At 44.6% G+C, this 461,373-nt stretch carries 411 protein-coding genes, 4 tRNA genes and 2 riboswitches (2 of these 417 cut by a window edge); of the genes, 185 read left to right on the top strand and 230 right to left on the bottom strand.

Annotation, left to right across the window (positions count from 1 at the left end):
• The 5 genes from torD to L0991_03100 all read left to right on the top strand — a co-directional run.
• Positions 1-111 carry the final stretch of a molecular chaperone TorD gene (torD, locus tag L0991_03120; GenBank protein ID XGB63067.1) on the top strand. Its footprint begins 537 nt before the window's first position, so 111 of the gene's 648 nt are visible here — the last part of the coding sequence; the start codon falls outside the window, past its left edge; it ends in the stop codon at positions 109-111.
• A 316-nt stretch (positions 112-427) separates the two neighbouring features.
• The gene (purR, locus tag L0991_03115) at positions 428-1,432 is read left to right on the top strand and encodes an HTH-type transcriptional repressor PurR (GenBank protein XGB63066.1); all 1,005 of its coding nucleotides are present in this window, start codon (positions 428-430) and stop codon (positions 1,430-1,432) included.
• A 170-nt stretch (positions 1,433-1,602) separates the two neighbouring features.
• Positions 1,603-1,688, top strand: a riboswitch (cyclic di-GMP riboswitch).
• Positions 1,689-1,815: 127 nt separating this feature from the next.
• The gene (locus tag L0991_03110; GenBank protein ID XGB63065.1) at positions 1,816-2,406 is read left to right on the top strand and encodes a TfoX/Sxy family DNA transformation protein; all 591 of its coding nucleotides are present in this window, start codon (positions 1,816-1,818) and stop codon (positions 2,404-2,406) included.
• 133 nt (positions 2,407-2,539) lie between these two features.
• Positions 2,540-3,220: a TVP38/TMEM64 family protein gene (locus L0991_03105; GenBank protein ID XGB63064.1), complete on the top strand. Its 681-nt coding sequence runs from the start codon at positions 2,540-2,542 to the stop codon at positions 3,218-3,220.
• Positions 3,221-3,267: 47 nt separating this feature from the next.
• A complete protein-coding gene (locus L0991_03100; protein ID XGB63063.1) occupies positions 3,268-3,585 on the top strand; it encodes a DUF2007 domain-containing protein in 318 nt (105 codons plus the stop codon).
• Between the two features lie 126 nt (positions 3,586-3,711).
• Here the strand turns inward: L0991_03100 and L0991_03095 are convergent, their stop codons facing one another.
• The 4 genes from L0991_03095 to topA all read right to left on the bottom strand — a co-directional run bounded on the left by L0991_03095 (position 3,712) and on the right by topA (position 10,620).
• Positions 3,712-4,509, bottom strand: coding sequence for an alpha/beta hydrolase (locus tag L0991_03095; protein ID XGB63062.1), 798 nt, complete (start codon positions 4,507-4,509; stop codon positions 3,712-3,714).
• 282 nt (positions 4,510-4,791) lie between these two features.
• A complete protein-coding gene (gene glgA, locus L0991_03090) occupies positions 4,792-6,246 on the bottom strand; it encodes a glycogen synthase GlgA (protein XGB63061.1) in 1,455 nt (484 codons plus the stop codon).
• Entirely contained in the window at positions 6,236-7,453 is a 1,218-nt protein-coding gene (gene glgC, locus L0991_03085) for a glucose-1-phosphate adenylyltransferase (protein ID XGB63060.1), read from the bottom strand. Before glgC ends, glgA begins: the two co-directional genes overlap by 11 nt.
• A gap of 536 nt (positions 7,454-7,989) precedes the next feature.
• A complete protein-coding gene (gene topA, locus L0991_03080) occupies positions 7,990-10,620 on the bottom strand; it encodes a type I DNA topoisomerase (GenBank protein XGB63059.1) in 2,631 nt (876 codons plus the stop codon).
• 439 nt (positions 10,621-11,059) lie between these two features.
• Between topA and L0991_03075 the strand changes: the two genes are divergently transcribed.
• Positions 11,060-11,305: a YciN family protein gene (locus L0991_03075; protein ID XGB63058.1), complete on the top strand. Its 246-nt coding sequence runs from the start codon at positions 11,060-11,062 to the stop codon at positions 11,303-11,305.
• Positions 11,306-11,366: 61 nt separating this feature from the next.
• On the opposite strand, the gene aroA is transcribed toward L0991_03075, so the two are convergent.
• Together aroA and L0991_03065 are read right to left on the bottom strand one after the other, a co-directional pair.
• A complete protein-coding gene (gene aroA / locus L0991_03070) occupies positions 11,367-12,647 on the bottom strand; it encodes a 3-phosphoshikimate 1-carboxyvinyltransferase (GenBank protein ID XGB63057.1) in 1,281 nt (426 codons plus the stop codon).
• 162 nt (positions 12,648-12,809) lie between these two features.
• On the bottom strand, positions 12,810-13,265 hold the full coding sequence (locus tag L0991_03065; protein XGB63056.1) for a glycine zipper 2TM domain-containing protein: 456 nt from the start codon (positions 13,263-13,265) through the stop codon (positions 12,810-12,812).
• A gap of 53 nt (positions 13,266-13,318) precedes the next feature.
• Between L0991_03065 and aat the strand changes: the two genes are divergently transcribed.
• The 3 genes from aat (at position 13,319) to infA (ending at position 15,027) form a co-directional block, all read left to right on the top strand.
• Entirely contained in the window at positions 13,319-14,029 is a 711-nt protein-coding gene (aat, locus tag L0991_03060; protein ID XGB63055.1) for a leucyl/phenylalanyl-tRNA--protein transferase, read from the top strand.
• Complete coding sequence (locus tag L0991_03055; protein XGB63054.1) at positions 14,029-14,727, top strand: arginyltransferase; 699 nt, start codon at positions 14,029-14,031, stop codon at positions 14,725-14,727. Before aat ends, L0991_03055 begins: the two co-directional genes overlap by 1 nt.
• Before the next feature lie 81 nt (positions 14,728-14,808).
• Positions 14,809-15,027 (top strand): translation initiation factor IF-1, encoded by a 219-nt coding sequence (gene infA / locus L0991_03050; GenBank protein XGB63053.1) that lies wholly within the window; start codon positions 14,809-14,811, stop codon positions 15,025-15,027.
• Between the two features lie 232 nt (positions 15,028-15,259).
• Here infA and clpA read toward each other — a convergent pair whose 3' ends face one another.
• Entirely contained in the window at positions 15,260-17,533 is a 2,274-nt protein-coding gene (clpA, locus tag L0991_03045) for an ATP-dependent Clp protease ATP-binding subunit ClpA (GenBank protein XGB63052.1), read from the bottom strand.
• Positions 17,534-17,572: 39 nt separating this feature from the next.
• Positions 17,573-17,893 carry an ATP-dependent Clp protease adapter ClpS gene (clpS, locus tag L0991_03040; protein XGB63051.1) on the bottom strand — a complete coding sequence of 107 codons (321 nt, stop codon included), beginning with the start codon at positions 17,891-17,893 and terminating at the stop codon, positions 17,573-17,575.
• A gap of 569 nt (positions 17,894-18,462) precedes the next feature.
• Here clpS and cspD point away from each other — a divergent pair.
• Positions 18,463-18,684 (top strand): cold shock domain-containing protein CspD, encoded by a 222-nt coding sequence (gene cspD, locus L0991_03035; GenBank protein ID XGB63050.1) that lies wholly within the window; start codon positions 18,463-18,465, stop codon positions 18,682-18,684.
• 269 nt (positions 18,685-18,953) lie between these two features.
• On the opposite strand, the gene L0991_03030 is transcribed toward cspD, so the two are convergent.
• A complete protein-coding gene (locus tag L0991_03030) occupies positions 18,954-21,179 on the bottom strand; it encodes an NADP-dependent isocitrate dehydrogenase (GenBank protein XGB63049.1) in 2,226 nt (741 codons plus the stop codon).
• 319 nt (positions 21,180-21,498) lie between these two features.
• Between L0991_03030 and L0991_03025 the strand changes: the two genes are divergently transcribed.
• Entirely contained in the window at positions 21,499-22,227 is a 729-nt protein-coding gene (locus L0991_03025; protein XGB63048.1) for a pseudouridine synthase, read from the top strand.
• 132 nt (positions 22,228-22,359) lie between these two features.
• On the opposite strand, the gene L0991_03020 is transcribed toward L0991_03025, so the two are convergent.
• Positions 22,360-23,367, bottom strand: a complete 1,008-nt coding sequence (locus L0991_03020) for a porin (protein ID XGB63047.1) — start codon at positions 23,365-23,367, stop codon at positions 22,360-22,362.
• Positions 23,368-23,881: 514 nt separating this feature from the next.
• On the opposite strand from L0991_03020, the gene dinG reads away from it, so the two are divergent.
• From dinG to L0991_02995, 5 genes are all read left to right on the top strand, one after another.
• A complete protein-coding gene (dinG, locus tag L0991_03015) occupies positions 23,882-25,957 on the top strand; it encodes an ATP-dependent DNA helicase DinG (GenBank protein XGB63046.1) in 2,076 nt (691 codons plus the stop codon).
• A 127-nt stretch (positions 25,958-26,084) separates the two neighbouring features.
• Positions 26,085-26,864, top strand: a complete 780-nt coding sequence (locus tag L0991_03010; protein XGB63045.1) for a TSUP family transporter — start codon at positions 26,085-26,087, stop codon at positions 26,862-26,864.
• Positions 26,865-26,886: 22 nt separating this feature from the next.
• Positions 26,887-27,435 (top strand): primosomal replication protein, encoded by a 549-nt coding sequence (locus L0991_03005; GenBank protein ID XGB63044.1) that lies wholly within the window; start codon positions 26,887-26,889, stop codon positions 27,433-27,435.
• The gene (gene rsmS, locus L0991_03000; protein XGB63043.1) at positions 27,425-27,595 is read left to right on the top strand and encodes a pleiotropic regulatory protein RsmS; all 171 of its coding nucleotides are present in this window, start codon (positions 27,425-27,427) and stop codon (positions 27,593-27,595) included. The genes L0991_03005 and rsmS overlap by 11 nt, the downstream gene beginning before the upstream one ends.
• Positions 27,596-27,652: 57 nt before the next feature.
• Entirely contained in the window at positions 27,653-28,786 is a 1,134-nt protein-coding gene (locus L0991_02995; protein XGB63042.1) for a cupin domain-containing protein, read from the top strand.
• 104 nt (positions 28,787-28,890) lie between these two features.
• Here L0991_02995 and L0991_02990 read toward each other — a convergent pair whose 3' ends face one another.
• The gene (locus tag L0991_02990; protein XGB63041.1) at positions 28,891-31,008 is read right to left on the bottom strand and encodes a methyl-accepting chemotaxis protein; all 2,118 of its coding nucleotides are present in this window, start codon (positions 31,006-31,008) and stop codon (positions 28,891-28,893) included.
• 494 nt (positions 31,009-31,502) lie between these two features.
• Here L0991_02990 and emrD point away from each other — a divergent pair, with 494 nt between their 5' ends.
• From emrD to xthA, 3 genes are all read left to right on the top strand, one after another.
• A complete protein-coding gene (gene emrD / locus L0991_02985; GenBank protein XGB63040.1) occupies positions 31,503-32,708 on the top strand; it encodes a multidrug efflux MFS transporter EmrD in 1,206 nt (401 codons plus the stop codon).
• A 333-nt stretch (positions 32,709-33,041) separates the two neighbouring features.
• Positions 33,042-35,132 carry a S9 family peptidase gene (locus L0991_02980; protein ID XGB63843.1) on the top strand — a complete coding sequence of 697 codons (2,091 nt, stop codon included), beginning with the start codon at positions 33,042-33,044 and terminating at the stop codon, positions 35,130-35,132.
• Between the two features lie 161 nt (positions 35,133-35,293).
• Positions 35,294-36,100 carry an exodeoxyribonuclease III gene (gene xthA / locus L0991_02975; protein ID XGB63039.1) on the top strand — a complete coding sequence of 269 codons (807 nt, stop codon included), beginning with the start codon at positions 35,294-35,296 and terminating at the stop codon, positions 36,098-36,100.
• Positions 36,101-36,146: 46 nt separating this feature from the next.
• Here xthA and L0991_02970 read toward each other — a convergent pair whose 3' ends face one another.
• The 5 genes from L0991_02970 to L0991_02950 all read right to left on the bottom strand — a co-directional run bounded on the left by L0991_02970 (position 36,147) and on the right by L0991_02950 (position 42,486).
• Positions 36,147-39,065 (bottom strand): ImpA family metalloprotease, encoded by a 2,919-nt coding sequence (locus L0991_02970; GenBank protein ID XGB63842.1) that lies wholly within the window; start codon positions 39,063-39,065, stop codon positions 36,147-36,149.
• A 219-nt stretch (positions 39,066-39,284) separates the two neighbouring features.
• On the bottom strand, positions 39,285-39,962 hold the full coding sequence (locus tag L0991_02965; protein ID XGB63038.1) for an ABC transporter permease: 678 nt from the start codon (positions 39,960-39,962) through the stop codon (positions 39,285-39,287).
• Between the two features lie 2 nt (positions 39,963-39,964).
• The gene (locus L0991_02960; GenBank protein ID XGB63037.1) at positions 39,965-40,705 is read right to left on the bottom strand and encodes an ABC transporter permease; all 741 of its coding nucleotides are present in this window, start codon (positions 40,703-40,705) and stop codon (positions 39,965-39,967) included.
• Positions 40,706-40,784: 79 nt separating this feature from the next.
• Entirely contained in the window at positions 40,785-41,555 is a 771-nt protein-coding gene (locus L0991_02955) for an ABC transporter substrate-binding protein (protein XGB63036.1), read from the bottom strand.
• 160 nt (positions 41,556-41,715) lie between these two features.
• Positions 41,716-42,486, bottom strand: coding sequence for an ABC transporter ATP-binding protein (locus L0991_02950; protein XGB63035.1), 771 nt, complete (start codon positions 42,484-42,486; stop codon positions 41,716-41,718).
• Between the two features lie 791 nt (positions 42,487-43,277).
• Between L0991_02950 and L0991_02945 the strand changes: the two genes are divergently transcribed.
• The 6 genes from L0991_02945 to L0991_02920 all read left to right on the top strand — a co-directional run bounded on the left by L0991_02945 (position 43,278) and on the right by L0991_02920 (position 51,185).
• Positions 43,278-44,819 carry a DUF3360 domain-containing protein gene (locus L0991_02945; GenBank protein XGB63034.1) on the top strand — a complete coding sequence of 514 codons (1,542 nt, stop codon included), beginning with the start codon at positions 43,278-43,280 and terminating at the stop codon, positions 44,817-44,819.
• 307 nt (positions 44,820-45,126) lie between these two features.
• Positions 45,127-47,403 carry a formate C-acetyltransferase gene (gene pflB, locus L0991_02940; protein XGB63033.1) on the top strand — a complete coding sequence of 759 codons (2,277 nt, stop codon included), beginning with the start codon at positions 45,127-45,129 and terminating at the stop codon, positions 47,401-47,403.
• A 201-nt stretch (positions 47,404-47,604) separates the two neighbouring features.
• Complete coding sequence (locus L0991_02935) at positions 47,605-48,594, top strand: lipid A deacylase LpxR family protein (GenBank protein ID XGB63032.1); 990 nt, start codon at positions 47,605-47,607, stop codon at positions 48,592-48,594.
• Positions 48,595-48,757: 163 nt separating this feature from the next.
• A complete protein-coding gene (gene pflA / locus L0991_02930; GenBank protein ID XGB63031.1) occupies positions 48,758-49,498 on the top strand; it encodes a pyruvate formate lyase 1-activating protein in 741 nt (246 codons plus the stop codon).
• Positions 49,499-49,719: 221 nt separating this feature from the next.
• The gene (locus L0991_02925; protein XGB63030.1) at positions 49,720-50,220 is read left to right on the top strand and encodes a YfbU family protein; all 501 of its coding nucleotides are present in this window, start codon (positions 49,720-49,722) and stop codon (positions 50,218-50,220) included.
• 395 nt (positions 50,221-50,615) lie between these two features.
• A complete protein-coding gene (locus L0991_02920) occupies positions 50,616-51,185 on the top strand; it encodes a porin family protein (protein ID XGB63029.1) in 570 nt (189 codons plus the stop codon).
• A gap of 144 nt (positions 51,186-51,329) precedes the next feature.
• On the opposite strand, the gene L0991_02915 is transcribed toward L0991_02920, so the two are convergent.
• Positions 51,330-52,043, bottom strand: coding sequence for a MipA/OmpV family protein (locus L0991_02915; GenBank protein ID XGB63841.1), 714 nt, complete (start codon positions 52,041-52,043; stop codon positions 51,330-51,332).
• A 396-nt stretch (positions 52,044-52,439) separates the two neighbouring features.
• On the opposite strand from L0991_02915, the gene L0991_02910 reads away from it, so the two are divergent.
• From L0991_02910 to L0991_02900, 3 genes are all read left to right on the top strand, one after another.
• The gene (locus L0991_02910; protein XGB63028.1) at positions 52,440-54,374 is read left to right on the top strand and encodes a PrkA family serine protein kinase; all 1,935 of its coding nucleotides are present in this window, start codon (positions 52,440-52,442) and stop codon (positions 54,372-54,374) included.
• Between the two features lie 101 nt (positions 54,375-54,475).
• Positions 54,476-55,747 carry a YeaH/YhbH family protein gene (locus L0991_02905; GenBank protein XGB63027.1) on the top strand — a complete coding sequence of 424 codons (1,272 nt, stop codon included), beginning with the start codon at positions 54,476-54,478 and terminating at the stop codon, positions 55,745-55,747.
• An 11-nt stretch (positions 55,748-55,758) separates the two neighbouring features.
• Positions 55,759-57,321 carry a SpoVR family protein gene (locus L0991_02900; protein ID XGB63026.1) on the top strand — a complete coding sequence of 521 codons (1,563 nt, stop codon included), beginning with the start codon at positions 55,759-55,761 and terminating at the stop codon, positions 57,319-57,321.
• 175 nt (positions 57,322-57,496) lie between these two features.
• Here L0991_02900 and sohB read toward each other — a convergent pair whose 3' ends face one another.
• Entirely contained in the window at positions 57,497-58,564 is a 1,068-nt protein-coding gene (sohB, locus tag L0991_02895) for a protease SohB (protein XGB63025.1), read from the bottom strand.
• Between the two features lie 137 nt (positions 58,565-58,701).
• Between sohB and L0991_02890 the strand changes: the two genes are divergently transcribed.
• From L0991_02890 to L0991_02875, 4 genes are all read left to right on the top strand, one after another.
• Positions 58,702-59,442, top strand: a complete 741-nt coding sequence (locus tag L0991_02890) for a YciK family oxidoreductase (protein XGB63024.1) — start codon at positions 58,702-58,704, stop codon at positions 59,440-59,442.
• Between the two features lie 154 nt (positions 59,443-59,596).
• The gene (gene imuA / locus L0991_02885) at positions 59,597-60,304 is read left to right on the top strand and encodes a translesion DNA synthesis-associated protein ImuA (protein ID XGB63023.1); all 708 of its coding nucleotides are present in this window, start codon (positions 59,597-59,599) and stop codon (positions 60,302-60,304) included.
• A 3-nt stretch (positions 60,305-60,307) separates the two neighbouring features.
• Positions 60,308-61,780, top strand: a complete 1,473-nt coding sequence (locus tag L0991_02880) for a DNA polymerase Y family protein (GenBank protein ID XGB63022.1) — start codon at positions 60,308-60,310, stop codon at positions 61,778-61,780.
• A gap of 115 nt (positions 61,781-61,895) precedes the next feature.
• Entirely contained in the window at positions 61,896-64,988 is a 3,093-nt protein-coding gene (locus L0991_02875; protein ID XGB63021.1) for an error-prone DNA polymerase, read from the top strand.
• A gap of 315 nt (positions 64,989-65,303) precedes the next feature.
• On the opposite strand, the gene L0991_02870 is transcribed toward L0991_02875, so the two are convergent.
• Together L0991_02870 and L0991_02865 are read right to left on the bottom strand one after the other, a co-directional pair.
• The gene (locus L0991_02870; protein XGB63020.1) at positions 65,304-66,245 is read right to left on the bottom strand and encodes a chemotaxis protein CheV; all 942 of its coding nucleotides are present in this window, start codon (positions 66,243-66,245) and stop codon (positions 65,304-65,306) included.
• 167 nt (positions 66,246-66,412) lie between these two features.
• On the bottom strand, positions 66,413-67,630 hold the full coding sequence (locus L0991_02865; GenBank protein XGB63019.1) for an ROK family protein: 1,218 nt from the start codon (positions 67,628-67,630) through the stop codon (positions 66,413-66,415).
• A gap of 319 nt (positions 67,631-67,949) precedes the next feature.
• Between L0991_02865 and pyk the strand changes: the two genes are divergently transcribed.
• Positions 67,950-69,395, top strand: a complete 1,446-nt coding sequence (pyk, locus tag L0991_02860) for a pyruvate kinase (protein ID XGB63018.1) — start codon at positions 67,950-67,952, stop codon at positions 69,393-69,395.
• A 133-nt stretch (positions 69,396-69,528) separates the two neighbouring features.
• On the opposite strand, the gene L0991_02855 is transcribed toward pyk, so the two are convergent.
• Both L0991_02855 and L0991_02850 read right to left on the bottom strand, forming a co-directional pair.
• Positions 69,529-70,743 carry a DUF6363 domain-containing protein gene (locus L0991_02855; protein XGB63017.1) on the bottom strand — a complete coding sequence of 405 codons (1,215 nt, stop codon included), beginning with the start codon at positions 70,741-70,743 and terminating at the stop codon, positions 69,529-69,531.
• A gap of 41 nt (positions 70,744-70,784) precedes the next feature.
• Complete coding sequence (locus tag L0991_02850; GenBank protein XGB63016.1) at positions 70,785-70,874, bottom strand: YnhF family membrane protein; 90 nt, start codon at positions 70,872-70,874, stop codon at positions 70,785-70,787.
• Positions 70,875-71,019: 145 nt separating this feature from the next.
• Between L0991_02850 and L0991_02845 the strand changes: the two genes are divergently transcribed.
• Positions 71,020-71,613: a porin family protein gene (locus tag L0991_02845; GenBank protein ID XGB63015.1), complete on the top strand. Its 594-nt coding sequence runs from the start codon at positions 71,020-71,022 to the stop codon at positions 71,611-71,613.
• Positions 71,614-71,687: 74 nt separating this feature from the next.
• Here L0991_02845 and L0991_02840 read toward each other — a convergent pair whose 3' ends face one another.
• The 15 genes from L0991_02840 to yceD all read right to left on the bottom strand — a co-directional run bounded on the left by L0991_02840 (position 71,688) and on the right by yceD (position 84,743).
• Entirely contained in the window at positions 71,688-72,092 is a 405-nt protein-coding gene (locus L0991_02840; GenBank protein ID XGB63014.1) for a hypothetical protein, read from the bottom strand.
• A 219-nt stretch (positions 72,093-72,311) separates the two neighbouring features.
• The gene (gene ptsG, locus L0991_02835; GenBank protein ID XGB63013.1) at positions 72,312-73,742 is read right to left on the bottom strand and encodes a PTS glucose transporter subunit IIBC; all 1,431 of its coding nucleotides are present in this window, start codon (positions 73,740-73,742) and stop codon (positions 72,312-72,314) included.
• 444 nt (positions 73,743-74,186) lie between these two features.
• Complete coding sequence (locus tag L0991_02830; GenBank protein XGB63012.1) at positions 74,187-74,954, bottom strand: YchF/TatD family DNA exonuclease; 768 nt, start codon at positions 74,952-74,954, stop codon at positions 74,187-74,189.
• Entirely contained in the window at positions 74,945-75,910 is a 966-nt protein-coding gene (locus tag L0991_02825; GenBank protein ID XGB63011.1) for a DNA polymerase III subunit delta', read from the bottom strand. Before L0991_02825 ends, L0991_02830 begins: the two co-directional genes overlap by 10 nt.
• A 6-nt stretch (positions 75,911-75,916) precedes the next feature.
• Positions 75,917-76,549: a dTMP kinase gene (tmk, locus tag L0991_02820; GenBank protein ID XGB63010.1), complete on the bottom strand. Its 633-nt coding sequence runs from the start codon at positions 76,547-76,549 to the stop codon at positions 75,917-75,919.
• A 10-nt stretch (positions 76,550-76,559) separates the two neighbouring features.
• Positions 76,560-77,576 carry an endolytic transglycosylase MltG gene (mltG, locus tag L0991_02815; GenBank protein XGB63009.1) on the bottom strand — a complete coding sequence of 339 codons (1,017 nt, stop codon included), beginning with the start codon at positions 77,574-77,576 and terminating at the stop codon, positions 76,560-76,562.
• Positions 77,573-78,415 (bottom strand): aminodeoxychorismate lyase, encoded by an 843-nt coding sequence (gene pabC / locus L0991_02810; protein ID XGB63008.1) that lies wholly within the window; start codon positions 78,413-78,415, stop codon positions 77,573-77,575. The genes mltG and pabC overlap by 4 nt, the downstream gene beginning before the upstream one ends.
• A gap of 102 nt (positions 78,416-78,517) precedes the next feature.
• Positions 78,518-79,762, bottom strand: a complete 1,245-nt coding sequence (fabF, locus tag L0991_02805) for a beta-ketoacyl-ACP synthase II (protein XGB63007.1) — start codon at positions 79,760-79,762, stop codon at positions 78,518-78,520.
• 93 nt (positions 79,763-79,855) lie between these two features.
• On the bottom strand, positions 79,856-80,089 hold the full coding sequence (gene acpP, locus L0991_02800) for an acyl carrier protein (protein ID XGB63006.1): 234 nt from the start codon (positions 80,087-80,089) through the stop codon (positions 79,856-79,858).
• Positions 80,090-80,255: 166 nt separating this feature from the next.
• Positions 80,256-80,990: a 3-oxoacyl-ACP reductase FabG gene (gene fabG / locus L0991_02795; protein XGB63840.1), complete on the bottom strand. Its 735-nt coding sequence runs from the start codon at positions 80,988-80,990 to the stop codon at positions 80,256-80,258.
• A gap of 24 nt (positions 80,991-81,014) precedes the next feature.
• Positions 81,015-81,938, bottom strand: coding sequence for an ACP S-malonyltransferase (gene fabD / locus L0991_02790; GenBank protein XGB63005.1), 924 nt, complete (start codon positions 81,936-81,938; stop codon positions 81,015-81,017).
• An 80-nt stretch (positions 81,939-82,018) separates the two neighbouring features.
• Positions 82,019-82,969, bottom strand: coding sequence for a ketoacyl-ACP synthase III (locus L0991_02785; GenBank protein XGB63004.1), 951 nt, complete (start codon positions 82,967-82,969; stop codon positions 82,019-82,021).
• A 5-nt stretch (positions 82,970-82,974) separates the two neighbouring features.
• The gene (gene plsX / locus L0991_02780) at positions 82,975-84,000 is read right to left on the bottom strand and encodes a phosphate acyltransferase PlsX (protein ID XGB63003.1); all 1,026 of its coding nucleotides are present in this window, start codon (positions 83,998-84,000) and stop codon (positions 82,975-82,977) included.
• 9 nt (positions 84,001-84,009) lie between these two features.
• A complete protein-coding gene (gene rpmF / locus L0991_02775; GenBank protein XGB63002.1) occupies positions 84,010-84,180 on the bottom strand; it encodes a 50S ribosomal protein L32 in 171 nt (56 codons plus the stop codon).
• A gap of 35 nt (positions 84,181-84,215) precedes the next feature.
• Positions 84,216-84,743, bottom strand: a complete 528-nt coding sequence (yceD, locus tag L0991_02770) for a 23S rRNA accumulation protein YceD (protein XGB63001.1) — start codon at positions 84,741-84,743, stop codon at positions 84,216-84,218.
• 149 nt (positions 84,744-84,892) lie between these two features.
• Between yceD and L0991_02765 the strand changes: the two genes are divergently transcribed.
• Positions 84,893-85,474, top strand: coding sequence for a Maf-like protein (locus tag L0991_02765; protein XGB63000.1), 582 nt, complete (start codon positions 84,893-84,895; stop codon positions 85,472-85,474).
• Positions 85,475-85,750: 276 nt separating this feature from the next.
• Here the strand turns inward: L0991_02765 and rluC are convergent, their stop codons facing one another.
• Positions 85,751-86,695: a 23S rRNA pseudouridine(955/2504/2580) synthase RluC gene (rluC, locus tag L0991_02760; protein ID XGB62999.1), complete on the bottom strand. Its 945-nt coding sequence runs from the start codon at positions 86,693-86,695 to the stop codon at positions 85,751-85,753.
• A gap of 619 nt (positions 86,696-87,314) precedes the next feature.
• Here rluC and rne point away from each other — a divergent pair.
• Both rne and L0991_02750 read left to right on the top strand, forming a co-directional pair.
• Positions 87,315-90,476: a ribonuclease E gene (gene rne, locus L0991_02755; GenBank protein ID XGB62998.1), complete on the top strand. Its 3,162-nt coding sequence runs from the start codon at positions 87,315-87,317 to the stop codon at positions 90,474-90,476.
• A 258-nt stretch (positions 90,477-90,734) separates the two neighbouring features.
• Entirely contained in the window at positions 90,735-92,282 is a 1,548-nt protein-coding gene (locus L0991_02750; GenBank protein XGB62997.1) for a SulP family inorganic anion transporter, read from the top strand.
• A gap of 102 nt (positions 92,283-92,384) precedes the next feature.
• On the opposite strand, the gene L0991_02745 is transcribed toward L0991_02750, so the two are convergent.
• Complete coding sequence (locus L0991_02745) at positions 92,385-92,834, bottom strand: low molecular weight phosphotyrosine protein phosphatase (protein XGB62996.1); 450 nt, start codon at positions 92,832-92,834, stop codon at positions 92,385-92,387.
• A gap of 84 nt (positions 92,835-92,918) precedes the next feature.
• Between L0991_02745 and cobO the strand changes: the two genes are divergently transcribed.
• Entirely contained in the window at positions 92,919-93,524 is a 606-nt protein-coding gene (cobO, locus tag L0991_02740; protein XGB62995.1) for a cob(I)yrinic acid a,c-diamide adenosyltransferase, read from the top strand.
• Positions 93,525-93,732: 208 nt separating this feature from the next.
• Here the strand turns inward: cobO and L0991_02735 are convergent, their stop codons facing one another.
• The 3 genes from L0991_02735 to apbC all read right to left on the bottom strand — a co-directional run bounded on the left by L0991_02735 (position 93,733) and on the right by apbC (position 97,941).
• A complete protein-coding gene (locus tag L0991_02735) occupies positions 93,733-95,859 on the bottom strand; it encodes an AsmA family protein (GenBank protein ID XGB62994.1) in 2,127 nt (708 codons plus the stop codon).
• A 107-nt stretch (positions 95,860-95,966) separates the two neighbouring features.
• Positions 95,967-96,608: a uridine kinase gene (udk, locus tag L0991_02730; GenBank protein ID XGB62993.1), complete on the bottom strand. Its 642-nt coding sequence runs from the start codon at positions 96,606-96,608 to the stop codon at positions 95,967-95,969.
• Positions 96,609-96,864: 256 nt separating this feature from the next.
• Entirely contained in the window at positions 96,865-97,941 is a 1,077-nt protein-coding gene (gene apbC, locus L0991_02725) for an iron-sulfur cluster carrier protein ApbC (protein XGB62992.1), read from the bottom strand.
• Positions 97,942-98,098: 157 nt separating this feature from the next.
• On the opposite strand from apbC, the gene metG reads away from it, so the two are divergent.
• Both metG and L0991_02715 read left to right on the top strand, forming a co-directional pair.
• Positions 98,099-100,159, top strand: coding sequence for a methionine--tRNA ligase (metG, locus tag L0991_02720; GenBank protein XGB62991.1), 2,061 nt, complete (start codon positions 98,099-98,101; stop codon positions 100,157-100,159).
• 216 nt (positions 100,160-100,375) lie between these two features.
• Positions 100,376-100,855: a DUF1456 family protein gene (locus tag L0991_02715; GenBank protein ID XGB62990.1), complete on the top strand. Its 480-nt coding sequence runs from the start codon at positions 100,376-100,378 to the stop codon at positions 100,853-100,855.
• A 386-nt stretch (positions 100,856-101,241) separates the two neighbouring features.
• On the opposite strand, the gene fadR is transcribed toward L0991_02715, so the two are convergent.
• Positions 101,242-102,081 carry a fatty acid metabolism transcriptional regulator FadR gene (fadR, locus tag L0991_02710; GenBank protein ID XGB62989.1) on the bottom strand — a complete coding sequence of 280 codons (840 nt, stop codon included), beginning with the start codon at positions 102,079-102,081 and terminating at the stop codon, positions 101,242-101,244.
• A 640-nt stretch (positions 102,082-102,721) separates the two neighbouring features.
• Here fadR and nhaB point away from each other — a divergent pair.
• Entirely contained in the window at positions 102,722-104,314 is a 1,593-nt protein-coding gene (nhaB, locus tag L0991_02705) for a Na(+)/H(+) antiporter NhaB (GenBank protein XGB62988.1), read from the top strand.
• A 147-nt stretch (positions 104,315-104,461) separates the two neighbouring features.
• Positions 104,462-104,971, top strand: coding sequence for a disulfide bond formation protein DsbB (gene dsbB / locus L0991_02700; GenBank protein XGB63839.1), 510 nt, complete (start codon positions 104,462-104,464; stop codon positions 104,969-104,971).
• Positions 104,972-105,061: 90 nt separating this feature from the next.
• On the opposite strand, the gene L0991_02695 is transcribed toward dsbB, so the two are convergent.
• On the bottom strand, positions 105,062-105,682 hold the full coding sequence (locus L0991_02695; GenBank protein XGB62987.1) for a YecA family protein: 621 nt from the start codon (positions 105,680-105,682) through the stop codon (positions 105,062-105,064).
• A 211-nt stretch (positions 105,683-105,893) separates the two neighbouring features.
• Between L0991_02695 and L0991_02690 the strand changes: the two genes are divergently transcribed.
• Both L0991_02690 and dusC read left to right on the top strand, forming a co-directional pair.
• On the top strand, positions 105,894-106,436 hold the full coding sequence (locus L0991_02690) for a type II secretion system GspH family protein (protein XGB62986.1): 543 nt from the start codon (positions 105,894-105,896) through the stop codon (positions 106,434-106,436).
• Positions 106,437-106,508: 72 nt separating this feature from the next.
• Positions 106,509-107,465: a tRNA dihydrouridine(16) synthase DusC gene (gene dusC / locus L0991_02685; protein ID XGB62985.1), complete on the top strand. Its 957-nt coding sequence runs from the start codon at positions 106,509-106,511 to the stop codon at positions 107,463-107,465.
• A gap of 49 nt (positions 107,466-107,514) precedes the next feature.
• Here dusC and L0991_02680 read toward each other — a convergent pair whose 3' ends face one another.
• From L0991_02680 to L0991_02670, 3 genes are all read right to left on the bottom strand, one after another.
• Complete coding sequence (locus L0991_02680; GenBank protein XGB62984.1) at positions 107,515-108,981, bottom strand: GGDEF domain-containing protein; 1,467 nt, start codon at positions 108,979-108,981, stop codon at positions 107,515-107,517.
• Positions 108,982-109,233: 252 nt separating this feature from the next.
• A complete protein-coding gene (locus tag L0991_02675; protein XGB62983.1) occupies positions 109,234-110,199 on the bottom strand; it encodes an ABC transporter substrate-binding protein in 966 nt (321 codons plus the stop codon).
• Positions 110,200-110,470: 271 nt separating this feature from the next.
• On the bottom strand, positions 110,471-110,923 hold the full coding sequence (locus L0991_02670; protein XGB62982.1) for a DUF412 domain-containing protein: 453 nt from the start codon (positions 110,921-110,923) through the stop codon (positions 110,471-110,473).
• Positions 110,924-111,267: 344 nt separating this feature from the next.
• Between L0991_02670 and L0991_02665 the strand changes: the two genes are divergently transcribed.
• The 3 genes from L0991_02665 (at position 111,268) to L0991_02655 (ending at position 115,896) form a co-directional block, all read left to right on the top strand.
• Positions 111,268-112,464 (top strand): acetate kinase, encoded by a 1,197-nt coding sequence (locus tag L0991_02665; protein XGB62981.1) that lies wholly within the window; start codon positions 111,268-111,270, stop codon positions 112,462-112,464.
• Positions 112,465-112,603: 139 nt separating this feature from the next.
• Positions 112,604-114,769: a phosphate acetyltransferase gene (gene pta, locus L0991_02660; protein ID XGB62980.1), complete on the top strand. Its 2,166-nt coding sequence runs from the start codon at positions 112,604-112,606 to the stop codon at positions 114,767-114,769.
• Positions 114,770-114,891: 122 nt separating this feature from the next.
• Positions 114,892-115,896, top strand: coding sequence for a GGDEF domain-containing protein (locus tag L0991_02655; GenBank protein XGB62979.1), 1,005 nt, complete (start codon positions 114,892-114,894; stop codon positions 115,894-115,896).
• Here L0991_02655 and L0991_02650 read toward each other — a convergent pair.
• The 11 genes from L0991_02650 to moaA form a co-directional block, all read right to left on the bottom strand.
• Positions 115,893-116,834 carry a glutathione S-transferase family protein gene (locus L0991_02650; protein XGB62978.1) on the bottom strand — a complete coding sequence of 314 codons (942 nt, stop codon included), beginning with the start codon at positions 116,832-116,834 and terminating at the stop codon, positions 115,893-115,895. The two genes, L0991_02655 and L0991_02650, sit on opposite strands and share 4 nt — an antisense overlap.
• Positions 116,835-117,039: 205 nt before the next feature.
• Positions 117,040-118,035 (bottom strand): murein tripeptide/oligopeptide ABC transporter ATP binding protein OppF, encoded by a 996-nt coding sequence (oppF, locus tag L0991_02645; protein XGB62977.1) that lies wholly within the window; start codon positions 118,033-118,035, stop codon positions 117,040-117,042.
• Complete coding sequence (locus L0991_02640; protein XGB63838.1) at positions 118,032-119,006, bottom strand: ABC transporter ATP-binding protein; 975 nt, start codon at positions 119,004-119,006, stop codon at positions 118,032-118,034. Before L0991_02640 ends, oppF begins: the two co-directional genes overlap by 4 nt.
• Before the next feature lie 52 nt (positions 119,007-119,058).
• Positions 119,059-119,961, bottom strand: coding sequence for an oligopeptide ABC transporter permease OppC (oppC, locus tag L0991_02635; protein XGB62976.1), 903 nt, complete (start codon positions 119,959-119,961; stop codon positions 119,059-119,061).
• A 12-nt stretch (positions 119,962-119,973) separates the two neighbouring features.
• Positions 119,974-120,894 carry an oligopeptide ABC transporter permease OppB gene (gene oppB / locus L0991_02630; GenBank protein ID XGB62975.1) on the bottom strand — a complete coding sequence of 307 codons (921 nt, stop codon included), beginning with the start codon at positions 120,892-120,894 and terminating at the stop codon, positions 119,974-119,976.
• A gap of 113 nt (positions 120,895-121,007) precedes the next feature.
• The gene (locus L0991_02625; protein ID XGB62974.1) at positions 121,008-122,639 is read right to left on the bottom strand and encodes an ABC transporter substrate-binding protein; all 1,632 of its coding nucleotides are present in this window, start codon (positions 122,637-122,639) and stop codon (positions 121,008-121,010) included.
• A gap of 652 nt (positions 122,640-123,291) precedes the next feature.
• Positions 123,292-123,747, bottom strand: a complete 456-nt coding sequence (gene moaE / locus L0991_02620; GenBank protein ID XGB62973.1) for a molybdopterin synthase catalytic subunit MoaE — start codon at positions 123,745-123,747, stop codon at positions 123,292-123,294.
• Positions 123,748-123,749: 2 nt separating this feature from the next.
• Positions 123,750-123,995, bottom strand: a complete 246-nt coding sequence (moaD, locus tag L0991_02615; GenBank protein ID XGB62972.1) for a molybdopterin synthase sulfur carrier subunit — start codon at positions 123,993-123,995, stop codon at positions 123,750-123,752.
• On the bottom strand, positions 123,992-124,471 hold the full coding sequence (gene moaC / locus L0991_02610; GenBank protein ID XGB62971.1) for a cyclic pyranopterin monophosphate synthase MoaC: 480 nt from the start codon (positions 124,469-124,471) through the stop codon (positions 123,992-123,994). The genes moaD and moaC overlap by 4 nt, the downstream gene beginning before the upstream one ends.
• Positions 124,472-124,483: 12 nt before the next feature.
• Positions 124,484-124,996: a molybdenum cofactor biosynthesis protein B gene (gene moaB / locus L0991_02605; protein XGB62970.1), complete on the bottom strand. Its 513-nt coding sequence runs from the start codon at positions 124,994-124,996 to the stop codon at positions 124,484-124,486.
• 85 nt (positions 124,997-125,081) lie between these two features.
• Positions 125,082-126,071 (bottom strand): GTP 3',8-cyclase MoaA, encoded by a 990-nt coding sequence (gene moaA / locus L0991_02600; GenBank protein ID XGB62969.1) that lies wholly within the window; start codon positions 126,069-126,071, stop codon positions 125,082-125,084.
• Positions 126,060-126,212, bottom strand: a riboswitch (molybdenum cofactor riboswitch). Its footprint overlaps the gene before it by 12 nt.
• A gap of 194 nt (positions 126,213-126,406) precedes the next feature.
• On the opposite strand from moaA, the gene L0991_02595 reads away from it, so the two are divergent.
• Positions 126,407-127,294: a YvcK family protein gene (locus L0991_02595; protein ID XGB62968.1), complete on the top strand. Its 888-nt coding sequence runs from the start codon at positions 126,407-126,409 to the stop codon at positions 127,292-127,294.
• Between the two features lie 77 nt (positions 127,295-127,371).
• Here L0991_02595 and L0991_02590 read toward each other — a convergent pair whose 3' ends face one another.
• The 3 genes from L0991_02590 to uvrB all read right to left on the bottom strand — a co-directional run bounded on the left by L0991_02590 (position 127,372) and on the right by uvrB (position 131,448).
• Positions 127,372-127,716: an Hpt domain-containing protein gene (locus L0991_02590; GenBank protein XGB62967.1), complete on the bottom strand. Its 345-nt coding sequence runs from the start codon at positions 127,714-127,716 to the stop codon at positions 127,372-127,374.
• Positions 127,717-127,739: 23 nt separating this feature from the next.
• On the bottom strand, positions 127,740-129,128 hold the full coding sequence (locus L0991_02585) for a sigma-54 dependent transcriptional regulator (protein ID XGB62966.1): 1,389 nt from the start codon (positions 129,126-129,128) through the stop codon (positions 127,740-127,742).
• 289 nt (positions 129,129-129,417) lie between these two features.
• Positions 129,418-131,448, bottom strand: coding sequence for an excinuclease ABC subunit UvrB (uvrB, locus tag L0991_02580; GenBank protein ID XGB62965.1), 2,031 nt, complete (start codon positions 131,446-131,448; stop codon positions 129,418-129,420).
• Between the two features lie 509 nt (positions 131,449-131,957).
• Between uvrB and L0991_02575 the strand changes: the two genes are divergently transcribed.
• The 10 genes from L0991_02575 (at position 131,958) to L0991_02530 (ending at position 141,524) form a co-directional block, all read left to right on the top strand.
• Positions 131,958-132,033 (top strand) — tRNA-Asn (locus tag L0991_02575).
• A gap of 1,381 nt (positions 132,034-133,414) precedes the next feature.
• Positions 133,415-133,993 carry an electron transport complex subunit RsxA gene (gene rsxA / locus L0991_02570; GenBank protein XGB62964.1) on the top strand — a complete coding sequence of 193 codons (579 nt, stop codon included), beginning with the start codon at positions 133,415-133,417 and terminating at the stop codon, positions 133,991-133,993.
• A gap of 2 nt (positions 133,994-133,995) precedes the next feature.
• Positions 133,996-134,589 (top strand): electron transport complex subunit RsxB, encoded by a 594-nt coding sequence (gene rsxB, locus L0991_02565; protein XGB62963.1) that lies wholly within the window; start codon positions 133,996-133,998, stop codon positions 134,587-134,589.
• A gap of 7 nt (positions 134,590-134,596) precedes the next feature.
• On the top strand, positions 134,597-137,179 hold the full coding sequence (gene rsxC / locus L0991_02560) for an electron transport complex subunit RsxC (protein XGB62962.1): 2,583 nt from the start codon (positions 134,597-134,599) through the stop codon (positions 137,177-137,179).
• Entirely contained in the window at positions 137,179-138,225 is a 1,047-nt protein-coding gene (gene rsxD, locus L0991_02555; protein XGB62961.1) for an electron transport complex subunit RsxD, read from the top strand. Before rsxC ends, rsxD begins: the two co-directional genes overlap by 1 nt.
• A 13-nt stretch (positions 138,226-138,238) precedes the next feature.
• The gene (rsxG, locus tag L0991_02550; GenBank protein XGB62960.1) at positions 138,239-138,868 is read left to right on the top strand and encodes an electron transport complex subunit RsxG; all 630 of its coding nucleotides are present in this window, start codon (positions 138,239-138,241) and stop codon (positions 138,866-138,868) included.
• Positions 138,868-139,560 carry an electron transport complex subunit E gene (locus L0991_02545; protein ID XGB62959.1) on the top strand — a complete coding sequence of 231 codons (693 nt, stop codon included), beginning with the start codon at positions 138,868-138,870 and terminating at the stop codon, positions 139,558-139,560. The genes rsxG and L0991_02545 overlap by 1 nt, the downstream gene beginning before the upstream one ends.
• 169 nt (positions 139,561-139,729) lie before the next feature.
• Positions 139,730-140,365: an endonuclease III gene (gene nth / locus L0991_02540; protein XGB62958.1), complete on the top strand. Its 636-nt coding sequence runs from the start codon at positions 139,730-139,732 to the stop codon at positions 140,363-140,365.
• Between the two features lie 107 nt (positions 140,366-140,472).
• The gene (gloA, locus tag L0991_02535) at positions 140,473-140,889 is read left to right on the top strand and encodes a lactoylglutathione lyase (protein XGB62957.1); all 417 of its coding nucleotides are present in this window, start codon (positions 140,473-140,475) and stop codon (positions 140,887-140,889) included.
• A 200-nt stretch (positions 140,890-141,089) separates the two neighbouring features.
• Entirely contained in the window at positions 141,090-141,524 is a 435-nt protein-coding gene (locus tag L0991_02530; protein XGB62956.1) for a DUF2753 domain-containing protein, read from the top strand.
• Between the two features lie 105 nt (positions 141,525-141,629).
• On the opposite strand, the gene L0991_02525 is transcribed toward L0991_02530, so the two are convergent.
• The gene (locus L0991_02525; GenBank protein XGB62955.1) at positions 141,630-142,511 is read right to left on the bottom strand and encodes an OmpA family protein; all 882 of its coding nucleotides are present in this window, start codon (positions 142,509-142,511) and stop codon (positions 141,630-141,632) included.
• A 188-nt stretch (positions 142,512-142,699) separates the two neighbouring features.
• Here L0991_02525 and rnt point away from each other — a divergent pair, with 188 nt between their 5' ends.
• Positions 142,700-143,344 (top strand): ribonuclease T, encoded by a 645-nt coding sequence (gene rnt, locus L0991_02520; GenBank protein ID XGB62954.1) that lies wholly within the window; start codon positions 142,700-142,702, stop codon positions 143,342-143,344.
• Between the two features lie 64 nt (positions 143,345-143,408).
• A complete protein-coding gene (locus L0991_02515; protein ID XGB62953.1) occupies positions 143,409-144,734 on the top strand; it encodes a Na+/H+ antiporter family protein in 1,326 nt (441 codons plus the stop codon).
• 191 nt (positions 144,735-144,925) lie between these two features.
• Here the strand turns inward: L0991_02515 and L0991_02510 are convergent, their stop codons facing one another.
• Together L0991_02510 and L0991_02505 are read right to left on the bottom strand one after the other, a co-directional pair.
• Entirely contained in the window at positions 144,926-145,555 is a 630-nt protein-coding gene (locus L0991_02510; GenBank protein XGB62952.1) for a DsbA family protein, read from the bottom strand.
• Positions 145,556-145,651: 96 nt separating this feature from the next.
• Positions 145,652-145,990, bottom strand: coding sequence for a Grx4 family monothiol glutaredoxin (locus L0991_02505; GenBank protein XGB62951.1), 339 nt, complete (start codon positions 145,988-145,990; stop codon positions 145,652-145,654).
• A gap of 269 nt (positions 145,991-146,259) precedes the next feature.
• Between L0991_02505 and sodB the strand changes: the two genes are divergently transcribed.
• The 3 genes from sodB (at position 146,260) to L0991_02490 (ending at position 148,525) form a co-directional block, all read left to right on the top strand.
• Positions 146,260-146,844 carry a superoxide dismutase [Fe] gene (gene sodB / locus L0991_02500; GenBank protein XGB62950.1) on the top strand — a complete coding sequence of 195 codons (585 nt, stop codon included), beginning with the start codon at positions 146,260-146,262 and terminating at the stop codon, positions 146,842-146,844.
• Positions 146,845-147,057: 213 nt separating this feature from the next.
• Positions 147,058-147,573 carry a hypothetical protein gene (locus tag L0991_02495; GenBank protein ID XGB62949.1) on the top strand — a complete coding sequence of 172 codons (516 nt, stop codon included), beginning with the start codon at positions 147,058-147,060 and terminating at the stop codon, positions 147,571-147,573.
• 268 nt (positions 147,574-147,841) lie between these two features.
• Entirely contained in the window at positions 147,842-148,525 is a 684-nt protein-coding gene (locus L0991_02490) for an SDR family oxidoreductase (protein ID XGB62948.1), read from the top strand.
• Positions 148,526-148,655: 130 nt separating this feature from the next.
• Here L0991_02490 and adhE read toward each other — a convergent pair whose 3' ends face one another.
• Positions 148,656-151,364 carry a bifunctional acetaldehyde-CoA/alcohol dehydrogenase gene (gene adhE / locus L0991_02485; protein XGB62947.1) on the bottom strand — a complete coding sequence of 903 codons (2,709 nt, stop codon included), beginning with the start codon at positions 151,362-151,364 and terminating at the stop codon, positions 148,656-148,658.
• Between the two features lie 640 nt (positions 151,365-152,004).
• Between adhE and L0991_02480 the strand changes: the two genes are divergently transcribed.
• Together L0991_02480 and L0991_02475 are read left to right on the top strand one after the other, a co-directional pair.
• A complete protein-coding gene (locus L0991_02480) occupies positions 152,005-152,643 on the top strand; it encodes a YchE family NAAT transporter (GenBank protein ID XGB62946.1) in 639 nt (212 codons plus the stop codon).
• A gap of 148 nt (positions 152,644-152,791) precedes the next feature.
• Positions 152,792-153,637 carry an ion transporter gene (locus tag L0991_02475; GenBank protein ID XGB62945.1) on the top strand — a complete coding sequence of 282 codons (846 nt, stop codon included), beginning with the start codon at positions 152,792-152,794 and terminating at the stop codon, positions 153,635-153,637.
• Between the two features lie 52 nt (positions 153,638-153,689).
• Here the strand turns inward: L0991_02475 and L0991_02470 are convergent, their stop codons facing one another.
• Together L0991_02470 and asd are read right to left on the bottom strand one after the other, a co-directional pair.
• Entirely contained in the window at positions 153,690-154,211 is a 522-nt protein-coding gene (locus tag L0991_02470) for a prepilin-type N-terminal cleavage/methylation domain-containing protein (protein XGB62944.1), read from the bottom strand.
• Positions 154,212-154,331: 120 nt separating this feature from the next.
• Positions 154,332-155,450, bottom strand: coding sequence for an aspartate-semialdehyde dehydrogenase (gene asd / locus L0991_02465; GenBank protein XGB62943.1), 1,119 nt, complete (start codon positions 155,448-155,450; stop codon positions 154,332-154,334).
• Positions 155,451-155,949: 499 nt separating this feature from the next.
• Here asd and nhaC point away from each other — a divergent pair, with 499 nt between their 5' ends.
• Positions 155,950-157,386, top strand: a complete 1,437-nt coding sequence (gene nhaC / locus L0991_02460; GenBank protein XGB62942.1) for a Na+/H+ antiporter NhaC — start codon at positions 155,950-155,952, stop codon at positions 157,384-157,386.
• An 88-nt stretch (positions 157,387-157,474) separates the two neighbouring features.
• Here the strand turns inward: nhaC and L0991_02455 are convergent, their stop codons facing one another.
• From L0991_02455 to yejK, 3 genes are all read right to left on the bottom strand, one after another.
• Positions 157,475-158,653, bottom strand: coding sequence for a chemotaxis protein (locus L0991_02455; protein ID XGB62941.1), 1,179 nt, complete (start codon positions 158,651-158,653; stop codon positions 157,475-157,477).
• Positions 158,654-158,729: 76 nt separating this feature from the next.
• Positions 158,730-160,154, bottom strand: coding sequence for an Hpt domain-containing protein (locus L0991_02450; GenBank protein XGB62940.1), 1,425 nt, complete (start codon positions 160,152-160,154; stop codon positions 158,730-158,732).
• Positions 160,155-160,260: 106 nt separating this feature from the next.
• Positions 160,261-161,265 (bottom strand): nucleoid-associated protein YejK, encoded by a 1,005-nt coding sequence (gene yejK, locus L0991_02445; GenBank protein ID XGB62939.1) that lies wholly within the window; start codon positions 161,263-161,265, stop codon positions 160,261-160,263.
• Positions 161,266-161,349: 84 nt separating this feature from the next.
• On the opposite strand from yejK, the gene L0991_02440 reads away from it, so the two are divergent.
• From L0991_02440 to L0991_02425, 4 genes are all read left to right on the top strand, one after another.
• Entirely contained in the window at positions 161,350-161,577 is a 228-nt protein-coding gene (locus L0991_02440; protein XGB62938.1) for a YejL family protein, read from the top strand.
• Positions 161,578-161,605: 28 nt separating this feature from the next.
• Positions 161,606-163,408, top strand: a complete 1,803-nt coding sequence (locus L0991_02435) for a DUF3413 domain-containing protein (protein XGB62937.1) — start codon at positions 161,606-161,608, stop codon at positions 163,406-163,408.
• A 138-nt stretch (positions 163,409-163,546) separates the two neighbouring features.
• A tRNA-Ser gene (locus L0991_02430) sits at positions 163,547-163,637 on the top strand.
• 397 nt (positions 163,638-164,034) lie between these two features.
• Positions 164,035-164,125 (top strand) — tRNA-Ser (locus L0991_02425).
• Between the two features lie 65 nt (positions 164,126-164,190).
• On the opposite strand, the gene L0991_02420 is transcribed toward L0991_02425, so the two are convergent.
• A complete protein-coding gene (locus L0991_02420) occupies positions 164,191-165,111 on the bottom strand; it encodes a histone deacetylase (GenBank protein XGB62936.1) in 921 nt (306 codons plus the stop codon).
• A 261-nt stretch (positions 165,112-165,372) separates the two neighbouring features.
• Between L0991_02420 and L0991_02415 the strand changes: the two genes are divergently transcribed.
• Together L0991_02415 and L0991_02410 are read left to right on the top strand one after the other, a co-directional pair.
• The gene (locus tag L0991_02415; protein ID XGB62935.1) at positions 165,373-166,059 is read left to right on the top strand and encodes an SDR family oxidoreductase; all 687 of its coding nucleotides are present in this window, start codon (positions 165,373-165,375) and stop codon (positions 166,057-166,059) included.
• A gap of 6 nt (positions 166,060-166,065) precedes the next feature.
• On the top strand, positions 166,066-167,067 hold the full coding sequence (locus L0991_02410; protein ID XGB62934.1) for a DUF3080 domain-containing protein: 1,002 nt from the start codon (positions 166,066-166,068) through the stop codon (positions 167,065-167,067).
• 24 nt (positions 167,068-167,091) lie between these two features.
• On the opposite strand, the gene L0991_02405 is transcribed toward L0991_02410, so the two are convergent.
• From L0991_02405 to L0991_02395, 3 genes are all read right to left on the bottom strand, one after another.
• Entirely contained in the window at positions 167,092-169,080 is a 1,989-nt protein-coding gene (locus L0991_02405; GenBank protein ID XGB62933.1) for a DNA topoisomerase III, read from the bottom strand.
• Between the two features lie 114 nt (positions 169,081-169,194).
• On the bottom strand, positions 169,195-169,743 hold the full coding sequence (locus L0991_02400) for an NAD(P)H nitroreductase (protein XGB62932.1): 549 nt from the start codon (positions 169,741-169,743) through the stop codon (positions 169,195-169,197).
• A gap of 208 nt (positions 169,744-169,951) precedes the next feature.
• Complete coding sequence (locus L0991_02395) at positions 169,952-171,961, bottom strand: NADPH-dependent 2,4-dienoyl-CoA reductase (protein ID XGB63837.1); 2,010 nt, start codon at positions 171,959-171,961, stop codon at positions 169,952-169,954.
• A gap of 278 nt (positions 171,962-172,239) precedes the next feature.
• Between L0991_02395 and sppA the strand changes: the two genes are divergently transcribed.
• On the top strand, positions 172,240-174,090 hold the full coding sequence (gene sppA / locus L0991_02390) for a signal peptide peptidase SppA (protein XGB62931.1): 1,851 nt from the start codon (positions 172,240-172,242) through the stop codon (positions 174,088-174,090).
• A gap of 119 nt (positions 174,091-174,209) precedes the next feature.
• Complete coding sequence (gene ansA / locus L0991_02385; GenBank protein XGB62930.1) at positions 174,210-175,226, top strand: asparaginase; 1,017 nt, start codon at positions 174,210-174,212, stop codon at positions 175,224-175,226.
• A 144-nt stretch (positions 175,227-175,370) separates the two neighbouring features.
• Here the strand turns inward: ansA and L0991_02380 are convergent, their stop codons facing one another.
• Positions 175,371-175,652: a DUF1315 family protein gene (locus L0991_02380; GenBank protein XGB62929.1), complete on the bottom strand. Its 282-nt coding sequence runs from the start codon at positions 175,650-175,652 to the stop codon at positions 175,371-175,373.
• Between the two features lie 113 nt (positions 175,653-175,765).
• Here L0991_02380 and L0991_02375 point away from each other — a divergent pair, with 113 nt between their 5' ends.
• The gene (locus L0991_02375; protein XGB63836.1) at positions 175,766-176,575 is read left to right on the top strand and encodes a DUF2989 domain-containing protein; all 810 of its coding nucleotides are present in this window, start codon (positions 175,766-175,768) and stop codon (positions 176,573-176,575) included.
• Between the two features lie 159 nt (positions 176,576-176,734).
• Here the strand turns inward: L0991_02375 and msrB are convergent, their stop codons facing one another.
• The gene (gene msrB, locus L0991_02370; GenBank protein XGB62928.1) at positions 176,735-177,133 is read right to left on the bottom strand and encodes a peptide-methionine (R)-S-oxide reductase MsrB; all 399 of its coding nucleotides are present in this window, start codon (positions 177,131-177,133) and stop codon (positions 176,735-176,737) included.
• 358 nt (positions 177,134-177,491) lie between these two features.
• Between msrB and gap the strand changes: the two genes are divergently transcribed.
• Complete coding sequence (gene gap / locus L0991_02365; GenBank protein ID XGB62927.1) at positions 177,492-178,487, top strand: type I glyceraldehyde-3-phosphate dehydrogenase; 996 nt, start codon at positions 177,492-177,494, stop codon at positions 178,485-178,487.
• Positions 178,488-178,732: 245 nt separating this feature from the next.
• Entirely contained in the window at positions 178,733-179,617 is an 885-nt protein-coding gene (locus L0991_02360; GenBank protein ID XGB62926.1) for a D-hexose-6-phosphate mutarotase, read from the top strand.
• Positions 179,618-179,707: 90 nt separating this feature from the next.
• Here L0991_02360 and L0991_02355 read toward each other — a convergent pair whose 3' ends face one another.
• Complete coding sequence (locus L0991_02355) at positions 179,708-180,676, bottom strand: nucleoside hydrolase (GenBank protein XGB62925.1); 969 nt, start codon at positions 180,674-180,676, stop codon at positions 179,708-179,710.
• A gap of 205 nt (positions 180,677-180,881) precedes the next feature.
• On the opposite strand from L0991_02355, the gene rlmA reads away from it, so the two are divergent.
• The 5 genes from rlmA to L0991_02330 all read left to right on the top strand — a co-directional run bounded on the left by rlmA (position 180,882) and on the right by L0991_02330 (position 187,056).
• Positions 180,882-181,697 carry a 23S rRNA (guanine(745)-N(1))-methyltransferase gene (gene rlmA, locus L0991_02350; protein ID XGB62924.1) on the top strand — a complete coding sequence of 272 codons (816 nt, stop codon included), beginning with the start codon at positions 180,882-180,884 and terminating at the stop codon, positions 181,695-181,697.
• A 75-nt stretch (positions 181,698-181,772) separates the two neighbouring features.
• Positions 181,773-182,726 (top strand): ChaN family lipoprotein, encoded by a 954-nt coding sequence (locus L0991_02345; GenBank protein ID XGB62923.1) that lies wholly within the window; start codon positions 181,773-181,775, stop codon positions 182,724-182,726.
• Positions 182,727-182,910: 184 nt separating this feature from the next.
• Positions 182,911-183,264 (top strand): hypothetical protein, encoded by a 354-nt coding sequence (locus L0991_02340; GenBank protein XGB62922.1) that lies wholly within the window; start codon positions 182,911-182,913, stop codon positions 183,262-183,264.
• 133 nt (positions 183,265-183,397) lie between these two features.
• Positions 183,398-185,284, top strand: a complete 1,887-nt coding sequence (locus L0991_02335) for a BCCT family transporter (GenBank protein XGB62921.1) — start codon at positions 183,398-183,400, stop codon at positions 185,282-185,284.
• 194 nt (positions 185,285-185,478) lie between these two features.
• Positions 185,479-187,056 carry an alkaline phosphatase gene (locus tag L0991_02330; protein XGB62920.1) on the top strand — a complete coding sequence of 526 codons (1,578 nt, stop codon included), beginning with the start codon at positions 185,479-185,481 and terminating at the stop codon, positions 187,054-187,056.
• A 149-nt stretch (positions 187,057-187,205) separates the two neighbouring features.
• Here the strand turns inward: L0991_02330 and L0991_02325 are convergent, their stop codons facing one another.
• Positions 187,206-187,643, bottom strand: a complete 438-nt coding sequence (locus tag L0991_02325; GenBank protein ID XGB62919.1) for a YcgN family cysteine cluster protein — start codon at positions 187,641-187,643, stop codon at positions 187,206-187,208.
• A gap of 159 nt (positions 187,644-187,802) precedes the next feature.
• Between L0991_02325 and L0991_02320 the strand changes: the two genes are divergently transcribed.
• Positions 187,803-188,051 carry a YkgJ family cysteine cluster protein gene (locus tag L0991_02320; GenBank protein ID XGB62918.1) on the top strand — a complete coding sequence of 83 codons (249 nt, stop codon included), beginning with the start codon at positions 187,803-187,805 and terminating at the stop codon, positions 188,049-188,051.
• Positions 188,052-188,153: 102 nt separating this feature from the next.
• Positions 188,154-188,843, top strand: a complete 690-nt coding sequence (aqpZ, locus tag L0991_02315) for an aquaporin Z (GenBank protein ID XGB62917.1) — start codon at positions 188,154-188,156, stop codon at positions 188,841-188,843.
• Positions 188,844-188,924: 81 nt separating this feature from the next.
• Here aqpZ and recR read toward each other — a convergent pair whose 3' ends face one another.
• The 7 genes from recR to L0991_02280 form a co-directional block, all read right to left on the bottom strand.
• Positions 188,925-189,524: a recombination mediator RecR gene (recR, locus tag L0991_02310; protein ID XGB62916.1), complete on the bottom strand. Its 600-nt coding sequence runs from the start codon at positions 189,522-189,524 to the stop codon at positions 188,925-188,927.
• A 72-nt stretch (positions 189,525-189,596) separates the two neighbouring features.
• Complete coding sequence (locus tag L0991_02305) at positions 189,597-189,926, bottom strand: YbaB/EbfC family nucleoid-associated protein (protein ID XGB62915.1); 330 nt, start codon at positions 189,924-189,926, stop codon at positions 189,597-189,599.
• Between the two features lie 152 nt (positions 189,927-190,078).
• Entirely contained in the window at positions 190,079-192,316 is a 2,238-nt protein-coding gene (dnaX, locus tag L0991_02300) for a DNA polymerase III subunit gamma/tau (protein ID XGB62914.1), read from the bottom strand.
• An 18-nt stretch (positions 192,317-192,334) separates the two neighbouring features.
• Positions 192,335-192,880 (bottom strand): adenine phosphoribosyltransferase, encoded by a 546-nt coding sequence (gene apt / locus L0991_02295; GenBank protein ID XGB62913.1) that lies wholly within the window; start codon positions 192,878-192,880, stop codon positions 192,335-192,337.
• 161 nt (positions 192,881-193,041) lie between these two features.
• Positions 193,042-193,413 carry a YbaN family protein gene (locus L0991_02290; protein XGB63835.1) on the bottom strand — a complete coding sequence of 124 codons (372 nt, stop codon included), beginning with the start codon at positions 193,411-193,413 and terminating at the stop codon, positions 193,042-193,044.
• 74 nt (positions 193,414-193,487) lie between these two features.
• The gene (locus L0991_02285) at positions 193,488-193,625 is read right to left on the bottom strand and encodes a hypothetical protein (protein XGB62912.1); all 138 of its coding nucleotides are present in this window, start codon (positions 193,623-193,625) and stop codon (positions 193,488-193,490) included.
• 149 nt (positions 193,626-193,774) lie between these two features.
• Entirely contained in the window at positions 193,775-194,878 is a 1,104-nt protein-coding gene (locus L0991_02280; GenBank protein ID XGB62911.1) for a response regulator, read from the bottom strand.
• Between the two features lie 228 nt (positions 194,879-195,106).
• Between L0991_02280 and L0991_02275 the strand changes: the two genes are divergently transcribed.
• Positions 195,107-195,982, top strand: a complete 876-nt coding sequence (locus L0991_02275) for a LysR family transcriptional regulator (protein XGB62910.1) — start codon at positions 195,107-195,109, stop codon at positions 195,980-195,982.
• A gap of 75 nt (positions 195,983-196,057) precedes the next feature.
• Here the strand turns inward: L0991_02275 and purF are convergent, their stop codons facing one another.
• The 10 genes from purF to fabB all read right to left on the bottom strand — a co-directional run bounded on the left by purF (position 196,058) and on the right by fabB (position 210,968).
• Positions 196,058-197,572, bottom strand: a complete 1,515-nt coding sequence (gene purF / locus L0991_02270) for an amidophosphoribosyltransferase (protein ID XGB62909.1) — start codon at positions 197,570-197,572, stop codon at positions 196,058-196,060.
• A 34-nt stretch (positions 197,573-197,606) separates the two neighbouring features.
• Positions 197,607-198,098 (bottom strand): CvpA family protein, encoded by a 492-nt coding sequence (locus L0991_02265; GenBank protein ID XGB62908.1) that lies wholly within the window; start codon positions 198,096-198,098, stop codon positions 197,607-197,609.
• A gap of 61 nt (positions 198,099-198,159) precedes the next feature.
• On the bottom strand, positions 198,160-198,726 hold the full coding sequence (locus L0991_02260; GenBank protein XGB62907.1) for an SPOR domain-containing protein: 567 nt from the start codon (positions 198,724-198,726) through the stop codon (positions 198,160-198,162).
• Entirely contained in the window at positions 198,727-199,992 is a 1,266-nt protein-coding gene (folC, locus tag L0991_02255) for a bifunctional tetrahydrofolate synthase/dihydrofolate synthase (protein XGB62906.1), read from the bottom strand. It lies immediately after the preceding gene.
• Positions 199,993-200,034: 42 nt separating this feature from the next.
• On the bottom strand, positions 200,035-200,961 hold the full coding sequence (accD, locus tag L0991_02250; protein XGB62905.1) for an acetyl-CoA carboxylase, carboxyltransferase subunit beta: 927 nt from the start codon (positions 200,959-200,961) through the stop codon (positions 200,035-200,037).
• Positions 200,962-201,136: 175 nt separating this feature from the next.
• Complete coding sequence (truA, locus tag L0991_02245) at positions 201,137-201,931, bottom strand: tRNA pseudouridine(38-40) synthase TruA (GenBank protein ID XGB62904.1); 795 nt, start codon at positions 201,929-201,931, stop codon at positions 201,137-201,139.
• Between the two features lie 146 nt (positions 201,932-202,077).
• Positions 202,078-206,958 carry an ATPase gene (locus L0991_02240; protein ID XGB62903.1) on the bottom strand — a complete coding sequence of 1,627 codons (4,881 nt, stop codon included), beginning with the start codon at positions 206,956-206,958 and terminating at the stop codon, positions 202,078-202,080.
• A 208-nt stretch (positions 206,959-207,166) separates the two neighbouring features.
• The gene (locus tag L0991_02235; GenBank protein ID XGB62902.1) at positions 207,167-208,180 is read right to left on the bottom strand and encodes an aspartate-semialdehyde dehydrogenase; all 1,014 of its coding nucleotides are present in this window, start codon (positions 208,178-208,180) and stop codon (positions 207,167-207,169) included.
• 12 nt (positions 208,181-208,192) lie between these two features.
• On the bottom strand, positions 208,193-209,326 hold the full coding sequence (locus tag L0991_02230; protein ID XGB62901.1) for a 4-phosphoerythronate dehydrogenase: 1,134 nt from the start codon (positions 209,324-209,326) through the stop codon (positions 208,193-208,195).
• A gap of 430 nt (positions 209,327-209,756) precedes the next feature.
• Positions 209,757-210,968 carry a beta-ketoacyl-ACP synthase I gene (fabB, locus tag L0991_02225; protein XGB62900.1) on the bottom strand — a complete coding sequence of 404 codons (1,212 nt, stop codon included), beginning with the start codon at positions 210,966-210,968 and terminating at the stop codon, positions 209,757-209,759.
• Positions 210,969-211,024: 56 nt separating this feature from the next.
• Between fabB and mnmC the strand changes: the two genes are divergently transcribed.
• The gene (gene mnmC, locus L0991_02220; GenBank protein XGB62899.1) at positions 211,025-213,175 is read left to right on the top strand and encodes a bifunctional tRNA (5-methylaminomethyl-2-thiouridine)(34)-methyltransferase MnmD/FAD-dependent 5-carboxymethylaminomethyl-2-thiouridine(34) oxidoreductase MnmC; all 2,151 of its coding nucleotides are present in this window, start codon (positions 211,025-211,027) and stop codon (positions 213,173-213,175) included.
• A 134-nt stretch (positions 213,176-213,309) separates the two neighbouring features.
• Here the strand turns inward: mnmC and L0991_02215 are convergent, their stop codons facing one another.
• From L0991_02215 to L0991_02205, 3 genes are all read right to left on the bottom strand, one after another.
• The gene (locus L0991_02215; GenBank protein XGB62898.1) at positions 213,310-213,831 is read right to left on the bottom strand and encodes an NAD(P)H-dependent oxidoreductase; all 522 of its coding nucleotides are present in this window, start codon (positions 213,829-213,831) and stop codon (positions 213,310-213,312) included.
• Positions 213,832-214,004: 173 nt separating this feature from the next.
• On the bottom strand, positions 214,005-214,268 hold the full coding sequence (locus tag L0991_02210; GenBank protein ID XGB62897.1) for a YfcL family protein: 264 nt from the start codon (positions 214,266-214,268) through the stop codon (positions 214,005-214,007).
• A gap of 9 nt (positions 214,269-214,277) precedes the next feature.
• A complete protein-coding gene (locus tag L0991_02205) occupies positions 214,278-214,808 on the bottom strand; it encodes an elongation factor P hydroxylase (protein XGB62896.1) in 531 nt (176 codons plus the stop codon).
• A 299-nt stretch (positions 214,809-215,107) separates the two neighbouring features.
• On the opposite strand from L0991_02205, the gene L0991_02200 reads away from it, so the two are divergent.
• Positions 215,108-215,731, top strand: a complete 624-nt coding sequence (locus L0991_02200; GenBank protein XGB62895.1) for a trimeric intracellular cation channel family protein — start codon at positions 215,108-215,110, stop codon at positions 215,729-215,731.
• A 72-nt stretch (positions 215,732-215,803) separates the two neighbouring features.
• Here the strand turns inward: L0991_02200 and aroC are convergent, their stop codons facing one another.
• Complete coding sequence (gene aroC, locus L0991_02195) at positions 215,804-216,889, bottom strand: chorismate synthase (protein XGB62894.1); 1,086 nt, start codon at positions 216,887-216,889, stop codon at positions 215,804-215,806.
• Between the two features lie 268 nt (positions 216,890-217,157).
• Positions 217,158-217,234 (bottom strand) — tRNA-Arg (locus L0991_02190).
• 211 nt (positions 217,235-217,445) lie between these two features.
• On the opposite strand from L0991_02190, the gene folD reads away from it, so the two are divergent.
• The gene (gene folD, locus L0991_02185) at positions 217,446-218,303 is read left to right on the top strand and encodes a bifunctional methylenetetrahydrofolate dehydrogenase/methenyltetrahydrofolate cyclohydrolase FolD (GenBank protein ID XGB62893.1); all 858 of its coding nucleotides are present in this window, start codon (positions 217,446-217,448) and stop codon (positions 218,301-218,303) included.
• A 93-nt stretch (positions 218,304-218,396) separates the two neighbouring features.
• Here the strand turns inward: folD and L0991_02180 are convergent, their stop codons facing one another.
• The 5 genes from L0991_02180 to L0991_02160 all read right to left on the bottom strand — a co-directional run bounded on the left by L0991_02180 (position 218,397) and on the right by L0991_02160 (position 224,194).
• Positions 218,397-220,211 (bottom strand): sodium:proton antiporter, encoded by a 1,815-nt coding sequence (locus L0991_02180; protein ID XGB62892.1) that lies wholly within the window; start codon positions 220,209-220,211, stop codon positions 218,397-218,399.
• A gap of 185 nt (positions 220,212-220,396) precedes the next feature.
• On the bottom strand, positions 220,397-221,596 hold the full coding sequence (locus L0991_02175; GenBank protein ID XGB62891.1) for a NupC/NupG family nucleoside CNT transporter: 1,200 nt from the start codon (positions 221,594-221,596) through the stop codon (positions 220,397-220,399).
• Positions 221,597-221,801: 205 nt separating this feature from the next.
• Complete coding sequence (locus tag L0991_02170; protein XGB63834.1) at positions 221,802-222,722, bottom strand: LysR family transcriptional regulator; 921 nt, start codon at positions 222,720-222,722, stop codon at positions 221,802-221,804.
• Positions 222,723-222,874: 152 nt separating this feature from the next.
• The gene (locus L0991_02165; GenBank protein XGB62890.1) at positions 222,875-223,873 is read right to left on the bottom strand and encodes a lytic murein transglycosylase; all 999 of its coding nucleotides are present in this window, start codon (positions 223,871-223,873) and stop codon (positions 222,875-222,877) included.
• 30 nt (positions 223,874-223,903) lie between these two features.
• Complete coding sequence (locus tag L0991_02160) at positions 223,904-224,194, bottom strand: YcgL domain-containing protein (protein ID XGB62889.1); 291 nt, start codon at positions 224,192-224,194, stop codon at positions 223,904-223,906.
• A gap of 220 nt (positions 224,195-224,414) precedes the next feature.
• On the opposite strand from L0991_02160, the gene minC reads away from it, so the two are divergent.
• Genes minC through minE form a run of 3 tightly spaced genes read left to right on the top strand, consistent with a single transcriptional unit; the run spans position 224,415 to position 226,181 of the window.
• Positions 224,415-225,077 (top strand): septum site-determining protein MinC, encoded by a 663-nt coding sequence (minC, locus tag L0991_02155; GenBank protein XGB62888.1) that lies wholly within the window; start codon positions 224,415-224,417, stop codon positions 225,075-225,077.
• A gap of 21 nt (positions 225,078-225,098) precedes the next feature.
• A complete protein-coding gene (gene minD, locus L0991_02150) occupies positions 225,099-225,911 on the top strand; it encodes a septum site-determining protein MinD (protein XGB62887.1) in 813 nt (270 codons plus the stop codon).
• 6 nt (positions 225,912-225,917) lie between these two features.
• Positions 225,918-226,181, top strand: coding sequence for a cell division topological specificity factor MinE (gene minE, locus L0991_02145; GenBank protein XGB62886.1), 264 nt, complete (start codon positions 225,918-225,920; stop codon positions 226,179-226,181).
• Positions 226,182-226,266: 85 nt separating this feature from the next.
• Here minE and rnd read toward each other — a convergent pair whose 3' ends face one another.
• The 8 genes from rnd to L0991_02105 all read right to left on the bottom strand — a co-directional run bounded on the left by rnd (position 226,267) and on the right by L0991_02105 (position 234,256).
• Positions 226,267-227,385, bottom strand: coding sequence for a ribonuclease D (gene rnd / locus L0991_02140; GenBank protein XGB62885.1), 1,119 nt, complete (start codon positions 227,383-227,385; stop codon positions 226,267-226,269).
• A 129-nt stretch (positions 227,386-227,514) separates the two neighbouring features.
• Positions 227,515-229,209 carry a long-chain-fatty-acid--CoA ligase FadD gene (fadD, locus tag L0991_02135; GenBank protein ID XGB62884.1) on the bottom strand — a complete coding sequence of 565 codons (1,695 nt, stop codon included), beginning with the start codon at positions 229,207-229,209 and terminating at the stop codon, positions 227,515-227,517.
• Between the two features lie 105 nt (positions 229,210-229,314).
• The gene (locus tag L0991_02130; GenBank protein ID XGB62883.1) at positions 229,315-230,166 is read right to left on the bottom strand and encodes an alpha/beta hydrolase; all 852 of its coding nucleotides are present in this window, start codon (positions 230,164-230,166) and stop codon (positions 229,315-229,317) included.
• A 63-nt stretch (positions 230,167-230,229) separates the two neighbouring features.
• Complete coding sequence (locus L0991_02125; protein XGB62882.1) at positions 230,230-230,790, bottom strand: Slp family lipoprotein; 561 nt, start codon at positions 230,788-230,790, stop codon at positions 230,230-230,232.
• Positions 230,791-230,825: 35 nt separating this feature from the next.
• Positions 230,826-231,131 (bottom strand): chromosome partitioning protein ParA, encoded by a 306-nt coding sequence (locus L0991_02120; protein ID XGB62881.1) that lies wholly within the window; start codon positions 231,129-231,131, stop codon positions 230,826-230,828.
• 73 nt (positions 231,132-231,204) lie between these two features.
• Positions 231,205-231,906 carry a tRNA (adenosine(37)-N6)-threonylcarbamoyltransferase complex dimerization subunit type 1 TsaB gene (tsaB, locus tag L0991_02115; GenBank protein ID XGB62880.1) on the bottom strand — a complete coding sequence of 234 codons (702 nt, stop codon included), beginning with the start codon at positions 231,904-231,906 and terminating at the stop codon, positions 231,205-231,207.
• A gap of 59 nt (positions 231,907-231,965) precedes the next feature.
• On the bottom strand, positions 231,966-233,894 hold the full coding sequence (locus L0991_02110) for an ATP-dependent DNA helicase (protein XGB62879.1): 1,929 nt from the start codon (positions 233,892-233,894) through the stop codon (positions 231,966-231,968).
• A gap of 161 nt (positions 233,895-234,055) precedes the next feature.
• Positions 234,056-234,256, bottom strand: coding sequence for a hypothetical protein (locus L0991_02105; GenBank protein ID XGB62878.1), 201 nt, complete (start codon positions 234,254-234,256; stop codon positions 234,056-234,058).
• Positions 234,257-234,538: 282 nt separating this feature from the next.
• On the opposite strand from L0991_02105, the gene purU reads away from it, so the two are divergent.
• Positions 234,539-235,372 carry a formyltetrahydrofolate deformylase gene (purU, locus tag L0991_02100; GenBank protein ID XGB62877.1) on the top strand — a complete coding sequence of 278 codons (834 nt, stop codon included), beginning with the start codon at positions 234,539-234,541 and terminating at the stop codon, positions 235,370-235,372.
• 349 nt (positions 235,373-235,721) lie between these two features.
• On the opposite strand, the gene L0991_02095 is transcribed toward purU, so the two are convergent.
• Positions 235,722-236,318 (bottom strand): VOC family protein, encoded by a 597-nt coding sequence (locus L0991_02095; protein ID XGB62876.1) that lies wholly within the window; start codon positions 236,316-236,318, stop codon positions 235,722-235,724.
• Positions 236,319-236,667: 349 nt separating this feature from the next.
• Here L0991_02095 and argS point away from each other — a divergent pair, with 349 nt between their 5' ends.
• The 3 genes from argS (at position 236,668) to L0991_02080 (ending at position 239,990) form a co-directional block, all read left to right on the top strand.
• Complete coding sequence (gene argS, locus L0991_02090; protein ID XGB62875.1) at positions 236,668-238,401, top strand: arginine--tRNA ligase; 1,734 nt, start codon at positions 236,668-236,670, stop codon at positions 238,399-238,401.
• A gap of 495 nt (positions 238,402-238,896) precedes the next feature.
• Entirely contained in the window at positions 238,897-239,325 is a 429-nt protein-coding gene (locus L0991_02085; protein ID XGB62874.1) for an HIT domain-containing protein, read from the top strand.
• 137 nt (positions 239,326-239,462) lie between these two features.
• Positions 239,463-239,990 (top strand): YqhA family protein, encoded by a 528-nt coding sequence (locus L0991_02080; GenBank protein ID XGB62873.1) that lies wholly within the window; start codon positions 239,463-239,465, stop codon positions 239,988-239,990.
• 65 nt (positions 239,991-240,055) lie between these two features.
• On the opposite strand, the gene L0991_02075 is transcribed toward L0991_02080, so the two are convergent.
• From L0991_02075 to znuA, 5 genes are all read right to left on the bottom strand, one after another.
• On the bottom strand, positions 240,056-240,286 hold the full coding sequence (locus L0991_02075) for a FeoC-like transcriptional regulator (GenBank protein XGB62872.1): 231 nt from the start codon (positions 240,284-240,286) through the stop codon (positions 240,056-240,058).
• Complete coding sequence (gene feoB, locus L0991_02070) at positions 240,283-242,556, bottom strand: Fe(2+) transporter permease subunit FeoB (GenBank protein ID XGB62871.1); 2,274 nt, start codon at positions 242,554-242,556, stop codon at positions 240,283-240,285. The genes L0991_02075 and feoB overlap by 4 nt, the downstream gene beginning before the upstream one ends.
• Complete coding sequence (locus L0991_02065) at positions 242,557-242,778, bottom strand: ferrous iron transport protein A (protein XGB62870.1); 222 nt, start codon at positions 242,776-242,778, stop codon at positions 242,557-242,559.
• Positions 242,779-243,507: 729 nt separating this feature from the next.
• On the bottom strand, positions 243,508-246,870 hold the full coding sequence (locus L0991_02060) for a helix-turn-helix domain-containing protein (protein ID XGB63833.1): 3,363 nt from the start codon (positions 246,868-246,870) through the stop codon (positions 243,508-243,510).
• Between the two features lie 268 nt (positions 246,871-247,138).
• Positions 247,139-248,029 carry a zinc ABC transporter substrate-binding protein ZnuA gene (gene znuA, locus L0991_02055; protein XGB62869.1) on the bottom strand — a complete coding sequence of 297 codons (891 nt, stop codon included), beginning with the start codon at positions 248,027-248,029 and terminating at the stop codon, positions 247,139-247,141.
• 83 nt (positions 248,030-248,112) lie between these two features.
• On the opposite strand from znuA, the gene znuC reads away from it, so the two are divergent.
• Complete coding sequence (gene znuC / locus L0991_02050) at positions 248,113-248,895, top strand: zinc ABC transporter ATP-binding protein ZnuC (GenBank protein ID XGB62868.1); 783 nt, start codon at positions 248,113-248,115, stop codon at positions 248,893-248,895.
• Positions 248,895-249,680, top strand: a complete 786-nt coding sequence (gene znuB / locus L0991_02045; GenBank protein ID XGB62867.1) for a zinc ABC transporter permease subunit ZnuB — start codon at positions 248,895-248,897, stop codon at positions 249,678-249,680. The genes znuC and znuB overlap by 1 nt, the downstream gene beginning before the upstream one ends.
• A gap of 136 nt (positions 249,681-249,816) precedes the next feature.
• Here znuB and sucD read toward each other — a convergent pair whose 3' ends face one another.
• The 8 genes from sucD to sdhC all read right to left on the bottom strand — a co-directional run bounded on the left by sucD (position 249,817) and on the right by sdhC (position 259,424).
• Positions 249,817-250,689, bottom strand: a complete 873-nt coding sequence (sucD, locus tag L0991_02040) for a succinate--CoA ligase subunit alpha (protein ID XGB62866.1) — start codon at positions 250,687-250,689, stop codon at positions 249,817-249,819.
• Positions 250,689-251,855 carry an ADP-forming succinate--CoA ligase subunit beta gene (gene sucC / locus L0991_02035; GenBank protein ID XGB62865.1) on the bottom strand — a complete coding sequence of 389 codons (1,167 nt, stop codon included), beginning with the start codon at positions 251,853-251,855 and terminating at the stop codon, positions 250,689-250,691. Before sucC ends, sucD begins: the two co-directional genes overlap by 1 nt.
• A gap of 206 nt (positions 251,856-252,061) precedes the next feature.
• Complete coding sequence (gene odhB, locus L0991_02030) at positions 252,062-253,267, bottom strand: 2-oxoglutarate dehydrogenase complex dihydrolipoyllysine-residue succinyltransferase (GenBank protein XGB62864.1); 1,206 nt, start codon at positions 253,265-253,267, stop codon at positions 252,062-252,064.
• A 21-nt stretch (positions 253,268-253,288) separates the two neighbouring features.
• Positions 253,289-256,105 (bottom strand): 2-oxoglutarate dehydrogenase E1 component, encoded by a 2,817-nt coding sequence (sucA, locus tag L0991_02025; protein ID XGB62863.1) that lies wholly within the window; start codon positions 256,103-256,105, stop codon positions 253,289-253,291.
• 98 nt (positions 256,106-256,203) lie between these two features.
• Complete coding sequence (locus L0991_02020) at positions 256,204-256,914, bottom strand: succinate dehydrogenase iron-sulfur subunit (protein ID XGB62862.1); 711 nt, start codon at positions 256,912-256,914, stop codon at positions 256,204-256,206.
• Positions 256,915-256,926: 12 nt separating this feature from the next.
• Positions 256,927-258,693: a succinate dehydrogenase flavoprotein subunit gene (sdhA, locus tag L0991_02015; protein ID XGB62861.1), complete on the bottom strand. Its 1,767-nt coding sequence runs from the start codon at positions 258,691-258,693 to the stop codon at positions 256,927-256,929.
• Entirely contained in the window at positions 258,694-259,038 is a 345-nt protein-coding gene (gene sdhD / locus L0991_02010) for a succinate dehydrogenase, hydrophobic membrane anchor protein (protein ID XGB62860.1), read from the bottom strand. It abuts the gene before it with no gap.
• The gene (gene sdhC / locus L0991_02005; GenBank protein ID XGB62859.1) at positions 259,032-259,424 is read right to left on the bottom strand and encodes a succinate dehydrogenase cytochrome b556 subunit; all 393 of its coding nucleotides are present in this window, start codon (positions 259,422-259,424) and stop codon (positions 259,032-259,034) included. Before sdhC ends, sdhD begins: the two co-directional genes overlap by 7 nt.
• Positions 259,425-259,841: 417 nt before the next feature.
• Between sdhC and L0991_02000 the strand changes: the two genes are divergently transcribed.
• The gene (locus tag L0991_02000) at positions 259,842-261,131 is read left to right on the top strand and encodes a citrate synthase (GenBank protein ID XGB62858.1); all 1,290 of its coding nucleotides are present in this window, start codon (positions 259,842-259,844) and stop codon (positions 261,129-261,131) included.
• A 372-nt stretch (positions 261,132-261,503) separates the two neighbouring features.
• On the opposite strand, the gene L0991_01995 is transcribed toward L0991_02000, so the two are convergent.
• Positions 261,504-262,262, bottom strand: a complete 759-nt coding sequence (locus L0991_01995; GenBank protein ID XGB62857.1) for a Nif3-like dinuclear metal center hexameric protein — start codon at positions 262,260-262,262, stop codon at positions 261,504-261,506.
• Positions 262,263-262,377: 115 nt separating this feature from the next.
• On the opposite strand from L0991_01995, the gene L0991_01990 reads away from it, so the two are divergent.
• Entirely contained in the window at positions 262,378-263,136 is a 759-nt protein-coding gene (locus L0991_01990; GenBank protein XGB63832.1) for a DUF1853 family protein, read from the top strand.
• 113 nt (positions 263,137-263,249) lie between these two features.
• On the opposite strand, the gene pgm is transcribed toward L0991_01990, so the two are convergent.
• Positions 263,250-264,896: a phosphoglucomutase (alpha-D-glucose-1,6-bisphosphate-dependent) gene (pgm, locus tag L0991_01985; protein ID XGB62856.1), complete on the bottom strand. Its 1,647-nt coding sequence runs from the start codon at positions 264,894-264,896 to the stop codon at positions 263,250-263,252.
• A gap of 92 nt (positions 264,897-264,988) precedes the next feature.
• The gene (seqA, locus tag L0991_01980) at positions 264,989-265,528 is read right to left on the bottom strand and encodes a replication initiation negative regulator SeqA (protein ID XGB62855.1); all 540 of its coding nucleotides are present in this window, start codon (positions 265,526-265,528) and stop codon (positions 264,989-264,991) included.
• Positions 265,529-265,621: 93 nt separating this feature from the next.
• On the opposite strand from seqA, the gene L0991_01975 reads away from it, so the two are divergent.
• The 3 genes from L0991_01975 to fldA all read left to right on the top strand — a co-directional run bounded on the left by L0991_01975 (position 265,622) and on the right by fldA (position 267,302).
• Positions 265,622-266,383 carry an alpha/beta fold hydrolase gene (locus tag L0991_01975; protein XGB62854.1) on the top strand — a complete coding sequence of 254 codons (762 nt, stop codon included), beginning with the start codon at positions 265,622-265,624 and terminating at the stop codon, positions 266,381-266,383.
• 108 nt (positions 266,384-266,491) lie between these two features.
• Positions 266,492-266,710 (top strand): DUF2788 domain-containing protein, encoded by a 219-nt coding sequence (locus tag L0991_01970; protein XGB62853.1) that lies wholly within the window; start codon positions 266,492-266,494, stop codon positions 266,708-266,710.
• A 58-nt stretch (positions 266,711-266,768) separates the two neighbouring features.
• Positions 266,769-267,302 (top strand): flavodoxin FldA, encoded by a 534-nt coding sequence (gene fldA, locus L0991_01965; protein XGB62852.1) that lies wholly within the window; start codon positions 266,769-266,771, stop codon positions 267,300-267,302.
• Between the two features lie 110 nt (positions 267,303-267,412).
• Here the strand turns inward: fldA and L0991_01960 are convergent, their stop codons facing one another.
• Entirely contained in the window at positions 267,413-267,919 is a 507-nt protein-coding gene (locus tag L0991_01960; GenBank protein XGB62851.1) for a DUF4442 domain-containing protein, read from the bottom strand.
• A gap of 207 nt (positions 267,920-268,126) precedes the next feature.
• Here L0991_01960 and fcrX point away from each other — a divergent pair, with 207 nt between their 5' ends.
• Together fcrX and L0991_01950 are read left to right on the top strand one after the other, a co-directional pair.
• On the top strand, positions 268,127-268,576 hold the full coding sequence (gene fcrX / locus L0991_01955; GenBank protein XGB62850.1) for a ferric iron uptake transcriptional regulator FcrX: 450 nt from the start codon (positions 268,127-268,129) through the stop codon (positions 268,574-268,576).
• 42 nt (positions 268,577-268,618) lie between these two features.
• A complete protein-coding gene (locus L0991_01950) occupies positions 268,619-269,248 on the top strand; it encodes a type II secretion system GspH family protein (GenBank protein XGB62849.1) in 630 nt (209 codons plus the stop codon).
• A 107-nt stretch (positions 269,249-269,355) separates the two neighbouring features.
• Here the strand turns inward: L0991_01950 and glnS are convergent, their stop codons facing one another.
• Entirely contained in the window at positions 269,356-271,023 is a 1,668-nt protein-coding gene (glnS, locus tag L0991_01945; protein XGB62848.1) for a glutamine--tRNA ligase, read from the bottom strand.
• 302 nt (positions 271,024-271,325) lie between these two features.
• Entirely contained in the window at positions 271,326-272,840 is a 1,515-nt protein-coding gene (gene nagE, locus L0991_01940; protein XGB63831.1) for an N-acetylglucosamine-specific PTS transporter subunit IIBC, read from the bottom strand.
• 517 nt (positions 272,841-273,357) lie between these two features.
• Here nagE and nagA point away from each other — a divergent pair.
• From nagA to asnB, 4 genes are all read left to right on the top strand, one after another.
• Positions 273,358-274,494 carry an N-acetylglucosamine-6-phosphate deacetylase gene (nagA, locus tag L0991_01935; protein ID XGB62847.1) on the top strand — a complete coding sequence of 379 codons (1,137 nt, stop codon included), beginning with the start codon at positions 273,358-273,360 and terminating at the stop codon, positions 274,492-274,494.
• Positions 274,495-274,496: 2 nt separating this feature from the next.
• On the top strand, positions 274,497-275,711 hold the full coding sequence (locus tag L0991_01930; GenBank protein ID XGB62846.1) for an ROK family transcriptional regulator: 1,215 nt from the start codon (positions 274,497-274,499) through the stop codon (positions 275,709-275,711).
• An 84-nt stretch (positions 275,712-275,795) separates the two neighbouring features.
• Entirely contained in the window at positions 275,796-277,382 is a 1,587-nt protein-coding gene (locus tag L0991_01925) for a cation:proton antiporter (protein ID XGB62845.1), read from the top strand.
• A 233-nt stretch (positions 277,383-277,615) separates the two neighbouring features.
• Positions 277,616-279,286: an asparagine synthase B gene (gene asnB, locus L0991_01920; GenBank protein ID XGB62844.1), complete on the top strand. Its 1,671-nt coding sequence runs from the start codon at positions 277,616-277,618 to the stop codon at positions 279,284-279,286.
• Positions 279,287-279,372: 86 nt separating this feature from the next.
• Here asnB and rfaH read toward each other — a convergent pair whose 3' ends face one another.
• Positions 279,373-279,879, bottom strand: coding sequence for a transcription/translation regulatory transformer protein RfaH (gene rfaH / locus L0991_01915; GenBank protein XGB62843.1), 507 nt, complete (start codon positions 279,877-279,879; stop codon positions 279,373-279,375).
• Positions 279,880-280,382: 503 nt separating this feature from the next.
• Here rfaH and L0991_01910 point away from each other — a divergent pair.
• Positions 280,383-281,780 (top strand): peptide MFS transporter, encoded by a 1,398-nt coding sequence (locus tag L0991_01910; GenBank protein ID XGB62842.1) that lies wholly within the window; start codon positions 280,383-280,385, stop codon positions 281,778-281,780.
• Positions 281,781-281,874: 94 nt separating this feature from the next.
• Here L0991_01910 and hemH read toward each other — a convergent pair whose 3' ends face one another.
• The 3 genes from hemH to htpG all read right to left on the bottom strand — a co-directional run bounded on the left by hemH (position 281,875) and on the right by htpG (position 286,051).
• Positions 281,875-282,837, bottom strand: coding sequence for a ferrochelatase (hemH, locus tag L0991_01905; GenBank protein ID XGB62841.1), 963 nt, complete (start codon positions 282,835-282,837; stop codon positions 281,875-281,877).
• A gap of 276 nt (positions 282,838-283,113) precedes the next feature.
• Positions 283,114-283,758, bottom strand: a complete 645-nt coding sequence (gene adk / locus L0991_01900; protein XGB62840.1) for an adenylate kinase — start codon at positions 283,756-283,758, stop codon at positions 283,114-283,116.
• A 388-nt stretch (positions 283,759-284,146) separates the two neighbouring features.
• On the bottom strand, positions 284,147-286,051 hold the full coding sequence (gene htpG / locus L0991_01895; GenBank protein ID XGB62839.1) for a molecular chaperone HtpG: 1,905 nt from the start codon (positions 286,049-286,051) through the stop codon (positions 284,147-284,149).
• 269 nt (positions 286,052-286,320) lie between these two features.
• Here htpG and L0991_01890 point away from each other — a divergent pair, with 269 nt between their 5' ends.
• From L0991_01890 to L0991_01875, 4 genes are all read left to right on the top strand, one after another.
• Entirely contained in the window at positions 286,321-287,232 is a 912-nt protein-coding gene (locus L0991_01890; GenBank protein ID XGB62838.1) for a transcriptional regulator, read from the top strand.
• Between the two features lies 1 nt (position 287,233).
• A complete protein-coding gene (locus L0991_01885; protein ID XGB62837.1) occupies positions 287,234-287,749 on the top strand; it encodes a regulatory protein ToxS in 516 nt (171 codons plus the stop codon).
• Between the two features lie 81 nt (positions 287,750-287,830).
• Positions 287,831-288,586 carry a sulfite exporter TauE/SafE family protein gene (locus L0991_01880; protein ID XGB62836.1) on the top strand — a complete coding sequence of 252 codons (756 nt, stop codon included), beginning with the start codon at positions 287,831-287,833 and terminating at the stop codon, positions 288,584-288,586.
• Between the two features lie 17 nt (positions 288,587-288,603).
• Complete coding sequence (locus L0991_01875; GenBank protein XGB62835.1) at positions 288,604-288,915, top strand: SelT/SelW/SelH family protein; 312 nt, start codon at positions 288,604-288,606, stop codon at positions 288,913-288,915.
• 24 nt (positions 288,916-288,939) lie between these two features.
• Here the strand turns inward: L0991_01875 and yfcE are convergent, their stop codons facing one another.
• The 5 genes from yfcE to L0991_01850 are packed head-to-tail and all read right to left on the bottom strand — an operon-like array spanning position 288,940 to position 291,802.
• Complete coding sequence (gene yfcE / locus L0991_01870; GenBank protein ID XGB62834.1) at positions 288,940-289,485, bottom strand: phosphodiesterase; 546 nt, start codon at positions 289,483-289,485, stop codon at positions 288,940-288,942.
• 47 nt (positions 289,486-289,532) lie between these two features.
• Positions 289,533-289,940, bottom strand: coding sequence for a CBS domain-containing protein (locus L0991_01865; GenBank protein XGB62833.1), 408 nt, complete (start codon positions 289,938-289,940; stop codon positions 289,533-289,535).
• Entirely contained in the window at positions 289,937-290,287 is a 351-nt protein-coding gene (locus L0991_01860) for a P-II family nitrogen regulator (GenBank protein ID XGB62832.1), read from the bottom strand. The genes L0991_01865 and L0991_01860 overlap by 4 nt, the downstream gene beginning before the upstream one ends.
• Positions 290,277-291,071 (bottom strand): DUF1538 domain-containing protein, encoded by a 795-nt coding sequence (locus tag L0991_01855; protein ID XGB62831.1) that lies wholly within the window; start codon positions 291,069-291,071, stop codon positions 290,277-290,279. The genes L0991_01860 and L0991_01855 overlap by 11 nt, the downstream gene beginning before the upstream one ends.
• Positions 291,068-291,802: a DUF1538 domain-containing protein gene (locus tag L0991_01850; protein XGB62830.1), complete on the bottom strand. Its 735-nt coding sequence runs from the start codon at positions 291,800-291,802 to the stop codon at positions 291,068-291,070. The genes L0991_01855 and L0991_01850 overlap by 4 nt, the downstream gene beginning before the upstream one ends.
• Positions 291,803-292,106: 304 nt before the next feature.
• Here L0991_01850 and L0991_01845 point away from each other — a divergent pair, with 304 nt between their 5' ends.
• From L0991_01845 to L0991_01820, 6 genes are all read left to right on the top strand, one after another.
• Positions 292,107-293,021: a TIGR01777 family oxidoreductase gene (locus L0991_01845; protein ID XGB62829.1), complete on the top strand. Its 915-nt coding sequence runs from the start codon at positions 292,107-292,109 to the stop codon at positions 293,019-293,021.
• 43 nt (positions 293,022-293,064) lie between these two features.
• Entirely contained in the window at positions 293,065-293,892 is an 828-nt protein-coding gene (locus L0991_01840) for an SDR family oxidoreductase (protein ID XGB62828.1), read from the top strand.
• Positions 293,893-294,290: 398 nt separating this feature from the next.
• Positions 294,291-295,145 (top strand): co-chaperone YbbN, encoded by an 855-nt coding sequence (locus L0991_01835; GenBank protein ID XGB62827.1) that lies wholly within the window; start codon positions 294,291-294,293, stop codon positions 295,143-295,145.
• 203 nt (positions 295,146-295,348) lie between these two features.
• Positions 295,349-296,278 carry an SPFH/Band 7/PHB domain protein gene (locus L0991_01830; GenBank protein XGB62826.1) on the top strand — a complete coding sequence of 310 codons (930 nt, stop codon included), beginning with the start codon at positions 295,349-295,351 and terminating at the stop codon, positions 296,276-296,278.
• A gap of 3 nt (positions 296,279-296,281) precedes the next feature.
• The gene (locus L0991_01825; protein ID XGB62825.1) at positions 296,282-296,731 is read left to right on the top strand and encodes an NfeD family protein; all 450 of its coding nucleotides are present in this window, start codon (positions 296,282-296,284) and stop codon (positions 296,729-296,731) included.
• A 319-nt stretch (positions 296,732-297,050) separates the two neighbouring features.
• Complete coding sequence (locus tag L0991_01820; protein ID XGB62824.1) at positions 297,051-297,230, top strand: hypothetical protein; 180 nt, start codon at positions 297,051-297,053, stop codon at positions 297,228-297,230.
• 64 nt (positions 297,231-297,294) lie between these two features.
• On the opposite strand, the gene cueR is transcribed toward L0991_01820, so the two are convergent.
• The 5 genes from cueR to zipA all read right to left on the bottom strand — a co-directional run bounded on the left by cueR (position 297,295) and on the right by zipA (position 303,515).
• The gene (cueR, locus tag L0991_01815; GenBank protein ID XGB62823.1) at positions 297,295-297,687 is read right to left on the bottom strand and encodes a Cu(I)-responsive transcriptional regulator; all 393 of its coding nucleotides are present in this window, start codon (positions 297,685-297,687) and stop codon (positions 297,295-297,297) included.
• A gap of 93 nt (positions 297,688-297,780) precedes the next feature.
• Entirely contained in the window at positions 297,781-298,587 is an 807-nt protein-coding gene (locus L0991_01810) for a DUF2057 domain-containing protein (protein XGB62822.1), read from the bottom strand.
• Positions 298,588-298,685: 98 nt separating this feature from the next.
• The gene (locus L0991_01805; GenBank protein ID XGB62821.1) at positions 298,686-299,825 is read right to left on the bottom strand and encodes a porin; all 1,140 of its coding nucleotides are present in this window, start codon (positions 299,823-299,825) and stop codon (positions 298,686-298,688) included.
• Between the two features lie 523 nt (positions 299,826-300,348).
• A complete protein-coding gene (ligA, locus tag L0991_01800) occupies positions 300,349-302,361 on the bottom strand; it encodes an NAD-dependent DNA ligase LigA (protein ID XGB62820.1) in 2,013 nt (670 codons plus the stop codon).
• A gap of 92 nt (positions 302,362-302,453) precedes the next feature.
• Positions 302,454-303,515 (bottom strand): cell division protein ZipA, encoded by a 1,062-nt coding sequence (gene zipA / locus L0991_01795; protein XGB62819.1) that lies wholly within the window; start codon positions 303,513-303,515, stop codon positions 302,454-302,456.
• A 228-nt stretch (positions 303,516-303,743) separates the two neighbouring features.
• On the opposite strand from zipA, the gene cysZ reads away from it, so the two are divergent.
• The 5 genes from cysZ (at position 303,744) to crr (ending at position 308,724) form a co-directional block, all read left to right on the top strand.
• The gene (gene cysZ, locus L0991_01790) at positions 303,744-304,499 is read left to right on the top strand and encodes a sulfate transporter CysZ (GenBank protein XGB62818.1); all 756 of its coding nucleotides are present in this window, start codon (positions 303,744-303,746) and stop codon (positions 304,497-304,499) included.
• 219 nt (positions 304,500-304,718) lie between these two features.
• Positions 304,719-305,687: a cysteine synthase A gene (cysK, locus tag L0991_01785; protein XGB62817.1), complete on the top strand. Its 969-nt coding sequence runs from the start codon at positions 304,719-304,721 to the stop codon at positions 305,685-305,687.
• Positions 305,688-305,989: 302 nt separating this feature from the next.
• Positions 305,990-306,247, top strand: coding sequence for an HPr family phosphocarrier protein (locus tag L0991_01780; GenBank protein ID XGB62816.1), 258 nt, complete (start codon positions 305,990-305,992; stop codon positions 306,245-306,247).
• A 136-nt stretch (positions 306,248-306,383) separates the two neighbouring features.
• Positions 306,384-308,108, top strand: coding sequence for a phosphoenolpyruvate-protein phosphotransferase PtsI (gene ptsI, locus L0991_01775; protein ID XGB62815.1), 1,725 nt, complete (start codon positions 306,384-306,386; stop codon positions 308,106-308,108).
• Between the two features lie 106 nt (positions 308,109-308,214).
• Positions 308,215-308,724, top strand: a complete 510-nt coding sequence (gene crr, locus L0991_01770) for a PTS glucose transporter subunit IIA (GenBank protein ID XGB62814.1) — start codon at positions 308,215-308,217, stop codon at positions 308,722-308,724.
• 728 nt (positions 308,725-309,452) lie between these two features.
• Here crr and L0991_01765 read toward each other — a convergent pair.
• The 4 genes from L0991_01765 to L0991_01750 form a co-directional block, all read right to left on the bottom strand.
• The gene (locus L0991_01765; GenBank protein ID XGB62813.1) at positions 309,453-310,586 is read right to left on the bottom strand and encodes a flagellin; all 1,134 of its coding nucleotides are present in this window, start codon (positions 310,584-310,586) and stop codon (positions 309,453-309,455) included.
• A 241-nt stretch (positions 310,587-310,827) separates the two neighbouring features.
• Positions 310,828-311,961, bottom strand: coding sequence for a flagellin (locus tag L0991_01760; GenBank protein XGB62812.1), 1,134 nt, complete (start codon positions 311,959-311,961; stop codon positions 310,828-310,830).
• A 120-nt stretch (positions 311,962-312,081) separates the two neighbouring features.
• Complete coding sequence (locus L0991_01755; GenBank protein XGB62811.1) at positions 312,082-313,005, bottom strand: Dyp-type peroxidase; 924 nt, start codon at positions 313,003-313,005, stop codon at positions 312,082-312,084.
• A gap of 65 nt (positions 313,006-313,070) precedes the next feature.
• Positions 313,071-313,532, bottom strand: a complete 462-nt coding sequence (locus L0991_01750; GenBank protein XGB62810.1) for a DUF2919 domain-containing protein — start codon at positions 313,530-313,532, stop codon at positions 313,071-313,073.
• Positions 313,533-313,641: 109 nt separating this feature from the next.
• Here L0991_01750 and L0991_01745 point away from each other — a divergent pair, with 109 nt between their 5' ends.
• Positions 313,642-313,986 carry a DUF2956 domain-containing protein gene (locus tag L0991_01745; GenBank protein ID XGB62809.1) on the top strand — a complete coding sequence of 115 codons (345 nt, stop codon included), beginning with the start codon at positions 313,642-313,644 and terminating at the stop codon, positions 313,984-313,986.
• A gap of 12 nt (positions 313,987-313,998) precedes the next feature.
• On the top strand, positions 313,999-314,331 hold the full coding sequence (locus tag L0991_01740; GenBank protein ID XGB62808.1) for a DUF4156 domain-containing protein: 333 nt from the start codon (positions 313,999-314,001) through the stop codon (positions 314,329-314,331).
• A gap of 49 nt (positions 314,332-314,380) precedes the next feature.
• Here the strand turns inward: L0991_01740 and L0991_01735 are convergent, their stop codons facing one another.
• Entirely contained in the window at positions 314,381-314,668 is a 288-nt protein-coding gene (locus L0991_01735; protein ID XGB62807.1) for a helix-turn-helix domain-containing protein, read from the bottom strand.
• A gap of 205 nt (positions 314,669-314,873) precedes the next feature.
• On the opposite strand from L0991_01735, the gene L0991_01730 reads away from it, so the two are divergent.
• The 4 genes from L0991_01730 to L0991_01715 all read left to right on the top strand — a co-directional run bounded on the left by L0991_01730 (position 314,874) and on the right by L0991_01715 (position 317,388).
• A complete protein-coding gene (locus L0991_01730; protein XGB62806.1) occupies positions 314,874-315,221 on the top strand; it encodes an ArsC family reductase in 348 nt (115 codons plus the stop codon).
• 96 nt (positions 315,222-315,317) lie between these two features.
• Entirely contained in the window at positions 315,318-316,454 is a 1,137-nt protein-coding gene (dapE, locus tag L0991_01725; protein ID XGB62805.1) for a succinyl-diaminopimelate desuccinylase, read from the top strand.
• Positions 316,455-316,498: 44 nt separating this feature from the next.
• Positions 316,499-317,173, top strand: coding sequence for a M15 family metallopeptidase (locus tag L0991_01720; protein ID XGB62804.1), 675 nt, complete (start codon positions 316,499-316,501; stop codon positions 317,171-317,173).
• Between the two features lie 8 nt (positions 317,174-317,181).
• Positions 317,182-317,388: a DUF2897 family protein gene (locus tag L0991_01715; protein XGB62803.1), complete on the top strand. Its 207-nt coding sequence runs from the start codon at positions 317,182-317,184 to the stop codon at positions 317,386-317,388.
• Between the two features lie 81 nt (positions 317,389-317,469).
• On the opposite strand, the gene tnpA is transcribed toward L0991_01715, so the two are convergent.
• The 3 genes from tnpA to dapA form a co-directional block, all read right to left on the bottom strand.
• On the bottom strand, positions 317,470-317,904 hold the full coding sequence (gene tnpA, locus L0991_01710; GenBank protein XGB62802.1) for an IS200/IS605 family transposase: 435 nt from the start codon (positions 317,902-317,904) through the stop codon (positions 317,470-317,472).
• Between the two features lie 224 nt (positions 317,905-318,128).
• The gene (bamC, locus tag L0991_01705; GenBank protein ID XGB62801.1) at positions 318,129-319,175 is read right to left on the bottom strand and encodes an outer membrane protein assembly factor BamC; all 1,047 of its coding nucleotides are present in this window, start codon (positions 319,173-319,175) and stop codon (positions 318,129-318,131) included.
• Positions 319,176-319,224: 49 nt separating this feature from the next.
• Positions 319,225-320,103 (bottom strand): 4-hydroxy-tetrahydrodipicolinate synthase, encoded by an 879-nt coding sequence (gene dapA / locus L0991_01700; protein ID XGB62800.1) that lies wholly within the window; start codon positions 320,101-320,103, stop codon positions 319,225-319,227.
• Between the two features lie 374 nt (positions 320,104-320,477).
• Here dapA and L0991_01695 point away from each other — a divergent pair, with 374 nt between their 5' ends.
• Positions 320,478-321,020 (top strand): glycine cleavage system protein R, encoded by a 543-nt coding sequence (locus tag L0991_01695; GenBank protein XGB62799.1) that lies wholly within the window; start codon positions 320,478-320,480, stop codon positions 321,018-321,020.
• 12 nt (positions 321,021-321,032) lie between these two features.
• On the top strand, positions 321,033-321,503 hold the full coding sequence (bcp, locus tag L0991_01690; protein ID XGB62798.1) for a thioredoxin-dependent thiol peroxidase: 471 nt from the start codon (positions 321,033-321,035) through the stop codon (positions 321,501-321,503).
• Between the two features lie 93 nt (positions 321,504-321,596).
• Here bcp and L0991_01685 read toward each other — a convergent pair whose 3' ends face one another.
• Both L0991_01685 and L0991_01680 read right to left on the bottom strand, forming a co-directional pair.
• A complete protein-coding gene (locus tag L0991_01685) occupies positions 321,597-322,673 on the bottom strand; it encodes an AI-2E family transporter (GenBank protein XGB62797.1) in 1,077 nt (358 codons plus the stop codon).
• Complete coding sequence (locus tag L0991_01680; protein XGB62796.1) at positions 322,666-322,905, bottom strand: sulfurtransferase TusA family protein; 240 nt, start codon at positions 322,903-322,905, stop codon at positions 322,666-322,668. Before L0991_01680 ends, L0991_01685 begins: the two co-directional genes overlap by 8 nt.
• 178 nt (positions 322,906-323,083) lie before the next feature.
• On the opposite strand from L0991_01680, the gene L0991_01675 reads away from it, so the two are divergent.
• The 4 genes from L0991_01675 (at position 323,084) to L0991_01660 (ending at position 326,036) form a co-directional block, all read left to right on the top strand.
• Positions 323,084-324,538 (top strand): M48 family metallopeptidase, encoded by a 1,455-nt coding sequence (locus L0991_01675; GenBank protein XGB62795.1) that lies wholly within the window; start codon positions 323,084-323,086, stop codon positions 324,536-324,538.
• Positions 324,539-324,651: 113 nt separating this feature from the next.
• Positions 324,652-325,002, top strand: coding sequence for an arsenate reductase (glutaredoxin) (arsC, locus tag L0991_01670; protein XGB62794.1), 351 nt, complete (start codon positions 324,652-324,654; stop codon positions 325,000-325,002).
• A gap of 6 nt (positions 325,003-325,008) precedes the next feature.
• A complete protein-coding gene (wrbA, locus tag L0991_01665) occupies positions 325,009-325,602 on the top strand; it encodes an NAD(P)H:quinone oxidoreductase (protein ID XGB62793.1) in 594 nt (197 codons plus the stop codon).
• A complete protein-coding gene (locus L0991_01660; protein XGB62792.1) occupies positions 325,599-326,036 on the top strand; it encodes a DUF2069 domain-containing protein in 438 nt (145 codons plus the stop codon). Before wrbA ends, L0991_01660 begins: the two co-directional genes overlap by 4 nt.
• Before the next feature lie 143 nt (positions 326,037-326,179).
• Here the strand turns inward: L0991_01660 and L0991_01655 are convergent, their stop codons facing one another.
• Positions 326,180-327,442, bottom strand: coding sequence for a DUF2066 domain-containing protein (locus L0991_01655; GenBank protein XGB62791.1), 1,263 nt, complete (start codon positions 327,440-327,442; stop codon positions 326,180-326,182).
• A gap of 276 nt (positions 327,443-327,718) precedes the next feature.
• Between L0991_01655 and L0991_01650 the strand changes: the two genes are divergently transcribed.
• On the top strand, positions 327,719-328,957 hold the full coding sequence (locus L0991_01650; protein XGB62790.1) for a uracil-xanthine permease family protein: 1,239 nt from the start codon (positions 327,719-327,721) through the stop codon (positions 328,955-328,957).
• A gap of 142 nt (positions 328,958-329,099) precedes the next feature.
• Here L0991_01650 and upp read toward each other — a convergent pair whose 3' ends face one another.
• A complete protein-coding gene (gene upp, locus L0991_01645) occupies positions 329,100-329,726 on the bottom strand; it encodes a uracil phosphoribosyltransferase (protein ID XGB62789.1) in 627 nt (208 codons plus the stop codon).
• Positions 329,727-329,895: 169 nt separating this feature from the next.
• Here upp and purM point away from each other — a divergent pair, with 169 nt between their 5' ends.
• Both purM and purN read left to right on the top strand, forming a co-directional pair.
• Positions 329,896-330,936 (top strand): phosphoribosylformylglycinamidine cyclo-ligase, encoded by a 1,041-nt coding sequence (purM, locus tag L0991_01640; GenBank protein XGB62788.1) that lies wholly within the window; start codon positions 329,896-329,898, stop codon positions 330,934-330,936.
• 132 nt (positions 330,937-331,068) lie between these two features.
• Entirely contained in the window at positions 331,069-331,743 is a 675-nt protein-coding gene (purN, locus tag L0991_01635) for a phosphoribosylglycinamide formyltransferase (protein ID XGB62787.1), read from the top strand.
• 76 nt (positions 331,744-331,819) lie between these two features.
• Here purN and L0991_01630 read toward each other — a convergent pair whose 3' ends face one another.
• Together L0991_01630 and lpcA are read right to left on the bottom strand one after the other, a co-directional pair.
• Positions 331,820-332,665 (bottom strand): class II glutamine amidotransferase, encoded by an 846-nt coding sequence (locus L0991_01630; protein ID XGB62786.1) that lies wholly within the window; start codon positions 332,663-332,665, stop codon positions 331,820-331,822.
• A gap of 67 nt (positions 332,666-332,732) precedes the next feature.
• Complete coding sequence (gene lpcA / locus L0991_01625) at positions 332,733-333,308, bottom strand: D-sedoheptulose 7-phosphate isomerase (GenBank protein ID XGB62785.1); 576 nt, start codon at positions 333,306-333,308, stop codon at positions 332,733-332,735.
• Positions 333,309-333,636: 328 nt separating this feature from the next.
• Between lpcA and fadE the strand changes: the two genes are divergently transcribed.
• Complete coding sequence (gene fadE / locus L0991_01620) at positions 333,637-336,102, top strand: acyl-CoA dehydrogenase FadE (GenBank protein XGB62784.1); 2,466 nt, start codon at positions 333,637-333,639, stop codon at positions 336,100-336,102.
• A 125-nt stretch (positions 336,103-336,227) separates the two neighbouring features.
• Here fadE and L0991_01615 read toward each other — a convergent pair whose 3' ends face one another.
• Both L0991_01615 and dnaQ read right to left on the bottom strand, forming a co-directional pair.
• On the bottom strand, positions 336,228-337,475 hold the full coding sequence (locus tag L0991_01615; protein XGB62783.1) for a TIGR03503 family protein: 1,248 nt from the start codon (positions 337,473-337,475) through the stop codon (positions 336,228-336,230).
• Between the two features lie 9 nt (positions 337,476-337,484).
• Entirely contained in the window at positions 337,485-338,252 is a 768-nt protein-coding gene (dnaQ, locus tag L0991_01610; GenBank protein XGB62782.1) for a DNA polymerase III subunit epsilon, read from the bottom strand.
• 56 nt (positions 338,253-338,308) lie between these two features.
• Here dnaQ and rnhA point away from each other — a divergent pair, with 56 nt between their 5' ends.
• Positions 338,309-338,773 (top strand): ribonuclease HI, encoded by a 465-nt coding sequence (rnhA, locus tag L0991_01605; GenBank protein XGB62781.1) that lies wholly within the window; start codon positions 338,309-338,311, stop codon positions 338,771-338,773.
• Positions 338,774-338,813: 40 nt separating this feature from the next.
• On the opposite strand, the gene L0991_01600 is transcribed toward rnhA, so the two are convergent.
• The gene (locus tag L0991_01600; protein ID XGB62780.1) at positions 338,814-339,599 is read right to left on the bottom strand and encodes a class I SAM-dependent methyltransferase; all 786 of its coding nucleotides are present in this window, start codon (positions 339,597-339,599) and stop codon (positions 338,814-338,816) included.
• A gap of 53 nt (positions 339,600-339,652) precedes the next feature.
• Here L0991_01600 and gloB point away from each other — a divergent pair, with 53 nt between their 5' ends.
• The 3 genes from gloB to L0991_01585 all read left to right on the top strand — a co-directional run bounded on the left by gloB (position 339,653) and on the right by L0991_01585 (position 342,733).
• Positions 339,653-340,411 carry a hydroxyacylglutathione hydrolase gene (gene gloB, locus L0991_01595; GenBank protein XGB62779.1) on the top strand — a complete coding sequence of 253 codons (759 nt, stop codon included), beginning with the start codon at positions 339,653-339,655 and terminating at the stop codon, positions 340,409-340,411.
• Positions 340,412-340,481: 70 nt separating this feature from the next.
• Positions 340,482-342,050 carry a LysM peptidoglycan-binding domain-containing protein gene (locus tag L0991_01590; protein XGB62778.1) on the top strand — a complete coding sequence of 523 codons (1,569 nt, stop codon included), beginning with the start codon at positions 340,482-340,484 and terminating at the stop codon, positions 342,048-342,050.
• A complete protein-coding gene (locus L0991_01585; protein ID XGB62777.1) occupies positions 342,047-342,733 on the top strand; it encodes a YIP1 family protein in 687 nt (228 codons plus the stop codon). The genes L0991_01590 and L0991_01585 overlap by 4 nt, the downstream gene beginning before the upstream one ends.
• Before the next feature lie 28 nt (positions 342,734-342,761).
• Here the strand turns inward: L0991_01585 and L0991_01580 are convergent, their stop codons facing one another.
• The 21 genes from L0991_01580 to rpsB all read right to left on the bottom strand — a co-directional run bounded on the left by L0991_01580 (position 342,762) and on the right by rpsB (position 365,450).
• Entirely contained in the window at positions 342,762-343,604 is an 843-nt protein-coding gene (locus L0991_01580) for an endonuclease/exonuclease/phosphatase family protein (protein ID XGB62776.1), read from the bottom strand.
• 61 nt (positions 343,605-343,665) lie between these two features.
• Positions 343,666-344,004 carry a nitrogen regulatory protein P-II gene (glnB, locus tag L0991_01575; GenBank protein ID XGB62775.1) on the bottom strand — a complete coding sequence of 113 codons (339 nt, stop codon included), beginning with the start codon at positions 344,002-344,004 and terminating at the stop codon, positions 343,666-343,668.
• Between the two features lie 130 nt (positions 344,005-344,134).
• Positions 344,135-344,446: a cytochrome c gene (locus L0991_01570; protein XGB62774.1), complete on the bottom strand. Its 312-nt coding sequence runs from the start codon at positions 344,444-344,446 to the stop codon at positions 344,135-344,137.
• A 58-nt stretch (positions 344,447-344,504) separates the two neighbouring features.
• Positions 344,505-345,836, bottom strand: coding sequence for a tRNA lysidine(34) synthetase TilS (gene tilS, locus L0991_01565; protein XGB62773.1), 1,332 nt, complete (start codon positions 345,834-345,836; stop codon positions 344,505-344,507).
• A gap of 123 nt (positions 345,837-345,959) precedes the next feature.
• The gene (accA, locus tag L0991_01560) at positions 345,960-346,919 is read right to left on the bottom strand and encodes an acetyl-CoA carboxylase carboxyl transferase subunit alpha (protein XGB62772.1); all 960 of its coding nucleotides are present in this window, start codon (positions 346,917-346,919) and stop codon (positions 345,960-345,962) included.
• 45 nt (positions 346,920-346,964) lie between these two features.
• Complete coding sequence (gene dnaE, locus L0991_01555) at positions 346,965-350,444, bottom strand: DNA polymerase III subunit alpha (GenBank protein XGB62771.1); 3,480 nt, start codon at positions 350,442-350,444, stop codon at positions 346,965-346,967.
• Positions 350,445-350,556: 112 nt separating this feature from the next.
• Positions 350,557-351,177: a ribonuclease HII gene (gene rnhB / locus L0991_01550; protein XGB62770.1), complete on the bottom strand. Its 621-nt coding sequence runs from the start codon at positions 351,175-351,177 to the stop codon at positions 350,557-350,559.
• Between the two features lie 48 nt (positions 351,178-351,225).
• Positions 351,226-352,422: a lipid-A-disaccharide synthase gene (lpxB, locus tag L0991_01545; protein XGB62769.1), complete on the bottom strand. Its 1,197-nt coding sequence runs from the start codon at positions 352,420-352,422 to the stop codon at positions 351,226-351,228.
• 82 nt (positions 352,423-352,504) lie between these two features.
• A complete protein-coding gene (lpxA, locus tag L0991_01540; GenBank protein XGB62768.1) occupies positions 352,505-353,293 on the bottom strand; it encodes an acyl-ACP--UDP-N-acetylglucosamine O-acyltransferase in 789 nt (262 codons plus the stop codon).
• A gap of 1 nt (position 353,294) precedes the next feature.
• A complete protein-coding gene (fabZ, locus tag L0991_01535) occupies positions 353,295-353,747 on the bottom strand; it encodes a 3-hydroxyacyl-ACP dehydratase FabZ (protein ID XGB62767.1) in 453 nt (150 codons plus the stop codon).
• Positions 353,748-353,840: 93 nt separating this feature from the next.
• Positions 353,841-354,872 (bottom strand): UDP-3-O-(3-hydroxymyristoyl)glucosamine N-acyltransferase, encoded by a 1,032-nt coding sequence (gene lpxD, locus L0991_01530; protein ID XGB62766.1) that lies wholly within the window; start codon positions 354,870-354,872, stop codon positions 353,841-353,843.
• Between the two features lie 5 nt (positions 354,873-354,877).
• Positions 354,878-355,378 (bottom strand): OmpH family outer membrane protein, encoded by a 501-nt coding sequence (locus L0991_01525; protein ID XGB63830.1) that lies wholly within the window; start codon positions 355,376-355,378, stop codon positions 354,878-354,880.
• A gap of 27 nt (positions 355,379-355,405) precedes the next feature.
• On the bottom strand, positions 355,406-357,811 hold the full coding sequence (gene bamA, locus L0991_01520) for an outer membrane protein assembly factor BamA (GenBank protein XGB62765.1): 2,406 nt from the start codon (positions 357,809-357,811) through the stop codon (positions 355,406-355,408).
• 48 nt (positions 357,812-357,859) lie between these two features.
• Positions 357,860-359,218, bottom strand: a complete 1,359-nt coding sequence (gene rseP / locus L0991_01515; GenBank protein ID XGB62764.1) for a sigma E protease regulator RseP — start codon at positions 359,216-359,218, stop codon at positions 357,860-357,862.
• Positions 359,215-360,423: a 1-deoxy-D-xylulose-5-phosphate reductoisomerase gene (gene ispC, locus L0991_01510; protein XGB62763.1), complete on the bottom strand. Its 1,209-nt coding sequence runs from the start codon at positions 360,421-360,423 to the stop codon at positions 359,215-359,217. Before ispC ends, rseP begins: the two co-directional genes overlap by 4 nt.
• A gap of 50 nt (positions 360,424-360,473) precedes the next feature.
• Positions 360,474-361,316 (bottom strand): phosphatidate cytidylyltransferase, encoded by an 843-nt coding sequence (locus L0991_01505; protein XGB62762.1) that lies wholly within the window; start codon positions 361,314-361,316, stop codon positions 360,474-360,476.
• A gap of 15 nt (positions 361,317-361,331) precedes the next feature.
• Positions 361,332-362,084: an isoprenyl transferase gene (locus L0991_01500; GenBank protein XGB62761.1), complete on the bottom strand. Its 753-nt coding sequence runs from the start codon at positions 362,082-362,084 to the stop codon at positions 361,332-361,334.
• A 98-nt stretch (positions 362,085-362,182) separates the two neighbouring features.
• Positions 362,183-362,740 (bottom strand): ribosome recycling factor, encoded by a 558-nt coding sequence (frr, locus tag L0991_01495; GenBank protein XGB62760.1) that lies wholly within the window; start codon positions 362,738-362,740, stop codon positions 362,183-362,185.
• 98 nt (positions 362,741-362,838) lie between these two features.
• Positions 362,839-363,570, bottom strand: a complete 732-nt coding sequence (pyrH, locus tag L0991_01490; GenBank protein ID XGB62759.1) for a UMP kinase — start codon at positions 363,568-363,570, stop codon at positions 362,839-362,841.
• A 161-nt stretch (positions 363,571-363,731) separates the two neighbouring features.
• Positions 363,732-364,577 (bottom strand): translation elongation factor Ts, encoded by an 846-nt coding sequence (gene tsf, locus L0991_01485; GenBank protein XGB62758.1) that lies wholly within the window; start codon positions 364,575-364,577, stop codon positions 363,732-363,734.
• Between the two features lie 141 nt (positions 364,578-364,718).
• Positions 364,719-365,450, bottom strand: coding sequence for a 30S ribosomal protein S2 (gene rpsB, locus L0991_01480; GenBank protein ID XGB62757.1), 732 nt, complete (start codon positions 365,448-365,450; stop codon positions 364,719-364,721).
• A gap of 458 nt (positions 365,451-365,908) precedes the next feature.
• Between rpsB and map the strand changes: the two genes are divergently transcribed.
• From map to L0991_01465, 3 genes are all read left to right on the top strand, one after another.
• Positions 365,909-366,787, top strand: coding sequence for a type I methionyl aminopeptidase (map, locus tag L0991_01475; GenBank protein ID XGB62756.1), 879 nt, complete (start codon positions 365,909-365,911; stop codon positions 366,785-366,787).
• 139 nt (positions 366,788-366,926) lie between these two features.
• The gene (gene glnD / locus L0991_01470) at positions 366,927-369,548 is read left to right on the top strand and encodes a bifunctional uridylyltransferase/uridylyl-removing protein GlnD (protein XGB62755.1); all 2,622 of its coding nucleotides are present in this window, start codon (positions 366,927-366,929) and stop codon (positions 369,546-369,548) included.
• A gap of 182 nt (positions 369,549-369,730) precedes the next feature.
• Positions 369,731-370,114, top strand: a complete 384-nt coding sequence (locus L0991_01465) for a DUF3461 family protein (GenBank protein ID XGB62754.1) — start codon at positions 369,731-369,733, stop codon at positions 370,112-370,114.
• Positions 370,115-370,219: 105 nt separating this feature from the next.
• Here L0991_01465 and truC read toward each other — a convergent pair whose 3' ends face one another.
• The gene (gene truC / locus L0991_01460) at positions 370,220-370,969 is read right to left on the bottom strand and encodes a tRNA pseudouridine(65) synthase TruC (GenBank protein ID XGB62753.1); all 750 of its coding nucleotides are present in this window, start codon (positions 370,967-370,969) and stop codon (positions 370,220-370,222) included.
• Positions 370,969-371,283: a YqcC family protein gene (locus L0991_01455; protein XGB62752.1), complete on the bottom strand. Its 315-nt coding sequence runs from the start codon at positions 371,281-371,283 to the stop codon at positions 370,969-370,971. The genes truC and L0991_01455 overlap by 1 nt, the downstream gene beginning before the upstream one ends.
• An 86-nt stretch (positions 371,284-371,369) precedes the next feature.
• Between L0991_01455 and L0991_01450 the strand changes: the two genes are divergently transcribed.
• Positions 371,370-372,410 carry a DUF3549 family protein gene (locus L0991_01450; protein ID XGB62751.1) on the top strand — a complete coding sequence of 347 codons (1,041 nt, stop codon included), beginning with the start codon at positions 371,370-371,372 and terminating at the stop codon, positions 372,408-372,410.
• Positions 372,411-372,498: 88 nt separating this feature from the next.
• Entirely contained in the window at positions 372,499-372,807 is a 309-nt protein-coding gene (locus tag L0991_01445; GenBank protein XGB62750.1) for a DUF3301 domain-containing protein, read from the top strand.
• Here L0991_01445 and L0991_01440 read toward each other — a convergent pair.
• Positions 372,773-373,291 (bottom strand): GNAT family N-acetyltransferase, encoded by a 519-nt coding sequence (locus tag L0991_01440; protein ID XGB62749.1) that lies wholly within the window; start codon positions 373,289-373,291, stop codon positions 372,773-372,775. The genes L0991_01445 and L0991_01440 overlap by 35 nt on opposite strands.
• A 749-nt stretch (positions 373,292-374,040) precedes the next feature.
• On the opposite strand from L0991_01440, the gene L0991_01435 reads away from it, so the two are divergent.
• The 3 genes from L0991_01435 (at position 374,041) to L0991_01425 (ending at position 375,680) form a co-directional block, all read left to right on the top strand.
• A complete protein-coding gene (locus tag L0991_01435) occupies positions 374,041-374,328 on the top strand; it encodes a hypothetical protein (protein ID XGB62748.1) in 288 nt (95 codons plus the stop codon).
• A 64-nt stretch (positions 374,329-374,392) separates the two neighbouring features.
• The gene (locus L0991_01430; protein ID XGB62747.1) at positions 374,393-374,836 is read left to right on the top strand and encodes a YaiI/YqxD family protein; all 444 of its coding nucleotides are present in this window, start codon (positions 374,393-374,395) and stop codon (positions 374,834-374,836) included.
• A gap of 118 nt (positions 374,837-374,954) precedes the next feature.
• Positions 374,955-375,680: a MipA/OmpV family protein gene (locus tag L0991_01425; protein XGB62746.1), complete on the top strand. Its 726-nt coding sequence runs from the start codon at positions 374,955-374,957 to the stop codon at positions 375,678-375,680.
• A gap of 75 nt (positions 375,681-375,755) precedes the next feature.
• Here the strand turns inward: L0991_01425 and L0991_01420 are convergent, their stop codons facing one another.
• The 3 genes from L0991_01420 to L0991_01410 form a co-directional block, all read right to left on the bottom strand.
• Complete coding sequence (locus L0991_01420; protein ID XGB62745.1) at positions 375,756-377,342, bottom strand: AbgT family transporter; 1,587 nt, start codon at positions 377,340-377,342, stop codon at positions 375,756-375,758.
• 387 nt (positions 377,343-377,729) lie between these two features.
• Entirely contained in the window at positions 377,730-377,855 is a 126-nt protein-coding gene (gene ykgO, locus L0991_01415; GenBank protein XGB62744.1) for a type B 50S ribosomal protein L36, read from the bottom strand.
• Positions 377,856-378,116: a type B 50S ribosomal protein L31 gene (locus L0991_01410; protein ID XGB62743.1), complete on the bottom strand. Its 261-nt coding sequence runs from the start codon at positions 378,114-378,116 to the stop codon at positions 377,856-377,858.
• Between the two features lie 122 nt (positions 378,117-378,238).
• On the opposite strand from L0991_01410, the gene tsaA reads away from it, so the two are divergent.
• The 6 genes from tsaA to L0991_01380 all read left to right on the top strand — a co-directional run bounded on the left by tsaA (position 378,239) and on the right by L0991_01380 (position 382,760).
• Complete coding sequence (gene tsaA / locus L0991_01405; protein ID XGB62742.1) at positions 378,239-378,934, top strand: tRNA (N6-threonylcarbamoyladenosine(37)-N6)-methyltransferase TrmO; 696 nt, start codon at positions 378,239-378,241, stop codon at positions 378,932-378,934.
• Positions 378,935-379,035: 101 nt separating this feature from the next.
• Positions 379,036-380,754, top strand: coding sequence for a proline--tRNA ligase (locus L0991_01400; GenBank protein XGB62741.1), 1,719 nt, complete (start codon positions 379,036-379,038; stop codon positions 380,752-380,754).
• A gap of 202 nt (positions 380,755-380,956) precedes the next feature.
• Positions 380,957-381,640 carry a tellurite resistance TerB family protein gene (locus L0991_01395; GenBank protein XGB62740.1) on the top strand — a complete coding sequence of 228 codons (684 nt, stop codon included), beginning with the start codon at positions 380,957-380,959 and terminating at the stop codon, positions 381,638-381,640.
• Positions 381,641-381,808: 168 nt separating this feature from the next.
• A complete protein-coding gene (locus tag L0991_01390; GenBank protein XGB62739.1) occupies positions 381,809-382,012 on the top strand; it encodes a YaeP family protein in 204 nt (67 codons plus the stop codon).
• A 1-nt stretch (position 382,013) separates the two neighbouring features.
• Complete coding sequence (locus tag L0991_01385; GenBank protein ID XGB62738.1) at positions 382,014-382,205, top strand: DUF4250 domain-containing protein; 192 nt, start codon at positions 382,014-382,016, stop codon at positions 382,203-382,205.
• A 228-nt stretch (positions 382,206-382,433) separates the two neighbouring features.
• A complete protein-coding gene (locus tag L0991_01380; protein ID XGB62737.1) occupies positions 382,434-382,760 on the top strand; it encodes a hypothetical protein in 327 nt (108 codons plus the stop codon).
• Positions 382,761-383,177: 417 nt separating this feature from the next.
• Here L0991_01380 and L0991_01375 read toward each other — a convergent pair whose 3' ends face one another.
• Positions 383,178-384,428, bottom strand: coding sequence for a serine hydroxymethyltransferase (locus L0991_01375; GenBank protein ID XGB62736.1), 1,251 nt, complete (start codon positions 384,426-384,428; stop codon positions 383,178-383,180).
• A gap of 347 nt (positions 384,429-384,775) precedes the next feature.
• Between L0991_01375 and L0991_01370 the strand changes: the two genes are divergently transcribed.
• The 3 genes from L0991_01370 to L0991_01360 all read left to right on the top strand — a co-directional run bounded on the left by L0991_01370 (position 384,776) and on the right by L0991_01360 (position 388,055).
• Positions 384,776-385,378 (top strand): YitT family protein, encoded by a 603-nt coding sequence (locus tag L0991_01370; GenBank protein ID XGB62735.1) that lies wholly within the window; start codon positions 384,776-384,778, stop codon positions 385,376-385,378.
• Between the two features lie 88 nt (positions 385,379-385,466).
• Entirely contained in the window at positions 385,467-386,993 is a 1,527-nt protein-coding gene (locus L0991_01365; GenBank protein XGB62734.1) for a winged helix-turn-helix domain-containing protein, read from the top strand.
• A gap of 147 nt (positions 386,994-387,140) precedes the next feature.
• A complete protein-coding gene (locus L0991_01360) occupies positions 387,141-388,055 on the top strand; it encodes a hypothetical protein (GenBank protein XGB62733.1) in 915 nt (304 codons plus the stop codon).
• Positions 388,056-388,200: 145 nt separating this feature from the next.
• Here L0991_01360 and treC read toward each other — a convergent pair whose 3' ends face one another.
• The 5 genes from treC to gmhB form a co-directional block, all read right to left on the bottom strand.
• Complete coding sequence (treC, locus tag L0991_01355; GenBank protein ID XGB62732.1) at positions 388,201-389,886, bottom strand: alpha,alpha-phosphotrehalase; 1,686 nt, start codon at positions 389,884-389,886, stop codon at positions 388,201-388,203.
• A gap of 118 nt (positions 389,887-390,004) precedes the next feature.
• Positions 390,005-391,429: a PTS trehalose transporter subunit IIBC gene (treB, locus tag L0991_01350; GenBank protein XGB62731.1), complete on the bottom strand. Its 1,425-nt coding sequence runs from the start codon at positions 391,427-391,429 to the stop codon at positions 390,005-390,007.
• A gap of 204 nt (positions 391,430-391,633) precedes the next feature.
• Positions 391,634-392,578, bottom strand: a complete 945-nt coding sequence (gene treR, locus L0991_01345; protein XGB62730.1) for a trehalose operon repressor TreR — start codon at positions 392,576-392,578, stop codon at positions 391,634-391,636.
• Positions 392,579-392,667: 89 nt separating this feature from the next.
• On the bottom strand, positions 392,668-393,003 hold the full coding sequence (locus L0991_01340; GenBank protein XGB62729.1) for an MliC family protein: 336 nt from the start codon (positions 393,001-393,003) through the stop codon (positions 392,668-392,670).
• Between the two features lie 43 nt (positions 393,004-393,046).
• Positions 393,047-393,598, bottom strand: coding sequence for a D-glycero-beta-D-manno-heptose 1,7-bisphosphate 7-phosphatase (gene gmhB / locus L0991_01335; protein ID XGB62728.1), 552 nt, complete (start codon positions 393,596-393,598; stop codon positions 393,047-393,049).
• 240 nt (positions 393,599-393,838) lie between these two features.
• Here gmhB and metN point away from each other — a divergent pair, with 240 nt between their 5' ends.
• From metN to L0991_01320, 3 genes are all read left to right on the top strand, one after another.
• The gene (gene metN, locus L0991_01330) at positions 393,839-394,873 is read left to right on the top strand and encodes a methionine ABC transporter ATP-binding protein MetN (protein ID XGB62727.1); all 1,035 of its coding nucleotides are present in this window, start codon (positions 393,839-393,841) and stop codon (positions 394,871-394,873) included.
• Positions 394,863-395,546: an ABC transporter permease gene (locus L0991_01325; GenBank protein XGB62726.1), complete on the top strand. Its 684-nt coding sequence runs from the start codon at positions 394,863-394,865 to the stop codon at positions 395,544-395,546. Before metN ends, L0991_01325 begins: the two co-directional genes overlap by 11 nt.
• Before the next feature lie 80 nt (positions 395,547-395,626).
• Complete coding sequence (locus L0991_01320) at positions 395,627-396,436, top strand: MetQ/NlpA family lipoprotein (protein XGB62725.1); 810 nt, start codon at positions 395,627-395,629, stop codon at positions 396,434-396,436.
• Between the two features lie 111 nt (positions 396,437-396,547).
• On the opposite strand, the gene L0991_01315 is transcribed toward L0991_01320, so the two are convergent.
• Entirely contained in the window at positions 396,548-397,324 is a 777-nt protein-coding gene (locus tag L0991_01315; GenBank protein XGB62724.1) for a Zn-ribbon-containing protein, read from the bottom strand.
• A gap of 4 nt (positions 397,325-397,328) precedes the next feature.
• Positions 397,329-397,874, bottom strand: a complete 546-nt coding sequence (syd, locus tag L0991_01310; protein XGB62723.1) for a SecY-interacting protein — start codon at positions 397,872-397,874, stop codon at positions 397,329-397,331.
• 143 nt (positions 397,875-398,017) lie between these two features.
• Here syd and queF point away from each other — a divergent pair, with 143 nt between their 5' ends.
• The 5 genes from queF (at position 398,018) to xni (ending at position 405,378) form a co-directional block, all read left to right on the top strand.
• Positions 398,018-398,863: an NADPH-dependent 7-cyano-7-deazaguanine reductase QueF gene (queF, locus tag L0991_01305; protein ID XGB62722.1), complete on the top strand. Its 846-nt coding sequence runs from the start codon at positions 398,018-398,020 to the stop codon at positions 398,861-398,863.
• 53 nt (positions 398,864-398,916) lie between these two features.
• Complete coding sequence (locus tag L0991_01300) at positions 398,917-401,175, top strand: tetratricopeptide repeat protein (GenBank protein ID XGB62721.1); 2,259 nt, start codon at positions 398,917-398,919, stop codon at positions 401,173-401,175.
• Between the two features lie 118 nt (positions 401,176-401,293).
• On the top strand, positions 401,294-402,859 hold the full coding sequence (locus L0991_01295) for a diguanylate cyclase (GenBank protein XGB62720.1): 1,566 nt from the start codon (positions 401,294-401,296) through the stop codon (positions 402,857-402,859).
• A gap of 287 nt (positions 402,860-403,146) precedes the next feature.
• Entirely contained in the window at positions 403,147-404,511 is a 1,365-nt protein-coding gene (ppnN, locus tag L0991_01290) for a nucleotide 5'-monophosphate nucleosidase PpnN (GenBank protein XGB62719.1), read from the top strand.
• A 93-nt stretch (positions 404,512-404,604) separates the two neighbouring features.
• The gene (xni, locus tag L0991_01285) at positions 404,605-405,378 is read left to right on the top strand and encodes a flap endonuclease Xni (protein XGB62718.1); all 774 of its coding nucleotides are present in this window, start codon (positions 404,605-404,607) and stop codon (positions 405,376-405,378) included.
• Between the two features lie 110 nt (positions 405,379-405,488).
• Here xni and L0991_01280 read toward each other — a convergent pair whose 3' ends face one another.
• The 8 genes from L0991_01280 to pomA form a co-directional block, all read right to left on the bottom strand.
• The gene (locus tag L0991_01280) at positions 405,489-407,519 is read right to left on the bottom strand and encodes a TonB-dependent receptor (protein ID XGB62717.1); all 2,031 of its coding nucleotides are present in this window, start codon (positions 407,517-407,519) and stop codon (positions 405,489-405,491) included.
• Positions 407,520-407,899: 380 nt separating this feature from the next.
• Positions 407,900-408,991 (bottom strand): 23S rRNA (cytidine(2498)-2'-O)-methyltransferase RlmM, encoded by a 1,092-nt coding sequence (rlmM, locus tag L0991_01275; protein ID XGB62716.1) that lies wholly within the window; start codon positions 408,989-408,991, stop codon positions 407,900-407,902.
• Positions 408,988-409,386, bottom strand: coding sequence for a DUF423 domain-containing protein (locus L0991_01270; protein ID XGB62715.1), 399 nt, complete (start codon positions 409,384-409,386; stop codon positions 408,988-408,990). The genes rlmM and L0991_01270 overlap by 4 nt, the downstream gene beginning before the upstream one ends.
• The gene (locus tag L0991_01265) at positions 409,376-409,999 is read right to left on the bottom strand and encodes an alpha/beta fold hydrolase (protein ID XGB62714.1); all 624 of its coding nucleotides are present in this window, start codon (positions 409,997-409,999) and stop codon (positions 409,376-409,378) included. Before L0991_01265 ends, L0991_01270 begins: the two co-directional genes overlap by 11 nt.
• Positions 409,992-410,900 (bottom strand): transcriptional regulator GcvA, encoded by a 909-nt coding sequence (locus L0991_01260; protein ID XGB62713.1) that lies wholly within the window; start codon positions 410,898-410,900, stop codon positions 409,992-409,994. Before L0991_01260 ends, L0991_01265 begins: the two co-directional genes overlap by 8 nt.
• Positions 410,901-411,553: 653 nt before the next feature.
• The gene (thiI, locus tag L0991_01255; protein XGB62712.1) at positions 411,554-413,002 is read right to left on the bottom strand and encodes a tRNA 4-thiouridine(8) synthase ThiI; all 1,449 of its coding nucleotides are present in this window, start codon (positions 413,000-413,002) and stop codon (positions 411,554-411,556) included.
• Positions 413,003-413,337: 335 nt separating this feature from the next.
• Positions 413,338-414,285, bottom strand: a complete 948-nt coding sequence (locus L0991_01250; GenBank protein XGB62711.1) for a flagellar motor protein MotB — start codon at positions 414,283-414,285, stop codon at positions 413,338-413,340.
• A gap of 12 nt (positions 414,286-414,297) precedes the next feature.
• Positions 414,298-415,062 carry a flagellar motor protein PomA gene (gene pomA / locus L0991_01245; GenBank protein ID XGB62710.1) on the bottom strand — a complete coding sequence of 255 codons (765 nt, stop codon included), beginning with the start codon at positions 415,060-415,062 and terminating at the stop codon, positions 414,298-414,300.
• A 297-nt stretch (positions 415,063-415,359) separates the two neighbouring features.
• Between pomA and xseB the strand changes: the two genes are divergently transcribed.
• Genes xseB through dxs form a run of 3 tightly spaced genes read left to right on the top strand, consistent with a single transcriptional unit; the run spans position 415,360 to position 418,412 of the window.
• Positions 415,360-415,602 (top strand): exodeoxyribonuclease VII small subunit, encoded by a 243-nt coding sequence (gene xseB, locus L0991_01240; protein ID XGB62709.1) that lies wholly within the window; start codon positions 415,360-415,362, stop codon positions 415,600-415,602.
• Positions 415,603-415,622: 20 nt separating this feature from the next.
• Positions 415,623-416,507, top strand: coding sequence for a (2E,6E)-farnesyl diphosphate synthase (ispA, locus tag L0991_01235; protein ID XGB62708.1), 885 nt, complete (start codon positions 415,623-415,625; stop codon positions 416,505-416,507).
• A gap of 21 nt (positions 416,508-416,528) precedes the next feature.
• Positions 416,529-418,412, top strand: a complete 1,884-nt coding sequence (gene dxs, locus L0991_01230; protein XGB62707.1) for a 1-deoxy-D-xylulose-5-phosphate synthase — start codon at positions 416,529-416,531, stop codon at positions 418,410-418,412.
• A gap of 115 nt (positions 418,413-418,527) precedes the next feature.
• Here dxs and L0991_01225 read toward each other — a convergent pair whose 3' ends face one another.
• The 15 genes from L0991_01225 to L0991_01155 all read right to left on the bottom strand — a co-directional run bounded on the left by L0991_01225 (position 418,528) and on the right by L0991_01155 (position 431,691).
• Positions 418,528-418,887, bottom strand: coding sequence for an antibiotic biosynthesis monooxygenase (locus L0991_01225; protein XGB62706.1), 360 nt, complete (start codon positions 418,885-418,887; stop codon positions 418,528-418,530).
• A gap of 24 nt (positions 418,888-418,911) precedes the next feature.
• The gene (gene pgpA, locus L0991_01220; protein ID XGB62705.1) at positions 418,912-419,418 is read right to left on the bottom strand and encodes a phosphatidylglycerophosphatase A; all 507 of its coding nucleotides are present in this window, start codon (positions 419,416-419,418) and stop codon (positions 418,912-418,914) included.
• Positions 419,418-420,392 (bottom strand): thiamine-phosphate kinase, encoded by a 975-nt coding sequence (gene thiL / locus L0991_01215; GenBank protein XGB62704.1) that lies wholly within the window; start codon positions 420,390-420,392, stop codon positions 419,418-419,420. Before thiL ends, pgpA begins: the two co-directional genes overlap by 1 nt.
• A gap of 78 nt (positions 420,393-420,470) precedes the next feature.
• Entirely contained in the window at positions 420,471-420,938 is a 468-nt protein-coding gene (gene nusB / locus L0991_01210) for a transcription antitermination factor NusB (GenBank protein XGB62703.1), read from the bottom strand.
• Entirely contained in the window at positions 420,938-421,408 is a 471-nt protein-coding gene (ribE, locus tag L0991_01205; GenBank protein XGB62702.1) for a 6,7-dimethyl-8-ribityllumazine synthase, read from the bottom strand. Before ribE ends, nusB begins: the two co-directional genes overlap by 1 nt.
• A 280-nt stretch (positions 421,409-421,688) precedes the next feature.
• Positions 421,689-422,798: a 3,4-dihydroxy-2-butanone-4-phosphate synthase gene (gene ribB, locus L0991_01200; GenBank protein XGB62701.1), complete on the bottom strand. Its 1,110-nt coding sequence runs from the start codon at positions 422,796-422,798 to the stop codon at positions 421,689-421,691.
• A gap of 108 nt (positions 422,799-422,906) precedes the next feature.
• On the bottom strand, positions 422,907-423,563 hold the full coding sequence (locus L0991_01195) for a riboflavin synthase (protein XGB62700.1): 657 nt from the start codon (positions 423,561-423,563) through the stop codon (positions 422,907-422,909).
• Between the two features lie 66 nt (positions 423,564-423,629).
• A complete protein-coding gene (ribD, locus tag L0991_01190; GenBank protein XGB63829.1) occupies positions 423,630-424,712 on the bottom strand; it encodes a bifunctional diaminohydroxyphosphoribosylaminopyrimidine deaminase/5-amino-6-(5-phosphoribosylamino)uracil reductase RibD in 1,083 nt (360 codons plus the stop codon).
• 40 nt (positions 424,713-424,752) lie between these two features.
• Entirely contained in the window at positions 424,753-425,202 is a 450-nt protein-coding gene (nrdR, locus tag L0991_01185; GenBank protein ID XGB62699.1) for a transcriptional regulator NrdR, read from the bottom strand.
• Positions 425,203-425,357: 155 nt separating this feature from the next.
• The gene (locus tag L0991_01180; GenBank protein XGB62698.1) at positions 425,358-426,608 is read right to left on the bottom strand and encodes a glutamate-5-semialdehyde dehydrogenase; all 1,251 of its coding nucleotides are present in this window, start codon (positions 426,606-426,608) and stop codon (positions 425,358-425,360) included.
• Positions 426,609-426,716: 108 nt separating this feature from the next.
• Positions 426,717-427,901 carry a glutamate 5-kinase gene (proB, locus tag L0991_01175; protein XGB62697.1) on the bottom strand — a complete coding sequence of 395 codons (1,185 nt, stop codon included), beginning with the start codon at positions 427,899-427,901 and terminating at the stop codon, positions 426,717-426,719.
• 76 nt (positions 427,902-427,977) lie between these two features.
• Complete coding sequence (gene crl, locus L0991_01170) at positions 427,978-428,367, bottom strand: sigma factor-binding protein Crl (protein ID XGB62696.1); 390 nt, start codon at positions 428,365-428,367, stop codon at positions 427,978-427,980.
• 143 nt (positions 428,368-428,510) lie between these two features.
• Positions 428,511-429,764 (bottom strand): esterase FrsA, encoded by a 1,254-nt coding sequence (gene frsA, locus L0991_01165; protein XGB62695.1) that lies wholly within the window; start codon positions 429,762-429,764, stop codon positions 428,511-428,513.
• A gap of 89 nt (positions 429,765-429,853) precedes the next feature.
• A complete protein-coding gene (gene tet(34) / locus L0991_01160; GenBank protein XGB62694.1) occupies positions 429,854-430,318 on the bottom strand; it encodes an oxytetracycline resistance phosphoribosyltransferase domain-containing protein Tet(34) in 465 nt (154 codons plus the stop codon).
• An 83-nt stretch (positions 430,319-430,401) separates the two neighbouring features.
• Positions 430,402-431,691, bottom strand: coding sequence for an NCS2 family permease (locus tag L0991_01155; protein ID XGB62693.1), 1,290 nt, complete (start codon positions 431,689-431,691; stop codon positions 430,402-430,404).
• Between the two features lie 1,062 nt (positions 431,692-432,753).
• Here L0991_01155 and L0991_01150 point away from each other — a divergent pair.
• On the top strand, positions 432,754-434,226 hold the full coding sequence (locus L0991_01150; protein XGB62692.1) for an aminoacyl-histidine dipeptidase: 1,473 nt from the start codon (positions 432,754-432,756) through the stop codon (positions 434,224-434,226).
• A 122-nt stretch (positions 434,227-434,348) separates the two neighbouring features.
• Here the strand turns inward: L0991_01150 and L0991_01145 are convergent, their stop codons facing one another.
• Positions 434,349-434,888: a DUF3332 domain-containing protein gene (locus L0991_01145; GenBank protein ID XGB62691.1), complete on the bottom strand. Its 540-nt coding sequence runs from the start codon at positions 434,886-434,888 to the stop codon at positions 434,349-434,351.
• A 272-nt stretch (positions 434,889-435,160) separates the two neighbouring features.
• Between L0991_01145 and L0991_01140 the strand changes: the two genes are divergently transcribed.
• Complete coding sequence (locus tag L0991_01140; protein ID XGB62690.1) at positions 435,161-436,207, top strand: succinylglutamate desuccinylase/aspartoacylase family protein; 1,047 nt, start codon at positions 435,161-435,163, stop codon at positions 436,205-436,207.
• Positions 436,208-436,378: 171 nt separating this feature from the next.
• Here the strand turns inward: L0991_01140 and L0991_01135 are convergent, their stop codons facing one another.
• Positions 436,379-436,696 (bottom strand): DUF3622 domain-containing protein, encoded by a 318-nt coding sequence (locus L0991_01135; GenBank protein ID XGB62689.1) that lies wholly within the window; start codon positions 436,694-436,696, stop codon positions 436,379-436,381.
• Positions 436,697-437,048: 352 nt separating this feature from the next.
• On the opposite strand from L0991_01135, the gene L0991_01130 reads away from it, so the two are divergent.
• Positions 437,049-438,059, top strand: a complete 1,011-nt coding sequence (locus L0991_01130) for an adenosine deaminase (protein XGB62688.1) — start codon at positions 437,049-437,051, stop codon at positions 438,057-438,059.
• Between the two features lie 75 nt (positions 438,060-438,134).
• Here L0991_01130 and L0991_01125 read toward each other — a convergent pair whose 3' ends face one another.
• Entirely contained in the window at positions 438,135-439,319 is a 1,185-nt protein-coding gene (locus tag L0991_01125) for an NnrS family protein (protein ID XGB62687.1), read from the bottom strand.
• A gap of 289 nt (positions 439,320-439,608) precedes the next feature.
• On the opposite strand from L0991_01125, the gene L0991_01120 reads away from it, so the two are divergent.
• Positions 439,609-440,163 (top strand): gamma-glutamylcyclotransferase, encoded by a 555-nt coding sequence (locus L0991_01120; protein ID XGB62686.1) that lies wholly within the window; start codon positions 439,609-439,611, stop codon positions 440,161-440,163.
• 141 nt (positions 440,164-440,304) lie between these two features.
• On the opposite strand, the gene L0991_01115 is transcribed toward L0991_01120, so the two are convergent.
• Positions 440,305-440,637, bottom strand: a complete 333-nt coding sequence (locus tag L0991_01115) for a tRNA-binding protein (GenBank protein ID XGB62685.1) — start codon at positions 440,635-440,637, stop codon at positions 440,305-440,307.
• 197 nt (positions 440,638-440,834) lie between these two features.
• Between L0991_01115 and L0991_01110 the strand changes: the two genes are divergently transcribed.
• Positions 440,835-441,833 carry a substrate-binding domain-containing protein gene (locus L0991_01110; protein XGB62684.1) on the top strand — a complete coding sequence of 333 codons (999 nt, stop codon included), beginning with the start codon at positions 440,835-440,837 and terminating at the stop codon, positions 441,831-441,833.
• A gap of 227 nt (positions 441,834-442,060) precedes the next feature.
• Here L0991_01110 and galM read toward each other — a convergent pair whose 3' ends face one another.
• The 4 genes from galM to galE form a co-directional block, all read right to left on the bottom strand.
• The gene (gene galM / locus L0991_01105; protein XGB62683.1) at positions 442,061-443,140 is read right to left on the bottom strand and encodes a galactose-1-epimerase; all 1,080 of its coding nucleotides are present in this window, start codon (positions 443,138-443,140) and stop codon (positions 442,061-442,063) included.
• Between the two features lie 105 nt (positions 443,141-443,245).
• Positions 443,246-444,406: a galactokinase gene (gene galK / locus L0991_01100; GenBank protein ID XGB62682.1), complete on the bottom strand. Its 1,161-nt coding sequence runs from the start codon at positions 444,404-444,406 to the stop codon at positions 443,246-443,248.
• A gap of 191 nt (positions 444,407-444,597) precedes the next feature.
• On the bottom strand, positions 444,598-445,650 hold the full coding sequence (locus tag L0991_01095) for a UDP-glucose--hexose-1-phosphate uridylyltransferase (protein XGB62681.1): 1,053 nt from the start codon (positions 445,648-445,650) through the stop codon (positions 444,598-444,600).
• 330 nt (positions 445,651-445,980) lie between these two features.
• Positions 445,981-446,991 carry a UDP-glucose 4-epimerase GalE gene (gene galE / locus L0991_01090; protein XGB62680.1) on the bottom strand — a complete coding sequence of 337 codons (1,011 nt, stop codon included), beginning with the start codon at positions 446,989-446,991 and terminating at the stop codon, positions 445,981-445,983.
• Between the two features lie 394 nt (positions 446,992-447,385).
• Here galE and ebgR point away from each other — a divergent pair, with 394 nt between their 5' ends.
• The 8 genes from ebgR to L0991_01050 all read left to right on the top strand — a co-directional run.
• On the top strand, positions 447,386-448,369 hold the full coding sequence (gene ebgR / locus L0991_01085; GenBank protein XGB62679.1) for a transcriptional regulator EbgR: 984 nt from the start codon (positions 447,386-447,388) through the stop codon (positions 448,367-448,369).
• Between the two features lie 322 nt (positions 448,370-448,691).
• Positions 448,692-451,808: a beta-galactosidase subunit alpha gene (gene ebgA, locus L0991_01080; protein ID XGB62678.1), complete on the top strand. Its 3,117-nt coding sequence runs from the start codon at positions 448,692-448,694 to the stop codon at positions 451,806-451,808.
• A gap of 3 nt (positions 451,809-451,811) precedes the next feature.
• Positions 451,812-452,264, top strand: a complete 453-nt coding sequence (locus L0991_01075) for a beta-galactosidase subunit beta (GenBank protein ID XGB62677.1) — start codon at positions 451,812-451,814, stop codon at positions 452,262-452,264.
• 141 nt (positions 452,265-452,405) lie between these two features.
• On the top strand, positions 452,406-453,830 hold the full coding sequence (locus L0991_01070; GenBank protein ID XGB62676.1) for an amino acid permease: 1,425 nt from the start codon (positions 452,406-452,408) through the stop codon (positions 453,828-453,830).
• Positions 453,831-454,407: 577 nt separating this feature from the next.
• Positions 454,408-455,841, top strand: a complete 1,434-nt coding sequence (locus L0991_01065) for an amino acid permease (protein XGB62675.1) — start codon at positions 454,408-454,410, stop codon at positions 455,839-455,841.
• A gap of 349 nt (positions 455,842-456,190) precedes the next feature.
• Entirely contained in the window at positions 456,191-457,255 is a 1,065-nt protein-coding gene (locus tag L0991_01060; GenBank protein ID XGB62674.1) for a hypothetical protein, read from the top strand.
• A gap of 15 nt (positions 457,256-457,270) precedes the next feature.
• The gene (gene ygjK / locus L0991_01055; GenBank protein XGB62673.1) at positions 457,271-459,646 is read left to right on the top strand and encodes an alpha-glucosidase; all 2,376 of its coding nucleotides are present in this window, start codon (positions 457,271-457,273) and stop codon (positions 459,644-459,646) included.
• Positions 459,647-460,033: 387 nt separating this feature from the next.
• A protein-coding gene (locus L0991_01050) for an MATE family efflux transporter (GenBank protein XGB62672.1) crosses the window boundary here: on the top strand, positions 460,034-461,373 show its 5' portion. It continues 1 nt past the right edge of the window; the window shows 1,340 of its 1,341 coding nt (coding positions 1-1,340); its start codon is at positions 460,034-460,036; the stop codon is cut by the window's right edge — 2 of its three bases fall inside, at positions 461,372-461,373.

Below are 461,373 nucleotides of genomic sequence, written 5' to 3'. Positions count from 1 at the left end.
AAATTCAACGTTAAGTGTCACGATGTTGATGAATTCGGTTTCTACGCTGCTGTCTCTTCTCTGCTAATGGCTTTCTGTCAATTAGATGCTCAATATTTAGCTGGTGAATAAGCTTAACTGATGACTAGGTAAATAAATTCCGTAGAATGTGACAATTCACCCGGATTTCTGGGTGAATTGTATTGCGAGTATTTTCTAGTCAGTCTAGAATTGTGACCGCAAACGATAAAATATGAAACATTCACGAAATGCTATGCTTATTAAGTTCAGAGCATTTCGGTGTTAAAACAAGCCGCTCACTAGCGGTTTTTTGTTTTTTAACACTTTAGTACCCAAAGAGCCCTACAAATTTAAGCTCTTAGTTAGGTAGCTTAACGGCTACTTCACTCCGTACTTTGGGGAAAGTAGCTTCTAATAGGATAAAACCATGGCCACTATAAAAGATGTCGCTCGCTTAGCAGGCGTATCAACCACAACCGTTTCTCACGTAATCAACAAAACACGTTTTGTTGCAGAAGCGACTCAAGAAAAAGTAAATAAAGCGGTAGACGAATTAAACTATGCACCAAGTGCTGTTGCTCGTAGTTTGAAGTGTAATTCAACACGAACGATCGGCATGCTAGTGACTCAATCAACAAACCTATTCTTCTCTGAAGTTATCGATGGTGTTGAGAGCTACTGCTACCGTCAAGGCTACACTTTGATCCTGTGTAACACTGGTGGTATCTATGAGAAGCAACGTGACTACATTCGAATGCTTGCAGAGAAACGTGTAGATGGCATCTTAGTTATGTGTTCTGACCTAACTGAAGAACTGAGAGAGATGTTAGATCGTCATGCTGACATCCCTAAAGTAGTCATGGACTGGGGTCCAGAGAGTTCTCAAGCAGATAAAATCATTGATAACTCTGAAGAAGGCGGCTACCTAGCGACTAAATACCTAATCGATCGCGGTCACTCAAAGATTGCTTGTTTAAGTGGCCACTTAGACAAAGCAGCGTGTGTTGAACGTATCGCTGGTTACAAGCGTGCTCTAGAAGAAGCAAACATCACTGCAAATGACGACATGATCATCGAAGGTAACTTCGAGTGTGATACGGCAGTACTTGCGGCAGACAAGATTGTTGAGATGGAAGAGCGCCCTACGGCAGTATTCTGCTTTAACGATACGATGGCACTCGGCTTAATGAGTCGCTTACAGCAAAAAGGCATCCGTATCCCAGAAGATATCTCTATCATTGGCTACGATAACATCGAATTGGCGGAGTACTTCTCTCCACCATTGACCACCGTTCACCAACCGAAACGTCGTGTCGGTAAGAACGCATTCGAAATTCTGCTTGAGCGCATAAAAGACAAAGATCATGAAAAACGCGTCTTCGAAATGCACCCAGAAATTGTTGAACGTAGTACAGTTAAAACGTTAAATTAACTGATAAATTGAGTTTATTTTCATCAAGCGCACCTTTGGGTGCGCTTTTTTTATCAGCAGACAAAATAAACCTAGTTTCATATAATAAAGATCATTAATTGAAGCAATGTCACACTTTGAAATATCAAGTGTGAGCCTCATTCAACAAAAACTTTATTCTATTCAATCAGTCACGCACAGGGCAAATCACTTGAAAAGGTGAGACGCAAAGCTTCCGGCCTAAACCACTCGTTGGTATGGTAGCGGGGTTACCGATGGCAAAATGCAGTAACTACTAATAATTTAGTAATTTACGGCTTATTGACAATGTAATTGCAACATTTTGCTAATCTCTCGGACCTGCTTATTTGGTGGCGTAGTTCAAATACACCGAGATAAATAACATGGATAAACCGATACTAAAGGACTCAATGAAGTTATTTGAGCCCCTAGGAAAAATAAAATCACGCTCAATGTTTGGTGGATTCGGTCTTTTTGCTGATGACACTATGTTTGCTCTGGTTGTTAATGACCAGTTGCACATACGAGCAGACAAAGGCACAACAAAACAGTTCGAGCAACAAGGGTTTCAACCGTACGTCTACAAAAAACGTGGTTTCCCTGTCGTAACTAAATACTTCGCTTTACCAGAAGGCCTGTGGCAAGACCAAGAGAAAATCTTACAACTTGCAACTACGTCTCTGGGTTTTGCAAAAGAAGAGAAAGCTGAACAGTCCGCTGCTAAGCCTACTCGACTCAAAGACCTCCCTAACCTTCGACTCGCGACTGAGCGCATGTTGAAGAAAGCCGGGATTGATTCCGTAGAACGTTTATATGAATCTGGCTCTGTAAACGCATTTAATGCCATCAAGGAATCTCATACGTCCTCTGTCAGTATTGAACTGCTTTGGGCATTAGAAGGAGCGATCAATGGCACGCATTGGTCGGTTATTCCACAGCAACGTCGCGAAGAGCTTATCAGTCGCGTCAATTAACATTGTCAGTACACCCTTTTTTATACAACTAAGCCGCATTTCTGCGGCTTTTTTTATATCTAATGAAAGTTAATCTATGCTTTGCCTGTCTATCTATACTAATGGTATGCATTGAAAATTTGAGGAAGTATCAATGAGTAAGAAAATGATATTGGGTATTGTGCTAGTCGTGACGATTGTTTTATTAGGCATCAACTTTGGTCAATACCTCACGTTGGAAAATGCCAAAGCACAACAAGCCGTGTTAAACGACTATATAGAAAGTAACTTTATTGTGGCTGCTGCGACTTACTTCATCGCGTATGTATTGATCACCGCCTTCTCTATTCCAGGGGCTGCAGTTGTGACACTACTTGGTGCTGCTCTATTTGGATTTTGGAACAGCTTACTTTTGGTTTCTTTCGCCAGTGCGATCGGCGCAACTCTTGCCTTTTTGAGTAGTCGCTACTTACTGCGTGACTGGATACAAACTAAGTTTGGCGATAAACTGACCACGATTAATAAAGGTGTCGAAAAAGACGGTGCATTTTACTTGTTCTCTTTACGCCTTATCCCTGTATTTCCGTTTTTCCTTATCAACCTGCTAATGGGCTTGACGCCGATGTCGGTGACTCGCTACTACGTAACAAGCCAAATCGGCATGCTGCCAGGTACTGCTGTATTCTTAAATGCTGGTACTCAACTCGCAGAAATTGATTCGCTTTCAGGTATCGTTTCACCTTCTGTACTATTGTCATTTGCATTACTAGGCGTATTCCCAATTATTGCGAAATGGTTGATGAGTAAGTTTCGTTCAGCGCCTGTTGCTGAATAATTTATAATAACTAAATAACGCAGATAGCCGAATAAGGTTCAATTTCAATGAAAATCTTCAGTGCATCGAATCCGACAGAAGCGCACATCATCTGCGGATTGTTAGAAAGTGAAAATATTGCGTGTGAAGTCCGTGGTGAAGGTTTGTTTGGTTTGAAAGGGGAAATCCCATTCTCAGAAGAAACTGACCCTTATGTGTGGTTATATGAGCCAGAAATGGCCACTAAAGCCCGCACAATCGTTAATGACTATCAAAAGCAACAAGATTCCATCATCTATGAAGAGTGGCGCTGCAGTGAGTGTCATGAAGTGAATGAAGCACAATTTGGTTCATGTTGGCAGTGCGGAGCAAACTCTCCTGAATAAATGAACTTAATGAAGCTCTAGCTGTTTCACCCGATACCTCCTCTAAACAAAAAAGGGAAGCTAACAATAGCTTCCCTTTTTTTCGTCAACTCTGTTCAATGATTAGTTCAGGTCACTGACTTGAAATCATTGAATTTGCTTTTGGATAAACTCGATAGAGTGCTGATTAAACTCTTCTGGATTTTCAACATTGCAAACATGACCACAGTTTGCAATTTCGACCAGTTCACTCGACTCATGCGCCTCAACCATCTCTTTAACGGGCTTGATGAACATGTAATCACGCTCTCCCATCAAGTAGAGGGTTGGAATTGGCAATTCGCGGTCTTTGAAGTACTTCATTAGAGGGTTCACATCAGCCGTCAATATAAACCAACGCTTAAACTCTTTTTGACACAGTTTTTTGGCTTCACGGATAAATAGGTGACGAGACTCTTTTTGACTTTTTTGTGGCATTACGATGTAAGCAAAAAGACTATAAAGCCACATGTAAGGAATGATGTGTTTGCTTAGGTTTCCGAGTTTAACTAATACCTGAGAGCGAGTATTGAGTTTAGTCACTGCACCGCCCAATACCATGGAACGAACACGCCCTGCCGCTAGCTCTGCAATATTGCGGACGATGATAGTCCCTAATGACATACCAACGAAATGCGCCGAACGAATTTTTAGATGATCGAGCACTTTAAGGATATCGAGAGTAACCGCTTTAAATGTGTAACGATTCGACATCAGATCTTTAAGGATATTGTCTGATTTACCGTGCCCTCTCAAATCAATGAGCAGCAAATTGAAATGTTGTTTATACGCCTTGATCTGCTTGAACCAGATTGAGGAGCTACCTCCAGCGCCATGCACAAATACCACCCACTCATCGCTCGTAGGGTGAGTAAATGTTTTATGAAATAATAAACTCTCAGACATACCTATCGCTTTAATTATTAATATGGAGCTATGCCTCATCACAAGGCGATGACTAAGGATATCACGCAATTGAGAAGATTAGGTGATAATAGTGTCAAACCTATCATTAACCTCGTGAATACCTTAACTACCTTTTCTACCGAACTACAATGAGTTTGCAAGCTTTGTCTTAATATACTCGATGTGCTCGGACCAGAAAACAAAAGGCGCCCTATTCTCAGAGCGCCTTGTGTGATTTCATTTTATCTACTTTGCTTATTTGGGTATCTGATTAAACTGCTACTACATAGCAGAGTGGTACATTGCTAAATACTCTTTTGCAGCATCTTCCCAACTAAAATCTTTCTGCATTGCATAAAGCTGAACACGCTTAATTTCAGATGGGTTTTGTGCGTAGAGCAACAACGAACGATGTAGAACAGCCAACAAAGCCTGCGGAGTCGGCTCCTCAAAAGCAAAGCCGGTCGCAACCTCTGGATCCTCATCATAATCATTAACACTGTCTTTTAGACCACCGACAGAGCGAACGATAGGTAAGGTGCCATAAGCCATACTGTAGATCTGGTTTAAACCACAAGGTTCAAACTCAGAAGGCATCAAGAAAAAGTCAGAACCCGCTTCAACTAGATGCGCTAACTCATTGTTGTATGCCTCTACAAAAGAGAATTTTTCTGAATGCAGCGCTGATAGCTCTTTAAGCTGGCTCGCTAAAACAGGGTCACCCGTACCTACAATCACAATCTGAAGATCGTTCTTCAAGAACTGCTCTATAATAGGCAGCAAGTAGTGAACACCTTTCTGGTTCGTTAGACGACAAACCATCCCATACACGGCACAATCAATAACCGGCAAGCCAACGTCTTGCTGTAGTTTCTGCTTACACGCTGACTTTCCACGTGCCATGCTGTGTTTGGTCGCTTTGTATTTACGAGGAAGAAATGCATCCGTTTCTGGATTCCAAGCACCGTAGTCACAACCATTTAGGATTCCGACTAAGTCTGAAGCTCTGCGTTGAAACTCAGCTGCCATGCCATGGCTACCAAGCTCTGTTTTTAGCTCTTCTGCGTACGTTGGGCTTACTGCGTTCACTTTATCTGCGCATAGCACACCAGCTTTAAGCATAGTCACGTGCGTATCACTGACCGCAGCATCCGGAACATTACGACTGTGCATTTCAGGAAGACATTGCAGCTCGTCGTATGAGAATACGCCTTTGAACACCGCATTGTGGATTGAAATGACACTGCGCGTGTTCTCAAAGAAGTCATGCTGTTGGTAACGAGATTTAAGCAAGAAAGGAACAAAGCCAGTATGCCAATCGTTCGCGTGAATAATATCTGGTTGGAAACCAAGCTTAGGAAGCATATCCAAACATGCTGCACTGAAGAACGAAAAGCGCTCGCCATTATCAGCATAAGCCTGATTATTTTCAGCGTACATTTCTGGACGGTCGAAGTATTTAGCACATTCAATACCAAACACTTGTACGCCTTCAACACTTAACTTCTTAACTTGATAAGCCGTATGCGGCCAATGATCGAGCTCTGTCGATAGAACAACTTCTGCAGAATCAATATTTGGGATATTGCGGTAAGCGGGGATGGTCACTCGAACGTCCTGTTCGAGTGTTTGTAACGCTTTAGGCAGTGCCTTGGCTACATCAGCCAAGCCACCGCTTTTAATTAAGCCTTCAACTTCAGACGCTACAAAAAGTACCGAGAGAGTCTTAGTAACCAACTCGAGCTCCTTTAGGGATTACTACTACACCATCGTCAGAGACGTGGTAATGCTTTTTGTCTTCTTTCAGGTTTACACCAATCTGTGTACCCGGTGCGATGTCTGCATCTTTATCGACGATAACACGACGAAGTACACAGCCCTCGCCCACTTTTACATCGCCCAATAAGATACTCTCGCTGATATCACACGCTGATGCGATGTTGCTACGGAAACCAAGTACACACTTCTCGATACGAGAGCCACGAACATAACTACCATTACACACTAAACTATCGATGATTTGAACACGGCCATTAGCCGAGTCTGTAAACGTCGCAGGTGGTAATGGTGGGTAGTAAGTGTGCAGTGGCCATTTGCGGTTGTATAGTGAGAATGGTGCATCTTTTTCAAGAAGATCCATGTGCGCTTGCCAGTACGCGTCAATCGTACCTACATCACGCCAGTAAACTTCTTCTTTCTCACCAGTAATGCGGTTGGTGCTGAAGTCATACACAAACACATCACCACGTGGGAACATGTTAGGAATAATGTCTTTACCAAAGTCATGTGAAGAACCTTCACGATCTGCGTCTTCAACAAGCTCCGCAAAAAGCTCATTTGCTTCAAATACGTAGTTACCCATAGAAACCAATGCCGAATCAGGATCGCCAGGGATTGACTTAGGGTTTGCAGGCTTTTCTTCAAAGCCAATCATACGCCCTTCCGCATCAACTTCGATAACACCGAACTCTGATGCTTCAGCCAAAGGCATACGTAGAGCAGAAACCGTTAGTGCTGCTTTCTTCTCTTTGTGGAAATCAAGCATCTGCTTAATGTCCATCTTGTAAATATGGTCAGAACCAAAGATACAAACTTGATCCGGTTCTTCTAGCTGCATGAAGCGAAGGTTTTGGTAGATAGCATCTGCCGTGCCTTCATACCAACGCTTACCCGTACGCATTTGAGCAGGGATTGGATCGATAAAACGATCTGTTATACCACTGATATTCCAACCTTTTTTCATATGGTGGAACAGTGACTGTGACTTGAACTGCGTTAATACATAGATCTTCATTAGATCCGCGTTAACGAAGTTATTTAAAGCGAAATCAATTAAGCGGTAACTACCACCGAAAGGAACCGAGGGTTTGCTGCGCGATTCAGTTAAAGGTCTTAAGCGAGAGCCTTCACCACCAGCAAGAATCATTCCCAATACACTAGCCATTTTATTCTCCATATATTTATAGCTTGTCGATGTCAGCACTCGTAGAGGTATCTTCCTCTGGGGGATGAGCACTGACAATGATTTCGGTACTTAGCGAATATCCATTCACATACAGTGACAGTATCCTAAGCCAAACGTTGTTTTTCGTGCACTATTGTTTGCACTTGGTTTTATATACGTTATCGACTTTCCAGCCGATTTCAATTTTTAATACGCCATTCTGTGCTACGTAAGCTGATTGCTTTCCTAAGACTTAAAGCAGCTCACATTACACCGTTTGAGCGAAACATTACATTAACACCCAACACACATCAGGTATACAACTAAACACTGATCTGTGAGTTACAATATTCTAATTAAGTTACACATTCGTTACAGTTGCATAAGATAGTGTGATTAATCTCTTAATTTATTTTACGCTATAAATTTAATAAAAGATTACAACTAAGACTTAATTTCAACCAGTTGCATAATTAGTCATATATGAGTCGAAAAAAAGCAGCCTATTGGCTGCTTTTTATATCAATAACGTTCAGTTACTTTTCTTTGGGCTTTTTACGTTTATCCGTTACTTCCCATTTACCGTCAATGTACAAGGCGGTCCAACCAGAAGGCTTACCATCCACTTCTGTACGAACGTAGTTCTCTTTTGTCTTACGACTAAAACGAACCACTGTCGGCTTACCGTCAGGATCAGCCACTGGTGCTGTCGTCAGGTATTGGAACTTCGGTGAAATACGGTCTTTAAAGCGAACTAATTCTTCCACTAAAGGAGCACGAGTTTCACGTGATTTAGGGAAGTTACTTGCTGCCATGAATAGACCAGAAGCACCATCACGAAGTACAAAGTACGCGTCTGAGTTTTCACATGGAAGTTCAGGGAAATGTACTGGGTCTTCTTTTGGTGGCGCAACTTCGCCGTTTTTCAAAATCTTACGAGTGTTCTTACAATCTTCACTCGTACAATCCATGTACTTACCGAAACGACCATTCTTCAGAACCATATCTGAACCACACTTGTCACACTCAACAAGCGGGCCATCATAGCCTTTTACTTTGAATTCGCCGTGTTCAACCACGTAACCTTCACAGTTCGGGTTGTTACCACATACATGCATCTTACGCTTGTCATCAATCAGATAAGCGTCCATTGCCGTTTCACAAATTGGGCAACGCTTTTTAGCTCGAAGTGCTGCGGTTTCAACATCTTCTTCAAGAACGTTGATAATTCCTTCTTCATCACCAAGGTTAATCGTTGTCTTACAACGCTCTTTTGGTGGAAGTGCATAACCAGAACAGCCTAGGAATACGCCAGTCGAAGCAGTACGAATACCCATATTACGGCCACAAGTTGGACACTCGATATCAGTTTCTACGATGTGGTTTGGCTTCATGCCACCTGCATCTTCGTCGAGATCCGCTTTTTCCAAATCACCAGTAAAATCTTTGAAGAAATTATCTAGCACACCTTTCCAGCTTGCTTCGCCTTCAGCGATTTGGTCTAACTTCTGCTCCATACGAGCCGTAAAGTCGTAATTCATTAGGTCATTGAAGCTGCCGTCTAGACGGTCGGTAACAATCTCACCCATCTTCTCAGCATAGAAACGACGCTGTTCAACTTTCACGTAACCACGATCTTGAATCGTAGAGATGATCGACGCGTAGGTTGAAGGACGACCGATACCACGTTTCTCAAGCTCTTTAACAAGCGCCGCTTCAGTGAAACGAGCCGGTGGCTTAGTAAAGTGTTGCTTAGGATCCAATGCAATAAGATCCAGCTTATCGCCAATTTGTACTGCAGGCAGGATCGTATCTTCGTTTTTCCCCATCGGACGTTGGACACGAGTCCAACCGTCGAATTTAAGGATACGACCTTTCGCTTTTAGCGTGTACTCTTCCGCTTTCACGCTTACTGTTGTTGAATCGTACTGCGCAGGGGTCATTTGACACGCTACGAATTGATTCCAGATTAGCGAGTAAAGCTTGTGTGCGTCTGCGTCTACACCATTTAAGTCTTCTGACTTAACATCAACGCTTGAAGGACGAATCGCTTCGTGAGCCTCTTGAGCGCCCTCTTTGCTGCCGTATACTAGCGCTTTAGGTGGCAGATACTCTGAACCAAACTCAGAACCGATGTATTCACGAGCTGCTTCTACCGCTTCCGAACTCAAGTTGGTTGAGTCAGTACGCATATAAGTAATGTAGCCCGCTTCATATAGGCGTTGCGCCAACATCATGGTTTTCTTTACGCCATAACCAAGACGAGTACTCGCAGCCTGTTGAAGCGTTGAAGTAATGTACGGTGCAGACGGCTTACTCTTAGTTGGGCGGTCTTCACGCTTACATACTTCGTATTGAGCTTTCTCAAGAACACTCAATGCAGCTTGTGTTTGTGCTTCATTTTCAGGTTTAAACGCAACACCGTCTTTTTGTGCTACTTGAAGTCTAAAATCTGTTTTTTCTGCTGTTTTGGTATCAGCGTGCACATCCCAGAACTCTTCCGGAATAAAGGCGTTGATCTCGCGCTCACGCTCAACAAGAAGCTTTACAGCCACTGATTGAACACGGCCAGCGGATAGGCCTCGTGCTACTTTCTTCCAAAGCAGAGGGGACACCATAAAGCCAACAACACGGTCCATAAAACGTCGTGCTTGCTGTGCATTTACGCCATCGATATTCAGCTCACCTGGAGTTTCAAAAGCTTGTTGAATTGCGTTCTTGGTGATTTCGTTAAACACCACTCGCTTGTATCGCGTTTCATCGCCACCGATGATCTCACGAAGGTGCCATGCGATAGCTTCTCCTTCGCGGTCCAAATCGGTTGCGAGATAAACATGGTCTGCGTTCTCAGCCAGTTTTTGCAATTCAGCAACGACTTTCTCTTTACCAGGTAATACTTGGTAATTTGCTTCCCACTCTTTATATGGGTTGATACCCATCTTTTTAATAAGAGCTTTGCGATCTTTTTCTTTCTTGATACGAGCTTTCTCTTCTGGGCTCATACCCTTTGTTGAAACTGCAGCAGCCTTTTTACCAGTACTTTGACCTGCCGTTGGTAAATCACGTACGTGACCTACACTCGACTTAACGACAAAGTCTTTGCCAAGGTATTTATTGATAGTTTTAGCCTTGGCCGGCGACTCCACTATAACGAGCGATTTACCCATATTGACTCTAACGTCCTTAATCACGATGCTTCAGCACCAACAATTTAACTTGCGGGCTTTTACGCATGATATTCTAAATTCATTGCTTCTTTTTTTACTATTGTGCGAGATTACTAGAAGATCAACCGCTTTTTTCAAAATTGGATCTGATCGCTCGACAATTCGACGACTCACAGATAAAAGGGTCACAATATAAAGAAGCTATAAAGTACTCGAAAAGAATACTAGCAAGAGCCTATTCATCAGGCATTAACTCTAAACGGGCTCATACTAAGCTTGTCCACGAATCGAACGCGAGCCCCATTCCATTATTTTTGCCATAAATCACAAAATAAATTGTGGATATTCGAAAAGACTCTCTTAATCGGTTGTGAAATCATTGAATTTCTAGTTCGACACCATAAACTCAACGTTATATTCAGTTATCAGAGATAAACTCATGACAAAGAAAGTAATAGCAGAATTTGATTTACTGCTTATCGCAAACCAAATTATCCAATCACATGATGACTACATTGAAGGCATGCGCGCAAACAGCGTAGTAGAGAAAGACGATGTTCTCGTCTTCAAAGGCGAATACTTCCTAGACAGCAATGGAATGCCGACAGAAAATACAACCGCAGTATTTAACATGTTTAAATACTTAGCGCACCATCTTTCAAAAGAATTTACGCTTCAGCAGTAATTAAAAAGCTTGCCATTTAGGCAAGCTTTTTTACTTCCTGAGCTTTATCAACTTAGCATTCTTATTGACTCAGCATCTTCAGTTTGTCGAAGTAGTCAGGGAATGTCTTCGATGTACAACCTGGGTCATTAATCGTTACCGGCGTATCGCTTAGCGCGACCAACGAAAAACACATTGCCATACGGTGATCATCGTAAGTATCAATCGCCGCATGTTTCAATTCAGCCACTGGATTAACGATGATGTAGTCTTCGCCCTCTTCTACCTCTGCACCCACTTTACGTAGTTCGGTTGCCATGGCCGCAAGACGATCGGTCTCTTTCACGCGCCAGTTGTAGACGTTACGAATCGCTGTTGTGCCTTTTGCAAACAGGGCTGTTGTCGCAATCGTCATTGCTGCATCAGGAATATGGTTGTAGTCCATATCAATGCCCTTCAGATCACCGCAACGAGAGATAACATAGTCATCACCCCATTCAATTTCAGCACCCATTTTTTCAAGTGCGTCAGCGAATTGGATATCACCTTGGATACTGTTTTTACCAATACCCGTTACCTTAATTTCGCCACCTTTGATCGCAGCTGCTGCTAGGAAGTAAGATGCCGAAGATGCATCACCCTCGACAAGGAAATCGCCTGGTGCTTTGTACGATTGACCCGTCGGAATGACAAACTCTTGGTAATCATTGTTGATCACATCCACACCAAATTGTTTCATAATGTGTAGCGTGATATCGATGTATGGCTTAGAAACCAATTCACCCTCAATTTTGATGGTCACTTCACCTTCAGCTAAAGGTGCTGCCATCAAAAACGCAGTCAAAAATTGGCTAGAAATAGAACCGTCGATCGAAACCGTACCACTTTTCAGACCTGTGCCTGTGATTTTCAACGGTGGGTAGTTTTCATTTTCTAAATATTCAACGTTAGCACCAGCTTCTCGCAAAGCAGTCACTAAGTGGCCAATCGGACGCTCTTTCATACGTGGCTCACCCGTTAGAACGTATTCACCACGACCTAAACAAAGTGCAGCCGCAAGCGGACGCATCGCAGTACCTGCGTTACCTAAGAAAAGTTCGAGAGCTTTGTCACTTGAGAATGCACCACCAACGCCCGTCACCTCACATACGGTTTTGTCCGCTGATAGCTGATAATCGATGCCTAACTGGGTAAGAGCATTCAACATGTGGCGAATGTCATCACTGTCTAATAAGTTGGTTAGGCGCGTAGTTCCAGTTGAAAGCGCAGCCAAAAGAAGCGCACGGTTAGAAACACTTTTTGAGCCAGGTAGGTTAACTTCCCCACTCACTTTTTGAATTGGTTGTAACGTAAGGCTTTCCATTAAATCTTTTAGTCCTTGTACCACCCGAAGTCACTGGCGAGTATTTATTTTCGGGTGATGAATAATTCTTCGTACTTGCAGACTAACGAACTTTTCCATTGAACTCCAGAGCTAATCCCCTTCAAAAAGGTGATTAATTAGCCAACCAATCGTATTTTTATACTAGTACACGAGATCAACACGAACACCATCTGAAAAATAGAGGATTCTCACGTCGTCACCTCGGTTAAACAACATCGTGCTATCGACGTCTTGGATGATATTGACGAGCTTGTCGTCTTTGGTTTTAACCAGCAGTTCAACCAACTTATACTCCACTCGATATTGGCTATCACCTCGGTTTCGAGCGATTCCAGCCCCAGCAACAGCACCGACAGCCGTTGCTACTTCTTTACCTGTACCACCACCAAATTGGTTACCAATTAAACCACCAATCGCAGCACCTAATAGGGTCTCCCAGCCGCTCGCTTTCGATTCCACTATCTCTTGTTGAGTAATATATCTCACGGTATCAATTTCACCATAAACAACCTCATTCACCGGTCGAGCTTGATTTCGGTTATAAGCTGCATTTGCCAACATGGGCAAAACAAGTAAAATCCAAAGCAACTTCTTCATGGTAGAACTCCTAATGACCTCATGGTCAGTGATTAATCTGAAACGCGGTACTTATGACTATATACCTAACTGAACTCGATACTACTAGTATAGAGTTTCCATCTCCCTTCGATGCACTGGATGAGCCGAATGGCCTTCTTGCTTTTGGGGGAGATCTATCGCCAATGCGAATCTTAAATGCTTATAGTCACGGTATATTTCCATGGTATGGCCCAGGTGAGCCTATACTTTGGTGGAGCCCAGCACCACGAGCGGTATTTAATCCTAAGACATTCAAACCATCGAAAAGTCTTAAAAAGTTTCAAAGAAAACATAATTATCGTGTCAGCATTAATCAAGCGACGGATAGAGTCATCGGTTATTGCTCATCGTTAAGACCGGAAGAAGAGACCTGGCTAAACAGCGACATGCAGGCCGCCTACCGAGAGCTCGCTTCGTTAGGCTTCTGTCACTCGGTGGAAGTATGGCAAGGTGACGAGCTAGTCGGTGGGCTGTATGGCTTACAAAGAGGACAAGTCTTTTGCGGTGAATCCATGTTTAGCTTAAAGACCAATGCCTCTAAAATCGCTCTATGGTATTTTTGTCACCACTTTGCTCAGTCTGGAGGCAAGCTCATTGATTGCCAAGTCATGAACCCTCATTTGGAGTCTTTGGGGGCATTAGAAGTAGAAAGAGAAGAGTTTCTCAGCTCTCTGCAATTACTGAAAGATAAGCCTGTTAACGATGTATGCTTTGAAAACCAATGGCTAGAGGAAATGCCTTAATGAATCCAGATTTACAACAAATCAGAATTGGATTAACAGACAATCATGCATGTAGCTACCTCCCCCACTTAGAGGAAAGGGTCGCTGTCACGCTTGATGAGCACATGCACACCTCAGAGAATTATGAAGTGCTGCTTGCGAATGGATTTCGTCGCAGCGGCGCTACTATCTATAAGCCACATTGCGATAATTGTTCAGCATGTCAGGCGATTCGCCTTTCAATCCCCGACGTTAAGTTTTCCAAAAGTCAGCGAAGAATTATCAATAAAGCGAAAACCTTTCGTTGGGAGCTCAAAGATACAATGGATGATAACTGGTTTGACTTATATAGCCGTTATATCACCGCTCGCCATCGTTCAGGCACTATGTACCCACCGAAAAAAGAAGAGTTTCTACAATTTTCTCAAAATGAGTGGTTAACCACTAAGTTCATGCATATATACAACGACACCGATCTCGTTGGCATCGCTGTGACCGATGTGATGTCTCACTGTACCAGTGCGTTTTATACCTTTTTCGATCCGGATATCGATATATCCATGGGGACGCTTGGCGTTTTGTTCCAAATCCAACATGCTCAGAAAGAACACAAACAGTGGCTATATTTGGGTTATCAAATCGATGAATGCCCTGCTATGAACTATAAAGTACGATTTCAACGTCATCAAAGGCTAGTAAATCAGCGGTGGCAAGGGTAGAATACGCCACAACTTTACATATTTTGATTTTGACGGCACAATCAAGCCGTTGAAAACCGCCAAGTTTCGAAAGAGGATTAGATGGCTAAAGAAGACGTAATCGAGATGCAAGGCACTGTCCTTGATACTCTACCAAACACAATGTTCCGTGTTGAGCTTGAAAACGGTCACGTAGTGACAGCACACATCTCTGGTAAAATGCGTAAGAACTACATCCGTATTCTTACTGGTGATAAAGTAACTGTTGAGATGACTCCATACGACCTTTCTAAAGGCCGCATCGTCTTCCGTGCTCGTTAATTTTTAATTATCGAATACGATAAGAAACGGAGCTTAATGCTCCGTTTTTTATTGCCTACCGTTTGGCACTTTGTCTTAACACCTTTTCTTCGTATCTCGTATCTCGTATCTCGTATCTCGTATCTCGTATCTCGTATCTCGTATCTCGTATCTCGTATCTTCAAAACATAAAAAAACGCACAACCTAAGTCATGCGTTTTATGCCTATTCTATAGAGCTATCTGCCTCTTTGTTAGTGCATCACCTCTTCTTTAGCACCAACATAGACAAAATGAAGTTCGTCTTTTTTAAGTGTTACTTTAACCGTACCACCATCAACTAAGCTACCGAACAACAGTTCATTCGCAAGAGGCTTCTTAAGCTTCTCTTGAATCACACGCCCCATTGGACGAGCGCCCATTGTCTTGTCATAGCCTTTGTCTGCTAACCAGTGACGAGCATCTTCAGAAACTTCTAGAGATACGCCACGAGCATCCAGCTGAACCTGAAGCTCAACAATGAACTTGTCGACAACTTGGCTAATCACACTTGGGTCAAGACTATTGAACCAAATGATGTTATCAAGACGGTTACGGAACTCAGGAGTAAAGACTTTCTTAATTTCGCCCATCGCATCTGGTGCGTGATCTTGTTGGATCAGGCCGATCGATTTCTTCTCTGTCTCAGCCACACCCGCGTTAGTCGTCATCACAAGGATCACATTACGGAAATCCGCTTTACGACCGTTGTTATCCGTTAGTGTGCCGTTATCCATCACCTGAAGTAGTAGGTTGAAGATGTCTGGGTGAGCTTTCTCGATCTCATCAAGCAGCACAACCGAGTGTGGGTTCTTAATAACCGCATCAGTTAGTAGACCACCTTGATCGTATCCAACATAACCAGGAGGAGCACCAATTAAGCGACTCACTGAATGACGCTCACCGTACTCAGACATATCAAAGCGCAGCAGTTCAATGCCCATCAGTTTAGACAGTTGAACCGTTACCTCCGTTTTACCTACTCCAGTAGGACCTGCGAATAGGAATGAACCAACAGGTTTATTATCAGCACCAAGTCCTGCACGCGTTAGCTTGATCGCTTCACTCAATACATCAATAGCTGGGTCTTGTCCGAACACCAACATTTTCATGCGGTCGTCCAGTTTCTGCAGCGTATCTTTGTCTGAAGACGATACTGACTTCTCTGGAATACGAGCCATTTTCGCAACCATTGACTCAATGTCCGCCACGCTAACTGTCTTCTTACGACGGCTTGCTGGAGCGAGGCGACTACGAGCACCCGCTTCATCAATAACATCGATCGCCTTATCAGGAAGGTGACGTTCGTTGATGTATTTAGCAGACAGTTCCACAGCCGCACGTAATGCTTTATTGGTGTAACGTACTTCGTGGTGAGCCTCGTATTTTGGCTTCAAGCCAATCAGAATCTTAGTCGTATCATCTAATGAAGGCTCGACAATATCGATTTTTTGGAAACGACGAGATAGCGCACGCTCCTTCTCAAAAATACTGCTGTATTCTTGGTAGGTCGTAGAACCGATACAACGCAACTTACCGCTGCTTAGTAGTGGTTTGATTAAGTTAGCCGCATCTACCTGACCACCCGATGCTGCGCCCGCACCAATAATGGTATGGATTTCATCGATGAACAGAATTGCGTCTTCTTCTTTCTCTAACTGCTTAAGAATCGCTTTAAAACGTTTCTCAAAGTCACCACGATACTTAGTACCTGCAAGCAGCGAACCAATATCTAGAGAGTAAATTACGCTACTCTGAATAATTTCAGGCACTTGTCCTTCAACGATACGCCATGCAAGACCTTCAGCAATAGCCGTTTTACCTACACCAGCTTCACCAACGAGTAGAGGGTTGTTTTTACGACGACGACATAGGACTTGAATAGTTCGCTCAAGCTCTTTGTCTCGACCGATTAGTGGGTCAATATTGCCTTGCTTGGCCACTTCATTGAGGTTGGTCGCAAAGTTTTCTAAGCGGTCTTCTGAATTTGCTTCTTCGGCATTCTCTACTCCACCAAATGAGTCTGATGATGAAGCACTATCGCCTTCATTACTGGCTTTAGTAATACCATGTGAGATGAAGTTAACGATATCTAAACGGCTAATGTCATTTTTCTTAAGAAGATAAGCCGCGTGAGACTCTTGCTCACTAAAAATGGCGACAAGCACGTTAGCACCTGTTACTTCACTGCGACCCGAAGATTGGACATGAAAAACAGCACGTTGAAGTACTCGTTGGAAACTCAACGTAGGTTGGGTCTCACGAGTTTCGTCACTTTCTGGAATAAGTGGGGTCGTTTGGTCAATAAAAATATCGAGCTCGTTGCGAAGAGCATCGAGATCAGCCTGACAAGCTTGGAGCGCTTCCTTGGCCGCATCATTTTCTAATAATGCTAGTAGGAGGTGTTCGACAGTCATAAATTCATGTCGCTTGTCTCGCGCACGAGCAAATGCGCCATTTAAACTCGACTCTAATTCTTTATTTAGCATAAGTACCTCCTAAGGGAACAACAGTGTTGTTCGAGCAATTTATACTTGCTCCATTGTACATAGTAGCGGATGCTCATTTTCCTTTGAGTACATCGTGACTTGCGCTACCTTTGTTTCCGCTATTTCAGCACTGTATGTACCGCATATAGCTTTACCTTCATAATGAACCTTGAGCATCACTTCCGTTGCTTTTTCGATATCTAGTGAGAAGAATCGCTCTAGGATCTCGATTACAAAGTCCATTGGCGTGTAATCATCGTTATTCAGTACGACGTTATACATTGCCGGTGGCTTTACTTTTGTCGCTTCTTTCTCCAGTAAATCTGAGCCTGGAGATGCCCATTCAAAGTTTCTGCTCATATCGCTTTGCTAAGGGTTATTTTTCGGAAGTGGTGAATGTTTGTGTAACTTAAATTTACCACATTCACGCTTTACGGTGTACTAAGAAACCGCACCGAGAAACAGTACCAAAAAATATTCCTCTATACTGAGCCTAATCCACCATTTCCGTCGCTGCAAATAAAAGATCTCGATTCACAGGATTAACATATGTGATTGATTAAAAAGACGCCATAACTATTGACGATAACGATACGAAACGCTCTAAGTTACTATTTAGTTAATAGTTTGTGATAAATCTCGAATGTGATTTGTTATTAAATTTGATCACTTTTATACCAATTTACTATTGACTGTGCTCAATCATTAGCTACATTGGAGCTAAAAGGTTTTTCTAATACAGTTTCATAACACGCTTGAAAATTTAACAATAAGGAATAATTACGCAGGGCAGCGTTAATTTCCGTAAGCAATGTCTGAAATTCAAACTGCCAACTGAACACCTTTGGTTGGGGGGAATGATGTCAATCGAACTTACATTGATTTGATATAAACAACGTTAGTAACAAAATGCATGAGGGATGTATAGCATGGCTACAGGTACAGTAAAATGGTTTAACAATGCCAAAGGGTTTGGCTTTATTTGTCCAGAAGGTGAAGAAGGCGATATCTTTGCGCACTACTCCACAATACAAATGGAAGGTTACAGAACCTTAAAGGCTGGTCAGCAGGTCGACTATGAAGTAGAAAGTGGACCTAAAGGCTCGCACGCTAGCTCCGTTGTTCCTGTAGAAGGCAGTGCAAGTAAATAGGCAAAGCTGCCATATCGTGTTGACCTAAATAGCACTATTTGAAAGTTAACAGATTATGAAAACCGCTCCTTTGATACCTGTATGCAGAGTTCAATGAGCGGTTTTTTGATCTTTGGCGACACATATGTTCTGCGTAGAGGCTGTTTGATACCGGGTTCGACATTGAAACAGGCAGAAACAAAAAAGACGCTTTAACGATTACGTTAAAGCGTCTTTTATTATGTCGTCTGTAAGCGCTTTAGAAAGCACTCACAGAAACGCTCTGCATTCTAAGCATCGATAAATGCGTTTAATGTAGCACTTGGGCGCATTAGTGCAGAAACTAGTGCATCATCAAATAGGTAGTAACCACCTAAGTCACCAGCAACACCTTGTGCGTTATTTAGCTCAGCTACAATTGCTTCTTCGCTTTCAGCTAACTGGCTTGCCACTGCTGCAAATTCAGCTGCAAGGTCTGCATCAGCAGTTTGCTCTGCAAGTGCTTTAGCCCAGTACGCCGCTAGGTAGTAGTGGCTACCACGGTTATCAAGCTCACCTACTCGACGTGATGGTGACTTGTTGTTGTCTAGGAATTCACCGGTCGCTTTATCAAGCGCATCAGCGAGAACTTGAGCCTTAGCGTTACCAGTAACCACGCTTAGGTGCTCTAGAGATGCAGCTAATGCCAAGAATTCACCAAGAGAATCCCAACGCAAGTGGTTTTCTTTCTCTACTTGTTGAACGTGCTTAGGAGCAGAACCGCCAGCACCCGTTTCAAACAGACCACCACCGTTCATTAGTGGAACAATTGATAGCATTTTAGCCGATGTGCCAAGCTCTAGGATTGGGAACAGGTCAGTTAGGTAATCACGCAGTACGTTACCTGTAACCGAAATCGTATCTAGACCTTCTTTAATACGAACTAGAGAGAACTTGGTCGCTTCTAGCGGAGAAAGAATCTTTAGTTCTAGACCATCTGTATCATGCTCAGGTAGGTAAGCATTCACTTTCTTAATAAGCTCTGCGTCGTGTGCGCGAGATTCGTCTAGCCAGAATACTGCTGGAGTAGCTGAAGCACGAGCACGTGTCACAGCAAGCTTAACCCAATCTTGGATTGGTGCATCTTTAACCTGACACATACGGAAGATGTCGCCTTCCTCCACGTCTTGCTCAAGAAGCACTGAACCTGAAGAATCAACCACTTGAACCTGACCAGCAGCTTCTAGAATAAATGTCTTATCATGAGAACCGTACTCTTCTGCTTTTTGAGCCATTAGACCTACGTTTGGAACGCTACCCATAGTTGTTGGGTCGAACGCGCCATTCTCTTTACAGAAATCAATCACCGCTTGGTAGATGCTCGCGTAGCTACGATCTGGGATCATTGCTTTAGTGTCTTTTTGCTTACCTTCTGGGTCCCACATTTGGCCAGAAGAACGTAGCATTGCAGGCATAGATGCATCAACGATGATGTCACTTGGTACGTGCAGGTTAGTAATACCACGGTCTGAATCTACCATCGCAAGTGGTGGCTGAGTTTCGTAAACCGCTTGTAAGTCAGCTTCAATTGCCGCTTTTTGATCTTGAGGCAGTGACGCGATCTTAGCGTATACATCACCGATGCCGTTGTTAACATCAACACCTAGCTCTTCAAAAAGCTGACCGTGCTTAGCGAAAACGTCTTTGTAGTAAACCTTAACCGCGTGACCAAAGATCACAGGGTCAGAGACTTTCATCATGGTTGCTTTCATGTGTAGAGAAAGCAGTACGCCTTGCTCTTTCGCTGACGCGATTTCTTTTTCAAAGAATGCCACTAGAGCAGCTTTGTTCATTACTGAAGCATCGATGATCTCTTTATCTTGTAGTGCAAATGCTGGCTTCAATGTTTTCTTAGCGCCATCTTTACCTACAAACTCGATGCTCACTTCTGTCGCACCGTTGATTGTTGTCGATTTTTCGCTACCGAAGAAGTCTTTATCTTCCATGCTTGCAACATGTGATTTAGAGTCTGCTGACCAAGCACCCATTGAGTGTGGGTTTTTCTTCGCGTAGTTTTTAACTGAAAGCGGTGCACGACGGTCTGAGTTACCTTCACGCAAGACTGGGTTTACTGCACTACCCTTGATCTTATCGTAAGTCGCTTTAACTGCTTTCTCTTCGTCAGTGTTTGCTTCTTCTGGGTAGTTTGGAAGTGCGTAGCCTTTTGATTGTAGCTCTTTGATTGTTGCTTGTAGTTGAGGTACTGATGCAGAAATGTTTGGAAGCTTAATGATGTTCGCTTCTGGTGTCTTAGCCAATTCACCTAGTTCTGCTAGTGCATCACCAATACGTTGTTCTTCGTTCAAGTAGTCAGGGAAGTTGGCAATAATGCGCCCTGCAAGTGAAATGTCGCGAGTATCAACGTCAATACCTGAAGAAGCTGTAAAAGATTGAATGATTGGCAGTAGAGAGTAAGTTGCTAGTGCCGGAGCTTCGTCTGTAATGGTATAGATGATAGTTGGTTTTTCAGTAGGCATGAAATTTCCCTATAGTTCTTACAAGCTCACATTAATAGTGAGAGTGTTATAAATTGACCAGTAAGCGACTCTGAGAGTGAAAACTGCTTACTCGATAGTCGTACTCTATCTTATTTTTCATGCAATCTAATGACAGCATGAACCAAATCCGTGAGTGCGTTGTTATAATAAAACACGTTGGTATAATTAAACAAATCAGGCTCAAGAGTCCATAAACTTGTTCTATTTTGTGTCTTTTAGGCGCGCAAATGATAGCTCAATTCCGTTTCAGTGAAAACTTTTCAGCACACTTCGTTTACATTTTTGCAAGGTAGTTAACATGTCTACTCGCTCACGCAGCGCATCTCGTTCAGACAAACCAGCTCGTTCTGGCGCCAAATTAAAACAAAACGGCAACAAACAGGGCCGGAACAGTGATAGAAGTAACACTGGTAATTCACACAAGAAATCGCACTCAAGTAAGCACAGATACAAACCTAAAACGACGAACACAAAACCTAAAATTGCACTCGAAGATCGCAAAGTCATTTTGTTCAACAAACCATTCGATACTTTAAGTCAGTTCACGGATGGTGAAGGTAGAAAGACACTCGCTGACTTCATTCCAGTAAAAGACGTTTATGCAGCCGGACGACTTGATCGCGACAGTGAAGGATTAATGGTTTTAACCAATGACGGTATCTTTCAAGCCAAGCTAACTCAACCAAACTCAAAATCACCAAAGACTTACTGGGTGCAGGTTGAAGGCGCACCTTCTGAGGAAGATTTAGATAAATTGAGAAAAGGTGTAGAACTAAAAGATGGTATGACGCTGCCTGCAAAAGTTGAGTTAATGGCAGAGCCAGAGGTATGGGACAGAAATCCACCTGTAAGATTCAGAGCTGCAATACCAACGACCTGGTTAGCGATTACTATCATCGAAGGACGTAACCGTCAGGTCAGACGAATGACGGCAAACATCGGTTTCCCTACTCTACGCCTTATTCGCTATTCAATGGGTGGCATGAACGTAGGTCAGCTTCAGCCAGGTGAGTGGAAAGAGATTTAATAGCTACTATCACAGACACTAAAAGAGCCGCGAGTTAGCGGCTCTTTTTGTATATGTAGCCTAAGCAACAGATACAAAAAAGCCAGTCATAAGACTGGCTTTTACAGCGTTACTTAACTAAAAATTAAACTATTAGAAGTAGTAGTAAGCAGCTGCGAATACGTGAGTTTCTTCATCAACGTTAGAGAAACCAGAGTCTAGCTCTTGTTTGATATCGATACCCATATCTACACGGTCGTTAAGAGTGTACATAGCAGCAACGTTCATGTAAGACTGATCGATGTCTTCACCGTTGATAGCTTTAGCTGAGTTTTCAGTAGTGTTTGTTGCGTAACCAGCAGCTAGAGTAAGTTGCTCAGTTAGTGCGTAACCTGCAGAAGCGTAGAAACCAGTTAGCTTAAGGTCTGATTTGTCAGCACCAACTTCGCCGTCATCAATCCAAGCGTTAAGACCTAGCTTAAGTTTGTCTAGAGTCACGTTACCAGAAACAGAAGTTACTGTGTAATCAGAATCTTCACGAGCTTCGTAACCAGCGTAGATATTGAACATTTCTTGTTCTACACCAACGTAACCGTTGTAACCCATTTCACCTGCGTCACGGTCATCGCTAGTATCAAACACAGAGATACCGTAAGCAATACCAGAAGTTGCGCCTTGGAACTTAGCTACGTTGAAGCCATCAGAAGCATCGCCAGCTGAAGCACCAAATTCATAAGTCATGTCACCAGCACCGTCAACTTTATCTAGTGCAGTATCGTTTTCCCAACCTAGAGAGATAACACCAAGGTCTGTTGTGAAACCTAACCATGCTTTATCTACGTCTGTTGAAGGACCAGATTGGATATCAACTTTTTGCTCGTCAGAGCTGTAGTTTAGTTCTAGATCTGTTTCGAAGTAACCAACCCAACGGTTGTTTTTGTAGCTGATTGCTAGAGTAAGAGCTGTTGCCCAATCATCGTAAAAAGCTTTAGTACCAGTATCGTAGTAACCACCAACACCCCAAGCACCAGAAACAGAGAACTGGTCTTTGTGCATTGGGTCAAATTCAAATGTTGGTTTAGAGTTTTGAGAGCTAGTTTCTACTGCGAACGCAGAAGTTGATACTGCTGCGATAGCTAGCGCTAATAGAGTCTTTTTCATAATAAATCCACTGCCTTTTCTAAGAATGGGAGATCCTTGCCCGGTTCCCTTTTATTTATTGTGACTGGTCATTACCACTCTTTGTTGGTTAATCACCGTCACTAAATTTCGAGGTCTAGATTGCAAAAGATTATCCTGCGTGTCAAATAAACTAAAAACAAACCTAAAAAAAACACAAAACATTCAAAATCAAACACTTACATTTTTTTTCATCATTTTACGAGCAACTTATCCTTAGTTTTATCAGCAAATATAATAATCCAAAAAATGTAACAAATAGCATTTAACTCCAACATCAAGCCCAAAAACCACCCGTAAATAGAATTTAACACCTACAAGCCAGTCTTTTTTAATATTTATATTTCGCAAGATAAATAAAATCGTTAAGTTCCTGATGGTTCAGTTTTTTTTTGTGAACGAGATCTACCTTTGATTCAAAAGCAAGCTATTTTGCGGTAAATGTACCGGCTAGTGATATGTGCTACTATCCTCGCTCCGTTACGTAGGTCACAGTATGCTAACTACTAAAATTCAAAATTCTATTCGCACCAGTTATCAAAACCTCCAAGAACAGTTGGATAACTTTGTACCTAGGCGTGCACAAAACTACCTTGTCGCAGAGATTGCGAAGACACTTTGTGGTCAATACCACAAAAGTAATCGTATGATCGTTGCTGAAGCGGGAACCGGAATCGGTAAATCACTGGCTTATTTAATGGCAGCGATCCCTGTTGCCGTTTTAAACAACCGAAAAATAGTTATTTCAACCGCAACGGTTGCTCTACAAGAACAGCTTGTAAACAAAGATCTCCCTCTATATAGAAGACTTACTGACAGGGAGTTCTCTTTTATATTGGCGAAAGGTCGACAACGTTATTGCTGTGCGGAAAAGTTGGCTGCCGCATGCGGGGTTGATGGCGGCCAGATGGCAATGTTTGAATCCAAGCCAAAACAGAAAGATATTGAACAACTGCAAACCATGTATCGCAGCCTTGCTCAAGGCAAATGGGATGGTGACCGAGATTCGTGGCCAAAGCCTATCGACAACATGATTTGGCAAATGATTGTCAGTGATAAGCATAGTTGTAACAACAGCATGCCAACGCACAGAGACTGCCCTTTCCAAAAAGCACGTTCAGAGCTAGATAAAGCAGACGTTATCATCGCGAATCACAGTTTAGTAATGGCTGATGCAGATCTAGGTGGCGGTGTGATACTGCCAGAGCCGGAAAATAGCATCTATATCTTCGATGAAGCACACCACTTACCACACGTAGCCCGAGATCACTCTTCTGCTGCGGCGAGTTTAAAAGGTGCCGCTTCATGGTTAGAGCGTTTAAACCAATCGATAACCAAACTTTCAGGCTTAGCGGACGAAAAGCGAGTGGGCCGATTCAGGAATGAATTGCAGGATTCAGTACAGCAGCTGATACCAACTCTGACGCAGCTCAGTAAGCAGTTCGATGCTACTCATTTTGAAGATGGGCTTTACCGCTTTGAACATGGCGACTTACCAGAATGGTTAGAGAACGAATCTAAAGACCTCAAACAACTTTCTCAGAAAGCGAGTCAGGCTGTCGCTAAAATTGCAGACCTGATTGCAGAACGAGTTAAAGATGGCGAGCTTTCAGCCAAGCTTGCAGAACCTGCGCTCGCGGAAATCGGCTTTTATATACAGAGAACCGAGAACTTAGCGCAAGTTTGGCGCTTGATGGCTGAACCAAAACGTGAAAAAGGTGCGCCTTTAGCGCGCTGGCTAGAGCTCAACAAAGAGAGTCAGGGCGATTTTGTTGTCAATGTTTCTCCGCTTGAAGTTGGCTGGCAACTTGACCAGCAAATATGGAGCCGCTGTGTTGGTGCAGTGCTTGTTTCTGCAACAATGAGAGCACTCAACTCCTTCAGTTTTTTCTGCCATCAAGCAGGTATCAGTCAAAAAGAAGAAGATGGTGTGCAGTTTCTTGCCCTGGCGTCACCGTTTGATTATCAGAATCAAGCGGAGTTAATCGTGCCGGCCATGAAATATGAACCACAAGCACCTCAATTTACCGAATATCTTATTGAAATTCTGCCTAAGGTAATAGAAGACAACAAAGCCAATCTCGTTCTATTCTCTTCTTACTGGCAAATGAATAAAGTTGCAGAAGCTTTGGCAACAGATTTCGTTAAAAAGTCATGGGCGTTGCAGGTGCAAGGTGATACTTCGCGTGCTGAAATTCTAAAAAAACATAAAAAGCTAATAGACCAAGGTAAAACTAGCGTTCTTTTTGGAACTGGCAGCTTTTCTGAAGGTCTGGATTTACCGGGTGAGCTGCTTGAAAACCTAGTAATTACCAAGATTCCTTTTGGTGTTCCAACCTCACCAGTAGAGCAAGCGCATTCGGAATATATTGAATCACGCGGCGGTAATCCCTTTATGCAAATTACTGTTCCAGAAGCGAGTAAAAAGCTTATTCAATCTGTGGGTCGACTGCTGCGTAAAGAGAGAGATTCTGGTAAAGTCACGATCCTTGATCGACGCATAGTCACGAAGCGATATGGCAAGTCCCTACTCGATTCGCTACCGCCTTTTAAAAGAACAATAAAATACTAACTTTTCTGCCTTAGGGCAGTTGTGGGTCAGTCATCGCTTGGCCCCTGCATTCACAACTAAACACGAATAGTCCATCAACTATTCGTGTGGCTGTTTTGACGGCCAATAACGAGAACAACAGCTATTTATGGAAATGATTGAACCAACCATGTTGGTTATACTTGCGCTGGTTGCATTTGCAGCGGGCTTTATTGATGCTGTCGCCGGTGGTGGGGGCATGTTAACAGTCCCTGCATTGTTATCCCTTGGCCTACCACCGCACATCGCGCTTGGTACAAATAAGCTTGCAGCCACGTTCGCTTCTTCAACAGCGGCCTTTACTTATTATCGTAAAAGGCTATTTAAGCCAGAATGTTGGATAAATGCATTTATAGCGACCTTGATCGGTGCAACCATTGGTACACTAACAGTCGATGCCATCAGCACTCAATGGCTAGAAAAAGTCCTGCCACTTATCATCCTTGCAGCAGCGATCTACACCATTTTTCATAAGACACCGAATGCCAATCATAACGTGTCACCGAAACCTTGTCCCGTGCTTAAGAAGAAACAAAAGTATCAAGGCTTCGTTCTTGGCTTTTATGATGGCGTTGCAGGCCCGGGAACCGGCGCTTTTTGGACGGTGAGCTCGATGGCTCTATACAGACTAAATATCTTGCTTGCTTCTGGCCTATCGAAAGCAATGAACTTCACCAGTAACTTTACGTCTTTGGTGACCTTCGCGATTCTTGGCCATATTGATTGGGTGTTGGGTTTAACCATGGGTGTTTGCCTAATGGCAGGTGCATTCGTTGGAGCGCATTCCGCAATTCGATTTGGTGCTACGTTTATACGACCAGTCTTTGTTACGGTTGTCAGTATACTTGCGATAAAACTGGCTTACGAAGCTTGGTTTGTAAGCCTATAGCCATTGGATTACAGGAAGTAAAATGAGTCAATTTTCACAAATCAAAAGTGTCATTGATACCTTACTCGGTCACTGTTCGCAGGTAGATAAATCTCGAGGGTCCTATCATCAAGCGCTTTTCGACAAAACATTGTTTAAATGTGGTGCCTCGACTTTACTGCCCTACGCACTTGAAACCCAAGCGACCTACCACACCATTATTCGCGAACAGAGCACCAATCAACTTTCGACATCACGCGCGAATTACTTAACCGACAAATTAACTAACCAGATAGCGGCTTTGCAACGCGAACTCGCCAATCACGATTTACGCTTAGACGGAAAAAGTAAATCAGGGAAAACCTTGAACGATTTGTATAATGACTTGGCTCAGCACCAAGATTGGCAAAGACGTTTGGTTGATTTAGTTAAACGACGCAAGTTAGCGCTAGACTCCGCACCGCGTCATAGTAAAGCACAAGCAGAAAACGCTTGGATGTTAGCGAAAGAGCGTTTGGAGCGCTGTGAAGACTCGATGAAGAACATCGAAAGACTGATTAATATAGAGAACCCAAAGCGAAATGAGCACTAATAACACATCATCACCATTGGACAACGCACCTGAAGAAGTTAAGTTAGCCGTCGACTTGATCTACCTACTCGAAAGTAATGAGATCGACCCAAAGGTTGCGTTAGAAGCAATCAAGATTGTCCAGCAAGATTTACAAGCCAAGCTAGCAACTAGCAACTAGCAACTAGCAACTAGCAACTAGCAACTAGCAACTAGCATCAAAACATACAGGATTCACATGTACCAACTTAGCTTTTCTATGCCCGAGTTTCTTGAAAATTACTGGCATAAGAAACCAACCATCTTAAAAGGTGGCTTCCAAAACTTCGTCGACCCAATTTCGCCGGAAGAACTTGCTGGTTTATCGATGGAAGAAGAAGTGGATTCTCGCTTTGTTTCTAACCTCAACAACCAATGGACAGCAGAGCACGGCCCATTCGCCGAAGAAAAATTTGGCGAATTAGCAGAAACTCACTGGCAATTGATCGTTCAAGCAGCAAACCATTGGCATCAAGGTGCCAATGAGCTAACGAAAGCGTTCCAACAATTACCAAACTGGTTGTTCGATGATCTAATGATTTGCTATTCAGCACCTGAAGGTGGCGTTGGCCCGCATATTGACCAATACGACGTATTCATCATTCAAGGCCAAGGCAAGCGTCAATGGAAAGTAGGCGCAAAAGATGTTGGACAATATAAAGAGACCGTCCAAGCCTCTGCTCTACGCCAAATCGAAGGTTTTGAACCAATCATTGATGAAACTCTAGAACCAGGCGATATCCTTTATATCCCGCCAGGCTTTCCACACGAAGGCAATACGCTAGAACCATCAATGAGCTACTCCATTGGCTACCGCTCTCCGAAAGAGCAAGAGCTGATCAGTAACTTTGCCGACTTTGTACTTGCTCATGATATGGGTGATGTTCACTTGCATGATCCTGAGTTCAAAATGCAGAATGGCTACGGCAAGATTCGTTCGTCAGATTTGAGTAACCTAACTAATATGCTCAAATCAGCCCTTGAACAACCAGAGACGGTTAGCGACTTCATGGGTTGCTTACTGAGCCAATCACGCCACCAGCTTGATATCGTTGCGCCTGAGCCACTATGGACTCAAGAAGAGATCGTTCAACATTTAGAGTCTGAAGGTAAGATTCACCGAGTATCCGGCTTGAAAGCGCTCTACCACGAAAATGACAGCAACACGGCTTACATCAATGGCGAAGTGGTTAAGGTTGATGAAGCAGACTCTTCATTACGCAATACACTGTGCGATGAGACCGTGATTACCTCGGCTAATGCCCTATCGCCTTCGGGCGTAACTGTCGTGACTGAATTGGTAAACAAAGGCTACTGGTTCATCGAAGAGTAAGCAGCGTCAGACGCTAGTTATTTACCTACTTCTAAAGAAACGATCAAAAAAGGGACAAATGAAATCTTCACTTGTCCCTTTTCTATCCGAGAGTTGGTTAAGGTTTAGACCTTGAACTGATTAACCAATTTCTGTTGCTGCTGAGACAGCTGATCAATTTCATTACCCACCTGTTCAGAAGCTGCCGCTTGTTCCAAGATCTTCGCACTCAAGTCTCGAATATTAACCACACTCTGATTCACTTCACCGGAAACCGATTGTTGCTCTTCTGCTGCTCTTACGATCTGATTGTTCATATCACTGATCGCTTCAATTGAGGTAAAGATCGAGCCGAGATCCTCCACTGCATTTTGAACGTGCAGCGCTGTATCGTTGGCAAGAATATTACCTTCTTGGATCGCTTCTACCACATCTTGTGTACCAGCATGAACCTTATCGATCACCGCTCTGATCTCACCAACGGATGATTGTGTACGGCTTGCTAGGTTTCTCACCTCGTCTGCAACAACCGCAAAACCACGCCCCTGCTCACCAGCACGAGCCGCCTCAATCGCTGCATTCAATGCTAACAAGTTAGTCTGTTCAGAGATCCCCTCGATAACACTTAAGATCTCGGTGATATTACCGTTGTTCTTCGCTAGCTCTTCAACAATAGGCACGGCGCTCGACATGCGCTCCACCAGCTTTCTCATTTCACCAGCGGAAAGCTCGATAACTTGCTGCCCTTGCTGAGCTGAACGATTTGCCTCACAAGCTGCGTCTACCGCAACTTCTGCGTTTTGTACCACTAAGCCCGCAGTTTGAGTCATCTCTTCTGCCGCTGTTGCTACCAGATCCACTTCTTTAAATTGAGACTCGCTGCTTTCACGAGTACTTGATGCTGATGCCTTCGCTTGACTGGTCGTGTTTGCCACTTGTTCTGTGGTTTGAATAACTTCTTTGATCGTATGTTGCAGCTTATCTAGGAACAGATTAAAGCCTTTCGACAACTGACCGATTTCATCTTGAGACTTCACTTCTAAGCGCTGGGTCAAATCACCTTCACCTGAAGCGATGTCATTCAACCTTTCCACTACCTGACGAATCGGCTTCACGATAGACAACGAAGCAAATGCGATAATAGCTAGACCAAAGATAATAAATACCGTACCGGCGATCACTTCTGTTTTGATACCTTCACTTAGCTTAGTGCTAATAATGGAATCCAGTTTATTTGCATCAGCGACGACACTGTCTCTTGGGATCTCAAACAACACACCCCAAGTTTGGTTAGCAGCAACAACAGGTGCAAACGCAAGTAACCACTCACCATTCTCGCTCCACTGCGTTGTTACTTCACCGCCGAAGATAAAATCGGTCATTAGGTCACTGTTGGTATTATCACTTTGGAAATTAGAACCAACTGCAATGCTTGAATCGTCAGAAGCGATAACTGAGCCGTCTAGGCTAACCACATATGCTTTACCTGCACCGTTAAACAAACTCTGGTCAGATTGAGTAATCACACTGGTTAAGCCATCAAGTCTTAAGTCGATACCCAGAAAACCAATCGCAACATCGTCGACTAAAATTGGAACTGAAATAGAGGACGTCAATAATTCTGTACCGCCGCTGTTCACCACTCGTGGGGTGCTGATACAGGTTTGCCCTGAAGATAACGGACAGTAAAAGCGCTCGCTATTGCTGTTGTCATTCAATGTTGATTCCGAAAGCACGTTCGAGAGAACATTCTCACCATTATCCGCGACCTTCCAGTAAGGAGCGAAACGTCCTTTCTCGTTAGAACCTACATAATCGGCATCGACATAGTTCGCATCTTCACTATCAAGTAAGTCAGGCTTGAATACTAGATAAGCACCTTGAATTGAATCGAAGTTTAAAACTGAACGGCGCACCATTTCGTCTAATGCAGTACGAAGCTCTTCACTCGGCGTAAAGTTTTCATCTGCATTGTTCTTTAGAAACTGAGCACTGGCCGCAAGCATCTCAGCGCGATAAATAGCTTCGTCAACATAACGTTGAGTTTCTTGGGCATTAAGCTGAGAAACAGACGCCAACAATTGCTGAGTTTTATTGATCACTGATTCTGAGCTTTGAGATTTGATGACTTGTTGATTGCTCGTCGCGTTATAGATCGAGAAACCAATAAGAGACAGTGACGTAATGATTAAACAACAACCCGCTAATAGAGTTATTTTCCACTGTACCGATAGAGAACGCATTTAATATCCTTATTTAAGCCAAAAGACTTCCATAACCATAACTATCACATCGACAACGAATGGCTGCACACAATGTAAATAAGTTAGACGAATAGCTTAGCGAATAATTACAGCACAAATCGCTTACATATAAAACGAAAGTTTACATAAATGTTAACAAGCCGTGTCTTTGGCCTTTTGCCCCTGTGATTTCAAAACAATCTACTCATGTGCTAAGGACGACTCGTCGTTGTTCTAAGAACTTTACAGTGGTCATAGCATTGATTTGTAAAACAAGCCCTCTCTGCCTCTCTTTATTACGCAGCAATTTGGATTAGTTTTTCTAATAAATGATATAGATTTTTATCTTGATCAAGTTCACACTTTTTGATTGCTAATTCGGCAATCAAACTCTAATATCTCGCGCCTAGATTCCCTAATCACTTTATTCAATTGGCACTCCCTAATGGAGCGCTAAGGTTTTTTACGTTTTTAATTTTTGGAGAGATACGCAAATGTCCGCCTCGTTTCCATTAGCGAAACTTACCTTTTTAATCGCTATTCTGACAGCCGTAGGTCAAATGACTCAAACGATGTACGTGCCTTCTATCGGTCATATGGCAGGTGAGTTCTTGGTTTCTGCGTCTTCACTTCAAGCAGTGATGGCGTGTTACCTGATCCCTTATGGTTTGTCGCAATTTGTTTACGGCCCGCTTTCAGATCGGCTTGGTCGTAAACCAATCATCGTCGCAGGCTTAGTCATCTACATCGTAGGTACCTTGATAGCCTTATTCGCTCATGAATACGAATGGTTCTTGGCGGGTAGCTTTATTCAAGGACTGGGAATTGGTTGTGGCGGTGCGATGTCTCGCACATTGACCCGTGACTGTTTTGAGGGCGCTGAATTACATCGTGCAAACAGCTTAATCAGCATGTGTGTGATTTTCTCCCCATTAATGGCACCGGTACTGGGTGGCTACCTAACTGAAGCTTTCGGTTGGCGTTCTAGCTACTTGTTTCTAGCGCTGTTTGGTATCGCTGTAGTGATCACCATGATGACAAGCATGATGGAAACATTGCCAAAAGAGCGACGCAAGAATGAATCAGTAGTCAACAGCTACAAATTCGTTCTGTCTGACAAACGCTTCCAAGGTTTCTTATTGGTACTAGTGGCAACATTTGCGGGTGTGGCAGTGTTCGAGGCAGCAGCTGGCGTATTGCTTGGTGGTGTACTTGGCTTACCAGCAACCACAGTAAGTTTACTGTTTGTATTGCCGATTCCTGGTTACCTTGTGGGTGCTGGCCTATCGAGTTACATTGCGCAACGCCGTTCTGAACGCCGCGCGCTGAATGTTGGTTTGGTTTCGATCTTAGTTGGCTCAGCTGTCGTGCTTATCCCAGGTCTGTTTGGTCAAACAACCGCATTAACTTTGATTGGCGGTGCAACCATTTACTTCTTAGGCGCTGGTATCTTATTTCCAGCCGCGACAACGGGCGCACTTTCGCCATTTCCATACCACGCTGGTACAGGTGGTGCGATCTTAGGTGGTATGCAGAACCTAGGTGCCGGTATTGCAACACTGTTGGCATCGTTCTTCCCAGCTCAAGACCAACTGCCATTGGGTTGCTTGATGATTACCATGTCACTTATCGCCATGCTTGGTTTACGTTGGGTTAATCGTAAGCCTGACCACTCAAACGAAATGCCATTGGCTATCTAAAGTAGAACGCAAATCTAGCCTCACAAACAGAGGGACATGCTGAAAGGCGTGTCCCTTTTTTATTGCCCATTTACCCTCGCCTGATGTCTTCCATCAATTTAATCAAACATTACTTTGATTTTTTAAAAACAATAACAGACACTTACGCTGAAAGTGCATATCCAGAGTCCAATTATAAATAATATCACTGGAAGGAAACTAACCACTAAATAGGATGCTGGCAATAAAACGAGTAAGGTGCACACTAAGGATATACAGATGCGTTTCGCTTTAACCACATTAGCCGTATCGGTGGCGCTTGTCGCCGGATGCAGCAATCAAGGAATAACAACCATGAATCATTACTCTCCATCGCAACTCATCGCCCAACAAACCCAAGCTCCCGTTGCTAAGAAAGTCCCTCATTCAATGACGACTCATGGTGACACACGAATTGATGATTACTATTGGATGCGTGATGACGAACGCCAAGATCCAGAAATCTTGCAGCACCTCGAGCAAGAGAACAAGTATGCCGAGACTGTGCTGAAACACACAGAAGCATCTCAAGAACAGTTATTTGAAGAGATCAAAGGCCGAATCGCGAAAGACGACAATTCGGTACCGGTTCGTAAAGGTAGCTATTACTACTCAAATAAAGTCACAGGTGACAACGAATACCCAGTTCATTTGCGCGAAAAACACTTTTTAGGAATAGACAAACAAGTCATCTTAGACGTTAACGAACTCGCCAAAGAACATGAATTCTTCAGCATTGGTGGTCTATCTATCAGCCCAAATGAAAATATGTTGGCCTATGGCGAAGACACGTTGAGCCGCCGTATTTACACCATTAAGATTAAAGACCTCACGACAGGTGAATATCTAAACGATGAAATTGAAGGTGCTTCAAGCGCTATCGCATGGCAAAACGACAACCAAGCCTTCTACTACATCAAAAAAGATCCACAAACTTTGCTCGGCTATCAAGTTTACCGCCACGTATTGGGTACACCTCAAACAAGCGATGAGCTGATCTACGAAGAAGCTGACAGCGCTTACTACACCAGCATCAGCAAAAGTAAAGATGGCGAGCAGATATACATTTGGCACTCGAGTACTGAAACCAGTGGTGTTTCAATTATTGATGCCAACAATCCAAATGCAAAAGCCGAAGCTTTCTACCCAAGAGAAACGGGTATTGAGTACAGCATCGCCAAGCTAGAGGATTGGTATTACATCTACACCAACTACCAAGCGGTCAACTTCCGTTTAATGAAAGCCACGTCCGAAGACATTCATGACCGTTCAAAATGGGTCGATGTCATTCCAGCTGACGATAACACTCAACTTGTCGATTTTGAGCTGTTTAATGATCATCTGGTTTACGAGCAGCGTTCAAATGGATTGTCTACAGTGAAGGTTCGTCAACTCTCTACAGGTAAAGAATTTCCACTTGAGTTCAACGACACCGCTTTTGCTGCCTACCTAACAAGTAACTATGAGTTAGATAACTCAAAAGTTCGAATCTATTACAGCAGCCTAACGACTCCTGGCACTTACTATGATTTTGACCTTAATACAGGTGAGGCCGAAATCATGAAGCAAACGCCGGTATTAGGTGATTTCGATGCGGAAAATTACCAATCAGAGCGAATCATGATTACGGCTCGCGATGGTAAGCAAGTACCTGTCTCTTTGGTTTATCGCAAAGATCTATTCAAGAAAGACGGTACTAACCCTATTTACCAATACGGCTATGGTTCTTATGGCTCAACCATAGAACCAACCTTCAGCTCAGTTCGCCTCAGCCTACTTGATCGCGGCTTCGTTTACGCTATTGCACATATTCGTGGTTCAGAAATGCTAGGACGTCCTTGGTATGAAGATGGCAAAAAACTGACTAAACAAAACACGTTCAATGATTTCATCGATGTCACCAAAGGCCTAGTTGAAGAAGGTTATGGCGCGAAAGATAAAGTGTTCGCAGTCGGCGGTTCAGCTGGCGGCCTGTTGATGGGAGCAATCATCAATCAAGCGCCTGAGCTATATCGAGGCATCGGCGCTCATGTTCCATTTGTTGATGTAGTAACGACCATGCTTGATGAGTCGATTCCTCTAACGACCAACGAATACGACGAATGGGGTAACCCAAATAATAAGACCTACTACGATTACATGTTGAGTTACTCGCCATACGACAACGTGAAAGCTCAGAACTACCCGAACATGTTGGTGACAACAGGTCTGCATGATTCGCAAGTACAGTACTTTGAGCCTATGAAATGGGTAGCGAAGTTGCGTGAGATGAAAACAGACAACAATGTACTTGTGTTCAAAACCGACATGGAAGCAGGTCACGGCGGTGCATCGGGGAGATTTAAGCGACTAAAAGAAGACGCGCTGGAGTACGCGTTCTTTTTAGATTTACTCAAGACTCAATAGATTCAACGTAAGTCGTCACGTCATTTTATGTCGCCATTTTGTCTCTGCAAATGGCGACATACATTATTAAGCATGGTTAAATACAATTAACTATCAAACCCACCAAATCAACAAACCTTTGCTGCACTATAGGCAAAGGTTTACGAGAGGTATAAAAATAAATGAAAGTAATTAGCTTCAACATCAATGGCCTAAGAGCTCGCCTTCACCAACTGCAAGCGGTTATCGACAAACACCAACCTGACGTGATTGGCTTACAAGAGATCAAAGTACACGACGAGGCCTTCCCAATTGCTGATGTTGAAGCAATGGGCTATAAGGTCTACTTCCACGGCCAAAAAGCACATTACGGTGTCGCAATGCTGTGTAAGCAGGAGCCTATCTCTGTGCAGAAGGGTTTCCCAACAGACAATGAAGACCATCAAAAACGTATGATCATGGCGACGTTTGAAGATGAAAATGGCGAAAAGGTTACTGTGCTAAATGGCTACTTCCCTCAAGGGGACAACATCAAACATGAAACCAAATACCCATACAAGCGTGAGTTCTACAAAGACTTGATGACCTACCTGAACGACCATCACAACAAAGATGAGCAGATCATCGTGATGGGTGACATCAATATCAGCCCTATCGACGCAGATATCGGTATCGGTGAACCAAACGCTAAACGTTGGTTGAAAACGGGTAAGTGCTCGTTCCAACCAGAAGAGCGTGAATGGCTGAAAACATTGATGGATTGGGGTTTTGTGGACAGCTTCCGTCTACTACACCCTGAAGTTAACGATCAATTCTCGTGGTTTGATTACCGTTCAAAAGGTTTTGTAGACAACCGCGGCCTTCGTATTGACGTGGTACTAGCAACTCAAAAACTTGCAGATAAGTGTACTGAAGCAGGCATCGACTACGAACTACGTGGTATCGAAAAGCCATCAGACCACGCGCCGATTTGGTCAACGTTTAAGTAATGAATTGCTAAATGAAAGGGGAACCATTGCGGTTCCCCTTTTTACATTAGTTAAGTGGCCAAGCCGTCACTCCATCAACACTAATTGGCCTCTTAGCAAACTCATCAACACAATACCCTTGGTTTGAACTTGCAAAATAGGTTAACGGCGTTATTGCTAAACTCATAGTCGCTACTTGTTGCTTCGCTTTATCCGAGAAGTTGAAGCCCCACATGTTTAAGTAGTTTCTCATATCACGTTCATTCACGTAGCTCAGTGCGATCAACAACCAATCATCATTGGAAATCTGGTTTGCTTCATCGCGAGAGTAGCTATCAAAGCCGATGTTTTGTTTATTAGCATTCCATAGTTCATCACTCGATTTAAGGCGGTTAAACTCACGTTCAATCAAGTGAAGTCGTCCTAACATATGCCAGCCGTAATCCAATACGCCCTGCTCTTGTGCCAACATCATCATTTGAATGAAGATTCTTGCTCCCCAACTCCAACTGGTTTGATTCTGCTGTGCCATATAAGCATTGGGGTCAGGCTGTTTTCGGCTCTCTTGTAGCAGTTCATATTGCCCCTTGAAGTCAAGTCCCTGGCAAGAAGACACTCTCTTAGTATCCAAATAGTAGCGAGATTTACTGTAATAGGAATAGTAGTTCGTTGTTGAATGTCCATCCCAACCGCTAAATCTAAATCGTCCTCGCTCCAAACCATGCCCCAACTCATGAAGGTCACCATGCCCTAGCGGATGAAAAGACCAATAGGCATCATAAGGGTTTCCTGAGCAACCATAGCCGCAGTTCGCTTGGTCTGCGTTCATATGTTTTACGATATCAATGGTCTCAATCTGCCAGCCCTTGTCTTCACCGTATTGGTGTATTTCAGCAATTTCATCAATCCCAGGGCCTTTAAAACCAGCGAGTGCATGAGGGAAATTGTGAACATAACGCTCCGTTGCAAGTGCCATGTCATGTGGCTGAGCCCAGTCATCTGAACCGATAGATTCCTTCATTTTTTCCAGCTTTGAGTGAACTTCAAACCCTGGGGTAATCAGCTCAGCCCAATCAAAGTTTCCTTCTTCAAGCTGTGCAACAAAGCTTTCGTTGTCCGCTTCACTTCTCCAGACAGGGTGCTGTGCGACATTTTCAAAGCGCAGTTCCACGTCAATATCATTGATATCAAAGTGAACCTGTAGCGTTCCACCATAAGCTGAAGTGAGAGAAATCGTCTCTCCCGGTTTCACTGGATAGGTTACCGAGGTTAAAAACTTTGGCCGAGCGTAACCGTCATTCCCCGAAAACTCGTGTGTCGCGCCGCTACGCAATGTATTAAATGCAATAGACGTTGCCACATCGTTATTGTCTAAGCGAGTCACCTTAATAGTCTTACCCGGCAAGGCATACAAACCAGCGGATCGGAAATGTCTTTTAGACTCTAAGGTAACGGTTTTCGTGACGAGCGGTACGTTCTCAAAACTCTTGGTACTGAAGTTACCTAGGCTTGGTTGCGCCGCGTTATACAGTCGACTGTTGTATGACACGTAATCACTGTAGTAAGAACGAAGAAAATCAATCCTCTCTGTCACGCCCTTACCCATTGGGTACTGAACATCTTGACGGTATTGGTCAGCAAGTAGCAATAACAGCTTTTCATACTCATAATCATCCGTTGCAAACAGATCGACCTTCTTGCTATCCAGCGACGTTAGGTGCGCGCGAATGCTGTTTGCGGCGGTATAGAACTCTTCATCCATATTGGATTCATTGGGGCAAGATTTGTCATCACAGGTGCTTAAATCAACGGTGAAACTGTCGTCTTTCAGCCTTTGTAAAAGCGCTTGCTGTTGAACAATATTATCCGGTATTTGATTAATCAGCTGTGTTGAATCCCAATTAGACAGACCAAGCTTACGCCAATAGTTGTCACCGACATAAGTCATGTGCATTTCAGCAAACAAGGCATTACCTAAGTCCGTCATACCGCCATCGAGATGCAAGTAAAGCACCGGAATGCTTTTCTCAAACGCCAAACGTAGCCCTTGTACAACATCACCAATACTATCCCCGGCATTCAATTTTTGAGACAAGATCAACAAATCAGGACTATTGTCTTCAAGGCACTGACTTAATTGACTGCCATCACAAGCATCGTCTGTGTTGGCAATCACTGAGGCATTCATGTTGTCAGTTAACCAGTTCCTTGTCGCTTGATCATCCGGAAAGTAATAAGACTGATCGAGCTGAGCTAAAACCACATTTTTTGGCGCATCAGTTCCTGAAACCCAGGTAACCAGATTCTTCAGCCAAGTGTTCATCTCTTCATTAACAGAATCAGGAAAACGTTGCTTCGTTCTAAATGGGTTACTCGCAAGTGCTGCATAACGCCCTTTAGTCGCAGTATAACCCGCAACACCAACCACCAGCTCTTGATCGGAGTAGCCATCATGCATCGCTTTATTCGTTTTCAAGATGACATCGTTAAAACCATAAGTAGGTAAGATGATAGCCGTATCATGGGTTGGGTCCCAGTGGAGATTACGCAGTGGCTCTCCTTCTGGGCTTTGAGATAAGGCTTGTTTAATATGACTGTAGTCTTCGTTGTATTGAGCAACCAATGCTTGGCTTGCCTCAACAAACTCCGAGGGATTAACGACATAAGAAGCATTACCTGTCGACAACGCTTTTTGAACAGCAGTTTGTGGAATTGGCGTTATATCCGGCTCACTACTTCCATCGCCGTCATTACCTCCTCCACCAGAACCACCAGAACCACCAGAACCACCAGAACCACCAGAACCACCAGAACCACCAGAACCACCAGAACCACCAGAACCACCAGAACCACCAGAACCACCAGAACCACCAGAACCACCAGAACCAGTTTGAACACTTTCACTGCCGCTACCACCGCCACACCCTAAAAGTGATAACGCGATAACAAAAACAACAAAGTGAGACAGCAAGCTACTCTTTTTCATCATTATTCCATACAACAACAAAATTTCGCCGAGTCTATCTATAGTTAAATCTAAAGCAATTATTCTAATGAATGTGTGAACGCAATTTGAAGCAAGTTAACTGTTTTGAACAATCGATAACTTTCATAGGTGAGCCTCTCATAAAGCCACCTCCGATTTTTCTGTCGATACAAAAAACGGCGCTCAATGAGCGCCGTTTTTTAACTATTTAGAATGCAATTAGCTAAGTGGTCTTAGGTAAGCTAAGAAACGTTTCTCTGCGAATTTGAAAATCGCAATGATGATAAACGTTAGCGCCATGTAGAACAGACCTGCAGTTAGGAACGACTCAAATGGAGCATAGTAACGTGAGTTAACCAAACGCGCTGCACCTGTTAAATCCATGATGGTTACGATACCTGCTACCGCAGATCCGTGAAGCATGAAGATAACTTCGTTACTGTAAGCCGGCAGTGCACGACGTAAAGCACTTGGTAAAATGATACGACGGTAAGTCTTCGGCGTGCTCATGCCGTATGCTTTTGCCGCTTCCACCTCACCTTTCGGTAAGCCGTTGATTGCACCACGGATAATTTCAGCCGTGTAAGCAGAAGTATTTAGGATGAATGCCACCAAGGCACAGAACCAAGCGTTTTCCCACAAGGTGTCTTTCACTGGGAAGAACTGATCCATGCCGTAGTAAATCAGGTAAAGCTGTACCAGTAACGGTGTGCCACGGAAGAAATAGATAAACGACCACGCAGGTGCGTTAATCAGCATATTGTGGCTGTTACGAGCGATAGCTAATGGTATGGCAACAAACAAGCCAATAATCAAAGCGACACAAACCATCCAAGCCGTTGTCCATAGACCACCAAGGTAAATCGGTAGGCTTTCAATTATCAATGAAAAGTCCATAACTACCTCGCGTGGATGCTAAATTTGCGTTCAACAAGTTTAAGTAAACCAGTCGATACACTAGTGAAGAACAAGAAGATAAGTGCCACTGCCATGTAGAAGGTAAATGGCATTTTGGTTGAACCGGCTGCTAATGCGCTAACGCGCACCATATCTTCTAGACCGATAATGGAAACCAAGGCCGTGGTTTTAAGTAAAACCAACCAGTTGTTACCAAAACCAGGTAAAGCGTGACGAATCATTTGTGGCAGTAGAATACGACGGAAAGCTAACACAGGGCTCATACCATAAGCCTTTGCTGCTTCCATTTCACCGCTGTCGACAGCCATGATCGCACCACGGAACGTTTCTGCCATGTAGGCGCCAAAGATGAAGCCTATGGTTAAGACACCAGCAACAAATGGGCTGACATCAATATAATCTGGTAAGTAAGAAGTCCACTCATGGTTAGGATCGCTGGATGTGAACCATTCATTGAGCCACTCATTGATGGAATACAAACTGTTGTTTAAAAGGATCTGTCCACCAAAGAAAATCAGCATCATCAATACGAGATCGGGAATGCCTCGGATGACGGTTGTGTAAAGAGTTGCAATAGCACGAGCCCAGCGATATGGCGCAAGCTTTGCCAAGGCTCCTAACATACCGAGCACCATAGCTAAAATGAGCGACAGCAAAGCAACTTCGATTGTAAGCAGCGCCCCTTTCAGGATCGATACTTCATATCCTTGTAAATCAAACATAATGAATTCCAACAGAACTGCGAAAAAGTTGGTAAGACAGGGAGAGGATTGCCTCTCCCTTAAGAAGTGACGCTAGAGATTACTGACCGTATACGTCGTAGTTGAAGTATTTAGCCGCGATATCTTGGTAGATGCCTTTTTCACGTAGAGAAAGGATCGCCGCATCTAGCTTCTTCGTTAGGTCTTTGTCTTGCTTACGTAGAGCAATACCAAAACCTTCACCGAACCACTTAGGATCTGTTAGTGATGGACCAACAAACTCGTACGCTTCACCGCCCGCTTTGTTCAGTACACCTTCTTCTAGAGCAGAAGCATCACCTAGTACAGCGGCAACACGGCCGTTTGCTAGATCAAGGTAAGCTTCATCGAAAGAACCGTAACGAACGATTTCAACCGTGTCGCCGTAGTTGTCTGTTAGATATTTATCGTGAGTTGTTGCACGTTGAACAGCAATTTTTTGACCGCTTAGGTCATCGAAGTTAAGGCCAGCGCCTTTCTTAGCGATGAACTTGTTTGGGATAAGTGCATATTTACCAGTGAAGTCGATTTTCTTCTTACGCTCTTCAGTGATAGACATTGCCGCGATGATCGCATCATATTTACGAGCAAGTAGAGAAGGAATAATACCATCCCAATCTTGTGCAACGATCTTACATTGCACCTGCATTTCAGTACAAAGCGCGTTAGCCATGTCCACGTCAAAGCCTTTCAGTGAACCATCTGCTTCTGTCCAGCTAAATGGAGGGTAAGCACCTTCAATACCAAAGCGTACTGTTTTCCATTCTTTCGCTTGAGCTACGCCTGTTGCCGCAGTTGCAGCAAGTGCCGCGACTAATAACCACTTTTTCATATCCCTACTCCTGTGATTTAGGTTTTTATGTTTTGCTAGTTTTAATATTGTTTTGCTTATTGAGCTGTGTTGTTGTGTTTCATTGTTTACACCACCGCCATTGACCTTAGCAGTAATGTTTCAATTCTGTTCTATTTCGCCATTCACCAGCCAAGACCAATTAGTAGATCGAGGAGATAAATTGTTGTAATCGCTCAGACTCTGGGTTCGTAAACAGTTTAGCTGGGTCGCCCTGTTCTTCCACTAAGCCTTGATGTAAGAACATCACATGGTTTGATACGTCACGAGCAAAAGCCATTTCATGTGTTACCACAAGCATGGTTCTTCCTTCTTCTGCTAGATCACGCATTACGCCAAGCACTTCCCCAACTAATTCAGGGTCAAGTGCGGATGTTGGTTCATCAAACAGCATTACTTCAGGATCAACCGCTAGCGCTCTTGCAATCGCAGCACGTTGTTGTTGTCCTCCAGATAAGTGACCTGGGTAGTAATCTTTACGCTCATACAGGCCTACTTTCTTAAGCAGTAGCTCTGCATTTTCAATAGCTTGTGCTTTAGGTACACCTAATACATGAACAGGTGCTTCAATAACATTTTCGAGAACGGTCAGATGAGACCAAAGGTTGAACCCCTGAAAAACCATCGCCAAACGAGAACGGATTCGTTGAACTTGTTTTTCATTAGCAGGGACAGACACACCTTGGCGGTTATTTTTCATCTGAATTAATTCACCATTAACCCAAATCTCGCCTGCAGTAGGTGTCTCTAGAAGGTTGATACATCTAAGGAAAGTACTTTTACCCGAACCTGAAGATCCGATAATCGATACCACATCGCCTTTATGCGCAGAAAGTGAAATTCCCTTTAAAACTTCATTTTGACCAAACGTTTTGTGTAGATCCTTTATGTCCAGCGCCGGTACATCTTTCATGCGCTTTCTCTCCCAAGTTTGTGAAAATGCAAGGTACTCCGACCTTTTCATGCGATACAAACTAGCACCACACGGATTAACATGCAACAAATTATTAACCTAATAATTTGGAATAAATAGCACTTCACTCTGACTTATTATGCAAAAGGTAGCGTTTTCACCTCAATTTTATGAATGACTTCTATCAATAAGCTATAAATCCAACGCTTACATTGTTTAAATAAAGTTAACCAAAATGAGATTCTCGTAGCCTAACGTCTCACAAGAAAAACAAGTTTGGTGAACGAAGAAGTGTCGTTAACAACAAGATCATAAATACGAATTCATCAAGCGACACACTCTATGAGCCACAATTATTTTAAGGCTACTGTATTGTAAGCGGTGGGCCCGGGTATCGTGGAAGGTAGGTAAAAATGAAATAACTCAATAAGAATCAGTCATTCAGAGCACCCCACCATTAGCTATGCTTTCGAAAAGGAGGGAAACGTCAATTTGTGAAAAAAAATTACACGATTTATCAACAGCACGTTAATGGAACGCTGCATTCTGTAGCTTTCTTTCACATACACTCATAAAGTGATCAAGATCAATCACCCTAAAGGGTAAGCTTGTTAGACTCCTCAACACACAATAAGGCATCAAAAATGCCATACATTTCTTTTAACTTAGCTGCATAAAGCACAGCAATACCGTGCAACAAAATGTTAATGAGTTATAACTAAGAAATAACACAATTACGCGAAATTATAGAATTCAATTTTGAATTACTAACATAAAAATATGAGGAATCTATGTCAGACGTTGTCAATAATGCGAACTCTGAAGTAGAAGAGAAAAGCTATAAAGAGCTGCACCGCCCTGCTTCTGAATTTGAGAACCGCTCAGATTATCTAGATCACGAACTTCAAATCATGAAGCCTCGTCGCTTTGGCCTAAACCTTCCAGGCCGTGATTTCCGCTTTGAACTCGAAGACCTTGTTCCTGCACTGGCTGGTACCATTGGTATCATCGCGATGTACTCTGCAGTAATGATGTCTTGGGCTGAAGGTCTAACTCAAGCTTGGGACCACGTAAACCTTGGTAAAGAGTTTGCTATCGAAGTTGCTCGTGTAGAAATGCTTATCCCTGCACTGCTATTCTGTATCCTTGCTTCTGGTTTCTTCAACCCTAAAGCAAACCTCGCCGGTAACCACGGCCCAATGATTCCTCTTATTGGTACCATCGCTCTTGCTGGTGCTCACCCTCTTGCATTGGCAATCCTTATCGGTGTCTTCGGTCTTATCCTTAGTTTCCTAAAGGGTGGGTCTAAGCTCGTCAACCTGACTTCTGAAGGTACTGCGGGTGGCTTGCTCATCTTCTTGGGTCTAACCGGTACCATGAGCCAAATCAACTCTATTCAAGCTTGGGCGGTTGGTCTTCAGTCTGACACTGTTGCTGCTGGTAGCATGGGTTACATTGGTTTGATTGTTCTTGCCGTTACCATCGGCCTATACGCTTTCCTTGCTAAAGTGAACAAGCGTTGGTTAGCAATCCCTGTTTGTGCTTTCACTGGTCTAGCTATTGCTTTAGTACTTGGTGCTGGTTTCGATATCAAATTCGTAACTGAAACAGGCATTCCAAACCTAAACCCAATCTACTGGTGGGGTTCTACTGAAGAAGGTTGGATGCTTGGTTTACCAAACGTTGAGCACTTCATCGCTTCTCTACCATTTGCAATCCTAGCGGTAGCAATGTGGTCACCAGACTTCCTAGGTCACCGTATCTTCCAAGAACTGAACTACCCTAAAAAGTCTGAAAAAGTTCTGATGGATGTTGATGACACAATGACTATGTGTTCAGTTCGTCAAATGGTAGGTACAGCAGTTGGTGGTGGTAACATCACTTCATCTTGGGGTACATACATGATCCCAGCAGCTATCGCGAAACGTCCAATCCCTGGCGGCGCAATCTTGCTTGGCTCTCTATGTATTATTGTTGCGATTCTTGGTTTCCCAATGGATGTCGCAGTATGGCCACCAGTGATGCGTGTTGCGCTACTTGTAGGTGTATCTCTACCTCTACTTGAAGCGGGTATGCAGATGGTTAAAGACTCAAAAGACTCTCAAGCAGCTGGTATCTGTATCTTCGGTTCAGCGGTTGTTAACCCAGTACTAGCATGGGCACTGACTATGCTTCTAGATAACAACGGCCTAATTGGTGATAAAGAGCGTGCTAAGCGTCTATCATTTGTAGACAAGATTGTTATCCCAGTTGGTGTTTTGGTTATCTGTCTAGTAGCAATGCTTGCAGTTGGTATGCTAGAAAGTCAATATGGTCTAAAAGCTTGGCTATAACCTCCTTTACTACACAAAAGTAGTAACCGGATTAAAAAAAAGTTTGGGTGGCAACCCCTGTCACTCAAATTTTTTCAACTTTTTTTAGCATTTATTGATTTAGTTTAAGGTTTGCAGAAATTTTTTAGCGTAGTCTTGATTACATAGAGTAAAGACAACATATAAAAAGTAGTGACAATATATATAACCATATGAAGCACATATGCTCATATATATTGTTATTAATAAGAGTGTACTACCCTTACGAGGGGCGCTGGCTCAACAGTGTTAATGTACGTGTTTTTTCTACTAAAAAGGTAGGTATGTCATGGCAGAGCAATTTGCTAAAGCTTGGGAAGATTTTGCTGCAGGTGAGTGGCAAAGCGAAGTAAACGTTCGTGATTTCATTCAAAAGAACTACACGCCGTATGAAGGCGACGAGTCTTTCCTAGTTTCTGAAGGTACTGAGGCTACTAACAAGCTTTGGGCTTCGGTAATGGAAGGTATCAAACAGGAAAACGCAACTAAAGCACCTGTAGATTTCGATACTTCTGTTATCTCTACCATCACTTCTCATGATGCGGGTTACATCGAAAAAGATCTAGAAACTATCGTTGGTCTTCAAACAGAGAAACCACTTAAGCGTGCGATCATCCCTAACGGTGGTATTCGTATGGTTGAGGGTTCTTGTAAAGCATACGGTGAAACTCTGGATCCAGCTGTTTCTAAAATCTACTCTGAATACCGTAAAACACACAACGCAGGTGTTTTCGATATCTACACACCTGACATCCTAAAATGTCGTAAGTCTGGTGTTCTAACTGGTCTTCCAGATGCTTACGGCCGTGGTCGTATCATCGGTGACTACCGTCGTGTAGCTCTATACGGTATCGACTTCCTAATGAAAGACAAGCAAGCTCAGTTTGCTTCTCTTCAAGAGCAATTCGAAAGTGGCGAAAACCTAGCAGAAACAATGCAACTTCGCGAAGAGATCTCTGAGCAACACCGCGCTCTAGGTCAAATCAAAGAGATGGCTGCTAAATACGGCTTCGATATCTCTGAGCCAGCTCAAACTGCTCAAGAAGCTATCCAATGGACTTACTTCGCTTACCTAGCGGCTGTTAAGTCTCAAAACGGTGCTGCAATGTCTCTAGGTCGTACTTCGACTTTCCTAGACATCTACATCGAGCGTGATATCGCTGCTGGCAAGATCACTGAAGTTGAAGCTCAAGAAATGATCGACCACTTCGTAATGAAGCTACGTATGGTTCGTTTCCTACGTACTCCTGAGTACGATGAGCTATTCTCTGGCGACCCAATCTGGGCAACAGAGTCTATGGGTGGTATGGGTATCGACGGTCGTACGCTAGTAACGCGTTCTAACTTCCGTTTCCTAAACTCTCTATACACTATGGGTCCTTCTCCAGAGCCAAACATCACTGTTCTTTGGTCTGAGCAACTACCTGACGGCTTCAAGCGTTTCTGTGCGAAGGTGTCTATCGATACTTCTTCTATCCAGTACGAAAATGATGACCTAATGCGTCCTGACCTAGAGTCTGATGATTACGCTATCGCTTGTTGTGTATCTCCAATGATCGTTGGTAAGCAAATGCAGTTCTTCGGTGCTCGTGCTAACCTTGCGAAAACAATGCTTTACGCAATCAACGGCGGTGTAGATGAGAAGCTTAAACTTCAAGTAGGTCCTGTTTCTGACAAGATCACTGACGAAGTTCTTAACTACGATGACGTAATGGCTCGCCTAGACACATTCATGGACTGGCTAGCTAAGCAATACGTGACTGCACTAAACAGCATTCACTACATGCACGACAAGTACAGCTACGAAGCGTCTCTAATGGCTCTTCATGACCGTGACGTTCGTCGTACTATGGCTTGTGGTATCGCAGGTCTATCTGTTGCAGCTGACTCACTATCTGCAATCAAGTTCGCGACTGTTAAACCAATCCGCGACGAAGATGGCATCGCAACTGACTTCGAAATCGAAGGCGATTACCCTAAATACGGTAACAACGACGCTCGTGTAGATGATATCGCTTGTGAACTAGTTTCTACGTTCATGAACAAGATCCGTAAGCTTAAGACTTACCGTAACTCTATCCCTACACAGTCAGTTCTTACTATTACATCTAACGTTGTATACGGTAAGAAAACAGGTAACACTCCAGACGGTCGTCGTGCTGGTGCTCCTTTCGCTCCTGGTGCTAACCCAATGCACGGTCGTGATGAGAAAGGTGCTGTAGCGTCACTAACGTCTGTAGGTAAACTACCGTTTGCTGATGCACAAGATGGTATCTCGTACACGTTCTCTATCGTACCTAACGCTCTTGGTAAAGATGCTGAAGGTCAGAAAGCGAACCTTGCAGGCCTAATGGATGGTTACTTCCACCACGAAGCTGGCATTGAAGGTGGTCAACACCTTAACGTGAACGTTCTTAACCGCGACACTCTAGAAGACGCAGTTAAGCACCCTGAGAAATACCCTCAGCTAACAATCCGTGTATCTGGTTACGCTGTTCGCTTTAACTCTCTAACTGCAGAGCAACAAGCTGACGTAATCGCACGTACATTTACTGAGTCTCTATAAGCTCACGCTAAATAGACAGTAAATAATAATTAGCCTCGCCAATGTGCGGGGCTTTTTTATATTCGTTACCAATCCCAACAACTTCTTCCATCTCCCTAAATGTTAGATTGAGCAAAAAAGGCGCTTTCTATTCACTTTTTTTCCACAAATTCAAGCAAAGTACGGTAATATCGCGGTTCATAATTTAAGAGTAACTGCTCCATGAAATACCTTCGTTGTTTACCCCTAATCCTTCTCTCTTTTTCATCTTTGGCGTCCGACCGCTCTACCGTCACATTCGCACTAGACAATGATGGAATTTTTGGTGTCGACCAAGACTATACCAACGGACTGTTTTTGGGTTACACATCGTCAAGCATTACCCCATACGATTGGGTAAAACCATTAAGTCTTTCTTACTGGGGCGCAAGCTCTCTAGATAAGTGGGAAATCACCCTTGGCCACAAAATGTATACCCCTTCTGACATAGAGGTAGAAGAGCCTTTACCAAATGACCGCCCATACGCCGGTTACTTACACACAGAATTCAACTACATCAGCTTGAACCCGCAACAAGCTCAGCGCTTTAACATCACGTTTGGCACAACAGGCGAGCGTGCGCTTTCTGAAGATGCTCAAAAACTGGTTCACTCGATCACTAAATCAGATGAGCCTCTGGGGTGGGAATACCAAGTTGATGATGAATGGGCGGGCAGCGTTGGTTACCTTAGTCATTTCAACTTAATGCGTAATCAAGCGTTGGCGAATACTGATTTCGAGATTTCTAACGTTTCAGAAATTAACGTAGGTAACTTTAGAAGTGATATTTCAACAGGCTTTATGTTCCGTTGGGGTACTGACCTAGGTGGTAACTTTGGTGCGGCTAATATCACGAGCGAAAATCCATTTAGACCAGGTATGATCGGTGCATCGAACAGCGGTTGGTTTACCTATGCAGGCCTCGAAGGTCGCTACCGTTTCAACGATCTAACAATCGAAGGCGATCGCTCTGAAATCAAAGAGAACTGGCCAAACCCAGAACAGTACGACGTAACTCTAGAGAACCTTCAAGCAACAGCTGTCATGGGTGTGGCTTGGTACAACCAATACGTTGGTGCATCCTTCGCGCTAACCGCAAAAACTCCGGATTACAAAGAAGCGAAAGAGTCTGTATACACCACCGGTGGCATTACAATGTTCGCGTTTTTCTAGAGAATCATTCAAGCTTTCACATTTACTTTTCAAGTTTGGTAAAGGCAATCATCTTCAGTGGTGATTGCCTTTATTTTTAAAGGTCTCGTTACGATTTGACCCTATTTTATGTACCGTTTTTGTAATAAAATAAAGGGCATAAATTCCTCTACGAGAATAGCTCATGTCTACAACTGGTCGCATTCACTCATACGAATCTTGTGGTACTGTCGATGGCCCTGGTATCCGCTTTATTGTATTTCTTCAAGGCTGCTTAATGCGTTGTATGTACTGCCACAACCGCGATACATGGGACCTTCATGACGGCAAAGAAGTCACTGTAGAAGAAATCATCAACGAGGCGAAATCTTACCGTCACTTCATGAAAGCGTCTGGCGGTGGCATCACCTGTTCTGGTGGTGAAGCAATGCTACAGCCTGAGTTTGTCCGAGACTTCTTTCTAGCTGCTAAGGCTGAAGGTATCCATACTTGCCTTGATACTAATGGCTATATTCGTAAACACACAGAAGTGGTTGATGAAGTATTAGACGCCGCTGATCTTGTGATGCTCGATCTGAAACATATGCGTGATGAAATTCACCATGATTTCATTGGTGTATCTAACAAGCGTACACTCGATTTTGCCCGTTACCTTCATAAGATTGGTAAAACGACTTGGATCCGTTACGTGATTGTACCTGGATACACAGACACACCAGAAGATGCACACCTACTTGGTGAGTTCATTAAAGACATGGACAACATCGAAAAAGTAGAGCTGCTTCCTTACCACAAACTGGGCGCACATAAATGGGAAGCTCTTGGTTTGGACTACCCTCTTGAAGGCGTAAACCCGCCAAGTAAAGAGACAATGGATGAAATTGTTGCGGTTCTGAGCCAATATCACTCCAACGTAAAATACTAATACCAACGGTATTCAAAACCTGTTTCAAACGCCTCAATTTCGATTGGGGCGTTTTCTTTTTCGAGCCAAACAATCCTTTCACTTTTCTTTACAACTTTTGTTTATCAATTCAAAAAATCATATTAAATCCGTGTTGAGATCATGTTTCCACTCGTAGGAATGCTGTTACTCTTACTTCAACAAAAGAATACAACATTTAGTTTTTTAGTGAGGCTTCTCCCATGGAAATGACCAATGCTCAGCGTCTAATTCTATCAAATCAATACTACCTAATGTCTCAAATGGATCCTGAGAACTCTGCTAAATACCAACGTCTACAAACGATTGTAGAGCGTGGTTACGAACTCCAAATGCGTGAGCTTAACAAAGAGTTTGGTTGCTTGACTGAAGCAGAATGTCGCGAAATTATCGACATCATGGAGATGTACCATGCAATGCAAGAGTCGAACAAAATGCTTGAAGAAGATGAGCGTAAAGAGGTTGATCAACGTCGTCTGCAGTTCTTAGGTTTCGACATTGCATCTGAAGCACAAATCGTACACTACGTACGTTTCCTTGTTGACTCAGAAGGACTTTACCCTCAATTCGATAAAGCGGACCACCACTTCAATAGCCAAATGCCAATGCTAGACAAATACCGTCGCATGCTAACAACATGGCGCAACTGCCCTCGTCAGTACCACCTATGTGCGACAGAGCTATCTCAAATCTTTAGTGCTTAATACATGAAAAGATAAGCCTTAGCTTGGCTTAAAAAATTTCAAAAAGGGTTACTCATCACGAGTAACCCTTTTTTCATGTCTGCATATAAAGAGAGAAAACGGGAACTATTAAGCGACGTGGATATGAAGTGAGCTTTACATACAGAAAATGGAAATGAAACATGAAGATAAGATATTAAACATCGAACCGTTTCCGATTAATTTCTCTGATATCGACCATTAACTAATGAGCGTAAGTTAATGACTTATAAGTAATAAGGTCATTCATCTTTATTAATTCTATATCGAGGCTTTTAATACAAATTAAAAATCACCACACCCATTTTGAACGGTGTTTTTTATTTTAAAGAAGTCGCTAGAATGCTCTGCGAAATTTATTAACCAGAGCGATAAAAATGAGAAAATTCATCCTTGCATCACTAGCCATTCTGTCGACTTCATCTTTCGCAGCTAACGACATGTACGCACTTGGTGGCGTTGGTATTAACGAAGACGATACCGGTCTACAATTCACTGCTGGCTCACAGATTCTTAATACCAATTTTTATCTTGAATCAACAATGAATTACATAGATTCCGACAGCAACGAGGTTGTGTCGAACGCACACGGTGGCCTAACTAAGTACAAAGGCAATTTGAAGCACTTCAAAATGTCTTTAGCTCCAATGTATAAGTATAGCTTCGATGAGTCTTTTGCTATCTACGGCAAAGTCGGTCTGGCTTATTCAAACATAAATGCTAAATCCACAATAACAAACGAAGATTGGTCAGCAAATAATAAATATTCAAATAGCGAATGGGGCGCAACTTACGGCATCGGTGCTGAGTTTAAGTCTATACAACCAATGTTTGGTAATTCGAAGTTTATGGCTCGTGTTGGTTTCGATTGGTGGGACTTCACCTCAGGCAGTGTGAGCCTTATTGATGAAGGCACTCTAGGTCTACAAGCTGGTTTCACTTTCTAAGGTATTAAATAGAAAAGCAGTACAGCCGTTGCACAGATCATCGTAATAACGATTTTTGGTGTTTTGACGTTAACCGCGCTGTACTTCACATAAATAAAAGGGCTACTCATCATGAGTAACCCTTTTATGTTTTCTTATCTTTTACTAGAAAACGTAAGCAACACCGACGTTTGCCGCCATATTGATGCCGCTTTCTAAGATTGGACTATTCTCTATATCGCCCTCTAGGTTGGTGTAGCGAACACCACCAGTTACTCGAACATTCGGTGTTACATGTAAGTAACTACCTAAACCAATAAAGTATTGGCCATCCCAGTCAGCATCAAATTCGTTTAGATTCGTTCTTGCAGCTTCCGCTGAACTCACACCGTACAAGTGATTGTTCAAGCGCTCACTGTTATAAGCGTAACCAATCGAAGGCGTAATCGCCCAGCCATTGCGACGAATAGGTAGACGCCAAGCTGCTTCAGCGTAAATACCGTTATGTCTAAAACCTAAGTCTGAGCCCGCTGTTGCTTCAAACATGCCCACCAGCGTAATCACTTGATAGCTGACGCCACCGAGTACCGAAGCTTTGCGTTCATCAAGTTTTTGAATGTCCACATTATCTGAGTCACCTGGCTTTAATGTTCTTGGATCATAAACCGCTCGAAACACAATATTCTGAGGTGATCCGGCTGGTAACAAACGATAACCAGCGCTGAATCCACGCATGAAAAAGTGTTCGCCTTCGTAACCAATCATAGGAATGACTGCGCGATTTGATGGCGTGTCTTTGTACACAGCAGGAGAATAAGAAGCAGCAACACCCAATGACCATTGTGATATTTTTGCGTGCGTAGCGGTCGCCATGAACATTGTTGTTCCAACAATGGCGATTTTTAACCAAAGACTCTTCACTGTTTCTACCTATTTTTTAAGCGATTTCTGATAACGCCGCGCATTATATGGTACTTCATTCCATGAAATCAATAGAACCCAGTGATGCCTCTAATATACATAAATACAGTGTGGGAATTACAAAATTGCTAAAAAACACAAAACAAAAGGCCGAAACCCTTCGTATATAAATTTATTTGATTCTGCGCGCATCAAGTTGCCGACTGCTTTCGCGACTCATTCAACACGCAAAATTGTAAATAAATACATAATTGTTAAGCAAAATTGTGGAAGCGGGTCTAACCTTAAAATGTAGGGAGAGCCTATTTTTCAATCGCTCGTCAGTTTTGACTGGTTAACAAGGGGAATGTGACTATGAGTATATTTGACCACTATCAATCACGTTATGAAGCAGCCAAGGAAGAAGAGCTGACACTGCAAGAGTTCTTGGCGCTGTGTAAAGACGACAAAAGTGCTTACGCCAACGCCGCGGAGCGCTTACTTCTGGCTATTGGCGAACCTGAGGTTATTGACACCGCGCAAGACCCTCAACTAAGTCGCATTTTCTCTAACCGAGTTATATCTCGTTACCGTGAGTTCGAAGACTTTTACGGTATGGAAGACGCGATTGAACAGATTGTTTCTTATCTAAAACATGCTGCGCAAGGCCTAGAAGAACGCAAACAGATCCTCTACTTGCTAGGTCCTGTGGGCGGCGGTAAATCATCGCTTGCTGAAAAGCTAAAAGCGCTGATGCAAAAGCTACCTATTTACGTACTTTCTGCTGACGGTGAACGAAGCCCAGTAAATGACCACCCATTCTGTCTATTTGACGTCAATGAAGATGGTGACTTACTGAAAAACGAATATGGCATCGAAAAACGCTATCTTCGTTCGATTATGTCTCCATGGGCTGCAAAACGCCTGCATGATTTCGGCGGCGACATTTCCAAATTCAAAGTCATCAAGTTACGCCCTTCTATCCTCGACCAAGTTGCGATCGCGAAGACAGAGCCTGGTGATGAAAACAACCAAGATATCTCTTCCCTAGTTGGTAAAGTAGATATCCGTAAACTAGAACACTTCTCTCAAGATGATCCAGATGCCTACAGCTACTCTGGTGCGCTATGTAAAGCTAACCAAGGTCTGATGGAATTCGTAGAGATGTTCAAGGCACCGATTAAGGTACTACACCCTCTACTAACAGCAACTCAAGAAGGTAACTTCAACGGTACTGAAGGGCTTTCTGCGCTGCCATTCGACGGCATGATTCTAGCTCACTCGAACGAATCCGAGTGGCAGACATTCCGCAACAACAAAAACAATGAAGCCTTCCTCGACCGTGTGTACATTGTAAAAGTGCCTTACTGTCTACGCGTTTCTGAAGAAGTTAAGATCTACAAGAAACTGCTTGAGCACAGTGAACTGTCGAACGCACCATGTTCGCCAAGCACACTCGATCTGCTATCGCAATTCAGCATCCTATCGAGACTGAAAGAGCCTGAGAACTCGTCTCTGTTCTCGAAAATGCGCGTTTACGATGGTGAAACCCTTAAGGACACCGATCCAAAAGCGAAGAGTTATCAAGAGTACCGTGACTACGCAGGCGTAGACGAAGGTATGTCTGGTCTATCGACTCGTTTCGCCTTTAAGATTCTATCTCGCGTGTTCAACTTCGACCAAGCCGAAGTGGCCGCGAACCCGGTTCATCTGTTCTACGTCATTGAACAACAAATTGAACGTGAGCAATTCCCTCAAGAAACCGCCGAGAAATACCTTGAGTTCTTGAAAGGATATCTAGTGCCACGCTACGTAGAGTTCATCGGCAAAGAAATTCAAACCGCTTACCTAGAGTCTTACTCTGAGTACGGTCAGAACATCTTCGACCGCTATGTAACCTACGCAGACTTCTGGATCCAAGACCAAGAGTACCGCGACCCAGAAACAGGCCAGCTATTTGACCGTGCTTCTCTAAATGGTGAGCTAGAGAAAATCGAGAAAACAGCCGGTATCAGTAACCCTAAAGACTTCCGAAATGAGATTGTGAACTTTGTGCTTCGTGCTAAAGCAAACAATAACGGTCAAAACCCAGTTTGGACAAGCTACGAGAAACTGCGCACTGTGATTGAGAAGAAAATGTTCTCCAACACAGAGGAGCTACTTCCTGTTATCTCGTTCAACGCTAAGACCTCAACGGATGATCAGAAAAAGCACGACGACTTCGTTGCTCGTATGATGGAAAAAGGCTACACCGAGAAACAAGTGCGACTGCTATCTGAGTGGTATCTAAGAGTTCGTAAATCCTCATAAACAAAAGGTATAGAGCTGCTCAAATGGGCAGCTCGTACCAACCAATAACTCTTATACCCGTGTAAAAGTAGGATCGCGACATCAGCTGAGAGGGAGTTCTTATGGCACAATTTATCGATCGGAGGCTCAATGGCAAGAATAAGAGTGCTGTAAACAGACAGCGCTTCTTACGACGCCATAAAGAGCAAATCAAAGAATCTGTGGCCGATGCAGTCAACCGACGCTCTATCACCAACACTGAAACTGGTGAGGACGTCACTATTCCTCATAAAGACATCAAAGAACCAAGCTTTCACCAAGGCCAAGGTGGCGTAAGAGAACGTGTGCACCCTGGTAATGATCAATTCATCACTGGCGACAAGATTGAGCGCCCGAAAGGTGGTGGTCAAGGTGGTGGCTCAGGCCAAGGAGATGCTAGTCCTGATGGCGAAGGGCAAGATGAGTTTACTTTCCAAATATCAAAAGACGAATACCTTGATATTCTGTTCGAAGACCTCGCTCTGCCTAACCTAGAAAAAAATCAGGTCAACAAGATCACTGAATGGAAAACCCACCGCTCTGGTTACCAAAGCGCAGGTATTCCATCCAACATCGCGATTGTTCGCTCACTGCAACAGTCACTTGCTCGTCGAACCGCAATGACAGCAGGTCGAAAGCGCGATTTAAAAACGCTAATGGACCAGCTCGATCAAGTTCAAATGACCGAGCCCGCTCAACCGTTTGAAGAAGCTCGAATCAAGGAAGAGATTGCCGAGCTACGTAAAAAAATCGATAGCGTGCCGTTCATCGATACCTTCGATTTACGTTACAAAAACTACGAGAAACGCCCTATTCCATCAAGCCAAGCGGTGATGTTCTGCTTGATGGATGTGTCTGGTTCAATGGACCAAGCCACTAAAGACATCGCAAAACGTTTCTATGTGCTGCTGTATCTATTCCTTAATCGCACCTACGAAAATGTCGATGTGGTGTTTATTCGTCACCATACTCAAGCCAAAGAAGTCGACGAGCATGAGTTTTTCTACTCGCAAGAGACCGGTGGCACCATTGTATCGAGCGCCTTGAAGCTGATGAAAGAAATTGTTGCTGACCGTTATCCGGCTAATGAGTGGAACATCTATGCAGCGCAAGCTTCTGATGGTGATAACTGGGCAGATGACTCACCACGCTGTAAAGAATTACTGGTCAATACGCTTCTGCCGACTTGCCAATACTACTCGTACATCGAAATCACGCGTCGCTCACACCAAACACTCTGGCATGAGTATGAGAAGTTAGAAGCAAGCTTCGACAACTTCGCCATGAAAAACATCAAAACAGTGGATGATATCTTCCCTGTGTTTAGAGAACTGTTCCAGAAAGAGACAGCGTAAGGGGGCTTGCCATGACAGCGAAATCAAACGTTGCAGAGAAAGACAAAGCTGCACCAAAAAACAACGACAAGATGCTGCCTGACGGTCCAGATTGGACGTTCAACCTCTTAGAGCGATACCACGTGGAAATTAAGCGTGTTGCGCAGCATTACAGACTAGACACTTACCCGAACCAAATCGAAGTGATCACTTCTGAACAGATGATGGATGCGTACTCGAGTATCGGTATGCCTATTAATTACAACCACTGGTCATTTGGTAAGAAGTTCATTCAAACAGAACAAAACTACAAGCATGGTCAAATGGGGCTCGCGTATGAAATCGTAATCAACTCGGACCCTTGTATCGCCTACCTAATGGAAGAGAATACCGTGACGATGCAAGCGCTGGTAATGGCACACGCTTGTTACGGCCATAACTCTTTCTTTAAGGGGAATTACCTGTTCCAAACATGGACAGATGCGAGTTCAATCATCGACTACTTGTTGTTTGCTAAGAAGTACATCAATGATTGTGAAGAGAAATACGGCGTTTCAGAAGTCGAACAACTGCTCGATTCTTGCCATGCTCTGATGAATTACGGTGTTGACAGATATAAGCGCCCAGAGAAGATCTCCATCGCAGAGGAAACCGCTCGCCAAGAAGAACGTGAGGCTTACCTGCAGTCTCAAGTCAACGAACTGTGGCGCACAGTGCCACAAAACCGCGACAAAGAGGAAGAGCAGAAAGTACGCTTCCCAAGCGAGCCACAAGAGAACATTCTTTACTTCATTGAGAAGAATGCGCCTTTACTGGAACCTTGGCAGCGTGAATGTGTACGTATTGTTCGTAAGGTCAGCCAATACTTCTACCCTCAGAAACAGACTCAGGTAATGAATGAGGGCTGGGCAACCTTCTGGCACTACACCATTCTTAACCATCTGTACGATGAAGGCTTAGTGAGCGATAAGTTCATCTTAGAGTTTCTACACAGCCACACTAGCGTAGTCGCGCAACCCGCCTACAACAGCCCGTATTTCAGTGGCATAAACCCATACGCGCTTGGCTTTGCGATGTTTAGAGACATCCGCCGTATCTGTGAAGAACCGACCGATGAAGACAGAGAGTGGTTCCCAGAACTGGCAGGGTCAGATTGGCTAGAAGCGGTGCACTTTGCGATGCACAACTTCAAAGATGAAAGCTTCATCAGCCAATATCTTTCTCCGAAAATCATTCGAGACTTTAAGCTGTTTGCTGTGCTCGATGATGACCGAAAAAATACCATTGAAGTGAGTGCAATTCATGATGACCCAGGCTACCGCCTGATCCGTGAAAAGCTCGCCGCACAATATAACCTCAGCAACCTTGAACCTAACATTCAGGTATTCAATGTAGATGTCCGAGGCGATCGTTCAATGACACTCCAATATGTCCCTCATGACCGCATCCCTCTTGATAAAGGTTACGACGAAGTGATGAAGCACTTATATCGCTTATGGGGCTTCGATGTGATTTTAGAAGAGGTCAAAGACACAGGTCATAGAGAGATTCTGACTACTTGCCCGAAACGTAATGATTACGGAGCAAAAATCTAATACTCATCGCAGTTATTCGGTGATGAGTATAAGACTCCGCTCCCCCTACAACATAGTGGTCACCCGCTCGGAAGTGGAGCAACAAAAAAGCGCATAAGTCCTAGACTTATGCGCTTTCCTTTTAAGCTTCTTTTGGCTCTTGCTTCTTAAGCTCTAGCGCCTTAAACGAACACTATTAAACAATCGGCTTTTGACCGCGTTCAATCAGCTTCATCAGCACGCTGTCTGCAGATTTACCTGCCACGCCTGCTAGCTTGTCCGATAGCTTTTTCTTCTGTACATAGTGAATCGCTAGCACTGTCTTGTCTTTGCATGCTTCAACAACTAGGTCATCAGAAGTGCGAATCTCATCCACCAGCCCAAGTTCATGAGCTTGCGTACCAAACCAGTGTTCACCCGTCGCCACTTTATCAAGGTCAAGTGCTGGACGATGGTCGCGAATAAAGTCTTTGAATAGACCATGTGTCTCTTCTAGCTCTTCTTTAAACTTCTCACGTGCTTTATCGCTGTTCTCACCAAACATAGTCAGTGTGCGCTTGTACTCACCTGCTGTTAGCTGTTCGAACTCGATATCGTGTTTTTTAAGCAGCTTGTTAAAGTTTGGCAGTTGAGCGATCACACCAATAGAGCCAACGATAGCGAAAGGCGCTGACACAATTTTGTCTGCAATACATGCCATCATGTAACCGCCGCTTGCCGCCACTTTGTCTACCGAGATAGTCAGAGGCAGACCTGCTGCTTTGATACGATCAAGTTGAGAAGACGCCAAACCGTAGCCGTGAACCATGCCACCACCAGATTCAAGCTTAAGTAAAACTTCATCGCCTTCACGAGCAACAGCCAGAACCGCCGTTACCTCTTCACGTAATGAAGCCACTTCTTTCGCATCAATGCTGCCATTAAAATCAAGAACGAATAGATGTGGTTCACGCTTGCTATCAAGCTCACCCTCTTTCGCTGCTTTTTTCACTTCTTTACCGCGTGATTTTACTTTCTCTTTTTCCGCTTTCTTTTCTGCTTTATCACGGGCTTTGATGAAAGCATCATCGTGTAGATGGTGCTCTAATTGTTCGATTGTCTGTTTATGGTGTTCAGATAGGTTCGTGATTTCCAGCTCACCTTTAATCGCGCTTGATTTTCCACCCACAGATTTAGCAATGACTAAAATTGCGATGATGGCGATTACAACGGTCGCAATCTTGGCTAAAAACAAGCCGTAGTCCAACAAAAATTCCAATGTCATATCCCCTAATGTATGAATTAGTGTATTGTAACCATCTTGTCACGATTACCAAGAATTTCTCATCATTCCTGCGGTTATCTGTGTGATTAAACATCAATGGAATGGCGAACATAATAAAAGAAAGAAGGATAAGCACAGTGGATTACCCAATCTCTACAGATGCCCTCAAAGATAAAGTAATTTTGGTTACTGGTGCTGGTGCCGGTATTGGACGCCAAGCAGCACTAAGCTTCGCTCAACATGGCGCGACAGTTATTCTGCTAGGCCGCAATGTTAAAAACCTTGAATTTATTTACGATGAAATCGAAAGTGCTGGTTACCCACAGCCTGCGATCATCCCATTAGATCTAAAAGGCGCGACAAAGCAGAACTACATTGATATGGCTGAAACCATTGAGTCACAGTTCGGTCGTTTGGACGGTCTACTTCATAACGCTGGCGTCCTCGGTACTCTGAGCCCGTTTGAGCAGATTGATGAAGAGACTTTTGATGATGTTATGCAGATCAATGTGAAGTCTGAGTTCTTGATGACTCAAGCACTTCTTCCTGCTCTTAAGAAAGCGGAAGCAGGTCGTATCGTATTTACGTCTTCTACCGTTGGCCACTCAGGCCGCGCATTCTGGGGCACTTACGCGATCTCTAAGTTTGCTACCGAAGGTATGATGCAAATCCTAGCGGATGAGCTTGAAGACACCAACATCCGTGTTAATGCGATCAACCCAGGCGGCACTCAAACACGCATGCGCGCAAAAGCGTACCCAGGAGAAGATGCGAACAAGCTGAAAACGCCACTGGACATCATCCCACTGTACTTACACTTAATGAACCCAAGTGTGACAGACATTAATGGCCAATGTATCGACGCTCAACCTAAGTAGTTGATATTATAACCAATCGTAAAAAGTCGCTTTAATAGCGGCTTTTTTTGTATCTAAATCAATCTACTAGCACTTACTTCTGCTAATTATCATCATTTTGCTTTGCATCTTTTTCATTGTTAAATATACTGTATAAATATACAGGTATTTAATTATGCATGAACTCATAAAAAACTTACAAGACCGCCAGCTAATCTGGAAAGGTCTACAATCAACAACGTTAGGAAGTACCACTTCAACAGGCTATCCGCAATTGGATAAACAGCTAGATGGTGGCTTTCCGACGCACGGCGTTATTGAAGTTGAATCACAACAAGGGATCGGCGAACTACGCCTACTCACGCCCTATTTAGCTCAGCAAAACTCACAAAAACTGGCCATATTCATTAACCCGCCAGGGAAGATTTGTGCCGAGTTTTTTAGCAGCCAAGGAGTCGAGCTTGATAACATCTTGGTGATCGAGCCTCAGCGCGATCTCGATGCATTATGGGCTGCTGAGCAATGCCTCAAGAGTGGTGCTTGTCATTCTGTATTGTTATGGGGAGCCGATCTCGAAATCCACCAAACCAAGCGCCTGCAAGCTGCAAGTGAAACCGGTAAATGCCTGCAGTTTCACTTTAAATCCACCAGCCATAACCAATTATCCCTACCCGTTTCTTTAAGCTTGAAGCTCTCTTCTCATGCTCAGGGGGTAAAGGTTGAGGTAACAAAAAGAAAAGGCAGCTGGTCATATGGCAGCTTTATTCTCGACATGACCCACAATTGGCCGTTACTAACAGAGAAAATCATCAGCATCGACAGCTCACACCATGCCTTGTCTGATAATACTGTGCTGGCTTTTCCTATTGCGAAGCAAGGCTAACGTATGCTGTGGCTGTATCTGCACTTTCCATCTCTGCAACTGGATACCTTGTTTAACTCAAGTGAATCGGGCTCAAACAAAGAATTACATGAGCAACCAATTATCATCGTGGATGAAAAAGATCATCGTGTGCTACAAGCTAATCAAGCTGCACTGGAATCAGGTATAACACTGGGCATGGGACTAGGGTCAGCGGCGGCGCTTTGCCATCACTTACACGTTCACCCTTACAGCATTGAACTTGAGAAAAACAAACTGAAAGAGATAGCTCAATGGGCCTATCTGGTGACTTCTGACATGACCGTGTTGCCACCCAATGGCTTATTAATTAAAGCTTCTAACATGCTATCGCTTTACGATGGGCTGGATAACTACTGGCATGAACTCAAAAGCCATATTGAAACCCTTAACATTAAGTTCAGTTTCGCCACGGGTTACTCACCGCTTTCTGCAATCCTTTTGGGCAAGCAAGCGATCAATCAAGTAACAGACAATGTTCAACAAATGAAGGCTTGGGTTAACCAACAAGCATTGAGTTCTAGTGAACTGCCGCCTAAACAAGTTGAGCGCTTAAATCGTGTCGGCATTAATATCGTTGAAGAGCTATTGAAGCTACCTTTGCAAGAGGTCGCACGTCGCTTTGATATCGACTTGGTCAATTATGTTGGTCGCCTTAATGGGCAGTTCAAGCACCCTATTGATTTCTATCATCCACCAGAAAGCTTCCAGCAATATCTGGAGCTGTTGTTTGATATAGAAAATATTCTATTTATCGAAAAGCCACTGCTGAAATTATTGAATCAGCTGGAGTGCTTTTTGAAGCTACGTGACAGAGTCGCGTTTGAGCTAACACTGACTCTGCATCTTAGGGATAAAGACGACCACCATGTCTCTTTCTATTCAGCACAGGGCGATTACCTTGCAGAAAAGTGGGCTAACCTTACCCATCTGACCTTAGAGTCACTCAAGCTCACTGCCCCTGTTCAAGGGCTTACTCTCTCGTTAGCTCGTCATGGTGAGCCTCAAATGGCCTACCATGATCTTTTTGATGGCAATACCGGAACACTTGCAGCGTTAGATCTACTGTCACTGTTACAGGCAAAGCTCGGACAGGCATGCATTCAAACACCGAAAATACAGCAGGATCCTAGGCCAGAAAAAGCCAATCGCTACTCGCTTCCAACCCTGAGTAAAACCGTAGCAAAGAAAAAAGCCACCATTGAGGTTGTGGAACAAACAACGCCCACTCTCAGCACAGGTCAGCAGCGACTCAGGCCCAGCATTTTACTGCCGGAGCCAGAAGCCTTAACCGAGAACGTCACCTTATCTCAAGGGCCTGAACGTATTGTTTCTGGATGGTGGGATGGCGAGAAAATCATTCGTGACTATTTTATTGCTCACAGTGAAAACGGGCGATGGTTGTGGGTATTTAGAACACCAGATAAACAGTGGTTCTTACACGGCTTATTCAGCTAATCAACACTTACTCAGCTAACCAATAAAGAGTTGAATCGCCAACCCGCACCATTGACTCAATTTAAACGCCCCTTTTCAATCATGTTTACTCACAATGATTAAGTGAGATTACGTTATGTCTCAGCAATACTCAGAGCTTTTCTGCCAAAGTAATTACTCCTTTCTTGAAGGAGCTTCACACGCGGAAGAGCTGGTGTTACAGGCCGATTTTTTACGTTACAAAGCACTCGCGATCACTGATGAGTGCTCGGTCGCGGGTATCGTTAAGGTTCACTCTGCAATCAAGCAACACAAACTGTCGCTCAAGCAGATTGTCGGGAGCATGTTTTGGCTAAATGAAGAGTGCCAAGTGGTTTTGCTGTGCCCAAATAGGAAAGCCTATGCTGAACTGTGCCGTATTATTACTAACGCGAGACGCCGTAGCAGCAAAGGACATTATCAGCTCTCTGAGTGGGATATCATGTCGGCTAAACACTGCTTCATTCTATGGCTCCCTCAACAGAAAACTGAAGACGCCCATTGGGGGCAGTGGCTTTCACAACATCACTCTGGTCGATTGTGGATTGGCTTACAACGACACCTAAAGCAGACCGATCAACAGTACATCAATTACTGTGTGGGGCTGTCACATCATCATCACCTGCCAATAACAGCTTGTGGCGGTGTGTTAATGCACAATGCTAACCGTCTGCCCTTACAGCACTCACTCACTGCGATTAAATACCAAAAGCCCATTACCGAAGTGGGTACCCATCTGTTAGCGAATGCCGAGCGCTGTTTACGAAGCATCAATAAGCTCTCTCATATCTTTAAAACAGAGTGGCTAGAAGAGAGCAATCGCATCGCTGAGCTGTGTGACTTTGATCTGGATAGCTTGCGATACGAATACCCAAGTGAGCTGATCCCTCAAGGTGAAACTCCCATGAGTTATCTGCGCATGTTGGTCGAGAAGGGCAAACAGGCTCGCTTTCCACAAGGTGTCCCTAGTGACATTCAACAGATCATCGATAAAGAGCTAGGGCTCATTGACGAGCTCGACTACCCTTTCTTCTTCCTGACGATCCACGACATCGTCATGTTTGCCAAAAGCCAAGGTATTCTTTATCAAGGTCGAGGTTCAGCGGCCAATTCAGTGGTTTGTTACTGCCTAGAGATCACCTCGGTCGACCCAAGGCAGATCTCAGTGCTGTTCGAGCGCTTCATCAGTAAAGAGCGTGATGAGCCGCCCGATATTGATGTCGACTTTGAGCATGAACGCCGCGAAGAAATAATCCAGTACATCTATAAAAAGTATGGCCGAGAACGTGCTGCGCTTGCTGCTACGGTCATTTCTTATCGCTTCAAAAGTGCAGTAAGAGATGTAGGTAAAGCCTTGGGGCTACAAGAAACCCAGCTTGATTACTTCATTAAGAACACCAACCGCAGAGATAAAAGCCTAGGTTGGCAGGCTCAACTCACGCTATTAGGGCTACAGCCTGACTCTTTAAAAGGCCAGCAGTTTATCCATTTGGTTAATGAAATCATCGGTTTTCCACGCCACTTATCTCAACATGTGGGCGGCTTCGTGATCTCCTCTGGTCCCTTGTATGAATTGGTGCCTGTCGAGAACGCGGCAATGCACGATCGCACTATTATTCAATGGGATAAGGATGATCTTGAGACTCTGGGGCTACTTAAGGTTGATGTACTTGCTCTTGGTATGCTGTCTGCAATTCGAAAATGCTTCGACCTGATCAAACGTATTCATGGTCGTTCATTAACGATCGCAGAGATCACTCGTCTTAAGGATGATCCTCAGGTGTATGGCATGATTCAGCGAGCAGACACCGTTGGCATATTCCAAATTGAGTCACGAGCACAAATGAGCATGCTGCCAAGGCTCAAGCCAAGGACGTACTACGACTTGGTGATTCAAATCGCTATCGTGCGCCCAGGTCCGATTCAAGGTGACATGGTGCACCCATATCTCAAGCGTCGTGATGGTATTGAGCCAATCAGCTATCCATCGAAAGAGGTTGAATCCGTCCTATCGCGCACTATGGGAGTGCCTATATTCCAAGAACAAGTGATAAAGCTCGCTATGGTCGCCGCAGGGTTTACAGGCGGAGAAGCGGATCAACTCAGACGCGCGATGGCCGCTTGGAAGAAAAACGGCAACGTATTTAAATTTAAAACCAAACTCATTGAAGGCATGCAAAAGCGAGGCTATGACATTGAGTTTGCAGAACAAATCTTTAAACAGATATGTGGTTTTGGTGAATACGGCTTCCCGGAGAGTCACTCCGCTTCGTTTGCAGTACTCGCGTATTGTTCAGCTTGGTTAAAATGCTATTACCCAGAGTGCTTCTACGCCTCCTTACTGAATAGCCAACCTATGGGGTTCTACAGCCCATCGCAATTGGTACAAGATGCTCAGCGACATAATGTGGCGATACTTCCTGTATGCGTGAATGCCTCTCAAGACAACCACACTGTTGTCTCTCAGCAAAATGGTTTAGCAATACGTTTAGGGATGAGACAAATCAAAGGCTTGAGTGAACATGGTATTCAGAGTGTGCTCGCTAACCGGCCGAGATCGGGTTATCGCCACCCTAGCCAGGTAAAACAGTTATCAATCAACAAGAAAGACATTGAGCTACTTGCCTCAGCGAATGCACTTCACAACGTTTCAGGTGACCGCTTTCAAACTCGCTGGGCGATAATGGACTCGGCCTCTGACCTCCCCTTGTTCAGCCACATCGATGACAGCTTTGAAAAGGATAATGACGAACAAGGGTTGCAACAACCCAGCGAGATGCAGGATTTACTTGAGGATTTCACCAGTGTTGGGATCTCCTTGAATAAGCACCCCATCACGCTACTGGAAGAAGCCAACCGATTAGGTCGATTCACACATATGAAGGACTTAAAACAACAACGACACAAGTCCATGGTCACCGTTGTTGGTCTTGTGACCGGCAAGCAATCACCCGGAACCGCAGCTGGCGTCACCTTTGTCACACTGGAAGATAATACGGGCAATATTAACGTGGTGGTTTGGGGAGCAACAGCGCGCGCTCAACAGCAAGCGTATCTCACAGCTAAGGCGTTAAAGGTGCAAGGCATCCTAGAAAAAGAAGGTGAAGTGGTGCATGTCATTGCAGGGAAGCTTATCGACATTACCGATGAGATTGTTGGCTTAAAAACCAAGTCACGAGACTTTCATTAATAACTCAAGCCGCTGTTTTATTTAGGTAAAGAGAGAAACGAAAAAGGGAAGCATCTGCCTCCCTTTATTTCAAATTGTTGAGTTATACCTCAACGTCAGCTTCCGTACGTCTTTTCTTAAATTCCCTATATAGTAATAAGCTTAAAGTCATTACAACTTTAGACGTTAACCATATCATTAAGAGGAACTACCTTAGATTGTGCGTGAAAAGTTACGTTAGTAGTAATGCATATTTCGTGACGATTAATATGCTGCGTCAATAATAGCAAACGTTTTCTATAAGGTCACTCAAAACAAACCGACTGACGGTATAATTTACAAAATCTGACGCATACGCTCTTGAGTTACCTCAACCAACAAGTCAGGTTGGAACTTAGAAATGAAGCGGTTACACCCTACTTTTTCCACCATCGCCTCATTAAAACTTCCGCTTAATGAAGTATTTAGCGTAATAAACAGGTCGTGCATTCTCGGGTCAGAGCGCACTTCGTGAGTCAGTTTGTAGCCATCCATCTCAGGCATTTCAGCATCAGTGATCATCAACAGTATTTCTTGGTTGATGTCTTTACCTTCGTCACACCAACCTTTGAGTAGGTTCAATGCTTCTAAACCGTCACAACATTCAATAATGTTCAAACCTAATTGCGACAAGGTGCCTTTGATTTGGTTACGCGCGGTTGAAGAGTCATCAACGATAAGTACATTGCGCCCTATCATCTCTTGAGCTAACTGCTCATCTAACACACCTTCAGAGATCGAGACATCGTAATCGATGATCTCTGCTAACACTTTCTCAACGTCGATGATCTCAACGATTTTGTGCTGATCTTCTTCTTGAATATGCGTGATAGCGGTTAGGTAGTTGGCGCGACCCGTTGTCTTTGGTGGCGGCTGAATTTCTGTCCACATTGTATTGACGATATTACGAACCTGCCCAACCAAAAAGCCTTGTACCGTTCGGTTGTACTCCGTAATGATCAAGTTACTCTCTTGCGATTCAGCACGCGATGGTGGAAAACCAATGGCACTGCGCAGATCAATCACAGGCACAGATTCGCCTCGCAAAGAAGCTACACCCGTAATGTGATGATGAGATCCAGGTAAACGAGTAAGTACCGGCACTTTTAGCACTTCTTTAACTTTAAATACGTTAATCGCAAATAATTGACGACTATTTAAGCTGAATAACAAGAGCTCCAGACGGTTTTCACCAACCAGTTTCGTTCTCTGATCAACCGAATTTAAAACGCCAGACATACAACACCTTAGTGACAAATAATAACTGTGGCTACAATAGCCTACTTCAATAGGTTAAAGCAAAGCGCTAATGCACAGAATGCTTAAACTAAGTACAACAAATGCTGTTATACAAAGCTTAAGTACATGGAAAGGTTCGGGGGAAGGCTAAAAGAAGAGAAAAAGAGTTAGCCTTCAATAACTTTCATTAACAACTGACCATCGTAAAGGGCTTGCTTGATAAGCGCAGCACCAGGCATCGTTGCTTGTTTGTAGAATCGAGACTCCACCAGCTCTAAATCTTGGTGGTAAACCGACAAGCTCTGCTCTTCGATACATTTTTGAATCGCAGGGTACAGAACGCTCTTAGCTTGGTTGATAACACCACCGACTAAGATTTTCTCTGGGTTGAACAGGTTAATCACAATCGCAATCGCTGAGCCTAGGTAGCGACCTAACTGCTCAATCACTTCGACCGCTAGTGGATCACCATCAGCCGCAGCAGCACAGATTTGTTCAATCGTGACATCTTCAAAAGCAGTCAGCGTGGATTCCTCACCATTGGCTAGACGCTCTTTCACTTGCTCACGAATCGCTTGTGAACTCGCAACCGTCTCTAAGCAGCCTCGGTTACCACAATGACACAGCTTGCCTTCCTTATCGATCTGGATATGCCCCAGCTCACCGATGTTGCCATGACGACCTTGTAAAACGCGGCCATCAAGAATAATCCCGGCACCTAAGCCGTGGTGAATGGAGATTAAGACAGAGTTATCATTATCTTGAGAGTTACCAAACAGCTTCTCAGCCAGTGCCCAAGCGCGAGTATCATTGGCAATAAAAACCGGCAAGCCCGTTTCTTTGTAGATCTCAGGACCCAAAGCTAAATTTTCGACATTGTAATGCGGCATTTGCAACACAATACCCTGCTCTGAGTTCACAAGACCAGGGAGCGTGATCGCAATACTGGTTACCCTATCGAGCTGCTCAGCATAAGTTTGGAAGAATTCGTCGATTTCGTGAAGAAGACGCGCAAGCACATCATCTTGGTCGCGTTCGTGAATGTCGATCTTAGTATCGATAAGTACATCGCCGCCCAACTCATGAAGCGCGATTGTGAGATACCCGCGTCCAAGACGCATCGACAAGAACTGCCAACCTTCGTTATTAGTTTGCAAGCCCACAGCAGGACGTCCACGAGTTGTGGCTTCTTGAACCGTCGTTTCGTGGATAAGGTGAGCTTCCATGAGTTCACGGGTAATTTTTGTAATACTCGCCGGAGCCAACTCACTTTGTTTGGACAGATCGATACGAGAAATAGGACCTTTAAGGTCAATTAGTTTATATACACGACCAGCATTGACCTGTTTGATATGATCAATATGGCCCGGTTGAGCCATGTACATTTTACGCTCCAGAAATCATCAACGGGATAATTTTTTTACTTTGCGAAGTAATTGTGAAGTCACTTGGTATATCGCCGTGACCAGTATCACGTATATACATGAATCTTTGTGTATCTAGTCAAATAGTTTAAGAAAAGTTAACACCCACATCGATAAATTGAGACTTAATTTTCATAAAAAAACATCGCGCCTGAGCACCAAGTTCAATAAATAACAGTAAATACAGAAATATCCTCCTAGCTCCCAATAAATTATCAATTAATGCATATACTTAATTCAGTCTTTTAAAAAGATTACTGGCCTCACTCTAGGAGTATTCATGACAGCTGAACTAAGAAAAACGAAAATCGTCACAACGCTAGGCCCCTCTACCGATAAAGGCAACGTGCTTGAAGAGATCATCAAAGCCGGTGCCAATATTGTTCGTATGAACTTCTCCCACGGCAGCAGCGACGACCATATACAACGTGCAGAAAAAGTCAGAGCAATCGCAAAAAAACTGGGGACACAGATCGCTATCCTCGGCGACCTTCAAGGTCCCAAGATTCGTGTGTCGACATTCAGAGATGGAAAAATTCAACTGGCTGTTGGTGATGAATTCACTCTCGACAGCAGCCTAGGCTTGGGTGAAGGCGACCAGCAAGCCGTTGGCCTCGACTATAAAGAGCTGCCGAATGATGTTTCCGCCGGCGACATTTTGTTGCTTGATGATGGACGTGTGCAACTCAAAGTCACCAAGGTTGAAGGTTGCCGCGTTCATACCGAAGTCATCATTGGTGGCCCGCTATCTAACAACAAAGGCATCAACAAAAAAGGCGGTGGGCTTTCTGCAGAAGCGCTAACCGACAAAGACAAGCGAGACATCGTCACCGCCGCCCAAATCCAAGTCGATTACCTCGCCGTCTCTTTCCCACGCAATGGCGAAGACATGCACTACGCTCGACAACTTGCGCGTGAAGCAGGCTTAGAAGCTCACCTCGTTGCCAAAGTCGAACGAGCAGAGACGGTATCGACCGTTGAGAACATGGATGACATCATAATGGCTTCAGATGTGGTCATGGTGGCTCGTGGTGACCTCGGAGTAGAAATTGGCGACCCTGAGTTGGTCGGTGTACAGAAACAGCTTATACGCCGTGCTAGGGCCCTTAATCGCACTATCATCACTGCAACTCAGATGATGGAATCAATGATCTCAGCTCCAATGCCTACCCGTGCTGAGGTAATGGATGTAGCGAACGCAGTGCTTGATGGTACTGATGCGGTAATGCTGTCTGGCGAAACCGCTGCCGGACAATATCCAGTAGAGACCGTAAAATCGATGGCTGAAGTGTGTGTGGGAGCTGAGAAAATGGCGAACGTCAATCAGTCCAACTACCGAATTGACCGCACTTTCGTGACAGCAGAAGAAACAGTATCAATGGCAACCATCTACTCTGCTAACCACATGGAAGGCATTAAAGGCGTAGTCACGCTGACTGAATCTGGACGCACTGCTTTGATGATGTCTCGTTTAAGTGCTGATATGCCTATCTACGCTTTGTCTCGTAACGAAGGAACACTAAACCGTTGCACCTTGTATCGAGGCGTAACCCCTATCTATTTTGAGACAGAAGCCAAAGACAGCTTTGACATTGCACTATCAACACTTGCTTGCCTAAAAGAGAAAGGACACCTCAAGTTTGGTGATCTCGTGATCATTACTCAAGGCGATATCATGGACGTGGCTGGCTCAACTAACTGTATGAGAATCCTACCTGTCACCTAGCTAAAAGCAGTTGAAGCCAATAAATAGCTACAACATGAGATAAAAGTAAAAGGGTTATCGAACTAAGTTCAATAACCCTTTTTTCATTTTAGTATGTTGTCTCAACAAGACTAGCTATAGCTATGCGCCCGCATTATTTATCAATAACAATACTTGCCAGTTGCGGCATATGCGAACTGCGAGCGTTTTCCGTTGTGGTATAAGTTTCAACGAACCGGTAGCCGGCCTCTAAACCCAATTCGTAATCATGGAGCAAATCTTCTTTGTCACTCATTAAAGAGCTCGATTTTAACGGTTTACTTGGCGCGATCTGCACCACAAAGGCATCGTCTGGAGGAGAATGCAAAAAGTCTTGAGTCAACGAGTAGGTTTGATAGTGCACCATCAACATGTCGGCCAACCCAGAATCAAACTTATCACCAATTAAATGGCTTAAACGGTAAATATCATCAGCGCCAAACAACCATCGACCACCATTAAGTAAATCTAAATGCCCACGGTCACGCTTCTGTTCTTTAGAGCGTAGGATCTGTTGCTGGAAGAAAGAGGTCCAGTCCGTTTTCCATTGCTCCACTTTTTGTTGCCAATGGCCTTGAACACTATCGAACGACTCTCGGAACCACTCCAGCTCCTCGGCGGTTACCGGTTTTGGTGCTTGGATTTTCGGTTGCTGCTGTGGCGCTTGAACTAGCGGTCTCCCCTCTTCATCCGTTACTGGCTCAGTACGAATCACGACAATAGAACGAGCTTGCCTACGCCACGCTTCTTGAACGGGAATAGAAGCAGACACACCGCCATCTACATAAGCGCTATCACCAATCAAGATCTCGTCATTGTACAAGCGAGGGATGGCACAAGTCGCAATCATCACCTTGTACCAATCGTCTCCCAGCAGAGGAAAGTAGTGATCTCGTAGATCTTTAGAATCCGTTACCGCCGCATAGAAGTGGCGTTCACCTAAGGTTTGCCGCCCTAAATCAAGATCGAGCTTATAAGGGTAAGCCATGATTTGCTCTAAGGCCCACTCAAGCCCTAAATTCTTCCTGTGCCGTATGTAAGAGAACAGATTAAAGAACTCTGGAGACGTGGTCAGGTCAAGGACAAAAGAACGCCCTAAGCCCTTATCACGGCACAAATAGGCACATAAGTTAAGCGCACCTGCCGAGGTACCGAAAAACTCATCGAAAGGGTCAAAATTAGAAAGGAGAAAAGCGTCTAGAACGCCTGAGGTAAAAATACTTCTCTGCCCGCCACCTTGAGCGACCAGTGCTGTTTTACCAGCAATAAACTTAGCGTAATAATCTAAGTCTATCGCTGTATCAATATTGGTTACAATCCCACTATTCATTATTCCCTGAGTATAGAAACTCAGCCTCGCAATAAATGGTATTAACTACCAATCGCAATAAAGCCAAATGAAAGAATGACGAAGTAAATAAACGCTGTAATTTGTAGGGCATTTTTCAGATTATGTTCCATAGACACCTCTGGCTTATTATTAATTTGTCGAGTCTCTATTTAAGTACTATCAGGTGTGTGAAGTATCTTCAAGAATCGTCGAAATTAGTCGCACGATATTGATGTAACCATCACAATTAGTAGGTGTATGGATAAGGATATACTCATGAATAACAAAGTAAATATGACGATGTTAGTTGCGCTTCTGTCGGCTTCGAGTGTTTATGCCTCACCGGAGATCATTATTACTCCGATGGTTGGTTATACCGGCGGTGGTAGTGTCGAAGATCAAGATGGCAAAACCTATGACATGAAAGGATCTGAAAACTACACCTTTGCGATTGAGACACCACTTGAGAAAGGGCGTGTTGGTTTCTTTTACTCAAACCAAAGCTCTGAATTAGAAACGCTCAACCTGAGCTCCTCGATCCAATATCTGCACTTTCAAAGTAGCATTTACTACCCGGCTTCCTCGGTATTGTCTGGATACCTAGGCTTAGGCCTTGGCGCCTCATATGTCGATGTAGACTGGGCGAAAGATAAATACGGCTTCTCTACGTCAATCTTTGGCGGCTTAGAATATAAATTGAGCGATCGCTTAGTGCTGAATACCCAAGTTCGTTGGTTAGGAACGGTGGTTGATAACGACACAACAGGTGTATGTAACATCCCAAGCAATGGGCAAGACTGCATTATTCGTTTTGATACCGACTGGATGAACCAATTCCAAGCTAATATCGGATTAAGTTTTACTTTCTAGATGGCAATAAATGCTAAAAATTAAAAAGCCAGCGATACGCTGGCTTTTTACTGTAGCTCGTTTGAAGTTCAACCTTAGAACTTGTAGGTCACGCCCAAAGCACCACCTAGTTGCAACTCAACGCCTTTGTACATATCGAGTTCTGGGTGAAGCTGTGCGTAAGCATTCCAACCTTCATAGAAGTTCACTTTGACACCTAGCGGTAAACGCAAACCAAAGTCGTCATTCCACTCTGCCCATGCACCCGCGCCAACATACCAGCTTAACGGCGCTTCTGTCTCAAACTGACCACGCTTCCAAATATAATCAAATGCAGCACCGTCATTGCCAACAGTGACACGGTATTTCTGGTCAAACTCAACAACGGCACTCAGATCTTGGTCAACGGCTAAACCAACTTCTAACGCAGGAGCTTCAGAAGCATGAGCAAGAGAGGTGAGGCTGCCGCACATAAGGCCAATCAAGTAACGATGTTTCATAGTATTCTCAAACTGTTTCAAAAAGCGGTAGGTTAATTAAAAACCAACACCATTTGTCATCATAAAGTTAAAGATAGCAGGCCATCAAAGATGATGATTATAGGTAATTAGTTTCAAATGAAAGGTAAATAACTGAGAGATAAAAGAATAAGTTTGATGAAACAGTAGAAACAAAAAAGGAAGCCAATCGGCCTCCTTTCAATTTATCGAATCAGTGAATTAACCGTTGTTACGGATCCACTCATCCATGTCTGTTTTCAGGTTGTCAGATTTAGTACCGAAGATAGCTTGTACGCCACCCGCTACTACTACAACACCTGCAGCACCTAGTTTCTTAAGCTTGTCTTGGTCAACAACTGCTGTATCAGCAACTGCAACACGTAGACGAGTGATACAAGCGTCAAGACCAGTGATGTTAGCTTTACCGCCGAATGCAGCAACTAGCTCACCAGCAAGTTCAGAACCAGTCGCAACTGCATCGTCTTCTGACTCGTCTTCACGACCAGGAGTTTTAAGGTCTAGAGCTTTAATCACAGTGCGGAATACGATGTAGTAGATTGCAGCGTAAGCAATACCACAAACAACCATTAGACCCATCTTAGACGCGTGGCCAGATAGAACTAGGAAGTCGATTAGACCGTGTGAGAAAGATGTACCATGTACAAAACCTAGAGTGTTCGCAAGAACGTAAGCAGAACCAGCTAGTAGAGCGTGGATTGCGTACAGTACTGGAGCAACGAATAGGAATGAGAATTCAATTGGCTCAGTGATACCTGTTAGGAATGAAGTTAACGCAGCAGAAGCCATGATACCCATTACTTTAGCGCGGTTTTCAGGCTTAGCTGAGTGTGCAATTGCGATTGCAGCAGCAGGTAGACCGAACATCTTGAACATGTAACCACCAGCTAGCTGACCGAAGCCATTGCCCGCTGCACGAGATGCGTCATCAGCAACTAGGTAACAAGTAAGAACACCGTTTTGAGTTTCGCCAGCAGCGTTTACACAAGTACCAGCTTCGAAGAAGAATGGTACGTTCCATACGTGGTGAAGACCAAATGGAATTAGAGAACGCTCAACGATACCGTAGATACCAAACGCCACTTGTGGGTTTTGGTGAGCAGCCCAATCAGAGAACGCAGAGATAGCGCCGCCAACTGGTGGCCATACTACAGATAGTAGGATTGCTAGACCGATCGCAGAGAAACCTGTGATGATTGGCACAGCACGCTTACCAGCGAAGAAGCCAAGGTACTCAGGAAGTTGAATACGGAAGAAACGGTTGAATGCCCAAGCAGCAACACCACCGACTAGGATACCACCTAGTACACCAGTATCGATTTTATCAACGCCCATTACACCAGCCATTACGCCTAGTGTAGCAGTCATGATGCCGTAACCAACGATTGCTGCTAGACCAGCAACACCATCGTTGTTAGTAAAGCCAAGTGCAACACCTACTGCGAACAGTAGTGCCATTTGACCAAATACTGAACCACCAGCTTGTTCCATTAGGTTTGAAACAATTTCTGGAATGAAAGGAAGATCTGCTGCACCGACACCTAGCAAAATACCCGCAACTGGTAAAACTGATACTGGAAGCATCAGAGACTTACCAACTTTTTGCAGGCTAGCAAAAAGGTTCTTAAACATGTTTATGCTCCTGATAAAGATAAAATAATTATATGGGTTCTAACGGCACACCCCCGTAGCCTATATGTTAGCACCCAGTGAAAATGTAACCATGTATTGCATTATATTTTCTGCCGCTAAATATATATTGATGCAGAACTAACTTTCTAGTGACTTACGAAATTTAGTTTCAAAACACGTCTTGGATCACATGTCAAATTTAGAAATGCAATGGTTTACAATAAAATAAACCTTTGATATTAAATGATATTTTTGAAAGCCATTATTATTTTACTGGGTAAATAAAATAAGAGTGAATGTTATTTTTAGTAACAAAATTACAAATGTTATAATTCACGCTCCCAAGTTCAACATAATTCGTAAACATTAAAAAAAAACGTATTTTTGGTGATCAAAAACACAAAAAGGGAGCTTTCGCTCCCTTTTATTTGTTTAGTTCATTTTTTATCGCAAAAAAAGTTTCTGATAATTTTTGGTCGTTTGTTCAGCAACCTCTTTCATCGAAATGCCCTTCAACTGCGCAATATAGGCTGCCACCTCAACTACATATGCAGGCTGATTCTGCTTCCCACGATATGGGATTGGCGCCAGGTATGGAGAGTCCGTTTCAATTAGTAGCCTATCTAACGGTAGGTTTTTAACAACCTCTTTAAGTTCTGTTGCTTGCTTAAAGGTCACAATGCCTGAAATTGAAATATAGAACCCTAATTCCATAGCCGCTTCAGCAAACGCCTGATCTTCAGTAAAACAGTGGATGACACCACCACACTTCTCAGCGCCACCGTCACGAAGAATCGCAAGTGTATCTTCACGCGCATTACGAGTGTGAATGATCAAAGGCTTGTTCAGTTCTACCGCTAGCTCAACATGCTGTTTGAATCGCAGTTGCTGCAATTCCGCAGTTTCAGGTTGATAGTGGTAATCTAAGCCGGTTTCACCTATCGCAACCACTTTAGGGTTGCTCGCGTATTCACGCATTCTTTCAAAGCTAAAATCACTTTCAACATCAAGAGGATGAACGCCACAAGACGCTTTAACGTTATCAAACGGCGCGATCATTTCGAGCATGTTTTCAAACGAATCTAGTGTCACACCCACAGAAAGTAGTTGGTCAACATTCGCTGCTTTCGCTTTGTTAACGACATCTTCTACACTGGTGTGTAAATCTTGGTAATCCAGCTTGTCTAAATGACAGTGGGAATCTACGAACATGTTTCCTCGCAAGTGGCTATCAGCCAATTCATTATGAGTAGCTCCGTATTGAGCCCAGGGTGTTGCTTCAACTGCTCAATCAGTATCAACAGTTTATGTGCTGCAGTATAGGCGCTTTGGTAAGACATCACCTCACACAGCGCGTTAGCACTTGGGGTTATAGCATTATTTGCCAAACCGAAATGCAACTTCTGTACATCTGAAAGTAAATGCCATAACCAACCAAGCTGTATCAAAGGATCTTTAGCAAGCTCAGTCGAGAACTTCAGCATGTCTGGCTGAGTGCCTTTGACGATATTAACGAAACCGTCGAATACTTTCTCGGAAGCCTCTACACCGCCTTCTTCAAACATCGCTTTCGCTTTCAACGGCGCATTATCGTTAAGTGCCAAAATATACGGTGGCACAGCCTTACCTACTTCCCCGTCAAGCCATGCTGAGCCCGCTTCCAATTGTGGGCTCACCACATTGAATTGCTGACAGCGACTGATGATGGTTGGCATGAGGCGATTGCTGTTACGAGTCGACAGAATGAAAATACACTGGCTTGAAGGCTCTTCAAGAGTTTTCAGCAAAGCATTGGAAGCCGACTCATTCATCGCCTCAGCAGGTTCCAGTAAGATAACGCGCAAACCGCCCAACTGAGATGATTCTTGAGCCCAGCGATTGCTTGCACGTACTTGGTCAACCGTGATCGATTTGCCTTCTTTCTCTGGTGAGATAACATGAAAATCCGGATGGCTACCCGATTTCATCAATTCACAGCTATGGCAAAACCCACACGCCTCACTTTCATAGTTTGTGCACATTAATGCATCGGTAAGTTGGCTAATAAGAGCATCAACGCCCAACCCTTCCGGCGCATTAACAATCACAGAATTCGGAAAACGCTCAGCATCGAGGCTTTTTTTCCACTCACTCCAAACTGGCGTGAGCCAAGAATACACTTCCGCCATGACTACCTACTGTTGGTCTAGCCACGAACTAAGCGCTTGCTTAATATCCGCTGCTACTTGTTCTATTTCTTGCTCTGCATTGATCACAAGAACCGAGTCATCTTGTGCAGCTATCTCAAGGTAACGTTCACGTGTGCGATCGAAGAAAGAGATATCCATCTTTTCGATTCTATCTAGCTCACCACGACCACGAGCACGCTCAAGCCCTACTCTAGGGTCTAAATCCAAGTATAGAGTTAGATCAGGCTTAAAATCGCCTAGCGTGGTTGCTTTCAATGATTCCATTGTCGTGCGTGCGATCTGACGACCACCACCTTGATACGCTTGAGAAGACATATCATGGCGATCACCTAATACCCACTTACCGCTATCTAAAGCCGGCTTAATCACGTTTTCGACTAATTGAACACGTGCAGCGTACATCAGCAGTAACTCAGTCATGTCTTGAAGCTTTTCGCCTTCGTGCTCTTCTTTAACCAGTGAGCGCATCTTTTCCGCCAGCACGGTACCGCCAGGTTCACGAGTGTTTACTAGCTCTTCAACACCAGATGCTTTCAATGTCTCAACGATGGCATTGATAGCTGTGCTTTTACCTGCACCTTCAAGGCCTTCAACCACGATAAATTTCGACTGATTCATAATTCGTTCTTTATTTGTTTTTTCTTAATTGTTTTAAGTAAGCTCGTACTGCACGGTTGTGCTCAGCCAAACTCTTTGAAAATACGTGCCCACCTGTGCCACTCGCGACAAAATAGAGGTAGTTACTCTTTTCTGGATTCAGAGCCGCATTAATTGACGCTCTGCCCGCCATAGCAATCGGCGTTGGCGGCAGACCACTCATAGTGTATGTGTTGTATGGCGTTGGGGTTCTTAGATCTTTCTTACGGATGTTGCCATCGTAGCTATCGCCCATTCCATAAATCACAGTTGGGTCCGTTTGCAAACGCATACGCTTGTTCAAACGGTTGACGAACACAGACGACACACGTTCACGCTCTGAAGCAACGGCAGTCTCTTTCTCAATGATGGATGCCAGAATCAGCGCTTCATAAGGTGACTTAAGAGGCAATTTGTCCGCTCTCTTTTCCCACTCGTCGTTCACAACGTTCATGAGATCACGATGTGCTCGCTTTAGCAGATCTAAATCTGTGGTGCCGTAGGTGTAGTGGTAGGTCTCAGCTAAGAACAAACCTTCTAGCTTCTCATTTTCAATACCCAGCTTTTCAGCGATCTCTTTTTCAGAAACCCCATCAAGCGTTTGTTGAATAAACTCATTGTTCTTTAACTGAACAAGCCACTCGTCAAAACGACTACCTTCAACAAAGGTGATAGTAAACTGATGCTCTTTCCCTTCAACAAGTACCTGTAGAGCTTGCTCAAGCGTTAAACCCGGCTCTAACAGGAATGTTCCCGCTTTGACATCAACAAGCTCTGGATGTAGCTTGCGGATTAATTTCTCATAAGGAGATGCCTCAAATAGGCCTTCATTAATCAGCTGCGCAAGTACACGATTAAAACTGCTACCAGAGGCGATTGTAACCACCTGCGGCTTTTCCAATTGAATAACTTGTTTGAGGTTATCTTGCGCTTGGTTGTAAACGTAGAACCCAGCAGCGCCCGCTGCGATTAGGCACAAGATAATAAAAATAAATAACTTTTTGATCACGAGTTTAGTTGTCCTTGAAGGCTACGAGTAACGGTTCCAATGTTAAATTGGGTTTCACTAATACGGGTAACAGGAGCAACCCCTAAAATGGAGTTGGTAATGAAAACCTCGTCAGCTTGCATGACTTGAGGTAAGCAGTAGTCAGCAATAGTAACGGAAAGTTCAGTTTGATTCAGCGTCGTTAACACTTGCTTACGCATAACGCCTGCAACACCACTTTGGGTAAGCTGCGGAGTATAAATGACCTCACCTTGACGCCAAAATAGATTGGCCATGGTGGTTTCAATCACATTGCCTGAGATATCAAGAACCAAACCGTCAACTTCACCAGCCTGATCCATTTCATCCTTCATCAATACTTGTTCTAAGCGATTGTTATGTTTGTGACCAGCAAGTAATGGATTCAAACCTAGTGCTTGGCGACAAACTCCGAGCTCAACTCCGTTGTCTTGCCATTCTGCATAGTGGCTTGGATAATCAAACGTACTAATGGTAATGGTTGGCTTAGCAATGTTCTTGGTACTGTAGCCTCTCCCACCAGCACCACGGCTAACATGCAGCTTTATTCCAGCTTTTCTACTATTAGACTTGTTTGCACTTTCGTGGTGGCAGTTTTGGATGTGTTGAATTGCACTAGTTAACCACGCGTTAACCACATTCCAATCTAATGCAGAAATACGTAACGCTTTTAGACATTCATCGACACGATACTGATGGTCGTGAAAATGCTCAATCTCACCATTTGAGACAAGCATAGTCGTAAAACAGCCGTCTCCGTATTGAAACGAACGGTCTAAGATGTCGATAGTTTGCTGGCTTTCTCCGTCAACCCAAAACATGTTTTTCCCCATAAAAAGAAACGGCTCAATGCTAAGCATCAAGCCGTTTAAAAACAAGTCTAATTATGACTATCTACAACGTTTAGGTCTTTTATAAGATGATTAAATCTTTTTGAAGATCAAACAGCCGTTTGTACCACCGAAACCGAAAGAGTTACATGCAGCATATTCCATGTTGCTAACTTTACGTGCGGTGTGAGGTACTAGGTCAATATCTAGGCCTTCTTCAGGATCATCTAGGTTGATTGTTGGTGGAACAATTTGGTCAACCAAAGACATAGCCGTGATGATAGCTTCAGCAGAACCTGCAGCACCTAGAAGGTGGCCTGTCATTGATTTCGTAGAAGAAACCAATACTTGCTTGCTGCCAGCTTCGCCAAGAGCACGTTTGATGCCCTTAACTTCTGCTACGTCACCTGCAGGTGTCGATGTGCCGTGTGCATTCACATAACCGATTTGTTCACCAGTAATGCCAGCATCACGCATCGCCGCTTCCATTGCTAGTGCGCCACCAGAGCCATCTTCACTTGGAGATGTCATGTGGTAAGCGTCACCCGACATACCGAAGCCAACTAGCTCACAGTAAATCTTAGCGCCACGAGCTTTCGCATGTTCGTACTCTTCAAGAACCATCATGCCTGCACCGTCACCAAGAACGAAGCCGTCACGGCCTTTGTCCCATGGACGAGAAGCTTTCTGAGGCTCGTCGTTGCGAGTAGATAGTGCTTTAGCTGCACCAAAACCACCCATACCTAGTGGTGTAGATGCTTTTTCAGCACCACCCGCTAGCATTGCGTCAGCATCGCCGTATGCAATCATACGTGCCGCGTGACCAATGTTATGTAGGCCAGTTGTACATGCAGTAGAAATAGCGATGTTAGGACCGCGTAGACCACGCATGATAGACATGTGACCAGCAATCATGTTCACGATCGTTGACGGAACAAAGAATGGGCTAATTTTACGAGGGCCTTTTTCAGTAAGCGCTTGGTGACCAGCTTCGATCAAACCAAGACCACCAATACCAGAACCGATAGCCACACCAATACGTGGTGCGTTCTCATCAGTAACAGTTAGACCAGAATCATCAAGTGCCTGAACACCTGCTGCGACGCCGTACTGGATGAATAGATCCATTTTACGAGCATCTTTTTTAGACATGTACTCTTCGCAGTTAAAGTCTTTAACTAGACCTGCAAAACGAGTTGAGAAATTGGTTGCATCAAAATGCTCGATATTAACGATACCACTTTGACCAGCTAGCAGGGCTTTCCAAGAAGATTCTACAGTGTTGCCTACCGGTGACAACATACCCATGCCAGTGACAACTACACGACGCTTGGACACGATTTTACACTCCGGAGATTGAGATGATTTAAGATGAGGATAGATGAGTTAGATAAAACACAGGCGGTCGAGGTGACCGCCTGGGAGAGATTATTACTGAGCGCTAGTTACGTAATCGATAGCTGCTTGAACAGTAGTAATTTTCTCAGCTTCTTCATCTGGGATTTCAGTGTCGAATTCTTCTTCTAGAGCCATTACTAGCTCAACTGTGTCTAGAGAATCTGCACCTAGGTCATCAACGAAAGAAGCTTCGTTTTTAACTTCAGCTTCGTCTACACCTAGCTGTTCAACAATGATTTTCTTTACGCGTTCTTCGAGGTTGCTCATTTTTTCTTTTCCTTTACAGAGTTCGCTTTATGCGATGTTTTCCGTAGTTTATTCAATCTATTGAAAGTTGCAAGGTCAACTTTTCTGGTCAAACCACAATTTTCACGATTTTAACCGAAATTACGTATGATCTTGACTTAAATCATGCACAAATGTTGCACATAATTTAAACCATGTACATACCGCCATTGACGTGAAGTGTTTCACCTGTGATATAAGCTGCCGCAGGCGACGCCAAAAATACCACAGCTTCAGCGATTTCGCGAGGGTCACCTAGTCGACCTGCTGGTACATTCGCCAAAGTTGCTGCACGTTGGTCATCATTTAGCGCTTTAGTCATGTCAGTTTCGATGAAACCTGGAGCAACAGTGTTCACTGTAACGCCACGAGACGCAACTTCACGAGCCATTGATTTAGTAAAGCCAATCACGCCAGCTTTCGCTGCTGCGTAGTTTGCTTGACCAGCGTTACCCATAGTACCAACTACAGAGCCAACGTTTACGATACGGCCTTCACGCTTCTTCATCATGCCACGCAATACAGCTTTAGACATGCGGAAGATAGGTGTTAGGTTAGTGTCGATGATGTCGTTCCATTCGTCGTCTTTCATACGCATTAGTAGGTTGTCACGAGTGATACCTGCGTTGTTAACTAGAATGTCAATCGCACCGAACTCATCATTGATGGTTTTCAGTGTAGCAGCAATTGAGTCAACATCAGTTACGTTCAGAGCAAGACCTTTACCGTTCTCGCCTAGGTACTCACTGATTGCAGCAGCGCCGCCTTCAGATGTAGCCGTACCGATAACTTTAGCACCACGCTCAACTAAAAGTTCAGCGATTGCACGACCGATACCACGGCTTGCGCCTGTAACTAGTGCAACTTTGCCTTCTAAATTCATCATAACTTCTCTATTAAGTGGTTATTACTTAGCAGCTTCTAGTGATGCAGTGTCGTTAACTGCAGCAGCTGTCATAGTTTTTACGATTCGTTTTGTTAGGCCAGTAAGAACTTTACCAGGACCTAATTCAAGTAGCTTCTCAACGCCTTGCTCATTCATCGCTTGTACACCTTCAGTCCAACGAACTGGACTGTAAAGTTGACGAACAAGTGCATCTTTAATTTTTGCTGGGTCTGTTTCAGCAACAACATCAACGTTGTTGATAACAGGAAGCGCTGGCGTGTTGAACTCTAGAGCTTCTAAAGCCACCGCTAGCTTGTCTGCTGCAGGTTTCATTAGTGCACAGTGAGACGGTACAGATACTGGTAGAGGAAGTGCACGCTTAGCGCCCGCTTCTTTACATAGTGCACCAGCGCGCTCTACTGCCGCTTTATTACCCGCGATAACAACTTGACCAGGAGAGTTGAAGTTCACTGGAGAAACAATTTCGCCTTGTGCCGCTTCTTCACACGCTTTAGCAATCGCTTCATCATCTAGACCGATGATTGCGTACATAGCACCAACGCCTGCAGGAACCGCTTCTTGCATTAATTGACCACGTAGTTCAACTAGCTTGATCGCTTCTTTAAAGTCGATAACGCCAGCACATACTAGTGCAGAGTATTCACCTAAGCTGTGACCCGCTAAGTTTGCAGGTTGCTCTAGGCCAAGCTCTTGCCATACACGCCAAATTGCAACAGACGCTGTTAATAGAGCCGGTTGAGTGCGGAAAGTTTCATTTAGATTTTCTACTGGGCCATCTTGAACTAATGCCCATAGATCGTAACCAAGTGCTTCTGAAGCTTCAGCAAATGTTTGTTTAACAACATCATACTGTTCGCCTAGGTCTGCAAGCATACCGATAGCTTGAGAGCCTTGGCCTGGGAATACGATAGCAAACTTGCTCATTGTAATTTTCCTTTAAGCAAAGCAAAAAATTGAATAAGGCACATAAGTTATGTGCCTTGTTTGTAGGTTTTCGCTTAGGGTTAGAATTTAACTAACGCAGAACCCCAAGTGAAGCCGCCGCCAAATGCTTCCAATAGAAGTGTTTGACCGCGTTTAATTCGTCCGTCACGAACAGCTTCGTCTAATGCTGTTGGTACGGTAGCCGCTGACGTGTTGCCGTGCTTATCAAGGGTAATCACCACTTGATCAAGTGACATTGTCAGCTTTTTAGCCGTTGCCGAAATAATACGGTAGTTCGCTTGGTGTGGAACTAACCAATCAAGCTCTGACTTATCCATGTTATTTGCAGCTAATGTGTCTTTAACTAGCTTAGATAGCTGAGTTACCGCCACTTTGAATACTTCGTTGCCCGCCATGTGCAGCCATTTGTCTGCATCACCGCCACGCTCTGGTACTTCAAGGCTTAGAAGCTCACCGTATTTACCATCAGAGTAAATGTGAGTCGACAAAATACCTGGCTCTTCGCTTGCGCCTACAACCACCGCGCCTGCTGCATCACCAAATAGGATGATCGTAGAGCGGTCAGTCGGATCACAGGTTTTTGACAGTGCATCAGCACCAATCACCAAAACGTTCTTACACATGCCTGATTTGATGTGCTGATCTGCAACAGACAAAGCATAGACAAAACCAGAACACGCTGCAGCCAAATCAAACGCAGGGCAGCCTTTGATACCAAGCTTACCTTGTACCTGACACGCCGAAGACGGGAATGTGTGGCTACTACTGGTGGTCGCAACGATGATTAAATCAATATCTTCTTTGTCGATACCCGCCATTTCAATGGCATTTTCAGCAGCGTAAAACGCCATATCTGCAACGGTTTCGTTTTCCGCTGAAATACGACGCTCTTTAATACCTGTTCTAGCAACGATCCACTCGTCGCTAGTCTCTACCATTTTCTCTAAGTCTGCGTTAGTACGCACCTGAGATGGCAAGTAGCTGCCAGTACCTAAAATTTTGCTATACATGAAGACTAATAATGCCTCTCGAGTAAAACCGCTTCCAAACGATCGCTAATGCGGCTGGGGACTTGTCGTTTGACCTCGTGTACTGCCTCGCCAATCGCGTTGACAACTGCAGATACATCAGCACTTCCATGACTTTTAATGACAATGCCGCGCAATCCTAACAAACTTGCGCCGTTATACTGGTCGGGGTTCAAGGTTTTTAATTCAGTAAATAGCTCAGAAAACAACATTCTGGCTATCCAACCCTTTATAGTTGAAGCCATCATGCGCGTTTTTAGCTTATCAATAAAGAGCTGAGCCGTACCTTCGCACGTTTTTAAGCAGACATTGCCCACAAAACCATCACATACGACGACATCAGCAGCATCTTGAAGGAGTTGGTTACCTTCAATATAGCCTATGAAGTTCACAGACTGAGTATTCGACAACATTTCAGCGCATCGTTTTACAAGGTCATTACCTTTAATTTCTTCGGCGCCGATATTTAAAATAGCGACACGTGGAGCGCGACCTAAATGTTGTTCCGCTAATGCACTGCCCATCACAGCAAACTGGAAAAGCGAATCTGCATCACTAGACACATTTGCCCCTAAATCAAGCATCCAAGTACGATTCCCTGAAGCAGTAGGCAAAGCTGAAACCAATGCGGGCCTATCAATGCCAGGGAGGAGCTTAAGTCGAAAACGGGACAGAGCCATCAATGCGCCGGTGTTGCCACCACTCACACAAGCATCGGCTTGAGAGTCGGCGACCAGATCAATAGCAGCACGCATGGAGCTACCCTGACTGTTACGCAAGGCTAGTGAAGGTTTTTCAGAATTGGAAATAACTCGATCGCAATGCTGAATACTCAAACGAGAGTCAGGCACTCGACCTAATGAAGATAATTGAGATGTGATCGCGTTTCGATCACCTATGAGAATGACTTTTAGCTCTGGGAAATACGACAGTGCCTGCACGGCGGCAGGCACTGTTACACGAGGACCGAAGTCCCCGCCCATTGCATCAAGCGCAACGGTTAGATTTTGCAAAGGTCAACCTTACTTGTTGATAACCTTTTTGCCGCGGTAGAAACCTTCCGCAGTCACGTTGTGACGTAGGTGAGTTTCACCTGAAGTTGCGTCTACAGAAAGTGCAGCTGTAGTTAGCGCATCGTGTGAACGACGCATGCCACGCATTGAACGTGATTTCTTGCTCTTTTGTACGGCCATTGACCCTACTCCTATGTAAATTCTTAAAGAAGCAGTTACTTCTTCAAGCTTTTTAAAACATCAAATGGATTCGGCTTCTTGTCTTCCTCAATTTCTTCAGGAAGTTCACCAAACACCAAGTTATTTGAGTTAACGCTACATTTCGCATTATCGTGCATTGCTATTTGTGGCAATCCAAGGATGAACTCGTCTTCAACTAGTTGAATCAGGTCTAACTCACCGTACTCGTTCAGATCTACCAAATCGTACTCTTCCGGTGCTTCCTCTTCACTTTTCTCATTATAATAAGGAGTATAAGTGAATTGGACATCGCACTCATGTGCGAAAACCTCATTACAACGCTGACACTCTAAATCGACTTCGACGTTAGCTTTACCAGAGATAACGACTAATCGTTGTTCATCAAGCCCAAATGACAATGAGACTTGCGCGTCACGTTTTACGCCTTCAGTTGCGTCAGCTAAACGCTTAAAAAGACTGGTTTGGATGATGCCATCTAAATCTAGTCGTTTCTGAGCCGTTCTTGCCGGATCAACTGTACGCGGTATTTTTACCTTTTGCATAGGGCGCGAATCTTATCTTCCAAATCGAGTTTAGTCAAAGGAAATGGCAAAAAAAGTACACTTTTTTACCTTTCCCATACAGAGCATTATGAATAGCGGGATAACTTCCTATATCCTACTGTAAATGCTTCTATGAATTGTAAATTAAAATGAAAAATTACCAACTAGTTTTAGCCTCTACCTCACCATTTAGGCAAGAGATCCTCAAAAAGCTACAAATTAGCTTCATTACAGCAAAGCCTGACTGTGACGAAACACCGATTTCAGGGGAGACTCCACAACAGTTGGTCATGCGCCTTGCAGAGACCAAAGCTAAGTCTTGCGTTGTTGAGCAACCAAGCTTGGTGATTGGCTCAGATCAAGTCTGCGTAATTGATGGCGAGATCATCGGCAAGCCTCACACGCGTGAAAAAGCGATTGAGCAGTTGTCTCGTCAAAGTGGCAAGAGCATCACCTTCTATACAGGCGTCACTGTATGGAATAGCGAAACCCAACAAGCTGACACGCGTCTCGATACCTTTATTGTTCACTTCCGTGATTTAACCGAGCAACAGATCATCTCTTATGTTGAGAAAGAAGAACCGTATTGGTGTGCAGGCAGCTTTAAGTGTGAGGGACTAGGTATCGCTTTGTTCAAGCAGATGGAAGGGAAAGATCCAAATACGCTTATTGGTCTGCCGCTTATAGACCTAGTCGATATGTTAGATGCGCAAGGGATGAGTGTGCTTTAACGGATACGATATCTTCGCTAGAGATTCCCTACTCCTTCCTTCGTCAGTCTAAGGAATGACGGAAACTAATGATTATTACAATCCTGAGGTCTGCTAGTTATTTAGTTATTGAGGATTCACTGTATCGTCATCCCTAAGAGTGAGGAACGAGCGAGTTGGGGATCTCTTGTAATAAGCACAAACAAAAAAGGTTGACGAAATTCGTCAACCTTTCTCAATTATGGATACTAAAGAACAAATTTAGAGACACTCTATATCTTCGTACCTCGTATCTTCTTAAAGCTTACGTAATCCAGCGATCGCTTTTTCTAGTCGCGCTTCCATCGGAGCTGAGATATCCATTTTCTCTTCAGTACCTGGGTGCGTGAACTTGATGTTTGCTGCATGTAGGAACAAACGATCCAAACCGACCTTTCCAGTGTAAGCATCAAAACGACGATCACCATAGCGGTCATCCCATGCAATTGGGTGGCCAGTATATTGAGTGTGCACACGGATTTGGTGCGTACGGCCGGTAATAGGGCTTGCTTGAATCAGAGTCGCATCTTTGAACTTCTCTAAAACCTTAAAGCGAGTTTCAGAGGCTTTACCATTCGGGTTAACACGAACAATGCTGTTTACTTCATTTTTCAGCAGAGGCGCATTCACCACCTTACAGCTGTTCTTCCACTCGCCCATCACTAACGCGAAGTAGTATTTTTGAACCGTTTTTTCACGGAACTGTGCTTGAAGATGTCTTAGCGCCGAACGCTTCTTAGCAACAAGCAAGATGCCAGACGTATCTCTATCGATACGGTGCACTAACTCGAGAAAGCGAGCTTCAGGACGCAGTGCGCGCAATGCTTCAATTGCGCCAAACTTAAGTCCACTACCACCATGAACGGCAGTGCCCGATGGTTTGTTTAGAATCAGCATGTGATCATCTTCATAAATGATGTACTGTTCCAATTCTGAAACCTTGTTGAGTTTCGTGCTTGGCACGTTCTCTTCAACTTTCTCTTCAATGGTAACTGGCGGGATACGAACTAAATCACCAGCTTTTAGTTTGTACTCAGCCTTGATGCGTTTTTTGTTTACGCGGACTTCGCCTTTACGCACGATTCGGTAAATCATGCTTTTCGGGATGTTTTTTAATTGGTTGCGTAAGAAGTTATCAATACGCTGACCAGCCATATCTTCGTCAATATCGACAAATTGGACTTGGGTTCTAATTTCGCTCATTGCGCTATTGTATCACTGTCACTTTTGATAATTGAGATTTTCTTAGGTCTATTCTGAACTAATTTACTCTTAATTCTTGATCATCTACCACCAAATGGTCGCTGAAGTTCTATATTTCTTTGATTCTTCGAACAAAAAAGCACCAAGATTCCTGCAAATTAAAATATCAATTGATAAATTATTTATAGACAGTGAGTTAGAGCTATCAAAACACAAACAAAAACTGTTTTTTTTACAGCATTCCGACAAAGCAGATTGCTGTGTTTACCGACCACTGCTATAGTTCACAGCTGCTATCAACGGTTTGACTAAAATTTAAACAGACAATCGTTCATAAGCAAGTAAATGAGTAGATAACTCAGATTAGACAGTGCTGCAATTGGCGTAAGACACAGTCAACTGAGTCCCCTTATCGCTCTACTCACGTACGCTCATGTTGAGTATTCACCGCCACATCGCGGATCATAGGCTAACTCCCTATGATGACTGACGTGCCCCAGAGCATCCCTCTCCAGCCGGGAGGCTGCACCGATAAAGCCATGGGATCTGGCACCATGAGAAACGAAATAAAGCGATAAGAACAATGATGAAAATAAGAAAAGACAACGAGTATTTCTAAATGAAAAGAATGTTAATTAACGCAACTCAAAAAGAAGAGTTGCGTGTCGCTTTGGTTGACGGCCAGCGACTATTCGATCTAGATATCGAAAGTCCAGGTCACGAGTCAAAGAAAGCGAATATCTACAAAGGACGTATTACCCGTATTGAACCAAGCCTAGAAGCGGCATTCGTTGATTACGGCGCAGAACGTCACGGTTTCCTCCCTCTTAAAGAAATTGCCCGCGAATACTTCCCTGAAGGTTATACATACCAAGGCCGTCCTAGCATTAAAGAAGTGCTAAAAGAAGGCCAAGAAGTAATCGTACAAGTAGAGAAAGAAGAACGTGGTAGCAAAGGTGCTGCACTGACAACTTTCATCTCTTTGGCAGGTAGTTACTTAGTTCTTATGCCAAACAACCCTCGTGCTGGTGGTATTTCTCGCCGTATCGAAGGTGATGAGCGCACCCAACTGAAAGCGGCATTGAGCACTCTTGAGCTTCCTCAAGGTATGGGTTTAATCGTGCGTACAGCGGGCGTTGGCAAAAGTGCAGAAGAGCTAGAGTGGGACCTAAACGTTCTACTGAATCACTGGGGCGCTATCAAGCAAGCCTCTGATTCAAATGCAGCTCCTTTCCTAATTCACCAAGAAAGTAACGTTATTGTTCGCGCAATTCGTGACTACCTACGTCGTGACATCGGCGAGATTCTAATCGACAGCAACACTATTTTTGAACGTGCTCAAGCGCACATTCAACTAATACGCCCAGATTTCATGAATCGCGTTAAGAAGTACGATGGTGAAGTGCCGCTATTCAGTCACTACCAGATTGAAAGCCAGATCGAATCGGCTTTCCAACGTGAAGTTCGCCTTCCATCTGGTGGTTCTATCGTAATCGATCCAACAGAAGCGCTAACTTCTATCGATATCAACTCAGCTCGTGCAACAAAGGGCGGCGATATCGAAGAGACAGCACTTAACACTAACCTAGAAGCAGCCGATGAAATTGCACGTCAATTACGTCTACGTGACCTAGGTGGTCTTGTTGTTATCGACTTTATCGATATGACTCCGGTTCGCCACCAACGCGAAGTTGAAAGCCGCCTACGTGATGCCGTTCGTCTAGATCGTGCTCGTGTACAAATTGGCCGTATTTCTCGCTTTGGTCTTCTAGAGATGTCTCGTCAACGTTTGAGCCCATCACTAGCAGAAGCAAGCCACCACATTTGTCCTCGTTGTACAGGTACTGGTGTTGTTCGTGATAACGAATCTCTAGCACTGTCTGTTCTACGTTTGATTGAAGAAGAAGCTCTGAAAGACAACACAGCGCAAGTACTTGCCGTTGTGCCTGTTCCTATCGCCTCTTACCTTCTGAACGAAAAACGTCGCTCAGTAAACCACATCGAGAAGAACCAAGAAGTTAAGATCACTGTTGTACCTAACTCTGACATGGAAACACCGCACTTTGAGGTTATCCGTGTTCGTGAAGGCGAAGAGTTCGATCTACTTTCTTACCTACTTCCTAAGAAGCTAGATGCTCTGAAAGAAGCAGAAAGCAAAGAACCTGCAGAACAAGCAATTCGTCCTAAGAAGATCGAAGAGCCAGCTCTGAAAGGCTTCGCTGCTCCAGCTCAATCAGCACCGACTCCAGCGCCAGCACCAAAAGCGGCACAAGAGAAGAAAGCTGAACCAGTAGCACAAGAATCTGGCCTAATTGGTCGCTTCTTTAAGGCTATCGGTAGTTTCCTATTTGGCTCTTCAACTCAAGAAGAGAAGCAAGAAGAGAAACAAACGGAAGAGAAGCCTAAGAACAACCGCAATGGCAACCGTCAACGCCGTGACCGTAACGATAACCGCCGCCGTAACCAACGTGGTGAGCGAGGTGACAACCGTAACGATAACCGTGACAACAAACGCCGTCGCAAGCCTGCACGTGATGAGAAGCCTGAAGAGCAGAAAGATGCAGCTCCACAGCAAAATCGTCAACCTCGCAAGCCTAAGCAAGATCGCCGCAACAAGCAGCGTGATGAGCAGAAGCAACGCGAAGAGCAAGCACCATCTAAATTAGCAGAAGAAGGCCTACAGCTAGCGGCAGATGCGCAAGCTGGCAAGTCAGATGCGCCTAAGGCTAAGCCTGAAGCGAAAGCAGCTAAGATTAAAGAGCGTCGCCAACGTCGTAAGCTGAACAAGCAAGTTCGTGTTAAAGACCAGCAAGCTCAAGCAGACGCGGCTGAAAACTCTACTAAGGAACAAAAAGCACCATCTGTTTCTAAAGAGCAAGCAGCAGCGAAAAACAAATCAGTAGCGCAAGAGCAAAAAGTTGCAGAGCAAGTTGAAGCAACTCAAGCAAATGGCGAGCAATCTGAACAGGAAGAACCGAAACAACGTCGTAACCGTCGTTCTCCACGTCACCTACGTGCAAGTGGTCAACGTCGTCGTCGCGGTCGTGACCGTCGCCCTAACCCATTCCGCCTACGCAAAGGTGGTGTAGCTTCTCCAGAGATGGCTATGGGTAAAGTGATGCCTCGCTTCATTCCGAAACCTCACCACAAACAGGCAAAACCTGAAGTGGCTGAAGTAGCAGTTGAAACGCAAACAGTGGTTAATACTCAAGAGCAAAATGTCGCTCAAGAGACAGCACCACAAAGCAGCGTTGTAATGGCTGGCGGTTTTGCATGTCCTGAACTGGCAATGGGTAAAGTAATTATCCGCCGTGAAGAGACAGCTGTAACTCAAGCGCCAGTTGCCGAAGCTAAAGTAACAGAAGCTCCTGCTGTTGTTGAAGAAACTCCAGTGGTTGTTGAAGCGAAAGTTGAGGCACCTGTCGTTGAAACTCCAGTAGTTGAAGCACCTGTTGAGACTGTGAAAGCAGAAGAAACCGTTGCTGAAGCACCAGCAGTTGAAGCTGAAGCAGCTGTCGTTGAACCAGCAAAAGTAGTTGAAGCACCGAAAGCTGAAGCGAAAGTTGAGAAAGCGCCTGTTGTAAAAGCAGAAACGCCAAAAGCAACTGTTGCGAAGAAGCAAGCGGGGTCACCAATGACTAAAGCTCCTGGTCCTCAAGAGATCAAAGAGATTGAAGTGGTTGCAGCTCCGTTCCGCACTGAACGTTTTGTACCAAAAGGTGCAGGTAGTCAGGTAGCGTCAAACAAAGCTGGCGCTGGCATGACTAAGCCAAACTACTAGTGTTTACTACTGAGTAATCATTAGAAAATCGAATCAAAGGCTGCTTATTGAAGCAGCCTTTTTCTTATCTGCTAATCGAATAAAAATTAATAGATATATTACTCAAAATTGGGTTCTACCTTGAACTTAGTCACAATTTTGGGTAGCATTCGCGCACTTATCTTTTCGACACTTAGCTATTGCCGCTCTTTTTCATCACTGTTTAGCTACGCAATACACTCGTGTCGGTAAATCCATTTTAAGCATAGCTGAGCACACATGTTCGAATTCCCACAATTTTCTAAGCACTCTGTAAAGAATGACGTACTGTCAGGCCTTACCGTAGCACTTGCTCTGGTACCTGAAGCTGTAGCATTCGCCTTTGTTGCTGGCGTTGACCCAATGGTTGGTCTCTACGCAGCATTCATCGTAGGTCTTATCACTTCAATCTTCGGTGGCCGCCCAGGCATGATTTCTGGTGCGACTGGCGCGATGGCTGTTGTAATGGTAAGCCTAGTTGCAACTCATGGTGTTCAATACCTATTCGCGGCAATTATGCTAGCTGGCCTTCTGCAAATTGCAGCAGGTGTCTTCAAGCTAGGTAAATTTATCCGCATCGTTCCACACCCAGTAATGATTGGTTTCGTGAACGGCTTGGCTATCGTTATTTTCCTAGCTCAACTTGGTCAATTTAAAGCACCAGATCTAACAGGTGCATTAACTTGGCTACCAAGTGACCAGATGACTCTAATGTTAGGCCTAGTGGCACTGACTATGGCTATCATCCACTTCCTACCAAAACTGACGACAGCAGTACCATCTTCATTGGTTGCTATCGTAACTGTGACAGCATTGGTTGTAGGTCTTGATCTTGAAACTCGTACTGTTGTTGATTTCCTACGCACTATGTCTGGTGATGAAGCTGCAACGCTCGCAGGTTCTCTACCAACCTTCTCTATCCCAGCAGTACCGTTTAACCTAGAAACGCTATACATCATTCTGCCTTACGCAGTGATCCTTGCAGCGATTGGTCTAATCGAATCACTACTTACACTAACGGTACTAGACGAGATGACAAATACTCGTGGTCAATCTAACCGTGAATGTGTTGGTCAAGGTATGGCGAACGTAACGTGTTCAGTATTTGGCGCGATGGGTGGTTGTGCGATGATTGGTCAGTCAATGATCAACGTAAACTCTGGTGGTCGTGGTCGTCTGTCGGGCATCGTTGCTGCTGTTGCATTACTAATGTTCATCCTATTCGGTTCAGCACTTATCGAAATGATCCCGCTAGCGGCGCTAGTTGGTGTGATGTTCATGGTGGTAATTGGTACATTCGAATGGGCAACCTTCAAACTTGCACGTCGTGTACCTAAGCAAGACTTCTTCGTTATCGTTCTTGTTACGGTTGTAACAGTAATGACTGACCTAGCGGTAGCGGTATTTGTAGGTGTAATTGCATCTGCACTGATGTTTGCATGGCAACACGCTAAGCATATCTACGCTGATACTTGCATCAACGAAGCTGGTTCAAAAGAGTACAAAGTAAACGGTCCAATCTTCTTCGGTTCAACAGCAAACTTCCTTGAGTTGTTTGACGCTCATGAAGATCCACAAGATGTTATCGTTGATTTCGCGAACTCTCGCGTAACCGACCACTCTGCTATTGAAGCAATTGATACTATTGCTGAGCGTTACGCTGCACAAGGTAAAACGCTTCACCTTCGTCACCTAAGCCAAGACTGTGTTGCTATGCTGCACAAAGCAGGTAGCTTAGTAGAAGCAAACGTAGCAGAAGACCCAATCTACAAAGTAATGTCTAAGTAATTTTACACATCACTTTACGCTAGATATAAAAAGGCCGACATTCAATGTCGGCCTTTTTTATACTTCGCGTTCAAGCGTTCTACTTCTTTTATAACCTCGATATCAAATCGACCTTAATATCGCTTCGCTCGACTCTTCGATTAAGTCCAAAACCAGTTCGAATCCATCCCCCTCTCCATAATACGGATCAGGCACCTCTTGATACTGCGAGTCACCGAAGCTCAAAAACAACGCCAGTTTGTACTGCAAGTGTGCTGGGCATTGGCTCATTAAGTCAGTCAAATTAGCTCTATCTGCTGCGAGTATTAAGTCAAACTCTTCGAAATCATTTGCGACGACTTTTCTTGAAGTAATGCCTTTAAAGCTATAGCCTCGCTTCTCTCCTGCCGCTTTAGAGCGCGAGTCTGGCGGATTACCTTGATGGAAGCCAATCGTCCCCGCAGAGTCGACTAGAACATCAATATTGAGCTGCTGTGCCTTCTTTCGTAATACCGCTTCACCTGTTGGCGAGCGACAAATATTGCCCATGCAAACCACGAGTATCTTTTTCATCCGTAATCACCTGTTCTTCCGATGGTTTTTGCTATCGTTAAGTTAGGCTATGATAGGCGCAATCACAACTTAAAAGGATTTGTTATGTCGACTGAAGACAACAAAGAACAACGTCATAAAGCAAGACAGCAGAAAGTAAAAGAACAAGTCGATGCTCGTGTCGCTGCAGCACAAGAAGTAAAAGGCCTGTTACTGGTCATCACGGGTAATGGTAAAGGCAAATCTACCTCTGGCTTTGGCACCATCACTCGTGCAGTTGGCCACGGTAAGAAATGTGCGGTTGCTCAGTTTGTTAAAGGCACTTGGGATAACGGTGAGAAAAATGTCCTGCAAAAGCTAGATGTTGAGTTCCAAGTAATGGGTACTGGTTTTACGTGGGAAACACAAAATAAAGCGCAAGATATTGAAGCGGCACAACGCGTATGGAAAGAGTGTAAACGCATGCTGGCTGACGAGTCGATTGATGTGATTCTGTTTGATGAGCTGACTTACATGGTGAGCTATGGCTACATCGAGCTAGATGAAGTCGTTGAAGCGCTTAACAACCGTCCTAAGATGCAATCAGTGATCATTACAGGCCGTGGGGCACACCGCACACTGACTGAAATGGCAGACACGGTATCAGAGGTACGTAACGTGAAACACGCATTTGAATCTGGTGTTAAGGCGCTACAAGGCGTTGACTGGTAATCACCTTCAACCAGAGATCCCGACTCGGTCATTCTTCCCTCTCGAGGATGAAGCCCACTAGGCTGTTGTATCCTTGAGATTACCTATAGTCATTCCCTAGAGCGAAGGGCGAGTGTCGTAGGGAATCTCTCTTGAGTATTACCGATGCTAAAATAAAAAGCGCCATTCCTACAATAGGAATGGCGCTTTGTTTATAGACGAGTAATCGTTAGTTAAAGAAACCTTTCAATAAACCGTCTACGGCTTCTTTGGTCTTCTCATCTTTAATCTTGTCCGTTAGCTTGTTAACACCACGGTCGATCTCTTTCTGTGCTTTTTGCTTTAACACATCATCAAAAACGAGAGCGAATTTCGGGTCAGCCCATTGGCCTGTCACCTTAATTGGAATCGTGACATCTTTCAGGTCATCAATCCCCTTACCGCCCTGACCTTCTAATGTGCCAACAATCGATGTTCTTACTAAGAAGTCTACCGTTTCATTGATGAAGTTAGCTTTACCTTGGCCTGTAACGCGCAGTAGTGGTGATTGTGCCGACAGGTCATTGGTTGAAACCCAACCTTTATCAACCTTAAGTGTCGCTTTCATCGCACTAAAGTCAGTCTTTTTAGCTTCATTTGTGCTTTCAACTTTCTCGCCTTTGATCTTCGCGTAATTCTCACGAATCAGTTGGGCAACGTTGATCCCGTTAACCGCACCATCTTCAAAGTTGATCGCGATAGTACCAACTAGATTCTTTTTGATTCCTGTTGGTGTAAGGCTCTTACCTTTCACATTGACATCGATATTACCCGTACCTTCAAGCACATCGTTACCTGCAACATCAACCAGCAATGGCTGAACTTTCACCCCTTTAATTCTCTTCTTAGCAGTGTAAGTCGCCGGAGTTTTACGAGCGTCTAGTTTTGCTGTCGCAGAGATAGAACCTTGGTAAAGGTTTGATGTGAATGAAGTCAATTCAGCAATACCGCGGTTAACAGAGAATGCCGTTTTAACATTCTGCATTTTCGCATTGTTTGCTTTGAACTTATCGATAGTGATATCACCTTTCACATCGAGCGTTTTAAGAGCAGATAGGTCAGGTTCAACTTCTTTTGCTGGCGCTGAGCTAACTGACTTTGACGTTGAGCCACCAGCAGTACCAGAAGGCGCCGTGCTCGTGGTTTCTGTTGAATTACCTAAACCTAGGAACTCGTCTAAATCAATGTTCGGGCTATGTAACGAGAAACGAACCTTTGGTATGTCGGACAGAGTAACGTCGGCTTTACCGTCTAATGCAATAGAGTTAGCTTGTAGCTTCTCTAGCACAAAGCTCAAATGGCTCTTCGTTAGATCAAAGCTAAGATCAGACAACATATCAACTTTCATTGGTGATTGAGGAAGCGTGTCACCCTTGAACGTAGAGTCTAACGTTAACTTGTTCAGTATCACTTTTGAAATGGCTTTATCAACCGTTAGCTCACCACCACCTTTCAGATCTAAATCTAGACCAGCAGCATTACCAACCACAGCGTAAGTCAGTTGGTTAACCTTATCGAACTCAAACGTATCTAAACCAATCTTTGCCGAGTCAATTGACGTCGCAGGGTCATTAAACTTAGCGTTTAGGTCGATATTACGTAGCGCATAGCTTGCAAAGCCTTCAGCCAGTTTGAACTCGGCGCTACCGTCAGCTGAAAATTTTTGTTGGTTGTTCTCACCAGATGCAGCAAAGGTTGCCGTCGTCCATGTGTCTACTGCGAACTCAGATAGGTTCAAAGACACATCGTAGAGCTTGGTGAAAGAACCTGCTTGCTTGTCGTCCATTTCAAATAGTGCATTTGAGATCGTCACGCCCGCTAGATTTATCGTCCAGCCAGATGCTTCTGCTGCACTTTGCTCTTGTGGAGCCTGTGCTGGTTCAGACGTTGTCTCAGCAGCTGGGGCCGACGCATCAGATGCAGATGCTTGCGTCAGCGCATCAATATTTTTACGGCCATCTTTAAGCGTTTCTAAGTAGAATTCTGCGCCATCTAGAGTGATGTTACCGATCTCTAGTTGGTTACTAAATAGCGGAGTAACCGAAACGTCAACGCCAACCGTATCAACCTTAAATAGGTTAGGTTGGGTGAACCCTTCTGGGTTGCGTAATTCAGTTTGACCAAGTTCGAAGCCAATAGATGGGAAGAATTGCCAGCTGATATCACCCTCGATCACTAGCTCAAGGCCGGTGTGCTTCTGGGCTTGTTCGACAATTAATGGCTTAAATTGGTTGGGATTCACTAACAGTACTAGTGCCAAAATTGCTGCAACAACAATAAACACTGGCACAGCTATGAAAATGAGTAGTTTCTTCATCCGCATATTCCTTGCTTAGATTCCAAAAGAAAGTGGCACTATAAAAGTGCCACTGATTCGGTAAAAAATAAAGCTAAGTGAGTCACTTAGGCAAAACTTTTATTCGATTAAGACTTCAACAACTTCGCAATGTGCGCTTTCAGTACATCAATCGCGATACGGTTTTTACCACCACGAGGAACGATGATGTCTGCATGTTGTTTTGAAGGCTCGATAAACTGCATGAACATTGGACGTACTGTTTCTTGGTATTGCTTTAGTACAGTATCCATTGTGCGACCACGCTCTTCAACGTCGCGCTTAACGCGGCGTAGTAGACAGATGTCTAGTGGTGTATCCATGAACACACTCGCGTGCATTAGGTTACGAAGACGTGGGTCTGTTAATAGCAGAATACCTTCTAAAATGATCACTTTCTTAGGAGTAAGTGTAGTCGTTTCAGAAGTACGTGTATGTTCTGTGTAGCTGTACTCAGGTACTTCTACGGCATTGCCGCTCATCAGCTGCTGTAAATGCTCACATAACAGATCATGGTCCAGTGCATTTGGGTGATCGTAGTTAGTTTTAACACGCTCTTCCATACTCAAGTGGCTTTGGTCGCTGTAATAGCAATCTTCCGTGATAACACCAATTTGATGGTCGCCTACTTTTTCGCGCAGCTCATTATAAATCGTACTAGCAATCAGACTTTTTCCTGAAGCTGAAGCGCCAGCGATACCTACGATGACACATTGATTATTATCAGACATTATTTTGCACCCGATATGGTTTGGTGGTGGGAATAGATAAACCGCCTGATTATAGGGGCTAAAGCACTGAGATTCTAGTCGCCATTTTAGCAAATTGCAGTCAAATTGATGATCTCAATACATTTACTTAAGATAATCGTTTGCTTTTAAAAAACTTGCCTACAACTGTTTGCACAGACTGAATGATCGGCTCGCCGAAAACCAATAACTATTTATCTAATCCATCATTATTTATACAGTGTGAGAACAAACCTAACTATTCGACCATAGAAAAGTTGATCGCTTCTGGTCGCGCTTTACCTGTCCAAAACATTTTTGCCGCAACATTTTCAGCGAGCTCTAGGTAATGGTGCGTGTGCTCGCTGTCTGGGCGACGCACTACCGTTGGGCAGCCCGCATCAATGTCTTCGCGAACATCAATATGCAGTGGGATTTGCGCTAAGATATCGAGGTAGAACTCTTCAGACATAGCTTCTGCCCCACCAGCGCCAAAGATATGTTCTTTCTCACCACAGTGACTACATATATGGTAGCTCATGTTTTCAACTAAGCCTGCTACAGGCACACTCACTTTATCGAACATCGCGACACCTTTACGCGCGTCTGCCAATGCCAGATCTTGAGGAGTAGTCACAACAACCGCACCAGTTACTGGGATTTGTTGAGATAGAGTTAATTGGATATCACCCGTGCCCGGTGGCATATCGATCACAAGGTAATCTAGCTCTGGCCATACCGTTTCATTCACAAGCTGACCGAGTGCTTTTGCCGCCATCGGACCACGCCAAATAGCAGCGTCATCTTTCGATACAAGGTAACCAATTGAGTGAGTGAAAATACCGTGTGCTTCGATTGGCATCATCCACTTATTGTTTTGTACTTCTGGCTTCGCATCTAACTGCCCTAGCATCATCGGAACCGATGGGCCGTAGATGTCCGCATCCAACAAACCGACTTTTGAACCAGATTTAGATAAAGCCAACGCAAGGTTAACTGAAGTCGTCGATTTACCCACCCCGCCCTTGGCAGAAGTGACGGCAATAATATTCTTCACGCCTTTCAGTGGTGTTGAGACCGTCGTTTCAAGTGCCGACGGCTTGACCTTCACTTCAAATTGAAAAGCATTCACAAGCTTTTGTTCAATCTGAGCGTTAATCCAATTTTCAAGATCAACAGCAAGCTGATTCGCAGCGAAAGGCAAAGTAATAACAAACGATCCACGAGGATCAACAGAGACAATATTTTGGTGTAGCGCCCACTCTGGGATGAGGATTGGTGACTCAAACTCATTCAACCATGAACAGAAATCTTGCTTCGAAGTAAAGTTACGCATTGGGGCTCCTTTTTTTATTTATGCTATCACCCACGAGATGAAGACTGAACCCCTAAAAAACTAGGGGAATCCTTTGTCTGATACCTTGGCGTATCACACGTTATAAAGTAGTATTACCAATCAAATTTATACCTATCAAAAAAGCGAATTATTAAGTATGGCAACTGATCCAAGACAACTTTTGGTAACTTGTGCGCTTCCGTACGCTAACGGCTCTATTCACCTTGGCCATATGCTTGAGCATATCCAAGCTGATATCTGGGTTCGATACCAGCGTCTGCGTGGCAACACTGTAAACTTCATCTGTGCTGACGATGCTCACGGCACGCCAATTATGCTTAAAGCTCAACAGATGGGTATCACACCAGAAGAGATGATCGCTGCTGTTAGTGAAGAGCACCAAAAAGACTTCGCTGGCTTTGATATCAGCTTTGATAACTACCACAGCACGCACAGCGAAGAGAACCGTGAACTGGCTTCTCACATCTACCTAGAACTTAAAAAGAACGGCTTCATTTCAAGCCGCACTATTTCTCAGCTTTTCGACCCTGAGAAAGAGATGTTCCTACCGGACCGTTTCGTAAAAGGTACTTGCCCTAAGTGTAAGTCAGAAGACCAGTACGGTGATAACTGTGATAACTGTGGTGAGACATACAGCCCAACTGAGCTAATCGAGCCTAAGTCAGCAGTTTCTGGCGCAACTCCAGTAATGAAAGACTCTGAGCACTTCTTCTTCGACCTGCCTCAGTTCGAAAGCATGCTAAAAGAGTGGACACGTTCTGGCTCACTGCAGGCTGAAACAGCAAACAAAATGCAAGAGTGGTTCGAGTCTGGTCTACAACAGTGGGACATCTCTCGTGATGCACCATACTTCGGCTTCGAGATCCCAGGCGAAAAAGACAAGTTCTTCTACGTATGGCTAGATGCACCAATCGGCTACATGGGCTCATTCAAGAACCTATGTGACAAGCGCGACGATCTAGACTTTAACGAGTACTGGAAGAAAGACAGCACCGCTGAGCTTTACCACTTCATCGGTAAAGACATCGTTTACTTCCACAGCCTATTCTGGCCTGCAATGCTAGAAGGTTCTGGTTTCCGTAAGCCAAACAACGTATTCGTACACGGCTACGTAACAGTAAACGGCGCTAAGATGTCTAAGTCTAAAGGCACATTCATCAAAGCAAGTACATACCTAGACCACCTAGACCCTGAGTGTCTACGTTACTACTACGCTGCGAAACTAAACAGCCGTATCGACGACCTTGACCTTAACCTTGAAGACTTCACTCAACGTGTAAACGCTGACGTAGTAAACAAGATTGTTAACCTAGCTTCTCGTAACGCAGGTTTCATCACTAAGCGCTTCGAAGGCAAGCTATCTGCTGAATTTGCAGAGCCAGAGCTTTACAACGAATTCGTTGCAGCTGCTGAGCGTATCGGTGAGCTATACGAAACTCGTGAATTCAGCCGTGCTATCCGTGAGATCACTGCACTAGCAGATAAAGCGAACCAGTACATCGACGAAAAAGCACCTTGGGTTCTTGCAAAAGAAGAAGGTAAAGAGAAAGAGCTTCAAGAAGTTTCTTCTGTAGGTATCAACCTATTCCGCGTACTAATGGCTTACCTGAAACCAGTAATGCCAGAGCTTGCAGCTCGTACGGAAGCTTTCCTAAACGAAGAGCTAACGTGGGAAGGCGTTGCTACTCCACTAACTGATCACGAGATCACTAAGTTCAAAGCGCTATTTAGCCGTATTGATCCTAAGAAAGTGGAAGCGATGATTGAGTCTTCTAAAGAAGACGCAGCAGCAGAAATGGCAGCTAAAGAGAAAGCGGAAGCTGAGAAAGAAAAAGCAAGCCAAACTGAGCTAGATAAAGAGCCAATCGCTGAAGAGATTGAATTTGACGCGTTCGCAGCCGTTGATATGCGTATTGCTCGTATCATCTCTTGTGAAGAAGTGCCAAAAGCGAACAAACTACTGAAGTTCCAACTGGACATCGGTGGTGAGACTCGCCAAGTATTCTCTGGCATCAAGTCAGCATACAAACCTGAAGAGCTAGAAGGCAAGCTAACTGTTATGGTTGCGAACCTAAAACCTCGTAAGATGAAGTTTGGTATGTCTGAAGGCATGATCCTAGCAGCGGGCCCTGGCGGCAGCGACCTATGGATTCTTGAGCCACACGAAGGTGCTCAACCTGGTATGCGTGTAATGTAATTCTGACCTCTGTCAGATAAAGCATTCACTGCCAAATCCCTGATGTAGCTTAACTTGAAAGAGTTAATAAACATCGGGGATTTTTTATATCTACCGAAAACCGGCGTTCTCTGTTAGAGTCGCCGTCAACTATGCTAAGTAAAGTATCACAAGGTTAACGACAGCAATACGCCGTTTGAAGCCACTTTACTCTCCAAACCTTTTTAGGACACCTCTGTGACTAACAACGAAATCTTGCGTCGTATTCAACACGCACTAAACCTTAAGAACGCACAAATCATCAAAGCTATTGAACAAGCGGATGTGACTGTTGCCCACGACCAAGTGATTAACTGGCTAAAAGCGGATAACGATAAGTCATGCTCTAAGATGAAAGACAAAGAGTTGGCGGTATTCCTAAATGGTTTCATCAACCTTAAGCGCGGTAAAAAAGAAGGGGCTCAGCCAAAGCCTGAAGTTGCACTTACCAACAACATGATTTTCATGAAGCTACGTATTGCATTGAACATGAAAGCAGAAGACGTACTCGATGTATTAGAAGTGGTAGGTATCAGCCTAAGTAAATACGAAATTGGTGCCTACTTCCGCAAGCCTGAAAACAAAAACTACAAAGTATGTGAAGACCAATTGCTTTGTGATTTCCTAAATGGTGTTCAATTTACTAACCGCCCAGACTCAGAAGAGTTCGCAGGTTAACTACTAGGGCGTGTTGACCTTTCGAGCTGGTTTTTGCAGCGAGTTGCTGGGTATTTATACAAGGCAGAGGCTTTGACGTGTAGCTAGCCTACATGAGAAGTCGATAACGCAGTAGAAATGACCAGCAAACGCTGCCCGAAGGGTTCGGCTAAAAGCGTTTTACTCTTTGTTGAGGGGGATTTGCTTAGAATAACTAGGCTACTTCCCACTCGCCACTATTAAAACGCTTTTATCTCGAACAAAATTTAACCACGAAAGATCAACACGCCCTAATCTACGAGCAAATTAGCCAAACTTTTGATAAATAAAAAGCGGCGAGATAATTAAATTATCTCGCCGCTTTTCTTTTTTCTTACTTTAGAGACCGACTAAGTTAACCAAAAGGATTAGCTATCGTCTTCTGTAAAGCTCGTTGGTAACGTCGTTTTCATTTCGTTCCAAATCTGTGCACTTGCGATACCGTAATTACGAATAACCAAAGGCAAGTTTTCACGTTGACCGCTCTCACAGATAACAAACAGCTCTTTATAGAACTCCATCGCTAGGCGACGCGCTTCTGGGTTAGAGAAGTAGTAGCTACCGATACGATCGTAAAGCTTACGTACGCCATTAAAGATCAGACCGTAAATTTGGTTACCTGAATGGAACGCTAAGCGTTGGAACAGCATGTAGTCGTAAAAGTTAAACGTCTTAGCAATTAAGATCGTCTGACGTTTTGCTTCGTCTTTCTCTGTATCTTCTTTAACGGCTTGCTTGATCTTGTCTGCATACGGAGACGATTCTAGGAAATCATCCCATGTAGGTGCCGCAAGTAGCGCTTCACACGATTCAATCACATTGCTGATTGTGCGCTCTGAAGCCTCTTTATTTGCTTTAAATGCGTAACGCATAAAAATAGGGCTGATGTTAGTACGAGCTGCTAGTAGGTCTTCTACCATTTTGCTTGCGTTATCCACGTCCAACGTCATTAACGTATCAAGAATATGAAGACCCGAGGTTTCCATAAACTGGTTAACTTTAGTTGGTTTACCGTGTTGGATAGTTAACCAACCGTCACGAGCAAGACGCTGCAGTACTTCACGAAGCGTAGTACGTGTAACACCAATCAGTTCAGAAAGCTCACGCTCTGCTGGCAAGATAGAACCTGGAGGGAAACGGCCATTCCAAATACTTTCAATGATATACTTCTCTGCAAATCCTGCCGGGCTCTTCGCCTTAATGACCATCTACACTTCAATCCAATTAAATTATTTTCTTCTAATTTACTCATCATACCACTAGTAAAGGCGAGCGGAAACACCCTCAAAAATTTTACTCACCTCAAACACCAATAGAGTTAAAGCTCTAAAGTTCACCTCATGTTTCCACCTAAGATTTGCAAAGCAAGCCTCTATAAATCACTATTTAAACAAAGTTTTAACACAATAAATTCACTTTAAAATCAATGACATTGGTCATATTTTAGAAGCCATCAAATTGCAATATTAAGTTGTAATAATCATATATAAACCGTCTTTATTCTGTAAATTTCAATCATTTCGCTGAAATATTGATTCTAGTCGGTTTTTATCACATTTTAAGTGGTATGCTTCCGCTACTTTGATCGCGTTTCTCACACAAAAAAGAGGTATTTTAGGTGCTACAGGGCTTTTCCTGTTGACTAAATGTTATCTAAGAGTAGAGTTGCGCTCAAAAATAAGCAGTGCTTGAGTTTCTAAGGGAGTGACTTGGCAAGACCACAGAACGTTACATGGAATGTAGTTTTTCTAAGTCACTGTTAGTTATAGTTTTTAACACTTTCTATAGCTCGATTCTCAAAATGTTGTATTGCTTGTCTATTCATAATCAACATAAAAGAGTATTAACATGCCGATGTCTCTCGGAAACGCTTTTATCAAGAATTTCCTTGGTAAAGCTCCTGATTGGTATAAACTTGCCATCATTTCCTTTTTAATCATCAACCCGTTTGTTTTCTTCCTAGTTGACCCATTTGTAGCGGGCTGGCTATTAGTGGTTGAGTTTATTTTCACCCTAGCTATGGCTCTCAAATGCTACCCTCTTCAACCGGGTGGTTTACTGGCAATTCAAGCCGTTGCAATTGGCATGACCAAACCTGAAATGGTTTATCATGAGCTTCAAGCAAACCTTCCAGTATTACTCTTATTAGTATTCATGGTTGCTGGCATTTACTTCATGAAAGAACTTCTCCTGTTCATTTTCACGAAGATATTGCTCGGCATTCGTTCTAAAATCATGCTTTCTGTTGCGTTTTGTGTGGCAGCTGCATTCCTATCTGCTTTCCTAGATGCACTGACTGTAATCGCAGTTGTGATCAGCGTGGCAGTGGGGTTCTACTCGATTTACCACAAAGTAGCATCAGGCAAAGGCTCTAACTCTGCACACGACCACACTCACGATGAAGAAATTTCTGAGCTAACTCGTGAAGACTTAGAAGACTACCGTGCTTTCTTACGTTCACTACTGATGCACGCTGGTGTAGGTACCGCGCTAGGTGGTGTAATGACTATGGTCGGTGAACCACAGAACTTAGTTATCGCTAAACAAGCAGGCTGGGAATTCGGTGAGTTCATTATTCGTATGCTTCCAGTAACACTGCCTGTTTTCTTCTGCGGCATTCTAACTTGTGCTCTTGTAGAGAAATTCAAAGTATTTGGCTACGGTGCAAAACTGCCAAATAACGTTCGTCAGATCCTTGTCGAGTTCGATAACACACAAAAAGCGAGCCGTACTAAGCAAGACGTGGCAAAACTTTGGGTTCAAAGTGCTATCGCAGTATGGCTAATTGTAGGCTTAGCACTTCACGTTGCTGAAGTTGGTTTGATTGGTTTATCAGTTATCATTCTAGCGACTGCGTTTACTGGTGTAATCGAAGAACACTCTATGGGTAAAGCGTTTGAAGAAGCGCTACCGTTTACCGCGCTTCTTGCTGTTTTCTTCGCTGTCGTTGCAGTAATCATCGACCAAGCACTATTTAAGCCAGTAATCGATGCGGTACTTCACGTTGAAGATAAAGGCGCACAACTTGCCCTATTCTATGTAGCCAACGGTATTCTATCGATGGTTTCAGATAACGTATTCGTAGGTACGGTTTACATCAATGAAGTGAAAACTGCATTGGTTGAAGGCATTATCACTCGTGACCAGTTCGACCTACTTGCTGTTGCTATCAACACTGGTACTAACCTACCTTCAGTTGCAACACCAAACGGCCAAGCTGCATTCCTATTCCTATTGACGTCAGCACTTGCTCCGTTAATTCGACTGTCTTACGGCCGTATGGTAATCATGGCGCTGCCATACACTATCGTGCTGGCACTGGTTGGTCTTGCAGGCATCGTTTACTTTGTTGAACCGATGACAGCATGGTTCTATGACGCAGGTTGGATCATTCAGCGTACAGGTGAAGCGGTTGCTCCAGTGATCTCTGGTGGACACTAAGCTACACACTGTGTCGCAAAGCACAAAATGTGTAACTCACTAATCAAAAATATTAGTTGATTAGGAAACTTATCCAAGATAAAAAGCTCTGAGTATTCAGGGCTTTTTTATTTTTTAAACGGGATTTAATTCGTGAACTTTTTTGTAATGCTCAAAGACTTCTCTAAGGGACGTTTATCTTGGCTTTTACTGCTGGCTTTTGTTGTATTTTTTGAGGCGTGTGCCCTTTTCTTCCAGCATGTCATGATGCTTGGTCCTTGTGTCATGTGTATCTATGAGCGTGTAGCAATGCTTGCTATTGGTGTCGCAGCAATCATAGGTGCCATTGCCCCTAACAACCCTGTATCGCGCTGGCTTGGTCTTGCTGGTTGGGGATTTGGTGCATACAAAGGTTTAACGCTGGCTTTAGAACACGTTGACTACCAGTTCAACCCTTCTCCGTTTGCGACCTGTGACTTATTCGTGACCTTCCCTAGCTGGGCACCGTTAAACCAATGGGCTCCGTGGATGTTTGAAGCCTACGGCGACTGCAGCAAGGTCGTGTGGCAGTTCTTGTCGCTTTCTATGCCGCAATGGCTTGTCATCATCTTTGCGGGCAACTTAGTAGCGTTCGGTTTCGTGTTAATTTCTCAATTCGTTAAATCCAAGAACGACTAATCACTCACGCTTTACAAAAACGAAAAAGTCGACCTTAGGGTCGACTTTTTGTTATCGGGTCTTTCTTACGCTTTAGAGCACAGAAAGCGATTAACTGTTCTTACCACAACACTGCTTGAACTTTTTACCGCTTTCACACGGACAAGCATCGTTACGACCGATATCTTTAAATGGATTCACGCTCTGAGACTTATTACCCAGCATCGCTTCATCAGCAGCCAGTGCGACTTCAGAAATCATTAAGTCAACTTGACCAATAAGATCAGCAAGTGCTGGCGGGTTCTCTAGTCCAGCCACAACCATTTGCTGCTGAGTCTGCTCTTCATCAATCGCAAGCATCAATGTCGTCAGCAAAGCTTGTAGCATGCGAAGTGTGCCATCAGCGACACTCACGGTTTGCCATTGCTCTTCAACGGTCGGCCACACCATCATGAAACCTTCTGCGAAATCAGCAAACTGCTCGGTAAAGTCACCTTCAGAAAGTACATCTGTCAGTAAGTATTCACTACGCTGAATAAGATTGTGTTGGCGATTGATCTGTTCTGTCACGATTGCCACAAGCGCTTCACCGGCTTCTGGAGCAATGATCGCAAGCCACGCTTCAGGCTCTAGCGGCTTAGTGGCTAGGTTAGAAGCAAGAATTGCCCCTTCAAGAAACTGCGGGGTAATGTCTGAAATTGATTCTGGTAGGCTTAATAATTGATATGTCATGAAAGCTCTGGATATTTGGGCATTTTCGATATTATAACGTTATCCCCGCTAAGATGTCGCCAACCACTTCCCTCTGTTTTCTAACAGATAACGATACGCAAACCATTGATATTCAAATATTGTCGAGATTTCACTTATTTCGCTTTGATAATCAGAACCTTGGGTGTAAAACGCTCCCATAAACATTTAGTTACATTTAGGCGTGGTCAACATGAAATCAAAATCCCAAGGTTTTACATTACTCGAACTTGTCGTTGTGATCGTTATTCTAGGAATATTAGCAGTGACCGCTGCGCCTCGGTTTCTTGGTGTTCAGAGAGACGCTCATGAAGCATTAGCACAAGGCGCATTTTCTGCGTTCAGAAACAGTATTGATATGTACCACTCTCAATGGCTTGTTGATGGAGAACCCGGCTTTGATCAAGTGGTGAATTACGGTCAAGGTGACATTTATCCTTCTTCTTCAGGATTTCCATTCGCCGTTGGTGATGCCCCAGTCAGCGCTGGTGTAGGATTATCTGGTGACGACTGTGTTGAGCTTTGGAATGCACTAATGACTACTGACCTAACAATAAGAGCCCATGGAAGTTCCGTTTTTCCATCTGAAGAGAATATCGTCAGCTGGTATACTGCAGATCCAAGCTGCTATTACTATTACACGAGTGGTTTTTCATTTGGCGAAGATATCCCTAGACTCAACTACTTCCCACTAACCGGAGAAGTAACCATTACTGCAGATAGTCCGAGCTCATAGTGACAATCCTGTAAGCACACCGTACAATCACGCCTCTTTATTTTCAGGACAGAGATGTTTCGGTAGATCAGCATGCGAGTAATACTTGGCCCTATGGAGGGCGTTCTAGACCACCTAATGCGTGAAATTCTCACAGAGCTCAATGATTACGATCTCTGCGTAACCGAATTCGTGCGTGTTACTGATCAACTATTACCGCCGCATGTATTCCATCGCTTGTGTCCTGAGCTTCATCAGGGCTCTCAAACCATGGCGGGCGTTCCTGTCCATGTGCAGTTACTCGGTCAACACCCGAAATGGATGGCAGAAAATGCAATTCAAGCTGCGAACCTTGGTGCCAAAGGTATCGATCTAAACTTCGGTTGCCCAGCAAAAGCGGTAAATAAGAGTAACGGTGGCGCATCATTACTGAAAGAGCCCGAGCTTATCTACCAAGTTGTTAAAGCGACCCGAGAAGCTGTCCCTGAGCACATCCCTGTTTCCGCTAAAATTCGTTTAGGCTGGGAACACCCAGATGAGTGCTTTGAGATTGTCGATGCGATTGAACAAGCCAAAGCGGACGAACTAACAGTCCATGCAAGAACCAAAACAGGTGGCTACAAGGCAAGTGAAATCAAGTGGGATTACATTAATCAAATCCGCCAGAAGACGTCGCTACCTTTGATCGCGAATGGTGAGATTTGGAACTATCAAGATGGGCAAGATTGCATTAAAACGACGGGTGTTGATTCGCTCATGGTGTGCCGTGGTGCATTCAATGTTCCAAACCTTGGCAATGTGGTTAAGCACAACCACCAGCCGATGCCATGGATAGAGGTTATTGCTCTACTACTACGCTATTCAGAGTTCGAAATCGAAGGCGATAAAGGCTTGTACTATCCAAACCGTGTAAAACAGTGGTTTGTGTATCTACGCAAAGAGTACCCAGAAGCGGAAGAACTGTTCCGAGAAATCAGAACCTACAAAAAAGCCGCGCCTATCGTCGAGCAGATCAAACGCTATCAAGAGCTGTACAATCAGCCTGGATAGCTCTCTACACTCAAACTCTCTATTTAAGCATATAGACTGAACAACGTGGCTAGAATTCGATACGATCTTTACCGGTCGTTTTAGCCACGTAAAGCTTCTCATCAGCAAACTTAAATATCTCTTCAAAATTAAGCTTGCTCTGTTGTGTCTCTACAATACATACGCCACCAGATACTGTAAATCCATTCGGAATAACATCTGTTGAGTTGACGCAAATCGCTGTTTTTACTCGATCGAGTGTTCGCATTAGGGTCTCACGATCATCCCCTTTCAGGTAGACCACAAACTCTTCACCACCAAACCGAGCGGCAACATCACTGCTGCGAATACTGCTGTTGATCTGGCGTGACATATAACGAATCACATCATCGCCTTTATCATGACCGTAGGTATCGTTAATGGACTTGAAGTCATCAATATCAAAAACCGTTAAAGCAAACAGCTGATCATGTTCAACTCGTCGCCAAAACGCCTCTAGCCCTCGTCGATTAAGCAACCCTGTCATTGGGTCTTTCGCTGCAAGATCTTTAAAATAGCCGCGTTCGATGTTGGAATTGACATAAAAGAAAATGGTTACAGAGAACAGATACACAATAATCGCAACAATAAGGCTATCTTTCTCATAAACGAAAAAGTGCTCTATCTCTTTTGCTAAATCCAGTTCGTAATACATCGCGTGGTGGGATGCAACACCGTCGAGATTAACCTCATGGTAGAAGGCCGCATTATCAACCGGCATAGTGCGTGTAGTGTCTATGATATCGATACGACCAGCCAGGTGCTCATTGGAATTTGCAAGTAATCTGCTGGTATTAATATCAACTGACAGCATTCCCTGGTGAACGCCCTTATGGAATACCGGAATGGTCATACTGATCGTTCGATTGAGTGATTCAAAACGAAAACCCGGGCCGGAGAGCGTCAGTTGGTCAGGGTTGTTTGCCGTTTTCTGCCAATAAGGGCGGCTCTTTATCGTTGAGAGCAGCTCTTTACTTATCCTCTTAGCAAAGTCTTCCGGCGAAGAGATCACATAACCGCGCGTATCAATGAAATGAACACCGTCATGGTACTCATCAAGCTGAGATAGAAACGACAGAATCGGGGCGAGAGCAATCTTTTCTGATGCACTTTTGTAGCTACTGCTGGTTTCGGAGCAAAGGGATTCTTCACCAACTAGCATGTAGTCGATATCGACAGAAGGAATATCTGAGGTTTTGCCATCCGCGAGCAGTAACACATCAATCGGCCAGATTTGGCAGAGCCCGTTTACCACTTGCTTGTTGTGATCAAGAAATAGAGGGTTTCCTGATTTGTAGTAATTAGAGAAGCTATAGTCTAGCGCCGTCACCACTTTGGTGGTTCGTTTGAAAACATCCTCAATACGATGAAACTCGCTGTCGATGTCTTTTTTAACCGAGTCAAAATGGTTTTTTCCTATTAAGCCAAGCAACATTGCCGCGATCACGGCTGGAAACCCGAAGACAAAGGTAAGGCTAAAATGCCTGTTTACTTTCATATAATGTGCTCTTAGCGCTCAGCTATTTTCATTTACCCCGTTAATATTATGACATTAATCACCATTTCGCTCGACGTAAAATAATGTAAATTGATATTACCCGCACAAGCAACGGTCAAATAACTACTTATAAATTAATAAAATAGACTCACCATAACACTTAAATTGGTCTCATGCAGTAGGTCGAAAGCAGTTAAAACCCTATTAATAATGTGACTTATATTCGGCGAACTTGATCAATTGAAAATGAGATTAGCGACTTACAATAGCTCGTTCAATAATTGAGTTGGGTACCGTTACCCCCAACTCACGCGCAGCCTCTAAGTTCACCACCAATTGCGAACTCTGGGCTGTCTTTACACTCAACTTGCCAGGCTTTTGCCCATTCAAAATCGCGGCAACATAATCAGCGGTTTGTACGCCAACGTCGTAATAATCAAGGCCTAAACCTGCTATAGCCCCCTTGCCAACATAAGATGTCGCACCCGCCACTACCGGAGTACCCTCTTGGCTTGCCGCTTCAATAAGGCCTTCCACTCCACTAGCAACCGTATTGTCGGTCAGCGCGTAGATAACGTCAGATCGCTTTGCCAATGATTGAGCTTTTGATTCCACATCGTCGATGGTTAACGCTTTTTCAGTGTGGAGCTCATAGCCAAAGTCACGGCTGGCCTTTTTCAATAAAGCAACTAAGGCGACGGCGTTCGATTCTGCTGGGTTATAAACCACACCGATGGAGTTAGCCTCTGGCAGCAACTCTTTGATCAATGAGACATGCTGAACAATCGGAGATAGATCAGAAAGACCAGTTACATTTCGCCCTGGTTTTTCAAGTTGTTTGACAAGCCTTGCACCGATCGGATCTGTGACGGCCGTAAACACAATAGGAATAGAGCGAGTTGCTGAAACCAACGCCTGTGAGCTTGGCGTCGCGATACCAACCAACACATGAGGATTCTCACTGACGAGCTCTCTAGCTATCTTCGCCGCCTGCGCTGGATTTCCATCGGCCATTTCGTAAGAAAACTCGAGGTTTTTCCCAGGTTCATAGCCTTTTGCTCTTAACCCTTCGAGTAGCCCCATACGTGTCGCATTCAAATCGGGATGATCAACAACTTGTGAAACCGACACTTTCGCGATATTGGCCATCGCACTGCCAGCCCAAAGCAACAGTGAATAACTCAGCACTGCCGTTAATACTTTATTTACTGCACCCATTAACACTCCCTGAATCAAGCTTCCATTGTTATTGCTCGTTCAAAGAGAACAACATCAAATCACTATTGATAGTATTACCAGTAACAATTGATAAGTTGAAGTGATATTTAACAAAAACACAACAAAGCTCGAATTATGCGAGAAAAGCTAGGTTTGCTCTGGGATAAGATAAGAAACGGGATGAGTAAGATATACAAGGGTTAGAGCTGAGAGCAACCGAGTGAGTGGAATATCGTTACTCTCAGGCCTATAGGGAGGTGTGAGGTGTTTTTTAGAACCAGCGCTCCATTGCCGACTTGTCTAACTGTCGGAAAGCGCGATTAAGGATAATAGCGAGCTCTTTATAACGAGGACGCGCCTTCATTGGCTCTAATGCAAAACCTGTTTCGGTGATCTTTTCGTGCAGCTCACGATACCAAGACACCAAAGCCGGCGGAAGCTGCGTGTTTGAGCGGTTACCTAACCACCACATGCCTTGAAGTGGCAAGCTAATAGCGAACAAAGCCATGACCACAGCTTGTGGCATTGCTTGGTAATTATTGAAAACCATTTGCGTAAGAACACTGATAGCAGCGATCGCAGGCATCACCTTAACACCAAAGCGCGTCGCTTTAATGATTCGTTGCTCTGGGAAAATAGCGTTTAACTCTTTTCGAACAGGCCAGAGATCCATGTACTTTTGGCCATCTTTTAAACTGCCAGCTAAACCAACTCTATTGCTCATATGAGTCTCCCATTAAAAAAAAGTTGAAATCATCAACTAAAAACACAAAAATTTGACGAAAAATAATATTCTTTCAAATTTTTTTGTTATATTTGCACAATATCGCTATTATTTGCAGACCTCAATCTCATTGTTGCCCTTATTTACAATTTAAGCAACTTTGAGAAGACTTCTGCAAGGAATGCACAAGCCGCTTTTGCTTCAAAAGTGCGCTTTCACTTTAATACGGAAATTAACGTTTTTTTGACCAAGGTTAGTACGCAAGCTACCGAGCTTCGTCTATTCTTGAGATTAATTTTCATCCTTAACTGATTTCGATCAGAAAAATTAACAGGTAGTCATTAATGTCTAAGCTAGTTTTAGTTTTAAACTGTGGTAGTTCTTCTCTTAAATTCGCTGTTGTTGATGCAGAAACTGGTGCAGAGCACCTAACTGGTCTTGCTGAGTGTCTAGGTCTTCCAGAAGCTCGTATGAAATGGAAACTTGACGGCAAGCACGAAGCACAACTAGGCGCGGGCGCAGCTCACGTAGAAGCACTATCTTTCATGGTAGAAACTATTCTTGCTTCTAAGCCTGAGCTTAAAGCTAACCTTGGCGCTATCGGTCACCGTATCGTACACGGCGGCGAGCAGTTCACTCAATCTGCACTAATCACAGATGACGTTCTTAAGGGTATTCAAGACGCTGCGACTTTCGCACCTCTTCACAACCCAGCTCACCTAATCGGTATCGAAGCTGCTCAACAGAACTTCCCAGGCCTTAAAAACGTTGCTGTATTTGACACTGCGTTCCACCAAACAATGCCTTCTGAGTCTTACCTATACGCTCTACCGTACAACCTGTACAAAGAGCACGGCATCCGTCGTTACGGCATGCACGGTACTTCTCACCTATTCATCACTCGTGAAGTTGCAGGCCTACTAAACAAGCCAGTTGAAGAAGTTAACATCATCAACTGTCACCTAGGTAACGGCGCTTCTGTATGTGCAATCAAGAACGGTAAATCTGTAGATACTTCTATGGGTCTTACTCCTCTTGAAGGTCTTGTAATGGGTACTCGTTGTGGTGACCTAGACCCTGCAATCATCTTCCACCTACACGACGCACTTGGTTACTCTGTTGAAGAAATCAACAACATGCTAACTAAAGAGTCTGGTCTTGCTGGTCTAACTGAAGTGACTTCTGACTGTCGTTTCGTTGAAGACAACTACGGTGAGAAAGAAGAAGCAACTCGTGCAATGGACGTGTTCTGTCACCGTCTAGCTAAGTACGTAGCTGGCTACACTGCAACTCTAGAAGGTCGTCTAGACGCAATCACTTTCACTGGCGGCATCGGCGAAAACTCTGGCCCAATCCGTGAAATGGTTCTAAACCGCCTAGGCATCTTCGGCATCGAAGTTGACGGTGAAGCTAACCTTAAAGCTCGTTTCGGCGGCGAAGGTACTATCACTACAGCTAACAGCCGTATCCCTGCAATGGTTATCTCTACTAACGAAGAGCTAGTAATTGCTGAAGACACTGCGAAGCTAGCAGGTCTTTAATCAAAATTTGTACCGCTGGCTTTAACGAGCCGGCGGTCTTTTGATGAAAATGGGGCTCAGCTTCTATTCCTATTCCTACCCTTAAATAGGAATATGAAGTTGAGCTTTTTTAATCCAATAGCTAAAGGTACTCATACGAATGTCTCGTACTATTATGCTTATCCCTACTAGTGCTGGTGTTGGTCTAACTAGCGCAAGCATGGGTGTTCTTCGCGCAATGGAGCGCAAGGGCGTTAAGGTTTCTTTCTACAAACCAATCTCTCAACCACGTTCTGGTGGTGATCAACCTGATCTAACTTCAACTATCGTTGGCACAAACAGCGATGTTAAGATCGGTCAACCTCTAGCGATGTCTGTTGCTGAAAGCCTAATCGGTAACGACAACATGGACGAGCTACTAGAAACTGTTGTTGAGCGTTACAACCAGATCAACAAAGATGCTGACGTAACACTTATCGAAGGTCTAGTACCAACTCGTAAGCACCCATTCGCTAACCAAGTGAACGCAGAAATTGCTGCAACACTAGGTGCAGAGATTGTACTTGTTGCAACTCCGGGTACTGACAACCCAGCTCAACTTAAAGAGCGTATCGAAGTAGCATGTTCTAACTTCGGTGGCACTAAGAACAAAAACATCTCTGGCGTTATCATCAACAAGCTTAACGCTCCAGTAGATGAAGCGGGCCGTACTCGTCCTGACCTATCTGAAATCTTTGACGATGCAGACAGCGCTCAGCAAAGCGAACTAAAAGTAATGGAGATCTTCAACACTTCTCCAATCCGTGTTCTTGGTTGTGTGCCTTGGAGCATCGAGCTAATCGCTACTCGTGCTGCAGACATGGCTTCTCACCTAAACGCTGAGATCATCAACGAAGGTGAACTAAATACTCGTCGTATTAAGAGCATCACTTTCTGTGCGCGTTCTCTACCGCACATGATTGAACACTTCAAGCCAGGTTCACTACTTGTGACTTCGGCTGACCGTCCTGACGTTATCGTTGCAGCAGCACTTGCAGCAATGAACGGCGTTGAAATTGGTGCTGTTCTTCTAACTGGTGGTTACGATATCCCTGCGGAAATCCAAGACCTAATCAAGCCTGCTCTAGAGACTGGTCTTCCAATCTTTAAAGCACAAGGGAACACTTGGCAGACATCTCTGAACCTACAGAGCTTCAGCCTAGAAGTACCAGCAGACGATAAAGAGCGTATCGAGTTCATCAACGAACACGTTGCGGGTCACATCGATGGCAACTGGATCGAGTCAATGACGGAAGGTACTGAGAAGTCTCGTCGTCTAAGCCCACCAGCATTCCGTTACCAACTAACTGAGTTCGCTCGTAAAGCTGGCAAACGTATCGTTCTTCCTGAAGGTGATGAGCCACGTACAGTTAAAGCTGCGGCTATCTGTGCAGAGCGCGGCATTGCAGAATGTGTGCTTCTAGGTAACCCTGAAGAAATCCGTCGTGTTGCAGCACAACAAGGTGTTGAGCTAGGTGCTGGCGTAACGATCATCAACTCTGATGAAGTACGTGAAAACTACGTAGCTCGTCTAGTTGAGCTACGTGGCGCGAAAGGCATGACTGAAGTTGTTGCTCGTGAGAAGCTACAAGACTCAGTATTCCTAGGCACAATGATGCTTGAAAACGGTGAAGTAGACGGCCTAGTTTCTGGTGCTGTTCACACTACGGCGAACACTATCGTTCCTCCGTTCCAAATCATCAAGACTGCACCAGATGCGTCTATCGTATCTTCTGTATTCTTCATGCTACTGCCTGACCAAGTACTGGTTTACGGTGACTGTGCGATCAACCCAGATCCAACAGCTGAACAGCTTGCTGAAATCGCTATCCAATCTGCAGATTCTGCTGCGGCATTCGGTATCGACCCACGCGTTGCTATGATCTCTTACTCTACTGGTGAATCTGGTAAGGGTGCAGACGTAGATAAAGTACGTGAAGCAACTAAGATTGCTCAAGAGAAGCGTCCTGATCTAGTGATCGACGGTCCTCTACAGTACGATGCTGCTATCATGGAAAACGTTGCTGCTTCTAAAGCACCAAACTCTCCAGTAGCTGGTAAAGCGACTGTATTCGTATTCCCAGACCTAAACACTGGTAACACGACTTACAAAGCGGTACAACGTTCAGCAGATCTAGTATCTATCGGTCCAATGCTTCAAGGTATGCGCAAGCCAGTAAATGACTTGTCTCGTGGCGCTCTAGTAGACGATATCGTGTACACAGTAGCTCTAACGGCTATCCAAGCAGACCAAGCTGCACAAGCTGAAGAAAAAGTAGTTAACTAATTACCTTTTCATGTCCTAAAGGACTTTAAGAGTGTTAAAGCCCATGCAATTGCGTGGGCTTTTTTTATGTCTTATTATTGTATAGCATACCAAATAATAGGTTTATAAGGTGAAAGTGACACATGTCGATTGAATTTACCAAAGAGTCAGCAATACGTGATCACGTATTAAAAAGTGTGAGTATCGCCCTCGCACTTTTTGTGTTGGTCGTTGCTTCTTCAAATTTCTTTTTGAGTAAAGATTATGTTCTCGGCAGTCTGGAAGTGCTTATCTCACTGATCCTTTTCCACGTCTATTATGAGACTAAACGTGGCTTTTCACTTTCTTGGCAACCTCTCTTATTGGCAACTGTGATTACTGGAGGCCTGATCTATGGATTTGCGAACGCGAAACCACAAGCTGCTATCGTCATGTGGGTCTTTGTCCTTCCTCCACTTTACCAACTACTGTTTAACCGATTCATTGGCTCACTATTCACTTTCGCGATGCTAGGGGCAACTGCATTGCTTTACTTCCCTAACCTATTTAGCGAAGACGTTTATCCTTTTGCATTCGTAAACTTCGTTATCCCATATTCGATGATTTGGCTGATCTCATTCAATCATGAGTCGGTGCGTATTGGAGTGAAAGAACGACTCGAACAACTGGCGCGAACTGATGCCCTAACCGGTGCGTTCAATCGACTGGCCCTACAACAAGATGCTTCTATCACACTACATAACAGCCCAGCTGACTACTTGCTGCATTTCGACTTAGATTGGTTTAAAGCGGTCAATGATACTTACGGGCACAGTACTGGTGATCAGGTTCTAAAAGAAGTGGTGTCTAAAACACAACGAGTCTTACCAAGCGGTAAGGTTTATCGAATTGGCGGTGAGGAGTTTTGTGTCATCTTTGGTGCAGAGAATTTTGAGGATGCGACAACCAAAGCCGATAATCTAAAAGAGTCGATTGCTGAAATGGCTATATCTAAAGGTAGTGACCACATCAAGGTCTCCATCAGCGGTGGATTGATTGAACTCTCATCCCTGGGAATGACTGAACAACTTGATGATGCTTTGCAGAGAACTGATAAAGCACTCTACAAAGCAAAACAGTCAGGAAGAAACTTAATCGTCGCGGCTTAGAGACCACGTCCGTGAGGCGAGTCTAAATCCAGATCCGGCCCTCTAGGCACCACTTGAGTCGGGTTGATACCAGTGTGGCTGTAATAGTAATGACGCTTAATGTGGTAGAAGTCCGTCGTCTCTTTAATGCCCTCTATTTGATAGAGCTCTTTTAAATAACCTTGGATATGCTTGTAATCCGCAATTCGTTGCTTGTTACACTTGAAGTGACCAACATACACAGCATCAAATCGAACTAAGGTCGTGAACAATCGCCAATCCGCTTCAGTAATCTGCTCTCCCGCTAAATAACGGTTCTCGCTAAGGTGTGCATCTACTTTGTCTAATGCTTTGAATAGCGCGTCATACGCCTCTTCATAAGCTTCTTGTGTCGTCGCAAAGCCAGTACGATAAACACCATTGTTGATATTTGGGTAGATATAGTCGTTCCACTCATCAATTTTGCTCGCCAGTTCCCACGGGTAATAATCATCAGTATTGCCCGTAATATGATTAAACTCTGAGTTAAACATGCGAATAATTTCAGAAGATTCGTTACTGACTATGGTGTTGGTTTTCTTGTCCCACAATACTGGCACCGTCACTCGACCTGAGTAATCAGGTTTAGCTTGAGTATAAATTTGGTGCATGCGGGTATGACCAAATAGTGGCTCAGGTAAGCCCATTTGCCACCCTTCACTCATCATGTCAGGGCATACAACAGTCACATCAATGTGCTCAGTTAGGTCTTTGAGTTCTCTGAAGATAAGTGTACGGTGTGCCCAGGGGCAAGCTAACGATACATACAGATGATAACGACCACTTTCCGCTTCAAACTGCGCGCCTGCTTTATTCTCAACCCAATGGCGGAAACCGGCATCTTCTCGGATAAACTTACCACCGTTCTCTTTGGTGTCGTACCACACATCGTGCCAAACACCTTCAACTAATTTGCCCATATCCAAACCTCTGTGATGCTAACTTTTCTCTAGTATAAAAAAAGCCAACTTTTTCAAAACTAGAAGAAGTTGGCTTAGTTGTTCGAATTATTTGATGAAGCTGTTGAGCAAAATATAGTAACTAGGCCTGCAGTACAAAAAAAGCGCGACTCTAAAAACTAGTCGCGCTTAAGCCTGTCACAGGCTGAACCGTTTTAAATTGGCTCTAGACTTGTACGTGCAAGCAAGATACTGCGTGAACGTCATCGCCTTGAATTGTAGGCTTAGTTTGCGCACACGCTTCTGTCGCTTGTGGGCAACGAGTACGGAAAACACAACCTGATGGTGGATTGATTGGCGATGGTAGATCGCCCTCCAGCATCTGGATTGTTTTACTACGCTCTAAGCGAGGATCTGGAATAGGAACCGCAGACATCAGCGCCTTGGTGTACGGGTGTTTTGGATCAGAGAACAGTGCATCTGATTCACCCAGCTCAACCGCATTACCCAAGTACATTACCAATACACGATCGGAAATGTGCTTCACAACTGACAAGTCGTGTGCGATGAATACCAACGAAAGACCTAGCTCTTTTTGTAGCTCTTTCAGCAGGTTAACAACTTGAGCTTGGATAGATACGTCAAGTGCCGAAACAGGTTCGTCACAGATGATCATCTTAGGCTTCAAGATAAGTGCACGCGCGATACCAATACGCTGACACTGACCACCAGAGAACTCGTGCGGGTAACGGTTGATTACGTTTGGCAGTAGACCTACCTTCGCCATCATCTCTTTAACGCGGTCCTTCACTTCCTGCTTAGAAAGTTCTGGGTAGAACGTCTCTAGCGGCTCAGCAATGATGTCACCAACAGACATACGCGGGTTAAGCGATGCTAGTGGGTCTTGGAAGATCATCTGAATCTCTTTACGAGTTTCACGACGTTGTACTTCTTGCATCTTAGTTAGGTCTTGACCCAACCACATTACTTCACCGTCAGTTGCTTCAACCAAACCAATAATTGCACGAGCAAACGTCGATTTACCACAACCAGACTCACCTACTACACCCAGCGTTTCACCTTCGTAAAGGTGGATATCAACGCCATCAACTGCTTTTAGGTTTGAAGGTTTTGCCCAAGGCCACGCTGACTTAGCCGCGATGCTAAAGTGAACTTTCAGGTCTTTAATATCTAATAATAACTGCTTATCTACTACGCTCATTTTGTCCAAGCCTCCCAATCAGAAAAACAAGCACGCTGACGGTCGCCTTGACCAAATGGAGTCAGAATCGGTGCTTCTTGCTTACAACGGTCCATTACACGGTGACAACGGTCTTGGTAAGGACAGCCTGTTGGCAGGCGAAGTAAGTTTGGTGGGTTGCCTGGAATAGTCGGTAGGATCTCACCTTCAGTATCCAAACGAGGGATCGCTTTCAGTAGACCTTCCGCATATGGGTGGCTCGGCTCATAGAAGATTTCGTCAACCGTACCGTACTCCATGGTACGACCTGCGTACATCACGAGTACTTTGTCACAAGAGCCCGCAACAACACCCAAGTCGTGGGTAATCATGATGATTGCCGTGTTGAACTCATCTTTCAGTTCGTTCAGCAGTTCCATGATTTGTGCTTGAATAGTTACATCCAGCGCGGTAGTTGGTTCATCTGCAATAAGCAGTTTTGGACGACACAATAGCGCCATTGCAATCATCACACGCTGACGCATACCGCCAGAGAATTCGTGTGGGTACATGGTGATACGTTTACGTGCTTCAGGGATTTTAACCGCTTCAAGCATGCGTACCGATTCTTCGAATGCTTCCGCTTTACCCATGCCTTTGTGCAGCATAAGTACTTCCATCAGCTGATCACTTACTTTCATGTAAGGGTTCAATGATGTCATCGGATCTTGGAAGATCATCGCGATCTGCTCAGCACGAACTTTATTCAGTTCTTTTTCTGGAAGGTTAAGAATCTCTTTACCTTCGAATTTTGCACTACCAGAGATGATGCCGTTTTTCGCCAACAACCCCATGATAGAGAATACAGTCTGTGATTTACCTGAACCTGACTCACCAACAATACCCAGCGTTTCGCCTTGGTTAAGTGAGAAGTTCAAGTCGTTTACTGCGGTTACGATACCATCTTGCGTGGTAAATTCGACGCGCAGGTCTTTGACATCTAATAAGCTCATCATTGCTTCCTTAATCTTTTATAGCTTTTGTAGTTTTATTTGCTATTAATTTTTATCTGTCTTTTGGATCAAGCGCGTCGCGCAGACCATCGCCTACGTAGTTAAAGCAGAACAGCGTGACTACCATGAATGCCGCAGGGAATGCCAGTTGCCAAATTGCAACTTCCATTGTTTGCGAACCTTCTTGAAGCAGTGCGCCCCAGCTTGTCATAGGCTCTTGAACACCAAGACCAAGGAAAGATAAGAATGATTCAGTAAGGATCATGCTTGGAATAAGCAGCGTAGAGTAAACCGCTACGATACCTAGAACGTTTGGAACGATGTGACGTGTAATGATCTTCCATTTGCTTACACCACATACGTGTGCAGCTTCAATGAACTCTTTACTACGTAAACTCAGCGTTTGGCCACGTACAATACGCGCCATATCTAGCCAAGCAATCGCACCAATCGCAACGAAGATTAGAATGATGTTACGACCAAAGAATGTCACTAGAACGATTACTAGGAACATGAATGGTACTGCGTACAAAATTTCTAGGATACGCATCATCACTCGGTCAGTACGACCACCGATGAAGCCTGAAGCTGCACCGTAAAGCGTACCAATCAATACTGCTACGAAGGCACCCATCACGCCAACCATCAATGAGATACGGCCACCGATTAGAGTACGTACATACAAATCACGACCTAAGCTATCGGTACCAAACCAGTGGTCAGCATTAGGACCTACGTGCATTGCATACCAGTCGGTATCGTCGTAAGTGTACTGAGCCAGCATTGGTAAGAAGATAACCGCCAGTACCATTAACGTTAGAATGAACAGGCTTACCATCGCGGCTTTGTTTCGCATGAAACGAATACGAGCATCCTGCCATAAACTACGACCTTCAATCTCTAAGCTCTCAGAGAACTTTTCGATCGCTTCTAAATTTTCTTTTTTCTTCAACATAACCAGTCCCTGTTAGTAGCGAATTTTCGGGTCAATCAGCGCTAGCAAAATATCAACAATTGCGTTGAACAAGATGAATAGGAAACCAATCAAGATGGTTACACCCATTACTAGCGAGTAGTCACGGTTAAACGCAGCGTTAACAAACAGCTTACCGATACCTGGTAGGCCGAAGATGGTTTCAACAACAACTGAACCTGTGATGATACCTACGAATGCAGGTCCCATGTATGAAACAACAGGCAGCATTGCTGGCTTAAGAGCATGCTTAAGAATTATGTAACGGTAGCTTAGACCTTTTGCTCGTGCAGTTCGGATAAAGTTACTGTTAAGAGTTTCGATCATGCTACCACGAGTAATACGAGCGAAAGTTGCTACATATAGAAGAGACATCGCGATAACAGGTAGCACGATGTACATAAATGTACCGCCGTGCCAGCCACCAGCAGGGAATATATTCCAATGCAGTGAGAATAGGTAAATCAGTGCGGGTGCCAATACAAACGAAGGCATTACAACCCCAAGCATCGCGGTCGACATGATGGTGTAGTCGATCCAGGTATTATGCTTCAAGGCGGCAATGGTCCCGACGGTGACCCCCATGAGTAACGTGAAGATAAAGGCAACGAAACCTACCTTCGCCGATACTGGAAGAGCTACCGCGATCAGCTCATTTACTGTGTAATCTTGGTATTTAAAAGATGGGCCGAAGTCACCTTGTAAGATATTTGTCAAATACGTGGTGTATTGTTCAAATACTGGTTTATCTAAGCCGTACTTAGCTTCGATGTTAGCCATAACTTCTGGCGGTAATGGACGCTCGCTTGAAAACGGGTTACCCGGTGCGAAACGCATAAGAAAGAAAGATATAGTGATCAAAACCAGCATGGTTGGGATCGCTTCAAATATCCGTTTCATAATGAATTTAAGCATAAACTCACTCTTTCAGTCTGTGACAATTAAAATTAGAAAGACGCTACATGCGCGCCCTGCGCATGTAGTGCCTGTATCGTTATATTTATATTAACTTTTTGAATCGAAGCTGATTATTGAGCTTTGATGTATAGGTCTTTCGAGAAGATCTTGTCTTCCGCGTTGTTGATTGGGAAACCACCAACATGCGGGTTAAGTAGACGAGATTTCACGTATTGGTAGATAGGAGCGATTGGCATATCGTTAGCCATCAACTTCTCAGCTTCTAGGTAAAGAGCTTCACGCTCTTCTTCTGAAGTAGAGTTAAGTGCTTTGTCGATGATTTGGTCGTACGCCGCGCTATCGTAGTGAACACCACCGGTAGTGTTGTTACTCTTCATTAGCGTTAGGAAAGAAGACGCTTCGTTGTAGTCACCACACCAACCGGCACGTGCTACTTCGAAGTCACCAGAATCTTTAGAAGATAGGTATGTTTTCCACTCTTGGTTTTCAAGTGTTACTGAAAGACCCAGTGTTTTCTTCCACATTGAACCTAGTGCTACAGCAATCTTCTTGTGGTTCTCTGAAGTGTTGTAAAGTAGGTTAAATTTAAGTGGGTTATCTTTACCGTAACCCGCTTCTGCAAGAAGGCGTTCTGCTTCTGCGTTACGCTCTTTTTGAGACATCTTGCCGTAAGCAGGTAGCTCAGGGTTGAAGCCAGCAGTGATTTCAGGTGTTAGGAAGTACGCAGGTTTTTGACCTTGCGCTAGGATTGCACCAGTTACGATATCACGGTCGATTGCGTAAGAGATTGCTTGACGAACACGAACATCATCAAACGGTGCTTTCTTCGTGTTGAAGATGTAGTAGTAAGTACATAGGTTACCCGCTACAGATACATCTTCAGCGTGCTCTTTTTGAAGGCGCTTGAAGTGCTCAGTTGGAAGTTCGTTTGTGAAATCGATTTCACCAGATAGGAAACGGTTCATTTCCGCTACTTGGTTTTCGATTGGTAGGAACGTTACTTTATTAAGAACTGTTTTATCGTTGTCCCAGTACTGCTCGTTACGCTTAAGTACTAAACGCTCGTTAACAACCCATTTATCAACAGAGAATGCGCCGTTGCCAACAAAGTGCTCTGGCTTAGTCCACTGGTCACCGTATTTTTCAACAGTTGCCTGGTGTACTGGCTTCATTGTTGTGTGGCCCATCATCATTACGAAGTATGGTACCGCTGTTTCTAATTCAACAACTAGAGTGTTCGCATCCACTGCTTTAACGCCTAGTTCACTCTTATCTTTCTTACCCGCTACGATGTCCTTCGCATTCGCCATCTTGGTGTATTCCATGTACCAAGCGTATGGAGAAGCCGTTGCAGGATCTACTGCACGTTGCCAGCTGTATACGAAATCTTGAGCTGTTACAGGATCGCCGTTAGACCATTTTGCGTCTTTGCGTAGGTGGAAAGTGAATGTTTTGTTGTCTGTCGTTTCCCAGCTTTCAGCAACACCAGGGATAGTATTGCCGTCGCCGTCTTGGTTCACTAGACCTTCTAGAAGATCACGAATTACGTGAGATTCTGGTACACCTTGAGATTTGTGTGGGTCGATAGTTGCAACTTCAGTACCGTTACCGCGAACAAGTTCCTGAACTTTTGCCAGTTCTGTGCCTGCTGGAACTTCAGCAGCGATAGAAAGAGTAGAAGAGGCAGCCACTGCCAAACCAGCACCTAGAAGAAGGGCCTGAGTGATTTTATTCTTGTACATTAAATAAACTCCAAGTTTTATGTATTGCATCCATGACTTCTTTGCTTGGTTCACTGAACGGCAGTGATTTAGATTTATTTAGCTCAAAACTTAAGCATAAAAACCTAAAACCTTACAAAGATTGAGGCACACACTATCAACCATTGAAGTAATTTGCCACAAACAAGTCGCAAAAAGTCGGATAATTCTCCGATATACTCAAGGAATCAGTGTAAATATCTAATAAATCCCCAATCGATAGTGAGTTACGTAGAGGGATTAATTAAAAAACAGCCTTTAGTGTTGATGTATCTGTGTTGATACTTTTTTTTAGCATCTTATGCTAGAACACTGAGCGCAAATTAACATTAATGCCACATGAAATCTAATTGCACATCACATATCACCTAAACAGACTACACTATTTGTGAGGATTATCACTTTATACAAAACAGCATAATGCGCTGCACTAAAACGGAAATTTCGATGCACTAATTCTGACAAAATTAAGGGCTGAATTTATATGCAACAGCAATGATTAACCATTTATTAAAACACCGATTATTTATAAATCAATTTCTGACGGGTACAAAAAAACCGACCTAAATGGTCGGCTTTTGACTGTCTCATATACAAATGAGTAAATGTTGAAGCAACATGACTTTAAGAGAGATTACTTCTCCCAGCGCTCCGCCGCTTTCGCATCAGAGTCACGGGAATCAACCCAACGAGTTGCTTCAGTGGTACGCTCTTTTTTCCAAAAAGGTGCTTTCGTTTTTAAGAAGTCCATAACAAACTCACACGCTTCAAACGCGGCACCACGGTGTGCACTTGAGACGCCAACATAAACAATCTGGTCGCCAATATCTAGGTCACCGACACGGTGGATAACTCGCATCTTCTGGATAGGCCAACGCGCTTCAGCTTGGTCACAGATCTCGCTCAACGACTTTTCTGTCATGCCTGGATAGTGCTCCAAAGACAAACCAATCACATTGTCGCCAAGGTTCATGTCGCGAACTTTACCAACAAAAGTCACTACAGCACCTGCAGAGGTTCCTTCAGAGAGAAACGCGTACTCATCAGCAACAGAGAAGTCCTCAGAAGTCACTACTACTCTTGAATCCATGACTAGCCTCCAGTTACAGGTGGGAAGAACGCAACTTCGTCACCGTCTTTCACTTCAGTCGTCAGAGGCACAATCGATTGATTAAGAGCAGCCAGAAGCTTGCCCTCTTCCAATGCGATATCCCATTTGCCTTCTTGCGTAACAAGGTGGCTACGAATCGCCTCAATCGTCTTAAACTCTGCATCCACTTCAACGCTGTCTACGCCAACAAGTTCACGAGTTTGCGCAAAGAAAAGTACTGTAATCATGATTCCACCTTAAAGTGACCTGATTTACCACCTGTCTTCTCTAGCAGGCGTACATTCTCGATAACAATGTCTTTCTGAACAGCTTTACACATATCGTAAATGGTCAACGCAGCAACTGAAGCAGCCGTTAGCGCTTCCATTTCTACGCCCGTCTTGCCTGCAAGCTTACAAACAGATTCAATGCGAACCTTGTTTTCAGACTCGATAGCTTCAAGCTGCACTTCTACTTTCGTTAATAGTAGAGGGTGACAAAGTGGAATTAGATCCCACGTCTTCTTAGCCGCTTGAATACCTGCAATACGTGCCGTAGCGAAAACATCACCCTTGTGGTGGCTACCAGAGACAATCAGTTGCAGCGTTTCTGCCGACATTTGAACAAATGCTTCAGCTCTTGCTTCACGTACCGTTTCAGCCTTAGCCGATACATCGACCATGTTCGCTTCGCCAGACGCGTTAATGTGTGTAAATGGGCTCATGCTCAAACCGCCTTATACAGAAAGGTGTGGCATGAAGTTACAAGGGCGGTGGCTAGCATCCATCTGTTGCTTGATGATCTTAGTCCAACCTGTACGACAAGCGCCTGTAGAGCCCGGCATTGCAAAGATAACCGTGTGGTTCGCAAAGCCCGCAATTGCGCGAGATTGAATTGTCGAGGTGCCGATCTCTTCGTAAGACACTTGACGGAATAACTCACCAAAGCCTTCTACTTCTTTGTCGAACAGTGGCTTAAGCGCTTCAGGAGTACTGTCACGAGAAGTGAAACCAGTACCGCCAGTGATCATGATCGCTTGTACACTTTCGTCAGCGATCCACTTAGACACGATCGCACGGATCTTGTACATGTCATCGATAACGATTTGCTTATCAACCACGTTGTGGCCTGCTTCTTTAGCATTCTCAGCTAAGTAACCACCTGACGTATCGTTTTCTTCTGTACGTGTATCTGAAACTGTTAGTACTGCAATGTTTGCTGCTTGAAATTTGCTTTCTGCGTGACCCATTTGTTCACCTATATAAATTTTTCATTAGACTGATTCGCTCAGCCTAAATAAGCTGAGCGATAAAATACGTTTGAGTGTATGCGGGTTAACCGCCGATTGACGCCAAGTTTGGAGTCATACCGCTGTTGCCATCATGTAAGAAGTGGCTAACGGACTTGGTTTGTAGCTGAGCCTGTATTCGATCGATGAGCTCTTGCTCTTGTTGATCTTCTTGAATCAAATCTCTCAGTTCAACACCGTGATCGCCAAACAGACATAGGTGAAGCTTACCGGTCGCAGAAACGCGCAGTCGGTTACAACTCTCACAAAAGTCTTTCTCGTAAGGCATGATCAAACCAATTTCACCCTTGTAGTCCGGGTGAACGAACACTTGCGCAGGGCCATCATTAACGGCTCTCACTTTAAGCAACCAACCATTAGCAATGAGCTGGTTACGAATCGCGACACCTGACACATGGTGTTTATCAAACAACTCATCCATCTCGCCGGTTTTCATCAGCTCGATAAAACGCAGTTGAATCGGTTTGTCTTTAATCCAATTAAGGAAGGCAGGTAACTCTTGGCTATTGAGGTCTTTCATCAATACTACGTTTACTTTGACTTGTTCAAAGCCAACCTCAAACGCTTTATCAATGCCTCGCATTACCTCAGTAAACTTATTCTCACCAGTGATCTGATGGAACATGCGCGGATCTAAGCTATCTACGCTTACATTAATATGAGTTAAACCAGCATCACGCCACTGCCCTACTTGTTTCTCCATGCGGTAGCCGTTAGTTGTAGTAGCAACTTTTTTTATACCGGGAGTGTTGGCAACGGTTTGAATAATTTCGGGGAAGTCTTTACGCAGGCTCGGCTCTCCGCCTGTAATGCGGATCTTTGAGGTGCCACAATCTGCAAACGCTTTAACGACACGTTTGATCTCGGGAACACTTAAAAAAGACGAGTTTTTTTGCCCTGACGGTTTATAACCATCCGGCAAGCAGTAAGTACATTTAAAGTTACAGACGTCTGTAACCGACAAGCGCAAGTAATAAAACTTGCGATGGAATCTATCTTCGAATTGTTGCGCCACGGAACACCTTTCCAAACACGGGAGGCATAATCATTTCCAATTAAGCCCTTGTGACAACATGTCACTGGCTCTTAATGCGTATCGGTACAGCAAATACCACTGTGCGACTTAGCATGCGAGAGCTCGGAGTTATGGCAACTGCACGTTATATTCGAACGCGCAGTAGCTGAGTAATAAAATACTTAATATTTGTACGTGAATCTAGCTCTGATGACAAAAAACGAGTCACATCGGCAAAAAAAACGTGTCAAACGCTCAAAATAACTCTTGTTGAGTATCTGGCGAGAAGCATTTAACCTAAATTATAGCTGGTAATCCTCTAACAAGAATAAAAAATGAACATTTACACTTCAAAGAAAGTGGTCGCAATCGGTGGTGGCCATGGCTTAGGTCGTATGCTGGCGGCATTAAAAGATTTTGGTAGTAACGCAACCGGCATTGTTGCTACAACTGACAACGGTGGCTCCACAGGACGCATTCGAGATTGCCAGGGCGGCATTGCATGGGGTGATACCCGCAACTGTATAAATCAGTTGATCACAGAACCCTCTATTAGCTCTATGATGTTTGAGTATCGCTTTCGTGGACAAGGCGAACTCGATGGCCATAACTTAGGCAACCTAATGCTAACCGCGTTAGACAACCTTTCCGTTCGCCCGCTAGAAGCAATTAACCTAATTCGCAATATGTTGAAGGTCGATGTCAATATTGTCCCAATGACTGAGCATCCGTCAGACCTTACCGCATTGTCGATGGATGGACACTGGGTAACCGGCGAAACCAACGTCGATGACATGACAGAGAAACTACGCATGATGGATCTGTCGCCAGAAGTTCCAGCAACAAAAGAAGCGGTGGCTGCTGTAGAACAAGCGGATTGCATCGTGCTTGGGCCAGGCAGCTTTTTGACCAGTGTGATGCCACCACTGCTGCTGCCAGAAATTGGTAAAGCGATTTCCGACAATACCCATGCTAAGCTCGTCTTCGTCGAAAACTTATCACCAGAACACGGCCCAGCGGGTAAAATGACACTTGAGGAGCAACTTGAGTGGTGTGAACGTACCTGCAAAGCACGCAAGATAGACATTGTTCTTGGTAATGAACCACATCCCGAGCTTGAAGGCCAATGGAACTGTGTCACTACGGATCTTGCGTCTGCGAATCGAGATTGGCGTCATGACCGCGTGAAACTACAACAAGCGATCGAAGCTCAACTGGCCTAAAGCAATAAGTTCAGCTCAAGCGAAAAACAAAAAGGAGCACGATGCTCCTTTTTTAGTTTCTGTGGTCGTTCTCTGCGTTAGAGATCCGTCATCAATTGTTGATACTCAGTGTACGTTGAAAGCAGCAGTGACTGCATATCTTCAAAATCGCCATCAGTAATTGGAAGTGACTGTTTTACTTTGCTGTCTAAACCAATAGCGAAGCTACACAGAGAGTCAGCACCAAAGCTCGCAGCACTGCTCTTTAGGGCATGGCTGATATCCGCTAAATACTTTGAAGTATCTGACTCCTTATTGATCTCTAGGTGCTCATAATAGCCTTTCAACTCACCTAAAAAGATCTCCAGTAACACCGGAACATTCTCTTGCCCTATTTCACCGGCAAGCTCATCAACTTTTTGCTGATTCAATACTTTGGTCATTGTTATGTCTTATCGTTTGGTGATTACTGTTTTGCGTTCCACGCTTGCAACTTACGGTAGATAGTCGACGGACTCACATCCAAGAAACCAGCCGCTCGCGGAATATTACCGTCACACGCTTTAATCGCCTGCTCGATAGCCGTTTTTTCAGTGATCCACAGTGGGAAAATATCTTTCACCGTAATGTCTTCACTCTGCTTCTCTTTCAAGCGTAGGCTATTTTCAATCGGTTGATTCAACGGTGGTGGAAGCATATTAAGCGTGATCTCTTTGCCGTTGTTCAATACCACGACATTTCGCAATACGTTTTGCAGCTGACGAACGTTACCCGGCCACTCATATTGGTTAAAACGATCAAGAACTTCCTGAGCAAAACGCACAAACGCTTTGCCCTCTTCCACTGACATGTAACCTAGCAGTGAGTATGCAATCTCAATGACATCTTCACCACGCTCACGCAATGGCGGCAAGTGTAGAGGAATTACATACAAACGATAGTACAAATCTTCTCTAAAGCGCCCTTCTTGTACTTCTTTCCATGGGTCACGGTTGGTCGCACAAACAAAGCGAACATCCACGCTCTTCATCTTCGAAGAACCCACTTTTTGGAAGGTACCAGTCTGGATAAAACGCAAAAGCTTGGTTTGTAACTCAAGGTCCATCTCACAGAGCTCATCAAGGAACAAGGTGCCACCATCAGCCAGCTCAGCAGCGCCTTGACGATCTGTTGCTGCCCCTGTAAATGCCCCTTTCACGTGACCAAACAGTTCACTTTCAATCAAGTCCTTGGGAATCGCAGCACAGTTAATTGCAATAAACGGCTTATCACCACGCTTACTCGCAGCGTGAATAGCTTCTGCACAGACCTCTTTACCGGTACCACTTTCACCAGTAATGAAAATACTCGCTTTACTCGATGCGGCAGAATCAATAGTTCGGTACACCTGCTGCATAGTTTGGCTACTGCCAATGAAACCTTGATAATTCTGGTTTCCAGGGTGCTCTGAACTGTTCTTTAATTTCGTCGCTTTACGTATTGCGTTGTTGACCGTAATACGTAAACGGTCAGCTTCACACGGTTTGATAAGGAAGTCTTGAGAACCATGACGCATCGCTTCAACGGCAGTATCAATCGAACCGTGAGCTGTCATGAAGATAACAGGCACCTCAGGGTACTTTTGTTTAACCGCAAATAGCACGTCCATACCCGTCATATCAGGTAGACGTAGATCTAATAAAATTAGGTCAGGGATTCGATGATTCAAACTCTCAATTGCATCGCGACCAGTGCCGACAATATTGATATCAATTTCGAGCGGTGTAAGATACGAGCGGTACAAAGCTGCTACCGAGGCGGTATCCTCTACCATCAACAAATACTTTGATTTGTTATCTAGCGTTTTTGATTGCATATCCTAGCCATTTATAATTTGCATTTCTTATTATAGTCGCATTCCGCTTTGCATTATGCAAATTAGCCACAATATTTGTATTGTATTTCTATACCGACTTCAAACAATCAATATCTTATCTATATGGCATGAAGGATGCAGTCATTAAGATGACCTTCGGGTCACCTAGCCAACTGACGTTGTTAGTGGACTTAGTGTTCACAAACGTAAGCCAGTAGAACAATTCCTACTGGCTGTTTTTTTGTCTAGAGCACCATCAAAAGGAAGGTTTGACTAATATAGGCAACGTTTAGCTATTGGTAATGAACTGCTTTCTCAGCTGCTCAATTTCATCACGTTTCTGTGCCGCCAACTCAAACTCTAAGTTTTGAGCATGTTGGTACATCGCCGCTTCTAGCTTACTGATCTCTTTATCGAGTTGTTGTGGCGTCAGCACAGCATAGCTCTGTGAAGGCTCTGCCACCTTAGACAATGGCACCTGTTTAGACTGACGTTGTTGCTTCGACTTCGTGATATCACCCAACTCCATGATATCTTTAATGTTACGCTTCAGAGCTTGTGGCGTAATACCTTGCTCTTCGTTATAAGCCTGCTGCTTCTCTCGGCGTCGCTCTGTTTCATCAATCGCCTTTTTCATCGATTTAGTGATTGAGTCGCCGTATAAGATCGCCTTACCTTCTAGGTTACGAGCTGCACGACCGATCGTTTGGATCAGAGAGCGTTCAGAACGCAAGAAGCCTTCTTTATCAGCATCCAGAATCGCCACCAGCGATACTTCAGGCATATCCAAGCCCTCACGAAGTAAGTTAATACCCACTAACACATCAAACTCGCCCAAACGGAGATCTCGAATAATCTCTACACGCTCTACAGTATCGATGTCTGAGTGTAAGTAACGCACTTTCACACCGTGTTCTGTGAGATATTCAGTTAGGTCTTCTGCCATTCTCTTGGTTAACGTCGTCACCAATACACGCTCATCTTTATCTGAACGTATTCTAATTTCTGACAACAAGTCATCCACCTGAGTCGCTACTGGCCTTACTTCAATAATCGGGTCTAATAGCCCCGTTGGACGAACAACCTGATCAGCAACCTCACCATCGGACTTTTCAAGCTCGTAATTACCTGGCGTAGCTGAAACAAAAATCGTTTGTGGGGCAATCGATTCAAACTCATCGAACTTCATTGGTCGGTTGTCTAAAGCAGAAGGAAGACGGAAACCAAATTCAACCAAGGTCTCCTTACGAGAGCGGTCACCTTTATACATCGCGCCGATTTGCGGCACGGTAACGTGTGACTCATCGATGATCAGCAGACCATCAGCAGGCAAATAGTCGAATAATGTTGGAGGCGCTTCACCTTCAGCACGACCACTCAAGTAACGTGAGTAGTTTTCAATGCCCGAGCAGAAACCAAGCTCTGTCATCATCTCGATATCAAATTGAGTTCTTTGCGAGATGCGTTGCTCTTCGAGAAGCTTATTATTGTCTTTGAGGTATTGGGCACGATCTCGCAGTTCATCTTTGATGTTCTCGATCGCTTCAAGGATTTTTTCTCTCGGTGTCACGTAGTGAGTCTTTGGATAAACCGTAAAGCGTGGCAAATCTCTTTGTTTAATTGCGCCAGTTAGTGGGTCGAAGATACTGATACAGTCGACTTCATCATCAAACATCTCGATTCGTACTGCATCTTGGTCGGATTCAGCCGGGAATATATCAATCACTTCACCACGAACACGGAACTGACCACGCTCAAACGCTACATCGTTTCTGGAATATTGAAGTTCGGCCAAACGACGCAAGATATCGCGCTGATCCATGATCTCTCCACGGCTCAAGTGAAGCATCATTTTCAAATAAGACTTAGGATCACCCAGACCATAGATAGCGGAAACAGACGCAACGATAATGGCATCTTTTCTTTCTAACAGGGCCTTGGTCGCAGAGAGCCTCATTTGTTCAATATGAGCGTTTACAGAGGCATCTTTCTCAATAAATGTATCCGTGGTTGGAACATAGGCTTCCGGTTGGTAGTAGTCATAGTAAGAAACGAAATACTCAACAGCGTTATTTGGGAAGAAAGACTTCATTTCACCATAGAGTTGAGCCGCCAACGTCTTATTCGGCGCTAATAGGATTGCTGGTCTTTGAGATTGGGAAATGACGTTAGCAAGCGTAAAGGTTTTACCCGACCCCGTTACCCCTAATAGAGTTTGATGTGCGAGACCAGAATCCAGTCCATCTAGTAATTGGGTAATCGCAGTCGGCTGGTCACCGGACGGACTGTAGTCCGATACCAAATCAAAAAGTTTACTCATAGGTCGCCATTTCCATACTGTTTTTTTAATCAGGTCATTGTCACTCTAGGAGGAGTGTCGATGCAACTATTATCTGGAGAAATGCATCTTAAGATTAGAGATCAGTTATAGCTTTTAATTTTAGAACTTGGTATTATCCGTGCCCCTGCAAAGTTTCCTCAGCTAAATTACTCGAATTTTAATCCACTACTTTTCCCCAAAAAATCTAAAAATACCGCTTGTTTTACTGTTCCCTTTGTAATCAAGAAAAGTTATACAATCTTAATAAATTGCAAACTCCCCTTTAAATACATCAAGTTAGATCGATTTTTTACATTTTCAGATTTATCCCAGCTAATGTTGTTAAAGTTTCACACACACACTTATCCACAATTTTGGTGGATAACTAAAGCAAAGCCAAATCCAATAAGGCATTCAAGAAAGTAAAGTTTTTTATCTGATTTTTTTCTGTGATTTTTTATTGACAGAAAAAAGGAGTCTTATTAAAATTCGCGTCGCTAACAAGCAATTCCCCCTTAGTTCAGTTGGTAGAACGGCGGACTGTTAATCCGTATGTCGCAGGTTCGAGTCCCGCAGGGGGAGCCAAATTCTAAAAAAAAGCTCAATCGAAAGATTGAGCTTTTTTCGTTTTAACTGCGACTAACTTGTTCCAAGTTAATGTCTCAGACCTAGTCGGCCACGTACGAGTCCCGACAAGGGGAGCCAAATTTAAAGAAGCCGCATCACTTGATGCGGCTTTTTACGTTTTAAAGCGACTGGTTTGTACCAAACCAATGTCTCAGAGCTGGCCGCCCGCGTTCGAGACCCGACATGGGAAGTCCTAATTCTAGAAAAAGCTCAACCTTTCGATTGAGCTTTTTTCGTTTTAACTGCGACTGACTTGTTCCAAGTTAATGTCTCAGCCGAAATGTCGGGCCCTGCTAGCCGCCCGCGTTCGAGTTATAGCCATTAATTGCAGTCTGCTTCTTGTGGTTCTTCGTCTTTAAACCTTCGATAACAGTGAGAAGTTAGGGTGCCTTGCTCCGTTCTAAATGAAAGGCCTGAGTGGCCTATGTTGATTCGCTTCCGCCACACTAGTAGATCTTCGAGTGAGTCAACCTTTTCTATTTGAATCTGTATTTTTTCAAAGTATCCGTCAAAGTTCATAATTCAATATCTTATTAAAACAACAAACCGCTCTAACCAGTTTTAATCATTCAGTAGTTGCTAAAAAACGTCTCAGATACGGCCTTTACTTCAACAATGAAAAAGGCGTGGCTATGTTGGCAACCAAAGCTCGTTCTTCACCATTGAACACACTTAAATGATTGACGAACCACCTTAAACGAAAAGAATTAAATAGTACTGACAATCAAATAATTTCAAGAAAAATCAGAAGTTAGAATATGATTACTTCAAAGATATCAGCGGAGCTTTCGTCGTTTTGATCTACAAACTTTTAGGAGCCCAGAACTCTCTCAGAGACACCCACAATAGGTGTAAACTTCATATATAAGTTCGCTGTTTTAAAGCGCGACCTAGCGATGCTCAATGCTCCCGCCCCTGAGCTCATCGAGTAATAGTGCTCTTCGGTCTAATATTTGCAGCAGAAATATACCTATCTATTTGTGCAAACTGATTTTTCAAACAATAACCAGTTCGGTTAGAGTGCCCTCCCTTTTCATACCAATCCATACCTTCCAATAGCAGAGGAAATACACGGCCAAAACAATAAAATCAGTCCGCTTACCCGTTAAAATTGTTAATTTTCTTATCAATAAACGACTCTCAAGTAGACTAATTATTTCAGTACAAGGTGTAGTCCTGGTAGGTTTTAGATCGTCCGATTTATTGTTGCTCCATCTGCTATCCTGTTATTAAGCGTATAAATTTCCATCAGACATACAAAACCACACCGTTCACTGGTTGTTATTAGGTGAGCAAAGCAGGATAATATCGGGATCGGAATCTCAAGAATTAATCCATTATGACCGAATACCTTTTGTTGTTGGTTGGCACTGTGCTGGTCAATAACTTTGTGCTAGTGAAGTTTTTAGGGCTATGTCCTTTCATGGGAGTCTCCAAGAAACTGGAGACTGCGATTGGCATGGGCCTCGCGACGACTTTCGTTCTGACGTTAGCGTCGGTCTCTGCATACCTAGTAGAAACCTACATCCTTACCCCTCTGGGTATTGAATACCTGCGTACCATGAGTTTCATTTTGGTTATCGCAGTCGTGGTTCAATTTACGGAAATGGTGGTTCACAAAACCAGCCCGACTCTTTATCGACTATTGGGTATCTTCCTACCCCTTATCACCACCAACTGTGCGGTATTAGGCGTGGCACTCTTGAACATCAATGAAAACCATAACTTCATCCAGTCGATCGTTTATGGTTTCGGCGCGGCGGTAGGTTTCTCCCTTGTTCTGATCCTATTTGCTGCAATGCGTGAACGTATTGCGGTTGCTGATGTTCCAATGCCATTTAAAGGCGCATCGATAGCGATGATCACAGCAGGCCTAATGTCTCTGGCATTCATGGGCTTTACTGGGTTGGTGAAATAACCATGAGTACCATTTTAATTGCGATCATTGCGTTAGCTGTTTTAGCCGCTGTTTTTGGCGCTATTTTGGGCTTCGCCTCTATCCGCTTCAAAGTAGAAGCCGATCCTATCGTCGATCAAATCGACACAATTTTACCGCAAACTCAATGTGGCCAGTGTGGCTACCCAGGTTGTCGCCCATACGCAGAGGCGATTGCTAACGGAGACAAGATCAATAAATGTCCTCCTGGTGGCCAAGCAACCATTGAGAAGCTAGCAGACTTAATGGGCGTAGAAGTTGAAGACTCCGCTCACGACTTAGATAACAAAGTAAAAACTGTTGCCTTCATTCATGAAGATATGTGTATCGGCTGTACTAAATGTATTCAAGCCTGCCCTGTCGACGCCATAGTTGGTGGTACTAAGGCACTACACACAGTAATTAAAGATGAATGTACTGGTTGTGATCTTTGCGTCGCGCCGTGCCCTACTGACTGTATTGAAATGATTCCAGTGGCAACAACGACTGAAAATTGGAAATGGCAGATGAACATCATTCCTGTTACGGATATCACTAACCAAGCAACTGATGCGACCGCGTCAGAGCCTAAGGCATAGGGTTAGTATGATCTCTTTAATTGAACAAATTCGCACGGGCTCTATTTGGACCTTCCCAGGCGGCGTGCATCCTGCTGAAAACAAGAAACAGTCCAATACCACTGGTATCGTTCATGCAAGGCTTCCAGAAGAAATCGTCCTTCCGGTCAAACAACACATCGGTAAGCCTGGTAACTTATTGGTTGCTGCCGGTGACACAGTACTGAAAGGCCAACAACTAACGGCTCTAGATACTGGTTTTACATTGCCGGTACATGCACCTACATCAGGTGTGATTACTGCTATCGAACCAAGAACTACCGCTCACCCTTCAGGCTTGAGCGAACTCAGTGTGGTCATTAAACCTGATGGCTTAGACGCTTGGATTGAACGAAATCCCGTTGAAGACTTTTCAACGAAAACCTCAGACGAGCTGCTTGATGTGATTCGCCAAGCCGGTATCTCAGGTATGGGCGGCGCGGGATTTCCTACGGCGAAAAAGCTCCAATCAGGCCTAGGCCGTACTGATATTCTGATCGTCAATGCAGCTGAGTGTGAACCTTACATCACATCAGATGACAAGTTGCTTCAAGAACATGCCGAAGAAGTACTAAAAGGCATTGAGATAGTTGAACACATCCTTCAACCAAAACTGACCGTTATCGGTATTGAAGACAACAAGCCAGCGGCAATTAAAGCACTTGAGGTTGCCGCGAAAGACAAAGACATCGTCATTCGCGTGATCCCAACTAAATACCCTTCAGGTGGTGAGAAACAGCTGATTAAGATCCTCACTAATAAAGAGGTTCCTGCTGGTGGCATCCCTGCTGACATTGGTGTATTAGTTCAGAACGTTGGCTCTCTCTACTCTATTAAGAGAGCTGTAATCGACGGTGAACCCGTAGTTAACCGCGTCGTGACTTTAACCGGTAAGACTTTTAAGCAACCTCGTAACGTTTGGGCACTATTAGGTACACCTGTACACGAGTTGCTCGAAGAGTTTGGCTATAAAGCCGATAAAAAGCTACCGCGTTTGATTCTGGGTGGCCCGATGATGGGCTTTACCTTGCCACATGCCAATGTACCGATCACTAAAACATCGAACTGTATTTTAGCGCCAACACGTCGTGAGATTGCGCCAAGCACTTACGAGATGGAATGTATTCGATGCAGTGCTTGTGCCGAAGCTTGTCCTGCCTCTCTACTGCCTCAACAGCTGCAATGGCACGCGAAAGCCAATGAGCTGGACAAGTGTGAAGAGCTAAATATTAAAGACTGTATTGAATGTGGTGCTTGTGCATTTGTTTGCCCAAGCGAAATCCCTCTTGTTCAGTACTATCGCCAAGCAAAAGCTGAAATCAAAACTCGAAAAGATGAAGCCGCTGCTGCAGAGCGCGCCAAGATTCGCTTTGAAGAGAAGAACGCTCGTATGGAGCGTGATAAAGCCGAGCGTGAAAACCGCTTTAAGAAAGCTGCAGATAACCGCCGTAAAGATATGAAAACATCTGGCGGTGATGATGCTATTGCTGCTGCTATTGCTCGTGTTAAAGCGCAAAAAGCTGCTGCGGAGCAGGCTCCGAATGAAGAGCCAGCAGTGAAACCTGCGGTTGCTGCCGCTATTGCAAAGGCAAAAGCGAAACAAGCTGCAGCTCTGAAGGAAAACGGCGCTGAACCTGACAACTCTGAAATGTCGAAACTGCGCGAAGAGCGTAAACGACAAGCTAGAGAGCGCAAAGCTCAACAAGCTTCTGCAGAAACTCAAGCCGACAACTCTGGTGATGGCAAGAAAGACGCTGTTGCAGCTGCAATTGCTCGCGCCAAAGCGAAGAAAGCACAACAAGCAGAATCTGCTTCTGAAGCTCCAGTTGAAAGCTCTGGTGACGCTAAGAAAGACGCCGTTGCTGCCGCTATCGCTCGTGCTAAAGCGAAGAAGGCTCAACAAGCGGAAGCTGCTTCTGAAGCTCCAGCAGAAAGCTCTGGTGACGCTAAGAAAGACGCCGTTGCTGCCGCTATTGCTCGCGCCAAAGCGAAGAAAGCACAACAAGCAGCATCAGCTTCTGGTGCTCCTGCTGAAAGCTCTGGTGACGCTAAGAAAGATGCTGTTGCTGCCGCTATCGCTCGTGCTAAAGCGAAGAAAGCACAGCAAGCGAAACAGACTGAAATAGAAGAAACACCTGAATCCGCAATTGAAGTTGAAATTGAAACTCAACAAGAGCCAGTCAATCCTAAAAAAGCAGCCGTTGCTGCCGCTATTGCTCGCGCTAAGGCTAAGAAAGCACAGCAAGCGACACAAGCTGAGACAGTAGAAACTCCTGAGCCAGTACTCGAAGTTGAAGCTGAAACTCAACCAGAAGCTGTCGACCCTAAGAAAGCTGCTGTTGCTGCCGCTATTGCACGCGCTAAGGCGAAAAAAGCTCAGCAAGCTAAACAGGTTGAAGCACAAGAAATCACTCCTAAGCCTGTAACCGAGAAAGAGACTGAAGTGGTAGCTGAGACTCAATCACAGTCAGTCGATCCTAAAAAAGCAGCCGTTGCTGCCGCTATTGCTCGTGCTAAAGCAAGAAAAGCACAGCAAGAGCTAGATAAAAAGAACAATGAGGAGAAAGAGTAGTGGCCTTCTTTATCGCCAGCTCACCGCACGCACACAGTCGTAGAAGCACCCCAAATCTAATGAAATGGGTAGCTATTTGTGCATTGCCAGGTCTACTAGCTCAAACCTACTTCTTTGGATGGGGTACCCTCATCCAGTTAGTATTTGCTATTGCACTTGCTGTTATCTTTGAAGCAGCCGTAATGCTGTTAAGAAAACGTCCACCAGTAATGGCGCTGCGTGATTACAGTGCCGTTGTAACCGCTTGGCTACTGAGCGTCGCCATTCCTCCACACTCTCCGTGGTGGATCCTCGTTATTGGTATGTTCTTCGCTATTATTATCGCGAAACACTTGTACGGCGGCCTAGGACAGAACCCATTTAACCCTGCGATGGTTGCTTACGTTGTTTTGCTGATTTCCTTCCCAGTTCAAATGACGAGTTGGAATGCACCCGCGAGCCTGACAGCAGAAGCAACAAGCTTTATTGACTCATTCTTGATGATATTCACGGGCTTCAATAACGAGGGTTTGTCTCTGCAACAAGCACGCCTTGGTATTGATGGCACCACAATGGCGACGCCACTTGATGCATTCAAAACGGCATTAACGGCAGGTAATACGGCTTCAGAAGCACTATCTCAACCGCAATTCAGCTGGTTAGCTGGCGTAGGCTGGGAGTGGGTAAACCTTGCTTACTTAATCGGCGGTTTAGTGCTGATTAAGCAACGTGTTATTCAATGGTATATCCCAGTGGCTTTCATCGGCAGTCTTACTCTGTTTAGCTTAGTGTTCTTAGTGCTTACTCCTGGTGAAACCGCTTCTCCAACCATTCACCTTCTGTCTGGCGCGACTATGCTTGGCGCATTCTTTATTGCAACAGATCCAGTTTCGGCTTCGACGACAGTTAAAGGTCGCTTGGTGTTTGGTGCGCTAATTGGTGCGTTAGTGTTTATTATCCGCAGTTGGGGTGGCTTCCCTGATGGCGTTGCGTTTGCTGTATTGTTAGCCAACATGTGTGTTCCACTGATTGACTACTACACCAAGCCTCGTACATACGGCCACTAAAGGAGCGGACATCATGCTAAATGCTATTAAGAAAAACGGCCTTGTGCTCGCGATTTTTGCCTGTGCATCGACAGGTTTAGTGGCGGTAACCCACTACCTAACAAAAGATCAGATCAAACAGCAAGAACAGGCTCAGTTGCTATCTGTACTTAACCAGGTGATCCCACACGATCTTCACGACAACGAACTGTTTTCGTCTTGTACTTTGGTTCAAGCAGAAGAGCTTGGTACAGAGAAAGCGATGCCCGCTTACATCGCCAAAATCAATGGTGAGCCAAGCGCGATTGCGATCGAGGCAATTGCACCAGACGGTTATAACGGTGCGATTAAGGTGATCGTCGGTATGAAAATCGACGGTACTATTTTAGGCACTCGTGTACTTTCTCACCAAGAAACTCCAGGCTTGGGTGATAAGATTGATCTACGTGTGAGTGATTGGATTCTTTCTTTTTCCGGTAAACAAGTAACGGACTCTAATCTTGACCGTTGGAAAGTTCGTAAAGACGGTGGTGACTTCGATCAGTTTACTGGCGCGACCATTACCCCTAGAGCGGTAGTGAAATCTGTCAAACAAGCGGTCCAATACGTCAACCAAAACAACCAAGCATTGCTTGCTCAACCTCTAAATTGTGGTGGTGAATAATGAGTGATCATAAAACACTAATCAAAAATGGCATGTGGGCCAACAACCCTGCCCTAGTACAACTGCTTGGGTTATGTCCGCTATTGGCTGTCTCTTCAACGGTGACCAACGCACTTGGGCTCGGTATAGCGACTCTACTTGTATTAGTCGGTTCGAATGTTGCTGTTTCTCTGGTTCGTAATCATGTACCAAAAGAGGTGCGTATTCCGGTGTTCGTGATGATCATTGCATCGCTGGTAACGTGTGTTCAGCTGCTGATGAATGCTTACGCGTATGGCCTGTATCTATCTCTCGGTATCTTCATCCCACTGATCGTAACCAACTGTATCATCATTGGTCGAGCAGAAGCCTTCGCCTCTAAAAATGAAGTATTACCTGCCGCTCAAGATGGCTTCTGGATGGGTCTTGGTATGACATCTGTATTGGTGGTATTGGGCGCAATGCGTGAAATCATTGGTAATGGCACCCTATTTGATGGCGCAGATCTGCTACTTGGTGATTGGGCATCAGCCTTAAGAATCGAAATTTTCCAATTTGATAACAGCTTCTTGCTTGCTCTACTTCCACCGGGTGCCTTTATTGGTGTTGGTTTCTTGATTGCGTTAAAAAACATCATCGATCATCAAGCAAAATCGAAACAACCAAAACCAGAAAAACCGGTTATTGAGCGTGCCCGCGTGACCAACGCTTAACAACAAAAACCTGCTGAGCTGCTCAACCGCTCGGCAGAAAATAGATATAACAAATACACATAACAATGACGCTCATAAGAGCGCGTAACCGATGATACGGCCTGAGTTTTCGAGCTTATTGAATACCAACTCCAGAGCTCTGCCCTAACTATTTGAAAGTAATGTCGCTATGAACAATGTAAAACGAGTACAAATACTTGAGCGTTTAAGGGAAAACAATCCAAAGCCAGAGACTGAGCTAAATTGGAGTAGCCCTTTCGAACTTCTGATTGCGGTACTTTTATCTGCACAGGCAACTGACGTCAGCGTGAACAAAGCCACAGATAAGCTTTATCCTGTTGCTAATACCCCACAAGCAATTTTTGACCTAGGTGTCGATGGTCTGAAAGAGTACATCAAGACTATCGGTCTGTTTAATTCGAAAGCAGAAAACACCATTAAGACATGTCGTATGCTGCTTGATCTTCACAATGGTGAAGTACCAGAAGATCGCGCCGCACTGGAAGCCCTGCCTGGTGTTGGCCGTAAAACTGCCAACGTCGTATTGAACACTGCTTTCGGCTGGCCAACTATTGCCGTTGATACTCACATCTACCGTGTATCGAATCGCACTAAGTTCGCCATGGGTAGGACAGTCGATGATGTCGAAGCCAAGCTACTTAAAGTGGTTCCAAAAGAGTTCAAACTGGATGTCCACCACTGGCTTATTCTTCATGGTCGCTACACTTGTGTCGCGCGTAAGCCTCGCTGTGGCAGCTGTATTATTGAAGACCTGTGTGAGTTTAAAGAGAAAACTGACGTCTAGTTCATAAACCAGAACCACAAGCCTATTGGCTAAACAGTATCGCCATTGTCTGGCGGCATAAAACAGAATTACAAAAACGTAAACATAGTTAAAGCTAGGAGCAAATCATGTCAAACGGTCGTATTTTACACACCATGCTACGCGTGGGTGATCTAGATAAGTCTATCGAGTTCTACACAAATGTAATGGGCATGCAGCTATTACGTAAGAACGAAAACAAAGAGTACGAATACACGCTAGCTTTCGTTGGCTTTGGTGACGAGTCGCAAGGTGCAGTGATTGAGCTGACATACAACTGGGGGACGACTGAATACGACCTTGGTTCGGCTTTCGGCCACGTAGCTATCGGTGTTGATGATATCTACACAACGTGTGACGCGATTAAAGCAGCAGGCGGTAACGTGACTCGTGAACCAGGCCCAGTAAAAGGTGGTTCTACACACATCGCATTCGTTAAAGATCCTGACGGCTACATGATTGAGCTGATTCAAAACAAACAAGCGAGTGCGGGTCTAGAAGGTTAATTCAGAAGTACCGTTGCGAGATTAGGCTAGAACGCCTGATGAAATGAATAGAGAAGCGAGCACTATGCTCGCTTCTTTTTTATCACTCCCCCACAATCGATATTCTTTACCAATAATTATTAACAATCTCACCGATGAAACTTTACTTGATAATGATTATCATTTAAATTATCAACCCTATTGATTAGTGAGGTAATACAATGATTAGCGAATGGGAAAAACACACGTTACTCGCCGACACGGCATTGCAGCTCGACGATCCTGTACGAAGTATTCTTCATTATCAGCAGGCACTGAACCTAAGTGAGGAGATCACTGAGCGTACAGATATAGAGGCTGATGAGCGGTTACTGATCTCGGTAATATCTTGTCATAACCTTGCGCAATTCTGGCGCTGGGCGGGTGATACCGAGTATGAACTTAAATATCTTCAATTAGCTTCAGAGAAAGTACTGACTCTGATCCCTCAGTGTCCCAATACACAATGTGCTAGCTTTATTGATTCTATTGGCTGTTGTAAAAAAGCACTTATCGATTTCATGAAACGCCACCCAAACCCTAAAATTGCCTCTATGGTGGAAAAAATCGATACCGCGACTAACTGCGAAATGATCGCTCGCTTCCGCCTCAACTAAGCAAACCCGTCTATAGGCACATATCGAGTTGATTTAACTAAATTTCAGATACAAAAAGCCCGTCATTGTGACGGGCTTTTTCGTTTAAGGTCTTTCGCTACCAGCTTAGACTTGCGTTCTACCTAGGGAGATAACCACACGTCGGTTCTTATCTTTACCAATTGGCGAGCTATTATCAGCAATTGGGCGACGCTTGCCATAGCCTTGCACTTGAATGCGGTCTTCCGGCAAACCAAGAGATTTAAAGTACTCTCTTAAAGACTCAGCTCTTCGTTCTGACAGGTTTTGGCTAATGCCTTTGCTGTCTGCCGAATCGGTGTAGGTCGCGACTAAAACAAGGTCAATATCTTGGTTGTAACGAACATACTCAGCAATCTGACTAAGCCTTTTACGTGACGACTTGTTTAGCTGATCGCTGTTACGGTCGTAATGCAAAATAGTGAATGAGATATCTTCGAAGCTGTACGGCAACAAGTTAGCAATACAATCACTGAACACATTGTATTTCTCTTGGAACAAAACCGACGATAACGCCACTTCAATACGCTGATCTCGGCTCTGCCACTCTTGGTAGCTAAATGTTGGATAGCGCCCTTTCTCTAACTCACTCAGGATACCCCAAGCCGTTTGACCGCCAACGTAACCATCAAATTGCTGAAAGAACTTGATGGTTGTCATACGATCGGCACTCTCGCCTGGGCGCCAAGGTGGCGGCATAGAGATCAAGCTGACATTACGAGTCGCGCCCATCGGACGACGCATTTTCAATTCAAAATCTAAAATGATTTTCTTACTCGCTCGGGATGAGAACTCAGCATCACCGAAATTGGGGATAGGATGCACTAAGCGACATTCTAGTGGCGTGTTAGCCACCATCTCCCATGTCGACTGTTGAGGAGATGCTCCGTAACGCTTTTCTTGTGCCATCACTGATGACGACATAAGGAGCGAAAATAGCATTGAACCTGTTATGAGTTGTTTCTTCATAAAGTGGAGTATCTCTTAAGCAATTCGTTTAACAATGCAGCCAATTGCCGCCTATTTCTATTGAGTTTAAATATGCAATTATCAAGCCGAAACGCGCTTGGTAATTTGTGATTTATTGCCCTTTCCTAGTTTTTATCACTGCTATTATCTGCAATAATGCAGCCTTAATCACACTTATTTGGGCTAACATGATTGTAGAAAACGAAGCTCTGACCCTAAAAAAACGCTTCCGTGGCTATTTTCCAGTGGTCATCGACGTGGAAACCGCAGGGTTTAACGCAGAAACCGATGCATTATTAGAAATCTGTGCCATTACATTAAAAATGGATGAAAACGGAGATCTGCACCCAGCATCAACGCTTCATTTTCACATTGAGCCTTTTGAAGGCGCAAATATAGAGCAGGCAGCATTAGACTTTAACGGAATTAAAGACCCATTTAGCCCATTACGCGGCGCAGTGTCTGAACAAGAAGCCCTTAAAGAAATCTACAAGCTAGTGAGAAAAGAACAAAAAGCTTCAGATTGCAGCCGTGCAATCATGGTCGCTCACAATGCTACATTCGATTTAAACTTCGTCAATGCGGCAAGTGAGCGTTGTAAGCTTAAACGCGTCCCTTTCCATCCATTTGCTACTTTTGACACTGCAGCTCTTAGTGGTCTTGCCTACGGTCAAACCGTTTTGGCTAAAGCTTGCCGCACTGCAGGGATGGATTTTGACAACAAAGAAGCACACTCTGCTTTGTATGATACGCAAAAAACCGCTGAGTTATTTTGCGGCATAGTAAACAAATGGAAAGCCCTTGGTGGTTGGCCGCTTGTTGACGAAGAATAAAATAGAATCGGTAAACGTATTGTCGTATTACCTTTAATAAAGAACACAACATCCCGAGAATAATATGAATCCTGTTGTAATTTCAGTTTGCATCATGCTTGTTTTAGCTTTGATGCGCGTAAACGTAGTCGTTGCTCTGACGTTCAGTGCAATTATCGGTGGCGTAGCCTCTGGTATGAGCTTGAACGATGCAGTCGCGGCTTTCGAAAGTGGATTAGGCGGCGGTGCAACTATCGCACTTAGCTATGCCATGCTTGGTACATTCGCTGTTGCTATCTCACGTTCTGGTATCACAGACCTACTTGCTCAAAGTGTTATTAAACGCATTCACGGTAAAGAGAACAGCACGGCATCGACTGGTCTTAAATACGGCATCCTAGCGTCTTTGATCCTAGTGACAATGTCATCGCAAAACGTGATTCCGGTGCATATCGCCTTCATCCCAATTTTAATCCCACCTCTATTAGGCGTATTCGCAAAAATGAACCTAGACCGTCGTCTGGTTGCATGTGTGCTTACTTTTGGTCTGATTACGCCATACATGGTATTACCAATCGGTTTTGGTGGCATCTTCCTAAACAACATCCTACTTAAGAACCTTCACGACAACGGTCTTGAAAGTGTAGTGGCGAGCCAAGTTCCAATGGCAATGCTACTACCAGCTGCTGGTATGATCTTTGGCCTTCTAACGGCAGTGTTCTTCACTTACCGTAAGCCTCGCCAATACAAAGAAACGTCTCACACGGTTGTTTCAACTGAAGCGAAACAGATCAACAAGAAACACATCCTAGTAGCAGCAGCAGGTATTGTTGCAGCACTAACGGTTCAGCTATCGACTGGTTCAATGATCATCGGTGCACTTGCTGGTTTCATGGTCTTCACTTTCGGTGGCGTAATTGCTTGGAAAGAGACACAAGATGTCTTTACCAAAGGTGTACACATGATGGCAATGATCGGTTTCATCATGATTGCCGCGGCAGGTTTCGCAGCAGTAATGAAGCAAACTGGTGGCGTTGAATCTTTGGTTGAAGCACTTTCAACAAGCATTGGTGACAACAAGCCTCTAGCTGCACTACTTATGTTGGTGGTTGGTCTACTGGTAACTATGGGTATCGGTTCTTCGTTCTCTACGATTCCAATCCTTGCAACTATCTACGTTCCACTAGCGGCAGCATTTGGTTTCTCTCCAATGGCAACTATTGCTCTAGTTGGTACAGCAGCAGCGCTTGGTGATGCAGGCTCTCCGGCTTCTGACTCAACGTTAGGTCCAACGTCTGGTCTTAATGCTGATGGCCAACATGAGCACGTATGGGAAACCGTTGTACCTACATTCCTACACTACAACATCCCACTGATCGTATTCGGTTGGATTGCAGCTATGGTTCTGTAGCTTATAGCTAGGTTCTATAGTCAGAATCAATTTTCAAAACTTAAAAAGACCGCCTAGTGCGGTCTTTTTTGTATCCAGTATTTCTCCCGCCAGGCTATTTACAAAAACCTTACGGTATAACAAAAGAAAAGGCTTACTCTTACGAGCAAGCCTTTGAAGTAGTTTTGAATAATACGATTGAGTATCGTCAATTAAGCAGTAGGAGCGCTCTTTAATAGAACTTCTCTAATCGACTTAAGTGTCGTTTCTGATGAGTGGTAATCCAGCTCAACTTCAGTGAAGATACCGTCGACTTCGAGCATTAGAGTTGGGTAAGAATGCACACCCATCGCATGTTTGAAGCTCAGTTGATCTTCTAGCTCACCCTCAAGTAGCTTACCTGCAAGATCGTTCTCAAATTGCTGCACATTCATGCCTAGCTCTTCAGCCAATTGCTTATGTGTCTCTTCGCTGTGCGGCAGCATTGCACGCAAGTAGTATGCGTGTTGAATCGCTTCAAGCATCTGCTCGTAGTGGTCTTGGAAACCCGCAGCAATAACAGCACGACACGCAGGGTAAGTGCTTCGTACCGGTTGGCACTCAGTCCAGAATTCATGATTGAACTCTGTACCTAATTTGGCTTCGATCTGCTTCCAGATAGCTTGCAACTTGCCTTTCATCTCTTCTGACATTGGTTCATCAGAATCCGGAGCCAAGCCACCTACTACGTAGTTGAACTCAATGCTCGCAGGCAATTGTTGTTTTAGTAACTCCAGTGTTGGTTTGTATCCCCAGCACCAGCTGCACATCGGGTCATGTACATAATGAAGTTTTACGTTCATTGTTCGTTCCTTATCGAGTCGACTCTCAATCAATTCCAACAAAAAAGGAGCCTAATTAAGGCCCCTCATTTTACTGTTCAGCGAAAAGGCTAGAACTTACTCAGCGTCATCGCCAGCAACTTTCGCTGCTGCTTCTTTGATGATTGGCTGAAGTTCGCCTTTTTGGAACATCTCAAGAATGATGTCACAACCACCGATTAGCTCACCTTCAACCCAAAGCTGTGGGAAAGTTGGCCATTGTGCGTAAGCTGGTAGCTCTGCACGGATATCAGGGTTTTGTAGAATATCTACGTAAGCAAATTTTTCGCCACATGCCATTAGAGCTTGAGACGCTTGAGAAGAGAAACCACAGCTAGGTAGCTTAGGAGAACCTTTCATGTACAGTAGAATAGTGTTTTCTTCAATTTGCTGTTTGATTTTATCGATAGTTTCCATTGCTTCCTCGTTAATGGATTACGGCTTTTATTGCCTTTATTCTACCCCAAACCAAAAGAATAAAAACCATATAAAAAAAATGGTTAACAAGCTAGACTAACAATTCACATAAAAGTGATGAAATATGCTTTTAATAAAGTAAAAACTTGCTAAACTAGAAACCAAGTCAGCAAATTGACCATGGTTGGCAGCATAGCGAGCCATGAATAATAATATCACTGGAAGCAATCGAAAGAGTTAACTCTTTCATATCAATGGAGAATTGAGCAATGGCATTTGAACTACCAGCTCTTCCTTACGCGAAAGACGCGCTAGAACCACACATCTCAGCAGAAACGCTAGATTTCCACCACGGTAAGCACCACAACACTTACGTTGTTAAGCTAAACGGTCTTATCCCAGGTACTGAGTTTGAAGGCAAAACACTAGAAGAGATCATCAAGACTTCTACTGGTGGTGTTTTCAATAACGCTGCTCAAATCTGGAACCACACGTTCTACTGGCACTGTCTAGCTCCTCAAGCAGGCGGCGAACCAACTGGCGCTGTTGCAGAAGCTATCAACGCTGCATTCGGTTCTTTCGAAGAATTCAAAGCAAAATTCACTGATTCAGCAATCAACAACTTCGGTTCTTCTTGGACTTGGTTAGTTAAGAAAGCTGACGGTTCTCTAGACATCGTTAACACTTCTAACGCTGCTACTCCTCTAACAGAAGAAGGTGTTACTCCACTTCTAACTGTTGACCTATGGGAACACGCTTACTACATCGATTTCCGTAATGTTCGTCCTGACTACATGGCTGCATTCTGGAACCTAGTAAACTGGTCTTTCGTAGAAGAGAACCTAGCTAAGTAATCTATTACTTAAGCTGCGCTATTTTTAGCGAGTTATCTATCAAAAGCTCATGCCTAGGCGTGAGCTTTTTTGTATCTGCAGCATGAGTAACTTGAATATAAAGCCGCTAACTCAGTGTTCTTCAGCGTCACTTACCCACCCTAAATAAATTCCCTACTTACCTGTAATTAAAGACTAAAGTTTGCCGACTCGATGCCGTTAAAGGTGTATCAAATGAGAGGCATCATGCAAGTACATACTTTAGATAAAGCAGGAATCATCAACGAACTGAAGTTCGGCATCGGGATCAGCCAAGCGGTTGAGCAAGGTCGCCGTGCAGATTTCGCGTTGCTGTTATCTATGTTTTCTAATGATGTCCGAGATTGCACGCCCATCGACACCATCGAAGTCACAGAGACAACGGAAGCTCGCCTACGTAAACAGTTTGGCGTAGCTGAACCACAACAACTGCGTTCAAACCAATCGTCTTATGAGATTTCAGCACAACAGTCTAATCACTTTCACCAATCAAGCTTGGTGAGCGCTAAACTCTGTCATTACTTAAAACCTGAAGCTCTGGCGTTTATGCCCGAAGACACTGGAGACTTACCTGAAGAGGTTTACCAAAACCTTTCCGGTCACGATCGTCGTAAACTAGCCAACAAAAACCACCCAGATCTTCCGTCAGCGACGCTTTACAACGAGTTATCTACTGCTCAGCGTAAATATCAAATTCAGGCTCAGGTATAGCTTCAGTCTCACTTTATTTCTGTATCTCTATCTGCTTTGTTCAATTGGCGCCATTCGAATGATTCACGAGAGTTATATGAACCACCAGCCTTAGGCACCCCTCAATCAACACATGTCGATTACTACTTGAAGTTACTACAAAATGTGACGTGCCACTAAGTTCATAAAAAGTTATCAATTCACATACCTTAGTTTGAACCAATTCACACCCATTGTATGAATTTTAACCCATCCTTACCCGACACGGACGATTTGCTTAGGTACTGGGATGGAAATAAAAAGCTCAATCATATTGGTAACATCTGCTGGCTCGCGCCTAGGAGGGACGATAGCGAACCACTTTGTAAACCTTGGGGCCACCGTCATTCTCTGCGATAACGACACGGAAGCCCTTCAAGCAGCCTATTTACAATGCGCCCGATTCTCTGATTCTGTTTACCATTACCCGCTTGAGAGCAATGACAGCCAAGCTATTCTGAACGTGTTCGATTTCATCCAAACCACCTTCAATACCACACCCGACGTATTGGTGAATAATTGGGTGAGCTCTCCAATGCCTAGTCTAATCGGCGATCAGCCGGTTGGTGGCTTTATCAACGACCTATCCAATATGGCATCTACCCTCTTCGCCTTCGGTCAAATCAGTGCCGAAAGGTTACGTGCAGAAGACAAAGAAGGAGTGATCGTGAATGTCATATCGCACGATGACTTCCATGACGTGTCAGGCTTAGAGAGTGCCAACTCTATGATTACCGGTTTTACCCACAGTTGGGCCAAAGAGTTAACCCCATTTAACATCCGCGTTGGGGGGGTCGTTCCCGCTATTCACAATGCCGATGGAAAGTTAAACCGTTGCCACTGGGCCCAGCTTCAAGACGAGCTCACCAGAACGGCCGAGTACATCATATCTAACGATTACTTTAGCGGTCGCGTGGTTGCGGCGGAAGTTTAAATCCCTAAACAGTCACTCCCAGTTAAAACAAAGATCAAAAAAAGCCCCAGTCTCTCGACTGGGGCTTTAATCTTTTCCCGATAGATAAGTATCGTGCTAGCGAAAACTTATCTCATAACTAACGTCTTACTTATGCGTTAGCTTTTTCTTTTTTAGCTTTTGGCGCTGCTTTCGCTTCAGCTGGTTTTTGGTCAGCTTTCTTAAGGATAACTGTAGTACCTTCGAAAGTTTCACCTTCAACAAATGCTTTACCGTAGTAAGACGCTAGTAGTACTTCTTTCAGCTCAGTGATTAGTGGGTAACGTGGGTTAGCACCTGTACACTGGTCATCGAACGCTTCTACAGCTAGCTCTTCTAGCTTAGCGATGAAGTCTGCTTCAGATACACCTGCCGCCTGGATAGACGTTGGGATATCTAGGTTCAGTTTCAACTCTTCTAGCCATGCTAGTAGACGTTCAATCTTCTGAGCAGTACGGTCACCTTCTTGGCTTAGGCCTAGGTGGTCAGCTACTTCAGCGTAACGACGACGTGCTTGTGGGCGGTCGTATTGAGAGAACGCAGTTTGCTTAGTTGGGTTATCGTTCGCGTTGTAACGTACAACGTTAGAGATTAGTAGTGCGTTCGCCAGACCGTGTGGTAGGTGGAACTCAGCACCAATCTTGTGCGCCATAGAGTGACAAACACCTAGGAATGCGTTCGCGAATGCTACACCAGCGATAGTTGCTGCGTTGTGTACTTTCTCACGAGCGATTGGGTCGTTTGCACCGTTCGCGTAGCTTGATGGTAGGTACTCTTTAAGCATCTTAAGTGCTTGTAGAGCTTGACCATCAGAGTATTCGTTAGCAAGAACAGATACGTAAGCTTCTAGAGCGTGAGTTACTGCATCGTAACCACCAAATGCTGTTAGAGACTTAGGCATGTTCATTACTAGGTTAGCATCAACGATAGCCATGTTTGGCGTGATTTCGTAGTCAGCTAGTGGGTACTTAGCACCAGTCTTGTCGTCAGTAACAACCGCGAATGGAGTAACTTCTGAACCCGTACCTGAAGTTGTAGTGATACATACAAGCTCAGCTTTCTTACCCATTTTAGGGAACTTGTAGATACGTTTACGGATATCCATAAAGCGCATTGCTAGTTCTTCGAAGTGAGTTTCTGGGTGCTCGTACATAACCCACATGATCTTCGCAGCATCCATTGGTGAACCACCACCTAGAGCTAGGATTACGTCAGGTTGGAAGCTCTTCATTGCTTCAGCGCCTTTCTCAACAACAGATAGTGTTGGATCCGCTTCTACGTCGAAGAAAGTTTGAACTTCAATGCCTTGTGCTTTAAGCAGGCTAACTACGTCATCAGCGTAACCGTTGTTGAATAGAAAACGGTCAGTTACTAGGAATGCGCGTTTCTTACCTTCTAGGTCGCTCATTGCGATTGGAAGGCTACCACGACGGAAGTAGATAGACTTAGGTAGTTTGTGCCACAACATGTTTTCAGCTCGCTTCGCTACAGTTTTCTTGTTGATAAGGTGCTTAGGACCTACGTTCTCAGAGATAGAGTTACCACCCCATGAACCACAACCTAGAGTTAGAGAAGGTGCAACGTTGAAGTTGTACAGGTCACCGATACCACCGTGAGTAGTCGGGATGTTAATTAGGATACGAGCAGTCTTCATCTTGTCACCGAAGTAACGGATGCGGTCTGCGTTTGTATCTTGGTTAGTGTAAAGACCAGATGTATGACCGATACCACCGATTTCAACCATAGTTACCGCTTGAGCAACAGCGTCTTCGAAGTCGTCTGCACGGAATAGACCTAGAGTTGGAGACAGTTTCTCATGAGCGAACTCGTCATCGTAAGAAACTTTACCAAGACCTTCACCTACCAGTACTTTTGTATCAGCAGGAACTTTAACACCAGCCATTTCAGCGATTGCTGGAGCAGGTTGACCTACGATTTTAGCGTTTAGATTACCGTCGATAAGAAGTACTTTACGTACTTTGTCAGCGTCAGCTTTAGATAGAACGTGAGCTTTGTGAGAAGCGAAACGCTCTTTAACTTCTTCATATACATCGCTAACAACGATTGCAGCTTGCTCAGAAGCACATACAACGCCGTTATCGAATGTTTTAGACATTAGGATAGATGCTACAGCGCGTTTGATGTCAGCTGTTTCATCGATAACTACAGGCACGTTACCAGCACCAACACCGATTGCAGGCTTACCAGAAGAGTATGCTGCTTTAACCATGCCTGGACCACCAGTTGCGAGGATAAGTGCGATACCGTCGTGCTTCATAAGCGCGTTAGAAAGCTCTACAGATGGCTGGTCGATCCAACCGATGATGTCTTTTGGAGCACCCGCTGCTACCGCTGCGTCTAGAACCAGTTTAGCTGCGTCGTTAGTAGAGTTCTTTGCACGTGGGTGTGGCGAGAAGATGATGCCGTTACGTGTTTTAAGAGAAATTAGAGATTTGAAGATTGCTGTAGAAGTTGGGTTCGTTGTTGGAACGATACCACAGATGATACCTACAGGCTCAGCGATAGTCATTGTGCCTAGGTTGTCATCTTCTTCTAGGACGCCACATGTTTTTTCGTCTTTGTATTTGTTGTAGATAAATTCAGAAGCAAAGTGGTTCTTGATAACTTTATCTTCAACAATACCCATTCCAGATTCAGCGACTGCTTGTTGGGCTAGTGGGATACGAGCGTGGTTCGCTGCAAGAGAAGCTGCGCGGAAGATAGCATCAACTTTCTCTTGAGAGAATGTTGCAAACTCTTCTTGTGCTGCTTTAACGCGAGCTACTAGAGCATCAAGTTCCGCTAAGTTAGTTACAGGCATGGTGGATCTCCTAAAATAATAAATATTAAAAACTTTTTATTAAATTCGCTGCTTGCCTTAAACCCTTTAAAACAGCGTTCTTAGTAAATTGCTTTCAGGGCTGAGTATATTATTTCAGTGTGTGAAAAAAATTGACCCAGATCAGTTACCCAAAAAGAATTACCCAATTAGTGGTAAGGCAATCGCAAAAATAACCATAAGCTAATGATTTATATGGATTTAAATCACACTTTACTATCGAGCAAAAAACAAGCAGTCAGATAATTATTTTCTACTTCGTGTCATAAACTGTAAAAAAGTTTCATTTTTAATCAGTTCACTTACATGTATACGGCTAAAACTGTGCTACTGAGAGTATATCCATACCGTTGCAACGAGCTAGAAACTGTCATAATTTTTATTAAAAGCGTGCGTGAGATAACATTACGTTCAAATTAAGTTACAACACGAAACACGAGAAAACACCTTGTAACAATGATATTACAGACATGACACTCAATTAGTTTTTCTAAAAAACAGCCCCCTTTTCAGGTTAGTTTTTTTCATTCGCTCTCATTGAATTTGTCCCTTACATTACGCACTCTGACCGAGGTCAGATCAAACCCACTTTCCTACTTTAAGTTACTTGGAGATCGCTCCCATGCAAGGTTTAGAACTCGCAATCTTTATGCAATTCTTCCTTGGGCTTGTTGCAGCCGTAAACCCAATCGGCATCATGCCTGTGTTTGTTTCTCTTACTGCCCACATGCCGCCAGAAGAGAGAAACAGGACAGCCTTTCAGGCCAATATTGCCGTTGCTGTTATCTTGATTGTGTCGCTAGTGGCGGGGCAGTTGCTCCTCGACATGTTTAGCATTTCATTAGACTCATTCCGTGTTGCGGGTGGACTGCTGTTACTGAGCATCGCGTTTTCGATGATGAGCGGTAAGTTAGGTGAAGATAAGCAGAATAAGCAGGAAAAATCTGAGTACATCAGTAAAGAACAAATAGGTGTTGTTCCGTTAGCTATGCCTTTAATGGCGGGTCCAGGTGCAATCAGTTCTACCATTGTCTATGGATCGCGTTACCCAGCGGCAATCGATACTATCGGTATTGGTATCAGCATTATTGCATTCGCAACTTGCTCTTGGCTTCTGTTCCGTTCAGCGCCTGTTATCGTGCGCTTTTTAGGTCAAACTGGGATTAACGTTATCACCCGTATCATGGGCTTGATTCTTGGTGCACTTGGCATCGAGTTCATTGCGAATGGCTTGCGTAACCTATTCCCAGGATTAGCATAACCACAAACAGCACATAGTCACTTAACTGCGGCTATTTAATGTGGAACACATCTGAGGCGAGTAAAGCAATTTGGCTTTCACTCGCCTCGTTATTATGAAGCTTGTATAATGACGGTTAACGCATTTAATAGAAGACGAACCTCCCCTTATGTCACGCAAGCCACTCAAGCATCATTTGTACGTTATCATTTTTGGTACCCATACACCTGCCGGACGTGCGTTTGATATATCACTGATCATTGCAATCTTGGCTTCGCTTCTGGTTCTTATTCTAGAGTCCATTCCAAATGTAATGACAGAGTGGTCTCAAGAACTTCGTTACATCGAGTACACTTTCACCGCTCTATTCACTATCGAATATCTATTAAGGCTCTATTGTTCTCCAAAACCGAAATCTTACGCCACCAGCTTTTATGGCATTGTTGATCTGTTAGCGATTCTACCTACTTACCTAGCGATCTTCTTCCCAGGAGCTTCGTTTATGGGCGTTGTGAGATTGCTGCGTGTCATGCGTATCTTCCGAATTCTGAAGTTGGTTCGCTATCTACAAGATTCAAATATCCTGTTGCGTTCGCTATTGATGGCAAGACGAAAGATTCTGATCTTCTTTAGTACAGTCGGCATCTTAGTCGTTATCTTTGGCGCTTTGATATTTGTTATTGAAGGGCCAGAAAACGGATTCACCAGTATTCCCCACAGTATCTACTGGGCAATCGTCACCATCACCACCGTTGGCTACGGGGATATGGTGCCGCAAACAGCGATTGGTAAGGCTATCGCATCTCTCACAATGTTACTGGGTTACTCTATCCTTGCAGTACCTACCGGGATAATTACCGCCGAGCTAAGTAGTGAAATGAACTCTCACAAGGAGTTAGTCAAATGTCCGAACTGCAACCGTTCAGGACACGACCCTGACGCCATCTACTGTAAGCACTGTGCCAGTGAATTAGCCGACCCTGACAAACGTGTCGTCTCCGACAAGGCAGAATAGAAACCAAAAAAAGAGCTCCTAAAGAGCTCTTTTTTATTATTTCATTTAGCTGTTAACAACCGTCGGTAAACACTTCAACCTGATAGTCATCGTTCGCTTCCATCGCAGCCGTATATTTCACGTAGCACTGCGTATTCTCAATAGCGGTATTAAAGTCATTAGGAGGAACATCCGACAAATATTCCGATCGGGTAATCAGCCATAGGTCAGGGTCACTCACTGGCCCATTATTGTGCGCAGCCCATGTCCACTCTTTAGTTAAGTCATGAAACCCAGAATCAATCGCTAAAAAGTTTTCCATACCGCCTTTTTCAACCGCGGGGTAACCAAACTTCACTCGCCCATACTCTGGTATTAAATAAGACTCTTGGCCTTCCATTCCCTCAACGGCTGCTTTTTCGAATGCTAAATCAGCGGCGGTGTGAACTGATGCTCCTAACCCTTCCATAACTGAAGCTCTAGCATCATGTTGCATGTTTAAAAACCTAGGCGCCGCGACAACCGCTAAAACACCAATAATGACGATAACAACAACCAACTCGATAAGAGTAAAACCTTTCAGGTTCGATTTCATTTTCTAGCTCCAACTTTAAGACGCACGAAATGTAAGGTTTTAAAGTCAGGCCTTTGTCATTAGATACAAAAAAAGCGCCGTCAGGCGCTTCTTCTTTATTTATTCTCAGAAATGAGGCAGTTACGCTTTCTCAGCTAAGATAATACGTAGAGTACGACGTAGTGGTTCTGCAGCACCCCAAAGCAGTTGGTCACCAACCGTGAAGGCATTTAGGAAGTCGTTACCCATAGACATCTTACGTAGACGGCCTACTGGCACAGACATAGTGCCTGTTACTTTAGCTGGAGTCAGTTCTTGCGCCGTAATGTCACGATCGTTAGGAATCACTTTAACCCAATCGTTGTGAGTTGCGATGATCTCTTCAATCTCATCCATTGGAACGTCTTGCTTAAGCTTGATCGTTAGTGCTTGAGCGTGACAACGCATTGCGCCGATACGTACACAAGTACCATCAATTGGAATAGGCTGACCATCTAGGCCAAGAATCTTGTTCGCTTCAACGCCCGCTTTCCACTCTTCTTTACTCTGACCATTTTCACGCTTCACATCGATCCAAGGAATCAATGAGCCCGCCAGCGGAGCGCCAAACTGATCTGTTGGGAATGACGATGAACGAATGGTATCAGCAACTTTCTTATCAATATCAAGAATCGAACTTGCAGGATTTGCTAACTCAGAGCTCACGCTATCGTTAATCACACCCATTTGCGAGATAAGCTCACGCATGTTCTTAGCACCCGCGCCAGAAGCCGCCTGGTAAGTCATGGCACTCATCCATTCAACCATGCCCTTCTCATATAGGCCGCCCAGTGCCATAAGCATTAAGCTCACAGTACAGTTACCACCAACAAAAGTATTAGTACCGCTATGAATGCCTTGCTGGATTTGAGCCAAGTTAACAGGATCAAGAGTGATGATTGAATCAGCATCCATACGTAGAGTAGAAGCGGCATCAATCCAGTAACCTTTCCAGCCCGCTTGACGTAGCGCTGGGTAAACTTTTGATGTGTAATCGCCACCTTGACAAGTAATAACCGCATCAAGCTGCTTTAAGCTATCAATATCAAAAGCGTCTTGAAGTAGACCCGCATCTTTACCACCTAGAACAGGGGCAGGAATGCCAATCTGAGATGTACTGTAATAAACAGGCTCAATCAGGTCGAAGTCTTTCTCTTCGACCATACGTTGCATCAGTACAGAACCGACCATACCGCGCCAACCAACTAGACCTACTCTCATCTCTCACTCTCCATGTATAAATTAAAAATTGCTCTCCCCCATCTATAAGTTTTTCAGAAACAGAACTCAAGCGCTTTTTGTCAAAAAGTGTAACTTTTTCGTTTCTTTTAAGTGAACGCGATGAATCGCAAAGTTATCTCAATACAGAGATTCGGCCTCCACTCTATTGATAGAAACACCAACCCCGTTAAATTCAGCCATTTATCGCGCTAAATCTAACAATCAAACCCCGATCACAAACAGTAATTACCTCTATTAAACCATGGTTAATTGGCATTTTATTTTACAAAACGGAAACAACGTGCGACAGAATTAAACATGTAACAATCATGAATTTAACAAAAATTTAGATTATGAAACCATAATGGGTCCGATATGCAGTCAAATATCACAACTTAGGCGTATTTTTTCGATATAATAATCTAATTACTGTAGTGTCCATTTAGTACCCCACAATATAATGAAGCACTATAAATGCTCGAAATCACAAGAGGCTTTTATGAAGCAGAGTAAAACTCGCCTACCGAACCTGATGCAGGTATTCATCGCGTTAGGACTATTTCTATCCCTTGCTTTTTCCTTTACAGCAAAGCTTGACCTTCCAATCCAACTCGCCTTGTACATTGGTTGGTTCATTATCATGGTGCTTGGTATTCGTCTTGGACACCAATACAAAGACTTAGAAAAAGCAGCACTAAAAGGAATATCTAACGGTTTAGGCGCAGTTTTAATACTTTTAGCCGTTGGCGCTCTTGTTGGTACTTGGATCTCTGGCGGGATCGTACCGACCATCATTTACTATGGTCTAAAAGCTATCCATCCTTCTATCTTCCTTTTGGCGACCATGATCATCTGTTCTCTAACAGCGTTGGCTACTGGTACTTCTTGGGGTGCTGCTGGTACAGCGGGTATTGCGATGATGGGTATTGGCCAAGGCCTAGGTGTTCCTGCGCCAATTACGGCAGGTGCAGTACTTTCAGGTTGTTACTTTGGTGACAAAATGTCTCCACTTTCTGATTCAGTAATTTTGGCTTCTTCTATGTCTAACGTAGAAGTGGTTGAACACATCAAAGGCATGCTGCCTGTAGCATTAATCAGCTACGTTATTACTGGCATCATGTTTACCGCGTTTGGCTTCCACTACGCCGGTAACGTTGACATGAGCCAAGTAGAATCTGTTATCAAAGCGATGGAAGTTCAGTTCTACATCACGCCATATTCATTTGTTCCAGTACTGATCGTATTAGGTCTACTGGCTTTCCGTATGCCTTCATTCCCGGTAATCAGCTTTGGTTCTCTGTTAGGTATTATCTGGGCAGTTATGATTCAAGAGATCGACTTCCTAACAGCATTCAACACAGCATGGGCACCATTCTCTATCTCCTCTGGCGTGGACTTCATTGACTCAATCCTAAACCGCGGTGGTATGTCTTCAATGCTGGGTTCGGTTGCGGTTATCGTATTTGGTTTAGGCTTTGGTGGCTTGCTAGATAAAGTCGGCGTGCTAGAGACAATTGCGAAGGTATTCGAACGCCGCGTAAACAGCGCAGGTTCGCTAGCAACAAGCACAATCGGTACGGCTTTCATGGGTAACGTATTTGGCTCTGCAATGTACGTATCACTGATCCTTACACCAAAAATCTGTGCTAAGAACTACGACCGTCTAGGTTACAAGCGTAAGAACTTATCTCGTAACGCTGAGTTCGGTGGTACGTTGACATCAGGTATGGTGCCTTGGAGTGACAACGGTATCTACATGGCGAGCATCCTAGGCGTTGCAACGCTGTCGTACGCACCATTCATGTGGCTAAGCTTCATCTGTATCATCGTGACTATCGTAACCTCTTACATGGGTTGGTTCGTTGATAAATGTGAACCAACAGTACCAGCCGTTGAAACGGAAGAAGCGGCAGAGCTGACTAAGCAACAAGCCTAGTCTCCATCACTCTAAGCCAGAGAGCGTAAGTACAAAACCTTAATGGCATAGACAAAAAAGAGCGCCCTAGAGCGCTCTTTTTATTGGGTTATTTATTTGCGGTTCGTTTACCCAGCCAATAACCGATACCTAATGGTGCGAAGAACACCACCAAGATAAACAGAATAAAGTAGATAATCACACCCTTGATTAGCTCCATCAGCTTATCAATCGCGAGTACAACCACTTCTTGCGAAACGCGATCTAAATCTTGAGTGAACAACTCTCTTTCTGATGTCACGATACCCGCGATCTCGATACGCTCTTTCTCGATCATCTGAACTAACGCTTCTCTCTCACGCGTGACCATCTTTTCTAACGCCACACGCTCATCACTCAGCATAGCCAGTTTTTGGTCTGTTTTGTCGCTAAGATCATTAAGCAGCGGCTGCATTTCTGCCGACATAATAGAAGCCAGTGTTTGCATGTATTCAGGATTGTTCTCAATAAAGTCCTGCATGCTTGCTGACGTTTGGCGAAGGCTTTCTAATGTCATAGATAAATCTTCCCCCGTCAGCGAGCTATTCATCGCCACTAACTCTGCTTTCCAAGACATCAGCTTTGGCGTTTGATCCGCCATCAGGCTTAAACGATCGGATGCATCGCTCATCGCTTCTGGCATGGTACCTAGACTCTGAACAATCTGTGATTCATCTTTTCCAAGGTAAGTTAACCATTCTCGATAAGCAGGCGTGCTTCTGAAAGTTAGGTCGTTAAATGGGTTGCTCGCAACAAACTCAGCAACGAATGCTTTGCTCTTCTTAAAGTCACTCGAGCTCAAAACGCCCTTTGCTAGCTTCTCTGCTTCTTGGTTGAGAGAACGTGCAGTGTTAGCCGCATGATCCGTCGTGAACAGATTCGCTCCTTCACCTTCGGCATAGAATTGATTCATTTGCGCAGTAAACACCCAAGTATCAATGAGTGCAGACATCGGAGAGGTTTGGTAAGCCGCTTGCTGTAAGCCCTGCTCAGCATGGATCTTCCAAAGCAAAACGTAAGATTGATGTAAGGTGTCATCAGCAGGATAAGATTGCGCGATTAAATCAGCCGAGTCTTCAACTTGTGTAAAAAACAGCTTTGCGTATTCACGCGTCATGAGCCGAGCATTCAGCTCTTGTTGAGTGAGAGGCGTCGTTTGACTATCTAACTTAACTTCCAATAGAGAACAACCACTTAGCACAATACTAAGCACCAACACCATCCAACTTCGACTCGAAACTCGTAACATATAAACCTCTGACAAAGACTAAGGGCGCGGATTGTATGAACACTTCGTCAGAGTATTGTCAAAACTCCCGCAAAAGTTAACGCTGATTATCTAAATATTCGACAGCAGAATCCACAGAGGCTTTTATCGCCAGCTCGAGTTCATTCAAGTCGTGTTCGCTGATCGCTCGAGATTGTTTCATTGTCATCTCAATACTTGCGGCAATAATGGCTAATCGCGACGCTTTAATGCTACCTGCCACACCTTTTAAGCTATGAACAACACGTGCGGCTGAGGTTTCATCTTTAGTCAGTAGCGCTTTAAACTTCTCATAGTCGTCCGCATGGTCTTGAACAAACACTCCAAGCAACAATTCAACCGACTCTGCATCGCCATCGAGTGTTTCGAGCATCTCTTCAATATCAATCGCTGGTTTCGAATCCGTCACACTGGCAACGTGTCGCTCAGCTGTTGGTGCCTCAATCGTATTTGGTTGACTTTCAATGTTCGCATTCTGTTTCTGTTGCTGTTGCTGTTGCTGTAGAAAGTCTGATGGCTCATTCACTACCGTTTCTGGTACTTCTTGTTTAGTCTCGTGCTGCTCGGTTGCCAAAGGAGAAGAATCACCACTGCTTTCTGAAAACAGTTCCTCATCCTTATCAGCAAATTGAACAACCCTTTCTTCGCTAGGTTCAGGAGAGGTATTCTGGTCAACTGCAAATTGCGGAGAGGCCTTTCTGACACTCGCGCTCCAAACAATCAGAGCCACCATAGCAGCCAAGCTCAGACCTAACATTGCGACCAGCAAATTAAACTGGCGCTCATGATATTCTGACTCTAACTTAATGATCTGCTTGTTCACCGAGTTCTGCTTAATCTTATCGACTAAAAAGTTTAGCTGTGCGTAATCTACGAGCAATGCGGAAGCATCAGCCAGTAGTTGTTGAATCGCGTCTTGCTCTGGCGTTTTCAACTTGTAAGATTTCTCGAGAATAGAATCAAAAGCTCGGTAAGTCGCCGATGAGCTTTGGCTGTCTGAGTACATCGCCTCAAACACCACTACACCAAATTCATTTAGCAACGGTTTTAACTTAGGAGATAACTGCTTATCTGCACGTAACAGCTTGATGTTATCGACAATCTCTTGAACCTGACTTTCGATTGGAATGAACTCGTCAAATTTGTCCAAGAACTGGTCTGCCACATAAAGCAGTTGGTTTACGTCAGGGCGGAAAAATGCGTTTTGGAAATCGGATTCGATCTGAAGTCGAATCGAATAAACTAATTGAGCGTCAAGAGCTAACTCATTGATGCGTGAGACGCGAAGTGGTTCCGAGAAATAGAGTGACTGTCTTAATTCGTTAACGCGAATACCCAGCTCTTCGATTTGAGCAAGAGAGTTTGTGTAGGAACGGCTTAGGTTGAGAAGTGCCAATGAAGGAAGTAGCCACAGAACCAAAATCACAACTAAGAAAGTGGCTGGTTTATTAAAGCGAGTGGGCTTTGCTACTGATTGTTCCATCTATATTCCTTGTGCGTGTTAACTTGAAGCCATTATTGCCATGGCGAAGACACAAAGCACAAAAACAAGCGACAGCATCCTACTGCCGCTTACTATTCACTTCGGACTATGACTTATTACGAGTCAGTTGGTCACGTAAGTTGGGCGGTGTGCCTTTAATCGTTAGTGTATCTGTCTCCGGATCATAGAAGATACGCTCGCCTAGAAGCAGACTATCAAAACTAACATTCAAACCGCCACCAGCACCAACAAATTTTGTTAGTTTACGCATAGTTGCGCGATCTGCAGGGAAGCTGTCTTCTAACTCGTAGCCTTGCTCACTAGTATAGTCAAAGAAGCTGGTGCCATCTGAGCTTGCTGGTAATTCGCCAGACAGTTCACGCACTTGAACCTCATCACCCGCTTTTAACTGCTCGTTACAGTAATCAGCAACCTGCTTTTTGTAGCTGATCGCTTCCTCTTTCTCTAATTTAGAATCAGAAACAAAATCTTCTACCGCTTGCATCAGCACCTGGTTTTGCAGTTTTGCATCCAGACCTACTTCCGCTTGAAGAAAATCTAAGAAGAAGTCAGCCACTTTACGACCAACACGTCCTTTAATGTACGTAAGGTAACGATTTGACTCTTTGTCTGTCTCGTAAGTAGAAAGATCTAAGCGAGCGGCAATGTCCATTTTAGAGATATCTAAGTAGTCAGTCGCACTGATATCTAGCCCTTCTGTGACCTTCAAGCTCTGGTTTGAAGGCAGTAGACCAATGAAAAGGTAGTCAGTTGCAAGAGACTGATATTCAGCCATTACCAGGATGCCTTCATCAGCAAATGGGTATTTTGAAAGCTCGTCTTTTAGACGTTGCGCACTCTTTTGAGAAAAATCGTAAAAGTTTGTCTCACCAGCACGAAGTTGATGCAACCACTGTTGGAATTCGCTGTCAGATTTGAAAGAACCAAACCCTTTGCCTGCTTTTGAGTTAAAAACACGATGAAGTTCAGCAACTAGGCTTTCAGAAGAAGCATCGTTTTCTAGAGATTCAGCACGATAGTTAACAATCAGTTCTTCCTGATCGTTCTTGCTCAGCTGGTGTAAAATTACGTTGGAAAGGTGAAGGCTCATAGTGAAAATATTACCGTTCAGGTTTCAGTTGTCGTGCATAGTAGGTTATCATAAGCCGCTTTTACTATCATTATTAGAGTCCTTATGCCGATTATATCTAAATACACAGATGAACAAGTTGAAAAAATCCTAGCTGAAGTAGGTGCTGTACTATCTAAGCACAAAGCTTCACCAGAACTTTCACTGATGATCGCTGGAAATATCGCAACCAATGTCTTAAATCAGAACGTTGCTGCTTCACAACGCAAAGGAATTGCTGAAAAATTTGCCGAGGCTTTAATTTCTTCTCTTGAAGATAAAAAGTCTCACTAAATTTGATTGACGGATAAAAGAATTATAAATGGTAGACAGCGCAAACTCATATAGCGATCGTGTATCTCGACTGGTTGGTTGGGGTCACTGGTTTGCATTTTTCAACATCATTGCTGCGATGTTGATTGGTACTCGTTATATCACTCAATCTGCTTGGCCAGAAACCCTGCTGGGTCAATTCTACTTGGCTGCTTCATGGGTTGGTCATTTCGGCTTTTTGGTATTTGCGCTCTATCTATTAGTGCTGTTCCCGCTCACATTTATTCTTCCGTCGAGGAAGTTATTGCGTTTGGTTGCCGTTTGCTTTGCGACCATAGGTTTAACTGTCCTGTTGATTGATACTCAAACGTATCAAAATATAAACCTCCACCTGACGCCTGTCGTGTGGGAGGTTTTATTCAGTGGAGAGGAATCTGCATTTACATCTGATTTGCAGCACCTCTTCATTGTTATGCCGCTTATTTTCTTATTGCAGCTTGGCCTATCTGAATGGGTTTGGCGTAAGCAGCGTAAACTTTCTCATAAACACATCGGCCGTCCAATCACCGCCGTCTTCTTCTTGTGTTTCATCAGTAGCCACCTGACTTACATGTGGGCTGATGCGTACTTCTATAACCCAATTACGAGCCAAAAAGCGAACTTCCCACTGTCTTATCCAATGACAGCGAAAAGCTTTATGGAGAAACATGGTCTGTTAGACCGTGAAGAATATCTAGAGCGCTTAGAAGCGAACAAAGGCAATGTAAACCTTGTTAGCTACCCGCTAGAAGAAATTCAGTACAACCGCCGCAGTGATGATTTGAACATCCTGATGGTGAGTGTGAATAACCTGCGCGCAGATGCTCTTAACGAAACATCAATGCCAAACAGCTACGCATTTGCACAACAGTCGATCAATTTCACCAACCATTACAGTTCTAGCAACGACATGTTTGGTATTTTTGGCTTGTTCTATGGCCTTCCTAGCAGCTACGCAAGCAGTATTGAAGCTCAAGGTGCAAGTTCAGTTCTGTTGGATGTATTAGATAACCACAATTACAAGTTTGCTGCATTCAGCGGTGACAACTTTGACGATGCACTGTACTCGGACATCATCTTCCGAGGCCGTAAAATCATGTCAGAGCAAGCGACGTTTAATGACCACAGTGCAATCCAAGCCTGGTCAAACTGGGTGGAATCACCGAAAGCCAAACGTCCTTGGTTCAACTTTATTGAGCTAACAACACTGGACAACTTTGCAAGCTCAGAAGCAGAATCAGATTCAGCGTTAACAACCGCAGAACGTTTTGCTGCCGATTACCAAAAATCAGCTCAAGCAGCGGACACACAGCTTGCAACCATCTACGCTGAATTGGAACGCTTAGATCTTATCGATAATACGGTAGTTATCATTACCTCTAATCACGGTACTGAGTTTAACGAAACCAAGACTAACAGCTGGGGTGCAAACTCTAACTACAGCCGTTATCAACTGCAGGTTCCTCTGTTTATCAGCTGGCCAGGTAAATCAGCGTCTGAGTACACTCACCGCTCTAGCCACTTAGATATTTCAGTAACACTAATGCAAGAGCTACTGGGTGTATCTTCAAACCCAACTGACTTTAGCAGCGGCCGTAGCTTGTTTGATGAGCGTAAGAGAAAATGGGTTCTTGCGGGTGATTCTCGTGAGTTAGCGCTTGTGACAGATAAGCAAACTACGGTGTTAGATAAGTTTGGTAACTACAAGCTGTACGACCAAGATTACCAACGACTAAAAAATGTAAGCCCTCGCTTACCAGTTCTAATGCAAGGTCTCACTGAATTACAGCGATTCTACGCAAAGAATGATTAAATGATCACCAAACTAAAAAGGGAAGCCAGTAGCTTCCCTTTTTTATTGCCGTTAATGCCTAGAAAACAAGCAAGAGAACAAATTTATGTAAATTAGGGGTTTACAAGATCCTCATGCCCTTATATTATTCACGCCACTGGAGGGATGGCTGAGTGGTCGAAAGCACCGGTCTTGAAAACCGGCAACCGTTAATAGCGGTTCTAGGGTTCAAATCCCTATCCCTCCACCACATTAGAGAAAGCCGCTGAGAAATCAGCGGCTTTTTTGCATCTGGGGTTTACTACTTATCTTTATGTTTCCTTCTCAGACTAAGTAAACCGGGTAGCCGTTAATAACGAGACTCACGGTTATCTCGCCTTCCCCCCTTTGTTACCTAGCCGAGCTCTCAACTAAAGATTCCAGTTATTATCTATCTAGTTCACAACTCTCGTGACTCATGCAGTTCTTTAGCATTCTCTTTTAACTTTTAGCTATCCGTTTTTAGTTGTTGGTTACGATAAAACATCAGCAAAGCGCACAATAAATGGCCATTCAATACAAAAATATCGAAAAGCGTTCATAAATAAAGCAGTCAGTTAATAAGGGTATTTACAAGCCAAAGCCACCCTTATATTATACGCGGCATCGGAGGGATGGCTGAGTGGTCGAAAGCACCGGTCTTGAAAACCGGCAACCGTTAATAGCGGTTCTAGGGTTCAAATCCCTATCCCTCCACCACATTAAAGAAAGCCGCTGAGAAATCAGCGGCTTTTTTGTATCTGAAGAAAACCTGGCTTAGACGGTCAACTATCCGCTGCTAGTGCTGCTTTCAAAAGCTGCATGTGAATCGGTACCAAATCTTGGTGCTGGGTACGATAACCTCCCCCAACAACACACGCCATTGGAATAGACTCTGATTTTGCTAAGTTAATCATGAAGCAATCTCGTTCAAAGATCCCTTGCGTCGATACATTCAAGTAACCCAACTCGTCATCTTGGTGGATATCGACACCTGCATCATAAATGATCAAATCAGGTTGGTGATGCGCAATCGCCAGCTTAGTCACTTGCTCAAAACAACGCAGAAACTCTCCATCTTCCGTTTCGCGACTTAATGGCACATCCAGATCCGATAATGGCTTTCTTGCAGGGAAGTTTTTATCGCAGTGGAAAGACAGAGTAATAATCTCATCGCTCTCTTGGCAGAGTGTCGCCGTACCATCGCCATGGTGTACGTCACTGTCTACGATCAGCACCTTATCAACCTGTTCAAAGGTAAGTGCATGCTTCGCTGCCAACACCAGATCATTCAACAAACAAAATCCGCTGCCAAAATCATGGTGCGCGTGGTGATAGCCTCCACTCAAGTGAATGGCTAACCCACTCTCAATGGCCATATCCGCAGCTAGGCAAGTGCCGCCGCTTGAATAGAGCGTCCTTTCAATCAACTGTTCGCTCCACGGAAAACCAATGCGTCTCATCTTCGCCGCTGGCAAACTCCCAGAAACAAGCAAATCGACATAGTCACCGTCGTGAACCTGTTTGACTTGTTCTACCGACACCGGCTTTGGTTCAAACACTTCAAACATATTCTTCCAAAGTGGATCGCTATCCATTAGCGCCTCAACCGCACTATGTAACAACTGGTATTTGTTGATTGGGTAACGATGGCCTTCTGGTAAAGGCAGCTGCGAATAAATTGGGTGGTAAATTAAAGGAATCATAATCGAGTTAATTGCTTATCTTTCTCAAAATCATAACAGCATCAGACTTGGCGACAACCCAAATTAATGATAACAATTATCATTATCCTTAAATATATTCGGAGAAAGTAATGAAAAACCTAATACTTACCCTTGGGGTGATCTGTGGCTCAGCGACAGCAGTAATGATTTTTGTCGGAATGCTAATGGCCAGTTGGTGGGCCGTTGATTTTCTGGTGTTAAGCCATCAAACTTAACTAATTGAACTGAAAAGGAATCACCATGAGCGTTATTTTTATTACTGGAGCAAACCGAGGCATTGGTTTAAGCCTTGCTCAGCAATACCTTAAGGACAATCACACCGTTTACGCTACCTATCGTGATACTTCATCGGCACATGAGTTACTGTCACTCGCAGAACACCACAGCAACTTAACCTGCATTCAACTGGACATCACTGATTATCAAGCCACCAGCAAGCTACCTGCTCAAATACAGCGCATTGATATTCTGATTAACAATGCTGGCTATTACGGTCCTAAAGGTTACGGACTGGGTAACACCAACGTAGAAGAGTGGCGACGCGTTTTTGAGGTCAACACTATTGCGCCATTGAAGCTAGTTGAAACACTTCTTCCTATTCTAGAAGCCAGTGATGTGAAAAAGATCGCTTGTTTATCTTCTCGAGTGGGCAGCATGGCAGAAAATACATCTGGCGGAGGCTACATCTACCGCTCCTCTAAAGCAGCTCTCAACTCGGTTGTTAAAAGTTTAAGCAACGATCTAACCAGCAACGGCTTCACGGTATTGGCACTGCACCCAGGTTGGGTACAGACAGAAATGGGTGGCCCTAATGCCCTTATTGACACAAACACTTCAGCGTCTGGTCTTATTAAAGTCATCGCATCTGCCAGCACTGAAGTAAGTGGTCACTTCTTCAATTTCGATGGTAGTGAAATAGACTGGTAGGTACCCATGAATCTTCGCCTTCTTACAAACTTCGCACAACGCTCACCACTGCTTTTAATCACCGTAGTGCTCGGAGGATGTTTTGGGGAAGGCCCTGGAGACTTGTTCGATGACTATCAAACCAAGGTAGCCAGAGTACAAGATGCCGAAGAGCTCAAACAAGACTGGGAGTTTAAGGGGTTACCAAGAAAGCGAGAGCTATTGCTAAACGTCCCCTCTGTTTCTATTGGGCTAATCGACAGCTATCAACTTCGCCAATGTGGACTTTTCAACCTGATTGCTGAGCGTAACTCAGTACTCGGAAAAGTCGCGGACGAATTCCGCAATTACGATTATCAAGTTGCTCTACTCGAGGGCGTAGGCAAGTGCTTATCCAGTGATGAGCTAGACCCAGAAATCATCGAGCTCTTGAGAGGGATCGAGCAACAGAAGCTCGCACAATTTCCACTCCACCAATGGAACCTGATTTATGCTAGTGATGCTATGCAGTCACAGATGCGCGGTAGTCAGTGGCTGCGTCAGGGTATTGGTCAACAAGTAAGACAGACGAGCGACGCCTTGGAGCATCTTAACCATTCGTTAAATACACCACTTGTTTCGGGTAAGACCACAGAGGTGCAAGAGGTGTTAGAGAAGAGCTCTACCCTTGGGGATCTGTATTATTCGCTTGCTCGCGCGTCGGTTGAGCTTGACACCATCACCGAGCAACTTACTACTTTTGATGCCAATATTATCTGCGGAAAACAGCGAGACACCACTAGGTTCCGTTACCTCAACAACGTGTTCGAACAACAATATATTGGTAAGGTACAGCCGTACATGGCGCAACTGGATGGCTACTATCAACAGCTTGCTCCGCAGCTGGCAATGTTTGATGCTCAACCAGAACTGCACAGCTACTACTTCCCCATCCAAGATACGCACCAAGCCTTTCGCGCATCAACTCGTCGCCATGTTGAGTATTGGCAACAGTTGTTTAAGCGTTGTGGACGTAAAGTCGGACGCTAACTGGAACACTTGCAAACGCTAGCTTTAAGATCCTTTTTTAGCTGAAGCGCCTTTCTTAGCATAGGTACCTTTCTTGGCATAAGACTTCTTCGTACCGCCACCTTTGCGACGTTTAAAAGCGGGTCTCTCAACTTTAGGGAGATGACGAAGCGATTCCGGCACTTCCCCTGTTTTCACTCGCCCCATTAGGCCATCAATTTTGCTTTCCAACGCTTGCATGAAAGGTTGATACGCTTGGTTACGCTCGGCCATGCCCTGTAGCTGGTGTTCCCAGTGTGCTGTCATGTCCGGAAAGGTCGAATCCTCAGGTAGGGCATGAATCAAACCTCTACCTGCAGGGCTACTATGAATACTCTTACCTTGGCGCGTTAGCAGTTGCCTTTTGAAAAGCGTATCCAGAATGCCCGCACGAGTCGCCTCTGTTCCAAGACCATCAGTCTCTTTCAAAATAGCTTTCAGGTCCTTGTTCGCGACAAAACGCGCGATACCTGTCATCGCTTGAAGCAATGTCGCTTCCGTGAAATGCTTTGGTGGTTCGGTTTTCTTATCGCCAATGACACCTTCACGGCAGGTCAACACGGTTCCTTTATCTAGCGGTGGAACTGTATCAGTACCATCACCTTTATCTTCGGTGTCAGTTTTACCCATCAACACTTTCCAACCTGGGTTGATAAGCTGACGCCCTTTCGCGATGAACACACCACCAGCGATATCAAACACTAACTTAGCGTCCGCAAACACAGCCGGTGGATAGAACTGCATCAAATATTGGCGAGCAATTTGTTGATAGATTTTCATCTCATTCGCAGACAAACCATTCACCGATGATTTCTTCGGGGTTGGGATGATTGCGTGGTGAGCATCGACCTTACTGTCGTTCCATGCTTTTGATTTCAGTGAAAGATCTGCGCCTTGCGCACCACTTTGTAGCTCTTTCGCATTATTGGCGATGGCGTCAACAATTGATTCTCGCTGCGAGTAGTGCTCTTTTGGAAGATAGCGGCTATCAGAACGTGGGTAAGTAATGAGTTTGTGTTTCTCATATAAAGACTGACAAGTGTCTAACACCTGCTGAGCGCTCATGCCAAAACGTTTGGAGGCATCAATCTGCAAGGCAGACAGAGAGTAAGGAAGTGGCGCTGCTTGTTTACTTTGCTTTTGCTCTGACTCTGTGACGGTTGCAGGTTGGTTTGCGATTCGCTGAGCGACGTTTTCAACCAACTTTCGATTGAGTACACGGCCTTCTTCATCTTGCCATGGCTTACATGCTTCACTTGGTTTCCAGCGAGCACGAATATCAAAGCTCTGCCCGTTATTTTGGTAAGGAATCAAGGCATGCAAAGTGAAGTAATCTTTTGGAATGAAATTTTCGATCTCTTCATCACGCCTCACCACCAAACCAAGTACTGGTGTCTGCACACGCCCTACCGACAGTACGCCTTGGTAACCGGCTTTTTGACCCAGCAAGGTATAAGCGCGAGTCATGTTCATACCATACAGCCAATCGGCTCTAGAGCGGGCCAATGCTGAAATAGAAAGAGGGATAAAATCGCGATTGCTGCGCATTTGAGAGAGCGCACGCTTTACAGCAGGTAAGTTTAAGTCGCTGATAAGCAACCTTTCCATCGACTCTTTCTTGGCTTTAGAGACTTTGCAGTAATCGATCACTTCATCAACCAGAAGCTGCCCTTCTCTATCTGGGTCTCCGGCGTGGACAATTTGAGTGGCGTCCTTCAATAGCTTTCGGATCACCGTGAGCTGTTTGCTCGAAGTCTTGCGTGGTCTAAGCTGCCATTGCTCTGGCACGATAGGAAGATCGGCCAAGTTCCATTTCTTGTAACGCTCGTCATAAGCGTCTGGCTCAACCTGTTCCAATAAGTGTCCAATACACCAAGTCACTACATCACCGTTACCACATTTGATGAACCCTTGGTCTTTCTTCTGTGGGTTAGGCAGTGCAGCGGCGATCGCGCGGCCGAGGCTTGGTTTTTCAGCAATAATAAGGCGAGACATGTTTTTCCAGATGCTACAAACAATTAGGGCCACATTATCTAATGTGACCCCTAGAAATCAAGAAAAACTGGTTGTTTATACAGTTAACATTCCACTATTCAGCTTCAGTGCTCTTTACAAGAACTCAACAAACTTAGAGAAGTCACGCTCTGGTACTTTCATTGGTGTACAGCCTGGAGTGCCAAGGTATAGGAAACCAACAATTTCGTCGTCGCCTTCGAGGCCAAATGCTTGATGAACTTCTGGGTGGAACATCCATTTACCTGAACGCCAAAAACCTTGGAAACCTTGAGCGACTGCGGCCATTTGCATTGCTTGCGCCGCGCAGCCTGCAGAAAGATGTTGTTCAATCGCTGGTACTTTCTCATGCTCGGTGACTTTCGCAATCACGGTGATCACCATAGGAGCTCGGAACGGTGCCTTTTTGACTTTCTCGATCACCGCTTCTTCGCTTTCTTCCACTTCAGCAGCACGAACCAAGATGTCAGATAGCTTCTGTAGCCCTGAACCTTGCGCGATAACAAAGCGCCATGGTGTAAGTGCACCGTGGTCAGGAGCACGTAAGCCAGCTTTGATGATGTTTTCTAACGCGACACCTTCAGGTGCTGGATCAGAGAGTTTTGCGATAGAGCGTCGGTTGAGCAGTAGATCCAAAGCATCCATTTGAAGTCCTTACTATTTCTTTATTATTTGTATACTTGAACTTTAGCACAGAATACAAACGATAATAAATCTCAACGACTGCACATTTGACCTAAATTAGAAACAATAAAGGCTCCTAAATCTATGACTTAGGAGCCTTGTTCAAACATCTGTCTAGGCAGATCAGATAAGCATATCTGCCGATAAGATTACGGTTTGATTGCTAATTCTATAACTTAATCGCTAACTCAACACCTTGACGGATTGCGCGCACAGCATCTAGCTCACCGGCATAATCAGCACCACCAATCACGTGCAGTTTGCCACCGAACTCTTGCCACATATCTTCAAACGGTCTCACCGATACTTGACCTGCACACACGATAACCGAATCGGCATCGAGTACCTGCTCTTTTTTACCAACGCTGATGTGCAGACCTTGGTCATCAATTTTGTTGTAGCTCACGCCACCCAATAAATTCACACCACGTTTTTCTAGCGTGCGTTTGTGAATCCAACCTGTAGTCTTACCAGGGCCTTTACCAACACGACCCGCTTTACGCTGCATCACCCAAACCGTTTTGTCACTGAATGAATCCGGGTAAGGGTACAGGCCACCTGGGTGTTCCATATTCTTATCAATGCCCCACTCATGTAGCCAATCGTCTAGACTGTGTGACGTTGGCTCGGTGAGCATGGTTGCCACATCGACCCCGATACCACCAGCACCAACAATAGCGACCTTTTCGCCTACTGGTGTCTTTTCGCGGATTAAGGTTTGGTAATCGACCACGTTCTCGTGCTCAATGCCTTCGATATTCAGTTTTCTTGGCTCTACACCTGCCGCCATCACCACTTCATCGTACTTAAGTAGCATTTCAAACGTGGCTTCAGTATCTAGCTTAAGATTGACACCCGATGCATCGATTTGGTTGGCAAAATAACGAATCGTTTCTCTAAATTCTTCTTTGCCTGGGATTTGCATTGCCAGTCTAAACTGACCACCGATACGATCGTTCTTCTCTAGCAAATCTACCTTGTGGCCGCGCTGCGCCAATGTTGTCGCACAAGCCAAGCCGGCTGGGCCAGCACCCACTACAGCAATCGTCTTGGTAGCTGGCGCAGGTTGAACAACAATTTCAGTCTCATAACAAGCTCGTGGGTTAACCAAACAACTCGCACGTTTCCCTTTGAACACGTTATCAAGACACGCTTGGTTACAACCGATACAGGTGTTGATGAACTGAGCTTGGTCTTGTGCGGCTTTGTTAACGAAATCAGGGTCAGCCAAGAAAGGGCGAGCCATAGAAACCATGTCGGCCTGACCGGAACTGATAATGCGTTCTGCTTCTTCTGGAGTATTAATACGGTTACATGTAATCACTGGAATAGAGACATACGGCTTCACTTTCTCGGTAACCCAAGAGAACGCGCCACGTGGTACTTGTGTCGCGATAGTCGGAATGCGCGCTTCGTGCCAACCGATACCAGTATTGATAATAGTAACACCTGCCTCTTCAAGCTTTTGAGCCAGCAACACAACATCTTCAAAGGTGCTGCCTTGCTCAACCAAATCCAGCATCGACAGTCGGAAGATAATGATGAAATCCTTGCCCACAGCTTCGCGAATCGATTTCACGATCTCTAGCGGGAAACGCATACGCTTCTCATAAGAACCGCCCCATTCATCGTAACGCATGTTGGTACGCTTACAGATGAATTGGTTAATCAAGTAGCCTTCAGAGCCCATGATTTCAATGCCGTCGTAACCTGCAACTTGAGCAAGCTCTGCACTGTTGGCAAAGGCATTGATGGTCTTTTTGATTTGGCGAGGGCTCATTTCACTTGGCGCAAACTTGGCGATTGGTGCTTTTATACCCGAAGCACTTTGCGCGAATGGGTGCATCGCGTATCGACCAGCGTGCAGTAGCTGCAACGCAATTTTCCCGCCGTGCTTGTGTACCGCTTCGGTAACAACTTGGTGTGCTTTCGCGTGCTTAACTTTGCTGAATTCAGCACTAAATGGGGATAATCTGCCACGTAAGTTCGGAGAAAAGCCACCTGTAACAATTAGGCCAACGCCTCCTTTTGCTCGCTCTTCGTAAAACGCGGCGAGTTTATGCAGGCCTTCTTTATGCTCTTCTAAACCTGTGTGCATTGATCCCATCAATACACGGTTTCGTAACTGAGTAAATCCAAGATCGAGTGGTTCAAGTAAATGTGGGTACATGGCAGACATCACTTCTATTATTTATCCTTGTGGTCTGACCACAGTATAACTCAATCACCAAAAGTTCAAACAACCGTTTACATTTTTGTAACACTGATCATAATGCTGAAGGTATTAATCGTTCAGAAGTTCTTAATTTGGCTACACTTAATGAGAATATAAATCGATTAACACTTGTTGGTATAGTTTGAGTTAGGGAATTATCGTAGGATACTAAGCAGTTCATATTATTGAGATTAATGGTACTGCTGCTTGTTAAAGCGACGTAATCTCACTGCGGAGACAGAATGAAAAAAATATTCAAATTTATAGGTATGATCTTCAAAGGGGTTTGGAAGCTGATTACGTTTGTACGTGTTGCGCTTGTTAACTTAATCTTCTTACTTAGTATCGCCGTTATCTACTTTGTGTACTTCCACTCAGACACAGCGCCACCAACCGTGCCACAACAATCTGCTTTAGTGCTAAACCTGTCAGGCCCGATTGTTGAACAAAGCCGCTATATTAATCCGATGGATTCCGTTACCGGTTCGCTACTGGGTAAAGACCTTCCAAAAGAAAATATTCTCTTTGATATCGTTGAAACCATTCGCTACGCCAAAGACGATGACAATGTAACCGGTATTGTTTTGGCGCTTAAAGAGCTGCCAGAAACCAACCTCACTAAACTGCGCTACATTGCTAAAGCCTTAAATGAGTTTAAAGCTTCAGGTAAACCAATTTATGCAGTAGGTGACTTCTACAACCAAAGCCAATACTACCTAGCAAGCTACGCAACTAAGGTATACATGTCACCTGATGGTGGCGTACTTCTTAAAGGTTACAGCGCCTACTCGCTTTACTACAAAACCTTGTTAGAGAAGCTCGATGTGAATACTCATGTGTTCCGCGTGGGTACTTACAAATCGGCTATTGAACCCTTCATTCGTGACGACATGTCTGACGCAGCAAAAGAGTCGGCCTCACGTTGGTTAGGTCAACTATGGAGCGCTTACGTTGATGATGTGAGCCATAACCGCCAAATTGATGCGAAGACACTCAACCCTAGCATGGACACTTTCTTGAAAGAGCTTGAGTCTGTCGATGGCGATATCGCAAAACTGGCGGAAAAGCTTGGTTTAGTAGATGAGCTAGCCACTCGCCAACAAGTTCGACTAGAGCTTGCAGATGTGTTCGGCAGTGATGGTCAAGACAGCTACAACGCACTTGGCTACTACGAGTACCGTGCAACCATGCTTCCAGAAATGAACAGTGAATCACACGATGTTGCTGTGATTGTTGCTAGCGGCGCTATTATGGATGGCAAACAGCCACGTGGCACCGTGGGTGGCGATACAACCGCGGCTCTACTTCGCCAAGCTCGTAACGATGACAAAGTTAAAGCCGTCGTGCTTCGAGTGGATAGCCCTGGCGGTAGCGCATTTGCTTCAGAAGTTATTCGCAATGAAATAGAAGCGATTAAGCAAGCTGGCAAGCCTGTAGTTGTGTCAATGTCTAGCCTTGCTGCTTCTGGCGGTTACTGGATCTCTATGGGTGCAGACAAGATCCTTGCTCAACCAACGACGTTAACTGGCTCGATTGGTATCTTCAGTGTCATCACTACCTTCGAAAAAGGCTTGAATGATATTGGTGTTTACACCGATGGCGTTGGTACATCACCATTCTCTGGTCTTGGTGTCACAACCGGATTAACACAAGGTGCGAAAGATGCGTTCCAGATGGGTATTGAACATGGCTACCGCCGATTCATCGGTCTAGTTGGAGAAAACCGTGGAATGGATGTTGATGCGGTCGATAAAATTGCTCAAGGTCGCGTATGGACTGGTCAAGACGCTATGCAAAACGGTTTAGTCGATGAAATTGGTGACTTCGATGACGCGATTGCAGCCGCCGCTTCACTTGCAGAACTCGAAAGCTACAACATCTACTGGGTAGAAGAGCCACTTTCAGCCACTGAGCAGTTTATTCAAGAATTTATGAACCAAGTTCAGATGTCGATTGGCCTTGATATTCAGTCAATGATACCAAGCAGTTTGCAGCCTGTTACGCAGCAGTTAGCTCAAGATAGCCAACTATTAAGCAACTTTAACGACCCACAAGGCCGTTACGCTTTTTGCTTAAACTGCCAAGTTCAATAATTTAAGCTCAACGCTTTATTATCAAGGGGCGCCTCTGTGTGAGGCGCCCCTTTTTATTACATGATAATTCGCTATAATCGCCCACCTGTTCCCTACATCACACTAAAGTAATAATCGCCATGGAAAGAAAACACATCTATATCGCGTACACCGGCGGCACAATCGGCATGCAAAAATCGCATGATCACGGCTATGTCCCTGTTGCTGGATTCATGGATAAACAGCTTGCTGGCATGCCTGAATTCCATCGTCCAGAGATGCCTGAGTACACTATCCACGAATACTCGCCATTAATGGACTCTTCAGACATGACGCCACTTGATTGGCAGACTATCGCTGATGACATCCGCGCGAACTACGACAAATACGATGGTTTCGTTATCCTGCACGGTACTGACACAATGGCGTACACCGCTTCTGCGTTGTCTTTCATGCTAGAAAACCTTGGCAAACCTGTGATTGTAACCGGCTCTCAGATTCCGCTTGCTGAGCTACGCTCTGACGGCCAAGCAAACCTACTGAATGCACTGCACATCGCGGCGAACTACCCAATCAACGAAGTGACACTGTTCTTCAACAACAAATTAATGCGTGGTAACCGCAGCACCAAATCACACGCTGATGGCTTCAATGCGTTTACCTCTCCAAACCTTAATCCGTTGTTGGAAGCTGGTATCAATATCCAGCTAAGCAACAACGTTGTGGTTAACGAGCAACCTGAAGGTGAGTTCAAGGTTCATAACATTACACCGCAACCAATTGGCGTAATCACTATGTACCCGGGAATCTCTCACGAAGTGATTCGTAACACGTTGCTGCAACCTGTTAACGCAATGATCTTGCTGACTTTTGGTGTTGGTAATGCGCCACAAAACCCAGAGCTACTTCAGCACCTAAAAGACGCGTCAGAGCGTGGGGTTATTGTGGTGAACCTAACTCAATGTTTAGCAGGTAAAGTGAACATGGGTGGCTATGCGACGGGCTGTGCTTTAGCAGAAGCTGGAGTTGTGAGTGGTTATGATATGACTCCGGAAGCGGCACTAGCGAAGCTTCATTATCTATTAAGCCAAAACCTAAGCTACGAAGAAGTGAAAACTCAGATGCAGGAAGTACTGCGTGGTGAGATGAGCTTGTAAGCTCGTTAGGATTCATATTAAGCGGCTGCTCATCTATGATGTGAGCAGCAGTTTAACGTGAGCTAAATCGTTTTATTATTTATAAATAAACGACTTAACGTAAAAGGGGTGGCACTGCGCCACCCCTTTGTTGTAATTTAAAGCCTAATGATTTGGGTTAACTCTCACAATGTCTTCTTGATCTGACTTAAACTGTTTTTTGAGTTCAGATTTAGACTTAAAGCTAATTTCGCCACCAGCGGCAATTGTCATGTGTTGAGCTTCAGAGTTATGTTTAGATTGGTATAACATAACCGCCTGCATACACGAATCGCGCTGCTCTTTAGAAAGCGCTGTTCCTTCTGGCCATTTACCCGTTTCAACTGCGTAGGTTAAACGTTCGTAGACCTCGGGTGTCATTGCGCTAAGAAGTTGTTCTGCATCCATGGTAAAGCCTTAGTTTTAACAATTTTCACCAGAAAATAACCCGTAACAGAATTGAGTCAAGAACCTGACCAATAATAAGTGCATTTGATCACAAGTGAAGGAATATGAAAATTATGAAATGGTTGGCAATTGGCCTATTACCTTTCACTCTGGTTGGGTGTCTTGAAGGAAACAAAAATACCGATCAGCTGTGCCAAAGCAATCCTGGATTGCGTTGTGAACAGCTGAACATGAATGATGGACAGTGCCGCGTAGCGCGTACCGACCTTATCTGGCATCGCTTTGAAGTTCAAAAACATCCAACCGAAATCAATAAGATCAAAGAGTTCGAATTAGTCACCGCCTATAAAAAATGTCTTGAGCTAGCCGCGCAGATAGAAACGATCGACCAATCTAAACTTCAAGAGCGTCGTTTTACTTCTTTAATGCACAGCATCGAAGAGTCTGAACGTATTGTCAGTGAACTATCTCAATCAGACACGCCAGAAACACTCTACTTCTTGTGGTCACAAACCGGGGATACCAATGCTAGACGCAGCTTCTTACAACTGGAAGGAACGGATGCGTTAAATACGGCAGAGATGCAGTATGCCCTAGCAACTTTCTACACCACTCGAGACCATGTGAAGACGCTAAAACTGCTTAATAACGCACTGACCTTATCGAGTAATTCGAACGTCAATACTGAAATTTTTAAGTCGATGGCTAGTATTAACCACAGCTTAGGTAATATGGAAGAAGCGTATGTATGGGCAATGGTCGCTAAAGACTTTAACGTGCCTATCGCCTCTGAATCTGAGCTTTCCGTACTCTATCGTTTTGAAAAACCAAAATATAAGCAGTTAAATCAAGACGCAGACAAAATTGTTGAAGCCATTGAAGACGGCGTTTACAGCCCTGCTGTTGTAAAAAGCTACGAGTAATCTTAGGCGACCAAATAGCCTCTTCAACAAATTAAAAAAAAACAGCTACCATCATGGTAGCTGTTTTTATTTGTACTAGAGTTAACGCTGAAATCTTGGGCTGTTCATTACAATTTCATCGACAAATGCGATCTGTAAGGATTAAACATTAGTTACAGGTTATTTCGTACTTTCGTCATTTTTGTTGAAAATTAACGACACAGAATTAACACAAAAACGTTCGCCAGTTGTCTTCGGACCATCAGGAAAAACGTGACCTAGGTGGCTATCACAGGCGCTACAACGAATCTCTACACGCTTCATTCCGTGACTTAGATCTTCTATATAGCGTACCGCTTCGTCGTTGATTGGTGCATCAAAACTCGGCCATCCACATCCCGAGTCATATTTATTATCCGACAGAAATAAAGGGGTTTGACAACATGTGCAGCTATACACACCCGTCTTATGGTTGTGTAACAACTTTCCGCTAAAAGGGGCTTCAGTACCACGCAAACGACACACTTCAAACTCATCGTCTGTTAGGCGCTCACGCCAGTATTCATCAGGCTTTATCATATTTTTTTCCTTTTGAATCACGTTAATATCTCTCCACATTATCACTTATTATATTTACTTTTTTCTATAAAGGCTTGCATATGAGTCGTTTTGTAGCACATACTTTCTCACAAGAAAACATTGTACATATACACTCATAAGTGAATCGTCATTTAGAGGTATTTTACCCAACTGGAAGGGTGCAGAACCACTAGCAATGGTCAATTTTCAACCACTTACACTCAATTGTTAAGAAAAGCGTCGCTTTTTTTTGACATTAAACAAGTTAAGTCGGATTATCTATTGCAGATTTAGACTGGATTCTGTAATTTTACTACCAGTTATCTTTAATCAGAAATTAAGTTGTGGAGCAACTACAATGACTATCAAAGTAGGTATTAATGGTTTTGGCCGTATCGGTCGTTTCGTATTCCGTGCAGCGCAAGAGCGCAATGACATCGAAGTTGTTGGTATCAACGACCTTATCGACGTTGAATACATGGCATACATGCTGAAGTACGACTCAACTCACGGCCGTTTCAACGGTACTGTTGAAGTTGAAGGCGGTAACCTAATCGTTAACGGTAAAACTGTACGTGTTACAGCTGAGCGTAACCCAGAAGATCTTAAGTGGGATGCAATCGACGTAGACGTTGTTGCTGAAGCAACTGGTCTTTTCCTAACTGACGAGACTGCACGTAAGCACATCACTGCTGGTGCTAAGAAAGTTGTTCTTACTGGTCCTTCTAAAGACGCAACTCCAATGTTCGTTATGGGCGTTAACCAAGACTCTTACGCTGGTCAAGACATCGTTTCTAACGCTTCTTGTACTACTAACTGTCTTGCTCCTATCGCTAAAGTTCTTAACGACAAGTGGGGCATCGAGTCTGGTCTAATGACTACAGTTCACGCTACTACAGCAACTCAAAAAACTGTAGATGGTCCTTCTGCTAAAGACTGGCGCGGTGGCCGTGGTGCTTCTCAAAACATCATCCCATCTTCAACTGGTGCTGCTAAAGCTGTAGGCGTTGTTCTTCCAGAACTAAACGGCCTTCTAACTGGTATGGCTTTCCGTGTACCAACTGCTAACGTTTCTGTAGTTGACCTAACTGTTAACCTAAAAGAAGCTGCATCTTACGAAGCAATCTGTGCTGCAATGAAAGAAGCTTCTGAAGGCGAAATGGCTGGCGTTCTAGGTTACACTGAAGACCAAGTTGTTTCTCAAGACTTCATCGGCGAAGTTAACACTTCAGTATTCGATGCTAAAGCTGGTGTTGCTCTAACTGACAAATTCGTTAAAGTTGTATCTTGGTACGACAACGAAATCGGTTACTCAAACAAAGTTCTAGACCTAATCGCTCACATCTCTAAGTAATTACTACTTAGATAGCGTTTAGCTAGACTGTCTTTGAGAAAAGACTGAAAAGAAAAGGCGGCTCTAGAGTCGCCTTTTTTGTACCTGTTGTTTATGAATCACTTCAGCACCAATGAAGATGATGCTTAACAAATGGCACATTTCTCAGGTACGAGATTCAATTCAAATGCGAGAACTACCCAACTCTTTACTTGAGTTTGAGTATCTCGAATTTGAATTCAATTTCCCTTAAGAAGGATTATGTAATGGATTTATCTACTCTTCCTGCACTGGCGGTGCTTTCTGACAACGTCACTATCGTTGAACACCAAGGTGTAAAACTGGTTCGTGTTATCCACGATAAAGCAAATGCAGCGATTTCACTGTTTGGCGGCCATGTTGTGTCATTCCAACCACAAGGCCAAGAAGACCTAATTTGGATGAGCCAACAAGCTAAATTTGATGGCAAAACAGCACTGCGTGGTGGTATTCCAGTATGTTGGCCTTGGTTTGGTCGCATTGCTGCACCAGCACACGGCTTTGCTCGTTCAAGCGAGTGGCAATTAGTTGAGCACCGCGAAAGCGAGGCTGGTGTGATTGTAAGCTTAGGTCTAAAGCCTAGCGAAGAGACGCTAGCAGTATGGCCACATCAGTTTGATGCACGCTTGAATGTTGAGATTGGCGATGAGCTTAAAGTGACTTTGGATGTGAAGAATACAGATGAGCAACCATGGACTTTCTCTGGAGCACTGCACACTTACCTAAACGTTGCAGACATCCATAACACAACAACCACAGGTATGGGTGCTGAGTACATCGACAGCCTGCAAGGTGGCAAGATCTGCCAAGGCGGTACTGAGCTTGTGCTAACCGACACCATTGACCGAGTTTACACTCAACCAGAAGCTCAAATCTTGGTTGCGGACAAAAAACTTGAGCGTACTCTATCGGTTGAAAACCAAGGTCATAACTCTGCGGTTTTATGGAACCCGTGGGCAGAAGGTGCTGCTGGTATGGGTGACATGCAAGACGACGGTTACCTAACCATGCTATGTGTTGAATCAACACTGCACGCGCCAAGCTTAGAGGCAGGCAAAACACTTCAGCCTGGTGAGAGCCACCAGCTGATTACAACGATTTCTGTTCAGTAACCTGTTCAGGAAACTGTTCACTACGCACGACATATTAAAGGCCGGTTCACTCCGGCCTTTTTATTGCTCTCAATCGGCTAACGCTCAAGCTTAGCTCTGAGAATATCGAACTAACGTATCTCTATAGAGTGACAGCAGCGCTTCATCGTTTACTTTAATGCCGACGTTCTGCGCCGGGAATGAACTCCACTCATCATTCATGTAACTGCGCTGGTCGCTTTTCTGGATGGTCATGCCCTCTGCTGGTCCATCAGTGACCACTCTAATCGCACCACTTCGACACTCAAACAAAGAAGGTTGGATGACATAAGCTATGGCTGATGGATCGTGAACGTGACAGCCTTCCATTCCCACTTTTTCTGAGTAGAACTTCAAATAGTAACGGCTAACATCCCAGATGAACTGCCCTACCTCTCCAGCATCATCTCTTAAATCATCAAGGTATTGAGCAGTAAAGAAGCTCTCCTCTGTTACATCAAGCCCGATAACCGTCACAGGCCATGATGCCGTGAAAACCTTATCTGCGGCATGAGGGTCATCGTGTATGTTCGCTTCAGCAAAAGGCGTCACATTACCTCTGTGGTCATTTTCGCCAAAGGCTCCGCCCATAATAACCACTTCCTTAACCAAATCGACAATGTCAGGAGCGGCTTCCAACGCCAGAGCAAGGTTAGTGAGAGGCCCAACAGCAACGAGTGTTATCTCTCCCGGCTCAGCACGAACACTATCAATAATGAACTGATAAGCGGGCTTCTCAATCTCTGAAACATCTAACGCGCTTGGCGCTTTCACATCACCAAAACCAGCTTCGCCATGTACGACTACGGTAGCGCCAACTGGGTCTCTGACTAAAGGCTTATCAGTGCCCTTTGCCACCAGCGCATTCATACCAAACTTTTGCTTTAGATAAAGCGCATTCTGAGTGCCGTTGTCTATCGTCGCATTGCCGTAGACCGTCGTAATCCCCATCAGCTCAATCTCTGGATGAGCTTCAGCAAATAAAATGGCCATTGCGTCATCAATGCCAGGGTCTGTATCGAGGATAATTTTCTTTTTCATATCAGTTTCTTATTCACGCTATTGAAGAGTGAACCATACCCAGAAAAACGGCAGACAAACGTGACCGAAATCGAAGCAATGATTTTTAATGTTGTCAGCCCCAATACTCTGTATCTCCAGAGCCACTATTGACGGCTTTTTTATTTAGCCTGACGGAGTCCTTTTTGATAGAATTTGCCGCCCTACTCTATGCTCTGAGATCGTCATGCACTACCAATGCCCTCTGTGTCACCAACTTTTATCTCAAAACGATCGTACGTTTAAGTGTGAAAAGAACCATCAGTTCGATTTAGCAAAAGAAGGCTACGTCAACTTGATGCCTGCACACCATAAACGTTCAAAAGATCCAGGTGACAACAAAGAGATGATGCAAGCACGTCGTCGCTTCCTTGAAGGCAATCATTACGACCCAATGCGCCAAGCGGTAGTCAGCTTATGCTCTAGCTACCTGCCAGACACAGATCCTAGCCTGTTGGATATTGGCTGTGGTGAGGGATATTACACCAATGAAATCGCGCTGAATCTTCAAGATAAAAACGGTGCTATTTTTGGTTTAGACATTTCTAAGATTGCTATCAAATACGCGGCTAAACGCTACCCTGCAGTCGACTTCTCTGTTGCCTCTAGTCATCGTCTACCCTTCGCTGAAAACAGCTTAGACGGCATTCTACGCATTTATGCACCATGTAAGGCAGAAGAGCTCCAACGCACAATTAAAGACAATGGTGTCGTGATTACAGTAACACCAGCAAGCCGACACCTATATCAGTTACGTGATGCCATTTATGATGGTGTGCGTTTACACGATGAAGATCCTGAATTGATCGAAGGTTTTACTCTTGAGCACCAAGAGCATCTAAACTATATGATGGAACTATCGGGGTCTGATGCATTCGACCTGCTACAGATGACGCCGTTTGCTTGGAAAGCGACTGAAGAGTTTAAACAACAACTCACCAACGCAGAGCAATTCAACTGTGAAGCTGACTTTATGCTAAGAGTGTATCGCAAACAGATTTAATTGATATTGATTATCGTTTGCATTGAAATCTCATCTTGCCTCCTTTAGTATGCGTGTTCTTCAAGGAGGCATTTCATGCAACGTATTATTCTTATCGGATTAGCCACTCTTCTCACAGCTTGTGCTAATCAACCTTCAGAAAACACTTCTCAAAAAGTGGTTCAACCAGAAACCGTTTCCACCTACTACGATTACCAGTTTGCCTCACCACAAGGCGAAGCACTCTCTCTTAACGCTTTACCTCAAGAGCTGCTAGACGCTGACGTTGTTCTTATTGGCGAGTGGCACACTCACTCCGCCATCCACCGCTTTCAAACTGATTTCTTAAAAGCGCGTCAAAATGCAGACTCAAACATTGCCCTATCAATGGAGCAATTTACTCGAGAGCACCAAGACACACTTAACCAATACCTAAACGGTGAAACTGGCGAACAGGTGCTTATCTCCAAGGCTGCGGCTTGGCCAAATTACGAAAGCGATTACCGCGCACTAGTAGAGTTCGCAAAAGCGAATGACTTAGATGTTATCGCGGCAAATGCGCCCAAACCCTTCGTTCAATGTATTGGTCGTAAAGGGTTACCGTACCTAGACCAGCTTTCTTCAGAACAGCGAGATTGGGTTGCGACTGAGGTTAATATTGGCGATAGCCCTTACAAAGAAAAGTTCATGGCATCGATGCATCACGGTACACCAGAGCAAACAGAAAAGCAGTTTGCCGCTCAAGTGACTTGGGATGAAACCATGGCGGAATCGATTGTCGATTACCTAGCAACGAACCCTGGCAAGCAGGTGATTCATGTCGCTGGTAAGTTCCATACTGAAGGTGGTTTAGGCACGGCCGCTTCTATCTCGCGTCGTAATCCTGACCTGAAAGTTGCCATCATCACACCGGTCGAAGCCTTGTCTTCGGATTCAAGTGATTACCAACTACAAGTATTGTCTCCACCGGTGCGTTTTGTTCAGAAAGAGAACCGTATGAAAGCATACAAACACCTATCTAAACGCAGCTCAGACCTACAATGTGACTAAGCTCGCTTAGCTTCTTAGGTTGAACATGGGTATCGGCATAGGAATTGCTTATTTACCAAGCAGTTTTGATTAAGCAGAAGAAAATGTAATGTGCGAATAAAAAAACATCACTATCGATGATTAATTGCACAAGTTTTTCACACCTCTGCCGATACTATGTTTAAGGATAGGTAAGGAGAGCTATATGACGCCAGTAGGAACGAGTAACACTCAGCTATATTCGCCTTCGCAGATGAACGCTAAGAGTCAAGATAGCGAAGCCGAAAAGCCTGCACCGCTTAAGGTTGAGCAAAACACGGTTAAGCTTTCTGAAGAGGGCAAAGCGCTCTTATCTGCCCTTAAAGAAATCGATAAAGAAGCGAAGAAAGTTGAAGCAGAAAACGCGACCGTTACCGATAAAGTTGAATCATTTGCTCACGGCGCTCTAGGTATGGATCACCCTGATAAGATCGAAGAAGAAGATGACGGTTCATATTCAGCGGGGCAATACTTGTCCGCAGCGGCAACCGTAGGCGGTATTCTTCTTGCTCTAATATAGCCTTACCCACTTAGTCCTTTGATCGTATTTTATTCAAAATAAAAGCGATTTGTCGTCACGACAATAGACCCGATTAGGTCAGAAAAACGAGTTCATTCCATAATTCCGCTCTCATTTTAATGGAATAATACTCGTGAAAAACACTTTTGAGCTTATCGATAAGCCAACCTTCTTTGGTGCAATTGCACTACTCCTCACGATAGTTTTCCCGCTCATTCTGTTTCCAGCTCAAGGTGCAGACTGGATTGCGATTGCGAAAACATTCATGACTGACCAACTTGGTTTTCTATATCTTGCGCTAGGCCTCGCGGCTTGTGCATTTATGGTGTACGTGGTGTTCAGTGATATGGGACAAATTAAACTCGGCGAAGCTGATGAAAAGCCTGAGTTTAAAACTGCTTCATGGGCTGCAATGCTGTTTTGTGGTGGTATCGGTGCAAGTATCTTGTACTGGGGCTGTATTGAGTGGGCTTACTACTACCAATCTCCTCCTTTCCAACTAGAACCTGGCAGTGAAGAAGCGGTTCGTTGGGCAGCAACTTACGGTCTGTTCCACTGGGGACCTATCGCATGGTCTATCTACCTAATTCCGGCAATTCCAATTGCTTACTTCTTCTACGTACGTAAACAGCCAGTTCTAAAGATCTCAAGTGCCTTAATGCCTGTTCTTGGTGAACACCGTAGTAAAGGCGTACCAGGAAAGATCGTTGATATCCTATTCATTTTCGGCCTATTAGGCGGTGCAGCAACAACCTTAGGTTTAGCAGCACCTCTAATCACCGAAGGCTTGAACCACCTGTTTGGCTTGCCGAAAAACAACCTGACACAAGTGACGGTTCTTTTAGTATGTACTGCTATTTTTGCTTACTCGTCTTATGCGGGTTTAGAAAAAGGCATTAAGATCCTAAGTAACATCAACTTCTGGGGTGCAATGGGTCTATTGGCATTCGTACTGATTGCTGGTCCAACGATCTTCATGCTGGAAACCGGTTTAGACTCGATTGGTCGTCTGCTGTCTAACTTCTTCGTGATGGCAACATGGGCTGAACCATTTGGTGGCTACGGCACATTCGAAAACACACACTTCCCACAAGACTGGACGATTTTCTACTGGGCATGGTGGCTAGTATTTGCACCGAGTATGGGCCTATTTGTAGCGCGTATCTCTCGCGGCAGAACCATCAAACAAATGGTGTCAGGTTCTATCTTCTTTGGTTCTCTTGGCTGTTTCCTATTCTTCATGATCTTGGGTAACTACGGTCTATCTCTACAGCTTTCTGGCGAGCTAGATGTTGTGGCTGTACTTAACGATGAAGGCGCAACCAAAGCGATCTTTTCGATGCTGGCGCAATTGCCGATGAGCACAATCGTTATCGCAGTGTTTACACTACTGTGTATCATTTTCACGGCGACCACCTTTGACTCGATTTCATACATCCTAGCTTCTGTTGTTCAGAACAACGTGACAGAAGAACCAATGCGTTGGAACCGTATGTTCTGGGCATTCACACTGTCGTTCTTACCAACGATTCTGATGTTCTTGGGTGGCCTGAGTACGCTACAAACCGCAGCGATTGTTGGTGGCCTACCGCTACTGGCTATCTCTGTGATGTTGATGATTTCAGCAGTGCGCGCAACTAGCCTCGACTTACGCCACCAAGATGCGTACATCGAACCAACCATCAATATCGAAGAGCTGCCAGACATGGATCCATGGTCAGCTGAAGGTATGGCTCTCGCTCAGTTTGAGAAAGAGAGAGACGCTGCGCAAGAAGCTGCAGAGTTAGAGCGTGTTGCTTATACAGAACTAGCAGCAGTGAAAAAAGAAATTCGCGCTTATGTGCTAGAACAAGGTTCACAAATGGAAACTCACGAGTTACCAGAGAACCTACAACAAGCACTTGAGCAGGCCGAGAGTAATCTGAGTGCCGCACAAGCGAAAAAGGTCGAGTTATCTGAGCAGGCTCAGAATGCTCGAATCGCGTTCAACCAAGTGGTTGCAGAACTACCGCTTGCTTGACTTTAGCCATGACGCTGCCCATGAGTTTGGGCCCTCCTAAATAAGCCAAAGGCTCACAGAAATGTGAGCCTTTTTTTATTTCTATTCCAAAGACTTGAGTTATTGCTCAATTTTATATTTATGAAATAAATATGAAACAGAGTTGACACATTCGAGTGCTTTAATCACCCCGCTTATATAAAAAGGGATAAACAATGAAGCACTTTATGAAACCTGTTATTGCCGCAGTGGCAACATCAACACTCTCATTCAATGTACTTTCAGCAGAAATCAAAAATGTCATTCTAATGATTGGCGATGGTATGGGACCTCAGCAAGTTGGCTTACTAGAGACTTATGCAAACCAAGCACCTAACTCAATCTATAAAGGTCAAAAGACCGCCCTTTATCAGCTTGCTCAAGAAGGCGTGATTGGTTCATCTCTTACCCACCCAGAAGATGCGATTGTGGTCGACTCTGCCTGTTCAGCAACCATGCTTGCTACAGGTATCTACACAGGTTCAGAAGTTATTGGTATTGACTCCCAAGGCAATCACGTAGAAACCGTGCTGGAGAAAGCAAAAAAAGCGGGTAAAGCAACCGGGCTGGTTTCCGATACACGTTTAACTCACGCTACACCTGCCGCATTCGCCGCACATCAGCCACACCGCTCTCTAGAAAACCATATTGCTAGCGATATGCTGGAAACAGGTGTCGATGTGATGCTATCTGGCGGGCTACGTCACTGGATCCCTAAGTCAACCAATGACAAAGGCGAAACCTACAAACAACTTGAGCAACTGACCCAAGGTGACGTTTATCTCAAGTCAAAACGTAAAGATGACCGCAACCTTCTTACTGAAGCCCAGAAAGACGGTTATCAGTTAGCGTTTAACCGAGATATGCTCGATAACGCTGACGGCGACAAATTACTTGGTCTATTCGCGTACTCTGGCATGGATGATGGCATTGCATACAGCAATAAAAAGCTGAGTGGCGAACGCACACAACCGAGCTTAAAAGAGATGACTCAAAAAGCGCTTAACGTCTTATCAAAAGATGAAGATGGCTTTTTCCTAATGGTTGAAGGCGGTCAGATAGATTGGGCTGGGCACAGTAATGATGCGGGCACTATGCTGCACGAACTGCTTAAGTTTGATGAAGCAATTCAAACGGTATACGAATGGGTAAAAGATCGTGAAGACACAATCGTAATCGTGACTGCAGACCATGAAACTGGCTCTTTCGGCTTTAGCTATTCATCAAGTGAGCTACCAATGCCACAAAAGCGCCCAGGTGAAGCCTTTACCGATCGTGATTATGCACCAAACTTTAACTTCGGTGCCTTCGATATTCTTGATGGTTTATACAATCAGAAACAAAGCTACTACGGCATGATCAGTGAGTATCAAAAACTCGACAAAGCTGAGCAAACGCCTGAGAAATTCGCTGAGATCGTGAACAAAAATAGTGAATTTCCTATCACCGCAGAACAAGCGAAAAAGGTACTAGCAAGCAAGCCAAACCCATATAGACTGGCACAACACAAGTACCTTTCTGAAGAGAATGTACCAGCCATCAACGATTTCGATGCTTTCTTTCCATATAACGATCGCGGCAACCTACTTGCTCGAGAACAAGCAACAGGTCAAAACATCGTTTGGGGTACAGGCACACACACTCATACACCTGTGAATGTGTTTGCTTGGGGGCCTGCCGAAAAGATATTACCAGTATCAAAGATCATGCATCACTCAGAGCTTGGTGAGTACATCAAGCAACAAGTAAATTAACCTGAGATTTTTTGCTAGCTTCACTTAACGCCCTGCGGGGCGTTTTTTGTTTTAAGAGTTAAGGCGTTTAAGGATTTAAGCTAAGTAAGTTTCAAATTTAGGTGACACCAAATAGCAAAACAGCCGCTGTTGAGCGACTGTTTTAATCATTAACGATTTGGGTGATTAAGGATGTGGTCTTCCCAATCCACAACATCAATTTCGTATACGACTTTGTTGCGAACGCTTTCACCCGCTGCGTGCATTTCAGATTTAGTACCTGTGATTAATGGGTGCCACTCTGGAAGCGGCTTCGACTCTGATAGCAGTCGATAAGCACACGTATCTGGCAGCCAATGGAACTCGTCGATCTTGTCACGAGTTAGCTTCAGACATTCTTCACCTGAAGTGAAACGGTTTGGATAGTCCTTACAAGAACACGTTTTGTCGTTCAGCCAGCTACACGCCACATTGGTGTAGTAAACTTCATCGCTATCTTCATCCATAAGCTTATGTAGGCAACACTTACCACAACCATCGCACAGAGATTCCCACTCTTGCTCGGACATCTGCTCTAGTGTTTTTTCTTGCCAAAATGGATTCGTCATAGGATTACTTCTTACTCTTTTACTGGGGTGCGTGTTATACCGCTAGCCCATAAAAAGTTCAAGGATAATAATTGTTCATTCTTTGATCCAATCAATAGCTGTCACTGCCATTATTTTTTGCTACTATCGCGCACCCTGTTATTTAGTGAGTTTAATTTGATGGAATGTCGCCTAGGTTGTGGAGCATGCTGTATCGCTCCGAGTATTACATCTGCTATTCCTGGAATGCCAAATGGAAAGCCTGCGGGTGTACGCTGCATTCAGTTAAACGAACAGAATCTTTGTAAGCTGTTTGGCCAAGACTCACGCCCTAAAGTGTGTCATCAATTCAAAGCTTGCCCTGTTATTTGCGGCAAAACCGATCAAGAAGCACTCGACAACTTAATCGAACTTGAGGCGATCACTTAGTCATACCTCTTCCATTTTCTGACATCTATATGCCCAAGATTTCACAATTTTGCGAAATCTAAACTATCTTGTTGATACTGGTACAAATTAATAAGGATCGTTATGAATAGGTATATCGCAGAAATGTTTGGTACGTTTTGGTTGGTGTTAGGTGGTTGTGGTAGTGCCGTCTTAGCCGCCGCTTTTCCCGATGTAGGTATTGGCCTACTTGGTGTCTCTCTTGCCTTTGGTTTAACCGTGCTCACCATGGCTTTCGCTATTGGGCATATATCCGGTTGCCACCTCAACCCTGCTGTCACTATCGGCCTTTGGACGGGTGGTCGTTTTGATGCCAAAGATGTTGTCCCTTACATCATTTCTCAAGTACTCGGCGGTATTATTGCCGGCGGTGTATTATTTGTGATTGCCTCCGGCCAAGCTGGCTTTGATGCCGTTTCATCAGGCTTCGCGTCAAATGGCTTTGGAGAGCACTCTCCCGGTGGTTACTCACTAACTGCAGCACTGGTCTGTGAGGTGGTGATGACCATGGTGTTCCTATTCGTGATCATGGGAGCGACCGATTCTAAAGCACCCGCGGAATTTGCACCCATCGCGATTGGTCTCTGTTTAACCCTAATTCACCTTATCAGTATTCCAGTAACCAACACCTCTGTGAACCCAGCTCGGAGTACGGGTGTAGCGGTATTTGTTGGTGACTGGGCCGTTTCTCAACTATGGCTGTTCTGGGTTGCGCCAATTATTGGTGCAGTGATCGGTGCGGTGATATACAAAGCCGTTCGAGGGTCGGATTAAGCTCTGAGAAGAGTTGGATAAAATAAGCTTTAAGTAATAAAAGAAAAAGCCGCTTAGTGATGATTCACCAAGCGGCTTTTTTTAGATCTTATGACGACCGAGTAATGAGTGTGAAAGCGTGGTGCCATCCACCAGCTCTAGCTCACCACCAACGGGAACACCATGAGCGATTCGGCTTGCGTTCACTTCATGGGCATTACAAAGCTCAGCAATGTAATGCGCTGTCGCTTCCCCTTCAACAGTCGGGTTAGTCGCTAGGATTACTTCAGAGATGTCACCACGACGTAGGCGGTAGTCCAAAACATCGAGACCGATGTCACTTGGACCAATACCATCAAGTGGTGAAAGGTGACCCATAAGCACAAAGTAACGACCAGAGTATTGGCCAGTTGCTTCGATAGCTGCAATATCAGCTGGGCTTTCTACTACACAGATTTGACCATTTTCCTGACGTTTAGGGTTGGTACAAATGTGGCAGGTATCTTCTTCAGTAAAAGTACGGCACTCATTGCAGTGACCGAGTTCAGTCATTGCTTGGCTAAGAGCATCAGCCAACTGAAGGCCGCCTTTTCTATCGCGCTGTAACAAATGAAAGGCCATACGCTGCGCCGACTTGGGGCCAACCCCAGGTAGACAACGTAAGGCCTCCATCAAATGCTCCAGCATATGACTGGTACGCATATTTAACCGTTCTAATTTTCAAATAACGGTCCGCTCAAGTATGGCAAGAACGAACCCTTAGAAATAAGCCGCTTAGAAAGGCATCTTCATGCCTGGTGGAAGTTGCATTCCACCAGTGATGCTAGCCATTTTTTCTTTTTGAGTTTCTTCAACACGACGAGCCGCATCGTTGAAAGCTGCAGCGATAAGATCTTCAAGCATCTCTTTATCGTCTTCCATTAGGCTTTCATCGATATCAACACGGCGAACGCTGTGGCTACCAGTGATTGTTACTTTTACAAGGCCAGCACCAGATTCACCTGTTACTTCCATATTTGCGATTTCTTCTTGAAGCTTTTGCATGCGCTCTTGCATTTGCTGGGCTTGCTTCATCATGTTGCCCATACCGCCTTTACCAAACATGTTAATACTCTCTGGTCTAATTGGTTTATTAAAATTTATTAAGCTATAAGCGCTTAAATGGGGGTTAAAGCAGTGTGATTCAACCCCTCGGTGTTCAGTTCTTCGATCGGCGCATCTAAGATGATACGCCCATCACTAAATCAAAATTAATGCTAGATAGGACGAACACTATCTCTGTCGAGCTCTGCAGCGAAGCGTCTTTCGATAAACTGTACGTTGGCATCGTTTTCCAAACTGGTAAACGCGTCTTTCAATTTACCTTGGTACAGCCTTTCTCGTAATTCTAGTGGTGTTTCACCACCATCGCCGATTTCAACACTCAAGTGACACTCTTCTCCGAGTACCGTATTGAGAGACTGTAACAGTTCGCTCTGCGCTCGGTCCGTATTCAAGTGAGCCTGGCTCGATCTCAAGGTTAACGTTATCGATGTATCATTCTTAGTAAATACAGAGTTCAACGCTAACTGTTCAACAAGCTTAGCTGTCTCTAGCTTTTGAATCGTGGCAGACCATTCATCTTGAGCAATCGACTCATTAAGCAGCTTTTCTACCATTTCTGGTGTTTTGACGTGCTCTAGCGCTCGCTTGATCTGAGTTGGTGTAAGCTCTTTGCTCGCCTCTTTTACAACAGGTTTAGACGGTTTCCAGCGATAAGGTTCATTATCATTGGTAACATTTTCTGTCGGAGAGGTTGGTAAAGAAGCTGGCGACACCCGCTCAGAACTACCGTGCTGCTGAGCAACTCGGTCAAGAACTGAAGTTTTAGCTGGTGCCGCTTTAGCCTTTTTTGGCGCTGAACCTTTGCTGTCCTGTGCTGCGTTACCTCTACGCTGAGAGCGTAATTGGTGGCGCAAACCACTGACAGGTGATGCAGGACGTGCAGGCTGCCCTTCAGGCGCAGACGGTGCAACATTTTGTGGCTGAGCCGGAGCTTGATTCTGATAGCTCGCTTGCTGCTGAGGCTGCGCTTGTTGAGTCATAGGACTCATCGGCTGCTCTGAGCCGTAGCTAGGGCGATCGTCGTAAGCTGGCGGCGCATCATACTGGCTTTGCGGGTAATCCTGTTCTGGATAACCTTGATGACCAGAATGCTCAGGGTAACCTTGCGAATTTGGATACTGAGCCGGACTTTGCTGCGGAGCTTGATGTGCAGGTTGCTGCTGCATAGCTTGAGGAGCCTGCTGCATCTGCGGCTGTCTTGGAGCGGCCGTTGGCGCTGGTTGACTAACCGGCTGAGCTTGACTCTGAACCGGTGCAGCAACAGGGCTTGTCGACTGAGTAGAGATAGCCGTGGCTACATTTTGCTCTGCAGGCCTAAATGCCAACATACGTAAAACCACCATCTCAATACCAACACGGGCGGTTGGTGATAACGGTAAGTCTTCACGACCTTTTAGCACTATCTGGTAATAAAGCTGAATATCTTGTGGGCTTAACGCTTTGCTAAGCAGTTCAAGCTTCTCTGCGTCAGGCTGAGCTTTATCTAAGGTAGACGGCAACGCTTGATACATGGCGAGACGATGAAGTTGAGCAGCAAGTTGATTCAGTAAACCATCCCACTCTACGCCATTCTCAGCAAGGTTTTGGATACAAGCCATCGCCTCTTGAGGCTGCTTACTGCTAATAGCCTCAAGTAGATGGATCGCTTGGTCAGTATCCAATGTGCCAAGCATGTGCGCAACCGTATCAGTCACAACATTGCCGTTGCCTAATGCGATAGCTTGGTCCGTTAAGCTCAAGGCATCACGCATACTACCGTCGGCAGCATGAGCAATCATTCCAAGCGCACGAGGCTCAGAGGTTACCTTCTCTTGTTCAAGAATATGGTCGAGTTGCTCATGGATATTATCAACGCTGATCGGCTTGAGATGGAACTGCAAACAACGTGACAAGATAGTCACTGGCAGTTTTTGCGGATCGGTCGTTGCGAGCAAGAATTTCACATACTCAGGCGGCTCTTCTAACGTCTTTAGAAGCGCGTTGAAACTGTGCCTAGAAAGCATGTGTACTTCATCGATAAGGTAAACCTTAAAGCGACCACGCGCTGGCTTGTACTGAACATTGTCCAGAAGCTCACGGGTATCTTCTACCTTGGTACGTGATGCCGCATCGATCTCTAGTAGGTCAACAAAGCGACCTTCATCGATCTCTTTACAAGTTGCACATTCACCACAAGGGGTTGAAGTAATGCCTGTTTCACAGTTAAGTCCTTTAGCAAACAAGCGGCCGATGGTCGTTTTACCGACACCGCGTGTTCCGCTAAATAGGTACGCGTGATGCAACCTATTTTGGCTAAGGGCATTCTCTAATGCTGTTAAAACATGGGCTTGACCAACCACTTCTTTAAATTTGGTTGGTCGCCATTTTCGCGCTAACGCAAGATAGCTCATGAATAATTCCGAAAAGGATTAGTGGCCGTCGAATTCGCAGATGCTAAACACTTCTAGACCTAAGCCTTCTAAGCGCTTGTCACCACCGATTTCTGGAAGATTAATTACAAATGCAGCGTGCTCTACCACACCACCAAGCTGACGAATCAACTTTGTTGTCGCTTCAATCGTACCGCCAGTTGCTAGTAGGTCATCAACCATCAGCACTTTATCGCCTTCAACGATAGCATCAGTATGAATTTCTAGCGTGTCTGTGCCGTACTCAAGCTCATAAGATTGTGCCACAGTTTCACGAGGCAGTTTGCCCGGCTTACGCACAGGGATGAAGCCAACACCCAGTTCTAATGCTAAAGGCGCACCGAATAGGAAACCACGAGCTTCAGTACCAACGATCTTAGTAAAGCCCATGTCCTTGTATGTTTCCGCTAACAACTCGATAGTCGCTTTGTAAGCTGCTGGGTCTTCCATCAAGCTTGTTACGTCACGGAACAAAATACCCGCTTTAGGGTAATCAGGAATGCTTTTGATGCTTGCTTTGATCAGAGAGATTTTTTCTGTGTTCATAATCTTATGCACTTCATTAGGCCGCTTTCCAAACTCTGGTTAACGAATCAAACATCAACGCTTGAAATTAAGGAAAGGTACGATTGGTATTCATTGCAACGAGAGTCATAACTCTGATTGCTGAAATAATAAACGCCCGCTATACAAGCAGGCACACTGGCTTAATGGTAGTGATTTTCTTTGCTGTCAGCAACCAACTCATGGGTTGGAAGTCGCATAAACCATGTGAGAAGAATAACAAGTACACAAATTAGGAAAACCTTGACCCAAATGAGTGGAGCAAAGTAGATAGATAACGCAAAGCTCAACAAAATAAAGAATACGCCACGCGTTTTAACTTGCTTGGTGACAGCGCCGTGTTGATACCAGTTTTCTAATAGAGGGCCGAGCGTTTTATGCTCATGCATCCATTTGTGAACTTTAGGATTGCTTCGCATGAAACATGCACTAGCAAGAAGAAGGAATGGAGTGGTTGGCAGAACGGGTAATACAATCCCTAGAACTGCAAGAAAGATACAAAGGCCACCAGCAATATTCAGGCTTAAAACTCGAACGCTAATTGTGGCCTCCTTGAGTTAGCTATCACCATTTGGCGACGACAGCTTAACTAAAATGTTGCGTAGCCATTAAATACACGGATCAACGTTAGTGTTGCTGGTAGTAATGGAATCATTAAAAATGCGGCTAGAAAGCCTAAAAAGTAGAATACATTAAACGGGTCTTTAAAGTCTTGATTATCTGCCATGATTGCTTCTTGTTTTTGTTAGTAAAAGTAAGTCCAGTGGCGAACCAAACCCTCTTTGCTAAATCGACATTTAACAAAAAAGGCATAGCCACACCATTTGCGCAACTATACCTTAATCAATTATTCACAAAAACCGAGGAAATATAGGGTTAATCGGTTGTCCCTTGATGTATATCCAAGCTGAAACTTGCCGCTCCAAGTAGGCTCAACGACAGCTGACAGCCCTGCTCTATTGGTAAATCTCTGGTAATAAAGTTCTTTTTACAATTCTCGCCTAAGCGTTCACCTGCTGCAATATGTTGATTCATTTCACCATTTGACCAGCGTCCGTCCAAACCCGCTGGCAAAATTGAAATGGTGCCCTCCGCGAGGTTAGCAACACCAAACAACGCGTTGACAGGTGTTGAACAAGCCGAACAGCGAATCCCTTTCTCCAAAATTTCAGCGATATCTTTGAGGTCAGCACTAAAATCTTTTCGGTTTCTTAAGTAATCGTGGAACAAAGCTCTCACTAACAAGGTAGTCGCAGAGCCGCCATTTTCAGAAGACGCTGAATCGACAAGGTAGAAAGCAAACTGCCCATTCATCGTCCACGCATAATCGAATACAAGTGGCATCATCTCGGTTGATTGCAACAAACGGTAGCTGCAACGCCATGAGCCTTGTCTTGTGTCTTTGTCCGGTAACAACGCGTGCAACAAATCTCGCGCTGCGCTTGGGTTATCCTGCAAGTAATTCAGATGCCAATGTAATTCTTGGTCTTCCGGGATCTCTCCTCCATCATCCACACAAAACCACTGGCTTGAAAAATCTCGTTGATCTGAAAGGTTGTCGAACGAATCTGTTAATGTGTTGGCAATCGCACTGCTTAGATGGCCGTGGTCCTCTAATGGCTTCGCTAAAAAGTCTTTAATACCAAATCGCAGGGCTTTTGCTACATCAGACATGTCATCTGTCGCAGACACCACAATCATAGGCAGTGATGGGTACTCTAAACTGAGCTCTTCTACAAGCTCGATGCCGTCCAGGATCGGCATTGATAAGTCACACACAATTAAATCTGGCGCTGCATCTCTGAGCTTCTGCAAAGCGTCCAGTCCGTTTTCAGCCTCAACCACTTTATAACCAACCTTCTCAAGGTAAGCACCGGTTATACGGCGAAAAATAGGATCATCATCAACCAACATTACGCATTTCTGGTTAATCACTTCCTGTGCCGAGGTCATTACTGGCTGACTGTGAGTTTTGTACATAATTTCTAACCTCACAAAACTAAGTCGAATTATTATTGTTATCTGTTCTAAGAACTAATATAAAACTTAGTAATAAAATGCTAAATACACAAATGTTCACTCTTTACTGGTAATTCGTGACAAGGCTTGGAATACTTGTAAATAGTGCAACAAGTTGACATGACGCAAACATTGATCTCAATGTTACGTATAAATTAGAAGAGATTGTAAACAAATGTGTCTGGATTTATGAAATTAGATGATTTAAACCTCTTTCGACTCGTCGTTGAAAATGGGAGCTACACCGCAACATCGCGCAAGACTATGATTCCGGTTGCGACCATCACACGACGCATCCAAGCTCTAGAAGACTCACTAAACCTGAGGCTTCTCAATAGACACGCGCGTAAACTCTCCTTAACAGAGGCTGGCGAACGTTTCTTCAATGAATGCTCTCCACTGCTGCAACGTCTCTCTTCGACCGCCGAAGAACTGACGGATGTTTGTAAAGGTGCTTCCGGTAAGATCCGCATTACGGCGCCTTCTAACCTGACTAAGCGCATGATGATGCCGATGTTCAGCGACTTCATGACTCAATACCCAGATATCAATATTGAGTTGATGATGAACAACCAAGCTGATCAACTCGACCCTACAGAATGGGACGTGATTTTCAGAGTGGGTCCGCAACGTGACTCAAGCCTCATTGCTCGAAAAATCAGTGAAGTAAAAGATATTCTTATCGCAAGCCCTGAGTACTTAGCGAAGAACCCTGCACCAAGCCATGCTGAAGAACTGGCGAACCATTCATTGCTTAAAGGCTACCCACTGATTAAGTGGCAGCTAAGTAACTCGAATGATGAGACTGTGGTTAACAGTGAAAAAGGCCGCTTCAACGCAAACGCACTTAATGTTGTAAGACAAGCTTGCTCTGAAGGTCTAGGTATCACACTGATGCCAGACGTGATGATTCGCGAATACATTGAAGATGGCAGCTTAGTTCAAGTATTGGAAGACTGGAGCGCTAACCCGCGTGACATCTACATGCTATATAACCACAAAGACCATCTACCTGAGAAAGTTAGATTGTTTATTGATTTTGTGATCGCGTACCACATTCACTAGGTTAATCCCCTACTTCAAAAACAAAAAAACCAGAGCATCGGCTCTGGTTTTTTATATTCTGGTCACTAAAGAAAACTAAGCGCCTTCGTTGTGTAACTCTAGGTTCGCTAAATCTTGTTGGATCTCACGCTGAATCTTAGAGTCATCATTACGTAAAGAGTCTAAGAAATCTAGATATGCTTGGTCGATATCACCCGTTACATACTCGCCATTAAACACAGAAGTATCGAAACGTGCGATGTCTTGGTTACCCATGCCTACCGCTGAAATCAAATCTGGTAGCGTTTGGAAGATCAGAGCGTCTGCACCAATCTGCTTACAAATCGTTTCATTGTCACGACCATGAGCAATTAGCTCTGTCGCGCTCGGCATGTCGATACCGTAAACGTTAGGGAAGCGAACCTCAGGAGCCGCTGACACCATGAACACCTTGTTTGCACCAGAGTCACGAGCCATCTCAATGATCTGCTCTGAAGTCGTACCGCGAACGATAGAGTCATCAACCAGTAGAACGTTCTTGCCTTTAAACTCAGAGCGAATCGCATTAAGTTTACGGCGAACCGACTTCTTACGCTGTTGCTGCCCAGGCATGATAAACGTACGACCAACGTAACGGTTTTTCACGAAACCTTGGCGGTACGGCTTGTCGATAGCTTGAGCGATTCGCAGTGCAATGTCGTTAGACGTTTCTGGAATTGGGATAACCACATCAATATCTAAGTCTGAGTACTCTTCTTTAATACGCTTACCTAGTAATTCACCCATCTCAACACGTGCGCTGTACACTGAGATTTTATCGATGAATGAATCAGGACGTGCAAAGTATACAAACTCAAAGATACATGGGTTGAGCTGTGGGTTGTCTGCACATTGCTTAGTGAAAAGCTCACCGTCGAATGTTACGTAGATAGCTTCACCAGGTGCCACATCACGCATAAAATCGAAACCAACAGCATCCAATGCCACCGATTCAGACGCAACCATGTATTCCGTTTTACCTTCAACTTCACGCTTACCTAGACATAGTGGACGAATACCGTGTGGGTCGCGGAATGCGATCATACCGTGGCCGATGATCATAGCCGTTACTGCGTAAGCACCACGAATTGTGCGATGTACGTTTGATACAGCACGGAAAACATCATCTGAAGTCACGTTACCTTTAACCGTATCGATCTCATGAGCCAATACGTTCAATAGCACTTCTGAATCCGAAGTAGTGTTCACATGACGACGGTCTTTTTCGAATAACTTTTCACGAACTTCATTTGCGTTCGTTAAGTTACCGTTGTGAGCCAACGTGATGCCAAAAGGCGAGTTTACGTAGAAAGGCTGAGCTTCCGACGCGCTTGAGCTACCTGCTGTCGGGTAACGAACATGGCCAATACCAACGTTACCTTGGAGGCGTTGCATGTGTTTTGCTTCAAAAACATCTTTTACTAAACCGTTCGCCTTACGCAGACGGAAACGATTGCTTTCAATGGTACAAATACCAGCGGCATCTTGGCCACGATGCTGCAATACCGTTAAAGCGTCATAAATAGACTGGTTTACAGGTGTTGAACCCACGATTCCAACAATACCACACATGTCCTAATCCTCGATTTTTCGACATTAACTGGCGCTATAGCGCGCCAGATAAGAAACTAGATGTTGCTTGTAAATGCTCGAAGAACGGCGCAATGATTCGACTAAATTCCGGAACCAACTGCGAATTCTTCCACCACTCAGAACTTGGGAATGCAGTAAACGCATCCATGAAAAACAACACTGCAGAAACAATCAAAACACCACGTAAGCCACCAAAGACGACACCGAGGATTCTGTCTGTACCTGACAGGCCTGTTTTCTGAACTAGCTGACCGATGACATAGTTAACTAAAGCACCGACAACTAACGTTGCAACAAACAATGCTGCTATCGCCGTTCCGTTTCGAAACATCTCATCTTCGATATTGGTGAAGTACACCGCTAATTTTGCGTAGTACTGGCTAGCAATAAAAAATGCTCCAAACCAAATAACGAGTGACAACGCTTCTTTAGCGAAACCACGAACTAAACTGATCACGGCAGAGAAGCCGATCACGCCTAAAATGACAAAATCTAACCAATTCATGAATTCTTCATCTTAAGTTGGCGCGCATTTTAACAGAAAAAATGCTGACGCAAACGTTTTCTTATGGATTTAACGGTTTAAATTTGAGCAATTGGCCTTTTGAACCCGTAATTTTTTCTAATTCCTTAATTTGTCGCTCAAGTTTGGATTTAGATACATCTGGGCCGATAATTACTCGCGTAAAAGTTTTTTCTTGCTTGGTGTGAGCCTGGTAACCACGCTTTTGCAAATCCTTAACCACGCTTTTCGCGTTGTCAGCATTCTTCAAAGCCATCAATTGAATGATCCAAGCGCTGTCTTGGTACTCATTTTTTTCAGGTACTGGCTTAACCACAACCGCCACTTTATCCGCTTCTTTTTCAGAAGCCGATGCCGTTTGGGTTTCTGATGATCCACCGCTTTCGACCACTCGCTCTACCGGAGAGTCCGGCAGTGCAATCTGATCTTCAACTGGGTCAAGCACCTCAAACACTTCAACATTGCTATCAAGTTCAGGCTTAATAGGAATGCTCGCAAACTCTTCTTTATAGTGAAGCTTTTTACCATCGAGCACATCTGGCAATACAATCACGCCAATGGCCACTAAAATGATGGTGCCGACTAAGCGGCTCTGAAATTTACTTGCCATCTAGTTTCCTTTTTTCTGCCAATGCTCCAACACTTCCCCTACTGTATGGAAAGAACCGACCACTAACACGACATCATCTTCACCTTTCGCTGATGCTAACGCCGCCTCAAACGCCGCAACCGGGTTTGTATGCTGCTTAACACCGTGAGGAAGGCTTTGACAAAGTTCTGCTGCCGTTGCCGCACGTGGCCCTTGTAGAGAAGCTGGGTACCAGTGTGTTGCAATTGGCGTTAACACTTCTAATGTCGCTAGAATGTCTTTGTCATGAAGCATAGCGACTACAACGTGCAGGTTCTTGCCCGCATATTTTTTAGTAACTTGCTGTGCAAAGTATTCTGCTGAATGTGGGTTATGAGCCACATCAAGCACAATCACAGGCTGGTCGCTAATTTGTTGCATGCGCCCAGGAAGCTGAGCGTTCTTCAAACCATTAACCACGTTCACATCGCTAATATCTAATTCTGATGTGCCCAGTGCCATCAATGCGGTTGCCGCGTTCGGGAGCGGTAATGTTGGGATAGGAAGTGACTCCAATTGGAATGCACCGCTATGCCAGTTCCAGGTATCGCCATCAACGGCATAGGTATATTGAATACCGACCTGATAAAACTCAGCTTTGATATCATCGGCATGCGCAGCAACTGTCGCCGGTGGCTTAGGTTGGCCGCAGATAGCCGGCTTACCGCTACGATAAATACCCGCTTTCTCAAAACCAATCACATTGATGTCATCACCAAGCCAATCTACGTGGTCTACTGCCAAGCTCGTAATCACAGAAACGTCGTGATCAACAATGTTGGTTGCATCTAAGCGGCCACCTAAACCCACTTCTAACAACACAACATCGACCGCTTCCGTTTGAAAAGCACGTAACGCGGCCAAAGTGCCGTATTCGAAGAAACTAAGACTGATTTCACCACGTTCTTTCTCGATAAAATCAAAAGACTGAACCATCTTTTCATCAGATAGATCTTGGCCGTTGATACGAACGCGTTCGTTGTAACGAATTAAGTGAGGAGAGCTGTAGACACCAACAGAGTATCCCGCATCTAATAGAATGGCTTCCATTAGCGCACACGTTGAACCTTTGCCATTGGTTCCGGCAACAGTAATGACGTGTTTAGCAGGTTTGGTAAGATTTGCCTTAGAGGCGACGGCCTGAACTCGGTCTAGCCCAAGATCAATAGCACTGGTGTGGATGTTTGATAAATAATCAAGCCACATCTCCAAAGAGGATGTGGCTTGAGGAATAGGTTGTTGACTCATCTAACTCATAACCATAATAAAGTTGGTTTGTTAGAAGGTACTTTACCCTTTTTCTGGCGCTTCTGGTACTTCATAAGCAGCTTCATTCGGTGAATCGTTCACAGAAACTACTAATGGTGAAGGCTGATTGGTCATTTTTGCAACTAGGCTAGCTACGCGCTGACGCATTTCACGACGGTCAACGATCATGTCGATAGCACCGTGGTCTAGTAAGAACTCACTACGTTGGAAACCTTCAGGTAGGTCTTCACGTACTGTTTGCTCGATTACACGACGACCAGCAAAACCGATAAGTGCTTTTGGCTCACCGATGTTGATATCACCTAGCATTGCCAAACTTGCAGAAACACCACCCATTGTTGGGTCAGTCATTACTGAAATGAACGGCAGACCTTTCGCAGAAAGACGCTCAAGTGCAGCACTGGTTTTTGCCATTTGCATTAGAGACATTAGTGCCTCTTGCATACGCGCACCACCACTTGCAGAGAAACAAACTAAACCACAGTTGTTTTCAATAGCAGCATCTACAGCGCGAACAAAACGAGCACCTACTACAGAGCCCATTGAACCACCCATGAATGAGAATTCAAAAGCACACGCTACGATTGGTAGACCTAGTAGTTCACCTTTCATTGCTACAAGTGCGTCAGTTTCACCACTGTTCTTTTGAGCAGCAGAGATACGCTCTTTATAACGCTTAGAGTCTTTGAACTTCAGTTTGTCTTGCGGCTCAAGATCAGTACCAAGTTCAACACGCTCACCTTTGTCTAGGAATGTTTCTAGGCGGCGACGTGCTTTCATGCGCATGTGATGGTCACATTTTGGACATACTTCTAGGTTACGCTCTAGTTCAGCATGGTAAAGCACCTGCTCACAAGAAGTACATTTAGTCCAAACACCCTCAGGGATAGACGCTTTACGAGATGTTACGATGTTGCTTTTTTCTAAAATCTTTTCAAGCCAACTCATGGAAGACCTTTTGTTTCGATTCTTCCGCTTGATTGCGAAAGAAATAAATTTGGGAATTATGCGAGGAGATTAAAGCACATAAAACAGCAAGTGTAGATAAAAAACTGGTTGTACCTATTTTCTTGAGCTATTTTACGCACGATTTCGCAATATTTTTTGAACCTAAGTCCCACATTTAGTTCAAATTATCTGGAAGAAACAGAGGACCAATTGGCTCTCTTGGAAGACCGAATTCTTCTGGGTAATCTACGTCTACTAAATAGAGACCTTCGGCTTTGGCGGTCGCTCCAGCCAACTTACGGTCTTTCGCTTCAAGTAACCACTTAATCCACTCTGGCTTCTGTTCACCTTTACCGACAGCAATTAGGCTACCCGTAATGTTTCTCACCATGTGGTGTACAAATGCATTCGCTTTAATATCAATGACGATGTAATGGCCATGTCGAGTCACGTTCAAGTGAATCATGTTTCGCCACGGACTATGAGATTGACAGTGCGTTGCTCTGAACGACGTGAAATCATTTTCACCTAGCAGGTACTGACCAGCCTCATGCATCTTTATCTCGTCAAGATGCCCATGATAGTGGCTCACGCCTGAATTCAAGATTCCTGGGCGCAGTGCATGATTGAAAATGATATAGCGGTAGCGACGTGCCGTTGCAGAGAAGCGAGCATGAAAATCTTCGTTCACTTCAGTTGCCCAACGAACAGCGATGTCCTTAGGCATATTGGCATTTGCACCCATTGTCCATGCCACCATTTTGCGGTCGACATTGGTTTCAAAGTGAACGACTTGTCCCGTACCGTGAACACCGGCATCCGTTCGTCCTGCACATTGAACTTCTACTGGGTGATTTGCGACAACCGAAAGAGCCTTTTCCAATTCTTCTTGGACACTTTTCACGTCTCGTTGGCGCTGCCAACCAAAGTAGTGGGTACCGTTATATTCAATACCTAAAGCAATTTTCATGTTCTTGTTCTCTTTGAAAATGGGCGAGAAGTATATACGGAAATGAGTGCTATCCCAAATAGGAAGCAGCTAAATCTATAATATTAGAAGAACGACTCGCCAAAAAATAAAGGGTAGCCAATGCTACCCTTTATATCTCGTCCAGTTTATCGTCCGTTTAACGTATCGATAAGATTCTTGGCTTCTCGGCGAATATCGTCGCTTCCGTCGACAATCGCCTCTTCTAGGAGCTTAATCGCACCTTGAGAGTCACTCATCTCAATGTAGATTTTCGCGAGATCAAGCTTACCAGCGGCTTCAGCGTTACTATCAACATCATAGTTTCCAATATCGCCAATCACGTCAGGGAATTCATTCAGACCAACATCCAGCTTCAATTCTTCTTCGTCTGGGTTAATCGCATCTTCACCCTCTTGCTCAACTTGAGCCATCAATTCATCGATGGTCATGTACTGCTTGTCACGACTGTTCGATGATTCGGTCAAGTTATCCTGTTGCGCCCAATTCTCTTCTTTGATCTTAGGTTCAGCTTGCTGCTCTGCAGACGCCCAGATCTCTTGTTGATCATCAGGGACATCATCTTGCATGCTCGATTGCTGTTCTGGCGCAAGATTAAAACCTTTCCAATCTTCACCGCCCACTTCAAGCATTGCGTCAATGTCTAACCCAGCACTATCAATAGATGTCGCATCTAATGGCTTCTCGAACATGTTGTCGACTGTGTCTTGAACATCTTCTGAAAGCAATTCAGCCAAATTAGTTTCATCAAAGTTATCGAAGCCCTCTAACGGCTCGTCTTCAACTTCACTGACCTCAGCACTAGACACTGAAGGTGCACTTGTTGGTTGGTTCGCTTCTGGGAATCCGGCTAAATCCGCTTCATTGACATCCGAGAAGTCATCCGCACCAGCAAAACTTTGTGGGTTCGAGAACAGGTCATGCAGTGCATCTTGCTCTTCTCCCTGCGGGCTAAAGGCAGTTAATGGCGTCGGCTTTTCTGCAAATGCATCAGAGATCGCTTCATCTTCACCGTATTCAGGTAAATCGAACTCGTCAAACTGTACGCCTTGCTCCTCTGCAACAGGCTCTGCACTGCTCTGCTCAATATCATCTAAAACAGAGTCCGCTTTAGCACTTTCTTCATCGTATTCTGGAAGGTCAAGATCATCGAACTCAAACTTCTCACTGCCATCCGATAAATCTTGCTCTAGCTGAGCTTCATCAGGTTCACTCACAGCCTCAGCAAGTGCGTCTTCTTCACCAAACTCTGGTAGCTCAAAGTCGTCAAACGAGAACTCATCGTCACTCTGTTGCTCTGTAGCTTCTGCTTGTGGCGTTATTTCAGGTTGAGGCTCAACTAGCGGTTGAGTGCTAACTTTTGTTTCAGTTTCAGCTAACGCATCTTCTTCATTAAACTCTGGAAGCTCGAAGTCATCAAACGAGAATTCGTCTTCGCTCTGTTGCTCTGCCGCTTCTGGCTGTGATGCTGTTTCAGATTGAGGCTCTGCTTGAGGTGCAATGGCAGTTTCAGCCTCAGCTTCCGCCAATGCATCTTCTTCATTAAACTCTGGAAGCTCGAAGTCATCAAACGAGAACTCACCTTCGCTCTGTTGTTCTTCAGCTTCTGGCTGTAGTGCTGTTTCAGGTTGAGACTCAGCTTGCGGTTCAATGGCAGTTTCAGCCTCGGCTTCCGCCAATGCATCTTCTTCATTAAATTCTGGAAGCTCGAAATCATCAAACGAGAATTCATCTTCGCTCTGTTGCTCTGCCGCTTCTGGCTGTAGTGCCGTTTCAGGTAGAGACTCTGGCGTTGGTTCTTCAGCAGTTTCAGCAACTACTTCAGTGGTGTCTTCGTCAATCAGCCAATCGTCATCTTGTGGCACACCGAATTCATTTGGAATGATCTCTGGCATGTTCGCAGCACGAACTGGCTCTGGCTCTGGCTCTGGCTCTGGCTCTGGCTCTGGCTCTGGCTCTGGCTCTGGCTCTGGCTCTGGCTCTGGCAAGGATTCAACAGCACTATCGAACTCTTCGCTACCTTGAATCTTAGGTTCAAAGTCAAAATCAGAGTCAACGTTCGATGGAGATTCTACATCGTTGATCGCTTCAGCTAGCCAGTCTTCAACGGTATCTTCATCATCGTCAGAAATGTCACCTAATGAAGCTGGAGACGCAGCCTCGTTATCAAATCTTGGCGCGCTTTCTTCTGAACTGCCTAGTTCCGGTGAAGGTTCAAGTTCAGGTTGCTCCTGCTCAAACTCCTCAACATTATTATTTTCAGAGAGTAACGAATCGATATCTAACTCATCGCTTTCTATCTCTGGTTTTGTATCTTCGACCACTGGTTCAATCACGTCAGATTGAGCGGGGTGCTCAGAAACTTCTTCAACGTGTGCGCCCAATTCTGGCGTCATCAACTCATCGATAAGCGCTTCATCAGTGGTGTCCAACGGGTCATTGAGTAGCGCATCTGTAGCAGGTGCAACACCAAACATATCATCGATAAAGTCATCACGATTAAATGCAGCTTCATCATTCTTGAGCTCTGGCTCTGTAGTATTTTCTGGCGCTTCTGTGCTTACTAGCTCGTCGTTAACTTCGATGTCGTCGACTTGTAGTGCTGGCTCTGCAACTACCGGCTCATCAAGTTCAGCTTCAGTAGGTTCAGGTACAGCAGAAGGCTCAGAAAGTAACGACTCGATATCAGCCTCTGCAAGGCTACTTACATCATCATTTGGTGTGTCGAAGTCGAATGCAGCTTCAAGCTCTTTATCAAAGGCTTGCTCTTCAGACTCAATCTCGTCTTCAATACCGCTCGTCAGTAGCTCATCGAATGGATCCAGAGATTCAGTCGCTGACTGATCGTCTTCATCCGCCGACAGCTCGTTTCCTAGCAGCTCATCCAAGGTTTCATCACTGTCTAGAGTAAGCTCAGTATCATTGATATCGTCGTCAAGGAACTCATCTAAAAGGTCGGTGCTCTCAGCATCAATCTCAAAGTCATCGTCCGAGTCGCTAAGCAGCTCATCTAGCGTCTCTGTGCTGTCTTCAGAAATGTTCAGTTCATCATCGGTTGATAAGCCTGACAGCTCTTCCAATTCAGACAGAGCGTCAAAACCTAGAGGTTCACCTTCAGAATCCTCATCAGAGTTATTTTCCAACATCTCATCAAGTAGGTCTGTCGAGTTACTTAAATCGACATCATCACCGGCTAATTGCTCGTCAAGCAGGTCAACACTCTGCTGCTCTTCTTCGCTTTCCAGAGGTTGGTCAAACTGAGCCAAAATGTTTTCGATATCGTCATCAGAAGCCAAACTACTATTTAGGTCTTTGGCACTCTCATCGTCGCTATCTAGATTGAAAGGATCGTTCTGTTCATTCTGAGCTGCCACTTGCGCGAAAATGTCATCAATATCGTCTTCAACACTTGTTGGCTCTGGCTGAGAAGTTTGCTGTTCAGAAATAAGTGCATCGATATCAAAATCATCGCTTGCAGTCGTGTCTGCACTCGGTTTCGAATCACTTTGTTCTTCTGAGATCAGAGCATCAATATCGAAGCTGTCATCATCCTCATCATCCAATGCAAACAGGTCATCGAGCATAGACTGATCCAGTTCGTTGGAACCTAGGTCCTCTGTCTGCGACTCTTGAGATAGAAGTGCTTCAATATCATCAGCAGACATTGAGTTGTCGTCCGACAAGTCAAAGTCACCATCATCAGAATCAAGCGCGCTTTCTGCCGTCTTATCAAGCGCACGTTCCATCTCTTCTAGACCAAGCGCTTTCTCTTCGCCATTAACACTGATGCCGTTGCTGCTGTCTAAATCTAGATCATCGAAGTTAGTGTCTAAATCGCCGTTCTCACCGATGCTGGCAAACGGATCATCGTCTTCACCATCAAGGTTGAAATCAAGGTCCGACTCATCTAGGCCTGCAAACACATCGTCTTCGTCAGCCAGTGCTTGGTCATCAAATAGCTTGTTCGCATCATCTTCTGTACCAAACAGCTCATCATCGAGAGACAACTCATTGTCTAGGTCGTCGATCTCATCAGCCAGCATCATTGGGGCAGCGCTGCTTGGCTCAGGCTGAATAGGCTGGTCTTGTGTTGGTTGCTGTTGCTCTTCATTTTTAGAGCGGCGACCCAACAAGATCACAATGATAAGACCAAGTAGAAGACCAGGAATAATCGCAAGTGCAGCGACTAGCCAGCCATTCGACAACAGCTGGTCCATTGCACTTGGTGCCATTTTTTCAATTTCAGCGTTCTTTCTGCGCTCTTCAGCAAGTAACTTTTCAACTTCACTGCGAATACGGTCTTCGTCGCTCAGCTCTGTCTTAAGCACATCCACTTCAGACTGAACATCCGACAACATCAATCGAAGTTGATGGTTCTTCTCCTCAAGAGATAGAAGCTCGCTTTCAGATAGCTCTAGCTGCTTCTCCAGTTTGTTCATCTCTTTAACAGAAGAAGATGGCGCACCTGAAACCAATTTTTTCGCGGTTTCTACGGCCGGATCTGGCTTGGCAGGCACCGAATTTTTCGATCCCACATTCGATTGGTTTGAAGCCTGAGCGGCTTTTGGCTTGGCTGCTGGTTCATCAAGCTTCGCCAAATGCGAGTTCATGATGTTAATAGCTTGCTGCGTTGAGCTCGCACGAGCTTGCTCTAAAGAAGGGACACGTAAATGGCTAGCAGGCAATAAGCTATGGATATTCTGGTTTTCAAATGCTTGTGGGTTCAGTCGGTAAATTGCCAACAAGGTTTGTTGGACGGAAACAGAGTTATCTGGGCGCAGTTTTGAGGCAATAGACCACAGCGTTTCATTTCCACGCGTTGGACCGTAGAAACGAGAAGGCTCTGCGCTATTCGATTGAGCTCTTTGAAGAGGTTCTGAAAAAGTAGGCGCTGATTGTATCTGACCATTAGGCCCTACAACTCGAATGGAATCTGCACGAACAACGGAAATCTGAGTCGCAATGATAACGGCAAAAGGTATTAACCACTGCTTGAAAATTTGAAACATAAAAGGCTCAGCTAGGTGCTTAAATTCGGATAATGTGATGATCTATTAAATATATCGGATAAATGACGTAAAACTATAGAGATGAAAACAAAAAATGTGTTGCAGCGACAATATTCGCAGCAATTTCACACAATTTGACTAACAATATTTTTAATCGATTAAAAAAGCCCCACTAAAGAGTGAGGCTTGTTTATCAAAGCGGTGAGGCTTAGAAGTAATCGCGAATCAGAACTTCAGCGATTTGAACTGCGTTTGTCGCTGCGCCTTTACGAACGTTGTCAGCAACCACCCACATATTAACGCCACTGTGGTGACTGATATCACCGCGGATACGACCAACCATTACATGATCTTTACCGCCCGCATCACGAACCTGAGTTGGGAACTCCGCACCGTGGAATACTTCTACACCTTCTGTGTTCTCTAGTAATTGAACAACATGCTCAGCACCGATTGGAGAGCGTGTTTCAATGTGTAGAGATTCAGCGTGACCGTAGAATACTGGTACACGAACACATGTTGGGTTCACAGTGATTGAAGAGTCGTTAAAGATTTTTTGTGTTTCCCAAACCATCTTCATCTCTTCGCGCGTGTAACCGTTTTCCGTAAACTCATCAATTTGAGGGATACAGTTGAATGCGATCTGCTGTGGGAATGCTGAGTTTTCAGCTGGCATACCATTCAGAAGCTTAGCGGTTTGACCAGCAAGCTCATCGATACCTGTTTTGCCTGCACCAGACACCGATTGGTAAGTCGACACGTTGATACGCTCTAGGCCAACTTCATCGTGAATTGGCTTAAGCGCAACCAGCATTTGAATCGTTGAACAATTTGGGTTCGCAATGATGTTGCGGTTGCGGAACTCAGCAATTGCTTCTGGGTTCACTTCCGGCACAACCAGTGGAACATCGTATTCGTAGCGGAACTTAGATGTGTTATCGATAACAACAACACCTTCATCCGCAGCAACTGGTGCCCATTGTTCAGAAAGGTCGCCACCAGCAGAGAAAAATGCGATATGAACTTGAGACCAATCGAAGTCTGCTACGTTCTGCACTTGTATCGTCTTACCATTAAAGCGGTAAGTTTTACCTTCACTACGTTCACTTGCTAGTAAGTGCAGTTCTCCGATAGGGAATTTACGCTCTTTAAGTACTTCAAGAATGGTTTCACCAACCGCACCAGTCGCACCTAAAATAGCAATATTAAATTCTTGGCTCATTGTTTCTCTCTTTTATAAAGTTGGCTTTACCATAAAACCGAGTTTAGCTAACGGCGCTAGATTACAAGAATCATCACCTGTTAACTCGACTGCACTGTACTCTCTGCGGTCCCAATATTCTTTACGCATCTTGTCAAAAGAACCTGGCGTAGCGATATTGCGACGGAATAAGGCATCGTCTTTGCGCACATCATAGATCAACTGAGTCAAATTGTGCAGTGTTGCTTCGTCCCAAGCTCTATCTAATTTCATTTGAGGTACAGGCGCTGTTGGCAATAGATCGCTCGCGTAAGCGCGTTTTTCACTACCCAAGAACTCACAATAGCTGTTAAAGATCATCGTAGTACCGCGTGCTTTGCCCTCTAGACCGTAGCCCGCTACGTGAGGTGTTGCGAAAGCAAGTAAAGGTAGCAGTTCCATGTCCACTTCAGGTTCAAACTCAAATACATCAAGGACAGCCGTGAAGCCATCAGCTTTTTGCAGACGAGCTTTGAGTGCTTGGTTATCAACCACAGGGCCGCGAGCCGCATTAATTAGGATCTGGTCAGCACGTAAATTATTAAGCACTTGTTCGTTGATCAAATGATGAGTTGGGAACTCACCCGTTCTCGTGATCGGGGTATGCAGGGTGATCACGTCTGATTGCTCAAGCAGAGTTTCTAATTCAGTGAATTCACGGGGGTCACCTTCTTGCTGTTTCAGAGGGTCGTTCAGCATAACCTTAATACCAATACCTTCAAGGCATTTTGCTAAGTAGCTACCCACTTGGCCACAGCCAATAATACCGACAGTTTTATCAAACACAGAGAAGCCTTGTTGCTGCGCAAGAACCATCATCGCACTGAACGCATATTCAGCCACACCCACTTTGTTACAGCCCGGTGCCGCAGTAAAGAAAATGCCACGCTCTTTCATCAATTCTTGGTCGACGTGATCCATACCCGCCGTTGCAGTGCCGACAAACTTCAGTTTATTGGCTTTGCTAATTAATTCTTCGTTCACCTTAGTGACAGAACGAATCATCAGTGCGTCTACGTCAACCAGATCGTCCGCAGTTAATGTGCGACCAGACTTCATTGTCACTTCACCCAGCTGGCTAAAAAGCGCTTCAGCATAAGGCATGTTTTCGTCGATTAAGATTTTCATTTGGCGAGTACTTTTGTTGGGGTCTATCGACCTAAATGTGAATTGAAATGATTGTGCAAAATTCCACACACGGTGTCGAGTAACAAATGGAATACATTATGAATAAAGGCTTGTTCAGATAAGGATTGATTGCCCTACTCAGCTTTACTACTCAAGCCTAAAACGAAAAATGCCCGATTGAATTAACAATCGGGCAAACATCCAGAACAAAAGGATCCTATCTCGCTCTCCAGGAGACAGAGTCTGCGTCTGTTCGACCAGTACTGACCAAAGCCACTACTGATCAAGCTCTGGAAACCTTTCCATTTCTAAACCTGTGTTCAGAAAGCTTTGTTCTGTGGGTCATGGTTAATGGGTTTCCTGTGCGTGTTGAAACTGCACTCGCGTCACCCGTTAACAATTAACCTGTGTCTATCTAACTCAAGCCTAATTAAGCTTGGTATTTTTTGATTACTAGCGTTGCGTTCGTACCGCCGAAACCAAAGCTGTTAGACATAACTGTTGTTAGCTCTTGTTCGCGAGCTTCAGTTACGATGTCTAGGCCAGCAGCTGCTTCGTCTAGGTTAGAAACGTTAATGCTTGGAGCGATGAAGCCGTTATCTAGCATTAGCGTTGAGTAAATAGCTTCGTGTACGCCAGCTGCACCTAGAGCGTGACCTGTCATCGCTTTAGTTGCTGAGATTGCTGGGCTATTGCCACCAAATACTTCTTGGATAGCACCTAGCTCTTTCACGTCACCAACTGGAGTTGAAGTACCGTGAGTGTTCACGTAGTCAACGCCATCAACGTTTTGCATTGCCATCTTCATACAACGAACCGCGCCTTCACCAGAAGGAGCAACCATGTCGTAACCATCTGAAGTTGCGCCGTAGCCTACGATCTCACCGTAGATTTTCGCGCCACGAGCTTTAGCGTGCTCTAGTTCTTCGATAACTAGCATGCCGCCACCACCAGAGATAACGAAACCGTCACGGTCTGCATCGTAAGTACGAGAAGCTAGCTCAGGTGTATCGTTGTACTTAGTAGAAAGTGCGCCCATTGCATCGAACATCATAGTCAGAGACCAATCTAGCTCTTCACCGCCACCAGCGAATACTACGTCTTGCTTACCTAGTTGGATAAGCTCCATTGCGTGACCAATACAGTGTGCAGATGTTGCACATGCAGAACTCATAGAGTAGTTCACACCACGGATTTTGAAAGGAGTTGCTAGACAAGCAGAAACCGTTGAAGCCATTGTACGTGGAACCATGTATGGACCAACACGCTTAACGCCTTTCTCACGGATGATGTCTACTGCGTTTACTTGGTTAAGAGAAGAAGCACCACCTGAACCCGCAACGATACCCGTGCGGTCATTAGATACTTGCTCTTCTGTTAGACCAGCGTCCGCAATTGCTTGCTCCATTGAAAGATAAGCGAATGCCGCTGCATCACCCATAAAGCGCATCTTTTTGCGGTCAATATGGTCAGCAGGGTTCATTTTTAGGTTACCCCAAACTTGAGAGCGTAAGCCGTTTTCCTTGAACTGCTCTGAAGCGGTAATACCAGATTTACCCTCTTTCAGTGATGCTAAAACTTCTTCGACGTTGTTACCGATACTTGAAACAATACCCATACCGGTGATTACGACTCGTTTCATGTGACATTCCTATAATTCTAAATTCAGCTAGATGATAACTAAGAAGCCTAACAAAAGTGGTCAGCTTTCCTAGAAATTCGTACAATCCCTACCAACATATCGCTTCAAATCACAAAATGATAGATTTTATGACTTCAATTACTAATGCTGAGCTGGAATGGAACGAGTCTGGCACGCCAGTTTCAGACCAATTTGACGATGTTTATTTCTCCAACGTGAATGGTTTGGAAGAGACTCGTTACGTTTTTTTAAAGCAAAACCACCTTCCAGAGCGTTGGCTTGAACATGATCAGCGCCGTTTTGTGATCGCTGAAACTGGCTTTGGTACAGGCCTCAACTTTCTTGCGGTTTGGCAATGGTTCGATGCTTTCCTTAAAGATAACCCTCAAGCTATTACCAAAGAGTTACATTTCATCAGTTTTGAGAAATATCCTTTAAACAAAGAGGATCTCATCAAAGCGCACCAAGCGTGGCCAGAATTAGCCGAGTATGCGACGCAACTCCAAGAACACTACCCTATCGCCCTGCCTGAATGTCACCGCATTGTATTGGGCGATGGTGCGATCACATTGGATTTATGGTTCGGCGACATTAAAGACTGTATGCCAAGCGTGCCTACACCAAAGCAAGGTTTGGTAGATGCATGGTTCCTAGATGGATTCGCCCCAAGCAAAAACCCAGAGATGTGGAACCAAAACCTATTCAATGGCATGGCAAAGCTGGCCAAGCAAGATTGTAGCTGTGCGACTTTTACCGCGGCTGGTTTCGTGCGTCGTGGTTTGATTGAAGCTAGCTTTGAAATGAAGAAGGTCAAAGGCTTTGGTACTAAACGTGAAATGATTGCAGGCCGACTTGGCGAAAAACATGCTCATACCAATATCAAGCCTTGGTATGGCTTATCAGAGCACAGTAACTCACAAGATATCGCGATCATTGGTGGTGGTGTTGCCAGTGTTGCGTTGGCTAAAACACTGAGTCGCCGTGGTAAGAACATCACGCTTTACTGTGAACACCAGCAAGCTGCGGGTAACGCCTCTGGTAATAACCAAGGTGCGATTTACCCGCTGTTGAGTGAAGCGACCTCAAACGTTTCGCGTATATTCGGCCCTGGATTGTTGTTTGCGCGTCAGTTCATCAATCAAGCCGCAACATCGATTGAATTCGATCATAACTGGTGTGGTGTGAACATTTTGATGTGGGATGAAGGTTCCACTAAGAAGCTCAATCGCATGTTGGAAGGTAATTTCCACACCGATTTGATTCAGCGTTTATCGCCAGAGCAAGCAAACGAAAAGATCGGTTTACCAGTTGATAAAGAGAGCGTCTACTTTCCTCTAGGTGGATGGTTAAGCCCACTTCAGCTTACTCAAGGCCTTATTGGTCAATTGGAACAAACCAATAAAGTAAGTACACACTATCAACATCAAGTGACTCAGCTAGAGTGGCTAGAGACAGACCAGCAATGGCTACTAACGATTGAGACACCACAAGGTCAGATTCAAACTAAGCATGACCAAGTGGTGGTTGCGAACGGCCACAAGTTCACTCAGTTTGAGCAGACTCAACCTGTACCCCTGACTCCAGTTAAAGGTCAAGTTAGCCACATTCCGACCACGGAAAACCTCAGCAAACTTAAAACCGTGTTGTGCTTTGATGGTTACTTAACACCACAAAACCCAAACAATGGACACCATTGCATTGGCGCGAACTACGACAAAACCAACATCGACCAAGAGTTTGATGCTGAAGTTCAACAGCACAATGGCGAGCGCCTTCATGGGTCACTGCCAGATCAAGCGTGGACAAAAGAAGTCGATACCAGTGGCAACCTAGCACGCCAAGGTATCCGTAGTGTAAGCCGCGATCATCTTCCGTTTGTCGGTAACGTTGGTAACTTTGAAGCCATTAAAGAGCAGTACCAAAATCTGCATAACTTTAACCCACAGCGTGACTCGGTTGACGATGTTGAAACCGTCACTAGCTTCCCTAACCTATTCTGCTTTATCGGTTTAGGCTCTCGCGGGTTAAGCTCTGCTCCCCTACTCGCAGAGGTTTTAGCATCACAAATTTGTGGCGATCCACTTCCTCTTCCTGCTGATGTACTGGAAGCCATTCACCCAAGCAGAATGTGGGTACGCAGACTACGTAAGGGTAAGGCGTTAACAGCGGGATGGGTCGCAGATAAACAAGCGAAAGCCAATCAATAGCTGACGGACTACTCGCTCGTTAATTCAGAGTATTTGTAATGAAAAAGCCCGAGTGACGTTATGTCTCTCGGGCTTTTTGTATCTGATGACTTAAACTTTCAAACGACTTTACTGGGTTTAAGCACTAATAAGAGTTAAAGCTTAGCGACGGCTTCTTTAATCTGCTGTGCGATCTCTTCGTTGCTGATAGCGCCAGATTCAAAGTCGAAGTTATCGTAGAAGCTTGGTACTGAAACCGATGCTTTAACGTTACCGCCAAAGTACGGTGCAGAACCTGTTGCCGCGCCAAGTACTGTTTGCGCACCACCAGGACCAGGAGACGTCGCTAGGTATACCGCAGGCTTCTCACCAAACACTGAACGCTCAATACGTGTCGCCCAGTCAAATAGGTTTTTGTACGCTGCTGGATAGTGGCCATTGTGCTCTGCGAAAGAAATAACAAATGCGTCCGCTTCTGCTAAGTCACGCAAAAATGCTTGTGCACCTTCAGCTTGGCCAATCTCTTTTTCAGTGTCTTCACTGAACATAGGAACGTTGTAATCATTGATGTCGAGAACTTTTACGTCAGCACCTTCAATCAAGTTAGCTGCGTAAGTTGCTAGTGTTTTGTTGATAGAGGTAGAGCTTGTGCTTGCGCCGAATGCGATAACTTTCATGATGTAACCCTTTCTGTAATCTCGTTAAGTAGGATTAGAATAACGTAGTCAGAAAATGGAACCATCACAAGGATTGAACAGACTCATTCAAAAATTTCGAATGAGTCTCAAACTTCACTGCTCAGCAAAATGGAAAGGAAGGGACCGAGCAGATAATGATAAATAACCCGCGATTAAGCTTGGTTTTGCAGCTCAACCCAAAGGTCATTCACAATAGTGCGATCGGCTGGTGTGAGTTCAGAGCGAGCATCATCTAGGCTTTTCTCAATGCGCGCTTTCACTTCTGCTAAATCTTCAATGCCTTCTTCTTCACATGAAGCCACTGAAAGAGAAATATGACCACGTAAGTAACCACCCGCAAACAGTTCGTCGTCTGATGCGTTTTCAATGCGAGCATCAATTACTTCAAGTAGTTTTTCTTCAAATTCGATAATCATAATATTCTCTTATTTCACAATAAACTGGCTAGCACACAGAGGTTCTACATCGTAGAAGTCGCGCAACGCTTCGGAAAGCATTTTGACTCTTGGTGGAAGACCAACTTCTAGGATACCCATCACTTCTTTGTGTACTTTATACATAAAGGCCAAACGATCTGGCTCAAAATCGCCGTGTAGATTGTCACAGCTAACATTAAAAGGAAAGCCTGCACTGGTCGCAATGATCCATTCATACGCTTGCGGGCGGATTTCTACCTTTTCAAACTCAGCTTGAACCGCTTCTGTTCGGCCATCTGGCTCATACCAATAACCAAAATCTTCCAGTAGACGACGCTCAGGGCCCGCTACACACCAGTGCGCGATCTCGTGCAGTGCTGAAGCATAAAACCCACGAGCAAACACGATACGATGGTGAGGAACCTGCTCATCGGCTGGCAGATAAATAGGCTCATCTTCACCCAATTCGAGTTTAGTATTGAAGCTCTCGAAAAAGGTTTGGTTGAAGATATTGATGATGTCTGGATATTGGTGCGTCATAGAATCAAATTAAAGTAAAAAGAACAGGCGCATTTTGCGTTTTTTTACGCGCTCGGTAAAGCCCTATTAGGGGTAATGACATTAGCAATATCGTTGTCCTATCGGTGGACAATCGATTGCAGCATCCAGATTACACCACTTTTAGGTGAATGATTAGTTTAGCTAATCTGAAATGCTTATTCACGGTACAAATATTCATTCGTCAATTGCCAATTTTACTACTACACTCGCGCTTCATTTTTATATCTCCAAGGCCTATAAGACTCCAATTTATAGACCTAAATAATAGAGCTACAGCAATGCTACTAAGTGTTTTGTATATCATTGGCATCACGGCAGAAGCCATGACCGGCGCTCTCAGTGCTGGTAAACAAAAAATGGATTGGTTTGGTGTAATGTTGGTTGCCAGCGCAACGGCTATTGGCGGTGGTACAGTGCGAGACATCTTGCTTGGTCACTACCCGTTAGGTTGGGTTGAGAACCCTGAATTTCTTGCGATTACTTGTGTGGCAGGCGTTGTCACAACAGGCCTAGCTAAGTGGGTTATTAAACTTAAAGGCTTGTTCATTCGTCTAGATGCACTAGGTCTGATTGTATTCAGTATCATTGGTACTAAAGTGGCGATGAACATGGGCCTTCATCCAATGATCTGCATGGTATCAGCACTGGTTACTGGCGTATTTGGTGGTTTGCTGCGTGATCTTATCTGTCGTCAAACACCTCTGGTGCTGCATGAAGAGCTTTACGCCTCTATCGCACTGATTGCTTCAGGCTTATACCTAGGCTTACTCGAGTTTGGTATTAACGATGTCACTGCAACGATTGTAACGCTTGTGGTCGGCTACTTGCTGCGCATGGCAGCGGTGAGATTCAAGTGGCGCTTGCCTTCATTCCAGCTTGATCCTGAAAGCTCTGTGCATTAATAGCGAATACCACTAGAAAACAAAAAGGGTTGCTCCAATAGGAAGCAACCCTTTCTTTCATTCACTCAATCGTTAGATTTGAGGAGTATTCGTCGTTACGCCATGGTTCTGACCACGATGGCGTAATAGATGATCGAGTAAAACAATCGCTAGCATCGCTTCTGCAATTGGCACTGCACGGATACCAACACATGGGTCGTGACGACCTTTAGTGATTAGCTGCGTCGCTTCACCATCTTTAGTGATAGTGTCACCTGGAACCGTAATGCTTGATGTTGGCTTAAGCGCAATGCTTGCCACAATATCTTGGCCAGTAGAGATACCACCTAAAATACCGCCAGCATGGTTGCTAGTGAAGCCTTCTGGCGTTAATGGATCACGGTGTTCACTACCGCGTTGATTAACCACATCGAAGCCATCACCAATCTCAACACCTTTCACAGCATTAATGCTCATTAGCGCGTGCGCGATATCAGCATCTAGACGATCAAAAATCGGCTCACCAAGGCCTACTGGCACTTTAGTCGCGACCACTTGAATCTTCGCACCGATCGAGTTGCCTTCTTTTAGTAGGTCACGAATCAGTTGGTCAAACTCAGGTACTTTGTCCGCATCAGGACAGAAGAAAGCGTTGTTTTCAATCTCGTTCCAATCCACTTTATCAATTGAGATATCACCCATTTGAGAAAGGTAAGCTTGGATTTCAACACCAAACTCTTGCTTTAGGTATTTCTTTGCAATCGCACCAGCCGCAACACGCATTGCTGTTTCACGAGCTGAAGAACGACCACCACCACGGTAATCACGCACACCGTACTTTTGATGGTACGTGTAATCAGCATGGCCTGGGCGGAATTTGTCTTTAATTTCGGAATAGTCTTTAGAGCGTTGGTCTGTATTTTCAATCAATAGACCAATAGAAGTACCCGTAGTTTGGCCTTCAAATACACCTGATAAAATCTTTACTTCATCCGCTTCACGGCGAGCCGTGGTATAACGAGAAGTACCAGGGCGACGACGATCCAAATCTTTTTGAAGGTCTGCTTCGGTAATTTCTAATCCTGGTGGGCACCCATCTACGATACATCCTAGTGCGATACCGTGACTTTCTCCGAACGTGGTCACGCGGAAATGTTGTCCGATACTGTTTCCTGCCATTACTTCCTCTAAATCAGCCATCAGCAGAAGGTTTGATTCCTAAACCCGCTGGTGAACAGCTTTACTTGTCTATTCTTCGTGAATTCATAGTGGCTTTATTACTAAATGATGTAAACCCCAAAAAAGGAACAATTTTAACTTTCTATTACATGAGCCGAACGAAATGAATAAGGACAGGAAATAACTGGAGCTTTAAAAGAAGTGTTTTATGATGGATGAAATGCAAAAAACCCGACAACTCAGAGAGCTATCGGGTTTCTTTAAATAATGGCACGCCCTGAAGGATTCGAACCTTCGACCACATCCTTAGAAGGGACGTGCTCTATCCAGCTGAGCTAAGGGCGCGCTACAGGAGGGAATTATACGAATTCGAATCATGAAAGCAACGGCTTTATGTAACATTCTGATCTAAGTGAGTAAAAAAAGGTCAACAAACATATAAGTGTTGGAAAATAGAGCAAAGCAATCGTTTGCTTGATGGTAATCAAAAAGATTTTCTGGAATAATGCGCCAAAAACATCAGCCACTAACTTGAATATCAATACTAAGGAAATTCATGACTGCTCAAAATATTGATGGAAAGCTAATTTCTCAAACGGTTCGCTCCGAAGTTGCTGCACGTGTAAAAGCTCGTACTGAAGCTGGATTACGCGCTCCGGGCCTAGCGGTTGTTTTAGTGGGTGAAGACCCTGCTTCTCAGGTTTACGTTGGTAGTAAGCGTAAAGCGTGTGAAGAAGTTGGCTTCGTATCTAAATCTTACGATTTGCCAGCCACTGCAACAGAAGATGAACTGTTAAACCTAGTAGACCAATTGAACCAAGATCCAGAGATCGACGGTATTCTGGTTCAACTGCCTCTACCTGCTGGCATCGATAGCACTCACGTTCTTGAGCGCATCACACCAGAGAAAGACGTTGATGGCTTCCACCCATACAATGTCGGCCGTTTGGCTCAGCGTATGCCAAAGCTTCGCTCTTGTACGCCAAAAGGTATCATCACCCTACTTGACCGTTACAACATCGATTTACGTGGCAAACATGCAGTTGTTGTTGGCGCTTCAAACATCGTAGGTCGCCCAATGACCCTAGAACTACTTCTAGCGGGTTGTACAACGACGACATGTCACCGTTTCACTAAAGACCTTGAAGGCCACGTACGCCAAGCAGACGTTGTAGTGGTTGCTGTAGGTAAGCCTAACTTCATTCCTGGTGCATGGATTAAGAAAGGTGCAGTTGTGGTCGATGTTGGTATCAACCGTTTGGACTCTGGCAAGCTAGTCGGTGACGTTGAATACGATGTCGCGAAAGAGAGCGCAAGCTTCATCACACCTGTACCGGGCGGTGTTGGCCCAATGACAGTGGCTAGCCTGATTGAGAACACAATGATCGCTTGTGAGCAATTTCACTCGAAGTAATCTGCGAACGACAAATCTGTTAACGACAGTATAAATAGAATTAGAAAGCCGCAACGTGATATACGCTGCGGCTTTTTTGATAAAGAACACTTACTACTTATCTGGAGTCTCGACTTTCTCAACCTGCTCTGAAGGTGGCAGTAAACTGATGATCTCACATTCTGTCGATATCAGCTTTTCTAAGTCAGCCCCTTGAGTAATTAAACGGAAGTCCCCGTCATTGATGACTCCAAGCAAAATCGCTTTAGGATAAAGCGCGTTAAACTCATTCAGATCAAATGCCTCTGTCAGCCCTGTACTTTTAATTTGGCTGCCTTGTGCCATCAATGAATTGAGCTTGGAGTAGGTGACGCCTTCCTCAAATAGACTTCGGTTGCCATCTCGACTCACTTGGTGTCTCTCGTGCTTGTTTTCTGGCGACTCAAGTTCAAAAACCTTGTTGGCACCAAACTCGTCTTGATAATGCATGCTTACCAACGGGTTAGTTTGGCGATAAGGCGAGACAATCATCGCTCGCCCTATCCCATCGAGTTCCAAATTGTTTTCCGCGTGACTGGAAGCTGGGTTACCAAAGTAAACATTCAAGTTATCCATACGTGCCAAGCGAATGCTCTCCCAGTTGGTATCCGCAAGTACACTATTGATGTTGTGTGTCGCGAGCACCTTGGCAAACTGCCTTGCAAAGTGGGTGGCACCAAAGAAGATAACCCCCTGCGCTTTCTCTTGAGTGACACCTAGCTTTCTCGCCCACCAGCTCGCGGTTAAGCTCTGAATAACAACCGTACCTATGATGACTAAGAACACCATAGGGACCAACAGGTCTGCGCCCTCGATCAATTGCTTCTCTTGAAGTTTGATCGCAAACAAAGAAGAAACCGCTGCCGCCACGATCCCGCGTGGTGCCATCCAACTTAAAAACCATTTATCTGCAGAACTAAGATCCGTGCCGATCCCGCTGATCCACACACTTAACGGGCGAGCCACCAGCATAACCACCGCTAATAATCCTATGCCGCCCCAACCTATCGACAGGAACGCGCCCGAATCGAGTCGACTGGCTAACAAAATAAACAGCGCAGAAATGAGTAACACAGTCAGGGTCTCTTTGAATTCGATGATGTCTTCGATATCCAAGCCTTTCACATTGGCAAGCCAGATCCCCATGATGGTCACGGTTAACAAGCCAGATTCTTCACTCAGGTCGTTAGAGAAGGAGAAAGCCGCCAACATTAATGTTAGCACTGCTACATTACGCAGGTAGTGTGGCACCCAATGCCCTTGCAGCATCTTGGCAATCAAATGGCCACCGATGATCCCCAAGCCTAAACCAATAGCCAGAGTCAGCCCAAGTGCTGACAACACATGACCAGTAGGGTCGGCTGAAGAGACAATGTATTCATAAACCAGAACGGCAAACAGAGCGCCAATCGGATCAATCACAATCCCTTCCCATCGTAAAATGCTGCCAAGAGAAGCTTTGGGCTGAATACTACGCAGCATAGGCACAATCACTGTCGGGCCCGTCACCACCACCAAAGCACCGAATAGCGCCGCTAATGGCCAACTAAAGTTAGCAAAGTAGTAGGCACCGACCACAATACACGCCCATGTAATCAACATGCCTACACTCACTAGATGAGTCACCATGCGACCATGCCCTCTGATCTCTTTGAAGTTAAGCGTCAATGCGCCTTCGAACAGAATGATGGCAACACCTAATGAAATCAGCGGAAATAGAACATCACCGAAAATGACATCTGGGTTAAGAACATTTAAGCCGGGGCCCAATAACAGGCCGACAATAAGAAGAGGGAGAATCGCGGGAAGACGCAATCGCCAGCCGAGTAGCTGACAAGCTAGAGACAAGAGTCCAATTAGCGCCAAAGAAGAAGTAATCGACAAATCCATTTATGCCCCTAAATAATTGGTGCCACGCCCTGTGGTCCAAATCTGTTTACTGAAACAAGAAAGCCTACGTCATTAAACTATAGGCTCTCTTTTTCATGCTAACCGAATATTATTGTGATTAATCAGTCACTTTACTATAGGGGAAATAAAGTGACTGACTCGTTCACTCGGTACTTATCATCTAGCTAGAGTGAAAGTACCACGCCAGCAATCGCAGCACTCATTAGGTTAGCAAACACACCTGCACAAATTGCTTTAAAGCCGTATTGTGAGATGAAAGAGCGACGCTCTGGTACCAAGCTACCTAGACCACCAATCAAAATCGCCATTGTTGAAATGTTAGCAAAGCCACACAGTGCAAAGGTTACGATCGCTTGTGAGTGCTCGCTAAGAACCTCTTTCGCATCCATTAACTGAACGAAAGCGACAAATTCGTTCACAACAATCTTGTTACCGATCAGTGAACCTGCCACAACAGCTTCAGACCACGGCACACCGATCAGCCATGCAACGGGTGCGAACACATAACCTAGGAGAAGTTCGAAGCTTAGGTTTACGCCAAACCAACCACCAACAATACCCAGCAAGCCATTCAGCATTGCAATCACACTGATAAAGGCAAGAAGTGTCGCACCCACCGCAACGGCAATACGAAGTCCAGACATAGCCCCATCTGCCATTGCCTCAACTACGTTTGTTGCTCGTGGAATTTCAACATCAGACTCAATGTTTTCTTGAACATCGTCAGCACTGCCAGGCACTAGGATTTTAGCCATTAACAAACCTGCAGGTGCAGACATGAATGCCGCTGCAATCAGGTAGTTTAGGTCTACGCCTAGTGACGCATAACCCACTAGCGTGCCACCCGCTACAGACGCCAAACCACACACCATCACTGCAAATAGTTGCGAGTCTGTCATGTGTTTCAGGTAAGGCTTAACCACCAATGGTGCTTCAATCATGCCAACGAAGATATTTGCAGTTGCAGACAGTGATTCAGCACGGCCTGTGCCCAAGAACTTCTGCAGCGCACCACCGATAAGGTTGATCACTTTTGGCATAAAGCCGATGTGATATAAACCAGAGATAAGCGCAGAGAAAAAGATAATGATGCCCAGAACATTAATCGCGAAAACGAAACCGTTGTTCGTAAGGCCACCAAATAGGAAGTTAATCCCTTCTTGACCGTAGTTGATCAAGCTAGATACCGCACCTGTGGCTGCATTCAACGCTTCTTTACCCATTGGTACATACAGAACCAATAGCGCGAATGAGATTTGTAGTAAGAAAGCCAAAGAGACTGTTCTTAGTGGAATATTTTTTCTGTCCGTAGATAGTAACCAAGCGGCAACTAAAATAGTAATAATTCCAAGTAGCGAAGCCATGTGCGTCAACCTAAAAGTTGTAGTTAGGAAAGGCGACGCATTCTATAGAGGAAATCGTTTGCGGCAAGCGGCGGTTGTTAATGTGATGTTGGGGTAATCACCTTTGAGTAATGGTTTTAATTAAGTCATTGAATTTTAATAATTAACTTTGGTTAAAAAGCATACTTTTTCCATATGGAAATTATATTTATAGATTTGGAAACAGTTAACGATGCAGTTCAACGCACGTTTTTAGGTTTTCATCCCAGTACGTCGGCGATCCAATATGATCTTTGATGAACTCAATCACCGCAGAAAGCTTCTTCGGCATGTTCTTTCGACTCGGATATACAGCATAGAACGGCATCAGCTGACTCGCTCTCCATTCCGGCAAAACTTGGATTAACTTGCCCGTTCTGAACTCTTCCTTCACTAAGTAAGTGGCTAAGTAAGCCACGCCCCACCCTGATACCGCAGCGTCTCGAACGGCCTCAGCTAAATCCACCGAGTAATCCCCAGCAACTTTTACACTGAGGTTCTCTTGCCCATTATCAAACGCCCACGATGTGTAATCTCGCTCTCGGCTACGATAGATAAGGCAGTTGTGGTCAATCAGATCCGACGGTACGTGCGGTGTCCCGGCTTTAATCAGGTAATCAGGCGATGCGGCTACCACAAACTGACTATCTGCTAATCGCTGCGCAATGTACCCTTCAGGTAAGTCTTCGTTATTGGTGATCCAAAGATCCAGACGCTCTTCAATCATGTCCACTTTGTAATCGAACAGGTGGACTTCGATTCTCAACTGAGGATACAACTGCCTGAGCTCATCTATCGCAGGAATAATATGTAAGGTGCCAAATGACTGCGACAGCCCAACACGCAGTATTCCAGAGATATCGTCACGCTGGCTATCCATATCCATTTGAGCCGCTTTTACCGTGTTAAACAGTTGCTCACAGTGCTGATAGAAGACTTCCCCTGCTTCCGTTAGCGTGAGGCTACGTGTGGTGCGTTGTACCAATTTGATACCAATAGAGTCTTCAAGCAAAGCAACTTGTTTACTGATATGAGACACCGAGACGTTCAAGCTTTTCGCAGCACTGGTAAAGCCATCGTGCTTAATTAATGCATGGAATATCACCATCTGTGCAGCTCTATCTGTTAGCACAAGACCACCTTCTTAAAACTCTAAAATATAAAATCAAAAAGGACTCCGAAGAGTCCTTTAGTTCGTTCTGCCTATGGTAGGCCAAATGCCATCAAAGCAAGCTCTACCAATGAATATAATTAGGTCTACTAATCAAACTTGATTCTGTCTGCTAGATGACTAACAGCCAAAGCAAAGTAGTAAGAACGATTCCACTTCATTAACACATTGTAGTTGTTGTAAACGAGGTAAGAACGGCCCGCTTCGTCATCTGGCATAATTAACCAAGCTTTAATGTCTTCATCAAGGTTTGGCAGTGGGCGGTCGTCGTAACGCTTAATACCCAGTTCAGACCACTCTTTTAGGTATTTCGCTTTATCTTCAGAGCGACCTTGTAAATCAATAGAAACCGTTGACGGTACGTGAACCTGACGACCCCAAGTGTACTTGTCATCCCAACCGGATTGGCTCAGATAATTCGCCGCCGAGGCAAATACATCTTCTTCCGTACCCCAGATATCTTTCTTACCATCGCCATTACCATCAGCGGCATACGCTAAGAATGAGCTAGGCATAAACTGAGGTTGGCCCATAGCACCAGCCCAAGAGCCTTTCATCTCTTTCGGGGTGATATGCCCTTGGTCTAGAATAGTCAACGCCGCCATCGCTTCACTGCGGAAAAACGCTTCTCTGCGTCCTTCGTAAGCCATCGTCGTTAAAGCATCGATAACGCTGTAATTACCGGTGAATTTACCGAAGTTACTCTCAACGCCCCATAAAGCGACAATGAATCGCGGCTGAACGCCATACTCATCACCAATGCGCTTTAAGGCTTTGTAATGCTTCTTATACAGTGATCTTGCTTGCTTCACTTTCCAATCTGGCACTGCTCGTGGAATGTACTCATCCAGAGTCAGTTTCTTTTCAGGTTGGTTTTTATCCGCTTTGACTGCTCTTGGCTTAAACGTCACACCATCAAAGGCTTCATCAATGATCGCTTCAGAAATGCCTTCTTCACGGCCTTGTTGCTTTAGTTTTTCTACATATTGCTCGAAACTCAGTTCTTGAGCCTGTACTGAACCAATGGTCAGGCTATTACCTAAAAGTAATGCCGACACCGCCAATATGCTTTTCGAAAATTTACTCAACGATCACTCCTCCCTGAATTGAGATAGTTATCACTCTTCGTCTTGATTGTTTTGCTGAGCTTTGCGCTCTTTGTACAGCTCAAGTTCGTTTACTGGTGGAGGCGGAACCTGCAAAAAGAAACCATCGGTGTTCAGTGATTCTCTCACTTTATCGATGTTCACTTGAGCCAGTTTGCGACCGTCCATTTTAATTACCATTACAAAACTAGGTTTACCAAACATTTGCATCAGTGCGTCAGGAACTTGTGAAAAATCATCCTTCTTAGGGATATAAAGGTATGTTCCTTCTTTCTTTGAGCTTTTATATATAGAACACAGCATGACAAACCTTTTTAATTGATTATGACTACAAAACTCTCACTTGCGAGATCAATAGTTTATGTTAGGGAAATATTGGGAACAAAACGTTCATTTGACAACAAGATTACTTGCTGTGCTTGGTCTGGGAATATAACATGATAAACCTAGTTTCAGGCAATGCCCTTTATTTTATTAATAAAGAAATTGTACCAATTCGCTATTGAGGTCCTGTAGTTTTTCGATGTCTAGTAATCCAGATCTAAAAGGTAGCAGCTTTACGCTATCTGTTTTGCACTTATCCGATGATCAAGTCGAAAATGCAGTCTCTTTTCTTCAAGAGAAGGTAGACCAAGCACCCACTTTTTTTGCTGCCGCACCTGTGGTTATCAACATCAGCAAAGTGGCTGGCGATATCGACTTCGTAAAGCTAAAAGATGGCATATCTCAAGCGGGTATGATTCCGGTTGGCGTCGCTGGCTGTTCTGACAAACGCATGCAAAATCTTGCTAGAGAAGCTGGCTTTGCGGTCATGACGGCAAGTAAATCCCCATCGCAAGCACCTGCAAAAATGGCGCCTATTAAAGTAATTAGAACCCCGATTCGTTCTGGGCAACAGGTATACGCAAAAGATGGCGACCTATTAATCCTAAGCCACGTAAGTGCTGGTGCAGAAGTAATTGCCGATGGCAGCATCCATATTCATGGCACATTGCGCGGCCGTGCGATTGCCGGTGCAAGTGGTCAAACTGAAGCAAAAATAATTTGTAATGATTTACAAGCCGAGCTGGTTTCTATTGCAGGAAATTACTGGCTCAGCGATCAAATTGAAAGCGAGTACTGGCAGAAGAAAACCATGTTCAGTATGGCAAACGATGTATTACACGTTGACGTCCTCGCAATATAAGAGAAATAAAAGGAAAAAATAATGGCACGCATTATCGTTGTAACGTCAGGTAAAGGCGGGGTAGGCAAAACGACCTCTAGTGCAGCTATTGCCTCAGGTCTGGCTTTAAAAGGGAAGAAAACCGCAGTTATCGACTTTGATATCGGTCTGCGTAACCTTGATTTAATTATGGGTTGTGAGCGTCGTGTTGTTTACGATTTCGTTAACGTTATCAATGGTGAAGCTACGCTCAACCAAGCGATGATTAAAGACAAGCGCACAGACAACCTATTCATTCTTCCAGCTTCTCAGACACGTGATAAAGACGCACTGACTAAAGATGGTGTTCGTCGCGTATTTGATGAACTGGATGAGATGGGCTTTGACTTCATCATCTGTGATTCACCTGCGGGTATCGAGCAAGGCGCGCTAATGGCGTTGTACTTTGCTGATGAAGCGATTGTAACAACTAACCCAGAAGTCTCTTCTGTACGCGACTCAGACCGTATTCTAGGTATTCTGGACTCTAAATCTCGTCGTTCAGAAGAGGGCTTAGAGCCAGTGAAAACTCACCTTCTACTGACTCGCTACAACCCTGCTCGTGTAAATCAAGGCGAGATGCTAAGCGTACAAGATGTAGAAGAGATTCTGCACATTTCGCTGCTGGGTGTAATCCCAGAAAGCCAAGCGGTACTGAACGCATCGAACAAGGGTGTTCCAGTGATCTTTGACGAAGCAACCGATGCAGGTATGGCTTACAATGATACTGTAGAGCGACTACTAGGTAGCCAAGTTGACTTCCGCTTCTTAACGGAACAGAAGAAAGGCATCTTCAAACGACTGTTCGGGGGCTAATACACAATGTCATTACTAGAGTTTTTCAGACCACAGAAGAAGACCACTGCAAACCTAGCCAAAGAGCGTTTGCAAATCATTGTTGCTGAACGCCGTAGTCATGACGACCCAGCGCCGTCTTACCTGCCGCAACTAAAAGAAGACATCTTGAAGTGTATTGCTAAGTACGTAGAAGTAGACCCATCAATGGTTGACCTTACGTTCGAGCACAAAGATGACGATATCTCAGTACTAGAGCTGAACGTTAAGCTGCCTGAAGACGATAAGTAATCATTACTGTCTCGTCAGCAGATTGAATAAAAAAGAGAGCTTAAGCTCTCTTTTTTTGTTTGCGTTTTGTTTTTAAACAATCTGGCTATTTGATTGCTTTATTCAGCCTCTCGCCAACCAGATCTAAACGCCAACCTTGCATCACATCCGGAAGTTTTTCTGGATTACGATCGTGTTTCCAAACCCAGCTCAACATTTGGTTTAGCTGTTTCTTCGATGCCAAAAATTCAGTCGCTAGGCCACTGTGTTGCGAAGCGGTTTTCACTTCATCTTTCAACACTTTAAATACTTGTTTATAGCCCGGGTAGTCCATTAGACGTTCAACTGGTGCTGGGTACTCTTCTTCTGGCGTGTGTTCCGCTAACTTAACGATTGAGCTGATCTTAGCGCCATGACGACGTACAGAGCGGAAATCAAAACCTTCCTCTTCCATACGCTTCGGATTCTTAATCGCAAAACGCGCGACAGCCCAAAGGTCTTGTTCTTTAAAGATAAAGTTCAATGCGAGATCGCGCTTAATCGCTTCTTTCAAACGCCATGTAGCAAGCGGTCTCAAGATAGCAAGTTGCTGTGGCTTAAGTTGCCATGCGCCTTTGATATCAAGGTAAGCCGTATCTGGGTTTACTTTGCGGATACGCTTCGCCACCTGTAGATCAGACTCTTGTTGCGCCGCTTCCCACCAACCTGCTTCCATCACTTTTTCAAGAAGCTTGTTGTACATAGGCATTAAGTAATGAACGTCTGCTGCCGCGTAGTCGAGTTGCTTTTGAGAAAGCGGACGCGCCAGCCAATCGGTGCGAGATTCACTCTTATCTAAATCCACACCAACAAACTCTGAAACCAAAGCAGCAAAGCCCGTTGATAAGCCATGGCCTAAGAACGCCGCCATGATTTGGGTATCAACCATTGGGGTTGGTGTACAATCAAATGCGTTCTGGAATACTTCTAAATCTTCACCGCATGCGTGTAGCACTTTCAGCACTGAAGCGTCTTTCAATAACCCAACGAACGGTGTCATTTCATCAAGAGCAATAGGGTCAATCAGAGACAGCGTTTCACCGTCAAATAACTGAATCAAGCCTAATTGAGGGTAATAGGTTCTTGTACGAACAAACTCCGTATCAAGCATAACGACATCGGCTTCACGTGCTTGTTGGCAAACTCGCTCAAGGTCTTTCAATTGGGTAATGATTTGATAATCCACAAAAACTCTCACTGGTTTCTATTTGATCGCCGGATACAAAAATGCCGACATTAACTGTCGGCATTCTAACATCATTTTACCACGCCCGCTTAGATTAAGCGTTTCAATGGTTTCAAGTGGAACCGCTTGTTATTCACTTGCGCGTTTAGCAAGCTCAGCATCGTTCTCTTCACGTAGTACACGACGTAAGATCTTACCTACGTTGGTCTTTGGAAGATCTTCTCTAAACTCAACCAGTTTAGGCACTTTGTAACCCGTTAGGTGTTCACGACAGTGCGCGATGATGTCTTCTTTAGTTAGGCTAGGATCACGCTTAACCACGTAGATCTTAACTAGTTCACCAGACACTTCATGAGGTTGACCAATCGCTGCTACTTCTAGCACTTGGCCGTGTAGTGCAACGACATCTTCAATCTCATTCGGGTAAACGTTAAAGCCAGACACAAGAATCATGTCTTTCTTACGGTCAACAATGTGCAGCAAACCTTCGTCATCAAACTTAACGATGTCACCCGTCGATAACCAACCGTCTTGGTCAATCACTTCTTTGGTCGCTTCTGGACGTTGCCAGTAACCTTGCATAACTTGAGGGCCACGAACTTGCAGCTCACCCACTTGATCATTAGCAACCACGTTACCTTCATCATCAATGATACGAACATCGGTTGAAGGTACCGGTAAACCAATCGCACCAGTGTAATCTTTTAGGTCATATGGGTTACCCGTTACCAGCGGTGAACACTCGGTTAAACCATAACCTTCTAACAGGTGGATACCTGTCACTTTCTTCCATTGTTCAGCAACAGCGCGTTGAACCGCCATACCACCACCAACAGATAGGCGTAGGTTACTGAAGTCTAATTCATGGAAATCTTCGTTATTTACTAACGCATTAAATAGTGTGTTTACACCGGTAATTGCGGTAAACGGAACCTTTTGCAGCTCTTTGATGAAACCAGGAATATCACGAGGGTTAGTGATAAGAAGGTTACGACCACCCATTTCTACGAACAGCAAGCAGTTTACTGTCAGTGCAAATACGTGATACAGCGGCAATGCTGTTACTACTAACTCTCGGCCTTCATGTAGAACCGGACCATACGCCCCTTTCGCTTGAAGTACGTTCGCGATCATATTGCGATGCGTTAGGATTGCACCCTTCGCAACACCCGTAGTGCCACCAGTGTACTGAAGGAATGCAATATCATCCCCAGTCATAAATGGTTTTACATACTGAAGGCGACGACCTTTATGCAGCGCTTTTCTAAAAGAGATAGCACCTGGTAGATCATACTTAGGAACCATACCTTTCACGTATTTCACGACGAAATCGACAATAGTACCTTTCGCACGAGGTAGCATTTGACCAAGACTAGTCAGTACTACGTGCTTCACAGGAGTGTTATCGACCACTTTCTCAAGCGTACTCGCGAAGTTCGAAACGATAACAATCGCCTTTGCACCTGAATCGTTCAGTTGGTGCTCTAGCTCACGAGGTGTGTACAGTGGGTTGACGTTCACTGCAATCATACCAGCGCGCAATACACCAAAGAGTGCAATTGGGTATTGCAGCAAGTTTGGCATCATCAGTGCAACGCGATCGCCCTTCTTGAGCTTCAAATCATTCTGCAGGTAAGCAGCAAAAGCACGACTGCGCTCTTCAAGCTTACGGAATGTCATTACTGAGCCCATGTTCTCAAAAGCAGGTTGGTCTGCGTATTTCTGTACAGACTGCTCGAACATTTCGATAAGAGATGGGTATTGATCTGGGTTGATCGTTTCTGGTACGTCACTTGGATAACGTGAAAGCCAAGGTTTATCCACTATGTTACTCCTCGTTTATCAGCTGACGACTGCTTCGCCGCTTTTATCATTACGGTATTACAGCACAGCTTTAGTGCATGAGCACTAAAAGGCTCAAACACTTGTTTAAATTTTGTTAACTAAACCAAGAATTAGCTCTGAAACTAGCTCTGGGCTCTCTAAATGACAGTGATGTCCGCCGGGAACAGTCTCGATTTCTAGAGGACTATGGGCTGATTTGTAGCGATTATGCTGCAAATGTCTAAATCCATCATTGCCTAATATTATGAGTTGAGGGCATTCAATAGCCGCCATAATCGCTTCAGCGTGCGCCTGTGACATTCGGTATAACGAGTCACATTTTAGATTAGGGTCGCATCGCCATTGCCAGGAGTCGTCTAACTCGGCAATCCCTCGCTCTACAATAGGAGCAATGAGTTCTGCATTGATTTGATTGGCGTGTGCTCTCAGCTTAATAGCATCCTCTAGGCTTGCTAAAGGACGTGAAGGCTTTCTCCGCTGTCGAAGACGACTGAGTACCCCATCTCTTAGACGAGAGACCGTTTCTTGGGGAGCTTCAGAAAGAGGTCCGTGACCTTCAATTTGAATTAATCCTGACACCTTTTCAGGAAAGGCGGCACTATAGCAACTTGCTATCAATGCACCAAGTGAATGTCCTACTAGTACCAGTCTGTTTGACGATAATTTAGTCACAAACTGATGTAAATCATCTATGTAGTCATGAAATGGATAGTAACTTCCCGGCTTGTGCGAAGACAAGCCATGACCAAAGAGATCAATCGCCATCAGATGACAACCAGGGAGTCTGGTTTGTAGGTTGGTAATCACAGAAGAAAAACTCGCAGAGTTATCTAACCACCCGTGAATAAAAACGACCGTCGTGACGGTCGTTTCTGGGTTGCCTATCTGTTGTGTGGCAAGCGTCCCGCTCGCAAGGGAATATGATTTATCAATCATCAAGCTTTAGTAACCTCTAATCCTTGCTTGGTGTAGCAATCAACATCTAATAACTAGCGTTAATTACTCGACATCCTGTATAACTCTGCCTTGTCTTGGCATCGTTTGAAAACTGCGGCAATGTAAGCTTCTGCACGAATAGTAGGTTGGTGCGAAGTCGTTAACAACGACACGCTCCGTAATATTCCATAGTCGTTGATTATCTACCTTCATCACTGGGAAGGTGTAAGGGTACTCGCCGATTTTGCCATCTTCACTACCGTCTGATTGACCAACTAGCGTAATCAAACGACCTTCAGCAAAGCTTAACGGCTCAACGTATCCTTCAATATAACCAACAAAGCGCCCACTCGGCTCTGCATCGAGATCAGGCTTACCATTGCTTGAAATTGGCATGTTAGCAACTTCAATTCGAGTTCTGTCTTTTAAGTTGGTCACTTTAGAAATCACACCACCTAACCGAACGCTTTTAGCGTCTGGTAATTGGTCAACCCATTGTTGGTAGTCGCTGATAACAGGCTCTGATTTTGCTTCGAGTTCGCTAGGTAGTGATGAACACCCTGCTAGCACCAAGATACCAAGAGAAAAGACAATTAAGCGTATTTTAGATAAGTAATTAGACATGGTTCTGGTCCTTAAACAGGCATTAATAAATCGCTTCAGATGTAAATATCGACACCGATAAGCTTTGCAAGTTCTTCTTTTTTCGCCTGGTTCATTACATCCATGTATTCTTCCATAGCCTTACGTCCTCGGCCTTCTGGAAGATCATACTGGATTTGAGCCTTGTGTAGCTCAGACTCTTTAACTTGACGAATAGAATGAGAGACAGCATTGGCCACTTTGGTTGGTTGCCCAACCGCAGTGCTAGCATCAGATTTTTTTGCCTGCTCCTTCTTTTTAACTCGATTCGGCTTAGACGTATTGCCTATCGATGAAGGAGGTAAGTTATTAATTGATACCATGACTAAATATCTGCCCTCTCAAATCTAAATAATACGCATTTAGATCTAATTTGCATCAGAACCTTGTAAAAAATTACTCGCGACCTGGCAGCTTCTTCCACGTCACTTTGTCACGCAGATACACTGGTTCAGACTCTTCAGCTGGCACGGCTTTGCCTTCTGCATAAGCAAATTGAGCCAAGAACGCCATATCTTGAGCTTCTGGAAATAACACTTCACACGCTTTAGTGTTGATCGCTAGTGTATCCATATGCTCGGCGTAAGCTTCCCAACCGGTACCCACTTTTGCCCATGTTTCAGAGTCTGCTTCAAGCTGCGCAACCAATTCACTTGGCGGTGTTACACATTCAGCATCAACCGCAGTCCAACGACCGTCTTGTTCACGGCTGTAACGAGCCCAGTACACTTCACTCATACGCGCATCAATCGCTGTCGCAACATGAGTTTCACCAAATTTACGGTAGCTGCCTTGCGCCATTGCAGCCAGTGTAGAGACACCGATCATTGGTAAATCCGCACCAAAAGCCAAGCCTTGAGCAATACCAATACCAATACGTACACCCGTGAAACTGCCTGGGCCTTGGCCAAACGCGATAGCATCAATATCGGCTAAAGCGACATTCGCTTCTTTCAGTACTTCATCAACCATAGGTAGAATTTTTTTCGTATGGTCTCGAGGTGCCTCTTCGCTACGAGCGAACACCTGGTCACCAATTACTAATGCAACTGAACAGTTTTCAGTTGCGGTATCTACTGCAAGAATTTTCGCGCTCATTTGTGTCTCAAATATTCGTTATCTAATCTAAAAATAATGGCTAAACTCAACAATGCCAGTTATTCGGCAGCGGTTGAATGGTCTTTAGCTAAGAATTCTTTAATGACCCCTAAGTCACGTGTACGAGGGATAGGCGGTAAACTCGCCAAAAAGATGCCACCGTAATCGCGAGTCACCAATCGGTTATCGCAAATAATCAAAGCACCATTGTCACGCTTATCACGTATCAATCGGCCCACACCTTGTTTCAAGGTAATCACGGCATCTGGCAATTGTACCTGTGCAAAAGGGTCGCCCCCTTTTAACTTACAGTCCTCAATGCGAGCCTTAAGTAAAGGGTCATCAGGGGCTGTAAAGGGCAATTTATCGATGATAACACAGCTTAATGCATCGCCCCTAACATCTATCCCTTCCCAGAAAGCGCCTGTCGCCACCAGCAAGGCATTACCCAACTCCATAAACTCGGCCAAGGTTTTTTGCTTACTTGTCTCACCTTGCAACAGCACCGGCACGGTCAAGGTTTCACGGAATCGCTCCCCTAACTCTTTCATCATGCTGTGTGAAGTGCACAAGAAGAAACAACGACCTTGGTTCTGCTCAATCACAGGCGTCAACATACGAACCAGTTTATCGGCTAAGCCTGGGCTATTCGGTTCTGGAAGGTAACGAGGCACACACAAACGCGCTTGATTCGGATAGTCGAATGGGCTCGGCAGTGAGAACTGAGCCGAGGGCTTTAAGCCTAGTCGTGAAGTAAAGTGGTCGAAATCGTCAGATACCGCCAAGGTTGCAGAAGTAAACACCCAAGCGCCCGGTTTCAGCTCAATTTGCTCGTGAAATTTATCAGCAACTGAAAGCGGCGTAATGTGCAAAGCAAAGTGACGCGGTGTTGTGTCATACCAATACGAATAACCAGTAATCGACACATCACATACACGCTCAATGCGTGACTTAATCATGTTGGCACGCTCGAAAGCGGTATCCAATAGTTGGCTTCGTCCAAGTGCTAATTTCAATACATCTACAGCCAGTTGCAATGCGTCTTGCAGGCGAACTAACTCTCTAGCGATCGACTCTGATTTTAGCGCCTCACGCCAGTTACCACGAAAACCGGTATCACCCAGCACGATTCTTAAATCAGATGAGGACTGAACGAGCCTGTCACCAACCTTCTGCAGTTGGCGCATGTCTTTAGCTTCGGTGCGATAACCAATCTCAATGTCTTTGGCGAGTTCGTGAATTTGTCGACTCGATACAGACTGACCAAAATATTGGCTCGCAATGTCAGGAAGTTGATGCGCTTCATCGAAGATAAACACATCGGCCTCTGGGATAAGCTCACCGAACCCGGTCTCTTTAATCGCAAGATCGGCTAGGAAAAGGTGATGGTTCACTACGACGACGTCGGAATCCATCGCTTTTTTACGCGCTTTCAGTACAAAGCAATCGGTATAACTTGGACACTCTTTGCCCAAGCAATTATCGTTGGTCGAGGTAATCGTTGGGATTACAGGGCTATCTTCCGCAATATCATCGCAATCACCCAAATCACCGGTTTGCGTGGATGACGACCAGCTACGAACTTTGACTAACTGAGCGAGTAGCGTTGGATCCGTATGAGTACCATGACTTTCTATCATTTGGCGGCTCAATCTATCCAAACACAAATAGTTTGAACGACCCTTAAGCAGCGCAACTTGACCATGAAAACCAAGGGCATCAGTCATTAAAGGCAGATCACGGTGGAACAGTTGTTCTTGAAGGTTTTTAGACCCCGTACTAATGATGGTTTTCTTACCACTTAGCAGTGCCGGCACAAGATAAGCAAATGTCTTACCGGTACCCGTCCCTGCTTCTACCACCAATTGGCTCTGTTGCTGAATGGCCTGTGAAACTGCTTCAGCCATGTCTAACTGAGCTTGTCTTGGTTGAAAGCCTGGGATTGCTTTACCCAGTGCGCCATCAGCAGAAAACGTTTTAGATATCATAGAGTACGAAGTTTAGAAAAAGAGAAGGCGAATTATGGCAGGTTTAGTGAGCCGGCGCGAATCAAGAATGACTTCGCACCGGAGGTGTCTGGGTTATTTCAAATTACCAAGAGAACAGAGATTAAAATCGAGATTGCTGTTTTAGCTTAAAGGTTAATTGCTTATTTTCGATTGAGATAACGAGATAGCCAAGGAGCGCCTTCAAATTCATTGTCATTTGGCTGTATGGCTTTTACTGCATCGCTTGGCGAGGTTTTGCTTTCCCACATTTCATCGAGAACATTTCCATCTAGCTCTGCGCTGCCAGCCAATGAATTCACGCGTTTGCAGTATAGTTTTTTTGCTAGTAACTCTTTCTCCATAAGTATCACCTCTATTTTTGGCCAAGGCGAAAATGCCTCGGTTGAAGTTCAAATGCGTACTACGGTCAAAACTTTAAAAATGAAGCTTCTGCCTGTTTTTCTATCTGAAAACTGATATTTCGATATCAAACAATTTATCAAAGCGATAAATGAGCAGCAGAATTTGTTGAAACCAACTTGATAATAGATTAATTATAACGGTGATATTGCGGCTCAGTTCACCGTTCGACGGCCTGTATTTAATTTGAAGAATAAAAAATATTTCATGGAAGTAAGATGCAAATGGAAAGAAAAACATTACTAACACATTGTACTGATGCCCCAGGCCTCATCTCAAAAATCACCAACATTTGTTACAAACACCAACTCAATATCGTTCACAACAACGAGTTCGTAGATAACACTAGTGGTCACTTCTTTATGCGCACTGAGCTTGAAGGGTATTTCAATGATGAAACCTTTCTAGCAGACCTAGACCAAGCCCTACCAGAAAACGCGAAGCGCAAGCTAGTAGACTCTTCTCGCAAGCGTATTGTTATTCTGGTAACGAAAGAAGCACATTGTCTTGGCGATATTCTGATGAAGAACTTCGATGGCAGTTTAGACGTGGAAATCGCAGCGGTTGTCGGTAACTACGACATCCTACAAAGCCTAACCGAGCGTTTTGATATCCCTTATCATCATGTTTCACACGAAGGTCTGAACCGCGAAGAGCATGAGCAAAAAATGCTGGAAGTGATTGACCAATACGAAGCTGATTACCTTGTTTTGGCTAAATACATGCGAGTACTGACTCCGGGGTTTGTTGAAAAGTACAACCACAAGATCATCAATATTCACCACAGCTTCTTGCCAGCATTCATTGGTGCGAAACCCTACCAACAAGCGTATGAGCGCGGCGTAAAGATCATTGGTGCAACAGCGCACTTCGTGACAAACGATTTGGATGAAGGCCCAATCATCAAGCAAGACGTTATCCCTGTCGATCACAACTTCAGCGCGAAAGACATGGCGCAAGCGGGTCGTGACGTAGAGAAGAATGTTCTGAGTAAAGCGCTAAATAAAGTCATCAACGACCATGTGTTTGTTTACGGCAATAAGACTGTGATTCTGTAAGTTCGACACCTTTTAGAACCCAATAAAAAACGCGTAATAGGATTTCCCCATTACGCGTTTTTTGTATCTGGTTATCGAATCCGTTGTTAGAGATTCCCGACTACGCTCCTTCGTCGCTATCGGGAATGACGGTGTTCTCTTGCTAGTAAAAACGATGGCTCAGAAGAGATACAGTCAAGCCGAATGATAGTAAGGCACAACCACTGCACACGTCCGCGCTCTATCTGAAAATTTTAATATCAAATCAAGCGTTCACTACAGTTGGTAGACCAACATAGCCACTAACCGGCAACTTCCGTCATTCCAACGAGCCAATTCGAGCTCTGGCACTCTTTCTTGTTAACTCAGACTAAGCCTGCTCTGACTCAACAATCTTCTTCAACGAATGTGGGTGCAGCTTGATACAGCTCCCTTGATGCTTGAATGCAACGGTTGGGTTGTTCAAACGTTCACCCTCACCTTTCGGGCTAGACAGTTTGATCTTAACACCTTGCTCAGTCAGCGTTTCAAAGTTAGCAGCGAATTGCGGGTAAGTATCTTTCAGGTCCGCTAAGTACTCATCAGCCGTTTGGGCGTGAGACGGAATTACGAACTCAACGTGTTCCCAATCTTGGCTCGGATAAATCTTACCTTCTGCGGGGTATGGTAACTCTAAACACTCAATGCTCCAGCCACGGCTTTGTAGAGGTTCATCAAAAGCGATCACAACAATTGGACGACCATTGATCATCGCTTGTGAAATAGTTGAGCCGTATTCAGACCATGCTTGATGTGCAGCTTTCGCTAATTCCGTTTCATTGATTCTTAGTGCGATATGATCCGCTTGAGCAAAACTCAAATCTAAACCCAGTACATTACCTAGGTTCTCAATCTTCGCCATAAACGTATCAAGGCGGGCAATCATTTGTTGTGGTTCTAATTCGGCTTGCTTGAGGCTCATCGTCATTGTCTGTGTTCTCCAAATATTGGCTGCATGGTATCAGTTTTGCCTTGTTCAACAAGCGCTGCGTATACAAAAAGACAGCCGATAAGTACGTTAGCTCACATTCCTAAATACACAAATGCTGTATGGCGAAAATTGATTGTCAAAAACCCCTCAGGAAATGTTAATTTTCTATCAATTCGACCTATAAGAAACCGCACAAAATTGGTATGATTACTGCCATTTTTGTGAACTTAAACAGTGTCTGTTGTTCATTTCGGCATTAAATCGTTAACTAGACGCATAATTAACCAAATTTGATGACCTCGAAATAACGGCCACTCTTATCATCCTTGAATTGAAGGAAACGCGTGTGAATATCCAAGCACTTATTAATGACAAAGTATCTCAGGCTCTAGAAGCCGCTGGCGCACCTGCAGGCTCTCCTGCTGCTGTTCGCCAATCTGCAAAACCACAATTTGGTGACTACCAAGCAAACGGCGTAATGGGCGTTGCTAAGCGACTAGGCACTAACCCGCGAGAATTTGCTCAGAAAGTATTGGACGTTCTAAACCTAGACGGTATCGCTTCTAAAGTTGAGATCGCAGGTCCAGGTTTCCTTAACATCTTCCTAGATGAAGCTTTCCTAGCAAAACAAGCAGACGCAGCTCTTGCTGATTCTCGCCTTGGTGTTGCAGCAGCTGAAGCACAAACCATTGTTGCTGACTACTCAGCGCCAAACGTTGCAAAAGAAATGCACGTTGGTCACCTACGTTCAACCATCATCGGTGATGCCGTTGTCCGTACACTAGAATTCCTAGGCCACAAAGTTATCCGTGCTAACCACATCGGTGACTGGGGTACTCAATTCGGTATGCTTATCGCAAACCTTGAGCGCGTTCAGGCTGAATCAGGTGAAGTTTCAATGGAACTTGCTGACCTTGAAGGCTTCTACCGTGAATCTAAAAAGCTTTACGACGAAGACGAAGAGTTCGCAGTTAAAGCACGTGGCTACGTAGTGAAACTACAAAGCGGCGACGAGTTCTGTGCAGAGATGTGGAAGAAGCTTGTTGACGTAACAATGATTCAAAACCAACGCAACTACGATCGTCTAAACGTATCACTAACTCGTGATGACGTAATGGGCGAAAGCATGTACAACCACATGCTTCCAGGCATCGTTGCTGATCTTAAAGAGCAAGGTCTTGCTAAAGAAGATGACGGCGCACAAGTTGTATTTCTAGACGAATACAAAAACAAAGATGGCGACCCAATGGGCGTTATCATCCAGAAGCGCGATGGCGGTTTCCTTTACACAACAACGGATATCGCTTGTGCAAAATACCGTTTTGAAGAGCTAGGCGCAGACCGCGTTCTTTACTTCATCGACTCGCGTCAGCACCAACACCTAATGCAAGCTTGGACTATCGTTCGTAAAGCAGGTTACATCCCTGAATCTGTTTCTCTTGAGCACCACGCGTTCGGCATGATGCTAGGTAAAGACGGCAAGCCATTCAAGACTCGTGCAGGCGGCACGGTTCGTCTAGCTGACCTTCTTGATGAAGCTGAAGTTCGTGCAGCACAACTGATCGAATCTAAGAACCCAGAACTAGCAGAAGACGAGAAGAAAGCGATCGCTAACACAGTTGCAATGGCAGCAGTTAAGTACGCAGACCTTTCTAAGCACCGTACGACTGACTACGTGTTCGATTGGGACAACATGCTTGCGTTCGAAGGTAACACAGCACCTTACATGCAATACGCATACACTCGTGTAGCTTCTGTATTTGCGAAAGCTGGCGTTTCTATGGACTCTCTTGAAGGTGAAATCAAAATCACTGAAGAGAAAGAGAAAGCGCTTATCGCGAAACTTCTACAATTTGAAGAAGCGGTTCAATCTGTTGCTCGTGAAGGTCAACCACACATCATGTGTAGCTACCTATTCGAACTAGCAGGTCAGTTCTCTAGCTTCTACGAAGCATGCCCTATCCTAGTAGCAGAAGACGAAGCTGTTAAACAGAGCCGCCTGAAGCTTGCTGCACTGACAGCGAAGACAATCAAGCAAGGCCTGTCTCTACTAGGTATCGATACTCTAGAGCGCATGTAAGCGATTCGAGATTCGAGATTCGAGATTCGAGATTCGAGATTCGAGATTCGAGATTCGAGATTCGAGATTCGAGATTCGAGATTCGAGATTCGAGATTCGAGACAATTAGAAAGGTTGACGTGAAAGCGTCAACCTTTTGTTTTATTTGGAGGTTATATTTACTCAGCTATCCGCTAACTTCCGTTGCAAGAGATCTCCTACTACGCTCCTTCGTCGCTTTAGGAGATGACGGCAACCAATGCCGTGAATCCGAGACAAGATCAATAGCGCGCTATTACTCTCCTTCACGCTATTCCCCACAGTGAAGTACGAGCGTGTTGGAGAATCTCCTCAAGCATGAAACCACCGATAACCAATTCGTTGTCCTTCTCCTCTACCGTCATTCCCTACAGTGAGGTACGAACGTGATAGGGAATCTGCTTATTGAGATCGTAAGCGCTAGCCACATTCTCATTCCAACCTTATACTCAACTAAAACAATTAACTGGAAAGATCATGAGCTTCGAACTTCATCCTCAATTGGCAAAAGACACCACAGTTATTGGCGAGTTCCCGCTTAGCCTTGCACTGCTGCACAAAGACAACGCTGTGCCTTGGGTTATTCTGGTCCCAAAACGTGCCAACCTAAAAGAGCTGCATCACTTACCAATGAAAGAGCAACAGCAGTTCTTACATGAATCTCAAGCAGTAAGCCAAGCACTAGAAGCTACGTTCCAACCGGATAAGCTCAACCTAGGCGCACTAGGTAACATGGTGCCACAACTACACATCCACCATATCGCACGTTTCAAAGATGATGTGGCCTGGCCTGGCCCAGTGTGGGGCAACACCACAGGTGAACAGCGCAGTGAAGAAGAGCAAGCAGCTATCCTAACTCGTATTCAAAATGTGCTGTCATTAAGCTCTATCTTTAAGAAAGCTTAACCTTCTGACATAGGTGATACCTAACCTCTTGGTATCACCATTATTACCAATGTGTAATAATAATTCACAAAAACACCCCATTATCACAACACAGACTCCCGCGTATACTCTCTTACACACAACATAGAGAGAGCATCATGAAACAAACCTTCAACTTATTTCGTCATATCAGCTGGATCGCCATCATCTGTTCTATGCTTGCTTCCCTACTCTTATTCTTTATGGGAGCAACCAAGACTTATTCTGCTTTTGCGATCTTCATGCTCAATCAGGTACCACCAGAATCGCTCGCGCATTTAGACACAACAGATATCGCGATCTCGTACTTGATTAAGTCTCTGGATACGTTCTTGATTGCTTTTGTACTCTTCATCTTTTCTCACGGTGTGTTCACTTTATTCATCTCGGATAAAAGTAACGCCGCGAAAAGTGACCAACAAGTCAATAAAAGCAAAGTACTGAGTTGGATAAAAACACCTAACATTGGCCACCTGAAAAACATTTTGGCTGAAGTGATTATCATCATTCTCTTCGTGAAGTTTTTGGAACTTGTACTTGTCAATTTTGACAGCATTGGATGGGATATATTGGTTCTTCCAGTATCCATACTGTTACTGAGTATCGGCCTTAAAGTTCTTGGGTTAGGTGGAACCAAAGAGTCTTAAGTCGATAAACACAAACAAAAAACCGCAGCTCATAGGCTGCGGTTTTTTATTAGATATTGACCAAACTACATCATCACATTCAGCGACAGACCATCTTGTTTGCTGATGGTATAGCGAATACGCGTTGTATGACCATGTTTGTTGGTGTCGACTAAGCGAGATACTTTGCCTTTCTTAACCCACACGCTCAACATCGCATCCACGCCGTCTTCACTCATACCAAATTTCGCTGCTATCTCTTTACGAGCTGCGACACCTTGGCTGTCAATGTACTGATGAAGTTCAGTTAAAATCATACAACTTGCACCTCTAATGCTTTTTGCTTGCTGCCAACTTTCTTAAATACACGGTAGGTAATCACAAAGCCACCAGCAATCGCGACCATCCACACTGCACTTGTCACAGGGTGTGCTGCAAAGTTTGCTGCTTGGTAGTAGAAAGTTGCACCAAAGTAGCCAAGCGCCATTGTCCAAACCGCAATAAAGCGTGCAAACATTTGACCAAATTCACGAACGTAAGCACCCATTGCAGCGACACAAGGTGTGTAAAGCAAGATAAGGATTAAGTAAGCAAACGCAGCGTGACCAGAAACAAATTTGTCTTTCAGGTTACCAAAGATAGACGAATCAACCTCTTGCTCTTCGGCAACTGCACCTGAATCGCTTAAGTCACCTACTTCAATACCTAGAGGATCCGAGTAGCTCAGACCGGCTAGATTCTCAGGAATCGTCATCACCGCTTCTTCTAAGCTCGCCGCTAAGTCAAACTCAGCCGCTTCTTCATCAGAAGGCGTTGTGTAAAGGCTGTTCAACGTACCAACTACCGCTTCTTTTGCGAAGATACCAGTAATGATACCTACCGTTGCTGGCCAGTTTTCTTCTGTAATACCAATTGGTTGGAATACTGGAGTCACAACTTGCGCCGCCTTAGAAAGTACTGAGTTTTCGCTGTCTTCGTTACCGAAACTGCCGTCCATACCCAGAGAGTTCAAGAAGCTTAAGATTGCTACCACAACCACAATCGTTTTACCTGCACCAAGCACGAATCGCTTCAGTTTCTGCCACGTTTTCAACATCACGTTTTGTACAGTTGGCAGCTCGTAGTCTGGCATTTCCATTACCAAGCTGTCGCTGCTACCTGGGTAGATAGTGTTTTTAAGGAACAAACCAGTAAATACAGAAGCAAGGATACCCATGATGTACAGAGCAAATACCACGTTTTGGCCAGCACCAGGGAAGAACGCCGCAGCAAACAGTGCGTATACCGGTAGACGAGCACCACATGACATAAATGGCGCCATAGAGGCAGCTAGCTTACGCTCACGCTCTTGGTCAAGTGTACGAGTTGCCATGATTGAAGGTACGTTACAGCCAAAGCCAAGCACTAGCGGTACAAACGCTTTACCCGGTAGACCAATCTTTTGCATCACTTTATCAAGTACAAACGCAGCACGAGCCATGTAGCCTGAACTTTCAAGTACGGCTAAGAACAAGTAAAGCGCCGCGATAACAGGAATAAAGGTTGCAACAGTTTGAATACCACCACCGATACCATCTGCAAGAATAGTAACCAGCCAAACTGGTAGGTGTCCGTCTAATAAATGGTGTCCACCATCGACCAATATTGCACCAACACCAATATCAAAGAAGTCGATGAACGCACTGCCGATATTGATAGAGAACATGAACATTAGGTACATGATGACGAAGAAGAAAGGGATACCGACCCATTTATTCAGAATGAATTGGTCAGCTTTCTCTGTGAAGTTACGGCTTAGTTTGCCTTCACTGCGGCGAACACGTTTACACAGATCGTGTAAGAAGGTGTACTTCGCGTCTGCTACCGCAAGGTCGATATCAAACTCGGCGCCAAGACGCACACTGTCAATTTGAGTACGTGTTTGAGGAGCTAAACCGTTTAGCACCAAGTAATCATTTTCTAGAGCACGAATTGCAAGCGCTCGGTGAGAAACATCAGCATCATCAAAGTGTGATTCAACAGAAGGAATAAGTGCTTCTAATGCTTCGTCATAGTTAATAGAGATAGGATCAAGGCTAACACCTTGAACAAGAAGCTTATGTAGGCGCTCTTTGAAACGAGCCACTTGGCCTTTATCGTTCGCAGACAAGCTAAGAACCGGGCAGCCTAGCTCTTTCTCTAGCGCTTTAAGGTTAATCACCTGACGCTCACGCTTTAATACATCCATTTTGTTCAATACAACGATCATCGGGCGACCCAACTCTCGCAATTGCAATGTCATGTATAAGCTTCGTTCTAAGCAGCTTGCATCAACGACATTAATGATCACGTCAGCAGGGTGAGTCAGAACAGCTCGCGACGCGATAGACTCATCAATACTATTCGCATCATTACCACTATCTAGTGCGTAGATACCAGGCAAGTCGGTTAGCTGAAATTGGTCACCCGCATGTGAATAGACACCCGTTTTCTTTTCAACGGTTACGCCTACCCAGTTACCAACATGCTGCTTCGCACCTGTTAGTGCATTGAATAACGTTGTTTTACCACTATTCGGGTTACCAACGGTAAGAACTTGATAATCCATTTAGATAACCTCGATTTGTTCTGCGATGCTTTCACGAATGGCGATAGAGACTCCTCTCACCTCCACTTGAAGCGGATCCCCCATCGGCGCGCGACGGATTAGTGTAACTTCAGTGTTTGGCAACATACCCATGACCATTAGCTTTTTTCTAACTTCTGGTGTTAAGCCGGTTAAGGCAACTATAGAAGCCGCTTTTCCTTGCTCTAGTTGTGAGAGTTTCATAAATACCCAATTCGTGATTGATAATGAGAAAGATTGTTATTAACAGCATAATACACATACATGACCACAATTCTATTGTGTGAAATCAATGTTTTCGAAAATATATACTCGTAAGTTTCGTTAAAAACGTTTACGTCAAAACCGTCACTTTCAACAACTAGTGAGAACTACCTCACTAGTACACCACAAGCAAAAACACAACAAACCACTAAATATCAACAACTTATGAAAATGTCGCTTTTCTCATAGCCTTCTGTCGTTAATTTTATAAGTAAAATAAGTCACTAATCGTATAGTTACTCCATCGAAGAGAAACTCCTTCTCTTTAATTTAATTCCAGAGGTGATGTGGCTCGCCATATCACTCCGGCAGCAAGCGAAGGTGTCATTGGCACCCGTGGTATAGTCCCCCCGGCTATACCACGATATTTTTTTTCTTATCTTGTTTAATCCCTGCAAAACAATCTTCAACAACCTAAACCAAATATCTCGTATCTCGTATCTCGTATCTCGTATCTCGTATCTCGTATCTCGTATCTCGTATCTCGTATCTCGTATCTCGTATCTCGTATCTCGTATCTCGTATCTCGTATCTCGTATCTCGTATCTCGTATCTCGTATCTCGTATCTCGTATCTCGTAGAAGCATAAAAAAGCCCCAACACGAATGTCGAGGCTTCAATAAAACTATCTGTCGTTAGCATAAGACTGTCTGGTTAATATTGTTCGCTCTAGTCTTCACTGTTTTCAGCAAACTTAGATGGAGACATACCAAAGTGATGTTTGAACCTTTGGCTGAAATAAGACGGGTCATTAAAGCCAGAGTCAAAAGCAACGTCTGATATCTTCTCTCCGGCAAGTAACCGCTCACACGCATGCTCCAAGCGAACTTCATTCAGGTGCTCTTTAAAGGTCTTGTCATAAGCCATCTTAAATCGCCTTTGTAAGCTTCTCTCTGACATGAATAGATACTTAGCAGCAGTCGCAGTACCAAACTCAGCATCAGCGTAGTGCTCACTAACAAGCTGAGACACTCGGTTCTTCCATTCTTGCTCTGCACTGAGCTTTAACTGTTCAGGTGAGGTATTGGCGAGCTTGATGGTCTCAATCTGCTCTATTGTATTGGTTTCGAGATTATCTAATACCTGATAGTCAATTGGCCAAGTAAGCTGCACCTTATTCTGAGATTCCGACACAAAAGCATTGAGCTCTCCACCACTCTGATTCACCAGCAATGGTAACTTTTCTATATTTAAGTCGGTCGACTTTCCACTATTATCACTGATGCTAGAGGTTAATTTAGGGAAAGGCATACCATGGTCTAAAATCGTCACGACTAGATGCTCTTTTAGCTCTTCAACCGTAACCATCATGCTCTGCGACTTAAAGTTACGCTTGATGATGCTCGCGATCAGGCTATTAAAGATAATATCGAGATTAAAATACAGTAAAGATACATGTCTGTGTTTCGTTTCTATTTTTATCTCTAGCTCAATACCGGCTTTCGCTAAGTCCTCTTGCCAAGCCTTTAGAACAGACTCCAAAATTAAGATCATATCGTAACCAACCGCACCACCATCCTGTCGGCTATTACTCAATTGGGCCAAACCATTCTTTAACGCAAGAATCGGTGATTTACCTTGCTCATCATTCCAATTAGGGAGCATGGCTGCAACTTGGTTAACCTCTGAGGACAGTTCATCGGCGGTATGAGACACGAGCGCATTCTTGACCGATAACTGCTTCTTAAGCTGCTGATTAGTCGTCAGCAATATCCGGCTTTGGTGTCTCAACTGATCGGTTTTTAAAGCAACTTGCGCCTTTAGGTGTCGGTTGGCAAAGGTGACATAACGAGAACGCCAAAAAACCAAGATAGTGACGACACAGATAAGCAAAATCAGAGAACTTGCTGCCGCCCAGTTACTTAGGTACCAAGGTTCAGCTATTGAGAAGCTTTGATTGGTAGACACAAAACGATAGTGAGAATCCTTAACGGGCTTAACCTCAAGTGTGTAGTCGCCGGGTAACAAGTGATCGAGGGTTAACAAGCCCCCTTCAAACTCGCTCCAAGATTCATCACCATTGAGCCTATATTCCATCGCAGGTGCAAACGTAGCAGGCAAAATACCGAGCTTGAATCCAATCGACGAGCCATAAGGTATCTCAGCTAAGTCAGCTGCCTTGCCGCCAAGAGACACGGTCTTTTGATTGACACTTATTTTGCTCAGTAAGGCACGACTATGAGGCGTAGTAGACACCAATAACTCATTTGCTAATGCGCTCACCACCCCATATTTAGAACCCAATACCAACCTTGAGGATTGGCTCTGCTCACTGTAGAAGAGCTCACATGCGCCAGCCGCGAGTTCATTGGTGATCAAACCAAAAGGTGAACCGATATGTTTATGAAGCTGTCCGTCTAACCCGTAATAGCTAAGCCCTTTTGAAGAGCCTAACCAAACACCATTTTCATCGCTGATTAAACAGCTGGGACTGATGTTCTCTTCAACAAGGGGAATCTCTTCAATGACTGGACGATCGTAAGGGATCCGATAGACACCATAACTGCTCGCAAACCACTGAGAACCATCGCTGGCTTTTTCTATATCAACGACCTTGCCAAATCGCTCACTGGAACGACTAAAGCTAATTCGCTTATCAACAAAGGAATAAAAGCCGTGGTCAGTGCCGATATATACACTGTCTTGCAGGCCAATATTCAGGTCGGTGATTTTTGCGGGCAGAAATTTGTCTACGAGCCAATCCATTCCATAGCTTGTCAACGCCATAGTATCTATCGACAAGGAATAGAGACTCTGCCCGGAAGTCATCCAAAGTGTGTTGTCACCTTGAAGTGCCAAGTTCTCAATATGAACACCTTCAATAGCTCTTGGTAGATTCAGAGCTTCGCGCTCCAATGTCTTGGTGTTGAAGCTAACGATACCCTCTTCAGTCGCAAACCAAATAGATGAGCCAAAAACTTGAAAGTCTCGGACCGGCTTAGGATATACACGATTAGGCCGCTCTTCAGCGTCAGAATCAACAAGATAGAGCCCCATTGAAGAAGCTACCCAAGAAAGGTGGTCACTAATTGGCTTAACTTTATTGATCACGACACTGCTAGAGTGCATACCCATACCGGTTAAAGGCGTTCTTGAGAATGTCTTACTAAACAAAGAGAAATACCGGATGCCATTATTGGTCGCGACCCACATACCACCAGCATGGTCGTTAATTAATGAGTAAATCTTCTCACCCGGTAATGAAAAGTCTTGGTTGGAGGCTTGTTCAAAACGAGTAGTTTCTCCAGTAATAAAGTTATAGCTAATCAGGCCATGCTCAGTACCAATCCAATATTGATCGGTTGTTTCGGCAAGAGAGAGAACATGCGAACCACTGATCTTGGTCTCTTTCTCTGAATTAGCCAAATCGACAATCACCACACCATTTAATGTACCAATCAGTAATTCGCGTCTTGCCTTTGAAAAGTAGATCGTCTCGATATAGTGTTTATCTGATGCAGCCACATGGGTAAATTCTTGATTTTCAGAAAGGTAGGCACCCGAACTGGTTGCCAGTACCCATTTGGATAGCACCCACTCCGCATCATTGATCGTAATGTCGCTGCTGTTGTTGTATCGATATAGCTTGAGGAGTGAGTAAGTATTAAATTCCAATGACTGGGTGTTGTAGGTGTAGAAGTTATTGCCGTCTGTCACCCAAATATAATCAGCCGATGCACCGATATTCGTGATCTCTGCGCCAGGACTTAAGCTAAAGGCTAACTCGTTACCTATCCCTGGAGTATGTCGATACACCTCATTATCAAAGAACGTCCAAAACTCATCGTCCAAAAAGGCGACGCGCTCCGATGAAAACTGCAACAGGCTGCCTTTGCGTGGCAGTAGAGCTCGCCCATCATAAAAAAGAACTTTCCCATGCACATCATGAATCCAAAGCCCACCACCAGCGCCTAGATAGAGATTTTTAGCTGCAAGAAAGTTCCCTTGCGCTTGGACAGGCAAAGGATAAAAAACAGACGGTGATGTATTTACCGCGATAGCGCTAAATGAAATGCTCATTAATATGAACATTCGGAAGACAATTCGATACAACTTCTGATCCTGAACAGCAACAACGTATGAAGTTTCAGTCGTCACAATGTCTTGTCATTGTTCAACCAGAAACTGAGTTTTTTTGTGCTTATTATTATCTTTCCATTTTAGCGGAAATTAACCAAGGAGAAAGAAGGTTTGCTATTTGTTGAGAGGTTTTATCTTAGCGGTCACGAAAATGCCGCAAAAAGCGGCATTATTCATAAAATATCGAGAGCAAAGTGAAGTGAAAGATACTTTCTATGAATTACTTTGCGTTTAAGCAGCTTGTGTAACTATCGGTAAGTTGCTGAAGAAAATCGAAATAACTTCCGCTCTTCACTTCAACACTAGAACCAACAGGGTCTAGTTGACCTTGCTTAGCGTTACTTCCACGAGTCACAGATTCAATCACTGCAGGCGTAAACTGAGGCTCAGAAAATACACACTGAACATTTTCACGTACTATCGTTTTCTTAATCGCAATCAGGCTTTTTGCACCCGGCTTACGATCTGGGCTTACGGTGAAATGACCTAAGTTATTCAAGCCAAACTCTTCTTCGTAGTAGCCATATGCATCATGGAAAACGTAGTAACCTTTGTCTTTTACTGGCGCCAGTTGCTCGCGAATCGACTGCTTTTTCTCTTCCAAGGCAATCAAGAATGAATCTAGATTCTCTTGATACGCCATTGCGTTGTCTGGGTCAGTTTCAATTAGCTTGTCTGAAATGTATTTCGCGGCAACTTCAACCTGATCGATCCCCAACCAAAAATGTGGGTCGTGGCTGCCGTGGTGATGGCCTTCGTGCGCGTCATGATCATGCTCTTCGTGTCCATAAGCGCGTAAGTTGATGCCAGGGATCTTAGCGATTTCGATAACGTTATCGTTCGACTCAATCACCTTGGTCAGAAACGCTTCTAAGTCAGGACCAAACCAAACAACCATATCTGCACTATGAACTTTTTTGACATCTGATGGTTTGAGCGCATAATCGTGCGGCGAAGCATTGCTGTTCATCAACACTTCCGGTTCACTAACACCTTGCGTTAGTTCTGTCACAATCATTTGAATTGGTTTGAAGCTTGTTAGAATAGTATTGGCACTTGCAACACTTGGCGCTAAAAGCAAAGTAGCAAGTATAAAAGATGAACGTGACATAATTCCTCGATAATAGAAAAGTAGCTTAGGCTTGAGGTAAATGTTACATTATAACATTAGCGAATTGCAAATGAGTTCTATTCATGGATAACTTAATCCAACTCGATTCCGTGAGCGTCGAGTTTGACGGTCGAAAAGTACTAGATAATATCTCCCTAAATCTAGAACGCGGCAGAATCACTACCCTAATTGGGCCTAATGGTGCAGGTAAATCGACCTTAGTTAAGGTTCTACTTGGGCTTCAGCACAAATATTCAGGGAAGATCACCAAATCAAAAAAATTAAAAATTGGTTATGTTCCCCAGAAACTAAAGCTGAACGACTCTCTACCACTTAATGTAGAACGTTTTCTTAAGCTCACCGGTAAATTCAGTAAACAAGAGATCTTAGAAGCGCTGAAACTCGTTGGCGCTGAGCATCTAATTAAGAGCAACATGCATCAATTGTCTGGGGGTGAAAACCAACGCGTACTGATTGCTCGCTCTTTGTTGAAGAGACCCGATCTACTGGTTCTTGATGAACCAGCACAAGGCGTTGATGTACAAGGCCAAATTGATCTATATGAACTGATTGACTCTATTCGCCATCGCTTTGGTTGCGCTGTATTTATGGTGTCACATGACTTGCATTTAGTGATGGCAAAAACAGATGACGTGATCTGTCTACACCACCACATCTGTTGTTCAGGTGCGCCTGCAGATATCAAACATCATCCTTCTTACATTGCTCTATTCGGTACCGCGGTGCAAGAGAGCTTGGCGTTCTATCATCACCAACACGACCACCATCACCATGACTTAGCAGGTCAGCCTGTATCTGGAGATGTACATGACTGCTCTAACCATAAACACGGACATCACCACTAATGCTTGAGTTTCTTTTACCTTCTATTCTCGCTGGCCTAGGCATTGCGCTTATTGCAGGTCCACTGGGGTCGTTCGTGGTGTGGCGTAAGATGGCGTACTTTGGTGACACATTGGCTCACGCATCGTTAATGGGTTTAGCGCTTGGTTTCCTATTCAATATTAATCTTTATTTCGCGCTGCTGATCTGTTGCTTGATGTTGGCTGTACTCCTAGTAACACTCCAAAAACAAAAGCTTGTGGCCACCGACACCCTACTCGGCATTCTTGCACACAGTGCGCTATCACTGGGCTTAGTCGCAGTTAGCTTTCTCGATAATGTTCGTGTCGACCTGATGAGCTACCTATTTGGTGACCTGCTTGCCGTTTCCCCGACAGATTTAATGTTCATTTATGCCGGTGCGGCTGTCATTGGACTGGTGTTAACTATCTTTTGGCGACCGCTGTTATCGACAACGGTAAACGAAGATCTTGCAGCAGTTGATGGTATCAACATTGATTTAATGCGTCTGATTCTAATGTTACTGGTCGGCATCGTGATTGCCGTTGGTATGAAGTTTGTTGGTGCGTTAATCATGACATCATTACTGATTATCCCTGCAGCAACAGCGAGAAAGTTCTCAAGTACACCTGAGCAGATGGCGTTGTTCGCTTCAATTATTGGCTCTATCGCAGTATGTGGTGGGTTGAGCCTATCTTGGTTCTACGACACACCTGCAGGCCCATCTGTTGTGATTAGCGCTGCTGCGATGTTTATGTTGTCTCAGATGGTTAAGAGCCGAGCTTAACGTTACGCTCTCGCATCTCGCATCTCGCATCTCGCATCTCGCATCTCGCATCTCGCATCTCGCATCTAAAAAAACCATACAAAAAAGGCTTGGTCATCGACCAAGCCTTTTTATTATTTATCGCTTAAAGCGCTGATTACCAACCAGTAATCTCACGTAGACCTTTACCGATGTCAGCAAGAGACTTAACTGTCTTAACGCCTGCTGCTTCTAGTGCTGCGAATTTGTCTTCAGCAGTACCTTTACCGCCAGAGATGATTGCGCCAGCGTGGCCCATACGTTTACCTGGAGGAGCAGTAACACCTGCAATGTAAGAAACAACTGGCTTAGTTACGTTCTCTTTAATGAACGCTGCCGCTTCTTCTTCCGCGGTACCACCGATCTCACCAATCATTACGATTGCTTCAGTTTCAGGGTCTTCTTGGAACAGTTTTAGGATATCGATGAAGTTTGAACCTGGGATTGGGTCACCACCGATACCAACACATGTAGACTGACCGAAGCCTTCATCTGTTGTTTGTTTAACTGCTTCGTAAGTAAGAGTACCTGAACGAGATACGATACCTACTTTACCTTTCTTGTGGATATGACCAGGCATGATACCAATCTTACACTCGTCTGGAGTGATAAGACCTGGACAGTTAGGACCGATCATGCGAACGCCAGTTTCTTCTAGCTTCACTTTAACATCGATCATATCTGTTGTTGGGATACCTTCCGTGATCGTAACGATCAGTTCGATACCTGCGTCAATCGCTTCAAGGATTGCATCTTTACAGAAAGGTGCTGGTACGTAGATAACTGTTGCTGTTGCGCCAGTTACTTCTACTGCTTCACGTACTGTGTTGAATACTGGAAGACCAAGGTGAGTTTGACCACCTTTACCAGGAGATACACCACCAACCATTTGCGTACCGTATGCGATAGCTTGCTCTGAGTGGAATGTACCTTGACCGCCAGTGAAACCCTGACAGATTACTTTAGTGTCTTTGTTAATTAATACAGACATTATTTCGCCTCCGCAGCAGCAACAACTTTCTGAGCAGCATCTGTTAGAGATTCAGCTGCAATGATATCAACATCAGAATTAGCAAGTACTTCGCGACCTAGGTCTGCGTTTGTACCTTCTAGACGAACAACAACAGGTACTGTTACGCCTACTTCTTTAACCGCACCGATAATACCTTCAGCGATCATGTCACAACGAACGATGCCACCGAAGATGTTTACTAGTACTGCGCTAACATTGTCATCAGAAAGGATGATCTTGAATGCTTCAGCTACACGCTCTTTAGTTGCGCCGCCGCCTACATCAAGGAAGTTTGCTGGTTTGCCGCCGTGTAGGTTAACGATATCCATCGTACCCATTGCTAGACCTGCACCGTTAACCATACAGCCAACGTTACCGTCTAGTGCTACATAGTTTAGTTCCCACTGTGCTGCGTGTGCTTCGCGCTCATCTTCTTGAGATGGATCGTGCATTTCACGTAGTTTAGGCTGACGGTACATCGCGTTTGAATCGATGTTGATCTTACCATCTAGACAAAGAAGGTTGCCTTCGCCAGTGATTACTAGTGGGTTGATTTCCAGTAGAGCTAGGTCGTACTGAGCGAACATTTCACCAAGACCCATGAAGATCTTAACGAACTGTTTGATTTGATCGCCAACTAGACCAAGTTTGAACGCCAGTTCACGGCCTTGGTAAGCTTGAGGACCTACTAGAGGATCGATCGCAGATTGGTGAATCAACTCTGGAGTTTCTTCAGCGATTTTCTCGATGTCCACACCGCCTTCAGTTGACGCCATGAATACAATTTTACGAGTTGCGCGGTCAACAACAGCGCCTAGGTAAAGTTCGTTAGCGATGTTAGACGCTTCTTCAACTAGGATCTTCGTTACAGGCTGACCATTTGCGTCTGTTTGGTAAGTCACTAGGTTTTTACCTAGCCACTTTTGTGCAAACTCTTTAACGCCTTCTTTTGTGTCGTGTAGCTCTACGCCGCCCGCTTTACCACGGCCACCAGCGTGTACTTGACACTTAACAACTTTTTTCTCAGTTGAGATACGACCAGCAGCCTCGAAAGCTTCTTGTGCTGTATCACATGCGAAGCCTTCTGGTACAGGCAAACCGAATTCTGCAAACAGCTGTTTGGCTTGGTATTCATGCAAATTCATTTTGATATTCCGTTTATTTTCCCTTAAGGGATTATTATTTCCATAACGACACAGTTACCTGTGTTACGTCTGTAGGGTCTTCTCAAATCAACTGCTGTCCATTTTGTAATGGCTTAACAGTTCAAGTGAAGGCCAGGTGTTGAGCAGCCTAGCCTTTGAAACTTTTAACGTCTAGTTAACTGGGTTAACTAGACGTTTTAGCGATACTAAACGTCTAATAGCAGACGTGCAGGATCTTCTAGAAGCTCTTTGATGGTCACTAGGAAGCCAACTGATTCACGGCCATCGATTAGACGGTGGTCGTAAGAAAGCGCTAGGTACATCATTGGTAGAATTTCCACTTTGCCGTCAACAGCCATTGGACGCTCTTGGATTTTGTGCATACCCAGGATTGCCGCTTGAGGCGGGTTGATGATTGGCGTAGACATTAGAGAGCCAAATACACCACCGTTTGTGATAGTGAAGTTACCACCCATTAGCTCATCAACAGTTAGCTTGCCGTCACGGCCTTTGATCGCTAGCTCTTTGATGCCTTTTTCGATGTCAGCGAAACCTAGTGTGTCACAGTCTTTTAGAACTGGAGTCACTAGACCACGTGGCGTAGATACCGCCATGCTGATGTCGAAGTAGTTGTGGTAAACGATATCATCACCGTCGATAGATGCGTTTACTTCAGGGTAACGCTTAAGCGCTTCAGTTACCGCTTTCACGTAGAAAGACATGAAACCAAGACGCGTGTCGTGACGCTTCTCGAATTGGTCTTTGTATTGCTTACGAAGGTCCATGATTGGCTTCATGTTTACTTCGTTGAAAGTCGTTAGCATTGCTGTGCTGTTCTTCGCTTCTAGAAGACGGTTTGCTACTGTCTTGCGTAGGCGAGTCATAGGCACGCGCTTCTGGCTACGAGCTGCTGCTGGCGCTTCAACCGCTGGTGCAGCTGCTGCCGGCGCCGCTTTCGCTGCCGCTAGGTGTGCGTCAATGTCTTCACGAGTAATACGACCACCAACACCAGTGCCTTTAACGTCAGCTGGTTGTAGGTTGTGTTCAGCAAGAAGACGACGTACAGCTGGGCTTAGTGCGTCGTTGCTCTCTTCTGTTAGTGCCGCTTTATGACGCTTATCAGGAGATGCTTCTGTTTCTTCTGTTGTATCAGTCGTTGGCTCACCTGCAACCGCGCCAGGCTTCAACTTAGCAATAAGCTGCTTAGAAAGTACCGTAGCACCTTCGTCTTCAATAATCGCTTCCAGAACACCCGCTTCAGGAGCAGGTACTTCTAGAACTACTTTGTCTGTTTCGATATCTACAATGACTTCATCACGTGCAACCGCTTCGCCTGGTTTTTTGTGCCAAGTAGCAACTGTTGCATCAGCCACAGATTCAGGTAAATCTGGAACCAGAATTTCAATTGTCATGTCTGTATTTTCCTTTTACTTCTAGTTCTTTGGTAGGGTCAGAGCGTCATCTACTAACGCTTTTTGTTGTTTCAAGTGTACCGACATATAGCCTACAGCTGGTGATGCTGATGCAGGACGACCTGCGTATTGAATATCAGCGCCTACTGGGATAGCAGCTCGGAAGTTATGTTGGCTGCTGTACCAAGCACCTTGGTTCTGAGGCTCTTCTTGACACCAAACGTAATCAACGACATTTGTGTATTGTGCAATTGCAGCGCGAACATCCTCGTAAGGGAATGGGTATAGCTGCTCAATACGAACAATAGCAACGTCGTCTTGCTCGTTCTTACGTCTTTGGTCAAGTAGGTCGAAGTAAACCTTACCTGAACAGAATACGACGCGTTTTACGTTCTCAGGAGCGATATCGTCAATCTCTGCGATAGCTGGTTGGAACGTACCGTCTGCTAGGTCTTCTAGAGAAGACGTACACAGTGGGTGACGAAGCAATGACTTAGGTGACATTACAATCAGAGGACGACGCATTGGTCGAACAACCTGACGGCGAATCATGTGGTAAACCTGTGCTGGAGTTGAAGGAACAACTACCTGCATGTTTTGTTCAGCACACAATTGAAGGTAACGCTCAAGGCGTGCAGAAGAGTGCTCTGGGCCTTGGCCTTCATAACCGTGAGGAAGCAGCATAGTTAGACCACATAGACGTGCCCACTTTTGCTCACCTGACGAAATAAATTGGTCAATAACAACTTGTGCACCGTTTGCGAAGTCACCAAATTGTGCTTCCCAAAGGGTTAGACCGCTTGGCTCTGCTGTTGCGTAGCCATACTCGAACGCTAGCACTGCTTCTTCAGACAATACCGAGTCAAATACTTGGAATGGACCCTGCTTATCATGAATGTTCGCAAGAGGAACATACGTGCTTGCGTCTGATTGGTTGTGCAGTACTGAGTGACGGTGGAAGAAAGTACCACGGCCTGAATCTTGGCCAGAGATACGAATACGCTTGCCATCGTCAACAAGTGTTGCGTAAGCCAGAGTTTCAGCCATACCCCAATCAACTTGTTTCTCACCATTCACCATGGCAGTACGATCGTTGTACAGTTTATTTACTCGGCTTTGTAGCTTGTGGCTCTCTGGGTATTGACAGATCTTAGTACCAAGCTCTTTTAGACGCTCGATATCAACCTTGTTATCCCAGTCGATATTCCAGTCGTGACCTAGGTATGGAGACCAGTCTACTGAGTGCAGTGCCATTGGGCGCCACTCTTTAACCACAACTTCACCGTGATCAAGTGCATCACGATATTCGTTAACTAGTTGAGTTGCTGTATCAATACCAAACTCACCGCGCTCCATTAGCACATCAGCGTATAGCTTACGTGGCGTTGGATGCTTCTTGATTTTTTGGTACATCAAAGGCTGTGTTGCATTCGGCTCATCGGCTTCGTTGTGACCGTGACGACGGTAACAAACTAGGTCGATAACGACATCACGTTTGAAGGTATTACGGTAATCCAGCGCTAAGCGAGCAACAAAAGCAACCGCTTCTGGATCATCAGCATTAACGTGGAAAATCGGAGCCTGTACCATCTTAGCGATATCAGTACAGTACATCGTAGAACGTGTGTCGCGAGGGTTAGATGTTGTAAAACCAACTTGGTTGTTTACAACGATGCGAACCGTACCACCTACACAGAAACCGCGAGCTTGAGACATGTTAAACGTCTCTTGCACAACACCTTGACCAGCGATTGCTGAGTCACCGTGAATCGTGATTGGCAGTACACGGCTACCATCAGTATCGCCTAGGCGATCTTGACGTGCACGTACTGAACCGATAACCACTGGGTTTACGATTTCTAAGTGTGATGGGTTAAATGCTAGTGCTAAGTGAACGTTACCGCCCGGTGTCGCGAAATCCGCAGAGAAACCTTGGTGGTATTTCACATCACCAGTACCCCACGTTTCGTCGTGCTTACCCGCGAATTCGTCAAACAGGTCTTGCGGCTTTTTACCAAGCACGTTAACCAGCATGTTTAGACGGCCACGGTGAGCCATACCAACAACGACTTCACGCATGCCTTGTCCACCAGCATGACGAATAATCTCTTTCGTCATTGGGATAAGCGCATCACCACCTTCCAACGAGAAGCGTTTCGCGCCTGGGAATTTCGCACCAAGGTAGCGCTCAAGACCTTCAGCAGCCGTTAGCTCTTCTAGGAAAGCTTGCTTTTCTTCTTTGTTGAAAGAGGGTTGACCAGATACAGACTCTAAACGTTGTTGAATCCAACGTTTTTGCTCTGTATTAGTCATGTGCATGTATTCAGCACCAATCGAACCACAGTACGTTTGCTTTAGAGATTTGTGTAAATCTTTAAGCACCATCGTCTCTTGGCCAATCGCGTAAGAGCCGACGTTAAACGTCTCATTGAGGTCTTCTTCGGTAAGAGTGTGGAAAGAAGGGTCCAGTTCATCAACTGTCGCTCTCTTCCATAAACCTAGGGGGTCTAGATTTGCTGCTTGATGCCCTCGGAATCGATAAGCATTAATCAGTTGCAGAACTTTTACTTGTTTCGCATCGACATCTGGATCACTAACTTGGACACTGTAATGCTTTGTTTCTTGAGCGAGTCGACGGAAGTATTCACGAACACGAGAGTGTGGTTGTTCCACCGCTTCTGAAGCTTGCACAGGCAATTCTTCAAAAACACTTCTCCATTCGTCACTTACCGAATCGGGGTCACTTAGATACAGTTCATAGAGTTCTTCTACGTACGTTGCATTGGCGCCAGCCAAGTGTGAAGACTCGAGCCATGCCTTCATCACGCCGTTGTGCATATTTTCCCTTAACCAGTAGTTTTCACGTTTGCTGCGGTCTATGCCGAGCTATTAAAAGGCCGCCCCAAAACTTCTAGGGCGGCAATTTTTTTTATAACTTAAACCGAACGATTCACTAACATGGTCTTGATGTGACCAATCGCTTTCGTCGGATTTAATCCCTTAGGACAAACACTTACACAATTCATGATGCCATGGCAACGAAAAACGCTAAATGCATCATCAAGATCAGACAAACGTTCATCTGTCGCAGTATCTCGGCTATCAATTAGCCAACGGTACGCGGCAAGTAGGCCTGCTGGTCCAATGAACTTATCAGGGTTCCACCAGAACGATGGGCATGACGTTGTACAACATGCACACATGATACATTCGTACAGTCCATCTAAATGAGCACGCTCATCAGGGCTTTGTAAGTTTTCACGTGCCGGTGGTGTATTACCATCTGACACTAGGAACGGTTTTACTTTTTCGTAGTTATCGTAGAACTGAGTCATGTCGACAATCAGGTCACGAACAACTGGTAAGCCAGGCAGCGGGCGAATCACAATCTTATCGCCTTTCAAAGCAGATAGAGGCGTGATACACGCTAGACCGTTTTTACCGTTCATGTTCAGACCATCCGAACCACATACACCTTCACGGCATGAGCGGCGGAAAGCGATCGTCGGATCTTGTTCTTTCAATAGAATAAGCGCATCCAGAAGCATCATGTCTGAACCTTCATCCACCTCTAGGGTGTATTCCTTCATGTAAGGCTTTTGGTCGACATCTGGATTGTAACGGTATAAAGAGAAATTCAGTTTCATGGTCATGTCTCCTTAGTACGTACGTGCTTTTGGCGGGAACGCTTCACGATGGATAGGTTCCATGTTTACGTTACGCTTAGTCATGCTTTCTGACTCAGGATTGTAAAGCGTGTGGCATAGCCATTGCTCATCATCACGATCAGGGAAGTCAAAACGAGCATGTGCACCACGGCTTTCTGTGCGGTAGTTTGCCGCCACAGCTGTCGCGTAAGCTGTTTCCATTAGGTTTTCAAGCTCTAGACACTCAATACGCTGCGTGTTGAACTCAGTAGACTTATCTGAAAGGTGTGCATTCTTCAGACGCTCACGAATCGCTTTAAGCTCTTCTAGGCCGTCAGCCATTGCTTGACCTTCACGGAATACAGAGAAGTTGTTCTGCATACATTGTTGTAGATCTTTACGGATCTGTGCTGGATCTTCGCCGTCTGTGCTGTTTTCCCAACGGTTGTAGCGCTCTAGAGAACGAGCGATATCTTCTTCCGTTGCAGGTTTCGCATCAGCTTGCTTCTTCAGAGTCTCACCTAGATGTAGACCTGTCGCACGACCGAATACAACCAAATCAAGCAGTGAGTTACCACCTAGACGGTTAGCACCGTGTACTGATACTGAAGCAATCTCACCACAAGCAAATAGACCTTGTACTTCTACATCGCTACCATCTGCACCTTGCTTAATCGCTTGGCCAGAAACTTGTGTTGGTACACCACCCATCATGTAGTGACATGTTGGGATTACTGGGATTGGCTCTTTTACTGGATCAACGTGTGCGAATGTACGAGACAGTTCACATACACCAGGTAGACGAGACTCAAGTGTTTCTTTACCTAGGTGGTCCAGTTTCAGTTTGATGTGTGGACCCCAAGGGCCGTCACAACCACGACCTTCACGGATTTCTACCATCATTGAACGAGCAACAACGTCACGACCCGCTAAGTCTTTCGCATTTGGAGCGTAACGTTCCATGAAACGTTCGCCGTCTTTATTTAGAAGATAACCACCTTCACCACGACAGCCTTCTGTTACAAGAACACCAGCGCCAGCAATACCCGTTGGGTGGAACTGCCACATTTCGATATCTTGCATTGGAACGCCAGCACGAATCGCCATACCAACACCATCACCAGTATTGATGTGTGCGTTAGTTGTCGATGCGTAGATACGACCAGCACCGCCAGTCGCTAGGATCGTTGCTTTAGCTTTGAAGTAGCATACTTCGCCTGTTTCCATGCAAAGTGCTGTTGTACCAAGAATGGCACCGTCTTCGTTCTTCACAAGATCAAGCGCGTACCACTCAGAGAACACAGTTGTCTTATGTTTAATATTTTGTTGGTAAAGCGTGTGTAGCAATGCGTGACCAGTACGGTCAGCTGCTGCAGCGGTACGAGCCGCTTGCTCACCACCAAAGTTTTTCGATTGGCCACCAAAAGGACGTTGGTAAATGGTGCCGTTGTCGAAACGAGAAAATGGAAGACCCATCTTTTCTAGTTCGATAACTGATTCTGGGCCATTTTTACACATGTATTCGATAGCATCTTGGTCACCGATGTAATCAGAACCTTTTACTGTGTCGTACATGTGTTGTTCCCAGTGATCTTCGTGCGCATTACCTAACGCAACCGTAATACCACCTTGAGCAGATACGGTATGAGAACGAGTTGGGAAAACTTTAGAAAGCAATGCACATGATAGGCCTTGCTCTGAAATTTGCAGTGCGGCACGCATACCAGCACCACCAGCGCCGATAACTACGGCATCAAACTCACGAACAGGAATAGTCACTTACGCACCCCACAAAATAAACAGACCAGAGAAGAAATATCCAAGAAGAACCGCAACTACACCTACTTGAAGGCCAACACGCAGTTTAGCGCACTTGATGTAGTCGGTTAGCACTTGCCATAGACCGATCCAAGCGTGAACAAGAACCGAAGTAAGCGCTAACATGGTAAATACTTTAGTGAAGGTTCCACCAAAGAACTGAGTCCATGATACGTAAGAGATATCGGTGAAGGCACAAAAGCTCACCAAATAAATTGTATATAGCGTCATAATGATTGCAGTTGCACGAATCAATAAGAAATCGTGAACGCCATTACGGCCAAATGTCGAAACGTTGTTTACCATACTAAGATCCCCGCTAGTAGAGACAATACCGCTGTCGCTGCGAATGCAACCTTAGCGCTCTTCGCGCCAGATTCCAGCTCTTCAAAGTGACCTAAGTCCATAAGAAGGTGACGAATACCACCAGCAATGTGGTAAGCCAAAGCGGTTAAAATGCCCCACAGAATAAACTTCACGAAGAAACCGTCGACAATGTCGCTAGCTTCCATAAAGCCTACTGGGGATGAGAGGGAAATGGATAGTAACCAAAGCAAAATTCCAATCGCAACAAAAGTAATCACCCCAGACACACGGTGTAGGATGGAAGCTATTGCAGTGATCGGAAAGTGGATGGTCTGTAAATCTAAATTAACAGGTCTTGTCTTTCTTTCTTTCACGGGCTTGCTCACTCAGCTCCATTGAGCATTATGGTCATTAAATAACCTTATGATATTGTTATGGACAAAATTTGATCGCAAACCTTCAAAATTTAACATTAACTTAACAAATAACTGAAGTTGAGCCTTAGATAATTGTAAAATAATTGTTAACAACAAGATTAAGATAGACACCTCACATTTCTTCTTAGCCTTGCATTTATAAGGTTTTAACCAAATTTTTCATCGCCACTATACGGTCGGCAACATTCTAATACAATTGATGTAACAAATAATGCTACACAGACCAGATTTTTAACGAATTTAATGTAAAAAACACTAACAAGTGCACACAAAGCTGCAGAAAAATTGACTTTCCCACGTAAGACCAGTAAAAAAATGGCACATAAACATCCTGGACGGATTAAATAATAAACAAAGGAGATTGTTATGGCGGATAAGAAAGCTACCCTTCACATTGAAGGTCAAGCGCCAATCGAGCTGCCGATTACAGAAGGTGTACTAGGTACTCCAGTGATCGATGTTCGTACACTAGGTTCTAATGGTTTTTTCACTTTTGACCCTGGTTTTCTTGCCACTGCATCTTGTGAGTCTCAAATCACTTTTATTGACGGTGGTAAAGGTATCCTTTTACACCGTGGTTATCCAATTGACCAACTTGCCAATAACGCTGATTACTTAGAAGTATGTTACATACTTCTTTACGGTGAAGCCCCATCTCGAGCTGAATACGAAAAGTTCAAGACTACCGTGACACGTCACACTATGGTACACGAGCAAATTGCTAGTTTCTTCCACGGCTTCCGTCGTGATGCTCACCCTATGGCTGTAATGTGTGGTGTAGTAGGCGCTCTAGCTGCGTTCTACCACGACTCACTTGATATCAACAACGATACACACCGTGAAATTGCGGCTTACCGTCTAATTTCAAAAATGCCAACACTGGCAGCAATGTGTTACAAATATTCTATTGGTCAGCCGTTTATCTACCCACGCAACGACCTAAGCTACGCAGAAAACTTCCTACACATGATGTTTGCAAACCCATGTGAAGAGTACGAAGTGAACCCTATCGTAGCTCGTGCAATGGATAAGATTTTCACCCTACACGCAGACCACGAACAAAACGCTTCTACATCTACAGTACGTCTATCTGGTTCATCTGGTGCTAACCCGTTTGCTTGTATCGCAGCAGGTATCGCGTCACTTTGGGGCCCTGCTCACGGTGGTGCAAACGAAGCATGTCTACGTATGCTTGAAGAGATCGGTAGCGTAGATAACATCGAAGAGTATGTTGCAAAAGCGAAAGACAAAGATGACCCATTCCGTTTGATGGGCTTCGGTCACCGCGTTTACAAGAACTACGATCCACGTGCAACAGTAATGCGCGAAGCGTGTCACGAAGTACTTAAAGAGCTAAACATCCAAGATCCACTACTTGACGTAGCAATGGAACTTGAGCGTATCGCTCTTTCTGATGAGTACTTTGTTTCTAAGAAGCTATACCCGAACGTAGACTTCTACTCAGGTATCATTCTGAAAGCTATCGGCATTCCAGTGTCTATGTTTACAGTAATCTTCGCGATGTCTCGTACTATCGGTTGGATTGCACATTGGAACGAAATGCACAGCGACCCAACAAACCGTATCGGTCGTCCTCGTCAGCTATACACTGGTGAAGAGCAACGTGACTTTAAAGCACTTCACGAACGTGAATAATTGTGATTAAAGTATGATTGTTAAAAAGGGTTGATGCGAAAGCATCAACCCTTTTCTTTTATATGCTCGCAACTCTGTCATCCTCAAGAACGAGGAGCAAGTGAGTTGGGGATCTCATTCAACGAGTAGACAGCCCAAAGAGATTCCCTACTCCCTCCTTCGTCAGTCTAGGGAATGACGGATTCTGCTATGACCCTTTAACCTTCTGACTCGCGCATCATATCGACGGATACAAATTTATAGTCTCTCGTCATCCCCAAGAGCGAGGGACGAGTGAGTTGGGGATCTCACGAAGCGTATATAGAAACTTACGAAGCTCCTCAAAGGTTTAAGGGACACTCTCTACTCGCATCCCTAATCCCGTATCTGCTCTTATACCGGATTATCGATATCGATAAACTCAACATCCAAGCCGTGATCTTTTGCTAACCACTCACCTAGTGCTTTAACACCGTAGCGCTCAGTGGCGTGATGACCCGCAGCAAAGTAATGAATGTCTTGCTCACGAGCCGAGTAAGTTGTGCGCTCAGAAATTTCACCAGAGATAAATGCATCGATACCTTGAGAAGCAGCAAGCTCAATGTAATCTTGGCCACCGCCAGTACACCAACCTACTGTCTCAATCATTTTATCTGCGTTTTCAGGAGCAATGTGTAGCGGCTTACGATTCAACACTTGATCAATTTTTGCTGCAAACTCAGAACCAGTCATTGGTGTCTTCAATCTACCGAACATAGCGACTGACTGAGGGTGCCCTTCCAAACCACCTTCAACATCGATCTCAAGTAACTCTGCCAGTTTGGCGTTGTTACCAAGCTCAGGGTGAATATCAAGAGGAAGGTGGTAGCCTATTAGGTTGATATCGTTTTTAATCAACGTACGAATACGCTTACCTTTCATGCCGCGAATCGCTTCCGGCTCACCTTTCCAAAAGAAACCATGGTGAACTAACAAAGCGTCAGCCTTTAGCTCAACCGCTTTATTAATCAAAGCTTGCGAAGCCGTTACACCAGTAACGATACGCTTTACCTCAGCACTGCCTTCTACTTGAAGACCGTTTGGGCAGTAATCTTTAATCTGCTGTGGCTGCAGTTTTTCGTTAAGTAGCTTTTCTAATTGTAAGTTATTCATTTTTATTTCCAGCTTACCTTTATAATAACGTCGTTATATCAATTTACGGGTAGAATGTCGAAAGCCCTTCCACTCTGTTTCTAGAGAACAGATGACTGAAGTTTACGAGGAACCGATGACCGAACTGCAACGCTTTTACCAATGGGTGATTAGCTCGCCACCGCTACTAGAAATCAAGCCGCCCATTTCTGATCTCACAGTGTTCTCAAATCACCAAAAGATCGATGACGCCCACACTTATAATGGTAACCCTAGGTTAGGCTTCCTCTACCAACACCTATGTGAACAAGTCATCACCACTTCGGATAATTATTCAATCAAGCATGATGAAATTCAGATTAATGTTGAGGGAAGAACACTCGGCGCAATCGACTTTATCCTGGAAGAAACAAACAACCAAAAATTAGAACACTGGGAAGTGGCAATTAAGTTTTACCTCCTTCACGAGCAAACATGGTTTGGTCCAAACTCTCATGACCAATTAGACAAGAAGCTCGATAGAATGCTCAGCCACCAGCTTGGTATGTCCTCTTCAACCGCCTTTGTTGAGCAGTACCCAGAGATCGATGTCGACTCAAAACATCTTTTGATGCAAGGTCGTCTCTATACCAACCCATTTTTAGAACAAAACGTACCTACAGAGTGTTTGGGCTACGACATTAACCCAAGCCAAGTAAACGGATTTTGGTGCTATCAAAATCAGGCACACCAGATCACCGAAGCACTCTACCCTCTAACCAAAGAGCAATGGGCCGCAGGAACGGATGATTTCAGTGGTGAACCTATCACCGAATTTGGTGACCGCTTCGTTCATGCGCAAACTAAGTCTGGTCAATTCTGGTTTGTGATGCCACAAAGTTGGCCACATGGTTAGACGCTCTCGTTTATCCTTCCTTTCTTATTCACAATCCGGCCAACTAAAAAGGGCTGATGCTTTCACATCAACCCTTCCATTCTTTGCTTTATAACTCTATGAATCGTATTCGATTATAGACCTGCAGCAGAAAATACTTGGTTAACAATCTCTTGAGCTTCTGCTTCAATTGCTTTTAGGTGCTCTTCACCTTTAAAGCTTTCACAGTAGATCTTGTAGATGTCTTCCGTGCCTGATGGACGAGCAGCAAACCAACCATTCTCAGTTGTCACTTTAAGGCCACCAATTGCAGCGCCATTACCTGGAGCATGTGTCAAGCGAGCAGTAATCGCATCACCAGCAAGTGTTTCAGCAGATACCATCTCTGGAGATAGCTTCTTAAGCACGTCTTTTTGTGCACCATTTGCTACCGCTTGAATACGGTTGTACTTAGATTCACCGTGTTTAGCAGCTAGCTCTTCATAGTACTCTTGTGGATTCTTACCCGTTACCGCGGTGATCTCAGCCGCCAATAGGCAAAGGATTAGACCATCTTTATCTGTTGACCACGGCGTTCCGTCTTTACGTAAGAAAGATGCACCCGCACTCTCTTCGCCACCGAAACCAAACTGACCGTTGTATAAGCCATCAACAAACCATTTGAAACCAACTGGCACTTCACAAAGTTCACGACCTAGATCAGCAACAACACGGTCAATCAATGCACTTGATACCAAAGTTTTACCAACAGCAACCTCTTTACCCCAACCTTCACGGTTACGGTATAGGTAGTCGATACAAACCGCTAGGAAGTGGTTAGGGTTCATCAGGCCTTTAGGCGTAACAATACCGTGACGATCGTAATCAGGGTCGTTACCAAACGCTAGTGCGTACTCATCTTTAAGCGCTAGCAAGCCTGCCATTGCGTATGGTGAAGAACAGTCCATACGAACCACGCCATCTTTATCTAGAGACATGAATTGGAAAGAAGGGTCAACCGCTTCACTTACCAAAGTAAGGTCTAAGTTGTACGCTTTACCAATTTGACGCCAGTAATCGATGCCGCTTCCGCCCAGAGGATCCACACCAATTTTGATGTTCGCTTTCTGGATAGCTTCCATATCAACCACGTTAACTAAATCAGCAACGTATGGAGCAACTAGGTCGACTTCTTTCACTAATTCAGACTGTTTAGCCTGTGCAATAGGCGTACGTTTAACACCTTGCATTTGCTCAGAAATAATAACGTTCGCACGATCTTCAATAGCTTGCGTTAGCTCCGCTTCAGCAGGGCCACCGTGTGTCGGGTTGTATTTGATACCGCCGTCTTGAGGTGGGTTGTGTGAAGGTGTGATAACAATACCATCGGCTTTTTTGTCATTCACTAGGTTGTGCGTAAGAATCGCGTGCGAGATACCAGGTGTTGGAGTAAAGCCATTGTTTTCTTGAATAATAACTTCAACACCGTTCGCTACAAGTACTTCGATTACCGTAGAAAACGCAGGTTCAGATAGCGCGTGTGTATCTTTACCTAAGAAAAGTGGACCTGTTGTACCTTGCTCAGCACGCACTTCAGCCACTGCTTGTGCAATCGCTAGAATGTGGTTTTCGTTGAATGTTGATTTGTCTGCTGTACCGCGGTGACCTGAAGTACCGAACAGTACTTTGTGGTCTGGGTTAGTCGCATCCGGTTGCTGTAAGAAATAGTTAGCCACTAAAGCCGGAATATTATGAAGATCTTCCTGCTGAGCTTTTTGCCCAGCACGAGGGTGCATAGCCATTTTTCGACATCCTTATATATAAAATTTAAAAACAAAAAAACCTCATAATATCTTCTTATCCATGGATATTATGAGGTTTAAATCAGATTTCGTTAAATTGAACCTGTTACTTTTTCGATCAATTCTGCTTGGAAATTCATGCGGCTCATAAGCTGCTCAACCATCTGTCTTTTACGGCTAGTATTATTATTTGTAATAACCCAAAAAGGACTTTGTGGAATGGCTTTAGGCTTAGTTGTGTTGCCGTTTGCTAGCAACGTCGCTTCGTTGTCTGCAAAGTAAACACGCTTACGGCCTTTTACTTGAGTTGCTTCTGAAAAGCTTTCAGGGTCGATTTTATGCAGTGTTGATAACACCAACATGAAACGATCAATGGCTTTCTTTAGTGACGCAAACTCATCTGATATTAGTAGTGAGCGCATTTCTTTAACGCCATCGAATTTCTCTGGAGTAAAGCCTACCTCTTTGCTAACAACGATACCTTTCGGCTCTACGATCTCTTCGATCGGAGCCATGCCTTGGCTATCAACCTGTAACAAGCGGCGCAGAATATCTGAAGCGCTTTCGCCAATACGTTCTGTCTGACCCGCAATAAAACGGTATAGGTCCTCATCAACCTCAATTGTTTTCATTCGCTTTTCACAATCTCAATGTTTAAACTCAGGGAGATTATAGCGAGATCCGCGCGGATACTCTACGTCAAACCCACCATGAATAAGATAAAAATGTCAGTACAGCTCAACTATAAAATCGAAGGTGAGGGTCACACCATAGTTTTGATCCATGGATTATTCGGTAATCTGGACAACCTAGGCTTGCTGGCCAGGGATCTAAAAGTCGATCATCAGGTACTGAGTATCGATCTTCGTAACCACGGACAATCCTTCCACAGTGATACTCATAATTACCAAGCGATGGCACAAGATGTCGCTCAGCTGTTGAAAGATCTCGATCTGAATGATGTTACTGTGATTGGTCACTCGATGGGCGGCAAAGTTGCTATGGCGCTTACCCAACATCTAGAGCTGCGCAAACTGATTGTATTGGACATGGCACCGGTCGCTTACACCCAAAGCCGTCACGACAACGTATTCGCCGGCCTACAAGCTGTCATTGAAGAAAAGCCAGTATCTCGTGCCGAAGCACTTAAAGTACTCGCCAAGCATATCGAAATAGACGGTGTTCGCCAATTCTTAACGAAGTCACTGTTTAAGTCAGAACAAGGCATTATGGAGTGGCGCTTTAACGTCGCATCACTGCTCGCCAACTATGCACACATCATTGGTTGGGAACCGATCGACAAAACCTCAGTCAAAACCTTGCTAATAAAAGGTGGGGATTCTGACTACCTCACGGCTGAGCACCAAACTGCGGTCCAACAGCAATTTTCTAATGCAAAGGCGCACGTTATTGCGAATACGGGCCACTGGCTACACGCAGAAAAGCCTGCTGAAGTGCTAAGAGCAATTCGAAAATTCATCGCTTAAGTGCGCTTTTTCATGCAGATAAATGAGAGCTGAGTAATCACTGCACATTAACTTTATCTCGCAACAGTGATATAGTGCGCCCAAGCAAAATTGGTATATAAGGTTCCCATGCTTTACGACTACATGAACATCATTGAATCTGTTGGTTTAGATCTCCTATTTGCCGCGATTTTCTTTTTGATCGGTATGGCAATTAAGGACGTTCTCAAGCAAGGAAATGTTCCTCCATTTGGTCGTCGCATTGTGTGGTTAGTACTTTTCCTTGGCTGTGCAGGTTTTATCGCCAAAGGGATAATCCAACTAAGCTGGGAAGGAACCGGGATCTAACGATTCCCCTCCGAACTTTATTACACCGACAACAGACAAAATGAAAGGTAATGATTCTATGGCAAGTGTAGGTCTCTTCTTTGGTAGCGATACAGGTAACACTGAAGCTGTTGCTAAGATGATTCAAAAGCAATTGAGCAAACAGCTCGTTCACGTTCAAGACATTGCAAAAAGCAGCAAAGAAGATATCGATAACTTCGATCTACTGCTGCTTGGTATCCCTACGTGGTACTACGGCGAAGCACAATGTGATTGGGATGATTTCTTCCCAGAGCTAGAAGCTATTGATTTCTCAACTAAGCTTGTTGCTATCTTTGGTTGTGGTGACCAAGAAGATTACGCAGAATACTTCTGTGATGCTATGGGTACTATCCGTGACATCGTTGAAGCGAAAGGCGGTACTATCCTAGGTTACACTTCTACTGAAGGCTACGAGTTCGAAGCATCGAAAGGTCTAGTTGAAGGCGATGACAGCCAGTTCGTTGGTCTATGTATCGATGAAGACCGTCAACCAGAGCTAACTGATGAGCGTGTATCTAACTGGGTTAAACAAATCCACGAAGAGATGTGCCTAGCAGAGCTTGAAGACTAATTCTCTGGCAGTTGTCCATTGTTACAATTAGTGACAACTCTCTAGATAGAAAAAAACCTCCTAATTGGAGGTTTTTTTCTATTTGTCTATATAAGATCTGTTCATCTAAATTAGCACTCTGCTTCTAGTGCTTCGTCATCATCTCTGAATTGCGGCTTCTTTCTGACATAAAGCGTACGCTGAATTTCTGAGACCACATTACCCTGTTTATCTTTGACATAGATAATAAACTCGGGAAAACACTTCTCACCAAGTTGAGTCTGACGGTAAATCTCATCAAGCTGACCTTGGCTTATTTCAAAGTCTGCATACAGATCTGACTGACCAGGTTTGATGAAGTTAATGCTCGCCTCTTTGTCCCACACATAATACCTTTCACCTAAAATTCCCATTAACATCAATGAGTAAACAGGATCCGTTAGGGAAAATATGCTACCGCCATACTGAGTACGATTGGCATTTTTGTTCCACCAGCGCAACTTAAGCACTGTTTTTACTACCCTAAAATCCGAACTAATATGGGCTATCTTTATCCCTGCTCCCCAAAATGGAGGCCATATATTAAGAGCGAATTTTACGATGTTTGGTTTGTATATTTTTGCAAGTTGCTTATTCATAACAACATTCCGTGTTCATATTAGAATTACCGCCACCTTGACTGGTCGTACCTCCACTATAAGTGAGATACTTCCAATTTACAAAACAGATTGTGATGTTGATTAGTAACCCTTTGAAGTTCGTGGTTTATTGTTATGCCTGACTAAACTATAATGGTATTAATATTGAATTCTGTTAATTGCTGCAGATCATCAACAGGAAAGTATATGTCAGACAATAATCAAGCGCTAAAAGATGCTGGTCTTAAAGTGACCCTCCCAAGGCTCAAAATTTTAGAAGTATTACAACAACCAGACTGCCAACATATTAGTGCTGAAGATTTATATAAAAAGCTGATCGACTTAGGTGAAGAGATCGGGCTTGCGACCGTTTATCGAGTATTAAACCAATTCGATGACGCTGGCATTGTAACTCGCCACCATTTTGAAGGCGGTAAGTCTGTATTCGAACTTTCAACACAGCACCACCACGATCACCTAGTATGTCTAGATTGTGGCGAAGTTATCGAGTTCTCTGATGACATCATCGAAGAGAGACAAAAAGAGATAGCGAAGCGTTACAACGTTCAGCTAACGAACCACAGTTTATACCTTTACGGTAAAAGCATGACGGGTGATTGCAAAGGTAACCCAGACGCGCACAAACCGAAAAATTAAAAAAACGCTGACTTCGGTCAGCGTTTTTTATTTGTAGCTATCATGAACGACTCATACAGAAAGCGACCGCATATAAAAGCATTTACCCTGATAGAGCTACTGGTTGTGATTGTGATCATAACCGTGCTTTCTGTTGTTGCACTTCCGCGCTTTCTCAATCTGCAAAGTGATAGCCGAATTGCTATTTTCAATGGCGCTCAATCTCAGTTTCAAAGTGCGATTACGTTTGCTCACAGCAAATGGCTTGTGAATGGCGGCGGTAATTCAGAAATGAACGACCTACCTGGCTTTGGAGAAGATGCCAACGGCAACCCTCAATTGGATATGAATGATGAAGGCTACCCTTTAGGTGTCGATAAAAACTCTCCGATGGGCGCTCCCTACAATATAGGTAAAGGTCATCAGGGGTGTGTCGCTATTTGGGACGCGATCATGAATACCGATCTAACCGTCACAACAGATAGAGATAATTTTGATGGATTCGATTTTGTCTCACGCCGCCAAAACCTAACCTTTTTAACTAAAGAGGGTGGCTCAGAGACCGCTCAAGCACTTTGCTACTACATCTATACCGCAGAGGGTCAACACAGGAACCCAGACAGAGCCGAATACGTGTTTTGGTACAACTCCCGCACTGGGGAGATCACCAATTCTCGACCAGAAGATATCTGATACCACATTAGAAGCAATCGAAATTTAATCCTCATTAGCAGTATATACAGTCACAAAAAAACCGGCACTAGGCCGGTTTTTATTAGATAGCTTATTAGCGTTAACAATTATGCTTCAGCTTTACCCCAAGTATCACGTAGGCCAACCGTGCGGTTGAATACCAACGCATCTGCTTTAGAGTCTTTTGAATCAACACAGAAGTAACCTGTACGCTCAAATTGGAAACCTTGCTCTGCAGCGGCTTCCGCTAGGCTAGGCTCAACAAAACCGTTCAACTTAACCAGAGACTCTGGGTTGATCGTTGCAGCAAAATCATCCGCAGCGGCAGGGTTTGCCACAGTAAATAGACGATCGTATAGACGAATCTCAGCTGGCAGTGCTTTATCAGCAGATACCCAGTGGATAACACCCTTCACTTTGCGGCCATCTGCTGGGTTCTTACCTAGCGTCTCGTCATCGTAAGAACAGAAGATAGTTGTAATGTTGCCTTCTGCATCTTTCTCGATACGTTCTGCTTTAATTACGTAAGCACCGCGTAGACGAACTTCTTTACCTAGAACCAAACGCTTGTACTTCTTGTTTGCTTCTTCACGGAAGTCATCACGCTCGATCCAAACTTCACGAGTAAATGGTACTTCACGAGTGCCCATTTCAGGCTTGTTCGGATGGTTAGCGACCGTTAGTGTTTCTACTTTGTCTGCATCGTAGTTTTCAATCACGATCTTAACCGGATCTAGAACAGCCATTGCACGAGGTGCATTTTCGTTCAAGTCATCACGGATACAAGACTCAAGTGAACCGAACTCAATCATGTTCTCTTGTTTAGTCACACCGATACGCTTACAGAATTCACGAATAGACGCAGAAGTGAAACCACGACGGCGTAAACCAGAGATAGTTGGCATACGTGGGTCATCCCAACCTTGAACTAGATTTTCAACCACAAGTTGGTTTAGCTTACGCTTAGACATCACTGTGTATTCAAGATTCAGACGGCTGAACTCGTACTGACGAGGTTGGCAATCGATCGTAATATTATCTAGAACCCAGTCGTACAAACGACGGTTGTCTTGGAATTCAAGAGTACAGATAGAATGCGTAATACCTTCCAGCGCATCAGAGATACAGTGAGTGAAATCGTACATTGGGTAAATGCACCATTTGTCACCTGTCTGATGGTGGTGAGCAAAACGAACACGGTAAATAACAGGATCACGCATTACCATGAATGACGAGCTCATGTCGATCTTAGCACGTAGACACGCTTTACCTTCTTCAAAGCCACCGTCACGCATTTTTTCAAATAGCGCTAGGTTTTCTTCAGGGCTGCGGTCGCGGTATGGGCTTGCTTTACCTGGCTCTTTTAGCGTGCCACGGTATTCGCGGATCTGCTCAGGACTTAGCTCGTCAACGTACGCTAAGCCTTTATTAATTAATTCCACAGCATAAGCGTAAAGCGTATCGAAGTAGTTTGATGAGTAACAAATGTCACCAGACCATTCGAAGCCTAACCAGCTTACATCATTCTTAATTGACTCAACGTATTCAACGTCTTCTTTTTCAGGGTTTGTATCATCGAAACGAAGATTACATTGTCCCTGGTAGTCCTGAGCAATACCAAAATTCAAGCAAATAGATTTAGCGTGACCGATGTGCAGGTAACCATTTGGCTCCGGCGGGAAACGAGTATGCACGCTACTGTGTGTACCATCCGCTAAATCTTTATCGATAATTTGGCGAATGAAATTCGATGGACGAGCCTCAGCTTCACTCATCTATAGCACCTCTATGTATTTAGTATTGTCAGAGAAAGTTATCTTCCCTCTCCTAGCAAAACGCCACTTTTAGCGCTCACCCTAGGTAGAAAGATCATTGTTGCTAATCATCCACAATTCTTAGCCTTTGCACAATAAGAACCATCAGTTAATTGCGATTATTTCTGCTATTCGATGAAGAATAGAACGAACCTTCTCACTTGTCCTCACGATGCAGATACAAAAAAGCCCCCCAGATGGGAGGCTTTCAATTTGACACTTACTTGAGAGTATTAATTACTGCTCAGTTAAGTACTTCCCTACTATGGAAGTTTTACATCAGATAGGTCTTCACCTGCACCGATAGCTTTCATTTCGCCAGCTACGATTTCAGCAAGAGGGCCTAGGATAACTTGTAGGTTGTTTTCACCTAGCTTAACAACACCTTTAGCACCTAGTTTCTTAAGAACTGCTTCGTCAGCAACAGAGCGGTCTTTAAGAGTTAGACGTAGACGTGTGATACAAGCGTCGATTGAAGTTAGGTTCTCGTGACCACCTAGAGCTTTCAGGTATTGACGTGCAAGGTCGCCTTTTGGAGCTTCGCCAGCTGGAGTCGCTGCAGCGTCATCATCTTCACGACCAGGCGATTTCAGGTTGAAAGCGCGGATTGCGAAAGAGAATGTGAAGAAGTATAGAGCACCGAAGCCAAGGCCGATTGCTAGAAGTACTAGAGGTTTAGTTGCTAGACCCCAGTTCAATACGAAGTCGATAAGACCAGCAGAGAAACCGAAACCGTGCAGAGTACCAAACATGTTAGCAACTACTAGAGACAGACCAGTGAATACAGCGTGCATTGCGTATAGAGCAGGAGCTAGGAATACGAACATGAATTCTAGCGGCTCTGTGATACCTGTTAGGAATGAACAGAATGCTACTGAGAATAGTGCACCACCAACTTGGCTACGTTTTTCAGCAGGAGCAGCTAGGTACATTGCAAGTGCAGCACCTGGTAGACCGAACATCATTACTGGGAAGAAACCGTTCATGAATACGCCAGCGCCTTTATCGCCACCGAAGAAACGGTGTAGGTCGCCAGATTTAACAGTGTCAGTTACTTCTTTAACAACAGTAGTGATTTCTGGAGTTACAGAGTTAGCGAATGTGAATGTGTGCTCTTGGCCAACAACTAGAGTTTTAGCTAGTGATGGGTCAACACAAAGTTGAGTGATGTTAGCGAATGCGCCTTGACCAGCAACGATGATTTCTTGACATGTACCCATACCGAACCAGAAGTACGAGTTCAATACGTGGTGTAGACCTACAGGGATAAGTGCACGGTTAAGAGTACCGTAAACGAATTGACCGATAGCGCCAGACGTTGATACTGCGTGAGCCAGTGCGTCTAGACCAGATTGAACACCAGGCCAAACCACACCAGACACAGCACCTGCAACAAGTGCAAATAGGCCAGCCATGATTGGTACTAAACGTTTACCAGCGAAGAATGCCAGCCACTCAGGAAGGCGTGTAGCATGGAAAGCGTTGTAAGAGTGACCTGCGATGATACCTGCGAAGATACCGCCGAAGAAAGACATGTTAACGTCAGCGTTAATTGTTGTTGCTGTCGCTGTTAGAACGAAGTAAGCAACTGCACCAGCAAGACCAGCTGCGCCGTTACCGTCTTTAGAAAGACCAATCGCGATACCTAGACCAAATAGCAATGGTAGGTTACCGAAGATAGCACCACCAGCTTGCGCCATAAATGGAATATCAAGTAGATCGCCTTGACCTAAACGTAATAGAAGCGCCGCAATCGGAAGCGTTGCGATAGGTAGCATTAACGCCTTACCTAGCTTCTGTGCATATCCTAGAATATTCACCAGTTGTTTCCCCCTATAGGATTTTTTAGAATTCGTTTGAGAAACTTATTTTAGTCGCTCAATTTAGTCCTATTCAGTGTATTCAATTAATTTTGCTCCGCAAATTAAAACCTTACCATTTGTGATCGTAATCACCAGTTTTCACCAAATCCAGAGGTTTTTGCTAGCGAGATCATAAAACTTATTTTATCATTCAAAAAAATGAACATTTATAGATAAAATCCAAATCTAACTATTGGGTCAAAAGTGAGTTATTTTCGGCATTAAAAGCTAGCTAACTTACTGATATTTTTAACCCAAACTCATAAAAACAATGAATTGTTCACATATTTTTCAAACACTTAAAATCGCTTCCCACTTTGAAGCCGTTTGCCCATAAAAGTTAAATCGTTACGTAAATGATGCTCGCAAACTAAGTCAACATTTAGGTAACGAACGAATTTAAAAGATCTGACGAAATAAGGATTAGCTGACTATGTACGCGCTAAGTAACTGTAAAATTTACACTGGTAGTGATGTTCTAACCGATCATGCTGTAGTAATCGAAAACGAACTGATCAAAAAAGTCTGCCCTATCTCTGAATTACCAGAAGGTATCGAGGTTCGTGACCTAGACGGTGCAAACCTAAGCCCGGGTTTCATTGACCTACAACTGAACGGTTGTGGTGGCGTGATGTTGAACGATGAAATCACTGCAGAAACAATGCAGATCATGCACAAAGCAAACCTAAAATCAGGCTGTACTAGCTTCTTGCCTACTCTGATTACTTCTTCAGATGAAGACATGCGCGCAGTTATTACGGCAGCTCGTGAATATCATAACCAATACCAGAACCAATCTTTAGGTCTTCACCTTGAAGGTCCATACCTAAACGTTGCGAAAAAAGGCATTCACAGCGTTGATCATATTCGTAAGTCTGACAGCGAGATGATTGAGCTTATCTGTGAGAACAGTGACCTTGTTGCGAAAGTAACACTTGCTCCTGAGCTGAACGACCCAGAGCATATCGAGCGTCTACACAAAGCTGGTGTTGTCGTTTCGATCGGTCATACCAACGCAACTTATGCAGAAGCACGCCAAGGTTTCGAATCTGGTATCACATTCGCAACGCACCTATTCAATGCAATGACACCTATGGTTGGTCGTGAACCAGGTGTGGTTGGCGCTATTTATGATACACCTGAGGTGTATGCAGGCATCATCGCCGACGGCTTCCACGTTGATTACGCAAACATCAGAATTGCGCATAAAATCAAGGGAGAAAAGTTGGTATTAGTGACGGATGCCACAGCTCCTGCAGGTGCTGACATGGAATACTTTATTTTTGTCGGTAAGAAAGTATATTACCGAGATGGTAAGTGTGTTGATGAAAACGGCACACTGGGCGGCTCAGCTCTGACTATGATTGAAGCAGTTCAGAACACAGTTGAGCACGCTGGTATCGCTTTAGACGAAGCTCTTCGCATGGCTACACTATACCCAGCTACAGCTATCGGTGTAGAAAGCAAGCTAGGTCGAATCAAAAAAGGCATGGTTGCAAACCTAGCTGTATTTGACCGAGACTTTAACGTTAAAGCGACGGTTGTTAATGGACAATACGAGCACAATTAAGTATGAATGGCGGACAAATAGGTAACGTAGACTTAGTTAAACAACTAAACAGTGCGGCGGTATACCGACTTATAGACCAACAAGGGCCTATTAGTCGTATACAAGTGGCTGATGTAAGCCAACTCGCACCGGCAAGTGTTACAAAAATTACCCGCCAACTATTAGAGCGCGGCCTAATTAAAGAGGTCGCACAGCAAGCGTCTACTGGCGGTAGACGCGCTATCTCTCTAACCACAGAAGTAGAGCCTTTTCACTCTATCGCTGTGCGCTTAGGGAGAGACTACATTCAAGTTAGCCTTCATGATCTTGGTGGTCGTGAATTGGCTTTCCAACAGCAAGACCTTAACTATTCAGATCAGTCAGACCTTACTCAAGGCTTGGTCAATACACTCAAGGCCTTCATCGCTGAACACCAACCGAAAATCGATCAGCTGATTGCGATTGGCGTGACCCTTCCAGGCTTAGTTAACCCGACGACGGGTGTCGTCGAGTACATGCCAAATACAGACATCGATAACCTTGCATTAAGCGACATTATTCGCGACACATTCCATGTCGCTTGTTTTGTTGGCAACGATGTTCGCGGAATGGCATTAGCGGAGCACTACTTTGGCGCGAGCCAAGACAGCCAAGACTCTATCTTAGTGAGTGTTCACCGCGGTACTGGTGCAGGTATTATCGTTAACGGTCAGGTTTTCTTAGGTCATAACCGTAACGTCGGTGAAATCGGTCATATCCAAATCGATCCACTTGGTGAACAGTGCCAATGTGGTAACTTTGGTTGTCTTGAAACGGTAGCGGCAAACCCTGCAATCGTTGAGCGCGTGCAAAAACTGATTAAACAAGGCTACGAGTCTTCTTTAACCGAGCTTGAGCGTATTACTATTCAAGACGTGTGCGACCACGCAATGAATGGTGACGAGTTGGCTAAGCAGAGCTTGGTTCGAGTAGGAAACCAGTTAGGTAAAGCGATCGCGATGACGATCAACCTATTTAACCCTCAAAAAGTGATCATCGCTGGTGATATTACTAAGGCACAAGAGATTGTTTTCCCTGCAATTAAGCGCAATGTAGAGAATCAGTCGCTAACGACTTTCCATAGCGGCCTGCCTATTGTAGCATCACAGATCGATAAACATCCTACGATGGGAGCTTTTGCTATGATCAAGCGCGCCATGCTCAACGGTGTGTTACTGCAGAAGCTACTTGAAGATTAAAGAACAATAATTCTGATTTTCCGCGGGCCGTGTTTGTAAAAACACGGCCCGTTTTTTTAAGCTAGGGAACAACAACAACAAGTTATGGAACTTATATTAATATCCACTGCGTTTATCGCAGGATTTATTGCTTTAAAGTGTCACCTTCCCCCACTGGTTGGTTTTTTGGTTGCGGGCTTTGGGCTTTTTGCCTTTGGTTTCGAAACCAATGAGACCATCATTACTTTGGCTGATCTCGGTGTCACCCTGCTCCTATTCACCATCGGCTTGAAGCTAGATATCAAAACCCTACTCTCTAAAGAGATCTGGGCCGGCGCCACAATACATAACCTTTTATCCACTCTGTTTTTTGCCGTCGCCCTATTCGGTTTTAAGTTCCTTGGCATTTCGTCACTGGCAGCTATGTCAGTCGAGCAAATTGTTCTTCTCGGCTTCGCCCTATCATTCTCCAGTACCGTATTTGCGGTAAAGTCTCTGCAAGAGAAAGGGGAAATGAATGCCACCTACGGCACCTTGGCAATTGGTATCTTGGTCATGCAAGATATTTTCGCTGTCGTCTTTCTTACCGCTTCAACAGGCAAGCTGCCTGAATGGTACGCAATTGCTCTATTTGCGTTGCCATTCCTACGTCCACTGTTCTACAAAGTGCTAGATTGGGTTGGCCACGGTGAAATGTTAGTCCTATTCGGCATTTTCTTCGCTTTGGTTGTCGGTGCTGGACTCTTCCAATTGGTGGGTATGAAGCCAGATTTAGGAGCTCTTATCCTAGGTATGTTGCTCGCGGGTCATCGAAAAGCTTCAGAGCTATCAAAATCACTGTTTAACCTGAAAGAGCTGTTTCTTGTCTGTTTCTTCTTAAATATTGGCTTATCAGAACAGCCCACCATTCAAGGCTTTATGCTAGCGGTACTGTTCTTGTTGCTGTTACCAGTGAAAGGCGTGCTTTACTTCTTGGTACTTAATCGCTTCAAGTTCCGCGTTCGTACTTCGTTGCTCGCTTCACTATCACTGTTTAACTACAGTGAGTTTGGCTTAATCGTTGGTGGCCTTGCCTTTAAGATGGGATGGATGTCTGGCGATATCTTAGTTGCCGTCGCGATTGCAGTATCACTTTCTTTCCTAGTTGCAGCACCTCTAAACCGTGCAGGCCACAAGCTTTACCAACAATCCGGTAAATGGTTAAAAGAGCACGCAGCAGAAAAGCTTCATCAACGTGATAAGCGAATTGACCCGGGTCGTGCTCAAGTACTTATTCTTGGTATGGGACGAATTGGTACCGGTGCTTATGATGAATTACGTTCACGCTACGGTAAGGTAAGTTTGGGGGTCGAAGTTCGTGAAGAAGCTGCACATACCCATAGAAGCCACGGTAGAAACGTGATTTCTGGCGACGCGACCGACCCAGATTTCTGGGAGCGTATTCTGGATACCGCAAATGTAAAACTGGTTATCTTAGCTATGCCTCATCACCAAGGTAATCAAACCGCTTTGGAGCAATTAAAGTCACGTAACTTTAAAGGGCAGATTGCAGCTATCGCTGAATACCCTGACCAACTAGATACTTTGAAAGAAAATGGTGTTGATGCGGCGTTTAACATCTATAGCGAAGCCGGTAGTGGTTTTGCTCGCCACGTTTGTGAGCAATTAAACCCAAACATCAATAAAATCTAACCCAAACCTCCTTTAACAAAACCTCTCAAGACTGTGAATTTTCGCACTTTTGAGGGGTTTTCGTTCAAAAAACAGACTGCATTTAGATACCAAACACTAAAACAACAAATTAATTAAATAATTTCTAACATAACACCCTTTATATTATTTTTTTGCTCACATCCGGTTGCTTTTTTTAGCCAGAATGGCAAATTGAATACAGTTGATTTAGAAATTATTTAAAAGGAAGTTCTATGTGTTCAGTATTTGGCATTCTCGACATAAAAAGTGATGCCGCAGCACTTCGCCCTATCGCTTTAGAAATGTCTAAAAAGCTTCGTCACCGTGGACCAGATTGGTCTGGCATCTATGCAAGTGACAAAGCAATCCTTGCTCACGAGCGTTTAGCTATCGTTGGTCTAAATAGTGGTGCTCAGCCGCTATACAGCCAAGACAAGAAGCACATTCTTGCGGTAAACGGCGAAATCTATAACCACAAAGAACTTCGTGCTCGCTATGAAGATAAGTACCAGTTCCAGACGGACTCTGACTGTGAAGTTATCCTAGCGCTATACCAAGAAATGGGCGCAGACCTGCTAGAAGAGCTAAACGGTATCTTCGCATTCGTTTTATACGATGAAGAAAAAGACAAATACTTAGTAGGCCGCGACCACATCGGTATCATCCCGCTTTACCAAGGCTACGATGAACACGGTAACTACTATGTTGCTTCTGAAATGAAAGCACTAGTTCCTGTATGTAAAACAATTAGCGAGTTCCCTCCAGGCAGCTTCTACTCTTCGAAAGATGCAGAGCCACAACGTTACTATGTTCGCGACTGGAACGAATACGCAGCAGTGCAAGGCAACAGCACAAGCAAGGAAGACCTAACGGAAGCACTAGAAGCAGCCGTTAAACGTCAACTAATGACTGACGTACCTTACGGTGTACTTCTGTCTGGTGGTCTAGATTCGTCAATCACTTCTGCAGTCGCGAAACGCTTTGCGGCAATGCGTATTGAAGATGATGAGCAGTCTGAAGCTTGGTGGCCACAACTGCACTCATTTGCGGTTGGTCTAGAAGGTGCACCTGATCTTATCGCTGCTCGTGAAGTGGCAGACAAGATCGGTACCGTTCACCACGAGATGACATACACCATTCAAGAAGGTTTGGATGCAATCCGTGACGTTATCTACCACATCGAAACCTACGATGTAACGACAATTCGCGCGTCTACGCCAATGTACCTACTTGCTCGCAAGATCAAAGCAATGGGTATCAAAATGGTACTGTCTGGAGAAGGTGCTGATGAGATCTTTGGTGGTTACTTGTACTTCCACAAAGCGCCAAATGCAAAAGAGTTCCATGAAGAAACGGTACGTAAGCTGCTGGCTCTGAACATGTTTGACTGTGCTCGTGCGAACAAATCGCTGGCAGCATGGGGCGTAGAAGGTCGTGTACCATTCTTGGACAAAGAGTTCATCGATGTAGCAATGCGCTTAAACCCAGAAGACAAAATGTGTGGCAACGGTAAGATGGAGAAACACATCCTACGTGAGTGTTTTGAACACTACTTACCGGATTCAATTGCATGGCGTCAAAAAGAGCAGTTCTCTGATGGTGTTGGCTACGACTGGATTGATACGTTGAAAGCAACCGCTGAAGCGAAAGTAACGGATAAGCAAATGGAAACGGCTCAGTTCCGTTTCCCATACAACACGCCAACGACTAAAGAAGGCTACGCTTACCGCGAAATCTTTGAAGAGTTGTTCCCGCTAGAATCTGCAGCAGAGTGTGTACCAGGGGGGCCATCTGTCGCTTGTTCATCAGCGAAAGCCATTGAGTGGGATGAGTCGTTCCAAAACTGTGTAGACCCATCAGGTCGTGCGGTTCAAGCGGTTCACAACGACGCTTACAACGCGTAAACGCTCAGGCAAATTTGAGATACTAAAAAAGGCGCATTATGCGCCTTTTTATTTTAAGCCTAGATGTAATTATTCTTATCACTGAATTAAGCGTGTGCTTGTAGCGCCTCGTTTTCAATACTGATTGGCACTACCTGGCTGATCATCTTCACTAGCATGATAGAGCGAGCCTCACCGTCTTTCTGATGGAAAATCGCCTCTATACCAGCAAACTGACCGCTATTAATTTTCACAACTTGACCAGATTCGAACTCAACACAGCAATCTTCAACATCATTGCTGCAATGCTTCTCAAGTTCTTTGAGCTCAAAAACCAAGTCGCCTTGTACTTCATGTGGTAGCGCTCCAAACTTAATGAAGTCCACTACGCCGCGTGTTGAACGAACGGTCGTAAAGCTTGGTCCTTGTTCATAATCAAATCGAACAAAAACGTATGAAGGGAACAGCGGCTCTTTGACCACCTTTTCTTTCCCTCTCACTACTTTTTCGACTTCTATTTGTGGGTAAAAGCACTCTACCCCTTGATTCTCTAAATGCTGCTGAGCGCGTTTTTGATCGCCACGCTTGCAGTAAAGTAAATACCAACGTTTCATTTAACTAGCCATTTTCTATTTTGGGGAGATTTTACCACAAGCCTAAAACGGTTTAATTGCTATTAACTAAATGAATCTTAATAGCCACGAAATTATGCGTAGCAAACCAATTTATCAACAAAAAATTATAGATATAAAAGTGTTCAAGCATTGTACAGAGTTCTATTCTCGATCAAAAGGCGCGCTTCTATGGCTGCATATGCAGTCAAAAAAATAAAACACATCGTTCCCTTTAGGGGCGGTAGGATACATAAAATTGATGACTTGCGCTTTTATTATTCAAAAATATTTTCGATAAGATCATTTAACAACCAGCTCAAATCTGGAAAATTAGTTTGCAGCACGCATTTTAAGGGCGACATTGCCAACAAAGCATATAATTTTCATGCACTTACGAAATATAGGTTATCGTTACCATAAAATACATCTATTGCAGATGTTTATTCCACTCTGTATACATAAGTGACTATAAAATCTTTTAATAACTAAAATTAGTAAAACTTATGCCAAGCAATCACAACATCTTTGGCCACCCTAGAGGCCTATTTCTACTTTTCAGCACAGAGCTATGGGAACGTTTCTCCTACTACGCTATGCGTGCGATTCTTGTTTTATTCTTAACAGATACAACGATCAACGGCGGATTGGGCTGGTCGACAAAAGACGCGCTTGACCTTTACGGTATCTACACTGGTTTGGTTTATATCACGCCTTTGATCGGTGGTTGGATTGCCGACAACTACCTAGGGCAGCGTAAGTCGATTCTTATTGGTGGCGTGTTAATGGCACTTGGCCAGTTTACACTAGCTCTACCAAGCGGCTTTATGGGCCTAGACCAAGTAAGTGCACTTTACCTAGGTTTAGCGCTGCTTATTAGTGGTAACGGTATGTTTAAGCCAAACATCTCGACTATGGTTGGTGACCTTTACCAAGAAGGTGATAACCGTCGTGATGGCGCATTTACTATTTTCTACATGGGCATCAACTTAGGTGCATTATTAGGTGGTCTTATCTCTGGTGCTGCAGTTGATTCATATGGCTGGAAAGCAGGTTTCCTAGCGGCAGGTATCGGTATGGTTATTAGCTTAATCATGCAAATGACAATGGCTCAATCATGGTTAGGTAATATCGGTTCTGTGCCAGCAGCTGCTCGTGCAAAAGCTATGAACAAATCGAAAGAGAAAGCACCGCTAACTAAAGAAGAGTTCGATCGACTAAAAGTTATTTTGATCATGGGTCTGTTCGTGATTGTTTTCTGGGCAGGCTTTGAACAAGCTGGCGGCCTAATGAACATCTACACTCAACAATATACAGACCGTATGATTGGTGATTTTGAAGTTCCGGCAGCGTGGTTCCAATCTCTAAACCCATTCTTCATTATTACACTTGCACCAATCATTGCTGCATTCTGGGTGAAGTTAGGTAAACGTGAACCAAACTCACCGGTTAAATTTGCGATGGCTCTGTTCTTCTTGGCGCTAGGCTTCGTCTGCATGATGGGCGCGGTAATGGAGCAAGGTGGTGACCTTACAGTTAAAACTTCGATGCTGTGGTTAGTAGGTGCATTCTTCTTCCATACACTTGGTGAGCTTTGCCTATCTCCTATCGGTCTATCGTTAGTGACTAAGCTAGCACCGCTACGTTTAGCATCACTAATGATGGGTGCATGGTTTGGTTTCAACGCTATTGCAAACTACGTAGCTGGCCTTGTGGGCTCTCATGTAGGTGAGCTAGGCGCGATGGCAATTTTCAGTGGTATTGCAATTACAGCAACGATCAGCGGCATCTTACTGCTTCTTTGTGCTGGTAAGCTTGTATCTTGGATGCACGGCGTAGAGAGCAACATGACGCTAGAGTCTGAACCAAAAGAAGAGCGCACTGCAGAAACTTCTGTTGCTTAATATCTCATATCGTTCAGTGTCTAATAGACGCCAGAGCACAATCAAAAAAAGGGCTGCTCATTGAGCAGCCCTTTTAGTATTTACTTAGCCGGTATTAACGGTGCATCTCTACCAGTTCAGCCATCATGTCGATATGCGAATCTCTATCGTTGAGACACATAATATAGCTAAACTCAGAACCACCAGCGTCAATGAAGGTTTCCTTACACTGATCTGAAATCTCTTCCAGCGTTTCTAAACAGTCCACCGAAAAAGCTGGAGCCATGATATCGATCTTCTTGATCCCTTTGCTTGGCAATGATTCAAGCGTCTCATCTGTATATGGCTTTAACCATTCCTCTCGACCAAATCGAGACTGGTAAGTCATGGTGATATCGTCTGCAGATAAACCAAGCTCCTCAGCTAGTAGCTTAGTTGTCGCCTCACAGTGTTGAGGATAAATATCACCTTCATCTGCTAATCGCTTCGGAATACCGTGGAAAGAGCAAACCAAATGATCCGCTCGGCCATTTTTCTCCCAGTGGCTACGAACACTCTCAGCCAGTGCTTTGGTGTAACTAGGGTGTGCGTAGTAATCACGGATAAAGCGGTAACTAGGAATAACAGGCATCTGTTTAAAGGCTTTGGTTAAACCATCAGAAACCGCAGCTGTGGTAGTGCCTGAATACTGAGGATACAGAGGCAGTACGATGATCTCTTCAACGCCCTGCTCCATCAGTTGCTCAACGCCCGTTTTCAGGCTTGGATTACCATAAGTCATACCCAGCGCGACAGGCATCTCTAACTTCTTCTGTAGCTTCTCTGCTTGTCTTTGCGAATACACAAGAAGCGGTGAGCCGTCGTCCATCCAAACCGACTGATAAAGCTTGGCTACTTTAGGTGAACGAATCGGTAAAATCACTCCGTGCAATATCGGGCACCATAGCCAGCGCGTTAGATTAACGACTCGCTTATCGTGCAAAAATTCACTCAAAAATCGACGAACGCCAGCTGGGGTCGCAGAATCTGGCGTACCTAAGTTCACCAGTAAAACGCCCTGCTTTTTATTATTTTCCATAGATACCTGAGACCAATATGTAATTTTGTAGAGAGTAATATACTAATCTGCTGAAGTTTAAGATCATTGCTTGTCACTAAATGTTGAGATAATCATTTGGCGTGACATATAACCAACATCAACTTCCGATTATGAGCGAACTTTTCAAAGCTAATGTGCGTTGAATTGAGGGCCCCTAATTATCTTAGATTGGTATCGTACTAAAAATTGAGACAAAAAAAGCGACCTTTAAGGTCGCTTCCAATATATCAAATTCTAAAACTGGCTGTTAGCCAATTATGCTAGTGCTTTCTCAAGTTCTGCACTAACTTCAGCAACTTGCTTAGTACCGTCAAACTTAAGGTACTGAGTGTTACCAGCTTCAGCTTCTTTACCGTAGTAAGAGATTAGTGGAGCTGTTTGCTCGTGGTACACGCCTAGACGAGCACGAACTGTTTCTTCTTTGTCGTCATCACGTACAACTAGCTCTTCACCAGTTACGTCATCTTTACCTTCTTCTTTTGGTGGGTTGTACACAGTGTGGTATGTACGACCAGAAGGAAGGTGAGCACGACGACCAGCCATACGCTCAACAATCACATCGTCAGCTACGTCGAATTCAACAACGTAATCTACAGCGATACCCATTTCTTTTAGGCCATCAGCTTGTGGGATTGTGCGTGGGAAACCGTCTAGTAGGAAACCTTTCTCACAGTCATCTTGAGCGATACGCTCTTTGATAAGACCAAGGATAATTTCATCAGAAACTAGCTGACCAGCGTCGATTACTGATTTTGCTTGCTTACCAAGCTCAGTACCCGCTTTGATAGCAGCACGTAGCATGTCACCAGTTGAAATTTGAGGGATACCAAATTTGTTCATGATGAAGTTAGCTTGAGTGCCTTTACCCGCGCCAGGAGCACCTAGAAGAATGATGCGCATGTTTAATCCTCTTATAAAATTATGATTTATACCGAAGCTCACTATCCCAACTTCCTAGCTCATCGTTTAGATGAACAGAAATCGTTAGGTAACCGTTGAGGTTAAGCAAAACTGCAAATAGAAGCAAAACGGTAAGTTTCGGTATAACGTTTAAAAATCATACAACTGGAACAAGTTGGATCCTAGTACCAGCTGATTAGGTCGAGCATTCTATCACATTAATATTCAATTTGGCTGAATTTACGACTAAAGAATGCATCGCCTCATTTTGTTGTGACGATAACGGTGACGTTGACCACGTTTAACACATTTTCAACGACGTTCATTAAAAAAGCCCGCATTTGCGAGCTTTTAATTACAATTCGTGGTTTAGCCCAAAGTCGAAAGACTAACGCTTTGTTAGCAGCTCGTTGATTGCACCCAAGAATTGTGACGGATCTTCCATAGAGCCTTTCTCAGCCAGCATCGCTTGACCAAGTAGTAGCTCAACCCAACGACCAAACGCTTGCTCATCGGCTTCATCAGCCATTTGTTTAACAAGTGCGTGCTCTGGGTTAATTTCAAAGATGTACTTAACTTCAGGTGCAGCTTGACCCGCCGCTTCAAGAAGCTTAGCCATTTGCGTACCCATTTCGAAGTCATCCGTTACAACAACTGCAGGTGTCGTTGCGAGTTTAAACGTAGTACGAACTTCTTTAACGCGATCACCTAGGTAAGATTGAGTACGCTCAACAACAGACTTAAACTCTTCTTCAGTCTCTTTCTGCTTCTCTTTCTCTTCTTCACCTTCAAACTTGCTTAAATCTAAGCCCGCTTTTGTGATCGACTGGAATTGTTTGCCGTCAAAGTCTGTTAGGTAGTTCATTACGTACTCATCGATGCGATCGTACATTAGCACTACTTCAATACCTTTCGCTTTAAACTGCTCTAAGTGTGGGCTGTTTTTAGCTGCTGCGTAGCTATCTGCTGTCAGGTAGTAAATCTTATCTTGGCCTTCTTTCATACGCTCAACGTAAGACGCAAGGCTGATAGTTTGATCAGCAGAATCAACTTCTGTAGATGCAAAACGAAGAAGACCGGCAATCTTCTCTTTGTTTGCCATGTCTTCCGCTGGGCCTTCTTTCATTACAAGGCCGAACTCTTTCCAGAATTCTAGGTACTTCTCGTTGTCATTTTTCGCCATGCGCTCAAGCATAGTAAGTACACGCTTAGTACATGCACCACGAAGAGACTGAGTTACCTTGTTATCTTGCAGGATTTCACGTGATACGTTCAGTGGTAGATCATTTGAGTCAATCAGACCGCGAACGAAACGCATGTAAGATGGCATAAATTGCTCTGCGTCATCCATGATAAATACACGTTGTACGTATAGTTTCAAGCCACTCTTGTGGTCACGGTTCATCATGTCCCAAGGTGCTTTAGCTGGGATATAAAGTAGGCTTGTGTAGTCGTTCTTACCTTCAACCTTGTTGTGGCTCCAGGTTAGTGGATCAGCAAAGTCGTGAGATACGTGCTTGTAGAACTCTTGATACTCTTCTTTCTCGATATCTGATTTGTTACGAGTCCAAAGCGCTTGAGCTTTATTGATTTGTTCCCAGTGCTTCTCTTCGGTGTCTTTACCTTCGTCATCTTTAACTGCAGTTAAGATAGAAACCGGGATACCGATGTGATCAGAGTATTTACCAATTACTTCACGTAGACGCCATTCATTTAAGAACTCTTTACCGTCTTCACGCATATGAAGAATGATGTCTGTACCACGAGACTCTTTAGTGATGTCTTCAATGGTGTAATCGCCTTCACCCGCAGAGTGCCATTGTACGGCTTCATTGCTTGCAAGACCTGCGGCACGTGTACGAACGGTTACTGCGTCCGCAACGATGAATGCTGAGTAGAAGCCAACACCAAATTGACCGATCAGCTGAGAGTCTTTGCTTTGGTCTTCAGATAACTTAGAGAAAAAATCTGCAGTACCTGATTTCGCGATGGTACCTAAATGTTCAATAACGTTGTCGCGGCTCATGCCGATACCGTTATCAGAAATGGTTAACGTATTCGCGTCAGCGTTAAATGACAGTTTTACACCTAGATCTGCATCGCCTTGGTAAAGTTCAGCATTTGATAGCGCTTGAAAACGTAGCTTGTCCGCTGCGTCAGATGCGTTAGAGATCAGCTCACGTAAGAAGATTTCTTTATTTGAATACAGTGAGTGAATCATTAGATGAAGTAGTTGTTTTACTTCAGATTGAAAGCCACGAGTCTCTTTATTTTGCGTTGCCGTTTCGCTCATTTTTACTCCAAAACATCTATACTTTGTGTTGAAAACTATAGGGGCGGAACACGTAATGCCGCTCTGATGTTCATTAACATGAGGATGACAATTGTAAATTCAAGGTCAAAAATCATAAAAACACTGTTTTTTTGATCTGTTTTTATTATCCTTAAGCCTCATAAATATAAAAGAACATAAAAGAAGTCATGATTTGGTGAAGATTTGAATAAATTTCACCTCAGATTTGTCTATTCCGCACTCAAAATAACCCAAAGTAGAAGAATTCAATGAGCAATATCGGCACAAAGTTTATTCTCGCACAGCGGTTCGTCTTCGATCCAAACAGCAACTCACTTGTTGACCAAACGAGCGACGGCGAAGTCGTGCGCCTTGGCAGCAATGAAAGCCGCATTCTCCTTATGCTGTCAGAAAGACCCAATGAAGTTATCACTCGTAACGAATTACACGAATATGTTTGGCGTGACCAAGGTTTTGAGGTTGATGACTCAAGCCTAACTCAAGCCGTTTCAACACTACGAAAGATGCTGAAAGATTCAACGAAATCTCCAGAATTCGTTAAGACTGTACCTAAACGCGGCTACCAATTTATCGCAACCGTTGAGCGCTCAGCACCACTTTCGTCAAATGACCAACCTGCTGCAGTTGAAATTGCCGAAAATGACGTAGAACCAAGCCTAACGTTTGCAACAGCACCTGTCGCAGAAGAAGTCGTTTCTGAAACAAGCGCACCTGAGCCTATTTCTAAACTTCACGAGGCCAATGCTGAGGTTGAGCTAACTCAAACGCCAGCAGCAACTGAAGCTAAAAACAGCAACAAGTGGTTAATTCTAGGATTGCTATTTGCCGCAGTTATGATGCCAATTCTAGTACTCACTTTTACTAACCCGGCGGAATCTGAATTCCGTACATTAGCAGAAGTTGATGGTGTGAAGGTTCAGTCACCAATTAATCATCCAGATCTAACCAGCTGGCTTCCTGCTATTGAGAAGTGTGTATTACGTTACAACACTAATCACACTGGCATGCTGAAACCAACTGAAGTGATTGCGACAGGCGGGCAAACTAACAACTTAGCCCTCAACTACATTCACCCGCAAGAATACTCTAGCGAAAACATTACTCTAAGAATTTATGCAAACCAGTCGGATGTAGACGACATTTGTAAAGGTGGCCAGTAACATGAAATTAAAAGTATCTATTATCTTACTGGTTCTTTCTGCTTTTCTAAGTGGTTGGTTGTATTGGGGTAGTGACGCAAAAGTAGAACGCCTACTTACCTCACATGAGTGGCAATCAAAAATGGTGACGCTGATCAGTGATACCAAGCAAGCGGATTCAATAGGCCCACTGCGTAAAGTTGAGCTGTCATCAAATGCTAAGTATCTACCAAACGGCACGTATCTGAGAATGTCGGTGGTTAGGCTATACGGCACACAAACCGCACCAGCTAACGTAATCAACATTTCAGAGACAGGTCAGTGGGATATCAACGACAACTACCTACTGGTTTCGCCAACTGAGTTTAAAGATGTTACATCGGCTCAGCGCCAAGACTTCTCTCAAGAACAACTAGAGCTGATTACTCAAGTAATCAAGATGGATGCAGAACAAAGTCGTCGCATCGATATTGTTAACCCGAAGGCACTGCTACTAACTAGCTTAAATCACGGTTCTACCGTATTGTTTTCGAACTAACATTAGAAAGCTATTCACGATAAACCTAAAAAAGGGGCATGAAGCCCCTTTTTGTTATCTTAAACTCAAAGATAAAACTCTATGGATTGGATAAACTCACTCGCTCTATTCTTTGGCTCATTAATCGCCAACACGCTTGCCTCTTTATCAGGCGGCGGTGCTGGGCTTCTACAGTTCCCACTGCTCATCTTTCTAGGACTGCCCTTTTCAGTTGCACTAGCTACCCACAAAGTCGCTAGCGTCGCTCTCGGCTTAGGTGCTGCATATACCCATATCAAGGGTGGCACGTTAAGCTGGAAAATTTGTCTCTACCTAATTATCGTCGGCAGCATTGGAGTGGTCGTCGGCGCGAATATCGTACTCATGATCCCAGATGCCATTGCACAGAAACTGCTTGGCGCAATGATCTTAGCGCTGGGCGTTTACTCACGACTAAAGAAACAATTAGGTCAAGAAGAGCAGCTTAAAAACCGAGACATAAAAGGTTGGATATTTGGTGGGGTTGGACTTGCACTCATAGGCATCATCAACGGTTCACTCACTGCCGGATCAGGCCTGTTAGTTACCCTATTTCTAGTTCGTTGGTTTGGTTTTACTTATAAACAAGCCGTCGCGTTAACCATGATATGCGTCGGTTTGTTCTGGAATGGCATTGGAGGTATTGCCATTGTTCAAGCGGGTGCGCCAATATACTGGGTATGGTTACCCATATTACTGTTAAGTTCGTTTGTCGGCGGAAGCCTAGGGGCATTCCTCGCAAACCGTTCAAGCAATCAGCTCGTCAAAACGGCTTTCGAAATATTGACGTTTGCCGTCGGCATCAAGCTATTGCTATAGAATTTTAAAGGTTATCTATGAATACAGAGTCGAATCAAAACAGCCCAACCGTGCTGAAAGCGACAATAGCAATACACTACTGCCGTCAATGTAATTGGATGCTTCGCTCAAGTTGGTTGTGCCAGGAACTGCTTCATACCTTCAGTGAAGAGATTGAACAAGTCAGCCTGCACCCAGATACCGGTGGTCGATTTGAAATCTTTTGCAATGGAATACAAATTTGGGAAAGAAAGGCGGATGGCGGCTTTCCCGAAGCGAAAGTTCTGAAGCAAAGAGTGAGAAACATCATTGCTCCAGACAGAGACCTCGGCCACGTAGATTCAAAATAAACCCATTCCGGCCGATTCTATGATTTAAAGCTGGCCACTAACCAGTACATCGCCGTCAAGGCTGATCACTTGGAAAGTGCCATTTTCATAGATGCCATAGCTTGCTGCATGACCTTCTCGTGGGAACGTCACCGAGCTTGGGTTAAAGATGAAGATGTCATCTTGGTACTCAGCAACAGGGATATGGGTATGGCCATGAGCAATGATATCGCCCGCTTTCAGTGCTGGACGTTTCGTTGTGTTATACAAGTGACCATGAGTTAAGAAGATACGTTGGCCTGACTCTAGCAGCACCCATGAGTAATCCATCATCATCGGGAATGAGAGCAACATCTGATCAACTTCGCTATCGCAGTTACCGCGGACGGCAATGATCTCTTGGGAGAACTCGTTTAGCTTGTCTGCAACAGCCGGCGGGTTGTAGCCTTCTGGAATTGGATTTCTAGGGCCATGATTCAGGATATCACCCAGTAGGACTAAATGTTGGGCACCCGAGGCTTGGTATAGCTCTAATACCTTTTCTGTTGCTGGTAGCGAACCGTGTAGGTCTGAAGCAAAAAATAATTTCACACGTACTTCTCCATAAAATTTATGGGCCTATTGTACGTACCTAACGGCTATACGTCATCTCTCACCATACCGTTGATGACAATATTATTGTAACTGACCATACCAACGATCTTGTTATCACGAACCACAGGAGCGCGGCTGATACCAAAGCGCTCAAATAGGCGCGCACAGTACTTAACATTCATCTCGGCAGACACGCTTAACGCGGGCTTGGTCATGATTTCATAAATATTAGTACGTTCAGGAGAGCGGTTTTTGGCTAATACTTTTTTGGCAATGTCGTTCATCAACACAATCCCATACTCATCATCTTCATGACGCTTATCCACGATGATCGCTTTTACTTTGTGCTTTTTCGCCATTTCTATTGCTGCTAACACTGTGGTTAGGCCATCAATAATCACATAGGTATTGGCCATTACATCGCTGACTCGGATCTTGTCACTGGTACTCATAGTTCATCCTCCACGACTTTAGTTAATGTTTCGACTTGATGCGCAACGCCAACCGCGTCTTCGACATCGATTTGCACCGCTATTCCTTGCCCTGACTCTTGGTCGAACTCCCCGACTTTTCCTATCGTCTCTAAAATATGTCGGGCTAAATGCTCCTCAACAACAAACAGCAGCACATCTTTTTGTACCTCAAGCGTCAAGCCGAAGAAGGTACGCTTTTGGTTTAGCCCCTGCCCTCTGGCATTGTTGATAACGGTGGCCCCCGTCGCGCCTGCATCACGCGCCGCATCGAGCACGATGTCAGTCTTACTCTCTTCAACAAACGCTAAGATCAATTTAAAGCGCATCTTTACTCTCCTCAGAGGTGTGTAAACGGTTTAACCATTGTGTTATTTGGGCATAGCCCATCACTGAAATAATCGGAAATAAGCTAGCAAAGGCGATTAACCCAAAGCCATCGATCACCGGGTTCCTCCCAGGTACGGTTGACGCTAGGCCGAGCCCTAATGCTGTGACCAATGGCACAGTGACCGTCGATGTGGTGACACCGCCTGAATCATAAGCCAAAGGCACAATCAGTTTGGGAGCGTAAAAGGTTTGGATCACCACAACGACGTAGCCAACAATGATGTAATAATGAATAGGGTCACCAGCCACAATCCGATAGCTGCCCAGCGAGATACCGATTGCAACGCCTAATGCCACGGCAATCCTCAGCCCGTTAACACTGATACTGCCACCAGAGACTTGATTCGCTTTAATCGCAACCGCTATTAACGAAGGCTCAGCTATCGTGGTACTAAAGCCGATACAAAACGCAAAAAGATAAACCCAGTAATAATCAAACCATGCTAGGTCTATACCTGAACTGAATTTAAATTCGGAAAGAAAAGTCGGCTCCGTCAACTGCATCGCCATCGTTTCGCCTAAAGGAAACAAAGCAAGCTCTAGCCCCATCAAGAAAAGAGACAAACCAAGAATGACGTAAAAGAACCCTATCAAGACTTTGGGCAGGTTGTTGACTGGCCTGCGTAGCACCGCCAATTGAAAACCAAATATGATCACCGCAATCGGAATCACATCCATCACAGTGCCGAGAAAGGTGTCGATAAACTGTTGAGCACTGATCATGTCACCACCATTCCATAGACCATGACAAACATCATCGGCAACAGTGAAGCAAACGCGATCAACCCAAAGCCATCAATCATGGGATTACGACCTTTAATAGCCGAAGCCAAACCCACACCTAATGCCGTCACCAAAGGCACGGTGATGGTTGATGTAGTCACGCCGCCAGAGTCATACGCGATCCCGATGATGTTTTCGGGTGCAAAAGCAGTGAGCACCACCACACCGATGTAACCACCGATAATCATGTATTGGATTGGCCAACCTTTTAGGATCCGAAGTACACCAAGCAATATTGCGATACCTACCGACAATGCAACGGTGAAACGCAGACCATCGGCATATTCTTCCATTTCATCATTAGAATTGGGTATCACACCGCCCTCAGCAGCCACTTCTGCCGCTTCAGCTGCAACCGCCGTTAACGCAGGCTCCGCTATGGTAGTGCCGAATCCCAGACAAAAAGCGAAGATCAATAACCAGAATACGCTACCCTTGCAAGCAAAAGCTTGCGCCATAGATTCGCCGATCGGGAAGAGCCCCATTTCAAGCCCGAAAATAAAGAAGGTAAGCCCGAGAACCACCAGCACTAAACCCGCCAAAATAGACAGCAGATGCGGAAGCGGCTCTTGTAAAACAGCAAGCTGGAAAAACGCGATCACGGCAACAATAGGCAGTAGATCACGAAGGCTACCTAACATAGCTCGAAACAAAGCTAGCACTGCCGTCATCGCAACTCCCTATCGCCAACAATTACGTTTGATTATCTATCCGTAATAATCATGGCAAATCCTTATTATTTCTAATGTGATAAACATTACGCAGTTGGTAACATATGCGAGTAAAATTTCTTAACTGTGATAACGATACACTTCTCTAAACTAATGAATTAAATTTCACTGTTTAGCGAATCGTTGGCGAGGTCATTTAGGCATCATACGATTGAAACCAACTGATCGTTATAGTGATTTTTTCGTATTGGTTGGCGATTAAAATCAAGCCATGTCTATAATTATGTTTAATAAGGAGATTGGTATGAAGATATTGTTAACTGGTGGTACTGGATTTATTGGCTCTGAATTGATCAAGAGTTTGAACACTGACGACGTTACATTGCTCACGCGAAACCCTGAAAAAGCGAAACAATGCCTAAGCCACCTGAACCAAAACAACCTTCATTATATCCAATCCCTTGATGAGCTAAATGACCTCAACGATTACGATGCAGTGATAAACCTCGCTGGTGAGCCTATTGCAGACAAACGCTGGAGTGATGAGCAAAAAGAGAGGATCTGTAGCAGCCGCTGGCTGATCACAGAGAAGATCGTTGAACTCATTCAAGCAAGCACAACACCACCTGAAGTCTTTATCAGCGGATCTGCCGTCGGCTACTATGGCGACCAGCAACAACACCCATTCGATGAATCACTGCAAGTCGAAGACGAGAGCTTCCCTCATAAAGTCTGTGCTCATTGGGAAGAGATCGCTAAACGCGCCGAATCAGATAAAACTCGCGTTATTCTATTAAGAACAGGTATTGTTTTGGGGGAAAATGGTGGTGCACTCAAAAAAATGCTGATGCCTTACAAGCTTGGCGTTGGTGGTCCATTAGGGTCTGGTAAACAGTACATGCCTTGGATTCACATGCTCGACATGGTCAGAGCCATCAATCACTTGTTGTCACTCCCCCACGCTCAAGGTGAATTCAACATGTGCGCTCCGCACCCGGTGACCAACAAGCAGTTCAGTAGCACCCTCGCGAAACAATTGCGTCGCCCTCACTTCTTGTTCACCCCAAAGTGGGCGATGTCGCTACTGATGGGCGAGTCGTCCTGCTTGCTGTTCGACAGCATTCGTTCCAAGCCTAAGAAGTTAACTGAAATGGGCTTTATATTTAGTTACTCAAGAATCGAGCCTGCATTAAAAAACTTGTTACAACATCAAGACTAATTCTTTACTCTAAGAGCAAAGAAGCTCTGATAAAGGATTAAGTGTGAACAAGTCGATTCTCATCACTGGTTGCTCAACTGGCATTGGATACACCTGTGCTCACGCACTTCACAAACGCGGCTTTCATGTCATCGCATCTTGCCGCGACCCACAAGACGTTCAACGCCTTCAAGAAGAAGGTCTCACCTGTATTCAGTTGGATCTTGCCAACAAGGACAGTATTGAGAACGGAGCGAAACAAGCCATCGAGCTAGCACCAAATGGATTGTATGGCCTGTTCAATAATGGTGCATATGGTCAGGCAGGTGCTTTAGAAGATCTACCGACGCAAGGGCTAAGAGAACAGTTCGAAACCAACTTCTTTGGTTGGCACCACCTCGTTTGCCAGATCCTGCCTCATATGCGAGAGCGTGGCGAAGGGCGTATTGTCCAAAACAGTTCTGTACTCGGCTTTGCTGCAATGAAATATCGTGGAGCGTATAACGCATCAAAGTTTGCTATTGAAGGTTGGACAGACACTCTACGTTTAGAGCTGCATGGCAGTGGCATACACATTTCATTACTCCAACCCGGCCCAATCGAAACCCAATTTAGAACCAACGCCTTAAAAGCTTTCAATAAGTGGATCAACATAGAAGGTAGTGTTCATCAGCACGCTTACCAACAACAAAAAGATCGACTTGAAAAAGAATCATCGAATAACGCTTTTGTTTTGCCTGCCGAAAGTTGTATCGAACCCGTTTGTCACGCGCTCACCGCCGATAAACCCAAGCTAAGGTACCGAGTCACCACTCCTACTAAAGTGTTCGCGGTATTGAAAAGATTACTGCCGAGCCGTTTGCTAGACCCTATTCTCAGAAAAGCCGCATAAATTACTAACTTTGAATGAACAGTCGCAAACTTTAATGTAACGATGTAATTTATTCGTAACAATAAGATGTCATGATTTAGCCTATCTCATCAGTTATCCCCAATTGATGGACTAACCCTTTGGATACTTCATGACTTTAAACCGCCTTAATTTGGTAGGTCTGAGTCTGGCGATTACGTTGTTTATTCTGTTTTGAGTATCTTACGTAATACCTCACTGACCACCTCACTGAGAACGCTGTGTCTTCCATGTTGAGCTAACAACTCTATCAACATTGAAGCATGGCGTTTTTCTATTTTTGCCTCTTTTTATCCGAGATTACCCAGTTAGATCTTGAAGTTACCCGCTTATCACCCCATATTTGCAACGTATCCCCAAACAAATCTCAAGGAACGTAAATGCAATCTCCGCATATTGTTGAACTTAATGAGCAGAACTTTCGTCAAGTACTAGAAGGTTCGATGCAGACCCCTGTCCTCATCCATTTTTGGGCACCAATGAGCCAAGAGAGTGCTCAAGTCATTCCTGAACTACAGACCTTAACTCAGCAATACAATGGTGCATTCACGCTCGCTCTATTAAATTGCGAACAAGAGCAAGCCATTGCTAGCCAATTTGGTGTTCAAGCACTGCCTACTATTGCACTGTTTGTTAACGGTCAGCCTGTCGATGGCCTAGGTGGCCCGCAGCGCATAGAAGCGATTGTGGAAATGCTTGGCAAGCACCTGCCAAGCCAAGATGAATTGGCGCTACGCCAAGCACTTGAGCAAATGCAAGCTGGTGAGCACACTCAAGCTTTAACGGCTATGCAGCAGCTTCCAGCTGAACTAACGAGCAAAGGTGAAGTTAAACTGGCCATTGCTGAGTGCTTACTAGAAACCCAGCAATTTGACCTTGCAGAAGCTCAGTTAGCAACAATTCCACTCGAGTACCAAGACAACTACTACAAAGGCTTAGTCGCCAAGCTTGAACTTCATAAGCAAGCGGCCGATAGCCCAGAAATCCAAGCATTAGAAGCGGCGCTTCAGCAAAATCCAAGCGATGCGAAAACCGCATCAGAATTGGCACTGCAATACCACCAAGTAAACCGTAGTGAAGAAGCGATGGACCTACTGTGGTCTTTCCTAGTCAAAGACCTCAACGCTCTTGATGGAGACATGAAAAAAGAGTTCATGGATATCCTAAGTGCACTTGGACAAGGCAACTCTGTTGCTAGTAAGTACCGCCGTCAGCTTTATTCTCTGCTCTATTAATCAGGTTCCTGATACCTATACAGTAAGTAGTCAAATACAGATTCGACAAAGCAACTCATAAGCTTTTTGAATGCAAAACTCATAATGGGCCATAAAATCAATGTTTTATGGCCCATTTCTCATTTATAAATTTGCCCCCACATTAAATATGCGCCAGTATGAGTAATAAACGATTCAAAACTTAAACTTGCAAAGGACTTTGTATGCCTATTGATACCTTGATTACTATTGGCGTCTTTACTGTCGTCGCGTTGCTCTTTATCTTCGCAGGCGTAAAAACCGTTCCACAGGGCAACAACTGGACTGTAGAACGCTTCGGACGCTATACACATACGCTAAAACCAGGCCTTAACTTAATCATCCCATTTATTGATAAAATCGGTCAGCGAATCAATATGATGGAGCGAGTTCTTGATATACCCGCGCAAGAAGTTATCTCTAAAGACAATGCCAATGTAGTTATTGATGCGGTCTGTTTTGTACAAGTAATCGATGCTGCAAGAGCTGCGTATGAAGTCAACGACCTCGAGCACGCGATTCGTAACCTAACGTTGACTAACATCCGTACGGTACTGGGGTCAATGGAACTTGATGAGATGCTAAGTCAACGTGACATGATCAACACCAAGCTTCTTAACATCGTGGATGAAGCCACCAACCCGTGGGGCGTAAAGGTTACCCGTATCGAAATTAAAGACGTGCAGCCACCAGCAGACCTAACTGCAGCGATGAATGCTCAAATGAAAGCGGAACGTAACAAGCGTGCCGATATCTTGGAAGCAGAAGGTGTAAGACAAGCAGAGATCCTTAAGGCCGAAGGTCACAAGCAATCAGAAATTCTAAAAGCTGAAGGTGAAAAGCAAGCTGCAATACTTCAGGCAGAAGCACGTGAACGTGCGGCAGAAGCCGAGGCAAAAGCAACAGAAATGGTATCGACCGCAATTGCTCAGGGTGACATGCAAGCCGTGAACTACTTTATTGCACAAGGCTATACCGAAGCATTGAAGTCAATTGGACAAGCAGAAAACGGTAAGATCATCATGCTACCACTTGAAGCGACTGGCCTAATGGGCTCTGTTGCGGGTATCGCAGAGATGTTCACACACAAGAATGATACAAATAGTAAGGACTAACTTATGGTCGAATTACTAGAACAAGTAAACCACTGGCATTGGCTGGCGTTTGGTCTAGCATTGCTTGCACTTGAACTGGTTGGAACCGCTGGTTACTTTTTGTGGATTGGTATCTCAGCCATGTTGGTCGGCGCCCTTTTAGGAGCTCTACCAATCGGTTGGCAGATGCAATGGCTGTCCTTCGCTAGCTTCTCCCTCATCACTACTTGGTTATGGTGGAGAAGACAACTATCTAGTGATAAGCAGTCAGATTCAAATAGAGAGCTCAACCAAAGAGAAAAGCAGCTGGTAGGTCAGACGCTAATCCTTAGTGAAGACGTAAAGAAAGGTAGCTGCCGTATTAAATTCGGAGACTCTTCCTGGTCAGCAAAAGCTAGCCAAGATATTCCATCTGGCACAGAAATAAAGATTGTTGCTTTAGACGGAATAGTTCTAATAATAGAACCTTTATGATTTTTTAATATAAAAAACCTGCGTTTTCAATAAATGCAGGCTTCTTTCGTTTTCATTCACCAATAATATTTTAAATATCATTACGATAGATTTAATTGATAACAAAATAAGTTCTTATTTCATAAAGCTAAAAAATTTGAATGAATCCAAAAGGCATAAGAAAGCCAAGTTTGTTAGCGAAAATACATAAGAATAGTTCGCCTCACTATCGCTTAATTATAATTATTAAAAATGTTAAGTCCGTCCAATTTTTGAAATTTTCTTCACCTTGTCCATACTTTCACTTATCTCAATCGGAGATAAAACTAATGGAGTTTGTATGAGACATTTTCTAATCATTGTTACGGCTATTTTTAGCTTGTCATTCGGAAGCGCTCTAGCGAGCAGTCAATCACCTGGTAACGGTAATATGGGACCTATTGTTAAGTGTTCAGATGGTAACGCGGTCACTCATGTACCACTACTGATCTGTAAACATTACGGCGGAAAAGTGCTGTGATAGGTAGGTAAGTCAGGCTAGTAATATCATTTACAGCCTGACTAATATTTATTACTGAAATGGTCTAAGTACGGCCGGATAAATTGTTTAAGATAGGACAATCCGTAGAAGCGTCACCGGGGCAGTCATGTACCCACGATTGCAATTGGGCCTTCATTTTATTGAGCTCAGCAAGCTTCAATTCTATTTCATCTAACTTCTGAGTCGCTTTCTGTTTTACTTCAAAGCTCTGTCTATTGGGGTTCATGGCTAACTCAACTAAGGATTTACACTCATCAAGTGTGAACCCAACCATTTTTGCTCTGAGCACGAACTCTAGCTGCTCGATATGAATCTCACCGTATTGCCTGTAGCCATTTTCTGAACGATGTGGAGGGCTCATCATGCCTTTACTTTCGTAAAAACGAATGGATTTCGCTGTTGTACCAACACGTTTAGCTACTTCACCAATATTCACAATATTACCCGTAAGCTTAAAATCAAAAACCGCAGTACTGCTGTTATACAATACTGCGGTTGAAAAACATAGTTTGGAGCTTAGGTTAAAGGCTTACTCTTGCTCTAATAACCAAATCATCGTCTGAGATTTTTCTTCGCTATCTAGTTTGTTAAACCAGTAAGAAACCATTTCGATCTCTTTAGAGCCTTCTAATGGTGCTGGGTTCGCGTTCTTACGATTCTTGAATGCCCAATCTGTCACTGCAGATTGCTCTTCTTTTGTTGCTTCACCATACCAGTAATTCACCATCTCTTGCGCTTGTGATGCTTTTGGCTCTTCAGCAACTACTGCTGCTACTGGAACAGCCGCGACTGGAGCAACCGCAATAGCTGTATGATTATTTGCACCGTTATAAATTGTGTCGATGTACGCTTTCGGCACGATAAAAGTCGTACTCATTACTGAGTTTTGACCTTCAAGCGTAAATTCTAAATTCTTTTCTCTTGCTTGCTGAATATCAGCATCACTTAGTGGAAACTTAATATATTGAGTCTTAGTACAGTGCTCGCTGCAGCTTTCTCTTGGTACTTGTCTTTCTTCTAGTTCTATCGTCTTACCAAAAAAACTAACCGTTTCGTACTCTTTATAACTTTGGAAGTAACTCACGTCCATAGTAATTGAAGATTCTGGAGCTGTATTCGGTGTTACTTCTTTATTGTATGTAAAGTAAAGCGACGACTTGAGGATGTCTGCGCCGACATTTGCTCTATTTTCAGCTACGTAAGATTGACCAGTTACTTTAATGTAACCACCTTTGGGCTGTACATCAGCAACTGAGTCTGCAAAATTACTTTGTGAATCGAGTGAACTACAAGCTCCCAAAAATAATGATAATACGACTACACTAACTTTATTCATTATGACTAATTCCTTATGTTCACTATGGAAAAACGCTGGCAAACAAAATTTACCAGCGTTTTGATTTTTATCTAACTGTTTAAGCTAAAGATTCTAGCTTAGAAACCGTATTCAAGACCAACGCGAGTTACGATATCTGTATCAGCGTCACCAACAGTACGACCCGCTACACGTAGGTAAGGTACGAAACCGTTATGAACAGCCATTAGCTGACCAGAAATAGTGTTGCTGTCTGAGTTAGCATCTTTAGAACCATTTGTTTCAGACTCAAGGTTAGCTGCGTAACCTAGTTTGAAACCGATTGGACCATTCCAGTATTGACCGATGATAGAGTAAGAATCTTGAGTCACTTTACGGATGCCGTTGTCTAGCTCTTCGCCTTTATATGCTGCAGCGAAACCGAAACCTGCTGGTAGGCTAGCTTCAAAACCAACGATGTATGCGAATGTGTCGTCATCGTAACCAGCTACAGTATCAGTTAAGTAAATTTCACCTTTAGGCGTAGTTACGTTGCCGTTTGCATCTTTAATGTCTTCTTGAGCTACAACATACTCACCACCAGAAGCCGCAACTACACGAGTACCAGATTCAACCGCACCCATGAATGTGATTTTCTCAAAGCTGTATTTTGCACTTGCGCCAACGAAGTTTGCGTCACGAGTTGCTGCACCACCACCATTGTCGTTATCGTCACGACCAACAGAAGCTGCAAAAGAGAAACCGCCAAATTTAGCTGAATCGTAACGGATTTGGTTAGATTGACGATCGTAGTGACCGTTGATGCCGCCCCAATCGAATACAGAACCTAGACCAGGGTTAGAGAATGGCCAGTCGACGATTTCGTATAGTGGAGTCAGAACACGACCAACACGTAGGTTACCCCAAGAGCCAGAAGCACCGATGAAAGTATCACGGAAACCTAGCACACCACCTGAAACACCACCGTGAGACCAGTCTGTGCTATCTACGTAACCAGATTCGATCTGCATTGTGATTAATACATCATCAAACATATCTTTATGAGCACGGAAGCCGATACGAGATTCGTTCTCTACAGCGTAACCAGTACTAGAGTCGTTGTTGTCAGTTGTGTTGTAGTTAACTAGAGAGATAGCTGCAACACCGTATACGTCAACGTTGAAGTCAGAGTTGATACCAACTTCTTTCGCCATTACGCCTGTCGATAAAAGTGCAACGGATGCACCTAGTAGAGTACGTTTGAAAATTTTGTTTTCCATGGAATAAAACTCCTAAAAATGGATATAGCTGTTTGAATATTCCCCACCTAAAGTTGGCCGCCGTAGAGAGAAATACCTTTTCTTGTTTGAGAATCCTTAACGCTGAATTCTCTATTTCCTTTCTGGGTATACACATCGTGCATCCATGGCATTAAGACTAACTTCGCCCTCAAAAAGATCAATGAGAACTTAATTTTCATCTAAAAAAATATGAGTTGGTGCAAATTTACCATGTACTTAGTGATCCAGATCGATAAATTAGAATGGCCACACACAACAACAACTAAAACCATATAAAACAGCAACTTAAACAAAAACAGCTTTTATAAAAATAGATATGACTCGCATTTCTGATACAACTAGAACGCTATTTCATTAATGTTGAGCACCGTCACTGTCCTGATTTTGTAGTTCGTATAGGAACAAAATTCTCAACAATTAAAAAGCCACCCTTTTTATAGCAGATACAAAAAAGGCACTCCCTTAAAAGGAGTGCCTTTGAGCTTTTTTTACCTCAATTTACTTACGAAAGAAGAGCAATTAGATCTTCTTCGGTTCTTATTTCGATACCTAAATCTTGTGCTTTGGTTAATTTAGAACCTGCCGCTTCCCCCGCAAATAGGATATCGGTTTTCTTAGATACGCTGCCTGTGACTTTTGCACCTAGCGCTTGGAGTGCCGCTTTGGCTTCGCTTCGGCCTAATTGAGATAGAGAACCCGTTAGCACAACCACTTTGCCCTCTAGAGGTAATTCTTGGTCATCTGGTGCATCTTCAATCACAGGCCAGTTCACACCCAGTTCGATAAGCTGCTCGACGACCGCTCGGTTTTTCTCTTGTGAGAAGAAAGCCGTAATATGACTAGCAACGATATCACCAATATCGGACACCTCAACGAGCTGCTCGTGAGTTGCTGCTTGAACAAGCTCTAATGTCTTGAAATGCTGAGCTAAGTTCATCGCAGTCGCTTCACCGACTTCACGAATACCGAGTGAATAAAGGAAACGCGCTAACGTCGTATCTTTCGCTTTATCCAACGCGCTCACGACGTTCTGGGCCGATTTAGGCCCCATACGATCAAGCACCGTAATCACACCTGCACTGAGTTTAAATAGGTCCGCTGGTGTCTCGACCATTTCACGATCGACAAGCTGCTCTATGACTTTCACGCCAAGACCATCTACATCAAGCGCCTTTCTAGAAACAAAGTGCTTAAGCGCTTCTTTACGCTGAGCTTGACACACCAAACCGCCTGTACAACGCGCTACAGCTTCGCCCTCTACACGCTCGACCGCAGAACTACATACAGGGCATGCATCAGGGAAAACGATGTCTTTAGCCGTATCTGGGCGACGGTCTTGTACAACCGCAACAATCTGTGGAATCACATCGCCAGCACGGCGGATAATGACGCTATCGCCAACCTTGACACCCAAACGAGCAATCTCGTCAGCGTTATGCAGCGTAGCATTGCTTACTGTTACACCACCGACAAAGATAGGTTCTAGTTTAGCCACCGGCGTAATAGCACCGGTACGGCCTACTTGAAACTCAACGTCGTTTAGTAGAGTGATCTCTTCTTGAGCCGGGAACTTGTAGGCAATCGCCCAGCGAGGCGCTCTAGCAACAAAGCCAAGCACTTCTTGCGCCGCAATATCATCGACTTTGATCACCACACCATCAATTTCGTAAGCCAGAGCATCACGGCGGGTCATAATGTCTTGATAATATGCCTTTACGTCTTCAAGTGAGCTAAGTTGTTTCGTCTCAGGACACATTGGCAGTCCCCAACCTTTTAGTTGTAAGAAACGTTGATAGTGACTACTTGAGAGCTCTGCACCTTCAACCACACCCACGCTGTAAGCATAGAAAGCTAATGGGCGTTTTGCGGTGATACGAGAATCAAGCTGACGCAAGCTACCAGCTGCGGCATTACGTGGGTTAACAAAGACTTTCTCGCCTTTCTTTAACGCCATCTCATTTAACTTATCGAATCCGGCTTTTGGCATGAACACTTCACCACGCACTTCGATACGTTCTGGCCAACCTTCGCCTTGTAGCTTAAGTGGAATCGAGCTGATGGTACGTACGTTTTCAGTAATATTCTCACCCGTTGCTCCGTCACCACGAGTCGCTGCTTGAACTAATGTCCCGTTCACGTAAAGCAAGCTCACAGCGAGGCCATCGAGTTTAGGCTCACAACAGAAAGTCTTAAGATTCGCGGTTGGTGCTCTATCGGACATACGCTTATTAAACGCATCCAAGTCTTCATCAGAGAATGCATTATCCAGAGAGAGCATTGGGATCTCGTGAGTCACTTGCGTAAAGCCATCTAGTGGCTGACCACCAACACGTTGGCTCGGTGAGTCCACGGTTATGAGCTCTGGATTTTCTTCTTCGATCTTTAGCAACTGTTGCATTAATCGATCGTACTCAACATCAGGGATCTCTGGGCTATCTTCTACGTAATAACGAACGGCATGATAGTGCAGAGTTTCTCTTAACTGCTCTAAGGTCACTTGAATCGATTCTTTCATATCATTCTCTGTCGTGATTGAAATATCAAAAAGGGCTCCCTTAGGAGCCCTTTTCTATAAATATAGATTATTTACTAGGCTAAACAATATGGCTAAGCGTTCGCTGCCGACATGAAGTCCCTAATCTGTTTGCGGTAGTCTGATAAACGGTTTGGTGTCATTAGGTTGCGTGATTCATCCAGAACGTTTCCACCCATATCATCGGCAATCTTCTGTGCTGCACTCAACATCACATTGAAGTTTTGATCAGCTTGACCATAGCATGGCAATGTCATGAAGAACGAAATACCTTTAGTCGTAAAGTCAGCTGGATCATCATGCTCTAAAGTACCAGGCTGCATCATGTTCGCGACACTGAAGATAACCTTAGGCTCATCAGCTGATTGTGCAAAGCAGTGGTAAATAGACATCTCACCGTAGGTTAAGCCATTGTTCTCCATGCTGCGGAAAAGTTCAGTACCAACAAATGGGATCTCTCCAGCACAGTGAACATTGAGGACAATAACCTCTAAGCCTAACTCTTCATCTTGCTTTGTCTCTTCAACAGGAGCTGCTGCTTGTGGAGCAACACTTTCTTTTGCTGCGAATGGTTCACTTGCAGTAAAAGTTTGTTGTGAAGCCATTGGCTCACTTGCGACTACAGGCTCTTCAACTTGTTCAGCTGCAACTTCTTCAAAAGAACCGTACTGCTCTTTAAAACCTGCATGGCTTTCTTTTTGCTCATCGGTCAGTTCGAAGCTAGGAACCTCTGGTTCAACCGTTTGTTCAACATGTTCCGGTTCGCTATCAACCTTGATAGGGTCTTCAACACTGAAAGAAGGCAAATCATTCAACTCGATATCGTCTTGTTGCTCTTCTTTTGGTTGTGGTGCTGTAAGCGGATCAGAATCGATCAGCGGATCAGCCGCAGACGGCGATACTGCAAAATCCGGCTCTTTACGCTCTTTTCGGATTATCTCAAAATCATCTTCTGGGGCGAATGAACGGTTTGGGATGGTTTCAGCATCGTCTAAGCTGTCATTATCTAGCTTGCCAAGTGGCTTATCTCCAAACTTTGCTTTCCCTTCTTTTTTACTCGTCCACAAACCGTGGAACAATAATGCGGCGATAGCTAGTGCGCCAACAATAATGAGTACAAATCGCAATTCCTGCATTTTTCGCTCTCAGCTTTCTTAGTCAACTAGCGGAAAGACGCTGTCACTAAGTTGGGTTAATTTGACCAATCTCACTACTCTATCAAAAGTAGCCACTGTTTTAGAACAACTTAATACAATTAGTTCCTTAGATGGTGTGATTTTCGCCACGCTTTTTTTCTTAATTTTGGTCGAGTACACTAGACATGTTTGCTATTTAACCAAATTCACATGTGACCTTAATTAAATATGACTATTGAATCTGTTCCCCGCTCTGGCTTTGGCTATTTTGTTTTCGGTATAAAGATCGCGTTGTCTCCGAGCATTCGCAAATTTGTACTGCTTCCTCTTCTTGCTAACGTGTTACTCGTTGGCGGTGCGCTTTTTTATATCTTCTCGAATCTAAACACTTGGATTGAAGGTTGGATGGAAGGTTTACCGAGCTTCTTATCTTGGTTGTCATATATTTTGTGGCCATTATTGGTATTAACCGTATTGGCGACCTTTTCATATTTCTTCAGCACCCTTGCCAATTTCATTGCTGCTCCCTTCAACGGACTACTCTCGGAGAAAGTCGAAGAGCTGCTTAGCGGTAAAAAAGTCAATGACGATGGTTTACTGGATGTTTTAAAAGATACTCCGCGCATTTTAGCAAGAGAATGGCGCAAGCTTGTCTACGTTCTGCCAAAAGCGATCGGTTTATTCTTACTTTTACTGATTCCTGCACTCGGTCAAACCGTTGCGCCATTTTTATGGTTCATCTTCACCGCATGGATGTTAGCGATTCAATACGCCGACTACCCGTTCGACAACCATAAAATCAAATTTGATGAAATGAGAAATAATTTGAAACAAAAACAAGGTAAGAGCTATAGCTTTGGTGCACTTGTTTCCGTGTTTACTACTATTCCCGTTCTCAACCTTATTGTAATGCCGGTTGCTGTGTGTGGTGCAACTGCAATGTGGGTTGCTGAATTTAAAGACCAAGCTCTACGCTCTCGCTAATCCTCCCCTCTGTATTCGCCTATCTATTTGAAGTTCTGATTTCACTGTAGATAGGCGTCAATTCTGCTACATATCTATATGATATAACTTTTTAATCCTTTTACCTTTTTTTCAACTTGTTTAATCTAAATTCAAGCTAAACAAACATCGAAAGACACTAGACGGTAAAGTGATTGATATACATACGTTTAGTGCTGTCATTAAATGAAGGAATATCGCATGAGCAAGATCTACGAAGACAACACCCTAACGATTGGTAATACACCTCTAGTCCGCCTAAACAAAGTAAGCAAAGGTAACGTCCTAGCTAAGATCGAAGCTCGTAACCCTAGCTTCAGTGTTAAGTGTCGTATCGGTTCTAACATGATCTGGGAAGCAGAAAAAGCAGGTACCCTTAAGCCAGGTATCGAACTAGTTGAACCAACAAGTGGTAACACAGGCGTTGCACTCGCATTCGTAGCAGCAGCACGCGGTTACAAACTTACGCTAACTATGCCTGAGTCAATGAGCTTAGAACGTCGTAAGCTGCTTAAAGCACTGGGCGCAAACCTAGTTCTAACTGAAGCACCAAAAGGCATGAATGGCGCGATTGCTAAAGCAGAAGAAATTGTTGCTTCAGACCCAGACAAATACCTACTACTACAACAATTCAACAACCCAGCTAACCCACAAATTCACGAGCAAACAACCGGTCCTGAAATCTGGGAAGCAACAGACGGCGAAATTGACGTGTTTGTAGCTGGTGTAGGTACAGGTGGTACTATCACTGGTACAAGTCGTTACATTAAAGGTGAAAAAGGCAAAGCCATCACTTCTGTAGCAGTAGAGCCAGCAGAATCTCCAGTAATTGCACAAGCGCTTGCAGGTGAAGAAATCAAACCAGCTCCGCACAAAATCCAAGGTATCGGCGCAGGTTTCATCCCTGGAAACTTAGATTTAGAACTTATCGATCGCGTCGAGTCAGTAACTTCTGAAGAAGCAATTGAAATGGCTCAGCGACTAATGAAAGAAGAAGGTATTCTTGCAGGTATCTCTTCTGGCGCAGCAGTAGTAGCCGCGAACAGAATTGCTGAACTCCCTGAATTTGCAGGAAAAACTATTGTAACTGTACTTCCAAGCTCTGGTGAGCGTTACCTAAGTACAGCGCTATTTGCAGGTATCTTTACGGAAAAAGAGAACCAACAATAATATGTGGTCAAATCAATTTTTCGTCCAAAAAAGCCCCGTTTAGGGGCTTTTTTGTTGATCCCTGCCCCACCTTTGGTAATATCGGGTCTGTTTTATTTTTCGCTTCAAAATAAAAGAAGCAATAAACAGATTCTGAAGGTCGTGAGTCCTCAACAAAAGATGACCATGGCTGGATAAAAATTTATAACCAGTCTAAGTTCTAACACGAACATGGCGTACTAGCCTCTAGCGCATTTGGGCTAAAGCAGTTAAGCTAAACTGGTTACAAACTTACAAAAAATAAATTAATTGGGGTATATAAAATGTACGAGAAGCAAGTAGAAATCACAGCAGAAAACGGTCTTCACACTCGTCCAGCTGCACAGTTCGTTAAAGAAGCAAAATCTTTCGACGCTGACATCACAGTGACTTCTAACGGCAAAAGCGCTAGCGCGAAAAGCCTGTTCAAACTACAAACTTTAGGCCTAGTAAAAGGTACTAACGTAACTATTTCAGCTGAAGGTCCTCAAGCTCAGCAAGCAGTTGACCACCTAGTTGCTCTTATGGATCAACTACACTAATACGGTCTCCTTCTTTCAAAGCCATTTTGCATAGCAAAGTGGCTTTGTTCGAAATAGATAGGAATAAGCGCGACATTAGTCGACGACTTAAAGTCACACACTCTCCCGTTTACAGTTGAACAACTAAGGTAAGGCTATGATTTCAGGCATCCTAGCATCTCCTGGTATTGCTTTCGGTAAAGCACTACTACTTCAAGAAGATGAAATTGTCCTAAACACTCAATCTATCTCTGACGACCAAGTTGAAGCAGAAGTACAGCGTTTCTTTGACGCTCGTAACAAATCAGCTCAACAACTTGAAGTTGTTAAGCAAAAAGCACTTGAAACTTTTGGCGAAGAAAAAGAAGCAATCTTTGAAGGCCACATCATGCTGCTTGAAGATGAAGAGCTAGAAGAAGAGATTTTAGCACTCATCAAGAAAGAAAAAATGCACGCAGACAACGCGATCCACACTGTGATCGAAGAGCAAGCTTGTGCGCTTGAATCTCTTGATGATGAGTACCTAAAAGAACGTGCAACTGATATCCGTGATATCGGTACTCGTTTCGTTAAAAACGCACTAGGCATCAACATTGTGTCTCTATCAGACATCAGTGAAGAAGTTATCCTAGTAGCTTACGACCTAACACCATCTGAAACTGCACAAATCAACCTAGACTACGTTCTTGGTTTCGCTTGTGACATCGGCGGTCGTACATCCCATACTTCAATCATGGCACGTTCTCTTGAGCTTCCAGCTATCGTTGGTACTAACGATATCACTAAGCAAGTTAAGAACGGCGACATGCTTGTGCTAGACGCGATGAACAACAAGATCATCATCAACCCTTCTGAAGCTGAACTAGCAGAAGCTAAGAAAATCAAAGCAGATTTCGAAGCAGAAGCGGCTGAGCTAGCAAAACTAAAAGATTTGCATGCTGAAACTCTAGACGGTCACCGTGTAGAAGTTTGCGGCAACATCGGTACAGTAAAAGACTGTGACGGTATCCTGCGTAATGGCGGTGAAGGCGTTGGTCTGTACCGTACTGAATTCCTATTCATGGACCGTGACGCACTTCCTACTGAAGAAGAGCAATACGTTGCTTACAAAGAAGTAGCTGAAGCAATGAACGGTGAGTCAGTGATCATCCGTACTATGGATATCGGTGGCGATAAAGATCTACCATACATGGATCTTCCACAAGAGATGAACCCGTTCCTAGGCTGGCGTGCAGTACGTATCAGCTTGGATCGTCGTGAAATCCTACGTGACCAACTACGTGGTATCCTACGTGCATCTGCACACGGTAAACTACGCATCATGTTCCCAATGATCATTTCTGTTGAAGAGATCCGTGAACTGAAGAAAGCAATCGAAGAGTACAAAGCTGAACTTCGCGCTGAAGGCCTAGCTTTCGATGAAAACATCGAAATCGGCGTAATGGTTGAGACTCCAGCAGCAGCTGCAATCGCACACCACCTAGCGAAAGAAGTATCTTTCTTCTCTATCGGTACTAACGACCTAACGCAATACACTCTTGCGGTAGACCGTGGTAACGAAATGATTTCTCACCTATACAACCCGCTATCTCCTGCTGTTCTTACAGTAATCAAGCAAGTGATCGACGCATCACACGCTGAAGGTAAGTGGACTGGTATGTGTGGTGAGCTTGCTGGTGATGAGCGTGCAACACTGCTTCTTCTTGGTATGGGCCTAGATGAGTTCTCAATGAGCGGCATCTCTATCCCTAAAGTTAAGAAAGTAATCCGTAACTCTAACTTCGCAGAAGTTAAAGCTATGGCTGACGAAGCACTATCTCTACCTACAGCTGCTGAAATTGAAGCTTGCGTAGAAAAATTCATCGCTGAGAAATCTCAGTAATCGCCAAATTCTTAATAGAGTTAGACGGCTAAAAATAGTCGTCTAATTTGTTAGATTGGTATAGTATATTCTACAGAATAAAACTAAACGTTAGGAGCATGACACAATGGGTCTGTTTGACAAACTGAAAAAGCTTGTATCTGATGACAGCGCTGATGCTGGTGCAATCGAAATCATCGCACCTCTTTCTGGTGAAATCGTAAACATCGAAGATGTGCCAGATGTAGTTTTCGCTGAGAAAATCGTTGGTGACGGCATCGCGATCAAACCAGCTGGCGACAAAATGGTAGCTCCAGTTAACGGTACTATCGGTAAGATCTTCGAAACTAACCACGCATTCTCTATCGAGTCTGACGACGGTGTTGAGCTTTTCGTTCACTTCGGTATCGATACTGTTGAACTTAAAGGCGAAGGCTTCACTCGCGTAGCTGAAGAAGGTCAATCTGTTAAAGCTGGTGACACTATCATCACTTTCGACCTAGCGCTTCTAGAAGAGAAAGCGAAATCTACGCTTACTCCAGTTGTTATCTCTAACATGGACGAAATCAAAGAGCTGAACAAGCTTTCTGGTTCTGTAACTGTTGGTGAAACTCCAGTTCTTAAAGTAACTAAGTAATCTCGATTACTTATCTGCTTTAATAAAAACGCTACCTAAGGGTGGCGTTTTTTGTGCCTGTTATATTCACATGCCGGGCGACCAATTACTTTACCCCTCTCAGTCAGTAAAATTCCCCCTATTTTGCAGCACCCTTTCACGAATATAGATCCCTGATATCTCGCTCGACTCGATTCTGGGATGACGGAAGTTCAGTTGAGCTGATGTACAGATAAGTACCTTTACCTTCCTAATTTCGAAAGAGTCTCCTCTTAAGAAACAGTTCCCTTAAATCTCGTTCTACTCAATTCTGGAATGGCGATTAGTTCTCAACTAACTTATGAAAACGTCACGAATCCGAAAAAGAAGCCTGAAATACTAACCTCTCTTTAAAAGCGAAACTCCTGATTCCTAGTTCTACTCGGTTATGGAATAACGTTAAAATCCTTTTTTACTGAGCCATTATTTGCTCAAACCAATCGTACTCATTTTACAAAGCAATAAGATCATCATCGTCCAATTCCCGTCATTCCCTACCGGGAGGGACGACCGAGATAGGGAATCTCGCTTGGTACCCACAACCCTAATTAGAACCTTGAAAGCACACTTTTGCCATTCACAGAAAAGCAAAAACCCAGCCGAAGCTGGGTTTGTTTAGCGCTCATCTCTCACCACGAGCTAATTTGTGGAGGCCTTACGTTAACGCTTTGTCTCAACAACGCTTATAGTCAACGTGGCTTTTTAATCGATTAGCCTAGTAGGCTAAGTGCCGAGTTCGGAGCTTGCTTCGCTTGAGCAAGAATCGAGCTTGAAGCTTGAGAAAGGATCTGAGACTTAGTCATCTGAGTCGTTTCTTTCGCGAAGTCGGTATCTTTAATACGGCTCTTAGATGCGTTAACGTTCTCGTTAATGTTGTCTAAGTTGCTGATTGCGTGGTCGAAACGGTTTTGGAAAGCACCCAACTCTGCACGGTGGCTGTCTACGTACTTAAGTGCCGCATCGATGATTGCTACAGACTCTTGTGCACCGCCAACAGACGTTACGTCAATAGTATCAACCGTCACTTCTTTAGATGCTTGAATGCCTAGCTCGCCAGCAAGACCACCAGAGAAAGACACATCACCGCTTACTTTGTTGTTACCAGCAAACATTTGTAGCTTACCGTCTTCAGTTACAGACGCTTTCACAGAATCTTGTTGACCGTTGATGTATGTCGCTAGCTCTTCGATGTCGTCGCCCGCTTTTGCGCTGATGTCGATTTCTTGAGCTTGACCAAAGTTATCTGTGAACGATAGTTTTAGGTCGTTTGAACCCGCTTGTACGTTCCAGTCTTTGTCTTTAGCGTTCTCAGTTTGGTAGCTCTTACCACCCATCTGAGCGTTATCAGAGCGCATATCTTTCAGGTTCAGCATTACCGCTTCGCCGTTATCCGCACCGATTTGGAATGATTGTGTTCCGTAAGTACCGTTAAGCAGCTTGTTGCCACCAAAAGACGTCGTTTCCGCGATACGGTTTAGCTCGTCGTTCAGTGCTGTTACTTCTTCTTGAATCGCTACACGCTCAGCTTTTGAGTTTGAGCCGTTTGAAGATTGTAGAGAAAGATCACGCATACGTTGCAGGATGTTAGTTGTCTCGTTCATTGCACCTTCAGCGGTTTGTGCAATAGAGATACCGTCGTTCGCGTTACGAACAGCAACGTCTAGGCCGCGGCTTTGAACGTTCAAACGGTTAGAGATTTGTAGGCCCGCAGCATCGTCTTTTGCGCTGTTGATTTTAGAGCCAGAAGCTAGACGCTCCATTGATGTTTGTTGTGCGCTGTTCGCGTTGTTTAGGTAACGTTGCGCTGTCATCGCTGAAACGTTGGTATTTACATTCACTGCCATGGTGATTTCTCCAATTGATTTTCCGGTATTGCGGTTTCCGACGTCTCGGAAAACCAAGTAGTTCTCTCAAAGTTACTTTTAATAACGGCGTAATTGGCGAAACCTTTAGGAAAAAAACAATAAAATTAAAGAAATAGCGATAAAGGATAGGAAAGCGTGACTGGTAGTAAAATTATCAAAAAAAGATAAGAAAAACGCTAAAGTTGTCGAGAAGTCAGTCGAGTGAGGTTTTGTATTTTTATTAACCTAATAAGGTTAAAGCAAGATTTGGCGCTTGCTTCGCTTGAGCCAGAATGGTGGTGCTCACTTGCTGAAGAATTTGCTGTTTCAGCATTTGAGTGGTTTCTTTAGCGTAATCGGTATCTTTGATTCGACTGTTTGAAGTCGCCAAGTTTTCATGAACGTTTTCAAGGTTGTTAATGGCGTGGTCAAAGCGGTTTTGCATCGCACCTAGTTCAGAGCGATGGCTATCCACATACTTCATCGCAGTATCTAGAATAGAGACAGCACGCTGCGCCCCACCCACATCGGTCACATTGATGTCATTCACCGACTCATAGTACCCCGCCGACATCGACAGCTCACTAGCAAGTGAACCAGAGAAAGAGATGGTGCCAGAGGTATCCTCACCAGACATGTAGATCTGAAGCTGTCCATCATCATTAACCGAAGCTGAGACTAGATCCGTTTGACCATTGATGTATGTCGCCAACTCTTCAATATCGTCGCCAACTTTCGCATTAATGGTGATCTCTTGAGGCTGACCAAAACGATCGGTAAACGACATCGTCATATCATTCTGGTTTGATTTCACTGCCCACGAGTCATTGGCCATACCATTCGCGACATAACTAAAACCGCCCATATTGATGTCATCAGTACGCATGCTTTTGAGACCGATTTGAACCGCCTCGCCTGAGCTGCCACCAATCTGAAACGACGTACTACCAAAGCTACCATTGAGGAGTTTTTTGCCCCCAAATGACGTCGTCTCTGCGATACGATTTAGTTCATCGTTTAATGCGGTAATCTCCTCTTGAATGGCCGTTCTTTCCGATTGGCTGTTCGAACCATTACTAGCTTGCAGTGACAAGTCACGCATACGTTGCATGATATTAGTGGTTTCGTTCATCGCGCCTTCGGCAGTTTGCATAATGGATATACCATCATTCGCATTGCGAACAGCGACATCAATACCACTCATCTGCGCTTCTAAACGGTTGGAGATTTGAAGGCCTGCAGCATCGTCTTTGGCGCTATTAATACGACTCCCTGAAGCCAAGCGCTCCAAAGATTGGTTCAGCATGTTATTGGCATTAGAGAGATTCCTCTGAGCCACCAGCGCTGAGACATTAGTATTAACAGTTATAGCCATAGACCTTCACGTAAAAAAGATGAATTACACTCACGATTGCTTTTATATCGACCAATTCAGATAAAGCTTTAATAAAAAAGGAGCCCTGAGGCTCCCTTTGTTTATTCTTTTTGAGACGACTTACTTAATCGTTAATGCGCTCAACATCTCAGTTGAAGGAGCGAAGTAGTAAGCACCTGTCACTGCCTTAGTAAAGCGAAGCAGTTGGTCTGTTTTGCCATCGGTTACGCCGTACATGCTCTCTAACATCGCATCAAAGTTATGACGAACATTACAGTAAGCAATGAACAGTAGACCATGGTCGCCCGTTGCTGTGCCGTAAGGTAGGCTGTGACGAACGATCTTAAGGCCTTTGCCCTCTTCTTTGATATCTACACGACCAACGTGAGATGCAGCTGGAACATCATCGAGCTCGATTGAATCAGGTTTAGTACGACCAACCACTTTTTCTTGCGCCGATACATTCAATCGATTCCAAGCAGGAAGGTTATGAACAAAACGCTGCACCATCACGTAGCTACCGCCTGCAAATTCGCCTTCAGGAACAATAGCAACTTCTGCGCGTTGTGCGTCTTTCGGGTTTTCAGTGCCGTCGACGAAATCCGTCATATCACGAGAATCTAGGAAACGGTAACCGTAAGTTTCATCAACCACTTCAACGTCTGCCGCTACTTCAGATAGCAATTTACGTAAGATGAAAAAGTGCAGATCGTGTCGGTTTGAATGGCAATGAATTAGTACATCAGCTGGCGTGCTAGGTGCGGTAACATCGCCTTCGCCAAGCGCAGGGAAGTCAATCAGATCAGTAGGAGCTGCTTGCTCGAACTTGTCCCAAAACGCCTTAGAGAACGCAACTGAAGCCGTCAGGTTCGCATCTGGTTGAGTTTGGTTTAGCTCTTCGATTAGCGCTGGAATCTTTTGGATTTCTGCTAGTACATTAGCAGTGTTAGCATTCACTTTTAGTTGAACGTAAAGAGCGAAAGGCCCAGCTTCAGGCAAAATAGCACTTTGAACGTTAGGCTGCTCATTTGAGATATTAAGCATAGATTATTCCTTCCAGTTTTAGCTTCTAAGTATAATTGTGAATGGGACAAATGTTTTGATGAGAATCAGTCTTCGTGCTCAACCACTTTAAAGCAATCCCGTGCTGCATGGCTATTGGTTAGATAAAGCGCTAACCACAGCAGCAACAATAGAGTCAGACCATTTGACCAACGGAACCAACCGTTATCCAAATAGATTAAATAAATAGTATGGGAGCCCTGCGCTAGAATAGCGGCTATGGTCACCCAACGTCCCCATGACACCACTTTATTGAGGCGCTTTCTCTCTGGAGATCTTAGCCCAAATAACCACATCAGTAACAAGCTAGGGACACTCAAGGCAATCCCAGCATAAAACATGTGATGATCCGGATAAATGATCTCGAGAATATCGGTTCCCGACTCTCTACTTGCACCTGCAACGATGAAAACGACGAGAGCTTTCGCAAGAAACAGCCAGCCTAACCATAATAAGATTGGCGCCTTTAAAAAGCCGTGCTTGTCGTATTGTTCTATGGAATACCGCACAAATCTCACTTTCACTTGTTTTCAAACCAACACTTTAACGCAAATCATTCATACTTAGTTAGGTTTACGTTATCTTATTGGTTAATACGTTTTAATTATCGAACTCAGTATGAAAAAGAAAACTAATACACCATCTGTTGAATCTCAACAAGAGGCACTGAAGATAGCCAAAGCGACTCAAAGGCCCGCTCAAACTAAAGAACAAACAAAATTGATTGCTCAGGGTATTGAGAAAGGCATCGCGCTTTATAAGAAACAACAGAAAGAACGTAACCGCCAAGCAGATAAAGCAAAGAAACGCGTACAAAAAGAAAAGCAAACTCAACAAGCGGCGATAGAACAAGAGCACAATGCAACATCGAGTGTTGAAGCAGCATCAAATCACTCAAGTAAATTGCCATGGATACTATTGATCGCGAGCTGGGTAGGTTTTGCGATTTATTTGATGCAATAACAGGACTAACGTATGAAAAAGGAATGGATGGCATTGGCAGTGAGCAGCATGCTGTTGGGATGCACCACACCCACTTCAGTACCTCATGATGAGGCCGACAGTGTGAGAATGGATTATCACGGCATCATTAATATCGACCAGTGTGAGTATAAAGGGGAAGTCACTGGTAGCGAAGGCCATTGGTACAGCTACCTGTTTTACCCAAATGATACCTTGATTCAGGGTGCGATGAATGAGCTTAAAACCAACGCGATCCAGCTTGGTGCAGATACGGTAATCTTTACCCTACCTCAAGATTTTTCAACTTCGGTTACCATGCTTGGTACCGCTTATCTTTGTAAGTAGTTAGCCTCTCTTTTAGCCGCCCCAAAAAAGAAAGCCAGCTTTCGCTGGCTTATGCACTAAATCCAAGGCTTGTTGCTATATCGCCTTTTCGTTCGAGAACCCACTGACTGTCAAATGGTCCCCAGTCGGATAACTGGTAATAGCCATCATTATGACGTCGCCCATCTTGAACAAACATAAGTTCGATACCGATCCCCGGTAACGCCTTGAGTACATCTTGAATAGTACGACGAGGCCAACCCGTTTTTTCGATGAGTTTAGGCACATTTGGCCTATCAAGGCTTTCAACTAACAATGCTAAATATAGCCGCCTTGCAAAAACAGGACTCAACTCCATTGACACCTCCTATATATGTGCAACTCAATTATTTCTTTTTTCGCTGACAACATGTTGAGGCTGATCAATAAGTCTCCAATAGTGACATTTTCTTACTGTTTTTTTTCGCTCAATGAAATATTCCTCACTCTATTTTGTCTGAATTGCCGCTTCCTGATAGGATTCAATTCATAACAATGAAAGAAAATCACCCAGAGGAAGAATAATGACTATCACAATGTTTGGTATCCCAAATTGCGACACGATTAAAAAAGCAAAGAAATGGCTCGAAGCTGAAGGTATCGAGTTCGAATTTCACGATTATCGCAAACAAGGTATCACTGAAGAGTTGGTAACAAGCTTCTGTTCAGAGCTTGGCTGGGAGCTAGTACTAAACAAACGTGGTACGACTTATCGTCAGCTTTCTCAAGAGCAAAAAGACACCTTAACAGAACAAACGGCAATCACTCTGCTTGTTGAACAACCAGCGATGATCAAGCGCCCTATTTTGAAAGTCGATGGCAAACTTCACATCGGCTTTAAAGCTGACCAGTACGCGGCTATTTTTGCGTAATCAGCGTTATTAGAACAGATAACAAGGCGTTGTGCGTGCTCTGTTCAACGCCTGAAATTAATGACTCGACGTTTTATTTAAACAAGGAATTCAAGGATGACAGATAGCCCAACTTTGGCTCTGGCAAAAGACCTCATTAGCCGTCAATCGGTAACCCCTGAAGATGCGGGCTGCCAAGAACTGATGATTAATCGCTTAAAAGCACTCGGTTTTGAAATCGAAGTAATGGTATTTGAGGATACGACGAACTTCTGGGCTCGCCGAGGTACCGAAGCACCTCTGTTTGCTTTTGCAGGCCACACAGACGTGGTACCAGCCGGTCCAATCGAACAATGGAACACCAAGCCCTTTGAGCCAACCATTGTTGATGGCTACTTACACGGCCGTGGTGCGGCAGACATGAAAGGTTCTCTAGCTTCAATGATTGTTGCTGTTGAGCAATTCATTGAGAAATATCCAGACCATTCAGGCTCAATTGGCTTCCTTATCACCTCTGATGAAGAAGGCCCTTTCATCAACGGTACGGTACGTGTTGTTGAAGCTCTGATGGCACGCGGTGAGAACATCGACATGTGTATTGTTGGTGAACCGTCAAGTACTGAGTTTGTTGGCGATGTGGTGAAGAACGGCCGCCGTGGCTCTATCACTGGCGATCTAACGATTAAAGGTACGCAAGGTCACGTTGCCTACCCTCACCTAGCGAATAACCCTGTACATAGCTCTCTGCTGGCAATTCACGAGCTAGCGACGACGGAATGGGACCAAGGTAATGACTACTTCCCACCAACCAGTTTCCAGATCCCGAATGTGAGTGCAGGTACTGGCGCATCTAACGTGATTCCAGGGGAGTTTAATGTTCAGTTTAACCTGCGTTTTAGCACAGAGTTAAGCAATGACGTTATCGTTGAGCGCGTGACAACAACGCTTGATAAATACGATTTCGAATACGATCTTAAGTGGACCTTCAATGGCGACCCGTTCCTAACAGACGCAGGCTCACTGCTCGATGCGATTGTTGATGCCGTTGGTCACGTTAATGATGTTAAACCAGCGCTGCTGACAACCGGCGGTACGTCTGATGGTCGCTTCATTGCCCGAATGGGTGGACAGGTGGTTGAACTAGGCCCAGTTAACGCGACCATTCACAAAGTTAACGAATGCGTAAAAGTCGCGGATTTAGAGAAGCTAACCGACATGTACGAAAGAACGTTAGTGAACTTGTTCGCTAAATAAATCTTTCCTAGCGAAGTATCACTTCCAAACATTAGAGACTCGTTATGACACCAGAGCAGCTTACCGGACAATCAGATTCTCATCTGGCACCGACACTAATTGGTACTAAGACCTTCTTGGTACACAGTGACGTTATCGATGACCTAAACAGTTTGATTGAAGCTGCTCTGCTTGCTGGCTTTAAAATGGAGATCGCCAGTGGCTTTCGTGACTATGACAGGCAATCTCTGATTTGGAACCGCAAGTTTTCTGGTGAAGCCCCGATCTTAGATTCAGATAGCCAACCACTTGATGCTTCAACACTCACTGAACATCAAAAGCTGTCGGCGATTCTGAGGTGGTCTGCGCTTCCTGGAGCGAGTCGACACCATTGGGGCTGTGACTTCGATGTCTTTGCTCGTAACCACCTTCCAGAAGGTGCACAGCTGCAATTAGAGCCTTGGGAATACCTTACTGGCCACCAGCAAGCGTTTTATCAATGGCTCTCTGCTAATGCTGAACAATTTGGTTTTTTTTTCCCGTATAGCCAAGATCTTGGTGGTGTCGCGATGGAACCTTGGCATATTAGCCATCGTAGCGTTTCAGAGCTGTGTTTATCACAGTTATCCCCGACTTTACTTGGCAAGCAGCTCAAATCTAAGCCAGTATTAGGGTATGAGATTATTATGGAGCAGCTAGACGATATCTATGCGCGCTTCGTAGCAAACATCAGCCATTAGGAGCGCTTATGTTAGAGTGGCTTACAAACCCTTGGGTTATCATCATCATCGTGGTTAGCGTTGTGGTAGGTAACATCGCAGCTCTAAAACAGACCGCTAATATGGATCTTGGAAAAAAAAGCCGTAGCAAACGAGAGAGCGACTTGGACAAGCTCAATCGTCTAGATAAGCAGAACCAAGAGAAAACTCAATCGAAAGAGACCAAAGGTAGCTAACCTTACGGTCAAACGAATGTAAATTACCACCTTCTAAAGAAGGTGGCTTTGTGTGAGACCCCTAAAAGGGGGGGCCTTTGTTTAGTCCAGCGCTAACTGTTGCTGTTCCACGCGCTCTTTCTTCTCCTGATGTCTTACATAACGTCGAATAATTTCTTCATTAATTCCTACACTATCGACAAAATAGCCCCTTTGCCAAAAGTGGTTACCCCAAAGCTTATTTTTCCTCAAATATGGAAACTTACTGAAGAGCTTTAAGGCTATTTTGCCTTTCAATACGCCCATCAACTTGGATATTGATAGCTTGGGTGGAACCTTTACGACTAAGTGTACGTGGTCAACCTGGACGTTCAGCTCAACAACTTCACATCCAAGTTGATTACAGTAAACATTTATACACCGATAAACTTCTTTGCCTACATTGTTCTTCAAGATCCTAAATCTGTATTTTGGTGTCCACACTATGTGATATTGACATCTCCAAAATACGTGGGAAGCTTGATTGTATCTACTCATGTTATTTGTCCTCTTTGACTTCGCTAAAAATCAAGGGAGCATTTAACATGGGTAGAACTACAGGCAAAGCCTAACTGAATGATAACCACCTACTGAAGTAGGTGGTTTAGGGCTGAAAACAAAAAAGAGGACACAATGTGTCCTCTTTTTATTTGTTTACACTGAAACATTGGTTGAACTAAAAGGGCCTATTTTCCGAGGCCCTTTAGTCTATTAAGCTTTGCTTACTCAGCTTTCGCCGCTTTGTCATCTTTGGTTTGGTCTGCAACGTGTGCTAGAACAGGAACCAGTGACTTAAGTAGCTCTTCTTCTACAGGCTTACCTGATGCGTCCGTCACGTTAATTGACGTACGGTTACCAAGGTCACCAAATAGGAAGTTATATGTACCTGGCGCTAGATCAACAGGCTGTAAACCAACCTCTTCCCAGAACTCATCATCTGGCGCTGCGTACTTAGCTTTAACCGTACCCTGAGATTGGTTACGCTCTTCAAGCTCAAAGCCCATCGCCGGCAACAAGGTAGGCAGACGCTGCCAGAATACGTTGTATGGCGTACGAGCAATAATCACAGGGAAACCACTGCGGTCAGAGCCCATCGAGATAGGAATGCGCTTCACTAGCTCTTGTGCTTTCAGTGCCGCTTCAGCACGAAGGTTTTCATCGTACTTAGCCATCACTAAGTTGGTTAGGAAAGCGTTGTAACGTTCTTTGTTGGTTGCCGTTACTGGCTTCTCTTCGTTGCCTTCACGCCAATCAATAAGATTAATCTTAAAGCCATGACGGTTGTTCGCTTGGAAGCGAGAGATAGAGTAGCGGCTGCCAATCTCTACGTCTTCGTCTTCAGAGACCCAAGTAACCCAATCGGTCTCAATCTCATTCTCAGACTGTTCACGAATACCAATACCACGTTGAGCTAACATGTCGACAGCCGTTTGCCATACACGGTCTGCTTCTTCAGCACGAAGCAGCCATAACGTTACTTCACCGTTTTGACGCTCCGCACGAGCACCAGGGATCAATTCAAGAACCTGTTGTGGTGGACGAATATCCACGGAAGGGCCTACACCACCAGTGAAGTCACCGCTTGGAATGTCATAATTTGGGTAGAACTGAGGCTGAGCATCTTCAGGCAGCTGCCATTGTGAAAACTCAGGTGTTTCTAAGTATTCGAAATCATCTTTGGCTTGACGACGTTGAGTCGGGCTGCCAGAACATGCTGTAAGAACGAAAACAGCCAGTGACCCAATCACTAGCTGGTGAGAATACTTCATTTATACTCCTAAATGCCGAAGGTTCGCTTCGGCATCACTTCATACGTTTTTAGTAAATACACGCTTCAGTCATTGCTTGAGCAACAACAGGTTGAGCTGGTTCTGACAGTTCAGTCAGAGGCAGACGTAAGCCACCTTCAGCAATCAGACCCATTTTATGAACCGCCCATTTTACGGGAATAGGGTTAGACTCAACGAACAAATTCTTATGTAGAGGCATCAAGCGCTCATTGATCGCTTCAGCTTCTTCAAACTTACCTTCTTTCGCAAGTTTGAACATAGTAGCCATATCCGCCGCTGCAACGTTATTCGTTACAGAAATCACGCCATCGCCACCACGCTTAACAAATTCTAGACCTGTTAAGTCATCACCACTTAGTAAGATAAAATCTTCGCCACAAAGTTCACGGTGAATTGCAATTCTGTCGAGATCACCCGTCGCATCTTTAAGTGCAACAATGTTTTCGATCTCAGAAAGGCGAGCAACTGTCTCTGGTAATAGGTCTACAGCAGTACGACCCGGTACATTGTATAGGATTTGAGGAACGTCACTTACTTCAGCAATCGCTTTGTAGTGTTGGTACAAACCTTCTTGAGTCGGTTTGTTGTAGTAAGGCGTTACGCTCAGGCAACCTGCAATACCAGAACCGTTCAATAAACGACTGAATAGTACTGACTCGTGCGTAGCATTAGCGCCTGTACCTGCGATAACTGGGATACGACCATCAGCAAATTCAACGATCTTATTGACGACTTTGACATGCTCTTCAATTGTGAGTGTTGAAGACTCACCTGTTGTGCCAACCGCAACCAGACCATCACTACCTGCAGCAACATGGTGCTCAACTAACTTTTTAAGGCTGTCGAAATCCACTTCGCCATCTGCGTTAAATGGCGTAACTAGCGCAACGATACTTCCTGAAAACATGTCTATCTCCCTTAATTTATTCTTTTTGCATGTTACTGTAAGCCAATCAATAAACACAAGACATTAAAGTGGCTTAGCGGCAACATCGGTATGAAATATTGTCGTATGTTTGAGGTTAAACGGCTTATCGCACCGTTCAGCCTATAATTTGGATAACCTGAGCTCAATCTAACGGATAGGAAACCCGTCGATGTCAGTATCAGGTAAGCTGTGCAGCCACTCGACAAACTTGCGTTTCCGCGTTTTAGATATTCTTATCATTTGTTGCCAGTTAGACGCAAGATGAGTCATAAAAAGCCCCGCTCGCACGCTTATTCCTCTTGCTAACTGTGCTAACATGCATGAATCAATGGAATATATAGAGACGTGATTTTATGACTCAACATCTAGTAATCACAGCTGTGGGCACAGATCGCCCAGGTGTATGTAACCAAGTGGTTCACTTGGTCACCCAATCAGGCTGTAACATTATTGATAGCCGTATCGCCCTGTTTGGCGAAGAATTTACGCTTATCATGCTACTGTCTGGTAAAGCAAACAACATCACCCGTGTTGAAACCACCCTGCCCTTGCTTGGCCAAGAGCACGACTTGATTACGATTATGAAGCGAACCTCTCCGCACGATGTGGTAGAGAACTCCTACACGCTAGAAGTGTTCGTTGAGTCAGATGACAAACTCGGCCTGACCGAGCAGTTCACACAGTTCTTTGCAGATCGAGACATCGGCCTCGACTCGCTGAGCGCACAAACGATCAATAAATCTAAGGTCCAGCTCGACAACGACCAATTCCATATCTCTATTACCGCTTCTGTGCAATCAGAATGTAATTTGATGCAGCTACAAGAAGAATTCAACTCGCTGTGTCAGAGCCTATCAGTCCAAGGCTCGCTCAATTTTATTAAAAACAGTCTTTAAAAAGGAAATATCATGAATACGCTAACGGCTGGTGTTCCAGCACCTGCTTTTTCTCTTCCGGATCAAGATGGCAATATCGTATCTCTTGGTGACTTCAAAGGTAAAAAAGTACTTTTCTACTTCTACCCAAAAGCAATGACTCCAGGTTGTATCGTTCAAGCGGAAGGCCTGCGTGATATCAAAGCACAGCTGGATGACCTAAACGTGGTTGTTCTGGGTGTCAGCATCGACCCAGTGAAACGCCTGCCTAACTTCATTGAGAAGAAATCTCTAAACTTCACACTACTATCTGACGAAGACCACAGTGTTGCTGAGCAGTTCGGTGTTTGGGGCGAGAAGAAGTTCATGGGCAAGGTTTACGATGGCCTGCACCGTATTAGCTTCCTAATTGATGAAGAAGGTCAGATTGAGCACGTCTTCAACAAGTTCAAGACTAAGACTCACCACGAAGTGGTTCTAGAGTACTTCAACCAAGAAGCTTAATGTCGGTTGAGGTGAGCTAGACTCACTACCAACTAAGATAAATTAAAAAGGCGACTATCATTGATAGTCGCCTTTTTTATCATTCATTTTTCGTTACTGATGATGCACAGGGTCATCATCTAATGCATGGCTAGGTAAGGCATTCCAAACCGCCTTCACTAAGGTCGCCAGTGGAATCGCGAAGAACACGCCCCAGAATCCCCAAAGTCCACCAAACACTAATACCGCCACAATAATCGCCACAGGGTGTAGATTCACTGCTTCAGAGAACAGAACCGGCACTAACACGTTACCATCTAGGGCTTGAATGATGCCGTAAGCCAATAATAGCCAGTAGAATTGAGGCTCAAGCCCCCACTGGAACAAACCAACAATGGCAACTGGTACGGTTACCGCCGCTGCACCAATGTATGGAATCAATACCGAGAAACCGACAGCAACCGCTAATAATACGGAGTAGCGAAGGTCTAAAATCGCGAAAGTTACGTAGCTAACGCCACCTACGATTAAAATTTCTAGCACCTTACCGCGGATATAGTTCGAGATTTGTTCGTTCATCTCTTCCCATACTTTGGTCGCTAAGCGACGGTTTCGAGGAAGCACACCACTTGCCATTCTGATCATCTCTTCTTTGTCTTTCAGTAAGAAGAAAATAAGCAGTGGTACTAAGATCAGATAAACACCTAGCGTCGCTAAACTAACCAGAGACGCTAACGAGCCTTTCACCACACTCTCACCCATGCCCAACGCCTTGTTCTTCGCGTTAGACATGACAGACTCAACAATCTGCAAGTTCGCAAGCTCAGGGTAACGTTCTGGAATCGTTGCAATGAACTTCTGCAAGCTACCGTACATGCTCGGAATATCATTGATTAGGTTACCCACTTGCTCCCAAATGGTTGGCACTAATCCAAATATCGCTAGTAGCATTAGGCTAAAGAACATCAAGATCACCAACATCACCGATGGCGTTCTTGGAACACCGAGTCGTTGAAGTTGAGTCACTGGCCACTCAAGCAAATAAGCCAACACAATCGCCACCAACAGTGGTGCGATCAGGTGACCAAAGAAGTAGATAGTAATAAAGCCGAATAGAATGATGGCAACCAAACTGACAGCGTGTGGATCAGAGAAACGTCGTTTATACCAACGACTGACCATTTCAAGCATCTGACTGCGATTCCTTTTTAGTGACGAGGAGATGGTGGTAATTAGAACAAGCCTCTGTCATGACAACATAAGCTTGCTTCGACAAAAACGTAACAATATCTTTCATCGAACTGCTATCTGATACATAAATTGACAAAGATTGCCCTACTTCTAACTTTACACTGTGACGCTTGGCTAATAATAACGCCATTGGGCAGCGCTCTTGGCGTAAATCTAGAATATTAGGTGTCATTCTTGGGCTCGATGCTTATTATAAGGGGCATATTGTAATCTGTTTTTGAAAACGTGCCATCATTGATTCATCTTCCTTCAGGATAGCGCACGCACTTAACAAAGGTTAAACCAGATAAAGAACCAATTTGCATTGCCCTTGTCTTACTGTCAGAAGAAACGGAGTATTACTGACTAATATGTTTAAACGCGCTCGTTCAATTGCTTGCTTATGCATTGCAGCCACATTAAGCACCCCAACGTTGGCTAACACCAACAGCTTGGATTTACCGGACATCGGCACGGCGGCTGGCGGCACACTCACTATCGATCAAGAACTCATCTATGGTGATGCCTACATGCGCATCATCAGAAGCAGCCAACCTGTCATCAATGACCCGGTTCTCAACCTTTATATCGACACTCTAGGCCATCGCCTTGTCGCGAATGCCAATGACGTAAAGACACCTTTTCAGTTCTTTATGATCCGTGACCGCAACATCAACGCTTTTGCTTTCTTTGGTGGTTATGTTGCTTTGCACTCAGGTCTATTCCTACACGCACAGTCGGAGAGTGAACTTGCGTCTGTATTAGCGCACGAAATCGCACACGTTACTCAGCGCCACTTAGCGCGCAGTATGGAAGATCAAGCACGCCGTTCCCCTGCGACTATTGCAGCGCTTGCCGCGTCTGTGTTGTTGGCAATTGCGGCTCCTGAGGCGGGCATTGCAGCCTTAACTGCAACCACCGCGGGTAACATGCAAAGCCAAATTAACTACACTCGTAGTAATGAGAAAGAAGCCGATCGCTTTGGTATCAACACGCTAGCGAAAGCGGGATTTGACGTGAATGCGATGCCACGCTTCTTCGGTCGTCTGGCAGATGAATACCGCTATGCCAGCACACCGCCACCAATGCTGCTGACTCACCCATTACCAGAAGACCGTATTACGGACTCTCGTGCTCGTGCTCGTAGCTATCCGCCACTCAAGCTTGCGCCATCTCTAGATTACCACTTGGCAAGAGCTCGTATCGTGGCACGCTATGCCGGTATCAATAATGAGGCGTCTCTAGATTGGTTCTCACGCCAATTGAAAAAGGCACCAAAAGAGATCGTCCCATCGTTAGAGTATGGACAAGCACTGGTTTATCTCGACTCTAATAAGTTAGATAAAGCTGAACCGATTCTAACCAAGCTGATTACCAGTGACCCGACTAACCTGTTCTATCTGGATGCGATTTCCGACCTTCACATTGAACAGAAAAAACCAGATCTTGCTATTAAAGAGCTCAAGTCTGCCTTAGTTCGTCAACCAAACAACCCGGTACTCACAATCAACTACGCAAATGCTTTGATCGAAAAAGAGGACTTTGCAGAGGCTATTCGCGTATTACAACGTTATACGCATGACAATCCGAATGACACCAACGGCTGGCACCTGCTTTCAAAAGCGAACACTAGCCTTGGCAACAGTGATGAAGACCTTGCCGCACGAGCAGAAATTTTGGCATTGCAAGCTAACTGGAACAAAGCAATTCAGTACTACACGCAAGCGAGTCAAATCGCAGAGCTCGGTAGCTTGAAGCAAGCCCGCTACGATGCTCGCATTGATCAACTGATGATTCAGCGCGAGCGCTTCTTAGCACTGCAATAAGCCGAGTAATACGCAGAAATCACCAAAAGAACAAAGCTCAACGTATACAGTGAAGAGGCCAATTAGATGGCCTCTCCTGAAAATTAAATAAAAAATAATAATGAGGAAGAACCATGTCTGTCGTGATTTATCATAACCCACGCTGCTCAAAGAGCCGTCAAACGCTTGAACTGCTTGAAACAAACGGTGTACAACCTGAAGTGATCAAGTACTTAGACACGCCTTTAACTGTTGAGCAGCTAAAAGTACTGTTCACACAGCTCGGTTTTAGCAGCGTTCGCGAAATGATGCGCACCAAGGAGGCAGACTACAAAGAAGCGAACCTTGGTGATTCTTCAGTATCTGATGAAGACCTGTTTTCTGCAATGGCTGCTAATCCAAAACTGTTTGAGCGTCCAGTGGTTGTTGCGAACAATAAAGCCAAGATTGGTCGTCCACCTGAGCAAGTGCTAGAGATTCTGTAAGCGGTTATGAGCATCAACATTCTTGTTCTCTATTACAGTCGTCACGGCAACACGCAAGCTCTCGCAAGGCAGATAGCACGAGGGGTGGAATCCATCCCTGAGTGTGAAGCCATGCTAAGAACCGTTAATGACGTATACACAGTAGAAGAGCAGCCAGACTCTCGCTATCAACCCACAGACCCAATCGCCACGCTGCAAGAGCTCCGTTCTTGTGATGGCTTGGCGCTTGGCAGTCCGGTTTGGTTCGGCAACATGGCTGGGCCGATGAAGCACTTTTGGGATAGCACTACATCATTGTGGATCAATGGCGACCTTATCGATAAGCCAGCTTGTGTATTTACCTCTTCTTCATCACTGCATGGTGGGCAAGAGACAACACAGCAAAGCATGATGCTGCCACTGCTTCACCATGGAATGTTAGTGGTAGGCATCCCCTATTCAGAGCCTGCATTGCATACCACTCAAACCGGTGGCACGCCCTATGGTGCAAGCAGCACAGGCGAAAGTGCTTCACTAAGCAAAGAAGAAATTGAGTTGGCACAGAACCTAGGCAAACGCCTAGCGCGCATTGCGATAAATCAGAAGGGAATCTCTCAATGATGTACATGTCAGAGAAGGCGATGTCTCCCAAGACAAAGCTATTCCGCTACCTAGCATTAGCAGGCAACCTATTACTGTTAGGTTGGGTTGTCGCTTGGCAGATGACGCTTTCACCGCATCCTCACCTAGACAATGTCACACTCGCTATCGTTTGGGCTGTTCCGTTACTGTTGCCATTACCTGGCATTTTAATCGGCAAGCCTTATACGCATGCTTGGGCAAACTTCATCTTAATGCTCTACTTCCTGCACGCATTAACCATCCTATACGTAGATGGTGGTGAACGCTTATTAGCTGCTGTTGAGCTACTGCTGACCACGATTGGCTTCGCCGGAAATATCCTATTTACCCGTTTCCGCGCTAAAGAGTTAGGCATCAAGCTTAAACGCCTTTCTGAAGTAGAAAAGAAAGAGAAGGCGAAGTTCGAGCAATAAGATTGGATTCGACCATACCCAATCAGCTAGCTCAAACAATTAGCGAACAAACAAAAGCCCTGCCAGATTTCTCTAGCAGGGCTTTCTTTTTATTTATCTTCGTCTACTTACTTTTCGTATAGACGATGAATGTCAGCAATTGCCTAACTGCGGTTCCACTCATACACCAAGCTAGGTTTCGCATGCTGAGGAGTAACCTCTTCTAGCGCTTCGCTACTCGTATCTTCTGAGTTAGCATCCGAAGCAGTCAGCGTATCATCACCAACAACTTCATTACCTTTGATCACTTGAACATCAGTATCTGCGTCAGTTGCTGTTGCTTCAGTATCAACTAAAGCCGTTGAATCATCACCTACAGACATAGTGTTGTCTTGTGTCTCAAATTCAGGGCTTACTTCTGGTTCGATGTAAGACTCTTCAACCTTCACAACTTGGCGAATACTTGCCACTTCTTGCTCAAACTCTTGTTGAGTCGACAGCAAGTGAATACGGAACGTCACTTCGTTGTTTTGAATCTTAAGAATATCTAGACTAGCAACCGAGTTTAGACGCTTAAGTGCATTCTCTAGCTGGAAGAAGTCTTGAGCATTATTCAAGCTAATAAACTGAGTTAAAATTGACTCTGATGACTCACTCGCCACCGTCACCGCGCTTTTACCCGCGTAGTAGTTACTGATTTGGTCAACTAGCTTCTTAGAAGCTGTTGCACTGTTACCCGACACTGAACCTGTGATTGGTGCCGTTGGAGCACTAGTTAGCTGACTTGGTTTTTGGTCGTACAGCGTCCAACGTAATCCTGAAGATTGAGCTTTAATCACTAACACTGCATCTACTGGGTAGCGTTGACTTGCTCTGCTAATTGGTGAAACAAAGCTGCCCCACAAATCTGAGGTCGCGATACCAGTGATATCGTCGAAGTCACCGACAGGCAGAGTCAGAGGTAAACCACGATCTTTTGCACTAGCTTGCATCTGAGCAGCAAGTGGTGAGTTCGAGTGCTCCCACACAATGTTCTTATCGAAGCTGTCTTCTTCCACTAGCCAAACCAAGATGTTTGAGCGAGTTTCAGGCCAGTACGGCAGTTGCGCTTGAGTCAGTAGAGAACGGATTTGAGCGCCATTAAAACGCATGCGCAATGTTGATTGGTCATTGCGCTCACCAAAACTCATTTGAGACATGTACTGCGCACTCTTACGCATCGCCTTTTGGATAGTCTCATTTGAAGCAACGTCAGTTTGACCAGTCGCACGTATCAATACCTGCTCCATACCGGTATTTCTTGCCACTTGTTCTGGTTGTTTGTCTTCAGCGTTAATCGCAACTTCAGCACTAAAGATATCGACTTTAGTTAAGGCGTAACTCGGGAAGGCTAATAGTCCCATCAACAACAATGCTATGTAGCGCATATTGATCCTAATATTCAAAGCTTGTGCCTTGATGATAAGCAACTATGGATTGAGGGGCAAGGTCGTTAGCGCCCACTGTGTTTAATAACCACAAAATATCACCTGACCATGATAAAGCGCTAACTTATAAACCGAATTTTCGGACCTTGTTCGATATAAAACATCACTATGATAAATAAATTTGATCTATTTTGTGTAGCAATCGATTGCTAAGTGATAGAATCGCGCGAATTTTATTTTTCACTTTTCATATAACGACCAATCTAAGGACATATCATGAAAAATGCATTGCAAGGTGCACAAATGCTGTTTGTAGCTTTTGGTGCGCTTGTACTCGTGCCGCTACTGACAGGACTTGATCCTAACGTTGCACTCTTTGGCGCAGGTATCGGTACCCTTTTATTCCAACTTATTACACGCCGTTCAGTGCCAATCTTCTTAGCGTCTTCTTTTGCATTCATCGCGCCTATCATGTTTGGTATCCAAACTTGGGGTATTGGCGCAACCATGGGCGGCCTAATGGCAGCAGGTGTTGTGTATGTATTGATGGGTGCTCTTATCAAAGTGAGAGGCGTTGGCTTCATCCATAAGCTGCTCCCACCTGTGGTGGTTGGCCCTGTAATTATGGTGATTGGTTTGGGCTTGGCACCAGTTGCTGTAAACATGGCGCTAGGTAAAACAGGCGATGGCGCCGTTCAACTGGTCGATGCAGACGCAGCACTTTGGATCTCATCAGTTTCACTATTAGTTACCGTCATCATCAGCGTATTCTCGAAGGGCTTCCTAAAGCTATTACCTATCTTTGGCGGGATTATCGCAGGTTACATTACGAGTCTATTCTATGGCGCAGTCGACTTTGCACCCGTAGCGCAAGCATCTTGGTTAGCACTGCCAAACTTCACTATGCCTGAGTTCAACATCAACGCTATCTTCTTCATGGTGTTCGTCGCGATTGCACCAGCCGTTGAACACGTAGGTGACATGCTTGCGATTTCTAACGTGACAGGTAAAGACTACCTTAAGAAGCCTGGTCTACATCGCACAATCACAGGCGACGGTGTAGCGACCATTGCTGCTTCTATGCTGGGCGCTCCGCCAAACACAACCTACAGTGAAGTAACTGGCGCGGTAATGCTAACAAAAGCATTTAACCCGGTGATCATGACTTGGGCTGCAGTAACAGCCATCGTTCTTGCATTAGTTGGTAAGCTAGGCGCTCTTCTGCAAACCATTCCGGTTCCGGTAATGGGCGGCATCATGATTCTTCTGTTTGGTTCTATTGCAACAGTCGGCTTGAACACGCTAATCAAGAACAACGTAGACCTGCATAAATCGCGTAACCTTGTCATTGTGGGTATTACCCTAGTATTCGGTATTGGCGGCATGGCATTTGGCATCGGTGATTTCAGTCTACAGGGCGTAAGCTTGTGCGGTATCGTAGCGATTCTACTTAACCTAGTCCTTCCTGAAGAGTTAGGCGACAACACAGTAGTAGACAAAGCTCAAATCGACTAATGGTTAAATCTGGTTAAATTCCAACAAAGTTTAAGATCAAAAAAGGGAGAGCATCGAATGCTCTCCCTTTTTTATTAATACGGATAATTAAGTCAATTTAGAAGTTTGAAACCACCGAATCCACTTAACCTATAAAACCGAATTACTTAGTACCGAAGATCTTATCACCAGCATCGCCAAGACCAGGAACAATGTAGCCCTTGTCGTTTAGCTTCTCATCGATTGCAGCAGTGTAAAGCTCAACATCTGGGTGCGCTTTTTCTAGAGCCGCGATACCTTCTGGAGCCGCTACAAGCACAAGAATCTTAAAGTGCTTACAACCTTTCTCTTTCATTAGGTCGATAGTCGCGATCATAGAACCACCTGTTGCAAGCATTGGGTCTACCACTAGAGCAATACGCTCATCGATGTTAGATGCAAGCTTGTTGAAGTATGGTACTGGCTCAAGCGTTTCTTCGTCACGGTAGATACCAACAACGCTGATACGTGCACTTGGGATGTGCTCAAGAACGCCGTCCATCATGCCTAGACCAGCACGTAGGATTGGCACTACTGTTACTTTCTTACCTTTAATTTGGTCAACTTCAACTGGGCCGTCCCAACCATTAATAGTTACACGCTCAGTTTCAAAGTCTGATGTCGCTTCGTATGTTAGAAGGCTACCCACTTCTGTCGCTAGCTCACGAAAACGCTTAGTGCTAATCTCACCTTCACGCATCAGGCCAATTTTATGTTTTACTAGCGGGTGTTTCACTTCAACAACTTTCATTTCCAACTCCGGCAATATTTAAACAAACCTGTAGATTATACACGAACTCTGTGGTTATTTCAGAATCTTTATTCTAATAAAAAAAACCGCGCAAACGTTTGCTCTTCATATTCAAGCCCTGTTAGAATAGCGCCGTTTTCACATCCAACTTAAGTTCGAGGACTATCCCGTGAGTGGTAATACTTCTTCTCTAAGCTACAAAGACGCTGGTGTTGATATCGACGCAGGTAATGCACTAGTAGACCGTATTAAAGGTGCAGTAAAACGCACTCGTCGCCCTGAAGTAATGGGCGGTATTGGTGGCTTTGGCGCCCTATGTGAACTTCCAACGAAATACAAAGAGCCGGTACTTGTTTCAGGTACTGATGGTGTTGGTACTAAACTTCGCCTTGCTTTGGATCTGAAAAAACACGACACCATTGGTATCGACCTAGTGGCAATGTGTGTGAACGACCTAATCGTTCAAGGTGGTGAGCCTTTATTCTTCCTAGACTACTACGCAACAGGTAAGCTAGATGTCGATACAGCTGCAGACGTTGTTTCTGGCATCGCTGAAGGTTGTGTTCAAGCTGGTTGTGCACTAATCGGTGGTGAAACCGCTGAAATGCCAGGCATGTACGAAGGCGACGACTACGATGTTGCTGGCTTCTGTGTTGGTGTAGTAGAAAAAGCTGACATCATCGACGGTACTAAAGTAGCTGCTGGCGACGCACTTATCGCTGTTGGCTCAAGTGGCCCACACTCAAATGGTTACTCTCTAATTCGTAAAGTACTGGAAGTATCTGGTGCAGATAAGAACGAGGAACTAGAAGGTCGCACTATCGGTGAACACCTACTAGAACCAACTAAGATTTACATCAAATCAGCACTTAAGATGATCGCAGAGCATGACATCCATGCTATCTCGCACATTACTGGTGGCGGTTTCTGGGAAAACATCCCACGCGTACTTCCTGAAGGTACTAAAGCTGTGATTGATGGTAAGAGCTGGGAATGGCCTGCTATCTTCAACTGGCTACAAGAGAAAGGCAACGTGGAAACATTTGAAATGTACCGCACTTTCAACTGTGGTGTAGGCCTTGTTGTTGCTCTACCGAAAGACCAAGCAGACGCTGCTGTTGAACTACTGAAAGCTGAAGGCGAAAACGCTTGGGTTATCGGTGAGATCGCGAACGCTGAAGCGGGCGAAGAGCAAGTTGAAATCAACTAAGTGAGCACTTCACTCAATTAGTTTATCAATGAGGACCTAATGGTCCTCATTTTGCTATTTGGCCCGCAGAAAACCTTAGTTTATGTAGGTAAATTGTAAACAGTTCAATTAATCAATCATATGACCCACTTTATGAAAAACAATCACTCTCAGAAAACCACTCAGTCTCAGAAAAATATCGTTGTGTTAGTTTCAGGAAGCGGCAGTAACTTGCAGGCGATCTTAGATGCTTGCGATAGCAATATGATTGATGCTTCAGTCAAAGCTGTCTTCTCAAACAAGGCAGAAGCATTCGGCTTAGAACGAGCAAAAAATGCTGGCGTCGATGCACGCTCAGTGAACCCAAAAGATTTCGGATCGCGTGAAGAGTTTGATCATGAACTGATGATTCAGATCGACGCCTATCAACCAGACTTAATCGTACTAGCAGGCTATATGCGTATTTTGAGTTCAGGATTTGTTCGTCATTACGCAGGAAAAATGGTCAATATCCACCCTTCTCTACTCCCTAAATACCCGGGTTTACATACCCACCAGCGTGCAATTGATGCAAAAGACAAAGAACACGGCACAAGTGTGCATTTTGTAACAGAAGAGCTTGACGGTGGTCCTGTTATCTTACAAGCCAAGGTTCCTGTGTTTGAGGACGATGACGCCGAGCTACTTGCGGGGCGAGTACTCACTCAAGAGCACGCAATCTATCCGATGGTATGTAAATGGTTTGCAGAAGACCGTTTATCTATGGTTGATGGACAAGCGGTGTTAGACGGAAAAGTACTAGGCAAACACGGTTACGCAGAAGAGTAGTATCGAAAATACAAAAAGGCCGTTAACTGACGAGTGCAGTTAACGGCCTTTTTTATCGAATCAAGTAATGAGACGTTTAGCTCAATGGTTCAGTAGGCGCTTGGCTTGCGACCTTTTTAGGAGCATAAGCGACATCTTCCAGCTCTTTGTGATTATTGCCAATCAATTCACCTGAATGGAACAAGGCGTATTCACCCGGCTTCATTCTAAACCACTCTTCATTACCAGTTAGAGGTTGAGTAGCCACTACCGTCACCACATCATTAGGTGTGGTTTCTTCTTGGAAGTTAATCTCGACGTCTTCATCGATCAAGCTCGCGTTACCAAAAGGCGCGCGTCTCGTAATCCAGTACAAATGGTTGGTACAGTATGTCATTACGTACTCGCCATCGCTCAACAACATGTTGAAAACGCCTTTCTCTCGCAGCTTGTCGCAACACTCTGCAACGAAGCGGAACATTCCTTCCATGTCTTGTGGTGGTTCAGGAAAACGCTCTTCCAGTTGCTTAAGTAACCAACAGAATGAACGTTCGCTGTCAGTTTCACCAACTGGTCTAAAACGCCCACTCACTAAGTCATCGTAATCTGATAGTTGGCCATTGTGAGCAAAGGTCCAGTATCTTCCCCAAAGCTCACGAGTGAAAGGGTGTGTATTCTCTAGATTAACACCACCACGGTTGGCTTGACGAATGTGGCTGACAACAGCTTGGCTTTTAATTGGGTAGTTTTGAACCAATTCAGCGATCTTAGATTCACAACTAGGGTTAGGATCTTTAAAGGTACGAAAGCCCTTGCCCTCATAAAAGGTGATCCCCCAACCATCACGATGTGGACCAGTGTTGCCACCGCGCTGCATAAGACCAGTGAAGCTAAAACAAATATCCGTTGGCACATTCGCGCTCATACCGAGCAATTCACACATGGTTTAATCTACTCCCTATTAAAACCAATAGAGCCACAAACCTAGGCTCTATATGTCTGTATAACTGTTATTCCATCTCTTTTTCAACAAGTTGAATAATGATGTGAATGATCTTGATATGAATCTCTTGGATACGGTCAGCGTAACCAAAATGCGGTACTCGAATTTCGATATCCGCACAGCCCGCCATTTTACCGCCGTCTTTACCAGTCAGAGCAATAGTCTTCATGCCTTTCGCTTGAGCTGCTTCAATAGCTTTTAAGATGTTGCCTGAGTTACCTGAAGTTGATAAACCAAACAACACATCGCCTTTACGACCAACCGCTTCTACATAACGAGAAAATACGTGGTCGTAGCCGAAGTCATTACTTACACAAGATAAGTGGCTAGGGTCTGAAATCGCAATACCAGCGTAGCCTGGGCGGTTTTCACGGTATCGGCCTGTCAGCTCTTCTGCGAAATGCATTGCATCACAGTGGGAGCCACCGTTACCACAAGAAAGCACTTTACCTTCTTGTTTGAATGAATCAGCAATCAATTTTGCCGCCGCTTCAATTTGAGCAATATTATGGTCGTCACTCAAGAACTTGTTAAGAACCTCAGCAGCTTCGTTCAATTCACTTTTGATTAGGTCTTGGTACATAGGGCTTATCTCTTATTTTTATGTCGCAGTTTAGCGTGCGCGAAATGAGAACTGAGGGTTTCACCCTCTTTATAACTGAGTTTACCCACAAACATGAAATAGTGTCGACAGTTAAGCCGAAAGATTGTCACCTTAATTAACCCGCCACTGCAGATCCGTCCAAATAATCGCCACCAACCTCTCACAATTAGAATTTTAACTCTACTCAGATCACTTTTTATTCAACTTTGAGTTTTACAAATATTTAATATTTTGTTTACACTTAACTGGTTAGACCTCTTACCTAAAACTTAATAACAATAAGTGATCTCTGAAAAGGAAATCGATCATGAATATATTGCTCTCCCTACTCGGCATGACAACTATCTTAGGTGTCTGTCTCTACCACCGAGTTAGCTTGGTACGCGCATTAATCGCACTAACTGGCGCAATGGTAGCTTTAACACTATTCGGCGACGTAGCGGTTACTGGCTGGCTTTGTTACCTATTAGCGGTTGCTATTTTGGCTGTACCAACCATTCGACAAACTCTCATCAGCCAAAAAGCACTTTCTGTATTTAAGAAAGTACTACCGGCGATGTCTCAGACAGAAAAAGAAGCACTGGAAGCCGGTACTGTTTGGTGGGAAGCAGAGCTATTCAAAGGTAAACCTGAGTGGGAAAAACTACAGAACATCGCTAACCCAAAACTATCTGAAGCGGAACAAGCGTTCCTTGATGGTCCAGTAAACACAGTGTGTGAAATGGTCAATGATTACCAAGTCACTCATGAGCTTGCTGATTTACCACCAGAAGTATGGCAATACCTGAAAGACCACAAGTTCTTCGCGATGATCATCAAGAAAAAATACGGTGGCTTAGAATTCTCAGCTTACGCTCAGTCTTTGGTTCTACAAAAACTAACAGGCGTATCTAGCGTACTGTCATCAACCGTTGGTGTACCTAACTCGTTAGGACCAGGTGAGCTGCTGCAACACTACGGTACTGAAGAGCAGAGAAACCACTATCTACCGCGCTTGGCTGAAGGTAAAGAGATCCCGTGTTTTGCTCTAACTAGCCCAGAAGCAGGTTCTGATGCGGGTTCAATCCCAGATTACGGTGTGGTTTGTAAAGGTGAATGGCAAGGCGAAGAAGTTCTTGGTATGCGCCTGACTTGGAACAAACGCTACATCACTCTGGCACCGGTTGCGACCGTATTGGGTTTGGCCTTTAAACTGCGCGATCCAGACGGCTTACTGGGCGACCAGCAAGATCTTGGTATCACCTGTGCGCTTATCCCAACGGATTTAAAAGGCGTGGAGATTGGCAACCGCCACTTCCCACTAAATGTTCCTTTCCAAAATGGTCCAACGCGAGGTGACGATATTTTCGTCCCTATCGATTTCATCATTGGCGGTCAGAAAATGGCGGGCCAAGGTTGGAGAATGCTGGTTGAATGTCTGTCAGTGGGCCGTGGTATCACACTGCCATCAAACTCAACAGGTGGTATCAAAACAGCAGCACTTGCGACTGGCGCTTACGCTCGTATTCGTCGCCAATTCAAACAACCAATTGGTCGCATGGAAGGCGTCGAAGAGCCACTGGCACGCCTAGGTGGTAATGCCTATGTCATGGATGCAGCGAGCAACCTGACCGTTGCAGGTATCGATCTAGGTGAAAAGCCTTCGGTTATCTCAGCAATCGTGAAGTATCACTGTACGCACCGCGGTCAACGCAGCATCATCGATGCAATGGACATCGTAGGTGGTAAGGGTATTTGCTTGGGTCCATCGAACTTCCTAGCTCGTGGCTATCAAGGCTCGCCAATTGCGATTACCGTTGAAGGTGCAAACATCCTGACTCGTTCAATGATCATTTACGGTCAAGGGGCGATTCGTTGCCACCCTTACGTTCTTAATGAAATGGAAGCAGCATACTCAGAAAGCAGCGATGCGCTTGATAAGTTTGATTCAGCGTTAGCAGGACACGTTAGCTTTACGCTAAGTAACCTAGTTCGTAGTTTGTGGTTTGGTTTAACTGATGGCCGTGGTTCGGACACTCCAACGCCAGCCAATAGCACTGATAAACAGACAAAACGCTACTACCAACAGCTGAACCGTTACAGTGCTAACCTAGCGCTACTGTCTGACATTTCAATGGCTGTATTAGGCGGTTCACTGAAACGTAGAGAGCGTCTATCTGCTCGTCTAGGTGATATCCTGAGTCAACTTTACCTTGGTTCTGCAACACTAAAACGCTTTGAGAGCGAAGGCAGCAATGCTGAAGATCTACCGTTAGTACACTGGGGTATGCAAGACAGCTTGCGTCAAACTGAAGTGGCAATTGATGAGTTCTTAGCAAACTTCCCTAACCCAGTGGTTGGACGCCTTCTACGTGTTGTATTGATGCCATTTGGCCGAATTCGCCGCGCACCAAACGACAAACTGGACAGCAAAGTTGCACACATCCTACAAACACCGAGTGCAACACGCTCACGTATCGGCCGTGGTCAATACTTAGCGGATACTCAATACAACGCGGTAGGTAAGATTGAGAAAGCACTGGAGGTTATTCTTCAAGCTGAGCCTCTGTTCGACAAAGTCTGTAAAGAGACGCATCAAAAGCGCGCCTTCTTACGACTGGATTTGGTCGCTCAATTAGGTCTTGAGAAAGGCATTCTGACTGAGAAAGAAGCGGCACTGTTAGAGAGTGCAGAGCAACATCGACTGTACACCATCAACGTTGATGACTTCTCACCAGAGGAGCTAGCAGCAAAGCCACAGTATCCAGACCAATCGATTGATAACGTAGCTTAGATTTTGTTTTAGAAACAAAAACGGGACTCATTGGAGTCCCGTTTTTTTGTTCAAATATCGGTGCTTGCATGTAACCCAAGTCAGGGATTAAATAGCTATCTGAAACAACTCAATCACGTAGGGAATTACTTGGGTGCCTTAAGTTGCATCTCCGGTTGAGCTCTTTTCTTAGCGGTCACTTTGCGAACCACAAACCAAATCAGCAAGCCCAGAAGAATCGCAACCACATTGCCAACCCCAATAATGATCATACTGCGCTTTCTATCCTCTTCGCGCTTCTTCAGTATCATCATTTCAGTGGCAATTCGCTTCTGCTCCGCTAATGCCTCTTCTTGCAGACGGCGGGATTCCGCTAAATCAATATCTTGAACCACACTGTAAGAGTGCTCAGTAATAGGAAACGTCAGTGGGCGCTGGCTAGAAGCATCGGTGGCATACACCATTCCCGACCAGTTATAAATCCCAAGATCACCATTGTAAGGGATCTCCAAAGGCACCTTCATCGCATCGACATCCGCTTGGCCTTGCTTATACATCACATACTCATCTGGTGCTTTGTGCTCAACGTGCACCGCTAACGAACTCGGCGCTATCATGCCTTGCTCGCCTGATACCACGATTGTATGAGGCAAGCCCTCTTTACGAGATTGAATAAAAGTAGTAGTGATAGGTGTTGGGTAAACTAAGACTTCTTGCTCTTGCGCTCGCAAAAATACGCCGTTACCGGAAGTGATGCGCGCGCGGTATTTACCCGGCTCTATATCGATAGGCAAAGAGACCGTGAAGACGCCGTCCCCTGCTTTTTCATCAAGATCAACGCCATCGTCAGCGAATTCACCCATCACAACTGGGACTGGGCGCGCTTCTCTCACTAAAGATTCTTCGTTTTCGACAAACTTAGTAAATGTCACCTTGAGCTTCACTCGATCAAGGAAATCACGCAGTACCAAGGGCTTACCGTCAGAGGTGAGACGGGCGGTGAATTTAATACGCTCTGTCTGGTACAGCTTGTCTGGAAATTCATTCGCATCCAAAACAAGGTGAGACAGTAGCTTGATATTGTTCTTAGGAGAGACCTTACCTACCGCTTGCCATGGGCCTGGCATCGGCTTATCAATAGAGACAATGTCCATTGAAGATTCTTCATACCAACGGACATTATCAGCGTTACGCCAAGAGTAGTATTTCTTGCCGTCGGGACGAACTAAGACGACAGGTTTAGAGTTATCGGCTCGATAAATTATAAAGGTAATTTGTTCTATGCTGGGATCAACTCGGAATCGGTTGTCCAATAAACTCATTACGGATTCTGTTGCCGCGTGCAAGCTAAAGCTTAACAGCAGCAAACAACCGGTAGCCAATACCCTAAACATACTTTCTCCCTACTGACGCCAGAGGCAACTTCCGCTTTTCTCGACGAGATCTAAACGACTTTGATGCGCTTCTACTTCATCGGCCGTTGCTCGTAAAACCTTTAGGGATTTTCGACCACTTTCTACTCTTCGGATACTTTCTACGCCGCCTTCTTGCTGACCAGCGTTAAATTGCAGTGACGTTTGTCCACCCGTCATCAATAGGTAGACGTCGGCTAGGATCTCCGCATCGAGCAAAGCGCCGTGGAGTGTACGGTGCGAGTTATCGATGCCATAACGTTCACATAAGATATCTAGGTTGTTTCTTTTACCCGGGAATATCTTTTTCGCCATGTCCAGGGTATCGGTAACTTTACAGTAATCGTCTGTCTTACCGATCGTAGGATCCAGTTTCTCAAACTCGTAGTCCATGAAGCCGGTATCGAAGGGCGCGTTGTGTGCCACCAGCTCTGCGCCTTTGATGAAGTCAAGAAACTCTTTGTGGATGTCTTGGTATTCTGGCTTATCAACCAAGAATTCATCAGTGATACCGTGAACGCCAATCGCCTCTTCTTGAATCGCACGATCTGGCTTAATGTAAACGTGGAAGTGACGCCCAGTTAACTTACGGTTGATGATCTCTACGGCACCGATCTCGACGATGCGGTGACCCATGTAGTGAGGGCCACCTTCGGTATTCATACCGGTTGTTTCGGTATCGAGTACAACGATGCGCTTGTTTTCATTCGAACTGTTTTTTTCGTTCGCGGTTTGTTCTGGAGTGCTACTGGTATTCATAAGGATAACTGTGTCAGACTATGCCGATAATGTGCTTGAGGTAATAGTATCAAATCATGACGAAACAAGTTGAAATTTTCACTGACGGTTCTTGTTTAGGCAATCCAGGGCCTGGCGGCTATGGCATCGTACTTCGCTACAAGAAAGTAGAGAAGACACTCGCGCAAGGCTATACCCTAACAACCAACAACCGCATGGAAATGCTCGCTGCTGTTGTAGCACTACAAACCCTCAAAGAGCCTTGCTCGGTGATTCTGACTACCGATAGCCAATATGTTCGTCAGGGCATTACGCAGTGGATACATAACTGGAAAAAGCGTGACTGGAAAACCGCCGACAAAAAACCGGTAAAAAATGCCGATCTTTGGCAAAAACTCGATAAAGAGACAGCACGTCACACTGTCGATTGGCGTTGGGTGAAAGGACACGCAGGTCACCGAGAAAATGAAATGTGTGATGAGCTGGCGCGTACCGCCGCAGAAAACCCAACCCAAGAAGACACGGGCTACCAGCCAAGCTAATATTGGGAGCGAGTAAAGATATCCGATAGTAAAAAGCCGACTACGAGTCGGCTTTTTCTGTTTTTAGCGGGCGCAGCGCACGAATGGAATGCAACGTACAGCGAGTATCGGTTCTAAAGCTAGCGCCAACCGGAGAGAAGCGTCGTTTGAGGTGCCAGTGTGGCTTAATAGGCTTAAGCGGATAAGTGCGCTTGCGAGCGACGATAAAGTATTGGCTTCCGGCAAATGAGGCGCAGCCACCTAACGCGTTCTCGAGCCAGGTCCACATCGCTTGATACTTACTCATCGGGAACAGTGCATAGGTATCACAATGAATCACTTCATAATTCAGTACACCCAACCAGTCTTTTACGCGGCTTGGCGTATACATCCGCCCACTCCACGGTAAACTGTTCTTGCGCCACGGCATTAAACTAGCAAGCCCAGTGACACTGAATGGGTTAAAGCCGGTGATGATAATGTAGCCATCGTCCATCATAACTCGATCGACTTCTCTTAATAGCCGATGTGGGTCGTTGCTATAATCTAATTGATGACTAAGTACCACAACATCAAAACTTTTCTCCAAAAAGGGCAAATTATAGCCATCCGCTATCACATTATGTAATGGGTTCTGGATATCTAGGTTTACTTGATGTTGAATGTTGCATGTGCAGCTAGAAATCTCACTGCTGAGACCGCCGAGCTTGAGCATATGGTAACCAAATAACTTCGGGCACCACTCATCGAGTCGAGTTTGAATTGATTCTCTCAACCAGTCCCCATTGTGCAATTGTGCCCAAGTGTAAGGACGCTCAAACTTCTTTCTGCTACGTGCTGGCTTCATCAATAATCTGTCTCACTTATTCTGTCGCACTGAAAGTGACTGGAGAACCAATAATGTTACATATCAAAAGCATACCTGCATTTAACGACAATTACATCTGGCTGATTGAAAATAGCGATCGCCGTTGTGCTGTCGTCGACCCCGGCGATGCGGCTCCAGTATTAGAGTACTTAGCACACCATGAGCTAACTTTAGATGCAATCTTGATTACACACCACCACCACGATCACATTGGTGGCGTTCCAGAGTTAGTTAGACAATTTCCAGGGGTTGATGTGGTGGGCCCGAAGAATGAGCCTATCCCAACATTGACACATCCAGTGGATGACGGAGACCAGCTGGAGTTATTCGGCGAAGTATTCTTGGTTCTTGGGCTAAGCGGCCACACGGCGGGTCATATCGGTTACGTTGGTGATGCAAAGCTATTCTGTGGTGATGTACTGTTCTCTGCGGGCTGTGGTCGCATCATGGAAGGCACTCCGCAACAGATGTTTGATGCATTAAATAAGATTACGGCGCTTCCTCAAGAAACCGAGGTCTATTGTGCACATGAGTACACAGCAGCCAATATCGCTTTCGCACTTGCAGTTGAGCCAGATAACCAACATTTGCAGCAATATCGCGACCAAGTGAACCGACTTCGCGCACAAAATAAGTCGACCATCCCCACAAATTTGAGACAAGAGAAGTTTGTGAACCCTTTCTTGCGCTATACCGAGCCAAGTGTAGTGAAATCAGTATCTAATCGCACTGAACAGACCGATCCTTTATCGGTATTTACCGCTTTACGTGCGTGGAAGAACGAATTTTAACAAATACAGACTTGTCACTTATAGGGAGTGGCAAGTATTATCATCGGCCGTTTATTAAAAAGGCTGTAACATGCGAGTTAAGTACAGCTGGGCTTTGGTATTACTACTATCTGGTTGCCAATTAACTCAGTCAGAGAATCCAGACCAAGCTTCCGAGCAAACCAACACACCTCCTACAGAAGTTTCTCAAGCGAACGTTTCACCTGAAGCGACCAAAGAAGAACAAAAAGTTGAAGCACCTGTCGTTACTCCACAAACACAAGAAGATGTTTGGAAACGTATTGCGATGCAACTTGAAATGGAAGTACCAGACCAAAAGAAGGTCGACTACTACCGAACTTGGTATCTAAAACACCCTAGTCATCTAAAAACCGTCTCCAAGCGAGCTGAACCTTTCCTTTACTTGATCACCACCAAGATCGAAGAGAGAGATCTACCTTTAGAACTGGCACTGCTGCCGGTTGTTGAAAGCTCATTCGACGCATTTGCCTACTCTCACGGCAGTGCTGCTGGCCTATGGCAATTCCTCGCTGGCACGGGTAAAGACTACGGGCTTGAGCAGAACTTCTGGTACGACGGCCGCCGAGATGTTGCCGCTTCAACCGATGCTGCGTTAGATTTTCTAACCGACCTAAACAGACGTTTTGATGGCGACTGGCAACACGCAATTGCTGCCTATAACAGTGGTGGTGGTCGTGTGAACAGCGCAATCCGTAAGAATAAGAAGCTTGGCAAACCAATCGACTTCTTCTCACTAGACCTGCCGAAAGAGACCAGTAGCTACGTACCTAAACTACTGGCACTGGCAGACGTAATTGCCAACCAAGAAAAGTACGGCATTGATATTCCTGCAATTCCAAACAAGCCAGTACTGACTCTAGTTAACCCAGAAGAGCAACTGGACTTGGCTATTGCTGCGAACTATGCAGGCATTCCAGTAAAAGAGCTGCAAGGCTATAACCCTGCATATAACCAGTGGGCGACAGCACCAGAAAAGCACCAGAAGCTATTACTTCCTTTAGACTCAGTTGAAAAATTCAACAAAGAAGTAGCGGCTAATAAAGGCAAAGGCATGAAGCTGGTTCGTTACAAGGTTCAGTCTGGTGACAGCATCAGCGTACTGGCAAGCAAATACAACACCACTAGCAAGGTGATCCGCACTGCCAATGGTTTGACCAACAACAACATTCGTATCGGTCAGCACCTACTGATCCCTACTTCCACCAAAGACGATAAGGCATACGCGCTCAGCGCTTCCAACCGCCTAGCAAGCACACAGTCAAAGAGTCGCGGTCAATACAAGCTAACCCATAAAGTAAAAAGTGGTGACAGCTTATGGACCATTGCTCGCGCCAACAAGGTATCTCACCAGTCGCTTGCGAAGTGGAATGGCATGGGACCACGTGACACCTTACGAATTGGTCAAGAACTGGTCATCTGGAAGAACGGTTCTGACGGCGCCATCATCCGTACCATCTTCTATAACGTAAGATCAGGTGACACAGTCAGCGGTATTGCATCAAAGTTCAAGGTAAAGAGTTCAGATGTTGTAAAATGGAACACTTTGCAGAACCAGAAATACTTACAGCCAGGACAAAAGCTTAAGCTGTATGTTGATGTAACTAAGGTAAGTGTATGAACCCGTCAAGTAACCCACTCGTCATGCTGTTGGATATATTCCGTTCACCAACAGCTTGTTTCTTAGCGCTTTATCAACGAAGTGCTTGGGGATGGCAACCCTACGTCGTATTAATGCTTAGCCCATTTTTATTTTGGGGTGCTTATTTTTCGAATGTAGATTTTGCGTGGTTAAGTGCAGAGCTATCTAAGCAATTAGCTCAAACAAACCCAGACCAGTTGGCGTTACTTGATAGTAATACCCTACTTGCCAGTGAAATTATCAGCGATGTGTTTAGCCGCACGCTCACTATCGTTCTTTTGGCATTTTGGTTTAACCTTGCAACCAAACCAAGCCAACATCAGCATAGCTTTTGGCGATGGTTTGCAGCAGCATCAGTGATCATCTTCCCTGCAGTTTTAGGTGATATTGCGAGCTACGCAAGTCTAATCCTAAAGCACGGTCATGTGATGAACTACGCCGCTGACTTGAACAGCTTAAACGGCTTAATCAAGTTACCACTTACCAGTGATTGGTCACAATTTGCTAGCTCATTACCACTGCTACTGCCTTGGTACATCGTACTTGGTTACGCGGCGGTATTAACGTGGACAGAGTTTGAGCGTGGACAAGCATTGGTGATTTCAGGCTTGCCGTGGATTGGCTATTACCTAATCTGGGCTATCTACATTTTAGTTTCATAGATAACCGTTACTGAGTCTTAGCTTTACGCTATTTAGCCTTAAAAGTGACTAACATTGGATTATGATCAGAAGCGTCCGTTATGGGCGCTTTTGCTTTTTCTACCTCTAAGCCACGATAAAACACATGGTCTAGCACTAGCCCCGTTATGAACTGAGTGCGATGATCCGGCTCAAAAGCGACCTCAGCCAAACCTACCTTTTCCAATGCCTCTTTCAATACAGTAAAACGAGCCTCACTCCAACTGTTAAAGTCACCGGCAAAAATAACTGGTCCACGATATTTTTGTAGATTGTCGGTTAAGCTCTTGAGTTGAGCTTCATAATCCTCGGTACCAAAGGTAAAGTTCACGGCGTGAATGTTGATCACCGCCAACTCTTCACCATTACTCAACTTGTAACGGGACCATAGAGCAGACTTAGGTAACTGTAACCAAGGCTCTTCATGAGTATAAGCACAAGCCTCGATAGGCAAATGAGTCGCGAGGTTGAGCACACCAGCACTTTTTTCAAATGCTTCAAACGCATTGACTCGAGTACTTCCCCACTGGCCACTTGTTACCCACTGACGAAGTCCATCCGTCATACTCGCTTCTTGCAGCAATACTAAGTCGCTTCCCGCTGTCAGCTTATTGAGTTCCGTCTGCCAATGGCTGCGGTTTTGCTTATAAATATTCCACACGGTGAGGCTTAAGCCGTCAGACACATCTAGCGCTTTAGGTTCAGAGTTTTGGTAGCAACTGTAAATGTCATTGCTGGTATTTGGAGAAGACGTAATAAGATTGGGCTTATTTGGGATCACGAAAATAAAGTGAAAACTAACAACAGCCAGTGTTATCAGTAATGTGATAACTATGATGGTTTTCTTAAACATAAAGCACCCTACCAGAAATGAAAAAGGAGCGATAAACGCTCCTTTTAGGGTAATAGTTTTTTTATACGGCGTCTTCGTCTTCTTCGCCAGTACGAATACGTACCACACGTTCAACGTCAGTGATGAAGATCTTACCATCGCCAATTTTACCAGTTTGAGCCGTCTCGATAATGGTATCAACACATTGGTCTGCTACTTCATCAGTAACAACGATCTCTAACTTAACTTTAGGCAAAAAGTCGACCATGTACTCTGCGCCACGGTATAGCTCAGTATGACCCTTTTGGCGTCCGAAACCTTTAACTTCAGAGACCGTCATACCCGTAATGCCCACTTCTGCAAGCGCTTCACGTACATCATCAAGTTTGAATGGCTTGATAATGGCTTCAATCTTTTTCATGTTCATCCCTTAAACTGTGCGAATGGCTCATTATCGGATAGCTATAGTAAACATTCAATGAAAAAAGCCAGAGCTTTAAAGCTCTGGCTCGAAATTCATCGTATTGTTTAATCTGTGCTTTAAGAAGGGTTTACTTAAGGCTTGCGTAATAAGCAGCTAGATTAGCAATATCTTCATCATTGAGCATTGAAGCTTGAGCCTGCATGACAGCAGCCAAACCGCCGGTGCGCTGGCCGTTCTTATATGCGTTGATTGATGAAGCAATGTATTGCTCGTTTTGACCTTTAAGGTTTGGGTAACCCGGGATCACTGCGATACCGTCAGCACCGTGACAAGCTGCACATACTGCTGCTTTTGCTTGTCCTGCAGCAACATCACCTGCCAGAGCGTTACCACTCAATAGTCCAAGTCCAAGAACTAATCCTAGTGTAATTTTCTTCATTGCATATTCCATTAATTATTTTTATTAAAGTGACATAGAATTGTGACACAAACTTTTTCTAGATGCTCCAAAGCGCTTCACAATCTTGACCATCGTAGTTCTTATCTACGAATAACCCTAAAACAGCGATCACTCGATCACCATCCATTAATATAGGCGTTCTGCGCCTCAACCAGCTAGGCACTTGGTACTCTTGAAACAGCTTCTTAAGCTTCCTGCTATGCCCGCGTCCAACTGGGTGCGCCGATAATCCTTCGGGATTAAAGGTAACACGTAATACCGTATTTTGATCTGGTAAGCTGAACGTTTGTACGCGACGCCCAGGTTCGGACTCAACTCCCCCCGCTTGCAAGCTGACATGTCCCAAGCCATCGGGCAGAACCAACCTTCCGCCAACAGCAATTTCACCTTGCCAGCCCGATAGATCTTTAGTCTCACGAACCAAATAGAGTTTTTGATTAAAACGCCTAACTTCAACGCCGTTTAATATGAGCTTAGGGTTAGCATCACGCTGAGCACACGCCACTTCCTCCCAGATAAGTTGGAGTTGCTTTTGGCTCGGCATCGCTTGCTGGCAATGACCTAACCACATTCTCAGCAAACGCGCCCTTAGTAAAGTAGATTGCTCAGATAACACCTCTATGCTCAAGCTCTGGTCATCACCGAGGGCTCGCTGTAAGTGAGAAGCTAATAGCTCATCTAGCAACATCTCTTGCTCGGCACAGAGCTGGGCGCTGCGACTGACGGACTCTCGAAAACTGGGCCAACGCTCGGTCAACAAAGGAGTCACTTGGTGGCGAATAAAGTTACGGTCGAAACGCACATCCTGATTACTTTCATCTTCAACCCAAGTTAACCCCATACGGCGAGCGAACGCTTCAATCTCACCTCTGGTCACTGACAGCATAGGACGAACAATATGAGCACCTGAAAATGGCATCACTTTCGCCATCGATGAGAGGCCTTTAGGACCACTGCCGCGCTTTAACGCTAATAAAAAAGTCTCGACTTGATCATCGACGTGTTGACCAGTAACCAGCACATCCCCTTGTCGAAGATGCGATTTGAAGACGTTATATCTGGCGTCTCGAGCGAGCTTTTCAATACTTTCACCGCTATGAACATCCAGTGAGACACGCTCCACTGCCAAAGGCACTGACAAATCATCACACCACACTTGGCATTGCTCAGCCCATTGGTCCGCATTATCACTCAAGCCATGATGAACATGGATTGCCTGACAATCGATGCCATGAGTTTTGGTGTATTGCGCAGCCAACTCCAACAGCACTCGTGAATCAACCCCACCACTAAAGGCAACCACCAGCCGTTGAGGCTTGATTGCGCTTTGGTCAAATACAGAGGTAAACGTTTCGATTAAGTGAGTCATGAGGCTTAATAAACCAAGAAGGTGTTTGAAAGGTAATATTTAAATAATAAAAAAGGGTTGGCACTGAGTCCAACCCTTTCATCGTCTTGTTACATAAAGTCCGCCTTCGAGTGAGGCAGCTTATCAGCAGTAACCGTAGCTCATTAGACGCTGGTAACGACGCTCAAGAAGCGTTTCGTTATCAAACTGCTCTAGCTCTTCTAGCTGTTTAACTAGAAGGTCTTTCATGTTCTGAGCGGTTTGCACTGGATCACGGTGTGCGCCACCTAGCGGCTCAGGGATGATTTCGTCGATAAGCTCAAGCTCTTTAAGACGAGGAGCAATTAGGCCCATCGCTTCAGCAGCTTGTGGTGCTTTATCTGAATCACGCCATAGGATTGAAGCACAACCTTCTGGAGAGATTACTGAGTACGTAGAGTACTGAAGCATGTTCACGTAGTCACCAACACCAATTGCCAGTGCACCACCAGAACCGCCTTCACCAACAACGTTACAGATAACTGGAACAGAAAGGCCAGCCATAACCTTAAGGTTTTTAGCGATAGCTTCAGATTGGCCACGTTCTTCCGCGCCAACACCTGGGTATGCACCAGCTGTATCGATGAAAGTAATGATAGGCATGTTGAAACGCTCAGCGGTTTCCATTAGGCGAAGTGCCTTACGGTAACCTTCTGGCTTTGGCATACCAAAGTTGCGAAGTACTTTTTCTTTAGTCTCGCGACCTTTCTGGTGACCAATAACCATAACAGGACGGCCATTTAGACGAGCCATGCCACCCACGATTGCTTTGTCGTCAGCGTAAGCGCGATCGCCCGCCATCTCTTCAAATTCTGTGAATGCATGCTCCAGGTAATCTTTTGTGTAAGGACGTTGTGGGTGGCGAGCAAGTTGAGCTACCTGCCATGCACCTAAGTCGCTAAAGATTTTCTGTTTAAGCTCTAAGCTTTTTTTCTCTAGTTGTTCAATTTCTTTGTCTAGATCTACCGCTGTGTCACCACCGTGACGCGAAACGTCACGTAGCGCTTCGATTTTTGCTTCAAGTTCAGCGATAGGCTTTTCAAATTCTAGAAAGTTCAGGCTCATCTATGAATCCTTGTTGATTCAGCTCCGCACTTGCGAAGCTAAATTTTAGTTAAATTCGAGTTCTACTTGGCTATTTCCAAGCAGCTGTTTTAATTCGTCTAGTAATGTATCACTTGGCGTCACGCGCCATTCTGTGCCCAATGTTAACCGCGCTCTAGCGTCGGCACGCTGGTAGTATACATTGACTGGGACCGTTCCGGCTCTATAAGGTTCTAAGATTTGACTAAATCGTTCAAAAAATTGACCATTAATTTGGGATTCATCGATAGATATCGATACCCCACGAGCATATTTTTCACGGGCGCTTCCTAAGTCCATGACCTCGCGCGCGGACATTTTAAGCCCACCGTTGAAGTCATCAAAGCTGACCTGTCCAGAAACGACCACAATTTTGTCTTTTTCGAGCAATTCTGCGTAACGATCGAGCGCATCTGAGAACAACATCACTTCCATACGCCCAGATCGATCGTCGATGGTCATCAAACCAATTCGAGTACCACGCTTGGTGGTCATTACTCGAGCTGCAATCACCAAACCTGCAATGGTTAATGATTGGTCACGGCGTGTTGGCGTCGCATCTTTCAAACGGCAGCTGGTGTATTTCGCTAACTCTTTGATGTAAGCGTTAACCGGGTGACCCGTCAGGTACAAACCTAGCGTTTCACGTTCACCTTCGAGCCAAACCTTTTCTGGCCATCTTGGTACTTGGGTGTACTTGTGCTCGACTTCTTCCGGAGCATCCGTCAATACACCAAACATATCCGATTGACCAAAGGACTCGGCATGGTGATATTGGCTTGCTGCTTTAACCGCATCAGCCAATGAAGCCATCATCGCTGCGCGGTGAGGGCCTAATCTATCTAACGCACCCGATAGAATCAACTTTTCGATAACACGCTTGTTAACTTTCTTTAAATCGATACGAGCACAGAAGTCGAATAAATCTTTGAAGTAACCGCCCTTATTTCGCGCTTCAATGATCGCTTCAATCGGGCCTTCACCTACCCCTTTAATCGCGCCGATGCCGTAAACGATCGCACCGTCGTCATCAACATTAAATCGGTAGAGACCAGAGTTAATATCAGGCGGCAGCAATTTGAGCTTCATACGGAAACACTCATCAACAAGGCCGATAACCTTCTCGGTGTTATCCATATCCGCCGTCATTACCGCGGCCATAAACTCTGCAGGATAGTGTGTTTTCAGCCAGAGTGTTTGGTAAGAAACCAATGCGTACGCAGCTGAGTGCGATTTGTTAAAGCCGTAGCCCGCAAACTTTTCTACCAAGTCGAAGATCTTCATGGCCAGCTCGCCATCAACACCGTTGGCTTCTGCACCTTCTTTGAAGGTACCACGCTGTTTAGCCATCTCTTCTGGCTTTTTCTTACCCATCGCACGACGCAGCATATCCGCTCCACCTAGCGTATAACCCGCTAGGATCTGTGCAATTTGCATTACCTGCTCTTGGTAAAGAATGATGCCATAGGTTGGTTCTAACGTGTCTTTTAGCGATTCATGTTGCCATGTTTCATCTGGGTAAGAGACCGCTTCTCGACCGTGCTTACGGTCGATAAAGTTATCTACCATGCCTGATTGCAGCGGACCCGGACGGAACAAGGCTACCAATGCGATGATATCTTCGAAACAGTCAGGCTGAAGACGTTTGATCAAGTCTTTCATACCGCGTGATTCCAGCTGGAATACCGCAGTGGTTTCAGAATTTTGTAGTAGGTTGAACGACGCTTGATCATCCAAAGGGATCGATTCAATACGAACCGGCTCTTTACCTTCTTTCTTCAAGCGTGGGTTCACTAGGCCCAACGCCCAGTCGATGATGGTCAGGGTACGTAGACCCAAGAAGTCGAATTTAACCAAACCAGCGGTTTCAACGTCATTCTTATCGAATTGCGTTACCGGGAAGTTACCTTCTGCATCCGCATAGATAGGCGCAAAATCTGTAATTGTGGTTGGTGAGATTACAACACCACCCGCGTGTTTACCGGCGTTTCGCGTACAACCTTCTAGAATGCGACACTTATCGATCAGTTCGCGAACCTCTTCATCACCATCGTAAAGCTCTGGCAATGCAGGCTCGGCAAGAAAGGCTTTCTCAAGTGTCATACCCGGATCTGGCGGTACAAGCTTAGAAATACGGTCGACGAAGCCAAACGGGTGACCCAATACACGGCCTACGTCACGAATTACCGCTTTTGCCGCCATGGTACCAAAGGTGATGATCTGAGATACCGCATCACGACCATACATTTCTGCAACGTGATCAATTACTTGGTCACGCTTATCCATACAGAAGTCGATATCGAAATCGGGCATCGAGACACGTTCTGGGTTCAAGAAACGTTCGAATAGTAGATCGTATTCTAGCGGATCGAGATCCGTGATATCCAATGCATACGCCACCAATGAACCTGCACCCGAACCACGACCAGGGCCTACTGGTACATCGTTATCTTTAGACCACTGGATGAATTCCATTACGATCAAGAAGTAACCCGGGAAACCCATGTTGTTGATAACTTCGAGTTCGACTTTAAGACGTTCATCGTATTCAGGACGGCGCTCGGCTCGAACTTGCTCATCTGGGAACAAGAATGCTAGACGACGTTCAAGGCCTTCTTCTGATTTCTTAATCAAGAAATCTTCGATCGCTAAACCTTCGGTCGGGAAGTTAGGGAGGAAGTACTCACCAAGACGAACAGTAACGTTACAACGCTTAGCAATCTCTACGCTGTTTTCAAGCGCTTCTGGGATATCTGAAAACAGCTCACACATCTCTTCTTCACTACGAAGATACTGTTGCGCACTGTAGTTTTTTGGACGACGCGGATCGACCATGGTGTAACCATCATGGATTGCTACGCGGATTTCATGGGCGTCAAACAAGTCTTCAGTTAAGAACACCACTTCGTTGGTTGCCACAACAGGTAAGTCTTGTTGCTCAGCAAGCTCTAACGCAAAATGCAGGTAAGACTCTTCATCGGCACGCCCGGTACGAATCAGCTCTAAGTAAAAGCGATCGGGGAAGTGAGTTTTGTAAAACTCGACACTACTCGCGACGAGATCACGATTACCTTTCAGCAATGCCTTACCGATCTCGCCTTCTTTGGCGCCAGATAAGATAATCAACCCCTCAGCGTTTTCGATTAACCACTCTTTATCGATCACAGGTTGATGCTGTATGTGACCACGCAAGTAAGCTTTTGAAATCAGCAAGGTAAGGTTGTTATAACCTTTGTTATCAGACGCTAAAACCGTCAGTTTCGTCAGCTCATCTCCAAATTCTGGAGATTGCATCAAAAAATCAGCACCAATAATTGGTTTAACCCCACACCCATGGGCAGTACCGTAAAATTTCACCAAACCACATAGGTTAGTGAAGTCGGTAAGTGCTAAAGCTGGCATACCCATTTCAGCAACTTTTTTAACTAATGGTGGCACCTTAGACAGGCCATCCACCATAGAAAAGTCACTGTGTACGCGTAGGTGAACAAATTTTGGATCTGACATTATTTTTCCTGAGTTCTAGATCGGAGCCTAGGATTACAACTGAGTGTATTCTATTTTTTTCTACTGCTAGTAAGCAAATTTATTCGAAGATCAACGCTTATCTGTGTAGCACTTAATCAATGCCTAAAATACGTTTTACTGGCTTAAAGCTCTTACGATAGTGCTCGGTAACACCGTGCTTTTCAATTGCCTCGAAATGCGCCTTGGTCGGGTAACCTTTGTGCTTAGCAAAGCCAAACTCTGGATGCAGCTTATCAAGCTCTTCCATCTCTTGGTCACGAACTACTTTAGCGATAATAGAGGCGGCACTGATTTCAGCGACGCGTAAATCTCCTTTAACCACTGCAATACCGGCCATCGGCAATTCAGGTACACGGTTGCCATCAATCAACGCCATATCAGGCTGAACACTTAACCCAGCAATCGCGCGCTGCATCGCAACCATAGTCGCTTGTAGAATATTGAGTTCATCAATTTCTTGCGGTGAGCAACGACCAACCGACCACGCCAATGCTTTTTCTTTAATTTCAGGAAGCAGAGCGAGGCGTTTTTTCTCAGACAGTTTCTTGGAGTCGTTCAAACCTTCAATTGGATTATTCGGGTCTAGGATAACTGCGGCTGTCACTACATCGCCAACCAATGGCCCACGCCCTACTTCATCGACGCCAGCAAATAGCTGGTAGCCTTGAGGATATTCGAAAGGTGGAAGCTCTTTTTTATCTTTTACAGCCATGACAATTCTCTTTGTAACTTTTAAGCCCTTGCCTTTGAAACTAGCACGTTAGGATTCAACAAACTCTCGGCCGATCAATTTCAGCACCGCATTGGCGGCTTGTTTGTCAGCATCTTTACGGATCCAGTGGTGCATTTCAGTAAAGCGTTCAATCAACGCACTGTTATCTGCAGCTAGCATCTTATCAACCGAAGGAAATAAGAAATCTGGGTGGCACTCTTCCAAGATGTGCTCTTTGACGATTTCTTCACCTGCCATAATATTCGGCAGTGACACAAACTCGGTGATAGCTAGTTTCTTCACAATGTAGCCAGTCAACTTATTCACTTTGTAGCCCACAACCATTGGACGCTTAAGCAGCATGCACTCAAGAGCGACCGTGCCGGATGCCAATAGTACAGAGTCCGCAGCAGTGATCACGTTACGAGCCGTATCCTGCACAATGACAAAATCTAATTCTGGTGCTGTCGCCTTCCAAATCTCGGTAAACTGTTGCTTGCGAGTTTCATTAACAGCAGCCACCACGAAACCAATGTCTGGGTACTTTTGTTTGATACGTTTACAGGTTTCAATGAACGGTTGCGCGATAAGCTTCATTTCACCGCCACGACTGCCCGGTAGAACCGCCAGCCACTGCTTGTCTTGCTCTAGTCCAAGCAGTTCTCGTGCTTCCGCTTGATTTGGCTCGAGTGGAATGGCATCTGCTAGTGTATGACCAACAAATTCACAGGCAACGTTGTATTTGTCGTAGAACGCTTTTTCAAATGGTAAGAACGCCAGAACCAGGTCGGTTGCTTTGTCGATCTTAAAAATACGTTTTGGACGCCACGCCCATACTGAAGGGCTAACGTAATGAACCGTTTTTATACCTGCGTTCTTAAGGTCTAGCTCCAGTCTCAAATTAAAGTCAGGAGCATCAATACCAACGAACACATCTGGTGGGTTCTGGGTGAAATATTTAACCAGTTCTGCTTTTACTTTGAGCAGACGAGGCAAGCGACCAAGTACTTCAACAAGGCCCATTACGGCAAGCTCTTCCATCTCAAACAAAGATTCACAGCCTAGCGCTTTCATTTTTGGCCCGCCAATACCGACAAATTCTGCATTCGGGTACTGAGCTTTTATCGCTTTAATAAAACCTTCGCCAAGGGTATCGCCAGAGAGTTCTCCAACAACAATACCTACACGCAGTGGCTCGTTGGAAACAAAGCCTGAGTTATTGGTTTGTGCTTCTTGCTGTGCCATAGTTTTCCAATTCCCTTCTCGCCTAAAACAAAAAAGATCGCCTTAAAAGTAGCGATCTTTTTTATATCAATCACACCAGGTATTAACGAATAATACCGCGCTCAGAGTTCTCTAGCATCTCTAGCATAGGAGTTACCGAAGCAAACTCTTTTGCCATTTCAACTAAAGCCGCTTTCGCTTCTTCTAGTGTTTTGCCAGAGCGGTAAAGCTCTTTGTACGCTTTTTGTAGCGCACGAATCTCTGGTTTCTCGAACCCGTTACGCTTCAGACCTACAAGGTTAAGGCCGAATGGTGCTGCATGGTTACCTTGTGCAAGTACGTACGGAAGTACATCTTGAACAACGGCGGAACAACCACCAATGTAAGCGTAAGCACCGATTGAACAGAACGGGTGAATCGCAGAAAGCGCCATAACACCAGCGTAATCGCCAACCGTTACGTGACCACCTAAGATAGCATTGTTACCAATGTGAGTGTGGTTACCAACAATAACGTCGTGCGCTACGTGAGCGTTAACACAAAGCAGGTTATCATCACCAATCACAGTGGTTGCTTTATCTTGAACCGTACCACGGTGGATTTGAACCGCTTCACGAATCACGTTGCGATCGCCGATCACAACCGTAGTGTCTTCGCCACCGTACTTCTTGTCTTGGTTCTCTTCACCAATCACAGCATGTGGGAAAATGCGGTTTTCTTTACCAATAGTTGTGTGACCTTTGATCACAACATGCGACATGATTTCTGTGTCGTCACCAATGGTTACATTACCAGCAATGTAAGTAAAAGGGCCAACTGTTACGTTTGCACCAATCGTCACATCACCTTCGATAACTGCAGCCGGGTGAATTTTTGCTGTTTCATGAATCATATTAAAACTCTCTACGAGCACATTTAAGTTCAGCTGAACATACTACTTCGCCGTCAACTTTCGCAACGCCGTTAAATGACGCGATGCCACGACGCTCTTTTAGGAATTCAACTTCGATAACCAGCTGGTCACCAGGTACTACTGGCTTACGGAATTTCGCTTTATCAACACTTGCGAAGTAGTAAAGCTCGTTACCAGAAGGGGCACCAAAAGATTTAAATGCAAGAAGACCTGTAGCTTGCGCCATCGCTTCTAGGATCAACACACCTGGAAATACAGGAAGTTGAGGGAAGTGGCCAGTAAACTGAGGCTCGTTAACAGAAACATTCTTAATTGCAGTCAGTGTTTTTTCTTTTTCAAAGCTAGTCACACGATCAACCATTAAGAATGGGTAGCGATGAGGTAATAGTTCCTGAATTTCAGTAATGTTCATCGTTGTCTGTTCAGTAGTCAAAGTCGTATTCCTATATGTATTCTTTATTTAATTAGAAAGATTATAAACGAAAAAGACTCGCTGTACGCGAGCCTTTTATTAGAAATGCTGGAATTATGATTCCGCGCTCTTCTCGATAAGTTTTTCAACGGTTTTCAAACGCTTGTTCATTTCATCAATACGATGAACACGCGTTGCTGTTTTACGCCAATCTTTATTTGGCTGTAAAGGAATACCCGAAGAGTACATGCCTTTATCAGTGATGCTGCGCATAACCATTCCCATTCCGGTAATCGTCACGCCGTCAGTGATTTCAATGTGACCATTGATTACACTGCCGCCACCAATAATACAGTACTTACCTATCGTCGTGCTGCCTGCGATGATAGTACCACCCGCAAGAGCAGAACCATATCCGATGTGAACGTTGTGTGCGATTTGCATTTGATTATCGATGATAACGTTGTCTTCAATAACCGTGTCATCTAACGCACCACGGTCGATCGTGGTACACGCACCGATCTCTACGCGATTACCAATGCGAACAGAACCAACTTGAGGAATCTTAATCCACTCGCCTTTCTCATTCGCATAGCCAAAGCCGTCAGAACCAATCACAGTACTTGATTGAACCAAACAAGCTTCACCAATCACAACTTCATGATAGATGCTTACGTTAGCCCAAAGCTTAGTGCCAGCGCCAATCTTTGCGTTTTTACCGATAAAGCAACCAGCACCGATGATCACATCGTCACCAAGAACAACACCAGACTCAATCACAGCGTTCGCACCAATAGATACATTTTGTCCAAGTGTTGCATCGCTCGCAATCGAAGCTGAATCAGCAATATCCACAGCAGGTGCAGGAGTAGTATCAAGCGCTTGAGCAACCTTAGCAAAAGCAACGTAAGGGTCACTGACCACAATCACGCTAGTCTTACACAGTTCACGCTCACTCTCTTTAACCATAATCGCTGACGCTTTACAGTCACCTAGGTGCTTGCTGTACTTAACGTTAGAAAGGAACGTAATGTTGCCTTCTTGCGCTTTATCCATAGGAGCAACAGCAGAAACGGTTACAGTTCCGTCACCATGTAGCTCCCCCCCGGTAATGGTTGCCAATTCGGCTAAAGTCAGTGTCTTCATAAAACTTATTTTAGTTCTTTAATTACTTTCTCAGAGATGTTGTATTCAGGCTTACCGTATTGTAGTGCTTGAATATCAACGATCATGTCGTAGCCTTCTTTCTCTGCAACTTTCGTTACAGCATCTTGAATCACTTTGAATAGCTTCTGCTTCTCTTGTGCTTCGCGACGTTGGCTTGCTTTTTCTAGAGCTTGAGCTTTGATTTTGTACTTGCTGTCTAGTTGACCAACTTCGATACGAAGCTTCTCAACTTCGTCTGGACCTAGTAGCTCACCATCACGCTTAAGCTTTTCAATCTTAGTCTTAGCTTCCGCTTGGATGCTTTGCAGCTCAGCCGCTTTATCTTTGAACTCTTCCTGCATTTTTTGAAGAACAACTTCACGCTGAGGTAGAGCCTGGAATACTTGTGCAGTGTTTACATAACCCACTTTTTGCGCAGCTTCAGCAGCTGTTGCAAAGAAAGAAGAGCTAAGAACTACAAGGCCTAAACCTGCTGCTTTAATCATATTTTTCAAAATATTGTCCTTTAAATATTAGAAAGTTCTACCAATGGTGAATGTGAAGAATTCCTCATCATCACCTTCGTAAATTTTAATTGGTTTCGCTAGAGAGAAAACCAGTGGGCCCATCGGTGACATCCATTGAAGGGCTGCACCATAAGATGAACGGTAATTCGTTGGATCAGAGTAATCGTAGTAGTACTGGCTGCCGCTATTAGGTGCGCCACGGTCTACGAACTCGGTATCCCAAACACTTGCCATATCGAAGAAAACACTCGTACGAATCTGGCTACGAGCTTCATCAGAAGCAAACGGCGTAGGTACGATTAGCTCTAAACTTGCCAAAGCAACCGCGTTACCACCTACTGAATCATCCGTAGCGGTGTCGTAGGTTGGGTTGTTACCTGTGCTGCTTCCGTAAACGGCTTTTGGACCTGCCGAGTTAGAGCCAAAACCACGTAGGGTTGTAAAACCACCCGCATAGTAGTTCTCGTAGAATGGGAACAAGTTATCGTTACCATCCGTTTGACCATAACCATTACCATAGCCTAATCGGCCACGCATCAATAGTGTGAACTCATGCTTTTTGGTCAGCGGGATGTAATGTTTTACATCGTACTGCATTTTGAAGTACTGAGCATCAGAGCCAGGTACCGTCATTTTAGCGAAAGCACGTTGGTGGTTACCTTCAGTTGGGAAGAAACCACGGTTCAAGTTGTTACGTGTCCAAGAAATATTGATATCGAAGTCATCAGTTAAGATGTGCTCGTCACCGTATTGGTCGATACTTCTCGCAAACTGTTCAACCTGGATATAAGTCGGAACGTTACCGATCTTGTTGTGTGTGTAGCCAACACCAAACTCAATACGGTTCAGCTCATCCATAGGGAAACCCCATGTTAAGCTTGTACCATAACTTTGGTTGGTATAGTCGACGATACCCGCTTCAGATGCTTCAAACTCGTTGTAGAAGATCTTACCGCCCAAGCTCACACCATCTAGGTTCCAGTATGGGTCACGGTAGTCTAAGCTCACGTTCTTTTGGTAATCGTTCATCATGGCACTTACGCCAACACGGTTACCAGAGCCCGCAAAGTTATCTTGCTGAAGACCAACCTGGAAGCTCACACCAGACTCAGTACCGTAGCCGACACCAAAGTTGATGCTACCTGAGTTCGCTTCTTTAACGTTGTAAACCAAATCAACTTGATCTTCGCTGCCAGGAACACGAACGGTTTGTACATCAACCGTTTCGAAGAAACCTAGACGGTTAAGACGGCTCTTACCGGTATCAATCGATTTAGAGTTAAGCCAGCTGCCTTCCATTTGGCGCATTTCACGACGTAACACCTCGTCTTTTGTCGAGTTGTTACCTGTAAAACGAATGTCACGCACGTAGATACGGCTACCCGCTTCTACGTTAATAACCAATGAAACTTCTTTGGTTTCGTCATTGAACTCTGGAATCGTACGAACTTGTGGGTAGGCATAACCTGATTCACCAAGAATACGTTTAACGCCTTCTTCTAGTGAAGTCACAGAAGAGCCATTGTAGGTATCGCCATCTTCAAATGGGACAAGCGCTTCAAAATCAGCTTCGCGGCCAATAAGCTCACCACGGAATGATACGTCTTTAACTGTATAAGCTTCGCCTTCATCTAAGCCAAGCGTAATGTAAACGCCTTTCTTATCTGGAGAAATCGCCACCTGCGTAGAGTCAACCTTGAATTTCAAGTAACCACGGTCAAGGTAGTAAGATTTAAGCGCTTCAATATCACCAGCAAGCACTTGCTTCTGGTATTTTTCATCCGCTAGGAAGTTCCACCAAGCGACATCTACATTGAGATTAAAGCGGCTAAGCAGTTCTTCATCAGTAAACACTTCGTTACCGATAAAGTTAATTTGCTGAATCTTAGCGGAAACGCCTTCAGTAAAGACAAATTTAAGGTCAGAACGGTTACGTGGCAGAGGTGTTACAACCGCTTTTACTGTCGCGTTGTATTTACCAACACTGTAGTAAAAATCTTCAAGGCCTTTCTCGATATTACTTAGCGTAGTACGGTCAAGAGCTTCACCTTCACGAACACCAGATGCATCTAGATTCTGTTGAAGTTGTTCTTCTTTGATCGCTTTATTGCCCGAAAAAGAGATACTTGCGATGGTTGGTCGTTCTTTCACTTGAACAATCAATACACCTTCATCGCGAAGGACTTTAACGTCTTCAAAGTTACCCGAAGCGTACAATGCACGAATGATCTCAGAAACATCGCTTTCATCTACTTCATCGCCAATACGTACTGGCATTTTCAGTAGAGCTGCACCAAGTGCAACACGCTGTAAACCTTCGATCTTGATATCTTGAACTACAAAGTTTTGTGCTCCGTTCGCAGCCACACTGGTGGCTAATAGACTTGCGAACAGAATTTGCTTAATCGCCATACTTATTCTAATTATTCCTTGCTACTACCAATGCCTGTGAGAAACCATTCACAGACGAGTAAAATCGTTAAATATTGCCAGAGCCATTAAAGAGAAGAGGATCGCCCCTCCCACTCTGTATCCCATCTCCTGAACTTTCTCAGGGACTGGTTTACGAGTAACAGCCTCAATAGCGAAAAAGAGCAAATGTCCGCCATCAAGCATAGGCAGCGGAACCAAATTAATAATACCCAAGTTAACACTGATCAGAGCTAAAAAGCCTAGGAAGTAAACCAAACCGTAATCAGCGGTTGTACCTGCGCCTTTAGCAATTGAAATCGGGCCACTTAAGTTATTTAAGCCAACATCACCAACGATGAGCTTTTTCAGCATAGTAAGCGTCAGACCAATGATTTGACCTGTTTTATCAAATGCTTTTCCTACAGACTCAATTACACCAAATTGTAACTCAAAGCGATAATCTTCTGGCCATTCTGCGACTTCCGGAGCAATACCCGCATAGCCGATTGTTGAACCATCAGAAAGCTTGCGGCTTTTCGGTGTCATTACGAGTGATTGCTCACTGCCGTTTCTTGATACAACAACGTCTAAAGGTGTCATTGGGTTCGAGCGAATTAACTCAACCACTGATTGCCACTGCTCAATGGGTTGACCATTAATTTCAACAATTTGGTCGCCCGCTTCTAGACCAGCAGAGTAAGCAGCACCATCATCAATCACTTGAGCCAGCACTGTCGAGATCTCTGGAGAGTATGGTCTAAAGCCAAGCGTTGTCATCGCAGATTCAGTTTCTGGGTTGAACGACCAGTCTGAAATATCCAACGTCAATTGTTGCTCAAAGCCGATGTCGTCTTGCGAAGACACCGTTACTGTCATCGATTGATCACCAATATGCGATATCAAACCCATATTGACTGATTCCCAATCTGCGGTTTTGATTCCCGAAATAGATTTAAGTTCCATCCCAGTTTCAATTCCGGCTTGTGCAGCAATAGATTGTGGAGTTACCTCACCAATAACAGGCTTAACCGCCGGCACACCAATCAAAAATACTAACCAATATGCAAACACAGCAAAGATGAAGTTAAACGCTGGTCCAGCACCAACAATCGCGGTTCGCTTCCACAGTGGCTTTTTATCAAACGCGTACTGCTGCTCGTCTTCTGACAGGTCATCGACACGACCATCGAGCATTTTTACGTAGCCGCCCAGTGGAATAACGGACAAGCTGTATTCCGTACCATCACGGCCAACTTTGCTCCAGATTGATTTACCAAAACCAATCGAGAATTTTTCAACTTTTACACCACAACGACGAGCAACCCAGAAATGTCCAAACTCGTGAACCGCGACCAGAATGCCAAGCGCTATGATAAAAGATGCGAAGTTCCACAGAATTCCACTCATGCTAGCTGCTCTTTAATAAATTGAATGGCTATTTGACGAGACATATTATCTAGCTCAAGCAGGCTTTCCAAGCTATCTAAGCCTTCAGAGTTATGTTGTTCACATACTTTGCTCATAACATGTTCGTTAATGACTGCAATATCGGTAAATTTAACCTGATTGTTCAAGAAAGCGTCGACCGCAATTTCGTTTGCTGCGTTAATCGCTGTCGTTGCATGTTGACCTAAGTAACACGCTTCAATAGCTAATTTCAAACAAGGATAGCGGTTGAAGTCAGGCTCTAAGAAAGTCAGTTCACCGACTTTGGTAAAGTCTAGCGGCTTAACACCCGCTTCTGTACGTTCAGGGTACGACATCGTCAGTGCAATAGGTGTCGCCATATCTGGTTCACCCATTTGAGCAAGTACTGAACCATCCTTGTACTGAACCATAGAATGGATCACAGATTGAGGGTGGATAATCACCTTTAACTGCTCTTGAGACGCATTAAATAGCCACTTCGCCTCAATGTACTCAAGACCTTTATTCATCATAGTCGCAGAATCGACAGAGATCTTAGGCCCCATAGACCAGTTAGGGTGTGCGATAGCGCGTTCAGGAGTCACGGATTCCAGCTCAGCCACGTCGGTATAACGGAAAGGACCACCAGAACCGGTTAATAGGATATGGTTAATACCATTAGCTTCTAAATCACAGCGACCTAAATTAGTTTGAACGTTTTGTGGCAAGCATTGGAAGATAGCATTGTGTTCACTATCTACAGGAAGAAGCTCAGCACCGTACTTTTCCACAGCATCGATAAACAGCTGTCCAGACATCACCAAGGCTTCTTTATTTGCCAGCAGGATACGTTTGCCCGCTTTAACTGCTGACATAGTAGGAAGCAAGCCTGCCGCGCCAACAATCGCAGCCATCACCGTATCCACTTCATCCAAAGAGGCAACCTTACACATGCCTTCAGAGCCTGAGAGTACTTGGATACTAGGGTGATTGATAGACAAGGTGTCAGCGAGCTGAGATGCAGCATCAGGACAAGCCATAGCAACATAGCTTGGTTGCCACTTTTCTACTAACGCCAGCATCTTTTCAACATTCGAGCCAGCAGCCAGCGCAACGACTGAATAAAGGTCTGGGTTTTGCTCAACGACTTTTAGTGTACTTGCACCAATTGAGCCAGTTGCGCCTAGGATAGTTAGATTTCGCATCACATATGACCGTAGAAATGTAATAAAGGGCAGATTCACTGCCCTTTTAATTAGAATGCTAAGTAAAGCAGAGCAAAGACAGGGAATGCAGCCGTTAAGCTATCGATTCTATCTAGTATACCACCATGACCAGGAATCAGATTACTGCTGTCTTTGACCCCAGAAACACGCTTGAACATGCTTTCAACAAGGTCACCAAGAACAGAGATAACAACGGTCACAAGTGTAATCACAATCATGTGTAAAGGGCTTGAGAATTGGATATTGAACAAGTCAGCAAAAATCCAAGCCACAATCACTGCGGTGATGATACCGCCAATAAGGCCTTCAATTGTCTTGTTCGGGCTAACGGCTGGTGCCATTTTACGCTTACCGAAGCTCTTACCAGAGAAGTAAGCGCCACTGTCTGCAGCCCACACAAGTAGACACACAAACATCACGAGTTTTGCGCCATGGTAAGGATCAACGTCAATACCGTTAGCGCGCAAAATCACTACACTCCAAAAGAATGGCAGCAGAGTTAGTACACCAAAACCATGACGAAGAAACGAGGAGTCTTTCCATGCAGGCATAGACTTAGGATAAGTCACTGCCATACCACTTGCGATTACCCACCAAATAGAACCAATCGTTAAAATGGCATAGTGAGCACTCGATAAGTTATTTAGGCTAAATGCATCAAAAGGAATAAAAGCAAAACTTGCAGCACTTACCACAACCGTTGGAATCAACGCTAAATAACGCGATTTGCTTTCAACAAATTGAGTCCATTCCCAGTAACCCAATAACGAGATAACCGCTAATGAAAGGATAAACGTAGGAAGTGATAACTCGAAAATTCCTAGAATAACTAGGGGAGCTAAAATCAACGCCGTAATAATTCGTTGTTTCAAACCAAAAAATCCTTATTAACTGTCCATCAGAGCTTTAATCTGCTCACCGGTGCAGCCAAAACGGCGCTCACGATTTACAAACCAAGTCACAGCTTCTACTAAGCTGTCTTCATTAAAGTCTGGCCAGAATTGTTCAGTAAAATACATTTCGGCGTAAGCCAGCTGCCAAAGCATGAAGTTACTAATGCGGCATTCACCGCTGGTGCGGATCAAAAGATCAACTTCAGGAATATCCGCCATTGTCAGGTGCTGTGTAATCATAGCTTCATCAATGTCTTCTACATTAATATCGCCAGACTTTACCTGTTGAGCGATGGAGGTCATCGCTTGCTGAATATCCCACTTACCACCGTAGTTCGCGGCGATATTGATAACCATACCGGTATTGGTGCTAGTCAAAGCTTCCGCTTCTTCGATTTTCTTTTGTAGTCGATCATTGAAACGACTTTTATCACCAATAACACGAAGTTGTAGATTATTTTTATGGAGCTTTTTCACTTCACTTGAAAGCACGGATATAAAGAGTTCCATCAAAATACCCACTTCTTCCTCTGGTCGACGCCAGTTCTCACTACTGAATGCGAAAAGTGTTACGGCTTTGATGCCCAATCTGGCAGCAGAAGAGATGGTTTTACGAACGGCTTGAACACCGTTTTTATGACCAAAGACGCGAGGCTTGCCCTGAGCTTTTGCCCAGCGACCATTACCATCCATGATGACAGCAATGTGTTTAGGAAGAGAGTCTGTGAACGCTTGAGAATTATGCATAAAAGAGTGAATCAAATTCTAATAGTCGAACAGAGTAGCATAAAAAAACGCTGAACAGTGAGTACAGCGTTTTTCCGGAAAGAAAAGAATATGGAAAATTAAACTTCCATCAACTCTTTTTCTTTAGTTGCTAGAACTTCGTCTACGTTCTTAACCGCAGCGTCAGTTAGCTTTTGAATTTCGTCTTGTGCTTTACGATCTTCATCTTCAGAGATTTCTTTATCTTTAAGAAGTGCTTTTAGATCGCCATTCGCGTCACGACGGATGTTACGGATAGCAACACGGCCACCTTCAGCTTCGCCACGAACGATTTTAACTAGGTCTTTACGACGCTCTTCCGTTAGCGGTGGAAGTGGAACACGGATAACCGTACCCGCAGACATAGGGTTTAGACCTAGGTCAGATGTCATGATCGCTTTTTCAACTAGAGGCGTTAGTGTTTTATCAAACACTGTGATTGCTAGAGTACGAGCGTCTTCAGCAATAACGTTAGCAACTTGAGTCAAAGGCGTTGGTGCACCGTAGTACTCTACTGTAAGGCCAGAAAGTAGGCTTGGGTGTGCACGACCTGTACGAATCTTTTGCAGGCTGTTTCTTAGTGCATCAACACTTTTTTCCATGCGCTCTTGAGCGTCTTTTTTGATTTCGTTAATCACAATTTCACCTTGATTATGTTCTTTCTTCAAGAAAGCTTTTTATTTGGAGTGATAAGGATAAAGCTTACCAGAGTATAGCCCCCAGTAAGCCCGAAAAATTAGTCAGCGTCGCTGATTAATGTACCTTCAGTTTCACCCATAACCACGCGGCGTAGTGCGCCTGGCTTATTCATGTTAAATACACGGATTGGCATTTTGTGATCACGTGCTAGCGTAAATGCAGCCAAGTCCATTACTTTAAGCTCTTTCTCAAGAACTGTGTTGTAAGACAAAGTATCATACAGCTCTGCGTCTGGGTTTGCTACTGGGTCAGCAGTAAATACACCATCTACTTTTGTCGCTTTTAGAACTACGTCAGCTTCGATTTCGATACCACGTAGACATGCAGCAGAGTCAGTAGTGAAGAATGGGTTACCAGTACCAGCAGAGAAGATCACAACGCGACCTTGACGTAGTTGGCTGATTGCATCTGCCCAGTTGTAGTCGTCACACACGCCTTTTAGAGGAATTGCAGACATTACACGTGCGTTTACGTAAGCACGGTGCAGTGCGTCACGCATAGCAAGGCCGTTCATTACTGTTGCAAGCATACCCATGTGGTCACCAACAACGCGGTTCATGCCAGCTTCAGCAAGACCAGCACCACGGAACAAGTTACCGCCACCGATAACAACACCAACTTGAACGCCTAGTTCAACCAATTCTTTTACTTCTTGAGCCATACGATCAAGGATCGTTGGGTCAATACCAAAACCTTCTTCGCCTTGTAGCGCTTCACCGCTAAGTTTTAACAGAATACGTTGATACGCTGGTTTAGGGTTCGTAGTCATGGAGTTTACCTTCCAAAGAGTTGATGATTAACAGTCATGGATAAAAACTGAGTAAGTCAGTTTGCATTCATAACCACTAACGTTGCCTTCAAAAATAGTTCACTATTCATAAAAAGACCGCAGCATTTGCCACGGTCTTTTTTCAAACAATACGCTAAGGATTAACCTTTTTGTACCGCTGCAACTTCGTCAGCGAAGCTCATTTCAGCAGCTTTCTCGATACCTTCACCAACTTCTAGACGTACGAAGTTAGATACTGCAGCGCCTTTTTCTTTAAGGATTTCGCCAACAGTTTTCTTAGGTTCCATGATGAAAGCTTGACCTGTTAGAGAGATTTCGCCCGTGAATTTCTTCATACGGCCGATAACCATTTTCTCAGCGATCTCTTGAGGCTTACCTTCGTTCATAGCGATTTCAACTTGAACTTCTTTCTCTTTAGCAACTACGTCTGCTGGTACGTCTTCTGGGTTAACAAACTCAGGACGAGAAGCAGCTACGTGCATAGCAACGTGCTTAAGAGTTTCAGCTTCGCCTTCACCAGCTACAACAACACCGATTTTCTCACCGTGACGGTAAGAAGCTAGAGCAGCACCTTGTACGTATGCTACGCGACGGATGTTGATGTTTTCGCCGATTTTTGCAACTAGAGCAACGCGAGTTTCTTCGAACTTAGCTTGTAGCTCTTCTACAGAAGCTTGAGTAGCTACTGCGTCAGCTGCTACTTCTTCTGCGAATGCAGTGAAGCTAGCATCTTTTGCTACGAAGTCAGTTTGGCAGTTAACTTCAAGAAGAACAGCTACACCGTTCTCTTCTTTGATGATGATTGCGCCTTCAGCAGCAACGTTACCAGCTTTCTTAGCTGCTTTCGCTGCGCCAGATTTACGCATGTTTTCAATTGCTAGTTCGATGTCAGCGTTTGCTTCTACAAGCGCTTTCTTACATTCCATCATGCCAGCGCCAGTGCGCTCGCGAAGTTCTTTAACTAGAGCAGCAGTTACAGTTGCCATTCTCTATTCCTCGGTTGATTCGAAAATAAGGTAAAAATCAGGGGCCAAAATGAGGCCCCCGATCTAACTATAACTTAGCTTACATTTAATAAAGATTTCAAAATCTATATTAGCTAAGCCAAGCGTGATTCAGAGCCGCTATTATTCAGCTTCTACAAAACCATCTTTTTCAGCAGCTACAGCAGCAACGTCTTTGTTACGACCTTCTTTAACCGCGTCTGCAGCAGCGTTTAGGTAAAGCTGTACTGCACGGATTGCATCGTCGTTACCTGGGATAACGAAGTCAACGCCGTCTGGGTTAGAGTTAGTATCAACTACAGCGTAAACTGGGATACCTAGGTTGTTTGCTTCTTTAACCGCGATGTGTTCGTGATCAGCATCGATTACGAATAGAGCGTCTGGTAGGCCGCCCATGTTCTTGATACCACCAAGAGACTTCTCTAGCTTCTCCATTTCACGAGTGCGCATTAGAGCTTCTTTCTTAGTTAGCTTGTCGAAAGTACCGTCTTGAGCTTGCGCTTCAAGTTCTTTCAGACGCTTGATAGACTGACGAACAGTTTTGTAGTTCGTTAGCATACCGCCTAACCAGCGGTTGTTAACGTAGAACTGGTTGCTGTTTACAGCAGCTTCTTTAACAGCTTCAGATGCAGCGCGCTTAGTACCAACGAAAAGAACTTTACCTTTCTTCTCACCAACTTTAGCGATTTCTGCTAGAGCTTCGTTGAACATTGGTACAGTTTTTTCTAGGTTGATGATATGTACTTTGTTACGAGCACCAAAGATGAATGGCTTCATTTTTGGGTTCCAGTAACGAGTTTGGTGACCGAAGTGAACACCAGCTTTAAGCATATCGCGCATTGATACAGTTGCCATTTTAAAATCCTCTATGGGGTTAGGCCTCCACATCCCCCATGAATCCGACCCCTAACAACTAACCACTTTTCAGCCGTTATCTGTGTTGTTGAAGCACCCCGGAACATGTGACGGAATGTGTGTGATTTAAAGATATAAGTTAGTGGATACCAAAGCCTGTTTCGCCAGTTGGAGAAAACAGTCCTGATGTCCGGCGCGCTTTATACCATATTTTGTCTATCTATGGCTAGAAAAAAATCAAAAAATGGCGACTGCTATACTGTTCTCTAAAGGTAAATTTCCTCTATAAAATAGTGTCTATATCAAACGGCTTCTGCATCCGTTAGCCGAGCATTATTTAATCACGTTAACAGTATCCACCAGTATTGTACGGATATGGTAATGTTGCGCTAAATTGCTGCACTGATAGAATAGCCCCAATATGCACACTTAGGTGCTACCAAATTAAGAGATATGCAATGGCTGTAAAAATTAAAACTGCTGAAGAAATTGAAAAAATGCGCGTCGCCGGCAAGCTGGCTGCTGAAATTCTAGAGATGATCGAACCTCACATCCAAGTAGGTACGACGACAGAAGAGCTAAACCAAATCTGTCATGACTACGCTCTAGAAAGAGGCGCATACTCAGCACCACTTGATTACCACGGTTTCCCTAAGTCTATCTGTACGTCTATCAACCACATCGTGTGTCACGGTATTCCGGCATCACAAGACGAAACTGGTAGCACAGGTCAATTTAAGCCTGCTGTACTTAAAGATGGCGACATCCTTAACGTAGATATCACGGTAATCATCCCTGACGACGAAAATGCAGATCTTAGCACTCGTCCTCAAGGCTACCACGGTGATACGTCTAAGATGTTCCTTGTGGGTGAAGTTTCACCTGCAAACAAGCGTCTGTGCATGGTTGCTCAAGAAGCACTTTACGAAGGCATGCGCCAAGTGAAGCCAGGTGTTCAACTTGGTCAAATCGGTACGGCTATTGAGAAGTACATCAAGACCAACAACAAGAATAACCCTCGCGCTAAGTTCTCTATTGTTAAAGATTACTGTGGCCACGGTATCGGTTCTGAGTTCCACGAAGATCCACAAGTTGTACATTACAAAAACAACGACCGCACAGTACTGAAAGCGGGCATGTGTTTCACTATCGAGCCAATGATCAACGCCGGTAAGTTTGGCTGTCGTCTTGATGACGAAGATAGCTGGACAGTGTACACAGCAGACAGCAAGAACTCGGCTCAATGGGAGCACACACTAGTCGTAACAGACACAGGTTGTGAAGTTCTAACACTGCGTAGCGATGATACAATTCCACGTATCATGAAAAACGCTTAGTTCACTGAGCTAAACGCATCAAACCTTTAAAAATATCCTCGCATTGTCGAGGATATTTTTTTATCCGCTCAATTTCGATTTTCCACCAGCTTCTGGTAAATTGTTTAATATTCTCATTTGCTTGCACGGATAGCAGACTATGCCTTATCAATGCCCTCTTACGTTCAATGACGAACAAATTGAAATCTGCGAATTAAAAAATCAGCTCGAGATCTTCACGCAGTACCAAAAAAATGAATTCCTAAATCACCACCCTGTTACTGACTTGGTATTGCTCCGCTCTGAATACATGGACTTGTTACTCAGACGCTTATGGGAGCACTTCGGTTTTAGCAACCTACCTCATATTTCGCTAGTTGCTGTGGGTGGCTATGGTCGTGGTGAACTTCACCCGCTGTCGGACATTGATATCTTAATCGTATCCCAAAAAACATTGCCACCAGCCCTCGGTGAAAAAGTCAGTCAGTTCATTACCTTACTGTGGGATTTAAGGCTCGAAGTTGGCCACGCAGTGCGTACCATTGCTGAGTGTATTGATATTGGTTTCGATGATCTAACCGTTGCCACCAACCTACAAGAGTCACGCTTATTGTGTGGCAGTGAAGATACCTTTCAAGAACTTAAACTGAAGATTCATTCCGATTCATTTTGGCCAAGTGAGACCTTCTACAAGGCAAAGATTCAAGAACAGAGAGAGCGTCATGCACGCTACCACGATACCACTTACAACCTTGAACCTGATATCAAGTCTACGCCAGGCGGCCTACGAGACATCCACACCCTCAGCTGGGTGGCACGTCGCCACTTCGGTGCGACCTCTCTACTTGAAATGAGCAAGTATGGCTTCCTTACCGATGCAGAGTATCGTGAGCTCGTAGAATGCCAAGACTTCTTATGGCGCGTTCGCTTCGCACTGCATATTGAGCTACGTCGCTACGACAATCGCCTGACGTTTGCCCATCAAGCACAAGTCGCCGAACACCTTGGCTACACAGGTGAAGGCAACCGCGGTGTCGAAATGATGATGAAGGAGTTTTATCGAACCCTTCGCCGCGTGGCAGAACTCAACAAAATGCTGCTCAAACTATTCGACCAAGCGATCATTAATGGTGGTGAGACAGAAGAAGCTGAGATTCTCGATAATGACTTCCAACGCCGAGGTTCACTGATAGAAGCGCGCAAGCCCGCCCTATTCCAAGCAAGGCCGGAAACCATTCTCGATATGTTTATCCATATCGCCAATGACTCTTCCATCGAAGGGGTTAGCCCTCCAACATTACGACAACTGCGTACAGCGCGTCGCAGGCTCAACCGTTTCCTGCATACCATTCCAGAAGCGCGTGAGAAGTTCATGACCTTGGTTCGCCACCCCAATGCACTGCACAAAGCGTTTAGCTTGATGCACAAATTGGGCGTGCTCTCAGCGTATTTACCGCAGTGGAGCCAGATCGTGGGCCAGATGCAGTTCGACCTGTTCCATGTTTACACCGTCGATGAACACAGTATTCGACTGCTCAAGCACATCAATCGCTTCGGTCAAATTGAAAACCACGACAAACACCCTATCTGTTGTGAAGTCTACCCACGAGTGCAGAAGAAAGAACTGCTGATCCTAGCCGCTATCTTCCACGACATCGGTAAAGGCCGTGGCGGTGATCACTCAGAGATTGGTGCGGTCGAAGCGTACTCTTTCTGTATTGAGCATGGCTTATCAAAACCAGAAGCCAAGCAAGTGGCGTGGCTAGTACAAAACCACTTGTTGATGTCTGTTACCGCTCAACGTCGCGATATCTACGACCCAGAAGTGATAACCGAATTCGCCAAGAAAGTACGTGACGAAGAATCACTAGAGCTGCTGGTTTGTTTAACCGTTGCCGACATCTGTGCAACCAACCCAGAGCTATGGAACAGTTGGAAACGAACTCTACTCGCAGAGCTATTCCATTCAACTCAGCGAGCGCTGCGACGTGGCTTGGAAAACCCGGTCGACGTTCGAGACCGTATTCGTCACAACCAACAAATGGCATCTGCACTGCTACGTAAAGAAGGCTTCACTGCTCGTGAAATTGAAGTGTTGTGGCAACGCTTTAAAGCCGATTACTTCTTGCGTCATACCCACAAGCAGATCGCATGGCACTGTGAACATCTACTACGCCTAGAAGATCCAAGCCAGCCTTTAGTTTTGATCAGCAAAAAAGCGACACGTGGCGGAACAGAAGTCTTTGTTTACTGCAAAGACCAAGCAGCACTGTTTGCAACCGTGGTTGCCGAGCTCGACAGACGTAACTTCAACGTTCATGACGCTCAGGTTATGGCGAGCAAAGATGGTCATGTTCTTGATACCTTTATCGTTCTAGACCAGCATGGCAATGCGATTGACGAAGCAAGACACAAGGCTGTCGCAAAACATCTAACCCATGTTCTAGCCGATGGTCGCCCAACAAAGATTAAGACACGTCGCACGCCGCGTAACTTACAGCACTTCAAGGTCAAAACTCTAGTTGAGTTCTTACCAACTAAGAGTAAAAAACGTACCTTGATGGAACTAAGAGCACTCGATACGCCTGGGTTACTGGCACAAGTTGGTGCAACCTTCGCAGAGTTAGGTATCAACCTACATGGCGCTAAAATTACGACCATTGGCGAACGTGCAGAGGATTTGTTTATTCTGACCAGCGACACTGGTGGGCGACTTTCTGAAGAGCAAGAACAGGCGCTCAGGGAAAGGCTAACCGAGCATGTTTCCGAGCTTGCGCCTTAGAACGAGAATGGAGCACAACTCGCCGGTTTAATGAGCAAATAAGTGTGGGCGAAGATAGAGAGCGATCTTGCCCACAACTTACAATCAATTCACAGATATCAACTATCTAGCTCGTCGTTAGGCTGCTACATTGATTAAGTCAATTACATAAAAGTATTACATTCATAAACTAGAGGTCGCTTATGTATCCAAACCTCACTGGCTTAGGTATCCACGAGCCTAAACAGATTGAACGTTACTCCCTTCGCCAAGAAGCACACAAAGATATCCTTAAGATTTATTTCCGTAAGCAGAAAGGCGAGCTGTTCGCGAAAAGCGTTAAGTTTAAGTACCCACGACAAGTAAAAAGTGTGCTTGTTAGCGGTGGCAATAATCAATACAAAGAAGTGACTGAGATTAACCGCAACCTCACGCTTGTGATTGATGAACTTAATAAGATCACCAAACCTACGCCAACCACTGAGATGGATGTAAAACAGAAGATCCTGACCGACCTACGTCATTTAGAAAAGGTTGTGTCTAGCAAGATCGCTGAGATCGAAGCGGATCTAGAAAAGCTAAAATGATCTCGACACTAGACGACTAGTGACCATCATTGGTTGATCTACTCAAGATTATACAGACAAGAAAAAGGGCTGATATCACTATCAGCCCTTTGTTTTATCTAACTTTTATTTAGACGACCGTGCTTGCGCATCGACTAAATTTGTATCCCACTCAAAGGTTTCAAATAACTGTAGCCAAGTTTCATCAAGGCTTGCCTTCATCACTAATTCTTCTTTAGTGAAAGGGTGAATAAAGCGCAACTCTGAAGCGTGCAGTAACAAACGGTGTGAATCCAAGTTTTCACGGAACAGTCGGTTATGCTTGCCATCACCGTGAGAAGTATCGCCAACAATTGGGTGTCTTAGGTGGGCCATATGACGGCGCAGTTGATGTTTACGGCCCGTCTTTGGCAACATCTCCACTAAGCAGTAACGGCTCGTTGGAAAACGCCCTGTCGAATATGGTACTTCCACTTTTGCTAACGGTTCATAAGCCGTCACGGCCTCTTGTGCTTCCTTGTCCTCTTTTGCAAACTTATCCGCGATCTTGTCTAACTCGACTTTAAGTGGGTAATCAAGCGTATCGCCCTCTTCTATCCAGCCACGAACAATTGCATGATAAGTCTTTTGCATCTCATGGTTAGCGAACATCGGCATCACCTCAGAAGCCACTTCACTTGAGAGTGCGAACACCAATACGCCGGAAGTCGGCCTATCTAAACGGTGCAATGGGAACACGTGTTGACCAATTTGGTCACGCAGAGTCTGCATCACAAACTGAGTCTCATGTTTATCTAGCCATGAGCGGTGCACCAGCATTCCTGCAGGCTTATTTACCGCGACAAAGTACTCATCTTGATAAATGATCTCTAACATTAGGCGCATACCTCATCAATGCTTTGAATCGTCACTAGTAGCTCAGCTTTGTCCGCCTCGTTTTTCCATACTTCACAAAAATATGGATGAATAGCAAACCCTTTAGGTAAAGGCATTTGCGCGTCAATCAGCGCATTGATCTTTACGATGAAGATCCACTGTAGCCACTCTTCGGGTTGCAGTGAATCGATAGCAAAAGGTTCAACGCTCGCCAGAGCTTCATCCGACGGTGCAACGCTACTCCACAGAGAGCGTTGGCGCATTTGTTGTTCTAATTGTTGAAGTAATGGAGGTAACTTTGTGGCAGCTGTCATTTTTCACCAAGTTATTTATCTAGTGACCTTGAAATTGGGGCATAGAGTACCATCTATTGAGGAAAGAAAGTTAGGAGCTTATTACTATGGAAACCATTCACACGCTCACTCAGTTATTAAAGAATAGCGGTTGCCAATACGATATCTACGATCTCGGTCGTCGTATCCAGAAAATCGACAACACCTTATTCTCAGATGTTGAGCAAGGGAAACAGCCATACCCATTTCCACTTCAGAAACAAGCTCACTTAGCGATCAGCTACTGGAATGAACAAAAGCAGCCATGGATCTGGTTCTTAAAATTCAAACTAGATGAAAGAGGCCTACTCAACCAAGCCGATGTAGGTAACTTTTTGAAGTTCGTATTAGAAGCGATGGGCACGCGCTTAAGCGGTGAGATCAGCGAAGAGCAACAGGAAAAGCTGTCAAACAACCCATACACCTTCAAACCTTCTGAAGACAAAATGGCGGTATTCCATAGCCAAGTAAGAGCAGAATTAGACCTTGCTACTAGCCAATACTATGAGCATGCTCAGCACTACTTCACCGGCGAGTTAGGTTGGGACAATTGGCAGACTGTTGGCCTTCAAGGCATCACTGATATGAGTGCCCGTCTCGGTAGCCAACAAAACGGTGTCGCAATTCGTAAAGCCTTCAACAAGCTTCCTTCTGAGCCACTTTACGCGACATTAGGCGCACTTGAGCACACACAAATTAATGACAAGCTAGCTCAACGCTTACAAGAGATGGCAGAGAATGAGATCAACAGCAGCGAACCAGACCTATTCTTGTTATCTGCACTGGTGCGTGCCCTATCCGGTGCAGAGCCAAACATCACCAATACAGTGATTAACCAAGTTCTGGCGAGCCCGCGTTTAAGTCATCAAGAAGTACTGATTGGCTTAGCAGGCCGAAGCTGGCACGCTCTACAAAACCCAGCCATTGCTGAGCAATTCTTGTTGCGCCTCGCACAAACGGGCAATCAAAACCTATTCAACCAGCTATTTGCAGATCTGGTGATGATTCCAGCTCTGAGAATGGTATTTTTACCATTGCTGAACTCAAACCCATCTCCAGAATTGGCGAATGCACTTATCGAGTTACAACAAGCTACTAAATCTCAGTAATACTTTAGCAACTAGCTGATAAGCCTGAATAAAGCTGCTTAAAGCTAGGGTTAAACAGGAAGAAAAAGTAAAAGGAAGTATGGATTAAATGATAGATAACTTATTGGCTATTTTGTTTCTGTGCTTCTTTTGCTTTCTGTTTTGGCAGCAGCGCAGGCAATCTGAGCTTGCAAAAGCTGCCATTGCGAGAAAGTGTAAAGAGCTCGACTTGCAACTATTAAGTGTTGCCTTTAGTGGTCATAAACTGAAGATGCGCCATGAACTCACGACTATTTGGCGCTGGCACACCATTTACCAATTTGAGTTTTCAGCGTTAGGGGATGACTGTTACAAAGGGAAACTGACCATGGTAGGTTTCCGTTCTATGCGGTTTGAGCTACAGCCTCATAGAATGTAACGTCGCAGTAAGCGGTGTATCGATATTCATGATAAGGGCCAAACTGATCTTGTTTGGTCTCTTTAAATACAAAGCCGAGTTTTTCTAAAAGCTTGATCGATGGATTATGACCGACATTAACGGTCGCGAAAACATTCGTTAAACGCTCTTCAAAGCACACCAAATTAAAGAAAGGTTTCAGCACCTCACTGGCAAAACCTTGATTCCAATACTCTTTATCCAAGATAAAACCTAACTCGTGCTTACCTTCTTCTGATGAGATAAATACATGCCCAAGATATTCACGGGTTTGGTTATGGATAATGGCACGGCAAAAGCCGACGTTGTCTTGCAGTATTTCTTGAAATAGTTGCTTCGCAGAAGCGATAGAATGCGGCCCATTCATTTCTGCTCGATTAATCGGGCAGCAGTTGAGCTTAATGAAGTCGTGCTGTAGCTGTTCGGTATAAGGTACTAACAGCGTTCTTGAAGTTGCTATCGTCATAAAACACTCCTTGTGTTGACCGTTAGCAGAAAAGCAGATGTATTGCTCCTAAATAAAGAGCCTCTAGATGGGTGAAATGTCCAGATAAAGAAAAGCCCCGACACCGAAGTGTCAGGGCTAGGGTCTTACTCGCAGCAGTCCGGCTACTAATTAATGCTCCATGCATCATCCATAATAGTGGCTGTAATCCTTCAGCTCTTTCCTTTACTTCGCCGTCCTAGCGGTGTCCAATCATCCTGAAAGCTAACAATCCTAGTTAGCGCACATCACTTGTTCCGTGAGCGGTGTCCTTTACATCATCCTGATGCTAATCCAACCCTTTATCCTAAAGGTGTCCATTGTCATTCCATTGCAGCTAACTTCCTGTTAACTGACTGTGTCCCTACAATGTCCTTGCGCTCCATGCTTGATCACTCAATCCTAAGTAACCAAATCTTCATCCTGAAGATAACCAATTCCTTGGTGCTTTCCTGTTCCGTGTCAGAATCCTTCCGACAAGGTTTAATTTACGCGATTTAGGATTTCGGACAATAGATTTGCATCACATTTTGAATTCAACCAAGTTGTTAATTATATAAAACAATTAAAATTCAACACCTTAGCCATATGCATATCAATTTCTCTAGAGAAGTATTCGCGTTATCTCACAGCGTTTGTAAGAGATCTCTCACACGCCATAGGCAGTTTTATGATTCGCTATCGGTCACCGGAGCGAGTAAAATGACCAAAGACTAAAAATGGAGGTCAACATGCTGACAAAAGATGTTTCTGAAGAGTTGAAATCAGTGCTTGAAGGACTGCAAGCACAAGGCAAAGAGCCAACCGTTGCATTAGTAAAAGCTCGCATGAGTACATCGGTTCCAATGCCTGCGTTAATTACGACCATTAAAAGCTGGAAAAGCGCGAACCGCGTTCCCAAGGTAGAAGTCGCTGCACAACAAGAGCCAGAGGTCGATCGTATTGGCCAACTAGAAAAACAAATTATTGAACTTACCGCTCGCGTCGCCACGCTTGAAGCCAAATTAGCTGAGCAGTAAGTTAGCCGAGACGTAAGTTAACAAAAATAAATCAACAGATTAGCTAACAGAGAAATAGAACACTATGAAGATATGGGTTGATGCGGACGCTTGTCCTAAGGTTATCCGAGAAACCATCGTACGCGCAGCTGAGCGAACCGGTGTTGAATGCACCTTCATCGCGAATCACGTTGTCCCTGTACCGAAGCGTAACAACATTCACTCTATTCAAGTACCAAGCGGATTCGATATCGCCGACAATGAAATAGTAAAACGTACAGAGAAAGGCGATCTCGTGATTACTTCAGATATTCCTCTGGCTGACGAGGTGATCACTAAAGGCGCACTCGCGCTGAGTTCTCGTGGGGAGCTTTACACCAAAGAGACCATTAAAGCGCGCCTAAATATTCGCGACTTTATGGAAACCATGCGCTCAAGTGGCATCCAAACAGGTGGCCCAAGTTCACTATCTCAAACCGACCGTCGTGAGTTCGCTAACCACCTTGATCGCCTACTAGCAAAGCGCTAACCCTCCCTTCTTCTCCAGAGAGATCTGGGAACGTCTCATTGAGGCAACAAAGAGCTCTGTGAAATTTTAATCGACCTACTCCGTTCTTGATATTTATTACAATAACGGAGTATTGATTATGGTTCGTCGCATTGCTTTAGCACTGTCCATCACTTTAGGAAGCACTCAACTGTCCTTCGCCAATCAAGAATATGGCATCGTTGGCGGCAGCCTCACTTACGGCGAAAGTGTTTTTTCTACCAAGAGTACCCCGCAACTTGGTGCGACACCCAACCTCTTTTATTCTGGCTCTAAAGGCTTTATTGATGGCAGCTTGGCAAACTGGCAACTGCTGCCTTTTGTCGGACTATCTGGAAACTGGCGGTTCGCTGAAGTATCAGATACCTTCGTTGACCTACCCAGTGGCATTCAAGACAGAGATGGCAATGGCGAACTCGGGATAACTCTGGGGACAGTAGGCGCTAGACTCACCTACTTACACGACGTAACTTCAGAGCATAATGGCTACGAAGTTCAGCTGCATCTAGGCAGGACGTTAGAAACATGGGCAAAGCCATTAACCATTACCCCCTACCTCGAAGTCGATTATCGTGACAAAAAACTCTCTAATCACCTCTACGGCATTTCAAGCAGCGAATCCTCTGCATCAGGGCTAGATCAGTTTGATGCAGGGTCTACCTTTGTTTATCAAGCAGGGCTCATTAGCCTCTATGAATTTACACCACGCTGGATTGGTATCAGCAAAATGGAATTAACTCATCACGACTCGAACAGCCCTCTCATCCAAAGGGATGTAGGGTGGTCGCTAGAGTTTGGGATAACCTACCGATTTGCAGGCTTGTAATCCCTATCTTCCAACAAAGAAAAAGCCCGCACAATGTGCAGGCTTTCGGTGTAATCATAAAACAATGATTAGATTCTATGGCGTGTAGTACGTTGCTGCACCTGGGCCAACTGGCAGACCAAATACGAATACCCACACGTAGAACATTAAGCTCCAACCAACGATGAATACGATCGAGTATGGAAGCATAGTTGCAATCAGAGTACCAATACCTAGGTTCTTCATGTAACGCGTTGCTACAGCAAGGATAAGACCGAAGTAGCTCATCATTGGAGTAATGATGTTCGTTGTTGAATCACCGATACGGTAAGCCGCTTGAATCGTTTCTGGTGCGTAACCAACAAGCATTAGCATTGGAACAAAGATAGGTGCTGTTACTGCCCACTGAGCAGAAGCTGAACCAATCATCAGGTTAATGAAGCCACACATTAGGATGAATGCGAAGAACAACATTGGACCTGTTAGGCCGATGTCTTGTAGGAAGCTTGCGCCCGCTACTGCGAATACTTGACCGAAGTTAGTCCACTTGAAGAAAGCAACAAACTGAGCAGCGAAGAATACAAGTACGATGTACATGCCCATAGAAGACATAGACTTAGACATTGCATCGATAACGTCGCGGTCAGTTTTCATTGTGCCGGTAACTTTACCGTAAACGAAACCAGGAACTGCGAAGAATACGAAGATGAACGCTACGATACTCTTAAGGAACGGAGAACCTGCTACCGTGCCAGCTGCAGAACGTAGAACACCGTCTTCAGGAACAATTGTCCAAGCAAGAAGAGCTGATACTGCTAGAACTGCGATACCTGCTAGCTTAAGACCTTTCTTCTCAACGTCTGTTAGCTTGCCCATTGTATCGTTTGATAAATCTTCAGACGCTTCTTCGTCGTTGTATTTACCCAGTTTTGGTTCAACAATCTTCTCAGTTACGAATGCACCCGTAATTGCGATGAAGAAAGTAGAAACAAACATGAAGTACCAGTTTGATTCTGGACCAACTGTGTAAGTCGGGTCGATCATTTGTGCTGCTGTTTCTGTAATACCAGAAAGCAGTGGGTCAACCGTACCGATTAGAAGGTTTGCAGAGTAACCACCAGATACACCCGCGAATGCTGCCGCTAGACCAGCAAGAGGGTGACGACCTAAAGAGTGGAAAAGCATTGCTGCTAGTGGAATCAGTACCACGTAACCTAGCTCTGAAGCTGTGTTAGAAATGATACCTGCGAATACCACAGTTACTGTAACCATGCGCTTAGATGCGCCCATTACCATGCCACGCATTGCAGCAGATAGTAGACCAGAGTGCTCAGCAATCGCTACACCTAGCATTGCAACTAACACAGTACCTAATGGCGCAAAGCCAACAAAGTTTTTAACTAAATTAGTTACGATAAGCTGTAAGCCTTCAGCATTAAGTAAGCTTACAACGTGGATCATGCCGTCAGCAGCACGACCTGGAGCACCTTCTGGACGAGGGTCCATAACAGACACTTCAAAGTACCCTGCGATACCAGAAGTAACTAAGATTGCGACACAGAAGATTGCGAAAAGAGTGATCGGGTGGGGTAATAGATTCCCCAAATACTCAACACCATCGAGAAAACGGGTAAAAATAGGTTTCTTTGGCGAGTTGTTTTTTATTGAAGCTGATGAACTCATCAGTTCCCTCCTTGTAGTGATTCCTATGCAATTGTGACAAAAATGTTCAAATTGCAGGCGAAGGGTACGCGACAAAATTATCAATTAGAAATTCAAAATGTTACAAAATGTGTAACAAACGACGATATTTAACTCTATTTGAACAATTAATTAGCAAATAAAACCATAATAAACACAAAAATCAGCTTTATAATTCACAACCATACATTCACTATTAATATAACTTACGATATAACCTCTTGATTAGTTTAAAAATAAAGTTCACCGTACGATAAATAACCACTCGGTATTTAATCAACTTGCATATGAAGGAAAAGAAAAACCGTTAAATGAATAAAGTTTGACTTTCCCCTCGTTTTTACAGGTGTGTCACATCCAATTGACTGCTTATTTTTGAACCGCTTTGAACCTTGGGTTGGTTTTGCAGATTACATAGAGACGCCCTCTACGCTTAACGATTTGACAATCAGGGTGACGGCTCTTTGCACTTTTAAGTGATTTTACAACCTTCATCTATTTAGCTCCCTTACCCAATTGACCAAAGCGGCGAGTAAAGTTCGCCACGCGACCTTCTTTATGAATCACTCGTTGCTTACCTGTATAGAAAGGATGAGACTTTGAAGACACTTCAATAGTGAAGTAAGGGTAAGTATTGCCATCTTCCCATTCGATAGTACGGTCTGTTTTCAAGGTTGAACCTATCAAGAAGTATTCATCAACACTGGTGTCATGAAAAACCACAGTGCGGTAATCAGGATGGATATTTGGTTTCATTTGTTTCCCCTAAATTATCACTTGATACGTTATAACATTGCAAATGATAATTATTATCAAAAGAAAAACAAGTAATTTTGTGATATTTTCCGGCCATAGATCGTAATTAGAGAACGTCCCCCATGTACTCCATTGAACCTATTGGCTTTATAGAGTCTCCCTATAAAGAGAAGTTCGCGGTACCAAGGCAGCCTAGGTTGGTGCCGACATCAACCTCTAGATTAAGGCTTGTTGACACGGCAAACTGCCTAGAGTCGGTTCGCAACATCGAACAATTCAGCCATGTATGGCTCCTATTTCTGTTCGACAAAAACCTTGAAGCGGGCTGGAAGCCGACGGTGAGGCCGCCTCGACTGGGTGGTAATGAACGCATTGGGGTTTTTGCATCTCGAGCCACATTCAGGCCCAATGGAATTGGCATGTCTGCGGTGGAGTTAAAAGGCGTATCTCAAGATCAAGGGCAAACTTGGCTAGACCTTGGCAGTGTCGATTTAGTCGACGGGACACCAATTATCGACATCAAGCCTTACATCCCCTACTCCGATTCGATTCCGGATGCACAGGGAGGGTTTGCAGCCGAAGAGCCAGAGGTGTTAGAGGTTAACTTTTCACAGCAGGCACAAAGCAAACTGGCACAGCACCCAGAGGCGCGCCATATTATTCAAGTGATCAAAGAGGTATTAGGCCAAGATCCTCGCCCCGCCTATAAGAAAGGCAAGCCAGACAACAAGGAATATGCGGTAAATTTGTTCGATCTTAACGTGAAATTCGTTGTTGAGGCGTTTTTCATCAATGTAACTGACATTGAACGCTTTTGAGATCCCAAATAGGCTGATATTATATGCGGCTATATCGGATTTACTGCTGCCAATAGCGGCAGTAAATTTACTTTTATTAATGATGAAACGGATACCATAGAATGCGTACCAGTAACTATCTTCTTTCTACTCTGAAAGAGACTCCAAACGACGCAGAAGTTATCAGCCACCAGCTGATGCTACGTGCAGGTATGATCCGTAAGCTAGCTTCAGGTTTATACACTTGGCTACCTACCGGTCTGCGTGTACTGCGTAAAGTCGAAAACATCGTTCGCCAAGAGATCGATAATGCAGGTGCAGTTGAGACTTTAATGCCCGTAGTGCAGCCGTTTGAGCTATGGGAAGAGACTGGTCGTAGCGAAAAAATGGGCCCAGAACTACTGCGCTTTACTGACCGTCATTCTCGTCCGTTTGTTCTTAGCCCAACAGCTGAAGAAGTAATCACTAGCCTAGTTCGTAACGAAGTAAACTCGTACAAACAGCTACCACTGAACTTGTACCAGATTCAAACTAAGTTCCGTGATGAGCGTCGTCCACGTTTCGGTGTTATGCGTGCTCGTGAATTCTCTATGATGGATGCGTACAGCTTCGACATCGACAAAGAAGGCCTAGAAAAGTCTTACCAAGCGATGCACGATGCTTACTGTAATGCATTCGACCGCATGGGTCTTGAGTACCGTCCAGTACTAGCAGACTCAGGCGCTATCGGTGGTAGTGGTTCTCAAGAGTTCCACGTACTAGCGGAAAGCGGCGAAGACCTAATCGCATTCTCTACAGAATCTGATTACGCAGCAAACATCGAGAAAGCTGAAGCACTAGCTCCAACTGAAGAAGCTGCTGCACCAACTCAAGAGATGGAACTGGTTGATACTCCAAACGCGAAAACTATCGCAGAATTGGTAGAGCAACACGGTCTAGCAATCGAGAAAACAGTTAAGACTCTATTCGTTAAAGCTTCTGATGAAGTAGATGCAGACATCATTGCTCTAATCATCCGTGGCGACCACGAACTGAACGAAGTGAAAGCGGAAAACCTTCCACAAGTTGCTTCTCCACTAGAGATGGCTTCTGAAGAAGAAATTCGTGCACTCGTTGGCGCTGGCCCAGGTTCACTTGGTCCTGTAGGCCTAGAGCTACCATTCATCGTTGACCGCTCTGTTGCTGTAATGAGCGACTTTGGCGCTGGTGCAAACATAGATGGTAAGCACTACTTCGGTATCAACTGGGGTCGTGACGTTGAGCTTGCTCAAGTAGAAGACCTACGTAACGTAATCGAAGGCGACCTAAGCCCATGTGGTAAAGGTACACTTCAGCTTAAACGTGGTATCGAAGTTGGTCATATCTTCCAACTAGGTAACGTTTACTCACAAGCGATGAACTGTGGCGTGCTTGGTCCTGACGGTAAGAACGTTATCCTAGAGATGGGTTGTTACGGTATCGGTGTATCACGTGTTGTTGCTTCTGCAATCGAACAGAACCACGACAAATACGGCATCATCTGGCCAGACGCACTAGCACCTTTCCAAGTTGCTATCGTTCCTATGAACATGCACAAGTCTGAAGAAGTTAAGGAAGCGGCTGAGAAGCTATACGCTGAACTAACAGCTATGGGTATCGAAGTACTATTCGATGACCGTAAAGAGCGTCCAGGCGTAATGTTCTCTGACATCGAGCTAATTGGTATCCCTCACACTATCGTGATCGGCGACCGCTCAATGAAAGAAGGTAACTTCGAGTACAAGAACCGTCGTGCTGGTACTAAAGAAGCTGTTGCTATCGATTCAATCGTTGAACACGTTACTTCTCAATTTGCTAAATAAGCAAACTCTGCAAAGTACGTGATCTTGCAAAGCAAATAATAGAAGGCTGCCATCTGGCGGCCTTTTTTATTGCCCCTCTTCACCTTCACTCACTCTCTCATTTCTCGATAAAGTAAATAACGTAAGTTAATCCCCGGTTCATCTTTAAATACGTATATTGGATTCATCAACTCATTAGACGCGTTTACCATTGGAGGTATCGATGGATCTTAAAAGCCTACTTAACCAAGCACTTAAGTCAGACCTTGTTAAACAAGGCACTCAGAAACTCTCACAAAGCTCATCTGGCCTAAGCGGTCTTACACAAGACAGTAAAGGCAGCAGCAAAAGCACACTTGGCGCATTAGGTGCGGGAGCCGTTGGCGGCGGGTTGCTAGGAGCTCTAATGGGCTCAAAGAAAACCAAAAAGATCGGCAAGAAGGCCGTGGGTATTGGCGGAGCAGCAGCACTTGGTGCATTGGCATACAAGGTATATAACGATTACCAAGCCAAACAAGGCACACCAGACTCATCTCCACAAGCCACCTTTGATGAGCAAGATGCTTGTCATAATCTACTTATTCTACGATCTATGATTGCGGCTTCTAAAGCGGACGGTCATGTCGATGAGCAAGAGATGGCTAAAATTGAACAAGCCGTCGAAAACATGGGCGCGGATTATCAGCTGACTAAGTTAGTGTCTGAAGAGCTGCACAAACCGCTCGACCCAAGCGAAATCGCTCAACTCGCAAGCTCACCGCAACAAGCTAGCGAAATCTACTTGGCTTCCTTGATTGTGGCCGACGAGCAGAACTTCATGGAAAAGGCTTACTTGAAAGAATTAGCGAAGCAACTCAACCTTGCAGATGAAGTGAAATACCAGCTGGAACAGCAAGTCGCGGGCTAGTCGACCAATCATTGGTTAACTGGTCACCTCATAAAGTGACAAACTAAAGCGCAATAAAATGAGATATTGAGCAAGGACAAACTAACTCTGATCTTCATCAGATCCGCTTTGTTTTTGCTTATCTCTATGTGTATATTGAGAGCAGTTATCATTTGGTTAGGTATAAAAATGAAAGTATACGATTGTTGTGATTTGGTACGTGAACTGTACTCTCAAATTGGTAGTGGCGACCAAGGCTACATCCCTCAAGCGATCACCTGCGCAGTAAAAACATTAAACGACCTTGCAGCAGATGAATCTCTTCCTAAAGAAGCTCGCGAACGCGCGGCATTTGCAGCTGCTAACCTACTAATCTCAGATTTCGAGGACTAATATGAACCTCGCTAATTTTGAAAAGATGGATCCTGTTATGTTGATGAGCATCGTCAACATGAAGCTACGTGACGACTTCGGCGGAGATTTAGACCGAGTAGTTAACTTCTACGAAATCGACAAAGCCGCATTAATCGCTAAACTTGCCTCAGCGGGTTTTGAATACCTGCCAGAAGCAAAACAGTTTAGATAATGATGTAAATTCAGCTTGATAGACAAAGGCCAACTCGATGTTGGTCTTTTTTATTGGTGTCAACCTTAGCCAATACAGCCTTCAGAATATAAATTATCTCCTCCTTACTCTCTTTTTATATCTTAGACTCTAAGAACGCGCCTTGAATCGTAGCGTGTAGTTGTATAGGCTACCTCAAATAGCATATAAAAACTCATCACCCAACTTGATGATAGTGAAGGATTAACAATGAAAAGACTCGGACTTTTGGCAGTATTCGCTGCAACGCTTACTGCGGGTTGCGCTTCAAATACTCAGCAAGACAATTTTCGTGAAGCCTCTTTTGAGCTGTGTAATACCGAAGTCGATATTTACTCTGTAAGCCACGATGAAAGAGTACGTATCGTCTGTTCTGATGGCTCTAAATTCGCTTTAAACAGCGAAGATACGCTAGAAGTAATGCGTGACATCAACATCGACTACTGCGATGGCGAAGGCTTAGGTAAGTTTAATGAAAGCCGTCATTACTACTCGTTCAAGTGTAAATCAGGCACTCTACTTAGCATCAAAAAGTAAAACCAACACAAAAAATACAAAGGGTTAATGTGAAAGCATTAGCCCTTATTAATACCCGCCTTTCTTTACTCTTAGCCCCAAATCCACCAGCCACCAGCCACCAGCCACCAGATACAAAAAAGGCCCCAAAAGGGACCTTTAAAGCAATTCTATACCAATAAAAAAGGACTCAATGAATCCCTTTAAAAGTGTTTTTCAAAGTAGTTGTTTGAAATTCTAGGAGCGCACGCGGAGCTTACGAATGTAAGTGAGCATGGTCGACAACGCAGCACCTCAAAAACTAAAAAGGTCCCTATAAAGGAACCTTTCAAATCGTATTTTTCAATCAAATAGCTTTAGTTCAAGGAAAAGGCGCGGAGTTTACGAATGTAAATGAGCACCTTTGACACAGAAATTAAGCTATTTGAGCCAGAAAAATTAAGCGTAAACAGGTAGACGCTTACAAATTTCTAATACTTTTGCTTTTGTTGCTTCGATAACAGACTCATCACCCATGTTATCTAGGATGTCACAGATCCAACCTGCTAGCTCTTTCGCGTCTGCTTCTGAGAAACCGCGACGAGTGATAGAAGGAGAACCGATACGGATACCTGACGTTACAAACGGGCTGCGAGGGTCGTTTGGTACTGAGTTCTTGTTTACTGTGATGTTTGCTGCACCTAGTGCTGCATCTGCTTCTTTACCTGTGATGTCTTTGTTGATTAGGTCAACTAGGAACAGGTGGTTCTCTGTAGAACCTGAAACGATGTTGTAACCACGCTCAAGGAATTCAGCAACCATTGCTTTTGCGTTAGCAACTACGCGTGCTTGGTACTCTTTGAATTCTGGCTCTAGTGCTTCTTTGAACGCTACTGCTTTACCAGCGATAACGTGCATTAGAGGGCCACCTTGGCCGCCAGGGAATACTGCTGAGTTCAGCTTCTTGTAAAGATCTTCGCCTTCGTTAGAAAGGATTAGACCGCCACGTGGGCCAGCTAGCGTTTTGTGCGTTGTTGTTGTAACAACGTGCGCGTGTGGAACTGGGTTCGGGTAAACACCTGCCGCGATTAGGCCAGCTACGTGAGCCATATCTACGAATAGGTAAGCACCTACTTTGTCCGCGATTTCACGCATGCGCTTCCAATCACAGATTTGAGAGTAAGCAGAGAAACCACCGATGATCATCTTAGGCTTGTTCTCGATAGCCAGCTTTTCCATCTCTTCGTAATCGATTTGACCTGCTTCGTCGATACCGTAAGGGATGATGTTGTAAAGCTTACCAGAGAAATTTACTGGAGAACCGTGAGTTAGGTGACCACCGTGCGCTAGGCTCATACCTAGAACTGTGTCGCCTGCATTCAGTAGCGCCATGTATACAGCGTTGTTTGCTTGAGAACCTGAGTGAGGCTGTACGTTTGCGTACTCAGCACCAAACAGCTCACATGCACGTTCAATTGCTAGAGTTTCAACTTTGTCTACGTACTCACAACCACCGTAGTAACGCTTGCCTGGGTAGCCTTCAGCGTATTTGTTTGTTAGCTGAGAACCTTGAGCTTCCATTACACGTGGGCTTGTGTAGTTTTCTGAAGCGATAAGTTCGATGTGCTCTTCCTGACGAAGAGTTTCTTCTTGGATAGCTGCGAATAGATCCGCATCGTAATCAGCAATGTTCATGTCACGCTTAAGCATCTGTATCTCCTGACTCAGATTGTACTGAAAGTTTCAAAAAAACCACACAACGACCGAAAGCAAACGTTTCCGTCGCCGTTTTGATGTGACGCATTCTACATAATTTGATCTAGGTCATAAAGAGCTAATTGCAATTTTATCATGCAGTTTTTTCATAATCACAAATAAGATTCATCATGGTTATCGGGCTTATCCAACCAAAGATGCCCCTTACTGTCAATTTTACGATTTACACCCTGTAAAACGCAGATTACATAGGTTTACCTTAATTTTTCCCCTCTAGCTACCGAAAGCTTAAGTTTTTAACTACTATGCACGCCTTTATTGATTAGGTAATTATTAAAACGATGGAAAAACACTCACGTAAAGAAGATTGGATTGCAGTCCTGACGGGCACGTTTTTAGTAGCGTTAGGCGTCTTCTTTTTACAGTCTGCGAATCTGCTTACCGGAGGCACTACTGGTCTGGCTCTACTGTTGAGTCAATTTTTGCCTGTAACCTTTGGTATTTTATACTTTGCCGCTAACTGTCCATTCTATCTATTGGCGTGGAAACGTTTTGGTCGTAGCTTTGCGATCAGCAGTGCGATTTCTGGCGCTTTAGTGTCTGTGTTTGCCGATCATTTATACTTGGTTATTTCGCTCGAAGTTCATAATGAGATCTACTGTGCTGTTGCCGGTGGCTTATTGATGGGCTTAGGTATGCTGATTCTGTTCCGCCACCGTTCTAGCCTGGGTGGCTTCAACGTCTTGTGTTTGTTTATTCAAGATCGCTACGGCATCTCTGTGGGTAAAACTCAAATGGCGATCGACGCGTGTATTCTGTTTGCCTCGTTCTTCTTTGTATCGCCTTGGGTAATTGCAGTATCAGTACTAGGTACAGCGGTATTGAATATCGTACTAGCGATGAATCATAAGCCAACGCGCTATTCTGTGAACTACGCGTCTTAATACCAGCTATCCAATCAATGAATTACTAGCTGTTTTTCATAACGAAAACAGCTAGTATTTAGCTTTTACAAGCTATCCCTCTTTCGTTATGCAAGATTACCTCTCCAGCGCCAAAGACACTCAAACCTCGATCTTCATTGAAGGTTTAGAATTCAACCCAGCGACACGTGTCTTGAGTTGCAACGAGCAGGTCATCGATTTAGAACCTCGTTCTATCGAGTTACTTGAGCTCTTTCTCACGAGCGTCGGAGAACCATTAGCGGCAGAGCAAATTATCGCGGCGGTTTGGCAAAGTAATTTCATCTCCAAAAACGTACTCACCAATCGAATCAGCACACTTCGATCGGTACTACAAAAGCACTTGCCAGAGAGCGACGCGACCAAGATTTTGGTCACTTATCCGCGTAAAGGCTACTTCCTAAGCCCTAGCTCGGTCAGCTTATCTAACACAGCACGTGAAACAGCAGAAACAGCAGAAACAGTTTTAGAAACAGAACAACCTAAAGCGCGAAAAACTCCGACGCTAGTGACCTCTGTCCTCCTATTAACAACTCTGGTGTTACTGATCACAACAGCAAGCTTGGGCTATATGTTTTGGCAATCGTCGAATCATGCCTCTGAGGTTGAACGAGAACAGAGGTTAATTCCTAAGGTTGAGCTGCTACTCAATCGCATCGATGCGGTCGGTGACAACGCAAGACGTTATCGCAAGATGGTTAAAGCTCTGTTGCTTCAACAACAAATTGAGTACGCCTATACCGACTTAGCCAACCAAGATGCCCCGAGTTACTTCTTGGACCCAATAGATAGCTCTCCTTTCTTCCCTGGCGCAAAGAACATGCGTACCAGTGACTATCTGCTTAATATTCAGCTGAAGGACCAAGAGGTCGACAAACGACTCGCGGCTAAGGTTAGCCTTATCTACCCGAGCTCAGGTAAGCTTGCCTTTCGGGGCGTTTATTCTATTGAGATAGACAATCTCAGCGAAAGCTTGATGGAGATTAACCAAGAGCTTGCGAGCTACTTTGCTCTGCCTGCTCCTCTCTCTCCAGAATGGTCTGTCGATAATCACACATTAAGTGCTCTATTGAATGGCACAACTATCGATCTTGATAACGCACCACTCAACGTGATGACCTCAACGCTAATCGCTCGCCAGCTAGCGCTATTTGAGACAGACCACCAGCGACTGATTCGATTTACTAGCCTAGTACAAACCCGCTTTAAGCTGATTCCAGACGAACTTAAGCTGTGGCTGGGAATTATTCATTTCAAGTTGAGAGATCTGCAAACTTCGAAGGAATTCTTAACTAACACCGCAGGGAACTCGACTATCGAAAATGCTCTGGTTTATATGGTGGTATCTCACATCGCTTATAAGCAAGGAGACATGGATAAGTTTCGCCTCAACTACATGGAGTCTTTGGTTGCCTTACTACGAGTCGTTCCATCGGAAGAACTGTTTGCGCGCTTATCCAAGCCAGAGTCAAAATCGACCTGCCTTCAGCCTTGGAAAAATCTAAAACTCAGTGTCAAAGAGCCACTGATCATCAAGCAATGGGAGAATCTGATGCTAAATTACTGTACCGCTGTCGGGCACCAACTATCGGACTAAAAAATATAAAACCATTATTAACAGCAACTTAAATATAAATTAAGGTTTCATGTGTCTTCGTTTTTTGCCCTATAAACCCTCATATCAATAGCATTCCTAAAAACATCCGACCGCTCAAGGTCAACAACATTATTAGGAATGCTTCACATGAAAAAAACCATGACGCTGCTTGCGACTTCTCTTTTTGCTCTTTATGGATGTGGCGGCGGAGGCGGCTCTTCTTCTGGTTCAACTAATGGCAATAAAGGCCCAAGCAACCAAGTCGATTACCCAATCAACGACTCTCAATTCGCGCCTCAAGCAAGCACTGCATTAAAGTACGCATTTACCAAAGATGGTGAAACTGAAGGCTCGATGACAATGAACTTCACGCCGTTAAGTGGTGAGCTCATCATTGCAGCTTTAGAAAAAGAGTCAGGTAATGAAGCGGAAATTCAAGTTATCAACGACCTGGTCAATTACGGCATCACCGAGTTTTATGTCTCTGAAGACATCATGACGAACTCTGAAGGCACACAAGAAGGCGGCAGTATTTATTTTGCAGGTCCTGACCGCGGGTTACATGAAATCACCAACGCTTACTTCATTGGTAGCCAATACATCACAAGAATGATGTACAGCAGCCCACTATTCCGTTTGAAAGGAACTGACGTAAAAGAGAGCAACCCTATCATTGATATCAGTGAAGAAACGATTTCAATGCAAATCACGCTTGATGGAGAAGCCGTCGCGAATATGTTGAGTGATTTTGAGGATAATCAGTGGGTTGAAAACTTACCATCTAACGCCTCGTGCCAAGTCACTTGGCAGCAAATAATTAATGAAACCGGTGTTCGTAAAAGCTTCACTGTTTCGGGTAAATCGATCGAAGCTGCGAATCTTACGGAGAAAAACACTTACTACATTGGCTGTGTCGGTATGGATTCAACAGAGTTTGGCACGTCGTCTGAGCGTTGGTTCAACCCAACAATTGGCCTGATAGAGCAAATTGAATTGATGTCAGTGGAGCAATCCACCATCGAGGAATCAGCAGCTAAACTGACTGCAATCGAGAAGGCGTAGTTTTACCAACTACCGCACATTGATGTAAAAAAGGCTTTGGGGAGCAATCCAAAGCCTTATTGGCAAGCTTATGACCAACTGGGGTACTGAAGGTCATGAGCTTTATTCTGTGTTTAGATAGACCTTAATAAAGTGACCTGACTAGCTAGCCCTCAATCAACAAAATACGAGTCTCGTAAGGACGCAAGACTTGATGATGCGATGTTACTGAATCATCTGTCTCTTGATAGTTAGAAAGCAAACACTTGGCATTCGTCCTATCAAAACGCTCAGGTAACGCACATTCCGTCTCTTCACCATAATAGTTATTAATACAGAGCAGAGTCTGCTCTTCACTCTCACGAGAATACGCAAATACTGATGGGTGCTCAGGTAGCAAATCTTGATAACTACCATGAGTAATCACAGGCACCTCTTTACGAAGTTCAATCAAACTCTTGTAGAAATAGAAAACCGAATCTCTGTCTTCCAGTGCTTGCTCTGCATTGATCTCAGGGTAGTTGCTCGCAACATCCAGCCATGGCTGAGCTTTTGAAAAGCCCGCATATGCTTCGCTATTCCATTGCATGGGTGTACGAGAATTATCACGAGACTTCTGCGCTAGAATCGCCATCATATCTTGATGCTCCACACCATCGCGATTGACCATGATGTCGTACATATTAGTACTCTCTACATCACGATACTGGCTAATTTCGGTATAACCTGGATTCGTCATACCAATCTCTTCACCTTGATAGATATAAGGCGTGCCTTGCATCATGTGGACAGACGCCGCCAGCATTTTAGCCGACTCAACACGGTAGTTCTTATCATCACCTAAACGGCTCACCACTCGCGGTTGGTCATGGTTACACCAAAACAGCGCGCCCCAACCTTTTCCATTTAAACCTGTTTGCCAATGGTTGAAGATCGATTTGAGTTGTAAGAAATCAAATGGTGCATTGGTCCACTTCTCACCATTGGTGTAATCCACTTTAAGATGGTGAAAGTTAAACACCATCGATAGCTCGCTGTTATCAATGTTCGAATACTGCTGACAGTGCTCCAATGTAGTTGAGGACATCTCGCCTACTGTCACGCTGCCATATTTCTGGAATACCGCTTCGCTGATCTCTTTTAGATATTCATGCACACGTGGGCCGTCTGTGTAAAAACGGCGACCATCACCGATATCATCATTAGGGAAATCTTGCTGCTTTGAAATCAGGTTAATCACGTCCAAGCGGAAGCCATCGACGCCCTTCTCAGCCCAGAAGCTAATAACGTCTTTCACTTCTTCACGTACGACCGGATTCTCCCAGTTCAGATCGGCCTGCTCCTTGGCAAACAGGTGAAGGTAATATTGACCAGTCGCTTCGTCTAACGCCCATGCATTACCGCCAAACTTGGATTGCCAGTTAGTTGGTGCTTCGCCGTTTACAGGATCTTTCCAGATGTAGTAATCACGGTAAGGGCTGTTTTTATCACCCAATGCGGATTGAAACCATTCATGCTCAGTGGAGGTATGGTTAACCACAATATCCATCACGATACGAATACCACGCTGATGCGCTTCAGCCAGCAACTGGTCGAAATCTTCCATGGTGCCAAATTGAGGATTAATCGCGTAGTAATCTGAAATATCGTAGCCGTTGTCGACCATTGGTGATGCGTAAACTGGGGTTAACCATATCGCATCGACACTCAAGTGTTTGAGGTAATCCAGTTTCGAAATGATCCCTTTGATATCACCAGTACCTTTACTGCCGCTGTCACAAAAGCTCTTTGGGTAGATTTGATAGATGGTTGCGGTTTTCCACCAGCTTTCATCATGTTCAGTCATCGCCATCTCTAACACTCACTTACCAAAAAATAATAAATAAAAATCACCATGTTCACATGGTCGATAGAAGTCGTACCTAAGGAAAAAAGCGATGACTGGATTGAGTCACCGCTTATAAGATGCGCTACGCGTTTGCTGTTTCGAGATCACCTTTTGACTGTGCACGCTTGTAGAAGAACAGCGTTAAGGTCACTGGCAATACAATCGCTACCAACATCGCCACTAAATAAACAGACCAATATTGCGGTTGAATCGACAAGATACCTGGCAAGCCACCCACACCGATGCCGTTCGCCATCACACCTGCGCTACCACAAATAGCAGCCGCTGCGGCACTACCTATCATGGCGCTCAACATTGGGAATTTGTATTTCAAGTTGATGCCGTACATCGCAGGCTCTGTCACGCCTAAGTAGGCAGAGATTGCTGCTGGTACCGAGATGTCTCGCTCACCTTCACGTTTACTTAAAATAATGATGCCAACAACCGCTGAAGCTTGTGCAATGTTAGATAGCGCAATCAGAGGCCAAATTGGCGTGCCGCCTAAGTCTTGCATCAACTGCAAATCCACTGCGTTGGTTGTGTGGTGAATACCCGTGATAACCAAAGGTGCGTAAAGGAAACCAAATACCACTGAACCAAGAATTGCGAAGTCACCAGTCATGGCTGCTTTCGCTGCGAATGCGACGCCATCACCTAGCATACGGCCGAATGGACCAATAAAGGCGTGAGCCAGAATCACAGACAAAATGATCGATACAAATGGCACAACCACAAGGTACAAGTAAGCTGGCACGATGCGCTTAAGATTGGTTTCAATGAAGGCTAATGCCACACCCGCGAGCATCGCAGGGATCACCTGTGCTTGATAGCCAACTTTCTCAATCACGAAAAAGCCGAAGTCCCACACTTCAGGAACGGCTTTACCTATCATGTAAGCGTTCATCAACTGCGGCGACACCAAAGTCACACCCAGAGTTATACCCAAAATTGGGGTTCCGCCGAGCTTCTTAACCGTCGCCCAACACACACCAACCGGAAGGAAGAAGAAAATCGCTTCGCCAATCAGCCATAAGAAAGAGTGAACGGTTGCCCAGAATTGGCTGATTTCAACTAAGGTTTTGCCGTCGAACATGCGAATGTCGCCAATCACATTACGGAAACCAAGAATCAAACCACCAGTAATAATGGCAGGCAGCAGTGGCACAAAAATTTCGGCTAAATGGGAGATACCACGCTCAAGGAAGTTCATGTTCTGACGAGCAGCCAATTTCGCTTCATCTTTTGATGAGGCCTCTTTGCCCGTTTGCTCAATCAGCAGTGCATACACTTCGTCAACTTCGGTGCCAATCACCACTTGAAATTGGCCTGCGTTAGTAAAGCAGCCTTTTACTAGTTTGAGCTTTTCGAGTTCAGCTTTATTCGCCTGCTCTGTCTCATTCAATACGAAACGCAGTCGAGTCAGACAGTGGCTGACACTCGCAATGTTCTCTTTACCACCAACTAACTCGATAAGACGCACAATGTCTTGCTTGGCTATCTTACTCATACTACCCCACCCTGGTTTTATTCAATGACTCATCTAAATCATTGAGTAATAACCACTCAGATTTAGATTTATGGGAACATTCCCAAAACTGGTTATTATAATGCCTAGCTGAATGAAAAATTAAAATGGGAACAGTCCCATTAATTGAAAGAGATCACAGTCTAATTTTAATCTAAGCGGTTCAGTTTCGCTTAGTTGAATGGATTATTGAATCGGTGATTGGGTGTGATGAGAGATCTCTGTGTTACCTAAAAGTTGAGAGATCAATAGATTAGCAGCTAGTTTACCCGCTGATTGGTAGCCCGGATCAATACTAAAGACCCGAGGGAATAGGAAAGAAAGAAGATCGTTACCGCCGACACCAGTCACCACCACATCTTCACGTTGTCGTTCTTGCAAGCGTTTGATGACCCCAAGAGCAAGAGTATCACTGGCACAAACAATCGCTTGAGTCGTTGGAGTCAAAACTTCATCCACTAACTGATAAGCGCTTTCATGATGAAGTTGACCAGTACGATAGTTCGCTATCACTCCACTGTTCTCGCACCAATCGAGGTAAGCCTTTAGACGAAGTTCACCGGTTGATTTATCGCTAGGATCCACTCCAACAAAACCGATATCAGAGATCCCCTGATCCATTAAATACGCCAACGCACGATTGATCACTTGTTGGTTGTCATAGTTAATAGACGTTACGTTCTCGGTATCCAGCGCAATGACTACTGCTTTATGTCCCCAAGCTTCAATCGCGGGAATATCGCAATCCGTGAAACCAAACACAATGATCCCATCAACGTTACGACGCTTTAGAACTTGTAGGTGCTCGTTGGCTTTTTCTCGGTCGAGCTGGCTTTCCATGATCACTACATCGTAGCCCGCTTGGTACAACTCAGACAGCATGGTGCTGACGGCTTTGTTTTCAGAAGGAGAATCCAAACGAGAGATGATTACACCAATCACTTTTTGGCTACCACCACGCATCGATTGCGCAGACTTTGAAGGCGTATACCCAGATTCTTGAATTACTCTTTCTACCCTTTCACGGGTTTCAGGTTTCACTTTAGGATCATTGGTCAGAACGCGAGATACGGTCGACTTACCAACACCAGACAGCTTAGCAATATCAAGAATAGTGAGTTTTTTGCTCATAAAAAGTCTAACGTCAAAGGAAGGAAAAGAAGCAGTGAGGGTATATCCCCTCACTTAACTGTTTGTAAATCTTAGCGATTAAAGATGGCTTACTTGCTGCAGTTTCGATACACCACACGACCAAGTTCTAGGCGTGCGTTATCACCTTTAGTACGTAAAGTAACGCTGTTGATTAGCTCTCCAGTGCCATCATCTAAGATGTACTTGGTTCCAGATCCAGCCGCTACTTGAGTCAGGCGATATTCATTTTCAGGTAAACGTAATACTGCTTTTTCATTATCAAGGTAAGCCACTTCAAATGAAACGTCAGACTCACATTGATAAGTCACGAATTGATTGTCCGATGTAGTAGTGTCAGGCGCTGCTGACTTAGAGCAACCCATTAATGCTACCGTACATAGAGATGCTACTAACATAGCTTTCATACTTCGTTCCTCATCTTTATACCGTTGAAGGTAGTGAAATGTCTTAGCCTTTTAGGAAAGCAGGTACGTCCGCAATACTATCAAGGACAACACTTGCCAAGGCTTCACCCTTTTCAGTGATTGGTTTACCGGTTCTTACCAATACCTTAGTGCCAACACCTGCCGCTTCTGCAGCCATCATGTCTTCAGCTTTATCGCCGATCATCACGGAGTTAGCCATATCAATCTTTAGAAAGTCACGCGCGGAAATGAACATGCCAGGCTTTGGCTTACGACAATCACAATCTTGCTTGTAGTCACCAATACCGTGTTCAGCATGGTGAGGGCAATAGTAAATACCATCTAACTCAACACCATTATCGACAAAGTTCCAATCCATCCACTGCGTTAAAGAGAGAAAACGGTCTTCACTAAACATGCCGCGAGCAATACCAGACTGGTTCGTCACAAGCACCAATAAATAACCCATATCTTTAAACGCTTTCGCCGCTTCAAACACACCATCGATGTATTCAAAATCATGCTCATCATGTACGTAGCCATGATCAACGTTAATCACACCATCACGATCTAAAAAAACAGCAGGTTTAGACAAAATTTTGTTCTCTATCAACTCTCTATTAATCATTAATTATTACACGCTTTATTTGCTTCATCACTATCTATTTAGTTTTGCGTCCGTTAACGATTTGTTTCCATCTCAGCAATACAATCGACGTTTAGCCGTCTAGACGTAAAAATATCTATTGACTTAGATCACGGAACACCATAGCATCATCTGTAAATCGAGCGAGCTATCGACATATTATTCTGTTCTACCTGCACGGGTTTCTCTATGATTAAAGTGAATCAAGTCAATAAGGTTTTTTATCAAGGCACTAAAGAAATCAATGCCTTAATTGATATCAACCTCCACATTCCTCAAGGTCAAATCTTTGGAGTCATCGGCTCTTCAGGTGCAGGCAAAAGTACCCTAATCCGCTGTGTAAATATGTTGGAAGCCCCAACTTCAGGTGAAGTGATTGTTGACGGTATCGACCTAACAAAACTGAGCAAATCAGAACTTAGCGAAGCACGCCGTAACATCGGCATGATTTTCCAGCACTTCAATCTGCTGTCTTCTCGTACTGTATTTAACAATGTAGCACTACCTCTAGAACTAGCAGGTAAAGATAAAGCGGTTATCGAAGCGAAAGTCAGTGAGCTACTTGAATTGGTTGGTCTTGCAGACAAGCGTGATACTTACCCTGCAAACCTAAGTGGCGGTCAAAAGCAGCGTGTCGCGATTGCTCGTGCACTGGCATCAGACCCGAAAGTACTGTTGTGTGATGAAGCGACCAGTGCTCTGGATCCTGCAACCACTCAATCGATTCTTGAGCTGCTGCGTGAAATCAACCGCAAGCTACACATTACTATCCTGCTTATTACGCATGAAATGGATGTGGTTAAGAGCATCTGTCACGAAGTGGCGATCATCGGTGGTGGTGAATTGGTAGAGAAAGGCACGGTTGGCGATATCTTTGCGCATCCTAAGACTGAGTTAGCGCATCAATTTATTCGTTCAACCTTAGATCTAACAATCCCTGAAGATTACCAAGCGCGCTTACAAGAAACTCGAGTAGATGGCAGTTACCCTCTGGTACGCCTTGAGTTCACAGGTGCAACCGTTGATGCTCCGCTAATGACGCAAATCGCTCGTAAATTTAATATCGATGTCAGCATTCTAAGTTCTGACCTTGATTACGCTGGCGGCGTGAAGTTCGGCATGATGGTGGCTGAACTGTTCGGCAACGAAGCAGATGATAATGCTGCTATCCAATTCCTACGCGATAACAATGTAAAAGTAGAGGTGCTTGGCTATGTCCTTTAGTTTCAACGAGATTGCTGACTGGATCAGCCTTAACGGTAACCTTCTATTAGAAGCAACTGGCGAAACACTTTACATGGTTGCTGTGGCAGGCATTGTTGGCTTTGCTGTCGGTATTCCCCTAGGCGTGATTCTACACACCACCAAAAAAGGCGGCTTGCTAGAAAACACTAAGCTTAACCAAATTCTTGGTGCGGTAGTCAACGTAGGCCGTTCAGTACCTTTCTTGGTATTGATGGTTGCGATTATCCCACTGACTAAGATGCTGATTGGTACCTTTATCGGTACAACAGCGGCAATTGTTCCACTGACTATTGGCGCAATCCCATTTGTTGCTCGTCTTATCGAAAGTGCACTGCTTGAAGTACCAACAGGTCTTGTAGAAGCAGCGCAATCAATGGGCGCGACACCAACACAAATCATTAGCAAAGTTCTGCTTCCTGAAGCACTACCGACTATTATCAACTCAGTAACCATCACACTCGTTACCCTAGTGAGCTACTCAGCAATGGCAGGTACGGTTGGCGGTGGCGGCCTCGGCGATGTGGCTATTCGTTACGGATTCCACCGTTACGATGTGACCATCATGGCAGTGACCGTAGTGATGTTGATTGTGCTTGTACAAATTATTCAATCGATCGGTGATTCATTAGTTCGCCGTGTTGACCACAGATAAGACTCAGCGTTTATACGCAAACAAACTAAAAACAGAGTCGTCTGAACCAAATTAAATAGATTTATTAAAAGGAGATTATTATGAAATTTAGCCTTAAAGGTTTACTAACTATCGCAGCGGCAGCTTCAGCGCTAGTTCTAGCAGGTTGTGGTGATAAAGAAGTCGACACTTCTAAAGTAAAAGTGGGCGTAATGGCAGGTGCTGAAGCTCAGGTTGCAGAAGTTGCAGCTAAAGTAGCGAAAGAGAAGTACGGCCTAGATGTTGAACTAGTGACGTTCACTGATTACGTAACACCAAACGCAGCACTAGATGATGGTTCTATCGACATCAACGCATTCCAACATGCACCTTACCTAGATCAGCAAGTAGCTGACCGTGGTTACAAACTGACAATCGCTGGTAACACGTTTGTTTACCCAATTGCGGGTTACTCGAAAGAAGTGAAATCGGTAGATGAAATCCAAGATGGCGCGCGCATCGCTGTACCAAACGATCCGACAAACCTAGGCCGTTCTCTACTGCTTCTTGAGCAGCAAGGTCTACTTGAGCTTCGTGAAGGCGCAGGTCTTCTTGCAACAGTGCGTGACATCGTTAAGAACCCTAAGAACCTAACGATTGTTGAGCTAGACGCAGCACAACTACCACGCTCTCTTGATGACGTAGCACTGTCTATCATCAACACAACTTACGCGAGCTCTATCAACCTGACTCCACAAAAAGATGGCGTATTCGTTGAAGACAAAGAGTCTCCATACGTGAACCTAATTGTGTCTCGTGAAGAGAACCTAAACGCTGAGAACGTACAAAACTTTGTTAAAGCTTACCAAACTGAAGAAGTGTACAAAGCAGCTTCTGACATCTTCCAAGGTGGCGTAGTTAAAGGCTGGTAATCTGCCTCACTTCACTACCCTATAGATACCAAAAGGGGCTGACATTGTGTCAGCCCCTTTTTCGATCACTCGAAGCTCATTCATGAGCCTACCGTGCTAAGAACGCCGTCGTTACTTTAGCTGATCCCAAGAGATGTTTGATACCAGACGGCAATCATCACACTTGAAATAGAAAATATCGTGGATCGGCGCATCTAGCAGCCATTCGCCACCACATTGCGGACATTTACGCTCTTTTTCGTCTTTCAAACTAATGCCACCCACACGGTACAAGTAGTAGTAAGTAGGAATCTTAGTCAGGTATTCGATACGCCCTCTTAAGCCCCAACCACGTTTGAACAGTACGCTTTTAGTATCACTGATTTCCGTCAAGGTCGCGTGTTCAGCTCGGCAACCACCACCCATTTGTACTTCATCACAGGCTTGCCATTCAGTCTGCCATTTCAGCACAGCTTTATGGTCGCCATTAAAGGTAGGTGGATTACGGTATAGTGGGATCGGCAACAAGCTATCACCACTGCGTAGCGGTGAACAGGTATGCACAAAGGTGGTGTACAGTACTTGCCAACTAGGCGCTTCATCTTCAGCCACTTCTTCTGAGTTCAAATCTCGGCCCAGCAAGCGCATTTTAGGAGTAAGCAGGCTCGCATTAGACAGACGATCCAAGCACACTTTCACAAAATCTGAGTGATTACGAGGGTGTAAGCTATCTTGCTCCGGGCAGACAACACGAACGTAAAACTCGCCGTCACCCATCACGATAGGAAACTCACGGCCTAGCACTTGTCCGTTATAACGTAGTGCATCCATTAAGCCATTCACCGCCTTGTCGACAGCGCTTACCGTTGTGTTATCAAAACACTCAAATTGAAGTTCTAGTACGTACATCTATCTATACCGCTGGTTGTAACTTTTCTAAAAACTCAGCCAATGTCTCAGCGAGTACATCACGATTTTTGGTGCCTAAGCGCTCTAAAATCACGTTGCCAGTTAAGTTACAGATAGAGATAACATCCAGCTCTGCATCAGTCGCTGCGATGAAAACCGTCGGTTTCAGCTTTAGACGACGCTGCGTTACCAAGTGACCTAGAATGTTTTCTTGCAGGCATTCGAAGTCTTCATCACTCCAAATCTGTAAAAGAGTCAGCTCATTACCGTCAAACGTCGCATTCATATCTGCGCTGTATTGAGCGCCATAGAAGGTTTTGATGTCTTCATGCAGCGTTAGCTCGATGCCTGTTTCTACGTTGGTAAAATCAGCAAATAGCTCACGTGGGTAGTGTTTCCATAACACAGCGTCACCGCTCTTTTCTTCTACGCATGGCGATACGATGTCCACCAACTCCTCATTGCGAGGTAAGCTTTGGTGTTGCTGTTGCCACGCGTCAACGTATCGCTGACTAAAAGAAACCAGTGCGTCTTGAGCACGTTGAGTCATGAAAATCTCCTAAACACATAATAATAAATAGAATCTGAGCCTTTCCTTGCCAAATAAGCTTGTCTAATAAGCGATGACGTAATGACAGGGTAAAGGGGATTCAGTAAAATCGACCCCATTCTAATCGAATTTGAAACGAAAGTATGAGCAAATATTCTGACGCAAAAGAACTAGCGGGCTTAACGCTGGGCCAAAAAACTGAGTACTCTAACCAATACGATGCAAGTTTGTTGCAACCAGTACCGCGTAGCCTGAATCGTGACGATCTAGCGCTAAACGGCGAGTTGCCTTTTGTTGGTCATGATATTTGGACTATGTACGAGCTTTCGTGGCTGAACACAAATGGCCTACCACAAGTGGCGGTGGGTGAAGTTTTCATCCCAGCAACGAGCCCAAATTTAATTGAATCAAAATCTTTCAAGCTGTATCTGAACAGCTACAACCAGACTCAATTCGAAAACTGGGAACAAGTGACTGAGCGCTTAACTCAAGATCTGTCGGCATGTGCGGGCGAAGCTGTGATCGTAAATGTTAACTCGGTAACTGACTACACCAACCAGCCTATCGTGACGATGGAAGGTGAATGTATCGATAATCAAGATATCCAAATCACTAGCTACGACTTTGAAGCGTCACTGCTTGAAGGTGCTGCTGGAGAGCAAGAGGTGGAAGAAACACTTCACAGTCATCTATTAAAATCGAACTGCTTGATCACCAATCAACCAGACTGGGGTAGCGTTGAGATCGCATATTCAGGCAAGCAAATTGACCGTGAAGCCCTGCTGCGCTATTTAGTTTCATTCCGTGAGCACAACGAATTCCACGAACAATGTGTTGAGCGTATCTTCACTGATATCATGAAATACTGCGCGCCTTCGAAGTTAACTGTGTTTGCACGTTACACACGTCGTGGTGGTCTGGATATCAACCCATACCGTTCAACAGAGCAAGATAGACCAAGCCACAATAAGCGTATGGCTCGCCAATAATCGGCAAACCACACACTTATTTGGCACCTACCTAATCTTTAAAGGACACTGAAATGCGTTGGTTATACGTTGTTAGCCTATTTATTTTGAGCTTGAGCACCTCGGTGAATGCGTCGGTCTATTCTTCGGCACTACTCAACGAAGCCAATAACTTGGTTGAGATAGAACCAAGCCAAGCAAAAAAAATGGCCAACAGCTATCTGACGCTGCGTGTCCTTTCTGATCAGCGCGAGAAAAGCCCTTCAGCGATTTCTCGCGAAGAGACGGACTCTTCGATTCGTACCCCAAACAGCAGTATTGATGCTTACAAGATCTTAGCGAAAGCAGAGTACAACCTTGGCAATATTCGTATTGCGATCAAGCACATCGAAAAAGCCTCTGAACTCGCTAAAACCTACAAGCTCGACTACCTAAAGGTAGATCTTGAGATACTAAAAGTTCGCTTAGTTTGGCTCAATGACAGAAAGTCAGACAAAGCCAAAGCCGAACTCGAAACTATCGAAGCAAATTTAGAATCAGTCAGCAAAACCTTGCGTTTAACGGAAGGCATCACCTACCGCTTAATCATGTTGAAAGCAGACATTGCGTCATACGACAACAAGATCGATGAAGCGGAGAAGTACTACCAAGAAGCCAAGAATTACCTCGACCAACGTTATTCAGAAAAAGTATCCATCGACTACCACATTGCAGTCGGTGAGTTTTACCTGAACCATAAAGAGTACAATCACGCGCTGTCTGAATTGTTATATGGCTACTGGAAGTCAGTAGAAGGCAACCTAAGTGCACGCTTAGCAAAAGTTAACCGTCTATTGGCACAGCTGTTCTTTGAGCGCCAAGTGTTAGACAAAGCACTAGAGCACCTCTCTCAAGCCGCTGATTTCTATGACAACTTTGAAAATTCGCCAGTATTAGCTCAAGTGCTCAAGAAAATGGGTGATGTGTACTTCTACCAAGGTAAATACAACCTTGCCCTAGTGCATTTCTTCAATGTGTTAGACCACGAAAGTACTGACCGAGATATCTATCAAGTCATCGATATTCGCTTAAGTTTATCAGCGACTTACCTGCGCCTTTATAATTACCCTCTTGCAGAACAGTACCTCTCCCGTGCTCTTGAACTGCTCGAGTATACCGATATGCCAAAACTGGAAGGCCGTGCTGCGCTGCTATCGGCTGGGCTGGCTTACCACCTGCAAGAGAGCGAAGATGTTATCAAGCATGCAACACGTGCACTCGAGATCTCACGCCAAGTCGAGAACTCTCGCTTGTCACAACGCTCATACTACTTGCTCTCTTTGGGTTACGAACAAGCCGGTCGCCCGCAGCAGGCGCTCGCTAACCTCAAGCAATACAATAGCCTAGTCTCTTTAGAGCAACAAAAACTCAACCGTGTTGGTGAAGATGCATTCCGCCAACAGAAAGAGTTTGCCGAGCAGACCTTGCACTATGCAGGTCAAGCGCAAGAACTAGAGAAATACAAACTTGAACATCGCAAGTTCCAGAAGATCGCCTTCGCGCTATTCCTATTCAGTATTGTGCTGTTCTTCTTCGTGCTACGCCGAGGCTACATCATTCAAACCTTGGCCAAAGAAGTCGATTCACTGCGCACCGATCTCTTCACACACTCGCGTTCCAAGCTGCCTAACTTAAGAATGCTTAACGCCAAGCTGTCGAACTCTTTGGAGCAAACTAGCCAAACCTTTGAGCAATGGCAGATGGGTGAACTGATTCATGAACCGCTGAACGACCGTTTGCGCTTCGTGATGATTGATCTACCTTTCCTACGTAATATGTACACCCAGAATGGTTACAAAGCCGGCCTAGAGCTCGAAGATGCATTCGGTGAGTTCCTCAAATCGAAATTGGAAGGCCCATCTCGCGTTTACCATTTCTCGGATGCCAACCTGCTCTACATCGAACCGAATTCAGATCGCGATTCATCGCCTGAAGCCATGTTCAGAAAGATTCAAGATTGGGTGAATGAGTTCGAGACCGAACGTAATATCAATCGTACCGTTCGCATGGGTATCGCTGACTACCCATTCTTGCCACGTGCGTACACCGCGATAAACGATCAAGAGCTATTAGATGTACTATTGATGTCGACAAACCTAGCGCGTGAGATAAGTCTCAAAGAGCGCAGCAGCCAATGGGTATACCTCAAAGCCATCGACAATGCACCAGCCGCTAGCCTTGCAACAGGTAACATAAGAGAAGCCTGTAAACATGCGATTAATCAAGGGCTAATAAAAATACAATCCTCATACCAGAATGAGGACAACATCAAAAAAATGCTAAAAGATGACTGATTTGCGAGCGGTTAAGACTTGCAACTCGTGACCTTATTTTTAGTTTTGTTATTATCGATGTAACGGAATTTCATCAAAATGATCGAGTTCGATCTACGCGGCGCTATTTAATACATCTATGGGCATTCTTGAAAAAGACATTCAGGCGCAACTCCACCAGCTGAAATTTCAGTTGGAGCAAGTTCGTTTGACGCAAAGAGACACCTCGTTCAAATTTATTCGCGAACAGAAAGTTCTAAAGCGTATCGTCACATCGTTAAGCGACGCGTGCGTTGGCAGTAATAGCCATTTAGATGAAAACCTCATTGCCCTTAGGGAAGAGCTAGAAAAGCAAAAAGACATTAGCTCGATGATCCCAAAGCTGGCAGTACTTGAAAGGATGCTAAAGCAGAAAACGTTGGCTATGGATAAACAGAACGGATATCTGGACGATAGCATTAAGCACAGTGGGGAAACGCTGCAACGCATAACTGGTCTTCCAGCGCAGCTCAAGCGAGACCTACGAAACTTACTTAGCTTCTCCGAATGCAATGGCAGTCAAAAAGTCGACCATGCAATAAAGCTACTCGGTATTTATGAGCGTGCCATCAAGATTATGGCGAACAACTCACGCTCGCAGTTTGCTGACGCTGCACACTCTCCGGAACAAGAGCTCCTTTCCGACCTATCAAACGAATTACAACATCTGATTACTGAACTCGATTTTGAGGGAGAATCGGGTGACATGCTGACCGATATTCGCGCAAAGCTATTGCTTGGTGTTTCTACACAAAACCTGCTTGAGCTGACACTTCAGATCCTCAAACTGGTCATTGAAGGCACCACGCTCGAGCGTAAAAAGTCTGAACAGTTTATCGATCAACTCAACGCGTCACTTGCATCGAGCATCAAAACTGCAGACCAGAATACCGATCAAAGCCAAAGCTATTTTGAGCATCGCCAAGGTCTAAACTCAGAGCTGACAGAGCTAGTGAGTAAGAGCCAAAATTCTTTGGATAAAGCGAAGGATATTGAAAGCTTAAAGCAGTCGATCAGTCCCCTACTCAGTGAAATCGCCTCTCTCTCTGAAAGGTTGAATCACGCCGAGCAAAAAGAGCAAGCACTGATCGAACGAATGAGCTACGGAAAAACTCAGCTCGATTCACTGTATGAAGTAACTCAAGACTACCGCAAACGTCTAGAAGATCAGGCTCAGCGTATGCTACTTGATCCGCTAACGAAGGTTTACAACCGTACTGCTTTTACTGATCGTTTAGAGCTTGAGTACCGCCGTTGGATTCGTGCACAACACTCGCTACGTGTAGTGCTGCTTGATATCGACAACTTCAAGTCGATCAACGATAGCTTTGGTTACACAGCAGGCGATAAAGCTCTGAAAATCATCGCACGAACCATCACCAAAGAAACCAGCACCACTGATACTGTGGCTCGTTTTTCTGGTGAAGAGTTTGTCTTACTGCTCCCAGAGCAAACCGATGAATACTGCCATCAGGTGATACAAAACATTCAGACTCAAGTGAGCCGTTTACCATTTAAGTTCCGTGACCAACAAATCACGATAACTTTGTGTGCCGCAAGTACTCAGTTCAAAGAGTCAGATACACCAGAAGAAGTATTAGAGCGACTCAATAAAACTTTAAATAAGGCAAAACAGCGCGGTAGCAACCAACTTGTTTGGCACTAAGCGGCCTTAAATTTAATTTATTTCATTTTTTCAAATACTTATCACATACCAATTTCCTCAATGTTTGCTAAGCTAATGATTAACATTCGCTTAACAAGCATTCTTGGCAAGCAATGCCATATATTCGCTCTTGAGCAGTTTATATAATCCATTAAGCAACGCTGTCGTATTCGTTTCGTCTGGTTAACTCTCTCACCTTTAACCAAACACTTTCAACGTTTGCTTCTCACTCTCGAGCCAGAGGGTTACTTAACTGTCTCCCCTGCTCTTATCAACAAGGAGGCACTATGATCACTCATATCAGCCCTGCCGGTAGCATGGATTTACTCTCTCAACTTGAGGTTGAGCGTCTTAAGAAAACCGCGTCTAGTGATCTGTACCAACTGTATCGTAACTGTACGTTAGCGGTACTTAACTCGGGTAGTCATACCGACAACTCCAAGGAATTGCTCGATAAATACAAATCGTTCGATGTAGAAGTCGTACGCCGTGAGCGTGGTATTAAGCTCGAACTGAGTAACCCACCAGAGCATGCCTTTGTTGATGGCGAAATCATCAAGGGTATCCAAGAACACCTATTTTCAGTGCTGCGTGACATTGTGTATGTCAACATGCACCTAGCGGACAACCAGAGGCTTAACCTAACCAACGCCACTCATATTACTAACCTAGTGTTTGGTATTTTGAGAAACGCTGGAGCACTAACTCCGGGTATCGAACCGAACCTTATCGTGTGCTGGGGCGGCCACTCAATCAATGCCAGCGAATACCAATACACTCGTGAAGTGGGTAATGAACTAGGCTTGCGAGAACTCAACATCTGTACCGGTTGTGGACCGGGGGCGATGGAGGGCCCAATGAAGGGAGCAGCGATTGGTCACGCGAAACAGCGTTACACCGATCACCGTTACCTAGGTTTGACTGAACCATCAATCATCGCGGCTGAGCCACCAAACCCGATTGTAAATGAGCTAGTGATCATGCCAGATATCGAGAAGCGTCTTGAAGCGTTTGTTCGTATGGCACATGGCATCATTATCTTCCCTGGTGGTCCAGGTACTGCCGAAGAGCTGTTGTACATCTTAGGTATTATGATGCACCCGAATAACGCCGATCAGCCAATGCCGATTGTGTTAACGGGCTCAAAAGAGAGCGAAGCTTACTTCCGCTCGATCGATAAGTTTATTGGCGAGACATTAGGTCCAGAAGCACAAAAACATTATGAGATCGTGATTGATGACCCGGCTCGCGCCGCGAAAATCATGAAGCAAGCTATGCCGGACGTACGTTCTCACCGTAAAGAAACCGGCGATGCCTACAGCTATAACTGGTCACTGCATATTGAACCGGAGTTCCAACTGCCGTTCGATCCGACTCACGAATCGATGGCAGCACTCGACCTACATATGGACCAGAAAACAGAGAGCCTTGCGGCAAATCTGCGTAAAGCGTTCTCGGGTATTGTTGCGGGTAACGTCAAAGCAGAGGGTATTCTAGAGATAGAAAAACACGGCCCATTCATTATCGATGGTGACAAAGAGCTGATGACAAAAATGGATCAACTGCTGAATGACTTTGTTGAACAACATCGAATGAAGCTACCGGGCGGTACCGACTACGTACCTTGCTACAAAATCGCTTCAAGTGATTGAGGCGTTTACGTTACCAACGTTTCAACTCACTAACTGATACGTTACTATAAGGGGCTAGCAGCCCCTTTTTTATTGCCTATTTAGTGGAAACTTATGTCTATCCATCTTGTTATTATCGATGCTTTGAACCTCATCCGACGCGTGCACTCCGCTCAGCCGGATCCAACCGATATAGCAAGAACCATCACCACTACAACTCGCACTTTGAATAAGATTATTTCCGAGTCCAAGCCGACTCATATCATCGCCGTGTTTGATCATCACCTGCAAGACCGAGGCTGGCGCGCGGAAGTACTGCCTGCTTACAAGCAGAACCGTAAACCCATGCCAGAGCCGCTCATGCAAGGCCTTGATGCGATCCAACAAGCTTGGTGGGAATTAGGCATAGATTCGTTACTGTCCGATGGCGATGAAGCTGATGATTTAGTGGCAACGCTGGCTAAGAAGGTCGCAGACCATGGCGAGACCGTCACCATCATCTCTACAGACAAAGGCTACTGCCAACTGTTGTCGCCTACCCTGCAGATCCGTGATTATTTCCAACATCGCTGGTTAGATAAGCCCTTTATCGAGGCGGAGTTTGGTGTAAAACCAGAGCAGCTTGCAGATTACTGGGGATTAACCGGTGTAAGCTCTAGCCAAGTGCCAGGTATCCCTGGCGTGGGGCCGAAAGCGGCAAAAGAGATATTAACTTCGTACCCCGATATTGAAACTGCATACCAAGCGGAAGACTTACCGAAGAAATATCGTAAGAAGTTTGATGAACACATTGAGTCCGCTCGAGTGTGTAAGCAAGTCTCAGCTCTCAAAACAGACATAGATTTAGGTTTTAACCTACAAGATATTCGTTACGAAGCGAGCGCTTAGCTCTATATAGAAACCCTTTGTTATACGAAGTTCCAGATACAGAAAAGCCTTAGTCGATACTAAGGCTTTTTGTTATTTTGGCTGCCGCCTAACTGAACTTAATCGGATGATTAGAAGTTATAAGCGATAGAAGCTTTGAAGTTACGACCGGCTTCGTAGCTAGTGTACTTATCTGAGCCCCAAGAGATACCAAAGCCAGTATGCTCTGCGTATTTCTTATCAAGAATGTTATCGACACCGATGTTCATCTCTAGGTCTTTCGCAAACGTAGGTGTGTAAGCTGCCCAGATATTATGCGTAGCAAAACCAGCACGCTTCACTTGCTCACCATCTTCATCCGTGTAGTCATTACCCGGAACGAAGCGAGAGTCCCAACCAAACACAAACTCACTGTTTAGGCTGTAATTAAAGCCCGCTTTGAAGTTGTGAATGCCTGTTTTGCTCATGTGGCTTGTTTTGCCATTATCTAGATCTTTCTGGTCACCATCCGAGTAAGAGTGGTTAGCGTATACGCTTAGAGAGTCTAGTGCGTAGCTCAGTACCGTTTCTACACCCCACACTTCAACATCGTACTGGTTAGCCAGTGTTGTGTTGTTCTTAGTTGGGTGCATTTGATTATCTAGGTTGTAGGTGTAAGCCGTGAAACCTAGGATAGCGTAGTCCGCTGCCAGTAGACGTGTCAGCTCGTAATCAAAACCAGCCTCATAGTTATTACCCGTCATCGCCTTAGTATCAGACTGCTTAACATCTGCAGCTGCTTTCATTGTCAGAGTCTCTGGCAATGACGCGCCTTTAAATAGACGACCGTAACCTACACGAAGTTTTAGATTATCCGTGGTTTGGTATTCACCTTTAAATTTAGGAGACAACTGGTCGAAGTCGCCATCATAAACACCACCAAGTTTATGAACGTCGTAACGCAAACCTGTTGTTAAACGGAAGTCGCTAAACTCGTACATGTCTTGCAGGTAAAGACCGTAAGCTGTCACGGTACCGCCATCCATGCCGTACTTCTTAGTCTCACCTTGCTTAGAACCGCTTTGGTAAACACCGTCACCCGCATCAATCCACTGCTCTGCTTTATAGCCATCAAGACCGTAAGTTAGTTCATGCTCACCAACCCAAGAGATATTGCGAATGTCACCACCAATGGTTGTCACGTTGTATTCACGATCAGGGATAGCAATTGTGCCATCTTTAATCCATTTTCCGTTCGCGTCTTTATCCCAAGCCGTATCCACAAGCACATCGCGCTCCATGTACTGACGGTTGTAGTAGATATTAGTTTTTAGGTGTACTAAGTCACTACCTGCATCGTATTCATGTTGCAGAGTCACAGTATCGCGGTTAAGCGAGTGGTAGTTGTGTTCATCATCCGCATACAGAGCACCGGCCTTCTCACCAGAAAGCTGACGTTTACCGCCATCGTTGTATCGGTTGAAAGTCAGTTTAAATTCGTTAGCGTCATTCGGGATGAATACCACTTTCGCGACGCCAGACTTCAGTTCGCCTTGCTTAGACGTCACAGCTTCCTGATCTGGGATGTGCAGGTCACCATCTTCAGAGTAGTTTGCGATCCCCATGAATTGCAGCTTGTCGTTTACTTTTGCATACACAGCAACATTGGTTGCGAAACGTTCGTAAGCCGTTTGGTAGCTAGTTTTAACTCGAGCACCAATGCTTTCGCCTGGTTTAAGAAGGTCGCTTGGATCTTTTGTCTCGTAGCTAAATGAGCCGTTAATCGCACCAGAGCCAGACAGTGCAGAGTTACCGCCTAATTCAATTTCAGCACGCTTAAGCATCGCTGGGTCAATAGCCTGATCACCAGAGTGGTGGAACAGCTGACCTTCTTGACGTGCACCATCAATAGTCACCACGGCAAACTTGTCTTCCATACCACGTACATACACTTTGCGAGAGTAACGTGCGTTTCCGTCTACCGTTACGCTTGGCATAGTATTCAGAACGTCTTTAATGTCTGATGCTTGTTTCTTTTCAAGTGTGTCAGAGTTGATTTCAGTCTGAACAAGTTGATCAAGAGCTGAACCAATTACCACTACCGTTTCTTGTTCGTCGGCAGCAAGGGCTGTAAATGAAGTTAAGGCAACCGTAACGGCTACTGAAAGTGCTTTAAGTTTCATACTGTGTTTTTATATTTTATAGATTTAAGTCAGGGGGCGTGAATATTACACAAATTGAATGATAATTCTTATCATTTACATTCTTTACTTACGTTCACTTACTTTTCATAAAATAAATTTTGTTAAGATGCCCTCGCTGTAAAACTTACTTCGTTTTGCTGCTGAATCTTTGAATAAATCCTGCTTCGTATCACCCCTGAAGATAGGTAGCCGTAAGTCTCGATCACTTACGGCTTTTTTAATATTCGAATACTGAAATAGCCGACATTTCGACGATGTTGACTTCATTAACGTGCCTAAACCCAAACATTTGACGAATTTCAGATACAAAAAATGCCCCTTAAAGGAGCATTTTTATCACTGATATATCAACGCTAATATTAGTGCGGTGAGATGTTTGAAAGCGACTGAATATGAACGGTGATCTCTTCACGGTCATGATATAAGTGCTTCGCCTGCATCTTGAACTTCACTTTATTCTCAATCAGGAACAGTTTTAAGTTCTCAATATCTTGCAGAACTTCATCGTAACGGCCCTTCATTGGCAGTTTAAGGTTGAATAGTGCTTCTTTCGCCCAACCTTTGATGATCCACTCACCCATAAGGTGTGCAACGCGCGCTGGTTTTTCAACCATGTCACAGATGATCCAAGTGACGTTCTTACGGTCTGGTTCGAACTTAAAGCCATCCACCATGTGGTGTTTGATTTGACCAGTTTCCATCAGGCTGTCTGCCATCATGCCGTTATCGACACAGTGAACGAACATCGAGCGCTTAACCAATTGGTAAGTCCAACCACCTGGACAGGCACCTAAATCTACACCCCACATACCCGGAGCAAGACGCTCATCCCACTCATCACGAGGGATGAACACGTGGAACGCTTCTTCTAGCTTCAATGTAGAACGGCTTGGCGCATCTGAAGGGAACTTCAAACGAGGGATGCCCATAAAGAATTGTGAGTTGTTGGTTGGGTAAGAATAACCAACAAAACAGTGACCCGGTGCGATGAAGCATAAATGAAGCACAGGCTTCTTGGCGTTATCCTTAGCTGTCATCAGACCTTTGCCACGCATAGCTTGGCGCATTGGCACTGTAAACTTACGACAGAACTTCAGTAGCTCTTTTGCTTCGTTAGTATCTGGCGTTTCAATACGGATATCACCACAACGTGGGAAACCTTCTTTCTCAGAAAGCGCCTCAAGAATTGGAGAAATGCGGTCATCGGTTGGTAGACCTTTGATTTCAACCGCAACAGCTAGCATTTGACGAGCGAAGATCAATGATTGGAAGTCGATCTCTTTGATCAACTTGTCCGCTTCACCAGCTTGGTAACATTCAAACAATACGAAACCGGTATTGTTTTTTAAGCGAGGAAAACCAAACACTTCCAGTTGTGTTGCCTTGTCTTGAATTTCGCCAGCACATTCTTTTTCAAAACCAGAGCGACAATAAAGTAGTACGTGTTTCACTGAGTTACCTCTTTTATATTCAAAGCAGCGAAGGAGAAGACTCCCCAACCAATGATAAATAGTAGACCACCAAACGGAGTTATTGGGCCAAACCATTTTATTCCTGTCAGTGCCAACGCATACAGGCTGCCACTAAAACAAAGGATGCCGATGATAAAGCAAATTGCCGCAATGAAAAAATATTTTTGTGATTTAGCGCCAAGTTTCATCTGTAGCAGAGCACCACACGCGAGTATCGCTAACGTGTGAATAAACTGATACTGAACACCCGTTTCGAATACACCTAACAGGTACTCAGGCAAAATAGCTTTTAAACCGTGTGCAGCAAACGCGCCAAGCATCACCGCAATAGCGCCAGATAGACCAGCGAAGGTAAGTAGGTACTTACTTTTCATTAAGCACCTCTTTAATAAATACTGAGAGCTTTTCAACCGTTAATGCGATGTTCTGTTGCTCTGTATAACCAGAACTCTTGCGTGGTTTGAAGCTATGATCACCATCAGGAATAAACTCAACTCGAATAGAATCCGACAGGTCGAAATCAGCAAACTCTTCACGCTTACCAAAGGTATCGCGCTCGCCTTGAAGAATCAGACACGGCTTTTGCAAAGAAGCGAGGTGTTCACCTTTATAATTCTCTGGCTTACCCGGAGGATGAAAAGGGAAACCTAAACAAGCCATCGCTGCCACTTTATCCAACTCAGATAAGTGACTCGCCATGCGGCCTCCCATCGACTTACCACCAATCACAAGCTTGTCAGCATCAGTTTGCTCAATGATCTCTTGATAGGCTTCAAGCAGCTTAGGCGCTCTATCAGGTGGACGACGCTTACCATCTTCGGCACGCTTGATCATATAAGGGAAATTGAAACGAACCACTCGTATCCCTTTAAAGGCTAACCCTTTGGCTACCGACTGCATGAACTCATGATCCATACCAGCGCCCGCACCGTGCGCAAAAATAAAGGTGATCGGATTATCTTCACCATCAATAATGATGTTACTCATCAAGTAAGTCCTCTTGTTCACTTTGTGCTTTAGCCAGCATCCAATCACGGAAAGTAGCGATACGGCCCATGTCGGCTTGTTTCTCATGACACACAACATAGAAAGCATTCTTACTTACCAATACTTCATCAAACGGCGCAATCAAGCGACCCGCTTCAATTTCAGGTTGTGCGAGAACGTTGTTGCCCAATGCAATGCCTTGCCCGTGAGCTGCGGCTTGAAGCACCATGGTTGAGTGACTGAAGATCGGTCCATGGTTTACATTAACGCCATCAATGCCGTTTTGCTTCGCAAACTGTTTCCAATCTTTACGAGAGGTATCATGTAATAGCGTATGGCATGCTAAATCTTTTAGAGATTCTAATGGTTTTGTTCCCAGTAACACAGATGGAGAACAGAGAGGAACCAAGTACTCTTGATACAATTTATCGGCTCTCAAGCCCGGCCAGTTACCTCGACCATAGTAAATTGCAACATCCACATCATCCGTCAACGAACCTTCATCCATATCAACGGCCTTAATTCGAACATCGATATCAGGTTCTTGTTGGTTAAAGTCAGCAAGCCTTGGTACTAACCATTGAATCGCAAAACTTGGTGGCAAGCTGATGGTTAACGCGCCTTTCTCACTTCTCTCAAGCACCTTATCAGTGGCCTCAGCCAATGATGTAAATATATCTTTGATATCTAAGAAGTAGCTTTGCCCTTCTTCAGTAAGTAGCAAAGAACGGTTTCTTCGGCGAAAAAGCTTCAAAGACAGAAACTCTTCTAAAGCTTTTATCTGGTGACTAACCGCAGCTTGAGTAACAAACAACTCTTCAGCGGCACGCGTAAAACTCAGGTGTCGAGCCGCAGCTTCAAACACTCTTAGCGAGTTTAATGGGGGTAATCGACGAGACATAGTTACTCTCTAAATAAGCATTAGTTTTTTTTATCTGAAACATTATAATTTGTCCGTTGCCTAGCGGCTAGAGAAATTCTATATTTCATTCCGCAGCAGCTAGCCTGAACGGCTTGATTCTCTCTAGAATCAATTGGCTTAGCTCCTGCGATGTTGTGTTTGCAAACTCGTACTTTTCGAGTTGGGTAGAGTTCTACCAAATGTTTTGTTGCAGCTACGCGCTGAAACGAGGCATCTACTTCCTGTATTTATTTTGACCTGTCTGTCAAATTTGTTTACACCGCCTATTAGGCGGTGTTTTTTTATGCCCAAAGAAAAGTAACAACAAGTTTATCAATAGCTGTGCTAATTAATTCTTACTATTTCTTTACTCTACTCACAAAATGTAAAGCCTACTTACTTAAACAATCATGCGCATACAAAAGTAAGCATTTAATTGCACCTTTTGGTAACAACGCGAATGCTAACAGTGCAAACTAAAAATCGATTGATAACATCAGCTTGTTTGCCAACAAAAGACCATACGAGCAACACAGTGAAACAACTGTATCGATTACAGAATAACAATCAACCGATAAATAAAAAGCCGCTTACTTTTCAGTAAGCGGCTTTCTGTATCTGTTACAACCTAAGTCATGCTCTAAGCTACATGACTATGGGCGGTAAACCTTAACATTCTTGAAGCCCTGCTCTTGCAGGTAAAGCGCTTGCAGACGGCTCATAACACCACGGTCACAGTACAGTAAGTACTCTTTACCTTGGTCTAGGTCACCAAATTGCGTTGCTAGCTTGTAGAAAGGCAGGTGTTTTACATCAATGCCATCGATTTCTAATGGGTTTTCGTCTTCTTCGTCTGGGCTGCGGATATCAAGAACGATAGCGTGCTCAGCAACAGCTTGAACCTGCTCCACTTCTGGAGCTTGCTCTTGGCTCTCTTTCTCAATGTCACGGATATCCATAACACGAGCGTTCTCAATCACTTGCTCTAGAACTTCAAAGTTAAACTTAGCTTCTTCTGCTTCAAGTTTACCTTTCTTCGCTTTCACTGTTGGCTTCTTAGAGATAACACCACAGTATTCAGGCATTACTTTCGCGAAGTCTTCAGTGCCGATCTCGCGCGCAAGGTCGATGATGTCTTCTTTATCCCAGTTGATAAGTGGACGAAGGATCAGCGTATCCGTTACGTTATCAATGTGACGTAGGTTAGTTAGCGTTTGGCTTGATACCTGACCTAGTGCCTCACCAGTAACCAATGCTTCGATCTTGAACTTGTCAGCAACCATGCCACCAGCACGCATGAACATACGCTTAAGAACCACGCCCATTTGGCCGTCTTCTACGTTCTCAAGGATTTCAGCAACAACCGGTTCGAAATCAACAGAGATGAACTTCACTTTTGCCGAAGAACCGTACTTATTCCATAGGTAGTGAGCTACTTGCTTAACGCCAATCTCGTGCGCAGGACCGCCAAGGTTGAAGAAACAGTAGTGAACTTTAGAGCCACGTTTGATGTGTAGGTAGCTTGATACGCCAGAGTCAAAACCACCAGAGATCAAGCTCAGTAGGTCTTCTTGAGTACCTAGAGGGAAACCACCAAGGCCTTTGTGACGCGCCAGAACTTGGTTCAGTTTGTCATTAGCCACTTCAACTTTAACCGTTACTTCTGGATCTTTCAGCTTAACGCGTGCCGACTCAACCGCTTGGTTCAGACCGCCACCTACGTAACGCTCAAGCTCGATAGACGTGAACTCATGTTTACCACGACGCTTAGCACGAACAGAGAAAGTTTTACCTTCAATGTCAGCACGGCTGCGCTCTAAAACTTGCTCATAGATATCGTGCAAGTCTTTGAAATCTGACTGTTGTACTTCTAAAGAGTGGTGAATACCAGGAGTGTGAGTCAAAGCCTCTAACACTTCTGTGTAGTACTTATCACTCTCAGACGTCACTTCGATATGGTCACGACGGTTAAATACCGCAACACCTTCACAGCGACGCTGAATAACGTTACGAATGTTGCACTCTAGAATCCTTGTGAAGCGCTTACGCACCGATTCACTTTTTACAAAAATTTCCGGATGGGGCTTAACAATAAATTTCATAGTACGTTCACAACATTAATGTTCAAAATTTTAAAAGGCTCTTCGCCAAGTAAATTGGAGAATTTACGCAGCACTTGAAGCAAGAGTAGATCATATCTAAATCTAAGGGCGCGAATTATACATGAGAAAGTGAAACAAGGAAAAGAGTGCTTGCTTTGGCACCAGTAATAAATACACACCCTATTAAAAATAGCATGCTTACTCACGGTCGGCATTCTTATAGATAGATGGGTAGATAAGCCAACCACTCACCACATAAATAAAAAGCCCAAACCTCATCATAAGGTTGGGCTTTCTGGTTAATTTAATAAGTCAGCTTAACTCGTAGCTAGGTACTATTCAGAAATCACTGGAACTTCATCGCTGTAAAGTGGCTCACCTTGCATGATACTGATCTCGACGCGACGGTTCAGGCTACGCTGCCATTCAGTATCGTTCGGCTCTACAGGCTCAGTATCCGCCATACCACGTACTCTCAAACGTTGATGAGAGAATCCGCGTACCTTTTCCATCTCTTGAGCAACAGATACCGCTCGCTGAGATGACAGATCCCAATTCGAACGATACAACTCTGAATCAAGACGTTGATTATCAGTGTGACCTGAGATTCGAACAATGCCCGGAACATCTTTCACTAATTCAGCCACCTGTCTCACCAAAGGTCGGAACTTAGGCTGTAGGAAAGCAGAACCCGATGGGAATGCACCCTTCTCACGAATTCTAATCACAATCTGTTGACCAAGGTTTTCTACTTCAATCGCGCCTTGATCGATTTCTCGTTCCAACGCCTTCTTGATGCTTTCCATCAAGGTTTCCATCTCTTGTGATTGAGCTTCGGCTTGCTGTTGCTGTTGGTCTGACTCAGAGTTTTGGTTGTCGTGAGTCGATACCTCTGGCGACTTACCTCCGGTCATCTTGCCTTGGTCACGCATGGTACCGCCAGCGCGCTCGGATTCACCTTCGTGAAATTCCAGCGTCTGCTGAGTAATATCTATCGTTTGCTGCATGATCACATCAATCGGCGTAGGCTCTGGACGACCAGGGCGAAACTCTTGTGCAATGATGCTGGTCCCTTTCGGGATATCTTTTACTTCTAAACGGTTCTGTACACCAAATGCGAACTTCATCGAGCCAGCGATCTGCTTAAACTTCAGTACATCCATCTCAGAGAATGAGAGTAGAAGTACGAAGAAACACATCAACAGTGACATCAAGTCAGCAAATGTTCCCATCCATTGAGGTAACCCCGGAGGAGGACATTTACATGGATTCTCTTCATCCATCTTCAACTCCTCTTACGCAGGTTCACCATCAATTGTACGCTTACCTTCATTTAGGTAGCTCTTCAGGTAACCATCAATAACTCGTGGGTTTTGGCCATCTTGAATTGCTAACACACCATCCATCACCAAACGACGGTTCAGTGTCTCTTGGTCACGACGCAGTGCTAGTTTGTCTGCGATCGGGAAAAACACCATGTTCGATAGAATTGCGCCATACAGCGTGGTTAAAAGTGCAACCGCCATCGCAGGGCCGATCGCTTTAGGGTCATCCATGTTCGAAAGCATGGCAACCAAACCAACCAAGGTACCGATCATACCCATCGCAGGAGAAACATCACCAAAGGCAGAGAACACCTTCGCGCCCTGCTCGTGACGTTCTGTCGTTAGCGCAATGTCTTTTTGCAATGCAGCTCGCACTACATCACCATCATGGCCATCAACCAACAGGTCGATGCCCTTTTGCATAAAGCTGTTGCTGATTTCCATCTCTTCCAGAGCTAAGAAACCACCTTTACGTGCTGCGTCCGCCATTTCAACAATCTTAGCGATAAGATCTTCAGGCTCATCGGCTTTAAACATAAATGCTTTGCCGGCAATTTTAGCCGCACCAAAGAACTGTCCCATGGTGAACTTCATTAGAACAACAAATGTTGAACCACCAATCACGATCAAAATGGATGTCGTGTCATAGAACATCCCGAGGCTTCCACCTAGGATCATTGCCATGATTACAAAGGCAAATCCACCAATCAAACCTATTAGGGTTGCTAAATCCACTGAGCACTCCTCATGCTTTTTTGTAGCTCTATGTCGACGATAATTCTTTTATCGGCAAGACTATAAGATCTTTTAGTAAATTCTTGGCCTAAGTATCACACTTTTGCTTTTTGTATCACAACTATTACCCGCTTCCCCGTTCTCGAACAGCCATAAACTCGAGAAAGGTAAGGTTATTCAAGGAAAGTGGCTTCAAGCCTCTTAAAAACGAACTTTCTAGCAAAATTTATTGGTTACATTTGACCATCTGAACGCCCTAGGGTAACGTTCGTTCATCTTTCCAAACGCAGATTTATTATGGCTACTAAGAAACCTGAAAATATGAGCTTTGAAGCGGCAATCGAAGAGCTCGATGGCTTGGTTGATCAACTAGAAAACGGTGATCTAGCTTTAGATGATGCGCTGAAAAAATTCGAACGAGGCATCTCCCTCGCTCGTGCCGGTCAAAGTAAACTAAACGATGCAGAACAACGTGTTAGCATCCTACTGCAAAATGACGAAAATGCAGAACTGAGTGACTTTAACCCACAACCAGAATAACGAATTGTATGAGATCCCCTATGATCGAGACTTTATTGTCTTATCAAGCACGTAATAACGAGCAACTGAACCTTTGGCTTGACCGCCTGCCACACCAAAATCAGAACCTGATCAACGCAATGCGTTATGGGTTACTTTTAGGCGGCAAACGCGCGCGTCCATTTCTTGTCTATATTACAGGGGAAATGCTCGGTTGCACCGCAGAAGAACTCGATACTCCAGCTTCTGCAGTCGAATGTATTCATGCCTACTCTCTGATTCATGATGACCTTCCAGCAATGGACGACGACGAACTGCGTCGTGGCCACCAGACTTGTCACATCAAATTCGATGAAGCGACGGCTATTTTAACGGGCGATGCACTACAAACTCTCGCATTTACTATACTTGCAGAAGGCACATTAAGTGCTGATGGTGAAAGCAACCGCGTTCGAATGATTCAACGCCTAGCTGAAGCCTCTGGAGCTCAAGGTATGTGTATCGGTCAGGCACTCGATATCGAAGCTGAAAACCGCGCAGTGACGCTGGAAGAGCTGGAAGAAGTTCACCGCAATAAAACCGGTGCTCTTATGAAGAGTGCAATCCGTTTAGGTGCGCTAGCTGCAGGTGAAAAAGCGTTCGAGGTGCTGCCTCAATTAGATAAATTCGCAGACGCCATCGGATTAGCCTTCCAAGTTCAAGACGATATCTTGGATATCATTGGCGACACCGAAACTTTGGGTAAACCGCAGGGCTCTGACCAAGATTTGAACAAAAGCACCTACCCTTCTTTGCTAGGTTTAGAGGGCGCTCAAGAAAAAGCGCAATCTCTGCTGCAGGAAGCGCTTCAAGCTTTGGCCGCGATCCCATACAATACCCAGTTACTCGAAGAGTTCGCCCGATACGTCATCGAGCGCAAGAACTAAGACAATAAGCGCGCATTACCTATGACTCTTGATATATCAAAGTACCCAACTCTTGCTTTGGCTGATAAGCCAGAGGATTTGCGTCTTCTCCCAAAAGAGACGCTGACACAGCTTTGTGATGAATTACGCACCTATCTTCTTAACTCAGTGAGCCAATCAAGTGGTCACTTAGCGTCAGGCTTAGGTACGGTAGAGCTCACTGTAGCTCTACACTATGTGTACAACACGCCTTTTGACCAATTGGTTTGGGATGTTGGCCACCAAGCATACCCGCACAAAATTCTTACCGGTCGCCGTGACCGCTTGTCGACTATCCGTCAAAAAGACGGACTGCACCCATTCCCATGGCGTGAAGAGAGCGAGTACGACACCCTTTCTGTTGGTCACTCATCAACATCGATCAGTGCTGCACTCGGCATGGCGATCAGTGCTAAGAAAGAAGGTAAAAACCGTAAAGTTGTGAGCGTGATTGGTGATGGTGCGATTACTGCTGGTATGGCATTTGAAGCCATGAACCACGCGGGTGATGTTCACAATGACATGCTGGTTATCCTAAACGATAACGAGATGTCGATTTCTGAAAACGTAGGTGCGCTTAACAACCACCTAGCTCAAGTTCTTTCTGGCAGTCTTTACACGTCTATTCGTGAGGGCGGCAAGAAAGTGCTATCTGGCGTTCCGCCGATTAAAGAGCTAGTTCGTCGTACAGAAGAACACTTAAAAGGCATGGTTGTTCCAGGCACCATGTTTGAAGAGCTCGGCTTTAATTACATCGGCCCAGTAGACGGCCACGATGTAAACGAGCTGATTAAAACGCTTAAGAACATGAGAGATCTAAAAGGTCCTCAGTTCCTGCATATCATGACCAAGAAAGGCAAAGGCTACGAGCCAGCAGAGAAAGATCCAATTGGTTACCACGGCGTACCTAAGTTCGATCCTGCACACTCAAGCTTGCCTAAGAGCACTAGCTCTAAGCCAACGTTCTCTAAGATTTTTGGCGATTTCCTATGTGATATGGCAGCGCAAGATCCTAAGCTGATGGCGATCACACCAGCCATGCGTGAAGGTTCTGGCATGGTGCGTTTCTCTAAAGAATACCCAGATCAATACTTCGACGTAGCGATTGCTGAGCAGCACGCCGTGACGCTAGCAACGGGTATGGCGATTGCGGGTGATAAGCCGATTGTGGCTATCTACTCGACTTTCCTACAACGTGGCTACGATCAACTGATCCACGATGTGGCTATCATGGATCTACCGGTTATGTTCGCGATTGACCGCGCAGGTCTTGTAGGTGCCGATGGTCAGACACACCAAGGTGCGTTCGACTTAAGCTTCATGCGCTGCATTCCAAACATGGTGATCATGGCACCAAGCGACGAAAACGAATGTCGTCAAATGCTGTACACTGGCCACCAGCACAATGGACCAAGTGCAGTTCGTTATCCTCGTGGTAATGGCATGGGCACAGAAATCCAAAGTGAGTTTACTGCACTTGAGATTGGTAAAGGCCGCATCGTTCGTGAAAGCTCAAAAGCAAAAGATGGTGCTAAGGTTGCTATCCTAAGCTTTGGTACTTTCCTAGAAAATGCACTTCAAGCTGCTGATCCAATGGATGCCACCGTTGCTGACATGCGCTTTGTTAAGCCTCTAGATGAAGCTTTAATCAAACAACTTGTCGCTGACCACGATGTACTGGTGACAATCGAAGAAAATGCGATTGCCGGCGGTGCTGGTGCAGGTGTAATTGAGTTCTTGATGCAAGAGAAACTGCTAATGCCTGTACTGAATCTTGGTCTACCAGACAAGTTCATTGCTCAAGGCACTCAAGGTGAGCTGCATGAAGAGCTAGGCTTAGACGCGAAAGGTATTGAGAAGTCTATCTCTGACTACCTTGCTAAATAGTTTTCAGTAGCGAACTGCATAAGCAACAAAACAAAAAGGTTGGCCCTAGGGTCAACCTTTTTAGTATTCGCTAACTCATTAGCTAGCCACTGTTTAAGTCAGTTGTTACAGCAAATTAGCAGCACGGCTTAAGAATAGGCGCGTCGTAGTTCTCTGGTTCGTCAGAGTAGATAGCAACATTAAAGTTCTCAACTAAACCTGTTTCATCAACACACTGCTCTTGGAAGAACTGTTGAATTTCAAGACGTTGACAGTGCGCTTCAAACGCTTCGTTATCCGCCCAGATTTCGTTGAAAGCGATCGGGAAGCTCTGACCTTCCGCAAACGGGCTCTGGATATGACGAGTTACTGTGTATTGAATACAGCCATCTTCACGCAGAGTGTTTGGCTCTAGTGCTTTTAATACCTCAAACAGCTCGTTCAGTTTGCCTTCTTTCGGCTGAAATTGAGCGATGCAGTAAACCTTCTTAGACATTGTAATTCCTTGTTTTATCTTTATTTAAACTAACCAACCTGCGAAACGGGCCACAGCATACAGCGAAATCGCCGCCATAATACCTGCCACAATATCATCAATCATGATGCCTAAACCGCCATGAACTCGAGCATCTAACCAACCAATCGGCCACGGTTTTACCATGTCAAAGAAGCGGAATAGAACAAAGCCTGTCAGTAGCCATTTCCAATCATCGGCAGGAATGCTCAACATTGGTACTAAGCTCATGGTGATCCAAAAGCCCGCAAACTCATCCCATACGATAGAGCCATGATCGTGAACACCCATATCATCAGACGTCACTTGGCAAATTTTGATACCAATAATGCAACTTACCACGACCACCGCGACATAAGCAGGGAAAGGCAACTGAACCAATAATAGATAAAGAGGAATCGATGCAAGTGTCCCCATGGTTCCAGGAATAATAGGCGATAAGCCACTGCCAAAACCCGTTGCTAGTAAATGCCAAGGGTTCTTAAGAGAGATTGCAGATAGTGGGTTTGTCATCAATTAACCTTAAAGTGATCGTAACCAGTTAAGCTCCAACTTAACGGTTCACCATTATTGTGTAGTTCAAAGTATTCTACAGGTCTTATTTGACCAATACAGGTGACTTTTGTTCCAGTGTGTGACAAAGCACTTTCCAATGAACCTTTATTTTCTTCTGGCACGGTAAAGCAAAGCTCATACTCTTCACCACTGGTCAGCGCATACTGCTGCGCTGTAGCGATATCTGGGGCAAACTGACGCAGTTCTGGGGAGATAGGTAAGGTACTCACGTCGATGCTTGCACCAACCTCAGAGCGCTTAAGGATGTGTTTCAAATCCGAGATGACACCATCTGAGATATCAATAGCCGATGAAGCAAGATTGACAAGCGCTTGGCCAGCTAACACTCGTGGAGAGCTGATGTAGTGTCTCTCTTCAAGCTCTTTCGCATACGGCTTAGCTTGATTTGTTGTTGGATCTAATAGAACCTCGAGGCCTGCCTTGCTGTCGCCCAGATTGCCTGTCACATAAATCCAGTCTCCAACCTTGGCACCGTCTCTACGCAGGGCTTTCCCTTCTGGTACAAAGCCTTGTACTGTCAGTGTCAGGCTCAGTGGTCCTTTCGTAGTATCACCACCAATTAACTGAATACCAAAGTAATCTGCCAGTTTGAAGAAAGAGTCACAGAACGGCGCCAACCAAGCTTCATCCACTTCAGGCATGGTTAAGGCAAAAGAGACCCACGCCGGCGTTGCGCCCATAGCAGCCAGATCACTGATATTTGAAGCTAACGCTTTGTGCGCGACCCAAGCCGGGTTTGCTTCTGCTAGAAAATGAGTGCCCGCGACTAAGGTATCTGTGCTGATCGCGATCTCAATATTACTTGGAGCTTTAACCAAAGCACAATCATCACCAGCGGCGAGGTGTACGTCTTTACGTTGAGGCTGTCGGTTGACTAAATATTTATCGATTAGGTTGAATTCACCAGACATCACATGCCCTATCTTTGGAATTTACTTACAAAAAAGGCCAGCATGAAAGCTGACCTTTAAATTCAATATACGTAGAGATTACTTCTTACGTACGTGTGGCGCTGCTTTATCAAGCACACCATTCACAAACTTATGGCTGTCTTCTGCTGCGAATACTTTCGCTAGCTCGATAGCTTCGTTGATAACCACTTTGTATGGTACATCTTCGCGACGAGTCATCTCGTACATAGCTAAACGTAGAAGAGCAAGTTCCATTAAGTCCAGATCTTGCATCGGGCGAGATACGAATGGACGAAGCTTGCTATCAAGTTCCATGTGGCTAAGAGCAACACCAGTTAGTAGGTCGCGGAAGTATGCAACGTCTGTTTCTGGCATAGCAAGTGCAGGTTCTGCAGCATGATTTTCTTCTTCATCATACTTACCACCAGATAAGAACTGTTCTTCAACGGTAGCAATATTTTCTTTAGTAATTTGCCAAGAATAAATTGCTTGTAGAGCAAATTGACGTGCGTTACGACGTGCGGCTGGTTTCACACTGGCCCCCATTAGGAATCGATTTCAGAAAGAACGTTGATCATCTCAAGTGCGCTTAGTGCAGCTTCTGCACCTTTATTACCAGCCTTGGTTCCTGCGCGTTCAATAGCTTGATCGATCGTATCAACAGTTAGTACGCCAAATGCTACTGGAAGAGAGTATTCCAGAGACACTTGCGCCAAACCTTTATTACATTCACTACAAACATAGTCAAAATGAGGCGTACCGCCACGAATTACTGTACCAAGAGATACAATCGCGTCGAACTTACCCGTTTTTGCAACGCGCTGCGCTACAAGTGGAAGTTCTACTGCACCAGGACAACGAACAACAGTGATGTTGTCTTCGCTTACTTGTCCGTGACGTTTTAAAGTATCGATTGCACCAGAAAGTAAACTTTCGTTAATAAAACTGTTGAAACGAGCAATAACGATAGCAATTTTTGCATTTGGCGCTGGGAAGCCACCCTCGATCACTTTCATAAGCCTTCCTTTAACTATTTTCATCAAGTGAGAATCGCCGGATTCTAGCATAAAACTGTGAGCAATATCTAATGCTAATTTAGAAGAACAGACACCGGAGATGTAAAGATGATAACCAAGCCTCGCTCCCAACCATTTGGGAACAGCAAGTCGCTAAGCGCCAACGTTTGACACGACAAAAGTCAGGCTCAGCGACTTGGCTCTTTTGGTCCTATTTCGAACCAAAAGAGCCACTCAAATCATCATAAATTTATGTTGCTATAAACCAGTATGTAAGTAGTTACTCACAAACGTATTCAACAACGTTAAGACCAAAACCACCAAGAGCGTGGTAACGCTTGGTGCTTGAAGACAATAGACGCATATCATGAACACCTAGGTCTTGTAGAATTTGAGAGCCGACACCAACGCGACGAGAAGTGCCTTGCTTCTTAGCCATGGTTGGTTGCTCGTTCTTATCTTGAGCTTCGAATGTCTTCACTTTGTGAATCAAAGAATCAGACGACTCTTCGTTGCCTAGAATAACCAACACACCACCTTCGTCGCCAATGCGCTTCATCGCCTTATCTAGAGACCAGCTGCGCTCAGTACCACGATCAGAATGAAGTAGATCGGTGAAGGTATCATGCAAGTGAACACGAACCAGTGGCGCTTCACCCGTTAGGTCACCTTTTTGCATTGCGTAGTGGATTTGATTGTCGATAGTGTCACGGTAAGTCACGAGCTCAAAGTCACCAAACTCAGTCGGTAGGTGACACTGAGCTACACGTTCAATCGTTGTTTCTGTGTTGTTACGGTATTCAATCAAGTCAGCAATCGTGCCTAGCTTGATGTCGTGTTTTTCAGCGAACACTTCAAGGTCAGGGCGACGAGCCATGGTGCCGTCATCATTTAGGATCTCAACGATAACCGATGCAGGCTCACAACCCGCTAAACGTGCTAAATCACAACCCGCTTCAGTGTGACCGGCACGAGTTAGAACACCACCCTCTTGTGCTGTTAGCGGGAAGATGTGACCAGGTTGAACAAGGTCAGCCGCTTTTGCATCTTTCGCAACGGCAGCTTGAACCGTCACAGCGCGGTCAGACGCAGAAATACCTGTAGTTACACCCTCTGCAGCTTCAATCGAAACGGTAAAGTTAGTGGTGTACTGTGCGTTGTTGTCTTGAACCATAGGCGCAAGACCCATGCGGCTTGAACGCTCTTTAGTCAAGGTTAGGCAGATTAAACCACGGCCGTACATCGCCATGAAGTTAATCGCTTCTGGCGTCACATGTTCTGCTGCCATGATCAGATCGCCTTCATTTTCGCGATCTTCATCATCCATCAGGATAACCATTTTTCCTAGGCGAATGTCTTCAATAATTTCTTGAGGAGTACTAATTGGCATTGTTCTATATCCTTTGAAATGGTTCTGCTTCCTAGAACCGACACTATTTAAACCTGATGATATTGCTTCGCTCTACAAAGTGACGCTCAGCGCACTTCATATTAACGATTAGGCAAAACCATTCTGTTGTAAGAATTCCATCGTCAATCGAGATTCAGGTTCAGACTCTTGTTTCTGACCTTGCAGTAGGCGCTCCATGTAGCGCGCTAACACATCCACTTCTAGATTCACTTTACGACCAACATGGAATTGATCGATGGTGGTTTCTGAAGAAGTATGAGGAACAATCGTCAGCTTAAATGCATTCTTACGTAAATCGTTCACAGTAAGACTAATGCCATCGACGGTAATCGAGCCTTTTTGAGCAACGTACTTTGAGATTTCAGCGGGCATTTCGACCCAGAACTCAATCGCACGACCTACTTGGTTGCGCTCAACGATCTCGCCTACACCATCTACGTGACCCGATACGATATGACCACCGAAACGTGTCGTCGGTAGCATCGCTTTCTCTAGGTTCACTTTGTCACCCGCTTGGTAATCAACAAAACCCGTTTTATTCAGGGTCTCAAGTGACAAGTCTGCACTGTAGCTGTGGTCGTTAAATTCGACGACCGTCAAACACACACCGTTGGTAGCAATACTGTCGCCTAACTGAACGTCGGCCATATCAAGCTTACCTACGTTAACCGTTACGGTAATGTCTTCTCCGCGGGGAGTAATTGCACTCAATGTACCTACGGCTTCTACAATTCCTGTAAACATTTTAAAACTCTTTTTGTTGTCAACGACATCTATCTAGGGCGCGGATTTATTTCCACTATCGTTTCGTTACTGTCGGTTTAGTAATACGGGTTTCGCTACGATGCGAATATCCACACCAACTTGTCGAACATCTTTAATTTCTAGGTCAATAACATCAGACATCGAAGTGAGCCCTAACGCGCCCATCAAACCTCTTCCGTCACTGCCCATAAGTTTAGGAGCTAAATAAAGGATTAGCTCATCCACCAACTGTGCTTCAACCAAGCTTTTTGCCAATGTTGCCCCCGCTTCGACCCAAATATGGTCGATATGATTGGCAGGTAATTGGCGCATCAGATCATGTAAATCGAGCTGACCTGCATCAGTAGTACCGACCTCAATATCAGCAGACGCCTCTGCGACTCTTAATACGGGTGTTGGCGATTGGTATAACTTGAGCTCAGGGCGCAGTTGGTTGTGACGATCAAGAATCACACGAACAGGCTGACGCACGTCAGCTTCAGCGTAATGAGCTTGTGCGCTACTTGGTAATTCAGCCCAGCGAACATTCAGTGAAGCGTTATCATCAATCACCGTTTGGCTGGTTGATAATACTGCGCCCGCCTTTGCTCGATAATTTTGAACATCACGACGCGCTGCCGGTGATGTGATCCACTGGCTCTGGCCATTTGCTAGTGCCGTTTGCCCATCGAGGCTGGCTGCCATCTTAAGCTGAACAAAAGGCATGCCTGTTTGCATGCGTTTAATAAATGCAGGGTTCAAGTCTAAAGCATCTTGCTCCAGTAAACCGATTTCAACCTCAATGCCCGCATCACGCAGCATTTTGATGCCACGACCAGCGACTTTCGGGTTTGGATCCTGCATCGCGCAAATGACTTTAGCCACTTGAGCCTTAATCAAGCCCTCTGCACACGGTGGTGTGCGGCCGTAATGAGAACAAGGCTCTAGTGTGACATAAGCTGTCGCACCTTTTGCCTTATCACCCGCCATTCGCATGGCATGCACTTCAGCGTGAGGTTCACCCGCTTTGACGTGAAAGCCTTCACCAACAATTTGTCCATCGGTTTGTACAATCACACAACCGACATTTGGGTTTGGCGCAGTAGTGTAAATGCCGCGTTTCGCTAAATAGATAGCACGCGACATCATTTGAAAATCTAGGGGAGAGAAGTTAGACATGACTGAGGAATTAATCCTCTAATTTAGCGATTTCTTCGCCAAACTCTCGAATGTCTTCAAAGCTGCGGTAAACAGAAGCAAAACGGATGTACGCGACTTTGTCTAATTCTTTTAATTGGCTCATGACTAAGTTACCAATCATTTCGCTTGGAACTTCACGCTCACCTGTTGCACGGAGTTGTGACTTAATATTACTGATAGCAAGTTCGATCGCATCAGCACTCACAGGGCGTTTTTCCAGAGCACGTTGCACACCACCTACCATTTTATCTTCGTTAAACGGTTCGCGGTTACCATTCGACTTAATGACTTTCGGCATCACAAGTTCTGCCGATTCGAACGTAGTGAAACGCTCGCTACATGCAAGGCATTGACGGCGACGACGAACCTGATGGCCATCAGCAACCAGTCTTGAATCGATTACTTTAGTGTCGTTCTCTGAACAAAAAGGACAATGCATATCACCTCCAAATAATTGAATATCAGTGTAACGGAATTGCCAAACGTTAGGAAAGAAAAAGGGCCAATTAAGGCCCTTTTGTGTGCTGATTCATTGATTATTGCTACGCGATAGCAATTTTAAAATGAGCTGCAGAGTAAAGTTAACGAGAAACATTAACCACGAACGAGATAATTCGCTTTGCCTACCCATTTGTAGCTGGTCAGCTCTTCCAAGCCCATAGGACCACGAGCGTGCAGTTTCTGAGTAGAGACTGCTACTTCAGCGCCTAAACCAAACTGTGCACCATCAGTAAAGCGAGTTGATGCATTCACGTACACTGCAGCAGAACCTACCGAGTTAATGAAACGCTCAGAGCTCTCTAAGCTATTGGTCATAATCGCATCCGAGTGGCTCGCGTTATGTACGCGCATGTGGTCAATCGCTTCTGCAACATCTGCAACCACTTTTACGCCAAGTGTGTAGCTTAGCCATTCGGTGTCAAAGTCATCTTCACCTGCATCACGCACGTCAGCAAAATCAGCAAGAAGTGCCTTCGCACTTGAGTCTGCTACTAATGTCACTTTATCCGCTAGACGTGTTTTAAGCTTGCCAAGGAACTCCTCAGCTACCGCTTCATGAACAAGCAAAGTATCTAGTGAGTTACATGCTGATGGGCGTTGTACTTTCGAGTTTTCAACCACGTCGACAGACTTCTCAAGATCTGCGCTTTCATCAACGAAAATATGGCTGATACCAAAACCACCGATGATCACCGGAATAGTGCTGTTCTCTTTACACATCTTGTGTAGACCAGCGCCACCACGAGGGATAATCATATCTACGTAGTCATCTAGCTTAAGCAGTTGAGAAACAAGCTCACGATCTGGCTTTTCAATGTACTGAACAGATGCAGCAGGAAGCTCCGCTTTCTCTAGTGCAGACTGGATAACTTTTACCAGTTCCATATTCGAGAAGAAGGTCTCTTTACCACCACGCAAGATGCTTGCGTTACCCGTTTTCAGACACAGTGCCGCAATATCAATCGTTACGTTCGGGCGTGCTTCATAGATGACACCAACCACACCAAGAGGTACACGACGACGAGACAGTGACATACCGTTTTCCAGTACCTTGCTGTCGATTTCGCTGCCCACAGGATCGTTCAGGCTAATCACGTTACGAACGTCGTTAGCGATGCCAGTTAAGCGTTCTTCATTCAGAAGTAGACGGTCAAGCAGTGCGTCCGTTAGACCCGCTTCGCGGCCCAGTTCGATATCTTTAGCGTTCGCTTCTAAGATAGCGGCGGCGTTTGCTTCTAACTCATCGGCAATGATCGCCAATGCCTTGTTCTTTTGCGCCGTTGATGCGGTCGCCAGGTGAAAAGCAGCTTCTTTTGCTGCAATACCCATGTTAGTTAAATCCACGTTTAACTCTCCCTAAATTCTGTCTGTCTTTGGATGAAAGAAGCGATGCGTACTACCTACATCTAGTGCAAAAGCCAGATGCGCCGTTCATCGCCTCGTCATCTCGAACTATTCTTGGATGACTACAAGGTCGTCACGGTGAATGACTTCTGACCCGTAATCGTAACCAAGGATGTCGCCAATATCTTTACTGTGCTTGCCTGCTATTTTTGCTAGGTCTTGGCTTGAGTAGCTAGCAATACCACGCGCAACTACTTTGCCTTTGCTGTCTGTGACTTGGGTAACTTCACCACGAGAGAACTCGCCCTTAACTCGAACCACCCCTTTTGCCAACAAGCTACTGCCTTTGGTGTTAACGGCATTCACCGCACCATCGTCAACCACGATGTCACCAGCAGAAGCTGGGCCAGCTAAAATCCAACGCTTACGGTTTTCAAGCGCCTCAGCTAACGGCAAGAAGCGTGTGCCTTGAGGGTTATCACTCAAAGAGTCGAATACCACATTTTCAGCACTGCCTGCTGCAATGATAACTTCAATACCAGCACGACGAGCGATGTCCGCCGCCTGCAGTTTTGTCGCCATACCACCAGTACCTAAAGTCGTGCCACTACCGCCTGCAATCTTACGCAGCGTGTCATCAATGGTTTTTACTTCTTTGATGAGCTCTGCATTTGGGTCTTTGCGAGGGTCTGCAGTAAATAGACCTTTTTGGTCTGTCAGTAGCAAAAGCTTATCAGCGCCACATAAAATACCAACCAGTGCCGACAAGTTATCGTTGTCGCCCACTTTGATTTCGTTGGTCGCGACCGCGTCGTTTTCATTCACGACAGGAATAATATCGTGCTCAACGAGTGCGTTGATCGTGTCACGAGCATTCAGAAAGCGCTCACGGTCATCAAGATCAGCTCGAGTCAGTAGCATCTGGCCAATCTTAAGGCCATAGATAGCGAATAAAGACTCCCAAACTTGAATCAACTGACTTTGCCCAACTGCAGCAAGCAACTGTTTGCTCGCCATTGAGTTGGGAAGTGCGGGGTAACCAAGGTGCTCACGTCCTGCTGCAATTGCGCCAGACGAAACCATAACCACAGAGTGGCCTTGTTTTTTTAATTCAGCACATTGACGAACCAGCTCAACCATATGAGCACGGTCTAATGCCAATGTTCCACCAGTTAAGACACTGGTACCCAGTTTAACAACGACAGTTTTACGCTGCGCTGTTGTCCCGCTTTGATGATTTGTTGTCATGAAGTCTTTTATGGATAAAACAAATAAGAGGTGATGTTTTAGCAATCAACAGGGGAATTCACAAGCAGAAAAGGTGCGAAATCGCACCTTTTTACTTTATATAGAAGAGTAACCTTTAAAATCAGACGAATTCGACAGACTCTTCGTCTAATTGGATGCTGATTTCAAACTTACTTTGAAGTTCATCAACCAGTTTTTGGTGGAAGGCTTCTTGAGTTCTAGTGACCTCAGCAACCGCCTTTTTAGGCAGAGGTAGTGAATCCCACTGGCCTTCAATGTTGTATTTACCAATGTTGTACTTCGCCGAATACCCCTCTTCCGACTTGTCCAACTCCATCCACCAGCCCCAGAACTCACGCTCTTCTGGTGATTTTTTATCGTTAACACACACTGATAAGCAATCAAAAATATAGTGGCCCTCTTCTGATTGCGGCTCTCTCAAATAAGGACCGATAGCCTTTAAAACGTTTAACAAGCGATAATGTGTTGGTTCTTGTGTCACTTCTGACATATTGAATCTCCGTTTTCAATGTTAAGAATGACTTTACTCAGACTGCAATACGTTGAAACCACGCAGTTGGATTTATAAATTTTCTCTGAGTATCAGGTACTTAATCTGTACACTTTTCATGCTTAACTAATTTAGGAGAAATGTCATCTAAATAATTCATCCTCAAGCCACTTTATCGCTAATTCGAGGGATTGCTCATAACCTTGTGTAATTGATTTAGATTTGATTTTCTTTGCCTTGCCGTAATCACTGTAAATAGCAACCAGTTGATTATCCATTGGCGGTGACACAGGATCGCCTTCTAAGGCTAACGCTAAGATCGGAACGCTGGTTTTACTGTTCGACAACAGGCCTTGCACCTTCAAAGACCACGCCATCAGCTGACCAGAAAGACTATTAATATCAACAGCGCCTTTACCTAGACGAGAAGCCAGTACGTCTAGATGCATCTTTGGCATTTGCTTCAGTTTATCGGCATGCACAAAGATATCGTGGATTGGCGCACCAAGAGAGATACACGCTTTGATCTTCTGTTGCTCGATAAACGACAGCCTCACCATCGCATTGCCGCCAAAACGGAAACCAAACAAGCCCACTTTATGGTGATCAACCCATGGAATATTTGGCAGCTCATTCAATACCGCTTGATGCAAGCACGAAGAGTCTTCAGTCAATGGCCAATGAGAGCTGTGCCCTATCGATGGCATGTCGACAGTAAGCATCGCAATGTTCTTTGGCGCCAGATAATCCCTAAACAAGCGCCACATGTCCGTTTGCAAGCTATCTAAACCAGCACTAACGATCACAACAGGTTGAGGCTTGTCGGTTTTCGCCAGGTGCAGGTTGGCTTTGATTTTCTTGTTCTGGTAAGGCACCTCAATCTGCTTAACAATCAGCTTAGTGTGCTTAATCGCTTCAGAATAGGCTGCGTTTGCTAACACTTGGGCCTGAGCTGCCAAGTTGTCATTTTTTAGATGCGGGTAACCTGCAATACTGAAACATAAAGAGGCCGAGAACAGCTCTTCAGCCACCTCTTCACCGCTTTTTTCATTGGAGCGGTTCTGATGCAACATACCCAACTTGGTCCACTCATAGGCCCAGTTACCACTACGGTATCCCATCACGGTGTCTAGCCACTCATCGGTAGTACGAGAGTTGTCTGACGACGCGATTCGAGCCAGTACGGCTTCTTGCTCAATAGGATTCACGCCTTGCCATACCCACTGAAGACGTCTTAGGTTTCGGTACCATGATGAGTTTTGCTGTTCACGCTTCTCATCCAATAACGTTTCAGAGCTTGGCATGTATTGTGTCAACATTGAGGTCTCTTTGGCCTGCTTGTGTTTTACAAACAAGGTCTCCGAAAGGTTCGAGCTCGTTTCTTCTGGTTCAGACATTGGGATACTTAATAAGAAATGATTTTCACTAATAATATAAAAAAAAATGACCCTATAAAGGGTCATTTCTCAAAAAACTAAGTTTACGCTTATTTTGACTTGCGATTTACTGGCTCAATATAGCTTAGGCTAGTATCCCAAGGTTGCTCAATCCATGTGTCTTGAGCGATATCAACAATGTACTCGTCTAGTAAGTGTGCGCCAGAAGGCTTAGCACATACAGCGATCAGTTTAGCTTTAGGGTACATTTCGCGAAGCTTACGTGCAGTGTCACCACTATCAACAAGATCTTCCACGATTAGGAAACCTTCGCCGTCACCTTCAGGTGCTTTAACGACAGTCATATCACGTTGGTGATCGTGGTCGTAGCTAGAAATACAAATCGTATCTACGTGACGAATACCCAGTTCACGAGCCAAGATTGCACCAGGAACCAAACCACCACGGCTTACAGCCCAGATACCTTTCCACTGCTCTGCTGGCATTTGCTTTTCTGCTAGTTGACGGCAGTAAGTCTGCATGTTGTCCCAAGTGATAACGAATTTGTTGCTCATAGTATAAAACCTAATAATTTTTCATGTTATTAGAGGCTATGCCAAACATAGCCTCTTCAGCGTTTAAGCAGAAATCTAGACGATTAAGCGAAAATGTATTTAAGAATAAAGATTACCGACATGATCCACACAGCAGGTGAAACGTCGCGACCTTTACCACTTAGCAGCTTAATTGCAGCGTAAGCGATGAAACCTAGTGAGATACCCTCAGCAATAGAGTACGTCAGCGGCATAAGCAGACATGTTACCACGACTGGTGCTGCTTCCGTAAGATCACGCCAATCAATGCCAACTAGGCCTGACATCATCAGAATTGCTACATAGAAAAGTGCGCCTGATGTTGCGTACGCCGGAATCATACCTGCAAGTGGTGAGAAGAAAAGAGCAAGAAGGAAAAGTACGCCCACGACCACAGCCGTTAGACCAGTACGACCACCTTCAGCAACACCTGAAACACTCTCTACATATGAAGTTGTGTTAGATGTACCTAGAAGTGCACCGATAGACGTTGCTGTTGAGTCAGCAAGCAGTGCTTTGTTCAGACGAGGTAGTTTGCCATCTTCTTTAATTAGGTTCGCTTTTGTAGCAACGCCGACTAGCGTGCCCGCTGTATCGAATAAGTCGACGAATAGGAAAGCAAATACAACAGAGATCATACCGATTTCAAATACTGCAGAGAAATCAAGCTGCATGAAAGTCGGAGCAAGGCTTGGTGGTGTAGACATGATGCCGCCGTACTGAACGTCACCAATGATAATGCCAAGAGCTGTAATAGCTAGAATTGCAATCATTACTGCGCCTTTCACACCACGATGTACAAGAGCAATAGTAAGGAAGAAACCAAGAGCACCAAGGATAGGAGCAATAGCAGTAATGTCACCAAGTGATACTTTAGTTGCAGGGTTAGAAACCACGATGCCAGCATTGCTAAGCGCGATAAATGCTAGGAAAAGACCGATACCCGCAGAGATACCTACACGCAAAGACATAGGAATCGAGTTGATGATCCACTCACGGATCTTAAAGATGCTCAAGAAGATGAAGATCACACCCGAAACAAATACTGCCGCTAGAGCAACTTGCCACGTGTAACCCATGCCCATCACAACCGCGTAGGTAAAGAAGGCATTCAGGCCCATACCTGGAGCTTGAGCAATTGGGTAGTTAGCAACAAAGCCCATGATGAAACAGCCAATAGCAGCCGCTAAACAGGTTGCTACAAATACAGCGCCGTGGTCCATACCAGCATCAGCTAGGATCATTGGGTTTACAAAAATGATGTAAGCCATTGTTAGGAAGGTTGTTAGACCTGCGATGATTTCAGTGCGCACATTGGTGCCGTTTTCACTGAGTTTGAATAGCTTTTCGAACATTATCGAATCCTATAAGGGTAAAAAGTAAACGGTTGCGTAATCGATTGGCTGTGGATTATAAAGTTATCAAATAACAAATTCCAGATAGAATTAAGGCTCTAAATAATATTTATCAGAATGACGTATGAAACCAAGCGATTAAAAATCACATTAAAAAAGAAAAATACACATTAAAAACAATAGACTAAAAACAATTTAACGGTCGTATTTATTTGATTACTTTTTCAACCATCAGTTATTTTCATTAAGAATCTGGCGCTAAATTTGCCAATTCAAACCCACAAGAGTTGTCCGATTTTCAACAGGATCGGTAATAAGGCTCAAATTGATATTTTGCTGTTTAAAAAACAACCGAGCATAGTAGTAGATAGATGACGAATCACAGCTGGGGATAAAGTAGCAGGCAAAAAAAACGCCACTCAAAACTGAGTGGCGGTAGAATCTGTCAACCAAGAGGGTTGTAAGAGAATTCCAATATATAGGGGTGAACAAAACTGTTCGAGTTACATGCTTACGGTATTAGTAACCGAAGCTTGTAGGGTATGCAAAGTTGCTAGTGTAAACAGAGTTGTTAAGCCAGAACATTGCAGATGGTAAACCTTTCATAACTATCACCTTAATAAATCAATAAAAAACGAATTTGATTTCTCGGTTCCTTGGAGGCGATAAACGGACTCATCCTTTGAGCATTTACTCTTCACTTCAGAAGTTGGTTATAAATATACCCCAAAGAAAAAAGATTACAAGTATTTTTTGCTTCAGGTCACACTTTTAGCCATTTAAGGTTATTTTGCAAACTCGATCCTGTAATTAAATTACAGAATTGAGTTTAAATAAACGTTTGCCTGTTTCTTTTATAAGCATCAAGGCGCTTAACCAAGATCAAATGAACAGGATGGCGTTCAAAATTTGAAGGATTTAAGGTTTAGAAGCGCTACTCGTGAAAACGGTCTAGTGGTATGCTGTCGGCATCAAAACAGACCTATATTTTAGGTTTTTGTTCTATGTTTAAACCCATAGAAACCCTAAATATATGGTTATCAAATAAAAAAGGAGTCATCCGTGTCTGAATTCCATTCTGAGATCAGTAAATTATCCCCTGCCCCTCTTTGGCAGTTCTTCGATAAGATTTGCTCAATCCCACACCCTTCAAAGCATGAAGAAGAGCTTGCTCAATACATTATTGCTTGGGCGACAGAGCAAGGCCTAGATGTACGCCGTGATCCAACGGGTAACGTATTCATCAAAAAGCCTGCGACGCCAGGTATGGAAAACAAAAAAGGTGTTGTGCTACAAGCTCACATCGATATGGTTCCACAAAAGAATGAAGATACGGTTCACGACTTCACTAAAGACCCAATCCAACCGTACATCGACGGCGAGTGGGTAACTGCAAAAGGCACTACACTTGGCGCAGATAACGGCATGGGTATGGCATCATGCTTAGCAGTTCTTGCATCAAACGAAATCAAGCACGGCCCTATCGAAGTTCTACTAACAGTAGACGAAGAAGCAGGTATGACTGGTGCGTTCGGTCTTGAGGCGGGTTGGTTAGAAGGCGATATCCTTCTTAACACCGATTCAGAGCAAGAAGGCGAAGTTTACATGGGTTGTGCTGGCGGCATCGACGGCGCAATGACATTTGACATTGCTCGTACTGCAATTCCAGCAGATTTCGTGACTCGTAAGCTAACGCTTAAAGGTCTTAAAGGTGGTCACTCAGGTTGTGACATCCACACTGGCCGTGCGAATGCGAACAAACTGCTTGCACGCTTCCTAGCAGGTCACGCGAAAGAGCTAGACCTACGCATCGTAGAATTCAAAGGTGGCAGCCTACGTAACGCAATCCCTCGTGAAGGTTTCGTTACCGTTGCTGTTCCAGCGGCAAACCAAGAGAAACTGGCTTCTCTATACAACTACTACACAGAGCTACTTTCTACAGAGCTAGGTAAAGTAGAAGACAGCATCGTGACTTTCAACGAAGAAGCTTCAGTTGAAATGGGCGCACTTGCAGCTGCTGACCAAGCTCGCTTCATCGCAGCACTTAACGCGGCGCCAAACGGCGTGATTCGTATGAGTGATGAGATTGAAGGTGTTGTGGAGACATCTCTAAACGTGGGTGTTATCACAACTGAAGAGAACTCAATCACAGTACTTTGCCTAATCCGCTCTTTGATCGACTCTGGCCGTAGCCAAGTTGAGAGCATGCTTCACTCTGTAGCAGAGCTTGCTGGTGCGAGCATCGAATTCTCTGGCGCTTACCCAGGTTGGAAGCCAGACGCAGATTCAGAAATCATGCACATCTTCCGCGACATGTACGAAGGTATCTACGGTCACAAGCCAAACATCATGGTTATCCATGCTGGTCTTGAGTGTGGTCTATTCAAAGAACCTTACCCGAACATGGACATGGTTTCTTTCGGCCCGACTATCAAGTTCCCTCACTCTCCAGATGAGAAAGTGAAGATTGATACGGTTGAGCTATTCTGGAACCAAATGGTTGCGCTGCTAGAAGCAATCCCAGAAAAAGCATAATTCGAACCATTATGTTTTCGATAGATAGGATTTCACGATAAATACTATTCATCGACACAAAATAAAACAGGTACTCAATGAGTACCTGTTTTTGTATCTAAGCTTTGCGATCAACTAAGACATTAAGCGCGTGAAGCTGCGTAGCTCTCTAGCTCATCAATTGAAGTTTGTGCAACCACTTCACCATCGATGAAGTACGTCACCATCTCGCCATCACGAACACCGATTAGTGTCGCTCGCTCACCAGATTGGTAAGTGATGTCCATTTGGATAGTGTTTTCATCAATCTGCTGCATCTGACCTTTTTCGATCATATTTACATTAGTGATTGGGCCTACAGGCGCTTCCGTTAGAGACGGATCTAGCTGATGGTTAATATCAATGTAAGTATCAACCTTAGTATCAAAGATATGCGGTGCACCCGTTAGTGGGTTGCTACCTGTCCAGAATTCTAGAGAGTTAAATACTAGGTAATCCGCTGCAACCGTCAGACCGTAAGCCGGTGCCAACAGTAAGTTTAAGCCGCCACGTGCGTAACGGTTATCAACGGCTTTAAGGTTGAACTTCATTAGGTAACCGGTTACTGCGTTGCTACCAACACAGCCAGATAAAGCAACAGATACCACTGCAAGTGCTACAACTTTTGAAATTGTTTTTTTCATTTTCATCTCGATATTTGAAATTGGCCGCCAGAAAATGGCGATGGATAATAGCAAGTGCCAAAAACACAATTATCAGAGTTAAATCAATAAATTGTCAGAAACCTTACAAATAAAAGGTGCATTCCAAACAGGCCGCCATCCATGGAATACCGTTCCCGATACGCCTCCACAAAAAAGTTTTGTCGTTACCGTAAAGCGATTGATTCGTACTAAAAATCAACGATTGCTACATTCCGTGTTAACGAATTATCACCATGTTGAGAACAACCTAAATGGCAAGACTAAAACCTAATCAACCATTCGAATTACTTGGTTCTACTGTTCAGCCAGGACAGCGAATGGAGATTGAACTGCAAGCAGCTCAGCTTTACACGCACTCTCCACTTTCGATCCCGATTGAAATCATTCACGGTCGCCAAGCTGGTCCAACACTGATGGTAAACGCTGCGATTCACGGTGATGAGTTAAATGGTGTTGAGATTGCACGCCAACTCACCAATGCGATCGATCCTAAGAAATTGAAAGGGACATTGATTGTCGTGCCGATCGTTAACGTGTTCGGCTTCATCCATAAGTCTCGTTACCTACCAGACCGTCGCGATCTAAACCGTTGCTTCCCAGGTAGTGAGAAAGGATCGCTAACATCGCGTATCGCTTACACTTTCTTCGAGAACGTGGCTAAGCACTGTGATTTCATTCTGGACCTACACACGGGGGCGATTCACCGTACGAACTTGCCACAAATTCGTGCGAACCTTTCGAACCCAGAAACCATGCGCATCGCAAAAGCGTTCGCGACACCGGTGATCATCGACTCACCTCTGCGTGATGGTTCACTGCGAAGCGAAGCGGAAAAGTTAGGTATTCCAGTACTGACATACGAAGGTGGTGAGGCGTTGCGCTTTGATCACTTAGCGATTCGTGCAGGCTACCTTGGCATTCACCAAGTAATGAAAGAAATTGGCATGCTGCGCCCGAACCGCAAGAAGCTGCCAGAGCCAGTATTGAGCAAATCCACCAGCTGGATTCGAGCAGAATCAGACGGTATCTTGCGTAACATGGTAAGACTGGGTGAACAAGTTGAAGCAGGACAAACACTTGCTTACATCAGTTCTCCATTAGGTCACCAAGAGAGCCAAGTTATCACGACTAAAGGCGGTATCGTGATTGGCCAACAAACGCTACCTTTGGTGAATGAAGGTGATGCAGTGTTCCACATCGCTTACTTCAAGCAAGACGATGAAGAAGTGGGACAAACCGTAGAAAGCTACATTGAAGAAGTAGCAGAAGACGATTGGTTAACTACGCTAAACAACTGATTAAGGCTTGAGAGAGCGATGTAAAAAGCGAGAAGCCAAAACCATCGCTCTTAAGCAAATAGCAACGAACTCCACAAACGAAAAAGCCCCAATATAGGTGACTATACTGGGGCTTTTTTATAACTCCCTTATCTTAAAATTAAGGGACCTATAAATTAATCGTGCACCGAATTACTCAGCGTCTTCTTGCTCTTCTGCACGAGCTTTAGCGCGTGCTTCACGTGCTTGCTCAGCTTTAAGCTCTTTAGCGTGACGTAGTTCATCGCGCTCTTTACGTTGTTCCGCTTTACGCTCGTTACGTTCAGCTTGGTTTGCGATGAAAGATGCTAGCTCTTTCTCAGCCCACTCTTGTGCAAGCGCTTCTGTTTCGAAACCAGACTCACGCTTAGATACTGTTGTGCTGCGAGACGTTACTTGACGAGTAATCTCTGCACACCAGCCGTTGCGTTTTTCTGTAAGGCGGATATCAAATTTTTTGTTCTTAGACATGTTCTATTTTTTCCTAAGGGAGATCATTAAGGGATCGGTCAACTTTGATAACTCCATCTAAGTGAGCATCTTTTAACACCATCCCTTGGTAAGCGCGGTATTAGAGCACAAATCAACGAATATTGCTGCAAATATTTGCAGCGGATCACACTCTAGTGCTGCAAATCGTTTGCGGCTCATTTTTAAGCACTCAACAGCCTCTAATCCCTAACAATTTCAGCCTCATTTCATCGACAACCATGAAATGAACTATGCTCAAACAGAGATAAATGAGTCGTCTAACCCGTTAGCTTGGTAGGCATTAATTATCTCCCCCTACTCCGCCCATAATTAAAATAGCTAAGGAGTTGCTATGGATAGCTTCATCAAAAATTTACCGAAGGTTGAGCTGCACTTACACATTGAGGGCACACTGGAGCCCGAACTGATGTTCGAACTGGCCAAGCGCAATAACGTATCGATTCCCTTTGAGAACCCAGAGCAAGTGCGAGATGCCTATCAATTCCATAACCTACAGTCTTTTCTCGACATCTATTATCAAGGCGCCAATGTACTGATTCATGAACAAGACTTTTACGATCTCACTTGGGCCTACCTATTAAAATGCCAACAAGACAGTGTGGTTCACACTGAGATTTTCTTTGACCCGCAAACCCACACTGAGCGTGGTATCGCCTTCGACACTATTATCACGGGCATCACTCGAGCACTCGACCAAGCAACTCATGAACTTGGGATAAGTAGCCAACTGATCATGTGCTTTCTGCGTCACCTGGATGAAGGTAGCGCATTCGAGACACTCAAACAGGCTCTGCCGTACAAAGATAAGATCATTGCGGTTGGTTTAGATTCATCGGAACAAGGTAACCCACCCGAAAAGTTTAAACATGTATTCCAAGAAGCGCTCAACCAAGGCTTTCTGACTGTCGCACACGCCGGAGAGGAAGGCCCAGCGCAAAACATTATTGATGCATTGAGCATGTTAGGTATTACCCGAATTGATCATGGCGTTCGCTGTATCGATGACGCAGAACTCGTAGAAGAGTTGGCAGCAAAACGTATTCCACTGACAGTTTGCCCGCTATCGAATACCAAACTAAAAGTCTTCGATACTATGGAGCAGCACAACATTATCGAGCTACTGAGAAAAGGGCTCTGTGTCACCATCAATTCCGATGACCCGGCTTACTTTGGTGGCTACATGAATGACAATTTCCTCGCGGTTGCCAATGCCCACTCAGTCACCCATCAAGAATTAGCCCAGTTCAGTATTAATGCCGTGGAAGCGAGTTTCATCTCCCCTCACGCCAAAGAGGACCTGATTACGCAGGTACGTCAATACTTGATCGCGAACACTCAATAAGTTGATAAGCGTTTATTTCAATCAAAAAAGGGAAGCTCAATGCTTCCCTTTTATAATCAAGATACTGAAATCAATTTACCCTGGATGACCATCCACTCTTGGCGTGAGTAACATCATTCCGAATTTCCAGACAAACAGACCAAACGCCAGCGTCCATAAGCCTGCACTGATGTTCACCATCTCAAACAAGTAACCAGGGAAGAAGGTGACGCCTAAGCTACGAACTAGCGCAGCCACAAAAATTGCAGAGAATGCGAGCGCCATGCTTGGTCCTTTGTAGATAGCACGGCCAGTGTGTCCCATGGTCACGCGGCTAATCATCGCCAAGATAAGCCCGCTCAAACCACCAATAGCAAACAAGTGCAGCATGTTGTGACTGGCAAATGGATTATCTAACAAGCCACGTAACAGCAAGCTTAGCGGAATACACACATATGCAGCGTGCAGCGACCACACCAAAGGTTCAGATAGCGTTGTCCAAGGTTTCCAGCGAATGAAGCGTACCAGTTGAGCGACACCAGCAAAAACCATTAATCCACTGCCCACTTGAGCAAAGGCCAAAGGGAAGAAGCTCAAGATAAACAGCCCGACCAAAGGTAGATTCGCTAACCATTCCAACCACACTAATGGCTGCGCTTTTTCGAAGTTAAAGCGACGAGCGGTAAAGAATGGGATCACTCGCCCACCCATTACAGATAGCAGTAAAGTAAACCACCATAGCATGGCTTGCCATACCGCTGACGAAGGAAACGGCGGCATACCCTTGATAGTCGCGTAACTCGCAAAGTTCGCCACAATCGCCAGTACAAACAGTGGGACGAAGAATAGATTTTTCCACCCTTTCGATTGCACCACTCGAAAGCCAATCTCGTAAGCAGCAAAAGCCAAAAATAGCGCTTCAATCGACGAAATTAGCCATAGCGGTGCCGGTGTCCAAAACAGAATTCGAGGTGCGAGCCATAAACCAACCAGCGCGGCTAATCGATAATGCTTGGTGCCATTGACACCAGTCCAAGTTTGTACGGCCGTCAGCACAAAGCCAACAACAATCGCCATCGAAAACCCAAATAGCATCTCATGCACGTGCCACCATAACGCAGGCACTTTTAAAATTTCAGGCTGGCCGTTTTGGAACATGATGACCCAAGCCACAATCGCAATTACGGCATAAACACTGCCTAGAAAGAAGAAAGGTCGAAAGCCTAAACGCAAGTAGGCTGGAATCGCGTCTTCTACACTTTTATCTGTGATATTTAACAAACTCGCTCCTAATTCTCAGATAAGCGGCCAAGGTATTACCTAAACCTAAATTTGGTGTGCATCAAGCTTGATGCAATATGCAGATCACATTGCATGAAACGCGCCAATTAGATAAAGCCAGTAAAAACAACCACTCACAAGATTCATTGACCAATAAAAAAGTCAAAACCACACAGCTAGAAGAGTCATAAGGACATATAAAGGTGTAAATAGAAACTTACTGACTTTTATGATTGCGCCACATATAGTAAGACTAGACTTAAATGGCAGAACTCAGACAAGGAACGCGATGTATATTTTTGGTTATGGCAGCTTGATCAACTCTTCTTCTCGTCAACTTACCGGTCAAACGGGTCAAGCAATCCCAGCAATTGTTCATGGCTTAGTGCGACATTGGAGTAAAATCGACGACAGTTACGTGTTATCCCCTTTGATCGTCAACCTTGGCGAAGGGCAAGTGAATGGTGTTTTACTTGAAGTCGACGAGATAGCGCTTGCTGAGTTTGATCGTCGTGAACGTGGCTATCACCGAATCGAATTAAAAGCCGATCAGATAGAGAGCCAAACCGAATTCAAAGAAGATCAATCTATTTGGGTTTATGTGAAAGACGAAATTGAGGCGCCTTGTGAAAACAGCCCTATCGTTCAGACCTATGTCGATACCGTCATGGCTGGATGCTTAGAGGTGTCTGAAAGCTTTGCGGCGCACTTTGTCAAACACACACAAGGTTGGCACCACCCATTAGAAAATGACCGCCACCAGCCTAAATATGGCAACCTAGCGGGAGTGTCTGAGCACCACCACAGCGTGATTGATGGTTTGATATTGAGTGCGCGCGGCTAACCTTTAAAGATTTAGGTGATGTTGAAGCTTAAATAATTTTGGAGCTTTGGTCGCTTTGAATCTTGGGGCTTAGGGCTTAGGGCTTGGAAAGCATAAAAGGTCGATGAGCCTATAATGAGCTCACCGACTCAAATAGACAACTTAAACGACTCGAATACCCGCTGGCATCGCGCGTTCTGGTGTCAGCAATACACTTTCAGACTCGTCATCGGTTTCCGCACATAGCAGCATGCATTCAGAAGTGTGGCCTCTCATTTTAGCTTTCGCTAAGTTACATAGCACCACGACCTGCTTACCCATTAGATCCTCTTCAGTGTAGTAAGGCACTAGGCTAGTCACTGTTTGCAACGTCTTTTCACCCACATCGACTTGCACGATGTAAAGCTTGTCCGCATTTTCATGACGTACAACTTCGATGATCTTACCCACACGCATTTCTAACTTAGCAAAGTCACCATAAGAGATAGTATCCATTTCTCACTTCCTATATTGATTGATTTTTTACCTATCAAGCATTTACTAAAATTAAGTAAAATGTAAATGTTTACACTAGCACTAAGTCCAATAATTACAAGCGGTAAAGATCTCAATAATAGAAGTAAAATAAGAGTTTCATTGCCTTGCTCTCATTGTCGGTGTTAAATAAGCACAGCAATCAAATGAGGTTAAAAATGGCGACAATCAAAGATGTAGCAAAGGAAGCTGGTGTTTCTGTTGCAACCGTATCTCGAGTGATCAACAAATCCCCCAAGGCGAGTGCTAGCTCTATTGAGTCAGTAACTAAAGCGATGTCTAAGCTTGGCTACCGTCCTAACGCCAATGCTCGCGCCCTAGTAAGCCAAAGCACGAATACCATTGGTGTACTCGTGGGTGATATTTCCGATCCTTTCTTTGGCACACTAGTAAAGTCGGTCGACAACGTAGCAAGAGAAAACGGTAAACACATCTTAGTGGGCAACGGCTCTCATGATCGTGACGAAGAGAAGCAAGCCATTGAACTGCTGATCAATAACCGCTGCGATTCACTTGTGATTCACTCAAAAGGTCTAACCGATGAAGAGCTGATCGGCTACGCCAAAGAAGTGAAAGGCTTAGTGTTGATCAACCGCTATATCGAAGAGATTGCCGAACGTTGCATCTTCCTTGATAACAAGAAAGGCGCATTCCTCGCGACTGAATATTTGATTCGCCATGGCCATAAAAACATTGCCTGTATCGCCTCTTCTTCAAGCATTGAAGATGCAAATGAACGTGTTGAGGGTTACCAAGCCGCTCTGAAAGAGTACGGCATTGAGCTATCTGAAAGTTATATTGAACACGCTCAGCCAACCAGTGATGGCGGCGAGTATGCGATGACCAATCTGCTGACCAAATCCCTACCGATCACCGGTATTGTGGCCTACAACGACTACATGGCCGCTGGGGCTTTGTCTGTGCTCGACGAGAACGGCATTCAAGCACCGGATAACATGTCGATCATCGGCTTTGATGATGGCTTAATTGCCCGCTATGTTCACCCGAAACTGACGACCATTCGTTACCCTATTCAAATGATGGCTGAGAAAGCAACGCGACTCGCCTTGAGCTTGGCAAAAGAGGGAACAACTTCGGCAGAGCCTATGATGTTCTCTCCTACTTTGGTTCGCCGTAACTCGGTAGAAAAAGCCTAAGCGACCGATTGACAAAACGCACTCAGAAACAAAAAAAAGCCCTAACAGAATCACTTCTGCTAGGGCTTTCTTACCTTACTCAAGTACCCAACACTCACTTCCTATTTAGACAAAATGATTGCTAGGTGCCGCTTTGGTTCATCTCCCCCAGAGGCACATGACAAGTCACATATCTCTATTCATCAATAAACAAAAGCAATGGCATCACCGCTTCGAGCTAGAGCGTACTAGTTTGAAGAATCCCCCGAAAATTCAAACTGGTAACAGGTACGGTAGCGGTATTCTTGTTCAGGCTGGAGAATACAACTGTCCTGCTTCCACTCTGGGTGGTTAGGAGAGTCAGGTAAGAACTGGGTTTCTAATGCCAACCCTGCGTAATCTTCATAGCTACCACCACTACGGTTTGGTGTACCACCAAGCCAGTTTCCTGTGTATAGCTGCATCGCAGGTTTGGTTGAAAATACTTTTAAAGTGACGAGCGCATCTGGCGAAGTCACGGTCGCAGCACATTGAGTCCCCTTACAACCGTCAGCCAACAAGAAAGAGTGATCGTAACCCTTGGCGGCTTTCTGCTGCTCATCCCCCAATAGACGCTCGGAGATCATCATAGGCTGATTGAAGTCAAAGCTGGTTGATTTCACCGATTTCAGGTTACCTAATGGAATGCCTACCGAGTTCGTCGGTAAGAACTGAGACGCGTTGATACTCACAATATGTGACAAGCAGTCGTGCCCAGCTTCTGCCCCCAATAGATTGAAGTACGCATGGTTGGTCAGATTGACTGGCGTTGCTTTATCTGCAGTTGCTGTGTATTCGAGAGAAACTCGATTGTCTTCGGTTAGCTCATATCGAACCGACACGTTCAACTTCCCCGGAAAGCCTTGGTCGCCATCAACTGACACTAAGCTAAACGCAACCGATGCTTCAGTCTGCTCTGTAATACTCCAACGACGTTTATCAAAACCATTCGGACCACCATGTAAGGTGTTGCCCGCTTGGTTTGTTTCCAGCTTATAAGTCTTGCCATCAATCTTGAAACGACCATTAGCAATGCGGTTAGCATAACGACCAACTGTCGCCCCCAAATAGCTGGCTTGCTTGTCGAAATTCTCCATTGAGTTCACACCCAATAGCACTTCTCGACTGTTTCCTTTTACTGGCAAAATACAGCTCAACCATGTGGCACCAATATCCATGAATGTCACTTCCATGCCATGTATATTCGACAGTGTGACAAGCTGAGCGGGCTGGCCATCATAGGCTTGCGTTGCTGTCATGGATTGATGCAGGCTCTGCGCTTGTGTCATTCTAAATTCCTTGTGCTGCCAGTAATAAAGCCCTTACCTTAAGGTAAAGGCATTAGTATTTGGCCTACCATGATCTTTTTGCCTGATAAGCCTTTTCTCTGTCGGTTAGATTACTTCAACTAGACCAGCGCCGTCTTTCGCTTGGCACACATAAATCGATTCTTTTAGTCCGGTCGCTGCTTGATATTTTTGCTCTACTGTTGCTTTGATTTCATCGACTAAAGCAGGTGGAGCCAACGCCACAATACAGCCACCGAAACCGCCGCCCGTCATACGCACGCCACCTTGATCGCCAATCACTTCTTTGACCATCTCAACCAACACGTCGATCTCTTTGACTGTGATTTCAAAGTCATCACGCATTGACGCATGTGACTCTGCCATGAGCTCACCCATACGTTTCATATCGTGAGTGCGCAGAGCTTGAGCCGCTTCCACCGTGCGGTCATTCTCGGTAATCACGTGACGAGCACGCTTAGCAACCATCTCATCCAATTCAGACTCTTTCGCTTTAAACTGCTCAATCGTTACATCACGCAGGGCTAGAACACCAAACAGACGAGCGGCTTCTTCACATTGCTCACGGCGTGTGTTGTATTCACTGTCTACCAAGCCACGCTTCTTGTTTGAGTTGATGATCACCACCGCCATGTCTTCTGGCATTGAAACCGCTTGAGTTTCTAGGCTACGGCAATCCAAAAGCATCGCGTGATTCGCTTGCCCTTCCGCCGAGATCATTTGGTCCATGATGCCGCAGTTACAACCAACAAATTCGTTCTCGGCTTGCTGGCCGTTTAGTGCGATTTCTGCTTGTGAGATCTCTAGGTTGTAAAGCACCTTGAACGTTTGACCAATCACCACTTCTAGTGCCGCCGATGAACTCAAACCAGCACCTTGAGGTACATTACCTGATACTGAAATATCTGCGCCGTTGAATTGGTAACCGCGAGCCAGTAAACACTTAACTACGCCACGAATGTAGTTCGCCCACATCTTGTCTTGTTGGAAGGTAATCTCTTGCGTGATATCGAATTCGTCTACCGCATTATCGTAATCAACCGATACTACTCGTACGATATTGTCGTCACGTTTTGCTGCCGCCACTACGGTTTGGTAGTTAATGGCACACGGCAGGACAAAACCATCGTTGTAGTCGGTATGCTCACCAATTAGGTTCACACGACCAGGCGCTTGAACGATGTGAGTCGCTTGGTAACCAAGGACTTGCTCAAAAGATGTTTTCACGTTTTGGATTAGATCAGACATAAGTAAACTCTCTGCTTAAACTCTTTGTTTAAATAGTTGTGGACCCTTATGGCACCACTTTAATTCTTTGAGATTCCCGACTCCTTTGTTCCCACTCTCGGGATTGACGCTAAAAGTTTCAATGAAACTGTCATTCCAGAATCGAGGGACGATATATCAGGAATCTCGTTTGTAATTTAAGAAGCTGCGTATCACTGCTCTTTATAGTGAACGTCGCTCAAATCACGAAGACGTTGCGCCGCTTGCTCCGCCGTAAGGTCACGTTGCGATTCTGCTAGCATTTCATAGCCCACCATGAACTTACGAACCGATGCACTGCGCAGTAGTGGCGGGTAGAACAGAGCGTGCAGTTGCCAGTGATCGATATCGGTGCCCTCTTCAAAGAACGGTGCGTAATGCCAACCCATCGAGTATGGGAATGAGCATTGGAACAAGTTGTCGTAGCGACTGGTTAGCTTCTTAATCGCGATCGCTAAATCATCACGCTGCTCGTCAGTTAATTCGCTCATGCGGCGAATATGCGTCTTAGGTAGCAACATAGTTTCAAACGGCCATGCTGCCCAATAAGGAACGACAGCAATCCAGTGCTCGGTTTCAACCACTGTGCGAGAGCCGTCTTTCATTTCAGCTTCAACGTAGTCCACTAATAGGTTTGAACCTTGTTGTTCGAAGTACTCTTTTAGAAGCTTCTCTTTACGCTCAATCTCGTTTGGTAAAAAACTGTTCGCCCAAATTTGGCCGTGTGGGTGAGGCTGAGAGCAACCCATGGTCTCGCCCTTATTTTCAAACGCTTGAACCCATAGGTAATCTTTTCCTAGCTCTTCTATCTGCTCATTCCAGGTATCAATCACACCACGGATTTTATTGACCGGTAACTCTGGCAACGTTTTGCTGTGATCCGGCGAGAAGCAGATAACGCGGCTCAGCCCTCGAACACCTTGAGTCTTAAATAGAGGATTGTAAGACTCTGGAGCGTCAGGCGAATCAGGCATCAACGCCGCGAAATCGTTACTGAACACGTAAGTTCCGTCGTAGTCTGGGTTCTCATCACCCGAGATACGCGTGTTAGTTGGACAAAGGAAGCACTCTTTGTCGTACGCTGGCAGTTGCTCAGTGGACGGCTTTTCATCTTGACCACTCCACGGACGTTTCGCACGATGCGGCGAGACTAAGATCCACTGACCCGTTAGTGGGTTATAACGACGGTGTGGGTGGTCTACTGGGTTAAATTCAACTTTTGACATACTTACATTGCTCTTAAATTGTGTGTCTTGGCACTTTCACCAAGATAAGTAATTCTTCTGCGAAGAGATTCCCTATCACGCTCGTTCCTCGCTGTAGGGAATGACGTTTGAGTTCATCGCTTAAAACTCAGTGTCTAAACCTCTATGTTTAGACGTTTTTCCAGAGCTCTATAGTTCGGTGCATCAGCTAATAACCTATAGAGATCAATAACCTTTAACTCATCCGTCATTCCAGAATCGAGGTACGAGATATCTGGAACCTCTCTTTTCTAATCTCTTACCTCTGCATTCCCCAAAGAAGTTGGAGTTGCAGCTTTCAATTACATCAAGTTAGTAACCATTAGGGTTATTCGACTGCCACTTCCACGTATCCGCCGTCATCTCCATCACGCTGCGAGTCGCCTTCCAGCCAAGTTCACGCTCCGCCTTTTCCGTGCTTGCCCAACATTCAGCAATATCACCAGCACGGCGCGGGCATAACTCATAAGGAACAGGTTTACCTGATGCTTCAGCAAAAGCTTGCAGCATTTCTAGAACACTTGATCCCTTACCTGTACCTAAGTTGTAAATGTGCAAACCCGCTTTCTCGCCCACAGCTTTTAATGCTGCGACATGGCCATCGGCCAAATCCATCACGTGGATGTAGTCACGAACGCCAGTTCCATCCGGTGTTGGGTAATCGTTTCCAAAAATAGAAAGCTTCTCTCTACGACCGACAGCAACCTGCGCAATGAATGGCATTAAGTTGTTTGGAATACCTTGTGGGTCTTCGCCCATAGTGCCTGACGGGTGTGCGCCAACCGGGTTGAAATAGCGCAGTAACGTTACGCTCCAGTCATTTTCAGCGTTGAATAAATCACTCAAACACTCTTCAACCATGTACTTACTTCGGCCATAAGGATTAGTCGTCGCACCTGTTGGAGAGCTTTCCGTGATTGGCACAATCTCAGGGTCACCGTACACAGTCGCTGAAGAACTAAACACGATACTTTTCACGCCCGCTTTTTTCATACAGCGAGCAAGAACCAATGAGCCATTAACGTTGTTATCGTAGTATTCCAAAGGCTTAGCGACCGATTCACCCACCGCTTTTAGACCTGCAAAATGAATCACAGCTTGGATATCATGCTTGGCAATCACGCCATCTAAAAACGACTCATCACGGATATCACCTAAGTAAAATGTTGGTGTTTGACCGGTTAGCGCATTGATTCGCTCCAGTACTAGCTCTTTGCTATTGCAAAGGTTGTCTACAATGATTGGCTCCATACCTGCCTGCATCATTTGGATGCATGTATGGCTCCCGATGTAACCCATACCGCCTGTAACCAGTACTTTCACAATCAACCTCTCTTCGCTGTCATTCACGATTTAATCTGCACCAATACGCTGCGTATTGGCTCGTTGTTGCGGAAATAGTAGCAGCCAATTTGGCAATATTTCTGTGATCAGAACCACGAAGTGTAAACGTTTACACAAAGTTACACGCAGCACATCGTTTAAGTTATAGAAAAAACAAATCGATACAGCCCTCTAATTCATTGAATTTAAATGAGATATTTATAGATAGTTAGATTTGAGACATCACAGAGGAGTTGAGCATTTATTTTACTAAAAGTTAATGCAATGACTTTCAGTTTGATTACAATAGGTCTGTACAATAAAGAGGTGCATTGCTTTTTTTACTAAAGACAAATTTCAAAGCAGCGCAATGTTCCAAGAACAGGAAGTGAGTATGGCAACGTTAAAAGATATCGCGACTGAAGCTAATGTTTCATTAGCTACCGTTTCTCGGGTTCTCAATGAAGATCCTACATTAAGCGTCAAGGAAGAGACCAAAAGGCGTATCTTTGAAATTGCAGAGAAGCTGGAGTACAAAACGAGCAGCTCACGTAAAACGGTTAGCAGCAAAAAGCAGCACCACCACTTCCTTGCACTATATAACTACAAGCAAGAAGCGGAAGTTAACGACCCTTACTACCTATCAATTCGTCACGGTATCGAGACTCAGTGCGAAAAGATGGATATCGACCTAACCAACTGTTATGAAAGTAAAATACAGACCAACTCAAGCCAAGTTACTGGTATTTTACTCGTAGGAAGAATGACTCAAGAAGTTATCGAGCAAGCGAAAAAGCTTACGGATAACATCTGTTACGTTGACTTTACTGATCACTCAGAACCTTATGATTCTGTTGATATCGATCTCGCTCGTATCAGCAAAGAAATCACCAATTTCTTCATCAACCAAGGTTATGAACGCATTGGTTTCATCGGTGGCCAGGACGATATCAACACCTCTGATATTCGCGAGATCGCCTTCGCAGAGTACGGCGGTTTGAAGAACGTTGTTAGCGAACAAGACATCTACCGAGGCGACTTCTCTAGCTCTTCTGGCTACAAACTGGCGAAGCAGATGTTAGAAAGTGGCGACTACCCAAAAGCGATGTTTATTGCATCAGATTCAATCGCAATCGGTGTTTTACGTGCAGTTCATGAGCATGGATTAAGCATTCCTGATGATATTGCGCTCATCAGTGTAAACGACATCCCAACAGCTAAATTTACCTTCCCATCTTTATCAACAGTTCGTATTCACTCTGAACTGATGGGAATTCAAGGTGTTAACTTATTGATTGAGAAATCTCGTGATGGCAGAACCATCCCATTACGAGTGTATGTACCAAGCAAACTCAAGCTAAGAGACACAACAAAATAACGATACCTTTCAAATAGATAGCCAAAGGCCACCAATATATCGGGTGGCCTTTTTTATGCCTGAAACATCACATTTCATTCGCCTTCTCCCTTGTAAAATCCGCAGCCTAAAGCACCCAATAGCATTATTTTAAGTGGATCACACAGCACTGTAAAAAGCCCTCAAAAAACGTGATGGAGTTAAAGTAAAACGTTTTCACCAATTTCATTTAGTAAAACTTTTACTAATAATTACCTCAGTCCAAAAAATACTCGTATTCACTACGACCCAATTACGCATAAGAACGTCGGCTAGCATTCAAATAGGCCGAGAGAGAGGCAACGTGAACAACTGGGAAAACTTCCTTAACTTACATGAGAACCGTATGGCACCACGTGCTTACTTCTTCTCATACGCATCAGAAAAAACAGCTAAAACATTTCAACGTGAACTAAGCAGTCACTTCCAACTACTGAGTGGTCAATGGAATTTCAGCTACTTCACTAACCCGCTCTTGGTTCCTGAAGAGTTTTACTCTCAAGAGATGAGCGATTGGGGCCATATTACGGTACCAAACATGTGGCAGATGGAAGGCCACGGCGATCTTCAATACACAGATGAAGGTTTCCCATTCCCGATTGATGTACCTTTCGTACCGTCAGATAACCCAACTGGCGCATACCAACGCTCTTTCTTCCTTGGCGAAAGCTGGAACGACAAACAGACCATCATCAAGTTTGATGGTGTAGAGACTTACTTTGAAGTTTACGTAAACGGTGACTATGTCGGTTTCAGTAAGGGCAGCCGTCTGACTGCTGAATTCGATATCTCTAGCCACGTAAAAGCAGGCAACAACCTACTTTCTATTCGCGTGATGCAGTGGGCAGATTCCACTTACATTGAAGACCAAGACATGTGGTGGACAGGCGGTATCTTCCGTGATGTTTACCTTGTTGGTAAAGAACAACTTCATGTTCAAGATCTAACGGTTCGCACTGATTTTGACGACGCTTACCAAAGCGCTACCCTTTCGTGCAACGTTGCTCTAGAAAACCTAGCAGCAGCGACAAACGCAACCCTTGAGTACGCATTGCTTGATGGCAGCCAAGTTATCTCCCAAGGCTCAGTAGATAACTTAACGGTTCCTAACCAACAAACTGGCGGCAATGCGAACACTCAATTCTCTATCGATGTAGTGAACCCAGTTCAATGGAGCGCTGAAAACCCATACCTTTACCAATTACTGCTGACGCTAAAAGATGCAGACGGCAAAGTGCTAGAAGTGATTCCACAACGTGTTGGTTTCCGTGACATTAAAGTTCGCGATGGTCTGTTCTACATCAACAACAAATACGTGATGCTGCACGGCGTAAACCGTCATGACAACGACCACCTAAAAGGTCGCGCAGTTGGCATGGATCGCGTTGAGAAAGACCTAGTATTGATGAAGCAACACAACATCAACTCAGTACGTACCGCGCACTACCCGAACGACCCTCGCTTCTACGAGCTATGTGATATCTACGGCCTATTTGTTATGGGCGAAACCGATGTCGAAACACATGGTTTTGCTAACGTTGGCGACTTAAGCCGCATCACTAACGATGCAGCATGGGAAGCTGTGTTTGTTGAACGTATCGAACGTCATATCCACGCTCAGAAGAACCACCCTTCTATCATCATGTGGTCGCTAGGCAACGAGTCAGGCTACGGCTGCAACATCCGTGCTATGTACGATGCAGCAAAATCGATTGATGACACTCGTTTAGTTCACTACGAAGAAGACCGTGATGCAGAAGTAGTTGATGTTATCTCTACGATGTACTCACGTGCTCAACTAATGAATGCCTTCGGCGAGTACCCACACGAAAAACCACGCATTATCTGTGAATACGCACACGCAATGGGTAACGGCCCAGGCGGCTTAACTGAATACCAAAACGTGTTCTACAAGCATGATGCAATTCAAGGTCACTACGTTTGGGAATGGTGTGATCACGGAATCTTAGCTCGTGATGAAGCGGGTACTGAATTCTACAAATACGGCGGTGACTACGGGGACTACCCGAACAACTACAACTTCTGCATGGACGGTTTGATCTACCCAGACCAAACACCGGGCCCAGGCTTAAAAGAGTACAAACAGGTTATCGCACCAGTGAAGATCCGCGACTTCAATTCAGAAGACGGCACCTTCACCGTTGATAACAAGCTGTGGTTCTCAAACATTGATGACTACACCATCACTGCAGAAGTTCGTGCTGAAGGCGAAACCATTGCAGTACAACACATCAAGGTTGAAGAGTTGGCTGAAAACTCTAGCCGCGAACTGACACTTAACTTGCCAGAGCTTGATGAGCGCGAAGTATTTGTGAACTTTACTGTGCGCAAAGATTCTCGCACGCCTTACAGCGAAGCGAACCACGACATCGCGGTGTACCAATTCCAAGTGAAAGAGAATACAGCACAGCTAGAGGCCTTCACCAACAACAATGCAACGGCACTGAATGTTGAAGAGTCTCGTCTCGCTTACCTAATCAAAGGCCATAACTTCGCACTGAACTTCTCGAAAGTGAACGGCAAGCTGACGTCATGGTTAGTCAATGGCGAAGAGATGATTAAGTCAGAACCACGAATCAACTTCTTCAAACCAATGATCGATAACCATAAGCAAGAGCACGATGGTTACTGGGAGCCTGCACACCTACAGATCATGCAAGAGCACTTCCGCACGCTTAACGTGGAAGAGAACAACGGCAAGGTAGAGATCACGACCACCAGCATCATTGCTCCACCAGTATTCGACTTCGGTATGCGTTGTGAATACCGCTACCAAGTTAATGCTGAAGGCCAATTGAACGTTGAGCTAAGCGGCGAACGTTACGGTGAGTACCCTCATGTGATTCCAGTGATTGGTTTTGATATGGGCATCAATGGCGACTTCGACCAAGTTCAATACTACGGTCGCGGCCCTGAAGAAAACTACCAAGACAGCAAGCAAGCCAACATGATTGATGTGTACCAATCAACGGTTGCAGACATGTTCGAGAACTACCCGTTCCCACAAAACAACGGCAACCGCCAACATGTTCGTTGGGCTGCGCTTTCAAGCCGAGCGGGTAATGGTATTGCAGTAAAACCACAGCAAGAAATCAACTTCAGCGCATGGTTCTACACCAATCAAAACCTGCACCAAGCACAACACACCATTGAGCTAGAGAAAAGCGGTTACATCACGCTAAACCTAGATCACCAAGTGATGGGCTTAGGCTCTAACTCTTGGGGCAGCGAAGTGCTCGACTCTTACCGCGTGTACATGGACGAGTTCCGCTACGGCTTAACTCTGATTCCATTCCAAGCAGGCGATTGCGACGCACAGCACCTAATCAATCACAACTTTGGCGATGAGTTTTTTACGGCGAATGCTCCAAAAGCTCAACCACAACTGAACGAGGCATAAACGATGATCGTTTTAGAGAACTTAGAACAATTTAAAGTCGTCTACCGCGATGGTCGTAAATGGCAACGCTGTGTAGAAGCGATTGAAAACATCGGCAACATCAAAGATGGCGTGATGTATTCAATTGGTGACTCACTGGCTTACATGATTGAAGACGGCGTGGCTCGCAACACAGAAAACTTCACCGGTAATCGTCGTTACTTCGACGTGCACTACTACCTAGAAGGCCGTGAAACGGTTGAGTTTGCTGCCAAATCAGAGCTAGAGCAGATCCAAGCTTATAGCGATGAAACCGACCGCGAACATCTAATGGGTAACGGCGAAACTCGTGAGCTAGTTGAAGGCCAAGTGGCGATCTTTGACAACAACCAGGCTTACCGTTTCCACGGTGATAACCGAGTTCGCAAAGTGGTACTGAAAGTGACCATTGAAGACGGTTACTTCCTCAATAAATAACAACAACCCTATCTATTCACAGTATGTAACGAGCCTTGCCGTTCAAGGCTCGAACATACTGAACAAAGCCTCAATGCTTTCTCCCTACAAGGAAGCATTGAGAAATAACGACTATAATTACGTGATTCCTCGGAGGACACTATGTCTGAATCTGTACGCGGTAAGTTAGGCAAATTTGCCCTGCTTTCCATGACATTTGCAGCGGTATTTAACGTTCGCAACATCGTAAACAACAACATCGAATTGGGATTAAGTTCTGCTCCTATCTTTTTGCTTGCGACCCTTATTTACTTCATTCCGTTCGTATTCATTATTGCTGAATTCGTATCAGCAAATAAAAATTCTGAGTCAGGCATGTACGACTGGCTTAAAAAACCACTCGGCTCTAAAGCGGCTTACTTAGGCTCATTTTTATACTGGTTCGTAAACCTATTCTGGTTTGTCTCTCTGCTACCAAACGTCATTGCTTATGCCTCTTACGCGATGCTAGGTTACGAATACGCCTTCTCTCCGCTAGTGACTTCTGTGATCTCGATTGTTCTGTTTGCTGCAGCAACCCACATTTCGACTAAGGGTGCGAGCTGGCTAGGCAAGATCTCTGAAATCGTGGCTTACGGTGTATTCGCACTATTCGCAATCTACGTTATCGGTGCACTAATGGCGCTAGGCGGCGACCACGTACCTGCTGAACCAATCACGCTTCAAGCTATGTCTCCGACCATTAACTGGGCGACACTGGGCATTATGTGTTGGATCTTCCAAGCAGCTGGCGGTGCAGAAACAGCGGCGGCTTACCTAAACGATGTGAAAGGTGGCCATAAGTCTTTCATTAAAGTAATCATCGGTGCGGGTATCGCTATCGGTTCTATGTACGCTATTGGCTCACTACTGGTAAACGTGTTCGTTGCTCGTGAAGACCTAACGTACGCAGGTGGTATGGTTGAAATCTTCACTGGTATGGCTCAGTTCTTCAACATCTCTGAATCTATGACAGGCCGCTTCGTTGGTATCGTTCTGTTCGTTGCTATGTTTGGTTCAATGATGATGTGGACAGCAGCACCAGTTAAAATCCACTTCTCTGAAATTCCGAAAGGCGTTTACGGTGAGAAAACAACAGAGCTAAACGAACATGGTGTTCCAGTTCGTGCAGCATGGTGGCAGTTTGCGTTCGTATTCGTGATGCTTGTGGTTAACGGCTTCGGCTCTGAATCAGTACAAGACATGATGAACACAGCAATCAACCTAACAGCTGGTACCGCAATGCTACCGCCTATTTTCATCATGGTGGCGTACTTTGTGTTCCGCTTGAAGCATGACGATACACCGCGTGATTTCCGTATGGGTACTCGCACTCAAGGTATGGCTGTGGTTTCTGTTCTGATTACTATCTTCGTTGTGAGCATGACAGCGTCAGCCTTCCCAACAGGTGTAGACCTAGTTCAAGCCTTCTTCATCAACGTATTTATGACAGCAGTATTCTCTGGCATTGCATGGTGGTGGATTTCTCGCTTTGAAAAGAAGCAAGCAGGTAAAGAAGCTAAGCTAGAAACGGCTAAGCAGTCGTAACCTGAGTTAACCTTCAGCATTTATAAAAAAAGCGCCCAATACGGCGCTTTTTCTATTTAAATCAACAAATTAAAACCAAACCATCAATAATAAAAACGCCATTCCGTCAAGTGTAAACCTCTCATAAACACCGATAAACCGCTAAATAAAACAGCTACAAAAACCAAGGTAAAACATTAACTAAATATATTTACTCAAGGTCACATATTTGATCAATTTCGATTAACTTCCCGCCGCTTAATCTTTAATCTTCTTGCTGAAGAGACAAACTAATTCATATAAAGAAAGTGACATACAGCCCCTACAAGCTCCATAAAAACGTCGCCTATGAAACAAGTAATCTCTTTATAGAACACATTAGTATCTGCCCCTTGATTCCGGTAATAAATTTACTGAAATTAATAAAAACTAATACTTATGTGTCCGATCGTACATCTAATAAAAATAACAACGAGCCAACCCTGACAAAACAAAGCAGGTGTTTGCCAAACCAACATAACAATAAAAGTGCGGCCTAGATTCACCCTGTCTAGGACCAAGTTATAACGATCATCAACGTGATTCACCGGAGAACATCATGTCCGATAATAAACGCAGTACGATAGGCAAGTTTGCCCTACTGTCTATGACCTTCGCGGCGGTATATAGCTTCAATAACATCATTAATAACAACATCGAAATCGGCCTCTCCTCGGCTCCGATGTTCTTTTTAGCAACCATCTTTTATTTTGTTCCTTTCTGTCTGATTGTTGCTGAGTTCGTATCCCTGAATAAAGACTCAGAAGCGGGTGTTTACTCATGGGTAAAAAGCTCTCTAGGAGGCCGCTGGGCGTTTATTTCAGCTTACACATACTGGTTTGTTAACCTATTCTTCTTCACATCTCTGCTGCCTAGAATCATCGCTTACGCGTCTTATGCGTTCTTAGGTTTCGAGTACATCTTCACGCCAATGACCACCGCGATATTGAGTACCATTTTGTTTGCAGTCGCGACGCACATCTCCAACAACGGCGCGAAACTATTAGGCCCTATCACCTCATTAACTTCGTCACTAATGCTGCTTCTAACCATGTCTTACATTTTACTGTCAGGCGGTGCGTTGATCGGTGGTATCGAACCAGCAGACCCAATTACCATTGAAGCAATGACCCCAAGCTTTAACTGGGCATTCCTAGGCGTCATCACTTGGATCTTCATGGCCGCTGGCGGTGCAGAGTCGGTCGCGGTTTACGTAAACGACATCAAAGGCGGTCACAAGTCTTTCGTTAAAGTAATTATCATTGCGGGTATCTTTATTGGTGCGCTGTATTCGGTGGGTTCTATCCTGGCTAACGTATTCGTATCTCGTGAAGAGCTTAAATTCACTGGTGGTTCAGTACAGGTTTTTGAAGGCTTAGCACTCTACTTCGGCTTACCTGAAATTCTTATGAATCGCTTTGTGGGCATCGTTTCTTTCACTGCGATGTTAGGCTCTCTACTGATGTGGACAGCGACACCGGTTAAGATTTTCTTCTCTGAAATTCCTAAAGGTATCTTTGGTGAGAAGACGGTCGCCCTGAACAAACAAGGCGTACCAGAGCGTGCAGCTTGGGTTCAGTTCTTCATCGTGATTCCGTTGATGTTCATCCCGACGCTAGCGTCTGACACGGTGCAAGATTTGATGAGCACCATCATCAACATGACTGCAGCTGCTTCTATGCTACCGCCACTGTTCATCATGATCGCATACCTGCACTTGCGCCTGAAACTCGATCACCTACCGCGTGATTTCCGCATGGGTTCTCGCCCTGTTGGTATCGCAGCGGTATCGATTCTTATCAGCATATTTACCGTGGGTTTCTTCGCATCAACCTTCCCAACGGGTGCTGACATCATGACCATCATCTTCTATAACGTCGGCGGCATCGTGATCTTCTTGGGTTACGCATGGTGGAAGTACGGTCAATACGAGAAAAGCTTGTCTCCAGAAGAGAGAAAGCTAGAAGCAAAACCAGAGCCTGCGAGCGCTTAAGTTAACTTAATACTCTCGTTAAATCCCTAAGGCACTCCCCAATTTGGTGAGTGCCTTTTTATTTGTTCATCTGATTCATCCATCAAGTTTCAATTCAAAAACCAAATACATCTATCACTAGCCATCAGCGTACAAATTCAACTAAAAACCAAAATTACCCTCAGGTAAATATTTACTAAAAATAGATCACACTTTTAGAGTGATTTAATTTTAAACACGAAAATAATCATTAATATCGGTTTTGCGATCGTAAGTGAGCTGACCGTATACGCCTTGAAGAGCACCCCATATTAGAAGTCAGAGCAACCTACGAAGCTTCATTTATCAACCCGAAACAGAAGTGAATAAAATGAAACTTAGTTTTACTAAAACCACTCTTATTACAAGTTGTATTCTTGCTGCTCTAACGGCGAATGCCCACGCTAATGAAACCGCTGCTAACCATAGCGACACTCAGCCCCCTAAAACAGAATCAGAAACACTTTTTGACTTCTATGGTGAACTTGGCCTTGGTGGTCATGTTGCCCTAGAAGGTGACGACAAAGGCCGCTACGCAGACGGTACTTACATTGAAGCTGGCTTGGCTATCGAGCATGGTAATTGGTTTGGTCTTGCTTACATGGAAGGCTGGACAGTTCAAGCCGATGACGAAGGCAATGCATGGGCTACTGGCCACGGTTGGGGCGGCTTCGAAGGTGGTTTTAACCGCTTCTATGCTGGTTACCGCACAGATGCAAAAACAGAATTTATTGTCGGTCGTATGGACTCGTCTCTTGATGACGTTCAATGGTGGGGTGACCCAACGGTAGAGTACGGCTATGCGATCTCAAACACTCGTGACGTACACGTTGGTGTGAAGATCCAAAACCTAGAAGGCAAGCTACGCTACAGCGTTTCCTTCGCTCCAGAATCTGACTTCTCTGAAGACGATGCGCTGATTCACTTTGGTAAATACGACAACTTCGCAGACCAATGGAAAGATAAAAATGCCATGGTCAACGGTTATGTCCAATATGACCTGACTGACGACCTAACACTAATGGGTGGCGGTGAAGTTCGTAATAACGACGGTGGCGAACTTCTACTATTAGGTGCTGAGTACAAGAACTTTGCTACTCGTGTTTGGCACGACACTGACAAAGGCAACCAAGAATCGTTTGGTAGCGAGTCTGGTATTCAAACCAGCGCTTGGTACGAAGCCGCACAAGGCGTTTACCTATCTGCCGCATACAACTACGCCAACTTTGACGGTGATAACGGCGAAAAAGAGATCACTTCTTACATCAACGCCGGTGTTTGGTACGAATACGGAAACGGTGCATTTGCGACCGCTTTCGATAGCCGCTTTGGCGTAGGTAGCGACACTGAAATTGGCGACGCACAAGTGTTCGCAATGCAATACTTCTACTGGTAATAACAGGAACTCACTATGAAACTGAACAAATCATTCGCAGCTATCGCTATTGGCGCAGCACTTGTTGTTACTGGTTGCGCATCAAATACAGGCTCTGAAGAGCTTCAAGCAAACCAATTTAAGAACGTTATCGACCGCACTGGCTCACCAGAATACATGCGTGACTATGACTTCGATGACCATCAACGCTTTAACCCGTTCTTCGACCTAGGTGCATGGCACGGTCACTTGTTACCAGACACGGCTGAAGGCATGGGTGGCTTCCCGGGAACTGCGCTGCTTACTGAAGAATACATTAACTTCATGGCTGATAACTTTGACCGCCTAAGCGTGTACAAAGATGGCAAAAAAGTTGAATTCACGATGGAAGCTTACAGCCTACCGGGCGCATTGATTCAGACCCTAAAATCTGACGATGTAACGGTAGAGATGACGCTGCGTTTTGCTTCTAACCGTACCTCTCTACTGGAGACTAAAATCACTACTGACTCGCCAGTTGAGTTAGTCTGGGACGGTGAACTGCTTGAAAAAACACACGCGAAAGAAGGCGTAGCGCAAACCGATAAAACCATTGCCGAGACATACCCTGACTACAATCGCCAAATCGTTGCAACCGATGACGGCCTAACGGTCACTTTCGGTAAGGTGCGTTCAACTTGGGATCTACTGACCTCAGGTGAGTCTGAGTACCAAGTTCATAAGTCGATTCCAACCCAAACCAAGGTCGATGGCTTAACGTTTACTTCAACTGCAAGCATTGAAGAATCAACCACCATCTACACCACATACTCACACGTGTTAACGGCAGAAGAAGCAAAAGCGGAACAGCCTGAGATCAAAAAGATCATGGCAAACCCTACCGATTTCTTAGCGGCATCTGAAGCGCGCTGGGAAGGTTACCTAGAGATGGGGTTAACCAACCCGAATGCGACGCCTGAGCAAGAGCGTGTTGCGGTAAAAGCGATGGAAACCTTAAACGGTAACTGGCGTGGCGCAGCCGGTGCGATGGAGTTTGACTCTGTAACACCTTCGGTAACGGCGCGTTGGTTCTCTGGCAACCAAACATGGCCATGGGATACATGGAAACAAGCTTACGCGATGGCGCACTTCAACCCAGACGTAGCGAAAGACAACATCCGCGCAATGTTTGCCTACCAAATTCAAGCTGACGATCCTGTTCGCCCTTGGGATGAAGGTTACGTGCCAGATCTATTGGCTTACAACCTAAGCCCAGAGCGTGGCGGTGACGGTGGTAACTGGAACGAACGTAACACCAAGCCTAGCCTAGCGGCATGGGCGGTAATGGAAGTTTACAAAACGACCAGCGATGAAGCTTGGCTAGAAGAGATGTATCCAAAGCTAGTGGCTTACCACGACTGGTGGCTACGTAACCGCGACAACAATGGCAATGGCGTTCCAGAATACGGCGCAGCGCGTGATAAAGCACACAACACTCCTGAAGGCGAAATGTACTTCACTGTGGTTCGTGGTGACAAACACGAAACCGTTGTAGGTCAAGCAGCACTGGATAAAGTGATTGCAGAAGGTAACTATGACTACATCGAGAGCCCAGCTCAAACTGCGGCATCTTGGGAATCAGGTCGTGATGATGCGGCAGCCTTTGGTTTCATCGATAAAGACCAGCTAGACGCCTACGTTGCCAACGGCGGAAAACGCAGTGATTGGGATGTTGAATTCGCCCAAAACCGTGCGGAAGACGGCACCCTGTTAGGCTACTCACTGCTACAAGAGTCCGTTGACCAAGCAAGCTACATGTACAGTGATAACAAGTACCTAGCGGAAATGGCGGACATTCTGGGCAAAGAGGCGGAAGCGAAAGAATTCCGTGAAAAGGCTGAGCACCTATCGAACTACATCAACACCTGTATGTTCGATGAAGGCACGAACTTCTACTACGACATTCGTATTGAAGATAAACCTTTATCTAATGGCTGTGCGGGTAAACCGATTGTAGAACGTGGCAAAGGCCCTGAAGGTTGGTCACCACTGTTCAATGGCGCTGCAACCCAATCAAACGCGGATGCAGTGGTCTCTGTGATGAAAGACACCTCTGAGTTCAACACCTACGTACCTCTGGGCACTGCAGCGCTATCTAGCCCTGCATTCGGCCCAGATATCTACTGGCGTGGACGTGTATGGGTAGACCAGTTCTACTTCGGTCTTAAAGGTATGGACAGCTACGGCTATCGTGATGATGCGATTGAAATGGCAGGCGCTTTCTTCGACCACGCTGATGGCTTGGTGCAAGACGGCCCTATCCGTGAGAACTACAACCCATTAAACGGTGAGCAGCAAGGTGCGCCAAACTTCTCTTGGAGTGCAGCTCACTTGTACATGCTTTACAACGATTTCTTTACTGACGCAGAGTAAATTAAAACCTATACCTGTCTTCTGGAATTCAATGAAAAGATAACCTCATAAATTTCAGGCTTTGGCACTCAGTATCTCGCTGAGTGCCTTTTTTACTTCTCAATCAGCATAAAAAGTAAGATATAGGAGTATTTGGCCTACCATGATCCTTTTACTCTCACTCCTGCTCATTGAGCTTTTGTTGCTATTTTTCAGTGGCTGAAATCCGGTCGAATCACATCATGAAACACGCGAATAAGTTTCACAGCAAAGAGCTAGAATGTGGGCAATACGGGTTTATTCAAAATATATTTACCCTTATTCGTAATCCGGACATTAATTTGATAGTCGTTTACCCAATAACCACTAAACTATAGTCTCGCCTTCCCTTTTTTTGAGAAAACCTAAATGCCTAATGCTGATTCCACCCTAAACAAACGCATGGGAATCGTTGCGCTCACTTGGCCAATTTTTATCGAAGTACTGCTTCGAACAGCACTAAACACCAGTGATGTATTCATGTTATCTGGATACTCAGACAAAGCCGTGTCTGCTGTTGGTGTTATCTCTCAGATATCCTTTTTCCTAATCATCGTATCGACCATGGTCAGCAGTGGTACTGGTATTCTCATTGCCCAATACAATGGCGCCTCACGCGATACAGAAAGCGCTCAAGTTGGCGTTGCCAGTATCATATTAGCGATTATTACGGGTGTATTGCTGAGTATTTTCGCAGTGCTAGGCGCAGAGTACTTTATTCCGCTCTATCAGCTTGAAGCTCAGGTTGAGCAGTACGCACAAGAATACTTGTTCATCAGCGGTGCCCTCACTTTCAACGTCACGATTGGTGTGGTGCTTACCACTATCCTTCGCAGTCATGGTTACTCTAAATCTCCAATGGTCATCAACATGATTGCTGGTGTTATTAATATCTTCGGTAACTACTGCGCACTCTACCAACCTTTTGGCTTACCGGTATACGGCGTTCAAGGGGTAGCCATTGCAACCGTAACTAGCCAAGTGATTGGCATGCTTATCTTGATTGGGGTGGTCAGAAGTAAAGGCATAGACCTACCCGTGAAACAGTTTAAATCGGTACCGAAGTCTATCTATCAGAAGATAATGAAGATCGGCTCGATGAACGCGGGGGAAGTGCTCTCTTACAACATGGCACAGATCAGCATTACCTTCTTTGTCGTTCAAATGGGCACGTCATCACTGGCGGCATTTACCTACGCTCAGAACATCGCACGTCTCTCGTTTGCCTTTGCTTTAGCCATTGGTCAAGGTAGCCAAATTCAAACCGGTTATTACATCGGTAAAGGGTGGATCGATGAAATCACGTCACGCGTACAGCGCTACTTTGTGGTGGGTTTCATCGCTTCAACCACGATCACCTGTGTGGTTTACCTATTCCGTTATGAGATTCTCGACCTATTTACACAAGATCCTGAGATCATCGCATTAGCAGCAGGGCTGATTGCGGGGTCAATCATTCTCGAAGCCGGTCGAGTATTTAACCTTATCTTCATTTCATGCTTGAAAGCCGCTGGCGATATTAAGTTCCCAGTAAAAATGGGCATCCTCAGCATGTGGGGCATTGGGGTTGCCATGAGCTATTTGCTTGGCGTGCACTGGGGTTATGGTGTGCTTGGTGCTTGGATGGCGATCGCGATGGATGAATGGTTCCGAGGCATCATTATGGCGTATCGCTGGCGAGCAAAAAAATGGACTCGTTTCTCGCTTTA

Origin of the sequence: Vibrio chagasii, from assembly GCA_041879415.1 — a bacterium.
Classification (GTDB): Bacteria; Pseudomonadota; Gammaproteobacteria; order Enterobacterales; family Vibrionaceae; genus Vibrio.
This window is presented reverse-complemented; position numbering and strand designations above follow the sequence as displayed.

Coding starts and splice junctions, on each gene's coding strand:
- nagE (XGB63831.1), bottom strand. CDS start 272,840: ATGCTACCTATCGCAACGCTTCCGATTGCGGCGCTTCTATTACGTTTA.
- L0991_02330 (XGB62920.1), top strand. CDS start 185,479: ATGAAGCACTTTATGAAACCTGTTATTGCCGCAGTGGCAACATCAACA.
- L0991_01960 (XGB62851.1), bottom strand. CDS start 267,919: ATGAATAAGCAACTTGCAAAAATATACAAACCAAACATCGTAAAATTC.
- L0991_01760 (XGB62812.1), bottom strand. CDS start 311,961: ATGGCTATAACTGTTAATACTAATGTCTCAGCGCTGGTGGCTCAGAGG.
- tnpA (XGB62802.1), bottom strand. CDS start 317,904: ATGAGTAGATACAATCAAGCTTCCCACGTATTTTGGAGATGTCAATAT.
- L0991_01715 (XGB62803.1), top strand. CDS start 317,182: ATGTTAGAGTGGCTTACAAACCCTTGGGTTATCATCATCATCGTGGTT.
- msrB (XGB62928.1), bottom strand. CDS start 177,133: ATGATAAAGCCTGATGAATACTGGCGTGAGCGCCTAACAGACGATGAG.
- rsxA (XGB62964.1), top strand. CDS start 133,415: ATGACCGAATACCTTTTGTTGTTGGTTGGCACTGTGCTGGTCAATAAC.
- sucC (XGB62865.1), bottom strand. CDS start 251,855: ATGAATTTGCATGAATACCAAGCCAAACAGCTGTTTGCAGAATTCGGT.
- L0991_02235 (XGB62902.1), bottom strand. CDS start 208,180: ATGAGCCAAGAATTTAATATTGCTATTTTAGGTGCGACTGGTGCGGTT.
- L0991_01995 (XGB62857.1), bottom strand. CDS start 262,262: ATGAATAACTTACAATTAGAAAAGCTACTTAACGAAAAACTGCAGCCA.
- L0991_01970 (XGB62853.1), top strand. CDS start 266,492: ATGCTTTACGACTACATGAACATCATTGAATCTGTTGGTTTAGATCTC.
- L0991_01440 (XGB62749.1), bottom strand. CDS start 373,291: ATGACGATAGCAACTTCAAGAACGCTGTTAGTACCTTATACCGAACAG.
- L0991_02670 (XGB62982.1), bottom strand. CDS start 110,923: ATGAGCAATAGAGTTGGTTTAGCTGGCAGTTTAAAAGATGGCCAAAAG.
- L0991_02865 (XGB63019.1), bottom strand. CDS start 67,630: ATGTACATGGCTCAACCGGGCCATATTGATCATATCAAACAGGTCAAT.
- L0991_02120 (XGB62881.1), bottom strand. CDS start 231,131: ATGGTATCAATTAATAACTTACCTCCTTCATCGATAGGCAATACGTCT.
- udk (XGB62993.1), bottom strand. CDS start 96,608: ATGTCTGATAATAATCAATGTGTCATCGTAGGTATCGCTGGCGCTTCA.
- L0991_02870 (XGB63020.1), bottom strand. CDS start 66,245: ATGTCTGGCGTTTTAAATTCGGTTGATCAGAGAACGAAACTGGTTGGT.
- dsbB (XGB63839.1), top strand. CDS start 104,462: ATGCTCAAAGACTTCTCTAAGGGACGTTTATCTTGGCTTTTACTGCTG.
- L0991_03030 (XGB63049.1), bottom strand. CDS start 21,179: ATGCCTACTGAAAAACCAACTATCATCTATACCATTACAGACGAAGCT.
- L0991_02275 (XGB62910.1), top strand. CDS start 195,107: ATGAAATTAGATGATTTAAACCTCTTTCGACTCGTCGTTGAAAATGGG.
- L0991_02265 (XGB62908.1), bottom strand. CDS start 198,098: ATGAATTGGTTAGATTTTGTCATTTTAGGCGTGATCGGCTTCTCTGCC.
- L0991_01695 (XGB62799.1), top strand. CDS start 320,478: ATGACTCAACATCTAGTAATCACAGCTGTGGGCACAGATCGCCCAGGT.
- L0991_01820 (XGB62824.1), top strand. CDS start 297,051: ATGAGACATTTTCTAATCATTGTTACGGCTATTTTTAGCTTGTCATTC.
- ebgR (XGB62679.1), top strand. CDS start 447,386: ATGGCAACGTTAAAAGATATCGCGACTGAAGCTAATGTTTCATTAGCT.
- fabD (XGB63005.1), bottom strand. CDS start 81,938: ATGAGCAAGTTTGCTATCGTATTCCCAGGCCAAGGCTCTCAAGCTATC.
- L0991_02455 (XGB62941.1), bottom strand. CDS start 158,653: ATGTTACGAGTTTCGAGTCGAAGTTGGATGGTGTTGGTGCTTAGTATT.
- map (XGB62756.1), top strand. CDS start 365,909: ATGGCTGTAAAAATTAAAACTGCTGAAGAAATTGAAAAAATGCGCGTC.
- L0991_02200 (XGB62895.1), top strand. CDS start 215,108: ATGCTACTAAGTGTTTTGTATATCATTGGCATCACGGCAGAAGCCATG.
- L0991_01265 (XGB62714.1), bottom strand. CDS start 409,999: ATGAGTAACATCATTATTGATGGTGAAGATAATCCGATCACCTTTATT.
- L0991_01420 (XGB62745.1), bottom strand. CDS start 377,342: ATGAGTTCATCAGCTTCAATAAAAAACAACTCGCCAAAGAAACCTATT.
- arsC (XGB62794.1), top strand. CDS start 324,652: ATGTCTGTCGTGATTTATCATAACCCACGCTGCTCAAAGAGCCGTCAA.
- L0991_03025 (XGB63048.1), top strand. CDS start 21,499: ATGTCTACTCGCTCACGCAGCGCATCTCGTTCAGACAAACCAGCTCGT.
- L0991_03055 (XGB63054.1), top strand. CDS start 14,029: ATGAATCCAGATTTACAACAAATCAGAATTGGATTAACAGACAATCAT.
- dnaQ (XGB62782.1), bottom strand. CDS start 338,252: ATGAATACCAGTAGCACTCCAGAACAAACCGCGAACGAAAAAAACAGT.
- L0991_01910 (XGB62842.1), top strand. CDS start 280,383: ATGCCAAGCAATCACAACATCTTTGGCCACCCTAGAGGCCTATTTCTA.
- dnaE (XGB62771.1), bottom strand. CDS start 350,444: ATGTCAGATCCAAAATTTGTTCACCTACGCGTACACAGTGACTTTTCT.
- L0991_01225 (XGB62706.1), bottom strand. CDS start 418,887: ATGTCTAAGAAGGTTTACTGCATCGCTCAATTTCAGCCGAAAGAAGGC.
- metN (XGB62727.1), top strand. CDS start 393,839: ATGATTAAAGTGAATCAAGTCAATAAGGTTTTTTATCAAGGCACTAAA.
- treB (XGB62731.1), bottom strand. CDS start 391,429: ATGAGTAAGATAGCCAAGCAAGACATTGTGCGTCTTATCGAGTTAGTT.
- L0991_01680 (XGB62796.1), bottom strand. CDS start 322,905: ATGACACCTAATATTCTAGATTTACGCCAAGAGCGCTGCCCAATGGCG.
- L0991_02675 (XGB62983.1), bottom strand. CDS start 110,199: ATGGGTGCAGTAAATAAAGTATTAACGGCAGTGCTGAGTTATTCACTG.
- lpxB (XGB62769.1), bottom strand. CDS start 352,422: ATGGCACAGCAAGAAGCACAAACCAATAACTCAGGCTTTGTTTCCAAC.
- L0991_01830 (XGB62826.1), top strand. CDS start 295,349: ATGCCTATTGATACCTTGATTACTATTGGCGTCTTTACTGTCGTCGCG.
- fadR (XGB62989.1), bottom strand. CDS start 102,081: ATGGTCATTAAGGCGAAGAGCCCGGCAGGATTTGCAGAGAAGTATATC.
- sppA (XGB62931.1), top strand. CDS start 172,240: ATGAAAAAAATATTCAAATTTATAGGTATGATCTTCAAAGGGGTTTGG.
- glgC (XGB63060.1), bottom strand. CDS start 7,453: ATGGCTAGTGTATTGGGAATGATTCTTGCTGGTGGTGAAGGCTCTCGC.
- pflB (XGB63033.1), top strand. CDS start 45,127: ATGGCAGAGCAATTTGCTAAAGCTTGGGAAGATTTTGCTGCAGGTGAG.
- asnB (XGB62844.1), top strand. CDS start 277,616: ATGTGTTCAGTATTTGGCATTCTCGACATAAAAAGTGATGCCGCAGCA.
- L0991_01525 (XGB63830.1), bottom strand. CDS start 355,378: ATGATTAAAGCAGCAGGTTTAGGCCTTGTAGTTCTTAGCTCTTCTTTC.
- topA (XGB63059.1), bottom strand. CDS start 10,620: ATGGGTAAATCGCTCGTTATAGTGGAGTCGCCGGCCAAGGCTAAAACT.
- L0991_02735 (XGB62994.1), bottom strand. CDS start 95,859: ATGAAGAAACTACTCATTTTCATAGCTGTGCCAGTGTTTATTGTTGTT.
- adk (XGB62840.1), bottom strand. CDS start 283,758: ATGCGCATCATTCTTCTAGGTGCTCCTGGCGCGGGTAAAGGCACTCAA.
- fabB (XGB62900.1), bottom strand. CDS start 210,968: ATGAAACGAGTCGTAATCACCGGTATGGGTATTGTTTCAAGTATCGGT.
- L0991_01580 (XGB62776.1), bottom strand. CDS start 343,604: ATGTTTAAGAAAACCATCATAGTTATCACATTACTGATAACACTGGCT.
- L0991_01445 (XGB62750.1), top strand. CDS start 372,499: ATGATAGATAACTTATTGGCTATTTTGTTTCTGTGCTTCTTTTGCTTT.
- L0991_03105 (XGB63064.1), top strand. CDS start 2,540: ATGAGTAAGAAAATGATATTGGGTATTGTGCTAGTCGTGACGATTGTT.
- L0991_01260 (XGB62713.1), bottom strand. CDS start 410,900: ATGTCTCGTCGATTACCCCCATTAAACTCGCTAAGAGTGTTTGAAGCT.
- L0991_01570 (XGB62774.1), bottom strand. CDS start 344,446: ATGAAGAAAATTACACTAGGATTAGTTCTTGGACTTGGACTATTGAGT.
- rsmS (XGB63043.1), top strand. CDS start 27,425: ATGAGCACTAATAACACATCATCACCATTGGACAACGCACCTGAAGAA.
- L0991_01425 (XGB62746.1), top strand. CDS start 374,955: ATGGTTCGTCGCATTGCTTTAGCACTGTCCATCACTTTAGGAAGCACT.
- L0991_02065 (XGB62870.1), bottom strand. CDS start 242,778: ATGAAACTCTCACAACTAGAGCAAGGAAAAGCGGCTTCTATAGTTGCC.
- L0991_01390 (XGB62739.1), top strand. CDS start 381,809: ATGAAAGTATACGATTGTTGTGATTTGGTACGTGAACTGTACTCTCAA.
- L0991_01060 (XGB62674.1), top strand. CDS start 456,191: ATGAAACTTAGTTTTACTAAAACCACTCTTATTACAAGTTGTATTCTT.
- L0991_01400 (XGB62741.1), top strand. CDS start 379,036: ATGCGTACCAGTAACTATCTTCTTTCTACTCTGAAAGAGACTCCAAAC.
- pflA (XGB63031.1), top strand. CDS start 48,758: ATGTCTACAACTGGTCGCATTCACTCATACGAATCTTGTGGTACTGTC.
- L0991_02590 (XGB62967.1), bottom strand. CDS start 127,716: ATGACCAAAGTATTGAATCAGCAAAAAGTTGATGAGCTTGCCGGTGAA.
- L0991_01685 (XGB62797.1), bottom strand. CDS start 322,673: ATGCTTGAAATGGTCAGTCGTTGGTATAAACGACGTTTCTCTGATCCA.
- pgpA (XGB62705.1), bottom strand. CDS start 419,418: ATGACAAACCCACTATCTGCAATCTCTCTTAAGAACCCTTGGCATTTA.
- thiL (XGB62704.1), bottom strand. CDS start 420,392: ATGTCTGGTGAATTCAACCTAATCGATAAATATTTAGTCAACCGACAG.
- nth (XGB62958.1), top strand. CDS start 139,730: ATGAACAATGTAAAACGAGTACAAATACTTGAGCGTTTAAGGGAAAAC.
- accA (XGB62772.1), bottom strand. CDS start 346,919: ATGAGCCTGAACTTTCTAGAATTTGAAAAGCCTATCGCTGAACTTGAA.
- L0991_01890 (XGB62838.1), top strand. CDS start 286,321: ATGAGCAATATCGGCACAAAGTTTATTCTCGCACAGCGGTTCGTCTTC.
- L0991_02515 (XGB62953.1), top strand. CDS start 143,409: ATGAATCCTGTTGTAATTTCAGTTTGCATCATGCTTGTTTTAGCTTTG.
- L0991_02480 (XGB62946.1), top strand. CDS start 152,005: ATGCAAGGTTTAGAACTCGCAATCTTTATGCAATTCTTCCTTGGGCTT.
- L0991_02320 (XGB62918.1), top strand. CDS start 187,803: ATGGAATGTCGCCTAGGTTGTGGAGCATGCTGTATCGCTCCGAGTATT.
- rnhA (XGB62781.1), top strand. CDS start 338,309: ATGACGAAACAAGTTGAAATTTTCACTGACGGTTCTTGTTTAGGCAAT.
- L0991_03005 (XGB63044.1), top strand. CDS start 26,887: ATGAGTCAATTTTCACAAATCAAAAGTGTCATTGATACCTTACTCGGT.
- L0991_01740 (XGB62808.1), top strand. CDS start 313,999: ATGAAAAAGGAATGGATGGCATTGGCAGTGAGCAGCATGCTGTTGGGA.
- L0991_02435 (XGB62937.1), top strand. CDS start 161,606: ATGGTAGACAGCGCAAACTCATATAGCGATCGTGTATCTCGACTGGTT.
- L0991_02530 (XGB62956.1), top strand. CDS start 141,090: ATGATTAGCGAATGGGAAAAACACACGTTACTCGCCGACACGGCATTG.
- dapE (XGB62805.1), top strand. CDS start 315,318: ATGACAGATAGCCCAACTTTGGCTCTGGCAAAAGACCTCATTAGCCGT.
- htpG (XGB62839.1), bottom strand. CDS start 286,051: ATGAGCGAAACGGCAACGCAAAATAAAGAGACTCGTGGCTTTCAATCT.
- nhaB (XGB62988.1), top strand. CDS start 102,722: ATGCCGATGTCTCTCGGAAACGCTTTTATCAAGAATTTCCTTGGTAAA.
- wrbA (XGB62793.1), top strand. CDS start 325,009: ATGAGCATCAACATTCTTGTTCTCTATTACAGTCGTCACGGCAACACG.
- ribE (XGB62702.1), bottom strand. CDS start 421,408: ATGAAAGTGATCGAGGGTGGCTTCCCAGCGCCAAATGCAAAAATTGCT.
- L0991_01370 (XGB62735.1), top strand. CDS start 384,776: ATGGAAAAACACTCACGTAAAGAAGATTGGATTGCAGTCCTGACGGGC.
- rnhB (XGB62770.1), bottom strand. CDS start 351,177: ATGGCTGTAAAAGATAAAAAAGAGCTTCCACCTTTCGAATATCCTCAA.
- L0991_01660 (XGB62792.1), top strand. CDS start 325,599: ATGATGTACATGTCAGAGAAGGCGATGTCTCCCAAGACAAAGCTATTC.
- moaE (XGB62973.1), bottom strand. CDS start 123,747: ATGGATTCAAGAGTAGTAGTGACTTCTGAGGACTTCTCTGTTGCTGAT.
- L0991_02490 (XGB62948.1), top strand. CDS start 147,842: ATGGAAATAAAAAGCTCAATCATATTGGTAACATCTGCTGGCTCGCGC.
- infA (XGB63053.1), top strand. CDS start 14,809: ATGGCTAAAGAAGACGTAATCGAGATGCAAGGCACTGTCCTTGATACT.
- L0991_02900 (XGB63026.1), top strand. CDS start 55,759: ATGACAGCGAAATCAAACGTTGCAGAGAAAGACAAAGCTGCACCAAAA.
- minE (XGB62886.1), top strand. CDS start 225,918: ATGTCATTACTAGAGTTTTTCAGACCACAGAAGAAGACCACTGCAAAC.
- tsf (XGB62758.1), bottom strand. CDS start 364,577: ATGGCAACTGTAACTGCTGCTCTAGTTAAAGAACTTCGCGAGCGCACT.
- ptsI (XGB62815.1), top strand. CDS start 306,384: ATGATTTCAGGCATCCTAGCATCTCCTGGTATTGCTTTCGGTAAAGCA.
- L0991_02095 (XGB62876.1), bottom strand. CDS start 236,318: ATGACGATGAGCCTCAAGCAAGCCGAATTAGAACCACAACAAATGATT.
- truC (XGB62753.1), bottom strand. CDS start 370,969: ATGTTAGAGATCATTTATCAAGATGAGTACTTTGTCGCGGTAAATAAG.
- cysZ (XGB62818.1), top strand. CDS start 303,744: ATGACTATTGAATCTGTTCCCCGCTCTGGCTTTGGCTATTTTGTTTTC.
- L0991_02105 (XGB62878.1), bottom strand. CDS start 234,256: ATGGAGAAAGAGTTACTAGCAAAAAAACTATACTGCAAACGCGTGAAT.
- aat (XGB63055.1), top strand. CDS start 13,319: ATGACTATATACCTAACTGAACTCGATACTACTAGTATAGAGTTTCCA.
- L0991_01195 (XGB62700.1), bottom strand. CDS start 423,563: ATGTTTACAGGAATTGTAGAAGCCGTAGGTACATTGAGTGCAATTACT.
- thiI (XGB62712.1), bottom strand. CDS start 413,002: ATGAAATTTATTGTTAAGCCCCATCCGGAAATTTTTGTAAAAAGTGAA.
- nrdR (XGB62699.1), bottom strand. CDS start 425,202: ATGCATTGTCCTTTTTGTTCAGAGAACGACACTAAAGTAATCGATTCA.
- sdhD (XGB62860.1), bottom strand. CDS start 259,038: ATGGTAAACAACGTTTCGACATTTGGCCGTAATGGCGTTCACGATTTC.
- L0991_02415 (XGB62935.1), top strand. CDS start 165,373: ATGAGCGTTATTTTTATTACTGGAGCAAACCGAGGCATTGGTTTAAGC.
- L0991_01765 (XGB62813.1), bottom strand. CDS start 310,586: ATGGCAGTGAATGTAAATACCAACGTTTCAGCGATGACAGCGCAACGT.
- L0991_02935 (XGB63032.1), top strand. CDS start 47,605: ATGAAATACCTTCGTTGTTTACCCCTAATCCTTCTCTCTTTTTCATCT.
- rpmF (XGB63002.1), bottom strand. CDS start 84,180: ATGGCCGTACAAAAGAGCAAGAAATCACGTTCAATGCGTGGCATGCGT.
- ispA (XGB62708.1), top strand. CDS start 415,623: ATGATCGAGACTTTATTGTCTTATCAAGCACGTAATAACGAGCAACTG.
- rseP (XGB62764.1), bottom strand. CDS start 359,218: ATGAGTGGAATTCTGTGGAACTTCGCATCTTTTATCATAGCGCTTGGC.
- znuA (XGB62869.1), bottom strand. CDS start 248,029: ATGTCACGTTCATCTTTTATACTTGCTACTTTGCTTTTAGCGCCAAGT.
- L0991_01070 (XGB62676.1), top strand. CDS start 452,406: ATGTCTGAATCTGTACGCGGTAAGTTAGGCAAATTTGCCCTGCTTTCC.
- L0991_02595 (XGB62968.1), top strand. CDS start 126,407: ATGAACATTTACACTTCAAAGAAAGTGGTCGCAATCGGTGGTGGCCAT.
- ispC (XGB62763.1), bottom strand. CDS start 360,423: ATGCGAAATCTAACTATCCTAGGCGCAACTGGCTCAATTGGTGCAAGT.
- L0991_02680 (XGB62984.1), bottom strand. CDS start 108,981: ATGAAAGTAAACAGGCATTTTAGCCTTACCTTTGTCTTCGGGTTTCCA.
- L0991_01630 (XGB62786.1), bottom strand. CDS start 332,665: ATGTGTGAATTGCTCGGTATGAGCGCGAATGTGCCAACGGATATTTGT.
- L0991_02980 (XGB63843.1), top strand. CDS start 33,042: ATGAATCATTACTCTCCATCGCAACTCATCGCCCAACAAACCCAAGCT.
- L0991_02845 (XGB63015.1), top strand. CDS start 71,020: ATGAATAACAAAGTAAATATGACGATGTTAGTTGCGCTTCTGTCGGCT.
- L0991_01805 (XGB62821.1), bottom strand. CDS start 299,825: ATGGAAAACAAAATTTTCAAACGTACTCTACTAGGTGCATCCGTTGCA.
- L0991_01325 (XGB62726.1), top strand. CDS start 394,863: ATGTCCTTTAGTTTCAACGAGATTGCTGACTGGATCAGCCTTAACGGT.
- zipA (XGB62819.1), bottom strand. CDS start 303,515: ATGCAGGAATTGCGATTTGTACTCATTATTGTTGGCGCACTAGCTATC.
- L0991_02395 (XGB63837.1), bottom strand. CDS start 171,961: ATGTCTGCCATGTACCCACATTTACTTGAACCACTCGATCTTGGATTT.
- L0991_01745 (XGB62809.1), top strand. CDS start 313,642: ATGAAAAAGAAAACTAATACACCATCTGTTGAATCTCAACAAGAGGCA.
- L0991_02545 (XGB62959.1), top strand. CDS start 138,868: ATGAGTGATCATAAAACACTAATCAAAAATGGCATGTGGGCCAACAAC.
- minC (XGB62888.1), top strand. CDS start 224,415: ATGTCTAGTAATCCAGATCTAAAAGGTAGCAGCTTTACGCTATCTGTT.
- L0991_02765 (XGB63000.1), top strand. CDS start 84,893: ATGAAAAATTACCAACTAGTTTTAGCCTCTACCTCACCATTTAGGCAA.
- L0991_02640 (XGB63838.1), bottom strand. CDS start 119,006: ATGAGCTTATTAGATGTCAAAGACCTGCGCGTCGAATTTACCACGCAA.
- L0991_02240 (XGB62903.1), bottom strand. CDS start 206,958: ATGTTTCAAATTTTCAAGCAGTGGTTAATACCTTTTGCCGTTATCATT.
- pgm (XGB62856.1), bottom strand. CDS start 264,896: ATGGCTATGCACCCTCGTGCTGGGCAAAAAGCTCAGCAGGAAGATCTT.
- tilS (XGB62773.1), bottom strand. CDS start 345,836: ATGACTCACTTAATCGAAACGTTTACCTCTGTATTTGACCAAAGCGCA.
- purF (XGB62909.1), bottom strand. CDS start 197,572: ATGTGTGGTATTGTTGGAATCGTGGGTTCAACACCTGTAAACCAGTCT.
- nhaC (XGB62942.1), top strand. CDS start 155,950: ATGAAGCAGAGTAAAACTCGCCTACCGAACCTGATGCAGGTATTCATC.
- aroC (XGB62894.1), bottom strand. CDS start 216,889: ATGGCAGGAAACAGTATCGGACAACATTTCCGCGTGACCACGTTCGGA.
- oppB (XGB62975.1), bottom strand. CDS start 120,894: ATGCTTAAATTCATTATGAAACGGATATTTGAAGCGATCCCAACCATG.
- L0991_02505 (XGB62951.1), bottom strand. CDS start 145,990: ATGGAAACTATCGATAAAATCAAACAGCAAATTGAAGAAAACACTATT.
- L0991_01780 (XGB62816.1), top strand. CDS start 305,990: ATGTACGAGAAGCAAGTAGAAATCACAGCAGAAAACGGTCTTCACACT.
- L0991_02745 (XGB62996.1), bottom strand. CDS start 92,834: ATGAAAAAGATACTCGTGGTTTGCATGGGCAATATTTGTCGCTCGCCA.
- L0991_02130 (XGB62883.1), bottom strand. CDS start 230,166: ATGATTGATAAATCATATTCCCTTGCGAGCGGGACGCTTGCCACACAA.
- L0991_02695 (XGB62987.1), bottom strand. CDS start 105,682: ATGACATATCAATTATTAAGCCTACCAGAATCAATTTCAGACATTACC.
- L0991_02085 (XGB62874.1), top strand. CDS start 238,897: ATGAGCTTCGAACTTCATCCTCAATTGGCAAAAGACACCACAGTTATT.
- L0991_01280 (XGB62717.1), bottom strand. CDS start 407,519: ATGAAACTTAAAGCACTTTCAGTAGCCGTTACGGTTGCCTTAACTTCA.
- sohB (XGB63025.1), bottom strand. CDS start 58,564: ATGACATTGGAATTTTTGTTGGACTACGGCTTGTTTTTAGCCAAGATT.
- fabG (XGB63840.1), bottom strand. CDS start 80,990: ATGAATTTAGAAGGCAAAGTTGCACTAGTTACAGGCGCAAGCCGTGGT.
- L0991_02950 (XGB63035.1), bottom strand. CDS start 42,486: ATGAAAGATGTACCGGCGCTGGACATAAAGGATCTACACAAAACGTTT.
- dnaX (XGB62914.1), bottom strand. CDS start 192,316: ATGAGCTATCTTGCGTTAGCGCGAAAATGGCGACCAACCAAATTTAAA.
- L0991_02060 (XGB63833.1), bottom strand. CDS start 246,870: ATGTTCATATTAATGAGCATTTCATTTAGCGCTATCGCGGTAAATACA.
- nusB (XGB62703.1), bottom strand. CDS start 420,938: ATGGGGGCCAGTGTGAAACCAGCCGCACGTCGTAACGCACGTCAATTT.
- L0991_02405 (XGB62933.1), bottom strand. CDS start 169,080: ATGTCTCGCCTTATTATTGCTGAAAAACCAAGCCTCGGCCGCGCGATC.
- ppnN (XGB62719.1), top strand. CDS start 403,147: ATGATCACTCATATCAGCCCTGCCGGTAGCATGGATTTACTCTCTCAA.
- L0991_02470 (XGB62944.1), bottom strand. CDS start 154,211: ATGAAATCGAACCTGAAAGGTTTTACTCTTATCGAGTTGGTTGTTGTT.
- L0991_02440 (XGB62938.1), top strand. CDS start 161,350: ATGCCGATTATATCTAAATACACAGATGAACAAGTTGAAAAAATCCTA.
- L0991_02825 (XGB63011.1), bottom strand. CDS start 75,910: ATGGCGGAAGTGTATTCTTGGCTCACGCCAGTTTGGAGTGAGTGGAAA.
- L0991_01320 (XGB62725.1), top strand. CDS start 395,627: ATGAAATTTAGCCTTAAAGGTTTACTAACTATCGCAGCGGCAGCTTCA.
- apt (XGB62913.1), bottom strand. CDS start 192,880: ATGAACACAGAAAAAATCTCTCTGATCAAAGCAAGCATCAAAAGCATT.
- L0991_02340 (XGB62922.1), top strand. CDS start 182,911: ATGACGCCAGTAGGAACGAGTAACACTCAGCTATATTCGCCTTCGCAG.
- L0991_02450 (XGB62940.1), bottom strand. CDS start 160,154: ATGGAACAATCAGTAGCAAAGCCCACTCGCTTTAATAAACCAGCCACT.
- L0991_03100 (XGB63063.1), top strand. CDS start 3,268: ATGAAAATCTTCAGTGCATCGAATCCGACAGAAGCGCACATCATCTGC.
- L0991_01845 (XGB62829.1), top strand. CDS start 292,107: ATGAAGATATTGTTAACTGGTGGTACTGGATTTATTGGCTCTGAATTG.
- L0991_02785 (XGB63004.1), bottom strand. CDS start 82,969: ATGTATAGCAAAATTTTAGGTACTGGCAGCTACTTGCCATCTCAGGTG.
- L0991_01340 (XGB62729.1), bottom strand. CDS start 393,003: ATGAAAGCTATGTTAGTAGCATCTCTATGTACGGTAGCATTAATGGGT.
- znuC (XGB62868.1), top strand. CDS start 248,113: ATGGATAACTTAATCCAACTCGATTCCGTGAGCGTCGAGTTTGACGGT.
- L0991_02080 (XGB62873.1), top strand. CDS start 239,463: ATGAAACAAACCTTCAACTTATTTCGTCATATCAGCTGGATCGCCATC.
- L0991_02840 (XGB63014.1), bottom strand. CDS start 72,092: ATGAAACATCGTTACTTGATTGGCCTTATGTGCGGCAGCCTCACCTCT.
- crl (XGB62696.1), bottom strand. CDS start 428,367: ATGTCAGAAGTGACACAAGAACCAACACATTATCGCTTGTTAAACGTT.
- L0991_01140 (XGB62690.1), top strand. CDS start 435,161: ATGGCAAGACTAAAACCTAATCAACCATTCGAATTACTTGGTTCTACT.
- galM (XGB62683.1), bottom strand. CDS start 443,140: ATGACACAAGCGCAGAGCCTGCATCAATCCATGACAGCAACGCAAGCC.
- L0991_02625 (XGB62974.1), bottom strand. CDS start 122,639: ATGTACAAGAATAAAATCACTCAGGCCCTTCTTCTAGGTGCTGGTTTG.
- accD (XGB62905.1), bottom strand. CDS start 200,961: ATGAGTTGGCTTGAAAAGATTTTAGAAAAAAGCAACATCGTAACATCT.
- L0991_02990 (XGB63041.1), bottom strand. CDS start 31,008: ATGCGTTCTCTATCGGTACAGTGGAAAATAACTCTATTAGCGGGTTGT.
- moaC (XGB62971.1), bottom strand. CDS start 124,471: ATGAGCCCATTTACACACATTAACGCGTCTGGCGAAGCGAACATGGTC.
- clpA (XGB63052.1), bottom strand. CDS start 17,533: ATGCTAAATAAAGAATTAGAGTCGAGTTTAAATGGCGCATTTGCTCGT.
- L0991_01465 (XGB62754.1), top strand. CDS start 369,731: ATGTATCCAAACCTCACTGGCTTAGGTATCCACGAGCCTAAACAGATT.
- folD (XGB62893.1), top strand. CDS start 217,446: ATGACTGCTCAAAATATTGATGGAAAGCTAATTTCTCAAACGGTTCGC.
- moaB (XGB62970.1), bottom strand. CDS start 124,996: ATGGGTCACGCAGAAAGCAAATTTCAAGCAGCAAACATTGCAGTACTA.
- treR (XGB62730.1), bottom strand. CDS start 392,578: ATGAGCAAAAAACTCACTATTCTTGATATTGCTAAGCTGTCTGGTGTT.
- L0991_02665 (XGB62981.1), top strand. CDS start 111,268: ATGTCTAAGCTAGTTTTAGTTTTAAACTGTGGTAGTTCTTCTCTTAAA.
- L0991_01430 (XGB62747.1), top strand. CDS start 374,393: ATGAAGATATGGGTTGATGCGGACGCTTGTCCTAAGGTTATCCGAGAA.
- L0991_02920 (XGB63029.1), top strand. CDS start 50,616: ATGAGAAAATTCATCCTTGCATCACTAGCCATTCTGTCGACTTCATCT.
- sucA (XGB62863.1), bottom strand. CDS start 256,105: ATGCACAACGGCGTGATGAAGGCATGGCTCGAGTCTTCACACTTGGCT.
- pta (XGB62980.1), top strand. CDS start 112,604: ATGTCTCGTACTATTATGCTTATCCCTACTAGTGCTGGTGTTGGTCTA.
- L0991_01860 (XGB62832.1), bottom strand. CDS start 290,287: ATGCGCTTTAAATTGATCTTAGCGTTTGTTGAAGAGAGTAAGACTGAC.
- oppC (XGB62976.1), bottom strand. CDS start 119,961: ATGTTGAAGAAAAAAGAAAATTTAGAAGCGATCGAAAAGTTCTCTGAG.
- aroA (XGB63057.1), bottom strand. CDS start 12,647: ATGGAAAGCCTTACGTTACAACCAATTCAAAAAGTGAGTGGGGAAGTT.
- metG (XGB62991.1), top strand. CDS start 98,099: ATGGCAACTGATCCAAGACAACTTTTGGTAACTTGTGCGCTTCCGTAC.
- L0991_02305 (XGB62915.1), bottom strand. CDS start 189,926: ATGTTTGGTAAAGGCGGTATGGGCAACATGATGAAGCAAGCCCAGCAA.
- fadE (XGB62784.1), top strand. CDS start 333,637: ATGAATATATTGCTCTCCCTACTCGGCATGACAACTATCTTAGGTGTC.
- L0991_01120 (XGB62686.1), top strand. CDS start 439,609: ATGTATATTTTTGGTTATGGCAGCTTGATCAACTCTTCTTCTCGTCAA.
- L0991_01385 (XGB62738.1), top strand. CDS start 382,014: ATGAACCTCGCTAATTTTGAAAAGATGGATCCTGTTATGTTGATGAGC.
- dxs (XGB62707.1), top strand. CDS start 416,529: ATGACTCTTGATATATCAAAGTACCCAACTCTTGCTTTGGCTGATAAG.
- L0991_01585 (XGB62777.1), top strand. CDS start 342,047: ATGAACCCGTCAAGTAACCCACTCGTCATGCTGTTGGATATATTCCGT.
- nagA (XGB62847.1), top strand. CDS start 273,358: ATGTACGCGCTAAGTAACTGTAAAATTTACACTGGTAGTGATGTTCTA.
- hemH (XGB62841.1), bottom strand. CDS start 282,837: ATGGAAAATAATAAAAAGCAGGGCGTTTTACTGGTGAACTTAGGTACG.
- L0991_01155 (XGB62693.1), bottom strand. CDS start 431,691: ATGTTCGAAAAGCTATTCAAACTCAGTGAAAACGGCACCAATGTGCGC.
- ykgO (XGB62744.1), bottom strand. CDS start 377,855: ATGAAGGTTGTAAAATCACTTAAAAGTGCAAAGAGCCGTCACCCTGAT.
- L0991_02110 (XGB62879.1), bottom strand. CDS start 233,894: ATGATATCTAAAACGTTTTCTGCTGATGGCGCACTGGGTAAAGCAATC.
- L0991_02585 (XGB62966.1), bottom strand. CDS start 129,128: ATGCAATCAAAAACGCTAGATAACAAATCAAAGTATTTGTTGATGGTA.
- L0991_02525 (XGB62955.1), bottom strand. CDS start 142,511: ATGAAGAAACAACTCATAACAGGTTCAATGCTATTTTCGCTCCTTATG.
- treC (XGB62732.1), bottom strand. CDS start 389,886: ATGGCGATGACTGAACATGATGAAAGCTGGTGGAAAACCGCAACCATC.
- sodB (XGB62950.1), top strand. CDS start 146,260: ATGGCATTTGAACTACCAGCTCTTCCTTACGCGAAAGACGCGCTAGAA.
- L0991_03095 (XGB63062.1), bottom strand. CDS start 4,509: ATGTCTGAGAGTTTATTATTTCATAAAACATTTACTCACCCTACGAGC.
- L0991_02690 (XGB62986.1), top strand. CDS start 105,894: ATGAAATCAAAATCCCAAGGTTTTACATTACTCGAACTTGTCGTTGTG.
- L0991_01145 (XGB62691.1), bottom strand. CDS start 434,888: ATGAAAAAAACAATTTCAAAAGTTGTAGCACTTGCAGTGGTATCTGTT.
- rsxC (XGB62962.1), top strand. CDS start 134,597: ATGATCTCTTTAATTGAACAAATTCGCACGGGCTCTATTTGGACCTTC.
- L0991_01375 (XGB62736.1), bottom strand. CDS start 384,428: ATGCTTAAGCGTGACATGAACATTGCTGATTACGATGCGGATCTATTC.
- L0991_03110 (XGB63065.1), top strand. CDS start 1,816: ATGGATAAACCGATACTAAAGGACTCAATGAAGTTATTTGAGCCCCTA.
- L0991_01930 (XGB62846.1), top strand. CDS start 274,497: ATGAATGGCGGACAAATAGGTAACGTAGACTTAGTTAAACAACTAAAC.
- bamC (XGB62801.1), bottom strand. CDS start 319,175: ATGAAGTATTCTCACCAGCTAGTGATTGGGTCACTGGCTGTTTTCGTT.
- pyk (XGB63018.1), top strand. CDS start 67,950: ATGACAGCTGAACTAAGAAAAACGAAAATCGTCACAACGCTAGGCCCC.
- L0991_02925 (XGB63030.1), top strand. CDS start 49,720: ATGGAAATGACCAATGCTCAGCGTCTAATTCTATCAAATCAATACTAC.
- L0991_02075 (XGB62872.1), bottom strand. CDS start 240,286: ATGATTTTAACTGAACTTCATCAGTACATTGACAGCCAAGGTGTCGCA.
- clpS (XGB63051.1), bottom strand. CDS start 17,893: ATGAGCAGAAACTTTGAATGGGCATCTCCAGGCTCAGATTTACTGGAG.
- L0991_02875 (XGB63021.1), top strand. CDS start 61,896: ATGTCTCAGCAATACTCAGAGCTTTTCTGCCAAAGTAATTACTCCTTT.
- frsA (XGB62695.1), bottom strand. CDS start 429,764: ATGTCTGAACCAGAAGAAACGAGCTCGAACCTTTCGGAGACCTTGTTT.
- moaD (XGB62972.1), bottom strand. CDS start 123,995: ATGATTACAGTACTTTTCTTTGCGCAAACTCGTGAACTTGTTGGCGTA.
- folC (XGB62906.1), bottom strand. CDS start 199,992: ATGAGTCAACAACCTATTCCTCAAGCCACATCCTCTTTGGAGATGTGG.
- ribB (XGB62701.1), bottom strand. CDS start 422,798: ATGCCAATTAGTACTCCTCAAGAAATTATTGAAGACATTCGCCTAGGA.
- glnB (XGB62775.1), bottom strand. CDS start 344,004: ATGAAAAAGATTGAAGCCATTATCAAGCCATTCAAACTTGATGATGTA.
- L0991_01130 (XGB62688.1), top strand. CDS start 437,049: ATGGATAGCTTCATCAAAAATTTACCGAAGGTTGAGCTGCACTTACAC.
- imuA (XGB63023.1), top strand. CDS start 59,597: ATGCATGAACTCATAAAAAACTTACAAGACCGCCAGCTAATCTGGAAA.
- glnS (XGB62848.1), bottom strand. CDS start 271,023: ATGAGTGAAGCTGAGGCTCGTCCATCGAATTTCATTCGCCAAATTATC.
- L0991_02970 (XGB63842.1), bottom strand. CDS start 39,065: ATGAAAAAGAGTAGCTTGCTGTCTCACTTTGTTGTTTTTGTTATCGCG.
- L0991_02915 (XGB63841.1), bottom strand. CDS start 52,043: ATGTTCATGGCGACCGCTACGCACGCAAAAATATCACAATGGTCATTG.
- L0991_01730 (XGB62806.1), top strand. CDS start 314,874: ATGACTATCACAATGTTTGGTATCCCAAATTGCGACACGATTAAAAAA.
- L0991_01250 (XGB62711.1), bottom strand. CDS start 414,285: ATGGATGAAGAGAATCCATGTAAATGTCCTCCTCCGGGGTTACCTCAA.
- asd (XGB62943.1), bottom strand. CDS start 155,450: ATGAGAGTAGGTCTAGTTGGTTGGCGCGGTATGGTCGGTTCTGTACTG.
- L0991_01075 (XGB62677.1), top strand. CDS start 451,812: ATGATCGTTTTAGAGAACTTAGAACAATTTAAAGTCGTCTACCGCGAT.
- L0991_01455 (XGB62752.1), bottom strand. CDS start 371,283: ATGACAGCTGCCACAAAGTTACCTCCATTACTTCAACAATTAGAACAA.
- L0991_01135 (XGB62689.1), bottom strand. CDS start 436,696: ATGTCTAAGAACAAAAAATTTGATATCCGCCTTACAGAAAAACGCAAC.
- L0991_01885 (XGB62837.1), top strand. CDS start 287,234: ATGAAATTAAAAGTATCTATTATCTTACTGGTTCTTTCTGCTTTTCTA.
- L0991_01810 (XGB62822.1), bottom strand. CDS start 298,587: ATGAATAAAGTTAGTGTAGTCGTATTATCATTATTTTTGGGAGCTTGT.
- L0991_01590 (XGB62778.1), top strand. CDS start 340,482: ATGCGAGTTAAGTACAGCTGGGCTTTGGTATTACTACTATCTGGTTGC.
- emrD (XGB63040.1), top strand. CDS start 31,503: ATGTCCGCCTCGTTTCCATTAGCGAAACTTACCTTTTTAATCGCTATT.
- L0991_01410 (XGB62743.1), bottom strand. CDS start 378,116: ATGAAACCAAATATCCATCCTGATTACCGCACTGTGGTTTTTCATGAC.
- L0991_01065 (XGB62675.1), top strand. CDS start 454,408: ATGTCCGATAATAAACGCAGTACGATAGGCAAGTTTGCCCTACTGTCT.
- seqA (XGB62855.1), bottom strand. CDS start 265,528: ATGAAAACAATTGAGGTTGATGAGGACCTATACCGTTTTATTGCGGGT.
- L0991_02955 (XGB63036.1), bottom strand. CDS start 41,555: ATGAAAAAGTGGTTATTAGTCGCGGCACTTGCTGCAACTGCGGCAACA.
- L0991_02420 (XGB62936.1), bottom strand. CDS start 165,111: ATGATTCCTTTAATTTACCACCCAATTTATTCGCAGCTGCCTTTACCA.
- yceD (XGB63001.1), bottom strand. CDS start 84,743: ATGCAAAAGGTAAAAATACCGCGTACAGTTGATCCGGCAAGAACGGCT.
- xthA (XGB63039.1), top strand. CDS start 35,294: ATGAAAGTAATTAGCTTCAACATCAATGGCCTAAGAGCTCGCCTTCAC.
- L0991_01095 (XGB62681.1), bottom strand. CDS start 445,650: ATGTCAAAAGTTGAATTTAACCCAGTAGACCACCCACACCGTCGTTAT.
- glnD (XGB62755.1), top strand. CDS start 366,927: ATGCCTTATCAATGCCCTCTTACGTTCAATGACGAACAAATTGAAATC.
- L0991_01600 (XGB62780.1), bottom strand. CDS start 339,599: ATGAAGCCAGCACGTAGCAGAAAGAAGTTTGAGCGTCCTTACACTTGG.
- L0991_02905 (XGB63027.1), top strand. CDS start 54,476: ATGGCACAATTTATCGATCGGAGGCTCAATGGCAAGAATAAGAGTGCT.
- upp (XGB62789.1), bottom strand. CDS start 329,726: ATGAAAGTTGTTGAAGTGAAACACCCGCTAGTAAAACATAAAATTGGC.
- L0991_02880 (XGB63022.1), top strand. CDS start 60,308: ATGCTGTGGCTGTATCTGCACTTTCCATCTCTGCAACTGGATACCTTG.
- sucD (XGB62866.1), bottom strand. CDS start 250,689: ATGTCTGTATTAATTAACAAAGACACTAAAGTAATCTGTCAGGGTTTC.
- tsaB (XGB62880.1), bottom strand. CDS start 231,906: ATGAGCGCGAAAATTCTTGCAGTAGATACCGCAACTGAAAACTGTTCA.
- minD (XGB62887.1), top strand. CDS start 225,099: ATGGCACGCATTATCGTTGTAACGTCAGGTAAAGGCGGGGTAGGCAAA.
- L0991_02280 (XGB62911.1), bottom strand. CDS start 194,878: ATGTACAAAACTCACAGTCAGCCAGTAATGACCTCGGCACAGGAAGTG.
- L0991_02910 (XGB63028.1), top strand. CDS start 52,440: ATGAGTATATTTGACCACTATCAATCACGTTATGAAGCAGCCAAGGAA.
- ygjK (XGB62673.1), top strand. CDS start 457,271: ATGAAACTGAACAAATCATTCGCAGCTATCGCTATTGGCGCAGCACTT.
- L0991_02495 (XGB62949.1), top strand. CDS start 147,058: ATGAGAGGCATCATGCAAGTACATACTTTAGATAAAGCAGGAATCATC.
- lpxD (XGB62766.1), bottom strand. CDS start 354,872: ATGAAGACACTGACTTTAGCCGAATTGGCAACCATTACCGGGGGGGAG.
- L0991_01115 (XGB62685.1), bottom strand. CDS start 440,637: ATGGATACTATCTCTTATGGTGACTTTGCTAAGTTAGAAATGCGTGTG.
- L0991_02325 (XGB62919.1), bottom strand. CDS start 187,643: ATGACGAATCCATTTTGGCAAGAAAAAACACTAGAGCAGATGTCCGAG.
- L0991_03010 (XGB63045.1), top strand. CDS start 26,085: ATGGAAATGATTGAACCAACCATGTTGGTTATACTTGCGCTGGTTGCA.
- L0991_01360 (XGB62733.1), top strand. CDS start 387,141: ATGAAAAAAACCATGACGCTGCTTGCGACTTCTCTTTTTGCTCTTTAT.
- L0991_01110 (XGB62684.1), top strand. CDS start 440,835: ATGGCGACAATCAAAGATGTAGCAAAGGAAGCTGGTGTTTCTGTTGCA.
- rsxG (XGB62960.1), top strand. CDS start 138,239: ATGCTAAATGCTATTAAGAAAAACGGCCTTGTGCTCGCGATTTTTGCC.
- L0991_02410 (XGB62934.1), top strand. CDS start 166,066: ATGAATCTTCGCCTTCTTACAAACTTCGCACAACGCTCACCACTGCTT.
- L0991_01850 (XGB62830.1), bottom strand. CDS start 291,802: ATGACGGCAGTGCTAGCTTTGTTTCGAGCTATGTTAGGTAGCCTTCGT.
- L0991_01655 (XGB62791.1), bottom strand. CDS start 327,442: ATGCGCTACATAGCATTGTTGTTGATGGGACTATTAGCCTTCCCGAGT.
- rnt (XGB62954.1), top strand. CDS start 142,700: ATGATTGTAGAAAACGAAGCTCTGACCCTAAAAAAACGCTTCCGTGGC.
- dinG (XGB63046.1), top strand. CDS start 23,882: ATGCTAACTACTAAAATTCAAAATTCTATTCGCACCAGTTATCAAAAC.
- znuB (XGB62867.1), top strand. CDS start 248,895: ATGCTTGAGTTTCTTTTACCTTCTATTCTCGCTGGCCTAGGCATTGCG.
- L0991_01615 (XGB62783.1), bottom strand. CDS start 337,475: ATGTTTAGGGTATTGGCTACCGGTTGTTTGCTGCTGTTAAGCTTTAGC.
- odhB (XGB62864.1), bottom strand. CDS start 253,267: ATGACAATTGAAATTCTGGTTCCAGATTTACCTGAATCTGTGGCTGAT.
- crr (XGB62814.1), top strand. CDS start 308,215: ATGGGTCTGTTTGACAAACTGAAAAAGCTTGTATCTGATGACAGCGCT.
- L0991_01735 (XGB62807.1), bottom strand. CDS start 314,668: ATGGAGTTGAGTCCTGTTTTTGCAAGGCGGCTATATTTAGCATTGTTA.
- L0991_02375 (XGB63836.1), top strand. CDS start 175,766: ATGAAATGGTTGGCAATTGGCCTATTACCTTTCACTCTGGTTGGGTGT.
- ansA (XGB62930.1), top strand. CDS start 174,210: ATGGAAAGAAAACACATCTATATCGCGTACACCGGCGGCACAATCGGC.
- L0991_02650 (XGB62978.1), bottom strand. CDS start 116,834: ATGGGCAAATTAGTTGAAGGTGTTTGGCACGATGTGTGGTACGACACC.
- rluC (XGB62999.1), bottom strand. CDS start 86,695: ATGAGCGAAATTAGAACCCAAGTCCAATTTGTCGATATTGACGAAGAT.
- L0991_01435 (XGB62748.1), top strand. CDS start 374,041: ATGCTGACAAAAGATGTTTCTGAAGAGTTGAAATCAGTGCTTGAAGGA.
- cobO (XGB62995.1), top strand. CDS start 92,919: ATGTCGACTGAAGACAACAAAGAACAACGTCATAAAGCAAGACAGCAG.
- yejK (XGB62939.1), bottom strand. CDS start 161,265: ATGAGCCTTCACCTTTCCAACGTAATTTTACACCAGCTGAGCAAGAAC.
- cysK (XGB62817.1), top strand. CDS start 304,719: ATGAGCAAGATCTACGAAGACAACACCCTAACGATTGGTAATACACCT.
- L0991_02215 (XGB62898.1), bottom strand. CDS start 213,831: ATGAAAGTTATCGCATTCGGCGCAAGCACAAGCTCTACCTCTATCAAC.
- L0991_02175 (XGB62891.1), bottom strand. CDS start 221,596: ATGGCTTCGCTACTTGGAATTATTACTATTTTAGTTGCCGCTTGGTTA.
- L0991_02750 (XGB62997.1), top strand. CDS start 90,735: ATGTTCGAATTCCCACAATTTTCTAAGCACTCTGTAAAGAATGACGTA.
- rlmA (XGB62924.1), top strand. CDS start 180,882: ATGCACTACCAATGCCCTCTGTGTCACCAACTTTTATCTCAAAACGAT.
- L0991_01880 (XGB62836.1), top strand. CDS start 287,831: ATGGATTGGATAAACTCACTCGCTCTATTCTTTGGCTCATTAATCGCC.
- feoB (XGB62871.1), bottom strand. CDS start 242,556: ATGGATTATCAAGTTCTTACCGTTGGTAACCCGAATAGTGGTAAAACA.
- L0991_01300 (XGB62721.1), top strand. CDS start 398,917: ATGCGTTGGTTATACGTTGTTAGCCTATTTATTTTGAGCTTGAGCACC.
- lpcA (XGB62785.1), bottom strand. CDS start 333,308: ATGTACCAAGACCTAATCAAAAGTGAATTGAACGAAGCTGCTGAGGTT.
- rsxB (XGB62963.1), top strand. CDS start 133,996: ATGAGTACCATTTTAATTGCGATCATTGCGTTAGCTGTTTTAGCCGCT.
- pyrH (XGB62759.1), bottom strand. CDS start 363,570: ATGACTACGAACCCTAAACCAGCGTATCAACGTATTCTGTTAAAACTT.
- queF (XGB62722.1), top strand. CDS start 398,018: ATGAGCAAATATTCTGACGCAAAAGAACTAGCGGGCTTAACGCTGGGC.
- dapA (XGB62800.1), bottom strand. CDS start 320,103: ATGTTTTCAGGAAGTATCGTTGCGCTAGTTACGCCATTTAACGCAGAT.
- lpxA (XGB62768.1), bottom strand. CDS start 353,293: ATGATTCATGAAACAGCAAAAATTCACCCGGCTGCAGTTATCGAAGGT.
- L0991_02995 (XGB63042.1), top strand. CDS start 27,653: ATGTACCAACTTAGCTTTTCTATGCCCGAGTTTCTTGAAAATTACTGG.
- recR (XGB62916.1), bottom strand. CDS start 189,524: ATGCGTACCAGTCATATGCTGGAGCATTTGATGGAGGCCTTACGTTGT.
- L0991_02965 (XGB63038.1), bottom strand. CDS start 39,962: ATGGACTTTTCATTGATAATTGAAAGCCTACCGATTTACCTTGGTGGT.
- gloA (XGB62957.1), top strand. CDS start 140,473: ATGTCAAACGGTCGTATTTTACACACCATGCTACGCGTGGGTGATCTA.
- L0991_02000 (XGB62858.1), top strand. CDS start 259,842: ATGGCGGATAAGAAAGCTACCCTTCACATTGAAGGTCAAGCGCCAATC.
- L0991_02205 (XGB62896.1), bottom strand. CDS start 214,808: ATGACGCACCAATATCCAGACATCATCAATATCTTCAACCAAACCTTT.
- L0991_02850 (XGB63016.1), bottom strand. CDS start 70,874: ATGGAACATAATCTGAAAAATGCCCTACAAATTACAGCGTTTATTTAC.
- L0991_01835 (XGB62827.1), top strand. CDS start 294,291: ATGCAATCTCCGCATATTGTTGAACTTAATGAGCAGAACTTTCGTCAA.
- L0991_01925 (XGB62845.1), top strand. CDS start 275,796: ATGGAACTTATATTAATATCCACTGCGTTTATCGCAGGATTTATTGCT.
- L0991_01500 (XGB62761.1), bottom strand. CDS start 362,084: ATGCATAATTCTCAAGCGTTCACAGACTCTCTTCCTAAACACATTGCT.
- L0991_02855 (XGB63017.1), bottom strand. CDS start 70,743: ATGAATAGTGGGATTGTAACCAATATTGATACAGCGATAGACTTAGAT.
- purU (XGB62877.1), top strand. CDS start 234,539: ATGGAAAGAAAAACATTACTAACACATTGTACTGATGCCCCAGGCCTC.
- rfaH (XGB62843.1), bottom strand. CDS start 279,879: ATGAAACGTTGGTATTTACTTTACTGCAAGCGTGGCGATCAAAAACGC.
- bcp (XGB62798.1), top strand. CDS start 321,033: ATGAATACGCTAACGGCTGGTGTTCCAGCACCTGCTTTTTCTCTTCCG.
- L0991_01365 (XGB62734.1), top strand. CDS start 385,467: ATGCAAGATTACCTCTCCAGCGCCAAAGACACTCAAACCTCGATCTTC.
- aqpZ (XGB62917.1), top strand. CDS start 188,154: ATGAATAGGTATATCGCAGAAATGTTTGGTACGTTTTGGTTGGTGTTA.
- adhE (XGB62947.1), bottom strand. CDS start 151,364: ATGCCTGTAACTAACTTAGCGGAACTTGATGCTCTAGTAGCTCGCGTT.
- gap (XGB62927.1), top strand. CDS start 177,492: ATGACTATCAAAGTAGGTATTAATGGTTTTGGCCGTATCGGTCGTTTC.
- L0991_02020 (XGB62862.1), bottom strand. CDS start 256,914: ATGAAACTGAATTTCTCTTTATACCGTTACAATCCAGATGTCGACCAA.
- L0991_01650 (XGB62790.1), top strand. CDS start 327,719: ATGAAAAATGCATTGCAAGGTGCACAAATGCTGTTTGTAGCTTTTGGT.
- L0991_02655 (XGB62979.1), top strand. CDS start 114,892: ATGTCGATTGAATTTACCAAAGAGTCAGCAATACGTGATCACGTATTA.
- L0991_03020 (XGB63047.1), bottom strand. CDS start 23,367: ATGAAAAAGACTCTATTAGCGCTAGCTATCGCAGCAGTATCAACTTCT.
- L0991_02380 (XGB62929.1), bottom strand. CDS start 175,652: ATGGATGCAGAACAACTTCTTAGCGCAATGACACCCGAGGTCTACGAA.
- L0991_01395 (XGB62740.1), top strand. CDS start 380,957: ATGGATCTTAAAAGCCTACTTAACCAAGCACTTAAGTCAGACCTTGTT.
- bamA (XGB62765.1), bottom strand. CDS start 357,811: ATGGCGATTAAGCAAATTCTGTTCGCAAGTCTATTAGCCACCAGTGTG.
- pabC (XGB63008.1), bottom strand. CDS start 78,415: ATGTTTTGGGTTGACGGAGAAAGCCAGCAAACTATCGACATCTTAGAC.
- oppF (XGB62977.1), bottom strand. CDS start 118,035: ATGAGCGTAGTAGATAAGCAGTTATTATTAGATATTAAAGACCTGAAA.
- uvrB (XGB62965.1), bottom strand. CDS start 131,448: ATGAGTAAACTTTTTGATTTGGTATCGGACTACAGTCCGTCCGGTGAC.
- L0991_01295 (XGB62720.1), top strand. CDS start 401,294: ATGGGCATTCTTGAAAAAGACATTCAGGCGCAACTCCACCAGCTGAAA.
- L0991_01380 (XGB62737.1), top strand. CDS start 382,434: ATGAAAAGACTCGGACTTTTGGCAGTATTCGCTGCAACGCTTACTGCG.
- L0991_01450 (XGB62751.1), top strand. CDS start 371,370: ATGGAAACCATTCACACGCTCACTCAGTTATTAAAGAATAGCGGTTGC.
- L0991_01865 (XGB62833.1), bottom strand. CDS start 289,940: ATGAGTACCAGTGACAAGATCCGAGTCAGCGATGTAATGGCCAATACC.
- L0991_02510 (XGB62952.1), bottom strand. CDS start 145,555: ATGAACGTAAAACTTCATTATGTACATGACCCGATGTGCAGCTGGTGC.
- rne (XGB62998.1), top strand. CDS start 87,315: ATGAAAAGAATGTTAATTAACGCAACTCAAAAAGAAGAGTTGCGTGTC.
- cspD (XGB63050.1), top strand. CDS start 18,463: ATGGCTACAGGTACAGTAAAATGGTTTAACAATGCCAAAGGGTTTGGC.
- tsaA (XGB62742.1), top strand. CDS start 378,239: ATGTACTCCATTGAACCTATTGGCTTTATAGAGTCTCCCTATAAAGAG.
- syd (XGB62723.1), bottom strand. CDS start 397,874: ATGACTCAACGTGCTCAAGACGCACTGGTTTCTTTTAGTCAGCGATAC.
- ligA (XGB62820.1), bottom strand. CDS start 302,361: ATGAAAGAATCGATTCAAGTGACCTTAGAGCAGTTAAGAGAAACTCTG.
- L0991_02400 (XGB62932.1), bottom strand. CDS start 169,743: ATGGATGCTTTGGATCTACTGCTCAACCGACGCTCTATCGCAAAACTC.
- L0991_01875 (XGB62835.1), top strand. CDS start 288,604: ATGAATACAGAGTCGAATCAAAACAGCCCAACCGTGCTGAAAGCGACA.
- L0991_02945 (XGB63034.1), top strand. CDS start 43,278: ATGTCAGACGTTGTCAATAATGCGAACTCTGAAGTAGAAGAGAAAAGC.
- L0991_03075 (XGB63058.1), top strand. CDS start 11,060: ATGACAAAGAAAGTAATAGCAGAATTTGATTTACTGCTTATCGCAAAC.
- L0991_01950 (XGB62849.1), top strand. CDS start 268,619: ATGAACGACTCATACAGAAAGCGACCGCATATAAAAGCATTTACCCTG.
- L0991_01675 (XGB62795.1), top strand. CDS start 323,084: ATGTTTAAACGCGCTCGTTCAATTGCTTGCTTATGCATTGCAGCCACA.
- tmk (XGB63010.1), bottom strand. CDS start 76,549: ATGAATCAGTCGAAATTTATCGTGGTTGAAGGCCTTGAAGGTGCAGGT.
- L0991_02210 (XGB62897.1), bottom strand. CDS start 214,268: ATGATTATCGAATTTGAAGAAAAACTACTTGAAGTAATTGATGCTCGC.
- L0991_02125 (XGB62882.1), bottom strand. CDS start 230,790: ATGTCTAATTACTTATCTAAAATACGCTTAATTGTCTTTTCTCTTGGT.
- galK (XGB62682.1), bottom strand. CDS start 444,406: ATGTCTGATCTAATCCAAAACGTGAAAACATCTTTTGAGCAAGTCCTT.
- L0991_02475 (XGB62945.1), top strand. CDS start 152,792: ATGTCACGCAAGCCACTCAAGCATCATTTGTACGTTATCATTTTTGGT.
- L0991_01755 (XGB62811.1), bottom strand. CDS start 313,005: ATGCTTAATATCTCAAATGAGCAGCCTAACGTTCAAAGTGCTATTTTG.
- L0991_02160 (XGB62889.1), bottom strand. CDS start 224,194: ATGCTGTGTTCTATATATAAAAGCTCAAAGAAAGAAGGAACATACCTT.
- L0991_02260 (XGB62907.1), bottom strand. CDS start 198,726: ATGGCAAGTAAATTTCAGAGCCGCTTAGTCGGCACCATCATTTTAGTG.
- L0991_03065 (XGB63056.1), bottom strand. CDS start 13,265: ATGAAGAAGTTGCTTTGGATTTTACTTGTTTTGCCCATGTTGGCAAAT.
- L0991_02230 (XGB62901.1), bottom strand. CDS start 209,326: ATGAAAATCTTAATCGACGAAAACATGCCTTATGCTGAAGCGCTTTTT.
- ptsG (XGB63013.1), bottom strand. CDS start 73,742: ATGTTTAAGAACCTTTTTGCTAGCCTGCAAAAAGTTGGTAAGTCTCTG.
- acpP (XGB63006.1), bottom strand. CDS start 80,089: ATGAGCAACCTCGAAGAACGCGTAAAGAAAATCATTGTTGAACAGCTA.
- L0991_01975 (XGB62854.1), top strand. CDS start 265,622: ATGTCAGTACAGCTCAACTATAAAATCGAAGGTGAGGGTCACACCATA.
- L0991_01990 (XGB63832.1), top strand. CDS start 262,378: ATGACCGAACTGCAACGCTTTTACCAATGGGTGATTAGCTCGCCACCG.
- L0991_02355 (XGB62925.1), bottom strand. CDS start 180,676: ATGAAAAAGAAAATTATCCTCGATACAGACCCTGGCATTGATGACGCA.
- apbC (XGB62992.1), bottom strand. CDS start 97,941: ATGCGTAACTTTACTTCGAAGCAAGATTTCTGTTCATGGTTGAATGAG.
- L0991_02180 (XGB62892.1), bottom strand. CDS start 220,211: ATGGATTTGTCGATTACTTCTTCTTTGGCGCTAATTGGACTCTTGTCT.
- L0991_02285 (XGB62912.1), bottom strand. CDS start 193,625: ATGGCAGATAATCAAGACTTTAAAGACCCGTTTAATGTATTCTACTTT.
- L0991_02360 (XGB62926.1), top strand. CDS start 178,733: ATGGATTTATCTACTCTTCCTGCACTGGCGGTGCTTTCTGACAACGTC.
- fldA (XGB62852.1), top strand. CDS start 266,769: ATGGCAAGTGTAGGTCTCTTCTTTGGTAGCGATACAGGTAACACTGAA.
- purN (XGB62787.1), top strand. CDS start 331,069: ATGAAAAACAATCACTCTCAGAAAACCACTCAGTCTCAGAAAAATATC.
- L0991_01855 (XGB62831.1), bottom strand. CDS start 291,071: ATGATCAGTGCTCAACAGTTTATCGACACCTTTCTCGGCACTGTGATG.
- L0991_01720 (XGB62804.1), top strand. CDS start 316,499: ATGACACCAGAGCAGCTTACCGGACAATCAGATTCTCATCTGGCACCG.
- L0991_01315 (XGB62724.1), bottom strand. CDS start 397,324: ATGTACGTACTAGAACTTCAATTTGAGTGTTTTGATAACACAACGGTA.
- gloB (XGB62779.1), top strand. CDS start 339,653: ATGTTACATATCAAAAGCATACCTGCATTTAACGACAATTACATCTGG.
- L0991_01270 (XGB62715.1), bottom strand. CDS start 409,386: ATGAAAAGTAAGTACCTACTTACCTTCGCTGGTCTATCTGGCGCTATT.
- ribD (XGB63829.1), bottom strand. CDS start 424,712: ATGATGTCGCGTGCTATCTATTTAGCGAAACGCGGCATTTACACTACT.
- L0991_02345 (XGB62923.1), top strand. CDS start 181,773: ATGCAACGTATTATTCTTATCGGATTAGCCACTCTTCTCACAGCTTGT.
- purR (XGB63066.1), top strand. CDS start 428: ATGGCCACTATAAAAGATGTCGCTCGCTTAGCAGGCGTATCAACCACA.
- xni (XGB62718.1), top strand. CDS start 404,605: ATGTCTATCCATCTTGTTATTATCGATGCTTTGAACCTCATCCGACGC.
- L0991_02830 (XGB63012.1), bottom strand. CDS start 74,954: ATGTTCGTAGATTCCCACTGTCATTTAGACAAGCTGGATTACCAAGAT.
- truA (XGB62904.1), bottom strand. CDS start 201,931: ATGAAAATTGCTTTAGGTATTGAATATAACGGTACCCACTACTTTGGT.
- xseB (XGB62709.1), top strand. CDS start 415,360: ATGGCTACTAAGAAACCTGAAAATATGAGCTTTGAAGCGGCAATCGAA.
- dusC (XGB62985.1), top strand. CDS start 106,509: ATGCGAGTAATACTTGGCCCTATGGAGGGCGTTCTAGACCACCTAATG.
- L0991_02960 (XGB63037.1), bottom strand. CDS start 40,705: ATGTTTGATTTACAAGGATATGAAGTATCGATCCTGAAAGGGGCGCTG.
- rpsB (XGB62757.1), bottom strand. CDS start 365,450: ATGGCAACTGTATCAATGCGCGATATGCTTAAAGCTGGTGTTCACTTC.
- L0991_02170 (XGB63834.1), bottom strand. CDS start 222,722: ATGGTGATATTCCATGCATTAATTAAGCACGATGGCTTTACCAGTGCT.
- L0991_01825 (XGB62825.1), top strand. CDS start 296,282: ATGGTCGAATTACTAGAACAAGTAAACCACTGGCATTGGCTGGCGTTT.
- fcrX (XGB62850.1), top strand. CDS start 268,127: ATGTCAGACAATAATCAAGCGCTAAAAGATGCTGGTCTTAAAGTGACC.